Annotated in this window: 385 protein-coding genes, 2 tRNA genes, 6 pseudogenes and 1 riboswitch (1 of these 394 only partly in view); of the genes and pseudogenes, 210 read left to right on the forward strand and 183 right to left on the reverse strand. The window is 59.7% G+C overall.

Features of this window, described 5'->3' with window-relative positions; genetic code table 11:
• Positions 1-211: 211 nt before the first annotated feature.
• Together ACWIKB_RS09230 and aptA are read right to left on the reverse strand one after the other, a co-directional pair.
• On the reverse strand, positions 212-1,705 hold the full coding sequence (locus ACWIKB_RS09230) for a CoA-acylating methylmalonate-semialdehyde dehydrogenase (protein ID WP_265042918.1): 1,494 nt from the start codon (positions 1,703-1,705) through the stop codon (positions 212-214).
• 137 nt (positions 1,706-1,842) lie between these two features.
• Positions 1,843-3,192: an omega-aminotransferase AptA gene (gene aptA / locus ACWIKB_RS09235; RefSeq protein WP_475266336.1), complete on the reverse strand. Its 1,350-nt coding sequence runs from the start codon at positions 3,190-3,192 to the stop codon at positions 1,843-1,845.
• Between the two features lie 139 nt (positions 3,193-3,331).
• Between aptA and ACWIKB_RS09240 the strand changes: the two genes are divergently transcribed.
• The 6 genes from ACWIKB_RS09240 (at position 3,332) to ACWIKB_RS09265 (ending at position 9,910) form a co-directional block, all read left to right on the forward strand.
• Positions 3,332-4,252: a LysR family transcriptional regulator gene (locus ACWIKB_RS09240; protein ID WP_054043958.1), complete on the forward strand. Its 921-nt coding sequence runs from the start codon at positions 3,332-3,334 to the stop codon at positions 4,250-4,252.
• Positions 4,253-4,448: 196 nt separating this feature from the next.
• Entirely contained in the window at positions 4,449-5,099 is a 651-nt protein-coding gene (locus ACWIKB_RS09245) for a TetR/AcrR family transcriptional regulator (protein ID WP_475266338.1), read from the forward strand.
• 7 nt (positions 5,100-5,106) lie between these two features.
• Positions 5,107-5,688, forward strand: a complete 582-nt coding sequence (locus ACWIKB_RS09250; protein WP_475266339.1) for an IMPACT family protein — start codon at positions 5,107-5,109, stop codon at positions 5,686-5,688.
• 599 nt (positions 5,689-6,287) lie between these two features.
• Positions 6,288-7,865, forward strand: a complete 1,578-nt coding sequence (locus ACWIKB_RS09255) for an ABC transporter ATP-binding protein (protein WP_475266340.1) — start codon at positions 6,288-6,290, stop codon at positions 7,863-7,865.
• A 12-nt stretch (positions 7,866-7,877) separates the two neighbouring features.
• Positions 7,878-8,984, forward strand: coding sequence for an ABC transporter permease (locus ACWIKB_RS09260; RefSeq protein ID WP_475266342.1), 1,107 nt, complete (start codon positions 7,878-7,880; stop codon positions 8,982-8,984).
• Complete coding sequence (locus ACWIKB_RS09265) at positions 8,984-9,910, forward strand: ABC transporter permease (protein WP_475266343.1); 927 nt, start codon at positions 8,984-8,986, stop codon at positions 9,908-9,910. The genes ACWIKB_RS09260 and ACWIKB_RS09265 overlap by 1 nt, the downstream gene beginning before the upstream one ends.
• 55 nt (positions 9,911-9,965) lie before the next feature.
• Here ACWIKB_RS09265 and ACWIKB_RS09270 read toward each other — a convergent pair whose 3' ends face one another.
• Positions 9,966-10,397 carry a hypothetical protein gene (locus ACWIKB_RS09270; protein WP_475266344.1) on the reverse strand — a complete coding sequence of 144 codons (432 nt, stop codon included), beginning with the start codon at positions 10,395-10,397 and terminating at the stop codon, positions 9,966-9,968.
• Positions 10,398-10,479: 82 nt separating this feature from the next.
• Here ACWIKB_RS09270 and ACWIKB_RS09275 point away from each other — a divergent pair, with 82 nt between their 5' ends.
• The 3 genes from ACWIKB_RS09275 to ACWIKB_RS09285 all read left to right on the forward strand — a co-directional run bounded on the left by ACWIKB_RS09275 (position 10,480) and on the right by ACWIKB_RS09285 (position 13,175).
• Entirely contained in the window at positions 10,480-10,830 is a 351-nt protein-coding gene (locus ACWIKB_RS09275; RefSeq protein WP_475266345.1) for a MerR family transcriptional regulator, read from the forward strand.
• A 25-nt stretch (positions 10,831-10,855) separates the two neighbouring features.
• Positions 10,856-11,542 carry an SDR family oxidoreductase gene (locus ACWIKB_RS09280; protein WP_475266346.1) on the forward strand — a complete coding sequence of 229 codons (687 nt, stop codon included), beginning with the start codon at positions 10,856-10,858 and terminating at the stop codon, positions 11,540-11,542.
• A gap of 274 nt (positions 11,543-11,816) precedes the next feature.
• Positions 11,817-13,175 carry an 8-oxoguanine deaminase gene (locus tag ACWIKB_RS09285; protein WP_290027863.1) on the forward strand — a complete coding sequence of 453 codons (1,359 nt, stop codon included), beginning with the start codon at positions 11,817-11,819 and terminating at the stop codon, positions 13,173-13,175.
• A gap of 97 nt (positions 13,176-13,272) precedes the next feature.
• On the opposite strand, the gene ACWIKB_RS09290 is transcribed toward ACWIKB_RS09285, so the two are convergent.
• Positions 13,273-14,361 carry a calcium:cation antiporter gene (locus ACWIKB_RS09290; protein WP_475266347.1) on the reverse strand — a complete coding sequence of 363 codons (1,089 nt, stop codon included), beginning with the start codon at positions 14,359-14,361 and terminating at the stop codon, positions 13,273-13,275.
• 297 nt (positions 14,362-14,658) lie between these two features.
• On the opposite strand from ACWIKB_RS09290, the gene ACWIKB_RS09295 reads away from it, so the two are divergent.
• From ACWIKB_RS09295 to ACWIKB_RS09305, 3 genes are all read left to right on the forward strand, one after another.
• Positions 14,659-15,741: a BMP family ABC transporter substrate-binding protein gene (locus ACWIKB_RS09295; RefSeq protein ID WP_475266348.1), complete on the forward strand. Its 1,083-nt coding sequence runs from the start codon at positions 14,659-14,661 to the stop codon at positions 15,739-15,741.
• Positions 15,742-15,883: 142 nt separating this feature from the next.
• A complete protein-coding gene (locus ACWIKB_RS09300) occupies positions 15,884-16,849 on the forward strand; it encodes a 2-oxoglutarate and iron-dependent oxygenase domain-containing protein (RefSeq protein ID WP_475266349.1) in 966 nt (321 codons plus the stop codon).
• An 81-nt stretch (positions 16,850-16,930) separates the two neighbouring features.
• A complete protein-coding gene (locus ACWIKB_RS09305) occupies positions 16,931-17,884 on the forward strand; it encodes an adenosine deaminase (protein WP_054043972.1) in 954 nt (317 codons plus the stop codon).
• A 111-nt stretch (positions 17,885-17,995) separates the two neighbouring features.
• Here the strand turns inward: ACWIKB_RS09305 and ACWIKB_RS09310 are convergent, their stop codons facing one another.
• The 3 genes from ACWIKB_RS09310 to ACWIKB_RS09320 all read right to left on the reverse strand — a co-directional run bounded on the left by ACWIKB_RS09310 (position 17,996) and on the right by ACWIKB_RS09320 (position 21,457).
• On the reverse strand, positions 17,996-19,375 hold the full coding sequence (locus ACWIKB_RS09310; RefSeq protein WP_475266350.1) for an MFS transporter: 1,380 nt from the start codon (positions 19,373-19,375) through the stop codon (positions 17,996-17,998).
• 127 nt (positions 19,376-19,502) lie between these two features.
• A complete protein-coding gene (locus ACWIKB_RS09315; protein ID WP_475266351.1) occupies positions 19,503-20,237 on the reverse strand; it encodes an ArsR/SmtB family transcription factor in 735 nt (244 codons plus the stop codon).
• 290 nt (positions 20,238-20,527) lie between these two features.
• Complete coding sequence (locus ACWIKB_RS09320; RefSeq protein ID WP_475266352.1) at positions 20,528-21,457, reverse strand: LysR family transcriptional regulator; 930 nt, start codon at positions 21,455-21,457, stop codon at positions 20,528-20,530.
• Positions 21,458-21,576: 119 nt separating this feature from the next.
• On the opposite strand from ACWIKB_RS09320, the gene ACWIKB_RS09325 reads away from it, so the two are divergent.
• The 3 genes from ACWIKB_RS09325 to ACWIKB_RS09335 all read left to right on the forward strand — a co-directional run bounded on the left by ACWIKB_RS09325 (position 21,577) and on the right by ACWIKB_RS09335 (position 23,275).
• Positions 21,577-21,870 carry a putative quinol monooxygenase gene (locus ACWIKB_RS09325; RefSeq protein ID WP_475266354.1) on the forward strand — a complete coding sequence of 98 codons (294 nt, stop codon included), beginning with the start codon at positions 21,577-21,579 and terminating at the stop codon, positions 21,868-21,870.
• 29 nt (positions 21,871-21,899) lie between these two features.
• Positions 21,900-22,913: a zinc-binding alcohol dehydrogenase family protein gene (locus ACWIKB_RS09330; RefSeq protein WP_475266355.1), complete on the forward strand. Its 1,014-nt coding sequence runs from the start codon at positions 21,900-21,902 to the stop codon at positions 22,911-22,913.
• A 191-nt stretch (positions 22,914-23,104) separates the two neighbouring features.
• Positions 23,105-23,275, forward strand: coding sequence for a hypothetical protein (locus tag ACWIKB_RS09335; protein ID WP_475266356.1), 171 nt, complete (start codon positions 23,105-23,107; stop codon positions 23,273-23,275).
• A 7-nt stretch (positions 23,276-23,282) separates the two neighbouring features.
• Here ACWIKB_RS09335 and ACWIKB_RS09340 read toward each other — a convergent pair whose 3' ends face one another.
• Both ACWIKB_RS09340 and ACWIKB_RS09345 read right to left on the reverse strand, forming a co-directional pair.
• A complete protein-coding gene (locus ACWIKB_RS09340; RefSeq protein WP_475266357.1) occupies positions 23,283-24,479 on the reverse strand; it encodes a multidrug effflux MFS transporter in 1,197 nt (398 codons plus the stop codon).
• Between the two features lie 279 nt (positions 24,480-24,758).
• Positions 24,759-24,956: a heavy-metal-associated domain-containing protein gene (locus ACWIKB_RS09345; protein WP_475266359.1), complete on the reverse strand. Its 198-nt coding sequence runs from the start codon at positions 24,954-24,956 to the stop codon at positions 24,759-24,761.
• Positions 24,957-25,115: 159 nt separating this feature from the next.
• Here ACWIKB_RS09345 and ACWIKB_RS09350 point away from each other — a divergent pair, with 159 nt between their 5' ends.
• From ACWIKB_RS09350 to cueR, 3 genes are all read left to right on the forward strand, one after another.
• Positions 25,116-25,499: a hypothetical protein gene (locus ACWIKB_RS09350; RefSeq protein WP_475266361.1), complete on the forward strand. Its 384-nt coding sequence runs from the start codon at positions 25,116-25,118 to the stop codon at positions 25,497-25,499.
• A 181-nt stretch (positions 25,500-25,680) separates the two neighbouring features.
• Entirely contained in the window at positions 25,681-28,071 is a 2,391-nt protein-coding gene (locus ACWIKB_RS09355) for a heavy metal translocating P-type ATPase (RefSeq protein ID WP_475266362.1), read from the forward strand.
• Positions 28,068-28,481, forward strand: coding sequence for a Cu(I)-responsive transcriptional regulator (cueR, locus tag ACWIKB_RS09360; RefSeq protein WP_054043982.1), 414 nt, complete (start codon positions 28,068-28,070; stop codon positions 28,479-28,481). Before ACWIKB_RS09355 ends, cueR begins: the two co-directional genes overlap by 4 nt.
• Here the strand turns inward: cueR and ACWIKB_RS09365 are convergent.
• Positions 28,435-29,649, reverse strand: a complete 1,215-nt coding sequence (locus tag ACWIKB_RS09365) for an MFS transporter (protein ID WP_475266848.1) — start codon at positions 29,647-29,649, stop codon at positions 28,435-28,437. The two genes, cueR and ACWIKB_RS09365, sit on opposite strands and share 47 nt — an antisense overlap.
• A gap of 192 nt (positions 29,650-29,841) precedes the next feature.
• Complete coding sequence (locus ACWIKB_RS09370; RefSeq protein ID WP_163908180.1) at positions 29,842-30,735, reverse strand: PA4780 family RIO1-like protein kinase; 894 nt, start codon at positions 30,733-30,735, stop codon at positions 29,842-29,844.
• Positions 30,736-31,339: 604 nt separating this feature from the next.
• Here ACWIKB_RS09370 and ACWIKB_RS09375 point away from each other — a divergent pair.
• Together ACWIKB_RS09375 and ACWIKB_RS09380 are read left to right on the forward strand one after the other, a co-directional pair.
• Positions 31,340-32,272: pseudogene (locus tag ACWIKB_RS09375) on the forward strand (cache domain-containing protein); the annotation flags it as partial.
• 261 nt (positions 32,273-32,533) lie between these two features.
• Positions 32,534-33,130, forward strand: a pseudogene (locus ACWIKB_RS09380) (methyl-accepting chemotaxis protein); the annotation flags it as partial.
• A gap of 191 nt (positions 33,131-33,321) precedes the next feature.
• Here the strand turns inward: ACWIKB_RS09380 and ACWIKB_RS09385 are convergent.
• Positions 33,322-34,113, reverse strand: coding sequence for an AraC family transcriptional regulator (locus ACWIKB_RS09385; protein WP_475266363.1), 792 nt, complete (start codon positions 34,111-34,113; stop codon positions 33,322-33,324).
• A gap of 193 nt (positions 34,114-34,306) precedes the next feature.
• Positions 34,307-35,584 (reverse strand): acetyl-CoA C-acetyltransferase, encoded by a 1,278-nt coding sequence (locus ACWIKB_RS09390; RefSeq protein WP_475266364.1) that lies wholly within the window; start codon positions 35,582-35,584, stop codon positions 34,307-34,309.
• 263 nt (positions 35,585-35,847) lie between these two features.
• Here ACWIKB_RS09390 and ACWIKB_RS09395 point away from each other — a divergent pair, with 263 nt between their 5' ends.
• From ACWIKB_RS09395 to ACWIKB_RS09410, 4 genes are all read left to right on the forward strand, one after another.
• Entirely contained in the window at positions 35,848-37,200 is a 1,353-nt protein-coding gene (locus ACWIKB_RS09395; RefSeq protein ID WP_475266366.1) for a 3-oxoacyl-ACP reductase, read from the forward strand.
• A 2-nt stretch (positions 37,201-37,202) separates the two neighbouring features.
• A complete protein-coding gene (locus ACWIKB_RS09400; protein WP_475266368.1) occupies positions 37,203-38,057 on the forward strand; it encodes a MaoC family dehydratase in 855 nt (284 codons plus the stop codon).
• A 418-nt stretch (positions 38,058-38,475) separates the two neighbouring features.
• Entirely contained in the window at positions 38,476-40,092 is a 1,617-nt protein-coding gene (locus ACWIKB_RS09405; RefSeq protein ID WP_475266370.1) for a collagen-like triple helix repeat-containing protein, read from the forward strand.
• A 167-nt stretch (positions 40,093-40,259) separates the two neighbouring features.
• Positions 40,260-41,927, forward strand: coding sequence for a ShlB/FhaC/HecB family hemolysin secretion/activation protein (locus ACWIKB_RS09410; protein ID WP_475266372.1), 1,668 nt, complete (start codon positions 40,260-40,262; stop codon positions 41,925-41,927).
• A 146-nt stretch (positions 41,928-42,073) separates the two neighbouring features.
• Here ACWIKB_RS09410 and ACWIKB_RS09415 read toward each other — a convergent pair whose 3' ends face one another.
• Positions 42,074-42,478 carry a response regulator gene (locus ACWIKB_RS09415; protein WP_475266374.1) on the reverse strand — a complete coding sequence of 135 codons (405 nt, stop codon included), beginning with the start codon at positions 42,476-42,478 and terminating at the stop codon, positions 42,074-42,076.
• Between the two features lie 86 nt (positions 42,479-42,564).
• Entirely contained in the window at positions 42,565-42,762 is a 198-nt protein-coding gene (locus ACWIKB_RS09420) for a Flp family type IVb pilin (protein ID WP_475266376.1), read from the reverse strand.
• 323 nt (positions 42,763-43,085) lie between these two features.
• On the opposite strand from ACWIKB_RS09420, the gene cpaB reads away from it, so the two are divergent.
• Genes cpaB through ACWIKB_RS09460 form a run of 8 tightly spaced genes read left to right on the forward strand, consistent with a single transcriptional unit; the run spans position 43,086 to position 50,569 of the window.
• Entirely contained in the window at positions 43,086-44,027 is a 942-nt protein-coding gene (gene cpaB, locus ACWIKB_RS09425; protein ID WP_475266377.1) for a Flp pilus assembly protein CpaB, read from the forward strand.
• A 21-nt stretch (positions 44,028-44,048) separates the two neighbouring features.
• A complete protein-coding gene (locus ACWIKB_RS09430; RefSeq protein ID WP_475266379.1) occupies positions 44,049-45,311 on the forward strand; it encodes a type II and III secretion system protein family protein in 1,263 nt (420 codons plus the stop codon).
• Complete coding sequence (locus tag ACWIKB_RS09435; protein ID WP_475266381.1) at positions 45,308-46,498, forward strand: CpaE/TadZ family protein; 1,191 nt, start codon at positions 45,308-45,310, stop codon at positions 46,496-46,498. The genes ACWIKB_RS09430 and ACWIKB_RS09435 overlap by 4 nt, the downstream gene beginning before the upstream one ends.
• Positions 46,495-47,775, forward strand: a complete 1,281-nt coding sequence (locus ACWIKB_RS09440; RefSeq protein ID WP_475266382.1) for a CpaF family protein — start codon at positions 46,495-46,497, stop codon at positions 47,773-47,775. The genes ACWIKB_RS09435 and ACWIKB_RS09440 overlap by 4 nt, the downstream gene beginning before the upstream one ends.
• 10 nt (positions 47,776-47,785) lie before the next feature.
• Positions 47,786-48,670: a type II secretion system F family protein gene (locus tag ACWIKB_RS09445; RefSeq protein WP_475266383.1), complete on the forward strand. Its 885-nt coding sequence runs from the start codon at positions 47,786-47,788 to the stop codon at positions 48,668-48,670.
• Entirely contained in the window at positions 48,667-49,557 is an 891-nt protein-coding gene (locus ACWIKB_RS09450) for a type II secretion system F family protein (protein ID WP_475266384.1), read from the forward strand. The genes ACWIKB_RS09445 and ACWIKB_RS09450 overlap by 4 nt, the downstream gene beginning before the upstream one ends.
• Before the next feature lie 10 nt (positions 49,558-49,567).
• Positions 49,568-50,281, forward strand: coding sequence for a hypothetical protein (locus ACWIKB_RS09455; protein ID WP_475266386.1), 714 nt, complete (start codon positions 49,568-49,570; stop codon positions 50,279-50,281).
• Between the two features lie 12 nt (positions 50,282-50,293).
• Complete coding sequence (locus tag ACWIKB_RS09460) at positions 50,294-50,569, forward strand: DUF3613 domain-containing protein (protein ID WP_475266850.1); 276 nt, start codon at positions 50,294-50,296, stop codon at positions 50,567-50,569.
• Between the two features lie 704 nt (positions 50,570-51,273).
• On the opposite strand, the gene ACWIKB_RS09465 is transcribed toward ACWIKB_RS09460, so the two are convergent.
• Positions 51,274-52,065: a response regulator gene (locus ACWIKB_RS09465; protein ID WP_475266387.1), complete on the reverse strand. Its 792-nt coding sequence runs from the start codon at positions 52,063-52,065 to the stop codon at positions 51,274-51,276.
• Positions 52,066-52,191: 126 nt separating this feature from the next.
• Positions 52,192-52,662, reverse strand: a complete 471-nt coding sequence (locus tag ACWIKB_RS09470) for an A24 family peptidase (protein ID WP_475266388.1) — start codon at positions 52,660-52,662, stop codon at positions 52,192-52,194.
• Positions 52,663-52,737: 75 nt separating this feature from the next.
• On the opposite strand from ACWIKB_RS09470, the gene ACWIKB_RS09475 reads away from it, so the two are divergent.
• Positions 52,738-53,178 carry a TadE/TadG family type IV pilus assembly protein gene (locus tag ACWIKB_RS09475; protein ID WP_475266389.1) on the forward strand — a complete coding sequence of 147 codons (441 nt, stop codon included), beginning with the start codon at positions 52,738-52,740 and terminating at the stop codon, positions 53,176-53,178.
• Complete coding sequence (locus tag ACWIKB_RS09480; RefSeq protein ID WP_475266390.1) at positions 53,175-55,916, forward strand: PAS domain-containing sensor histidine kinase; 2,742 nt, start codon at positions 53,175-53,177, stop codon at positions 55,914-55,916. The genes ACWIKB_RS09475 and ACWIKB_RS09480 overlap by 4 nt, the downstream gene beginning before the upstream one ends.
• Here ACWIKB_RS09480 and ACWIKB_RS09485 read toward each other — a convergent pair.
• The 5 genes from ACWIKB_RS09485 to ACWIKB_RS09505 all read right to left on the reverse strand — a co-directional run bounded on the left by ACWIKB_RS09485 (position 55,913) and on the right by ACWIKB_RS09505 (position 60,481).
• Entirely contained in the window at positions 55,913-57,892 is a 1,980-nt protein-coding gene (locus ACWIKB_RS09485; protein WP_475266391.1) for a pilus assembly protein TadG-related protein, read from the reverse strand. The genes ACWIKB_RS09480 and ACWIKB_RS09485 overlap by 4 nt on opposite strands.
• 297 nt (positions 57,893-58,189) lie before the next feature.
• On the reverse strand, positions 58,190-58,747 hold the full coding sequence (locus ACWIKB_RS09490) for a DUF4136 domain-containing protein (protein WP_475266392.1): 558 nt from the start codon (positions 58,745-58,747) through the stop codon (positions 58,190-58,192).
• Between the two features lie 55 nt (positions 58,748-58,802).
• Complete coding sequence (locus tag ACWIKB_RS09495; protein ID WP_475266394.1) at positions 58,803-59,417, reverse strand: DUF4136 domain-containing protein; 615 nt, start codon at positions 59,415-59,417, stop codon at positions 58,803-58,805.
• A 12-nt stretch (positions 59,418-59,429) separates the two neighbouring features.
• Complete coding sequence (locus ACWIKB_RS09500) at positions 59,430-60,179, reverse strand: methyltransferase domain-containing protein (protein WP_475266395.1); 750 nt, start codon at positions 60,177-60,179, stop codon at positions 59,430-59,432.
• On the reverse strand, positions 60,179-60,481 hold the full coding sequence (locus ACWIKB_RS09505; RefSeq protein ID WP_103520865.1) for a MazG-like family protein: 303 nt from the start codon (positions 60,479-60,481) through the stop codon (positions 60,179-60,181). The genes ACWIKB_RS09500 and ACWIKB_RS09505 overlap by 1 nt, the downstream gene beginning before the upstream one ends.
• A gap of 265 nt (positions 60,482-60,746) precedes the next feature.
• Here ACWIKB_RS09505 and ACWIKB_RS09510 point away from each other — a divergent pair, with 265 nt between their 5' ends.
• Positions 60,747-61,040: a hypothetical protein gene (locus tag ACWIKB_RS09510; protein ID WP_123402334.1), complete on the forward strand. Its 294-nt coding sequence runs from the start codon at positions 60,747-60,749 to the stop codon at positions 61,038-61,040.
• 162 nt (positions 61,041-61,202) lie between these two features.
• Positions 61,203-62,552, forward strand: coding sequence for an MATE family efflux transporter (locus ACWIKB_RS09515; RefSeq protein ID WP_475266397.1), 1,350 nt, complete (start codon positions 61,203-61,205; stop codon positions 62,550-62,552).
• On the opposite strand, the gene ACWIKB_RS09520 is transcribed toward ACWIKB_RS09515, so the two are convergent.
• The 7 genes from ACWIKB_RS09520 to ACWIKB_RS09550 form a co-directional block, all read right to left on the reverse strand.
• Positions 62,546-63,421: an alpha/beta hydrolase gene (locus ACWIKB_RS09520; protein WP_475266398.1), complete on the reverse strand. Its 876-nt coding sequence runs from the start codon at positions 63,419-63,421 to the stop codon at positions 62,546-62,548. The genes ACWIKB_RS09515 and ACWIKB_RS09520 overlap by 7 nt on opposite strands.
• An 18-nt stretch (positions 63,422-63,439) precedes the next feature.
• The gene (locus tag ACWIKB_RS09525; protein ID WP_475266399.1) at positions 63,440-64,237 is read right to left on the reverse strand and encodes a DUF4123 domain-containing protein; all 798 of its coding nucleotides are present in this window, start codon (positions 64,235-64,237) and stop codon (positions 63,440-63,442) included.
• Positions 64,234-65,532, reverse strand: a complete 1,299-nt coding sequence (locus ACWIKB_RS09530; RefSeq protein WP_475266401.1) for a contractile injection system protein, VgrG/Pvc8 family — start codon at positions 65,530-65,532, stop codon at positions 64,234-64,236. Before ACWIKB_RS09530 ends, ACWIKB_RS09525 begins: the two co-directional genes overlap by 4 nt.
• Positions 65,533-65,765: 233 nt before the next feature.
• Positions 65,766-67,679 (reverse strand): arginine decarboxylase, encoded by a 1,914-nt coding sequence (speA, locus tag ACWIKB_RS09535; protein ID WP_475266403.1) that lies wholly within the window; start codon positions 67,677-67,679, stop codon positions 65,766-65,768.
• Between the two features lie 214 nt (positions 67,680-67,893).
• Complete coding sequence (locus tag ACWIKB_RS09540; RefSeq protein ID WP_054044017.1) at positions 67,894-68,265, reverse strand: translation initiation factor Sui1; 372 nt, start codon at positions 68,263-68,265, stop codon at positions 67,894-67,896.
• A 307-nt stretch (positions 68,266-68,572) separates the two neighbouring features.
• Positions 68,573-69,130, reverse strand: coding sequence for an NUDIX hydrolase (locus ACWIKB_RS09545; RefSeq protein ID WP_475266405.1), 558 nt, complete (start codon positions 69,128-69,130; stop codon positions 68,573-68,575).
• Between the two features lie 3 nt (positions 69,131-69,133).
• Entirely contained in the window at positions 69,134-70,201 is a 1,068-nt protein-coding gene (locus tag ACWIKB_RS09550; protein ID WP_475266407.1) for a DUF2333 family protein, read from the reverse strand.
• Between the two features lie 290 nt (positions 70,202-70,491).
• Here ACWIKB_RS09550 and gcbA point away from each other — a divergent pair, with 290 nt between their 5' ends.
• From gcbA to ACWIKB_RS09620, 14 genes are all read left to right on the forward strand, one after another.
• Positions 70,492-72,162 carry a diguanylate cyclase GcbA gene (gene gcbA / locus ACWIKB_RS09555; RefSeq protein ID WP_475266409.1) on the forward strand — a complete coding sequence of 557 codons (1,671 nt, stop codon included), beginning with the start codon at positions 70,492-70,494 and terminating at the stop codon, positions 72,160-72,162.
• Positions 72,163-73,117: 955 nt separating this feature from the next.
• Positions 73,118-74,161: a methyl-accepting chemotaxis protein gene (locus tag ACWIKB_RS09560; RefSeq protein WP_475266852.1), complete on the forward strand. Its 1,044-nt coding sequence runs from the start codon at positions 73,118-73,120 to the stop codon at positions 74,159-74,161.
• 237 nt (positions 74,162-74,398) lie between these two features.
• Positions 74,399-76,162 (forward strand): protein-disulfide reductase DsbD, encoded by a 1,764-nt coding sequence (locus ACWIKB_RS09565; RefSeq protein WP_475266410.1) that lies wholly within the window; start codon positions 74,399-74,401, stop codon positions 76,160-76,162.
• A gap of 131 nt (positions 76,163-76,293) precedes the next feature.
• Entirely contained in the window at positions 76,294-76,746 is a 453-nt protein-coding gene (aroQ, locus tag ACWIKB_RS09570; RefSeq protein WP_201189370.1) for a type II 3-dehydroquinate dehydratase, read from the forward strand.
• Between the two features lie 48 nt (positions 76,747-76,794).
• Positions 76,795-77,256, forward strand: a complete 462-nt coding sequence (gene accB / locus ACWIKB_RS09575) for an acetyl-CoA carboxylase biotin carboxyl carrier protein (protein WP_054044024.1) — start codon at positions 76,795-76,797, stop codon at positions 77,254-77,256.
• Positions 77,257-77,273: 17 nt separating this feature from the next.
• Positions 77,274-78,629 carry an acetyl-CoA carboxylase biotin carboxylase subunit gene (gene accC / locus ACWIKB_RS09580; protein ID WP_054044025.1) on the forward strand — a complete coding sequence of 452 codons (1,356 nt, stop codon included), beginning with the start codon at positions 77,274-77,276 and terminating at the stop codon, positions 78,627-78,629.
• Positions 78,630-78,902: 273 nt separating this feature from the next.
• Complete coding sequence (gene prmA, locus ACWIKB_RS09585) at positions 78,903-79,781, forward strand: 50S ribosomal protein L11 methyltransferase (RefSeq protein WP_054044027.1); 879 nt, start codon at positions 78,903-78,905, stop codon at positions 79,779-79,781.
• Between the two features lie 30 nt (positions 79,782-79,811).
• Positions 79,812-81,026 carry a DUF3426 domain-containing protein gene (locus ACWIKB_RS09590; RefSeq protein WP_475266411.1) on the forward strand — a complete coding sequence of 405 codons (1,215 nt, stop codon included), beginning with the start codon at positions 79,812-79,814 and terminating at the stop codon, positions 81,024-81,026.
• Between the two features lie 185 nt (positions 81,027-81,211).
• A complete protein-coding gene (gene dusB, locus ACWIKB_RS09595) occupies positions 81,212-82,222 on the forward strand; it encodes a tRNA dihydrouridine synthase DusB (RefSeq protein ID WP_475266412.1) in 1,011 nt (336 codons plus the stop codon).
• Complete coding sequence (gene fis / locus ACWIKB_RS09600) at positions 82,219-82,539, forward strand: DNA-binding transcriptional regulator Fis (RefSeq protein ID WP_033059584.1); 321 nt, start codon at positions 82,219-82,221, stop codon at positions 82,537-82,539. The genes dusB and fis overlap by 4 nt, the downstream gene beginning before the upstream one ends.
• Positions 82,540-82,620: 81 nt before the next feature.
• Positions 82,621-84,228 (forward strand): bifunctional phosphoribosylaminoimidazolecarboxamide formyltransferase/IMP cyclohydrolase, encoded by a 1,608-nt coding sequence (purH, locus tag ACWIKB_RS09605; protein ID WP_475266413.1) that lies wholly within the window; start codon positions 82,621-82,623, stop codon positions 84,226-84,228.
• Between the two features lie 153 nt (positions 84,229-84,381).
• A complete protein-coding gene (gene purD, locus ACWIKB_RS09610; protein WP_475266414.1) occupies positions 84,382-85,677 on the forward strand; it encodes a phosphoribosylamine--glycine ligase in 1,296 nt (431 codons plus the stop codon).
• A 99-nt stretch (positions 85,678-85,776) separates the two neighbouring features.
• On the forward strand, positions 85,777-88,554 hold the full coding sequence (locus ACWIKB_RS09615) for a hybrid sensor histidine kinase/response regulator (RefSeq protein ID WP_475266415.1): 2,778 nt from the start codon (positions 85,777-85,779) through the stop codon (positions 88,552-88,554).
• 65 nt (positions 88,555-88,619) lie between these two features.
• Entirely contained in the window at positions 88,620-89,216 is a 597-nt protein-coding gene (locus ACWIKB_RS09620) for a MarC family protein (RefSeq protein ID WP_054044032.1), read from the forward strand.
• 142 nt (positions 89,217-89,358) lie between these two features.
• Here ACWIKB_RS09620 and ACWIKB_RS09625 read toward each other — a convergent pair whose 3' ends face one another.
• The 5 genes from ACWIKB_RS09625 to cobG all read right to left on the reverse strand — a co-directional run bounded on the left by ACWIKB_RS09625 (position 89,359) and on the right by cobG (position 101,105).
• Positions 89,359-96,435 carry a TcdA/TcdB pore-forming domain-containing protein gene (locus ACWIKB_RS09625; RefSeq protein WP_475266417.1) on the reverse strand — a complete coding sequence of 2,359 codons (7,077 nt, stop codon included), beginning with the start codon at positions 96,433-96,435 and terminating at the stop codon, positions 89,359-89,361.
• Positions 96,436-96,750: 315 nt separating this feature from the next.
• Entirely contained in the window at positions 96,751-98,448 is a 1,698-nt protein-coding gene (gene cobJ, locus ACWIKB_RS09630) for a precorrin-3B C(17)-methyltransferase (RefSeq protein ID WP_475266419.1), read from the reverse strand.
• Positions 98,448-99,182, reverse strand: a complete 735-nt coding sequence (locus tag ACWIKB_RS09635) for a precorrin-2 C(20)-methyltransferase (RefSeq protein WP_475266421.1) — start codon at positions 99,180-99,182, stop codon at positions 98,448-98,450. The genes cobJ and ACWIKB_RS09635 overlap by 1 nt, the downstream gene beginning before the upstream one ends.
• Complete coding sequence (locus ACWIKB_RS09640) at positions 99,179-99,805, reverse strand: precorrin-8X methylmutase (protein WP_475266422.1); 627 nt, start codon at positions 99,803-99,805, stop codon at positions 99,179-99,181. The genes ACWIKB_RS09635 and ACWIKB_RS09640 overlap by 4 nt, the downstream gene beginning before the upstream one ends.
• On the reverse strand, positions 99,798-101,105 hold the full coding sequence (gene cobG / locus ACWIKB_RS09645) for a precorrin-3B synthase (RefSeq protein WP_475266854.1): 1,308 nt from the start codon (positions 101,103-101,105) through the stop codon (positions 99,798-99,800). The genes ACWIKB_RS09640 and cobG overlap by 8 nt, the downstream gene beginning before the upstream one ends.
• 144 nt (positions 101,106-101,249) lie before the next feature.
• Here cobG and cbiE point away from each other — a divergent pair, with 144 nt between their 5' ends.
• The 10 genes from cbiE (at position 101,250) to ACWIKB_RS09695 (ending at position 110,484) form a co-directional block, all read left to right on the forward strand.
• On the forward strand, positions 101,250-102,461 hold the full coding sequence (gene cbiE / locus ACWIKB_RS09650) for a precorrin-6y C5,15-methyltransferase (decarboxylating) subunit CbiE (protein ID WP_475266423.1): 1,212 nt from the start codon (positions 101,250-101,252) through the stop codon (positions 102,459-102,461).
• Positions 102,454-103,551, forward strand: coding sequence for a cobalt-precorrin-5B (C(1))-methyltransferase (locus ACWIKB_RS09655; RefSeq protein ID WP_475266425.1), 1,098 nt, complete (start codon positions 102,454-102,456; stop codon positions 103,549-103,551). Before cbiE ends, ACWIKB_RS09655 begins: the two co-directional genes overlap by 8 nt.
• Positions 103,548-104,270 (forward strand): cobalt-precorrin-6A reductase, encoded by a 723-nt coding sequence (locus ACWIKB_RS09660; RefSeq protein ID WP_475266427.1) that lies wholly within the window; start codon positions 103,548-103,550, stop codon positions 104,268-104,270. The genes ACWIKB_RS09655 and ACWIKB_RS09660 overlap by 4 nt, the downstream gene beginning before the upstream one ends.
• 197 nt (positions 104,271-104,467) lie before the next feature.
• On the forward strand, positions 104,468-104,776 hold the full coding sequence (locus ACWIKB_RS09665; protein ID WP_475266429.1) for a type II toxin-antitoxin system RelE/ParE family toxin: 309 nt from the start codon (positions 104,468-104,470) through the stop codon (positions 104,774-104,776).
• Positions 104,773-105,063: an addiction module antidote protein gene (locus ACWIKB_RS09670; protein WP_475266431.1), complete on the forward strand. Its 291-nt coding sequence runs from the start codon at positions 104,773-104,775 to the stop codon at positions 105,061-105,063. Before ACWIKB_RS09665 ends, ACWIKB_RS09670 begins: the two co-directional genes overlap by 4 nt.
• Before the next feature lie 99 nt (positions 105,064-105,162).
• On the forward strand, positions 105,163-105,561 hold the full coding sequence (locus ACWIKB_RS09675; RefSeq protein WP_475266433.1) for a DUF2946 domain-containing protein: 399 nt from the start codon (positions 105,163-105,165) through the stop codon (positions 105,559-105,561).
• A 48-nt stretch (positions 105,562-105,609) separates the two neighbouring features.
• Positions 105,610-106,089 carry a copper chaperone PCu(A)C gene (locus tag ACWIKB_RS09680; protein WP_475266435.1) on the forward strand — a complete coding sequence of 160 codons (480 nt, stop codon included), beginning with the start codon at positions 105,610-105,612 and terminating at the stop codon, positions 106,087-106,089.
• A 20-nt stretch (positions 106,090-106,109) separates the two neighbouring features.
• The gene (locus ACWIKB_RS09685; protein ID WP_475266437.1) at positions 106,110-106,550 is read left to right on the forward strand and encodes a DUF2946 domain-containing protein; all 441 of its coding nucleotides are present in this window, start codon (positions 106,110-106,112) and stop codon (positions 106,548-106,550) included.
• 243 nt (positions 106,551-106,793) lie between these two features.
• Entirely contained in the window at positions 106,794-108,869 is a 2,076-nt protein-coding gene (locus ACWIKB_RS09690; protein WP_475266438.1) for a TonB-dependent copper receptor, read from the forward strand.
• 238 nt (positions 108,870-109,107) lie between these two features.
• Entirely contained in the window at positions 109,108-110,484 is a 1,377-nt protein-coding gene (locus ACWIKB_RS09695) for a PepSY-associated TM helix domain-containing protein (protein ID WP_475266439.1), read from the forward strand.
• 39 nt (positions 110,485-110,523) lie between these two features.
• On the opposite strand, the gene ACWIKB_RS09700 is transcribed toward ACWIKB_RS09695, so the two are convergent.
• Positions 110,524-110,856 (reverse strand): hypothetical protein, encoded by a 333-nt coding sequence (locus tag ACWIKB_RS09700; protein ID WP_475266441.1) that lies wholly within the window; start codon positions 110,854-110,856, stop codon positions 110,524-110,526.
• Between the two features lie 299 nt (positions 110,857-111,155).
• Here ACWIKB_RS09700 and ACWIKB_RS09705 point away from each other — a divergent pair, with 299 nt between their 5' ends.
• The 16 genes from ACWIKB_RS09705 (at position 111,156) to ureC (ending at position 127,761) form a co-directional block, all read left to right on the forward strand.
• Positions 111,156-113,279, forward strand: coding sequence for a TonB-dependent receptor (locus ACWIKB_RS09705; RefSeq protein ID WP_475266443.1), 2,124 nt, complete (start codon positions 111,156-111,158; stop codon positions 113,277-113,279).
• Between the two features lie 114 nt (positions 113,280-113,393).
• Complete coding sequence (locus tag ACWIKB_RS09710) at positions 113,394-114,182, forward strand: ABC transporter ATP-binding protein (RefSeq protein ID WP_475266444.1); 789 nt, start codon at positions 113,394-113,396, stop codon at positions 114,180-114,182.
• Positions 114,179-115,126 carry an ABC transporter substrate-binding protein gene (locus tag ACWIKB_RS09715; protein ID WP_475266446.1) on the forward strand — a complete coding sequence of 316 codons (948 nt, stop codon included), beginning with the start codon at positions 114,179-114,181 and terminating at the stop codon, positions 115,124-115,126. The genes ACWIKB_RS09710 and ACWIKB_RS09715 overlap by 4 nt, the downstream gene beginning before the upstream one ends.
• Positions 115,123-116,133, forward strand: coding sequence for a FecCD family ABC transporter permease (locus ACWIKB_RS09720; RefSeq protein WP_475266448.1), 1,011 nt, complete (start codon positions 115,123-115,125; stop codon positions 116,131-116,133). The genes ACWIKB_RS09715 and ACWIKB_RS09720 overlap by 4 nt, the downstream gene beginning before the upstream one ends.
• A 451-nt stretch (positions 116,134-116,584) precedes the next feature.
• The gene (locus tag ACWIKB_RS09725) at positions 116,585-116,938 is read left to right on the forward strand and encodes a DUF6124 family protein (protein WP_475266450.1); all 354 of its coding nucleotides are present in this window, start codon (positions 116,585-116,587) and stop codon (positions 116,936-116,938) included.
• 457 nt (positions 116,939-117,395) lie between these two features.
• The gene (gene urtA, locus ACWIKB_RS09730; RefSeq protein ID WP_475266452.1) at positions 117,396-118,661 is read left to right on the forward strand and encodes an urea ABC transporter substrate-binding protein; all 1,266 of its coding nucleotides are present in this window, start codon (positions 117,396-117,398) and stop codon (positions 118,659-118,661) included.
• A 250-nt stretch (positions 118,662-118,911) separates the two neighbouring features.
• Positions 118,912-120,414, forward strand: a complete 1,503-nt coding sequence (gene urtB, locus ACWIKB_RS09735; protein ID WP_475266454.1) for an urea ABC transporter permease subunit UrtB — start codon at positions 118,912-118,914, stop codon at positions 120,412-120,414.
• On the forward strand, positions 120,414-121,493 hold the full coding sequence (gene urtC, locus ACWIKB_RS09740; RefSeq protein WP_475266456.1) for an urea ABC transporter permease subunit UrtC: 1,080 nt from the start codon (positions 120,414-120,416) through the stop codon (positions 121,491-121,493). Before urtB ends, urtC begins: the two co-directional genes overlap by 1 nt.
• Complete coding sequence (gene urtD, locus ACWIKB_RS09745) at positions 121,490-122,359, forward strand: urea ABC transporter ATP-binding protein UrtD (RefSeq protein ID WP_475266458.1); 870 nt, start codon at positions 121,490-121,492, stop codon at positions 122,357-122,359. The genes urtC and urtD overlap by 4 nt, the downstream gene beginning before the upstream one ends.
• 130 nt (positions 122,360-122,489) lie before the next feature.
• Complete coding sequence (urtE, locus tag ACWIKB_RS09750) at positions 122,490-123,188, forward strand: urea ABC transporter ATP-binding subunit UrtE (RefSeq protein WP_420647068.1); 699 nt, start codon at positions 122,490-122,492, stop codon at positions 123,186-123,188.
• 30 nt (positions 123,189-123,218) lie between these two features.
• Positions 123,219-124,073 (forward strand): urease accessory protein UreD, encoded by an 855-nt coding sequence (locus ACWIKB_RS09755; RefSeq protein WP_475266461.1) that lies wholly within the window; start codon positions 123,219-123,221, stop codon positions 124,071-124,073.
• A gap of 128 nt (positions 124,074-124,201) precedes the next feature.
• A complete protein-coding gene (gene ureA / locus ACWIKB_RS09760; RefSeq protein ID WP_033055605.1) occupies positions 124,202-124,504 on the forward strand; it encodes an urease subunit gamma in 303 nt (100 codons plus the stop codon).
• A 9-nt stretch (positions 124,505-124,513) separates the two neighbouring features.
• Complete coding sequence (locus ACWIKB_RS09765; RefSeq protein WP_475266462.1) at positions 124,514-125,047, forward strand: N-acetyltransferase family protein; 534 nt, start codon at positions 124,514-124,516, stop codon at positions 125,045-125,047.
• Positions 125,048-125,053: 6 nt separating this feature from the next.
• Positions 125,054-125,590 carry a GNAT family N-acetyltransferase gene (locus ACWIKB_RS09770; RefSeq protein ID WP_054044056.1) on the forward strand — a complete coding sequence of 179 codons (537 nt, stop codon included), beginning with the start codon at positions 125,054-125,056 and terminating at the stop codon, positions 125,588-125,590.
• The gene (locus tag ACWIKB_RS09775; RefSeq protein WP_054616372.1) at positions 125,587-125,895 is read left to right on the forward strand and encodes an urease subunit beta; all 309 of its coding nucleotides are present in this window, start codon (positions 125,587-125,589) and stop codon (positions 125,893-125,895) included. The genes ACWIKB_RS09770 and ACWIKB_RS09775 overlap by 4 nt, the downstream gene beginning before the upstream one ends.
• A 165-nt stretch (positions 125,896-126,060) precedes the next feature.
• Positions 126,061-127,761 carry an urease subunit alpha gene (ureC, locus tag ACWIKB_RS09780; protein WP_475266465.1) on the forward strand — a complete coding sequence of 567 codons (1,701 nt, stop codon included), beginning with the start codon at positions 126,061-126,063 and terminating at the stop codon, positions 127,759-127,761.
• 77 nt (positions 127,762-127,838) lie between these two features.
• Here ureC and ACWIKB_RS09785 read toward each other — a convergent pair whose 3' ends face one another.
• A complete protein-coding gene (locus tag ACWIKB_RS09785) occupies positions 127,839-133,097 on the reverse strand; it encodes an NEL-type E3 ubiquitin ligase domain-containing protein (protein ID WP_475266466.1) in 5,259 nt (1,752 codons plus the stop codon).
• Between the two features lie 250 nt (positions 133,098-133,347).
• On the opposite strand from ACWIKB_RS09785, the gene ACWIKB_RS09790 reads away from it, so the two are divergent.
• Positions 133,348-134,472 (forward strand): sensor histidine kinase, encoded by a 1,125-nt coding sequence (locus ACWIKB_RS09790; RefSeq protein ID WP_475266467.1) that lies wholly within the window; start codon positions 133,348-133,350, stop codon positions 134,470-134,472.
• A gap of 124 nt (positions 134,473-134,596) precedes the next feature.
• Here the strand turns inward: ACWIKB_RS09790 and ACWIKB_RS09795 are convergent, their stop codons facing one another.
• Both ACWIKB_RS09795 and ACWIKB_RS09800 read right to left on the reverse strand, forming a co-directional pair.
• Positions 134,597-134,902, reverse strand: coding sequence for a chaperone modulator CbpM (locus ACWIKB_RS09795; RefSeq protein WP_054044061.1), 306 nt, complete (start codon positions 134,900-134,902; stop codon positions 134,597-134,599).
• A gap of 27 nt (positions 134,903-134,929) precedes the next feature.
• A complete protein-coding gene (locus ACWIKB_RS09800) occupies positions 134,930-135,880 on the reverse strand; it encodes a DnaJ C-terminal domain-containing protein (RefSeq protein ID WP_475266469.1) in 951 nt (316 codons plus the stop codon).
• Between the two features lie 298 nt (positions 135,881-136,178).
• On the opposite strand from ACWIKB_RS09800, the gene ACWIKB_RS09805 reads away from it, so the two are divergent.
• Positions 136,179-137,453 carry an Hsp70 family protein gene (locus tag ACWIKB_RS09805; RefSeq protein ID WP_265042758.1) on the forward strand — a complete coding sequence of 425 codons (1,275 nt, stop codon included), beginning with the start codon at positions 136,179-136,181 and terminating at the stop codon, positions 137,451-137,453.
• Positions 137,454-137,542: 89 nt separating this feature from the next.
• Here the strand turns inward: ACWIKB_RS09805 and ACWIKB_RS09810 are convergent, their stop codons facing one another.
• The 3 genes from ACWIKB_RS09810 to ACWIKB_RS09820 all read right to left on the reverse strand — a co-directional run bounded on the left by ACWIKB_RS09810 (position 137,543) and on the right by ACWIKB_RS09820 (position 140,013).
• Complete coding sequence (locus tag ACWIKB_RS09810) at positions 137,543-138,556, reverse strand: AI-2E family transporter (protein WP_475266470.1); 1,014 nt, start codon at positions 138,554-138,556, stop codon at positions 137,543-137,545.
• A 290-nt stretch (positions 138,557-138,846) separates the two neighbouring features.
• A complete protein-coding gene (locus tag ACWIKB_RS09815; RefSeq protein WP_054044065.1) occupies positions 138,847-139,152 on the reverse strand; it encodes a PsiF family protein in 306 nt (101 codons plus the stop codon).
• Between the two features lie 72 nt (positions 139,153-139,224).
• Positions 139,225-140,013 (reverse strand): AraC family transcriptional regulator, encoded by a 789-nt coding sequence (locus ACWIKB_RS09820; RefSeq protein ID WP_475266471.1) that lies wholly within the window; start codon positions 140,011-140,013, stop codon positions 139,225-139,227.
• 98 nt (positions 140,014-140,111) lie between these two features.
• Between ACWIKB_RS09820 and ACWIKB_RS09825 the strand changes: the two genes are divergently transcribed.
• Positions 140,112-140,999 (forward strand): DMT family transporter, encoded by an 888-nt coding sequence (locus ACWIKB_RS09825; RefSeq protein ID WP_475266472.1) that lies wholly within the window; start codon positions 140,112-140,114, stop codon positions 140,997-140,999.
• A 97-nt stretch (positions 141,000-141,096) separates the two neighbouring features.
• Here the strand turns inward: ACWIKB_RS09825 and ACWIKB_RS09830 are convergent, their stop codons facing one another.
• The 3 genes from ACWIKB_RS09830 to ACWIKB_RS09840 form a co-directional block, all read right to left on the reverse strand.
• Positions 141,097-141,987, reverse strand: coding sequence for a lipase family alpha/beta hydrolase (locus ACWIKB_RS09830; RefSeq protein WP_475266474.1), 891 nt, complete (start codon positions 141,985-141,987; stop codon positions 141,097-141,099).
• A 106-nt stretch (positions 141,988-142,093) separates the two neighbouring features.
• Positions 142,094-142,399, reverse strand: a complete 306-nt coding sequence (locus ACWIKB_RS09835; protein WP_475266475.1) for a DMT family transporter — start codon at positions 142,397-142,399, stop codon at positions 142,094-142,096.
• Positions 142,399-143,037 carry an FMN-dependent NADH-azoreductase gene (locus ACWIKB_RS09840; protein WP_475266476.1) on the reverse strand — a complete coding sequence of 213 codons (639 nt, stop codon included), beginning with the start codon at positions 143,035-143,037 and terminating at the stop codon, positions 142,399-142,401. Before ACWIKB_RS09840 ends, ACWIKB_RS09835 begins: the two co-directional genes overlap by 1 nt.
• A 110-nt stretch (positions 143,038-143,147) precedes the next feature.
• Between ACWIKB_RS09840 and ACWIKB_RS09845 the strand changes: the two genes are divergently transcribed.
• Together ACWIKB_RS09845 and ACWIKB_RS09850 are read left to right on the forward strand one after the other, a co-directional pair.
• Positions 143,148-144,101 (forward strand): LysR substrate-binding domain-containing protein, encoded by a 954-nt coding sequence (locus ACWIKB_RS09845; protein WP_475266477.1) that lies wholly within the window; start codon positions 143,148-143,150, stop codon positions 144,099-144,101.
• Between the two features lie 91 nt (positions 144,102-144,192).
• Positions 144,193-144,723, forward strand: a complete 531-nt coding sequence (locus tag ACWIKB_RS09850) for a ferritin-like domain-containing protein (RefSeq protein WP_475266478.1) — start codon at positions 144,193-144,195, stop codon at positions 144,721-144,723.
• 112 nt (positions 144,724-144,835) lie between these two features.
• Here ACWIKB_RS09850 and ACWIKB_RS09855 read toward each other — a convergent pair whose 3' ends face one another.
• Entirely contained in the window at positions 144,836-146,911 is a 2,076-nt protein-coding gene (locus tag ACWIKB_RS09855; RefSeq protein WP_475266479.1) for an AsmA family protein, read from the reverse strand.
• A gap of 387 nt (positions 146,912-147,298) precedes the next feature.
• Here ACWIKB_RS09855 and ACWIKB_RS09860 point away from each other — a divergent pair, with 387 nt between their 5' ends.
• The 7 genes from ACWIKB_RS09860 (at position 147,299) to ACWIKB_RS09890 (ending at position 152,542) form a co-directional block, all read left to right on the forward strand.
• Complete coding sequence (locus tag ACWIKB_RS09860) at positions 147,299-147,721, forward strand: hypothetical protein (protein ID WP_475266480.1); 423 nt, start codon at positions 147,299-147,301, stop codon at positions 147,719-147,721.
• 158 nt (positions 147,722-147,879) lie between these two features.
• Complete coding sequence (locus ACWIKB_RS09865; RefSeq protein ID WP_475266481.1) at positions 147,880-148,512, forward strand: TetR family transcriptional regulator; 633 nt, start codon at positions 147,880-147,882, stop codon at positions 148,510-148,512.
• A gap of 314 nt (positions 148,513-148,826) precedes the next feature.
• Entirely contained in the window at positions 148,827-149,327 is a 501-nt protein-coding gene (gene ureE / locus ACWIKB_RS09870) for an urease accessory protein UreE (protein WP_054044075.1), read from the forward strand.
• A complete protein-coding gene (locus tag ACWIKB_RS09875) occupies positions 149,324-149,998 on the forward strand; it encodes an urease accessory protein UreF (RefSeq protein WP_475266482.1) in 675 nt (224 codons plus the stop codon). The genes ureE and ACWIKB_RS09875 overlap by 4 nt, the downstream gene beginning before the upstream one ends.
• 24 nt (positions 149,999-150,022) lie before the next feature.
• Positions 150,023-150,637 (forward strand): urease accessory protein UreG, encoded by a 615-nt coding sequence (gene ureG / locus ACWIKB_RS09880; protein WP_475266483.1) that lies wholly within the window; start codon positions 150,023-150,025, stop codon positions 150,635-150,637.
• 29 nt (positions 150,638-150,666) lie between these two features.
• Complete coding sequence (locus ACWIKB_RS09885; RefSeq protein WP_475266484.1) at positions 150,667-151,239, forward strand: HupE/UreJ family protein; 573 nt, start codon at positions 150,667-150,669, stop codon at positions 151,237-151,239.
• A 169-nt stretch (positions 151,240-151,408) separates the two neighbouring features.
• On the forward strand, positions 151,409-152,542 hold the full coding sequence (locus tag ACWIKB_RS09890; RefSeq protein ID WP_475266485.1) for an AGE family epimerase/isomerase: 1,134 nt from the start codon (positions 151,409-151,411) through the stop codon (positions 152,540-152,542).
• A gap of 131 nt (positions 152,543-152,673) precedes the next feature.
• Here ACWIKB_RS09890 and ACWIKB_RS09895 read toward each other — a convergent pair whose 3' ends face one another.
• The 9 genes from ACWIKB_RS09895 to amaB form a co-directional block, all read right to left on the reverse strand.
• Complete coding sequence (locus tag ACWIKB_RS09895) at positions 152,674-153,579, reverse strand: cation diffusion facilitator family transporter (protein WP_475266487.1); 906 nt, start codon at positions 153,577-153,579, stop codon at positions 152,674-152,676.
• Between the two features lie 221 nt (positions 153,580-153,800).
• Entirely contained in the window at positions 153,801-154,571 is a 771-nt protein-coding gene (locus ACWIKB_RS09900) for an SDR family oxidoreductase (protein WP_054044081.1), read from the reverse strand.
• A gap of 945 nt (positions 154,572-155,516) precedes the next feature.
• Positions 155,517-156,233: an ABC transporter ATP-binding protein gene (locus tag ACWIKB_RS09905; RefSeq protein ID WP_475266489.1), complete on the reverse strand. Its 717-nt coding sequence runs from the start codon at positions 156,231-156,233 to the stop codon at positions 155,517-155,519.
• Entirely contained in the window at positions 156,230-157,105 is an 876-nt protein-coding gene (locus ACWIKB_RS09910) for an ABC transporter ATP-binding protein (protein WP_475266490.1), read from the reverse strand. The genes ACWIKB_RS09905 and ACWIKB_RS09910 overlap by 4 nt, the downstream gene beginning before the upstream one ends.
• Complete coding sequence (gene livM, locus ACWIKB_RS09915) at positions 157,102-158,385, reverse strand: high-affinity branched-chain amino acid ABC transporter permease LivM (RefSeq protein ID WP_475266491.1); 1,284 nt, start codon at positions 158,383-158,385, stop codon at positions 157,102-157,104. Before livM ends, ACWIKB_RS09910 begins: the two co-directional genes overlap by 4 nt.
• A gap of 3 nt (positions 158,386-158,388) precedes the next feature.
• Entirely contained in the window at positions 158,389-159,303 is a 915-nt protein-coding gene (locus tag ACWIKB_RS09920; protein ID WP_096513676.1) for an ABC transporter permease subunit, read from the reverse strand.
• Between the two features lie 268 nt (positions 159,304-159,571).
• Positions 159,572-160,705, reverse strand: a complete 1,134-nt coding sequence (locus tag ACWIKB_RS09925) for a branched-chain amino acid ABC transporter substrate-binding protein (protein ID WP_463259247.1) — start codon at positions 160,703-160,705, stop codon at positions 159,572-159,574.
• A 365-nt stretch (positions 160,706-161,070) separates the two neighbouring features.
• Entirely contained in the window at positions 161,071-162,354 is a 1,284-nt protein-coding gene (amaA, locus tag ACWIKB_RS09930) for an L-pipecolate oxidase (protein WP_475266492.1), read from the reverse strand.
• 162 nt (positions 162,355-162,516) lie between these two features.
• Positions 162,517-164,007 carry an L-piperidine-6-carboxylate dehydrogenase gene (gene amaB, locus ACWIKB_RS09935; protein WP_475266493.1) on the reverse strand — a complete coding sequence of 497 codons (1,491 nt, stop codon included), beginning with the start codon at positions 164,005-164,007 and terminating at the stop codon, positions 162,517-162,519.
• A 184-nt stretch (positions 164,008-164,191) separates the two neighbouring features.
• Between amaB and ACWIKB_RS09940 the strand changes: the two genes are divergently transcribed.
• The 3 genes from ACWIKB_RS09940 to nadE all read left to right on the forward strand — a co-directional run bounded on the left by ACWIKB_RS09940 (position 164,192) and on the right by nadE (position 167,413).
• Complete coding sequence (locus tag ACWIKB_RS09940; RefSeq protein ID WP_475266494.1) at positions 164,192-165,094, forward strand: LysR family transcriptional regulator; 903 nt, start codon at positions 164,192-164,194, stop codon at positions 165,092-165,094.
• A gap of 263 nt (positions 165,095-165,357) precedes the next feature.
• The gene (gene pncB / locus ACWIKB_RS09945) at positions 165,358-166,581 is read left to right on the forward strand and encodes a nicotinate phosphoribosyltransferase (RefSeq protein ID WP_054044090.1); all 1,224 of its coding nucleotides are present in this window, start codon (positions 165,358-165,360) and stop codon (positions 166,579-166,581) included.
• Between the two features lie 4 nt (positions 166,582-166,585).
• A complete protein-coding gene (gene nadE / locus ACWIKB_RS09950) occupies positions 166,586-167,413 on the forward strand; it encodes an ammonia-dependent NAD(+) synthetase (RefSeq protein ID WP_054044091.1) in 828 nt (275 codons plus the stop codon).
• A gap of 187 nt (positions 167,414-167,600) precedes the next feature.
• Here nadE and azu read toward each other — a convergent pair whose 3' ends face one another.
• Positions 167,601-168,047, reverse strand: a complete 447-nt coding sequence (azu, locus tag ACWIKB_RS09955; RefSeq protein WP_475266495.1) for an azurin — start codon at positions 168,045-168,047, stop codon at positions 167,601-167,603.
• A gap of 343 nt (positions 168,048-168,390) precedes the next feature.
• Here azu and ACWIKB_RS09960 point away from each other — a divergent pair, with 343 nt between their 5' ends.
• Entirely contained in the window at positions 168,391-168,978 is a 588-nt protein-coding gene (locus tag ACWIKB_RS09960) for an LOG family protein (RefSeq protein ID WP_475266496.1), read from the forward strand.
• Between the two features lie 68 nt (positions 168,979-169,046).
• Positions 169,047-169,238, forward strand: coding sequence for a hypothetical protein (locus ACWIKB_RS09965; protein ID WP_475266497.1), 192 nt, complete (start codon positions 169,047-169,049; stop codon positions 169,236-169,238).
• A 73-nt stretch (positions 169,239-169,311) separates the two neighbouring features.
• Here ACWIKB_RS09965 and ACWIKB_RS09970 read toward each other — a convergent pair whose 3' ends face one another.
• From ACWIKB_RS09970 to rnr, 12 genes are all read right to left on the reverse strand, one after another.
• On the reverse strand, positions 169,312-169,689 hold the full coding sequence (locus tag ACWIKB_RS09970) for an NUDIX hydrolase (protein WP_475266498.1): 378 nt from the start codon (positions 169,687-169,689) through the stop codon (positions 169,312-169,314).
• 138 nt (positions 169,690-169,827) lie between these two features.
• Positions 169,828-170,718 carry a transglutaminase family protein gene (locus tag ACWIKB_RS09975; protein WP_475266499.1) on the reverse strand — a complete coding sequence of 297 codons (891 nt, stop codon included), beginning with the start codon at positions 170,716-170,718 and terminating at the stop codon, positions 169,828-169,830.
• The gene (locus ACWIKB_RS09980) at positions 170,718-173,204 is read right to left on the reverse strand and encodes a circularly permuted type 2 ATP-grasp protein (protein ID WP_475266500.1); all 2,487 of its coding nucleotides are present in this window, start codon (positions 173,202-173,204) and stop codon (positions 170,718-170,720) included. Before ACWIKB_RS09980 ends, ACWIKB_RS09975 begins: the two co-directional genes overlap by 1 nt.
• An 88-nt stretch (positions 173,205-173,292) precedes the next feature.
• On the reverse strand, positions 173,293-176,568 hold the full coding sequence (locus ACWIKB_RS09985; RefSeq protein WP_475266502.1) for a transglutaminase family protein: 3,276 nt from the start codon (positions 176,566-176,568) through the stop codon (positions 173,293-173,295).
• Between the two features lie 368 nt (positions 176,569-176,936).
• Entirely contained in the window at positions 176,937-179,240 is a 2,304-nt protein-coding gene (locus tag ACWIKB_RS09990) for a YgiQ family radical SAM protein (RefSeq protein ID WP_475266856.1), read from the reverse strand.
• Between the two features lie 292 nt (positions 179,241-179,532).
• The gene (gene dnaB, locus ACWIKB_RS09995; protein WP_054044099.1) at positions 179,533-180,927 is read right to left on the reverse strand and encodes a replicative DNA helicase; all 1,395 of its coding nucleotides are present in this window, start codon (positions 180,925-180,927) and stop codon (positions 179,533-179,535) included.
• A 133-nt stretch (positions 180,928-181,060) separates the two neighbouring features.
• Positions 181,061-181,507 (reverse strand): 50S ribosomal protein L9, encoded by a 447-nt coding sequence (gene rplI, locus ACWIKB_RS10000; RefSeq protein ID WP_033055552.1) that lies wholly within the window; start codon positions 181,505-181,507, stop codon positions 181,061-181,063.
• A gap of 19 nt (positions 181,508-181,526) precedes the next feature.
• Complete coding sequence (locus ACWIKB_RS10005) at positions 181,527-182,417, reverse strand: hypothetical protein (RefSeq protein WP_475266505.1); 891 nt, start codon at positions 182,415-182,417, stop codon at positions 181,527-181,529.
• Between the two features lie 37 nt (positions 182,418-182,454).
• A complete protein-coding gene (gene rpsR / locus ACWIKB_RS10010; protein WP_002551829.1) occupies positions 182,455-182,685 on the reverse strand; it encodes a 30S ribosomal protein S18 in 231 nt (76 codons plus the stop codon).
• 28 nt (positions 182,686-182,713) lie between these two features.
• On the reverse strand, positions 182,714-183,136 hold the full coding sequence (gene rpsF, locus ACWIKB_RS10015; RefSeq protein ID WP_007939579.1) for a 30S ribosomal protein S6: 423 nt from the start codon (positions 183,134-183,136) through the stop codon (positions 182,714-182,716).
• 310 nt (positions 183,137-183,446) lie between these two features.
• Positions 183,447-184,208, reverse strand: coding sequence for a 23S rRNA (guanosine(2251)-2'-O)-methyltransferase RlmB (rlmB, locus tag ACWIKB_RS10020; protein WP_475266508.1), 762 nt, complete (start codon positions 184,206-184,208; stop codon positions 183,447-183,449).
• On the reverse strand, positions 184,205-186,832 hold the full coding sequence (rnr, locus tag ACWIKB_RS10025) for a ribonuclease R (RefSeq protein ID WP_475266510.1): 2,628 nt from the start codon (positions 186,830-186,832) through the stop codon (positions 184,205-184,207). The genes rlmB and rnr overlap by 4 nt, the downstream gene beginning before the upstream one ends.
• 226 nt (positions 186,833-187,058) lie before the next feature.
• On the opposite strand from rnr, the gene ACWIKB_RS10030 reads away from it, so the two are divergent.
• Together ACWIKB_RS10030 and ACWIKB_RS10035 are read left to right on the forward strand one after the other, a co-directional pair.
• A tRNA-Leu gene (locus ACWIKB_RS10030) sits at positions 187,059-187,145 on the forward strand.
• Between the two features lie 166 nt (positions 187,146-187,311).
• Positions 187,312-187,398 (forward strand) — tRNA-Leu (locus tag ACWIKB_RS10035).
• Between the two features lie 2 nt (positions 187,399-187,400).
• Here ACWIKB_RS10035 and ACWIKB_RS10040 read toward each other — a convergent pair.
• The gene (locus ACWIKB_RS10040; protein WP_163907640.1) at positions 187,401-187,607 is read right to left on the reverse strand and encodes a hypothetical protein; all 207 of its coding nucleotides are present in this window, start codon (positions 187,605-187,607) and stop codon (positions 187,401-187,403) included.
• A 114-nt stretch (positions 187,608-187,721) separates the two neighbouring features.
• Between ACWIKB_RS10040 and ACWIKB_RS10045 the strand changes: the two genes are divergently transcribed.
• Both ACWIKB_RS10045 and ACWIKB_RS10050 read left to right on the forward strand, forming a co-directional pair.
• Entirely contained in the window at positions 187,722-188,732 is a 1,011-nt protein-coding gene (locus ACWIKB_RS10045) for an extracellular solute-binding protein (RefSeq protein ID WP_475266512.1), read from the forward strand.
• Complete coding sequence (locus ACWIKB_RS10050; RefSeq protein WP_475266514.1) at positions 188,732-190,297, forward strand: ABC transporter permease; 1,566 nt, start codon at positions 188,732-188,734, stop codon at positions 190,295-190,297. The genes ACWIKB_RS10045 and ACWIKB_RS10050 overlap by 1 nt, the downstream gene beginning before the upstream one ends.
• A 97-nt stretch (positions 190,298-190,394) precedes the next feature.
• Here ACWIKB_RS10050 and ACWIKB_RS10055 read toward each other — a convergent pair whose 3' ends face one another.
• The 12 genes from ACWIKB_RS10055 to ACWIKB_RS10110 all read right to left on the reverse strand — a co-directional run bounded on the left by ACWIKB_RS10055 (position 190,395) and on the right by ACWIKB_RS10110 (position 205,390).
• Positions 190,395-192,329: a methyl-accepting chemotaxis protein gene (locus ACWIKB_RS10055; RefSeq protein ID WP_475266516.1), complete on the reverse strand. Its 1,935-nt coding sequence runs from the start codon at positions 192,327-192,329 to the stop codon at positions 190,395-190,397.
• A gap of 139 nt (positions 192,330-192,468) precedes the next feature.
• Complete coding sequence (locus tag ACWIKB_RS10060; RefSeq protein ID WP_010464193.1) at positions 192,469-193,761, reverse strand: adenylosuccinate synthase; 1,293 nt, start codon at positions 193,759-193,761, stop codon at positions 192,469-192,471.
• Between the two features lie 54 nt (positions 193,762-193,815).
• Positions 193,816-195,003 (reverse strand): ATP phosphoribosyltransferase regulatory subunit, encoded by a 1,188-nt coding sequence (locus ACWIKB_RS10065; protein ID WP_475266519.1) that lies wholly within the window; start codon positions 195,001-195,003, stop codon positions 193,816-193,818.
• Positions 195,004-195,318: 315 nt separating this feature from the next.
• Complete coding sequence (gene hflC, locus ACWIKB_RS10070; RefSeq protein ID WP_054053366.1) at positions 195,319-196,188, reverse strand: protease modulator HflC; 870 nt, start codon at positions 196,186-196,188, stop codon at positions 195,319-195,321.
• Positions 196,188-197,360: an FtsH protease activity modulator HflK gene (hflK, locus tag ACWIKB_RS10075; RefSeq protein ID WP_054053363.1), complete on the reverse strand. Its 1,173-nt coding sequence runs from the start codon at positions 197,358-197,360 to the stop codon at positions 196,188-196,190. Before hflK ends, hflC begins: the two co-directional genes overlap by 1 nt.
• 96 nt (positions 197,361-197,456) lie before the next feature.
• Positions 197,457-198,758, reverse strand: coding sequence for a ribosome rescue GTPase HflX (hflX, locus tag ACWIKB_RS10080; RefSeq protein WP_054053361.1), 1,302 nt, complete (start codon positions 198,756-198,758; stop codon positions 197,457-197,459).
• A gap of 12 nt (positions 198,759-198,770) precedes the next feature.
• Positions 198,771-199,031: an RNA chaperone Hfq gene (gene hfq / locus ACWIKB_RS10085; protein ID WP_007902656.1), complete on the reverse strand. Its 261-nt coding sequence runs from the start codon at positions 199,029-199,031 to the stop codon at positions 198,771-198,773.
• Between the two features lie 95 nt (positions 199,032-199,126).
• Complete coding sequence (gene miaA / locus ACWIKB_RS10090) at positions 199,127-200,098, reverse strand: tRNA (adenosine(37)-N6)-dimethylallyltransferase MiaA (protein ID WP_475266522.1); 972 nt, start codon at positions 200,096-200,098, stop codon at positions 199,127-199,129.
• Entirely contained in the window at positions 200,098-202,008 is a 1,911-nt protein-coding gene (gene mutL, locus ACWIKB_RS10095) for a DNA mismatch repair endonuclease MutL (RefSeq protein ID WP_475266524.1), read from the reverse strand. Before mutL ends, miaA begins: the two co-directional genes overlap by 1 nt.
• Positions 202,005-203,432, reverse strand: a complete 1,428-nt coding sequence (locus tag ACWIKB_RS10100) for an N-acetylmuramoyl-L-alanine amidase (protein WP_475266526.1) — start codon at positions 203,430-203,432, stop codon at positions 202,005-202,007. Before ACWIKB_RS10100 ends, mutL begins: the two co-directional genes overlap by 4 nt.
• Positions 203,433-203,903, reverse strand: a complete 471-nt coding sequence (gene tsaE, locus ACWIKB_RS10105; RefSeq protein ID WP_163908003.1) for a tRNA (adenosine(37)-N6)-threonylcarbamoyltransferase complex ATPase subunit type 1 TsaE — start codon at positions 203,901-203,903, stop codon at positions 203,433-203,435. It lies immediately after the preceding gene.
• Positions 203,891-205,390, reverse strand: a complete 1,500-nt coding sequence (locus ACWIKB_RS10110) for an NAD(P)H-hydrate dehydratase (RefSeq protein ID WP_475266529.1) — start codon at positions 205,388-205,390, stop codon at positions 203,891-203,893. Before ACWIKB_RS10110 ends, tsaE begins: the two co-directional genes overlap by 13 nt.
• Before the next feature lie 63 nt (positions 205,391-205,453).
• On the opposite strand from ACWIKB_RS10110, the gene queG reads away from it, so the two are divergent.
• On the forward strand, positions 205,454-206,518 hold the full coding sequence (gene queG, locus ACWIKB_RS10115; RefSeq protein WP_475266531.1) for a tRNA epoxyqueuosine(34) reductase QueG: 1,065 nt from the start codon (positions 205,454-205,456) through the stop codon (positions 206,516-206,518).
• 134 nt (positions 206,519-206,652) lie between these two features.
• Here queG and ACWIKB_RS10120 read toward each other — a convergent pair whose 3' ends face one another.
• Both ACWIKB_RS10120 and orn read right to left on the reverse strand, forming a co-directional pair.
• Positions 206,653-207,264, reverse strand: a complete 612-nt coding sequence (locus tag ACWIKB_RS10120) for a trimeric intracellular cation channel family protein (protein ID WP_054053347.1) — start codon at positions 207,262-207,264, stop codon at positions 206,653-206,655.
• 193 nt (positions 207,265-207,457) lie between these two features.
• Positions 207,458-208,000, reverse strand: a complete 543-nt coding sequence (gene orn, locus ACWIKB_RS10125; RefSeq protein WP_475266533.1) for an oligoribonuclease — start codon at positions 207,998-208,000, stop codon at positions 207,458-207,460.
• A gap of 107 nt (positions 208,001-208,107) precedes the next feature.
• Between orn and rsgA the strand changes: the two genes are divergently transcribed.
• The 4 genes from rsgA (at position 208,108) to ACWIKB_RS10145 (ending at position 211,206) form a co-directional block, all read left to right on the forward strand.
• The gene (gene rsgA / locus ACWIKB_RS10130) at positions 208,108-209,139 is read left to right on the forward strand and encodes a small ribosomal subunit biogenesis GTPase RsgA (RefSeq protein ID WP_123510832.1); all 1,032 of its coding nucleotides are present in this window, start codon (positions 208,108-208,110) and stop codon (positions 209,137-209,139) included.
• Between the two features lie 212 nt (positions 209,140-209,351).
• Positions 209,352-209,759 (forward strand): TIR domain-containing protein, encoded by a 408-nt coding sequence (locus ACWIKB_RS10135; protein WP_475266536.1) that lies wholly within the window; start codon positions 209,352-209,354, stop codon positions 209,757-209,759.
• Positions 209,760-209,761: 2 nt separating this feature from the next.
• Positions 209,762-210,721: a caspase family protein gene (locus tag ACWIKB_RS10140; RefSeq protein ID WP_475266538.1), complete on the forward strand. Its 960-nt coding sequence runs from the start codon at positions 209,762-209,764 to the stop codon at positions 210,719-210,721.
• Positions 210,721-211,206, forward strand: coding sequence for a toll/interleukin-1 receptor domain-containing protein (locus ACWIKB_RS10145; protein ID WP_475266540.1), 486 nt, complete (start codon positions 210,721-210,723; stop codon positions 211,204-211,206). The genes ACWIKB_RS10140 and ACWIKB_RS10145 overlap by 1 nt, the downstream gene beginning before the upstream one ends.
• 670 nt (positions 211,207-211,876) lie before the next feature.
• On the opposite strand, the gene ACWIKB_RS10150 is transcribed toward ACWIKB_RS10145, so the two are convergent.
• From ACWIKB_RS10150 to motA, 3 genes are all read right to left on the reverse strand, one after another.
• Entirely contained in the window at positions 211,877-213,043 is a 1,167-nt protein-coding gene (locus tag ACWIKB_RS10150; RefSeq protein WP_475266542.1) for a sterol desaturase family protein, read from the reverse strand.
• Between the two features lie 103 nt (positions 213,044-213,146).
• Positions 213,147-214,196: a flagellar motor protein MotB gene (gene motB, locus ACWIKB_RS10155; protein ID WP_475266544.1), complete on the reverse strand. Its 1,050-nt coding sequence runs from the start codon at positions 214,194-214,196 to the stop codon at positions 213,147-213,149.
• A gap of 3 nt (positions 214,197-214,199) precedes the next feature.
• The gene (gene motA / locus ACWIKB_RS10160; protein WP_054053339.1) at positions 214,200-215,051 is read right to left on the reverse strand and encodes a flagellar motor stator protein MotA; all 852 of its coding nucleotides are present in this window, start codon (positions 215,049-215,051) and stop codon (positions 214,200-214,202) included.
• Between the two features lie 166 nt (positions 215,052-215,217).
• Here motA and ACWIKB_RS10165 point away from each other — a divergent pair, with 166 nt between their 5' ends.
• From ACWIKB_RS10165 to ACWIKB_RS10180, 4 genes are all read left to right on the forward strand, one after another.
• Positions 215,218-216,756, forward strand: coding sequence for an HDOD domain-containing protein (locus ACWIKB_RS10165; protein WP_475266546.1), 1,539 nt, complete (start codon positions 215,218-215,220; stop codon positions 216,754-216,756).
• Positions 216,757-216,798: 42 nt separating this feature from the next.
• Positions 216,799-217,614, forward strand: coding sequence for a rhodanese-like domain-containing protein (locus tag ACWIKB_RS10170; protein WP_475266548.1), 816 nt, complete (start codon positions 216,799-216,801; stop codon positions 217,612-217,614).
• An 18-nt stretch (positions 217,615-217,632) separates the two neighbouring features.
• Positions 217,633-218,493: an archaetidylserine decarboxylase gene (asd, locus tag ACWIKB_RS10175; protein WP_054053334.1), complete on the forward strand. Its 861-nt coding sequence runs from the start codon at positions 217,633-217,635 to the stop codon at positions 218,491-218,493.
• 212 nt (positions 218,494-218,705) lie between these two features.
• Positions 218,706-220,490 (forward strand): molecular chaperone, encoded by a 1,785-nt coding sequence (locus ACWIKB_RS10180; protein WP_475266550.1) that lies wholly within the window; start codon positions 218,706-218,708, stop codon positions 220,488-220,490.
• 163 nt (positions 220,491-220,653) lie between these two features.
• On the opposite strand, the gene serB is transcribed toward ACWIKB_RS10180, so the two are convergent.
• Positions 220,654-221,868, reverse strand: a complete 1,215-nt coding sequence (gene serB / locus ACWIKB_RS10185) for a phosphoserine phosphatase SerB (RefSeq protein ID WP_475266552.1) — start codon at positions 221,866-221,868, stop codon at positions 220,654-220,656.
• Positions 221,869-222,003: 135 nt separating this feature from the next.
• Here serB and ACWIKB_RS10190 point away from each other — a divergent pair, with 135 nt between their 5' ends.
• The gene (locus ACWIKB_RS10190; RefSeq protein WP_475266553.1) at positions 222,004-223,530 is read left to right on the forward strand and encodes an AhpA/YtjB family protein; all 1,527 of its coding nucleotides are present in this window, start codon (positions 222,004-222,006) and stop codon (positions 223,528-223,530) included.
• Between the two features lie 295 nt (positions 223,531-223,825).
• Here ACWIKB_RS10190 and ACWIKB_RS10195 read toward each other — a convergent pair whose 3' ends face one another.
• From ACWIKB_RS10195 to ACWIKB_RS10240, 10 genes and pseudogenes are all read right to left on the reverse strand, one after another.
• On the reverse strand, positions 223,826-224,539 hold the full coding sequence (locus tag ACWIKB_RS10195; protein WP_475266555.1) for a PqiC family protein: 714 nt from the start codon (positions 224,537-224,539) through the stop codon (positions 223,826-223,828).
• Positions 224,540-224,715: 176 nt separating this feature from the next.
• Positions 224,716-226,983: a DNA topoisomerase IV subunit A gene (parC, locus tag ACWIKB_RS10200; protein WP_475266556.1), complete on the reverse strand. Its 2,268-nt coding sequence runs from the start codon at positions 226,981-226,983 to the stop codon at positions 224,716-224,718.
• A 10-nt stretch (positions 226,984-226,993) separates the two neighbouring features.
• Positions 226,994-227,515 carry a retropepsin-like aspartic protease family protein gene (locus tag ACWIKB_RS10205; RefSeq protein WP_475266558.1) on the reverse strand — a complete coding sequence of 174 codons (522 nt, stop codon included), beginning with the start codon at positions 227,513-227,515 and terminating at the stop codon, positions 226,994-226,996.
• Positions 227,512-228,501, reverse strand: a complete 990-nt coding sequence (locus ACWIKB_RS10210; RefSeq protein ID WP_475266560.1) for an esterase-like activity of phytase family protein — start codon at positions 228,499-228,501, stop codon at positions 227,512-227,514. Before ACWIKB_RS10210 ends, ACWIKB_RS10205 begins: the two co-directional genes overlap by 4 nt.
• The gene (gene parE / locus ACWIKB_RS10215) at positions 228,501-230,405 is read right to left on the reverse strand and encodes a DNA topoisomerase IV subunit B (RefSeq protein ID WP_054053318.1); all 1,905 of its coding nucleotides are present in this window, start codon (positions 230,403-230,405) and stop codon (positions 228,501-228,503) included. The genes ACWIKB_RS10210 and parE overlap by 1 nt, the downstream gene beginning before the upstream one ends.
• Before the next feature lie 41 nt (positions 230,406-230,446).
• Positions 230,447-231,055, reverse strand: a complete 609-nt coding sequence (locus ACWIKB_RS10220) for a YqiA/YcfP family alpha/beta fold hydrolase (protein ID WP_475266561.1) — start codon at positions 231,053-231,055, stop codon at positions 230,447-230,449.
• Between the two features lie 187 nt (positions 231,056-231,242).
• Positions 231,243-231,461, reverse strand: a pseudogene (locus ACWIKB_RS10225) (DUF6124 family protein); the annotation flags it as partial.
• Between the two features lie 1,144 nt (positions 231,462-232,605).
• Positions 232,606-233,421 carry a 3',5'-cyclic-AMP phosphodiesterase gene (cpdA, locus tag ACWIKB_RS10230; RefSeq protein WP_475266562.1) on the reverse strand — a complete coding sequence of 272 codons (816 nt, stop codon included), beginning with the start codon at positions 233,419-233,421 and terminating at the stop codon, positions 232,606-232,608.
• 99 nt (positions 233,422-233,520) lie between these two features.
• On the reverse strand, positions 233,521-233,973 hold the full coding sequence (locus tag ACWIKB_RS10235) for a DUF1249 domain-containing protein (protein WP_427629832.1): 453 nt from the start codon (positions 233,971-233,973) through the stop codon (positions 233,521-233,523).
• Entirely contained in the window at positions 233,964-234,581 is a 618-nt protein-coding gene (locus tag ACWIKB_RS10240) for an NUDIX domain-containing protein (RefSeq protein WP_475266563.1), read from the reverse strand. Before ACWIKB_RS10240 ends, ACWIKB_RS10235 begins: the two co-directional genes overlap by 10 nt.
• A 226-nt stretch (positions 234,582-234,807) precedes the next feature.
• On the opposite strand from ACWIKB_RS10240, the gene ACWIKB_RS10245 reads away from it, so the two are divergent.
• On the forward strand, positions 234,808-235,551 hold the full coding sequence (locus tag ACWIKB_RS10245; protein WP_475266564.1) for an RsiV family protein: 744 nt from the start codon (positions 234,808-234,810) through the stop codon (positions 235,549-235,551).
• On the opposite strand, the gene cytX is transcribed toward ACWIKB_RS10245, so the two are convergent.
• Both cytX and thiC read right to left on the reverse strand, forming a co-directional pair.
• On the reverse strand, positions 235,520-236,812 hold the full coding sequence (gene cytX, locus ACWIKB_RS10250) for a putative hydroxymethylpyrimidine transporter CytX (RefSeq protein ID WP_403020880.1): 1,293 nt from the start codon (positions 236,810-236,812) through the stop codon (positions 235,520-235,522). The genes ACWIKB_RS10245 and cytX overlap by 32 nt on opposite strands.
• Before the next feature lie 159 nt (positions 236,813-236,971).
• Entirely contained in the window at positions 236,972-238,861 is a 1,890-nt protein-coding gene (gene thiC, locus ACWIKB_RS10255) for a phosphomethylpyrimidine synthase ThiC (RefSeq protein ID WP_054053301.1), read from the reverse strand.
• Positions 238,862-239,035: 174 nt separating this feature from the next.
• Positions 239,036-239,141: riboswitch (TPP riboswitch) on the reverse strand.
• 191 nt (positions 239,142-239,332) lie between these two features.
• Between thiC and ACWIKB_RS10260 the strand changes: the two genes are divergently transcribed.
• A complete protein-coding gene (locus ACWIKB_RS10260; RefSeq protein ID WP_475266565.1) occupies positions 239,333-240,772 on the forward strand; it encodes a TolC family outer membrane protein in 1,440 nt (479 codons plus the stop codon).
• Between the two features lie 159 nt (positions 240,773-240,931).
• Here ACWIKB_RS10260 and waaA read toward each other — a convergent pair whose 3' ends face one another.
• Complete coding sequence (waaA, locus tag ACWIKB_RS10265; RefSeq protein WP_475266567.1) at positions 240,932-242,212, reverse strand: lipid IV(A) 3-deoxy-D-manno-octulosonic acid transferase; 1,281 nt, start codon at positions 242,210-242,212, stop codon at positions 240,932-240,934.
• A gap of 22 nt (positions 242,213-242,234) precedes the next feature.
• Entirely contained in the window at positions 242,235-243,125 is an 891-nt protein-coding gene (locus ACWIKB_RS10270) for a LysR family transcriptional regulator (protein ID WP_475266568.1), read from the reverse strand.
• 103 nt (positions 243,126-243,228) lie between these two features.
• Here ACWIKB_RS10270 and ACWIKB_RS10275 point away from each other — a divergent pair, with 103 nt between their 5' ends.
• The 4 genes from ACWIKB_RS10275 (at position 243,229) to ACWIKB_RS10290 (ending at position 246,746) form a co-directional block, all read left to right on the forward strand.
• On the forward strand, positions 243,229-243,561 hold the full coding sequence (locus ACWIKB_RS10275; RefSeq protein ID WP_008027887.1) for a DMT family transporter: 333 nt from the start codon (positions 243,229-243,231) through the stop codon (positions 243,559-243,561).
• 199 nt (positions 243,562-243,760) lie between these two features.
• A complete protein-coding gene (locus tag ACWIKB_RS10280; RefSeq protein WP_475266570.1) occupies positions 243,761-244,936 on the forward strand; it encodes an NAD(P)/FAD-dependent oxidoreductase in 1,176 nt (391 codons plus the stop codon).
• Entirely contained in the window at positions 244,933-245,745 is an 813-nt protein-coding gene (locus tag ACWIKB_RS10285) for an aldo/keto reductase (RefSeq protein WP_475266572.1), read from the forward strand. The genes ACWIKB_RS10280 and ACWIKB_RS10285 overlap by 4 nt, the downstream gene beginning before the upstream one ends.
• A gap of 32 nt (positions 245,746-245,777) precedes the next feature.
• Positions 245,778-246,746, forward strand: a complete 969-nt coding sequence (locus ACWIKB_RS10290) for a metal ABC transporter ATPase (RefSeq protein ID WP_475266573.1) — start codon at positions 245,778-245,780, stop codon at positions 246,744-246,746.
• 215 nt (positions 246,747-246,961) lie between these two features.
• Here ACWIKB_RS10290 and hldE read toward each other — a convergent pair whose 3' ends face one another.
• From hldE to msbA, 4 genes are all read right to left on the reverse strand, one after another.
• On the reverse strand, positions 246,962-248,383 hold the full coding sequence (hldE, locus tag ACWIKB_RS10295; protein WP_475266574.1) for a bifunctional D-glycero-beta-D-manno-heptose-7-phosphate kinase/D-glycero-beta-D-manno-heptose 1-phosphate adenylyltransferase HldE: 1,422 nt from the start codon (positions 248,381-248,383) through the stop codon (positions 246,962-246,964).
• Between the two features lie 102 nt (positions 248,384-248,485).
• Positions 248,486-249,097 carry an adenylyl-sulfate kinase gene (gene cysC / locus ACWIKB_RS10300; RefSeq protein ID WP_475266575.1) on the reverse strand — a complete coding sequence of 204 codons (612 nt, stop codon included), beginning with the start codon at positions 249,095-249,097 and terminating at the stop codon, positions 248,486-248,488.
• Complete coding sequence (locus ACWIKB_RS10305) at positions 249,090-249,794, reverse strand: sulfotransferase family 2 domain-containing protein (RefSeq protein ID WP_475266576.1); 705 nt, start codon at positions 249,792-249,794, stop codon at positions 249,090-249,092. Before ACWIKB_RS10305 ends, cysC begins: the two co-directional genes overlap by 8 nt.
• Positions 249,795-250,078: 284 nt before the next feature.
• Positions 250,079-251,881, reverse strand: a complete 1,803-nt coding sequence (gene msbA, locus ACWIKB_RS10310) for a lipid A export permease/ATP-binding protein MsbA (RefSeq protein ID WP_475266577.1) — start codon at positions 251,879-251,881, stop codon at positions 250,079-250,081.
• Positions 251,882-252,037: 156 nt separating this feature from the next.
• On the opposite strand from msbA, the gene ACWIKB_RS10315 reads away from it, so the two are divergent.
• Both ACWIKB_RS10315 and ACWIKB_RS10320 read left to right on the forward strand, forming a co-directional pair.
• The gene (locus tag ACWIKB_RS10315; protein WP_475266858.1) at positions 252,038-253,903 is read left to right on the forward strand and encodes an O-antigen ligase family protein; all 1,866 of its coding nucleotides are present in this window, start codon (positions 252,038-252,040) and stop codon (positions 253,901-253,903) included.
• Positions 253,903-255,120, forward strand: a complete 1,218-nt coding sequence (locus tag ACWIKB_RS10320; protein ID WP_475266579.1) for an acyltransferase family protein — start codon at positions 253,903-253,905, stop codon at positions 255,118-255,120. The genes ACWIKB_RS10315 and ACWIKB_RS10320 overlap by 1 nt, the downstream gene beginning before the upstream one ends.
• Positions 255,121-255,145: 25 nt before the next feature.
• Here ACWIKB_RS10320 and ACWIKB_RS10325 read toward each other — a convergent pair whose 3' ends face one another.
• The 17 genes from ACWIKB_RS10325 to glnE form a co-directional block, all read right to left on the reverse strand.
• Entirely contained in the window at positions 255,146-256,030 is an 885-nt protein-coding gene (locus tag ACWIKB_RS10325; protein ID WP_475266580.1) for a glycosyltransferase, read from the reverse strand.
• Positions 256,027-257,181, reverse strand: a complete 1,155-nt coding sequence (locus ACWIKB_RS10330; RefSeq protein WP_475266582.1) for a glycosyltransferase family 4 protein — start codon at positions 257,179-257,181, stop codon at positions 256,027-256,029. Before ACWIKB_RS10330 ends, ACWIKB_RS10325 begins: the two co-directional genes overlap by 4 nt.
• Positions 257,144-258,061, reverse strand: coding sequence for a DUF6625 family protein (locus tag ACWIKB_RS10335; RefSeq protein ID WP_475266584.1), 918 nt, complete (start codon positions 258,059-258,061; stop codon positions 257,144-257,146). Before ACWIKB_RS10335 ends, ACWIKB_RS10330 begins: the two co-directional genes overlap by 38 nt.
• A gap of 59 nt (positions 258,062-258,120) precedes the next feature.
• Positions 258,121-259,545 (reverse strand): PIG-L deacetylase family protein, encoded by a 1,425-nt coding sequence (locus ACWIKB_RS10340; protein ID WP_475266586.1) that lies wholly within the window; start codon positions 259,543-259,545, stop codon positions 258,121-258,123.
• An 8-nt stretch (positions 259,546-259,553) separates the two neighbouring features.
• On the reverse strand, positions 259,554-260,450 hold the full coding sequence (locus ACWIKB_RS10345; RefSeq protein WP_475266587.1) for an antimicrobial resistance protein Mig-14: 897 nt from the start codon (positions 260,448-260,450) through the stop codon (positions 259,554-259,556).
• Positions 260,450-261,580, reverse strand: coding sequence for a glycosyltransferase (locus tag ACWIKB_RS10350; protein ID WP_475266589.1), 1,131 nt, complete (start codon positions 261,578-261,580; stop codon positions 260,450-260,452). The genes ACWIKB_RS10345 and ACWIKB_RS10350 overlap by 1 nt, the downstream gene beginning before the upstream one ends.
• A complete protein-coding gene (locus ACWIKB_RS10355) occupies positions 261,564-263,321 on the reverse strand; it encodes a carbamoyltransferase family protein (protein WP_475266591.1) in 1,758 nt (585 codons plus the stop codon). Before ACWIKB_RS10355 ends, ACWIKB_RS10350 begins: the two co-directional genes overlap by 17 nt.
• Positions 263,322-263,548: 227 nt before the next feature.
• Positions 263,549-264,409: a DUF3800 domain-containing protein gene (locus ACWIKB_RS10360; RefSeq protein WP_475266593.1), complete on the reverse strand. Its 861-nt coding sequence runs from the start codon at positions 264,407-264,409 to the stop codon at positions 263,549-263,551.
• Positions 264,410-264,414: 5 nt separating this feature from the next.
• Positions 264,415-264,747 (reverse strand): YceK/YidQ family lipoprotein, encoded by a 333-nt coding sequence (locus ACWIKB_RS10365; protein ID WP_475266595.1) that lies wholly within the window; start codon positions 264,745-264,747, stop codon positions 264,415-264,417.
• Positions 264,748-264,967: 220 nt separating this feature from the next.
• The gene (locus ACWIKB_RS10370) at positions 264,968-266,419 is read right to left on the reverse strand and encodes a lipopolysaccharide kinase InaA family protein (RefSeq protein WP_475266596.1); all 1,452 of its coding nucleotides are present in this window, start codon (positions 266,417-266,419) and stop codon (positions 264,968-264,970) included.
• The gene (locus tag ACWIKB_RS10375) at positions 266,419-267,171 is read right to left on the reverse strand and encodes a lipopolysaccharide kinase InaA family protein (RefSeq protein ID WP_475266598.1); all 753 of its coding nucleotides are present in this window, start codon (positions 267,169-267,171) and stop codon (positions 266,419-266,421) included. The genes ACWIKB_RS10370 and ACWIKB_RS10375 overlap by 1 nt, the downstream gene beginning before the upstream one ends.
• Positions 267,168-267,902, reverse strand: a complete 735-nt coding sequence (locus ACWIKB_RS10380) for a lipopolysaccharide kinase InaA family protein (protein ID WP_475266599.1) — start codon at positions 267,900-267,902, stop codon at positions 267,168-267,170. The genes ACWIKB_RS10375 and ACWIKB_RS10380 overlap by 4 nt, the downstream gene beginning before the upstream one ends.
• Entirely contained in the window at positions 267,902-268,708 is an 807-nt protein-coding gene (rfaP, locus tag ACWIKB_RS10385) for a lipopolysaccharide core heptose(I) kinase RfaP (protein ID WP_475266600.1), read from the reverse strand. The genes ACWIKB_RS10380 and rfaP overlap by 1 nt, the downstream gene beginning before the upstream one ends.
• On the reverse strand, positions 268,708-269,829 hold the full coding sequence (locus ACWIKB_RS10390; protein WP_475266601.1) for a glycosyltransferase family 4 protein: 1,122 nt from the start codon (positions 269,827-269,829) through the stop codon (positions 268,708-268,710). Before ACWIKB_RS10390 ends, rfaP begins: the two co-directional genes overlap by 1 nt.
• Positions 269,829-270,890 (reverse strand): lipopolysaccharide heptosyltransferase I, encoded by a 1,062-nt coding sequence (gene waaC / locus ACWIKB_RS10395; protein ID WP_123402487.1) that lies wholly within the window; start codon positions 270,888-270,890, stop codon positions 269,829-269,831. The genes ACWIKB_RS10390 and waaC overlap by 1 nt, the downstream gene beginning before the upstream one ends.
• A 1-nt stretch (position 270,891) precedes the next feature.
• Positions 270,892-271,926 carry a lipopolysaccharide heptosyltransferase II gene (waaF, locus tag ACWIKB_RS10400; protein ID WP_475266603.1) on the reverse strand — a complete coding sequence of 345 codons (1,035 nt, stop codon included), beginning with the start codon at positions 271,924-271,926 and terminating at the stop codon, positions 270,892-270,894.
• 363 nt (positions 271,927-272,289) lie between these two features.
• Positions 272,290-275,229, reverse strand: a complete 2,940-nt coding sequence (glnE, locus tag ACWIKB_RS10405; RefSeq protein WP_475266604.1) for a bifunctional [glutamate--ammonia ligase]-adenylyl-L-tyrosine phosphorylase/[glutamate--ammonia-ligase] adenylyltransferase — start codon at positions 275,227-275,229, stop codon at positions 272,290-272,292.
• Positions 275,230-275,612: 383 nt separating this feature from the next.
• On the opposite strand from glnE, the gene aceE reads away from it, so the two are divergent.
• The 5 genes from aceE to msrA all read left to right on the forward strand — a co-directional run bounded on the left by aceE (position 275,613) and on the right by msrA (position 285,737).
• Positions 275,613-278,258, forward strand: coding sequence for a pyruvate dehydrogenase (acetyl-transferring), homodimeric type (gene aceE, locus ACWIKB_RS10410; RefSeq protein WP_475266606.1), 2,646 nt, complete (start codon positions 275,613-275,615; stop codon positions 278,256-278,258).
• 11 nt (positions 278,259-278,269) lie between these two features.
• On the forward strand, positions 278,270-280,225 hold the full coding sequence (aceF, locus tag ACWIKB_RS10415) for a dihydrolipoyllysine-residue acetyltransferase (protein WP_475266607.1): 1,956 nt from the start codon (positions 278,270-278,272) through the stop codon (positions 280,223-280,225).
• A gap of 275 nt (positions 280,226-280,500) precedes the next feature.
• Positions 280,501-281,895, forward strand: coding sequence for an alkaline phosphatase D family protein (locus tag ACWIKB_RS10420; RefSeq protein WP_475266609.1), 1,395 nt, complete (start codon positions 280,501-280,503; stop codon positions 281,893-281,895).
• Positions 281,896-282,197: 302 nt separating this feature from the next.
• Positions 282,198-284,891, forward strand: a complete 2,694-nt coding sequence (locus ACWIKB_RS10425) for a sensor domain-containing phosphodiesterase (RefSeq protein WP_475266611.1) — start codon at positions 282,198-282,200, stop codon at positions 284,889-284,891.
• A gap of 198 nt (positions 284,892-285,089) precedes the next feature.
• A complete protein-coding gene (gene msrA / locus ACWIKB_RS10430) occupies positions 285,090-285,737 on the forward strand; it encodes a peptide-methionine (S)-S-oxide reductase MsrA (protein ID WP_475266612.1) in 648 nt (215 codons plus the stop codon).
• A gap of 108 nt (positions 285,738-285,845) precedes the next feature.
• Here the strand turns inward: msrA and ACWIKB_RS10435 are convergent, their stop codons facing one another.
• The 8 genes and pseudogenes from ACWIKB_RS10435 to putP form a co-directional block, all read right to left on the reverse strand.
• The gene (locus ACWIKB_RS10435; protein ID WP_008025084.1) at positions 285,846-286,682 is read right to left on the reverse strand and encodes a 23S rRNA (adenine(2030)-N(6))-methyltransferase RlmJ; all 837 of its coding nucleotides are present in this window, start codon (positions 286,680-286,682) and stop codon (positions 285,846-285,848) included.
• A gap of 351 nt (positions 286,683-287,033) precedes the next feature.
• Positions 287,034-287,357 (reverse strand): hypothetical protein, encoded by a 324-nt coding sequence (locus ACWIKB_RS10440; protein WP_054053232.1) that lies wholly within the window; start codon positions 287,355-287,357, stop codon positions 287,034-287,036.
• An 842-nt stretch (positions 287,358-288,199) separates the two neighbouring features.
• Positions 288,200-288,616 (reverse strand): hypothetical protein, encoded by a 417-nt coding sequence (locus ACWIKB_RS10445; protein ID WP_475266614.1) that lies wholly within the window; start codon positions 288,614-288,616, stop codon positions 288,200-288,202.
• 9 nt (positions 288,617-288,625) lie between these two features.
• A complete protein-coding gene (locus ACWIKB_RS10450) occupies positions 288,626-293,404 on the reverse strand; it encodes an RHS repeat-associated core domain-containing protein (RefSeq protein WP_475266615.1) in 4,779 nt (1,592 codons plus the stop codon).
• Complete coding sequence (locus ACWIKB_RS10455) at positions 293,404-294,135, reverse strand: DUF4123 domain-containing protein (RefSeq protein ID WP_475266616.1); 732 nt, start codon at positions 294,133-294,135, stop codon at positions 293,404-293,406. The genes ACWIKB_RS10450 and ACWIKB_RS10455 overlap by 1 nt, the downstream gene beginning before the upstream one ends.
• Before the next feature lie 614 nt (positions 294,136-294,749).
• Positions 294,750-295,142, reverse strand: coding sequence for a hypothetical protein (locus ACWIKB_RS10460; protein ID WP_475266617.1), 393 nt, complete (start codon positions 295,140-295,142; stop codon positions 294,750-294,752).
• Between the two features lie 1,034 nt (positions 295,143-296,176).
• A pseudogene (locus ACWIKB_RS10465) lies at positions 296,177-298,186 on the reverse strand (type VI secretion system Vgr family protein); the annotation flags it as partial.
• 365 nt (positions 298,187-298,551) lie between these two features.
• Complete coding sequence (gene putP / locus ACWIKB_RS10470) at positions 298,552-300,036, reverse strand: sodium/proline symporter PutP (protein WP_475266618.1); 1,485 nt, start codon at positions 300,034-300,036, stop codon at positions 298,552-298,554.
• 464 nt (positions 300,037-300,500) lie between these two features.
• Here putP and putA point away from each other — a divergent pair, with 464 nt between their 5' ends.
• Together putA and ACWIKB_RS10480 are read left to right on the forward strand one after the other, a co-directional pair.
• Positions 300,501-304,454, forward strand: a complete 3,954-nt coding sequence (gene putA / locus ACWIKB_RS10475; protein ID WP_475266619.1) for a trifunctional transcriptional regulator/proline dehydrogenase/L-glutamate gamma-semialdehyde dehydrogenase — start codon at positions 300,501-300,503, stop codon at positions 304,452-304,454.
• A gap of 246 nt (positions 304,455-304,700) precedes the next feature.
• On the forward strand, positions 304,701-306,503 hold the full coding sequence (locus tag ACWIKB_RS10480) for an acyl-CoA dehydrogenase (RefSeq protein ID WP_475266621.1): 1,803 nt from the start codon (positions 304,701-304,703) through the stop codon (positions 306,501-306,503).
• A 114-nt stretch (positions 306,504-306,617) separates the two neighbouring features.
• On the opposite strand, the gene ACWIKB_RS10485 is transcribed toward ACWIKB_RS10480, so the two are convergent.
• The 3 genes from ACWIKB_RS10485 to ACWIKB_RS10495 all read right to left on the reverse strand — a co-directional run bounded on the left by ACWIKB_RS10485 (position 306,618) and on the right by ACWIKB_RS10495 (position 309,201).
• Entirely contained in the window at positions 306,618-308,570 is a 1,953-nt protein-coding gene (locus tag ACWIKB_RS10485) for a methyl-accepting chemotaxis protein (protein ID WP_475266622.1), read from the reverse strand.
• A 101-nt stretch (positions 308,571-308,671) separates the two neighbouring features.
• Positions 308,672-308,974, reverse strand: coding sequence for a cell division protein ZapA (locus ACWIKB_RS10490; protein WP_475266623.1), 303 nt, complete (start codon positions 308,972-308,974; stop codon positions 308,672-308,674).
• Positions 308,971-309,201, reverse strand: a complete 231-nt coding sequence (locus ACWIKB_RS10495; RefSeq protein ID WP_008149645.1) for a hypothetical protein — start codon at positions 309,199-309,201, stop codon at positions 308,971-308,973. Before ACWIKB_RS10495 ends, ACWIKB_RS10490 begins: the two co-directional genes overlap by 4 nt.
• Before the next feature lie 290 nt (positions 309,202-309,491).
• On the opposite strand from ACWIKB_RS10495, the pseudogene ACWIKB_RS10500 reads away from it, so the two are divergent.
• The 9 genes and pseudogenes from ACWIKB_RS10500 to trxC all read left to right on the forward strand — a co-directional run.
• Positions 309,492-310,247 (forward strand): annotated as a pseudogene (locus tag ACWIKB_RS10500) (MCP four helix bundle domain-containing protein); the annotation flags it as partial.
• Complete coding sequence (locus ACWIKB_RS10505; RefSeq protein ID WP_438657443.1) at positions 310,239-311,102, forward strand: methyl-accepting chemotaxis protein; 864 nt, start codon at positions 310,239-310,241, stop codon at positions 311,100-311,102. The pseudogene ACWIKB_RS10500 and the gene ACWIKB_RS10505, both read left to right, overlap by 9 nt.
• Before the next feature lie 238 nt (positions 311,103-311,340).
• Positions 311,341-313,083 carry a potassium/proton antiporter gene (locus ACWIKB_RS10510; protein ID WP_475266625.1) on the forward strand — a complete coding sequence of 581 codons (1,743 nt, stop codon included), beginning with the start codon at positions 311,341-311,343 and terminating at the stop codon, positions 313,081-313,083.
• 37 nt (positions 313,084-313,120) lie between these two features.
• Entirely contained in the window at positions 313,121-316,489 is a 3,369-nt protein-coding gene (gene mscK / locus ACWIKB_RS10515; RefSeq protein WP_475266626.1) for a mechanosensitive channel MscK, read from the forward strand.
• 48 nt (positions 316,490-316,537) lie between these two features.
• On the forward strand, positions 316,538-318,001 hold the full coding sequence (gene selO, locus ACWIKB_RS10520; protein WP_475266627.1) for a protein adenylyltransferase SelO: 1,464 nt from the start codon (positions 316,538-316,540) through the stop codon (positions 317,999-318,001).
• Between the two features lie 41 nt (positions 318,002-318,042).
• Positions 318,043-318,381, forward strand: coding sequence for a DUF7716 domain-containing protein (locus ACWIKB_RS10525; protein ID WP_475266628.1), 339 nt, complete (start codon positions 318,043-318,045; stop codon positions 318,379-318,381).
• Positions 318,382-318,467: 86 nt separating this feature from the next.
• On the forward strand, positions 318,468-319,004 hold the full coding sequence (locus ACWIKB_RS10530; RefSeq protein ID WP_475266630.1) for a hypothetical protein: 537 nt from the start codon (positions 318,468-318,470) through the stop codon (positions 319,002-319,004).
• Complete coding sequence (locus tag ACWIKB_RS10535) at positions 319,001-319,705, forward strand: hypothetical protein (RefSeq protein WP_475266632.1); 705 nt, start codon at positions 319,001-319,003, stop codon at positions 319,703-319,705. Before ACWIKB_RS10530 ends, ACWIKB_RS10535 begins: the two co-directional genes overlap by 4 nt.
• Before the next feature lie 133 nt (positions 319,706-319,838).
• Entirely contained in the window at positions 319,839-320,273 is a 435-nt protein-coding gene (gene trxC / locus ACWIKB_RS10540; protein ID WP_475266633.1) for a thioredoxin TrxC, read from the forward strand.
• A 132-nt stretch (positions 320,274-320,405) separates the two neighbouring features.
• On the opposite strand, the gene ACWIKB_RS10545 is transcribed toward trxC, so the two are convergent.
• Positions 320,406-321,176, reverse strand: coding sequence for a ParA family protein (locus ACWIKB_RS10545; protein WP_475266635.1), 771 nt, complete (start codon positions 321,174-321,176; stop codon positions 320,406-320,408).
• Positions 321,177-321,531: 355 nt separating this feature from the next.
• Between ACWIKB_RS10545 and ACWIKB_RS10550 the strand changes: the two genes are divergently transcribed.
• From ACWIKB_RS10550 to ACWIKB_RS10650, 21 genes are all read left to right on the forward strand, one after another.
• On the forward strand, positions 321,532-322,257 hold the full coding sequence (locus ACWIKB_RS10550) for a beta-ketoacyl synthase chain length factor (protein ID WP_475266860.1): 726 nt from the start codon (positions 321,532-321,534) through the stop codon (positions 322,255-322,257).
• Positions 322,233-323,042, forward strand: coding sequence for a lysophospholipid acyltransferase family protein (locus ACWIKB_RS10555; RefSeq protein WP_475266637.1), 810 nt, complete (start codon positions 322,233-322,235; stop codon positions 323,040-323,042). The genes ACWIKB_RS10550 and ACWIKB_RS10555 overlap by 25 nt, the downstream gene beginning before the upstream one ends.
• Positions 323,023-323,283 (forward strand): phosphopantetheine-binding protein, encoded by a 261-nt coding sequence (locus ACWIKB_RS10560; protein ID WP_085711082.1) that lies wholly within the window; start codon positions 323,023-323,025, stop codon positions 323,281-323,283. The genes ACWIKB_RS10555 and ACWIKB_RS10560 overlap by 20 nt, the downstream gene beginning before the upstream one ends.
• A gap of 9 nt (positions 323,284-323,292) precedes the next feature.
• The gene (locus ACWIKB_RS10565; protein ID WP_007992314.1) at positions 323,293-323,547 is read left to right on the forward strand and encodes an acyl carrier protein; all 255 of its coding nucleotides are present in this window, start codon (positions 323,293-323,295) and stop codon (positions 323,545-323,547) included.
• Positions 323,544-324,089 carry a COG4648 family protein gene (locus tag ACWIKB_RS10570; RefSeq protein ID WP_475266638.1) on the forward strand — a complete coding sequence of 182 codons (546 nt, stop codon included), beginning with the start codon at positions 323,544-323,546 and terminating at the stop codon, positions 324,087-324,089. The genes ACWIKB_RS10565 and ACWIKB_RS10570 overlap by 4 nt, the downstream gene beginning before the upstream one ends.
• A complete protein-coding gene (locus tag ACWIKB_RS10575; RefSeq protein ID WP_475266639.1) occupies positions 324,086-325,765 on the forward strand; it encodes an ApeI family dehydratase in 1,680 nt (559 codons plus the stop codon). Before ACWIKB_RS10570 ends, ACWIKB_RS10575 begins: the two co-directional genes overlap by 4 nt.
• A gap of 155 nt (positions 325,766-325,920) precedes the next feature.
• Positions 325,921-326,655: a glycosyltransferase family 2 protein gene (locus ACWIKB_RS10580; RefSeq protein WP_475266640.1), complete on the forward strand. Its 735-nt coding sequence runs from the start codon at positions 325,921-325,923 to the stop codon at positions 326,653-326,655.
• Positions 326,652-327,599, forward strand: a complete 948-nt coding sequence (locus ACWIKB_RS10585; protein WP_475266641.1) for an LpxL/LpxP family acyltransferase — start codon at positions 326,652-326,654, stop codon at positions 327,597-327,599. Before ACWIKB_RS10580 ends, ACWIKB_RS10585 begins: the two co-directional genes overlap by 4 nt.
• Entirely contained in the window at positions 327,580-329,124 is a 1,545-nt protein-coding gene (locus ACWIKB_RS10590; RefSeq protein WP_475266642.1) for an HAL/PAL/TAL family ammonia-lyase, read from the forward strand. Before ACWIKB_RS10585 ends, ACWIKB_RS10590 begins: the two co-directional genes overlap by 20 nt.
• Positions 329,117-329,542, forward strand: coding sequence for an acyl-CoA thioesterase (locus tag ACWIKB_RS10595; protein ID WP_475266643.1), 426 nt, complete (start codon positions 329,117-329,119; stop codon positions 329,540-329,542). Before ACWIKB_RS10590 ends, ACWIKB_RS10595 begins: the two co-directional genes overlap by 8 nt.
• A gap of 164 nt (positions 329,543-329,706) precedes the next feature.
• Complete coding sequence (locus ACWIKB_RS10600; RefSeq protein ID WP_475266861.1) at positions 329,707-330,297, forward strand: outer membrane lipoprotein carrier protein LolA; 591 nt, start codon at positions 329,707-329,709, stop codon at positions 330,295-330,297.
• Positions 330,281-332,623 carry an MMPL family transporter gene (locus ACWIKB_RS10605; protein WP_475266644.1) on the forward strand — a complete coding sequence of 781 codons (2,343 nt, stop codon included), beginning with the start codon at positions 330,281-330,283 and terminating at the stop codon, positions 332,621-332,623. Before ACWIKB_RS10600 ends, ACWIKB_RS10605 begins: the two co-directional genes overlap by 17 nt.
• Positions 332,620-333,780, forward strand: coding sequence for a cation:proton antiporter (locus ACWIKB_RS10610; RefSeq protein WP_475266645.1), 1,161 nt, complete (start codon positions 332,620-332,622; stop codon positions 333,778-333,780). The genes ACWIKB_RS10605 and ACWIKB_RS10610 overlap by 4 nt, the downstream gene beginning before the upstream one ends.
• Entirely contained in the window at positions 333,767-335,014 is a 1,248-nt protein-coding gene (locus ACWIKB_RS10615) for an NAD(P)/FAD-dependent oxidoreductase (RefSeq protein WP_475266646.1), read from the forward strand. Before ACWIKB_RS10610 ends, ACWIKB_RS10615 begins: the two co-directional genes overlap by 14 nt.
• A complete protein-coding gene (locus tag ACWIKB_RS10620) occupies positions 335,011-335,736 on the forward strand; it encodes a class I SAM-dependent methyltransferase (RefSeq protein WP_475266647.1) in 726 nt (241 codons plus the stop codon). Before ACWIKB_RS10615 ends, ACWIKB_RS10620 begins: the two co-directional genes overlap by 4 nt.
• A 179-nt stretch (positions 335,737-335,915) precedes the next feature.
• Complete coding sequence (locus ACWIKB_RS10625; protein ID WP_475266862.1) at positions 335,916-336,398, forward strand: hypothetical protein; 483 nt, start codon at positions 335,916-335,918, stop codon at positions 336,396-336,398.
• Positions 336,395-337,591, forward strand: a complete 1,197-nt coding sequence (locus ACWIKB_RS10630) for a beta-ketoacyl-[acyl-carrier-protein] synthase family protein (protein WP_475266649.1) — start codon at positions 336,395-336,397, stop codon at positions 337,589-337,591. The genes ACWIKB_RS10625 and ACWIKB_RS10630 overlap by 4 nt, the downstream gene beginning before the upstream one ends.
• Positions 337,588-338,046, forward strand: coding sequence for a hotdog family protein (locus ACWIKB_RS10635; RefSeq protein ID WP_054053151.1), 459 nt, complete (start codon positions 337,588-337,590; stop codon positions 338,044-338,046). Before ACWIKB_RS10630 ends, ACWIKB_RS10635 begins: the two co-directional genes overlap by 4 nt.
• A complete protein-coding gene (fabG, locus tag ACWIKB_RS10640) occupies positions 338,046-338,774 on the forward strand; it encodes a 3-oxoacyl-ACP reductase FabG (RefSeq protein WP_475266651.1) in 729 nt (242 codons plus the stop codon). The genes ACWIKB_RS10635 and fabG overlap by 1 nt, the downstream gene beginning before the upstream one ends.
• Complete coding sequence (locus ACWIKB_RS10645) at positions 338,774-340,000, forward strand: beta-ketoacyl-ACP synthase (protein WP_475266653.1); 1,227 nt, start codon at positions 338,774-338,776, stop codon at positions 339,998-340,000. Before fabG ends, ACWIKB_RS10645 begins: the two co-directional genes overlap by 1 nt.
• Positions 340,001-340,029: 29 nt before the next feature.
• Positions 340,030-340,476, forward strand: coding sequence for an excinuclease (locus ACWIKB_RS10650; protein WP_475266655.1), 447 nt, complete (start codon positions 340,030-340,032; stop codon positions 340,474-340,476).
• A 199-nt stretch (positions 340,477-340,675) separates the two neighbouring features.
• Here the strand turns inward: ACWIKB_RS10650 and ACWIKB_RS10655 are convergent, their stop codons facing one another.
• On the reverse strand, positions 340,676-341,578 hold the full coding sequence (locus ACWIKB_RS10655) for a LysR family transcriptional regulator (RefSeq protein WP_163907885.1): 903 nt from the start codon (positions 341,576-341,578) through the stop codon (positions 340,676-340,678).
• Between the two features lie 118 nt (positions 341,579-341,696).
• On the opposite strand from ACWIKB_RS10655, the gene ACWIKB_RS10660 reads away from it, so the two are divergent.
• Positions 341,697-342,971 carry an MFS transporter gene (locus ACWIKB_RS10660; RefSeq protein ID WP_475266657.1) on the forward strand — a complete coding sequence of 425 codons (1,275 nt, stop codon included), beginning with the start codon at positions 341,697-341,699 and terminating at the stop codon, positions 342,969-342,971.
• A 178-nt stretch (positions 342,972-343,149) separates the two neighbouring features.
• On the opposite strand, the gene hemE is transcribed toward ACWIKB_RS10660, so the two are convergent.
• From hemE to ACWIKB_RS10715, 11 genes are all read right to left on the reverse strand, one after another.
• Positions 343,150-344,217 carry a uroporphyrinogen decarboxylase gene (gene hemE, locus ACWIKB_RS10665; RefSeq protein ID WP_475266659.1) on the reverse strand — a complete coding sequence of 356 codons (1,068 nt, stop codon included), beginning with the start codon at positions 344,215-344,217 and terminating at the stop codon, positions 343,150-343,152.
• Between the two features lie 252 nt (positions 344,218-344,469).
• Positions 344,470-345,888, reverse strand: a complete 1,419-nt coding sequence (locus tag ACWIKB_RS10670; RefSeq protein WP_201199952.1) for an FAD-dependent oxidoreductase — start codon at positions 345,886-345,888, stop codon at positions 344,470-344,472.
• A gap of 33 nt (positions 345,889-345,921) precedes the next feature.
• A complete protein-coding gene (gene gltB / locus ACWIKB_RS10675; protein WP_475266661.1) occupies positions 345,922-350,367 on the reverse strand; it encodes a glutamate synthase large subunit in 4,446 nt (1,481 codons plus the stop codon).
• A gap of 351 nt (positions 350,368-350,718) precedes the next feature.
• Complete coding sequence (locus ACWIKB_RS10680) at positions 350,719-352,302, reverse strand: AAA family ATPase (RefSeq protein ID WP_475266663.1); 1,584 nt, start codon at positions 352,300-352,302, stop codon at positions 350,719-350,721.
• 10 nt (positions 352,303-352,312) lie between these two features.
• Complete coding sequence (gene aroB, locus ACWIKB_RS10685; protein ID WP_475266665.1) at positions 352,313-353,413, reverse strand: 3-dehydroquinate synthase; 1,101 nt, start codon at positions 353,411-353,413, stop codon at positions 352,313-352,315.
• Between the two features lie 151 nt (positions 353,414-353,564).
• Positions 353,565-354,083 (reverse strand): shikimate kinase AroK, encoded by a 519-nt coding sequence (gene aroK, locus ACWIKB_RS10690; protein ID WP_475266667.1) that lies wholly within the window; start codon positions 354,081-354,083, stop codon positions 353,565-353,567.
• Positions 354,084-354,087: 4 nt separating this feature from the next.
• On the reverse strand, positions 354,088-356,169 hold the full coding sequence (locus ACWIKB_RS10695; protein ID WP_475266669.1) for a type IV pilus secretin PilQ: 2,082 nt from the start codon (positions 356,167-356,169) through the stop codon (positions 354,088-354,090).
• A gap of 13 nt (positions 356,170-356,182) precedes the next feature.
• Complete coding sequence (locus tag ACWIKB_RS10700; RefSeq protein ID WP_475266671.1) at positions 356,183-356,710, reverse strand: pilus assembly protein PilP; 528 nt, start codon at positions 356,708-356,710, stop codon at positions 356,183-356,185.
• Entirely contained in the window at positions 356,707-357,330 is a 624-nt protein-coding gene (gene pilO, locus ACWIKB_RS10705; RefSeq protein ID WP_475266673.1) for a type 4a pilus biogenesis protein PilO, read from the reverse strand. The genes ACWIKB_RS10700 and pilO overlap by 4 nt, the downstream gene beginning before the upstream one ends.
• The gene (locus tag ACWIKB_RS10710) at positions 357,327-357,893 is read right to left on the reverse strand and encodes a PilN domain-containing protein (protein ID WP_475266675.1); all 567 of its coding nucleotides are present in this window, start codon (positions 357,891-357,893) and stop codon (positions 357,327-357,329) included. Before ACWIKB_RS10710 ends, pilO begins: the two co-directional genes overlap by 4 nt.
• On the reverse strand, positions 357,893-358,957 hold the full coding sequence (locus ACWIKB_RS10715) for a pilus assembly protein PilM (RefSeq protein ID WP_475266677.1): 1,065 nt from the start codon (positions 358,955-358,957) through the stop codon (positions 357,893-357,895). The genes ACWIKB_RS10710 and ACWIKB_RS10715 overlap by 1 nt, the downstream gene beginning before the upstream one ends.
• Before the next feature lie 218 nt (positions 358,958-359,175).
• Between ACWIKB_RS10715 and ACWIKB_RS10720 the strand changes: the two genes are divergently transcribed.
• The gene (locus ACWIKB_RS10720) at positions 359,176-361,617 is read left to right on the forward strand and encodes a penicillin-binding protein 1A (RefSeq protein ID WP_475266864.1); all 2,442 of its coding nucleotides are present in this window, start codon (positions 359,176-359,178) and stop codon (positions 361,615-361,617) included.
• Between the two features lie 199 nt (positions 361,618-361,816).
• On the opposite strand, the gene ACWIKB_RS10725 is transcribed toward ACWIKB_RS10720, so the two are convergent.
• The 3 genes from ACWIKB_RS10725 to rpmE form a co-directional block, all read right to left on the reverse strand.
• Positions 361,817-363,085 (reverse strand): malic enzyme-like NAD(P)-binding protein, encoded by a 1,269-nt coding sequence (locus ACWIKB_RS10725; protein WP_201115270.1) that lies wholly within the window; start codon positions 363,083-363,085, stop codon positions 361,817-361,819.
• A 180-nt stretch (positions 363,086-363,265) separates the two neighbouring features.
• On the reverse strand, positions 363,266-364,069 hold the full coding sequence (locus tag ACWIKB_RS10730) for a thermonuclease family protein (RefSeq protein WP_475266680.1): 804 nt from the start codon (positions 364,067-364,069) through the stop codon (positions 363,266-363,268).
• Positions 364,070-364,083: 14 nt separating this feature from the next.
• Positions 364,084-364,314, reverse strand: a complete 231-nt coding sequence (rpmE, locus tag ACWIKB_RS10735; protein WP_054054615.1) for a 50S ribosomal protein L31 — start codon at positions 364,312-364,314, stop codon at positions 364,084-364,086.
• A 286-nt stretch (positions 364,315-364,600) separates the two neighbouring features.
• Here rpmE and ACWIKB_RS10740 point away from each other — a divergent pair, with 286 nt between their 5' ends.
• The 10 genes from ACWIKB_RS10740 to ACWIKB_RS10785 all read left to right on the forward strand — a co-directional run bounded on the left by ACWIKB_RS10740 (position 364,601) and on the right by ACWIKB_RS10785 (position 377,705).
• On the forward strand, positions 364,601-366,820 hold the full coding sequence (locus ACWIKB_RS10740; RefSeq protein ID WP_475266681.1) for a primosomal protein N': 2,220 nt from the start codon (positions 364,601-364,603) through the stop codon (positions 366,818-366,820).
• A 213-nt stretch (positions 366,821-367,033) separates the two neighbouring features.
• Positions 367,034-368,770 (forward strand): arginine--tRNA ligase, encoded by a 1,737-nt coding sequence (gene argS / locus ACWIKB_RS10745; protein ID WP_475266682.1) that lies wholly within the window; start codon positions 367,034-367,036, stop codon positions 368,768-368,770.
• Between the two features lies 1 nt (position 368,771).
• Positions 368,772-369,479, forward strand: coding sequence for an SPOR domain-containing protein (locus ACWIKB_RS10750; protein ID WP_475266683.1), 708 nt, complete (start codon positions 368,772-368,774; stop codon positions 369,477-369,479).
• Positions 369,480-369,768: 289 nt separating this feature from the next.
• Positions 369,769-370,299, forward strand: coding sequence for an ATP-dependent protease subunit HslV (gene hslV / locus ACWIKB_RS10755; RefSeq protein ID WP_007899242.1), 531 nt, complete (start codon positions 369,769-369,771; stop codon positions 370,297-370,299).
• A 53-nt stretch (positions 370,300-370,352) separates the two neighbouring features.
• Positions 370,353-371,693, forward strand: a complete 1,341-nt coding sequence (gene hslU / locus ACWIKB_RS10760) for an ATP-dependent protease ATPase subunit HslU (RefSeq protein WP_475266684.1) — start codon at positions 370,353-370,355, stop codon at positions 371,691-371,693.
• Between the two features lie 206 nt (positions 371,694-371,899).
• The gene (locus ACWIKB_RS10765) at positions 371,900-372,280 is read left to right on the forward strand and encodes a gamma-butyrobetaine hydroxylase family protein (RefSeq protein ID WP_475266685.1); all 381 of its coding nucleotides are present in this window, start codon (positions 371,900-371,902) and stop codon (positions 372,278-372,280) included.
• A 259-nt stretch (positions 372,281-372,539) separates the two neighbouring features.
• Positions 372,540-374,219, forward strand: a complete 1,680-nt coding sequence (gene phaC, locus ACWIKB_RS10770) for a class II poly(R)-hydroxyalkanoic acid synthase (RefSeq protein ID WP_475266686.1) — start codon at positions 372,540-372,542, stop codon at positions 374,217-374,219.
• A gap of 147 nt (positions 374,220-374,366) precedes the next feature.
• A complete protein-coding gene (gene phaZ, locus ACWIKB_RS10775) occupies positions 374,367-375,221 on the forward strand; it encodes a poly(3-hydroxyalkanoate) depolymerase (protein ID WP_427634264.1) in 855 nt (284 codons plus the stop codon).
• A gap of 114 nt (positions 375,222-375,335) precedes the next feature.
• Positions 375,336-377,018 carry a class II poly(R)-hydroxyalkanoic acid synthase gene (gene phaC / locus ACWIKB_RS10780; protein WP_475266688.1) on the forward strand — a complete coding sequence of 561 codons (1,683 nt, stop codon included), beginning with the start codon at positions 375,336-375,338 and terminating at the stop codon, positions 377,016-377,018.
• Between the two features lie 66 nt (positions 377,019-377,084).
• Positions 377,085-377,705 (forward strand): TetR/AcrR family transcriptional regulator, encoded by a 621-nt coding sequence (locus ACWIKB_RS10785; RefSeq protein ID WP_475266689.1) that lies wholly within the window; start codon positions 377,085-377,087, stop codon positions 377,703-377,705.
• A gap of 178 nt (positions 377,706-377,883) precedes the next feature.
• Here ACWIKB_RS10785 and ACWIKB_RS10790 read toward each other — a convergent pair whose 3' ends face one another.
• The 3 genes from ACWIKB_RS10790 to ACWIKB_RS10800 all read right to left on the reverse strand — a co-directional run bounded on the left by ACWIKB_RS10790 (position 377,884) and on the right by ACWIKB_RS10800 (position 379,685).
• Positions 377,884-378,726 (reverse strand): phasin family protein, encoded by an 843-nt coding sequence (locus tag ACWIKB_RS10790; protein ID WP_475266690.1) that lies wholly within the window; start codon positions 378,724-378,726, stop codon positions 377,884-377,886.
• Between the two features lie 10 nt (positions 378,727-378,736).
• Positions 378,737-379,159, reverse strand: a complete 423-nt coding sequence (locus ACWIKB_RS10795) for a phasin family protein (RefSeq protein WP_475266691.1) — start codon at positions 379,157-379,159, stop codon at positions 378,737-378,739.
• Between the two features lie 250 nt (positions 379,160-379,409).
• Complete coding sequence (locus ACWIKB_RS10800; RefSeq protein WP_475266692.1) at positions 379,410-379,685, reverse strand: polyhydroxyalkanoic acid system family protein; 276 nt, start codon at positions 379,683-379,685, stop codon at positions 379,410-379,412.
• Between the two features lie 155 nt (positions 379,686-379,840).
• On the opposite strand from ACWIKB_RS10800, the gene ubiE reads away from it, so the two are divergent.
• The 11 genes and pseudogenes from ubiE to ACWIKB_RS10855 all read left to right on the forward strand — a co-directional run bounded on the left by ubiE (position 379,841) and on the right by ACWIKB_RS10855 (position 388,050).
• Complete coding sequence (gene ubiE / locus ACWIKB_RS10805; RefSeq protein WP_007948968.1) at positions 379,841-380,611, forward strand: bifunctional demethylmenaquinone methyltransferase/2-methoxy-6-polyprenyl-1,4-benzoquinol methylase UbiE; 771 nt, start codon at positions 379,841-379,843, stop codon at positions 380,609-380,611.
• Entirely contained in the window at positions 380,611-381,234 is a 624-nt protein-coding gene (locus ACWIKB_RS10810; RefSeq protein ID WP_475266693.1) for a ubiquinone biosynthesis accessory factor UbiJ, read from the forward strand. Before ubiE ends, ACWIKB_RS10810 begins: the two co-directional genes overlap by 1 nt.
• Positions 381,231-382,835: a ubiquinone biosynthesis regulatory protein kinase UbiB gene (ubiB, locus tag ACWIKB_RS10815; RefSeq protein WP_475266694.1), complete on the forward strand. Its 1,605-nt coding sequence runs from the start codon at positions 381,231-381,233 to the stop codon at positions 382,833-382,835. Before ACWIKB_RS10810 ends, ubiB begins: the two co-directional genes overlap by 4 nt.
• A gap of 79 nt (positions 382,836-382,914) precedes the next feature.
• Complete coding sequence (hisI, locus tag ACWIKB_RS10820) at positions 382,915-383,316, forward strand: phosphoribosyl-AMP cyclohydrolase (RefSeq protein WP_054054645.1); 402 nt, start codon at positions 382,915-382,917, stop codon at positions 383,314-383,316.
• The gene (locus ACWIKB_RS10825; RefSeq protein ID WP_007899279.1) at positions 383,309-383,641 is read left to right on the forward strand and encodes a phosphoribosyl-ATP diphosphatase; all 333 of its coding nucleotides are present in this window, start codon (positions 383,309-383,311) and stop codon (positions 383,639-383,641) included. The genes hisI and ACWIKB_RS10825 overlap by 8 nt, the downstream gene beginning before the upstream one ends.
• Positions 383,642-383,666: 25 nt before the next feature.
• The gene (locus tag ACWIKB_RS10830; protein WP_475266695.1) at positions 383,667-383,945 is read left to right on the forward strand and encodes a twin-arginine translocase TatA/TatE family subunit; all 279 of its coding nucleotides are present in this window, start codon (positions 383,667-383,669) and stop codon (positions 383,943-383,945) included.
• Between the two features lie 10 nt (positions 383,946-383,955).
• Positions 383,956-384,408, forward strand: a complete 453-nt coding sequence (gene tatB, locus ACWIKB_RS10835; RefSeq protein WP_475266696.1) for a Sec-independent protein translocase protein TatB — start codon at positions 383,956-383,958, stop codon at positions 384,406-384,408.
• Positions 384,405-385,199: a twin-arginine translocase subunit TatC gene (gene tatC / locus ACWIKB_RS10840; RefSeq protein WP_475266697.1), complete on the forward strand. Its 795-nt coding sequence runs from the start codon at positions 384,405-384,407 to the stop codon at positions 385,197-385,199. Before tatB ends, tatC begins: the two co-directional genes overlap by 4 nt.
• Positions 385,196-385,903, forward strand: a complete 708-nt coding sequence (locus ACWIKB_RS10845) for a 16S rRNA (uracil(1498)-N(3))-methyltransferase (protein ID WP_475266698.1) — start codon at positions 385,196-385,198, stop codon at positions 385,901-385,903. Before tatC ends, ACWIKB_RS10845 begins: the two co-directional genes overlap by 4 nt.
• Positions 385,904-386,133: 230 nt before the next feature.
• Positions 386,134-387,192, forward strand: a pseudogene (locus ACWIKB_RS10850) (methyl-accepting chemotaxis protein); the annotation flags it as partial.
• Positions 387,193-387,336: 144 nt separating this feature from the next.
• Positions 387,337-388,050 (forward strand): methyl-accepting chemotaxis protein, encoded by a 714-nt coding sequence (locus ACWIKB_RS10855; RefSeq protein ID WP_475266866.1) that lies wholly within the window; start codon positions 387,337-387,339, stop codon positions 388,048-388,050.
• 140 nt (positions 388,051-388,190) lie between these two features.
• Here the strand turns inward: ACWIKB_RS10855 and ACWIKB_RS10860 are convergent, their stop codons facing one another.
• The 20 genes from ACWIKB_RS10860 to ACWIKB_RS10955 form a co-directional block, all read right to left on the reverse strand.
• On the reverse strand, positions 388,191-388,925 hold the full coding sequence (locus ACWIKB_RS10860; protein ID WP_475266699.1) for an amino acid ABC transporter ATP-binding protein: 735 nt from the start codon (positions 388,923-388,925) through the stop codon (positions 388,191-388,193).
• Complete coding sequence (locus ACWIKB_RS10865) at positions 388,918-389,877, reverse strand: amino acid ABC transporter permease (RefSeq protein ID WP_475266700.1); 960 nt, start codon at positions 389,875-389,877, stop codon at positions 388,918-388,920. Before ACWIKB_RS10865 ends, ACWIKB_RS10860 begins: the two co-directional genes overlap by 8 nt.
• A gap of 138 nt (positions 389,878-390,015) precedes the next feature.
• On the reverse strand, positions 390,016-390,813 hold the full coding sequence (locus ACWIKB_RS10870) for a transporter substrate-binding domain-containing protein (RefSeq protein ID WP_429531289.1): 798 nt from the start codon (positions 390,811-390,813) through the stop codon (positions 390,016-390,018).
• A 473-nt stretch (positions 390,814-391,286) separates the two neighbouring features.
• Positions 391,287-393,857, reverse strand: a complete 2,571-nt coding sequence (mdoH, locus tag ACWIKB_RS10875; protein WP_475266701.1) for a glucans biosynthesis glucosyltransferase MdoH — start codon at positions 393,855-393,857, stop codon at positions 391,287-391,289.
• Complete coding sequence (locus ACWIKB_RS10880) at positions 393,850-395,673, reverse strand: glucan biosynthesis protein G (protein WP_475266702.1); 1,824 nt, start codon at positions 395,671-395,673, stop codon at positions 393,850-393,852. Before ACWIKB_RS10880 ends, mdoH begins: the two co-directional genes overlap by 8 nt.
• A gap of 276 nt (positions 395,674-395,949) precedes the next feature.
• A complete protein-coding gene (gene dtd, locus ACWIKB_RS10885; RefSeq protein WP_475266703.1) occupies positions 395,950-396,387 on the reverse strand; it encodes a D-aminoacyl-tRNA deacylase in 438 nt (145 codons plus the stop codon).
• Complete coding sequence (gene pip, locus ACWIKB_RS10890) at positions 396,384-397,355, reverse strand: prolyl aminopeptidase (protein ID WP_054054666.1); 972 nt, start codon at positions 397,353-397,355, stop codon at positions 396,384-396,386. Before pip ends, dtd begins: the two co-directional genes overlap by 4 nt.
• Before the next feature lie 104 nt (positions 397,356-397,459).
• On the reverse strand, positions 397,460-398,377 hold the full coding sequence (locus ACWIKB_RS10895) for an alpha/beta hydrolase (protein ID WP_475266704.1): 918 nt from the start codon (positions 398,375-398,377) through the stop codon (positions 397,460-397,462).
• Between the two features lie 156 nt (positions 398,378-398,533).
• A complete protein-coding gene (locus tag ACWIKB_RS10900) occupies positions 398,534-399,490 on the reverse strand; it encodes a choline ABC transporter substrate-binding protein (RefSeq protein ID WP_475266705.1) in 957 nt (318 codons plus the stop codon).
• Positions 399,491-399,731: 241 nt separating this feature from the next.
• Positions 399,732-400,535: an N-formylglutamate deformylase gene (gene hutG, locus ACWIKB_RS10905; protein ID WP_475266706.1), complete on the reverse strand. Its 804-nt coding sequence runs from the start codon at positions 400,533-400,535 to the stop codon at positions 399,732-399,734.
• A 14-nt stretch (positions 400,536-400,549) separates the two neighbouring features.
• Positions 400,550-401,755: an imidazolonepropionase gene (gene hutI / locus ACWIKB_RS10910; RefSeq protein WP_475266707.1), complete on the reverse strand. Its 1,206-nt coding sequence runs from the start codon at positions 401,753-401,755 to the stop codon at positions 400,550-400,552.
• A gap of 16 nt (positions 401,756-401,771) precedes the next feature.
• The gene (locus ACWIKB_RS10915; RefSeq protein WP_475266709.1) at positions 401,772-403,181 is read right to left on the reverse strand and encodes an amino acid permease; all 1,410 of its coding nucleotides are present in this window, start codon (positions 403,179-403,181) and stop codon (positions 401,772-401,774) included.
• 110 nt (positions 403,182-403,291) lie between these two features.
• Positions 403,292-404,824 carry a histidine ammonia-lyase gene (hutH, locus tag ACWIKB_RS10920; RefSeq protein ID WP_475266710.1) on the reverse strand — a complete coding sequence of 511 codons (1,533 nt, stop codon included), beginning with the start codon at positions 404,822-404,824 and terminating at the stop codon, positions 403,292-403,294.
• Positions 404,825-404,943: 119 nt separating this feature from the next.
• Positions 404,944-406,467, reverse strand: a complete 1,524-nt coding sequence (gene hutH / locus ACWIKB_RS10925; RefSeq protein WP_475266711.1) for a histidine ammonia-lyase — start codon at positions 406,465-406,467, stop codon at positions 404,944-404,946.
• A 166-nt stretch (positions 406,468-406,633) separates the two neighbouring features.
• Complete coding sequence (locus ACWIKB_RS10930; RefSeq protein ID WP_475266713.1) at positions 406,634-407,464, reverse strand: quaternary amine ABC transporter ATP-binding protein; 831 nt, start codon at positions 407,462-407,464, stop codon at positions 406,634-406,636.
• Positions 407,461-408,312: an ABC transporter permease gene (locus ACWIKB_RS10935; protein ID WP_403027266.1), complete on the reverse strand. Its 852-nt coding sequence runs from the start codon at positions 408,310-408,312 to the stop codon at positions 407,461-407,463. The genes ACWIKB_RS10930 and ACWIKB_RS10935 overlap by 4 nt, the downstream gene beginning before the upstream one ends.
• Before the next feature lie 70 nt (positions 408,313-408,382).
• Positions 408,383-409,351 (reverse strand): ABC transporter substrate-binding protein, encoded by a 969-nt coding sequence (locus tag ACWIKB_RS10940; RefSeq protein ID WP_475266715.1) that lies wholly within the window; start codon positions 409,349-409,351, stop codon positions 408,383-408,385.
• Positions 409,352-409,426: 75 nt separating this feature from the next.
• A complete protein-coding gene (locus tag ACWIKB_RS10945) occupies positions 409,427-410,896 on the reverse strand; it encodes a purine-cytosine permease family protein (protein WP_475266716.1) in 1,470 nt (489 codons plus the stop codon).
• 199 nt (positions 410,897-411,095) lie between these two features.
• Positions 411,096-411,401, reverse strand: a complete 306-nt coding sequence (locus ACWIKB_RS10950; protein WP_256207501.1) for a peptidylprolyl isomerase — start codon at positions 411,399-411,401, stop codon at positions 411,096-411,098.
• A gap of 36 nt (positions 411,402-411,437) precedes the next feature.
• Positions 411,438-413,975 carry a hybrid sensor histidine kinase/response regulator gene (locus ACWIKB_RS10955; RefSeq protein ID WP_475266717.1) on the reverse strand — a complete coding sequence of 846 codons (2,538 nt, stop codon included), beginning with the start codon at positions 413,973-413,975 and terminating at the stop codon, positions 411,438-411,440.
• A 131-nt stretch (positions 413,976-414,106) separates the two neighbouring features.
• On the opposite strand from ACWIKB_RS10955, the gene ACWIKB_RS10960 reads away from it, so the two are divergent.
• Together ACWIKB_RS10960 and ACWIKB_RS10965 are read left to right on the forward strand one after the other, a co-directional pair.
• On the forward strand, positions 414,107-415,216 hold the full coding sequence (locus tag ACWIKB_RS10960; protein ID WP_475266718.1) for a PilT/PilU family type 4a pilus ATPase: 1,110 nt from the start codon (positions 414,107-414,109) through the stop codon (positions 415,214-415,216).
• A 187-nt stretch (positions 415,217-415,403) separates the two neighbouring features.
• Positions 415,404-419,213, forward strand: coding sequence for a hypothetical protein (locus tag ACWIKB_RS10965; RefSeq protein ID WP_475266720.1), 3,810 nt, complete (start codon positions 415,404-415,406; stop codon positions 419,211-419,213).
• 16 nt (positions 419,214-419,229) lie between these two features.
• Here ACWIKB_RS10965 and ACWIKB_RS10970 read toward each other — a convergent pair whose 3' ends face one another.
• The 10 genes from ACWIKB_RS10970 to ACWIKB_RS11015 form a co-directional block, all read right to left on the reverse strand.
• Positions 419,230-421,185 (reverse strand): acetoacetate--CoA ligase, encoded by a 1,956-nt coding sequence (locus ACWIKB_RS10970; protein ID WP_475266722.1) that lies wholly within the window; start codon positions 421,183-421,185, stop codon positions 419,230-419,232.
• A 187-nt stretch (positions 421,186-421,372) separates the two neighbouring features.
• The gene (gene hbdH / locus ACWIKB_RS10975) at positions 421,373-422,146 is read right to left on the reverse strand and encodes a 3-hydroxybutyrate dehydrogenase (protein WP_475266724.1); all 774 of its coding nucleotides are present in this window, start codon (positions 422,144-422,146) and stop codon (positions 421,373-421,375) included.
• 7 nt (positions 422,147-422,153) lie between these two features.
• Positions 422,154-423,545 (reverse strand): GntP family permease, encoded by a 1,392-nt coding sequence (locus ACWIKB_RS10980; protein ID WP_475266726.1) that lies wholly within the window; start codon positions 423,543-423,545, stop codon positions 422,154-422,156.
• Between the two features lie 301 nt (positions 423,546-423,846).
• Complete coding sequence (locus tag ACWIKB_RS10985; RefSeq protein WP_475266728.1) at positions 423,847-425,262, reverse strand: sigma-54 interaction domain-containing protein; 1,416 nt, start codon at positions 425,260-425,262, stop codon at positions 423,847-423,849.
• 125 nt (positions 425,263-425,387) lie between these two features.
• Positions 425,388-426,962, reverse strand: a complete 1,575-nt coding sequence (locus ACWIKB_RS10990) for an ABC transporter ATP-binding protein (RefSeq protein ID WP_475266730.1) — start codon at positions 426,960-426,962, stop codon at positions 425,388-425,390.
• Between the two features lie 14 nt (positions 426,963-426,976).
• Complete coding sequence (locus ACWIKB_RS10995; protein ID WP_475266732.1) at positions 426,977-427,999, reverse strand: ABC transporter permease; 1,023 nt, start codon at positions 427,997-427,999, stop codon at positions 426,977-426,979.
• Positions 427,999-429,060 (reverse strand): microcin C ABC transporter permease YejB, encoded by a 1,062-nt coding sequence (locus ACWIKB_RS11000; protein ID WP_475266733.1) that lies wholly within the window; start codon positions 429,058-429,060, stop codon positions 427,999-428,001. Before ACWIKB_RS11000 ends, ACWIKB_RS10995 begins: the two co-directional genes overlap by 1 nt.
• A complete protein-coding gene (locus tag ACWIKB_RS11005; RefSeq protein ID WP_475266735.1) occupies positions 429,060-430,928 on the reverse strand; it encodes an extracellular solute-binding protein in 1,869 nt (622 codons plus the stop codon). Before ACWIKB_RS11005 ends, ACWIKB_RS11000 begins: the two co-directional genes overlap by 1 nt.
• Positions 430,929-431,065: 137 nt before the next feature.
• Complete coding sequence (locus ACWIKB_RS11010) at positions 431,066-431,347, reverse strand: peptidylprolyl isomerase (RefSeq protein WP_008150918.1); 282 nt, start codon at positions 431,345-431,347, stop codon at positions 431,066-431,068.
• 121 nt (positions 431,348-431,468) lie between these two features.
• Positions 431,469-432,350, reverse strand: coding sequence for an esterase/lipase family protein (locus tag ACWIKB_RS11015; protein WP_475266738.1), 882 nt, complete (start codon positions 432,348-432,350; stop codon positions 431,469-431,471).
• A 341-nt stretch (positions 432,351-432,691) separates the two neighbouring features.
• On the opposite strand from ACWIKB_RS11015, the gene ACWIKB_RS11020 reads away from it, so the two are divergent.
• Positions 432,692-433,735: a hypothetical protein gene (locus tag ACWIKB_RS11020; RefSeq protein WP_475266739.1), complete on the forward strand. Its 1,044-nt coding sequence runs from the start codon at positions 432,692-432,694 to the stop codon at positions 433,733-433,735.
• A gap of 50 nt (positions 433,736-433,785) precedes the next feature.
• On the opposite strand, the gene ACWIKB_RS11025 is transcribed toward ACWIKB_RS11020, so the two are convergent.
• Both ACWIKB_RS11025 and ACWIKB_RS11030 read right to left on the reverse strand, forming a co-directional pair.
• The gene (locus tag ACWIKB_RS11025) at positions 433,786-434,874 is read right to left on the reverse strand and encodes a 3-deoxy-7-phosphoheptulonate synthase (protein ID WP_475266741.1); all 1,089 of its coding nucleotides are present in this window, start codon (positions 434,872-434,874) and stop codon (positions 433,786-433,788) included.
• A 336-nt stretch (positions 434,875-435,210) separates the two neighbouring features.
• Positions 435,211-435,339 (reverse strand): hypothetical protein, encoded by a 129-nt coding sequence (locus tag ACWIKB_RS11030; protein ID WP_475266742.1) that lies wholly within the window; start codon positions 435,337-435,339, stop codon positions 435,211-435,213.
• 161 nt (positions 435,340-435,500) lie between these two features.
• Here ACWIKB_RS11030 and ACWIKB_RS11035 point away from each other — a divergent pair, with 161 nt between their 5' ends.
• From ACWIKB_RS11035 to ACWIKB_RS11190, 32 genes are all read left to right on the forward strand, one after another.
• Complete coding sequence (locus ACWIKB_RS11035; protein WP_475266743.1) at positions 435,501-435,944, forward strand: GNAT family N-acetyltransferase; 444 nt, start codon at positions 435,501-435,503, stop codon at positions 435,942-435,944.
• A 127-nt stretch (positions 435,945-436,071) separates the two neighbouring features.
• Positions 436,072-436,713 carry a response regulator transcription factor GacA gene (gene gacA, locus ACWIKB_RS11040; protein WP_082356623.1) on the forward strand — a complete coding sequence of 214 codons (642 nt, stop codon included), beginning with the start codon at positions 436,072-436,074 and terminating at the stop codon, positions 436,711-436,713.
• A 2-nt stretch (positions 436,714-436,715) separates the two neighbouring features.
• Positions 436,716-438,539: an excinuclease ABC subunit UvrC gene (gene uvrC, locus ACWIKB_RS11045; protein ID WP_475266745.1), complete on the forward strand. Its 1,824-nt coding sequence runs from the start codon at positions 436,716-436,718 to the stop codon at positions 438,537-438,539.
• A gap of 216 nt (positions 438,540-438,755) precedes the next feature.
• Complete coding sequence (locus ACWIKB_RS11050; RefSeq protein ID WP_475266747.1) at positions 438,756-440,009, forward strand: tyrosine-type recombinase/integrase; 1,254 nt, start codon at positions 438,756-438,758, stop codon at positions 440,007-440,009.
• A gap of 544 nt (positions 440,010-440,553) precedes the next feature.
• Complete coding sequence (locus ACWIKB_RS11055) at positions 440,554-440,898, forward strand: hypothetical protein (protein WP_475266748.1); 345 nt, start codon at positions 440,554-440,556, stop codon at positions 440,896-440,898.
• 196 nt (positions 440,899-441,094) lie between these two features.
• A complete protein-coding gene (locus ACWIKB_RS11060; protein ID WP_475266749.1) occupies positions 441,095-441,355 on the forward strand; it encodes a hypothetical protein in 261 nt (86 codons plus the stop codon).
• Between the two features lie 122 nt (positions 441,356-441,477).
• Entirely contained in the window at positions 441,478-441,897 is a 420-nt protein-coding gene (locus tag ACWIKB_RS11065) for a hypothetical protein (RefSeq protein ID WP_475266751.1), read from the forward strand.
• A 139-nt stretch (positions 441,898-442,036) separates the two neighbouring features.
• Positions 442,037-442,750, forward strand: a complete 714-nt coding sequence (locus ACWIKB_RS11070) for a 2OG-Fe(II) oxygenase family protein (RefSeq protein WP_475266752.1) — start codon at positions 442,037-442,039, stop codon at positions 442,748-442,750.
• A 271-nt stretch (positions 442,751-443,021) separates the two neighbouring features.
• Positions 443,022-445,712 (forward strand): DNA-directed RNA polymerase, encoded by a 2,691-nt coding sequence (locus ACWIKB_RS11075; protein ID WP_475266754.1) that lies wholly within the window; start codon positions 443,022-443,024, stop codon positions 445,710-445,712.
• Between the two features lie 136 nt (positions 445,713-445,848).
• A complete protein-coding gene (locus tag ACWIKB_RS11080) occupies positions 445,849-445,992 on the forward strand; it encodes a hypothetical protein (RefSeq protein ID WP_475266756.1) in 144 nt (47 codons plus the stop codon).
• Entirely contained in the window at positions 445,989-446,972 is a 984-nt protein-coding gene (locus ACWIKB_RS11085; protein WP_475266758.1) for an ATP-dependent DNA ligase, read from the forward strand. Before ACWIKB_RS11080 ends, ACWIKB_RS11085 begins: the two co-directional genes overlap by 4 nt.
• A 64-nt stretch (positions 446,973-447,036) precedes the next feature.
• On the forward strand, positions 447,037-447,300 hold the full coding sequence (locus ACWIKB_RS11090; RefSeq protein ID WP_475266760.1) for a hypothetical protein: 264 nt from the start codon (positions 447,037-447,039) through the stop codon (positions 447,298-447,300).
• On the forward strand, positions 447,293-447,589 hold the full coding sequence (locus ACWIKB_RS11095; RefSeq protein WP_475266761.1) for a hypothetical protein: 297 nt from the start codon (positions 447,293-447,295) through the stop codon (positions 447,587-447,589). The genes ACWIKB_RS11090 and ACWIKB_RS11095 overlap by 8 nt, the downstream gene beginning before the upstream one ends.
• Before the next feature lie 7 nt (positions 447,590-447,596).
• Positions 447,597-447,779, forward strand: a complete 183-nt coding sequence (locus tag ACWIKB_RS11100) for a host cell RNA polymerase inhibitor (RefSeq protein ID WP_475266763.1) — start codon at positions 447,597-447,599, stop codon at positions 447,777-447,779.
• Positions 447,776-448,156 carry a hypothetical protein gene (locus ACWIKB_RS11105; protein WP_475266765.1) on the forward strand — a complete coding sequence of 127 codons (381 nt, stop codon included), beginning with the start codon at positions 447,776-447,778 and terminating at the stop codon, positions 448,154-448,156. Before ACWIKB_RS11100 ends, ACWIKB_RS11105 begins: the two co-directional genes overlap by 4 nt.
• A gap of 91 nt (positions 448,157-448,247) precedes the next feature.
• Positions 448,248-448,952 (forward strand): DUF2815 family protein, encoded by a 705-nt coding sequence (locus tag ACWIKB_RS11110; protein WP_475266767.1) that lies wholly within the window; start codon positions 448,248-448,250, stop codon positions 448,950-448,952.
• A gap of 2 nt (positions 448,953-448,954) precedes the next feature.
• Entirely contained in the window at positions 448,955-449,407 is a 453-nt protein-coding gene (locus ACWIKB_RS11115) for an endodeoxyribonuclease (protein ID WP_475266768.1), read from the forward strand.
• A gap of 2 nt (positions 449,408-449,409) precedes the next feature.
• Positions 449,410-449,856 carry a peptidoglycan recognition protein family protein gene (locus ACWIKB_RS11120; protein ID WP_475266770.1) on the forward strand — a complete coding sequence of 149 codons (447 nt, stop codon included), beginning with the start codon at positions 449,410-449,412 and terminating at the stop codon, positions 449,854-449,856.
• 71 nt (positions 449,857-449,927) lie between these two features.
• On the forward strand, positions 449,928-450,485 hold the full coding sequence (locus ACWIKB_RS11125) for a hypothetical protein (protein ID WP_475266772.1): 558 nt from the start codon (positions 449,928-449,930) through the stop codon (positions 450,483-450,485).
• A complete protein-coding gene (locus tag ACWIKB_RS11130; protein ID WP_475266774.1) occupies positions 450,472-452,163 on the forward strand; it encodes a DnaB-like helicase C-terminal domain-containing protein in 1,692 nt (563 codons plus the stop codon). The genes ACWIKB_RS11125 and ACWIKB_RS11130 overlap by 14 nt, the downstream gene beginning before the upstream one ends.
• An 11-nt stretch (positions 452,164-452,174) precedes the next feature.
• Positions 452,175-452,369, forward strand: a complete 195-nt coding sequence (locus ACWIKB_RS11135; protein WP_475266776.1) for a hypothetical protein — start codon at positions 452,175-452,177, stop codon at positions 452,367-452,369.
• 90 nt (positions 452,370-452,459) lie between these two features.
• Positions 452,460-452,915 (forward strand): hypothetical protein, encoded by a 456-nt coding sequence (locus ACWIKB_RS11140; RefSeq protein ID WP_475266777.1) that lies wholly within the window; start codon positions 452,460-452,462, stop codon positions 452,913-452,915.
• Positions 452,902-455,049, forward strand: a complete 2,148-nt coding sequence (locus tag ACWIKB_RS11145) for a DNA polymerase (protein WP_475266778.1) — start codon at positions 452,902-452,904, stop codon at positions 455,047-455,049. Before ACWIKB_RS11140 ends, ACWIKB_RS11145 begins: the two co-directional genes overlap by 14 nt.
• Positions 455,050-455,072: 23 nt before the next feature.
• On the forward strand, positions 455,073-455,282 hold the full coding sequence (locus ACWIKB_RS11150; RefSeq protein ID WP_475266780.1) for a hypothetical protein: 210 nt from the start codon (positions 455,073-455,075) through the stop codon (positions 455,280-455,282).
• Between the two features lie 49 nt (positions 455,283-455,331).
• A complete protein-coding gene (locus tag ACWIKB_RS11155; RefSeq protein ID WP_475266781.1) occupies positions 455,332-456,210 on the forward strand; it encodes a hypothetical protein in 879 nt (292 codons plus the stop codon).
• A gap of 159 nt (positions 456,211-456,369) precedes the next feature.
• The gene (locus ACWIKB_RS11160) at positions 456,370-456,777 is read left to right on the forward strand and encodes a hypothetical protein (RefSeq protein ID WP_475266782.1); all 408 of its coding nucleotides are present in this window, start codon (positions 456,370-456,372) and stop codon (positions 456,775-456,777) included.
• Positions 456,778-456,871: 94 nt separating this feature from the next.
• A complete protein-coding gene (locus tag ACWIKB_RS11165; RefSeq protein ID WP_475266783.1) occupies positions 456,872-457,117 on the forward strand; it encodes a phage protein in 246 nt (81 codons plus the stop codon).
• 12 nt (positions 457,118-457,129) lie between these two features.
• The gene (locus tag ACWIKB_RS11170; RefSeq protein WP_475266784.1) at positions 457,130-457,399 is read left to right on the forward strand and encodes a DUF5476 domain-containing protein; all 270 of its coding nucleotides are present in this window, start codon (positions 457,130-457,132) and stop codon (positions 457,397-457,399) included.
• A gap of 16 nt (positions 457,400-457,415) precedes the next feature.
• Positions 457,416-457,712 carry a hypothetical protein gene (locus ACWIKB_RS11175; protein ID WP_475266786.1) on the forward strand — a complete coding sequence of 99 codons (297 nt, stop codon included), beginning with the start codon at positions 457,416-457,418 and terminating at the stop codon, positions 457,710-457,712.
• Positions 457,713-457,722: 10 nt separating this feature from the next.
• On the forward strand, positions 457,723-459,348 hold the full coding sequence (locus ACWIKB_RS11180; protein WP_475266787.1) for a portal protein: 1,626 nt from the start codon (positions 457,723-457,725) through the stop codon (positions 459,346-459,348).
• Between the two features lie 92 nt (positions 459,349-459,440).
• The gene (locus tag ACWIKB_RS11185; protein ID WP_475266788.1) at positions 459,441-460,349 is read left to right on the forward strand and encodes a capsid assembly protein; all 909 of its coding nucleotides are present in this window, start codon (positions 459,441-459,443) and stop codon (positions 460,347-460,349) included.
• 112 nt (positions 460,350-460,461) lie between these two features.
• A protein-coding gene (locus tag ACWIKB_RS11190) for a major capsid protein (RefSeq protein ID WP_475266789.1) crosses the window boundary here: on the forward strand, positions 460,462-461,373 show its 5' portion. It continues 129 nt past the right edge of the window; 912 of the gene's 1,041 nt are visible here — the first part of the coding sequence; the start codon lies at positions 460,462-460,464; its stop codon lies off the right edge, out of view.

A 461,373-nucleotide genomic window follows, 5' to 3' on the forward strand; every position in this document is an offset into this window, starting at 1 on the left:
GCTTCGATGAACTGAAGCAACCTGCTGCCGAAACCTGCGTAACTCTTTGTTTACCAAGGAGTTTTCCGTTTCGACTGCGCCGGAAGTGGGGCGAATTATAGACTTCCAGAATCTGCCGTCAACACCTAATTTCACAATTCTGTCATATAGGTCAGAAACGCCCCGAAAACGCGAAGGCCGGCTCCAAGGAGCCGGCCTTCTTCCCTTCTACTTACAAGCTCGGGAATGCGAACTGCGAAGCTTCATGGCTCGCCCGTTGCGGCCAACGCTGGGTGATGGCCTTGCGACGGGTGTAGAAACGCACGCCATCCGGACCATATGCATGCAAGTCGCCGAACAGCGAACGCTTCCAGCCGCCAAAGCTGTGATAAGCCACCGGCACCGGCAACGGCACGTTGACCCCAACCATGCCGACTTCGATCTCATCGCAGAACAACCGCGCCGCTTCCCCGTCACGGGTGAAGATGCAGGTGCCGTTGCCATACTCGTGATCGTTGATCAGTTGCATCGCCTCTTCCAGGCTATTGACCCGAACGACGCACAGCACCGGCCCGAAGATCTCTTCTTTATAGATGCGCATTTCAGGCGTGACGTTATCGAACAGGCAGCCACCCAGGAAGAAGCCTTCCTCATGACCCGCCACACTCAAACCACGGCCATCCACCACCAAGGTTGCGCCAGAAGAAACTCCGTCTTCTATATAGCCACTGACTTTATCGCGAGCCTGACCGGAAACCAGCGGCCCCATGTCCAGGCCACACGATGTACCGGCACCGATTTTCAGTGCCTTGATTTGCGGTACCAACTTGGCCACCAGCGCATCAGCCACCTGGTCGCCAACACACACGGCCACCGAGATCGCCATGCAACGCTCGCCGCAAGAACCATACGCCGCGCCCATCAGTGCACTGACCGCGTTATCCAGATCCGCATCCGGCATCAGCACCGCATGGTTCTTCGCGCCGCCCAGTGCCTGGACACGTTTACCGCGCTTGGTGCCTTCGGCGTAGATGTATTCGGCAATCGGCGTCGAACCGACAAAGCTCAGCGCTTTGACTTCCGGCGCTTCAATCAGTGCATCCACCGCAGCCTTATCGCCGTGAACCACACTCAGCACGCCTTTAGGCAGACCAGCCTCGATCAACAACTGAGCGATCAGCAGCGTAGAACTCGGGTCACGCTCGGAAGGCTTGAGGATGAAGCAGTTGCCACAGACGATCGCCAGCGGATACATCCATAGCGGAACCATGGCCGGGAAGTTGAACGGAGTGATACCCGCCACCACACCCAATGGCTGGAAGTCCGACCACGCATCAATGTTCGGCCCAACGTTACGGCTGTACTCGCCCTTGAGGATTTCCGGCGCCGCGCACGCGAACTCGACGTTCTCGATCCCGCGCTTCAGCTCACCGGCCGCATCTTCCAAAGTCTTGCCGTGCTCTTCGCTGATCAACTGAGCGATGCGCGCTTCGTTCTGCTCCAGCAATTGCTTGAAGCGGAACATCACCTGTGCACGTTTGGCCGGCGGCGTGTTGCGCCAGGCCGGAAACGCAGCCTTGGCGGCATCGATGGCTTTCTGAATGGTTTCGCGGCTGGCCAATGGCAGCTTGTGGATGGCCTTGCCGGTCGACGGGTTGAACACGTCAGCCGTGCGACCGTCTTCGGTCACCAGTTCGCCATTGATCAAATGCGGGATAAGGCTCATTCGGTACTCCTGAATTTTTGTTCACCGGCGCCCATCAAGGGGCGCCCGCTTAGCTTTTGTAGAAGCAGAGCTTGCTCGCGAAGGCGGCCTCAAGGACCCCATCGCAGGCAAGCCTTGCTCCTACAGGTCATGTCGAATCAGTCGATCTTGTTCAGCACTTCGCCGACCGCGTCGAACAGACGATCAAGGTCCTGCGGCTTGCTGTTGAAGGTTGGCCCGAACTGCAGGGTGTCGCCGCCGAAGCGCACGTAGAACCCGGCTTTCCACAGCGCCATGCCGGCTTCGAACGGACGCACAATCGCGTCACCGTCGCGCGGGGCAATCTGGATCGCACCGGCCAAGCCGTAGTTACGGATGTCGATGATGTTCTTCGAGCCTTTCAGACCGTGCAGCGCATTTTCGAAATGCGGCGCGACTTCGGCCACGCTCTGCACCAGGTTTTCCTTTTGCAGCAGGTCGAGTGCTGCCAGGCCTGCGGCGCACGCTACCGGGTGTGCCGAGTAGGTGTAGCCGTGAGGGAATTCCACCGCGTATTCCGGCGTCGCCTGGTTCATGAAGGTGTGATAGATCTCGGAGCTGGCAATCACCGCGCCCATCGGGATCGCGCCGTTGGTGACTTGCTTGGCGATGCACATCAGGTCCGGAGTCACGCCAAAGCTGTCAGCGCCGAACATCGAACCGGTACGCCCGAAACCGGTGATCACTTCGTCGAACACCAGCAGGATGTTGTGCTGATCACAGATGTCGCGCAGACGCTTGAGGTAACCCTCAGGCGGAACCAGCACGCCAGCGGAACCGGCCATTGGTTCCACGAAGACTGCGGCGATGTTCGAAGCATCGTGCAACTCGATCAACTTCAGCAGTTCATCAGCCAGGGCGATACCGCCCTCTTTTGGCATGCCACGTGAGTAAGCATTGCTCGCCAGTAAAGTGTGCGGCAGGTGATCGACATCCATCATCGCCTGACCGAACATTTTGCGGTTGCCGTTCACGCCGCCAAGGCTGGTGCCGGCGATGTTCACACCGTGGTAACCACGGGCGCGGCCAATCATTTTGGTCTTGGTCGCCTGGCCTTTCAGGCGCCAGTAAGCGCGGACCATTTTCACTGCGGTGTCCGCGCACTCGGAACCCGAGTCGGTGAAGAACACGTGATTCAGATTGCCTGGGGTCAGGTCGGTGATTTTCTCAGCCAACTGGAACGACAACGGATGGCCGTACTGGAAGCCCGGCGAGTAATCGAGGGTGCCCAGTTGCTTGGCCACCGCTTCCTGAATTTCCTTGCGCGTGTGCCCGGCGCCACAGGTCCACAGACCCGAGAGCGAATCGTAGACCTTGCGGCCCTTGTCGTCTGTCAACCAACTGCCTTCGGCGGCAACGATCAGTCGTGGATCGCGCTGGAAATTTCGGTTGGCGGTGTAGGGCATCCAGTGCGCATCGAGCTTGAGCTGGCTGGCCAGGGAAGACGGGGCGTTTTCGGGCAAGTTCATGATTAAAACCTCGCAGGGCAATAAGCGGCGTAGAGATCAAAAGCGTTCTTGCAGCTAAATTGCCACGGGGATAAAGTTGGTGAAATCCAACTCTTGTAACGTTCAGTCATACCCTCACTAAACTTTTGGTATCCAAAGCATGAGCACTCGCCGCCCCGATCCGCTGGCACAAGTCAGCGACTTTGATATCCGCCTGCTGCGGATCTTCCGTAGCGTGGTGGAATGCGGCGGCTTCTCTGCAGCGGAATCGGTATTGGGCATTGGCCGATCGGCCATCAGTCAGCAAATGAGCGACCTGGAACAACGCCTCGGCCTGCGTCTTTGCCAACGGGGGCGCGCCGGTTTTTCCCTGACCGAAGAGGGCCGCGAGGTATATCACTCGGCATTGCAGCTATTAAGTGCGCTGGAAAGTTTCCGCACCGAGGTCAACGGCCTGCACCAACACTTGCGCGGCGAGCTGACCATTGGCCTGACCGACAACCTGGTCACCCTGCCCCACATGCGCATTACCCATGCGTTGGCGCAATTGAAGGAACGCGGGCCGGACGTGCAGATCCAGATCCGCATGATCGCGCCCAATGAAGTCGAACAAGGGGTACTCGACGGTCGCTTGCACGTTGGCGTGGTGCCGCAGGCCAGCGCATTGTCCGGCCTGGAATATCAACCGCTCTACAGCGAACGTTCGCTGCTGTATTGCGCGGTGGGCCACCCGTTGTTTTACGTCGACGACAAGCAACTGGACGATGAACGCCTGAACAGCCAGGACGCCATCGCCCCGACCTTTCGCCTCCCCGCCGAGATCCAGGCGCATTACCAGGCCCTTAACTGCACAGCCAGCGCCTCCGACCGCGAAGGCATGGCGTTCCTGATTCTGACCGGACGCTACATCGGTTACTTGCCGGACCATTACGCCAGCCTCTGGGTCCAGCAAGGACGACTACGCGCCCTAAAACCCACCGTGCGCTTTTATGACTTGAGCCTCGCCTCGGTCACGCGCAAGGGCCGCCGCCCCCATTTGGTGCTGGAAAGCTTTCTGGAAAGCCTGGCGGCCACCCGCTGAAAACACGAACCCCGTAGGAGCGAAGCTTGCTCGCGAAGGCGTCAGATCAGCCAACATCAATGTTGAATGTCAAGCCGCCTTCGCGAGCAAGCTTCGCACCTGCAAGGGGAGGTTTTATCGTGTCGGGTCTTGTCTGAAACCTGTGGGTGCGCTATCAACGCACTGGTTGCACCCACAGACTATTTCGGAAGTGCCTATGACCTTTGAAGTCCCCGCCCACGGCGGCAAACCTGCCAGCCGCATTCGTCAGAAGAACGAAGAGACGATCCTCAAAGCCGCCGAAGATGAATTCGCCCGACACGGGTTCAAAGGCACCAGCATGAACACCATTGCCCAGAATGCCGGGTTGCCGAAAGCGAACCTGCATTACTACTTCACCAACAAACTTGGGTTGTACGTGGCGGTGCTGAGCAACATCATCGAATTGTGGGACAGCACGTTCAACACCCTGACGGCCGAGGACGATCCTGCCGAGGCGCTGACCCGCTACATCCGCGCCAAAATGGAATTCTCCCGACGCCAGCCGCAAGCCTCGCGGATTTTCGCCATGGAAGTGATCAGCGGCGGCGAGTGTTTGACCGAGTATTTCAACCAGGATTATCGCGCCTGGTTCCAGGGCCGGGCCGCGGTGTTCCAGGCGTGGATCGACGCCGGCAAGATGGACCCGGTCGACCCGGTGAACCTGATCTTCCTGTTGTGGGGCAGCACCCAGCATTACGCCGACTTCGCCACCCAGATCTGCCGGGTTAGCGGTCGCGCCAAGCTGACCAAGCAAGACATGGAAGATGCCGGTGATAACCTGATCCGCATCATCCTCAAGGGCTGCGGCCTGACACCTGCTATCTAAGTCCTCTATGCCTTTTACCCTCAGCGGTTTTTGCGAGTACCGCGAAGAGATTCGCAAAAGCCGCTTCATCACCTTCGCCGGGCCGATCAGCAGCCCGGCGCAAGCCCAAGCGTTCATTGAGCAACATAGCGACTTGAACGCCTCGCACAATTGCTGGGCCTGGAAGCTTGGCGACCAGTACCGCAGCAACGACGACGGCGAACCCGGCGGCACCGCTGGCCGGCCGATTCTGGCGGCGATCGAAGCGCAGGATTGCGATCAGGTCGCGGTATTGGTGATTCGCTGGTACGGCGGCATTCAACTCGGCACTGGCGGCTTGGCCCGAGCCTATGGCGGCGGTGCGAACAAATGTCTGCAAGGGGCGCCGAAGGTTGAGTTGATCCGCCGGGTGCCGGTGAGTTGTGCGTGTGGGTTTGGTGAGTTGGCGTTGGTGAAGTTGCGGGTGGCGGAGTTGGGTGGGTTGGTGGTGGAAGAATCGTTTACTGCTAACGGCGTGGAGCTGAAATTGGCGATTGGCGAGGCCCAGATCGAAACCCTGCAATTGCAGCTCGCGGATTTGAGTCGCGGGCGGATTTTGTTGCAGCGCTAGAAGATCAAAAGATCGCAGCCTTCGGCAGCTCCAGTGAAATCGCGATCTTCTGTAGGAGCTGCCGAAGGCTGCGATCTTTTGGGGCACTCCCAATTTCGCTGCATCCAACAGTTGCCCACATCAGCTGTGCACCCGGCTGTGGATAACCTGAGCACATCCCTCTGTAACCCTTCTGTCATGCGGCTTTGCGGGCATTGTTCACTTTTCGTCCAAATCGCCATCAAAAACTCTAAATCTACGAAAAAACAAACAGTTAGCTCGGGTTATCACCTTTAGAAGATAGCCGCACAGTGCTTATGCCCGTGCGTTGAGCTTGCGCACAAATACTGTGGAGCAACCTGTGGATAACCCGTTCATGGCTGGCGCAGCCCCATGTCTGGCATAGCTCGCAGCCGGCTGCTCGTTTTTTGATCAAATCCCGTTGGGCAAAACCGGAGCCTGATCAACGGCTTCGCCCTCAAGTGGTGCTTGATTCAGATACGAAACAGTTCCGGGCGCCTCTGCAACTCCCTGAACGGCATGGATTTAGAGAAATCCTGACTCAATGGCCAGAAAATTGCTTTATCCACAGGCATAACTTCAATCGACCCGAGCCAGTCATGCCCAACCCCGTGCCGATCCCCGATCCTATCCCCAATAAAACGCCACGCCTGCAACTGCGCAACATCAGTAAACGCTACCCCGGTTGCCTGGCCAACGATGCCATCGACCTGAGCATTGCTCCCGGTGAAATCCATGCCCTGCTCGGTGAAAACGGCGCGGGCAAAAGTACGCTGATGAAGATCATCTACGGCGTTACCCATGCCGATTCCGGGGAAGTGATCTGGCAGGGGCAACGTGTTGCCATGCGAAATCCGGCCCAGGCGCGGGGGCTTGGGATCGGCATGGTGTTCCAGCATTTTTCGTTGTTCGAAACCCTGAGCGTGGCGCAGAACATTGCGTTGGCCATGGGCACGGCGGCCGGGACGCCGAAACAGCTTGAACCGAAAATTCGAGAAGTGTCCCAGCGCTACGGCATGGCGCTGGAGCCGGAACGACTTGTCCACAGCCTCTCAATCGGCGAACGGCAACGGGTGGAAATCATTCGCTGCCTGATGCAGGACATCCGCCTGCTGATTCTCGATGAACCGACCTCGGTGCTGACGCCGCAAGAGGCCGACGAATTGTTCGTCACCTTGCGCCGACTGGCCGCCGAAGGCTGCAGCATTCTTTTTATCAGCCACAAACTCGGTGAAGTCCGGGCGCTGTGCCATAGCGCGACGGTGCTGCGCGGCGGTCGGGTGGCCGGGCATTGCGTGCCGGCCGAGTGCTCGGATCAGCAACTGGCGCGGTTGATGGTCGGTGAAGCGGCCGAGTTGATCACCGACTACCCGAAGGTCATCGGCGGTGAAGCATTCTTGAGCGTGAATGGATTGTCCTGGCACAACCCGGACCCATTCGGGTGCTCGCTCAAAGATATCAACCTGCAAGTGAGCAGCGGTGAAATCGTCGGCATCGCCGGGGTCGCGGGCAACGGCCAGGATGAGTTGCTGGCGTTACTTAGCGGCGAGGAACGGCTGAACCGCAACGAAGCGCAAACCATAAGTTTCGCCGGCCAGGCAGTCGCCCATTTGCGCCCCGATGCACGGCGCAAGCTCGGATTGGCTTTCGTGCCCGCCGAACGTTTGGGTCATGGCGCGGTGCCGGAGTTGAGCCTGGCGGATAACGCGCTGCTCACCGCATTCCAACAAGGGCTCGTAAGCCAAGGGCTGATCCAGCGCGGCAAGGTCGAAGCGCTGGCCGAAGAGATCATTCGCCGTTTCGGCGTGAAGACGCCCGATACCCAAACGGCGGCCCGCAGCCTGTCCGGCGGCAACCTGCAGAAATTCATCCTCGGCCGGGAAATTCTCCAGCAGCCGAAATTGCTGGTGGCCGCGCACCCGACCTGGGGCGTGGACGTCGGCGCCGCCGCGACTATTCACCGCGCGCTGATTGCCTTGCGCGATGCCGGCGCGGCGATCCTGGTGATCTCTGAAGACCTCGATGAACTGTTCCAGATTGGCGATCGGCTCGGCGCCTTGTGCAGCGGTCGACTGTCGCCGCTCCGGGCAACCGTCGATACAAGACTGACCGACGTCGGCGGCTGGATGGCCGGTCAGTTCGATGCATCTCAATCACCCGAATCTGCAACGGTTTAACGGAGTTTTTTCATGCTGCTTTCTCTCGAACCCCGTGGCCAGCAATCGCGCCTGATGTTGTGGTGCTCGCCGTTGCTGGCTGCAGCACTGACCTTGGGCTGTGGCTCATTGCTGTTTATCGCGCTGGGTCATGACCCGTTGCTGACGTTGCACACGCTGCTGATCGCACCGATCAGCGACTTGTATGGCGTCTCCGAACTGCTGGTCAAAGCCCTGCCGATTCTGCTGTGCGCGTTGGGCCTGGCCGTGGCCTATCAGGCAAGAATCTGGAACATCGGCGCCGAGGGTCAACTGCTGCTCGGCGCCCTGGCCGGCAGTGCATTGGCGGTGAATATCATCGACGTGCAAAGTCGCTGGGCGCTGGTGTTTATCCTGCTCACCGGCACCCTCGCCGGCGCGGCGTGGGCCGGGGTCACGGCGTGGCTGCGCACGCGCTTCAACGCCAATGAAATCCTCACCAGCATCATGCTCAATTACATCGCCCTCAATCTGTTGCTGTTCTGTGTGCACGGGCCCTTGAAGGACCCGGCCGGGTTCAATTTCCCGGAGTCGGCAATGTTTGGTGATGCCAGCCGTTTGCCGTTGTTGATGGAGGACGGTCGCGTGCACGCCGGGGTGTATTTCGCCCTGCTCGCGTTGGTCGCGGTGTGGGTGTTGTTGCAGAAAAGCTTTGTCGGCTTCCAGATCAAAGTACTTGGCCTCGACAAGCGCGCGGCGGGGTTTGTTGGTTTTCGCGAGAAGCGACTGATCTGGCTGGCGCTGTTGATCAGCGGCGGTTTGGCGGGGTTGGCAGGCGTCTGCGAAGTCACCGGGCCGATCGGTCAATTGGTGCCGCAAGTCTCGCCGGGTTACGGCTATGCGGCGATCACCGTGGCGTTTCTCGGACGGCTGAATCCCATCGGCATTCTGTTTTCCAGCCTGTTGATGGCGCTGCTGTACATCGGCGGCGAGAGCGCGCAGATGAGCATGAACCTGCCGCAAGCGATCACCCAATTGTTCCAGGGGATGATGCTGTTTTTCCTGCTGGCCAGTGACGTGCTGATTCTCTACCGACCGCGTTTGAACGTGCGCTGGGGCCGTCGCGCGCCAGTCACCGCCGTACCCGCAGGAGCGCTGTGATGGATATCGATCTGCTGAGCAATATTTTCTACGCCATGGTCCGTTGCGGTACGCCGTTGCTGCTGGTGGCGCTGGGCGAACTGATCTGCGAGAAAAGCGGCGTCCTCAATCTGGGCCAGGAAGGCATGATGCTGTTTGGCGCGGTGATCGGTTTTATCGTCGCGCTGAACAGCGGCAACCTGTGGCTCGGCGTGTTGCTGGCGATGTTGGCCGGGATGCTGTTGTCATCGTTGTTTGCCTTGGTGGCGCTGGTGTTCAACGCCAATCAAGTGGCCACGGGGTTGGCCCTGACGATTTTCGGTGTGGGCTTGTCGACCTTTGTTGGCGCGGCGTGGGTCGGTAAACCGCTGGCGGGTTTTGAGCCGGTGGCGATCCCGTATTTGAGCGAGATTCCGCTGATCGGACGGATGCTGTTTGCCCAGGACCTGCTGGTGTATTTGTCGTTCGTGCTGTTTGCGCTGGTGGCGTGGGTGATTCTGAAAAGCCGCGTCGGGTTGATCATTCAAGCCGTCGGGGAAAACCCGGATGCCGCCAGTGCCATGGGCCTGCCGGTATTGGCCGTGCGCACGCTGGCGGTGTTGTTTGGCGGAGCGATGGCCGGGTTGGCTGGCGCGTATTTGTCGTTGGCGTATACGCCGATGTGGGCCGAAAACATGAGCGCCGGACGGGGCTGGATTGCCTTGGCGCTGGTGGTGTTTGCCAGTTGGCGGGTGTGGCGATTGCTGCTCGGCGCGTACTTGTTCGGGCTCGCCAGCATCCTGCATTTGGTGGCACAAGGGCTGGGGCTGGCGATTCCGTCTAGCCTGCTGGCGATGCTGCCGTATGTCGCGACCATTGTGGTTTTGGTGCTGCTGTCCCGGGATGCGCTGCGCACACGGTTGTATGCGCCGGTGTCGTTGGGGCAGCCGTGGCAGGGCGGGCATTAGCGGCTTGCAGGCCCGGCCTCTTCGCGAGCAAGCCCGCTCCCACATTTGATCGGGTTCACACAACTCCCTGTGGGAGCGGGCTTGCTCGCGAAAGCTGCCGCACCGGCAACACCTGAACCACGCCCCACGCTAACTCAAAGAACAAAAAAATCACCAGCAACGAACTGGCGCCGTGGACCAACGCATAGAGCTGCCACGCCGCAAACAGGAATCGACCAACTGCGTCATACCGCCCAAACACCCGCTGCGGATCCCGAATCCGCAACACCGCCCAAACACACACAATCGACCCCAACAGATTCGCCATCAGCATATGCATCGACTCAAACGCCGGCAGCTCACCGGGCAGGTTCAACGCCTGGCTCAAACCCGACAGCAATCCATGCAAAGCGGCAAAACTCCACGGCGTGGCAAACGCCGCCGTCACGATCAAGTCATACCAGGCACTGCCGCGCACCAGTCGGCGATATTGCGTTGAAGTCCACATCGGCGCTGCTCCATAAATTCAGGGAGCAACAAGGCTAAAGCCTGGAGTATGCTCCAGGGTCAAGCCCCTTTGAGACGTCAAGATGCGCATCGGTGAATTAGCCCAGGCCAGCGCCGTCAGCCGCGACACGCTGCGCTTCTACGAGCAGCGCGGGTTGATCGCGGCGCAACGCAGCGCCAACGGTTATCGCGATTATCCGGCGGACATGGTGCAACTGGTGCTGTACATCAAGACCGCTCAACGACTGGGCTTTACCCTCGGCGAAATCGGTAATAGCGTTGCCGCGTTGTGGCAGTCACCCAACCCGGACAGCGCCGTCACGCAACTGCTGCAAGACAAGCTCAAACTGATCGAAACCCGAATGGAAGAACTCGGCGCGCTGCGTCACGAGTTGCAGCAACGGCTCGGTCAGCGTTGTCCATTGAATCCGTGATCCTCATTTATCAAGGAAGCCACTCATGTCCACGGCAAAAACCGCACTCATCATCGGCGCCTCCCGGGGCCTGGGCCTCGGCCTGGTGAAAACCCTGCTGGCCGACGGCTGGCAAGTCACCGCCACCGTGCGCAACCCGCAGAATGCCGAGGCGCTGCAAGCGTTGGGCAGGGTACGGATCGAAAAACTCGACATGGATGATCAGCAAGCCGTCATTGCTTTGAGCCAGCAACTGAAAGGCGAAGTGTTTGACCTGCTGTTCGTGAATGCCGGGGTCAAAGGGCCAGACGTCCAGACACCGGGTGGCGCGACGCTGGCCGAAGTCGGGCAACTGTTTTTCACCAACGCCGTGGCGCCGATCAACCTGGCTCAGCGTTTCGTCGGGCAGATTCGTGATGGCAGCGGCGTGCTGGCGTTCATGAGTTCGGTGCTGGGCAGCGTGACCATGCCCGACGCGCCGGAATTGGCGTTGTACAAGGCCAGCAAAGCGGCGCTGAACTCCATGACCAACAGCTTTGTGACGCAACTGGGCGAGCAGAAGCTCACCGTTCTGTCGTTGCATCCGGGCTGGGTGAAGACTGACATGGGTGGTGACGGCGCTGACATCGACGTGGAAACCAGTACCCGTGGGCTGGTTGATCAGGTAAACGCGTACACCGGCAAGGGCGGGCATCATTTTGTGAACTACAAGGGTGAGACCATTCCCTGGTAAACGCTGTAGATCCAATGTGGGAGCGGGCTTGCTCGCGAATGCGGTATGTCATTCAATATTGATGGCGACTGATACGCCGTCTTCGCGAGCAAGCCCGCTCCCACAGGGGGCCGTATTCCACAGATGGGTTTGCGTCGTCCTGTCGGACGAAGCTTGCCCGCAACGCCGTTTTGTTTGAAACTTCGCACCTCGCCCCCGCGGCGACCCTGGATCAGCAGACAGGGTAATCACTGAGCTGGCTAACCTGAACCCACTTTCAGAGGAGCCGGCCAACATGCCTGCGACCCGTACCTGGTTAAAAAACCCCCTCGCTATTTTCACTGCCAATGGCCTCGATGCCCGTGGCGGCCTGGTGCTGCAAGACGGTTTGATCGTCGAAGTGCTCGCCGCCGGTCAGCAACCGTCCGCGCCCTGTGGACAAGTGTTCGATGCTCGCGAGCATGTGATCCTGCCCGGCCTGATAAACACTCATCACCATTTCTACCAAACCCTGACCCGCGCCTGGGCGCCAGTGGTCAATCAGCCGTTGTTTCCGTGGCTAAAAACCCTCTACCCGGTTTGGGCGCGCCTCACCCCGGAAAAACTCGCCCTCGCCACCAAAGTCGCATTAGCCGAGTTGCTGTTGTCCGGTTGCACCACTGCCGCCGATCACCATTACCTGTTTCCCGAAGGCCTGGAAAATGCGATCGACGTACAAGTCGAAAGCGTTCGCGAACTGGGCATGCGTGCCATGCTCACGCGCGGCTCCATGAGCCTCGGTGAAAAGGACGGTGGCCTGCCGCCGCAGCAAACCGTGCAAGAAGGTGAGGTGATTCTCGCCGACAGCCAGCGCTTGATTGCCGAGTACCACGAGCGTGGCGATGGTGCACAAATCCAGATCGCCCTGGCGCCGTGCTCGCCGTTCTCGGTAACCCCGGAAATCATGTCCGCCAGCGCCGAACTGGCGAACAAACTCGACGTGCGCCTGCACACCCACCTGGCCGAAACCCTCGACGAAGAAGACTTTTGCCTGCAACGCTTCGGCCTGCGCACAGTGGATTATCTGGACAGCGTCGGTTGGCTCGGCCCGCGCACCTGGCTGGCCCACGGCATCCATTTCAACCCGGACGAAATCGCCCGCCTCGGCGCGGCCGGCACCGGCATTTGCCATTGCCCGAGCTCGAACATGCGCCTGGCGTCCGGCATCTGCCCGACGCTGGATTTGACTGCGGCGGGCGCGTTGCTGGGTCTGGGTGTGGACGGTTCGGCGTCCAACGATGCGTCGAACATGATGCTCGAAACCCGTCAGGCGCTGTACATCCAGCGGCTGCGGTATGGCGCCGAGAAGATCACCCCGGAATTGGTTCTGGGCTGGGCGACCAAGGGTTCGGCGAGTTTGCTGGGGCGTACTGATATTGGTGAACTGGCGGTGGGCAAGCAGGCGGATCTGGCGTTGTTCAAGCTGGATGAGCTGCGGTTCTCCGGCAGCCATGATCCGGTGTCGGCGTTGCTGCTGTGCGGGGCGGATCGGGCGGATCGGGTAATGGTCGGCGGCAAATGGCGAGTGATTGACGGGCAGGTTGAAGGGCTGGATCTGAAAGGGTTGATTGCAGATCACAGCCAGGCGGCTCGGCAGTTGATTGCTGGCGTCTGATAGGACGCCTTCGCGGGCAAGCCTCGCTCCTACAGGGATAGCGCCGTTTCCATGCTTGGCGCAAACCCTGTAGGAGCGAGGCTTGCCCGCGAAGCTCTTAAAGCCCCAGCAGCGACAACATAATGAACGTCGCAAACAACACAAAATGCGTCATGCCCTCAATGGCATTGGTTTCCCCGTCATTGAGGTTGATCGCACTGACAATCAACGTCAGAAAAATCATCACCGTCTGCACCGGCGTCATCGCCATCTGGAACGGTTGGCCGGTATAGAGCGCCATCGCTTCCATCACCGGCACGGTCAGGATAACGGTCGACAACGACGCGCCCATGGCGATGTTCACCACCGACTGCATACGGTTGGCCAGCGCCGCGCGCAACGCGGTCAAAATCTCCGGCGCCGCCGAAATCGCTGCCACCAGGATCGCCGTGATCACCGGCGGTGCGCCCGTCCCTTCCAGGCCCAGATCGAGGGTTTTAGACATTACTTCGGCCAAGGCGCCGATCACCACCACGCCAAACACCAGCGTCGCGACACTTAGCGTTACGTTGACCGGTTCCGGTTGTTCTTCCGGGACTTTCTTGCGGCGTTTTTCCGGGTAGCTGTAGCTGAAAAAGTAACTGTGCGGCCCGACCTGCATGCGCAGGAACAAGGTGTAAAGCACGACCATCGCGCCGATGGTGAACCCCGAATACACCTTCCAGTTAGCCGCGGGAATGAACTCCGGCACCACCATCGAAACGCCCATGGCAGTGAGGATCATCACGCTGTAGCTGCGCGCCGAGTCGTCGTTGTAGGACTGCTCGCCATGCTTGATCCCACCCATCAACGCGGCCAGGCCGAGGATGCCGTTGATGTCGAGCATCACCGCCGAGTAAATCGTGTCGCGCACCAGAGTCGGCGAGGCTTCGTTGCTCATCATGATCGCCAGGATCACCACCTCCACCAGCACGGCGGCCAGGGTCAGGATCATCGTGCCATAGGGGTCGCCGACTTTTTCAGCGAGCAATTCAGCGTGATGAGCCACGCGCATCGACGCGGCGACGATGAATGCGATCAGCACCAGGCCGGCGGCCAGGGCAATGGGCTGGCCGTTGTGCAGCATCCACGGCTCCAGCGGGTACGCGACGACGGCGGCAATCAGGGCCAGCAACAGAAACTTTTCTTGCTTGAGGAGTGTGAGCATTGCGGGCCTTTTGCACAGTGGCGCGAAATCAGAGTGATGAGCTACTGACTGCGGGGCGGCGCTAACGTTTCGTTACACCTTAGCGCACCAGTGGATGGCAGCCGTATTGAGCCATGCACTTTTATTGGCCTTGCGGGCCTCTTCGCGGGCAAGCCCGCTCCCACAGGGGACCGAGATCAAATGTGGGAGCGGGCTTGCTCGCGAAGGCTTCACCGCGGTTTCGAATTCATTGTTGTCCTGTTGGTCAGTAATTTGCATTGACCTCGCCAACCTCAAAACAAAATGGAGTTCGAGTTCATGCATAAACGTCCGTTGAAGAAGCTGCTGTGCGCCGTTGCCGCGGCCATCGGTCTGAGCGCCAGCCTGACCGCCAGCGCCGCCGACCCGCTGAAAGTCGGCTTCGTCTATATCGGCCCGATCGGTGACCACGGCTGGACGTATCAGCATGAACAGGGACGCAAGGCGCTGGCCGAAAAATTCGGTTCGCAGATCACCACCAATTACGTGGAGAACGTTGCCGAAGGCGCCGATGCCGAGCGGGTGATCCGCAACATGGCCAAGGACAACTACGACCTGATCTTCACCACCTCCTTCGGCTACATGAACCCGACCCTGAAAGTCGCCAAGCAATTTCCCAAGGTGACCTTCGAGCACGCCACCGGCTACAAGCAGGACAAGAACCTCGGCACCTACCTGGCGCGCAGCTATGAAGGGCGTTATGTGGGCGGTTTCCTCGCGGCGAAGATGACCAAGACCAAGAAGGTCGGCTATGTCGCTTCGTTCCCGATCCCGGAAGTGATCCGTGACATCGACGCCATCCAGCTGGCCTTGAACAAGTACAACCCTGGCACCGAGATCAAGGTGGTGTGGGTCAACTCATGGTTCGACCCGGGCAAGGAAGCCGATGCCGCCAACGCGTTGATCGACCAGGGTGCCGACGTCATCTTCCAGCACACCGACAGCCCGGCGCCGATCCAGGCCGCCGAACGACGCGGCGTATATGCCGTGGGCTACGCTTCGGACATGGCGCACTTCGGGCCGAAAGCCGTGCTGACCTCCATCGTCAATAACTGGGCTCCGCACTACATCCAGGCTACGCAAGGCGTGATCGACCACACCTGGAAATCCCAGGACTATTGGGGCGGTCTGAAGGAAGGCACGATTGAACTGCCGATCAGCGACCTGGTGCCGGCACCGGTGAAAGCCGAAGCCGAGCAGATCATTGCCGACATCAAGAGCGGCGCGCTGCATCCGTTTACCGGACCTATCAAGGATCAGGCCGGTGCCGTGAAAATCCCGGCGGGCGTTAGCGCGACGAATGCGGAACTGGCGTCGATGAATTACTACGTTGAAGGCATGAAGGCCGAGATTCCGAAGTAACTCCTGCGCCACACACCATCCACTGTGGGAGCGGGCTTGCTCGCGAAAGCGGTGTGTCAGCCACATAAAGTTTGACTGACGCTCCCTCTTCGCGAGCAAGCCCGCTCCCACATTAAATCTTCAGCGTTTTTGAGGACTGCGCATGAATCAACTCCCGATCATCGACATCGCCCCGCTCTACAGCACCGACGCACACGCCTGGCAATCCATCGCCACGCAAATCGACCACGCCTGTCGCGACTGGGGCTTTTTCTATATCAAGGGTCACCCGATCAGCGCCGCCCGCATCGAGGCGGTGCTCGACCACGCCCAACGCTTCTTCGCCCTGCCCGCTGCCGAAAAGCTCAAGATCGACATCACCCAAACGCCACATCACCGCGGCTATGGCGCCATCGCCACCGAGCAACTCGACCCGAGCAAACCCAGCGACCTGAAAGAAACCTTCGACATGGGGCTGCACCTGCCGGCCGATCACCCGGACGTGCTGGCAAAAAAACCGCTGCGCGGCCCCAACCGCCATCCATCGATGTCTGGCTGGGAAATGCTGATGGAACAGCATTACATCGACATGCAAGCCCTCGCCCAAACCCTGCTGCGGGCCATGACTCTGGCACTCGGCATCGACCGCGACTTTTTCGACACTCGCTTCAAAGAACCCGTCAGCGTACTGCGGATGATTCATTACCCACCGCGCCACACCGCCAGTTCCGAAGAACAGCAAGGCGCCGGCGCCCACACCGATTACGGTTGCATCACGCTGTTGTATCAAGACACCGCCGGCGGCCTGCAAGTACGCAACGTCAAAGGCGAATGGATCGACGCACCGCCCATCGACGGCACGTTTGTCGTCAACCTCGGCGACATGATGGCGCGCTGGAGCAACGACCGTTACCTGTCGACGCCACACCGTGTCATCAGTCCGTTGGGTGTGGATCGCTACTCGATGCCGTTCTTCGCCGAACCGCACCCGGACACGCCTATCGAATGCCTGCCCGGTTGCCAGGACGCCGAGCACCCCGCGAAATATCCCGCGACCACCTGCGCCGAATTCCTGCTGTCACGCTTCGCCGATACCTACGCCTATCGACGGGAACCGGTAGCGGTTTGATCAACCGTCTGGTCAGGTTTTACCAATTGTTGCAGCGAGCATCTGTAGAATGCCGTCATTGCACCTGATGAGAATTCGAACATGTACGACTGGCTGAACGCCCTGCCCAAGGCAGAACTGCACTTGCACCTGGAAGGCTCGCTGGAGCCTGAGCTGCTGTTTGCCTTGGCCGAGCGCAACAAAATCGCACTGCCGTGGGACGACGTGGAAACCCTGCGCAAGGCTTACGCCTTCAACAACCTGCAAGAGTTTCTCGACCTGTACTACAAAGGCGCGGACGTTTTACGCACCTCGCAGGATTTCTACGACCTGACCTGGGCCTACCTGTTGCGTTGCAAGGCGCAGAACGTGATTCACACCGAACCGTTCTTCGACCCGCAAACCCACACCGACCGTGGCGTGCCGTTCGAAGTGGTGCTCAACGGCATCGCGGCCGCGCTCAAGGATGGCGAGCAGCAACTGGGCATCACCAGCGGTTTGATCCTGAGCTTCCTGCGCCATTTGAGCGAAGACGAAGCGCAGAAAACCCTCGACCAGGCGCTGCCGTTCCGCGATGCGTTTGTGGCTGTCGGCCTGGACAGTTCGGAGATGGGTCACCCGCCGAGCAAGTTCCAGCGCGTGTTTGATCGTGCCCGCCACGAAGGCTTCCTGACCGTCGCCCACGCCGGTGAAGAAGGCCCACCGGAGTACATCTGGGAAGCCATCGACCTGCTGAAAATCCAGCGCATCGACCATGGCGTGCGCGCCATCGAAGACGAGCGCCTGATGCAGCGGATCATCGACGAGCAGATCCCGTTGACTGTGTGTCCGTTGTCGAACACCAAACTCTGCGTGTTCGATCACATGTCCCAGCACAACATCCTCGACATGCTGGAGCGTGGCGTGAAAGTCACGGTGAACTCCGATGACCCAGCGTACTTCGGCGGCTACGTCACCGAGAACTTCCATGCGCTGTATACCGACTTGGGCATGACCCAGGATCAGGCCAAGCGCCTGGCGCAGAACAGTCTGGATGCACGGTTGGTGAAACCGTAAGCCTCACCGCAAAACCACTGTGGGAGCGAGCCTGCTCGCGAAGAGGGCGTGTCAGTCGAGATTTATGCCACTGACACACCGCTTTCGCGAGCAGGCTCGCTCCCACATTTTTTAGATCGGTGTTGCTTCAGTTAACTCTTCAAGCGTCTTGCCCCGCGTCTCCATCCCGAACAACCACACCACCCCCGCCGCAATCGCAAAGCACATCGCCCCCAAGGCGAACACCCCGCCCTGCCCGGTTATCGGAAACACCAACCCGGTCACCAACGGCCCGAGCAACGAACCGACGCGCCCGATCGCCGAGGCAAACCCCGAGCCCGTAGCCCGCGCCGAAGTCGGGTACAGCTCTGGCGTGTAGGTGTAGAGCACCGCCCACATGCCGAACAGGAAGAATTGCATCAGCAGGCCCGAGGTGATCAACAGGCCAACGTTGCCGCCAAACACCGCACTCTGGCCATAAAGAAACGCCATCACCCCGCCACCCAGCAGCGTCACGATGCACACCGGTTTACGCCCCCAGCGCTCCACCAGCCAGGCAGCCATGAGAAAGCCGGGAATCCCTCCAAGGGAAATCAGTACCGTGTAATACACCGACTGGGTCACGGCAAAACCCGACTGTTGCAGCAAGGCACTGAGCCATGAGGTCAAGCCATAGAAACCGAGCAAGGCGAAGAACCACACGCTCCAGATCATCATCGTGCGCTGGCGATACAGCGGCGACCAGATCTGCCGCAACGCGGAAAAGAAGTGGCCCGGTGTACTCGCCACGCGCGGCAAGCGCATCGGCAGCGGTAAATCCGCACGCCCCAGCGACGTTCGGACCCGCGCTTCAATGCTCAGCAACACCTTGTCCGCCGCCTCATGCCGCCCGGCCTGTTCCAGCCAGCGCGGTGACTCGGGAATGAAGAAGCGAATCGCCAGGACAAACACCGCCGGCACCGCCAACACCAGAAAGATGTCGCGCCAGCCGACCACTGGCAGCAGGAAATACGAGAGCACCCCGGCCGCGACGAAACCGAGTGGCCAGAACCCGTCCATCAACGCGATATAACGTCCACGTTTTTTCGCCGGAATCAGCTCCGAAAGCATCGACTGCGCGATGGGAAACTCCATGCCCATGCCGATCCCCAGCAGGACGCGAAACAACGTCAGGGTTTCCACGTTCTGCGCCGTGGAACACAAATAACTGGCGAGGCCCCACAACACGATGCTCCACTGGAACACCGGTTTGCGCCCGAAGCGATCGGCCAACATGCCGGACAACGACGCGCCCAGCACCATGCCGAAGAAACTCGAACTGGCCAGCAATCCGGCCTGTGCGCTGCTCAGACCGAACTCGGTTTTGATCGAGCCGAGCAGGAAAGTCATCATCGCCAAGTCCATGGAGTCAAAGAAAAACGCCAGGGCAATGATGATGAAAATGATGCGGTGATAGCCGCTGATGGGCAGCCGTTCCAAGCGTTCTGCTGCGCTGAATCCTTGTAATGCCATGCCACATCCCCCCATCCGAAAGTCCCCGGATCGAGTGTGCGCGATAGCGGCTGGGGGTTATTGCTGGATGCGACCTACCCGCAACCGTGAACGACGCCCGAGGCCTCAGACGTCGACCCCGAAGCGTCTACAACGCCATCTCCAGCTCGGTTTCCCTGGCGAAACGATGAACTTCGCGTTGCCCGGTCGTGGTGATCTGCAAGGCCCGGGAATCATTGGGCAGGGTCAACCAGCCGGACTGCATGAACAACTGCAACAACGCCGCCCCCAGTGATCCACCCAAATGCGGACGACGCTCACTCCAGTCAGGGCAGGCGCAGGCGATTTGCGCGTTACGGTGTGCCAGGGCCTGGATGAACACCCCACGGCTGGCCAATTGCTTGGAGCCCTTGTGGGTGACGACGACGCGCTGATCGAACTGCTCGATCCATCCGGCATCCAGCAAACGCTGGTACAGGTCGGCCGACAGCGTGCCGCCCAGATGGTCATCGCAGAGCCGCGCCTGCAACAACGACGACGGCGCAGCCTGGCGCTTGCCCAATAGGTTGCCGCGCTTGATCGTCTCGGGAATCTGCCGTGGCGTGCTGGCCAGGGTGGCGCTGGCCAGCGCCTCTACCGCCGCACCGACTTCGGGGGCCGCCAGGCGGAAGAATCTTTTGCGCCCGCGTTCCTCGACTTTCAATAGACCTCCGGCGGACAAACGCCCCAGGTGTGCACTGGCCGAAGACGGCGACAGCCCGGCCAGCAAGGCCAACTCTTCGGTTTGCCGCGCCGAGCCATCCATCAAGGCCCACATCATTGCGCTGCGCTTGGGGTCAGCCAGCAACGTGGCGATCTGGCTGATGCAAGGTGCATGTTCCATGTATTCACTCCCTGTTGAATCGTTTCGTCTACTGCTCACAGACATCTTGACCAGTAATGTATCGTCGGCCAAGACGAGAAAACCGCCATGAGCCCGGTCACACCACCTGTTCTGTCGAGCAACCCGCGCCGGCTCCCGCAAGGACTACTGGATTGTGAACGCGTCCGGGCCGGTTCGACGGTGCAGGCATGAGGCGGGCGCTAGTATAAGCGGGTTGACCGTCGGTTCCTGCCCTCGGGAGGCCGCGGGTGGTGATAGTTCCTGACAGAAATTTCGCTATTTGCCTGCGACTATTGATCAGTGCCCGGTAACGACGGAAATTGACTACTCAATTTCGCGCATCGGCTGGCGAGCATTTCCCGCAAAAGGTTCACCGGCTTACTCAATTGTGCGCGATGGGCGCACAGCAAATTCAGCGGTGCGCGCTCACACAACAACTCCGGCAACAACACTTTCAAGCGACCGGCCAACACATCGGCGCCGACATCGAGCCAGGACTTATAGGCGATCCCGGCCCCCGCCACGGCCCAAAGTCGCACCACATCGGCGTCATCGCTGAAACGGTCACCGCTGACCGTCAAACCGACTTCACGTTTGCCATCGTGGAAACTCCAGTGATCGTGAACCCGGCTGCCGAGCATGAACAACAGGCAATTGTGCTGCGCCAGTTGCTCCAATTGCCGGGGTTCGCCGTGCCGGGCCAGGTAAGCAGGCGATGCGCAAAGCACGCGACGGTTCTGCGGGGCGATGGGCAGTGCCACCAGGCTGGAGTCCTCCGGTTCGCCGTAACGCAAGGCGATGTCCACCGGTTGACGAAACAGGTCGGCGATGCGATCCCCCAGCAGCAAACGCACAGTCAGTTTCGGATGCTCACGCTGAAACTCGTCCAGCCACGGCAGCAGCAAGTTGCGACCAAAATCCGAAGGTGCCGACAGTTGCAGCACACCGCTGACCTGATCCTGACCGCTGGCCAGCAAACGCCTGCCTTCATCCAGATTGCTCAGGGCCGCCCGGGCATATTCCAGGAAGCCCTCGCCTTCGGCGGTCAGGCGCAGGCTGCGTGTGGAGCGGGCCAGCAGCCGCGCGCCGAGTTGCTGTTCGATACGCTTAAGTGCCGCGCTGGCCACCGCCGCCGACATGTCCATCACCCGCGCCGCCGCCGACAGGCTGCCCAGGTCCGCTGCCCGGACAAACAACTGCAAGTCATCGAAACGCAGCATCTTCAGCCCTGATTATCAAAAAAATATTGAAAGAGACTGCTCTTTTAGCGGGTTTTATCTTGCCGGGAAATAGCCAATCATCTGTCCCATCGAAAATCACTCAGCGTCAGGAGTCGACCATGTCCCAGCCGTTTACCGCTATCGCCACCCTCATCGCCAAACCCGGCCAGCAGGACGCCCTCGAACAGCACCTGCGGGCGCTACTGGAGCCAACCCGCGCCGAGGCTGGTTGCGGTCAATACGATTTGCACCAGGACCTCGCCAACCCATTGGCTTTCTACATGATCGAACAATGGAGTAGCGACTCAGCCCTGCAAGCCCACGACGCCAGCGCCCACATCCAGAACTTCCGTGCCAAGGCAGGCGACTTTCTCGAACACTTCGACCTCAAGCGCCTGCGCACCCTGGCCTGACTTCTTCCTTTATTACTACGGAGCCCTTTATGAAAGCGATTGCCTACTACGCCTCCCTGCCGATCAGCGACGCCAAATCCCTGCAAGACATCGAACTGCCAGAACCGGTCGCCGGCCCGCGCGACTTGCTGGTGGAAGTCAAAGCCATCTCGGTGAATCCGGTGGACACCAAGGTCCGGCAGAACGTCCAGCCTGAAGGCGGCGCGGCGAAAGTGCTGGGCTGGGACGTGGCGGGTGTGGTCAAAGCTGTCGGCAGTGAAGTCACGCTATTCAAAGCTGGCGATAAAGTGTTCTACGCAGGCTCCATCGCTCGTGCCGGCGGCAACAGCGAGTTGCATGTGGTGGACGAACGGATTGTCGGGCACATGCCGAAATCCCTCGGCTTTGCCGAAGCCGCCGCGCTGCCGCTGACTGCGATCACCGCGTGGGAGTTGTTGTTCGAACGCCTGCAAGTGCGTGAGGGTAGAACTGATGAAGGTCAGAGCCTGCTTATCGTCGGTGCGGCGGGCGGCGTGGGTTCGATCCTGACTCAACTGGCGAGTCAGCTCACCGGGCTGAAGGTCATCGGCACCGCATCCCGTCCACAAACCCAGAGCTGGGTGCGTGAACTGGGCGCCGACCTGGTGATCGATCACAGCCAACCGCTGAGCGAAGAACTCAAGCGTGCGGACGTTAAGCACGTAACCCACGTCGCCAGCCTGACCCAGACCGATGAGCATCTGGATCAATTGGTCGAAGCCTTGGCGCCCCAGGGCAAACTGGCGCTGATCGATGATCCGAAGGCGCTGGACGTGACCAAACTCAAGCGCAAGAGCATTTCGTTGCACTGGGAGTTCATGTACACCCGCTCGCTGTTCGAGACCGCCGACATGATCGAGCAGCACAAACTGCTCAACCGTATCGCCGAGCTGATCGATGCCGGGACGCTGAAAACCACGGTGGGCGAGCACTTCGGCACGATCAACGCGAGCAACCTGCGCCGCGCCCATGAACTGCTGGAGAGCGGCAAGGCCAAGGGCAAGATTGTGCTGGAAGGGTTCTAACCCGACCCTGTAGGAGCGAGGCTTGCCCGCGAAGGCGTCCTCAAGATCGCCTTCGCGGGCAAGCCTCGCTCCTACAAAAAGCCATATGGCGAACCGTCAGTCAGATGCTTGACCGTTGTCACAATTGCGATCGTATTCGGGTCTACAATCGAAACCTCTGCGACGCAATCTTTTACTTAAGGAGGTCAGCAATGAAGATCCTGATAAAAGAAGTGGCAACATCCCAGTGGCAAGTCCGTCTCGACCAACACTCCGTCACGTTCCGCAGCGAAGCTGAAGCCCGCGCCTTCACCCGTACCCTTGAAGCACGGCTCCTCGCCCCTCATCAAATCCCCGACCGCCAGCAGCGTGCCGCTGGCTAATCCGGTTTCAGACCGCGGCTTGGGCCAGGGCCCGGGCATTTTGCAAACGTCGGGTGAGCATCGCGGCGCTCACCACCAGAATTCCGCACAGGCTGATGACCATAGCCATCGGCACGGCGCTGCCATCGTGTAAAACACCCACCAACGCCGATGCCCCGGCGGCAACGCTAAATTGCAGGCACCCGAGCAGCGCCGACGCACTGCCGGCGCGTGCGCCCTGCCCGTTCATGGCGCAGGCCGAGGCATTGGGCAGGATGCAACCGAGGCTGGCGATACAGATAAACAAGGGGATCAGCAGCGGCCATAGTTGTTCGGTGTGCAGTGAACTGACCGCGAGCAACGTCAGGCCTGCGCCCAGATAAACCCACACTGTGCGCGCCAGCAGGAACGCCGGGCCACGCTTGGCCAGCAGTCGCGCGTTGACCTGCGCCACCAGGATGAACCCCGCCGCGTTGGTGCCGAACAACCAGCCGAAATGCTCGGCCGGCACGCCATATAGCTTGATGAAGACAAATGGCGAACCGGATATGTAGGCAAACATCCCGGCGACGGCGAGACCGCCAGTCAGGGCGTGGCCGAGGTAGACCGGATCGGCCAGCAACCGACCGTACTGACGCAATGCGCCCTTCAACGGTTGGCGCGGCACATAGTCCGGCAGGCTTTCCGGCAGCCCGAGGGCCACGGCCAGTGCGGCCAGGGCGCTGAACCCGGTCAGCACCAGGAAGATCGACTGCCAGCCGGTGGTGTTGACCAACAGCCCGCCGAGCATCGGTGCCAGGATCGGCGCCAGGCCCATCACCAGCATCAGTTGCGAAAAGACTTTTGCCGAACCCACCGCATCGCATTTATCGCTGACCACCGCCCTAGAGATCACCATCCCCGCGCAGCCGCCCAGCGCCTGAATGAATCGCGCGCCCATCAGCCATTCCAGGTTCGGCGCAAACGCACAGGCCAGGGACGCTGCCGTGAACAAGCCGACACCGGTGAGCAGCGGAATGCGCCGCCCGAACCGATCCGCCACCGGGCCGTAGAGCAACTGACCAATGGACAAACCGAGGAAATACGCGGCGAGCGTCATTTGCACATGTTTTTCGTCAGTGCCAAACGACTGCGCGATGGCCGGGAACGCCGGCAAGTAGAAATCGATCGCCAACGGACCGAAAGCGGTCAGGGCACCAAGAATCAAAATGGTACGGAAGTTCATCGGGCATCCAGTTGGGCGTGGGTCGGCAGCTCGACAGTCTAGCCGGGCGTGGACGCCTTGAACATTCCGATAGGTCGCTAACTATTAAAAACCCCTGGATGAATGCCTTGTGGGAGCGGGCTTGTGTGGCGAGGGGGCTTGCCCCCGTTCGGCTGCGAAGCAGTCGTCAATCCAGACAGCTCGGTCAAGCTGAAAGACATAGGGGCCGCTTCGCGACCCAGCGGGGCAAGCCCCCTCGCCACAAAAGCCCCGCTCCCACAGGGGAATATGTATTGGGCTTCAGACAACTTTGGCTTGGTAGCCTTCTTCGGTGATGGCGGCGATCACCTGTTCGGTCGTCAAACCGCTTTCAACGCCAACCTCCTTCGCCGCCAGATCAACCCGCACGCTGGCCGCCGGGTCCTTGGCTTGCAGGGCTTGGGTGATCGCCTTGACGCAGTGACCACAGGACATGCCTTCAACGTTGAACACTTGCATGGATGACTCCTTGAGTGAGGCTTTTTAATAACACTGCCGGTAGTCTCGAGCTTGCCACCATGGCAAGGTCAAGTTCTGAAATAATCTGCCGGGCTGGCAATCGGCGTCGCGCTCGGCCAAGCTGCGTTCATCAATGACTCGACCTCAGGAGAATCAGCCATGCGCTGGTCAACTCTCAGCCTGTTTGGCTTCCTCAGCCTTTTCGCCGCCCTGCCTTCGGCCAATGCCGCCGGGGAGGATTATGGTGTCCTGATCATTTCCCGCGAGCGCCTGGAAGTGTCGACCAACTGCGAGATCGGTGTGTACATCCAGGATCAACTGTCGGCGCGGCTGTTCCAGGAGCAAAGCACCTCGTTCAACCTGCCACCGGGCAATGTGTCCCTGCGCCTGAAACTGCTGCCGGGCCAGGCGCCGGGCTGCAACGCCGGCATGTTGGCGCCGGGCTCGCAGGTCATCACGCTCAAGGCCGGCGATGTGTTGAAGTTCCGGATTGCGATGACGCAGGAAGGGATGTACCTCAAACCCGCGGCCCTGGAATATTAATCACCACCTACCTTGTAGGAGCGAGGCTTGCCCGCGAAGAGGCCATAACAGTCAGCATTGATGTTGAATGTTACGGCCTCTTCGCGGGCAAGCCTCGCTCCTACGGGTTGTGGATTGGCGCTTGACCTTGCCCGCATGGCAAGGTTGATCCTGTAGGCACTTTCTACAGGGAGCGTGACCGATGTCCGAATCCACCACTTTCGATCTGCCGATTGCCGGCATGACCTGCGCCAGTTGCGCCGGGCGTGTCGAGCGAGCCTTGAGCAAAGTCATCGGCGCCACTGCCGTCAGCGTCAACCTGGCCACGGAACAGGCGCGCATCCAGGCCCCCAGCGATAGCCTGCCGGCCTTGATGGACGCGGTGCAGCAGGCCGGCTACAGCGTGCCGCAACAAAGTCTGGAATTGAGCATCGACGGCATGACCTGCGCGTCCTGCGTTGGCCGGGTCGAACGGGCGCTAACCAAGGTGCCCGGCGTGAAAAGTGTCAGCGTCAACCTGGCCAATGAGCGCGCCCACCTCGAACTGCTCGGTCAGGTCGATCCACAAACCCTGATCGCCGCCGTGACCAAGGCAGGCTACAACGCCAGCGTCTGGGAAGTCGAACACCCCACAGACAATCAACAAACCCGCCTGCAGCGCGAGCGCTGGATCCTGCTCGCGGCCATCGCCCTGGCCTTGCCGCTGGTGCTCCCGATGCTGCTGCAACCATTCGGCGTGCACTGGATGCTCCCGGCCTGGGCGCAGTTCGCCTTGGCCACGCCGGTGCAATTCATCTTTGGTGCGCGGTTTTACGTCGCTGCGTGGAAAGCCGTGCGCGCCGGTGCTGGCAACATGGACTTACTCGTCGCCCTGGGCACCAGCGCCGGGTATGGCTTGAGTCTTTATGAATGGGCCACCGCCGCCGGGCGCATGCCGCATCTGTATTTCGAAGCCTCGGCGGTGGTGATTGCGTTGGTCTTGCTGGGCAAATACCTGGAAAGCCGCGCCAAACGCCAGACCGCCAGTGCCATCCGCGCCCTCGAAGCGCTGCGTCCGGAACGGGCGATTCAAGTGATCGATGGTCGCGAACAGGACGTCGCCATCAGCGCCTTGCGCCTGAATGATCTGGTCATGGTCAAACCCGGCGAACGTTTCCCGGTGGACGGCGAAGTGGTGGAAGGCCAGAGCCACGCCGACGAGGCACTGATCAGCGGCGAAAGCCTGCCCGTACCGAAACAACCCGGCGACAAGGTCACCGGCGGCGCGATCAATGGCGAAGGCCGCTTGCTGGTACGCACGCTGGCCCTCGGTGCGGAAACCGTATTGGCGCGCATTATTCGCCTGGTCGAAGACGCCCAAGCCGCAAAAGCGCCGATTCAGAAACTGGTGGATAAAGTCAGTCAGGTGTTTGTGCCGACGGTGTTGGTCTTGGCCCTGGCGACGTTGATCGGCTGGTGGTTGTACGGCGCGCCCATCGAAACCGCGTTGATCAACGCCGTCGCGGTGCTGGTGATTGCCTGCCCCTGCGCATTGGGCCTGGCCACACCGACGGCGATCATGGCCGGCACTGGAGTCGCTGCGCGTTACGGGATTCTGATCAAGGACGCCGAAGCGTTGGAACGTGCCCATGAAGTCAGCGCCGTGGTGTTCGACAAGACCGGCACTCTGACATCTGGTGCGCCGCGTATCGCTCACTTAAGTGCCGTTGACGGTGATGAAGCGCCACTGTTGCAAATGGCCGGCGCGCTGCAACGGGGCAGCGAACACCCGTTGGCCAAGGCGGTGCTGGATGCTTGTGCTGAACGCGGATTGGTCGTGGCCGATGTCACCGACAGCCAGTCGCTGACCGGGCGCGGTATCGCCGGCACGCTCGACGGTCGTCGGTTGGCGCTGGGCAATCGTCGTCTGTTGGAAGAAAGCAGTTTGAGCGCAGGTTCACTAGCCGATTCCGCCAAAGCTTGGGAAACCGAAGGTCGAACCCTGTCCTGGCTGATCGAGCAAAGTCCCGAACCGCGCGTGCTCGGCCTCTTCGCTTTCGGCGACACGCTCAAACCCGGCGCCCTGCAAGCGGTGCAGCAACTTAACGCGCGCAACATCAGCAGCCATTTACTGACCGGCGACAACCGTGGCAGCGCCAAAGTCGTCGCCGAAGCGTTGGGGATTAAAGATGTGCACGCCGAAGTCCTGCCGGCAGACAAAGCCGCCACCGTCGCCGAACTGAAGAAAACCGGCGTGGTGGCGATGGTCGGCGACGGCATCAACGACGCCCCGGCGCTGGCCGCGGCGGATATCGGCATCGCCATGGGCGGCGGCACCGATGTGGCGATGCACGCTGCCGGGATCACCCTGATGCGCGGCGATCCGCGACTGGTGCCGGCGGCGCTGGAGATCAGCCGCAAGACCTATGCGAAGATCCGCCAGAATCTGTTCTGGGCCTTCGTCTATAACCTGATCGGCATTCCGCTGGCGGCGTTCGGCTTCCTCAACCCGGTGCTGGCCGGCGCAGCCATGGCGCTGTCGAGCGTCAGCGTGGTGAGCAATGCGCTACTGTTGAAAACTTGGAAACCCAAGGATCTGGAGGACAACCGATGAACATCGGCCAAGCGGCCCGCCACAGCGGCCTGAGCGCGAAGATGATCCGTTATTACGAGTCCATCGGCTTGCTCAAGGCCGCCCATCGCACCGACAGCGGCTACCGGGTGTATGGCGATGACGACCTGCACACGTTGGCCTTTATCAAACGCTCGCGGGATCTGGGGTTTTCACTGGAGGAGGTCGGCAAGTTGCTGACCCTCTGGCAAGACCGCCAGCGGGCCAGCGCCGATGTGAAAGCCCTGGCCCGTCAGCACATTGACGAGCTGAACCAGAAGATTCGCGAGCTCGGCCAATTGCGCGACACCTTGCAGGACCTGGTCGAGCACTGCCACGGCGACCACCGCCCGGACTGCCCGATCCTCAAGGAGCTGGCGTCGGGCTGCTGCGCCGAACCCGCCCGCGCCTGACGGACAAAGCCTTCACCACCAGCAACGTGGTGAGGGGAATGCCGTGGAACAACAGCACTACCGCGCCGGGCGTCCACCAGGCGTAGAACGGTGCGGCGATCAACATGCCGATGCCGAACCCGGTCATTTGCAGCAGGGTCAGGAAGCTGAAGATCGGCAGGCGCAGGTGGTCCGGTTCCCGTTGCAGGCGCGACATCAGACCGACTTCGGAAAAACCGTCGCCCAGCCCGGCCGGCAACGAGAACAGGAGCAAACCGTAAAGGGTCTGCTGCTGGAACATCAGGATGAAGCCGCAGGACATCAGCAACACGCCATAGAAAAAGCGCCGTTCCAGGTTGATGTTGTCCGAGCCTTTGAGGCGACTGGCGATCCGCGCGCCGATGAGTTTGCCGCTGGCCCAGACTGCCAGCATCAAGCCCAACGTGGTGCTCGCGGATTCCGGCGTCAGTAGCCGCGAGATGATCGGAAACCCGACGTTGTGCGCCGCGCTGCCCAGCGTGTCAGCCATGGCCACCGCGAGCATCGCCGCCAGTACCGGGGAGCTACGTAAGCCTTGCAGCAGCGCCGACCATTCTCCACGTTCAGTTTTTGATTCCGCACCGGTGGCTGCCGCGCGAAAACGCAACGGCACCAGCAGCAACGCCGCCAGCAGGTAAGTGACTACGTTCAGCGCGAACACCGCTTCAAAACCAAACGCCGCCACCACCAACCCCGCTACAAGACTGCCAGCGACCATTGCAATGGACGCCGCCGAGGTAATCCAGGCGTTGGTCTTGAGCAAGTGCTCGCGGTCGATCAGGTTCGGCAACTGGCTGTTGAGGCCGATGGCGAACATCGAATTACCGAAACCCAGGCCGAAGGCAATCAACGGCAACAGCAAGGCTTGCTGGGTCACCGGCAAAACCAGCAGCAGGCCGAGCACCCCGGCGCGCAGCAAGTCGAAGGCAATCAACGGCAAGCGCCCGGCCCAACGACGGTAGAACGTGGTGCCGATCAGACTGGCAAAAATCCCCCCGGTCACGCGGCTGGCGAGGAAAATCGCGACGCTCATGGCGCTGTTGCTCAGCACATAGACGTAGGTGGCCAGGGCGACCATGTTGAGGAACGCGCCGAAGTCCGAGATCAGACGGGCGGTGATGATCAGATGGGCATTGCGGGTGGAGGGGATGTTCACATTCAATCCTTGAGTGTGGGGATGTCCTCTGTAGGAGCTGTCGAGTGAAACGAGGCTGCGATCTTTTGATCTTGTTTTAAAAAATCAAAGTCAAAAGATCGCAGCCTCGTTTCACTCGACAGCTCCTACAGGGGATCAGTGTTTCGACAAAAAACCCGACCGAGGCCGGGTTTTTTGTTTAACCGATCACTGCATCCACGGTGGAGGCGGTTCTTCGGTTTTACCCGGTGGTGCATCATCAGCCGCGCGCACCGCTTGCTTGCGCTCTTCATCCAGGCGTGCCGCCTCGATTTCGCGGATGACGCCGCCAACGTCGGCCAACTCTTCCGGCTCATCGAACTCGCCGGTCAATATGCTGGCCGGGTGCAAGGTGCCGGCTTCGTACAGGGCCCACATTTCCTTGGCGTACTTGGTCTTTTTCAACTCCGGCGCAAACCGCCCGAAGTAGGACGCCATGTTGCCCACGTCCCGCTCCAGCATGTTGAACGCGTGGTTGTTACCCGCCGCGTCCACTGCCTGGGGCAGGTCGATGATGACCGGGCCGGTCGGGGTCAACAGTACGTTGAACTCAGACAGGTCACCGTGCACCAGACCGGTACACAACATCAGCACGATCTGGGAAATCAGGAACGCGTGATATTCACGGGCCTGGTCCGGTTCCAGCACCACGTCGTTCAGACGCGGCGCGGCATCGCCATATTCGTCGGCCACCAGTTCCATCAGCAGTACGCCTTCGAGGAAGTCATACGGCTTGGGTACCCGCACACCAGCGCCAGCCAGACGAAACAGGGCCGCCACTTCGGCGTTCTGCCAGGCGTCCTCGGTTTCTTTCTTGCCGAACTTGGAGCCCTTTGCCATCGCCCGAGCCTGTCGGCTGTTGCGCACCTTGCGGCCTTCCTGATACTCGGCCGCCTGCCGGAAACTGCGTTTATTCGCCTCCTTGTAGACCTTCGCGCAACGTAGCTCGTTACCGCAGCGCACCACATAAACAGCTGCTTCTTTACCACTCATGAGTGGGCGCAGCACCTCGTCGACCAGACCGTCCTCGATCAGGGGTTCAATGCGTTTTGGAGTCTTCATCAGCTTTTATTGTGGGTCCTTTATTACCAAACACGCGAAAGTCATTCGTTATACGGCAATCCTCGCAAATCGGGGAGGGGTTACCGACCTATGAACATGGCGGATGCACACAATGTGCCGAATTTATCCGGCAAATCCCACGCCGTTCATCGACCGGTGGAGATCATAGCCGAGCCGCCGACACTTGTTGGCGAAGGGATGACAGGGCATTTACGACAGAAGCTGACATCCGTATTTCTCCTATTTGTAGGTTTTTTCTCAATGGTCCTCAATTTCCCGTTTTTTCAGCCGAAGTCCTAAGAGAGAAAAGGATTTGTCCGACAATCGTCACGGCTTAAAAAAGACGATGCCGCCCTCAAGGAATCGAATCGATCTACACCGTTTTCGGCTTCCAAAAATCCGCGAGTCATCTGCACTGCGTGGGCCAACAAGAAAATCTGGAGCGCGGATGAACATCAAACAGAAGTTGACGTGGGCGTTTGCAATCATCGCCTGCTTGCCGGTGGTGCTGGTCGCCACCCTGGTTGTGCTGAACTTGCGCAGCGATGCCAAGGATGCTTTCGTCGACGGCAGCGGACGTGAGATCCGTCAGGTCAGCAACGCCATGCAGCTGTTTTTCGACGGTATCAGCCAGAACGTCGATTACCTGGCGTCCCAGCCGCTGATCAAAAACACCGACGACAGCCTCAAGACCTACATGGCCGCCAACGCCGAGACAATTCCTCAAGGTGACATGGACAAAAAAGTCTTTGGGCTCCTTCAGGATCTGGGCAACACCCATCCGTCCTACGCCTACGCAATCGTCGGCACTGCAGCTGGCGGTTATGTGTCCTGGCCGGACGACGCAAAACTGAACAACTACGACCCGCGCCAGCGTCCCTGGTACAAAGCCGCGCAAGCCAAACCGGGCAAACCGTTTCGCACCGAAGCCTATTACTGGGCTCAGGACGACGCGTCCTACGTCAGCACCGTGCGCACCATCGATAACAAGTTGGGCACCAACGGCGGCGTGGTCAGTATCGACGTGACGCTCAAGCAGCTCACCGAAATCGTCAAACAGATCAAGCTCGGCGAAACCGGTTACCTGATGCTGCTGGAAAACAGCGGCACGGTGCTGGTCGACCCGAAACAACCGGAACACAACTTCAAGGCCCTGGGCAGCCTCGGCGAGGGCTATGCGCAACTGGCCAAGGCCGGCAAAGGCCTTGTAGAAGTCGAGCTTAACGGCGAGCGCTACATGGCCAACGTCTGGCCGTCGGAGCAACTGGGCTGGACCTTTATCGGCCTGATCAAGCAAACCGACGTGATGAGCTCGGCGACTCAACTGACCTGGCTGATCGCGGGCATTGCCGCGGTACTGGCAGTGTTCTTCGCCATCGTCGGCGCCAGTTTCGCCCGCGTCATCGTGCGGCCGATCAGCAGCGTGGCCAGTGGTCTGGAAGGCATCGCTCAGGGTGAAGGCGACCTGACCAAGAACCTGGAAATCCGTGGCAGCGACGAAACCGCGCAACTGGCCAACTGGTTCAACCAGTTCCTGGCCGCAATCCGCAACCTGATTCAGAGCATCGGCGGCGCCGCAAACAAAATCCTCGCCACCTCCCAGAGCTCGACCCGTGTTTCCAGCGACATGGCCGAAGCCGCCGGGCGCCAGCGTGAAGCGGTGGACATGGTGTCCACGGCGTTCCACGAAATGGTTGCCACCGCCAACGAAGTTGCCCGCTCGTGCAGCCAGGCCGCCGAGTCGGCCGACAGTGGCCAGCGCCAGGCCCGCGAAGGCCAGCAGCAGATTGATGCCGCGGTGACCAGCGTCGATCGGTTGAGCCAGGAAATCGAATCATCGGCCCAGTCGATGCAACAGCTGGAACGCGACAGCAATGACATTCAGTCGATTCTGGGAACCATTCGCTCCATCGCTGAACAGACCAACCTGCTGGCGTTGAACGCGGCGATTGAAGCGGCTCGGGCCGGTGAGCAAGGTCGTGGTTTTGCGGTAGTGGCAGATGAAGTGCGCGCCCTGGCCAAACGCACGGCCGATTCCACGGCGGAAATCGACGGCTTGCTCGGCAACCTGGCCAAGCGCACCAGTCAAGTGACCCAGCAGATGCATGCGAGCCTGGAAGTGTCGCAGCAGTCGGTCACCCGCATTGGCGAAGCGCGTAGCAGCTTCGGGCAGATTCGTGAGTCGGTGGATGTGATTCGCGACATGAACACGCAGATTGCGACCGCTGCGGAAGAACAGCATCAGGTGGCGGAAGACATCAATCGGCACATCAGCCAGATTCATGGCGATGCGCAGTTAGTGGCGGAACTGGCGAACTCGGCGCGACTGGACTCCCAGAGCCTGGCCGGGTTGTCGAATGAGCTGGACGGGTTGGTTCGGCGGTTCAGGACCTGAGAATGAGGGTGGTCTTAGGGCCACCCCTCACCCCAGCCCTCTCCCCAGAGGGGAGAGGGAGCCGACCGAGTTGATTGTTCTAGTGACTACAACCTGAAATATCGAGTTGAACTCAGAATTTGAAAAGTCCCCGATCGGCTCCCTTTCCCCCTCTCCCCTCTGGGGAGAGGGCTGGGGTGAGGGGCTGGCTCTCACTGCCGAAACAATTCCCCCGGGGTAAACCCGAATAACCCCTTGAACGCCGCAATAAACGCCGACGTCGAGTCATACCCGCAAGCCAGCGCGGCATTGGTCACGCTGTCGCCCTCCTCCAGCAAACTCAACGACGACAGCAACCGCGCGCGCTGACGCCAGCCGCGAAAACTCAAACCCGTCTCACGCTGAAACAGCCGCATCAGGGTTTTCTCCGAAGTCCCCAACCGCGCCGCCCACTCCTGCAACGTCACGTTCTGCTCAGGGTTTTCGATCAGCTCGTTGCACAACCCGAGCAAACGCTCATGCCTGGGCAGCGGTAGAGAGAATTCGACCTCTGGCAAATGTGCCAACTGATCCAACAGCACATTCACCAACCGCGCTTCCTGGCTGTCACCCTGTGGATACTCCACCGGCAACAGGCAAAAACTCTTGATCAACTCACGGGCCAGCGGCGTCACTTCCAGCACCCGACAACGTCCGTCCGCCCATGCACTCTCCTCACGCCGCACGTATAGGCTGCGCATCTCGGCGCGCATTGAAGTAACGACTTGATGTTCAAGATCCGCCGGAATCCAGATGCCCCACTGCGGTGGCGCGAAGAAGCTGCCTTCGGCAGTGTGCACACCGAGAACGCCGCTGATGGCGTAGGAAAACTGCACCCAGTCGTGGCGATGGGGCGGTGTCCAGGAACCGGCGTTGAGGCTTTCGGCGCGGGCGAACAATGGGCGTGGTAAAGCGGTCAACGCTGGAATGGAGCGTTCGAGGGAGAGTTGTCCGTTGGACGTCATTGAGGGGCCTTGTGTCGCAGGACTACAGATAGTGCGACGTTAGGCCAACTCGCCCGCCCTGACAAACACATTTCCCCTTGTGTCCCCTTGTGGGAGCGGGCTTGCTCGCGAAGGCGGTGTATCAGGCAATATTTATGTCGACTGACACACCGCTTTCGCGAGCAAGCCCGCTCCCACAGGGATTGTGCAGGGATCAGCGTTCGATGATGGCGGTGACACCTTGACCGCCCGCCGCGCAGATAGAGATCAACCCTCTGCCCTTGCCCGCCGCGTCCAGCAGCTTCGCCAGATTGGCGACGATGCGCCCACCGGTCGCAGCAAACGGGTGCCCAGCCGCCAGTGAACTGCCCTTGACGTTGAGTCGGCTGCGGTCGATGGAGCCCAGCGGTGCGTCAAGGCCGAGGCGGGTTTTGCAGTACTCAGGATCTTCCCAGGCCTTCAACGTGCACAGCACTTGTGCGGCGAAGGCTTCGTGAATTTCGTAGTAGTCAAAGTCCTGCAAGGTCAGTCCATTGCGCGCCAGCAAGCGTGGTACGGCATACACCGGCGCCATCAGCAGCCCTTCGGCACCGTTGACGAAGTCCACCGCCGCCGCTTCGCCATCGCGCAAATAGGCGAGGATCGGCAAGCCGCGTTCCTTGGCCCATTCTTCACTGCCCAGCAACACCAGCGATGCGCCGTCGGTGAGTGGCGTGGAGTTGCCCGCGGTCATGGTGCCTTTGGCGCTTTTCTCGAACGCCGGTTTGAGCGAGGCGAGTTTTTCCAGGGTCAGGTCCGGGCGCAGGTTGTTGTCGCGGGTCAGGCCGAGGAACGGTGTGATCAAGTCGTTGTGCCAACCTTCGGTGTAGGAAGCGGCCAGTTTCTGATGGCTTTCGAGGGCTAGTTGATCCTGTTCGGCGCGGGGGATATTCCAGGTCTGGGCCATCAACTCGCAGTGCTGCCCCATGGACAGACCGGTACGCGGCTCGCCGTTGCGCGGAAATTCGGGGATCAAGTGGCGCGGCCGCAACTGCAGGAAAGTTTTCAGTTTGTCGCCGGTGGTCTTGGCGCGGTTGGCTTCCAGGAGGATTTTGCGCAGGCCTTCACTGACGCCAATCGGCGCGTCGGAGGTGGTATCGACACCGCCGGCAATCCCGCACTCGATCTGGCCCAAGGCAATTTTGTTGGCGACCAGCAGCGCTGCTTCCAGACCTGTACCGCACGCTTGCTGGATGTCGTAGGCCGGGGTGGTCGGCGACAGCCGCGAGCCGAGCACGCATTCGCGGGTCAGGTTGAAATCCCGAGACAGCTTGATGACCGCCCCCGCCGCCACTTCGCCCATGCGCAAACCGTGCAGGTTGAAGCGTTCGATCAAGCCTTCGAGCGCTGCGGTGAGCATCGCCTGATTACTGGCGGTGGCGTACGGCCCGTTGGAACGGGCGAAAGGGATACGGTTACCGCCAATGATCGCGACGCGGCGCAGCTGAGTCATGAAAAGCTCCTTCTAAAAATTATTTGTGAATGCGATCCCCTGTGGGAGCGGGCTTGCTCGCGAAAGCGGTGGGTCAGTCAACAAAGATGTTGAATGTGCTGGCCCCTTCGCGAGCAAGCCCGCTCCCACAGGGTCTGTGTTTTCCTGAAATCCCTGCTACACATCAATCACCTGTGTTCAAGCGTAGGCCTAATCTCGTGAATCGAACGACTGATCGCCATTCGTGGTCCACACTTTGAACCCCAGCTGCCGGAGAGCGTTCCATGTCAGACCGTTATATCGACTTCGCGAATTCGTCCATCGGCCACCGTCTGGTCGGGGCCTTGGGCCTGCCGTCGCCGGTGCGTCTGGAACGCTGGCAGGCCGGACGCCTGCGACCGGTAGAAGGCGCACTGCTGATTGGCGGCGGACCGCTGGCAGAAAATGTCAGCGTCTTTGCCAACCGCCTGACCGACGCGATTTACAGCTACGGCGCCGAGCCATCCCTGGCCACCCCGTGGATTCCCGGCCATGGTCCGAAACTCAAGGCCGTGGTGTTTGATGCCAGCCATTTGGTGCAAACCGACCAACTCAAACAGCTGCGCGAGTTCTTTCAGCCATTGATGAAAAACCTCGATAGCAGCGCGCACCTGGTGATTCTGGGACGGCCGCCGGAAAGCCTCAGCGACCCAATCGCCGCCAGCGTCCAGCGTGCCCTGGAAGGCTTCAGCCGTTCGCTCGCCAAAGAGCTGCGCAGCGGCGGCACCTTGCAGTTGATCCATGTCGGCGAAGGCGCCGAGGATCAACTGGAAGGGCCGCTGAGGTTTTTCCTCTCGCCCAAAAGCGCCTTCGTGTCTGGACAGGTCATTCGTTTGCAGGCCTGCGATACGCCGGTTCAGGACTGGACTCGGCCACTGTCCGGGCGCAAGGCGTTGATCACCGGCGCGGCGCGGGGCATCGGCGCATCCATCGCCGAAACCTTGGCCCGGGATGGTGCCGAGGTGATCCTGCTTGATGTACCGCCGGCCAAGGCCGATCTCGAAGCCCTCACCGCACGCCTCGGCGGGCAAAGCATCACGCTGGATATTTGCGCTGAAGATGCGGCTGCGCAGTTGATTGAACATCTGCCCGACGGCATCGACATCGTGGTTCACAACGCCGGCATCACCCGCGATAAAACCCTGGCCAACATGACGCCGGAATTCTGGGACGCGGTGCTGGCGGTCAACCTCAATGCACCGCAAGTGCTGACCAAGGCCCTGCTCGACGCCGGCAGCCTGCGCGATAACGGACGGGTGATTCTGCTTGCCTCCATCAGTGGCATTGCCGGCAATCGCGGGCAAACCAACTACGCCGCGAGCAAGGCCGGGCTGATCGGTCTGGCCCAGGCTTGGGCGCCGCTGCTGCATGAGCGGGGCATCAGCATCAACGCCGTGGCGCCAGGCTTTATCGAAACCCAGATGACCGCGCACATACCATTCGGCCTGCGTGAAGCCGGGCGCCGCATGAGCTCCCTGGGTCAGGGCGGCTTGCCACAGGACGTCGCCGAAGCGGTGGCCTGGCTGGCACAGCCGGGCACCGGCGCGTTCACCGGGCAAGCGTTGCGAGTGTGTGGGCAAAGTGTCTTGGGGGCGTAAAGATGATCATCGACTGGCACACACTCAACCGCGAACCGAGCCTGCCCGGGTTGTACTTGCGGGCGGCCACGCGCCGGAAAATCACCGGCACTGTGCTGCCCGACACGGGTTTGCATTGCTGGCTCGATGTCGAGCCGAAACGCCTGGCAGCCTATCGCAAGGTCTGCGGTTTTGCCGATAACGGGTTGCTGCCGCCGACGTATCCACACATTCTGGCGTTTGCCTTGCAGATGCAATTGCTCACCGACAAGGCGTTTCCGTTCCCGTTGCTGGGGTTGATTCACTTGAGCAATCGCATTCGAGTGCTGCGGCCCATGGGCGGTGTGCATCGCGCGCGGGTCAGCGTGCAAGTGCAGAACCTGCAACCCCACGCCAAGGGCGCAACATTCGATCTGGTCACGACCCTGGATGATCAACTGGGAACGCTGTGGGAAGCGCAAAGCCAGATGCTGTGTCGCGGGGTCAAACTCGATGGCGAGCCGCTTGAAGAGGTTTTGACACCGACACTGGCCCTGACCGAAGTGACACGCTGGAAAGCCCCTGCGGACATTGGCCGGCAGTACGCCAAGGTGTCCGGGGATTACAACCCGATTCACCTGAGTGCGGCCAGCGCCAAGCTGTTCGGTTTTCCTACGGCGATTGCCCATGGACTGTGGAACAAGGCCCGGACGTTGGCGGCGCTGGCAGATCATCTGCCGACGGCGAACATCGAGATTGCAGTGCAGTTTCGCAAACCGGTGCGCTTGCCCAGTGAGGTGACGTTGCTCGCCAGTGCGGCGGCGTCCAGCGGCGATCTGCAATTGGTCGGTGCCGGGGAGCTGGAGCATATGGTGGGGCATTGGCGGCCTGTCGCCTGACAGTCAAAAGATCGCAGCCTGCGGCGGCTCCTACAGGGGATTGTGTTCAACCGTGATATCACGGCGCACGCCGAACCTGTAGGAGCCGCAGCAGGCTGCGATCTTTTCGGGCCTGAAAACATGATTAATTGTGTATATAACTTAAGTTTCCTTCCCCGGGTTACACGCCCGCTTAAAAACACGTTCCATTGATTTAAAACGAATTCCCCGCAAAAAAATCATCCGACTTATACCCAAGGCATTAGTCCTTAGGCCGCATCCGCTCGCACCTATATAAAGGGGTTAATACCAACTTGAGAATGGCCTGAAAGCGCCTCTGGGATTGTGATGTGCACAACGGACGAAGGCATTGCCGGCGACAGAATCGGCAAGCCATCGAAGACAACGAACGTTGTAACAGGTGCAAGGAATCACTCTCATGAACACTCAAGTGTGGTGCAAATCGGCAACAGCATTGGCGTTGATCCTGTCCCTCGGCCTCGCGGGTTGCAGCAGTGGCGGTGGCGGTCATCACAGCACTTCCGGCAGTTCATCCGACGGTGCTGCCGGTGCAGCGGGTACGGGTGGCGGAACGGCCGGCAGCGGTGGCACCGATGGTACTGGCGGCGGGACTGCCGGAACCGGTGGCTCCGATGGTACTGCCGGCGGTACGGCCGGAACGGGAGGCACCGGTGGTACTGGCGGCGGCACGGCTGGAACCGGTGGCACTGGCGGCACGGGTGGAGGAACTGGCGGCACCGGTGGTACCGGCACTGGTGGTACTGGCGGCACGGGTGGCACGGGCGGTACAACCTCTCCCGCCGCGCTGATCACCAGCAACGTGGTCACGGATCTGGGTAAAACCGTTAGTGGCGTGGGCGATGGTGTCAGCGGTATCGGCAATTCTTTATCGACGGTTCCGGTCGTAGGTGGCGTTGTGCAAAGCGCCGTCAGCACCACCAGTAATGTCGTTGACAGCATCGGCGACGGGCTGAACGATGGCCTCGGCAAACTCGGCACCGACCCAAAGGCCCTGAGTAAAACCACCGCCATCGTCGGCAACGTAGTGTCTGACGCGGGCGACGGGGTGACCGCCATCAGCGGCAAACTGGCAACGGCCACCAACAGCATTCCACTGGTCGGTGGCGTCGTCAGCAAAGTCACCCCGGTACTTGGAGGTGTCGGTGAAAGAGTCACCATGCTCGGTGATACCTTGAACATTGCGACCGGCACCGACACCCTGGGGACCGCCACCAATGACATCGGTAATAAGGTTCTGGTGCCGGTGGTCACTCTGGCGGAAGGCCTGACCGGCAAAGTCGGCAGCACCACTGGCCTGGGTAATCCCGCCGATGGCCTGGTCAGCAACGTCGGCAAGGCTGTCGGCGGGCTCGGCAGCAAAGTGACGGCGGCCGGCGATGGCAACGCAGTGACCAACACCTTGGGCGGCGCGCTGACTAACCTTGGCACCACCGCCGGCACAGCGGGCGGACTGGCCGCGAACTCGGGTTCGGGTTCGGGTGGCCTAGGCGGTTTGGGCAGCAGCGGATTACTGCAAACAGTCGGTGGTGCCGTGGCTAATGTCGGCGGCGGATTGAACGCTGGCAACACCAATTCGGCCGTCAGTGCCGGTGGTGTGAACCTGGGCGCGATAGGCGGCACGGTCGCTTCGATTGGCGGCGCACTGGGTGGTTCGAGCGCTCCCAGCCTGACCCCCACCGCGCCTCTGGCCAGCGCAGGTGGCACGCTCGGCACCGCGTTGAATCCAGTCACCAGCAACGTCAGTAGCCTCACGCAACAAGTAGGAGGTGCCACGGGGCTCGGCGCACCGGTCAACGGCCTGGTCACTCAGGTTGGCGGAGCCGTCGGCAATGTCGGCAATACCATCGCCGCTGCCGCCCCCAACACGGTGGTAGCAGCCGTCGGCAACACGGTCACGACCGTCGGCGCCACTGTCGGCGCAGTCGGTGGACTGGTCAGCAATGGCACCACTGGCACTGGCACAACGGGTGGTCTCGGCGGACTGCTGGGAGGCCTGGCCGGCAACAAACGCTGAATTGCACCTGGCCGATTCGACGGCCGAATCTACAGCGCCTACGCTTGGTTGGAGGCGGAAGATTCACAGGAGTCTTCCGCTTTTTCTTTTGGAGCATGACACCTCGCGGTTCCGGTTCAGTCAGCTGACGAGCCTCGGGTTGTTGCGATATGACCATGGAGTGTCCTATGCGCGTTATGGCTTCCCTGCTGTTGATGACCGTCAGTTCTTTCGCACTCGCCGACACCCTCCCCAGCTTTCTCAACAGTAACGAAACCATCCGTAACCTCCCCGTACCGAACCTGCCCGCCGACGCTTACCGCCCGACAGCGGCGCCGTTGCAAGTGCCCGAGCCCGGCGCGACCCAGGCCCAGCCGTTGATGATGGGCACTAAAGTGACCATCAAAAATGTGCAGATCGAAGGTGGGACGATTTATCCGCTCAACCAACTGGCGGCGCTCTACCAACCGCTGCTCGGCCATGAAATCAGTCTCGCCGACTTGATCGAAGCCACTCGAGGCATCACCCGCCGTTATCAACAGGACGGCTACTTGTTGTCCTACGCCTTTCTGCCGCAACAGGATTTCAGCAAAGGCGTGGCGCGCGTGGTGCTGGTGGAGGGTTACATCAAGGATTACCAATTGCAGGGCGACCTGGGACGGGTCAAGGGCTTGCTGGACAAACTGGTGGCCAAACTCCAGGCCGAACGACCGCTGACCCGCAAGACCTTCGAGCGCTACACCACGTTGATGACCCGCATCCCCGGCGTGACCGTGCAAGCACAAGTGCCGCCGCCGGGCACCACCGACGGCGCGGCGTACCTGGCGGTACAGGCCAGTCGAAAACCGTTCACCAGCAGCCTGAGCACCACCGAAGACAACCGCAACGGCACCCAGGCTTTGCTCGGAGTCAGCAGCAATTCCCAGACGGCCATGGGCGAACAGTTGAGTCTTAGCGGGTTATTTCCCCCGGGGCATGACGACGAGCATTACTACCGCCTGGACTACAACCAGTTCCTCAATGCCGAAGGCACACAACTGAGTCTGTCCGCCTCACGCTACCGTGCCGACCCCGGCACCAATGTGCTGCTCGACAATGGTCTGGAGCTCAAGCCGCACCGTGAAAACGATCGCTACTCCATCGGCTTCAGTCACCCGCTGATTGCCTCGCCGAATGAACAACTCAGCGCCGGTGCGCGGCTGTATGCGGTCAACGACAAAACCCGCTACGAGGTGATCGACGACCCGCGCAGTGTCGAAGTCCGCACCGACATTCGCGCCCTCGCCTTCGAAAGCGACTGGCGCAAGGCCGACGCCAGGCAGCTGCGGATTCTCAGTGGCGGGATGTATCAAGGTGTCGATGGCATGGGGGCGAAAACCAACGCCGATGTGGACCTGAATTTCTTCCGCGTGCGGTTATCGGGGGTGCAGAGCGACAAGTTCTTCGACAACTGGCAAGGCGTACTTTCGGGCGCGCTGTACTGGAGCGACGACACCCTGCCCGACAGCGAACGCGCAGTGTTTGGCGGGCAGAATTTCGGCCGCGGCTACCCCGACGACCAGGCGTCCGGCGACAAGGGTTGGGGGGTGGCGTATGAGGTGAACTACAGCTTCAACCGCGACGGCAACTGGGTGCGGGTGCTGCAACCGTATGTGGTGCTGGACCGCTCCAAGACCTGGTTCAACCAGTTGCCGGTGCAAGGCAACAACTTGTCTTCGGCGGCGGTGGGGCTGAGGTTTGGCGATGCCAAGTACTACAACGTCGCGCTGGAAGCGGCCAAGCCGATGTCGGATGAAGCGCTGGATACGTTCAACCGACGGCCGCGGTATAGCATCAGTTTCAGTTATCAATTGTAGGGTGGTGGCGGCCAGGACGCCTTCGCGAGCAGGCTCGCTCCCACTGGGGAAATGGGGTGTTCGCGGTAATCGTTCTCGCCGCCGATCAGTATGGGAGCGAGCCTGCTCGCGAAAGCGGTGTGCCAGTCAACATATCAGCCGGGGAATCACCCACCAATCGCCGCTGGCAGCGGAAACAGATTGTTCAACGTCTCCAGCAACCGCACGTGGTAGATCGGCTTGCGAAACAGATCGAGCACCTGCAAGCGCAGCATGTCGCTGACGTCCTCCATGTCCGCATGCCCGGACGTCACGATCACCGGCAGATGCTGGCGCGAGGTGTGTTCGCGCAAGCGTTTGATCAGCGACATGCCGCTCTCCTCCGGCATGCGCAGGTCAGTGATCACCAGGGCGATATCAGGGTTGCGCGTCAGATGATGCAGGGCGAGCTTGACCGAGGTGGCCGTAAAACAAGTGAAGCCCTCGCCCTCCAGCAATTCCGCCAGCTCCAGCAACGCATCCTCTTCGTCGTCAACCAGCAGCAACTGTTGGCGTGGGGGAGAAGCGTTCATAAGGCGATACCTGCTGTGGACTAAGCGCTGACGTTAGAAGCCCTTTGGCAGATTGGCAAGTTGCAGACTGTTCGCATCAACGTCATTCAGAGTGCACCCTGAATGGTGGTGAACATGGTCGTAACGGCCGTTTTGATCGGCGACACAAATGCCGCCAGGGCCACCGCTACCATGCCGGCAATGATTGCGTACTCGATCCCCGAAGCCCCTTCGGTGTCTTTGACCAGATTTACATAGAACGAAATTTCGGACTTGATCTTCTGAGCAGTTACTTTGAAGGACATGGCATTTCTCCTGATGACTGCGGGTGTTGCCGGGTCGCAACATGGTTCCCCTATGCCAGCATCAGCATTGTTGGCAAAGGCATTACCATCAACTGTAAAAACGAATTAACACTTAAGTATTAAGTTTCCAACTAACGCCAAAGAACCAGATTTGGCGCTTTAGCTCCCTACTTTCGCCGGATATTTACGGCGCGCTAATGGCATTTTGATTTACCTGCGCTACCGTCAAATAGCGAAATAGTAGATGTTCATAGCGGCCTGATTGCGACGTTGTCCTCGTTGGAAGTAGCGAGTCATCAAGCAGCGGGAAAGGGAGAGCCTTGATGAACAGTCGCTTCACCATGGGGTTGGCGGGAGTGTTTCTGGTAGGCGCCATTATTGCCGGCTACTGGGGGCTTGTACTCGGCCGTCAAGCGGACCCCGAGCCCGTCGCACAACCCGTCGTTGCCAGTGCGCCGGTCCCGGCACCTACGCCGGTGGATGACCCGACACGCGAACCGGTCGTGGTGCTCCTGCATGACGTCGCGCCGTTTGTGCAGATCACCGCCGCCGACGTATCCCTGGAAAAACTCCGTACTGCACCGGCCGGCAGCCTGAGCCGTCTCGATCAGGCGATTGGCCGTGCGTCCTGGCGTGCCCTAAGCGCCGGGACCTGGCTCAACGATGAGAGCTTCGAAGCTGGTGGCGCGCTGGCGCGGATGATCCGTCCCGATGAGCGCGCGCTAGCCGTGGCCGTGGACGAAGTGATCAGTGCCGGCGGCCAGTTGAGCCCCGGCGACTATGTCGATGTCCTGTTGTTTTTGCGCACCGACGTTAACAACCCTCAGCAATCGGCCCAGGTCGTGGTGCCGGCATTGCGGGTCTTGGGGGTCGGCGAACAACTGGGCATGACCAACGACGGTCAACCCGCCAGCCCTGCGCGCAGTAACGAGGAAAAACTCAAGCAGGACCAACTGCGCGCCAACGCTCGGACGGTGCTGCTCGCGGTGCCCGAACCTCTGCTGAGTCGCTTGATGCTCGCCGCCCAGGCCGGGGTGTTGCGCCTGGCGGTGCGCAGCGCCGAAGAAAAACGCCTGGCCCATTACTGGGCCGGTCAAAACGATTCGTCGTTCAACCTCGCCAGCGCCAACCGCGAGTTGATCCAGTTCAACCAACTGGCGATGACGCCACCGCCAAAACCACTCGCCACCGCCAGCCGTGCCACACCGCGCACGCCAAGCGTAGAAGTCATTCGCGGCAATGAAATCACCCAACAAACTCCCTGAGTCGAGCAAGGACGCATTTCTATGCGCAGACGTTCCATGCCCATGTTCCAAGGCCTGCTCTGGGCCTCCTTGCTAAGCGGCCTGCCCCTGACGGCGGCCATCGCGGCCGTTGGCAATTGCGCCGCACTCGGTCCATTGCCGGCGGTGCTGGAAGTCGGTGAAGGGTTGCAACAAGAACTGCAATCTCCCGTGGCGATCACCCGGCTGGCGGTGGGCGACCCGAAAGTCGCCGACGTGCGAGTCAACGGCAACCAGGCCTTTCTGGTCACCGGCATGGCCCCCGGCGCCACCAGCCTGATGGTCTGGACGTCATGCGCCAGTGCGCCGCGTCAGAGCATGGTGTTCGTACAAGGCAAGGCCAGCGCCGCGATGACCAGCGCCACCCGACTCCCGTCCGACGACCCGCTGCTGCCGTCGCAAGTACAGACCGACATTCGTTTCGTCGAAGTCAGCCGCACCAAATTGAAGGAGGCTGGCACCTCGATTTACGGCAAGAACTCGAACTTTCTGTTCGGTTCTCCCGGCACGGTGCCCAACACCGCCGTGACACCCCGAGTGCTACCGCTGCGCAACCTCGACCCGCGCATCGCCGTGCCAAGCATTCCTCTGGCCAACGATATGTTCAACATCGTTGCCGGCGGCGGTAACTTCCTCGCCATCATCAACGCCATGGAAGGCAGCGGCTTTGCCTACACGCTGGCGCGACCGAGCCTGGTGGCGATCAGCGGGCAGAGTGCGAGCTTCCTTGCCGGTGGTGAAATCCCGATCCCGGTGCCCAGCGCCAACAGCAATAGCTACTCCATCGAGTACAAGGAGTTCGGCATCCGCCTGACCCTGACTCCGACCGTGGTCAGCAGCGATCGCATCGCCCTCAAGGTGGCACCGGAGGTCAGCGAACTGGACTACAACAACGGCGTCACCATCGGCGGCACCACCGTCCCGGCCTTTACCATTCGCCGCACCGACACCAGCATTTCCCTGGCCGATGGCGAAAGCTTTGTCATCAGCGGATTGATCAGTACCCAGAACTCTTCCCAAGTGGACAAGTTTCCCGGTTTGGGCGACATCCCGGTCATCGGCGCGTTCTTTCGCAACTCTTCGATCAAACGCGAAGAGCGCGAACTGCTGATGATTGTCACCCCGCACCTGGTACAGCCGTTGGCAGCCAATGCCCAACTGCCGTCACTGCCCGGTGAAAAACTGCGCAACTACGACCCTAACTGGTATCGCCTGTATTTCCTCGAAAACGGCAATTTCGATAAGCGCAGCGGGTTATCGCAATGAGCCAGAATCTGAGTCAAACCTTCCTTGCGATCACGCGTAACAGCACTGACCTTGAATGGTTGCAAGGCGCGCTGGCGCCGCTGGGCCAAGTCGTCAGCGCCGGCGGCGGCAGCCTCGACGAATTGCTCGCGCTGGTGGACGTGACCTTCGCCAGCCTGGTGTTCGTAGGCCTGGACCGTGAACACGTGGTGGCCCAGAGCGCGCTGATCGAAGGGGCTCTGGAAGCCAAGCCGATGCTGGCGATTGTCGCGCTGGGCGACGGCATGGACAACCAACTCGTGCTCAACGCGATGCGTGCCGGGGCACGGGACTTTGTCGCCTATGGTTCGCGCTCCAGTGAAGTCGCCGGACTGGTGCGGCGCCTGAGCAAACGCTTGCCGCCGGTGGCGCCGAATACGCAACTGGGCGGCCTCACCGTGTTGTATGGCACCCAGAGCAATGGCGACGGCGCACTGCTGGCCAATCACTTGGCGCTGGTGGTGCAAAAGAGCGGACAACAAACCTTGTTGCTGGACCTCGGTCTGCCCCGTGGCGACAGCCTGGCGTTGCTGGGGCTGGAGAGTTCGTTTCACTTCGGCGACGCCTTGCGGCATTTGCGTCGTCTTGACGCGACGCTGATCGACAGCGCCTTCACCAGTGCCGAAGCCGGGCTGCGCATCCTCGCCTACGCCAGCACAGACGAACCACTGGAACACACCAGCGCCGCCGAGTTGTACATGCTGCTCAGCGCCTTGCGCCAACACTTCCAGCACATCGTCGTGAACCTCACCGGCCAGCCGGATAGCGAAGCCCTGCGCACCTTTGTCAGCCACTGCGACAAGTTGCTGTGGTACACCGACCAGAACGTGCTCGACTGCCGCCGCAACCTGGCGGTGATCAATCTGTGGCGCGAAAAAGGCATGAAGCTCGACCACGCGCGGCTGCTGGTAGACAGCTACCTGCGCAACGTCGCCCCGGACTCCGACACCCTGGGCAAGAGCTTCGGCCTGGAGGTCATTGCCGTCCTCGCTTACAGCCCGGAAGTGCGACTCAACGCCAAGAACCAGGGTGTGACCCTGTTCGAACTGGCCCCGCGCGAAGTCCTCACCCAAAGTCTGCGCACCCTCGGCGAACGCCTGGCCAAACGCTCCGAAGGCCTGGCCAAACCCAAGGCCGGCTGGTTCAACCGCCTGAGGGGAACACCATGACCGGCGAAAAACTCTTCGGCGCACCGCAACGCGGGCCTGCCGGCAACAGCGATCATGAAGGCCTGAAACTGGTACTGCACCGCTACATCATCGACGCCATTGAAGAGTCCGGGAAAAACCTGCTGGAAGGTTCGCGGCAAGTCCTGTCGCAGTTCGTTATCGACAAAGTCGCCGAGTACATCGCCCGCCTGCACCTGGCGATTTCCCGTTATGAAATGGAGCGCCTGGCCGAAGAAATCGTCGACGAACTCACCGGGTTCGGTCCGCTGGAAGTGCTGCTGCGCGACCCGGCGGTGACCGAGATTCTGGTCAATGGTCCGCACCGGGTGTTCATCGAACGCGAGGGCGTGTTGCATCAAAGCGATCTGCGTTTCATCGACGCCCACCACGTCGAACGGGTGATGCAACGAATCCTCGCGCCGCTCGGCAGACGGCTCGATGAGTCATCACCGATGGTCGATGCGCGGCTGCCCGATGGCAGTCGGGTCAACGCGATCATTCCGCCGATTGCCCTTGATGGCCCGTGCCTGTCGATTCGGAAGTTTCGCAAAGACATGTTCAAAAGCAACGACCTGATGGCGATGCAAACCATCGATCAAGCGATCTTCGATTTCTTTCAGGAGGCGGTGGGCAAGCGCTGCAACATCCTGATCAGCGGCGGCACCGGCACGGGCAAAACCACGCTGCTGAATATGCTCAGTCAGTTGATCAACCCCCACGAGCGACTGGTCACTATCGAAGATGTGGCGGAATTACAGCTGGGCCACCCCCATGTGGTTCGCCTGGAAACCCGTCCGCCGAATGCCGAAGGCCACGGTGAAGTGAAGTCCAGCGATTTGATCCGCAACGCCCTGCGGATGCGTCCGGACCGGATCATCCTCGGTGAAATTCGCGGCGTGGAAGTGCTTGATGTGCTCACCGCCATGAACACCGGTCACGACGGTTCCATGAGCACCGTACACGCCAACAACGCCCAGGATGCACTGTTGCGGCTGGAGACCCTGGTGGGCCTGACCGGCCGCACCATCGCCGAACGCACCTTGCGACAAATGATCTGTGCGGCGCTGGACGTGGTGATCCAGTTGACCCGCATGCCCGATGGCCGGCGGTGTGTCAGCGAGGTCGTGGAGGTGGTCGGCGTGCGGGACGATATCTACGTGACCAACACATTGTTCCGGCTCGACCGGCGTACCGGTTTCGGTTTTTTGCGCGAGGCGGTCAACCCCGCTGGCGACAAACTGCGCCACGAAACGGCGCTTATTCCGTTTGCACACTGAGGGCCACGGCATGCTCAAGACGCTGCTGCTCATCCTCGTTTGCCTGACGTTGCTTGGGCTATCGGCGCGGCTGTTCTATCGCGGATTACGCCAGACCGGCACCGAACGAGTGATCGGTCGCCTGACCCAGGGCCAACCGGAACTGGCCGTTCAAAAGCCCTCGTGGGCCGGCCTGGAGCGCGCCTTTTTGCGCGCAGGCCTCGGGCGCCCTACTGAGCGCCTCAACGTGGGGTTGCTGCTATGGGCCTTGAGCGTCGTGCTGGGATTCATGTTCGCTGGCTGGCTCGGTTTGCTGGTCTTTCTAGTGTTGCCACCGCTGCTCCTGCGGCTTTACGTCAGTTGGCGCTACCAGCGCCGGCTCAAGCGCATGATCGAACAGCTGCCGCAGTTGCTCGACCACACGGTGCGCAGCCTGAAATCCGGACGGACCCTGGCCGACGCCGTGCTCGGTGGCATCGACGCCGCCGAAGACCCGCTGAAAAATGCCATGGGGCGGGTCCAGCGCAACGTGCAGTTAGGCGTGAGCCTGCCGGATGCTGCATCGGACCTGGCCGAGCTGTACGAGAAGGATGAACTGCGCCTGTTCGCCCTCGGCCTGAAGGTCAATCACCGCTACGGCGGCAACGCCAGCGAACTGCTGGAGAACCTGATCAAGATGATTCGCGAACGCGACCAGGCCGCCCGTCAGCTCAGCGCCATGACCGGCGAAACCCGCGTGACGGCGGCGGTCCTTGCCGGGTTGCCGGTCTGCCTGGCTGGCTACTTCCTGATGTCCAACCCGCAATACCTGCTCGCCATGTGGCACGACAGCTCGGGGCAGATCATGCTCGCGGCCGCGTTCGGTTTGCAGGTGGTGGGTTGTCTGGCGCTGTGGCGCATGTTGCGCAGCCTATGAAGATCCCGTTGCTGATCAGCGCATTGCTGTTCCTCACGGCCGCCGTGTTGTTGTTCGCGGGCCTCCTGGACCAAAAACGGCGGGTGCGCCAGGTAACTCTGCGGCTGGATGGAAAGGCGTCGAACAACTTCCGTTTCGGCCGCTGGCTGCAAGTGCTGGGCAGCAGCCGGATCGGTCAGCACTCAGTCAAAATGGACAATGAAACCCAAGTGCTGCTCAACCGACTGGGCTGGCGCAGCGCGCGCCGACGGTCATTGTTCGCTGCCTTCCAGGTCGGCGTACCGGTAATGGCACTGGCCGTGACGCTGTTGGTCCAGGGCGTATTTTTTCCACATTTGGACAACCACTGGATCGCCCCGGCGTTCGCCACCGGCATCGGTTATTTGCTGCCCAAACGCTTGTTGGTCGCTGCCGCGCAACGCCGGCAAAAACAACTGGCGACTGAGATTTCCACTTTCATTCCACTGCTGCGCATCCTGTTTGAGTCGGGCATGGCGGTGGAGCAAGCACTGCGGGTATTGAGCCTCGAGGGCCAACAATTGCTTCCGGCCCTGACGCATGAATTGCGTCTGGTGCTGGCCCGGGTCGATTCCGGCCTGGAGTTGGGCGAGGAACTGAACAAGGCCAGCCGCTTGCTGGCGGTGGACGAGTTCACCGACACCTGCGTGATCCTTCAGCAGTTGATCCACCAGGGCGGCGGCGCGATGAAATCCCTGCTGGCGCTCAAGCTGCTGCTCGATGACCGGCGCCTGACGCGCTTGCAGGAATACATCTCCAAGATGTCCGCCAAAATGTCCGTCGTGATGATGTTGTTCCTCTTCCCGGCGTTATTGATCGTGCTGGCCGGCCCAGGCTTCACCGCCCTGGCCCGGGCCTTTGCTTCGTAGAGGGAATGTGATGAAAGCAATGATTGCCGGTTTGAGTCTGCTGTTGCTCGGTGGCTGCGCGAGCAATGGCCAGGCCCCGTGGAGCGCGCTGACCAACACAGCCAGTTGCAGCAAGCCAAGCTCCGATCAACAGCTGTCGCTGAACCTGGCCGACGACATGGCCAACGACGGCAAACTGCACGCCAGCCTGGCCAACCTGCAAAACCTGCCCGACAACCTGGCCGACGTGCGTTTACGCAAGGCCAAGGTCTATCGACTCTTGGGCCGCAGCGAAGCCGAGCCGTTGTACCGCAGCCTGCTCGGCAGTTGCATGGCGGCCGAAGCCGAACATGGCCTGGGCCAACTCGCCGCCGCCAATGGCGACAACGGCCAGGCCCAGGCCCACTTGCAACGCGCTGCACGCCTGGCGCCTACCGACGAAAAAATCCGCAACGACCTGGGCGTGGTCTACCTCAACCAACTGCGAGTCGAAGACGCCAAATTTGAATTCCTGACTGCCATGGAACTCAAGCAGAGCGACCAATTGGCGGCGGTGAACCTGGTGACATTGCTGATCTACCAGGACGACTGGAGCCGCGCCGCCGAACTGGTCAGCCGCGTCGGCCTGAGCCCGGCGCAAGTCACAGAGGCCCAGGCCCGTGCCATCAAACTCAAAGCCCCGGGCAAGACGACTCCCACCGTCGCCGCCCAAGTGGCCACCGTCACCGCATCGAACATCCAATAGGCGAGGCCCATGATGAATCCGACCACTCTCTACAGCCTCGCCCTGCTGGCGCTGCCACTGACCGCACACGCCATCGACGCCGGCCCCGCCTCACCTCAACAGCAGGAAACCGAAGGCTGGCTGCTGCTGCAAAGCCGCAACACCGTAGCCTCGCCGAAACTGCAAACCTCCACCGCAACCGAGCGCGAGCTGAGCATGCAACGCTGGCTGAAAAGCTATCAGCACGAAATACCGACGTTCTTTGATCAGGATGAAGGCGGGAAAGTGGACAGTGGGTCGGGGGGATAGTCTTGATCCCGAATCGGATCTACCTGGACTGGCGCCTTCGCGGGCGAGCCTTGCTCCTACAAGTTGGACTGAGTGCAGCGGGGAGGGATTGGTCGGCTGTCAGGCCGCCTTCGCGGGCGAGCCTCGCTCCTACAAGTTGGAATGAGTGCAGCGGGGAGGGATTGGTCGGCTGTCAGGCCGTCTTCGCGGGCGAGCCTCGCTCCTACAATTTGGACTGAGTGCAGCCGGGAGAGAATGGTCGGCTGGCAGGCCGCCTTCGCGGGCGAGCCTTGCTCCTACAAAAGCAGAATCAAAAGCTGCTCGCCGTGCACCGCCCCGCTCCTCACCACTCAAGGCCGAGCGTTAGCTCGCCTGCCCTCGATCTTGCTCTACCCGCCCCCTCGGGAGGCTGAGTGGAGGTGTTCATCTGGGGGGTGGGCGCGTAGCGCCGTGCGGCGAAGCCGCACACATCGAGAGGAGGTCGTCGCGAAGCAGACCGTAGGCGATGCCCCCAGATGAATACCGGAACGAAGGAACGCCGAGCCTAAGCGAGGGGCCGGACGCTCGGGGCGAGCGTTTTTTTGCTTACTTTTTTGAGGCGTTTGTCAAAAAAGTGAGTCGCCGTAAGGGCGAAACCGCCAGCCGCCCTAACCGCAAAAACAGATATACACCCAACCACCAAGAACATGGTCGGCCCAAAGGCCGCCAAGACCAAAACGGCCAACCTAATGCGCAGTGACCCGCTGCCGCATCCCCGAATGACCAGGCGACAACGCCAACGCCAACTGCGTGCGATTATGCATATGCGTCAACCGCAACACCTGCGACACATACAACTTCACAGTGTTCTCAGTAATCCCCAACTCACAGGCAATCTGATAATTGGTCTGCCCCTTACCCACCAACCTCGCCACATCCAACTGCCGAGGCGACAACTGATTGAAAATCGCCGGGATTTCCACCCGATCCGTCTCACTGACAACGCCCTCTACAGTGTCCGATACATCAGAAGAACGAGGTGCACGCCGAACCTTATCCAGATCCTGATAAAGATCATCGATAGACTCGGACAGATACTGCAGCTTCTGATTCAAATGCCCCAACTGCACAGTCTTCTGCCGCTCCTGCAACACCACTTCCTGACGCTGCAAACCCTCCAGCAACTCATCCAGATCAATCGGCTTCTGATAATAATCGGCGATCCCGGCGCGCAAGGCCTTGATCACATCCTGCTTATCGGCGCGCCCCGTGAGCATGATCGCTTCGAACGCCCGGTGCTTGCCGCTCAGCCGTTGCAATTCCTGAACAAGCTGTATGCCATCCATATCCGGCATGTGTAAATCACACAGCACCAGGCCGATGTCCGGATCTTCCTTGAAACGCTCCACTGCCTGCGTGCTGGATTCACAAGGAACACAGCGATAACCGCTGCTCTCAAGAAATTCACAGAGTTCTTCGACAATCAGGGGCTGGTCGTCGACCACAAGGACTTTTATCGCAGACGTAAGCTTGTTCACGTGCCACTCCATGTCAGGTCGAAAGCTGACCATTCCTGTACTAGTAGCCACCAGTTGTATAACTACTCTAATTGGAAAGTAGACGTACTTTCCGACTATGTACATAGAACTAGTGGCATCTTGCGACTAATGGATCCAAAGGAGTGTACACACCATGCCTATCAACACGAACGGCGCATAGGGCTGCTTCTTTGGCGATTGCGGGCTCAAATATCGAACCCGCGCCTTAAACCACTGATTCATATGCAGCCATATTTTTGGCGCAAACAATAACCACAGGGCGCTTGCCAGCCCGGCACCGATAAACGCACCGAGCAGGTGCATACCGTCGGTCGCCAGCCCCAAAGCTGTCATTAATTTCACATCGCCGGCACCCATTCGCTTCGTCGCATAGCCCGGCAAAGTGAAGGCCAGCGCCAGTAAAAACGCCCAGCCGCCCTGCTCCGCCCCGGCCCCCAGCCAAGTGCTGCCGGTCAGTAGCAGATAAGCCAAGGCCGCCCCGCCGGCACCGAGTGTCAGCACATTGGCAATGTGGCGGTGCCGTGCATCCTGTGCCGCGCAAAGCGTCAGCCAGATCAGTAGGACAAAGCTCTGCATCCGGTAAAAAACGTCCGTTTTGGCTGAATGATTCTATGCTGATATTACGCAGTGATTGTCAGGGTAGACGCACTCATGAAATCAGGCCTCCCCCGTAAGCAAAAAGGTGCCGCCGCGATTGAGTTCGCCTTGGTGTTTGTCATCTTTTTCGCCGTGTTTTATGGACTGGTGAGTTACAGCCTGCCGTTGTTGCTGATGCAGTCATTCAACCAGGCGACCGCCGAAGCGGTGCGTCGCAGCGTGGCGCTGGACCCCAGCACCGCCAATTACAGCACCGCCGTCACGGCCCTCGCGACCACCGAACTGACCCGACAACTGGCCTGGATTCCCGCCCCTCTGAATTTCAATGTCGCCACTGACACCACCGCGACTTACAGCGGCGGGGTGTTGCAGGTCACCGTTGCCTACCCCGTCTCAAAGCTGAATCGGGTCATCCCGTTTCTGGTACTGCCCGGAATCGGCCCGGTGCCTAATCTGCCGGCAACGCTGACTGCCAGTTCGAGCCTGCAATTTTGAGTTCCGGGGACAAGCTGTTCGGGCGCCTGCTCCATCGCCAATCACCTCAACCGACGGTCACACCCGACACCCTGAGTGTGCCAAGTATCGGTTTGCAGGTGCATCTGGATGGCGAAGGCCGGGTACTGCACCTGACCGGTCCGCTGCGCCATCTGCTGGCCCAACAGTTGCCCGCCGCGCAATCCCCACACCTGGTCGACTACCTCATGCCCCAGAGCGGCGTGTCGGTCGAAGGCACTCCGGCAGACTGGCAGGGACAAAGCCTGGACCTGGATTTTTTCAGCCTCAGTGGCCAGCCTCTGCAGATGCGTGGCTGGGTCCAGCCGTTGGCCGACACTTGGCTGTTGCAGTTGATGGACATCGGCGACTTGTTGCTCGAACGCCGGCAATCACACAGCCGCGAACAGTGCCAATGGCTCGCGACCCAAATTAGCGAACAATTGCGTTTGTGCAGCCTGACACGCCTACCCGAAGTGCTGGTGGAGCAACTGCAAGGCCTGGCTCAACGCTTTCACATCCCCTGCATCGCGGTGGCGTTACTCGACGAGCAGGAAGAAGGCTGGCAGGTTCACCAGCCTTTCAACACCTTCGACGCCCCCTCGCTATGGCAGAGCGGGCAACGCCTGGGCACCGGCCTCGACAGCTTGAGCGGTTCCGCCCCCCAGCGCATCACACCGGGTGAGCCCCCGCGCCTGCAAAGCACCTTCGGCAATGCCGAAGGTTTAGCCGTGCCCTATCACGATGCCCAGGGGGTGGTTGCCTGGCTGCTGTGTGGTTTCTACCCCGCACACCAACACGCGCCAGACCTGAGCGCGCGCGATTGGTTGCAATTGAGCGCCGCCCTCGCCGGCCCGTTACTGGAGCGTTTGCGCGAACATCGGCATCGCTTGCAACTGGAACGGCAGGAGTCGCTGCAAGCCTTGCTCGGCACCGGTTGGTGGGAGCTTTTCAGCGAACAGGCCGAGGTGCAACTGGCGCCGTCACTGGCCACTGCCTTGGACCTTGCGAGCGGCCGACTGGCAGTGCCCGACTGGCTTGATCACATCCACCCCGCCGACCGCGAAGAACTGCGCAGCCGCCTGCAAGCCTTACAGGACGATGGCACAACACTCATGTCGTGCGTGCGCCTGCATCGACCCGGCGCAACACAAACACCCATCTGGTATCGACTGCAAGGCCAGGCCGTGGGCATTGGCAAAAGCCGTCGACTGGTGGGTTTCATGCTCGACATCAGCGACATCAAAAACCAGGAGCAATACGCCGCTGCGGCCCATGCGCGACTCGACAATCTGATCGCCAGTTCGCCCGCGGTGATCTATGTGCAGCGCTACGTCGAAGGTGCGCTGCAACCGACGTTTTTCAGCGACAGCCTGCAACCATTGCTCGGCTGGAACCTCACCGATTTCACCGATGGAACGCTGGTGGAACGGGTGCACCCCGAAGACCGCGACCGCTACTTCGATCGCACCCGCCAGCTGTTGCGCGAAGGCTCGGTACGCGCCCGCTATCGGTTGCGCGACAGCCGTGGCGATTATCACTGGCTGCTCGACGAAGCCAAGCTGTTGCGCGATGACCTCGGACTGCCAGTGGAAGCCGTCGGCTTGTGGCTGGACGTCACCGAAGCGACCCTGGCGGCCGAGGCCGTGAAACAGAGCGAAGAGCGCTATCGGATTCTGGTGGAAGACTCCCCGGCGATGATCTGCCGTTATCGCCCGGACCTGACGCTGAGTTTCGGCAACCGGCCACTCGCGATGTACCTGGAATGCCTGCCCGAACAACTGCCAGGGATCAACCTGGGCAGTTGGATGTCGCAGGAGCAGCGCGAAGCATTCGTTCAGCGGATCGAGCAACTGAGCCCGGAACACCCGGTCAGTACCGCAGAAATCAGCCTGCAATTGCCAGGGAGAGAACACGCCTGGTGGGTCTGGTCGGATCGCGGGGTGTTCGATGAGCAGGGCCGCTTGCTGGAAATCCAGGCCGTGGGCCGCGACAACACCGACGTGCGACGCTCTCAGCAGCAACTGACCCAAAGCGCAAAAATGGCCACCCTTGGCGAAATGGCCACGGGGTTGGCCCATGAAATCAATCAGCCACTGAACGTGATGCGCATGGCCATCGTCAACGTGCTCAAGCGCCTGGGGAATGGCGATGTACAGATCGATTACCTCACCGACAAGCTCAAGCGTATCGACGCACAAGTCCAGCGCGCCGCGCGCGTCGTGGACCATATGCGCGTGTTCGGCCGCCGCTCCGAGATCGAGCAGCACCCCTTCAACCCGGCCGACGCCATCGAAGGCACGCTGTCGCTGCTGGCCGAAGGCATGCGCGGTAAAGGCGTGGACCTGCGCGTCAGCGAAACCGGGTTTACCGTGCAGGTGCGCGGTTATGTCGATCAACTGGAACAGGTGCTGATCAACCTGATGGTCAACGCCCGGGATGCGCTGCTGAGCAAACGCGAGGCAGATCGGGAGTTCAAACCCTGGATCTCGGTGTACGCCGAGCGCGATAAACAGTCGGTGCGGCTCTGGGTCGAGGACAACGGCGGCGGCATTGACCCACGATTGCTGGAGCGTATTTTCGAACCGTTCTTCACCACCAAACCGGTGGGCGTCGGCACCGGGCTCGGGTTATCGGTGAGTTATGGGATTGTCGAAAACATGGGGGGACGGTTGAGCGTGATGAACTCGGTCGAGGGCGCACGGTTTTGTATCGAGTTGCCGATTGCCCCGCAGGATTAGATTGCCAGTGTGGCGCGTCCGGGTGGCTTGCAACTGAGGTTGGCGCCGACATCGACTTTGTTCAGAGTGATGCCCAGGTTGGCCAGCAGCCCATTGAGAATGGGGTCGAGCACCGGGCTGAGCAAATTGTCGATGACCGTGCCCAAGGTGCTGTTAACGGCATTGAGCACGCCGGCTGCAGTGGTGAGCAATCCCCCCAACAGACTCGACCCAGTGGGTTGATAGGCCTGCACCTGAACGCCGCTCAGGGTGCCTTTCAGGCTGTCGACGACATTCTGAGTCCCCAGGCTATAGACCAGGGGCGGCTGTTTGATTTCCGGCGGCTGATTGTAGACGTGCGTGCTTTGCGTGCTGGCGACCGAGGTATTCACCATCACGCCAAGACCACCGCCATAAAAGGGTTTGCGCGTCGATGGATCGCAAGAGGGCGAACCAAAGCCCAGCAATGGAATGGTGCAGGTGATCACCCCGACATCAATCAAGGCCAAGGGCTGTACGCTGACATCGGCTGCGGATGAAAAGGCATTGGCGGTGTCGATCTTGCCTATTTTCAGCTTGACCAGCGACGTATTGGTTTGCGTGCTCAAGGTTTTAGTGGCATCGCTGGCGCAGTTGTAGTCGGTGACGTGACTGTCGGCACTGGCGACGTCGAGCGCTACATCTATGGTCGAGGTCGGGAGGATCTGCAAATCGGTTCGCTGACAAGTGCCGCCCAACGCGCAAAAAACCGAATTGAGCGCACCGGCAATGTTGAGGTGGAGCACGTTGTTCAAAGTATCGGTCAGCCCACCCACCAGTGTGGAGTTGGTAATGGCTGCGGCCAGGCCACTGACGCCACCGAGCACCGGCAAGTTGAGGGATATGACGGTGCGAACCTGGGCCGTACGCACGAATATCCGGTTAGCGCCCATGGGATCGAGCTTGGCCAGCGCCGGGTTGCCGACCGCAGATAACTGTGGCGGCTGGATGACTTTGACTTTCACCACGCCGTTGACCAACCCCGCAATATTCAGCGGCACATTGGCAACCGCCGTGTTCTGGCTGTTAGCCAGTTGCACAAAGGCCTGCACCAATTGGAACAGTTGCAGGTTGGTATTGAGTGCTGACGAGGGAGCGCCCGTTTGCAATTGCAGCAGTTGCCCCAACACAATCGACGTGTTGCCCACTGCCGCTTTTAGATTCGTCAAGCCGCTGACCGCGACACTGGTAGTTGGACCTCCAGCCTGGAGCACCGTGATCGCCGTATCGATCAGTTGGGTCAAAGCAATGTTCTGACTCAGCAACTGGGTGTAGTTTCCTGCGCTGACATGCGCATCAATGGCCAACTGGTTGAGATAACTGAGCAGGTTGATGTTCGTGTCCACCAGTCCCTGCCAACCGGCGACACTCAGGTTCAGATTGCCACCCAGCATCTGCCCCAGCAGCAGATTCAAGGCTGCCGATTTGCTGGAGTCGACGACCAGTGCGGTGCTGCCGATGGTCAGCATCGCCAAGGGAGGAAGAATCGCCGGAGCACTGACTGCCGTGGCGGCGAGTTGGGTCGTGAAATTGAAAGGGCCTGCGCTGAACAATGCAAACACGCCGCCAGCGATGCTGGTCGGTACTGCCCGAGCGGCAATCACGCGGATAGCGTCTTTTTTTGAAGCGTCTTCGACAAACACGCGGACGTTGTTGGCACCCGTCGACAAAGAACCGCAGGACGTAGTCAACGTTGCGCCATTGGCTACCGTGAAGTTGTTTCGTGCCGCACTGGCCAGGGAATAACTGGCCGCGCTTAAACCCGACAGGCAATCACCATTGCGCGTTACCGCTTCCAATGCGGCGACATCGGCGACGCGCTGCAGGTTGCGTTTTTGCAGATACAACCGACCGCTATCAATGACCAGCAGTAAGAACACCAAGGCCACGCCCAGGGTCAGTGCCGCCATCAAACCGATAGCCCCCCGTTGCCGGGCCGGGCCGCGAAACCGCGCCATCGCGCACTCCTTTGCCGGCGCACTAACGAGTGCTGCCTCCATTGGTGAAATGCAGTGTAGACAAGGGTTGGCGAGGTTGCTGGTCACACAAGGCAATGTGGGAGCGGGGTTGCCGCGCGGGCGGTGTGTCAGACACATCCATGTTGAATGTGCTGCCGTCTTCGCGAGCAAGCTTCGCTCCTACAGGGGATCTTCATGGACACGGAACCAGCGTACGACACAGATCCCTTGTGGGAGCGAGCCTGCTCGCGAAGGCGGTTTGTCAGTCACCGCAGACCCCACATTGAATGGTGGTGTTTAGCGGGGTGGGTAGTTGGCCAGGATCCGGCTTACGGTTTCGCGTACGGCATTGCTGCGATCTGCCGGGTTGGGTGTGCTGCTGAGCATTTGCTCGTCACTGCCGCGCCACACCAGTTTGCCGTCCTTGCCGTCGAGCAAGTCGATCTGGATGGTCGCCACTTTATAGCTGACGTTGCGGGTTTCGTTGTACATCGGCCCGCCCCAATAACCATTCCATGGGCCACCCCAACCGCCGCCGTAATTGGTGGTCACTTGTTGCTGACGGTCTTCGACGATCAGATAGGTCTGCACGTTTACATCACCCTTCTGGCCCGCAGCAGCCGGACGCAAGCCGCGTTGATCCAACTGATCGGCCACGGCCTGGCGAATCCGTTGTTCGGTCAGGTCGCTTTTGATTCGTGGATCATCTGGGCGGTATTGCAGGGCGGGTTCTTTCCAGCTCCAGCTGCGATAGGCAGCAAAATCGCGGCTGGCATCGAAGTCATGATTGACCTGGTGGGCCGCGCAGGCACTGAGCAGTACGGCCACGGCCAGTAAAGCGAGGGGGCGGAACATGATGATTCTCCGTTGGAAGACATGAACCTGCGTAACGCTTCTTATCTACAAGAAGCTAACTAGGAGGATACGCCGACATTGCCTTTTCGACAGCCTCTCGTATCGCATCGGCTCGCTGACTTTGATTGCCTTGATTAGCCGTTTCGGCGCTGGCACTCCACACCGGTTGGCCGGTGCCGGCATCGAACAAGTCGACGCGTACCACCACAACCTGTTCCTGATACGTACGAACAACCGGCACGGTCTCGTACATGCCATAACCACCGCCATAGCGATGGTACCCACCATAGCCGCCGCCGTAATAACCGTAGTCGTCCTGAACCTGACGCAAGCGGGTTTCCAGGTGCAGGTTGGCGCTGACGAACAGGTCCGCCGGGCGATTGTCGTGCAGTGGGCGCAAGCCGCGCTGATCGAGGGCGTTACTGACCGCTTCAGCCACCTGGGCCGAATCCGCCCAGGCCGAGCCCGGCGGCAGTTGCCCGTTGAGCCAGGCCCAACTGCGATAGCGACCGTAGTCCCGGGGCGGCGCCGGGTAGGCGCTGCGGTCGAAGGTATTCGCCGCTTGCGGTGGCGCCGGCGGCAAAGGGTTGGACGTCGCCACATACGGGTTGGCGCCCTGGCAGGCCGCCAACCCCAGACACATCAGCAGTAACCCTGAACGCGCTTTCATTTCGCTCTCCGATCAGATCGGCCGACAGATCCAGTGCAAGTAGCGCCCAAGCCCGGCAAAGCTTGGGTGACGACGGTGGGCCAGTTCCATTTCCAGCAAATCCACCAGTTCCGCGCGGGCCTGGAATTCTACCGGCATGTAGTCGTGAAAAACCCGCACCCCGCTCTGGGTTTCGACCTGCCACATACCCTCAAGTTGCGCCGCCAGTTCTCGCGGATCAAGGGGCTGTTGCGGGGTCAGGCTCTGCTTCTCGCCGGCCATGTCGTTCTTGCGCATTTTGCGGAAGTGGCCTTTGAGCAGGTTGCGATAGATCAGCGCGTCGCGATTGTAGAAGGCCAGGGACAACCAGCCATCCTTGGTGGTGAGCTGATGCAGTACCGGCAGGATGGCGTGGGGTTCGGCCAGCCATTCGAGCACGGCGTGGCAGAGCACCAGGTCGTAGGGTTCGGTGAGCTGGCCGAGCAAATCCTGCCACGGCGCTTGAATGAACGTCGCGGTCTGCCCGGCCTCGGCGAAGCGTTGGCGCGCGCCTTCGAGCATCGGTTCAGCCGGTTCGGCGAGGGTGACGTCATGCCCGCGTTGAGCGAGCCACAACGACATGTGGCCCAGGCCGGCGCCGATGTCCAAGACCCGCAGTGGACGGTCGGGCAGGGTTTCCGCGAGGTCGGCCTGCAACACCGCCAGACGGATCGCGCCTTTGGCCCCACCGTAGATTTTTTCAGCGAAACGGGTCGCCAACTGATCGAAATGACGGTCGCTCATCAGCTGAACCGCCGTTCGCTGTCCGCGAGTTTGTTGCGCACCACTTCGTTCATGTCCAACCCCAACTCGCTGCACAGCAATAATAGGTAGAGCACGATGTCGCCGACTTCCTGCCCGGCGTGGGCCAGTTTGTCCGCCGGCAACTGGCGCGACTGGTCTTCGGTCAGCCACTGGAAGATTTCCACCAGCTCGGACATTTCCACGCTTGCGGCCATGGCCAGGTTTTTCGGGCTATGAAATTGCCGCCAGTCATTGCGGTCACGAATGGCGTGCAGGCGTTCGGTCAGTTCAACAAGGTTCATCGGGCTCTCCTGAAGGCGTATAGCTTCGGGGGGATGGGCAATGAAGGCAAGTGGCACAGATTGAAGCCTTTTCCTGTGGGAGCGGGCTTGCTCGCGAAAGCGGTTGGTCAGTCACATCGATGTTGGATGTGCCGCCGCCTTCGCGAGCAAGCCCGCTCCCACAGGTGCAAGGCAAACCCTCTATGCTAGTAGGGAACTCGGCACCGCGATCCATGGCCCAAGTCAGGCGCGGCAACCTTGCCACCACTTTCATCAGGACGCCCACATGCAGGTAGAAAGTTTTTTCGAATGGCTCGGCCAGGCACTCGGTTCGGTTATTCGCTTTATCGTTGATGGCCTCAGTGGCCTGTTCAACATCCTCAGCCACGCTGGCGGCAACTTTGTCGAAGGGCTGTCCCGGGCGCTGGGCATGGATACGTCGATCATCAGCATCATCGCGCTGATCCTCGGGCTGATGCTGTTGTGGTCGGCGATCCGGGCGTTCATGAATGCGTCGATCATCATGGGGATTATCTGGTTGTTGCTGGGACTCTGGTTGTTGAGCTGGATAATCCACTAACACCGCCCCCCTCTGTGGGAGCGGGCTTGCTCGCGAAAGCGGTGTGTCAGGCGACTTAAATGTTGGATGTCAGTCAGCCTTCGCGAGCAAGCCCGCTCCCACAATGGATCGCTGCAGTTTCCAAATGTATCGCTACAATGCCCGCTCCCCCAAGGAGCCCGCATGTCCAACCTGATCGCCGACTGGCGCGACCGCCCGACCCACCGCAAGGTCTGGGCCCTCGCCGCGCCCATGATCCTCTCGAATATTTCCGTACCGCTGGTGGCGCTGGTCGACAGCACCGTCATCGGTCACTTGCCCCACGCCCATCAGTTGGGTGCCGTTGCCGTCGGTGCCAGTCTGTATACCTTCCTGGCGTGGGGCATGGGTTTTCTGCGCATGGGCACCACCGGTTTTGCCGCACAGGCTGCCGGGCGCGGGGATGGTGCGGCGCTGCGGCAGATTTTGTTGCAGGGTCTGTTATTGGCGATGGGCCTGGCCATCGTGCTGGGGGCGGCGGGGATTCCGTTGAGCGGTGTCGCACTGCACTTCATGCAACCCTCGGCAGAACTGGATCAGCTGACCCGAGAGTTTTTCCACACCCGACTATTCGGCCTGCCCGCCGCGCTGGCCAGCTATGCGCTGGTCGGTTGGTTCCTCGGCACCCAGAACGCCCGGGCGCCGCTGGCGATTTTGCTGAGCACCAACCTAGTGAACATTGCGCTGAACCTGTGGTTCGTTCTCGGGCTGGACTGGGGCGTAGTCGGCGCAGCCCGGGCCTCGGTGATCGCCGAATGGATCGGCGCCCTGATCGGCCTGTTCATGACCCGCAAAGCCCTGCGCGCCTATCCCGGTCACATCGCCTGGGCGGCCCTGGCGTTATGGCAGAGCTGGCGCCCGCTGCTGGCGGTCAACCGCGACATCTTCATTCGCAGCCTGGCGCTGCAATCGGTGTTTTTCCTGATCACCGTGCAAGGCGCGCGACTGGGCGACGCCACGGTCGCCGCCAACGCGCTGCTGCTCAACGGTTTGCTGCTGACCGCCCACGCCCTCGATGGTTTGGCCCACGCCGTGGAAGCCCTGTGCGGCCACGCCATCGGCGCGCGGGATCGCGATTCTCTGCGCCGTTCATTGGTGGTGGCCGCCGGTTGGTCGTTGATCGCCAGCCTCGGCTTCGCTGCGCTGTTTCTGTTTGCCGGGCACTTGTTTATCGAGATGCAAACCAATATCCAGAGCGTGCGCGACACCGCGTTCATCTACCTGCCCTACCTCGCCGCCCTGCCGTTGATTGCGGTCTGGAGTTATCTGCTCGACGGGCTGTTTATCGGCGCCACACGCGCCCGGGAAATGCGCAACGGCATGCTCTTGACCGTGCTGCTGTTGCTGCCCTTCGCCTGGGCGCTGCAAGGCCTGGGCAATCACGGGCTGTGGATAACTTTTCTGTTGTTCATGTTGCTGCGCAGCCTGACCCTCGGCGCGTTTGCCTGGTATCTGCGCAAGAACGACGGTTGGTTTGCCGGCCGCGCTCACTGAGTCGGCGTGGCCTCGACGAAAGAGGTGACCTCATCCAGCACCGGCGCCAAACCGCGCATGGGCCTGGACAACGTCGCCACCAGCGTGGCGTGGCCGGTGCGCGAATAATACCGATCCTGAACCGGCACCCCGGCCGCGCGTAGTTTGCTCGCCAAACCAGCGGTGTTGCGGGTCGGATTGACGACGTCATCGTCCCTTGAAGCGATCAACAAGGCCGGCGGCGCATCGTGACTGACGTGATTGATCGGTTGGGATTGTGGCGGTGACTCAGGCCAGAAAAACACCGGGCGCACCTCGGGATTCTGGATCGGCAGGAAATCATACGGCCCGGCCAGGCCGATCCAGCCTCTGAGATCCCCCGGCGACATGCCCACCGCCCCCAGCAACTGCGGGTCCAGCGCCAGCATCGCCACGTTGTAGGCCCCGGAACTGTGGCCCATCAGGAACAGCCGGTGGGGATCACCGGAAAACTGGCGAATGTGTTCATGGGTCCAGGCCACGGCTTTGGCGCCATCCTCAAGAAACAACGGATAGCGCACCTGCGGATACAGTCGATAATCGGCCAGCACCGCGACGATCCCTCGGGACGCCAGCGCCTCGCCGACAAAGCTGTAATCGCTGCGTGAACCGCTGTTCCAGCTACCGCCATAGAAAAACACCACCACCGGGGCGTTTTCCACGGGATGTCGAGGCACATACACATCGAGTTTCTGCCGTGGATCACTGCCATAGGCAATGCCTTCGGTTTTGTTGAAGCTGCTGTCCGGGGTCAGGGCATTGAGCATTTTCAGGGGCGAGCACGCACTTATCGCGGCCAGTAAAACCCCGCCGATCAACGCACTGAACAATCTGCCGATTGCGCTCGCCATTTGGGTTAATCCTCTTGATCAGGGTTGATCACCCCGCCACTGGTTGCGCAGGTAATCGAGCCGTTCCTGCTGGGTCAGCCCCGGCAAGGGTTGCGTTGGTAAAACGCCGGAGTGCTGCAAGCGTAGCCACAACCAGCCATCCAGCACTGGGCGTTCACTGAAGCCCAGTGCCAGGCCTTCCTGCACATGGGACCACAAACGGTTGTAATCAGTGCCAGTGGATCGGCTCCAGCGCCAGGTGTGTTGCTCCAGCAGGCAGGTTTGCAGTTTTTCTCGCTGGCGAAGGCTGAGGGTTTCTTCGATCGCCAACGGGCTGACTGTCAGCCCGGGATTGAGCAATCGCTGCCAGCCCTGACTGCCAATCGCCCGGTCGGCCCAAGTACCGCCGAACCAGCGCAACTGGCTGATCGGGCCGAGCCAGCGACTCAGTTCCTCGGCATCACAGGCATCGAAAAAGTAGCTGGCGCACTGCGGGTTGTAATAGCTCAGCAAGGCCCGATGATGCAGGCCGAGCGTCACCGTGAGCATGCGCCGCAAGTGCGCCAGCAACTGCGCTGCCGGCGTCTCGCTGACCAGCAGCAGACCTTGCCAGGTAGCTGGCTCGCGGTAGCAAAACTCGATCAGCGCCGGACAGTCCCTCAACTCCACCAGGACGGGGCCCTGCTCACGCAATTCATGCAATTCCGTCCCTTCGAACAGCCAGATCCAGCGAGCATCGGCAAATCGCCGCAGCACCGTCGCCGACGCCAGGGGTGCACCGGGCACATCCAGCAACAGCCATTGCGAGGTCGGGTCAGGCGTCTGCACGCCGATCATGCCGCACCGCTCTGACCAAACAACGTCACCGCCCGACAGGTGCAGACCTGCTCCCGACAATGACTGAAACTCCCGCCGCCGGGCAGCAGACACAGCAACACCAGGGGTTCACTGGATTGCAGCAAGGCCAGCAAACCATCGGGTTCCTGAGGCTTCGGGGGTGACACTTCAATGACTTCGACGGACGGCGGGCGCTGCAGCAGTCCGGTGATCAGCGGTTGGTCCGGGTCTCCTTCGATGAAACTGACCACCACCTCGGCGCCCGCCCTCCATTGCGAGAGGGCCGAGCCTTTCAGCTCAGGGGCCAACGGCAACCAACAGTGGCCGGGCGTTGCACCTTCACCTTGATAGAGCCAGTCGAACTGCACGGCCACCGGCCGGGACGGATCGGGGTGCAGCTCTGCGACGTCGACGACCCAGGCCCGTTGCAAGCTGAGCATCCGCGGCTTCACCCGTTCTTGAGTCGGTACCCAAGGCGCTTCCCAGGGAACGGCGCGGATCGTGTTGGAATAGGAAAACAGCGATTCCTGACCACCCCGATGCTCGACCGCGATCAATCGCCACAGATGATTCCACTCGCGGACCGGATGCCCGGCCAGCGGCATCAGTTGACCACTGCGCAATGTCGTCAGTTGCGTACGACCCTCGGCAACCGGCACCGTCTTGACGCCGACTTGGACCTCGAACCGACACATGGTTTCGTCCTGGAACACCAACGTTTCAGTGCTGCGCAACGCTGCGTGACTGTCACCGACAACCAGGCAGTGTCCACGACGGGAATGCTCGAAATGGTAGTGAAGGCGTTCCTCGGCACACAGGCGCTGAAAAAACTGCAAATCCGATTCACGGTATTGCGTGCAGAAGTCACGGGGCGGGTAATCGCCACTCAACTCCAGACGCCAATCCTGACCGGCTATGCCGTGCTCCTTGAGCACCTGGCCAAGAATCTGCGGCACCGAGCGCGCGCTGAAAATGCGCTGGCTGAAACGTTGGGCCAGGCACGCCAGTTTTGGCCGCAGACGCACACGACACAGCCTGGACAGAGTGCCGTGCTCACGCTGGACGAGCTCATGCAATTGCCCGTGGATACCGTTACCGGCGTCTTCGAACTGCAAGAACGCCGCTCGATAAAGCAGGCTCGCAAGGTCCAGCGTCGGATCATCGATCAGCAGATCCACCTCGAACACAAACGGTTCGCTGATGGCTTCACTACCGGTAAAGGCCAGGACCTCAAAGGCGTCGGGCAGGCCCGCTACATCCAGCCGAAAGGACGGCTCGTTGAGTGGATCGAACATCGGCGATTCTCTACAGGAGGGGCGGCCGGGGATTCTCGCTGAGAGACATGGCCGAGTAGAGTGCCGAAATACAACTTAGGAAATGACCTACGCGAAAAGAAGACCACATCGCTTTAATAGCCGTTGATGTCAGTTATTTCGCTTGGAATTAGAGAAGCATCTCACCAGGTCATCTGAAATTTCCGAGGTGTACGGAACATTTTCAGACAACCCGATGGGAGCAGTGCCTTACCTCAAGAAGACAGGTAAGACGAACGGGTCAGGCCCAGGCGCAGTGCGTCGAGGAACTGGGTACGCTCGGCGGCGGTGATGCGTGCGCTGGCGCACTTGTCGCGGTAGTGGGTCATCAACTCTTCCGGCGACAAGTGCACGTAGCGCAGCATGTCTTCGATAGTGTCGTGGGTTTCGATACCCGCGTGATAAACGCTGCCATCGGCGTTCTGGTAGATGTTCACCGAGTCGGTATCACCGAACAGGTTGTGCATGTCGCCGAGAATTTCCTGGTAGGCGCCAACCAGGAAGATCCCCAGCAGGTAGTCCTCACCTTCATTCAGGCCGTGCACAGGCAGGCTGGTTTCGATGCTCTGCTCGTCGACGTATTGCTTGATCTTGCCGTCGGAGTCGCAGGTCAGGTCTTGCAGCACCGCACGGCGCATCGGCTCTTCGTCGAGACGGTGCAGCGGCAGGATCGGCAAGACCTGGCCGATGGCCCAGGTGTCCGGCAGGCTCTGGAACACCGAGAAGTTGCAGATGTACTTGTCGGCGAGCTTGTCGTTGAGTTCGTCGAGCACCTGACGGTGGGAACGCTGACGGGCCTTCAACGAGTTGTGCAGGCGACGGCACACGGCGAAGTAGCATTGCTCGGCCAGGGCTTTTTCAGCCAGGGTCAGCTTGCCATCGGCGTACTGGGCGGCGATGTCGCTCATGTAGTGCGTGGCGCGCCAGTAGGTTTCGGTCACCATCTCGATGTCGGTCGGACCCAGCAGGTCAACCAGCCACTGCACGGTTTCCGGCAGCGCTTCCTTGTTGTCGATGACCGGCACGTCGTCGTTGTGCTTCTCGACGTCGGTCACCTGCACCACCAGCATGGCGTGGTGGGCGGTCAGGGAGCGGCCGCTCTCGGAGAAGATGTTCGGGTGCGGCAGGCTCTGCGCATCGCAGAATTCCTTGAGCATCCCGACCACGACACCGGCGTAATCGTCCATGTCGTAGTTGATCGAGCTGGCGTTACGCGAGTGCGTACCGTCGTAGTCCACGCCCAGACCGCCGCCGACGTCGATGTGGTCCACCGGCAGGCCGAGGTTGCGCAGTTCGCCGTAGTAGCGGATCGCTTCCTTGAAGCCGTGCTGGTAGTCCGCCAGGTTGGCGATCTGCGAGCCCATGTGGAAGTGCAGCAGGCGAATGCCCTGATCCAGGCCGGCCGCGCGGAAACGCTCGACCACCGACAGCAATTGCGCCGCCGACAGACCGAACTTGGACTTCTCGCCACCGGTGTCCGCCCACTTGGACGATGCCAGGGACGACAGGCGCACGCGCAGGCCGACCTGAGGCTTGACCTTCAGCGAGGCGGCTTCTTCGATCACCAGCTCAACTTCGGATTCTTTCTCGATCACGATGAACACGTTGTGGCCGAGTTTCTGACCCATCAGCGCCAGGCGGATGAACTCACGGTCCTTGTAACCGTTGCAGACGATGGTGCCGCCCTTCGGCGCCAGCGCCAGTACCGCCAGCAGCTCAGGCTTGGAACCGGCTTCCAGGCCGATGGAAACGTCCTGAGTAGCGATGATGTTCTCGATCACCGCTTCTTGCTGGTTGACCTTGATCGGGTACAGCGCGGTGTATTTGCTCTGGTACTCGAGGCGTTCGATGTTGGCATCGAAGGCGCCGGTCAGCTGACGCACGCGGTCTTGCAGGATATCGGGGAATCGCACCAGCAATGGCAAGGACAAACCGCTTTTACGCAGTTGGTCGACTTGCTCGAACAGGTCGATAGGCGAACTGGTCGGACCGTTCGGACGAACTTCGACGCGACCGGCGTCATTGATCGCGAAATATCCGGCCCCCCAATGGCGAATCCCGTAAACACTGCGGCTGTCCGCAACTGTCCATTGGCTGCCATCGTCTTTGCGTGTGCGTCTTACGGACATTGAAGTCCCCTATAAAGAAGTCATAGAGCGTCGCCTGGGTTCAGGCCGGCGCAGTCTAAAGAATGAAAATGACGGTTCGTCAACGAGGGGATAGACCTCGCTGACCGCAGTGAGTTTAGAAACCAGTCAGAACAGGCTCTGTGAAAACCATGTGGGCGACGCCAGGCCTGCTGTCAGGACCGGATCAAGCCGAGGGTGGTTTTCACAGAGGCTGCTAGCCGCCGGACTTCTTTGCCTTGAAACCCAGTTTGATCAGTTCGGCCAAGAGTAGCTCGACATGATCGCCCTGTATTTCAATGATGCCGTCTTTCAGCGCCCCGCCGGTGCCGCAACGTTTCTTCAACGTGGTCGCCAGGGCCGTGAGCTCGTCGAGTGCCAACGGCACGCCGGTGATGGTGGTCACCGTCTTGCCGCCACGGCCCTTGCTTTCGCGACGCACGCGCGCAATGCCGTCGCCGGCCGGGATCACGGTTTGTTTGCAGATACAGGCGTCCACCGGTTTGCTGCAATCCGGGCAATGACGACCTGCGTCGGTGGAAAATACCAGGCCACCAAGGGCGGCGAAGGATGCGGCTTTTTTGGCCACCGGCAATCCTCTTGGGAGGACAAAGACTGGTCGCGGCAACCTGGGCAGGTGCCATCGACCGCGAAGCCCCACTCAGGCAGGGGCAGCGCTACTGAACCGTTACAACACTGTGTATTCGTGTAGGAGCTGACGAGTGCAACGAGGCTGCGATCCTTTGATTTTTCTTTTGAATCAAGATCAAAAGATCGCAGCCTCGTTGCACTCGTCAGCTCCTACGGCCCTACAACAAGCAATACCGGTTCAGCTTGAAAAGGTCGCGCAGTGTAACGGCAAAAAGCCGACTTGCTAAGAGCCAATCAGCGCCAATTTATGCCTCTTTTGCGACGCCGGTTTGCTGAGCCTTCAGATAACGCTTCAACGCCGCCAAAGAGTCCGGGCAATAAGGCTTTTGCTGGATTTCCAGCATCACCTGATCGATCGGGATAAACCGCGCTTCGAGCACTTCTTCCGGCTGCAAAATCAACGGGCCGTCCCACACTGCCGAAAACGCCGAACACCACAGCCGATTGCCGGTGTCCTCGAAGAAAAAATGATCATGGGCGGTCAGTTCCACGCCGCTCACGCCCAATTCTTCTTCCAGCTCTCGGGCAGCCGACTCGGCATAACTCTCGTTCGCCTGCACCATGCCCCCCGCCGCCACGTCCCAATAACCGGGATAAATGGCTTTGCTCAGGGTGCGCCGATGCACGCAAAGCTCACCGGCTGAGTTGAACAGCATGATGTAGGTGCCGCGCCCGATCAGCCCGCGCTCGCGCAGATCACTGCGCACCAGCGCGCCGAGCAGGTTGTCCTGCTCGTCGACCCAGGCGATCTGTTCGGCATCCGAGGCCGCCCGATGGGCGACCTCCTTGGCATTATCGACCATGACTCAGCCCTGATTGAGCAGTTGACGCAAATCGATCACGGCCGCGTTAGCCCGGGAAATGTAGTTGGCCATGACCAGCGAGTGGTTGGCCAGCACCCCGAAGCCGCTGCCGTTGAGGATCATCGGGCTCCAGACCGGCTCTTGCGAAGCCTCCAGTTCACGGATGATCTGACGCACGCTGACCGTGGCGTTTTTCTTCGCCAGCACGTCGGCGAAGTCGACTTCGATGGCACGCAACAGGTGAGACAAGGCCCAAGCCTGACCGCGCGCTTCATAGAACACGTTATCGATCTGCATCCACGGGGTTTCGACGATTTCTTCGTCAACCTGCGGCACCTGGCCCGGCACCACCACCTCGGTTTTCAGCGAAGTGTTGAGCTTGACCCGGCCAACACTGGCCGACAGGCGTTGCGACAGCGAACCCAAACGGGTCCCGACGTCACCCAGCCAGTTGTTCAGGTTGTCGGCGCGAGCATAGAACAAGGCGTTTTTCTGCGACGGATCGGACAGGCGCGCCTGGTAACGGCTCAGGGAATTGATGCCTTCCTGATATTCCGACTCACTGGACGGCAACACCCAGCTCTTGTTATCGAAGTTGAAGCGCGGCTCGGCCTTGGCCAGATCCGAGTCTTCCGCCGACTGCGATTGCGAACGGGCAAAGTCTTTACGCAGCGCGCGGGTCAGGTCGCGGACCTGGACCAGCACGCCATATTCCCAGCTAGGCATGTTGTCCATCCACAGGCCCGGCGGGAAGCGGTCGTTGGAAATGTAGCCGCCCGGCTTGGTCAGCAAAGTACCGGCGACGGTCTTGAGGGTTTCTACCGTGGTGTAGCCGACGACCATCTGCCGGCCATCTTTCTCGGCAGCCACCTGGGCATTTTGCTGGACCGGAAACAGCGCAGGCTCTTCGCTCCAATACCAACCCAGGCCAATGGTCACCAACAGGTAAATGACAATCAGAGTGGCCAGCGCCCGGCTGAACAACAGGCCGCTGATATAGCTGCGGGTGGCCGATTTCGGTTCAGCGGCACGTTCAGGTGCGCTGCCCGCGCGGTTCTTCCAGTCCAGCATGGCGATATCCTTTCAATCACTTGAGTTCATCGGTTCGACCACAACCCTACGCCATCGTGCCTCTTTTTACCGCGCATAAATCCTGCGGGAAACAGCGAGCCATACAATCGTATCGATCGAAGCGCCACTATAAATGAAGCACAGCCCCGGAGCTTATGCGACCAGTCGGTCAGAAACTGAATGATGTCGCTTTGCAGATTATTGACATACGACACTGATGTGACTGAAAAGAGGTGCTAGCATAGAGCCACCAGTCGATCTCAGCATGCACCCTAACTAGTAGTCAGGATATGACCGAGCCAGAAGACCCCAGCCGTGAGCGCCTCAAGCACCACTTTGCCCAGCGGGTAATTCATCAGGCACGTCAAATTCTTGAGATATGGCAGCGCCTGCAACGCAGCGAGTGGTCCACTACCGATTTGTCCGAGCTCAGCGAGGCCAACCTGCGCCTGCTGCGTTTTGCCGAACGCTTCGAACAACCGGAACACTCGCAACTGGCGCGCCATATCGGCCAGTCGCTGGAAGCCGTGGACGCCAACCGCGGACGCCTGAGCAGCGGCCTGATCACTGACCTCAATCGTTTGATGCAACGCCTGTCCCGTACCGGTCTGCGTCACGGCGATCAACTGGACCAGACTTTCCTGCCGCCGCTGCGCAAGCCGATCTACGTGATGCTGCAAGATCACGATCGCGCCGAGCGGCTGGCCAAACAACTGGAATTCTTCGGGCTCAGCGCCCAGTCCCTGGACAGCGTGTCGGCGTTTCGCTCCTCGATGGTCGAGCGTCTGCCGGCGGCGATTGTCATGGACGTGGACTTCAGCGGTCCCGGCATCGGCCTGAAACTGGCCGCCGAAGCCCAAGTCGGCCTCGACGAGCCCTTGCCGCTGTTGTTTTTCAGCCTGCACGAAACCGACACCCCGACCCGCCTCGCCGCCGTGCGCGCCGGTGGCCAGGAATTCCTCACCGGCACCCTCGAAGCGTCGAGCCTGCTGGAGAAGATCGAAGTCCTGACCTGCGTCGCCCAGTACGAACCGTATAAAGTGCTGATCATCGACGACTCCCGCGCCCAGGCCTTGCACACCGAGCGCCTGCTCAACAGTGCCGGGATTGTCACGCGGACCTTGATCGAGCCGATCCAGGCTATGGCCGAACTGGCGGATTTCCAGCCCGACCTGATCATCCTCGACATGTACATGCCGGCCTGCACCGGCACCGAACTGGCCAAGGTGATCCGCCACAACGACCGTTACGTCAGCGTGCCGATCATTTACCTGTCCGCCGAAGACGACCTGGACAAGCAACTCGACGCCATGAGCGAGGGCGGCGATGACTTCCTGACCAAGCCGATCAAGCCCCGGCACCTGATCACCACCGTGCGCAACCGCGCGGCCCGGGCGCGCAACCTGAAGGCGCGGATGGTCCGCGACAGCCTCACCGGTCTGTACAACCACACTCATATTCTGCAATTGCTCGAAGACTGCTCGTTCCGCGCTCGTCGCGAGAGCAAGCCGTTGAGCTTTGCGATGCTCGACATCGACCACTTCAAACGGGTCAACGACAGCCACGGCCACCCCATGGGCGACCGGGTGATCAAGAGCCTGGCGCTGTTTCTCAAGCAGCGACTGCGCAAGACCGACTTTATTGGCCGTTACGGCGGTGAAGAGTTCGCCATCGTCATGCCCGACACCGATGTCGAATCGGCCCACAAGGTGCTCGACGAAATCCGTCAGCGCTTTGCCGAAATTCATTACCCAGCCCAGCCTCAGGACCTTTGGTGCACCTTCAGCGCCGGCGTGGTTGAGCTGCGCGAAGATTCCGACAGCCTGATGATGGCCAGTCAGGCGGACGAGGCGCTGTACCGCGCCAAGGACGCCGGCCGCAACCGCGTGCAAGCGGCGCGGGCGTCAAAGCAAAGTGCCACTTTTTCATCGGAATCCACCGACTCGGTCATAACGCTGTAACACAAACGCAATAAATTCAGGCGCTTACCATTCTGCCGTTGGTAGACCCGCTATGCGCCTGAAGCTGCTGACCAACCTCAATACCCTCCTGCTGGTCGCCGTGTGCGTCGCCCTCGGCGCCACGCTGTGGTGGTCGCAAAAAGCCCTGGAGCGCCCCTATCTGTTGATGGAGCGCTACCTGGGTTTGTCCCAGCAGTTTCAAAATGAAGTGGCGCGCAACGTCGAGGATTACCTGTCCAGCGGCGACGCCCTGCGCCTGAGCAGTGCCAGCCAGGCCATCGACGGCTTGCAAAAAGAACTCACCGAATTGCCGCCGGCATTGGCCGAAACCTTGCGCCCGAGCCTGTCGAGCCTGGAAGAATTCAGCAAGACCGACCTGCTGGCCGCCGGCAAACTCGCAGGCGATCCGCAAGCGTTGTTGCTGCAAGCCGAACGGGAATTGGGCGCCAGCCTCGATCAACTCAGCCAATACGCCAGTACCAACGCGACGTATCTGACGCCGTTGCTCGCCGCCTCCCAGCACTTGGGCAAACTGTCCCTGGCCCGGGACAAACTGGTCAGCAGCGGTCGCAGTGAGTTGGCCTCCGATGTTGAGCGCGAGGTCACCAACATCCGCACCCAGGCTTCGCAACTGGACGCCTTGCCGCTGCTCGGCGTGGCCGCCAGCACGGAATCGAGCACCGACGACTTCGCTTCGATGATGGGTCTGGAGAACACCGAGAAAGCCACTGCCGAAGATGCCGGCGTTGGCCTCAAGCGCGAACTCAACAGCTTGCTCACTCGCTACCCGGCCGAACTGGCGCGTACACGCGATCAAATCCAGAAACGCACCGACTTGAGTGCCGCAACGCACTTGAAAATCACCGCAGTGCAGCAAGCCATCGCCGGGCTGGAACCGGTAGTGCGCGCCCAGCACGGGCAGATCCAGGGCGAAGTGCGAATGATGCAAGGGCTGATGATCGGCCTGATCCTGCTGATCGCGCTGCTGATCGATACCTTGCAACGACGCCTGGCCCGCACCCTGACCAACCTGGCGCCCGCGCTGTCGACCTGGGCCGAAGGCGATTTCAGCCAGGACATTCAACTGGGCAAGACCAACCGCGAATTGCATGACATCCAGGCTTCGCTCAACCGCTTGCGCGCCTATCTGGTGGACTTGGTGGGGACCATTCGCCTCAACGCTGAACAGGTTGCCGGCAGCAGTCGAACATTGGCCGAATTGAGCAACGACTTGCACAGCGGCGCTGAGCATCAGGCGGGCGACACAGCGTTGATCCGCGACTCCCTCGGCGAACTGGAAGCCACCATTCAACAGGTGGCCGGCGATGCCAGCCAGGCCGCCGACGCCAGTCGTAACGCAGGGCTGGCGGTGGAACATGGCCAGAAAGTTATCGGCCAGAGCCTCACCGGGCTGCATGCGCTCGTGGGCGAGGTGCAAGGCAATGCGCAGATGATCGAACACTTGGCCGAAGAGTCGGCAACCATTGGCGGCGTGCTGACGGTGATCCGCTCGATTGCCGACCAGACCAACCTGCTAGCCCTGAACGCCGCCATTGAAGCCGCCCGCGCCGGGGAAATGGGCCGTGGTTTTGCAGTGGTCGCCGAAGAAGTGCGCTCACTGGCACAACGCACCGCCGGCGCCACAGCCGAGATTCAGACCCTGATCGCCGGCCTGCAGACCGCTGCGCGGCAATCGGTGGAAGGCATGCGCGCCCAGGTCGAACACGCCGAAGCCACCGCCAATCAGGCGCAAGCGGCTGACGGTGCGCTGGATAAAATCGTCGGGGCAATCCAGACCATTGCCGACACGGCAGTGCGCATTGCCGATGTCACGGCGCAACAGAGCGGTGCGGTCAGTGAAATTCGCGATCACAGCGAACGGATTCACCAGTTGGGTGGGGATAACTTGCTGAGGATTGGTCAGGGGCGGGAGCAAGGGGAGAATCTTTTGGTGCTGGGCGGAAGGTTGCATACGGCCGTTCAGGCCTTCCGCGTCTAACAGAACACTCAATACCCGTAGGAGCGAGGCTTGCCCGCGAACGATGCGACGCGGTCTTTCAGACAAACCGCGTTGTCGTTCTTCGCGGGCAAGCCTCGCTCCTACATTTGGAATGCGTTCCCCTGTGGGAGCGAGCCTGCTCGCGAAGGCGCCGGAACAATCACCACAGAATTCCAGGCCCTGCACACCCGCCGACTGTCCGCTATCATGCCCCCACCTCAGATACGCGAGATTGTCATGCGCCGTTTGCTTTGCCTGCTGCTTTTAGTGCTCGCCCTGCCGGCCTCCGCCACCGGGTTGCTGGACAGTCGGCCCAGTTCAACGCTGGGTTCGATCAACAACAGCGCCGATTTCCTGCCGGTGCGCGAAGCCTTTCAACTGAGCCTGGTGGACAGCACACCGCAATCGATCAAGCTGCGTTTCGTTGCCACCGAGGGTTACTACCTCTACCGCCATCGCTTCCAGTTTCGCGCTGATCCGGCGGATGTCGTGCTCAGCGCTGCGCAACTGCCCGACGGTGAAAAGAAGCACGATGAGTACTTCGGCGATGTCGAGGTCTACCACGGGATTCTCGACGTAGAGCTGCCACGCACTGATCAACGCGCATTCACCCTGGTGGTGACCTATCAGGGCTGCGCCGACAAAGGCCTGTGTTATCCGCCGGAAACCGAGCGATTGAGCATTGATGGCAGCGGTGCGGTGGTTGCCGACAAGGTCGTCACCACAACCACGAGCTGGAGCTGGCGCGAACTGGCGCTGTTCTTCCTCGCCGGCCTGGGCCTGACGTTTACACCTTGTGTGCTGCCGATGCTGCCGATTCTTTCCGGCGTGGTGTTGCGCGGCCAGGTCGGCGGGCTGCGTGGTTTCAATCTGTCGTTGGCCTACGTGTTGCCGATGGCGGCGTGTTTCGCCCTGCTCGGCGCGTTGATGGGCATGTTCGGCGCGCAGCTCAATCTTCAGGCGCGGCTGCAATCGGCCTGGGTGCTGGTGCCGTTCGCGACGTTCTTCGCGGTGTTTGCGCTGGCGATGTTCGGCGTCTTCGAGTTGAAACTGCCGCACTTCATCAGCAGTCGACTGGACCGGATTGCTGGCCGAACCGAAGGCGGCTCGCTGTGGGGCGCGGCGGTACTAGGGGTGGTTTCCAGTCTGCTGGTTTCGCCTTGCGTTTCGGCGCCGTTGGCCGGGGCGCTGTTGTACATCAGCGCCAGTGGCGATGCCTTGGGCGGCGGTTTGAAACTGTTTGTGCTGGGCCTGGGCATGGGCACGCCACTGTTGCTGGTGGCCACCGGCGGCGCTGCCTGGTTGCCGAAAAGCGGGCCATGGCTGGTATACGTGAAGAATGCGATTGGCGTACTGCTGCTGGGGTTGGCGGTGGGTTTGCTCAGTCGAGTGATACCGGGCCAGATCACCTTGTTGTTGATCGGTTTGCTGGCTGGCGGCGTCGGTTTGTTCATGGGCGCACTGGAGTTCGTCTACAAACCTCCTCGAAAACGCCTGGGGCAATTGTTGGGGATGTTCCTGGTGTTTTATGCCCTGGCTTGCTGGTATGGCGCGTTCAGCGGCCAGACCGATCCATTGAACCCCATTGGCCAGTCGCGCACCGTTGTTGCCAATGCACCGACGCCAAACACCAACGCCTGGCAAACCGTCAGCACCCCGGCCGACCTGGACCGCGTTCTCGCCGAAGCCAAAACCTCGGGCACCCCGCTGCTGCTGGACTGGTACGCCGACTGGTGCATCAGCTGCAAAGTCATCGAACACGAAGTGCTGAACGACACCAAAGTCGTTGAAGGACTCAAGAGTTATCGCTTGATCCGCTTCGACATCACCGCCAGCAACGCCGAACAACGCACCCTGCTCGACCGCTATAAATTGTTCGGGCCTCCCGCCTTGATGTTTTTCGGCAAGGACGGCGGCGAACGTGCCGATGTGCGGGTAATCGGTGAGATCAACGCGAAAGACTTCGCCGAACGTGTTGCGAAAGCAAATGACCGGATTTAATAAGCCGGTCACAAATTTCGCGCAAACATCGGCCATCGTGCTGGCTATTGCATAGAACTGGACAGTCACAAAGGCTTTGCGGCATAGTCGCCGGGTTCTGACAATTGCACACAGATAACAAGGAACAGCAGATGGCAACGCTATTGGTTCTGCACGGACCCAACCTGAACTTGCTCGGCACCCGCGAACCGGGCACCTACGGCGCTACGACACTGGCGCAGATCAACCAGGACCTGGAACGCCGTGCCCGCGAAGCCGGACATCATTTGCTGCACCTGCAAAGCAACGCCGAGTACGAATTGATCGACCGCATCCACGCCGCTCGCGGTGAAGGTGTGGACTTCATTCTGATTAATCCAGCAGCTTTTACGCACACAAGTGTCGCATTACGTGACGCGCTGCTGGCGGTGAGCATCCCATTCATCGAAGTGCATTTGTCTAACGTGCACAAACGCGAACCTTTCCGCCATCACTCTTACTTCTCCGATGTAGCGGTGGGAGTGATCTGCGGCCTTGGCGCCAGCGGTTATCGACTGGCCCTGGAGGCCGCACTAGAGCAGCTTGAAAGACAGGCAACGGCTTGAACAACAAGCGTTGAACGCCCCTGACCGACCCTTGGGAGTTGATGATTCATGGATATCCGTAAAGTTAAGAAACTGATCGAATTGCTGGAAGAGTCCGGCATCGACGAACTCGAGATCAAGGAAGGCGAAGAGTCCGTTCGCATCAGCCGTCACAGTAAGACTCCGGCTCAGCAGTACTACGCTCCAGCGCCAATGCACGCTCCGGCACCGGCACCTGTTGCCGCTGCACCGGTTGCTGCCGCCGCTCCTGCTGCTCCGGCCGCACCAGTACTGAACGGCACCGTTGCCCGTTCGCCAATGGTCGGCACCTTCTATCGCAAATCTTCGCCAAGCTCGCCGTCCTTCGTTGAAGTCGGCCAGACCGTGAAGAAAGGCGACACCCTGTGCATCGTTGAAGCGATGAAGATGATGAACCACATCGAAGCTGAAACCAGCGGTGTGATCGAATCCATCCTCGTCGAAGACGGCCAGCCGGTTGAGTACGACCAACCGCTGTTCACCATCGTTTGAACCGCGGAGAGACTTTGATGACTGCGAAGTTGGAAAAAGTTCTGATCGCCAACCGCGGTGAGATCGCCCTGCGGATCCTGCGTGCCTGCAAAGAGATGGGCATCAAGACCGTCGCCGTTTATTCCACGGCTGACAAAGAGCTGATGCACCTGGGTCTGGCGGACGAATCCGTCTGCATCGGTCCGGCATCGGCTGCAAAGTCTTACCTGCACATCCCTGCGATCATTGCCGCCGCTGAAGTGACTGGCGCTACCGCCATTCACCCAGGCTACGGTTTCCTCGCGGAAAACGCCGATTTCGCCGAACAGGTCGAGAACTCCGGCTTCGCCTTCATTGGCCCGAAAGCCGACACCATTCGCCTGATGGGCGACAAGGTTTCGGCCAAGCACGCCATGATCGCTGCCGGTGTACCGACCGTTCCGGGTTCTGACGGCCCGCTGCCGGAAGACGAAGAAACCGCTCTGCGCATTGGTCGCGAAGTCGGTTACCCGGTGATCATCAAAGCCGCTGGCGGCGGTGGTGGTCGCGGCATGCGCGTTGTGCATAAAGAAGAAGACCTGATCTCCTCGGCCAAACTGACCCGCTCCGAAGCTGGCGCGGCGTTCGGCAACCCGATGGTCTATCTGGAAAAATTCCTGACCAACCCACGTCACGTGGAAGTCCAGGTGCTTTCCGACGGCCAGGGTCACGCGATCCATCTGGGCGACCGCGATTGCTCGCTGCAACGTCGTCACCAGAAGGTTCTCGAAGAAGCGCCGGCACCGGGCATCGACGAGAAGGCTCGTGCTGAAGTCCTCGCTCGCTGCGTCAAGGCGTGCATCGACATCAACTACCGTGGTGCAGGCACTTTCGAGTTCCTGTACGAGAACGGCGCGTTCTATTTCATCGAAATGAACACCCGCGTTCAGGTTGAGCACCCGGTATCGGAAATGGTCACCGGCATCGACATCGTCAAGGAGATGCTCAGCATCGCCGCTGGCAACAAGCTGTCGTACACCCAGGAAGACGTCGTCATCCGCGGTCACGCACTTGAATGCCGGATCAACGCCGAAGACCCGAAAACCTTCATGCCAAGCCCAGGCACGGTCAAGCATTTCCACGCTCCAGGCGGCAACGGCGTTCGCGTCGATTCGCACCTGTACAGTGGCTATGCCGTTCCGCCGAACTACGATTCGTTGATCGGCAAGCTGATCACCTACGGCGCAACCCGTGACGAAGCCCTGGCACGCATGCGCAATGCGCTGGACGAAATCGTTGTCGACGGGATCAAGACCAACATCCCGCTGCACCGCGACCTGGTCCGCGACGAAGGCTTCTGCAAAGGTGGAATCAACATCCACTACCTGGAACACAAGCTGGCTAACCAGCATTAAGATGTGATCCAGACCAACAAAGCCGCTTTCGAGCGGCTTTGTTGTTTCTGGAGATTACAGCCCTCTGTAGGAGAGAGGCTCGCCCGCGAAGAACGATGACGCGCTCTACTTGATAAACCGCGCCGCGTGGTTCGCGGGCAAGCCTCGCTCCTACAAAGAGCAAGTCGGCGCGGCATGCACCGGCCTTGTCGTCTTCTGCCGCGCGCTCGCGTAAACTTGCGCGCTTCTCGCAGCCCGCTAGGCTGCAATCAATATTTTTCAAAGGTGCCCGCCATGCCTTGGCTGCAAGTCCGTCTCGCCATCAGCCCAGAACAAGCCGAAACCTACGAAGACGCTTTCCTTGAAGTGGGCGCCGTATCGGTGACCTTCATGGACGCCGAAGATCAGCCGATCTTCGAACCGGAACTCAACACCACGCCGCTGTGGTCCCACACCCATCTGCTGGCCCTGTTCGAGGACGGCACCGAAGCCGCCAGCGTGCTGGCCCACATGGAATTGCTGACCGGCGGCCCGCTGCCCGAGCATCACAGCGAAATCATCGAAGACCAGGATTGGGAACGCAGCTGGATGGACGGCTTCCAGCCGATGCGTTTCGGCGAGCGCCTGTGGATTGTTCCGAGCTGGCACGCCGCCCCTGAACCAGACGCCGTGAACCTGCTGCTCGATCCGGGCCTGGCATTCGGCACCGGTACGCATCCGACTACCGCGCTGTGCCTGGAATGGCTCGACGGCCAGGACCTGAAGGACTGCAACGTGCTGGACTTCGGCTGTGGCTCGGGGATTCTGGCCATCGCCGCCCTGCTGCTGGGCGCCAAGGAAGCCGTCGGCACCGACATCGACGTGCAAGCCCTCGAAGCCTCCCGCGACAACGCCGGACGCAACAACATTGCTGAAGCGCTGTTCCCACTGTACCTGCCGGAAGACCTGCCGCAGGTTCAGGCTGACGTGCTGGTCGCCAATATCCTCGCTGGCCCGCTGGTTTCCCTGGCGCCGCAATTGTCCAGCCTGGTCAAGCCAGGTGGTCGCCTGGCGCTGTCGGGCATCCTTGCCGAGCAAGGTGAAGAAGTTGCCAAGGCCTACGCCCAGGACTTCGATCTGGACCCGATTGCCAATCGTGATGGCTGGGTGCGCATCACTGGCCGTCGGCGCTAGAATGAGCGCCTGCATAATCCGGATCGCCGCATGACCGACAGCTTCGTCACTCAGTGCCCGCATTGCCAAACCAGCTTCCGCGTCAGCCATGCTCAATTGAGCGTGGCCCGTGGAGTGGTTCGCTGTGGCTCCTGCCTGCAAGTGTTCAACGCCGCCAAGCAACTGCTTGAGCAGCGCGCCGGCAAGGACGCGGTCAAACCGGTCGCCCCGGCTGTCATCGAGCCACCGGTACGGGCCATCAGCCAAAAGCAGTGGTCTGCCACCGAGATGGATCTGGACAGCCTCGACCTGGACCAGGAACTCGCCCGGCTCGAACAGCGGGAAATCCAGCCGACCACGGAATTTGGCCGGCACCGCGAAAACGGCCTCAGCGCTCGCCGCGACTCTGTGGAACACGACGAAGAGCCCTGGTCCGACAGCCTCTTCAGTGAATCGGCGGCTGATCGCGCCCATGCGGTCGAAGCCGACCAACAGGAAACGCAGGCAGAATCGAGCAAACACTCGCGCACTGAACCTTCGTTCTCTCTGGAACCGGTTGATCTGGACGACGAGCCCCATGTGCCGCAACTGCGCCTGAATGACCCGCTCGACACGCCCCTGCACCACGATCGTCTGTCGGCAACCGATGCACCTGACGACGACCTGCCCCCGATTGCCCACCTGCGCAAGCGACACGAACGCAGCGAGTCGACGGAACGTGCCGACGCCTTGCAGGACCTGAGCGACGACCCGCTGCAACTGGACTGGCAGAAACGCCGCTCACCGTGGGGTCGACGGTTTTTCTGGTTGTTGCTGATCCTGCTCGGTGCCGGCGCCCTCGCCGGCCAGTACGTGGCTTACCATTTCGACGAACTTGCTCGCCAGGACCAATACCGTCCGTGGTTCCAGCAACTGTGCCCGCAAATCGGCTGCACGGTGCCGTCCAAGGTCGACATCGCCAAAATCAAAAGCAGCAACCTGGTGGTGCGCAGTCACCCGGATTTCAGTGGGGCACTGGTGGTGGATGCGATCATCTATAACCGCGCAGCATTCTCCCAGCCTTTCCCGTTGCTGGAACTGCGCTTTGCCGACCTCAACGGCCACCTGATCGCCAGCCGTCGCTTCAAGCCCGGCGAGTACCTCAACGGCGACCTCGAAGGCATGGCCGAGATGCCACCACAAACGCCGATCCACATCGCGCTGGACATCCTCGATCCAGGCCCCAAAGCGGTGAACTACAGCCTGAGCTTCCATTCGCCCGAGTGAAGCGCTTCAGTGCTCTGGGATTGACGGCGGTTTTCTGACTTTGCCCGCCGGGACCAAACCACTGGCGATAACAGAATAACTGTTCAGATTTTGTTCAATTCAGCCTTTATCCAGTCATCGAGAGCGGGTATCATGCCAACCCTTTTTCGAACTCTCATGATCCGGCCCCACAACAGGGAAGTCCTATGTCGGCGGTACGCATCGGTCCATATACATTGCACAACGGCTTGATCCTCGCCCCAATGGCGGGGGTCACCGACCAGCCCTTTCGTCAGCTGTGCAAGCGATTGGGCGCAGGGCTTGTAGTCTCGGAAATGGTCACCAGCGACATGAGCTTGTGGAACACCCGCAAATCGCGGATGCGCATGATTCACGAAGGTGATCCCGAGCCACGCTCGGTACAGATTGCCGGTGGCGATGCGCAGATGCTGGCGGATGCGGCCCGGGCCAACGTCGAACTGGGCGCACAGATTATTGATATCAACATGGGCTGTCCGGCGAAAAAGGTCTGCAACAAGGCCGCCGGTTCCGCACTGTTGAAAGATGAAGCATTGGTCACCGAGATCCTGCAGGCCGTCGTGGCCGCAGTTGATGTGCCGGTGACGTTGAAGATCCGCACGGGCTGGGACCGGGACAACAAGAACGGGCTGACCGTGGCGAAGATCGCCGAGCAGGCAGGCATTACGGCGTTGGCGGTCCATGGCCGCACCCGGGCTGACCTGTACACCGGTGAAGCCGAGTACGACACCATCGCCGCGATCAAGCAGGCGGTGTCGATCCCGGTCTTTGCCAATGGCGACATTGATTCACCCGAGAAGGCCCGGTACGTGCTCGACGCGACCGGTGCCGATGGCCTGTTGATAGGCCGGGCTGCCCAGGGGCGGCCATGGATTTTTCGCGAGATCGACCATTTCCTGCGTACCGGCGAGAAACTCCCGGCGCTGGAACTGATCGAGGTGGAACGCATTCTGCTAGAGCATCTGGCTGCGCTGCACGTCTTCTATGGAGACGTGATGGGCGTACGCATTGCTCGAAAGCATGTGGGCTGGTATCTCGCAACCTTGCCGGGCGCCAGGGAGTTCCGCGCCCACTTCAATCGTTTGGATGGTACGGAAACACAATGCGCCAACGTTCGGGAGTTCTTTGCCGAGCGCTACAAGAGCCTGACAGGGGACGGAGAAGGGGTGGCCGCATGACGATGATGACCGAGACTTTAGTGAGTGGAATAACACCCGTGAGCGACAACGTGAATTTGAAACAGCACCTCAATACGCCGAGCGAAGAAGGTCAGACCCTTCGCGGGAGTGTCGAGAAGGCGCTGCACAATTATTTCGCCCACCTTGAAGGCGCTGCCGTCACGGATGTGTACAACCTGGTGCTCTCCGAAGTCGAGGCTCCCCTGCTCGAATGCGTGATGAACTACGTCAAGGGCAACCAGACCAAGGCCAGCGAGCTGCTCGGGCTGAACCGAGGCACGCTGCGCAAGAAACTCAAGCAGTACGATTTGCTGTAAGCATTCAATCAAACCAGAAAGGCGCCCGCGTAAAACCGGTCGCCTTTTTTGCTGACTCCTTTGCTTTTGATGGAAATTGAAATGACCGACCAGACTACCCGCCTGCCGATCCGCCGCGCCTTGATCAGCGTCTCCGACAAGACCGGGATCCTCGAATTCGCCAAAGAGCTTGAAGCCCTGGGCGTCGAGATCCTCTCCACCGGCGGGACGTTCAAGCTGCTGCGCGACAACGGTGTTGCCGCAGTGGAAGTCGCGGATTACACCGGTTTCGCAGAGATGATGGACGGTCGAGTCAAGACCCTGCACCCGAAAATCCACGGCGGGATCCTCGGTCGTCGCGGTATCGATGACGCGATCATGAACGAGCACGGTATCAAGCCGATCGACCTGGTTGCGGTCAACCTGTACCCATTCGAAGCCACCATCAACAAGCCAGGCTGCGACTTGCCGACCGCCATCGAGAACATCGACATCGGCGGCCCGACCATGGTCCGCTCGGCAGCCAAAAACCATAAAGACGTGGCCATCGTGGTGAACGCCAGCGACTACGCCAATGTGCTGGAAGGCCTCAAGGCCGGCGGCCTGACCTACGCTCAGCGTTTCGACCTGATGCTCAAGGCTTTCGAACACACCGCCGCCTACGACGGCATGATCGCCAACTACATGGGCACTGTGAACCAGGCCGCTGAAACCCTCAGCACCGAAGGTCGCAGCGAGTTCCCGCGCACCTTCAACAGCCAGTTCGTCAAGGCTCAGGAAATGCGCTACGGCGAGAACCCGCACCAGAGCGCGGCGTTCTACGTGGAAGCCAAGCCAGCCGAAGTCGGCATCGCCACCGCGACCCAACTGCAAGGCAAAGAGCTGTCGTACAACAACGTGGCCGACACCGACGCCGCGCTGGAATGCGTGAAGAGCTTCGTCAAGCCAGCCTGCGTGATCGTCAAGCACGCCAACCCGTGCGGCGTTGCCGTGAGCCCGGACGCCGAAGGCGGCATCCGCCAGGCTTACGAATTGGCCTACGCTACCGACACTGAATCTGCGTTCGGCGGCATCATCGCCTTCAACCGCGAGCTGGATGCTGAAACTGCCAAGGCCATCGTCGAGCGTCAGTTCGTCGAAGTAATCATTGCCCCAAGCGTCAGCGAAGAAGCCCGCGCGATCGTGGCTGCCAAGGCCAACGTGCGCCTGTTGGCCTGCGGCGAATGGTCGGCTGACCGCGCCGCTGCCTGGGACTACAAACGCGTCAACGGCGGCCTGCTGGTACAGAGCCGCGACATCGGCATGATCAGCGCCGATGACCTGAGAGTCGTGACCAAGCGTGCCCCGACCGAACAGGAAATCCACGACCTGATCTTCGCCTGGAAAGTCGCCAAGTACGTTAAGTCCAACGCCATCGTCTACGCCAAGAATCGCCAGACCATCGGTGTCGGCGCGGGCCAGATGAGCCGCGTGAACTCCGCCCGTATCGCTGCGATCAAGGCTGAGCACGCCGGTCTGCAGGTGCAGGGTTCGGTCATGGCGTCGGATGCGTTCTTCCCGTTCCGTGACGGTCTGGACAATGCGGCCAAGGCCGGCGTCACTGCAGTGATCCAACCAGGCGGCTCGATGCGTGATGCAGAAGTGATTGCAGCGGCTGATGAAGCTGGCATCGCCATGGTCTTCACCGGCATGCGCCACTTCCGTCACTGATACAGCGATCCCTGTGGGAGCGGGCTTGCTCGCGAAGACGGCGGCACATTCAGCAATGATGTGACTGATACACCGCTTTCGCGAGCAAGCCCGCTCCCACATAAGAGCACCCTGCGGTGCTACCAAGAATTAGCGTCATCCGAGGTTTTTGAAATGAATGTTTTGATCATTGGCAGCGGTGGCCGTGAACACGCCCTGGCCTGGAAAGTGGCTCAGGATCCGCGCGTGCAGAAGGTTTTCGTTGCTCCGGGCAACGCCGGCACCGCCATTGAAGCCAAGTGCGAGAACGTCGCTATCGACGTGCTGGCTCTTGAGCAACTGGCTGATTTTGCCGAGAAGAACGTTTCCCTGACCATCGTCGGTCCGGAAGTCCCGCTGGTTGCCGGCGTTGTCGACCTGTTCCGCGCCCGTGGCCTCGATTGCTTCGGTCCGACCGCTGGCGCTGCCCAGCTGGAAGGCTCGAAAGCGTTCACCAAGGATTTCCTGGCGCGCCACAAGATCCCGACCGCCGATTACCAGAACTTCACCGAGATCGAGCCGGCCCTGGCTTATCTGCGTGAGAAAGGCGCACCGATCGTGATCAAGGCCGACGGCCTGGCCGCCGGTAAAGGCGTGATCGTCGCCATGACGCTGGCTGAAGCCGAAGACGCCGTGCGCGACATGCTGGCAGGCAATGCCTTCGGCGACGCCGGTTCCCGCGTAGTGATCGAAGAGTTCCTCGATGGCGAAGAAGCCAGTTTCATCGTCATGGTCGACGGCAAGAACGTATTGCCGATGGCCACCAGCCAGGACCACAAACGCGTTGGCGACGGCGACACCGGCCCGAACACCGGCGGCATGGGTGCCTACTCCCCTGCCCCGGTCGTTACGTCTGAAGTGCACAAACGCGTCATGGACCTGGTGATCTGGCCGACCGTGCGCGGCATGGCCGATGAAGGCAACGTCTATACCGGTTTCCTTTACGCGGGCCTGATGATCGACAAAGCCGGCAACCCAAAGGTTATCGAGTTCAACTGCCGTTTCGGCGACCCTGAGACCCAACCGGTGATGCTGCGTTTGCAGTCGAGCCTGGTGTTGCTGGTCGAAGCGGCCCTGGCGCAAGCCCTGGACAAAGTCGAAGCGCAATGGGATCCACGTCCAAGCGTCGGCATCGTGCTGGCGGCCGGCGGCTATCCTGGCGACTATGCTAAAGGTGTGGCGATCAACGGTCTCGACGCAGCGGCGGCACTGGAAGGCAAAGTCTTCCACGCCGGTACTGCGCTCAAGGACGGTCAGGTGGTGACGGCCGGTGGTCGGGTGCTTTGCGCCACAGCCATGGGCGCCAGCGTTGATGCGGCCCAGCAGCAAGCTTACAAGCTGGCGGCTGAAATCGACTGGGAAGGCAGCTTCTATCGCAAGGACATTGGCTACCGTGCCATTGCCCGCGAGCGTGGCGAAAATCAGGAATAAGGCTTCCATTTGGCCAGGCAAGGGCTTGATGCCCTTGCCGGACTATTCCGGCGCCGCGCATAGTTATATTCTGGCATCAACCTACGAAGGGATTTCGCCGTGCGCTGGCTCAGGATTGCCATAGGTCTTACCGTCACTCTGTTGACCTTGCTCTGCATGCTCCCGGCCCAGGCCGCGCAAGGCAGTGGCTGGTCGGTATTGCTCGACGAACAGGGCGACCTGGCGCTGAGCGACATCCGCTCCGCACGCTTCACCAATCAATTCAGCCCTATCGAACTCGACCACCTCACGGCGGCCGAGCCCGACGGTGCATTGTGGCTACGTTTCCGGCTGACACCGGGCAAGCATGAACAACTGCTGCGCGTCTTCGCTCCCGACCTGTCGCACCTCAATCTGTATGTGCTGGACGGCGACAAGCTGGTCGAGCAACTGAACACCGGCACTCAACAGCCCCAGGCTGAACGGCCATTGCCCAGCAGCGACTTCATGTTGCCGCTGCCCCAAAGCGACAAACCCCTCGACGTCTACCTGCGGCTGGTTTCCGAGCACCAGTTGCGGCCTTACATCACCCTGCAATCAGCAGTGATGACGGCGGCCAATCAGAACCTCACACTGATCTATGGCCTGCTGTTCGGCTGCATCGGCATGCTGATCCTGCACAACGTCGTTCGTTACGCCTATACCCGCTCGCGCAGCAGCCTTTGGCTGGCCGCTTGCGAGTTTCTGTTGATGCTCAGCCTGGTCCTGCTGCTGAACCTGGCCGGGCCGTGGCTGCCGAACTGGCACGCCGTCCAGACCCCCGGTGCTTACCTGGCCTTGTTGCTGACAGCGCCCTGCGGCTTGATGTTCGCCTACCGATTCTTTGCACCGCTAGGACCGCATCCACTGAACAAGCTGCTGCTCGGCGACATTCTGTTCACCGTGGTCAGCGGGCTGCTGCTGTTATTCGTCAACACCCTGCCGCTGAACATCATCACCTACGGCCTGGTCGCCCTCGCGGGCCTGAGTATGTTGTTCGTCAGCGCCTTTCACTGGCAAAAAGGCTATCGCCCGGCCCGACTGTTCGTCGCGGCCATGGTGGTGTTCAACATCGGCGCCCTGATCATCCTCCCGGCGCTGCTGGGGTTGACCCTGGTGGCGCCGCAAGGCCTGATCATTACCTTACTGGTCTTTATCTGCATCAGCGGCCTGTTGATGAGCATCGCCCTGGGCGAGCGCCAGCGCAGCATCACCGAAGACCGCTTCAGCGTCAGCCGCGACCTGGCCGCCAGCAATGCCGAGATCAACGCCAAGGCCGAATTCCTGGCCAAGATCAGCCACGAAATCCGCACGCCGATGAATGGCGTACTGGGCATGACCGAACTGTTGCTGGGCACGCCGTTGTCGGTCAAGCAACGCGATTACGTGCAGACCATCCACAGTGCCGGCAACGAACTGCTGACCCTGATCAACGAGATTCTCGACATCTCCAAGCTCGAGTCCGGGCAGATCGAACTGGACGACGTGCAATTCGACCTCAATGCCCTGATCGAAGATTGCCTGAGTATCTTCCGCGCCAAGGCCGAGCAGCAAAACGTCGAGCTGATCAGCTTTATCCAGCCGCAAGTGCCACGGGTGATCAGCGGTGACCCAACCCGCCTGCGCCAGACCCTGCTGAGCCTGCTGGAAAACGCCCTGAAAAAGACCGACGAAGGCGAGATCCTGATCGTCGTCGCCCTCGACGAACGCAGCGCCAAACCGCGCCTGCGCATCGCCGTGCAGGACAGCGGCGTGCCAATGGAAGCCGAAGAGCGTGATGCGCTGATGCACGCCGAACTGCACAGCAAGCATTTCCTTTCGGCCACTCGCCTGGGCGGCAATCTGGGGCTGGTGATCGCCCGGCAACTGATTCGCCTGATGCAAGGGGAGTTCGGGATCAAGAGCGGCGCCAACCAGGGCAGCACTCTGTGGCTGACCTTGCCACTGGACCCGGACCGCCTCGAACACCCGACTTCCGATCTCGACAGCCCGCTGCAAGGTGCGCGCGTGCTGGTGGTCGACGACAACGACACCTGCCGCAAGGTGCTGGTGCAACAGTGCAGCGCCTGGGGCCTGAATGTCAGCGCCGTACCGTCCGGCAAGGAGGCCCTCGCGTTGTTGCGCACCAAGGCTCATTTGCGCGATTACTTCGACGTGGTCCTGCTCGACCAGAACATGCCCGGCATGACCGGCATGCAACTGGCAGCCAAGATCAAGGAAGACCCGAGCCTCAATCACGACATCCTGCTGATCATGCTCACGGGCATCAGCAATGCGCCGAGCAAGATCATCGCCCGCAACTCGGGGATCAAACGCATCCTCGCCAAACCGGTGGCCGGCTACACCCTCAAGACCACCCTGGCGGACGAACTGAACCAGCGCAACAAGGGCCTGGCCGTGTCGCACCATTTACCTGCCGGCCCTACCGTGCCGGTCAAGGTGCCCAGCGATTTCCGCATCCTGGTGGCCGAAGACAACAGCATTTCGACCAAGGTCATTCGCGGCATGCTGGGCAAGCTCAATCTGCAACCGGACACCGCCAGCAACGGCGAAGAAGCGTTGCAGGCGATGAAAGCCCAACGCTACGACCTGGTGTTGATGGACTGCGAAATGCCGATCCTCGACGGTTTCTCCGCGACCCAGCAATTGCGCGCGTGGGAAGTCGGCAACCAGCGGATTCGCACGCCGGTGGTGGCATTGACCGCACACATCCTCGCCGAGCATAAAGAGCGCGCGCGCCAGGCCGGCATGGACGGGCACATGGCCAAACCGGTCGAGCTGTCGCAGTTGCGCGAACTGATCGAGCATTGGGTGGCCCAGCGCGATCAGCAGAACCGGGCAGCGGCGCAAACGTCCTGAGCCGACAGACGCTGTAGCGCCTGATAGACTCCCCCTCGACTTCCCCCGCCAGTGAGCTAGCACCCATGCTCCACGTGTTGTTCAGCGTTTACCTGAAGATGCTGGTGCTCTACAGCCCATTCTTCGTGTTGTCCTGCTTCATCAGCCTGACCCGCGGTTATTCGCGCAAGGAACAACGCCGCCTGGCCTGGAAAGTGGCGGTCGCGACACTGGTATCCAGTGTCTTGCTGTACCTGTTCGGGCGAGTGATTTTCAGCGTGTTCGGGATCACGGTGGACGCGTTCCGCATCGGTGCCGGCAGCGTGCTGTTCATCTCGGCACTGGGCATGGCCCAGGGCAAGTCGGCGGTGCAGACTGATAACGTGCAGCAGGACGTCACCATCGTGCCGCTGACCATTCCCCTGACGGTCGGCCCCGGCACCATCGGTGCGCTGCTGGTGATGGGTGTAAGTCAGCCGCACTGGGATGACAAGCTCACGGCGATTCTGAGTATTGCCCTGGCCAGTTTTACGGTGGGGGTGGTGCTGTATTTGTCGAACCGGATCGAGCGGATTCTCGGCGACCAGGGCTTGCAGATTGTCAGTCGGTTGATGGGTTTGTTTGTCTGCGCGCTGGCGGCGCAGATCATCTTTACCGGGGTGAAGGGTTATCTGGTGCCCTGAATGCACAAGGCCGAGGAACTTATTGTCCTCGGCCCTGGTTTTATTCTGACTCATCTGAGTGACTTCACATCTTGCGGCGCTGCCCCTTCACACGTCAAAAACCATGTGAAGGGGATCCGTAAGCATGCTCAGCGTTTAGGAATCACACCTGATTTTCAGCAGCTGCATCTTGCCGAATCATTAATAGCGTTTTGAGCTGTATGCCACCCGTGATACCTGGCTTGCTCACCAGCGACGAAATGGTAAAAGGCTGATATGCATTTATCGACAGCAGCAACTCGCCGCGTAGCGTGACATCCTTTGCACAGGCTTCACGGAAGATCAGGCTGTGGCACGTGACGGGATCGAGCATCACCAGGTGTTCATCCACCCGGCTGACGATCAGTTGCTCCGGCGAGTCCAGTGTCCAGTCCAGTTTGACCAGTGCCGCTTGCTTGCCCAGGGGCGGTCGGCAATCGACGATCACCGATTCCAGCCGCCGCCAGGCCGCTTTTGACAGTCGGCACTTCGCACCGGTATGGCCCAGACGCAGGATCAAAGTACTGACATCGTCGGGAATCAATGGCAGCACATCATCAAGCTTCAGATTGCTTTGCACCGTCAGCGTATCGGCGTTGCGTTGCACATAGCTCATTGGGCCGATGGTGCCGGTAAGCGGATAGCGGCGTAAAAAGCCGTCGGCTGCATCGAACAACAAGACGTTGGTATGCCGCTGAGTGCCCAGTGCAACGGATGACTCGGGACGCGGCACGTTGGCCGCGTCGATCAAACGCCCGCTACTGCTGACAAACCATTGTTGGCGCACAGGATGAGCCACGTTGAGCAACGGGGCGCAACGCTGTGTGCTATCTACCAGCGCCTTGAGATGTTCGCCCAAGGCGTCGGCGTGTTCGCGCACCCATTGGCTGTCGACGCCGGTGATCAATGCAGGCTCGTTATGGTTCAGTTCCATCTGGATGCCTTCAACGGTCGTGGCCAGCAGGCCGGCGCCCCGACGTGTCACGTCGGCGAAGGTCCACGGGCGCCACAGTGGTTGCAGTGCTGGCAGCGCATCAGAGATCAATAATCGAGTGCCGCCACCAAAGGCGTTCGGTAGTTGTTTATCGTCGATAAAGGGCTGGCGATAGATCTGGCCAGCGGCGACGTCGAACAGCCAGGCTGCCGCGTTATCCGGGGTTGCCCCCAGCAACCGCACTTCCTTGCCATGGCCCAGGTCGGCCAGCACCAGGCGTCCTTCGAGGTACCAGGCGCACAAGCGCGCATCACCGCGAGCATTGTCCAAACCGATCAAGGCCAGCGTGGTGAAAGGAGCATCGGTTACCAGCGCCGGCAACTGCGTCCACCATTGCAGCCGATCCTTGAACCAGACTTCGGTCAAGCCTCCCAACTGCAACTCGCCCTCGGGCGTCAAATCGTAGAACAGTCCCTTGTCGGTCAAGGCCAGGCAACCTTGCTGGGCCACCACAACACCATTGAGCCCTTTGAGCGTCTGCCACTCGACCGACAGTTTTACCTGTCCATCCACGACAGAACGGCGCTGTACGCACAGGCGCGAACTCAGGCGTTTGTACATGACAAACACATCCCCCTCAGTACCGGCCGGTACCAACAGGCTTGACTGGTTCTTGTCCTTGTCCGAATCCTTCCAGCCCCGGAGGTGATGTCGCGTAGGCTGCGGTCGCACAATCAAGCCATCGCTGCTGCGCACCCAACTCATGTCGGACCGGCCTTGTTCCGGTTTCCAGTGAATGGCAACAAAAGCACCCAACTGCCAGTTCGATGTTTTGATGCGCTCTGTCGAGGTCACGGCGGGCCACGCAGTGTAATCGCCCAACAGCGGCTTCCAGTCGGCCAGCGTCGGCGACAGCCCTAGAATGTCCTCCAAAGTGGTTTCGAGACCGCGCGTCAGCGAAGTGAGCAACACGCCTTCGTCGGTGAGCAGATATTCCAGGCTGTAGCTTTGATCGCCCTCGATGAATTCCTGTACCACCCTGACCCCGCCGGGCACTGCCGAACACTGCGTGACGGCGAACTCTCCACGCTTGAGCATCAACAGATAGCGGTGACTGATCAGGCCACTGACCACATCGGTCCTGATCACCTCGGCACTTTGCGGGTGATAGAAATACGCAGCGCCCTCCACCACCGCGCCCAACAGCGGATCCTCGGGCACAATGACGTCGTCGTCCTGGATGTACAGGAAACGGTTCTGCGCCGAATCGTAGTAGGCGGTGGTGTGGCGTTCTTCCTTGGCGTCATCGAACGGGATCAGGAAATTGTGCACAGGCGTGTACGGTTGCTCCAGTCGATGTTCCCGGGCCAACGCCTTGAAGTGCGATCGCAATGTCGGGGCATCAGCACCCGGCAGTGCATCCACTTCCAGCGGGATCAACACCTGCTGGCGATGGTCGACCCGAAAGCGGTTGCTCCCCGACAAATGCAGCGTGATATCAAAAATAGCTTCGCCGTGGCAGGTGATGTTGACCCCGCCGATTCTCAAGACCCCGCCGTTCAGGAACTGTACGTCGCTCTCCTTCGCCCAGGTTGCCAGCAGCGTCCATTGCAGCGTCCTGAGGCTCGACGAATTGAGTCGCACGTCCACCCCTTGATTGAGCATCAGCGTACAGGGAGCACCGCTGGCCTCGATCTCATAAGCGATGCGGCCATGCCAGCTTTTGAGCAGCGTTGGCACCACCAGCGTGCGCGGCACATCGTCGACCCGGACCTGAATCACTGTCGTGGTGTGAGGCCGGTAGGACGGGTAAATATTCTGCAGGATGTATTCGCCCGGGAACGAATAGAACGTGAACAGGAACTGCCACTGCCCCTGCGAATTTTTCGTTTCCAGACGGCGTGCGACATCGAAACCCTGATCATGCCGCCAAGAGGAGAACGGCAGTGTGTGGTAGTCGTAACCGTAGAACGCTTGAGGCGTGCACGGCAGGACAATTACCTCACCCGCCGCCGGGCGGAAGGTACCAGAGCCTGGTAGCCCGAGGCCTTGACGTAAATTGATCGCCCGGTCGTAATCCACATCGTAATCCGGCACACCGAAATGATTGCGCAACGGGAACAGGTGCTGACTGTCGTACGTCACCACGCCGGTGCGCAGGTCCAGGCTCTGGACCACCAGTTTCGGGTGCGCCTGCCAGGCGTTCTGTTGTGCGCTCCAGCTGAAGGGCGCACCGCGATAGGCCTGATCCAGTTCATGGAAAAACAGCCCGACCTGTTTGGAGCGTTCGGCGACCATGGCAAAGCCCTGGGCCAATGCGCCCACGCCGACGGCCAGTCCGCCGACGATCACCGACGCCCCGCCAAAGAACGCGGCGACCGTGGCAGCCGACGCCAGGCCGGCGCCCATACTCACGGCGCCCAGTACGGCACTGGCCGAGTCGAAGGCCAATTGCGTGCTGAACCGGGCGACGTCCACATCGTTGTCGGCTTTGCTCAACTGGTAGATATCAAACCCGACGTTGACCATGCCCAACACCGTGCCGACGCCTTCACCTGCCACATGCCCGAGCGCCTCCCCCGCCACCGTGGAACTGGTCTGGGCAATCAGCCGTTCCTGGGCCAGGCCCTGACGCACCAGACTGACAACGCCAACCATATCGATCACCAGACCATGAACGATCTGCGCATAATTCACATAAGCGTGCAGACGCACCGCCAGCGTCAGGCTTCGATCATCTCCTTCGCGGCCACGCAACGCATTCATCAAGGCCTGGATCGCAAACCCGGCGTTGAGTGTGTGGACCGCACCAACGCCGGTCGGATCGAGCGCGCTGGTCCGGCGCGTGGTCAGTTTGTCGAAGAGTTCGGTGAGGTGATTCTTGATGCGCAGGAAGCGCTGATCGTCGGTGGTGACGCGCACCAGTTGCTCGGGGATGCCGGGCTTTTCGGGTTTGATCAGGCTCAGTTGATAGTCGCCCCGCGGAGTGATTTCCAGGGTTTCAAATAATGGAATGAAGTCGGCGGTCAGTTGGTTTTTGGCTTGCAGATCGTGGCTGGCCTGCGTGATTTGCTGGCCCCACCAGTGACTGTCCAGCTCCATCAGGCTTTTGCCCAATCGTGAATTGTTCACCAGCGACTGGCCCCTGGCGCTGGCCAAGCGTTTTCGACCACCGGGAGCATCCATCTCTTTCAATGTACCAGGCAACAGCAAGTCTTCGACGCGCACACCCAAGGACAGCTCCCATTGTGCAATCCGGTCGCTTTGCACTTCGACCAGATCAAACGTCGGTTGGCCGCGCTCGCCGTAGGCGGTGTAATAATCAGCCATGCCCATTTGACCGAAAAAGTTCTGCAGGTCGCTGAGCATGCCTTCGGGATGTTCAAACTCGAAAACGCCGAGGTTGGGATCGTAGAAGTGATAGGTACTGCGATCACCGACCCAGGTTTTGGCCACCAGCATGGCGTGGTTGTCAGAGTTGAGCATCAGCGTGCTGGTCGTCGTCCGGGCCTCAAGCAAATCCACCATCTGTTGCAGGTTGACTCGCGGCGCGGTGCCTACTTCGCTCACGTCCACGCCGTGCAGCGCTTCGATGGAGCGTACGAAGCTTCGCGAATTGTTGTCCTCAGGCTCCACAATGCTCACGAAGAACCGCTCGCGCAGCGTGGCGACCGCCGCTTCCCCTTTGGCGATCGCCGCCGCCATGACAAGCGCCAAGGGATAACACCGCCGGCCGATGGTGTTACCGAAGCCATCGAACAACAGATCCTGAGGGAAAAACCGGGCGGTCGCCTCGCGGAAACTGCCCTGCAGTTCAGCGGAACGTTCAGTAAGCCGTTCACGGAATTCGGATTTTGCCACTTGCTGGATCCGGGCCACCTGTTGCCCCCACTGGCGCAGGCTCAGCGGCTTTTCCATGGCGTTGTACTTCAGGAGCAGCGCGTCGACGGCCTGATCCATCGACTCTTCGACCGGGTTCGCAAACCCAGCCATGAACTCGGCGGCCTTATATTTGAATAACTGATCCTCGATCACCGCATAACGTCCCGCTACGCCTTTATCGCTGACCATTCTGGCCAGTTGGCCGAGTTCATCCGCTGCCGCCAGGAAGCTGCGATTGTCCAGCGACTCGAGCCCCAGCAATTGACCGAGCAGCAGACGTTGGGCGGCACTCAACTGCCCCATCTGTAATGAGCCTTCGGCCAGGCGCCCCAGCACTTCAATGATGGAAAGCCCTCGTGCGCTGGTGTCACTGATCGATGCAGGCGGCAGCGTCTTAACGTCCTGAGCGACGATGGCCTGGCGATCGTCAAAGCTCAGCGGCAACAGTTTATCGAACGTCACGCTGACATCACTGCCTTGGCTCATCGCCTTCAATAATGGCTCGCCAAGGTGATCGAGCAAGTGCTGGAGAATGCTGGTCGACAGCACATGCCGACCTTCGATCAGCGGCCAGCCGGCATCAAACTCGATGGTCTGGCGTTTGAGCAACTCTGCCATGTCGCCTTTGTAGCGCGCCTGAAACTTGCCTTCCTGCCAGCGTTTTTTTTCGTCGATCAGCCACTGATCTTCCGATAGGGTCTGCTCCTTCCAGGAGTGATCCTGCTCCTCTTCGGTTTGCCGATTGACCGTGCCGTTACCCTTGATAGCAACGAACACGCGCAACTCTTCGGCCGACCTCGGCGTCAAGTTGCGCTTCTCATAATCGCCTATACCAGCGAGCATCGCGTCCGGCCCAGTCAAATGGACGGTGAGTTGGCTATCGGGATAAATGCCATCGCTGTAATACTGGGCAGCCCCCCTGGCCATCCACTTCAGAGCGATCTCTTCTTCAATACTGTCCGGCGGACCGATGATTTTTAGTGCAGCTGTGAATGCAAGTTTATCCATTGCCGGCAAATTGGAATAACTGACGTTTTGCTCGACAGCCCTGCCCGCCGTGGTCTTCACCACTTCATAATTGAGCAGGAAACGATCGATAACCGCACCGACCGTCGCAGACCCCGGATGCGCCATCAGAAACGAGTTATTAACCGTTTCCTTCACTGCCACGGCGCGAAGACCATTCGGTCGAACTTGACGATTTTCCGGGACATGAAACACATCATTCAACGCAGGTCGGCTATTGGCGAATACCTCCAGAGCAGCACGTTGATGCAGAGGAATGGAGTTGAAATACTTTGTATACCGGCCCGCTAAACTTTGACGGTTTGGCATCCATTCGGGGTTGTGATCCAGCAGTAACTGCAAAACGCCCAGCCGGGCCTCTTCTCCAAATGTGCTGATGTCCACACCGCCCAGTTTCTGCATCAGCGGTGGTAGATTATCCACGTCAGAATAAAGCCCCCCTTCAATATATAAAGCTTCTGCGCGAACGACGTCGGAAGCGCCTGCAAAGTTACCTCGCAAGTTCCTTTCCCGCTGGTAGATATCCTCGACGCGTAGCGGTGCGCCCAGCAACTTAAGATCGCATAACAGCAGATCTTCACTGGCCAGGGCGGCAATACTGAGAAGATGCTTTTCGCGCAAAGCCCTGAGGTTTTTTTCGTCTTGTCCGTAGCCACGAACCAACAGGTCGATTCGCGCCTCATCGGCACTTTCACCCCGTTCTTGTGCCCTGAGGATATGGGCATACAATTGCTCCTTCAGCGGCATCAAGCGTTCTATATACAGGTCGCCAAGCTCGGTGGGGGAGGCAAGGTTCGTACCTCCCGCCGCCATGGCGTCGGCTTTCGCCGCCTGGACAATGATCCGGTTTGTCTCGTAGGCCAGTAGTGCATCACTGTCATACCACAACATCAGTTTATGGCCGTCCTTGACCATCACTTGCTTCCAGACGCTGATGTAGTCGCGCTGGATGTCCCCGAGGCCACCACCGAGCCAGACAAAGTGCAGTTTCTTCGGTACTTCCGGCATCGCGCTTTTCAGTGCTTCTACACTTTGGGTCACGCGGGAGCCGTAATCACTGACCTTCTGATGAAGCGCCTGTACCGCTTCGGCGGCGTCACCGGAGGAATGCTCGTCCTCCGTATCTCGACGTCGGCGTACAGCGGGCGCCAACGAACCTAACGCTTCATTCAACAATGCCAGCGGACGCAACAGGCTCTGGTCATCCTGCGCGTCTATGCAACCCTGGTAATAGCGAAGGATGGCCTCGTACTGATCAGCCTTCTTGTAGGGCGCCAGTATGCGCTCCAATTCCGAACGATTCAGAAGGTCGGCAATACCGACATATTCACGACTATTCACAACTTCCTGTTGACTCATAGTTAAACATCCATATTTAACAAAACATATCAATCGAGCACAGCCGAACGAAAATAAAATGGACGGCAGCGCAACATTTATAACGAGCTAAACCAGCAGAACTATTCTTCGATAATCCATATATCAACGCTGAAAGGCGGAGCAACTGAACGCCAAACTATCGACTTGCACCGCACTTATCAAACCGCAAAGATATTCAATTAGTGTCTACACAACTTGAAACTCAAACACCGACAATCCGGCTTTGAATAACCCATACCGGATATAACAGAAGACCCATAAAAAACGCCTCAAAAGAGGCGTTTTAATAGTTAGTTAACCGACGGGTTTGTCGCCATACCAACGCGGCGTATAAACCCACTCGCCACCCTCGGCACGCGGGAACACGCACGTGGTGGACGAGCCGATCAGCACCATGGTGCGCATGTCCACTTGATCCGGTGTCAACTGCCCCAGCGTGGTCACGCGCAGCGTCTGGCCCGGGCGACCGATATCACGGCCCAGCACCACCGGTGTTGCGGCGGTGCGGTGTTGCGCGACGATCTCCAGTGCGCGGCCCAATTGCCATGGGCGCGAACGGGAAATCGGGTTATAGAAGGCCAGGGCCAGATCGGCTTGAGAGGCCAGATCGAGGCGCTTCTCGATGATCGACCACGGCTTGAGGTTGTCCGACAGCGACATCACGCAGAAGTCATGCCCCAGCGGTGCACCGGCCTGGGCAGCGGTGGCCAGGGACGCGGAAACGCCGGGCAGGATTTCAAGATCGACGTTGTGCCAGTTCGCATCGCTGGATTCGTGCAAGGCTTCGAGCACCGCTGCGGCCATGGCGAACACGCCCGGATCACCGGACGAGACCACCACCACCGAGCGACCCTGAGCCGCGAGTTCGAAGGCGTGGCGGGCACGCTGCATCTCTTCGCGGTTATCGGTGCAGTGCATCACCTGATCGGCGCGAAACGGGCCGGCCATGCGCACGTAGGTTTCATAACCCAGCACATCGTTGGCCCGGGCCAGTTCGGCTTTCACCGCCGGCACCATCAGTTCAGCCGCGCCAGGTCCCAGGCCGATCACCGCCAGACGACCGCGCGGACGACCGATCAGCCGCGGATCGAGTGGTTCGGCGGCGACCACGATGGCCATTGATTCGCTGATTGCGATAGACGTCAGTAACGACGGCACAGCGTCCCGAGCCAGGTCGAGCACAGTCCCGGAGCGAGCGCTGAATCGCAGCGGCACACCTAATTCCAGCGCAGCTTCACGCAGCACCGGGTTGGCCATGTCGCTTTCGCTCGCCAACAAACAGGCCAACGATTGCACTGCAATGTTCGCTTCATGCAACGCCGAGCGAATGGCTTCTGCCGTTCCCGTCGTCACCGCCACCAGCACATTGCGCGGGTAGATCAGCAGTTCATTGGCACTCGGTTGACGCTCGGCATGCCCGACATGAATCGCCAATCGCGCCTGCTGATCCTCCGGCAATTGCGCCTCGGCCAGCCACGGCGCCGGACCTTCGATGCGCACGGATTCGCCCGCGAGCAAGTCCGACACGAAGCGCTTGCCCAACTCCAGATCGCCAAGGGCATAACCGCAGGGTGGATTGAGCAGGCAGGTGCCGAAACGCAATTCACCGCTGGTGGTGATCGCCGCAGCAACATCCAGCGCTGCCGCGATCTCCCGCGCCAACACATTCACGCCGCCCAGGCCACCGAGCAGCGGCACCACGGCGCTGCCGTCTTCAGCCACGGCCAGCACTGGCGGCTCGGCGCCTTTCTCCAGCAGCAGCGGCGCCAAGGTGCGGATGACAATGCCAGCCGCGCACAGGGCAATGATCGGCGTGTCTTGTTGATAGAGCTCGCGCAAGGTCGCGCCGAACTCTTGATATTCGTGGTCGGCGCCGTCAACCCTCCCGGCCAGACCGTGGATCACCGCATCCGGATAGCGCTGCTGAATCCTGCGCGCCGTGGCGAGGCTGCCATTGCCGAGGATGACAATGGCGGGTGCAGGACGGCCCATCAACCTTGCCACCGTTCGCCGGGCACGATGATCAGCGAGAAGTACGGCGACGACATCGGCTCGACTTCATCTAGCGGCACGATTTTCTGGTTGGCCATGGTCGCGCGCTCGACGTACAGCGCGCGCCCGTCCATGCCGAGTTCTTGCAGCACCTGACGTACCTTGGGGAAGTTGCGCCCCAGCTTCATGATCACGGCCGCATCGGCATCGGCGAGGCGACGCTTGAGTTCTTCATGAGGCAACACGCCGGACAACACCGACAAACTCTGATTGCGATACACCAGCGGCGAACCCAGCACCGAAGCGCCGCCGAGCATCGAGCAAACGCCCGGCACCACTTCGGCGACGTAACGTTCGGCCAAGCGATCGTGCAGGTACATATAGGAGCCGTAGAAGAACGGATCGCCTTCGCAGATCACCGCCACATCGCGCCCCGCGTCCAGGTGTTCGGCGAGCTGCTCGGCGGCGCTGTCGTAGAAGTCGCTGATCACTTGTTCATAGGACAGCGGCGCCGGCAGCGCTTCGGTGGTCACCGGGTACACCAGCGGCAACAGGTTTTGCGCCTCTTGAAGGTGCGCTTCGATGATGCCGAACGCGTTGCCCTTTTTGCCCTTGGCAACGAAATACGCCACCACCGGGGATTCGCGCAGCAAGCGCAGGGCTTTGACGGTAATCAGTTCCGGATCACCGGGGCCGACGCCCAGGCCGATCAAGCGTCCAGGTTGCTGCATCATTCGATCTCCGTGGCGAGGGCGTTGACGGCGGCGGCAGCCATGGCGCTGCCGCCCAGCCGGCCTTGCATGATGACGAACGGCACACCGCGACTGTCCGCCGCGAGCATCGCCTTGGATTCGGCGGCGCCGACAAAGCCCACCGGGAAGCCGAGGATCAGCGCCGGTTTCGGGGCGCCAGCATCGATCATCTCCAGCAGGTAGAACAGCGCGGTCGGCGCGTTGCCGATTACCACCACGCTGCCTTCCAGATACGGGCGCCACAGTTCCAGCGCGGCAGCGGAGCGGGTGTTGCCCAACTCGCGGGCCAGCTCTGGAACGCCCTCGTCGCGCAGGGTGCAGATCACTTGGTTGTTCGCGGGGAGTCGCGCACGGGTCACGCCTTCGCTGACCATCCGCGCGTCACACAGGATCGGTGCGCCAGCGGCCAGCGCATCGCGCCCGGCCTTGCCCGCGCCTTCGGAGAATTGCAGACCGTCGATGGCCTCGACCATGCCGCAGGCGTGGATCACTCGCACGGCGAGTTTTTCCAGGTCGGCCGGGATGCGCGAGAGGTTGGCCTCGGCGCGAATGATCGCGAAGGAGTTGCGATAGATCTCCTGACCGTCGCGGATGTAATCAAGCATCTAGGGGGCTCCGTGAGCGGGCGTCGAGCAAGGTCGCGACCGCTTCAATAGTAAGGTTGCTTGCGTGCAGCGCGCCGAAACCCGGCAGCGCTGCATCGCGAAAATAGAGGTCGTAATGACCGGGGTTCACCGCCAGCAGGGTGACAGGGGCAACATGGGCGGCGGCGCAGGATCGCGGGCAGCCGGACAGGTGCACATTCAGGATTTGGCCGTGACGTTGCAGCAACGCCGCCAGTTGCAGCGCATCGCCCTTGGTGTCGGCCAGGCCTTTGCCGCAACCGGCGGAACCGGTGCAAGCAATCAGGTGCGCCAAGGCATCGTTAGCCGAACAGCGCAGACCCAGATTTTCCAGGCTGTGGATAACTTCAGCGGCGTCGTCTTCGTGGACACCCGGTAGCAACAGGCTTTGCCACGGCGTGAACCGCAGGCTGCCATCGCCGCATTCGCGGGCGAGTCTGGCGGCACCTCGGAGCATGGCAGGATCGAGCCGGCCCAAGGTTGGCACTGCGCCGATATAGACACGACCCGATTCACGCTGCGGATGAGCGCCGATGTGCAGGGCATTCGGGGACGCGAAACGCTGCCAATACGCGAGGGACACCAGCGGCACCCGCTCGGCCAGTTGCGCGACAAACCCGGCCACCGGGGTTTCAGCCAGCAGATGACGCATGCGCGTCTGCTCGGGACGCGCCAGGTCGAGGAACAGCTCAAGCGCCGCGATCACCAGTGCGTGACCGTGCTCCAGCCGCACCGCACTGACCGGCGTATCCGTCGGGCATCCGGCCAGGCCGAAGGCCAACAGGCGCTCGCCATCCTGTTCACCGGCGCTCAGCCACAGATCATGGTGATGTTCGAGCATCGCCAAGCCTTCGCCGCCATCGAGTTGCACGGCGAACTTGGCGCTCAACTCGTGGAAACGCCCGTGGCTTTGCAGACTATTGAGGATCTGTTCGGCCAGCGGACGCGTATCGAACAACATTCGTCGATCAATCCCGGCGCTCGGGCTGAGCATCAGGTTGCGCACATCGTCGCCCGCCGCCGTGCGTGGTCCCAATCCAGCAGCCAGCAGACTGTCGATCAATGCCGTCTCTTCGCTGCCAATTCCGCGAATCTGCAGGTTGGCGCGGTTGGTCGCCTCGATCACACCGCCGGCGTAGCGTTCGGCCGCATTGGCCACCGCTTCGGCCTGATCGGCAGTGATCGAGCCGCCATTCAACTTGACCCGGCAGATCCCGCCATCCAGCGCCTGGACAATACGCAGCAACCCCGGGCAGGCCGAGGGGCGTAAGGCGTTGGACATCGGGCGTTTGTTCAAGGGAGCGACCGGCAATGTGGGAAAGGCGCTTCGCGGGCGAAGGCGCGGTATTATGCCTGCTTTGTTCGACGGCATGAAAAGCCTGCCCGTCGGAACAGTCCGTTTGCGGACTTTTTTTGAGGACGGTAGATGTCACCCTGGCTGACAGTAGTAGGTATCGGTGAAGACGGCTTCAAGGGCCTGGGCAAAAACGCCCGACGGGCGCTGCTGGGCGCTTCGCGGATCATTGGCGGCCAGCGCCAACTGGATTTGCTGCCGGTGTGCATTCGTGGCGAGCGGCAATTGTGGCCGAGTCCGTTTTCCCTGGCCCCGGTACTTGAGCGCCATGGCGAACCGGTGTGCGTGCTGGCCAGCGGCGATCCGATGTTCTTTGGCGTCGGCGCCAGCCTGGCGCGGCAGGTGCCTGCGGAGCAGATGCTGATCGTGCCGGCGCCCTCGTCCTGTTCCCTCGCGGCGGCGCGGATGGGCTGGCCGTTGCAGGATGTGCTGACGCTGTCGCTGGTGGCTCGACCGGTTGCGGCGCTTAATGCGCACCTGTTCAGTGGCGTGCGGTTGTTGGTGCTGAGCAATGACGGGCAAAGCCCGGCGGCCATCGCGGCGCAGTTGCGTGAGCGGGGTTTCGGACCGAGCCGTCTTAGCGTCCTCGAACATTTGGGCGGTGATGCAGAACGGCGAATCGACGGAGTTGCCAGTGATTGGGCCTCGCTCGAAATCGCTGACTTGAATCTGGTCGCCATCGAATGCATCGCCGAACCTGGCACCGCGCGTCTGTCTCGACTGGCCGGTTTGCCCGACTCTGCCTTCCAGCACGACGGCCAACTGACCAAACGCGACGTGCGCGCCATCACCCTCGCCCGCCTCGCGCCGACACCCGGCGAACTGCTGTGGGACGTCGGCGCGGGCAGCGGCTCGATCGGCATCGAATGGATGCGCGCTCACCCGAGTTGCCGGGCGCTGGCCATCGAGGCGGATGACGGTCGGCAATTGTTGATCGAACATAACCGCGATGCACTGGGCGTTCCGGGACTGCAATTGATTCGCGGCAGCGCGCCCCAAGCACTGGCCGGACTCGAATCCCCGGACGCGATTTTCATCGGTGGCGGCGTGACCCGCGACGGCGTACTCGATGCTTGCTGGGCCGCGTTGAAACCCGGTGGCCGACTGATCGCCAACGCCGTCACGCTGCAAAGCGAAATGACCCTGATGGCCTGGCGCGAACAACACGGCGGTGAACTGACCCGCATCCACATCGCCCAGGCGCAACCGTTGGGCGAGTTCGACACCTGGCGTCAGGCGCTGCCGATTACCTTGCTCGATGTGACGAAACCGCTCGATGCGTGACGAAACCGCCGAACAACCCGCGCCATTGCGCAGCGGCCTGACCACCGGTAGCTGCGCCACGGCCACCAGCCTCGCGGCCGCGCGATTGTTGCTCAGTGGCCTATCGGCGGACGCGGTGGAAATCATCCTGCCCAAGGGCAAGCAAGTGCAGATGCGTCTGGAGTTTTGCCGCTTGCTCGATGACGGCGCCGAGGCTGGGACGATCAAGGACGCCGGGGATGACCCGGACGTGACCCATGGCGCGTTGCTTTATTCCCACGTGCGCCTGGGCACCGAGCCGGGGATTCGTTTTATTGCTGGCCGAGGCGTTGGCACCGTCACCCGGCCGGGTCTGGTGTTGGGCGTCGGCGAACCGGCGATCAATCCCGTGCCGCGCAAGATGATCACCGATCACCTGACTTTACTGGCCGAAGAACTGAGCTACAGCGGCGGTTTCGAAGTCACGGTCAACGTCGAGAACGGCGAAGCCCTGGCGCTGAAAACCATGAACCCGCGTCTGGGGATTCTCGGTGGCTTGTCGATTCTCGGCACCAGCGGCATCGTCCGGCCGTTTTCCTGCGCGGCTTACATTGCTTCGATCCACCAGGGCATCGACGTCGCCAAAACCAACGGATACCTGCACATCGCCGCCTGCACCGGTAACGCCAGCGAAGACACCATGCGCCGGGTCTACGATTTACCGGAAATCGCCCTGATCGAAATGGGCGACTTCGTCGGCGCGGTGCTCAAGCATCTGCGCAAAGTGCCTGTGGATAAGCTCAGCATTTGCGGCGGCTTCGGCAAGATCAGCAAACTGGCGGCCGGGCACATGGATTTACACAGCCGACATTCGAGCATCGACCTGCCGCAACTGGCGCAATGGGCGGCGGCGATTGGCGCCGACGAGGCGTTGCAGCAATCGATTCGCGAGGCGAATACCAGTCAGCAGGCGTTGGCCATGGCCAGCGCGGTCGGCATCGCGCTCGGTGATGAAGTGTGTCGGCATGCGCTGGAATTTGCGCGCAGCGTGGTGCCGGCGCAGGTTCAGGTCGAAGTGTTTGCGATTGATCGCCAAGGTGGGATTGTTGGCCATGCGGGAGCTTTTCAATGAAGCGGATGTTGCTGCTCGGTGGCGTGACGGAAGCGTTGGCCATCGCCCGGACGCTGGGGCCGGAACACATTTACAGCCTGGCCGGCGTCGGTCGTGTGCCGACGGATTTGACCTGTCAGGTTCGCGTTGGCGGTTACGGCGGCGCGGAAGGTCTCGCGCAATTCATCCGCGACGAAGGCATCGAACTGCTGCTGGACGCCACCCACCCCTACGCCGCACAAATCAGCCAGAACGCCGCGACCGCCGCGAAGTTGAGCGGCATCCCGTGCTGGGCCCTGCGACGCCCGGCCTGGCAACCACAGCCCGGCGATGACTGGCGCGAAGTCAGCGACTGGGCGGAGCTGATCGAAGCACTCAAACCCTTCCACCGACCGCTGTTCACCCTCGGTCGCGAGCCGTTGCAACACCTGCACGAAATCCCGCCCGAGCAATTCTGGACCCTGCGCGCCCTCGACGTTTACCCCGGCAACGAACGCTGCGAAGTCATCGGCGCTCGCGGGCCTTTTGTGATCGAAGATGAACGCGAACTGTTTGAACGTCGGCAGATCGACGTGCTGATCAGCAAAAACAGCGGCAGCACCGCGACTGAGCCGAAGCTGGAAGTGGCACGGGAACGCGGGGTTCCGGTTTTGGTGCTGAAGCGGCCGGTGTTGGCGGGGGTGGATCGGGAATTTGGGTCGGTGGCGCAACTACTGAAAGCCTTGTCAGACGATTCCTAAGACCAGCAGGAACCTGCGAATTTGCCGTCAACTTTTCAGGAAGGAGCCGGCTGTTCCTCTCAATAGCTTCAGCCCTATATTCAAATTCCTCTAACCCGATCAAGTAAACAGACCCGCCTTTTATGGGGGACGGCCATCTTCATCCCCAGAAAATGCGCTGCTTGCCAACTTGTATCCCAAGGAATACGATCCCACACATGATCGACATCGAACGATCCCGCGCGTTTGCCGATTGGCTCGACTCATTGAAAGACATCATCGGTAAGGCTCGCATCATCTCCAGGCTCAAATCGGCAGAACATGGAAATTTTGGCGATTGCGAGCCTGTTGGGGCGGCGGTTTATGAAATGCGCGTTCACTACGGCCCCGGTTACAGAATGTACTTCACCCGCAGAGGCGAAGTGGTTTATCTGCTACTGATAGGCGGTGACAAGTCGTCTCAAAAGCGAGATATAAAACGCGCCATTCAGATGGCGCAAAACATCGGAATGAGGAGTAAGTCATGACCGAACAATTCAAACGCTTCGACGCTGCCGAATTTCTCAAGACACCGGAAGAAATGGCTGCTTACCTGGATGCATGCTTTGACGAAGATGCAGGCGACGGTGTTCTTATACGTGCTGCGCTCAACGACATCGCCCGAGCACAAGGCATGACACAAGTCTCCCGCGATGCAGGCTTGGGTCGCGAAAGTCTGTACAAAGCGCTAGGCAGCACCGGCAATCCAGAATTCGCGACTATCATGAAAGTTATGAAAGCCTTGGGTCTGCGTTTGCATGCCGTTGCTCTCTAAAGAGCGCTGCGACACCACACCGCACGCCGCTTTTTTACTTATCGGCCCTGATCAGGCTAAATAGCCGCGCCTGATCGCCCACCCAACCGGATCTGTCCCATGTCCCGACAATGGCTCGCATTTGCCTGGATCGCCTGCTTTGCAGTGCTGTTCAATATGCTCGCCATGCCGATGACCGGAACGATGGCGCAGTCGGCGAAATCACCCGCCGAGCAGTTGTTGTGGGGCTCTTTCTGCACGTCCAGCGGCACGAAGATGGTGGCGATTTCCCTGGGCAAAATTGAACAGAAAGCCCCGCAGAACGACGATCATTCCAACATGCAGCATTGCTGGTGTTGCTCGGGTTCCGCGCCGTTAGTGGCGTTGCCGGGGCATGTGCCGCAGTTGTATTTCGCGCGCTTCGAGGCTAATCGCAGCCTGCCCGCCGCTTCTCTCGATACACCCACACCCCGCCAGCAATGGCCAAGTCTCAATCCCCGCGCTTCCCCTCTGGTGTGATTCCTTCTCGCAATTGACCTGCGTTTTGAATCGTTCTGGAGAACTGCCATGTTGAACAAACTCATCGTTCTGGCCGCGTTGCTGCTGCCTGCCTGCTTTGCCAATGCCCATGAATACAAGGCCGGCGAGCTGGAAATCGCCCATCCGTGGTCGCAAGAGTTGCCACCTAACGCGCCGACCGTGGCGGCCTACTTCGTGATTCAAAACAACGGCAAAACTGCTGACCGACTGTTGAGTGTCGACTCGCCGATTTCAGAGATTGCCCAGTTGCATGAGCACGTCATGCAGAACGACCTGATGAAAATGCAGCAGGTGCCGAGCGTCGAAATCCCGGCTGGCGGCAATGTCACGTTTGCGCCGATGGCTTATCACGTGATGTTGCTGAACCTGAAAGACCGCAGCCTGCTCCGCGACGGCAAGCGCTTCCCGCTGACGATGCATTTCGAGAAATCCGGTGACGTGACGGTTGAAGTCGCGGTGCAGAAAAAGCCACCGGAAGACATGCAGATGCACGCTCACGCCCAGTAATCGCCTGAGCCGCAAACGCCATGCGCCCGCTTAGCGCCAGGTTATCCGCACACCGCCGCCAGTCCTCAGGACTGACTCGCGGTAGCTGGATCAGCCTGTTCGCCATGTTGATGATCTTTATCGGCCCACTGATTTCTCAGTCGATGCCGATGGATCAACGCGCCTCGATGTCCATGAGCATGAGCATGAGCATGAGCATGTCGATGGACATGAGCATGGACGGGCACGCGGAACAGGCCAAAGAACACTGCCCACCGCGAGCTGAACACCACGCACTCTGGGAAAAATGCGGCTATTGCAGCCTGCTGTTCAACTGCCCGGCACTCACCGGCGGGCAGACTTTCATCGCCTTCGACACACCACCCGCCAGTACATTCACCACACCGTCCCCTCGCCTGGGCCACGCCCGGCAACCGTTCTTCCCCGGTGCTCGCACCCGCGCTCCGCCCATCGCTTCGTAAACACCCACCCCGATTTCACACGGTTTAGAAGATAGCCAAAGGCTCGATACCGGTCAGTCAAGGGTTTGAATACAGTTCCTGTGGGAGCGAGCTTGCTCGCGATGACGGTTGCACATTCAACACATGTGTTGCCTGTCAGTTAGCTATCGCGAGCAAGCTCGCTCCCACATGGACCACCCTTGACCGTCCCGGATTGCGCAGGCTGTCGGCCGTGTCGTTTACGACTGTTCGATGGAAATTGTCATGTCCCGGTTTTCTGCTGACACACGCTTGAGTTGCACCCACGCCACCGCTGTCCTTTGCGGTGTATTGCTGTCCCCGATGGTGCAGGCCGATGAGCACGCCGGCCACACCGAAGAACTGAGCCCAACGGTAATCACCGCCATCGCGCCGAGTTCGCCGCTGACTGTCGTCACCAACCCCAAGGACCCGCGCCAACCGGTGCCGGCCAGCGACGGTGGCGATTACCTGAAGACCATTCCCGGCTTCGCCCTGGTGCGCAACGGCGGCACCAATGGCGATCCGGTGCTGCGCGGCATGTTCGGCTCGCGGCTGAATATCCTCACCAACGGCAGCATGCTGCTCGGCGCCTGCCCCGGCCGCATGGACGCGCCAACCTCGTATATCTCCCCGGAAACCTACGACAAACTCACCGTGATCAAAGGCCCGCAAACCGTGCTCTGGGGACCGGGCGCCTCCGCTGGCACGATCTTGTTCGACCGCGAGCCGGAACACTTCGGCGAGCTCGGCACCCGAGTGAACGCCAGCGTGCTGGCCGGCTCCAACGGCCGCTTCGACAAAGTGGTGGACGCCGCTGCCGGCGGCTCTTTGGGCTATGTGCGAGTGATCGGCAACACCGCGCATTCGGACGATTACAAGGACGGCAACAACGACACCGTGCCGTCGCGCTACGACAAGTGGAACGGTGATGTGGCGGTGGGCTGGACCCCGGACGCCGACACGTTGCTGGAGCTGACCGCCGGCAAGGGCGATGGTGAAGCACGCTACGCCGGACGCGGCATGGACGGTTCGCAGTTCAAGCGCGAAAGCCTGGGCCTGCGGTTCGAGAAGTCCAACATCGGCGACGTGCTGGATAAGGTCGAGGCACAGGTCTACTACAACTACGCCGACCATGTGATGGACAACTACACCCTGCGCACGCCGTCCGGCACCGGAATGATGGCGGGCCCGATGGCGTCCAACGTCGACCGTCGCACCCTCGGCGCCCGGATCAAGGCGACCTGGCGCTGGGCCGACGTGCAGTTGATCAGCGGCCTCGATGCGCAGACCAACGAACACCGTCAGCGTAGCGCCATGGGCATCGATACCTACAAGGACCTGCCGTACACCAAGGACGCCGACTTCCATAACTACGGCGTGTTCAGCGAACTGACCTGGTACGCCGCCGACCGTGATCGGGTGATCACCGGCGCGCGAGTGGACCGCGCTTCGGCCAAGGATTATCGGCAGAGCATCGGTTCCGGGATGATGACCCGCCCAAACCCGACCGCCGATGAAACCCGCGCCGACACCTTGCCCAGCGGTTTCCTGCGCTACGAGCACGACCTGGCTGACAGCCCGACCACGCTGTACGCCGGCCTCGGCCACAGCCAGCGCTTCCCGGATTATTGGGAACTGTTTTCGCCCAACGCCGGCCCTTCCGGTTCGGTGAATGCCTTCGATTCGATCAAACCGGAAAAAACCACCCAGCTCGACTTCGGCCTGCAATACAAGACCGAAGACCTCGAAGCCTGGGCCTCGGGTTACGTCGGCCAGGTGCGCGACTACATCCTGTTCAACTACACCCCCGCAATGATGGGCACCACCTCACAAGCGCAGAACATCGACGCACGAATCATGGGCGGTGAATTGGGTGCGGCTTACAAACTGACCTCCAACTGGAAAGCCGACGCGACCCTGGCCTACGCCTGGGGCAAGAACCGCAGCGACGGCAAGGCCCTGCCGCAGATGCCGCCGCTGGATGCGCGTTTCGGCCTGACCTACAGCGAAGACAACTGGAGCGCCGGGGCCCTGTGGCGCGTGGTCGCGGCGCAAAACCGCATCGACCAGAACAAGGGCAACGTGGTCGGCAAGGACTTCGACAAGAGCGCAGGTTTCGGTGTGTTCTCGCTTAACGGCGCGTATCGCATCAACCAGAACTGGAAGGTCAGCACGGGCGTCGACAACTTGTTCGGCAAGGCGTACGCCGAGCATCTGAACCTGGCGGGAAATGCCGGTTTTGGCTACCCGGCCAATGACCCGCAAGCCATCAACGAACCGGGGCGCACGCTCTGGACCAAGGTGGATATGAGTTTCTAAAAGCTTCGCGGGCAAGCCTCGCTCCTACAGGTTCAACACCGGCCATGTGGGAGCGGGCTTGCTCGCGAAAGCGGTGGGTCAGGCGACATCAATGTTGACTGTACTGCCGTCTTCGCGAGCAAGCCCGCTCCCACAGGGGCAGCGCAACACCTGAAAGTGAGAGCTTGCTCGCGATAGGTTGCGAAGGAACCGCACATAAACAACTAAAACAGATCCATGCCAAAGCGGAGCACAACCGATGAAACAGCCCAAACCGAATTTCTACAACCTGGCCTGGCGTTGGCATTTTTATGCCGGATTATTCGTCGCGCCATTCATGGTCATGCTGGCCCTGACCGGCCTTGTTTACCTGTTCAAACCGCAACTCGATCCGTTGATGTACGGCAGCCTGATGAACGTACCGGCCGGGCATCACGCGGTATCTGCCGATGACCTGCTCAAGCGGGTGAAACAGGCGTATCCACAGGGGCAGATCAAACAGTACCTGCCACCGGTCAACGCCGAACGCAGCGCGCAGTTTGTCGTGATCAACGGCGCTCAGGAGCTGAACGTCTTCATCGACCCGTACCACGGCGACATCCTTGGCGAGCAAGACGCCAAGAAAAACCTGCAAGCCCTCGCCCGGGCAATTCATGGCGAGTTGATGATCGGCACGGTCGGTGATCGGCTGGTGGAACTGGCCGCGGGCTGGGGCGTAGTGCTGGTGGTGTCCGGCGTGTTCCTGTGGTGGCCGCGCGGTCAGTATGCCGGCGTGTTGTGGCCACGTTTCAGCCGTCGCGGTCGTGTGCTGTGGCGTGATTTGCATGCGGTCACCGGGTTCTGGGGCGCCGCGTTTCTGCTGGTGATGCTGCTCAGCGGCATGACCTGGACCGGGTTCTGGGGTAAGCAATATGCTGAGGTCTGGAACACCTTCCCGGCGGCGATGTGGGACAACGTACCGAAGTCCGACATCGAGGCCCGCAGCCTCAACAGCGCTACCCGCCAGACCGTGCCTTGGGCGATGGAAAACACGCCGATGCCGATGTCCGGAGATCACGCCGAACACATGGCCCACGGTGGCGCACCGGCCGGTCCTGCCGCGCCGACCATCAGCCTGCAAGACGTGCAAAACATCGCCGTGCAACGCAAGGTCGAACCGGGTTACAGCATCACCTTGCCGACCACCGCCACCGGGGTGTTCACCATCGCCGTGTTCGCCGATGACCCACGCAACGACGCCACTCTGCACGTCGATCAATACACCGGCGACGTCCTCGCCGACGTGCGCTTCGAGCAATACGGCAGCGTCGCCCGCGCCACGGAAATCGGCGTGATGCTGCATGAAGGCAAGATGTTTGGTGCGTTCAATCAGATCATTGTGCTGCTGATCTGCCTGATGATTCTGCTCAGTGCGGTCAGTGGTGTAGTGATCTGGTGGAAGCGTCGTCCGCAGGGCAAATTCGGTGTGCCGCCGTTGCGCCATGACCTGCCGAAATGGAAAACCGGGGTGGCAATCATGCTGGCGCTGGCGGTGATTTTTCCGTTGGTAGGCGCTTCGCTGATTGTTGTGTGGGTGCTGGATCGTCTGCTTCTGACACGCCTGAACCGGCAAGCAGAACCGGGTTCGGTCGCCTGAAGAAATGCGGACTCAGGGCCAGTATTTTCACTGGCCCTGTCAGGGCTGATTGATCGGACACGGCTTGATCTGCAACTCGCCGTTGCAGTTCTGGATGTTGACCAACTCGGCTTTATCAATATCCCATGACTGCGTGGGCGCGCCTGCGCCATACCAGTTTTTGCAGATGAGCGTCATGCGGCACTGGCCATTTTCCAGATCAACGAGCATCGGGGTAGCTGGATCCGGCGCGGTGGCGCTGACGTAAGCTTTACAGCTTTGGCTGACGGGATTCTGCTGCCACAGACTGAGGCAGTCCTGGTCAGCCATGAGCACTGCACAGTCGAAAAAAACCAGACATCCGACCACCCTTGCAACCCCTGATACCGGCATGACCAACGCTCCCTGTCACTGCAGACAAGGCTCAAACCTAAACCAGCCAAGGGTTTTGGCCTACTGTCAGAAGTGACAGTCAACTAGACCGATTGGCCATTAAAAGTATGTCGAACAATGCAAACTGAATCCGCCTCACCTTCATCATGAATCAGGCGAGATGCGCGCGTTAGAGGGATCTGTAGACTTCGCGCGCTTATCTCCCGGCCATTTTTAGTGTTACTGTATAACGCAAATGTGTCGCCCTGCCCGCAGCCGGATGCTGCGGGTTTTCTTTGCAGAAGTGATTCACCGCCCCGATGAACAAGTACCTCTTGTCCAGCCTTTGCCTGCTCGCCCTGAACAACAGCAGTGCCCAGGCGCAACCGCTGACCCTGCCCACCGGCACCATCACCGCAACCGCCGTTGACGATCAAAGCGTCAGCCTGAACACGCCGACCACCGCCGGCTCGCGGCTCAATCTCACCGCAATGGAAACCCCGGCCAGTGTCGAAAGCCTGACCGGTGAGCAGATCCGTGCGCGTGGTGATCGCAGTGTGCAGGACGCGGTATCGCGCAGCACCGGCATCAGCCGCACCGGCACGCCCGGCGATGGCGGCACATCGTTGTCGGCGCGGGGTTTTACCGGGCAGGGTTCGGTGATGCAGTTGTATGACGGCAACCGCATGTACAGCGGCATGGGCACGGTGACGTTCCCGGTGGACACCTGGTCAGTGGAGCGCGTCGATGTGCTGCGCGGTCCAGCGTCGGTGCTGTACGGCGAAGGCGCGACCGGTGCGGTGGTCAACGTGATCCCGAAAAAGCCCTTCGACGGCGAGATCGAAAACCATCTGCGCGTCGGCTACGGTTCCTACGACAGTCAGCAGCAAGCCTTCGACAGCGGCGGCTCGCTGACCGACACCCTGAGCTATCGCTTGAACCTCAATCGCCTGCGCAGCAATGGTTGGGTCGATCGCGGCGATTCCTCCAGCGACTTCATCAGCGCTGCCCTGCGCTGGCAGGCGACCGACGATCTGGCGTTCACCCTGGCCCACGATTACGGCGATCAACAGCCGATGAACTACTTCGGCACGCCGCTGATCAATGGCCGCTTCAAGGACAGCCTGCGGGACAAGAACTACAACGTCAGCAACGACAAGCAGCACTACAACGATCAATGGACGCGCCTGACCAGCGACTGGCAGATTTCCGACAACGTCAGTTCGAGCAACGAGCTGTATTACCTCAAGGCCCAGCGCCGGTGGCAGAACGCCGAGAACTACAACTTCAACCGCGACACCCAGCAACTCAGCCGCAGCGGTTATTTCGGCATCGGCCACACCCAGGAACAGATCGGTGATCGCCAGACCTTCACCTTCAAACACACCCTGTTCGGCCTCGACAGCCAGACCGTGACCGGCGTCGATTACAACCGCATCCGTTTCCAGCTCGACAGCAACTCGCCGTTCAACGACGTGCTGCCGAGCGGGCAACCGGTGGACCTGTATCACCCGCAACCGGGTCGCTTTGAAAGTGCCGATCCGTATCGCAGTCAGTTCCAGTCCACGACCAAGCAGATGTCGGTGTTTGCGGAAAACCGCACGCAACTCAGTGAGCGCTGGTCGTTGGTGACCGGTGTGCGCCGCGATTACGTACACGTGGATCGCACCAACCTGATCAACGATAGCCAAAGCGACAAGACCCTGACCGGCAACAACTGGAAGGCCGGGCTGGTATTTGCGCTGACGCCGGACACCTCGTTCTACGGCCAGTACGCCACCAGCACCGACGGCGTCGGCGGCTTGATTTCCCTAAGCCCGAGCCAGCAGCAATACGACCTCGCCACCGCCAGGCAGACCGAAATCGGTGTGAAGCAATTGTTCTGGGATCAACGCGGCGAGTTCACGTTGGCGGCGTATCACATCGTCAAAAAGAAACTGCTGACCGACGATCCGGGCAATCCGATGCTAAAACAGCAAGTCGGCCAGCAGTCGTCGAATGGCCTGGAAGCGAGCCTCGATCTGCAACTGCCCCACGCCTGGCAACTGCAAGCCAACGCCGCCATCGTCAAAGCCAAGTACGACGATTTCTCGGCGGTGGTGAACGGTGAAACCGTTTCGTACAACGGCAATCGGCCGACGGATGTACCGCGCCGCACCGCCAACCTGTGGCTGAGCAAAGCGATCAACGACGACCTGAAGGCCGGCGCTGGCGTGCGCTATGTCGATGCGCGTTTCGCAGACATGGCCAACCAGAATGAGCTACCGAGCTACACCGTGGTCGATGCGACGGTGTCCTGGAAAGCGCTACGCAATACGACGCTGGGGTTGCAGGTGAACAATCTGTTTGACCGCCAGTATGCGCAAAGCCAATACAATGAGGGGCAGCAGTGGATTCTTGGGGAGCCGCGGTCTTTCTTCGTCACGGCTGATTATGCGTTTTGATTCAATGGCCTCTTCGCGAGCAAGCCCGCTCCCACCTGTGAACGCATTCCAATGTGGGAGCGGGCTTGCTCGCGAAGACGGCATCAGCATCACCGCACCTCTCAGAGTAGATGCATGACCTCGCTCAACCTCACACACCTCGCCTGGACACCCCTGGGTCACGGCCACTGTCATCACCAGTTCCAACTGCGTGACGCCTCGCTGCACGTGGCCGTCGGCGAGTTTGTCGGGTTGATCGGCCCCAATGGCAGCGGCAAGACCAGCCTGCTGCGGTGCGCCTATCGCTTCAGTAAACCCGAGAACGGCGAGGTCAAGCTCGACCACCACAACGTCTGGAAACAATCCTCACGCTGGTGCGCACAACGCATCGCCGTGGTCTTGCAGGAGTTCCCCGATGCCTTCGGCCTCACCGTCGAGGAAGTGGTCGCCATGGGCCGCACGCCGCACAAAGGCCTGTTCGATGGAGACACGTTAGAGGACCGAAACCTCGCCACTCAAGCCTTGGAATCGGTCGGCCTCAAAGGCTTCGAAGACCATGCCTTCGCAACTCTTTCCGGCGGTGAAAAGCAGCGAGTGATTCTTGCGCGAGCCCTGGCGCAGCAACCGCAATTGCTGATCCTCGACGAGCCAACCAACCACCTCGACCCGCGCTATCAGCTTGAGCTTTTGCAACTGGTCAAACGCCTGAACATCGGCACGTTGGCGAGCATCCACGACCTCAATCTGGCCGCTGCTTTCTGCGATCGTTTGTACGTGATCAACCACGGCCGCATCGTCGCCAGCGGCACGCCCAAAGAGGTCCTGACCGCCCCGCTACTGCGCGATGTATTCGGCGTCGAAGCGCTGATCGATGAACACCCCCTCCACGGCTACCCCCGAATCACCTGGATAACCCAACCATGACTGTGCGTTCCCTGCTGTGCGTCGCCCTGTTGCTGGGCAGTGCCCACGCCTTTGCCGAGGCGACGAAGTATCCATTGACCGTCCAGAGCTGCAACCGCGAAGTGACGTTCAAGCAAGCGCCAAAACACGCGGTCAGCCACGACATCAACATGACCCAGATGATGCTCGCCCTCGGCCTCAAACCGCGCATGGCCGGCTACAGCGGCGTCACCGGTTGGAAGTCCGTCACGCCCGAGATGCAGACCATCCTCGACGGCCTGCCGGAGCTGGCGGCCAAGTACCCGTCGGTGGAAACCCTGCTCAACGCCAACGTCGATTTCTTCTTCGCCGGTTGGGATTACGGCATGCGCGTCGGCGGCGACCTGACGCCGCAAACCCTGCAACCGCTGGGTATCAATGTCTATGAGCTGACCGAGTCCTGCGCCTTCGTGATGAAGCGCCCGTCAGCCAGCCTGGACGACACCTACAACGACCTGCGCAACCTCGGCAAAATCTTCGACGTGCAGGATCGCGCCAACGGTTTGATCACCGAGATGCAGGCGCAAGTCGCCGAGGTTCGCAAAGACCTGCCGGCGGACAAACCCCGCGTGTTCCTCTACGACAGCGGCGAAGACCGGGCCATGACCTCTGGCCGTCTCGGCATGCCGCAAGCGCTGATCGATGCCGCTGGTGGACAAAATATTCTCGATGACGTCGAGGCTAGTTGGACGCGGGTGAACTGGGAGAACGTGGTTGAACGCAATCCACAGGTGATCGTGATCGTCGACTACGGCGAAGTCACCGCCGAGCAGAAAGAACAATTCCTGCTCAATAACAAAGCCCTGCAATCGGTGGACGCGATCAAGAACCAGCGCTTTATCGTCATTCCTTACGTGCAAGCCACACCGGGCATCGACAACGTGCTGGCGGTGGAAACCCTGGCCAAAGGGTTCCACGGCGAATGATCGATCGTCGCTATGCCTTGTTGCTGATCGCACTCGGCGCGCTGTTGCTGGTGTCGTGCGTGGTGTCCCTAGGCTTCGGCCCGGCGCGGGTGCCGGTGGACGTGGTGTGGCGGATTTTGCTGCACAAGCTCTTCGGTTTCGGTGTGCCTGATTGGGCGGCCGGGCAGGAACACATTGTCTGGCTGATCCGCGTACCGCGCATGTTGCTCGGGGCGTTAGTCGGTGCCGGATTGGCGTTGATCGGCGCGGTATTGCAAGCGGTGACGCGCAATCCGCTGGCCGACCCGCACCTGCTCGGCGTCACATCCGGCGCCACGTTGGGCGCGGTGATTGTGGTGCTGCATGTCGGTGAGATTGTCGGGTTGCTGACCTTGCCGATTGCGGCGTTTATCGGCGCATTGGTGAGCATGTTGATCGTGCTGATGATCGCCAATCGCAATGGGCGGCTGGACAGTGATCGGCTGTTGTTGTGCGGTGTGGCGGTGTCGTTCGTGATGATGGCGATTGCCAATTTGCTGCTGTTTATGGGCGATCACCGCGCGAGTTCGGCGGTGATGTTCTGGATGCTCGGCGGGCTCGGGTTGGCGCGTTGGGAATTGCTGGCGGTGCCGGCGGCGAGTGTGTTGCTTGGGCTGGTGTTGTTGCTCGGGATGGCCCGGCCGTTGAATGCGCTGATGGCGGGTGAGCAGACTGCCGTCACCCTCGGCCTGAATGCGCGTACGGTGAGGTTACGTGTCTTCTTGATTGCTTCGCTGATGACCGGTGTGCTGGTGTCGATCAGCGGGTCTATCGGGTTTGTCGGGCTGATGGTGCCGCATATTGCGCGGCGGTTGGTCGGGGCGGAGCATCGCCGATTGCTGCCTGTTTGCGTGTTGCTCGGCAGCCTCTTCCTCGTCTGGGTCGACGTCGCCGCCCGCACCCTGATCGCCCCGGAAGACTTGCCCATCGGCGTCGCCACCGCTGCCATCGGCGGGTTGTTCTTCATCGGCCTGATGCGCCGCCGCTAATCCCGAACACACACAATCCCCCCGTAGGAGCTGCCGAAGGCTGCGATCTTTTGATCTTGATTTTTTAAGATCAAAAGATCGCAGCCTCGTTTCACTCGGCAGCTCCTACAGGGGGGCTGTGTCGCGTTTAATTTGTTTATCAAAACCATGAACTTTCCCACGGCTTTTTCAGGTTGCCGTGTGGGAAGCAGATTCTCTAGTCTTTGGTTGTCGCTGAACATTCAGCGATCGGGTGTGAGAACCCAATTGGAATTGTTAATCCACCACCAGTACCACCATAATTGCCGCCAGCTTATCGCTGCCTGCAAATGTTCTATGGCGGCTGTGTGCGGGCGGACTTCGGTTCGGCCGGGTTGATTCCTCTCGGTTTCTCACTCCGCACATAGCCGCCACCCCTTCGTCGCGTGAGAAACGACAAGAGATGGCTCCAATAGCTCTAAGGAATCGTGTCATGAATAAGAAGTTAGTCCCCGACCCACCCATCACCACCAACACCTCAACCGAAAACATCCTCAAAGACCGCGAAGCCATCAACCGCACCATCGATCACTACCTCAACCCGCCCGCCCCCTACGCCGAAACACCCCGCCGCCCGAGCACCATGTACATGATCGCCCCGGACATCGACACCGAAAGCCTGCTGGCCAACGCCTGTGAATCGTTAGCCTCCGTGAGTGTCCTGGCCAGCGACTTCGCCAACAACCTGATCGGCCCACAGCGCCACGTGGCGTTAGCAATCCAGCAAATCATCATGCAAGCCGAACTGGCCGTGAACCGCGCCCTCGACAACGTCGTCCCGGCATAACACGCGCCACCTGTAGGAGCGAAGCTTGCTCGCGAAGACGGCGGCATATCCAACATCTCTGTGACTGACCCACCGCTTTCGCGAGCAAACTCTGCTCCTACAAGGGTTCATCGTCGTTCACAGATTCCGTCCGCACCACAAATCCACTGTGGGAGCTGGCTTGCCTGCGAAGACGGCGGCACATTCAGAATCACTGTGACTGACCCACCGCATTCGCGAGCAAGCCCGCTCCCACATTTGATCGACTTTGTTTGCCACCCCTGCGCCCCAATGTGGCGCACCTCGCCGCACCAGTGCATCCTCGGCGTTCCTTCCTGGTGCGCGCCCCTCCCCGCACAACCGCTCTAATACGACATTTCCTTAGCTTTTGCCGACCGGGCACAGCCCTTGCTAAAGACCTGTCAGTAGTCCGTATCTGCCAAATCAAAAAAATACTAATGTTCATGGAGATCGCACAATGAAGCGTCGCAGCTTGATCAAGGCTTTCACACTCACGGCAAGCATTGCCGCGATGGGCATGACCTGGACTGTCCAGGCCGCAGAGACCATCAAGGTCGGCATCCTGCACTCCCTGTCCGGGACCATGGCGATCTCCGAAACATCCCTCAAAGACATGGCGTTGATGACCATCGACGAAATCAACGCCAAGGGCGGCGTGAACGGCAAGATGCTGGAACCCGTAGTGGTCGACCCGGCGTCGAACTGGCCACTGTTCGCTGAAAAGGGCCGGCAGTTGCTGACCCAGGACAAAGTCGCCGTGGTGTTCGGTTGCTGGACCTCGGTGTCGCGTAAATCGGTATTGCCGGTGTTCGAAGAACTCAACGGCTTGCTGTTCTACCCGGTGCAGTACGAAGGCGAAGAGATGTCGCCAAACGTGTTCTACACCGGCGCCGCGCCGAACCAGCAGGCGATCCCGGCGGTGGAATACTTGATGAGCGAAGAAGGCGGCAGCGCCAAGCGTTACTTCCTGCTCGGCACCGACTACGTCTACCCGCGCACCACCAACAAAATCCTGCGCTCGTTCCTGCACTCCAAGGGTGTGGCGGACAAGGACATCGAAGAGGTCTATACCCCGTTCGGCCACAGCGACTACCAAACCATCGTCGCCAACATCAAAAAATTCTCGGCCGGCGGCAAGACGGCGGTCATCTCCACGGTCAACGGCGACTCCAACGTGCCGTTCTATAAAGAGCTGGCCAACCAGGGCCTGAAAGCCACTGACGTGCCAGTCGTGGCGTTCTCGGTAGGCGAAGAAGAACTGCGCGGCATCGACACCAAACCGCTGGTGGGTAACCTCGCGGCATGGAACTACTTCGAGTCCGTGGAGAACCCGCAGAACAAGAAGTTTGTTGCTGACTGGAAAGCCTACGCCAAGAAACACAACCTGCCGGGCGCCGACAAAGCGGTGACCAACGACCCGATGGAAGCCACCTACGTCGGCATTCATATGTGGGCGCAAGCGGCTGAGAAGGCCAAGTCCACCGACGTCGACAAAGTTCGCGAAGCCTTGGCCGGCCAGACCTTTGCCGCGCCGTCCGGCTACACCCTGACCATGGACAGCACCAACCACCACCTGCACAAACCGGTGATGATCGGCGAGATTCAGGCAGACGGGCAGTTCAACGTCGTATGGCAGACCGAAGGCCCGATCCGCGCCCAGCCGTGGAGCCCGTTTATCGATGGCAACGACAAGAAGCCGGATTATGCGGTGAAGAGCAACTGAGGCGGATCCGGGTTTTGGGGTGGGTCTGAGATCCCCCCCTCTCCCTAACCCTCTCCCCAGAGGGGCGAGGGGACTGACCGAGTTGACTGGTCAAGTTACTGCGACCCGCCATCTCAAGTCGAACTCAGGATTTGAAAAGCATGAAGATCGGCCCCCTTTCCCCTCTCCCCTCTGGGGAGAGGGCTGGGGTGAGGGGTCGATTCAAAGCCGAACACTGCCTCATCGGCCGCCGCTGAACAGGACACCACTAATGCCCACCGCCCTCTACCGCTTCATCCTTGCCGTCGCACTCTTGCTACCGATGGCCACCCACGCCGGCGACGCCGAAGACTTCGTCGCAGCCAATCCCGTGCAGCAAGCCAAACTCCTGGAAGCCTGGGCTGCGCAGCCCGATCCTGTCCGTGTCGAGCTGATCAACGCCCTGCAACAAGGCGAACTGACCGTCGACGGCCAACCCAAAACCCTGCGCCTGAATAACCGCCTACGGGGTCTGATCGACACCGCATTGGCCAGCCACCAATTGCTCGCCACCGACGCCAAAACCCGTCTGGCCGCCGCGCAGCAATTGCAGAAAAGCGCCAAACCCGCACAGCTGAGATTCCTCGACCAGCAATTGGCTGGCGAAAAAGATGAAAGCGTTCACGCTGCCCTGAGCCTCGCGTTGGCCAACCTGCAACTGGTGGACACCGACCCTGCCGTGCGCCTCGCCGCCGTGCGTTTGCTCGGTGAAACCGGCGACCCGCTGGCCCGCACACGCCTCGAAGGTTTGCTCGAACCCGGCGTCGAAGCCGATGCCGGTGTGCGCACAGCCGCCGAAACCAGCCTGGCCCAGGTCAAACACAAACTGCTGATCGGCGAGATCCTCGGCGAAGCCTTCAGCGGCATGTCACTGGGTTCAATTCTGCTGCTTGCAGCCTTGGGATTGGCGATCACGTTCGGCCTGCTCGGCGTGATCAACATGGCCCACGGCGAGATGCTGATGCTCGGCGCCTACTCGACCTACGTGGTGCAGTTGATGTTCCAGCGCTTCGCCCCGCAAGCCATCGAGTTCTATCCGCTGATCGCGTTGCCAGTGGCGTTTTTTGTCACTGCGGCCATCGGCATGGCGCTGGAACGTACGGTGATTCGTCACCTCTACGGCCGCCCACTGGAAACCTTGCTCGCGACCTGGGGCATCAGCCTGATGTTGATTCAGTTGGTGCGTTTGCTGTTCGGCGCGCAGAACGTTGAAGTCGCCAATCCGGCCTGGCTCTCGGGCGGGATTCAAGTGCTGCCCAACCTGGTGCTGCCTTACAACCGCATCGTGATCATCGCGTTCGCGCTGTTTGTGGTGGTGCTGACCTGGCTGTTGCTGAACAAAACCCGGCTGGGCCTGAACGTGCGCGCCGTCACCCAGAACCGCAACATGGCCGCCTGCTGCGGCGTGCCGACCGGGCGGGTGGACATGCTCGCGTTCGGCCTCGGCTCGGGCATCGCCGGCCTCGGTGGCGTAGCGCTCAGCCAGATCGGCAACGTCGGCCCGGACCTCGGCCAGAGCTACATCATCGACTCGTTCCTGGTGGTGGTGCTCGGCGGGGTCGGCCAGTTGGCCGGCAGCGTGCTCGCCGCATTCGGCCTCGGCATCGCCAACAAAATTCTCGAACCGCAAATCGGTGCCGTACTCGGCAAGATCCTGATCCTCGCGCTGATCATTCTGTTCATTCAGAAACGTCCGCAAGGCCTCTTCGCACTGAAAGGACGGGTGATCGACTGATGAACCAACCTCTTCTGGTCACCGCCTCACAAAAGGCCGGCCCAAAAATCACCCTCGCTGTCGGCGCGGTCATTCTCGTGTTGTTGCTGGCGTTGCCGCTGATGTCGCTGTTATCGCCGATCAGTATTTTTCACGTCTCGGCCTACACGCTGACGCTGGTGGGCAAGATCCTTTGCTACGCCATCGTCGCCCTGGCGCTGGATCTGGTCTGGGGTTACGCCGGGCTGTTGTCGCTGGGCCACGGTCTGTTCTTCGCCCTTGGCGGTTACGCGATGGGCATGTACTTGATGCGTCAGGCCTCGGGCGATGCCTTGCCGGCGTTCATGACATTCCTGTCGTGGACGGAATTGCCGTGGTACTGGACTGGCACCAGCAGCTTCCTTTGGGCCATGTGTCTGGTCGTTCTGGCACCGGGACTGCTGGCGTTGGTGTTCGGCTTTTTCGCCTTCCGTTCGCGGATCAAGGGCGTGTATTTCTCGATCATGACCCAGGCCCTGACCTTCGCCGGGATGCTGCTGTTTTTCCGCAACGAGACCGGGTTTGGCGGCAACAACGGCTTTACCAACTTCCGCACGATTCTCGGGTTTGGCATCACCGAACCAGGGACGCGCGCGGTGTTGTTTTTTGCCACGGTGGCGTTGCTGGTGGCGAGTCTGTTTATCGGTTGGCGACTGGCGCAGAGCAAGTTTGGCCGCGTGCTGACCGCGTTGCGCGATGCCGAAAACCGGCTGATGTTTTGCGGCTACGACCCGCGCGGTTTCAAGCTGTTCGTGTGGGTGTTGAGCGCGGTGTTGTGTGGCTTGGCCGGTGCGTTGTACGTGCCGCAGGTCGGGATCATCAACCCGAGCGAAATGTCGCCGACCAACTCCATTGAAGCGGCGGTTTGGGTGGCGCTGGGCGGTCGCGGCACGCTGATCGGGCCGTTGCTCGGCGCCGGCGTGGTCAACGGCATGAAGAGCTGGTTCACCGTGGCGTTCCCGGAATACTGGCTGTTCTTCCTCGGTGCCCTGTTCATCGTCGTGACCTTGTATCTGCCGAAGGGCGTGATCGGTCTGCTGAAGAAAAGGGGCGAACAATGAGAATCACACCAACGGCGGAATTCATGCTCGAACCAGCCTTTTTCCCGGTGGAACCGAACAAGGACGCGGGCACCAGCCGCGACAACATCGGCTTCGGCCAACGTGTCGGCCCCGGCCTGGATACGCGTCACGGCACGATCCTGACCCTGGAAGACATCAGCGTGAGCTTCGACGGCTTCAAGGCATTGAACGCTCTGAATCTGTATATCGGCGTTGGCGAATTGCGCTGCATCATCGGCCCCAACGGCGCGGGCAAGACCACGCTGATGGATGTGATCACCGGTAAGACTCGCCCGAGTCACGGCAAGGCCTGGTTCGGTGAAACCCTGGATTTGACGCAGATGAGCGAAGTGCAAATCGCCCAGGCTGGCATCGGTCGCAAGTTCCAGAAGCCGACGGTGTTCGAAGCCTTGAGCGTGTTCGAGAACCTGGAACTGGCGCAGAAAACCGACAAGTCGGTGTGGGCGAGTTTGCGGGCGCGATTGAGCGGCGAGCAACGCGACCGTATCTCTGAAGTGCTGGAAACCATTCGCCTGACCACGTCGGTCAATCGTCCGGCGGGGTTGTTGTCCCACGGTCAGAAGCAGTTTCTGGAGATCGGCATGTTGCTCATGCAAGACCCGCAATTGTTGCTGCTCGATGAGCCGGTGGCGGGCATGACCGACGCCGAAACCGAATTCACCGCCGAGCTGTTCAAAAGCCTGGCCGGCAAGCATTCGCTGATGGTGGTGGAACACGACATGGGCTTCGTCGGTTCGATTGCCGACCACGTCACCGTGTTGCACCAGGGCAGCGTGCTGGCGGAAGGGTCGCTGGAACAGGTGCAGGACAATGAGCGGGTGATCGAGGTCTACCTCGGTCGCTAGACCTGCAAATACATCCCACCTGTGGGAGCGGGCTTGCTCGCGAAGACGGCGGCACATCCAACCTCTTTGCGACAGATACACCGCATTCGCGAGCAAGCCCGCTCCCACAGGGGATTGAGGAGAATTTGAAATGCTGCAAGTCGACAAGCTGCACCAGTATTACGGCGGTAGCCACATCCTGCGCGGTCTCTCGTTTGAGGTGAAGGTCGGCGAAGTCACTTGCCTGCTCGGACGCAACGGCGTGGGCAAGACCACCCTGCTCAAATGCCTGATGGGTTTGCTGCCAGCCAAAGAAGGCGCAGTGAATTGGGAAGGCAAGCCGATCACCACGTTCAAGCCGCACCAACGGGTGCATGCAGGGATCGCCTACGTGCCCCAGGGCCGGGAAATTTTCGGCCGGCTGACCGTGGAAGAAAACCTGTTGATGGGGCTGTCGCGGTTTCCCGGCAGCGAAGCGAAAGAAGTCCCGGCATTCATCTACGAGCTGTTCCCGGTGCTGCTGCAAATGAAACAACGCCGTGGCGGTGACTTGTCCGGCGGTCAACAGCAGCAATTGGCGATTGGTCGAGCCTTGGCCAGCCGTCCGCGACTGCTGATCCTCGACGAGCCCACCGAAGGCATCCAGCCGTCGGTGATCAAGGAAATCGGCGCGGTGATCAAGAAGCTTGCGGCTCGCGGCGACATGGCGATTTTGCTGGTGGAGCAGTTTTACGATTTCGCCGCCGAACTGGCCGATCAGTACCTGGTGATGTCCCGGGGCGAGATCGTGCAACAGGGTCGCGGTGAAAATATGGAAGCCGAAGGTGTGCGCGGACTGGTTACGATCTAGTCTGTAGCGTCCTAACGATAATCAGAAATTATGAATTTACCTCTACTGCCCCTTACCACAGAGCCGGTCCTGTTTACCCCGAGCTGGCACGCCGAGCTGGAGCTTGGTTACGCCCGTTTCGGCGAGAGCACGCGCCCGGTTCTGCGCCGGCATCAAGGCCCGTTGCGCGTGCAAAAGCACCTGTACGCCGAAGGGCCCGAGGTGTGCCAGCACATCATCGTCCACCCGCCGGGCGGGATTGCCGGGGGTGATCGGCTGGACATCAGCGCCAGCGTCGGCACTGACGCCTGGGCGCAAATCACCAGCCCGGGTGCCGCCAAGTGGTATCGCGCCGCCGGCCCCGCTTATCAGCAGCTGGACTTGAGGGTGGCGGCCGGTGCGACACTGGAATGGTTGCCCCAGGAGACCATCATCTTCAGCGCCGCCCAGGCCGAACTCAGCACCTCGATCAACCTTGAAGGCGATGCCCGATTGTTCTACTGGGACGTGGTGGCCCTGGGTCGTCCGGCCAGTGGCGAGCGGTTCGATCTCGGGCATTTCCAGGCGAAGCTGGACATCCGCCGCGACGGCCAGTTGCTCTGGCACGAACGCCAGCGCATTGTCGGGGCCGATGGCTTGCTCGACTCGCCCATCGGGCTGGATGGCCAACCGGTGTTTGCGACGTTGTTGGTGACCGGGGAGATTGACAGTGAACTGCTGGAAACCTGCCGTTCCCTACCCAATGACGTACGCGGGGATTTGACCCAGTTGCCGGGGCTGTTGGTGGCGCGGTGCCTGGCCAGTGAGGCGTTGTTGGCACGAGGTTGGCTTATAGATTTGTGGCGCCTACTCAGACCTGCGTTACTCGGACGAGAAGCCGTCCCGCCCAGAATATGGAGCACCTGAACACATATCCCCTGTAGGAGCGAGGCTTGCCCGCGAAGGGGACCTCAAGGCCGCCAAAAGCTTCGCGGGCAAGCCTCGCTCCTACAAAAGAATGCGTGACCTTTTAACTGCCGATATGGATTCCAACGATGGACCTGACCCCACGCGAAAAAGACAAGCTGTTGATCTTCACCGCCGGCCTCGTCGCCGAGCGGCGTTTGGCTCGCGGCGTGAAACTCAATTACCCCGAAGCCATGGCCTACATCTCTGCGGCGCTGCTCGAAGGCGCCCGTGACGGTCGCACCGTGGCCGAGCTGATGCACTTCGGCACCACCCTGCTGAGCCGTGAACAGGTGATGGAAGGTATTCCGGAAATGATCCCGGAGATCCAGGTCGAAGCAACGTTCCCCGACGGCACCAAACTGGTCACCGTCCACCAACCGATCGCCTGAGGCCGCGCCATGACTTATCTCATTCGTGATGCGTTGCACGCCGACCTGCCGGCGATCCGCGATATCTACAACGACGCGGTGCTCAACACCACCGCGATCTGGAACGAACAAGCCGTGGACCTGGGCAACCGCCAGGCGTGGTTCAGCGCCCGGCAATCCCAGGGTTATCCGATCCTGGTGATCGTCGACGCTGATAACACCGTGCTGGGCTACGCTTCATTCGGTGACTGGCGGCCGTTCGACGGCTTTCGCCACACCGTCGAGCACTCGGTCTACGTGCGCAGCGACCAGCGCGGCAACGGCCTCGGCCCGCAATTGATGGTCGAGCTGATCGAACGCGCCAGGGGCTGCGACAAGCATGTGATGGTCGCCGCCATCGAAAGCGGTAACGCCGCTTCTATTCGTCTGCATGAGCGTGCCGGTTTTGTGATCACCGGGCAGATGCCCCAAGTGGGTACCAAGTTCGGCCGCTGGCTGGACCTGACCTTTATGCAACTGACCCTAAATCCTGGCGCGGAGCCGCCAATCGCCAACAAGGAGTGACACCCGATGAACGCCGCCCAACTGCGCCGCGTGAATGTTGAAAGCTTTGCGCACTATCGCCAGGGTTTGATCGATTTGCTGCTGGATGCCGTGGGTTATGGCGCCAGCGTCGGTTTCATGGCCGACCTCGATGCGACTCAGGCCCGGGCTTATTTCGATGAGGTCCAGGCCAACCTGAACAAGGGCAATGTGCTGCTGTGGGTGGTGGTCAAGGACGAGCAGGTGCAAGCCAGCGTGCAACTGACCCTGTGTCAGAAAGCCAATGGCCTGAACCGCGCCGAAGTGCAGAAATTGCTGGTGCGTGAACACGCCCGCCGTCGCGGCCTCGGCCAGCAGTTGATGAGCGCCCTGGAACTCGCCGCCCGCCAGCACAAGCGCGGCATGCTTTACCTCGACACCGAGGCCGGCTCCCCCGCCGAAGACTTCTACAAGGCGTTGGGTTACACCCGCGCCGGCCAAATCCCCGACTACGCCTGCGACCCCGCCGGCAACTACCGGCCGACCGCCCTCTACTACAAGATTCTGCAAGGAGTGAATGGATGATTCCCGGTGAATACCAGATCCAGCCCGGCGACATCGAACTCAATGCTGGCCGCCGCACCATCAGCCTGAAAGTGGCCAACAGCGGCGACCGGCCGATCCAGGTCGGCTCGCATTACCATTTTTTCGAAACCAACGACGCCCTGACCTTCGACCGCGCCGCCAGCCGCGGCATGCGCCTGAACATCCCGGCCGGCACCGCCGTGCGCTTCGAACCGGGGCAGAGCCGCGAGGTCGAGCTGGTCGATTTGGCCGGGCATCGGCGGGTGTTCGGGTTTGCCGGGCGGATCATGGGTGACCTCGACTGACACCGGCCCCTGTGGCAAGGGGGCTTGCCCCCGTTCGGCCGCGCAGCGGTCGTAAAAACGGCCACCTCGGTTCATCAGATAAACCTCATCAACCAAATTGCGGGCGCTTCGCACCCGAACGGGGGCAAGCCCCCTCGCCACAATAAATTTGTGCAAGGAATTCCGATGAAGATTTCCCGTCAAGCCTACGCCGACATGTTCGGCCCCACCGTCGGCGACAAGGTGCGCCTGGCCGACACCGAGCTGTGGATCGAGGTGGAAAAAGACTTCACCACCTACGGCGAAGAAGTGAAATTCGGCGGCGGCAAAGTCATCCGCGACGGCCAGGGCCAAAGCCAATTGCTCGCCGCTGAAGTAGTCGACACGGTGATCACCAACGCCCTGATCGTCGATCACTGGGGCATCGTCAAAGCCGACGTCGGCCTCAAGGACGGGCGCATCGCGGGGATCGGCAAGGCCGGCAACCCGGACGTGCAACCGGACGTGACCATCGCCATCGGCGCCAGCACCGAGGTCATCGCTGGTGAAGGCATGATCCTCACCGCTGGCGGCATCGATACGCACATCCACTTCATCTGCCCGCAGCAGATTGAAGAAGCGCTGATGAGTGGCGTGACCACCATGATCGGCGGCGGCACCGGCCCGGCCACGGGTACCAACGCAACGACATGCACCTCCGGGCCATGGCACCTGGCGCGCATGCTTCAGGCGGCGGATGCGTTCCCGATGAACATCGGCCTCACCGGCAAGGGCAACGCCAGCCTGCCGGAGCCGTTGATTGAGCAGGTCAAGGCCGGCGCCATCGGCCTCAAGTTGCACGAAGATTGGGGCACCACCCCGGCGAGCATCGACAACTGTCTGACCGTCGCCGATCAGTACGACGTACAAGTGGCGATCCACACCGACACCCTCAACGAATCCGGATTCGTCGAAACCACCCTCGCCGCGTTCAAGGGCCGCACCATCCACACCTATCACACTGAAGGTGCGGGCGGCGGTCATGCCCCGGACATCATCAAGGCCTGCGGGTTTGCCAACGTGTTGCCGAGTTCGACCAACCCGACCCGGCCGTTCACCCGCAACACCATCGACGAACACCTGGACATGCTGATGGTCTGCCATCACCTGGACCCAAGCATTGCCGAGGACGTGGCTTTCGCCGAAAGCCGCATCCGTCGTGAAACGATTGCCGCCGAGGACATCCTGCATGACCTCGGCGCATTCTCGATGATCAGCTCTGACAGCCAGGCCATGGGCCGCGTCGGTGAAGTCATCACCCGCACCTGGCAGACCGCCGACAAGATGAAAAAGCAGCGCGGCCCGCTGCCTCAGGACGGTGAAGGCAACGACAACTTCCGCGCCAAACGCTACATCGCCAAGTACACCATCAACCCGGCGATCACTCACGGCATCAGCCATGAAGTGGGTTCGATTGAAATCGGTAAATGGGCGGATCTGGTGCTGTGGCGCCCGGCGTTCTTCGGGGTCAAGCCGACGCTGATCCTCAAGGGTGGCGCCATCGCCGCCAGCCTGATGGGCGATGCCAACGCCTCGATCCCGACGCCACAACCGGTGCACTACCGCCCGATGTTCGCCAGCTATGGCGGCTCGCTGCACGCCACCAGCCTGACCTTTATCAGTCAGGCAGCGCAGGAAGCCGGTTTGCCTGAAGCCTTGGGCCTGAAGAAAAAAATCGCCGTGGTCAAAGGTTGTCGAGACGTGCAGAAAACCGATCTGATCCACAACGATTACCTGCCCAGCATTGACGTTGATCCACAGACCTATCAGGTCAAGGCTGACGGCGTATTGTTGTGGTGCGAGCCTGCGGAAGTCCTGCCGATGGCCCAGCGTTACTTCCTGTTTTAAGCCGAAAAAAAGCCCCGATGCGCAGCAATACTGCACATCGGGGCTTGATCCATTACAGGTGATCAGTCGTTACTTCATCACGCGAACGGCGCGTCGTCCTTGTCCAGTCGAGCCCAGTCCATGGCGTCCTGAGTCAGCTTTTTCAGTAGCTGATCCATCTCGTCGAGCATGCTCTTGTATTCGCTGTCATAGGCTTCATCGGTCATCACCTGCCCCGCTGCGATGGCGCTTTCCGGCTTGCCCAGTTCAACGGCCAACACGCGGATTCTTTCCTTCAAGTTCTCTCGGACTTTAGATGTGAGATCGATCCCGGCGGCCCGCTCATCCATGGCCATCTTGAAGTCGGTGAGGGCTTCCAACTTGCTCCGGAAGGGCTTGAACAGCTGCCGATTATTGCCCTCGGCATATGTTTTCCAGAACGGCTGCTTGGCAATCGCATCGCGTAGCAAGTCGCCCTCCTCCAATGCCAACACTCGCTGATACGCGGCCTCGATCATGTCCGGGGTCACGCCGGCAATATTGCGAAACTGCATGCCCCGCGCCTGCCAGGGCAGGTTCAGGCGTTCAGCCAGATCCGTCATGAATGCCAGGTGAACTTCGACTTCATCAATAGTGCCAGTGACCTGACCTTCAGCATTGACCCGTCGGTAAGTCTCACCCGCCGCCAGCCGTTCGGAAATATGCCGACGGGCGATCGCGTCGATCTGTTGCAGCCGCGTCTTGCCCTTGGCCAGGCGCACCAGCCCTGCCTTGACCAGATCCGGGTTCAGCAACTGATAGGCCTCGTGGATCATCACCTCGACACCCATGGCGTTGAACCATTGGGTTAGGCCATCGACACACTCGGTTGGTGCGACCGCTTCGGCGAAGATCTTGTCCCGCAGCGCGGCGTCCTCGGCCATGGCTTCGATCATGCGCCAGACCTTGGTGGTCAGCCCGGTGCGGTAGGTGGTGTCAGCCGCTTTGAAGTCCGCGGTTTGGGTGAGTTGATGAAGCTTATCGAAAAACGGCGACGACCCGAATTCGTCCTCCAGGTTGTCCCAGGTCGGTTGCCGGGTTTGCCACTGTGGCTCGCTCAAACCGGTGCTCCAGCTGATGCTGTCGAGCGGCCCCAGCGGCGCAAAGGGACGCTCCGGGTCCAGCCCCACCGACTCGATGTACGTCTTGAGCTGACGCAGGTTATCGGCGGACAGCCACCTCGGGGCAAGGCTGATTTGTGTGCGCGCCAGCAGCTCCGCACGGAACGATCCCGGAGCCACTTCGGGGATCACGCTGATCGGGCATTCGCGCAAATCCAGGAAAAAATGCCGTGGACGCGATTGCAGGAACAACCCTGTCGGCCAGCTGTTGACGCCGGTATTGCTCATTTGCAGCATGAACAGGTTCCGCATCCGACTGATATCGGGCAACCGACCCAGCGGATTGCCCGTCAGCGCCAACGAGCGCATCTGCGTCAGCCCCCGCAAGTCATTCACGGCCTCGACGGTCAAGACGATCTGATTGTTACTCAGCAGCAGGGTGTTGAGGTGCCCCATGCCGCCAATTTCCGAGGGTAAACGGGTCAGCAGGTTGTCTTTGATGTTCAAGTGACGCGCCTGACGGAAGCTCTGCAGAAACTTCGCCTGACTGTCCAGCAAACCATTGCCCGCCAGGTTCACAGTCGTTACATGATCAAAGTTCGCACTCAGTGCCGGCATGCTTTCAAGATGCCTGCCGAGGTCCATGCCAGCCAGATCGAGCGTCTGGGAGTGCGCCTCCACTGTGACGTCGACGCCGCGGGGACCAGTGCGCTGCCAGCATTGACGAAGAGCTCTGTAGACATGATTGCGCGACTCGAACTCAGAGATGCCGCCGGGACTGAACCGCAGCGCCTCGCCGGATTGATTGACCCAGCGACTCATGGTTTTGTTGAACGCATCGAACTCATCTTCAAGCGCCGTGATCTGTTGTGCGAGCACTCCCCTGGCCGAAAAGCGGCTCATCAACTCGTCGAGATCGGCCTCGGTGAATTGGGGATACAGACAACTGGCACGGTATCGGATCGTGGCTGCTGAGGGGTTGAACCGGTAACCCCACATACCGCCGCGCAGCTTCATGACGTCGGGGTCAAAGGACGGTTTGAGCAGGGGGTACTCCTCGAGAATCGCGGTCAGTTTGTCGTGAGCCAACGGCTGCTTCTGCACCGCGTCCTTGAGCCTGGCGCCTTCGAAAATCTCAAAACCCAGGGCTTTGCGGTCAGCATCAGGCAAGGCATGCAGCAACGCCGTGTAAAAGTCGTCAGCGCCATGCAGATGCTGATCGCGATGATCGCGCGCTTCGAATTTACCTTCGTCACTGAGCACCAGTACCTTGCGGTTCGGCGTATCCAACGGCCCGACACTGTCGCGCAGCTTGCCCATGATCGAGAGCTCGCGAACTTCAATGCGCACGGACGATGACCAGCCAGGCAACGCCTCAATGCTGTGCAGGGCCAGCCGTTCGGTGTCGGCGTTGGCCAGCGCCTCCAGGTACAAACCTTCGTAGGCGCGCACCGTCCGCACCTCGGCCATGGCCCGTTTTGCCAACGCCTTGACCTGCAACGGCAAGCGAGCTTTTTGATCGATGAAGGTCAGGTCTTCAGGCGAAATCTGCTTGAGCATTTCCCGCACGACACTCCCGGGCAGCGCCGGATATTCCCGTTGCAGCAGAAGCTGCCGAGCATCTACCGTCACTTCGCCGGCCTTGTACAGCGACTCAAACAGCCGTGAAATCTGGCGCTCGGCGTACACAGCCAGCCGACTGCGCAAGGCCGTCAGGCGTTCGACACGCTCCCGGGACACTTGATTGCCGAGGATCGCGGTGATCTCGTCTTCGTTAAGCGAGTCCAGGACCCGCTCAAACAATTTGCCGCTGCGCAATTGTGAGCGGGTGAGCTTGATCGTCTCGGCGTCGGCGCCCGTATGACCATAGCTGATCGAGGTGCCGGTGTAGGTCTCGCCGTCGAAAAGCTCTACAGCTCGCGACTCTGGCCAGCCCCGCAGCTCAGTAACAAAGGTCGGTACAAAACCCTCTAGCGTCTCCGGCACCTTGTTCTGCAGGATCTGCATCCCCAACGCCTGCGCCTCGCCATAGACCTTGAAGCGTCGCAAGGTGTCGGCCAGCAACGGCGGCGGGCTTTCATGCTCGACGTGTATTCGGCGCAATTGAGTGTGATCGACGCCGGTGACAATTCGCACCTGATCCTGGCGGGCGGCGGGCAAATCTTCGAACGAGGCTCCGAGACGACGCCAGACTTTGGCGTCATCCCATTGTTGGGGTTGCTCGAGTTCGGTGGTCCAGGCGCCGGCACCGTTGTGGGTTGCTTGCGACTCGTACGCGTTGGCGCGCGAGGGGTGGCGGATGCGATGGCCATTGTTGTTCGGGGTTTCTTTGAGTGCGTAGTGTTTGTCTTCAAGCGCCAGCACGGTGTCGCCGTCGTGCTGAAAAAGGCCCAGCTCATTCAGTCGTGCATCCTTGGGCGGCGGAGTCGGGTGCTCGTACGGTGTCAGGTCGGGGTTCCACAGGCTGGTCTTGCCGTCGGGCAGTTCCACCACTTTCAGGTTGTCGACAAACGACGAGGGCTTTAGCGACAGGGCGGCCCCGGTTGGCAGCACATGCCCGGCGCCCATCAGCGCCAACTGCGCGCCGTTGATCAGCACTGAGCAAATGTGCCCCGCCGCTTCCTCACGATCCCCTTTGCTCCAGTCTTCGAAACCTTCAGCAAGCTCTTCGACCAATTGCGCGACCATCAGGCCGAGCAACGCTTCGCCCACGCCCGGAATCAGCATCCCGGCAAAGTTGAACACGTTCCAGGCGATGTCCAGATAACCGGTCAGACGCTTCCAGCGCGTTTGTGCATCTTCGTCGCCGGTGGGCACCGCAATACGCCGGGCATCGGCGATGGCTTTGTCCCGTCGCGCCGTGAACAGCGCGCTCCACACGTTACCGGTAATGCCATGGGTGAGCGGTTCCGGGTTGGCATTCTCGATGGGTGTCTCACGCCACCAAGGCCCCATGTCCAAGGGTTTTCGATCCGTCCATTTAAAGGTCTTGAGGCGCTCATTGACCCGGGTAAAAAACACCCCTTTGTCTTTCTGCTCGACGAAACGGCTGAAAAACTGCTGATACTCGACACCGCGCAATTGGCTGACCAGGGTTTCCATAAAGTCGGTGAACGAGTCGTACTCTTTGATCGGGTGTTGCGGGTCGCCGGGTATGTAAGCGATCAACCGTCCCGCCAAGCGGTTTTGCCGATGAAGATCGTCCTTGCGCGCCAGCTCCTCGGACATGCCCTGGGGACCATTGGCGAAAAACGCCTTGATCAGTTTGAAGAGCTCATATTCCTTGCCCGGCAACACCGGAATGCGATCCGACCATTCGCTCCAGAACTTCAACTGCTCGGGAGTCAGCGCATCAATCGCCTGCTTCAGCTCCGATGGCTCGGCTACGGCGCTGAACAACACCATGCCACTGAGCCGAAAGCCCATCAGCGACAGGCGATGGCATTGCATCGCAGCTCCATGCCAATGGTTGCCCGGTTCGCCGTCGTGCACCTTGAGCAACGCGCCGAAGCCGTGGGAACTGACCTCACCTTTGAGCCGCGCCAATAGTGCGGCCAGTTTGAAAGCGGCCTTGTCGCTGTTCACGGACATCAGCTGTAAATCCATCCGCGCGGCAGCCGAAGCCGGGGTCAGGATGCCTTTGAGATGGGTTTGATATTGCGCGCCGAGGTCCAGCGTGCGGCACAGCCTGACAAATTGAGTGACCGTCATGGCATGGCGCAGGGGGGTGTTTTCCGCGTCGCGGGTAAACACCCCGGAACCGTCGCGGAATGCCGTTGGCTCGGCTTCGTCGGCCTCAAAGTTGTGCAGCGCCGCGTCGAGCAAGGTTATCTGCTTGAAATGGTCAGCGCCCCGGTCAATACCAAAGATGATTGTGCTGGGTACATACAAGCGCAGCTCGGCTACGCGAACATCCAGCTCAACATTGAGTTGGTCCTTTAATGCTTTCTTTAATAGAGGCTCGGCAAAATTCTGAATATCGACGTCTAACTTATCGAGCAACTTATCGAGACTTCCTTGAAGTAGCCATCGTCGACTGTATAGATCCTTAAGTGCGTCACGGTCGACCTTTCGAGCCTTGAGGTACCACGATGGAAAGAACTCGGCCTCGACGCTCGCATCGCCGAGCAAGCTATCCGGCGGTGCCATGGCGCTCGCCCCCTCAATCGCCTGCTCGATACGATCGACATGCACACCGAGTGTCATGGTTTCAGTGACATTCGCTGCATCCTCCCTGATGTTCCGTATATCAGCCATGTAACAACAACCTTCCATGATTATTGGAAGTGTCAGGCTAGCGAACAGTGTTCTTTAAAAAAAGATCAAAATACTGAGAACAGCGAGGCCAAAAACCCACGAACACTTTGATAATTGAAATACCGACTATATATAAATACCACCTGCTGATTCACTGAACATGCCCCCACACATTCAGCGGTGTTTACCCAGCCGTGAAGGGGCTAATATGCTGCTCCATCAACGGTCATTTTGCTCGGAACCATCGTCCATGCGCCTAAGCGAATTCATCGTGGTAGAAGTTGATCGTATCGTCGATGAGTGGGAGCAGTTCGCCCGTGTGATCACGCCAGACGACAACCTGGATCGCATCACCTTGCGCGATCACGCCCGCTCGATTCTTCTGGCGGCCGCGCGGGACATGACCACCGCTCAGACCGCTCAGGAACAGGCCGCCAAAGCCAAGGGTGACGGCCCGGAAAAATCCCCGAGCCTGGATCAGGCCGCCGCCAGCCATGGCGAGCTGCGGCACAACGTCGGTTTCGATCTGGTGCAGATGACGTCCGAGTTCCGTCATCTGCGGGCCTGCGTGATCCGCCTGTGGGTCAATAGCCTGCAAGCCCCGGACCTGGCGTACTTCCAGGACATGATCCGCTTCAACGAAGCCATCGATGAAGCCCTGGCCGAATCGACCGCCGCCTATGCCGAGCAGGTCAACCACTCGCGGGACATCTTTCTGGCCATCCTCGGCCACGACCTGCGCGCGCCGTTGCAGGCGGTGACCATGTCCACCGAGTTGCTGCAGCGCAAAGTGAATCTTGAGGGCGACGCCCTGGTCTGTTTGCACCACATCCAGCGTGGCACCCGGCATATGGCGGTGATGGTCGCTGATTTACTGGAATTGGTGCGCAGTCGATTGGGCAAGAGTCTGCCGATTGAACCAGGGCCGATGGACATGGCCGACTCGGCGCATGACGCGATCGCCCAGGCCTGTGCGGGTAATCCCGAGTGCGATCCTATTCTCAACGTCAGCGGCGACACCCGAGGCAACTGGGATGCCGGGCGTATCGCTCAGTTGCTGCAGAATCTGATCGGCAATGCGTTGCAACATGGCACGAACAAGCGCGATGTCATGGTGAACCTCAGCGGTGAGCCCGACGCGGTGCGCCTCACGGTGCATAACTTTGGCGTACCGATTCCGGAGGATGCGATCAGCACGATCTTCGACCCGCTGGTGCGCACGGCCAGCGAAGAACTCGGGCAGCCATCGACCAGCCTTGGCCTGGGGTTGTTTATCGTCAAGGAAGTGGTGACCGCTCATCGGGGGACGATCGAGGTCAGTTCCAATGAGGAGGATGGGACGTTGTTTACGGTGGTGCTTCCGCGCAAGGCTTGATACCGAGTTATCGTTCTTCGCGAGCAAGCCCGCTCCCACAGGGTTTTGCGGTGTACACAAAGCCCCTGTGGGAGCGGGCTTGCTCGCGAAAGCTAACTATCAGGCACCACAAATTCCAGATTGATTACTCAACCACCAACCGCCCCAACCGCTGCTTGAGCATTCGATTCTCCGCCCGCAGTTGCTGCACTTCTTCAAGCAGGTCCAGCGCCAGCGCGACGCCTTCCCACTCCAGCTCCAGGTCGCGCCGCAGCTTGGCGGCGCGCTTGGCCAGGGCCAGTTCGTAATCGTTGAAACGCCAGTCCTTGGGCGCAGAGCCCTGAGGTTCGAGGATGCCGTGTTCGACGATTTCGATCACGTAGACGTCCGACAGGTCGGTCGCCTCACAGAATTCTGCCATGTCCAGTTGAACGATCAGGGGACTGCTCATAGTCAGTAGCTCCATAGTTCTAGCGGATCAAAAATTTTCTCTCGGGTCGAACGCGGCTTTCTTAGCCAGTTCCTGCCACAACGCCTTGGTTTCATCATCCAAGACTTTAGGCATCACAGCCTTGAGTTGCACGAACAGGAAGCCCCGTTCGCCCTTTTTGTTCATCAAACCGTGGCCCTTGGCGCGCATGCGCTGACCGTTCTGGCTGCCGGCCGGGACCTTGAGGTTGATCTTGCCGGTCAGGGTCGGCACCGCCACTTCCGCGCCCAGCGCCAGTTCCCACGGCGCCAGCGGCAAGGTGATGATCAGGTTTTCGCCTTCGACGTCGAATTTAGGGTGCGGTGCAAAACGGATGATCAGGAACAGGTCGCCATTGGCACCGCCGCCGACACCCGGAGCCCCTTGCCCCTTGAGGCGGATACGCTCGCCGTCGGTCACACCGGCCGGGATCTTCACGTTCAGGCTTTTAGGGGTGTTGCTCACATGCTGGCCAGCCGCGTTGTATTGCGGCACCTGGAAGGTGACCTTCTTCGATTCGTTCGAGAGGGTTTCTTCCAGAAAAATCCCAAGTTCCATTTCCACGTCTTGCCCTCGACGTCCGGCACTGCGACGCGACTCACCACCACCAAAACCAGGACCCCGGTTACCAAAGATCGAACTGAAGAAGTCCGAAAAATCGCCCGTGTCCTGACCACCACCGAAACCGCCGCCACCGCCACGCCCCTGCCAACCCGGCGGGCCCTGGAACGGCTGGCCGTGCTGGCCGTATTTGCGCAAGTCGTCGTATTCGGCGCGCTTGTCCGCACTTTTCAGCGCTTCATAGGCTTCCGAGGCGTCCTTGAACTTGGCCTCGGCGTCCTTTTCCTTGCTGACGTCGGGGTGGTACTTGCGAGCCAGCTTGCGATAGGCGGCCTTGATCGTCTTATCGTCCGCGGTCGGTTCCACACCGAGAATCTTGTAATAGTCTTTGAAGTCCATCTAAGGATCACCATCCGTTATCAAAATCGCGCCGCCAACGCCAGCATGCACGTGTTACACACCGCTGGTGTTGACCGATCTCAAGATTGTGACCGGGCAGCGCATCAGAAGTTTATCGGCAGCGGCTGGCGGTTCTTGCGACCGCCAAATGGCTGCCAGGGTCGATGCAGACAAGTTTGGGGCATCCGGCCAGCTTATCAAGGCGCTATTGGTGGTGATTTAGCGGATAGTCGGCCTTCGAATCTGCGCCGCACTGACATACACTGCGCGGCCGTTTTTTAACCGGAACTCGAAAGACATGAAAAACGCATCCCCAGCCCGTGCCTGTGGTATCGACTTCGGCACGTCCAACTCCACCGTCGGTTGGCTGCGCCCCGGCATGGAAACGCTGATCGCGCTGGAGGACGACAAGATCACCCTGCCCTCGGTGGTCTTCTTCAACATCGAAGAACGCCGCCCGGTGTATGGCCGGCTGGCGCTGCACGAGTACCTGGAAGGTTACGAAGGCCGGCTCATGCGCTCGCTCAAGAGCCTGCTGGGTTCCAAGCTGATCAAGCACGACACCAGCGTTCTCGGCACGGCGATGCCGTTCAAGGACCTGCTGGGCCTGTTTATCGGCCAGTTGAAGAAGCGCGCCGAAACGGCCGCCGGTCGCGAGTTTGAAGAAGTGGTACTGGGCCGCCCGGTGTTTTTCGTCGACGACGATGAACTGGCCGACCAGGAAGCGGAAAACACCTTGGTCGACGTGGCCCGCGCCATCGGCTTCAAGGACGTGTCGTTCCAGTACGAACCGATTGCCGCTGCGTTCGACTACGAGTCGACCATCGAAAAAGAAGAGCTGGTGCTGATTGTCGACATCGGCGGTGGTACTTCCGACTTCTCGCTGGTGCGCCTGTCGCCTGAGCGCCGCATGCACGACAACCGCCACGATGACATCCTCGCCACCGGCGGCGTGCACATCGGCGGGACCGACTTCGACAAGCAGTTGAGCCTGCAAGGCCTGATGCCGCTGTTCGGCTACGGCAGCCGCATGAAGAGCGGCGCCTACATGCCCACCAGCCACCACATGAACCTGGCGACCTGGCACACCATCAACTCGGTGTACTCGCAGAAGTCGACCCTGGCCCTGGGCAGCATGCGCTACGACATCGAAGACACCGGCGGCATCGACCGCCTGTTCAAGTTGATCGACCAGCGCGCCGGCCACTGGCTGGCCATGGAAGTGGAAGAAACCAAGATCCAGCTGACCCACGCCGACAGCCGCCACGTGCCGTTGGACCGCATCGAGCCGGGCCTGAGCGTGGAACTGACCCGGGCGCTGTTCGAATCAGCCATCGACAACCTGCTGGAGCGCGTGCGCAACAGCGTCACGCAGTTGTTGAACGATGCCAACGTGCGGGTTGATCAGGTCGATACGGTGTTCTTCACCGGCGGTTCGAGCGGGATTCCGGCGCTGCGCAACAGCGTCTCGGCGATGCTGCCGAACGCGCGGCATGTGGAAGGCAACATCTTTGGCAGTATCGGCAGTGGCTTGGCGATTGAAGCGATGAAGCGTTACGGCTCGATGGACTGATCCAGGACCGAGTGGCGCCCTTCGCGGGCAAGCCTCGCTCCTACAGGATTATCGTTCCCACGCTCTGCGTGGGAACGATCATCGGGTGGTTACACCATCCCCACCAGCTTCAACTCACTCTTCAGATACGCGTAATAAATCGGCCCCGCCACCACCCCCGGCAGGCCGAACGCGGCTTCGAACACCAGCATCGCCAGTAGCAACTCCCACGACTTGGCACTGATCTGCCCGCCAACGATGCGCGCGTTGAGAAAGTATTCGAGCTTGTGGATAAAAATCAGATAACCCAACGCCGCCACGGCGACCCAGATCGACAGCGACAACCCGACGATGGTGATCAGGGTGTTCGACATCAGGTTGCCGATCACCGGCAGCAGGCCGAGCAGGAAGGTCAGCACGATCAGGGTTTTGGTCAACGGCAGCTTGATGCCGAACATCGGCAGGATCAGCGCGAGGAAGATCGCGGTGAAGAAGGTGTTGAGCAGGGAAATCTTGATCTGCGCAAACACGATGTTACGAAACGCCTGCACCAACAGGTGCAAGCGATCGAACAGGGCGGCGGCCAGCGGCTTGCGCTTGGTCACGTCCGGCACGCGCTGCAAGGCGATGATCGCGCCCAGCACCATGCCGATCAGCAACGTCACGAACATGTGCGCCGCGTCCTTGCCCACCAATTGCAAATCGCTGAGGTGTTTGCTCATCCACTCGCCGATGGCCACCCGGAATTCGGCGGCACTGGCCGGCAGGTAGGCATCGATGAACGGAGGCAGTTGCCCGCGGGCGCGGTCGACCACGTGCATGAATTTGTCGAGGGAAGCGCCGGGGTTTTCCGCTTCGTGCAGCAGGAAGCTGATTGCGCCGGCAAAGATCAGCGCCAGCACACTGACCACCAAAGTGCCCAGCAACGCCACCGCCAACCAACGGGCACGGCGACCTTCGATCAGCCGCTGCAATTGCGGCGTGAGCATATTGACCAGTTCGAACACCAACAGCCCGGCGAGCAGGCTGGGCAGCAAGCGCAGCGGAATCACCAGCAGCAGCCCGCCAAAAATGATCACCCAACTGACCAACAGCAATACGTGACGCTGAGAAAACGTTGGCATACAGCCTCAAAACGAACGGCGTAAAAGGATGGGCAGTCTGCCAGCGATCCGGGGCCAGCACTAGGGAATGTGTAGGTCGACCTTGGTCGGGGGACTGACGGCTTTTTTCAGTGCCCTCAAGGGCCCCATCGCGAGCAAGCTCGCTCCCAAAATGGATCGATGTCTGCAGAACTCAATGTGGGAGCGGGCTTGCTCGCGAAAGCGGTGTGTCAGGCGAATAAGGTTCTGAATTGGAGACCGCATTCGCGAGCAAGCCCGCTCCCACAATGGATTGGGTTTATCCCAAAGGCCTACTTTTTCTTCAGGCAATCACTCATGAACGCCTTGCGCGCATCGCCCTTGAGCGCCTGGGTGGCGGCAGTGGCGTTGCAGGTTTTCATCTTCTCTTGCTGCGGGGTCAGGGTTTTTGCGTCATTGGCGGCCGGGGCGGCTTTGAGGCACGTGCTCATGAATGTCTTGCGCTCATCGCCCTTGAGGCTTTTCGCGGTAGCGTCGGCATTGCAGGTGGTCATTTTGTTCTGTTGGGCCGTGGCGGCGAAGCCCTGGGAGCAGAGCAGCAAACCGATCATCAACAAAGGGACACGCAACATCTTCATGGAGTTTTCTCCTTGTTGCCGCACCGATGGATGCGGCCTCGCCCTGAAGTGTAGACAAAGCCCGTTACACCTTCACCTGGTCTCAAGATGACTGCGTCGATATTGCTCCGGCGTGCACCCGGCCTGGCGCTGAAACATCGCGATAAATGCCGAACCGGTGCTGTAACCCATGTCGAAGGCGATGTCCTGAATGCTGCGCTGACTGTCCAGCGCCTCGATTGCCGCCAGAAACCGCAGGCGTTGTCGCCATTCACCGAAACTCATGCCCAACTCGCGAACAAATTGGCGAGCCAGGGTGCGTTCGCTGACGTGGATCTGCGCTGCCCAGTCGGCTAATGGCCGGTTATCCCCAGGCTCCGCCTGCAGGGCTTCGAGTATCCCAAGCAACCCCGGACTGCTGGCGTAGGGCAAATAACAGGCGTGTTCAGGCGCCTGTTGCAACTGGTCCACCAGCACCTGGGCCAGGCGGATATCGGTGTCCTGCTCGGGGATCTTCACGTCCCGGGCGGCGAAATCCTTGAGGATCGCTTTGAGGATGTCGCTGATGGCCAGGGTGCAGGCCTGTTGCGGCAGGTCATCGCACAACGACGGCGCCAGGCACACCGCGCGGTAATTGATTGGCTGGTTGCTGTAGAAACTATGCTCGGTATGCGGCGGCACCCACACCGCGTACTGCGGCGGCGACATGAAGCGGCTGTTGCCGATTTCCATGTGCAGCACACCGTTGGCCGAATACTCCAGCGTGCCCCACGGGTGGCGGTGGGCCGAGGCGTATTCGTGGGTGTCGAAGTCGGCGTAGCGAAAGTACACCGGGGCCGGCAGTTCGCTGAATTCCAGAAGATCGATGTGTTTACTGCTCATGCTGTCCGTCATCAGGGGCCGATTGTCTGGATCGAAGTATAGGCTTGCATCCAGACAAGCGGATAATTGCCCCTCATCAACGTTCTGGTTTCTCTCCCATGCAATATGCTTTTCCCCTGCTGGCCATTTTCATCTGGGCCGGCAACACCGTGATCACCAAAATGTCGGCCGGGGCGATTTTCCCTGCCGAGATTGGTTTCTATCGCTGGCTGCTCGCCGGGATTCTGTTCACGCCGTTCATGCTTAAACCAGTGATCGCCCATTGGCCGATGATCCGCCCGAACCTGGGCAAGATTTTCATCCTCGGCGTGCTCGGCATGGCGGTTTATCAAAGCCTGGCCTACTTCGCCGCGAGCCTGACCACGGCCACCAACATGGGCATCATCTTGTCGCTGATGCCGCTGATGTCCCTGGCGATGGCGATTATCAGCCTCGGCCAACGCCTGACCGCCGGCGCACTGGCTGGTGCGGTGCTGTCGTTCGCCGGTGTTCTCGTGGTGGTGTCATCCGGCAGCCTGGGTGCGTTGCTGGAGCATGGGGTGAACCTGGGCGACGCGATGATGCTGATCGCGACCCTGGCCTACGCGATCTACAGCACGCTGCTGAAAAAATGGCAGCTGCGTCTGCCGCCGCTGGTGTTGTTGTATATGCAGGTGTGGGTGGCGGTGCTGGTGCTGTTTCCGCTGTTTGTGATTTCGCCGAAAATCGGCCCGACGCTGCAGAACATTCCGCTGGTGCTGTACGCCTGCCTGCTGGCTTCGATGATTGCACCGCTGGCGTGGATGCAAGCCGTGGTGCGCCTTGGCCCGAGCCGGACCACACTGTTTTTCAACCTGCTGCCGGTGATTACCGCGGTGATTGCGGCGGCGGTGCTGCATGAGCAGTTGGCGATGTATCACCTGGTGGGTGGGATGTTGACGTTGGGTGGGGTGATTCTTTCGGAGCGGTGGACCACGGTGTTGGGCCGCAGGATTCGCGTTGCCTGATCTGACGCCTTCGCGGGCAAGCCTCGCTCCTACAGGATTTATGCGTTCCCCTGTGGGAGCGGGCTTGCTCGCGAAGAACGATGACGCGGTCTGAAGGTTAAACCCCGGCCGCCTTCAACCGCGCCGCATGCTCGACAAACAACCGCACCGGGTCCGCGCCCTTCCCCACCAGCCCCAACGACTGGTTGACGATATCGAAGTGGTCCAGCGGATATTCATCGCCAATCACCGTGCCCAAATGCGAGCTGTAGCGCCCGACCATTCCGTCGCAATGCCCGGCCTCTCGCTCGAAGGTGCTGGCGAACAACCGGCAAAAACGGTTGGTCCCGTCGAACAGATTGCCGCCGCGATCAGTATTGCCCGGCTGCAAGGTGCCAGACCAGGAGTAATAGCGCACTCCGTTGACCTCTTCCGGCCCATGCCCACCCCAGGTTTCGGGCAGGCCCTGGGGATAACGCTGGTTGAACAGCGCCACGCCCGCAGTGGTCAAGGATTCATGGGAAGCGTGAATATCCACTGGCAGTTTCGGCCCGCGATAACCGGTTTCCAACAGGCTCATCAAGGCGCTGATGATTCGCAGTAAAACCGCGAGTACGCGACCCTTCGCACTGTCGGCCGGGTAATGTCTGTGCAGGTAATCCGCCAGTTCCGAGCCATGATTGGGTCCGGCCACGGACGTGACCGAAGCCACCCGGTCCGGGCGTTTGGCGGCGGCGTAGCGGGCCGTCAGCGAGCCCTGGCTGTGACCGATCAGGTTGACCTTCTCGGCGCCGGTTTCCCGCAGGATCTCGTCGATCCGCGCCAGCAATTGCTCACCGCGCACTTCGGTGGAATTGAGCGGCGCCACCCGCACCGCGAACACCGTCGCCCCACCCCGGCGCAACGCCGCGACGATCCCGTACCAGTATGGATAAATCAGCAAGCGGATAAACCCGAGCATTCCCGGGACCAGCACCAACGGGTAACGCGTGGCGGAACCTTGCGACATGGGTGGACATCCTTGTGATCGGTGAGGTGACGCAAGGCGGGATGCAAGACATCAGCCAAGCATCGCCAGCGAACATGACCAGTCTATGACATCCGCCACACACGCTTTACTTCAACCCCACCACCCCTGCCACGATCAGCCCGACCGACAACAGTTTCATCGCTGTCAGGCTCTCGCCCAGCAGCGCAAACCCGAGAAACACCGTGCCCAATGAACCGATGGCCGTCCAGATCGGGTAGGCGATGCTCACAGGCAACTCGCGCATGGCCAGGGTCAGGAAGTAAATCCCGGCCAGCGCCGCCACGATGGTGATCAACGACGGCCAGAGCCGGGTGAAGCCTTCTGAATACTTCATGCTCATGGCAAAAGTGATTTCGAATGCGGCGGCGATCAACAAGAATAACCAGGCCATTAGAAATCCTTGGCCAACGCCTGCAGACACTGTTCGGCCTCGGCGACGGATATCTGGAACGTCCGCTCAGTCGACTCTTCACCCTCGGCAGCGACCACCGTGATGTCAGTGATGCCGATGAAACCCAGCGCCGTGCGCAGCATCGGGTCGGCGTGGTTCATCGCCTCCAGCTCACCGCCCGGCCCGAAACCGAATAAGCCACGGCTGGTGACAATTACAGCCTTCTTGCCCAACACCAGCGGCTCGTAATGCGCCACGCCGTTGTCCAGGGTGTGATTGAAGGTCACCCCGAGCCGCACGATCTGATCGATCCAGGCCTTGAGGCCGCTGGGTACACTGAAGTTGTACATGGGCGTGGAAATCACCAGCAGATCGTGGCCAAGCAATTCGCCCACCAGCTCATCGCTCAATGCCAGATCGGCCTGCATCGACAGCGTGCGGTCATTGGGCTCGGGGCTGAACGCCGCCGCCACAAACGCTTCGTTGATCGGCGGAATCAATGCTCGGCCGGCTTCACGACGGGTCACCTGCATCTGTGGACTATGGGCCTGCAACGCCGACAAAAACACCTCGGCCAAGCGCCGGGAGTGAGAACGATCGCCACGGGGGCTGGCGTGAATCGCAAGAACTCTTTTCATCTGAATCTCCTGAAGGACTAAACTCGAACGGCTTGTGGCTTGCAGCTTGATGCTTGAAGCTGCGCCCCTTCAACTGAGCAAAAGTCAGTCAAGATGAATCTATTTCATCCATGGAGTATTCAATGTTTGCCTCGTTGCCGCTGACTGCCCTGCGCGCGTTCGAATCCGCCTCGCGCTTGCTGAGCTTCAAGGCCGCCGCCGAGGAACTCTCGGTGACGCCCACGGCGATTTCCCACCAGATTCGTTCGCTGGAGAGTTGGCTCGGTATTGCGCTGTTCGAAAGATTGCCCCGACAAGTGCGCCTCACCGACGGTGGTAAACGCTTGTTCCAGAGCCTGCACGGCGCCTTGCTGGAAGTGGCGCAAAGCGTCGATACCCTGCGCCCGCAACGCAGCGGCACGAACCTGACGATATCCGCCACCCCCGCGTTCGCTGCATTGTGGCTGGTACCGCGACTGGGGCGTTTCTATGCCCGGCACCCGACCATCAGCCTGCGGCTCGACACCCATTGCGAAGTCATCGATTTGCTCCAGGACGCCAGCATCGACCTGGTATTGCGCTATAGCCTCAGCGACTACCCGAACCTGTATGGCTTGTGCCTGTTCGACGAATCCTTCGGCGTCTATGGCTCCCCCGAGCAAGTGGCACTGGCGACCCGCCGGGCGCCCGCACTGATCAGCGTGCGCTGGCACAACTCCAAGCTGTACGCCCATGGCTGGGAATCCTGGTGCGCGAGGTCAGGGGAAAACTGGCTGAGCGGGCAACCAGCCTTGCGCGAATACGATGAAGAGCATTACGCCCTGCAAGCGGCGATTGCCGGGCAAGGGCTGGTGCTGGCGAGCAATATTCTGGTGTCCGAGAGCGTGGCCAGTGGTTTGCTGGTGCCTTACAAAGGTGAAGTTCAGGTGGATGGCGCCAGCTACAGCGCGCTGTGCGTGCCGGGGCGCGAACGGCATCCGCCGGTCAGGGCGTTTTTCGAATGGTTACGCGAAGAGGCGCGGGCGTCAGGGCATGCCGTGCGTGATCCAGATCAACAAAGGCTGACCGCTGGCTCAATTACATAAAACTTTCTGCATCGCTCATTACTCACACCTTAAGTAGCGATCACGTCCCTAGAGGCGTGACGCAAACCGGATTAGCCTCCAGGAGATCGAGATGAGTGACATGCATTTGTCTGATGTAACCACCCTGCGCGAGCGGGCCCGCAAGAACGTCGAGAACGGTGCCGTGACCGAAAGCTACAGCGCCGACCTCGATGAGGTGCTGCGCCTGCTCAACGAATCGCTGGCCACCGAGCTGGTCTGCGTGTTGCGCTACAAGCGCCACTACTTCATGGCCAACGGCCTCAAGGCCCACGTGGCCGCCGACGAATTCCTCGAACACGCGAATCAGGAAGCCGAACACGCCGACCGCCTGGCCGAGCGCATCGTGCAACTGGGCGGTGAGCCGGAGTTCAACCCCGACCTGCTGTCGAAAAACTCCCACGCTCAATATGTAGCGGGCAAAGACCTCAAGGAAATGGTCTACGAAGACCTGGTCGCCGAGAGGATCGCCATCGACAGCTACCGCGAGATCATCCAGTACATCGGCGAAAAAGACCCGACCACTCGACGCATCTTCGAAGACATCCTGGCTCAGGAAGAAGAGCATGCGGACGATATGGCCGACATTCTGAAAGACCTGTAGCGCCTGCGGGACCGCTTTCGCGAGCAAGCCCGCTCCCACATTGGACCTGTTTTCGCAGATCTAATGTGGGAGCGGGCTTGCTCGCGAAGGCGTCTTCACAGACGCCACATATTTACTTGGTTGGCTTAACGGTGACAGGCGCCTTGCCCGCCCTCATCTGCTCCAATAACGGTGCACACTGATTCGGCTCGCCACCACTCGGCGCCACCAGCGCAAGCAACCCCGCCGCCGGCGCGGCAATCACACCCAATGCCACCATCCCGGCACCGCGCAGCAACAACGGCACGGTTTTCACACCCGCACTCGGCTTGATGAACTTGCCCTGCACATACAGCGGCGAACGCAATGAAATCAAACGCCAGCCCTTGGATTCCGGAGTGATGGTCAAGTCCAGTTGCTCAGTGGCCATGTTCGCGGTGCCATCGATGTAGATGATTGCGTTCTCAGTATCGAAGACAAACAACTGCGTGGTCGCCAGGCCGGTCTTGATGTCGAAGTCCGCCGCCGCGCAGTTGATCTTCACTTCCTTGTCGCCAAAGATCTTGCCCACCACGTAGTTGCCGACGTTGAGCCCCGCCAGCTCCATCAACTCGCGGCTGATGGCGCCGTCGTTGATCAGCATTTTCAACTTACCGTTGGAAGTGCCCAGCAACTTGGCCACCGAGTTGCCACGGCCAGAGATATCAGCATCGCCATTGAGCTCGCCGAAACTGGTTTTCATCGGTTCGAAGGTCGGGAACAGCTGCTTGAGCTTGAAGCCCCGGGCGGTGAGTTTCGCCTGGCCTTCCAATGGTTCGGTGCGGCCATTGAGGCGAATCTGCGCATCGAGCTTGCCACCGGCCACGCCGAAACGCAGGGGCTCGAGGCTGAGCACACCGTCAGTCAGCACCAGGTGGGTATAAAGGTCGGTGAACGGCAGTTTTTCGCTGTGGACGATGCGTTTGCCGGTGAACTCGACATCGGCGTCCATATCTCGCCAGCGCTCGGTCTTGAATTCTTCGACCGGCAACACCTTGTCCACCGGCTGCTTGCTCTCACCGCCCCGGGCCTTTTGCTTGGCGTTGGAATCGGCGCCGATCAACGGCGCAAGGTCCGCAAACAGCAATTGATTGGAAACCAGCGAGCCACTGAGTTTGGGCCGTGGCTGACTGGCGACGTAGGCCAGATCGCCGTGAATGTCACTGTCGCCAATCTTGCCGTTGAAACCCTCATAGCGGAACTGCGCACCGGCCGCGTCATGCAGCTTGGCGGTCAAGTGTCCGTCGGTGGCGTAGGGCGGCGAGTCAGGCAGGGTGACGCCGGTCAGTGGATACAAGTTAGCCAGGCTGCTGCCGGACAGTTTCAAGCGCAAGTCCAACGCACCGAGGTTCATCGGGTCGGTCAGCGTGCCTGCCAGCTCGACACTGGTGTCGGCAATCTTCGCCTGGGCTTGCAGCGGAAACGGCTTGGCCGCGTCTTGCAAGGCCAACAGGCCGCCGATCTTGCCTTCACCGACGAGTTTCTGCTCGTGGTATTGGCCTTTGACCTTGAACGCAAACGCGTAATCCTGAGGTGCGCCGCCCTTCTCGAGGGCGGTTTTCGCCGCTTTGTCACCCACGATATCGCTGAACGGAATCGGTTTGCCCAACAGGTCGATCAGCACGTCCAGCCGGGTTTTCAGACTCTGGTCGTCAAGCGTGACATGGCCCTTGTCGAAACCGATGGCGCCGATGTCCACCACCCAATTCGACGGTTCGGCGTTTGGGTCCTTGGGGTCGAACTTGAAGGTCCAGTTGGCGCGCCCGTCGGCCAGACGCTGGAGGTCGGCATTCGGTTCGGTGAGGTCAATACGCGGGATCACCACGCGCTGAGCCAGCAGGGCCAGCGGCGAGATGCGCAACTCGACGCGTTTGAGAGTGACCATCTGCGGCGTTTTCGACCAGTCCGGGTTGCCCAGGCTCAAATCCTCGGCCACCACATGCGGCCACGGCACCCAGGCCCGCCAGCCACCTTCATCGGCTTCGCGCTGCCAGACCACCGCCAGGTTGCCATTAATGGCAAACGGACGGTGCAGCTCTTCGGAAACTTTGGCATTGAGCGGTGGTTTGATCCGGTTCCAATCGAAGAACACGATGATCAGAACCAGTATCGCCAGCAGGACAACAAGGCTGGCAAAGGTCCAGGTAAAAATTTTAGAAGTGCGCGTCATTGCACAGGGCTCCTGAATACGACTGAGCGCCCTGACTGCGACGCACGTTTGAAACGGTAGGCCAGAACCGGCCTGCCATGGAATCTACGACTGGAAAACGGCTCGCAGGTTTAACTGAAATACCTCTTAACGCTCAAATAATCGGCCACCGACAAAGTGCGCCCGCTTCCAGCGTTACCGGCCCCGCACTTTTGTGCGGCACGAGTGAGTCGAAAATACCCACCTCAGTGCAAAACCACCCGCCGGAAACGCCCGTTCTAGAGCCTCTGCGCAGAACAATCAATTCTGTTGATTATTACCATTGCGTTTATGAACTTTTATATCGACTTATCGAGAGTAGCATTGCCCTCGTACCCACTTTATCGCCCTCCCAAGGAGCAACCCATCATGAAACGCCAATTACTGCTTAGCCTGACCCTCTCGATGCTAGCCAGCACCGCTTTTGCTCTGCCAGCCGCTGATCAGGCCACTCCACAAGTCAAAGCAAGCCACTCTGTGTTCAGCCAAACCGTCGCAGCCGATGGCTCGGACCGCACTCCACAAGGTCAGACCCTTGCCGAAGGTGGTAATGATCGCCTGAAAGAAAAAGGCTTGATCACTCAAGACGGCTACGACAAAACCCCACAAGGTCAGGCTGTAGCTGAAGACGGTTACGATAAAACCCCACAAGGTGCTGTCGCTGAAAACGGTCGTAACCGCCTTGAAGAAAAAGGTCTGGTTGAAGATGGCTACGACAAAACCCCACAAGGCCAAGCCGTTGCCGAAGGTGGTGGTGACCGTGTAATCGAACGCAACAGCGCTGTGAGCTGAGCCCATGGCGGCCCTGAAAAAAAGCCCAATCCCTGGATTGGGCTTTTGACTTTATATAGAGCCACACTTCTCCTCGCTTGAACCCCGATCCCCGTTCGACGCCGGCAAAGCCGATTTGCTAGAGTGCGCCGCTGTCCTGTCCAGAAAACACCCTTGCGATGCTGCCCCGCGCCGAACAGAAACAACAAACCCGCAACGCCCTGATGGACGCTGCCCGCCATTTGATGGAATGCGGCCGAGGATTCGGCAGCCTGAGCCTGCGCGAAGTGGCGAAAACCGCCGGGATCGTGCCCACCGGTTTCTACCGGCACTTTGCCGATATGGACGAACTGGGCCTGGTGCTGGTCAGCGAAGTCGGCCAGACCTTCCGTGAAACCATCCGCCTGGTACGCCACAACGAATTTGTCATGGGCGGCATCATTGATGCGTCGGTGCGAATTTTTCTCGATGTGGTCAGCGCCAACCGCTCGCAATTCCTGTTTCTTGCTCGCGAGCAGTACGGCGGCTCGATGCCGGTGCGCCAGGCCATTGGCCGCTTGCGCGAAGACATCAGCTCCGACCTGGCCAGCGACCTGTCGCTGATGCCGAAGCTGCAGCATCTGGACATTGCCGGGCTGAGCGTCATGGCTGACCTGATTGTTAAAAGTGTGTTTGCGACCTTGCCGGACATCATCGATCCGCCGGTTGAAGCGTTGCCGGAGCATTTGACGCCCCAGGCAAAAATCACTCAGCAGCTGCGCTTTATCTTTATCGGCCTAAAGCACTGGCAGGGGCTCGGTAGTACCGAATAACCCTTGTAGCAGCGAGCTTGTGTGGCGAGGGGGCTTGCCCCCGTTGGAGTGCGAAGCGCTCCCTCGCGTCCTATCAGAGCACCGCGCCTCTCCGATTTTACGACTGCTTCGCAGCCGAACGGGGGCAAGCCCCCTCGCCACAAAAGCCAGCTCCCACATTTGGTGCATGAAGAATCCTTCACGCACCAACATAACCCAAAATCCTGCAACATCCTGAAACAACCACTAAGCTCCGACAGGGTTTTCCTACGTATCGCCCGATTGGCAAGCCCCTTGCTCTAACCAGAGCATTGTCCTTTGCTGGAAGCTTTCCGATGCTGGTGATTCACCGCAGAATCGACCCTCAACCCGTCTGGGCCGCCGAGTTGCACCTGACCTTCGAGGCCCGAAGCAAAAGCCGTTTGCGCTGTTTCAGTGCCGAGCAAGAAGACGTCGGGTTGTTTTTGGAGCGCGGCCAGCCACCGCTGTATGACGGCGAATGCCTGCAGGCCGAAGACGGCCGTATCGTGCGCGTTTGCGCCCGCCCCGAACAACTGCTGCACGTTACCTGCGCCAATGCCTTCGAACTGACCCGCGCCGCTTATCACTTGGGCAATCGCCATGTCGCCCTGCAAGTCGGTGACGGCTGGCTGCGCTTGCTTGACGATTACGTGCTCAAGGCCATGCTCGAACAGCTGGACGCCAAGGTCGAAAACATCGAAGCGCCGTTCCAGCCGGAACACGGCGCCTACGGCGGCGGCCATCACCACTCGCGCCACGGCGACGAAGACTTCAACTATCCGCCGAAACTGCACCAGTTCGGCGTCCGTCTATGAACCCAGCCTGGGCGCTGCTGCGCCTGGCCAGTCCGCAATTGCCGATTGGCGGCTACAGCTATTCCCAAGGCCTGGAAATGGCGGTGGATAACGGCCGCGTCAATGATGCCGACAGCGCCCGACGCTGGATCAGTGATCAGTTGCTGCTGAACCTCGCCCGCTTCGAAGCGCCGTTGCTACTCGCCCATTGCGTGGCTGCCTCGGACGAGAACTGGGCCGAACTGTTGCAACGCTGCGAGGAACATCGCGCCAGCCGCGAAACCCGCGAGTTACACCAGGAGAGCCGGCAGATGGGCTATTCGTTGCAGCAACTGCTCAACGGCTTGCCGGAACTCGATGCACCGGCCCGGGCCTTTCTCGAACAACGTCCGGAACCGCACCTGGCCCTCGGCTGGGCCCTGGCTGCTCGCGCCTGGGGCATCAGGCCGCAAGATGCTTTGGCAGCGTGGCTCTGGAGCTGGCTGGAAAACCAATTGGCCGTATTGATGAAAACCCTGCCCCTGGGCCAGCAAGCCGCCCAACGCCTGACCAGCCAATTGTTGCCGCTGTTGCAGGAAGCCCAGCACAACGCCACCCGAATCAACCCCGAACACTATGGCAGCGCCGCGTTCGGCCTGTCCCTGGCGTGCATGGCGCATGAGCGCCAGTACAGCCGTCTGTTTCGCTCCTAGGGCCTTTTTATTTTGGAGAAGCACATGAACACACAACCTCTGCGCGTCGGTATCGGCGGTCCGGTCGGTTCCGGCAAAACCGCCCTGACCCTGGCCCTGTGCCTGGCCCTGCGCGACCGCTACAACCTGGCCGTCGTGACCAACGACATCTACACCCGCGAAGACGCCGACTTTCTGGTGCGCAACCAAGCCCTGGCGCCAGAACGGATCATCGGCGTGGAAACCGGCGGCTGCCCGCACACGGCAATCCGCGAAGACGCCTCGATCAACCTCGAAGCAGTGGATCAACTGAACCGGCGATTTCCGGGGTTGGACCTGATCATCGTCGAGTCCGGCGGCGATAACTTATCGGCGACCTTCAGCCCGGAATTGTCGGACCTGACCATTTACGTGATCGACGTCTCGGCCGGTGACAAGTTGCCGCGCAAGGGCGGGCCGGGGATCTGCAAATCCGATCTGCTGGTGATCAACAAGGTCGACCTGGCGCCACTGGTGGGTGCCTCGCTGGAGCTGATGGACAGCGACACCAAACGCATGCGCAACGGCAAGCCGTTTGTCTTCAGCAACCAGAAAACCGGACTCGGACTGGAAGAGATCATCGCCTTCATCGAACGCCAAGGCCTGCTGACCGCAGCCTGATCACGACTTATCAACAAGGAAGCTTATCCATGACACTGAAACGCATCCTGGGCGCCATGGCCCTGCTACTGACCCCGGCCATCGCCTTCGCCCACCCGGGCCATGGCGACAACGGCTTGATCGCCGGTATCAGCCACCCGATTGGCGGCGTTGATCATCTGCTGGCGATGGTCGCAGTAGGATTGTGGGCGGCGCAGCAGAAAGGCGCGGCGCGTTGGGCGCTGCCGTGCACCTTTGTTGGCACCATGTTGATTGGCGGTTTGCTGGGTTTTGAAGGGTTGAACCTGCCGGCGCTGGAAAGCGGAATTGCGGCGTCGGTGCTGGCGCTGGGCCTGGCTGTCGCGCTGGCGGTGCGTCCGCCGTTGAGCGTGGCCGTGGGGGCGACGGCATTGTTTGCGTTGTTTCATGGCGTGGCCCATGGCCTGGAATTGCCGGACATGTCGAGTCCGTGGGCGTATGCCGCAGGGTTTGTGGCGGCGACGGCGGCGTTGCATGGCTTGGGTTATGCGGTGGTTCGCGTCTTGCCTCAAGCGGCGGCGCCGTTGATTCGCGTGGCGGGTGCGGCTTCGGCGGCGACTGGGGTTTGGTTGCTCGCGGGCTAAACCCCCAAGGATCGTTCCCACGCTCTGCGTGGGAATGCAGCCCGTGACGCTCCGCGTCACTGGACGCGGAGCGTCCCTAGAGGCATTCCCACGCAGAGCGTGGGAACGATCGAAGCGCTCACTCTGCTAACATGTCGCGCAATCGCCCCTGCCGTGACGACGCCAGCCAATGCCGCATGTTTCCCGCTCTGCCTCCCAGCCTGAATTGACCGCCCTGTTCGCCTCGGTGCAACAGCACTTCCAGGACGTGATCGTGCCGCTCTGGCAAGGCCCCGGCTGGAACGCCGACATGGCGCTGCCGTATGAAGCGCTGGACGCCGGGCATCAACCTTTACCACCGCAACGCTATCGAGCCATGGCCTGCGCACGTCAGCTGTATTTGTTTTCGAGCCTGATCGGCCAGGTGCCGGCGGCCGAAATCCGGGCGGCGGCGCTGTTCCGTTCCTTGCAGCAGCATTTCCACGATGCCGAGCACGGCGGCTGGTTCTACAGCATCGACCCGCAAGGCGCGCCGCTGGATCAGCGTAAAGACCTCTACACCCACGCCTTCATCCTGTTCGCCTGTGCCCATTACTGGGACAAGGTTCGCGAACCACTGGTGGAGTCGGTACTCAATGCTGCGCTGGAAGTCGTGGCCCAACGCTTCGCCACCGACGACGGTCTGTACGAAGCGTGCCTTGAGCGCGACTGGTCTTCACTCCAGACCGGGCCATTGCAGAACCCGCTGATGCACTTGGCCGAAGCCTTCCTCGCGACCCTTTCAGTACGTGAAGACACTGCCGCCCAAGGCGCGCTGGTCAAGTTATGCACAGCCATGCAGAAACACTTCATCGATCCGCAGACCGGCGTGCTGATGGAGAAACCGCTGGGCGCTGTGGATAACTGGTTCGAACCGGGGCATCAATTCGAATGGTATTTCCTGCTGGAATCCTCGCCGTTGCTGCGTGGATCGAAGCTGCATGCGTCACTGGACCGTGCCTTTGCCTTCACTGAGCAATTGGGCGTCGATCAGCGCAGCGGTGCCGTGCGGGCGATGCTTGATCTGCAACTCGATGGCCGGCCCAAGGATTCGACCCAACGCATCTGGGCCCAGGCCGAATACCTGCGGGCGCTGACCTTGCGGCCGGACAATGAAGCGGCGGTGCTGCGCCAGTTGCAGGCGTTGCAGCAGCGGTTCCTGCATGCGAGTGGCTGGTATGAGTGCCGTGATGCCGAGGGCGAAGTCAGTCGCAAGGACATGCCTTCGACCACGCCTTATCACTTGGCGACTTGTTATCGCGGGTTGGCTGAATATCTGCGCTGACTGAAAGATCGCTTTCGCGGGCCAGCCTCGCTCCTACAGGATTTATGTTTGAACGCGATAATGCGAACGACACATAACCTGTAGGAGCAAGGCTTGCCCGCGAAGAGGCCCTCAACACGAACGCCGGCTAATCACGCAATCCACTTCCGATCCCCGGTAAAACTGATGGTCAGCCATCGCGCCGCATCCGCCTGGCCCAACTTCGCGGAAATATCCTCGCGCAACACGTCCAGTTGCCCAACGCTCTCCAATCGATAATCCGCCGGCAACACCACATGAATCTCGATAAACCGCGCTCGCCCGTGCTTCTGCACGTAAGAGATGTAGTCGTCGAAACCATGTTCGAGCTTGGCCGCGTCCATCACCTGCCGCACTTTGTCGTTCAGTTGATCCGGCACTATTCCCAACACGTCGCGTAGCGCCGGGCGCAGGATTTTGAAGGCTGGTGGCAGCATGCTTAGCGCCAAAAGAATCAGGATCAATGGGTCGACGTACACCGCCCACTCGCCGTACCCCTGGGACTTGAGCAGCAGCGCGGTAAGGAAACTGACCAACAGACCCACTGAGAGCATCGCGTCCACCAGCCAGCTGATGTTGTCGAACTGGATCAGCGTGGATTTGAGCTTGCGGTTGCGATGGCGAACGTAGAAGAAATAGATGAACTCGACCACGGTAAACACCGCCGCGTAGATGATCACCAGCCCGAGCTCGATCTCGCGGCCGCCATTGATGATGCCGAACACGCCGTTGAGAAAGGCATAGATCGCGATCAGGAACAGGAAGCTGCCTTCGATCAGCAACACCATCGGCTCCAGGTGCCAGAAGCCGAACTGGAAGCGGTGGTTGCTTTCCTTGGCGATCAGTTTGGCGGTAATCAGCATCAGGACCTTGATGAAGGTCGCAATCAACGAGAAAAAACCATCGAACAGGATGGACTGGGCGCCAGAAACAAAACCGGTGACGATCCCGGCGATCGCCACGGCGAACATCAGGATGGTCGATTGTTTGAGCAGCGACTGCTCACCTCGGTTACTCACGTAGCCTCCTCTGAAAACCTTGAAAACCGCAGGGTGCGGTGGGGTTGTTGGGCAGGGAGTCTACCTTATGCCTTGTTTTGCCCGGTTTTGTGGCGAGGGGGCTTGCCCCCGTTTGGCTGCGCAGCAGCCGCAAACCTGAGAATGCGGCATATCTGGCAAACCGAGGCGCCTGGCTTAGGGGCTGCTACGCAGCCCAACGGGGGCAAGCCCCCTCGCCACAATTACGCCTTGCCACCATTACGCTCAATCGAGAAACCAGCCCAAGTCTGGCTCACCGGCATCAGTTCCAGGCTGTTGATGTTGATGTGCGCCGGCGCGTTAAGCACCCAGAAAATGGTGTCGGCGATGTCCTGCGGCTGGATCGGCTCGGCACCGGCGTAGGTAGCGTTGTAGCGCTCCTGATCACCGGCGAAGCGCACCAGGGAGAACTCGCTCTCGCACAGGCCCGGCTCGATGTTACTGACGCGCACGCCAGTGCCTTGCAGGTCGCAGCGCAGGTTCAGGGAGAACTGTTTGACGAACGCCTTGCTCGCGCCATACACGTGGCTGCCCGGGTACGGGTAGTTGCCAGCGATGGAGCCGAGGTTGACGATGCCGGCGCCGCGACCATGGGCGATCAGGCGCGGCAACAGCAGACGAGTGCTGTACATCAGGCCTTTGATGTTGGTATCGACCATGGTGTCCCAGTCGTCGAGATCACACTTGGGCGCCGGGTCCACGCCCAGGGCCAGGCCCGCATTGTTGATCAGCCCGCGCAGCTTGGCGAAGGATGGCGGCAGGTTGGCAATCGCCTCCTCCATGGCCTTACGATCACGCACGTCTAGCACCAGGCCATGGACCTCGGTCTGCTTCGACAACTCGGCGCACAGGGCATTGAGGCGCTCCTCACGACGGCCTGTCAGCACCAGTTTCCAGCCAGCCTCGGCAAAACGACGGGCACAGGCTTCGCCAAAACCGGAGGTCGCGCCGGTAATAAACAGGGTGTTGGACATCGTGTTCTCCTTGCTTCGGCTGCTCGGCAGCCATTGGAATAGAAAATCAGCAGCAAGCATGCCCGGCCACGCCCGTAGCAGCAACCATCCCGGCGTAGGAGCTGCCGAAGGCTGCGATCTTTTGATCTTGTCCTAGCTTCGGTTGAGCCTGTGGAAAAAGATCGCAGCCTTCGGCATCTCCTACATATACCGCGTTTTCTGGATGAAAAGTGATCAACCGTGGCAACGCCTTGTCCGCCGTGGCCTACAGCCATGTGCACGCACGTTATCCACAGGCCGGTCCACAGTCTTTGGGGGCAAGTACAAAAGCTGGAAGCCGCTGTGTATAAGGCTTTGCGAGCAGAACAGAAAGTTTTTTGCTTGACCCTGAACGGTCCGCTGTGTAGCCCCATGGCATTTTGCACGATGTACCGTCCAAACCGACGATGGCGCCAAGCCAGTAACTACGGCCCTCAGCCGAGTCTTTCCAGAGTTTAACCACAGACTTATCCACAGGCTGGCGGACCTTGAATCCGGTCATTTTGGCCGGCAACAAAAAGGTTGACAACGGCCGCTCGTGGTCCGGAAAAAACGCCTGATCAAAAAACAACCACATACCTGCAGGCCACGGTTTTAAAGGTTCTCAGCCAGCTACTCCCACGTTATTCACAGCCAGCTCCACAGCAAACGGGGACAAGTCAAAACCGTGACAAAACAACTATTTGCAGCGGCTTTATGTCGCGCTTTGAGAGCTTGTGAATATTGTTTTCCACAATTTCCCGAAAGCACACCACAGACACCTGTGGGAGCGGCCTTGCTCGCGAAGGCGGCGGCACATCCAGCATCAAAGTGGCTGAAACGCCGCCTTCGCGAGCAAGCCCGCTCCCACAGGGGATTTGTAGTGTTCTGTGGATGTAAAAAAGCCCCGGCGATTGCGCGCCGGGGCTGTGTGTTTCTCAGTCGAACTCAGTGCCCGCCGAGATAAGCGTTACGCACCTCCTCGTTCACCAGCAGCTCCTTGCCGGTGCCTGTGAGGCGGATCTCGCCGTTGACCATCACGTACGCCCGGTCCGACAGCTTGAGCGCGTGGTTGGCGTTCTGCTCGACGAGGAAAATGGTCATGCCGGTTTTCGCCAGCTCCCGCAGGGTGGTGAAGATCTGTTTCACCACAATCGGCGCCAGGCCCAGGCTTGGCTCATCGAGCAACAGCAGTTTCGGCCGGCTCATCAGCGCACGGGCGATGGCGAGCATTTGCTGCTCGCCGCCGGACATGGTCATGGCCCGCTGGGTGCGACGCTCTTCGAGCCGTGGAAACAGTTCGAACATGCGCTGCATGTCTTCCTTGGCGTACTTGTCGCCAATCGGGATGGTGCCCATCAGCAGGTTTTCCTCGACGGTCATGTCGGGGAACACCCGCCGCCCTTCCGGCGACTGCGCGATGCCGTTGGAGGCGATGTAGTGGGACGATTTGTGCGTGATGTCCACCCCCTGATAGATGATCTGCCCGTCAGCCGCCCGGGGCTGACCGAAGATCGACATCAGCAGGGTCGACTTGCCGGCGCCGTTGGAGCCGATCAGGCTGACGGTTTCACCTTCGTTGATGTGCAGCGAGACTTTCTTCAGGGCCTGGATCGGCCCGTAAAACACATCCAGATCCTTCAGTTCGAGGATGGGTTGGCTCATAGCACCACTTCCTCTTCATCAGCGCCCAGGTAGGCCGCAATCACTTTCGGGTCGTTACGAATGGCGTCAGGCCCGCCCTCGGCAATGACGATGCCGTGGTCCAGCACCACGATGTGGTCGGAAATGCTCATTACCATGCCCATGTCGTGTTCGATCAGCACCACGGTCAGATCGTGCTCGTCGCGCAGCAGCCGGATCATCGCGCTCAGCGCTTCGGTTTCCTGAGGGTTGAGGCCCGCAGCCGGTTCGTCGAGGCAGATGATTTGCGGCCGGGTGCACATGGCCCGGGCGATTTCCAGACGACGTTGCTGACCATAGGACAGTTCGCCGGCCAGACGGTTGGCGCAGTCCACCAGGTCCACCACTTCCAGCCAGTAGAACGCGTGGTCCAGCGCATCGCTTTCAGCCTTGCGGTAGCCCTTGGTGTTGAGGATGCCGGCCAGCATGTTGCGGTTGACCCACATGTGTTGGGCCACCAGCAGATTTTCCAGCACCGACATTTCCTTGAACAGGCGAATGTTCTGGAAGGTCCGCGCCAGGCCCGCCCGGTTCACCAGGTGGGTGCCGCCAAACATCTTGTAAAACAACCGGGTGGCAAAGGATTTCGGCGAGACGAAATCGATCGGCTTGAACGATTCGCCCAGCAACTGGATGACGTTGGTCTGCTCGCCACGCACATTGAGTTCGATCTTGCCGCCGGAGGCCTTGTAGAACCCGGTCAGGCAGTTGAACACGGTGGTCTTGCCGGCGCCGTTGGGGCCGATCAGGGCGAAGATCGAGTTGCGCTTGACCTTCAGGCTGACATCGCTCAATGCCTTGATGCCGCCGAAGTGCATCATCAGCTTCTCGACCGAGAGTACGACTTCGCTCATGGCGCTACTCCTTTACGCGGGGTCACACCGGTACGGCTGATCCGAATCAGGCCGCGCGGTCGCCAGATCATCATCAACACCATCAACACGCCGAACAGCAGCACGCGGTATTCCGCGAAGCCACGCAGCAGTTCCGGAGCAACCGTCAGCACGAACGCTGCGATGACCACGCCGATGGTCGAACCCATGCCGCCGAGTACCACGATGGCGAGGATCAGTGCCGATTCAAAGAAGGTGAACGAGGTCGGGTTGACGAAGCCTTGATAAGTGGCGAAGAACACACCGGCCAGACCCGCCGTCGATGCACCGATGGTGAACGCCGAGAGCTTGACCAGTACGTGGTTCAGACCCATGGAGCGGCAGGCGATTTCGTCTTCACGCAGGGCTTCCCAGGCGCGACCGACCGGCATTTTGACCAGACGATGCTTGATGTACAGCACGGCCAGAACCACCAGGAACAACACCGCGTAGATGAAGTAGTACTTCACGTCCGGGTTGTAGGCAATGCCGAAAAACTCATGGAACGGTATTCCACCGTCCTTCGCGCGCTTGCCGAACTCCAGGCCGAAGAACGTCGGCAACGGTGCAGGCATGCCGTTCGGGCCGCCCGTCAGGCTCAACCAGTTGTTGAGGATCAGACGGATGATTTCACCGAAGCCCAGGGTCACGATCGCCAGATAGTCACCGTGCAGGCGCAGCACCGGGAAACCGAGGATGCAACCGGCAAGGCCAGCGGTGATCGCCGCCAGTGGCAGCACCGTCCAGAAACCCAACCCCAGGTATTGATAACCGAGCGCCAGACCGTAGGCACCGATGGCATAGAACGCCACGTAACCGAGGTCGAGCAGACCGGCCAGGCCGACCACGATGTTCAGCCCCAGGCCGAGCAATACGTAGATCAACCCGAGGATAACCACGCCCAGCAAGTAGGAGTTGGAGAAAAACGGGAACACCACGGCGATGACAATCACCAGCGGCACGATCCAGCGCAAACGGGATTTGTAATCAGGTGGCAGTACATGAACCCCGGAACCGGTGCTTTCAAAGCCCTCGAGGATTTTCAGGCCCTTGGGGGTTTGCAGGAACAGGCTCAAGGCAAAGCGGCCAGCCATGACGATGGCGACAATCCACGCCACCCGTGTCGGTTGCAGGTTGAAGCCGTAGCCGTCGAGGACCACGCCGACAATCGGGCCGAACACAATCAGGGCAACGAGGCCGGCAAGAATCGCGTCAACCAGGCTTCTTTTGAGATCAATGGTTTTTTTAGTGGTTGAAGACATCGCTTACACCTTCGACACAAGAGGACGGCCGAGCAGGCCTTGGGGCCGAAAGACCAGAACGAGAACGAGCAGCGAGAAGCTGAAAACGTCTTTGTAGTCCGAGTTCACCAGACCTGAGAACAGCGACTCGGAGATCCCGAGGATGATCCCGCCGAGCATCGCACCAGGCAGCGAACCGATGCCGCCGAGTACCGCAGCGGTGAACGCCTTGATCCCGATGACGAAGCCTGCATAGAAGTCGAACGTGCCGTAGTTCATGGTAATCAGCACGCCGGCCAGGGCCGCCATTGCTGCGCCGATGATGAACACGTAGGAAATCACGCGGTCGGTGTTGATCCCCAGAATCGAGGCCATCTTGCGGTCTTGCTGGGTGGCGCGGCACATGCGGCCGAGCTTGGTGTACTTGATGACATAGGTCAGCAGCCCCATACCGACGAACGCTGCGACCAGAATGAAGATCTTGGTGTAGGTGAGCTGGACGAAGCCAGTGCCTACGTCAACGCGCCATGCACCGGTCAGGAGGGTTGGAACACCCTGTTGGCGTGCACCCTGGGCGATTTGTGCATAGTTTTGCAGGATCAGGGAAATACCGATGGCGCTGATCAGCGGTGCCAGTCGTGTGGAGTTGCGCAGCGGTTTGTAGGCGACGCGCTCGATGACCCAGCCATACACCGCCGTGACGACGATGGTAAAGATCAGTGTGCCGAGCATCAGCAGAGGGAAGGATTCAATACCGAAGTAAGCCAGCAGAGCCAGACTGATTGCCGCGAGGTAAGCGGAAATCATGTAAACCTCGCCGTGGGCGAAGTTGATCATGCCGATGATGCCATAGACCATTGTGTAGCCGATGGCGATCAGGCCATAGACCGACCCGAGGGTCAGGCCGTTGACCAGTTGCTGCAGGAAAATACCATCCATAACGCAATCTCACGCATTTGAGAGACTACACAGAAGCGGGTTGCAACGGACCGGGGTTCAGCCGCCAGTGCAACACGGTTATGTGCAGCTCTACGAGAAAAGACAGACGGGCCTTCTGGCGGATACCAGTCAGCTAACTAACGGTGAACACAATCATTGTGGCGAGGGAGCTTGCTCCCGCTGGGTCGCATAGCGTCCCCAACAACAGGACTGCTCCGCAGTCCAGCGGGAGCAAGCTCCCTCGCCACAGGCCGGTCACACGTTCATATCACTTCTGTTTTTCCAGCTGGTGGTATTTGCCGTCCTTGTCCCACTGGTAAACCACGTAGTCAGAGACTTTCAGGTCGCCCTTGCTGTCCCAGGTCTTCTCGCCCATGACGGTCTTGACCGGGTTTTTCTTCAGCCACTCGGCAGCTTTTTCGCCACTGTTGGACTTGGAGCCGTTGAAGGCAGCAGCCAGGGTCTGGACCGAAGCGTAGGCGTACAGGGTGTAGCCTTCAGGCTCGGTGCCTTTTTTGCGGAACTCGTCCACTACGGTTTTGCTGTCTGGCAGCAGGCGCGGGTCGGCGCCGAAGGTCATCAGCACGCCGTCGACGTATTGCGGGCCGCCAGCGGTGGTCACCAGTTCGTCGGTCACGATGCCGTCATCGGACATGAATTTCACGTCTTTCAGGCCTTCGGTACGCAGCTGTTTAACCAGTGGACCAGCCTCTGGGTGTAGGCCGCCGAAGTAGACCACGTCGGCACCGGCCGCACGGATCTTGGTGACCACGGCGCTGAAGTCTTTCTCGCCACGGGTCAGGCCTTCGTACAGCACCGGCGTCACGCCGCGCTTGATCAACTGAGCCTTGGTGGCATCCGCCAGGCCTTGGCCGTAGGTGTCTTTGTCGTGCAGTACGGCGACTTTCTTGCCCTTGAGCACATCGACGATGTAGTCGCCGGCCACGATGCCTTGCTGGTCGTCACGCCCGCACATACGGAACATGGCGCTCAGGCCGCGTTCGGTCACTTGTGGGTTGGTGGAACCTGGAGTGATCGCGATGATGCCTGCTTCGTCGTAGATCTCGGAGGCCGGGATGGTCGACGAGGAGCAGAAGTGGCCGACTACACCAGCGACTTTCTGGTTGGTCAGGTCCTTGGCGACCGTCACAGCCTGTTTCGGTTCGCAGGCGTCATCGCCTTTGACCAGTACGATTTTTTCCCCGTTGACGCCGCCCGATGCGTTGATCGCGTCGGCCGCTGCCTGTGCACCCTTCATGTACTGCTCGCCAAATGCCGCGTTGGCGCCAGTCATTGGACCTGCCACACCGATTTTCACATCAGCCTGTGCAAACGCAGAAACACCCAACGCAGTTGCCACTGCGAGGGCCAGAAAGCCTTTCTTGTAAAACGTCTGGGACATGAGGTGGTGCTCCAAGGTTTTTTTTTAGTTGGCACTGCGACTTCTCTGGTTGCTCAGAGCAAGGGCCGTGCCATCGGTTTTTTATTCTGAAAAAAGTCGCTGCTTTATTGTTATTTCGACTGTTTCGATCCCATTTTCATTGGGCGTGCAACCGTCTAAACCGCGGGAGGTGAAACCATTTTTTAAAAAAGGCGCAACCCGCTCGCGCCATCATTGCAACCGCGGCACTAAACGACGTGCAACCAGCCTGTAACAACGTGCGTCACCGAAGTGCACACTGCTGGTGCGGTACTGCTACAACCCGCACCTTTTACAGGCTAGTCGCTGCGCGAAAAAGCGCCGCTTCCAGCAACACATTTCAACAATCAAATAACGATCCGCAAGCACTGGCCTGCGTGATACAGCGAAAAACCGGCTTCATACAGGCAACTACGCAGGCCAACACCTGCCAGGGGCTGCATCGGTGCAAACGGAATCGGTAGCGCTTGAGGATTTCCGTTACACAGATAGTCGGCAAAGGCTTTGCCGACCACCGTGCCAGTCGTCACGCCCCGGCCGTTGTAACCGGTGACTGCCACTATTCCGGGCGCCGGTTCAAACAGGCGCATCAGGTGATCGGGGGTAAACGCAATGCAACCGGTCCAGGTGCATTCCCATTCCACCGGTTTCAGATAAGGAAAGTAGTGCTGCTGGACACGATCGGCCCAGGCTTTCAAGAACCAGGTCGGTTTCTGATTGCCATTGCCGAGGCTGCCAAGCAGCAGGCGTCCGTCTTTGTCGCGACGGATGCTACTGAGTACCTGGCGAGTGTCCCAGGAGCCTTGGCCACCGGGCAGGATCTGTTGCGCGGCGTCGTCGGTCAGCGGGACCGAGGCCACTTGGTAGTAATAACCGGGGAAGAAATTGCGCCGCAGTTCTGTCCAGTCGCCTTCGGTGTAGGCGTTGGAGGCGATCACCACTTGATCGGCGAGTACTGAGCCTTGGGCGGTCTGCACTGACCACTTTTGGCCCTGACGTTCGAGTCGGGTCACCGGGGAGTGATCAAACAGTTGACCGCCAAGAGCGATGGCCGCTTTGGCCAGCCCGGTGGTGTAGGCCATCGGGTTGATCGTGCCAGCACGTCGATCCAGCAACGCGGCGGCAATCTTTTTGGTGCCGGTGGCTTGTTCGCAGGCTTGGCCGGTCAACAGCTCAACCGGTGCCCCGCGACGTTTCCATTGTTCTTCACGACTGCGCAAGTCTGCTTCGCCACGGCTGTTGTGCGCCATGTGCAGCGTGCCTTCGCGGCGTAATTGGCAATCGATGTTGTACTTATCCACAAGGCTGAACACCAGGGACGGTGCCGCACCGAGCATGCGATTGAGCTGACTGCCCACCGCCTCACCGAATCCGGCTTCGATCTCGTCCGGCGGAATCCACATCCCGGCGTTGACCAGCCCGACGTTGCGTCCGGACCCGCCATGACCGGCGCGATGCGCTTCCAGCACACAGACGCTTTTACCCGCCTCCAACAAATGCACCGCCGCCGACAGCCCGGTAAACCCAGCGCCGATGACGCAGACATCGACTTTCACTTCACCCTTGAGCGCCGCATTGTCGGGCCTTTGTGGCGTCAGTTTTTCCCACAGACACTCTTCGCGTAACGGCATTGCCAGACTCCAATCAGAAACCTAACCAACACACCATTCCCAGTGTGGGAGCGGGCTTGCTCGCGAAGGCGGCGTCACATCCAACATTTGTGCTGAATGACACACCGCTTTCGCGAGCAAGCCCGCTCCCACAGGGGATCTTCATGGGTTCAAGCGTTGCGCTTAGTCGAAGGTAATCCCCTGCGCCAACGGCAACTCCAGCGAATAGTTCACGGTGTTGGTCTGGCGGCGCATGTAACCGCGCCATGCATCGGAGCCCGACTCACGGCCACCGCCGGTTTCCTTCTCACCGCCAAACGCCCCGCCAATTTCCGCGCCGCTCGGGCCGATGTTGACGTTGGCGATGCCGCAGTCGCTGCCCACCGCCGACATGAACTGCTCGGCTTCACGCACGTCGGTGGTGAAGATGCACGAGGACAGGCCTTGCGGTACATCGTTGTTCAGACGCAGGGCTTCGGCGAAATCCGTGTAGCCAACCACGTAGAGGATCGGCGCGAAGGTTTCATCGCGAACCACGTCGCTTTGCTCTGGCATCTCAACGATCGCCGGGGACACGTAGTAGGCATTCGGGAACTTGTCTTCCAGTTGACGCTTGCCGCCAAACACCCGGCCGCCTTCGCTCAACGCCTGCTCCAGAGCTTCCTGCATGTTTTCGAAGCTGTTTTTGTCGATCAGCGGGCCGATCAGGTTGCCTTCCAGCGGGTTGCCGATGCGAACCTTGGAATACGCAGCCTTCAAGCGGGTGACGATTTCTTCTTTCACCGATTCGTGAGCAATCAGGCGACGCAAAGTGGTGCAACGCTGGCCGGCGGTGCCGACGGCGCTGAACAGGATCGCGCGAACGGCCATGTCCAGGTCGGCGCTTGGGCCGAGGATCATTGCGTTGTTGCCGCCCAGTTCGAGGATGCTGCGAGCGAAGCGCGCAGCGATTTTCGGCGCCACTTCACGGCCCATGCGGGTGCTGCCGGTGGCGCTGATCAGCGCGACACGCGGATCATCGACCAGTGCTTCGCCGGCATCGCGGCCGCCGATGATCACTTGGCTCAAGTGTGGAGGTGCATCGCTGAAGTTTTTCAGCACGCGGTCGAACAGCGCCTGGCAGGCCAGTGCGGTCAGCGGGGTTTTCTCCGACGGTTTCCAGATCACCGGGTTACCGCAGACCAGCGCCAGCGTGGTGTTCCAGGCCCAGACCGCAACCGGGAAGTTGAACGCACTGATCACGCCGACAACACCCAGCGGGTGCCAGGTTTCGCGCATGTGGTGGCCTGGACGCTCGGAAGCGATGGTCAAGCCGTACAGCTGACGAGACAAACCGACGGCGAAGTCGCAGATGTCGATCATTTCCTGAACTTCGCCCAGGCCTTCCTGAGTGATCTTGCCGGCTTCCCAGGAGACCAGCTCACCGAGATCAGCCTTGTATTCACGCAGGATGTCGCCCAGTTGACGCACCAGTTCGCCACGGCGTGGTGCCGGGACCTTGCGCCACAATTCGAACGCATGATCTGCGCGACTGATGTGCTGCTCGACTTCAGCAGCGCCTTCCCAGTTCACGGCGGCAATCTGGCTGCCATCGATCGGCGAATGCACCGGCACTTTGCCGTTCTGGTACAGGGCCGGGTTCACACCAAGACGATCAAGCAATGCGGCAACCATGGGTTACTCCTCAAGCAGAAAACGGAAGTCGTGCAGCCGGAATATCACGGCTGATCAGACCTGTAGTTGTAGCGCCCCCGAGACGAGCCAACAAACGACCATTAAGCGAGATATCATTCCGTTTATTCATGCTTCGCATCTGCCGGTTAAGAAAAGCATAGAGATACAAGAAAAAGGACCACCCATGCTGAATAAACGCTACTTGCCGTCGATCACCGCATTGCAGTGTTTCGAGGCCGTGACCCGGCATCTGAGCTTCACCCGAGCCGCCGAAGAGCTGAACCTGACCCAGAGCGCCGTCAGCAAACAGGTCGCGCAACTCGAAGAGCTGTTGCAGCACCTGCTGTTCCGCCGGGTGCGCCGACGCCTGCAAATGACTCCGGCCGGTGATTTGTACCTGGTGGAAGTACGAAAAATCCTCACGCAGGTCGAGATGTCGACCCACTACCTGCGCTCCTACGGCGGTGACACCGAAGTCTTGCGCGTGTCGACGCCGCCGACCTTCGGCGCCCGCTGGCTGGTGCCGCGCCTGAAAGGCTGGCGCCTGCGCCATCCGTCGATTCACCTCGACTTGTGCAGCGAGCAGGAAGCCGACGACCTGCTGCAAGGCCGCAGTGACCTGGCGTTCTACTTCGGCCAGGGCTCGCGACCCGGCACCGAAAGCCTGAAGCTGTTCGGCGAAGAGCTGGTGCCGGTCTGCGCACCGGGCAGCCTGCCGGACACACCGTTCACCGATCCGACTCAACTCGCTGACCTGGTCCTGCTGCAAAACGCCTCTCGGCCTCAGGCCTGGCACGACTGGTTCGACAGCCAGGGCTATCACACCGAACACAGCTACCACGGCCCACGCTTCGAAACCTTTTATATGTGCATCCGCGCCGCGCAAGTCGGCTGCGGCGTGGCGCTGTTGCCAAGGTTTCTGGTGGAAGAGGAATTGGCCGACGGCAAACTGGTCATACCCTGGCAGCATGCAATGCCCAGTTCCGACGCTTATTACCTGGCGTACCCCGAGCATTCGGCCGAAGTACCCAAAGTGCGGGATTTTGTGAAGTGGATGTTGGAGCAGATTGATAGCCCCACCGAATAAGCCCTGTAGGCGTTGTGTAGGAGCTGTGTAGGAGCTGTCGAGTGAAACGAGGCTGCGATCTTTTGATCTTAAAAAATAAAAGTCAAAAGATCGCAGCCTCGTTTCACTCGACAGCTCCTACACAGAAGGCAATCACAGAAAGCAATCTGCGCAGATGCAAAAATCGCTGGCAATCCGCACCTCTGATATGCGCCACTAGCCCCATTCATTGAAACAGCTGAAACGTCGCGACCACGGGCCGCGACCAGCCTGGAGATTCCCTTATGAGCGAGAGCGTATTTGGCGATCGCATCGTGCAGAACCTGCTCGACACCGACTTCTACAAACTGACGATGATGCAGGCGGTGCTGCACAACTACCCTAACGTGGAAGTCGAATGGGAGTTTCGTTGCCGTAACAGTGAGGATCTGCGCCCGTACCTGGCGGAGATCCGTTACCAGATCGAGCGCCTGGCCGAGTTGAGCCTGAGTGCCGACCAGTTGAGTTTCCTGGAGCGCATCAGCTTCATGAAGCCGGATTTCCTGCGGTTTCTCGGCTTGTTCCGCTTCAATCTGCGCTACGTCCACACTGGCATCGAAAACGGCGAGTTGTTCATCCGCCTGCGCGGGCCGTGGTTGCACGTGATCTTGTTCGAAGTGCCGATGCTGGCGATCGTCAGCGAAGTGCGAAACCGCTATCGCTACCGGGAAGTGGTCCTGGAGCAGGCGCGCGAACAGCTCTATCGCAAGTTCGACTGGTTGACCGCCAACGCCAGCAGTGACGAATTGTCCGAGTTGCAAGTAGCCGATTTCGGCACACGGCGCAGGTTTTCGTACCGTGTGCAGGAAGAAGTGGTGAACGTGCTCAAGCACGATTTCCCTGGGCGTTTCGTCGGCACCAGCAACGTGCACCTTTCCCGCGAGCTGGACATGAAACCGCTGGGCACCATGGCCCATGAATGGATCATGGCCCATCAGCAACTCGGCCCCCGCTTGATCGACAGCCAGATTGCCGCCCTCGATTGCTGGGTCCGCGAGTATCGCGGTTTGCTGGGGATCGCTCTGACCGACTGCATCACCACCGATGCCTTCCTCGGTGATTTCGACCTGTATTTCGCCAAGCTCTTCGACGGTTTGCGCCATGACTCCGGTGATCCGGTGCTCTGGGCGGAAAAGTCCATCGCCCACTACCACAAGCTCGGCATCGACCCGATGAGCAAGACGTTGGTGTTCTCCGACAGCCTGACGCTGCCCAAGTCGCTGGAAATATTCCGCGCGTTGCGGGGTCGGATCAATGTCAGCTTTGGCATCGGCACCAACCTGACCTGTGATATTCCGGGTGTTGAACCGATGAGCATCGTGCTTAAAATGACCGCCTGCAACGGCCAACCGGTGGCGAAGATCTCCGACGAGCCAGGCAAGACTCACTGCAAAGACCCGAATTTCGTCGCCTATTTGCGACATGTTTTCAAAGTACCTGCCCTTCCCAGTATCTCTAGCAAGGAGTGAATTCATGCAAGCCGAACAGCGTGAGATTGCTGAACAGCTCAACGTCCAGCCGCCGTTCGCCGACCAGGCCGCCCTCGAGGCTGAAGTCGCCCGGCGGATTACCTTCATTCAGGATTGCCTGGTCAATTCCGGACTCAAGACCCTGGTGCTGGGCATCAGCGGCGGCGTCGACTCCCTGACCGCCGGCCTGCTGGCCCAGCGCGCCATGCGTGAACTGCGCACCCGCACCGGTGATGACAGCTACAAGTTCATCGCCGTGCGCCTGCCGTACGAGACGCAATTCGATGAGCACGACGCCCAGGCTTCGGTGGACTTCATCGCCCCGGACGAACGCCACACAGTGAACATCGGCCCGGCGGTCAAATCCCTGGCCGGTGAAGTCGCGGCGTTCGAAGGCCAGCATGCGGTGTCGGTGGATTTCGTGCTCGGCAACACCAAGGCGCGGATGCGCATGGTCGCCCAATACACCATCGCCGGCGCAGCCCACGGGTTGGTCATCGGTACTGACCACGCGGCGGAAGCGGTAATGGGCTTCTTCACCAAGTTCGGTGACGGTGCCTGCGATTTGGCCCCGTTGAGCGGCCTGGTGAAAAATCAGGTGCGGTCGATTGCTCGCAGCTTCGGTGCGCCGGAGTCGCTGGTGGAAAAAATACCGACTGCCGATCTTGAAGACCTGTCGCCGGGCAAACCGGACGAAGCGTCCCACGGCGTGACCTATGCCGAGATCGACGCGTTCCTGCATGGCGAGCCGGTGCGTGAGGAAGCATTCAAGATCATCTGCGATACGTACAAAAAGACCCATCACAAGCGCGTGATGCCGTTTGCGCCCTAAGCGCCATGCATCTGTAGGAGCTGTCGAGTGAAACGAGGCTGCGATCTTTTGATCCCGCTTTTAAAAACAAAATCAAAAGATCGCAGCCTCGTTTCACTCGTCAGCTCCTACAGGGATTCGCATTGACTTATGAATGAACCAAAAAAAAGCGTCCCAAGTGGACGCTTTTTTTATGCATGCGATTCGATTACTTCAGGGTAACCGTGCCTTTCATCATCGAGATGTGGCCAGGGAACGAGCAGAAGAAGCCGTAGCTTTCGCCCGCAGCCAGTTTCGACACGTCGAAGGTCACGGAATCCGATTCGCCAGCACCGATGATCTTGGTGTGGGCGATGATGCGTGCGTCGCCTTCCGGCAGGTAGTTCTTGTCGATACCAGCGGCCAGGCCTGCGGTGGCGATCGGCTGCATGTCAGCCTCTTTGCTCAGCACCCAGTTATGGCCCATGACGTTTTTCGGCAAGCTGCCGGAGTGGGTCAACTCAACGGTGAAGGTCTTGCAGCTCTTGTCGATTTCAATGGCTTTGGTGGCGAAGGACATCTGATCAGTCGAGTCGACAGTGACCTTGCATTCGGCAGCCATCAATTGGCTGCTGGCCAGTGTCAGCAGGGATACCGCAACAAGTTTGGCAAACATGGTGAATCTCCAAGGCAGGGTTAACAAAATCGCGAATGGACAGAAGACTGCCTGAAAACTTCGCAAGTTCCTATGACCTGAATCAAAAATTGTATACAACTTTCGAGCTATGACACTCATCGAAACAAACTAACAGCCAGACGTCTGGGTCGGCCCTATCCTCAAGTCTTCATCACTTGGAAGGAGCGCCTGTCATGTCCATCAACAGCTTATTGCGCAGTTTGCTCGCCGCCTACGCCTGTGGCGCCAGCGGTACTTACGAAACACCTCAACGCGAGGTTTAACCCTTGGATCGACGCATTTCTGCCTTTACTCTGTGGCCATTCTGACCACGGAGTAAGGCATGTCTATCGCATCCGTTTGTGTATTTTGCGGTGCCAGTACCGGCACCAACCCGGCTTATCGTGAAGCGGCTGTCGCCCTCGGGCTAGCATTGGCCGAGCGTAAGCTGACGCTGGTCTATGGCGGCGGCGCCGTCGGACTGATGGGGATTGTCGCTGATGCGGCACTCGCGGCCGGTGGCGAAGTGATCGGGATCATCCCGCAAAGCCTCAAGGACAAGGAAATCGGTCACAGCGGCCTGACACGTCTTGAAGTCGTGGACGGCATGCATGCGCGCAAGGCGCGGATGGCTGAACTCAGCGACGCGTTTATCGCGCTGCCCGGCGGCCTCGGCACTCTGGAAGAACTGTTCGAAGTCTGGACCTGGGGTCAGCTCGGCTACCACGGCAAACCCCTCGGTTTGCTCGAAGTAAACGGTTTCTATGGCCAATTGACCGCTTTTCTTGATCATATCGTCGGCGAAGGCTTCGTTCGCGCACCACACCGTGACATGCTGCAAGTGAGCGAATCGCCGCAAACCCTGCTCGATGCACTGGACGCCTGGCAACCCTCGGTCCTGCCAAAATGGACCGAGCAAAAACCCAGCTAACGGCTAGGCACCGATACAGGGCAGAATATGCGCCGCTCAACCTCACCTTCGACCCCAGAGGATCGCCCATGGCTAAACCTAATTATTCCTTCGCCAAACGTCAGAGAGACTTGGCCAAGGAGCAGAAGAAAGAGGAAAAGCTTCAGCGCAAGAAAGCTACAGCTGAAGAAGAAGCAGCAGCACTGAACCCGGATGCAGAAGGTGAAGTGGCGGCAGAAGCTGATGTTGATGCACCGAAAGATCAGGCGCCCGACGCCTGAGACCCTCAGGGCCCGATGATCTGATCAGGCTCACCGGATCTGTGTCCAGGGTCAGCAGCCCCGCTGCTGACCCTCACAGGCCCAACGCTTTGTGAATCGAATCGCGATACCCCTTGGGCAAGTTGGCCGGCAGATTCGCCGGATCAAACAGCCCGATCTCCTTATGTTCATGACTGACTTTCGGCACAAATCCGCCCAGCAACTGGCAGCGATAGGTCGAGATGAACACGTGTTTGCCGGGGATCACCTCGAACAGATACGAATCCAGTGGCTCCCCTACCATCACTTCGACGTCCAACTCCTCGGCGATTTCCCGTGCCAGACAGTCCGGTGCCGTCTCGCCGAGCTCGATTCGCCCGCCAGGCAACTCCCATTCGTCCCGCTCGTTGAGCATCAGCACGACCAGGCTTTCGGGGGATTGCAGGACGCCTTTGATTGAAACCGGGAACATCGGATTTCTCCTTTTCACTGACACACCATTCACACCCTGTGGGAGCGGGCTTGCTCGCGAATGCGGTGCGTCAGCCACATTGATATCGACTGATACACCGCATTCGCGAGCAAGCCCGCTCCCACAAGGGGATTTCTGTTAATCCAGTGGCATCACGGTCACTCGGACTTCCGGATCATGATTGCCACCGCCAAGAATCACCCCGCGCAACGGCGACACATCGGAAAAATCCCGGCCCCAGGCCAGCGTGATGTGTTCCAGCGCCGGTTGCACATTGTTGGTCGGGTCGAAATCCACCCAGCCAAGCACCGGGCAAAACACCGACACCCAGGCGTGGGACGCATCGGCGCCGATCAGTCGCGGCTGGCCCGGTGGTGGCTGGGTCAGCAGATAACCGCTGATGTAGCGCGCCGCCAGACCGCGCGAACGCACGCAGGCGAGCATCAGGTGCGCGAAGTCCTGACAGACGCCACGCCGACGCTCCAGCACTTCCACCAGCGGCGTGGCCACTTGGGTCGCCTCGGCATCGAAGGTGAACTCGCTGAAAATCTTCTCCATCAACGCCTGAACACCCAGCAGCAGCGGTCGTCCTGCAGGAAAACAGCTTTCTGAGAAGTCGACGAAGTTGCGTTTCAAATGCACGTACGGCGATTCGAAACGATAACGACAGGCTTCCAGCAGCTCAGGCGAAAGCGGCTGGCTGCTGTAGGTCAGCGCATTGCGGGTTGCTTCCCAGGCCGGCGATAGATTGAAATCCAGGATCGGCCGGGCCAGTACTTCGACGGTTAGCTCAGCGTTTACCAGCAATTCATCGTGAGGGCGCTCGAAAGCCAAACGGGTCAACGGATTGCCGAACACGTCCAGTTCATCGCGACGGGTCGTCGGGTCCGGGCTGATCAGCAACGCCTGCGCGGTGCAGCGCTGCCAGGTGCAGGCGCGCGGCCAAAGGTGCGCCAACTGCTGGGCCAGGGACACCGGGCTGTCGTAGTGATAATGGGTGTCATGGAAGATCTGGTAACGGGCATTCATCAGACGGACACCGTGCGCTGGCTGACATCATCGACATGGGCAAAATGGCGCAGTGCCAGGCGATCCGAGACCTGGCCGCTGGCATCGGCGATTTCTTGGAGCAAATCGGCCAAGCCCTCGACCGCCGCGTGAACGCTGGCCTCGCCAAACAACGAGTTCTCCAGACAGCCCAGATCGAAGTGCATCAAACGCTCCACCAGCCGTGGCAGCCCTGCCTCTCGCGGAACACCGAAATCGTCGTTCAAGCGCTTCAAAGTGCGTGTCACCAGTTTCAACTGGAACAGCACCGCGTGGGGGTTCTGCTCATCCAGCAGCAACAGGTCGAGCACCGGAATCAACTGCGCCACCGCCAAATAGCGCGAGCGGTAGGTGATGCTGCTGTTGCCCAGTTCCAGCAGCCATTCGAGCCCGGCCTGATCGAAGGCGCCAGCACCGCGCAGAAATGCCGCGAGGCTGCCGCTGAGAAACTGCAAACGCTCGATGCGCCGGCCGATCATCAGGAAGCGCCAACCTTCGTCCCGGGTCATGTCGTCCAGGGCAAACCCGGACAGCGCCGCCAGGGACATCACCAAACGGTTGAGAAAATCCAGCAACTCACCGAAATCCGGTTCCTCGGTTTCCAGCTCGATAGCTTCGCGCTGCAACTCCACCAGCGCCTGCCAGTTTTCCCGGGAGAGTTTGCCGCGCACTTGCGAAGCCGCCCACTGCAGGCGTTGCAGATTGGAACGCAGGCTGAACGGCCAGTCATCGCCGAGCAATGCCGCCAGCAAACGTTCCGGCAATTCGCCTTCCTCGGGCAACAGATTCAAGCGTTCGCCGAGGTCCACCGCCGCTTCCAGCGCTTGCGGATCATCGCCATCGACGTAACGCGCCAGCATGACCCGCAGCAACCGCGCACTGTCATCGCAGCGCTCACAGTAACGACCAAACCAGAACAGATTCTCTACAACCCGCGACGGCAGATACGGATCGCGCCGTACCAAATCATGGACACCGATGGTGCGCTGGGTTTTCCATTGTTCGCCGCTCGGGGCGCGCTCGCCGAGCACCCACGTGTCCTTACTTGCCCCGCCACGCTGCATCGACACCACTTCGGCATCGGCTTCGGCGGCGACACGGGTCAGGCCGCCGGGCAATACCCGATAGCCATCACGACTGGCCACCGCGTAAACGCGCATGCCGATGGCCCGGGGTTGCAGTTGACCGTCCTCGGCCTGCCAGATCGGCGCTTGGGACAGCTGCGCCAGTTCTTGCGCAACATAGGCGTAAGGCCGCGCTTGCATGCGTTCGGCCAGCGCTTGACGCTGTTTTTCACTCAAGTCACGGCCAAATACAGGAGCAAAGCTCTGGGACGGGAACGCCGGTTTGATCAGTAACTCCGGCAACTTCTCCAAGGCCTGGGCGAGCACCGGCGCTTCACCGCACCACCAGGTCGCAATGGAGGGCAGGATCAGTTCTTCGCCGAACAGGAATTGATTGATCCTTGGCAGAAAACCCAGCAGCCCTGGCGATTCCAGTACGCCGCTGCCCAGGGCATTGGCGACGAGCACCCGGCCCTGACGCACGGCTTCCAGCAAACCCGGCACACCGAGCGCCGAGTCGGTGCGCAGTTCCAGCGGGTCACAGAAGTCATCATCGAGGCGGCGCATGATCGCGTGTACTCGACGCAGGCCGCTCAAGGTTTTCAGATAGACAGTGGCGTCGCGCACCGTCAGGTCGCCGCCCTCCACCAGCGGATAACCGAGCTGACGCGCCAGGTACAAATGCTCGAAATAGCTTTCGTTGAACCGCCCCGGCGTCAGTAGCACGATCAGCGGTGCTTCATCGTCACTCGGCGCCTGGCGGGCCAGGGTTTCCTGCAAGGTACGGAAGAACCCGGCCAGGTGCTGCACCTTCAAATCACGGTACAACTCGGGGAAGGCCCGAGACACGATGGTGCGGTTTTCCAACGCATAACCGGCACCGGACGGCGCCTGGGTCCGGTCCGCCGTGACCCACCAGCGACCGTCCGGGGTGCGCGCCAGATCCACGGCGTACAGATGCAGAAAGGCCCCGTCAGGTGGAGAAATCCCCTGACAAGGCCACAGGAAATTGTTGTGTCCGAACACCAGCTCGGCTGGCAGCAGCCCTTCGGCGATCAAACGCTGCGGACCATAAAGATCGGCCAGCACCGCGTTGAGCAAGCGCGCGCGCTGGGCAATCCCGGCGGACAGTTGCTGCCATTCATCGGCGGCAATCACATGCGGCAACAGGTCCAGTTCCCACGGGCGATCGGCGCCCTTGGGGTCGGCGTAGACGTTGTAGGTCACGCCGTTTTCCTGGATTTGCCGGGTCAGCAACGCCTGGCGCTGCACCAGTTGCGTCGGGGTGCTGCGCTGCAATTGGTCGAACAGCCGACGCCAATGCGGACGCACCGCACCGCTGTCGTCGAGCAGTTCGTGATAAGTGCCCGCCGTCAGCGGGTAGCGGTCAAGCAGGTCAGGCATGGAAAGCTCGGCAGACAGCAAAGAACGGTCAGACTAACGCAGGCTCATGACGCTCGGATATACGAAAAATCCGAGCGTCGTGTAGGGCTTAGAAACGTCGCAAATCGAGTGTCATCGGCAGCTCGTCGTTAATCGTCACGTTCGGTATAGGAAGTTTCCCGGGGGTGTGTCCGATTCGGAAGAAACGCGCCATTCGCCGGCTCTCCGCTTCGTTGGCGTTTACCGGCAGGCTGTCGTAGTTGCGCCCGCCCGGATGGGCGACGTGATACTGACAGCCACCCAACGAGCGCTCCATCCAGGTGTCGAGCAGGTCGAACACCAGCGGCGCGTGGACCGGAATGGTCGGTTGCAGGCAGTTGTAAGGTTGCCAGGCGCGGAACCGCACGCCCGCGACGAACTCACCCACCCGGCCGGTCGGCTGCAACGGCACCGGAATGCCATTGCAGGTCAGCAGATAACGTTGCGGTGCCAGACCGGAAACCTTGACCTGCAAGCGCTCCAATGACGAATCCACATAACGCACCGTGCCGCCGACCGCGCCCTCCTCGCCCAGCACATGCCAAGGCTCCAGAGCCTGGCGCACCTCCAGCTCGATGCCACTGACGGCGTAGTCGCCGACCTTGGGAAAGCGAAACTCCAGATGCGCCGCAAACCACTCGGCCCGCACCGGGTAACCGGCAGCATTCAGATCGACGATCACATCGGCAAAATCCTGCTCGATAAAGTGCGGCAACAGGAAGCGATCGTGCAGCTCGGTGCCCCAGCGTGCCAATTTCGGCGGAGCATAAGGCTCGCGCCAGAACCGCGCCACCAGCGCCCGCAGCAACAATTGTTGAGCCAGGCTCATGCGCGCATGGGGCGGCATTTCAAAGGCGCGCAATTCCAGCAAGCCGAGACGCCCGGTGGCGCCGTCCGGCGAATAGAGTTTGTCGATGCAGAATTCGGCGCGGTGGGTGTTGCCGGTGACGTCGATCAGCAAGTTGCGCAACAACCGATCCACCAGCCACGGCGCGCACTCTTCTCCCGGTTTCGGCATCTGTGCGAAGGCGATTTCCAGTTCATACAACGAGTCGTTACGCGCCTCGTCCACCCGTGGCGCCTGGGACGTCGGGCCGATGAATAGTCCTGAAAACAGGTAGGACAAGGACGGGTGGTTATGCCAGTAACTGATCAGGCTGCGCAGCAAGTCCGGACGACGCAGGAACGGTGAGTCTGCCGGTGTGGCACCACCCAGTACGAAATGGTTACCGCCGCCGGTGCCGGTGTGCCGACCGTCGATCATGAATTTCTCGGTAGTCAGCCGGGTCTGGCGCGCTTCCTCGTACAGAAACTCGGTGCGCTCGACCAGTTCGTCCCAAGTGGCAGACGGCTGCACGTTGACCTCGATCACGCCCGGATCAGGAGTGATGCGGAAGTTGCTCAGGCGCGGATCGCTCGGCGGTTCATAGCCTTCCAGCAATACCGGGCAATGCAGTTCCTGCGCGGTGGCCTCGATGGCGGTGACCAGTTCGAGGTAATCCTCGACCCGCTCAAGTGGCGGCATGAACAGGTACAAGCGGCCGTCCCGCGCTTCGGCACAAAACGCGGTACGGGTCAGCCAATCGGCGGATTCGTCGATCTCAATATCCCGTTCAATCGCTTCTGCAGGCGTGCCCGGACTGTTCAACTGCTGAGTGTCCGGAAGCGCGGGGAATTCCTGGTTCGGGTCGTTAGGGTAGATGAACGGATATTCCGCGGCTTTCACCCAAGGCTGCGACCCCAGCGGCAAGCGATAACCCAGCGGCGAATCCCCCGGCACCAACCGGCAATGTTCATCGCGCAGATACCAGCGACCGCTCTGCCACTGATCACCCTTGGCGGTGCGCGCCAGCGGCAGCACCTGGCCGATGACCTTGTCCAGGCCTTGGCCGAACACTTTGCGCAGGCGCACACGCTCCAACGGTTCTTCCAGCCGTGAGTCTTCGGCGCTGACGTTCAGCGGCAAAGTGCCTTCGCGCCAGAGGTAATAGAAATTGTCTTCGTAGGCCGGGAACACAAAGCGTGTCGGAATTTTCAAGCGTTCAGCGACACTCGCGAGAAAACGCCCGGCCAGTTCGCCATCGGCGCCGTAGTCTTCCTGCTCATCGGCGATCAGCGCACTGTTATGCCAAATTGGCACGCCGTCACGCCGCCAGTAGCAGTTGAGCGACCAACGCGGTAGTTGTTCGCCGGGGTACCACTTGCCTTGGCCGAAATGCACCAGGCCTTTTGGCGCGTAATGCTTGCGCATGCGCTGGAACAGTTCGGCGGACAGCCGACGCTTGTCCGGGCCGAGAGCCGCCGTGTTCCACTCCGCGCCATCCGGGTCGTCGATAGAGACGAAGGTCGGCTCGCCGCCCATGGTCAGACGCACGTCGCCTTCCAGCAGGTCGGCATCAATCTGCCGGCCCAGCGCCTGGATCGCCAGCCACTGGTCTTCGGTGTAGGGCTTTGTGACCCGCGGCGCTTCCCAAATCCGCTCCACGGACATTTCGTGGGTGAACTCGCATTCGCACGGCTCCACCAAGCCGCTGATCGGTGCCGCAGAACCCGGATCGGGACTACACGCCAACGGAATATGTCCTTCACCGGCAAACAGCCCTGAGGTCGCGTCCAGGCCGATCCAGCCGGCGCCGGGCAAGTAGACCTCGCACCAGGCGTGCAGGTCAGTGAAATCCACTTCGGTGCCCGAGGGGCCGTCGAGGCTTTTGACGTCGGCGGTGAGCTGGATCAGGTAGCCAGAGACGAAACGCGCCGCCAGCCCAAGGTTGCGCAGCAATTGCACCAGTAGCCACGCCGAATCACGGCAGGAGCCGGAGGCGTGTTCGAGGGTGTGTTCGGGGGGTTGCACGCCCGGTTCCATGCGGATCAGGTAGCCGATGTCTTCGCTCAAGCGCTGGTTGAGCGCGACGAGGAAATCCACGCTGGGCAGCGGTGTGCGGTCGATGCCGTCCAGGTAGGCCTTGAACTTCGGCGTCAGGGGCAACGTTTCCAGGTACGGCGCCAGTTCCTTGCGCTCATCGGCGGCGTAGGTAAACGGGATCTTTTCCGCGTAGGGCTCCAGGAAGAAGTCGAACGGGTTGAACACCGCCATTTCCGCCAGCAGATCAACTTCGATCCGCAGCTCCTCGGTTTTCTCCGGGAACACCAGGCGCGCCAGGTAGTTGCCCTGAGGGTCCTGTTGCCAGTTGATGAAATGCTGCTCGGGCGAGACTTTCAGTGCATAGGACAAAATCCGCGTGCGACTGTGGGCTGCCGGGCGCAGGCGAACGATCTGCGGACCGAGCTCGACGGCGCGGTCGTAGCGGTAATGCGTGACGTGATGCAATGCGACATGAATCGACACGGCGTGCCTCCTGCGAGCCTTAAGCGTATTCGACAGCGCGCAAGACTTATGCCATCGCGCAGCGCTGGCGCTTTCGTAGATTGCTTAGGGCAGTACAGCACCAAAATCGGGCGATGCGGGAATTTGGTTCGAGGGGATTGCACGTAAATGTGGCGCGCCGGGGGTGTCAGCCAGAATTTCAGCGACTGTACCGGCGTCTTCGCGAGCAAGCCCGCTCCCACAGGGAACGCATTCCAATGTGGGAGCGGGCTTGCTCGCGAAAAGGCCAGTCGCCACACCCCATCTTCTGACCTTGAAACAGGTTTTACTGCGCCAGAAACGCAAAACGCCAACCCGAAGGTTGGCGTTTTGTTATCAGCGGTCAGCGTTTAGCGCGGTACAACCGGCTTGCGCGCAGGCTTGGGTCCTTTGCCTTTGGCCGCATCCTTACGATCCTTGGCCGCCTGCTGGTTGCGGGCGAACGCCGCAGCCTTGGCCTGTTCGCGTTTGTCCCACGGATTACCACCATCGCTGGCACGCGGCGGCAGGCCGGTGTGCTGGGTGAGGATCTTGGTGGTCTTCTCCCCCGCCACTTTATGGCTGCCAGCCGGGGTCGAGTTCTTGCGACGGGCGCTCTGGTAGCTGTCGGTGGCTGGCTGATGCAGCGGGATCAACTGGTTCTTGCCCGGCCCGATCAGGTCGGCGCGGCCCATGCGGGTCAGCGCTTCACGCAGCATCGGCCAGCCTTTCGGGTCGTGGTAGCGCAAGAACGCTTTGTGCAGACGACGCTGCTCTTCGCTCTTGACGATGGTCACGGCGTCGCTCTTGTAAGTGACCTTACGCAGCGGGTTCTTGCCCGAGTGATACATCGCAGTGGCGGTGGCCATCGGCGACGGGTAGAACGCCTGCACCTGGTCGGCGCGGAAGCCGTTGCCCTTGAGCCACAGGGCCAGGTTCATCATGTCTTCGTCGGTGGTGCCCGGGTGGGCGGCGATGAAGTACGGAATCAGGTACTGCTCTTTCCCGGCTTCCTTGGAGTACTTCTCGAACATGCGCTTGAACTTGTCATAGCTGCCAATGCCCGGTTTCATCATCTGGTTGAGCGGACCTTCCTCGGTGTGTTCCGGGGCGATCTTCAGATAACCACCAACGTGGTGGGTCACCAGTTCTTTGACGTATTCCGGCGACTCGACCGCGAGGTCGTAGCGCAGGCCGGAAGCAATCAGGATCTTCTTCACACCCGGCAAGGCACGGGCGCTGCGATACAGCTGAATCAGCGACGAGTGGTCGGTGTTCAGGTTCGGGCAGATACCAGGGAACACGCACGATGGCTTGCGGCACGCGGATTCAATTTCCGGGCTCTTACAGGCGATGCGATACATGTTCGCGGTCGGGCCGCCGAGGTCGGAAATGACGCCGGTAAAGCCTGGCACCTTGTCGCGGATCTCTTCGATTTCGCGAATGATCGACTCTTCGGAACGGTTCTGGATGATCCGGCCTTCGTGCTCGGTGATCGAGCAGAAGGTGCAGCCGCCGAAGCAGCCACGCATGATGTTCACAGAGAAGCGGATCATGTCGTAGGCCGGAATTTTTTCCTTGCCGTACGCCGGGTGCGGAATCCGTGCGTAAGGCATGCCGAACACGTAGTCCATTTCTTCGGTGGTCATCGGAATCGGCGGCGGGTTGAACCAGACGTCGACTTCGCCATGCTTCTGCACCAGTGCACGGGCGTTGCCCGGGTTGGTTTCCAGGTGAAGCACGCGGTTGGCGTGAGCGTAGAGCACCGCGTCGCCGCGGACTTTCTCAACCGACGGCAGACGAATCACGGTCTTGTCGCGCGTCATCTTCGGGCTAGCCAGAATCTGCACGACCTTGGCTTCGCTCGGGTCTTCAACCGGACCTTTTTCCTGCTCGATGGCGCAAGCCTGGGTGTCCTGGGTGTTCACGTACGGGTTGATGATCTTGTCGACCTTGCCCGGACGGTCGATACGCGTGGAATCGACTTCGTACCAGTCTTTCGGCGTGTCACGACGAATGAACGCGGTGCCGCGCACGTCGGTGATGTCTTCGATCTTGTGACCGTAAGACAAACGCTGGGCGACTTCGACAATCGCACGCTCGGCGTTGCCGTACAGCAGGATGTCGGCGCTGGCGTCGATCAGGATCGAGTTACGCACCCGGTCCTGCCAGTAATCGTAGTGGGCGATGCGGCGTAGGGAAGCTTCGATGCCACCGAGGACGATCGGCACGTTTTTGTAGGCTTCCTTGCAGCGCTGGCTGTAGACCAGGCTCGCGCGATCCGGACGTTTGCCCGCCAGGCCACCGGGGGTGTAGGCGTCATCGGAACGGATTTTCTTGTCGGCGGTGTAGCGGTTGATCATCGAGTCCATGTTGCCGGCCGCGACACCGAAGAACAGGTTCGGCTCGCCGAGCTTCATGAAGTCGTCTTTGGACTGCCAGTTCGGCTGGGCAATGATCCCGACGCGGAAGCCTTGCGACTCCAGCAGCCGGCCGATGATAGCCATGCCGAACGACGGATGGTCAACGTACGCATCGCCGGTGACGATGATGATGTCGCAGGAATCCCAGCCGAGCTGATCCATCTCCTCCCTGCTCATGGGCAGGAATGGCGCTGGCCCGAAACATTCGGCCCAGTACTTGGGATAGTCAAATAACGGCTTGGCTGCTTGCATCATGTCGATAACCGGTGTTGGCTTTCATTGAATTTCGCGGGCGCGGAATATAGCACAAAAAATAACCAATTCCGACGGCTATGGTCGGAAATTGCGCTGGTGCTTTGTTTAGAGACCCAGAGGCAAAGCATAACCCCTGTGGCGAGGGGGCTTGCCCCCGTTCGGCTGCGGAGCAGTCGCAAAATCTGCGAACTCGATCTTTCTGAAAAAACGCGACTGCAGGTTCTGGAGCTGCTACGCAGCCCAACGGGGGCAAGCCCCCTCGCCACACAAGCCCGCTCCCACAGGTAAATTACTCGTCGTCGAAGTTGTAGCTACCCGGCGCCAGGTTTTCGAATCGGGTGTATTTACCGATGAACGCCAGTCGCGACGTACCGATCGGACCGTTCCGCTGTTTACCAATGATGATCTCGGCGATGCCTTTATGCTCGGTTTCCGGGTGATACACCTCATCCCGGTACACGAACATGATCACGTCAGCATCCTGCTCGATCGCTCCGGATTCCCGGAGGTCGGAGTTGATCGGGCGTTTGTTAGGGCGTTGCTCCAGGGAGCGGTTGAGCTGGGACAGCGCCACCACCGGGCAGTTGAATTCCTTGGCCAGGGCTTTCAAGGAACGGGAGATTTCGGAAATCTCGTTGGTCCGGTTGTCGCCACCGGAGCCCGGAATCTGCATCAATTGCAGGTAGTCGATCATGATCAGGGCGACATCGCCGTGCTCACGCACCAGGCGTCGGGTCCGCGCGCGCATCTCCGAAGGGCTGATACCGGCCGTATCGTCGATGAACAGCTTGCGATCATTGAGCAGGTTGACCGCCGAGGTCAGGCGCGGCCAATCGTCGTCGTCCAGGCGACCGGCCCGGACCTTGGTCTGGTCGATACGGCCCAGGGACGACAACATACGCATGATCAGCGATTCGCCTGGCATCTCCAGCGAGTAAACCAGGACGCACTTGTCGCTGCGCAACACGGCGTTTTCCACCAGGTTCATCGCAAAGGTGGTTTTACCCATGGACGGACGGCCGGCGACGATGATCAGGTCGGACGGCTGCAGGCCGCTGGTCATCCCGTCGAGGTCGGTGTAACCGGTGGACAGGCCGGTAATGGCGTTGTCGGTGTTGAACAAGGTGTCGATGCGGTCGATAGCCTTGGTCAGCAAGTCATTCACGCTCACCGGGCCGCCGGTTTTTGGCCGGGCCTCGGCGATCTGGAAGATTTGCCGTTCGGCTTCGTCGAGAATTTCTTCAGCGGTGCGGCCTTCCGGGTTGAAGGCGCTGTCGGCAATCTCGCTGGCGATGCCGATTAGTTGCCGCAAGGTCGCCCGCGCACGGACGATCTGGGCATAAGCCTTGATGTTGGCGACGGACGGCGTGTTTTTTGCCAGCTCGCCGAGGTAACCGAGGCCACCCACTTGCGAGGTCTGACCTTCCTTGTCCAATTGCTCGGCCAGGGTCACGACGTCAATTGGCGAGTTCATGTCCGCCAGTTTGGCGATCGCACGGAAGATCAGGCGGTGGTCATGTCGATAAAAATCGCCGTCCGATACTTGATCGAGCACGCGTTCCCAGGCGTTGTTGTCCAGCATCAAACCACCGAGCACGGCCTGTTCGGCCTCGATGGAATGCGGCGGCACCTTCAGGGCAGCGGTTTGCAGATCGTATTGCTCAGGAGCGGAGATATCGTTCATGGCCACTTGGTTATATTAGATAAGCAGGGTGTGAAAAACAGGAACTGCAGAAAGACAAAGGGCACGACCTGTAAACAGGATCGTGCCCGATGTTACCGGCAAGCACCCGAGGGTGCCAGCCGACAAGTGCTGCTTAAGCTGCTACCACGACAACGCGTACGGTGGCTTCAACTTCAGCGTGCAAGTGCACGGCTACGTCGAATTCACCTACGTTACGGATAGTGCCGTTCGGCAGACGAACTTCGCTTTTTGCAACTTCAACGCCAGAGGCGGTCAGTGCATCAGCGATGTCGTGGGTGCCGATCGAACCGAACAGCTTGCCTTCGTCACCGGCGGTGGCAGTGATAGTCACTTCCAGCTCAGCCAGTTGGGCGGCACGGCTTTCAGCCGAAATCTTACGGTCTGCTGCGGCTTTTTCGAGCTCAGCGCGACGCTCTTCGAACGCAGCCAGGTTGGCAGCGGTCGCAGCGGTAGCTTTGCCGTAAGGCAGCAGGTAGTTACGACCGTAACCAGCCTTAACGTTCACTTTGTCACCCAGGTTGCCCAGATTGGTGACTTTTTCCAGAAGGATCAGTTGCATGTGAAAATCCTCTTAACTTTTAACCTTCACCGTTCGCGTTATCGGCGTCTTTCGGCGCCAGACGACCGCGAAAATCAATCAGGCTGTCGACGATGGCCAAGACCACCAGTAACGGACCGAGCAAGTGCATGAAAGGCACGAGCGTGACGTATATCCCCACCAGCCAGAAACCAGCCAAGCGTTTCTGCGCCACCAACCCATGAATCAGGGCCAGACCGGCGAAGAACAGCGGTACGCTGCACAACGGCAACAGGATCAAGGCATGCAACCCGAAAAACGGGGCAACACACATGATGGCCAGCAGCGACAGCGCAACGCCTTTGGGCAGTCGGATGGCGCGAAACTCGCGACCAAAACCGCCGGGGTTATACAACAACGCCTGCCAATAGCGCCCAAGAATCAGGCACAGCACGCTAAAAACCTGCAACGAAACCGCAGTCGAAATGATCGACAGTGGAACAGCCAATGCAGCGAGAAACGCTTTCTGGTCTGCCGAAAACTTCTCGTAGACCTCACCCATCGCCAGCGGCAAGACTTGTTCAAACGTCTGCGCCAGTGACTCGGTGAAGGAACTGAACACAGTCCCCAGACTCACCGCAAATAACAATCCCACGACCACGCTGACCAGCAGCGCGCGATTCCAGGAATGGCCGGCGCGTAAAACCAACGCCAGACTGCAACCCCCGATCAGCACGATTAATGCCGTCGGATCATGCAGGTAGTGCCAGCTCACTAACGCTGACAACACTCCCAGACCCAGGACGCTCAAGGCGTCCGAACCGCGCCGCAGGAGCACAAGGCAACCTGCAGCGGCACTCAACCAGAACAACAGCGGCAATGCCGCAGATCCGGCCACAACCAGCGTGGCCTGCACACGTCCCCGCATGATGAATTCAGCTAAGGCACGCATGCATTCGATCCCTTACTTACTTGTCGACTGCCCGGTCTCAGCGGCCGTGGCTGTCGGTGTAGGCCAGCAGGGCCAGGAAGCGGGCGCGCTTGATAGCGGTGGCCAGCTGACGCTGATAACGAGCTTTGGTACCGGTGATACGGCTTGGAACAATTTTGCCGGTCTCGGATACGTATGCTTTCAGGGTGTTGAGATCTTTGTAATCGATCTCTTTCACGTCTTCAGCGGTGAAGCGGCAGAATTTACGACGACGGAAGAAACGTGCCATGTAATAGGCTCCTCAAAAGGTCCGTGGATTACTCGTCAGCGTTATCGCTGTTGTCGCTGTCATCACTGTCAACGCCTTCAGCGTCGGAGTGCTCAGGACGGTCGCGACGCTCACGGCGCTCACTGCGGTTTTCTTCAGCCTTGAGCATCTCGGATTGGCCGGTAACGGCTTCTTCGCGACGGATGACCAGGTTACGGATCACTGCATCGTTGTAGCGGAAGTTGTCTTCCAGCTCGGCCAGGGCCTTGCCAGTGCATTCAACGTTCAGCATCACGTAGTGAGCCTTGTGAACATTGTTGATTGCATAGGCCAGTTGACGACGGCCCCAATCTTCCAGACGGTGGATTTTGCCGCCGTCTTCTTCGATCAGCTTGGTGTAACGCTCTACCATGCCGCCGACTTGCTCGCTTTGATCCGGGTGGACCAAAAAGATGATTTCGTAATGACGCATGAATGCTCCTTACGGGTTGTAGCCTGCCGTTCAAAAACGGTCAGACAAGGAGTGAATGACACTTATGGACTTGCTTGCGATAGACACATGCGTGCCTGCCGTCACAGCAAGGGGCGCAATTGTAGTGAAGGGACAGGAGCGGCGCAAGGCAATTGGTGATTATTTGAACAATCACCCGGACTCAATTCCGAACACCTGTAGGAGCTGCCGAGTGAAACGAGGCTGCGATCTTTTGATCTTGCTTAAAAAAACAAAATCAAAAGATCGCAGCCTCGTTTCACTCGACAGCTCCTACGGGCCCTACGTAGTGTCAGGACTTTTTGGTGGCGGCTTTTACACTGCGCTGGCGCTGGGCTTCGAACAGACAGACGCCCGTCGCTACGGAAACGTTGAGACTGCTGACGCTGCCAGTCATCGGCAGGTGCACCAGGTAGTCGCAAAGATCGCGGGTCAGGCGACGCATGCCGCTGCCTTCAGCGCCCATGATCAGGATGGTCGGGCCGGTCATGTCTTGCTGATACAGACTCTGCTCAGCCTCGCCCGCCGTACCGACGACCCACAAGCCGCGCTGCTTGAGTTTTTCCAGGGTGCGCGCCAGGTTGGTCACGGCAACCAACGGAATCACTTCCGCCGCGCCGCAGGCCACTTTACGTACCGTTGGGGTCAGGGTCGCCGACTTGTCCTTCGGCACGATCACCGCCAGCGCACCGGCCGCATCGGCCGAACGCAGGCAAGCGCCAAGGTTGTGCGGGTCGGTCACGCCGTCGAGCACCAGCAGCAACGGTGCACCTTCGGAGCGATCAAGCAGCTCGTCGAGCATCGCCTCGCCCCAGACCTGGCTCGGACTCACGTCCGCCACCACACCCTGGTGCACGCCATCGACCCAGGCATCCAGCTCGCGACGCTCGGCATTGCCCACGGGCACGCGATTTTCGCCTGCCAACTGAATCAGCGTCTGAACCCGCGGATCGCTGCGGCCTTCAGCCAGCCAGATCTGCTTGACGCGTTTTGGGTGGTGACGCAACAACGCTTCTACCGCATGCACGCCGTAGATTTTTTCCAACTGACTCATGACTTGGCCTTAGGTTTACGCGCCCCGCCGCTTTTGGCAGCTGGAGCCGAGCCCGCTTTTGGCGGGCCTTTACGGTGTTTGCTCGGCTTGCTGCCGGGAGCCTTGTCAGGCGCCGACCGTCCGGTCTTTCCCGCAGACGCCGCTTTACCGCCGCTTTTCGCTTCAGACAGCAACGCCTGCTTCAGTTCACGACTTTTACGCAACTCGGCGTTTTTCGCCGCCGCATCGCTCGGGCGATAGGCTTCGGGCGCTTTTTCCTTGGCAGGACGACGACCGGTTTTCGCCGGGGCCGGCTCTGCTGCAGCGGCGGTTTTAGCCGCAGGCGCAGTGGTCTCGGTGCCGCGCTTCTTGCGACCGATCGGCGCGCTGATGGTTTTTTCAGCCATCTCGAAGTCGATCTTGCGTTCGTCGAGGTCGACGCGCATCACGCGCACTTCAACAGTGTCGCCAAGGCGGAAGCTGCGACCGGTACGTTCACCGGCGAGGCGGTGGTGCACAGGATCGAAGTGGTAGTAATCGCCCGGCAGCGCGGTGACATGCACCAGGCCTTCGACGTAGATATCGGTCAGCTCGACGAACAGGCCGAAACCGGTCACGGCGGTGATCACACCCGGGAACGATTCGCCCACGCGGTCTTTCATGAACTCGCACTTGAGCCAGTTCACCACGTCGCGGGTCGCTTCGTCGGCACGGCGCTCGCTCATCGAGCACTGCTCGCCGAGCTGCTCCAGGGCCGCCTCGTCGTACGGATAAATCCGTGCCTTCGGAATGGTCATCGCGCCAGCACGGCGAACGTGCGGCGTGTCTTGCTTGGAGTGGATAACGCTGCGGATCGCCCGGTGCGTGAGCAAGTCCGGGTAGCGGCGGATCGGCGAGGTGAAGTGGGTATAGGCTTCGTAATTCAGGCCGAAGTGGCCCTGGTTATCAGCGCTATACACCGCCTGGCTCAACGAACGCAGCATGACGGTCTGGATCAGATGGAAATCCGGACGGTCCTTGATGCTCGCCAGCAGCGCCTGGTAATCCTTCGGCGACGGGCCATCCTTGCCTTTGTGCAGGGACAGGCCGAGCTCGCCCAGGAAGGCGCGCAGTTTTTCCAGACGCTCCGGTGGCGGACCGTTGTGCACGCGATACAGCGCAGGAATTTCGTGTTTCTTCAGGAATTCAGCAGTGGCCACGTTGGCCGCCAGCATGCATTCCTCGATCAGCTTGTGCGCATCGTTACGCACGGTCGGACGGATTTCGGCAATCTTGCGCTCGGTGCCGAAGATGATCCGGGTTTCCTGGGTTTCGAAATCGATCGCGCCACGCACGTGACGAGCGCCCAGCAGCACTTTGTACAGTGCGTAAAGCTGCTTGAGGTGTGGCAGGACGTCGGTGTACTCGCCGCGAAGCTGACGTGCTTCGGTGAGTTTCGGCGTTTCGAGCATCGCGCTGACTTTGTTGTAGGTCAGGCGAGCATGGGAGTGAATCACCGCTTCGTAGAAGCAGTAGTCGGTCATCTCGCCGGATTTGGAGATGGTCATCTCGCAAACCATGGCCAGGCGATCGACGTGCGGATTCAGCGAGCACAGGCCATTGGACAACTGCTCAGGAAGCATCGGCACCACGCGCTCGGGGAAGTACACCGAGTTGCCGCGAACCTGGGATTCGTTGTCCAGCGCCGAACCAATCTTCACGTAGCTGGAGACGTCGGCAATCGCCACGTACAACTTCCAGCCACCGGAGAACAGGCGCAGCTTGCCTGGCTTGGATTCGCAGTAAACCGCGTCATCGAAGTCGCGCGCATCTTCACCGTCGATGGTCACGAACGGCAGATGGCGCAGGTCGATGCGCTTCTCTTTGTCTTTCTCTTCGACTTCAGGCTTGAGCTTGGCGGCTTCTTTCAACACCGCCTCAGGCCATACGTGCGGGATATCGTATGCGCGCAGGGCGACATCGATTTCCATGCCCGGCGCCATGTAGTTACCCACGACTTCGACCACGTCGCCTTGCGGCTGGAAGCGTGGCGTCGGCCAGTGAGTGATCTTCACTTCGACGAACTGACCGATCTGCGCGTTGGCGTTACGGCCCGGGGTGACCAGCACTTCTTGCTGGATCTTCGGATTATCCGCGACGACGAAGCCGATACCGCCTTCTTCGAAGTAGCGACCGACGATGGTCTCGTGGGCACGGGACACGACTTCGACGATCATGCCTTCGCGGCGACCGCGACGGTCCAGGCCGGAAACACGCGCCAGAGCACGGTCGCCGTCGAACACCAGACGCATTTGCGCCGGGCTCATGAACAGATCGTCACTGCCGTCGTCCGGGACCAGGAAGCCGAAGCCGTCACGGTGACCACTGATGCGGCCCAGGATCAGGTCGAGCTTGTCCACCGGCGCATACGTGCCGCGACGGGTATAGATGAGTTGAGCGTCGCGCTCCATGGCGCGCAGGCGGCGACGCAGGGCTTCGATCTGGTCTTCTGTGGTAAGACCAAACTCCTCGACCAGCTGCTCGCGGTTAGCAGGCGAACCTCGATCAGCAAGGTGCTGAAGGATCAGTTCGCGGCTAGGAATAGGGTTTTCATATTTTTCCGCTTCACGAGCGGCCTCGGGATCGAGGGACTGCCAATCGGCCATTAGAGAGTTTTCACCTTGTCTATATGCGGGTTAGTTTGGCATAGGCGTAATGAAACGGGAAATTTCAGGCTATGAGAGCCCATCTAAAGCCCTTTATCGACACCGCGAAGCTGATTTAAATGCCGCTGGAGAAATTTTCCAGGTTTTTTTGGTGTCAGGGGTTTACAGTTAAAAAGACGCTCCGTATAGTGCGCGCCATCGACGACGCACTAGCGTTACCGATACTGCCCAGATGGTGAAATTGGTAGACACGCCAGCTTCAGGTGCTGGTGACCGCAAGGTCGTGGAAGTTCGAGTCTTCTTCTGGGCACCAATTTCGAGCTTGAGATTAGATCAATTTCAAGGCTCACACAAAAACCCGCGAAAGCGGGTTTTTTGCATTCAGGGCTTCTGATTTATTAAAACCAAATCAGGGGTTTACAGATTAAAAAGCTCTCCGTATAGTGCGCCACATCAACAGCGGCAACGTTGCTGATACTGCCCAGATGGTGAAATTGGTAGACACGCCAGCTTCAGGTGCTGGTGACCGCAAGGTCGTGGAAGTTCGAGTCTTCTTCTGGGCACCAATTCAAATTTCAGAGTCGATCTGGAATTTCACAAAAACCCGCGAAAGCGGGTTTTTGCGTTTCTGGCTTTCAAAAACCCCATGGCGCCTATGCCCGCCCCTGTAGGAGCTGCCGAAGGCTGCGATCTTTTGATCTGCAACGATTTCAGCTCCACCAACAATCAAGATCAAAAGATCGCAGCCTTCGGCAGCTCCTACGGGGGTCAGCATTGTGCCCGGGACCGCGCTAGCAGCGCCTTGTCCCGCCCGCAAAGCGCACTTGAGAAACAATATCGTTTATCATTGTTGCCAGTTTTTGCAATGCGACAGTGAGGAAACCTGCGAATGATGTTTCGAAATACCCTGCGCCGAAGCCTGACCTTTACCCTGCTCGGCCTGGCCCTCGCCACTCCCCTCACCCAAGCCGCCGACCCGGTTTCCCTGACGCTCTATAACGGTCAACACAAGGAAGTCGGCGACGCTGTCGCTAAAGCCTTCGAAGCCAAGACTGGGATTCACGTCAATGTGCGCAAAGGCAGCAGCAATCAGCTCGCCAGCCAGGTCGTCGAAGAAGGTGATCGCTCCCCCGCCGATGTGATCTACACCGAAGAATCACCACCGCTGAACAAACTCGGCGAACAAGGCCTGCTCGCCCAAACCGACGCCGCCACTCTCGCCGTCCTGCCGAAAGACTACGTCGCCGGGAACGGCACTTGGATCGGCATTACCGCGCGGGTTCGCGTGGTCGCCTTCAACCCGAAACTGGTGGATGAAAAAGACCTGCCAAAATCGGTCATGGAGTTTTCCGATCCAAAATGGCAAGGCAAGGTCGGTTTCGTGCCTTCCAGCGGCGCATTCCAGGAACAAGCCGTGGCGATCATCAAGACCCACGGCATGGACGCCGCCGAGGAATGGCTCACCGGCCTGCGCGCGTTCGGCAAGGTCTACAGCAACAACATGGTTGCCCTTAAAGCCGTGGAAAACGGCGAAGTCGCCACCGTGCTGGTGAACAACTATTACTGGTTCGCCTTGCAGCGTGAAAAAGGCCAGCTCGACTCCAAGCTGCATTACTTCACCGGCGGCGACGTCGGTGGGCTGATCACGGTTTCCAGCGCTGCGGTGCTGAAATCCAGCAAACACCCAAAAGAAGCCCAGCAATTTCTCGCCTACATGGCCAGCGAAGAAGGCCAGCGCGTGATTACCCAGACCACCGCCGAATACCCGCTGCACAAAGGCATGGAATCGGATCGCGGGTTAAAGCCATTCAGCGAACTCGAAGCGCCGAAAGTCACGCCAGCCGACCTCGGCAATGCCGAAGAAGCCCTGGACCTGGAACGTGACGTTGGCTTGAACTGATGAGCGCATCGCTATCCGCCCCGGCCGCGCGCGGGGGTTACGTGCCACGGCGCAAGCGGCCGTCGATCTGGTTGTTGTTGCCGGTGTTGTTGCTGGTTGTCCTCAGCCTGTTGCCGCTGGCGTATGTCGGGCTCAAGACCTGGCAAGCGGGTTGGGCCGAGGCGCTGCACCTGCTGTGGCGGCCGTATGTGTTTGGCCTGCTGCGCAACACGCTGTCGCTGATGATCGGTGTGACACTGGCCTGCGGCGTGATCGGACTGTCGCTGGCCTGGCTGCTGGAACGCAGCAATCTGAAGGGACGACGAATCTGGGGCGTGATTCTGTGCCTGCCGTTCGCCGTACCGGCGTTCGTCAGCAGCTTTACCTGGGTGTCCCTCAGCGCGCATTTCGAAGGTTTGGGCGGGGCCATCCTGGTGATGACCCTGTCCAAGTATCCGTTGGTGTTTCTGCCGGTGGCGGCGACCCTGCGCAATCTTGACCCTTCGCTGGAAGAGTCCGCCCGCACCCTGGGGCAAAATCGTTGGGGCGTGTTTTTCAGGATCACCCTGCCGCTGCTCTGGCCGTCGCTTCTGGCCGGCTCGCTGCTGATTGCGCTGCACATGCTGGTGGAGTTCGGCGCGCTGTCGATCATTGGCCTGCAAACCTTCACCACGGCGATCTATCAACAGTTCGAACTGGAATTCAGCAACGCCAATGCGGCGATGCTGTCGGCGGTGCTGCTCGCACTTTGTCTGGTGTTGCTGTGGCTGGAGTTGCGGGTGCGCGGCAAGGGCCGACATGTGCGCACAGGCCAAGGCGCGGCGCGGCATGCGGAACAGGTTCGCTTGGGACCTTGGGCCGCCGCCGGGCAGGTTTATTGCCTGACACTGGCAATCATCGGCAGCGGCATTCCGCTGGGGATGCTCGCGTATTGGCTGGCTGTTGGCTCATCGGCTGCTTTCCCGATGGCGGCGATCAGCGAGGCATTGCTGTCGTCCCTGGCGCTGTCGCTGGGTGGCGCGGCGCTGTGCTTGGTGCTGGCGGTGCCGGTGGGCTTGCTGGTGGTGCGTTACAAAGGCCAACTGGCGATCTGGGCCGAACGCTTGCCGTATCTGCTGCACGCGCTCCCAGGCCTGGTAATCGCGCTGACCCTGGTGTATTTCGCCCTGCACTACGTGCCGGCGTTGTACCAGACGTCGATGCTGCTGCTGATCGCTTATGCGCTGCTGTTTTTACCACTGGCGCAAGCGCCGATTCGCACGGCACTGAACAAGGCTGCACCGCAACTGGAAGAGGCGGCTCGCACACTGGGTGCGTCGTCGTTCAGTGCGTTTTGCCGGGTGACTTTGCCGATTATCTTTCCGGCGCTGGGCGCGGCGTTTGCGTTGGTGTTTCTGGATGCGATGAAGGAACTGACAGCGACGTTGCTGCTGAGCCCGACCGGGCTGAATACATTAGCGACGGAAGTCTGGGCGCATACCGCTAACGTGGAGTTTGCGGCGGCGGCGCCTTATGCGGCGTTGTTGATTCTGGTGTCGGGGTTGCCGGTTTATTTGCTGACGACGCGGATGTATTTGAGCCGTTGAGATCGCCTTCGCGAGCAAGCCCGCTCCCACATTTGAAATGCACTCCAATGTGGGAGCGAGCCTGCTCGCGAAGAGGCCAGCCCAGGCAAAGAAAATCCTAAGCCCTGAACTGCCCCAGGCTCGCCTTCAATTGCGCCGCCAACCCATCCAGCACCTTACCGCTCGCCGTAGTCTCCACCACCGCCTGAGCCGCTTTCTCGGCCTGTGCATGAATGGTCTCAACCCGACCACGCACCGCTTGCGCGCCCTGGGCCTGATGCGCCGCTGCTTGAGTAGCCAAACCAATCGCCGCATGCACCTGCTCAACTGACGCCTGCACCGACTGCTGCAACCGCGCACTGTCACGCAACACCAGCAAACCTTCGCTGGCCTGGCGCCCGGCCTGACCAATCGCCGCTACCGCCTCTCGGGCACCTTGTTGAAGGGCCACGATATGCGCCTGGATGTCGCCGGTAGAACTTTGAGTCTTGCTCGCCAACGCTCGGACTTCGTCCGCGACCACGGCAAACCCGCGACCAGTCTCGCCGGCCCGCGCTGCTTCGATAGCCGCGTTCAGCGCCAGCAGGTTGGTTTGCTCGGCGATCCCATGAATCACCGTCAGCACCACTTCAATCTGCTCGCTCTGCTGCGCCAGACGCTCGATCACCTTCGCCCCGGTGTCGACCTGCCCGGCCAACGCCTCAATCAAGCTGCCGACCTTGGCCGAAGTCCGAGTGTTCTCATCGGTGGCTGAACGTATGTCCACCACTTGCTGCAAAGCCGCCTGCATCGCGTGGCTTTCCGACTGCGCTTCGTCCGCCATTTGCGACAACGCGCGCAGGCTCTCGGCCACTTCATCACGCTGCATGCCCGCAGCCGCATCGGCCCCGGCATTGCGCAAGGTCATGGCGCCGATTTCCACGCCGGTGCGCTGGGCCACGTCGCCCGCCTCGCGCACGATCGGCTGCAACTTATCCACAAAGCGATTGACCGCCGAGGCCATGTCGCCGATTTCGTCCTTGCTGTTGATCTGCACACGCTTGGTCAGGTCACCCTCGCCCGCCGCCAGATCATCCATGGCGGCAATCAGCATTTTCAGGCGATTGACTACGCGACGACCCAACACCACGGCCAGTAACAGCAACACGCCGAAACCCACTATCGCCAGGCCCATGCCGATACGCCAGCGCAAGGTGCCCGCCGCTTGCTGCACGGTGCTGGTGGTGTTGGCTTGCATTTCAGACGCCGTGGACTGCGCCGACTTCAGACGTGCGCCCATCGCCGCTGCGCTATCAGCCGCCGCGCCTTTGAGGCTGTCGCCGACCAGTTGATCGCTGCTGGCGATCAGCGCGGTGAAGCGCTTGTCCAGAGCTGCCAGATCGACTTCCACCGAAGCGGTAGAAACGCCCATCAATACCTTGCCGATTTCCACGCCATTGGGGCTGATCGAGGCTTCGAGGTAGTAGACCGATGGATCGTTCTTCGCCGCATCCAGCACTTTGTCCAGCGCGCGCTCGCCCTGACCTTTCTCCAGCAGCGCTTTGTTGATCGGGTTCTCGCGGTTCAAATAACGAGTCAGGTGCTGGCCGGTGGCGTCGTCGTAGATCACGAACAACACGTTCGGATTACGCTGGGCCCGGCGGGCGAATTCGGACAGGGTTGGAACGTCGCTGTCCCACATGGCGCGGGGTGCGACCGAGGCCAGAAGCTGCGCCATATCATTGGCGGAGTCCTTCAGGTCTTTTTCCAATGTCGTACGCAATTGCGCCTGCTCGTCCTTCAGACGCGAGGACAGGCCTGCGGTGAGTCGCTGACGGGTATTGGTCGAAAGGCTGTCCAGGCTCGACGTGACTTCACGCCCCGCCTGCTCCAGTTCGCCGGAGAGCTTTTGACTGTCAGCACCCAGGCGCACGCCTAGATCGGCCTCCAGCGCGGTGACTGTGCTCCGGGTCAGAGCGACCGCAACCAGCACTTGCACCAAAAGGGCGATACCAAGGGTAACGAACACGGGCCGCAGAAGACGGCTTTGTAACAGTGAGAGAATGGCTGACACGGGATTATCCCTCTGCTTTGACGCCATTAAATTGATGGCACGCCAGAAGGCATAATTACAGCAAAGGTCGTGCCGCCCAACGGGCATAAACGACAAAGGCCCCGATTAAGGGGCCTTTGTGTTTTACATCAACGACTTATTAAGCGAACGGATGACGCAGAACGATGGTTTCGTTGCGGTCCGGGCCCGTCGAAATAATGTCAATCGGCGCACCGACCAACTCTTCAACGCGTTTGATGTAGTTGCGAGCAGCTTGCGGCAGCTCTTCCAGGGTCTTGGCACCGACAGTGGATTCGGTCCAGCCTGGCATCTCTTCGTACACTGGCTCGAGGCCGATGTAGCTGTCGGCGTCGGTCGGTGCGTCGATCACTGCACCATCCTGGTTCTTGTAGCCAACACAGATGTTGATGGTTTCCAGGCCGTCCAGCACGTCCAGCTTGGTCAGGCACAGGCCCGAGATGCTGTTGACGTCGATAGCGCGACGCAGGATGACAGCATCGAACCAGCCGCAACGACGGGCACGACCGGTAGTAGCGCCGAACTCGTGGCCACGCTTGGCCAGGAACGCGCCAACGTCGTCGAACAGCTCAGTCGGGAACGGACCCGAACCAACGCGAGTGGTGTAGGCCTTGGTGATGCCGAGGATGTAATCCAGGTACATCGGACCGAAACCCGAACCGGTGGCGATGCCGCCCGCGGTGGTGTTGGAGCTGGTGACGTACGGGTAGGTCCCGTGGTCGATGTCCAGCAGGGAGCCTTGGGCGCCTTCGAACATGATGTCTTTGCCAGCGCGACGCAGCTCGTGCAGCTCAGCGGTGACGTCGAGCATCATCGGCTTGAGCAGCTCGGCGTATTCCATGCACTCGTCGAGAGTCTTCTGGAAGTCGATCGCTGGCTCTTTGTAGTAATTGACCAGAACGAAGTTGTGGTAATCCAGCAACTCGCCCAGCTTGGCGGCGAAACGCTCACGATGGAACAGGTCACCGATGCGCAGACCGCGACGGGCGACTTTGTCTTCGTAAGCCGGGCCGATGCCGCGACCGGTCGTACCGATCTTCAGCTCGCCACGGGCCTTTTCACGCGCCTGGTCCAGCGCTACGTGGTAGGACAGGATCAGCGGGCAGGAAGGGCTGATACGCAGGCGCTCGCGCACCGGTACACCTTTCTCTTCCAGCTTGATGATCTCGCGCAGCAGAGCGTCCGGTGCAACCACCACGCCGTTGCCGATCAGGCACTGCACGCCTTCGCGCAGCACGCCCGACGGGATCAGGTGCAAGACGGTTTTCTCGCCGTCGATCACCAGGGTGTGACCCGCGTTGTGGCCACCTTGGTAGCGCACTACGGCGGCAGCATGTTCGGTCAGCAGATCAACGATCTTGCCTTTGCCCTCATCACCCCATTGGGTGCCCAGGACTACGACATTCTTACCCATAACACTTGTCCTCATTCGCGCAAACTTGGTGCCGGCAGCCGCCGGCAGGAAAACTCAAGAAGCCAGCGGCAATACTTGCCAAAGCCCGTTCTGCTGAATCAATTGCCGGTCGCAGTCCGCTTCACGGGCGGCGGCCAATGGTTGCCCAGGCAAAGCCTGGACGACACGCTGACCCTCACCGCGCAACTGGCAAACCTGCTGCCAGAGTGCCGCATCCGTACTGTCAGGCATCCAGATACCGCCAGACGGTAACTCGATCTCAGCACGCCCCAGGGTCACCAGGGTTTTCAAATCGGTGGAGAAGCCGGTTGCCGGACGAGCGCGACCGAAGTCGGCGCCGATGTCGTCGTAACGACCGCCCTGGGCAATGGACTGGCCAACACCCGGTACAAACACCGCGAACACCACACCGGTGTGGTAGTGGTAGCCGCGCAGCTCGCCCAGATCGAAGTAAAGCGGTAATTCAGGGAAACGCGTGGACAGTCGGTCGGCAATCGCCAACACGTCTTCCAGTGCCGCCAGTACCGGCGCCGGCGCATTGGCCAGACGCTCACGGGCAGCACTCAAAACTTCACGACCGCCACACAGGTCGACCAGCGCCCGCAGCATGCCCGACAAATCGGCAGGCAAGCCTTCGGTCAAGGTAATGACCTCGTCGATGGCCTTACGTTGCAATGCGTCGAACAACTGCTGCTCGACTTCACCGGACAAACCGGCGGCGCGGGCCAGGCCGCGGTAGATACCAACGTGACCGAGATCCATGTGCACGTCCGGCACATCGGCCAGTTGCAGCATGGCCAGCATCAGGCTGATGACTTCCACGTCGCTGCTCGGGCTGGCATCGCCGTACAACTCGGCGCCCAACTGGATCGGGCTGCGCGAAGACGACAAGGCCCGCGGCTGAGCATGCAGCACGCTGCCGGCATAGCACAGGCGGCTCGGGCCTTCGCGGCGCAGGGTGTGCGCATCGATGCGCGCCACTTGCGGCGTGATGTCGGCACGGAAACCCATCTGCCGGCCCGATTGCGGGTCGATGACCTTGAAGGTACGCAGATCCAGGTCCTGGCCCGCGCCGGTCAGCAGGGATTCCAGGTACTCGATATGGGGAGTCACGACAAACTCGTAACCCCAACTCTGGAACAGATCCAACACCTGGCGGCGCGCTACTTCAATGCGCGCTGCCTCCGGTGGCAGTACTTCTTCGATGCCATCTGGCAGCAGCCAGCGGTCTACCGTTGCCATTACGCCATTCCCCTATGATCCGGGCGGCCAGCCGTTGGGCGAGCCTTGAGTGAAGCAGAAAATGTCCGGCCCATGCGCAAAGCACGCGCATGAACGACGTGGCGAAAAGCCTGAAACCGGCTTCGCCAATCACTTTCCTCGAAAAACCTGTCGAGTCATTCAACTCGGGCGCCTGCCTGAAAACCACAATCAAACGTGCAGACGCAAAAAAGCCGGGAATTTCCCGGCTGCCGCATCATACACACGTTTTCCCAAAGGATCACCCCGCCCGAGGTTTTAGCCGCCGGGCGGGGGATGATTCAGGTCAACGTCGTATCAAGGCTTGGCTTTTTCCAGGTAACGGAAGAAGTCGCTGCTTGGGTCGAGGACCATGACGTCGGTTTTGTTCGCGAAGCTTTCACGGTAGGCACGCAGGCTACGGTAGAAACCGTAGAACTCCTGATCCTGGCCGTAGGCCTTGGAGTAGATCGCAGCAGCCTGGGCGTCACCATCACCGCGAACCTCTTCGGATTCACGATAGGCTTCGGCCAGCAACACGCGGCGTTGACGATCGGCGTCGGCACGGATGCCTTCGGCCAGCTCGTTACCCTTGGCGCGGTGCTCGCGAGCTTCACGCTCACGCTCGGTGCTCATACGTTCGAACACGCTGCGGTTCACTTCTTTCGGCAGGTCGATGGCCTTGACCCGAACATCGACAACTTCGATGCCCAGCTCTTTTTCCGCCATCTTGTTCAGCGAAGCGGTGATGTCTGCCATCAACGCGTCACGCTCACCGGAAACCACTTCGTGCAGGGTGCGCTTACCAAACTGGTCACGCAGGCCCGATTCCAGACGACGGGACAGACGCTCGTCGGCAATCTGCTTGAGGCCGGAAGTTGCGGTGTAGAAGCGTTCGGCATCTTTCACGCGCCACTTGGCAAAGGCATCGACCATGACGGCTTTCTTTTCCAGCGTCAGGAAGCGTTGTGTCGGTGCATCCAGCGTCATCAGGCGTGCGTCGAATTTACGCACCTGGTTAACGTAAGGCACTTTCACATGCAGGCCCGGCTGAACATCAGTCTGGACTACGCGACCGAACTGCAGCATCACCGCACGCTCGGTCTGAGCCACGATGTAGAAGCAGTTCCAGGCCGCGATCGCCACGACGACGCCGACAATAAGGGCGATCAGCGATTTATTGCTCATCAGCGACTCTCCCTGGTACGTGCTTGCTGTTGCTGCAGATCAGCTGCCGCACGCGCATTCGCTTCATTGCTGCTGGCTGCCGCGCCCGTTACCGGTGCGCTGGTGCTGCGGCCACTGTCGATCATCTTGTCCAGCGGCAAGTACAGCAGATTGCTCTGGCCATTCTTGTTGCCGGTCACGAGAACCTTGCTGGTGTTGGTGAAGACTTCCTGCATGGTGTCCAGGTACAGACGCTCACGAGTAACTTCAGGGGCCTTGCGGTATTCGGCGACCAGTTTGGTAAAGCGATCCGCCTCACCCTTGGCGCGCGATACCGTTTCGTCACGGTAACCGTTGGCATCTTCAAGGATGCGCTGGGCCTGACCACGGGCTTCCGGCACGACGCCGTTGGCGTAGGTTTCAGCCTGGTTGCGCGAACGCTGCTCGTCTTCACGGGCGCGGATCACGTCATCGAAGGCTTCCTGGACTTCACGCGGTGCGGCTGCGTTCTGTACGTTGACCTGGGTAACGGTGATACCGGTGCGATAGGTATCGAGGAAACGTTGTAGACGCTCCTTGATTTCACTGGCCATCAGCTCACGACCTTCGGTCAGGACCTGGTCCATGGCGGTAGAACCCACCACATGACGCAAGGCACTGTCGGTCGCTTGCTGCAGGCTGATTTCCGGCTGATCGACGTTCAGCACGAAATCCTGCAGGTTGCTGATCTTGTACTGCACGGTCAGCGGCACTTCGACGATGTTCTCGTCTTCGGTCAGCATCTGGCCCTGCTTGGTGTACGAACGCTCACGCGTCACGTTCTCCATGTACTTTTTATCGATCGGCGGGAAGTAGATGTTCAGGCCCGGGCCGACCGTTTCGTAGTACTTGCCGAAGCGCAGCACAACGGCTTGCTCCTGCTCGTCGACCACGTAGACCGCGCTGTACAGCCACACGGCCGCCAGCACGACCAGGCCGATGCCGAGCAGGCCGCCGAAGCCGCCACTCTTGCCCGAACCACCGCCGTCGTCACCACGTTTCTTACCACCACCGAACAACCCGTTCAGGCTTTCCTGCAGCTTTCGGAAGGCCTCGTCGAGATCCGGTGGTCCCTTGCGGTCGCCGTTATTGCGGCGCTTGCCACCCCAAGGATCCTGATTATTCGAGTTGCCACCCGGCTCATTCCAAGCCATAGCGCTCTCCATCTGATAAAGCAAAGACGCACCCACGGCGCGCCGACCAATGCTACAGAATGCCTGTCACCACGGCACAACCGCTTTCTCAGGCTTTTATTGCAAAGTGTGTTGCTCGATGAAGTCCATCGGTTGCAGGCCTTCGCGGCTCACCAGTCGATTCAACTCGACCCGCGGCAAGCGAACGGCCAGCAGGCAGATGCCTTCTTCGTCGTGTTCTTCTTTCTGCACCGCACCAAGCTCGAAAAACTGCGCACGCAGTCGAGCAAAACGTTGCGGCAAGCGCAAGGTCCCCACAAACAAATCACCGCCCAGCAACTCGGCAATGGCTTGTTCAAGCAATTCCAGGCCACTGCCATCACGCGCCGACAGCCAGACCCGTTGGGGCTTGCCGTTTTCGTCGCGCTGGATTTGTGGCTCAACGCCTTCAAGCAAATCGAGTTTGTTATAGACCTCGAGTATCGGCAAGTCCTGGGCACCGATCTCGCCCAGCACCACCATCACCTGCTCGATCTGCAACATGCGATCCGGTTCGGCCGCATCGATCACGTGCAACAGCAGGTCCGAGTTGCTCGACTCTTCGAGCGTAGACCGAAATGCCTCGACCAGTTTGTGGGGCAAGTGGCGTATGAAACCCACAGTGTCGGCCAGGACAATCGGCCCCAGGTCGTCCAGTTCCAGACGGCGCAAGGTCGGGTCCAGCGTGGCAAACAACTGGTCAGCCGCGTACACGTCGGATTTCGTCACGTTATTGAAGAGCGTGGATTTGCCGGCGTTGGTATACCCCACCAGGGACACGGTAGGAATATCCGCACGCGTACGGCCACGTCGCGACTGCTCGCGCTGACTGCGCACTTTTTCGAGTCGGCCCTTGATCTGTCGCAGGCGAACCCGCAGCAAACGGCGGTCGGTTTCCAGCTGGGTTTCACCCGGGCCACGCATGCCGATACCGCCACCCTGACGCTCAAGGTGAGTCCAGCCACGAACCAGCCGGGTGCTCATGTGGTCGAGCTGGGCCAGTTCTACCTGGAGCTTGCCTTCATGGGTACGGGCGCGTTGGGCGAAAATATCGAGAATCAGACCGGTACGGTCAATCACGCGACACTCGAAAACACGTTCGAGGTTACGTTCCTGACTGGGCGTGAGGATGTGATTGAAGATGACCAGATCGGCCTTTTCAGCATGGACCAGGTCGCGCAGCTCCTCGACCTTGCCGCTGCCAATCAGGAATTTGGCGGTTGGCCGATGACGCGGCACGTTAAAAAACGCAACGGTCTCGGCGCCGGCCGAATTAGCCAATTCCTGAAACTCCTGCGGATCTTCGCGCGCCTCAGGGTCCTGTCCATCCAAGTGAACGAGGATCACTCGCTCACCACCACCGTGGCGCTCAAAGAACAAAGGAGACTCCTATCAGGCGTTACCTGGCTCAGCGTCACCTGCTTCGGATTCGGTTGCGCTAGGCAGACGAATTGGACGAACCGGCACCACTGTAGAGATAGCGTGTTTGTAAACCATCTGGCTAACGGTGTTTTTCAGCAGGATAACGAACTGGTCGAAAGACTCGATCGTGCCTTGCAGTTTGATCCCGTTGACCAGGTAGATGGAAACCCCAACTTTCTCTTTACGTAAAGTATTCAAGTAAGGGTCTTGTAGCGAATGCCCTTTTGACATGTGCCGCACTCCTTTAAGGATTCAATAATAAAAAATAGGTAATTCAGATGGCTCTGGCCGTCACACCCCCAAGGATAGACGGCAATTGCAAGGACTCAGCTCAATATGGAGATGGTCCCGAGGTATTTCAAGGCGCGCGGCAGATTGTCGCAATCGAGGCTGTCCAGCCAGTGTAAATCAGCCCAACTGCGTAGCCAGGTGAACTGGCGCTTTGCCAATTGGCGCGTGGCTATGATTCCACGTTCCTGCATCTCGGCTTGCGTCAGCTTGCCATCCAGGTAATCCCAGACTTGTCGGTACCCAACAGCGCGTATGGATGGCAACCCGGCATGCAGGTCACTTCTCTTACGCAGGGCTACGACCTCGTCGATGAATCCCTGTTCCAACATATTTGTGAATCTTTGTTTAATACGCTCGTGCAGTACCTGGCGATTTGCCGGTGCAATAGCCAAGTTCGCGACAGTATAGGGCAATTGTTGCAGTCCCGAAGCGGCTGCTTCAGTACTTTGCGCAGATTGTCTGAGCCGCAGCTCGGTCATGCTCTGACCGCTCACACGGTAAACTTCCAGCGCTCGACTCAGACGCTGGGGATCGTTCGGATGAATTCGCGCCGCAGAAACCGGATCAATCACCGCTAATTGTTCGTGCAGGGCTTGCCAGCCAAGGCGTGTAGCCTCTTCCTCGATTTGCGCGCGAACTTCCGGATCGGCCGCTGGCATTTCTGCCAGTCCTTCGACCAGAGCCTTGTAGTAGAGCATCGTGCCGCCTACAAGCAGCGGGATTTTTCCACGGGAAGTGATCTCCGCCATCGCCTCAAGGGCATCACGACGAAAATCTGCTGCCGAATAGCTCTCGGCCGGGTCGAGAATATCGATCAACCGGTGTGGGAATTCGGCCAAAATCTCTTTTGAAGGCTTGGCGGTGCCGATGTCCATGCCACGGTAGACCAGCGCCGAATCAACACTGATCAGCTCGCAAGGCAGGACTTTGGTCAATTCGATGGCCAGGTCGGTCTTGCCCGCAGCGGTCGGGCCCATCAGGAAAATCGCTGGAGGGAGCTGGTTCATCAACGACCGCGCAAGAACAGTTTGTCCAGATCGTCCAGGCCCAATTGGGTCCAGGTCGGTCGGCCATGGTTGCATTGACCGCTGCGTTCGGTGTTTTCCATGTCCCGCAGCAGACCGTTCATTTCTGGCAACGCCAGACGCCGATTGGCCCGGATCGCGCCGTGGCAAGCCATGGTGCCGAGCAATTCGTTCAGGTGCGCCTGAATCCGGTCGCTGGTGCCATATTCCATCAAGTCCGCCAGTACGTCGCTGACCAGGCGATTGGCTTCCGCCTGCTTGAGCAGCGCAGGGATCTGCCGGATTGCCAAGGTTTCCGGGCCCAGGCGTTGCAGTTCAAAGCCCAGGCGCTGGAACCACGCGACGTTCTCTTCGGCGCAATCGGCTTCGCGCTGGCTGACCGCCAGGGATTCCGGGACCAACAGCGGCTGGCCGCTCAGGCCTTCGCTGGCCATGGCGACTTTCAGACGCTCATACATGATCCGCTCGTGAGCGGCGTGCATGTCCACCAGCACCAGGCCTTGGGCGTTTTCCGACAGGATATAGATGCCCTTGAGCTGCGCCAGCGCATAACCCAGCGGCGGAATATCGTCCTGCCCGGCCGGCAGCGCAACCGCATTGGCTTCGGGCAACGGCGCAAAAAACTCACGATACGCAGCTTGAGCTTCGGCAACCGGCACGCCGGACTGAGGCTTAGGCGTGTATTGATACTGATAACCGGCACCTGCCCCCGAGCCCGCCGTCGTATTAAAGGAAGGCTGCCCTTGAGGCTGCTCCAGCAACGCATTGGCCGCCAGACGCATTTCGCCCTGGGGACCGAATTCACCGGCATCAATGCCAGTAGGCCGGACAATGGCCGTCGCAACTGGCGCCGCCAGATGATCTTCCGGCCGCACATCGCCCAAAGCGCGGTGCAAGGTGCCGTAGAGAAAATCGTGGACCATGCGCCCATCGCGGAAACGCACTTCGTGTTTGGTCGGGTGCACGTTGACGTCGACGCCCGCCGGATCGACTTCGAAAAACAGCACGAACGTCGGGTGCCGGCCGTTGAATAGCACGTCGCGATAGGCCTGGCGCACCGCGTGGGCCACCAGTTTGTCGCGCACGGCACGGCCATTCACGAAGAAATACTGCAAATCCGCCTGGCTGCGATTGAACGTCGGCAACCCGACCCAACCCCACAAATGCAGGCCATTGCGCTCGATTTCGATCGGCAGCGCCTGCTCCAGGAAACCCGAGCCGCAGATCGCCGCCACACGCCGGGCGCGGGCCGCATCATCGTGGGCCTCGTGCAGGCTGAGGATGGTCTTGCCGTTGTGGCGCAAATGGAACGCCACATCGAATCGCGCCAGGGCCAGGCGCTTGATCACTTCTTGCAGGTGATCGAATTCGGTTTTTTCAGTCTTGAGAAATTTGCGTCGGGCCGGGGTGTTGAAGAACAGGTCGCGCACTTCCACCGAGGTGCCCACCGGATGAGCCGCGGGTTGGACGCGAGGCGCCATGTCCCGGCCTTCGGTTTCGACTTGCCAGGCCTGATCGGCATCCTTGGTGCGGGACGTCAACGTCAGGCGCGCCACGGAACTGATCGACGCCAGGGCCTCACCGCGAAACCCGAGGCTCATCACCTGTTCGAGGTCTTCGAGGTTACGAATTTTGCTGGTGGCATGTCGCGCCAGCGCCAGCGGCAGATCGTCGGCAGAAATACCGCTGCCATCGTCACGCACCCGCAGCAACTTGACGCCGCCCTGTTCCACGTCGACATCAATACGCCGGGCACCGGAGTCGAGGCTGTTTTCCAGCAGCTCTTTGATCACCGAGGCCGGGCGCTCAACCACTTCGCCGGCGGCAATCTGGTTCGCCAGTCGCGGGCTGAGCAGCTCGATGCGAGCGGTATTGGTCAGCGCCTGATTCATTCTTTGGCCGCCAGTTCAGTGCCGGGAATGGTCAGGGTCTGACCGATTTTCAGCTCGTCGCTTTTCAGATTATTGGCGCTGCGCAGGGTCGCCGGTGACACCTGGTAACGCACGGCAATCATCGCCAATGTTTCGCCCGGGCTCACGCGGTGGTCACGTGGGCCTTGGGCAATCTTGCCGGAATCACGCAGCCAGGCAATGTAGGTGCCTGGTGGCGGGTTCTGCTGGAAGAACTGGCGAACACCGGCGCTGATCGAACGGGCAAGCGCCTGCTGGTGGCTCGCCGCCGACAGCTTCGAAGCTTCGTTGGCGTTGGAGATGAACCCGGTTTCCACCAGGATCGATGGAATATCCGGGGATTTCAGAACCATGAACCCGGCCTGCTCCACGCGCTGTTTGTGCAACGGCGTAACGCGGCTGATGTTGCTCAAGACTTTTTGGCCCACGTTCAGGCTGGAGGTCAGGGAAGCAGTCATCGACAGGTCGAGCAGCACGCCGGCCAGCATGCGGTCCTTGTCATCGAGGCTGACGCTGCCGGCACCGCCGATCAAGTCGGAACGGTTTTCGCTGTCGGCCAGCCAACGGGCGGTCTCCGAAGTGGCACCGCGATCAGACAGGGCGAACACCGAGGCACCGAAAGCGGCTGCTGAAGGCGCGGCGTCGGCGTGGATCGAGACGAACAGGTCGGCGCCTTTCTTGCGGGCGATTTCAGTACGGCCACGCAGTGGAATGAAGTAGTCGCCGGTACGCGTCAGTTCGGCGCGGAAGCCTTTCATGCCGTTGACCTGGCGCTGCAGCTCACGGGCGATGGCCAATACCACGTCTTTCTCATGCTGACCGCGAGAGCCCGAGGCACCCGGGTCTTCACCGCCGTGACCGGCATCGATCACCACAACGATGTCGCGCTTGCCGGCCGGGGCAGGCGGCAGCTTCACCGGAGGATCGATTGGCGTGACCGGCACCGGGGCCACTGTCGCGACGTTGGTTGGCGGCGGGATCGGCGCGGCAGCGTCGGCGCTGTCGAACAGGTCGACCACCAGGCGATTCCCGTACTGGGCGTTCGGCGCCAGGCTGAAGCTTTTCGGCGTGACGGCTTTTTTCAGGTCGATCACCACCCGCAAATCGGTTGGCGTGCGCTGAGCCGAACGCATGGCGGTAATCGGCGTATTGGACGTGTTGACGTTCAGCGGCGCACCGAGGGTCGCGCCATTGATGTCGATAACCAGCCGATCCGGCGAGGTCAGGGTGAAGACACTGTGCTGCACCGGCCCCGTGAGGTCGAATACCAGTCGTGTGTTATCCGGAGCTCGCCACAGGCGAACGCTGTTGACCTTCGATTCGGCCACAGCGTCGACGGTCACCGCCAAAAACAACAATCCTACGGCAGCTACCATCGCGCGAAAGCGCATACCTGACCCCATCATTTAATTGGATTCCAATGCCAAAGCGGCACACCACGACTCGCCACGCGAGCCCTGGGACAAAATATTCAGCGAACGCCCGCTGTCTTGCGGGCTAATGGTAATGGTCAGGTCGGGCTTTGGCAAAAAGCCTGCACCCTTCTGGGGCCATTCGATCAAACACAGAGCATCGTCATCGAAGTAATCGCGGATGCCGAGGTACTCCAGCTCTTCCGGATCGACCAGTCGATAAAGGTCAAAGTGGAAGGCGCGGATGTCGCCGATCTCGTACGGTTCGACCAAGGTGAAGGTCGGACTTTTTACCGCGCCCACATGCCCCAGGCCACGGATGATGCCCCGGGACAGCGTGGTTTTACCCGCCCCCAGATCGCCTTCGAGAAAAATCAGACCGTGCCCTTGGGTGGTTTGCGCTATGCGAGCACCGAATGCGGTCATCGCCTCTTCATCAGCCAGGTACAGGGTTACTTCAGACACGGTGCTTGCTCCTCCAACAACTGACGAATGGCTGGAATCAGATCACTGGCCGCCAGCCCACGGCCCGATTTACCTTGTTGCGCGCCGGCATTGGCGTGTAGCCAGACCGCCAGGCACGCGGCGTCGAATGCTGCCATGCCTTGGGCGAGCAAAGCACCGACCAGACCGGCTAGCACATCACCCAAACCGGCAGTGGCCATCGCTGGATGGCCCTGATGACACACCGACAGACGCCCATCAGGGCAGGCGACCAGGCTGCCAGCGCCTTTTAGAATCACTACTGCTGTATATTTTTTGCTCAATGCATGAGCGGCGGCGGGACGATCGGCCTGGACTTCGGCCGTGGTTATCCCCAGCAATCGCGCCGCTTCGCCGGGATGCGGGGTGATGATGCAATCGGCGGGCAACTTCACCTGTTCTTCGGCCAACATATTCAATGCGTCGGCATCCCAGACCTGCGGCAGCGGTGCGTTGGCAGCGACAGACAACAAACTGCGCCCCCATGCGGCTTGACCCAGTCCTGGACCGACCACCAACACCGAAACCTTTTCCAGCAAGCCCATCAGCTGATTGGCCGACGAAGTGCCGAGCACCATGGCTTCGGGGATTCTGGCCAGTGCGGCCGGTACGTGTTCGCTACGCGTGGCCACGGACACCATGCCGGCACCACTGCGCAGCGCACTTTGCGTACTCAGCAAGATCGCACCACCAAAACCACGATCACCGCCGATCAGCAGGACGTGGCCGAATTGACCTTTGTGGGACGTGGGAGGCCGAGCCGCCAGACGAGGCAAGTTACCGGCCGTCAGACGACGAGCACTGATGACGGCCCCGTTAAAAGACTCGGCGTCAGCTTGCAGATCATTGAAGACCAGCTCACCCACCACATCCGCCGCTTCGCCAATGAACAGACCCAACTTCAAACCAATGAAGGTCACGGTCAGGTCCGCCCGAACGGCCGCCCCCAGCAGACGACCGGTATCGGCACACAGGCCCGAAGGAATATCCACCGCTGCCACCGGCAGGCCACTGGCATTAATCGCGGCGATAGCGCTGGCATAGGGCTCACGTACTTCGCCCGTCAGGCCGGTGCCGAGCAAGGCATCCAGAACGATACCGCGCAACTCGGAATGGGCGCTCCAGGCTTGAACCGCGACGCCTTCGGACACGGCTTCGGTGTGGGCCGATGCCGCATCCCCCTGCAATCGCTGGGGATCACCGGCGGCCAATACGCGCACATGCCAGCCGGCACGTCGGGCCAATACCGCCACCAGATAGCCGTCGCCGGCGTTGTTGCCGTGACCGGCCAGCACCGTCAACTCGTTGGCCGTCGGCCATTGCCGGACCAGCGCACGCCAGGTCGCCCGCGCCGCACGATGCATCAATTCGAAGCCCGGCGTACCGGCCGCGATCAGGCTCGCATCGAGCCCTCGCACTTGCGCGGCGCTGTACAGCGCGTCGGGTAAATCATCTTTAGTTTGCGGCATGCGTCTTCGGGCTCCGATGTCTGGCAGAATTATACGCACCTCAGCTCCGGTTTCTCTCGTCTCATGCCCGCTATTACTACAGACCTGCCTGCCCTCGCCCAATCCATCAAGGACTGGGGTCGCGAGCTGGGCTTCCAGCAAGTCGGCATCAGCGGCCTGGACCTCGCCGAGCATGAGCAGCATCTGGAGCGCTGGCTCGCCGCCGGCTACCACGGCGAAATGGATTACATGGGCGCCCACGGCAGCAAACGCTCGCACCCGGAAGAGCTGGTGCCCGGCACTTTGCGTGTAGTGTCCCTGCGCATGGACTACCTGCCCGGCGACACGCAAATGGCGCAATTACTGGCCCAACCGGAAAAGGCCTACGTATCGCGTTATGCCTTGGGCCGCGACTACCACAAATTGATCCGTAAACGCGTGCAACAACTGGCCGATAAAATTCAGGCCGAAATCGGCCCCTTCGGTTTCCGCGCGTTTGTCGACAGCGCCCCGGTGCTCGAAAAAGCCATCGCCGAGAAGGCTGGCCTTGGATGGATCGGCAAAAATACGCTGGTCTTGAATCGCAAGGCCGGCAGTTATTTCTTCCTCAGCGAACTGTTTGTCGATCTGCCGCTGCCGGAAGACCCGCCCCACTCCACCGAACATTGCGGTCGCTGCACCGCATGCCTGGACATCTGCCCGACCAACGCCTTCGTTGGTCCTTACGTACTGGATGCCCGACGCTGCATTTCCTACCTGACCATCGAACTGAAAAGCGCGATCCCGGAAGAGTTGCGGCCATTGATCGGCAATCGGGTGTTCGGTTGCGATGATTGCCAGATCGTCTGCCCGTGGAACCGCTTCGCCCGTCCGTCGGGCGAAAGCGACTTCAAGCCACGGCACAATCTGGATAACGCTGAGCTGGCGGAATTGTTTATGTGGGACGAGGAGAAGTTTCTCAGCAGCACCGAAGGTTCGCCGCTACGCCGGGCGGGTTATGAGCGCTGGTTGCGCAATCTGGCGGTGGGTTTGGGAAATGCACCGTCGAGTATTCCGGTGCTGGAGGCGTTGAAGGCTCGCAGGGATTACCCGTCGGAGCTGGTGCGCGAGCATGTCGAATGGGCCCTGAAACAACACGGCCTCGCGTAGGAAATATGTAGGAGCTGTGTAGGAGCTGTCGAGTGAAACGAGGCTGCGATCTTTTGACTTTGATTTTTAAAAAACAAGATCAAAAGATCGCAGCCTCGTTTCACTCGACAGCTCCTACAAGAGACCGCGTGACTTCAGGCCTCGTCGTTGTAGACGAACTTCGGCATTTCCCAATGAAACCGGATCGCCAGCAACCGCAGCAAAAACCCGCCAAACAAGGTGATCAAGATCGCCTGCTCACCCGGTAATTGCAGATAAATGCAGAGCATGTAGCACCACGCCGCCGCGAAGGAGACGCTGGCGTAGAGCTCGCGGCGGAATATCAACGGGATGTCGTTGCAGAAGATGTCCCGCAGGATGCCGCCGAAAACTCCGGTGATCACGCCGCTGACCGACGCCACCAGCATGCCGTGGCCCATTTCCAGAGCGGTCATGCAGCCGATCAGGGTGAATGCCACCAGGCCGACGGCGTCGAGCACCAGAAACAGCGAGCGCAAGTGGCGCATCCAGCGGGCGGTGAACACCGTGAACATCGCCGCGACCGAAGTCAGCACCAGGTATTCCGGGTGTTTGACCCAAGTCAGCGGGTAATGGCCGAGCAGCACGTCGCGCACCGAACCGCCGCCCAGGGCCGTGACGCAGGCGATCAGCACCACGCCAAACCAGTCCATGCCACGCCGGCCGGCGGACAAGGCACCGGTCATGGCTTCGGCGGTGATAGCGATCAGGTAGAGCATCAGCAACATGGCGGCGGTCCTGGCAGGAAGGCGCGCAGTCTAGCCATTTAGGGGCGGCACCAAAAGAGGGCGCCGTTACGCGAGCCCTTGTAGGAGCTGTCGAGTGAAACGAGGCTGCGATCTTTTGACGTTAATTTTTCAAGATCAAAAGATCGCAGCCTCGTTGCACTCGACAGCTCCTACAGGGGGCAGGGTTGCCAGATCAGAACTTGATGAAATGCTTGCGGTAGTGCTGCAGCTCAGCAATCGACTCGCGGATATCGTCCAGCGCCAGGTGCGTGCTGCCCTTCTGGAAGCTGTCGCGCACGCCCGGCGCCCAGCGTGCGGCCAGCTCTTTGAGCGTCGACACGTCGAGGTTGCGGTAGTGGAAATAGCTTTCCAGGGATTTCATGTGCGTATAAAGGAAGCGACGGTCCTGGCAGATGCTGTTGCCGCAGATCGGCGATTTGCCCTTCGGCACCCACTTTTCCAGGAAGGCGATGGTTTCGGCTTCGGCTTCGGCCATGCTGATGCGGCTGTCGCGAACCCGTTGGGTCAGGCCCGAACCGCCGTGTTGACGGGTGTTCCACTCGTCCATGCCAGCAAGAATCGCGTCGCTGTGGTGGATCGCGATCACCGGGCCTTCGGCCAAAGTGTTCAGATCACTGTCGGTGACAATGGTCGCCATCTCGATGATGACGTCGGTATCAGGGTTCAGACCGGTCATTTCCAGGTCGATCCAGATCAGATTCTGCGGGTTTTGCATGTGTCGGCTCCTAGGCAATGCTGCGCAGTTTAGCCTAGGCAAGTAGCCGGGCGTGCTAAACTCGCGGCCGTTTTACCTAATCGCTGCATTCTTGATACGGAACACCCATGGCCAAACGCCAACTCAATCGTCGTCAAAACTGGCGCATCGAAAAGATTCAGGGCGAACGCGCTGCCCGCGCCGCCAAACGCGAGTCCTCGGCTGTCGAGGCACTTGAGGGCGGCGACCTGGGTCCGGAACAGACCGGCCTGGTGATCGCCCACTTCGGTGTGCAGGTCGAAGTCGAAGCCCTCGATGGCGATTTGGCCGGCCAGGTATTCCGCTGCCACTTGCGCGCCAACCTGCCAGCGCTGGTGACCGGCGATCAGGTCGTCTGGCGTGCCGGCAACCAGGGCATTGGCGTGATCGTGGCGCAACTGCCGCGTAAAACCGAACTCTGCCGCCCGGACAGCCGTGGCCAGCTCAAACCCGTAGCGGCCAACGTCGACATGATCGTCATCGTCTTCGCCCCGCTGCCCGAGCCCCACGCCAACCTGATCGACCGCTATCTGGTCGCCGCTGAGCACGCAGGGATTCGTCCGCTGCTGCTGCTCAACAAATTCGACCTGATCGATGAGCAGAACGCCCCGGCGCTGAATGCCTTGCTCGCGGTTTACCGCACGCTGGGCTACCCGGTGCTGGAAGTGTCGGCTCACCACGGCAACGGCATGGAGCAATTGCAGGAACAACTGGACGGGCGCATCAGTGTGTTCGTCGGCCAGTCTGGCGTCGGTAAATCATCGCTGGTCAACAGCCTGCTGCCGGAAGTCGAAACCCGCGTCGGCCCGTTGTCCGAACTGTCCGGCCAGGGCACGCACACCACCACCACCGCGCGGTTGTTCCACTTCCCCGGCGGCGGTGAGCTGATCGACTCCCCGGGTATCCGTGAATTCGGCTTGGGCCACGTCAGCCGTGCCGACGTCGAAGCCGGTTTCATCGAGTTCAACGACTTGATCGGCACCTGCCGCTTCCGCGACTGCAAACACGACCGTGAACCGGGTTGTGCCCTGCTCAAGGCGCTGGAAGATGGCCGCGTGCAACAGCAACGGATGAACAGCTATCGCTCGATCATCGCCAGTTTGCCGGAAACCAGCTACTAAACAGACACGATCGCAGCCCTGACCTTGTCGGGCTGCCGCTCGTTCGCTTTTTCCTACACAAGCCCCTTCAAAATTAAACGTCAGACTGTTCTGTAAGGCGTTTGCACGCCAGCTCGTAGGACATGTCTCTTTAACGTCCAAGGCCTTGTTACGGCCGCTCAAGTCCCTACATTCAAGCCCTCATCGCACGTTGGCGATACCGAGGGACACCCATGCAAACCTATCATTTGTTCATCAGTCATTCGTGGAACTACTCCGACACACACGACAATCTGGTGCGTCTGCTGAATGCGCACCCGACGTTCACCTTCAAGAACTTTTCGGTGCCACCCGAGAACCCGATTATTGGTGCAAAAACCGACAAGCAACTGATCGAAGCCATCGAAAACAAGATCCGCCCGTGCTCGGCGGTGCTAATCATGGCTGGCATGTATTCCACCTACAGCAAGTGGATCAACAAGGAGATCGAGATCGCCAAGCGCATGGGCAAGGTGATCATCGCAATCAAACCGTTCGGCGCCGAGCGTATTCCAACGGTAGTACGTGATGCGGCACACGCGGAATGTGCATGGAACACCAACAGCATCGTCAACACGATTCGCTTGCATACGGCGGTGTGAACATGCGCAAGGGATTGTTTATTGGCATCAACCACTACCAGCATGTTTCACCGCTAAGCGGTTGCAACAACGACGCCATGGCCATGGCTTCGGTATTGGAACGTCACGCCAGCGGACGACCCAATTTCAGCAGCAAAGTCCTGACTTCAGCCGAGGACGACCTTTCACTGACGGCCATGAAACAGCACATCCAAAGCCTCTTTTCCGGCGATTGTGATGTGGCACTGCTGTATTTCGCTGGCCACGGTCAATTCGATACCAGCATCGACGAAGGGCTACTGATCCCTCAGGATTTTGCACCGGGCGGTGATGGCATTCGCATCAGCGACATATTGAACTGGGCGGACAACGCCCCGCAGATCAAGAACAAAATCATCATCCTCGATTGCTGTCAGGCCGGTGCTGCCGCAGCGATGCGCGGGTTGCGCGGTGGCAACAGCGTGGTCGGCGAAGGCATGACCATCCTGACCGCCTGCAAGAAGGAGCAGTCGGCGCTGGAAAGCCGAGGCCACGGTGTATTCACCGACCTGCTGTTACAGGCTTTGCACGGTGGCGCGGCCAATGTACTGGGCAAGGTGACGCCGGGCAGTGTGTATTCGTTTGTCGACAACGCGCTCGGCGCCTGGGAACAACGGCCCGTGTTCAAGACCAACGTTTCGCAATTCGTCCCGTTGCGCGAAGTCGCGCCGCTGATTGCCGAGGAGACATTGCGCAAGTTGAAAGACTGGTTCCCGGAGCCGAGTTATGTCTTCCCGCTGGACCCCAGCTACGAGCCCACCGAAGCAGCGTTCGACCCGGATAATGGCGAAATCTTCAAACAACTGCAGAAGTGTAACCGCCACAGCCTGATCGAACCTGTGGATGCCGAACACATGTACTACGCCGCCATCCACACCACGGGCTGCCGCCTGACGGCGCTCGGCGCCTATTACCGTGAACTTGCGATCAAGGGACATTTCTGATGCCAGTGTTTATCAGCTACCGCCATATGGATCGGCCACAAGCCATCGCTATCAATAACCGATTGATACAGGCCAACATCAAAACCTATCTGGACGTGCTCGATCCTGAATCGCAGACCACCGACGACATCACCGGGGTCATCACGCGCAACATCAGTGACTGCACACACCTGCTGGCGGTAGTGTCCGAGCGCACCGCGCTGTCGTGGTGGGTGCCGTTCGAAATCGGCGAAGCCACCATCAGCAATCGGCGAATCTGCTCGTTCAAGACCGGCCCAGCGGAGTTGCCGTTGTATCTGGATAAATGGCCGAAGCTGACCTGCGAAAAGGACATTGAATTTTTTATTGATGCCTACCGCGACGAGGTGATGTCCAAACGCTCGATGATGCTGGACTCGATCAGCGAGTCACTGCGCAGCACCTACAAGAAAAACGCAGATATCTTTCACGACCAGCTGAAAAACCGGGTTCGAAGAGGTTTTTGACACGCATAAAGTGACTCGCTGTAAGAGCGAAACCCTAAGCGGCCGTTACCGCAGAAACGGATATGCTCACCACCCTCCCCCCTTGGAGCCTGACAAAAAGCTTTCGCGAGCAGGCTCGCTCCCACAGGGACCGTGCCCACGCTGAAAATAGATCAGGAGAACGCGTGCGCCCTAGTCAGGCCGGCTATCAGGCCACCTCGCGGCGCTGTTGCGATGCACGCCCCCTCGAGAGGCCGAGTGGAGGTTCTGCGCAGTGGGCAACCCGGCATGGATGCCGGGTTAGCCGGCCCCGGACATGGATGGCCGATGGCGGCGGGCCCACGGAGCAGGACCGGAACGAGGGCATGCCGAGCCTGGGCGAGGCACCGAACGAAAGGGGCAAAAGCGCTTTGGTTACTTTGGCGCTCTTCCAAAGTGACCCGCTGTAAGAGCGGAACCGTAAGCAGCCGTTACCGCAGAAACGGATATGCGCACCATCCAAAAATAGATCGACTCGAAGGCCGCCATCGCGAGCAAGCTCGCTCCCACAATTGATCGATGTATATCTGCAAAAGGTGGGTCGGCTATCAGGCCGACTTCGCGGGCAAGCCTCGCTCCTACAGGGGCCGAGCCCCCGCTGAAATGAAAGCCGCACAAAAAAGCCGACATCACTGTCGGCTTGATTATTGAGTCAGGACACCGCGGCCGGCGGTTTTGGTGCGACAACCTTCGGCTCAGGCTTCTGAAACGGATAAAGATGCTGACGCACAATCCCGCCCGGCAAGTCCTTGCCAAACACCCCGTAACGCACCGGCCATTCTTTCGGTGGCAACTTGAAAGTGCCAAACAGCATGTCCACCAATGGCGTGTGGATCGCGTAGTTCTTGTAGATGTAATCCTTGTGCCGGGCGTGGTGCCAATGGTGATAACGCGGCAGGACCATCAGATAATTCAGCCAGCCGCCGTTGATGCGCACGTTGGCGTGGGCCAGCACAGCCTGGACGCCGACCAGAATCACGTAGGCGTTCAACGCCTGTGGCGCGAAACCCAGCAGCATCAATGGCACCAGCACGCCGGTGCGCGTCAGCAGAATCTCGACAAAGTGCACCCGCGAACCGGCGAGCCAGTCCATGTGCGTGCTCGAGTGATGCACGGCGTGGATGCGCCACAGCCACGGCACCACATGATAGAGGCGATGCAGCCAGTACTGACCGAGGTCGGCCACCAACACCGCGAGGAAGAACTGCACGACAATTGGCAAGCTCTGGACGCTGGCCTGCAAGCCCGGCGACATCGCCCAACCTGCGACATAGCTCGACGACGCGGTGATGAAAATCAGGATGAATTGCACCAGCATATGACTGACGAAAAAGTAGGTCAGGTCGGTTCGCCAGTGCGGGCGCAGGATGTTTTGCTCAGGGTCCTTGGAATAGAGTTTTTCCAAAGGGATGAAGACGATGGCCGATACCAGCAGCGCCAGGACGAACCAGTCCAGCCCCAGCGAGTAAGGCGTCTGCCCGATCGAGCTTATCTGCACATTGGTACCACCGAGAAACACTGCCAGCCCTGAAGCGACAAGCCCGGTGATCCCCAGGCGCTTGCGCTTGTTGAGCAGGATATTCAGGGTGCCGAGGCTGAACGACAGCACCAGCCCGAGCAGCAGCGTAGTGCGCGCAAATTGCTCGTCGTAGACCTTGCGCAGTTCGGCGGTGGTCAGCCATTCGGGGAACAGGAAACAGAAAACGGCTAGCAGGCTCAACAACCCGAGCGTGGCCGAGATGTAGCCACTGACTCGACCTTCACCAAACTTGAAGGGTGCGTTGCCGTGCCGCTGAAAATAGGACTTGAGTCTTTCCATAACTGATCTTCCATGATTCCAAAAAACTGAGCCGAGTCATCGCGACGCAGTAGTGACGCAGCCAGAAACAAAAAAGCCACGATCACCGTGGCTTTTTTGCGGGTTATTGCTTGGGCGGTTCAGCCGGTTTAGCGGCATCACCCGGCTTCGGCGCTGGATCTTCAAACAGATTCAAACGCTCGCGAAGCTCATGGGCCGGCACGGGTTGCTTGTCGGCGGGCAAGGCATTCGGATCAACCGGCTTAGCCGGCGCATTCGGTGCTTCACCCGGTGCTCCCTGCCCCGGTGTTGTCGTCGGGTCAGCACCTTGCGCCCCTTCGATGGCAGCCTGGGCCTTCTTGGTCAATACGACGATGTCGATACGGCGGTTAACCGGGTTGAACGGGTTCTCCCGATCGAACAACGCCGACGAGGCATAACCGACAACCCGCGCCACTTGCGATTCCGGGTAGCTACCGGCGACCAATGCACGGCGGGCGGCGTTGGCACGGTTGGCCGACAATTCCCAGTTACCGAAATCGCCGGTGCCCGAGTACGGCTTGGCGTCGGTGTGACCGCTGATGCTGATCTTGTTCGGCACCGCTTTGATGGTGTCAGCCATGGCCAGCAGGATGTCTTCGAAGTACGGCTTCAGACGCGCACTGCCCGAGTCGAACATCGGCCGGTTGTCCGCGTCCATGATCTGAATGCGCAAACCGTTCGGTGTGATTTCGAACAGAATCTGGTCCTTGAACTTCTGCAACTGCGGGTTCTCATCGACCTTGTTCTGCAGTTCTTGCAGCAACAGTTCCAGGCGTTCTTTCTCGACCTGTTCGGCCATGCCTTCGACCTGATCGGTATCGACGGTGACCTTGTCCGGTTGCGGCTGGGATTTCACCTCGGGGTTGAGGGTGTTTTCCGGTGCCAGGGTCGGTGTGCCGCCCAGATCAATGATGTACGGCGTGCCGCTTTCGGAGAAGCCGACCGGGTCTTTGAAGTAACCGGCAATGGCGATCTTCTGTTCTGGCGTGGCGGTGGACAGCAGCCACAACACCAGGAAGAACGCCATCATCGCCGTCGCGAAGTCAGCGAAGGCGATTTTCCAGGCGCCCCCGTGATGCCCGCCGGCAATGCGCTTGACGCGCTTGATGATTATCGGCTGATTATTTTCCATGACTTAGCGACCGCGAACCGCTTGTTCCAGCTCAGCGAAGCTAGGACGGTGCGCCGGGTACAGAACCTTGCGCCCGAACTCCACCGCCAGCGAAGGCGGCATGCCGGAAGCCGACGCCACCAACGAGGCCTTGATGGCTTCGTAGACGTTCAGTTCTTCCTTGGCATCGTGGGCCAGGGAATGCGCCAGCGGGCCGAAGAAACCGTAGGCCGCGAGAATACCGAAGAAGGTACCAACCAGTGCCGCACCGACGTGCAAGCCGATGGATTTCTGGTCGCCCTCGCCCAGGGAGGCCATGGTCACCACGATACCGAGTACCGCCGCGACGATACCGAAACCCGGCATGGCGTCGGCGATGCCGTTCACCGCGTGGGACGGGTGCTCCAGGTCTTCCTTGAGGCTGTAGAGTTCCATGTCGAACAGGCCTTCCAGCTCATGGGGAGCCATGTTGCCGGAGGACATGATGCGCAGGTAATCGCAGATGAACGCGGTCATGCGCTCGTCTTTCAAAACCGCTGGGTACTTGGCAAAAATCGGGCTCGCAGAGGCATCTTCGATGTCGCCTTCGATGGCCATCATGCCTTCGCGGCGGCTCTTGTTGAGGATCTCGTAGATCAGGCCCAGCACTTCAAGGTAGAAGGTGTGGGTGAAGCGCGAACTGAACATGCCCAAGGATTTCTTGAGCACGTGCATGGTCATGTAACCGGGGTTGGCCTGCAGGAATGCGCCAAGGGCCGCACCACCGATGATCATCACCTCGAAGGGCTGAATCAGGGCGGCAATTTTGCCATGGGAGAGCACGTATCCGCCGAGCACGCTCGCGAATACGACGATGATGCCGATTAATTTAGCCATAGGTAGGAGAGCACTTACTGAGTCGGGTTCAAGGTCATATTCGGAAGTTAAAAAATCTCTTCTTCTACTTATCGGCAAAACTGCGCCAGACTATAGCCAGTTCAGGCGAAAAGCCAATTTAGCCCGCGCCGGGCGTGTTTACAGCCAATGATGATCCCGTCCAGCCATGGCTAACGAAACGAACGTTCCAACTCCAAAACCGACCACTCTCGAAGGCTGGGTCAAGCTTCTCGATGGCGTGCGCCTGCCGGTTCCGCAAGAGAGTCATGACCGCGTCTGCTCAGCCATTCGCAATAACCGCAGCTCGCTGCGCGACATTGCCGAATTGATGCAGGAAAGCCCGGCCCTGGCCTTGAGCGTGATTCGCGAAGCCAACCGCCACACCCACGGCAGCATGACCGAGCCTGCGGAAAACCTCGACGTGGCGCTCAATCGCCTCGGGTTGAAACGCACCGAAGAACTGCTCGCGCGTCTGCCCGCCGAACCTCAGTCCGAAATCCCGACAGCCCTGCGCCAGTTGCAACTGATCAGCCAGCACGCGACGCAACAGGCCAACGGTTTTTTCGCCAATCGCCTGGCGCGACTGTGGCAGGACATTCACTGGGGCAGCCTGCTGTTTCTCTCGCCGCTGTGGCCGATGGCACTGACTCATCCGCACTTGCTCGAAGAATGGGAACTGCGGGTCATCCATAAAGGTGAGTCGGCGCGCAAAGTTGAAAAGCAGTTGTTCGGCGTACGCCTGCTGGACATCTGCCTGGCACTGGTGGACATCTGGCGGTTGCCGATCTGGGTGCAGCAGGGTTATCGCCTGCTGTTGAACGAGCAGCGGGAGCTGGTGAAAGTCCTGCGCATTGCCCGGGACAGCGATCACCCGCTGCGCCAGCAGAACCGCCTCGACGACGATCCGACACTGCGCCGCTGGCTCAACCAACCGGCCAACACCGTGCTACTGGCCAACGGTCTGGCGCTGTCGGCGCAACAGGCCTGGGACTGCCCGCACAGTCAGCGCTGGCAATACCTGACCAGCCTTTACCTGCAAATATCGATGGATGAGGTGCAGCAACAGTTGCACCAACAGGCCGCCAACAGCGCCCGTCAACACGCCATGCCCGACCTCTGGCACCCGGCGGTTTCGCTGCTTTGGCCGTGGGGCATGAACCGGGTCCACGCCGGTTTGCTGCCAGCCCCGGCACCAACCGCTGAAGACCTGACCAAGTGGCGCAAACAATGCGCCGAACTGCTGGTGGAGCCGAGTCGTTTCACCAACGCGATGCATCTGACCACTTCGGCGCGGGATGCGCTGGTTGCCTGCGGCATGCGTCGGGTGATGATCCTGATGGCCGACCGCACCCACGCCAATCTGCGGGTGCACCAGACCGCCGGATTGCCGAAAGAAGCCGCCGGCCTGAATTTTTTGGTCAGCCAGAGCAGCGTGCTGCAACGCTTGCTCTCGCAACAGGCCCAGGTGCGTATTACGCCAGCCAACAATGCCCAGTTTTCGGCTCTGCTGCCGGCCAGCCTGCGCGCGCAGTTTGGTGGCGAACACCTGTTGCTGCGCTCACTGGTCAACAATGGCCGGGTGATCATGGTCGTTGTGGCGGACCAGGGCGGCGGGCCGTTCTCGGAAATCACCGTGCAAGCCTTCGGTAAAACCGGGCAGTGCATTGAAAAAGCGCTGCATAGCTTTAGCACCCGCGGCCAATAAGGCTGCGCTACAATCCCTCCCTTTGTGCTCTGGAGACCTCACATGTCTGACTTCTCTGGCTTGCCGCTGGTGATCGAGCCGAGCGACTTGCTCCCGCGTCTCGACTCCCGCGAACTGATTCTGGTGGACCTGACCAGCAGCGCCCGCTATGCCGAAGGGCATCTGCCCGGTGCGCGTTTTGTCGATCCGAAACGCACGCAACTGGGTCAGCCGCCCGCGCCGGGCCTGATGCCGCCGCACCCGGCGCTCGAGGCGTTGTTCGGTGAACTGGGCCATAACAAGGATGCGGTCTACGTGGTCTATGACGACGAAGGCGGCGGTTGGGCCGGACGTTTTATCTGGTTGCTGGATGTCATCGGCCACAAAAAATACCACTACATCGACGGCGGTCTGCCGGCCTGGCTGGCAGAAGGTTTGCCGATGTCGATCCAGATTCCGGCCCCGGTCGGCGGCCCGGTTTCACTGACATTGCACGATGAACCCACCGCCACCCGCGAGTACCTGCAAAGCCGTCTCGGCGCCGCCGACCTGGCGATCTGGGATGCCCGCGGGCCGCTGGAGTACTCCGGCGAGAAAGTCCTGGCTGCCAAGGGTGGGCACATCCCCGGCGCCGTGAATTTCGAATGGACTGCCGGCATGGATCAGTCGCGCCACCTGCGCATCCGCACGGACATGCCGCAGATCCTCGACCAACTCGGCATCACCAAAGACAAAGAAATCATCACCCACTGCCAGACTCACCACCGTTCTGGCTTCACTTATCTAGTGGCCAAGTCCCTCGGTTATCCGCGGGTCAAAGGCTACGCCGGCTCCTGGGGCGAATGGGGCAACCATCCCGACACCCCCGTAGAGATTTAAGGTTTTTAAGGACAGTTAATGAATAAGCGTTTGTTTATCCTCAGCCAATACCTGCTGCCCCATCACTTGCTCTCGCGACTGGCCGGCTGCATTGCCGAATGCCGTGTGCGCTGGTTCAAGAACGCCTTCACCGCGTGGTTCGCCAAGCGTTATCAGGTGGACATGTCCCAGGCTCTGGTTGAAGACCTGACCGCCTATGAACACTTCAATGCGTTCTTCACCCGCGCCTTGAAAGACGGCGCTCGCCCATTGGACGAAACCCCAGGCGCAATCCTCAGCCCGGCCGACGGCGCGGTCAGCCAACTCGGCCCGATCGAGCACGGCCGCGTATTCCAAGCCAAGGGCCACAGCTTCAGCGTGCTGGAATTGCTCGGTGGTGATGCCGCGAATGCCGCGCCGTTCATGGGCGGTGATTTCGCGACGATCTACCTGTCGCCGAAGGACTACCACCGCGTGCACATGCCGCTGGCCGGTACCCTGCGCGAGATGGTCTACATCCCGGGCCGGATCTTCTCGGTCAACCAGACCACCGCCGAAAACGTCCCGGAACTGTTCGCCCGCAACGAGCGTGTAGCGTGCATTTTCGACACCGAGCGCGGGCCGATGGCCGTGGTGCTGGTGGGCGCGATGATCGTGGCGTCGATTGAAACCGTGTGGGCCGGGCTGGTCACGCCGCCGAAACGCGAGCTGAAAACCTTCCGCTACGACGAAGCCGCCCGTGCGCCGATCCACCTGGAGAAAGGCGCGGAACTGGGTCGCTTCAAACTGGGTTCGACCGCCGTCGTGCTGTTCGGGCCGGACCAGGTCAAGTGGGTTGAAGGCCTGGGCGCAACGTCGCCGGTGCAGATGGGCCAGGCGCTGGGCTTGCCGAACGCTTGATCTATTGAGTCGAACCCCACAAGGGTTCGGCGCCTCCGGCCTCGACCCTCATCTGTAGGAGCACGGCTTGCCGGCGAAGGCGTCCTTGAGATCGCCTTCGCGGGCAAGCCTCGCTCCTACAGGGGTCAGGTCAGCGAAAATACCTCTCACTGCCATAACTGCTACAGTCAGGTCATTCACTGCCCATTTCCCGGTTGGAGTTTTTCCACGGCATGAATGAGACCAGCCCCCTACTGTTGCTGCGCGCACCGATCCCAGTTGGCTTGCGCCTGTCATTCTGCGAACCCACCCCGCGCGACCTCAAGCGCTGGATCGGCAACCTGCCCAAAGCCAACATCGGCGAAACCGCTCGCCAGTTGTATCAAGGCTTGAGCGAACTCAATCAGCTGCTGACCCCCAGCGACAATCGCCTGCAACTGCTCGAACTGTTGCGACCCGAGGTGTATTACGTCTGCAAACACCTGGAGCGACATTTCCTGCATCAGGCGATTGTCCTCGACGAGCGTTCGCGCAAGATCGCCAACCTCTGCCAGGCGCTGCAAAGCCATTTGGCGATTGGCTATAAACAGATTGTCCTGCGCATCTCGCCCCGCTTCAGCAAGGACCGCGCACCGCTGCTCACCCAGGCGTTGCAACGGGCAATCCATTGCCTGAACGGCCCGTTGATCCGCGCCACCCAACTCTATTGCCCGGTGCCAGAGGGTGTGTGGCTGGAACTGCATCAGCTCTATCGAATTGGCTGCGCGCATCGGCTGCAAAACCTCAGCGTGCGCGATCAACTGGCCAGTCAGACCCAAGACCTGAGCATCGAACAGACCTACGTGGCGGCCCTGTTGTTGGGCGCCTCGCGCTGCAATCAACTGCGCCAGAACCAGATCGCCCGGCTCGCCGAGGTGCTGGAGCCCTGGAGCAAGTGGATCAAGCTGCAACCCGGCAAACCTGGCAATGAGCTGTTTGCCATCGCGCCAGAGCTCGACACCGGGCCGCGCTATCGCGCCAAGTTCCGCGCCGAACAGCAGGAGAGCTTGCTGGGTATCGATCCGCAACCGCTGGTGGCGGCCATCGAGGCCCGGCTGCTCAATCCGGACGACAACGCGTTGTCCGTACCGACCGGGCTGAACCTCGACACGCTGCAACACCTGCACGCGGCCTGGGGCCAGGCCGCCGAGCGCAGTTTCCAGCGCACTCCTGGCCAGGGCACCCTGACCCTGTGTGTGGGCATGAGCGCACTGCACTTTTACCTGGGCGGGCAGCGCTCGTTCAGCGACATCCTGAAAAACCCCGCCGGGCGGCTGGCGCAGTTTTCGGCGACCGCTCCAGCAGCCGGGGGCAAGGACGGTTGGAGTCAGGCTTTCGACGCAGCGCCAAGTGGCACCGCCGATGCCCTGCTGCCCTACGAAGAAATCGAATACCCGCAACTGCAAAACGACGACAGCCATGAGGCTGCCGACCGCAATCAGAGTTTCCCGACCTACGCGCTGCCGATCATTAATCACAGCCCTGGCGGCTATTGCCTGGCATGGCCCGGCGCCGTACCCGCCGAGTTACAGGCCGGCGAAATGGTCGGCATCGAAGATACCGCCGGCCAAGGTTGGAGCATCGCCGTGGTGCGCTGGATTCGCCAGGTGCGCGGCGGTGGAACGCAGATGGGCATCGAACAGGTTGCGCCGTACGCCGAGCCTTGCGGCCTGCAACTGGTGCGCACGCGGGACGATCACAGTCAGTACCTGCGGGGTTTGCTGCTGCCGGCCATCAGCGCGATTGACCTGCCCGCCACCCTGCTCGCCCCGCGTCTGCCGTTCCAGGAGGGCAACAAGGTGCTGATCAACACCAACGGCCAGGAACGTCGCGCCGGGCTGGATCGGCGGGTGTCGAGCACCAACAGCTTCAACCAGTTTGCCTATCGTTCACTGGAGGCGAGTAAAAACGAAAACGCCGCAGGAAGCGGCGTGGTCGGGGCGGAAGAGGATTTTGATTCGTTGTGGAAGTCGTTGTGAGTCTTGCCACAACACCTGTGGTGAGGGGGCTTGCCCCCGTTCGGCTGCGCAGCAGTCGTCAACCCGGATAACTCGGTGTGCCTGAAAGGATGCAGGGGGCCGCTTCGCGACCCAACGGGGGCAAGCCCCCTCGCCACAGAGGCCCGCTCAGACAATCAGGAACTCAGAGCTGCCCATCACGATCCCGAAAGCCCAGCAAATACAGGACTCCATCCAGTCCAAGCGTGGAGATCGCCTGTTTCGCCGACTGCTTGACCAGCGGCTTGGCGCGGAACGCCACACCCAGGCCGGCAATCGCCAGCATCGGCAGGTCGTTGGCGCCGTCGCCGACCGCGATGGTCTGCTCCAGACGCAAACCTTCCTTGTGCGCCAGTTCCTTCAGCAGATCGGCCTTGCGCTGAGCGTCGACAATCGGCTCGACCGCCACGCCCGTGACCTTGCCATCCACCACTTCCAGTTCGTTGGCGAACACGTAGTCGATGCCCAGTTTCGCCTGCAATTGCTTGGCGAAGTAGGTGAAGCCGCCAGACAGGATCGCGGTCTTGTAGCCCAAACGCTTGAGTTCGGCGAACAGGGTTTCGGCGCCTTCAGTCAGGCGCAGGGAGGCGCCGATAGAATCCAGCACGCTGACGTCCAGCCCCTTGAGCAAGGCCAGGCGCTCCTTGAAGCTTTCGCGGAAGTCCAGTTCACCGGCCATCGCCCGTTCAGTAATTTCAGACACCTGATCACCCACACCCGCCGCCTTGGCGAGTTCGTCGATCACTTCAGCTTCGATCAGGGTCGAGTCCATATCGAACACCGCCAGGCGACGGTTGCGACGGAACAGCGAATCTTCCTGGAAGGCGATGTCTACGTTCAGTTCCTGGGCCACGCTGAGGAATTCGGCGCGCAGGGCCTGCGGATCAGCCGCTTCACCGCGCACGGAAAACTCGATGCAGCCCTTGCCCTTGTCGGCCGGGGTGTCGAGCGGCATACGCCCGGACAAACGATCGATATGGTCGATGTTCAGCCCGTATTTGGCGGTGATCGAACTCACGGCCTGCAATTGCCCGGCGGTCACTTTGCGGGTCAGCAGGGTGACGATGTGGCGTTTTTTGCCCTGGTTACCGACCCATTGCTGGTAATCCTCTTCGGACACCGGCGTGAAACGCACCTGCTGATCGAGCTCATAGCCCTTGAACAGAATGTCCTTGAGCACCGACTTGCCCTGCTCGGTGTCAGGAATTTCAACCAGGATGCCGAACGACAGGGTGTCGTGGATCACCGCCTGACCAATGTCGAGAATGTTCACACCACCCTGGGCCAGAACGCCGGTAATGGCCGCAGTCAGACCTGGTCGGTCGACTCCCGTGATGTTTATCAGGACGATTTCGCGCAAGGCGCACCCCCGCAGGTGGAAAAAAACCGCATTCTACCCACTTTCAGTGACCATCGGGCACCGTCAGCGCTTTGCCGGTCTAGGGCCTGTCGCTATACTGCGCGTCAACTTCACGGACAAAAGAGCCGAGCTCAAGTGAACCGGCCCACGCCAGTAAAAACCGATAACTTCTTTCTGCTGATCTTCCGGGCACTGCGCCACCGCCGTGTACCGATTGCATTGCGCATTGCCAGCCATAACGTGATCCTGGTCGCTCTGGCCCTGGTGATCTATGCCTGTGTGATGGGTTTGCAGTTCAAGCAGGCCATGCACGAGCAAGCCGATGCGCTGGGCGAAAGCCTGACCACGCAGACGGCCACGTCCGCCACGGAGCTGTTGGTGTCCAACGACATCCTCAGCCTCAACGTGCTGCTCAACAACCTGACCAAAAACAAGTTGGTGGCCCACGCCGCCATCTATAGCGTGGATAACCGCATCCTCGCCGAATCCGGCCAGCGCCCCAAGCACAGCCTGTTGGGCGAAGCCGAGGGCATGTACGAGAGCAAGATCACTTTCCAGGACGTGACCGCCGGGCAACTGCGCATCAGCCTGGACATGGATCAGTTCCAGCAGCCGATGACCATCAGCCTGCAAAGCATGGGCATCTTGAGTGCAATTCTGCTCGCGTTGTCCCTGGCCTTGAGCCTGCGCCTGGGCCGGCACATCTCCACGCCGCTGATGCAATTGCGGGTCTGGCTGCGCAACATCGACGAATACACCCCGGCCACCGAGCGTCAGGATGAGATCGGCGACCTGGCGCGCCAACTGCACGCCAACTTCGCCCCGGAACCCGCTGAACCTGAGCCCGTCCCGGAGCCTGAGTTCGACGACGCCGATTACGATGAAGAGGCTGATCCGGCCTTCGAAGTGCGTAATCTGCGGGACCCGAGCTTTGACGAGACTAAACCGGTCGCTGGCCTCAAGCCTGCGCCGAAGCGCATTGTCAGCACCGTCGAAGACGATGACGATGATGACGCGTTCGCTGATTTGCGCGATGAGTCGGCAGACAATGCGCCGATAACGTTGGCCAAACCGGTGATTTCGAACGTGCCGCAGCACAGCGCGGTACTCGCCGTGCAACTGGGCGCTCAGGATCAACTGCGTCGCTTGCCACGCACGCGCCTTGAGGAACTGCTCAAGCGCTACCGCGACTGCCTCGATCAGGCGGCTTCGCTCTATCAGAGCGAACTGCACACACTGAATGATGGCAGCACGTTGATGCTGTTCCACACCGAAGACAGCGGCGACGATTACCTGACCAACGCCATCTGCTGCGGTGAACTGCTGCGAGCCCTGGGCCATCAGTTGCAGATCGAAGTCGCTGACAGCGGCATCACCCTGCAATTGCAGCTGGGTCTGACGTTGGGCGACGAGTTGTTCGGTCTGAGCCAGATTGACCTGTTGCTAACCGAGTCGGCCCAGGACGCCCTGGCCCTGTCGCAACACAGCCGCAACCTGCTGCTGGTGGAGCGCAAGATCAGCGACGACGCCCTGATCCGCCAGCGTGCACGAATCCGGCCGATCGCCAGCCCTGAAGGCGCCTGCTGTGTAGAGCGGTTGATGGAGCCTTATCCGTCGATGCTGGAACGGCAACTGGCGCGGATGCATGAGCGTCGGGCGTAATCGCCCTGTAATGAAAAAACCCGCAGACGAGTGATTGTCTGCGGGTTTTTTATTGCCTGTTCCGGCCTCTTCGCGGGCAAGCCCGCTCCCACACTGATCGTTCCCACGCTCTGCGTGGGAATGCCTCAAGGGACGCTCCGCGTTCCAGCCTCACCCACTTACAACGCCTGGCACCGATGTGACGCAGAGCGTCACGGGCTGCATTCCCACGCAAAGCGTGGGAACGATCATCTCAACCCGCAGAAACAACAAAGCCCGCATCGCTGCAGGCTTTGGGTTGAATCCATCCAGGCGTTTAGAACCTGAACACTTCCATATCGGTACGAATCGGCGAAGCCATCGGGATCTTCGGCTGCTTGTCCTGCTCGGCGGCAGGCGCTACAGGCTTGGGAGCCGGTTTACGCGGTGCTTCGGCAATTGGCGGCTGGTTGGCCAGTGGCTTCAGCGCCACGGACAATTGCTCGGCCAAACGCTGCAACAACACGCCTTGGGCCTGGACCTGAGCCGCAGTCCCGCCAGCATGTTGTTCTTGCAGGTGAATGATGCGGTTATCGCGAACCTGGCCACGACGGTCGATCAAACGCCATTGTGCATCTAGGATCGCCGGTTGCGACTCACCCGAGTCCAGGCGAGTAATCGTCAGCAATACCTGAACATCCGGGGTAAAGCCCAATGTCGCCGGCGCCAGTACGACGCGTTGACTGTCCAGATGACCGGCAACCTGACGCAACAGCAACTGGTCGATGTCCGAAGACAAGCTACCCGCCCAACGACCGTCGGCCGAGGCCTGGAGACTGCCATCCGGTTGACGCTGCAGCAGGGTTTCACGCTGCAGATAGTCGGCAATCGTTACCGGGCCCAACAATACAGCCATGCCAGCGCTTTGCGCAGGCTGAGCCGGACTTCCGCTGTCCAGCTGATACAACGACACCGGTTGGTGAACGCTGCAACCCGCCAGGCCAAGAACGCCAGCGAGCATTAAAATTAACGGAAGGCGCAGAGCAGTCATCGTCCCATCCAGGTGGTTGCCACAAGGCTAACCACAGTGAAAATACTCAATAAATATGAAGAACGCTCGGCCACGCCGGCGCTTGAAAGGCCATATCATCCGTGAATATGCGTTCCGACTCCAGCGGCAAAGCGCCGATCTACGGGTTAAATCGTAGATCAGCGCCTCTAGCACGCCTAATTGAGGTTTTCGACGAGCAGCGCATCTACCCTCTGGAAGCCACGTGGCAGTTTGTTACCACGACGCCCACGCTCACCTTTGTAGTGTTCGAGGTCGTCCGCCTTCAGTGACAAGGTACGTTTTCCGGCCTGTAGCACCAATGTGGCGCCATCCGGCAGTACGGCGATGTCCGTAACATATTCTTCGCGACTGGCCACACGCTCACCGGAGATCCCGATGATCTTGTTGCCTTTGCCCTTACCTAATTGTGGCAGGTCGCTGATTTTGAAGATCAGCAGGCGACCTTCGGTCGTGACCGAGGCCAGCCAATTGTTCTCACGATCGGTAACCGGGCGCGGCAGGATAACTTTCGAATTGTTCGGCAAGCTCAGCAGCGCTTTACCGGCCTTGTTCTTGGCCTGGAAGTCTTCACCTTTCACCACAAAACCATAACCGGCGTCGGAGGCGATCACGTACAGCGAATCGTCTTCCGGCATCAGCACGCATTCAAACGTTGCCCCTGGCGGCGGTGTCAGACGGCCGGTCAACGGCTCGCCCTGGCCCCGTGCCGATGGCAGCGTGTGCGACGGCACCGAATAGCTGCGACCGGTGGAGTCGATAAACACCGCAAACTGGTTGGAACGGCCCGGCGCCAAGGCCTTGAACCCGTCGCCAGCCTTGTAGGAAAGACCGGTAGCGTCGATTTCATGACCCTTGGCCGAGCGCACCCAGCCTTTTTCCGACAACACGACCGTCACTTTCTCGTTCGGCAGCAGGTCGTGTTCGGTGAGGGCTTTGGCTTCGGTGCGCTCGACGATTGGCGAGCGGCGGTCGTCGCCATAGGTTTCGGCGTCCTTGATCAGCTCGGTGCGCACCAGTTTTTTCAACTTGGCTTCGCTGCCCAGCAAGGCTTGCAGCTTGGCTTGTTCCTTGAGCAGTTCATCCTGCTCGGCACGCAGCTTCATTTCTTCCAGTCGCGCCAATTGACGCAAACGGGTGTCGAGAATGTAGTCAGCCTGGATTTCGCTCAGGGCGAAACGCGCGATCAGGGCTGCTTTCGGGTGTTCCTCGGTACGGATGATGTGGATCACTTCATCCAGGTTGAGGTAAGCGATCAGCAAACCGTCCAACAGGTGCAGGCGACGCTCGACCTTATCGAGGCGGAATTGCAGGCGACGACGCACGGTCTGCACCCGGAACTCCAGCCATTCGACCAGCAACGCCCGCAGGTTTTTCAGCTGCGGCTTGCCGTCGAGGCCGATGATGTTGATGTTGACCCGGTAGCTCGACTCCAGCTCGGTGCTGGCGAACAGGTGCTGCATCAACGCATCGTGGTCAAAGTTTTTGCGCGCGCCGGGAATGATCACGATCCGGCACGGGTTCTCGTGGTCGGACTCGTCGCGCAGGTCAGCGATCTGCGGTGCCTTGGACGGCTTGGCCTGCATCATCGCGGCGATTTGTTCCAGCACCTTGGCACCGGAGACCTGATGCGGCAGCGCGGTGACGATGATGTCGCCGTCTTCGATGTGGTACACGGCGCGCATGCGCACCGAGCCCTTGCCGGTTTCGTACATTTTCAGCAAGTCGGCGCGGGGCGTGATGATTTCCGCTTCGGTCGGGTAATCCGGGCCCTGGATATGTTCACAGAGCTGTTCGACCGTGGCTTTCGGCTCATCGAGCAAACGCACGCAGGCCGTCGCGACTTCGCGCAGGTTGTGCGGCGGGACGTCGGTGGCCATGCCCACGGCGATGCCGGTGGTGCCGTTGAGCAGGATGTTCGGCAAACGTGCCGGCAACACCAGCGGCTCGTCGAGGGTGCCGTCGAAGTTCGGGCCCCAGTCCGCGGTGCCCTGGCCCAGCTCGCTGAGCAGCACTTCGGAATAACGCGACAGCCGCGCTTCGGTGTAACGCATGGCGGCGAAGGACTTGGGATCATCCGGCGCACCCCAGTTACCCTGGCCGTCCACCAGCGTGTAGCGGTAGCTGAACGGCTGGGCCATCAGGACCATGGCTTCGTAGCAGGCCGAATCGCCGTGCGGGTGGAATTTGCCGAGCACGTCACCGACGGTACGCGCCGACTTCTTGTGCTTGGAATCGGCGTCCAGCCCCAACTCGCTCATCGCATAGATGATGCGCCGCTGTACCGGTTTCAGGCCGTCGCCGATATGCGGCAAGGCACGGTCCATGATCACGTACATGGAGTAGTTGAGGTAGGCATTTTCGGTGAAGTCAGCCAGTGACCGGCGCTCTACACCGTCCAGGCTGAGATCAAGGGAGTCGCTCATGCGGGCCTCATCATTTCGTTGTCTGGCGCAGCAGCATGGTGCCACCGCGCTGGGTAAATTCAAGTTTGTTCAGTGCGCTCATGCCGAGCAGCACTTGATTGCCATCCAGGCCTGGCACGACGATGGCGCGCACATCACGCAACACAATGTCGCCCAGTTGCAGCCGGTCGATTCGGGTTCGATAGCCTTCGGTGCGACCATTTGCGGTGCTCAGGGTTACCCCGAAGCCTTGTTCAAGTTTCAGTCGTTCGGCCATATCTGCCGGGATCGCCACATCGGTCGCCCCGGTATCGAGCATGAAATTCACCGGCTGACCGTTGATCTGGCCGCTGGCGACGAAATGCCCCTGAGTGTTGCCAGCCAGTTTCACTTCGATAAAACCTTCGCCCTGCTCCGACGTGACAACCACGTTGGGGTTTTGCTGACGTTCTTCCCACTGCCCGAAAAACCGCGTCGCCAGAAACAACGCCGCGCACCAGGCCAATACCATCAACACCCGACCGGCGCGCTTGCCCGGCGGCTGCTGACTCATGGCTTGGCACTCCAGCCACCTTCAGGCGCGGCGAAGCGCCAGACAATCGGGCGGACTTCGCCATCGGCGCGGGCACCGAAGTTGTTGTCGATGCCGATCCAGGCACCGTCGGCGTCCACCACCAGCGCTTCCGCCAGGCCATAGGCCTGTGAATAACGACGGTTTGGCTGCAAGGCTTCGTCGGCGAATGACCAGCAGCGCTCGACCTTGGCGGTCACTGCATCGCGGCGACAAATCTGGAAGGCGTTGCGTTCAAGGGTAAATAGCTTGCCGTTGAACAAGGACAAATCGGCAAAATCCCGGGACACCGCTTTGGCGTTGGGGAATTGCGCCGGTTGCATTTCTTTCCCGGCCTCGCTCAGCAACACACAGCGACCGTCACAATCCCAGACGGTTTGTTTGCGCTTGATCAGCAGCAGCCCTCGGCTTTCGCGCTCGGCGGCCAGCCACAAGGTATCGCCCGCCGGGTTAATCGCCAGCCCCTCGAACAATGCGTTGAAGTGCAGCAGCATGCCACTGGCCCGGGCTTCGCGAACCAGCAGTGGCGAAATCTTCAGCCACGACGCAGCGCCTTGCGGTGACACTTGCAGCACGGCGGCATGGGCTTCGCTGACGATGTAGCGATTGCCGGCGCTGTCGCAGGTGATGCCTTCGAAATCCAGATCGCCGCCGCGCAACAACGAAGCTGCCCACGTCCGCGAGCTCAAGCCCCAAGGCAAGCCGCTATCAGGCACGGTCGGAGCGTCAATGCGCACGGTTTCGGCTTGCCAGGTGTTTGCGCTGGTATCGAGACGGTAGATTTGATCATCGTCGCGATCAGACACGGTCCACAGGTCCTTGCCGCACTGGGCCAGCCCCGACAGATTGCCGCCGCGCATGCCATCGACGGCATGCTCGGACAACAGGCGCAGCTCCGGCGCCGGTTCGGCAGACACCGTAAACGAGGTCAGCAGCAACGCACACGCCAGGGCAAAGCCAAACCGCATCAGCCCAGAACCTCGGCCAGGTTGCCCTTGGACTCCAGCCAGGACTTGCGATCACCGGCGCGTTTCTTCGCCAGCAGCATGTCCATCATTTCCGAGGTCGCTTCGAAATCGTCCAGCGTCAGCTGCACCAGGCGCCGAGTGTTCGGGTCCATGGTGGTTTCGCGCAGTTGCGGCGGGTTCATTTCACCCAGACCTTTAAATCGGGTGACCTGCGGCTTGCCGCGTTTCTTCTCGGCCACCAGACGGTCGAGGATGCCGTCGCGTTCGGCTTCGTCCAAGGCGTAGTAAATCTCTTTACCCAAGTCGATGCGGTACAGCGGTGGCATGGCGACGTAGACGTGACCGGCATCCACCAACGGGCGGAAATGCTGGACGAACAGGGCGCACAGCAACGTTGCGATGTGCAGACCGTCGGAGTCGGCGTCGGCGAGGATGCAGATCTTGCCGTAGCGCAGTTGGGCGATGTCCGCCGAGCCCGGATCGACACCGATGGCCACGGCGATGTTGTGCACTTCCTGGCTGGCCAGCACTTCGCTGCCATCGACTTCCCAGGTGTTGAGGATCTTGCCGCGCAACGGCAGGATCGCTTGAAACTCTTTGTCCCGCGCCTGCTTGGCCGAACCGCCGGCGGAATCACCCTCCACTAGGAACAGCTCGGAGCGCATCGGGTCCTGCCCGGCGCAGTCAGCGAGTTTGCCCGGCAACGCCGGCCCTGCAGTGACGCGCTTGCGCTCGACCTTCTTGCTGGCCTTCAGGCGACGACCGGCGTTATTGATCGCCAGTTCCGCCAGCAGCATGCCGGTTTCCGGGTTGGCGTTGAGCCACAGGCTGAACGCATCCTTGACCACACCGGAAACAAACGCCGCTGCTTCACGGGACGACAGGCGTTCTTTGGTCTGGCCGGAGAATTGCGGCTCCTGCATTTTCATCGACAAGACGAAGGCGATACGTTCCCAGACGTCTTCCGGCGCCAGCTTCACGCCGCGCGGCAGCAGGCTGCGGAATTCGCAGAACTCGCGCATGGCGTCGAGCAAACCCTGACGTAAACCGTTGACGTGGGTGCCGCCCTGGGCCGTCGGGATCAGGTTGACGTAGCTTTCCTGCACGCTGTCGCCACCTTCCGGCAACCACAGCAGCGCCCAATCGACTGCTTCTTTATTACCGGCCAGGCTGCCGCAGAACGGCTCGTCCGGCAGACGCTCGAAGCCGTTGACCGCGTCTACCAGGTAGGAGCGCAGGCCGTCTTCGTAATGCCATTCGACTTTTTCGCCGGTGGCCTTGTCTTCAAAACTGACCAGCAGCCCCGGGCACAACACGGCCTTGGCCTTGAGCACGTGCTTGAGGCGGCTGATGGAGAATTTAGGTGAATCGAAGTATTTCGGGTCCGGCGCGAAAAACACGCTGGTGCCGGTGTTGCGCTTGCCGACGGTGCCAATGACTTCCAGCTCGGTTTTCTTGTAACCGTCAGCGAAAGTCATCTGGTATTCGTTGCCGTCACGTTTTACACGCACCCGGACTTCGTTCGACAAGGCGTTGACCACGGAAATACCCACCCCGTGCAAACCGCCGGAGAACTGGTAGTTCTTGTTGGAAAACTTGCCACCCGCATGGAGCTTGGTGAGGATCAGCTCGACCCCGGAAACACCCTCTTCCGGGTGAATATCCACCGGCATGCCACGGCCGTCATCGCTGACTTCCAGGGAGTGATCGGCGTGCAGGATGACCTGCACCGACGTCGCATGCCCGGCCAAGGCTTCGTCGACGCTGTTGTCGATGACTTCCTGGGCGAGGTGGTTCGGCCGACTGGTGTCGGTGTACATGCCGGGGCGTTTGCGCACCGGGTCGAGGCCCGAGAGGACTTCGATGGCGTCTGCGTTATAAGAGCTAGCGCTGGGAGTGGCCATGGGGTCTCGTCGTCAATGTTCTGTGAAATAGGGGCGATGGTTCACAGTGCTGTGAAATCGATCGCCTGATACAAATCTGCGCCGATGCCGGCAAAACTCAGCATGGCCGGCAATTGCTCGGCAAAACCCTGGAAACTATGGTCGCCGCCGGCCTGGATGCGCAAGGCACAGGCTCGGTAATACTGCTGGGCGAGGCGGTAGTCCAGCGTTTCATCGCCGGTCTGCAACCACACCTGATACCGCTGCGGGTCCTGGGGCGCCGGCACTTCCAGCTCGGCCAGGGCCGTCACATGGTCGTGGGTCAATTCCCAGGCTTCATCGGTATACAGGTTTTTCTGCGTCCCCAGATACCCGTCAAACATCCGGTGCGGACTGACAGCAGGGTTGATCAACAGGGCCTTGAGGCCATGGTGCTCGGCCAGGTGAGTGGCATAGTAGCCGCCGAGTGAGCTGCCGACCAGCAGTGGCCGCCCCAGCGCCTCAATCGCCCGGTTCAGCTGACCGATGGCCTCGCGCGGGTGGTGATGCAACGCCGGAACCTGCAATTGATCGCTCAAGCCCAGACGGTCCATCACCTTGATCAACTGACAGGCCTTTTTCGAGGCTGGTGCACTGTTGAAACCGTGGATATAAAGGATCGAACCGGACATTAGAACTCCCTGGGCGTCGGGTAAAGAGGCGCAGTTTACAGGGAGACGGGGGGATCGGGGATATCCTGGGGATTTGCGGTGCCTTTACTGGCGCCTTCGCGAGCAGGCTCGCTCCCACAGGGGGGAATGACGCAGATCCAATGGGGGAGCGAGCCTGCTCGCGAAGAACGATGACTCGGTCTAACGGTTACGCCGGATCGACATTATCCAGCGCCCGATTCACCGCCAGCTCGGCCAGCATAACCAGTTGCTGGATTGCCATCGCCGCTTGCCGGTCCGGCCATTGCAGGCGCGCGGCAAAATCACTGGCCATGACACTCGCCGACGCCAGGGACTCACAGGCATGGGCCAACAGGCTTTCCGTGTCCTTATCGGGGACGATCATGTACATCGTGCTGGGTTTGCGGTCGGGGGGATTTGGGGTTGGTTTGAACATGGTGGTACTCCAGAGGAAGAATGGAGCCACTTACAAACTACCGCGAAGTAATTTGGGTGGCAGCTGTACGCAGGTTCGCGGACCGATCCTCTGGCAGCTCGGCATACCCGAAGGTATCCCGCGCACAGCCGCCATGACACGAAACGACAGACAGCCAAAAGCGCTGTCGTAAGGCGGGGGCGATTATGCCTGAGAAAACGGGCCGCGATGCCCGATCGCTGAATGTGTCAGCGACAGCCAAAAGGCTAGAGATCCCGCGTCTGACGGGCAACCTGAAAACATCGTGGGAAGATTCTGAAAATTTTGCTGACGATTAAACAACGTCGCAGGAACTGCCGAAGGCTGCGATCTTTTAGCGTCGTCACTCACACAGGAGATCAAGATCAAAAGATCGCAGCCTTCGGCAGCTCCTACGGGGGATAGCGTTTAGCCGAAGGGATTGGCCGCCTTCGCGGGCAGGCCAGCTCCCACAATTTGATCGAGTACATCCGGGAGGGATTGGTCGGCTGTCAGGCCGCCTTCGCGGGCAAGCCTTGCTCCTACAAATTGAACGAGTACATCCGGGAGGGATGGGTTAGCTGTCAGGCCGCCTTCGCGGGCAAGCCTTGCTCCTACAAATTGAACGAGTACATCCGGGAGGGATTGGTCGGCTGTCAGGCCGCCTTCGCGGGCAAGCCTTGCTCCTACAAATTGAACGAGTACATCCGGGAGGGATTGGTCGGCTGTCAGGCCGCCTTCGCGGGCAAGCCTTGCTCCTACAGAAGCAGCCCACCGCACCGCTCTTCACCACTCAAGGCCGAGCGTTAGCTCGCCTGCCCTTGATCTTGCTCTACCCGCCCCTTCGGGAGGCTGAGTGGAGGTGTTCATCTGGGGGGTGGGCGCGTAGCGCCGTGCGGCGAAGCCGCACACATCGAGAGGAGGTCGTCGCGAAGCAGACCGTAGGCGATGCCCCCAGATGAATACCGGAACGAAGGAACGCCGAGCCTAAGCGAGGGGCCGGACGCTCGGGGCGAGACCTTTTGGTTACTTTTGGGGCGTTTGCCAAAAGTGACCCGCTGTAAGAGCGGAACCATAAGAAGCCGTTACCGCAGCAACGGATAAACACCCAAAAAACTCAGTACCCCTCAGACCCATAATCAACCTGAAAGTCAAAGCCGACAACGCGCTCCACACCCGTCTCAAGAACCCCATCAGGCAAAAGCCGCAACCACCGATACCCCGGCGCCTGCTCCCCAACCTTAAAGTCCTCACTCCCCGGCTCAAACTGAATACACGTCGAAGGCGAAGCAATCAGCCGCACACCATTGCGATCCTGATCAATCTCCTGATGCACATGCCCCCACAGCACCGCGCGCACCTGCGGAAAGCGGTCCAGCACCGCAAACAACCCCTCAGGATTACGCAACCCGATCGGCTCCATCCACGCACAACCAATCGACACCGGATGATGGTGAAAACACACCAGATGATGCCGCTCCGGCGCCTCACTCAAAGAACGGGCCAGCAACTGCAACTGCTCATCCTGCAAATACCCCGGCACCGAACCCGGCACCGCCGAATCCAGCAGGGTGACTCGCCAATTTCCAATGTCCACGACCGGCTCCAGCAATGCGCTGTGCACCGCCGCTTCAGCCATGATCCGGGGTTCATCATGATTACCGGGAATCCACCGCGCCGGGGCATCCAGCTGCCGGGTCAAGTCGCGAAACTGCTGGTAGGACTCCAGCGTCCCATCCTGGGAAATATCGCCACTGGCAATGATCAAATCGATCTGCGGTTGTTGCAGCCGGACCAGCTCAATGACCTTTTGCAGGCTGTCGCGCGTATTCATGCCCAGCAACGTGCCGTGCGCCTCGGCGAACAGGTGGCTGTCGGAGATTTGCACCAGCAACGCCGAATCGGCGGTGGTCAATGTGGATACGCTCGGCAAGGCGTTCTCCCGGGGCTGAATCACGGAGTTGGATAGAGGCCGCAATTATGCTGGGGGACGCTCAAAAGAGGAAACGTATGAACCGGACGCAGTTCACATCTATCGAACAACTGCGTACTCGTGCCCACACGCCAGACAGTGACTCAGCCATTCCCCCAGGAACAGATTGAGCTGGGCCTTTTCATCCGGCTGATGCATCGCGGCATTTGGGTAAGGATAGATGCCACGGAAGCGTCTTGCATGTTCAGCGCTGACAACCTCGGCCATGCAGGCGTCGTGATAGACCTGAACTTCCAGTTGCGGCACCGGCAGCCACGGCAGGCTGTGTTCCTGGCGCACTTGCAGAGTGGTGGTGTACGGACAGACTTGCAGCACTTCCAGGGCCAATACGCCGAGCATCTGGTCACCCTGGGTCACGGCGATGCGCCGTGCCTCGGGCTCGTTGCGCATGTCCGGCAGCAGTCGCATCAAACGCGCGTAGTTCGCCTCGCAGGAGGCTTGCAGCCCCACGAGATCCACCCGATAGCGATCGCGCAGCTTGTTTACGACCATAACCCCCTCACTTCAGCGCGGTTCAAAGCAAGCCATTGCAAAGCAATGATGCTGGCCGCGTTGGCAATTCGTCCATCGCGTACGGCCTGCAGGGCATCTTCGAAGGCCCAGACCGTGACGCGGATATCTTCCGCTTCTTCTGCCAGTCCATGCAGCCCCCCTACTCCAGTGCTGTCGCAACGCCCCAGATACAAATGCACGAATTCGTTGCTGCCGCCCGGGGATGGGAAATACTTGGTCATCGGCCAAAGTGCCCCGAATACAAGCCCAGCTTCCTCCTGCGCTTCGCGGTGAGCAACTTCTTCCGGTTCTTCGTCTTTATCGATCAGACCGGCGACCAACTCGATCAGCCACGGGTTAGGCGTCTTGCCCATGGCGCCGACGCGAAACTGCTCGATCAACACTACTTCGTCGCGTTGCGGATCGTAAGGCAGCACGCACACCGCATCGTGGCGCACGAACACTTCACGATTGATCTCGCGACTCATGCCGCCGGCGAATAATTCGTGGCGCAAATGCAGGCGATCGAGCTTGTAGAAGCCCGCGTAGCACTGTTCACGTCGAACGATATCAACGTTGGTCGGAATGGCGTTGGCAAAATCAGTCATGACAATCCTCTTTACTGCAATCCGTTACGAGGCTCCTTTTTGTTACTTGCAACCTCGACTTCGCGCCATCCTAACGCGCCCGCGACATTTGATGCAGCCCCTTTACCTTCAGCGGGATAGACGGTGAGGGCGAAACCAACTCTAATTAGCTTAGTGGCGAACTGACTGCTTCGTTGATAGTCGAAGCGGTAACTTTTCGCCTTTCCCTGTTTTATGAAGGACGCCCATGTCGCTTTTTAAAATCGCCTCCGTGGCCGCCATCGCCCTGACCTTGGGCGCTTGCCAGAGTCTGTTCCAACCCAACTACCGGACGCCGCTGGAAACTACCCGCGATGCCTCGGAAACACTGAAGCCGGGTTGCACCACGCCTGACTGCCCGTTGGTGAACATCGACACCCTGCGTTTCCCGGCCGAGCCACAACTGGACGGCATCGTTGAGAAAAACCTGCTGCAATTGACCCGCACCCCGGACGCCCCGGCAGCGCCAACCCTGGCCGCCTACCGCGATCAGTTTTTGCGCACCGCCGAACCGCGCTCCAGCAGCTACTTGCAAGCCAAGGTACGGGAGCAGCATGACGGCTTGGTGATCGTCGAGTTTTCCAGCTACCTGGACACCGGCGGCGCCCATGGCACGCCGGGCCGCAGCTTCATCAACTATTCGCGCCAGCAGCACAAAGTGCTGACGCTGTCGGATATGTTGCTGCCGGGTCAGGAAGAAGCGTTCTGGAAAGCCGCGCAAGTGGCGCACAACAGCTGGCTGATCAGCACCAAGCTCGATCAGGAACCAGACTTCCTGAAGACCTGGCATTTCCAGAAAACCCAGAACGTGGCGCTGACCTACGGTGGGGTGATCCTCAAGTACGAAGTGAGTACCATCGCGCCTTACGCGCTGGGCCACATCGAACTGAAGATCCCCTACCCGCGCCTCAATGGCATTCTCAGGCCCGAGCTGTTTCCCGGCCGTAACTGAAGGCTCGACCGAGCACCAGCTGCAGCAGCCCTGCCAGTACCAGCGACGGCAGGGTTGCGCCGACATCCGGATACAGATTAGCCAGCAAATGATAGGTGCTCACCCCGCCCAACCAGGCGAGCAACGCCGGCCAGCGCAATGCGGCTGATGCGACCTGGGCACTGCGTTTGCGCAAGATGAAGTGATCCACCAGCACCACGCCGAACAACGGCGCAAACACCGAACCGATCAACAGCAGGAAGTTCTGGTACTGGGCCAATGGCGCCAGGCACGCGATCAGTGTGCAAATCACGCCAATCGCCAACGCCAGATGCTCGACCTTCAGGCGCAACAGAATCCCGCTCGACACCGCCGCCGAATGAATATCGGCAAAGGCGTTTTCCGACTCGTCCAGCAGAATCAGCAGCAGCGGAATCCCCAGGCCGGCACCGGCCAGCGCCAACAGCAAGGCATTCACTTCACCACTCGGCGCGAACGCCAGGGTGTAGGCCACGCCCAGGCTCATCAGCCAGAAGTTACCGATAAAGAAGCCCAGCGCAGTGCCGCCGAACACGTTTTTCGCACGCTTGCCGAAACGCGAGTAGTCGGCAATCAACGGCAGCCAGGACAGCGGCATCGCGATCGCAATGTCGAAGCCCACGGCAAACGGCATCGAACCATCACCGGCCTGGTGCCACAACGCGGCCAGATCGGCTTTGGCGAACAGGTTCCAGGTCAGCCAGATGCACGCCGCCAGCAACAGCCAGATGCCCCACTTGCGCAGGATCTGCCGCACAAAAGTCAGCGGGCCGCTGACCGCGAGCAAGGTCGCGAGTGCGCCGAATACCAACGTCCACAGCAACGGGTTCGACAGCAGGCTGCCTTCGCTGAACGCCCGGGCGCCAAGCAAACTGGCGGCGTCGCGCATGACGATGATTTCAAACGAGCCCCAACCGATCAGTTGCAGCAGGTTCAACACCGCCGGCAGGCTGGCGCCGCGTTTGCCGAGGCTGAGTTTGAGCGCGGCCATCGACGACAGACCGGTGTCGCTGCCGATCACGCCCACGGCGGCCAGCAGTAAAACGCCGACCAGCGTGCCGAGGAAAATCGCCAGCAGCGAGCCGGACAGACCCAGGCCCGGCGCGAGCAAAGCGCCGGTCTGCAAGACCATCAGGCCGATGCCGAGGGAGAACCACAGGGAAAACAGATCGCGGCCGCCGAACACACGTTTGTCGGTGGGCACTGCGATGTCTGGGGAATAAGTGCTGGGTTGAATGCTCAAGGGTGTTATCTCAGAGGGATAAGTGTGTCATTGAGATCTTCGGTGCTGGGTCCGGCGCCTTCGCGAGCAAGCCCGCTCCCACATTTGGAATGCATTCCAATGTGGGAGCGGGCTTGCTCGCGAAGACGGCAGCACAGGCACCGTCAATCACAGGTCAGATCAAACCTTCTTGTACAGCTGACTGCCTTCCTGCTTGAACCGCTCTGCCTGGTCCGCCAATCCCTGGGCGACTTCGGCGTCTACTGTTTCGATCCGCTGGTTGGCCGCGTATTCACGGACTTCCTGGGTGATTTTCATCGAGCAGAATTTCGGCCCGCACATGGAGCAGAAGTGCGCGACCTTGGCCGAATCCTTCGGCAGGGTTTCATCGTGATACGAACGTGCGGTGTCCGGGTCGAGGCCCAGGTTGAACTGGTCTTCCCAACGGAATTCGAAACGCGCCTTGCTCAAGGCGTTATCACGAATCTGCGCGCCCGGATGGCCCTTCGCAAGGTCGGCGGCGTGCGCAGCGATCTTGTAGGTGATGATCCCGGTCTTCACGTCATCCTTGTTCGGCAGGCCCAAGTGTTCCTTCGGCGTGACGTAGCAAAGCATGGCGCAACCGAACCAGCCGATCATCGCCGCACCGATACCGGAGGTGATGTGGTCGTAGCCCGGCGCGATGTCGGTGGTCAGCGGGCCGAGGGTGTAGAACGGCGCCTCGTCGCAGCACTCGAGCTGCTTGTCCATGTTCTCTTTGATCAACTGCATCGGCACGTGGCCGGGGCCTTCGATCATGCATTGCACGTCGTGCTTCCAGGCAATCTTGGTCAGCTCGCCGAGGGTTTCCAGCTCACCGAATTGTGCGGCGTCGTTGGCGTCGGCAATCGAGCCCGGACGCAGGCCATCGCCCAGCGAGAAGCTGACGTCGTAGGCCTTCATGATTTCGCAGATGTCTTCGAAATGGGTGTAGAGGAAGTTCTCTTTGTGATGCGCCAGGCACCACTTGGCCATAATCGAACCGCCACGGGACACGATGCCGGTCACGCGCTTGGCGGTCAGCGGCACGTAGCGCAGCAACACGCCGGCGTGGATGGTGAAATAGTCGACGCCCTGCTCGGCCTGTTCGATGAGCGTGTCGCGGAACAGCTCCCAGGTCAGGTCTTCGGCAGCGCCGCCGACTTTTTCCAGCGCTTGATAAATCGGCACGGTGCCGATCGGCACTGGCGAGTTACGGATGATCCACTCGCGGGTTTCGTGAATGTGCTTGCCGGTGGACAGATCCATGACCGTGTCCGAACCCCAGCGAATGCCCCAGGTCAGTTTCGCCACTTCTTCTTCAATGGACGAACCCAGTGCGCTGTTGCCGATGTTGCCGTTGATCTTCACCAGGAAGTTACGGCCGATGATCATCGGTTCCAGTTCGGTGTGGTTGATGTTGGCCGGAATGATCGCGCGGCCACGGGCGATTTCGTCACGGACAAATTCCGGGGTGATGATTTTCGGCACGCTGGCACCGAAGCTGTGACCGGCGTGTTGCTGGTCCAGCAGCCCGGCGGCACGGGCCACCTCGAGCTTCATGTTTTCGCGGATGGCGACGTATTCCATCTCGGCGGTAATGATGCCTTTACGGGCGTAGTGCATCTGGCTGACGTTGGCCCCGGCCTTGGCGCGGCGCGGGTTGTTCACATGGGCGAAACGCAGCTTGGTCAGTTCAGCATCGGCGAGGCGTTCCTGGCCGAAGTTGGAGCTCAGGCCAGGCAGGCGCTCGGTGTCGCCACGGGACTCGATCCACGGCGAACGCACATCGGCCAGGCCTTTGCGTACGTCGATGATGACGTTGGGGTCGGTGTAAGGGCCCGAGGTGTCGTACACAACCACAGGCGCGTTGATCTCACCGCCGAAGTCGGTCGGGGTCACGTCCAGGCTGATTTCACGCATCGGTACGAGGATGTCCGGGCGGGAACCCTGGACATAGATTTTTTGCGAGCGGGTAAACGGTTGAACCGACTGTTGATCGACTTGGGCCGAATCACTCAGGTTCGTCGTATTTTTTAGTTTTATCGTCATCACGGGCTCTCCAGACAGCATCCAGGCAGTGGAATTTTGTCGGAGTGAACCTGTAACGAATGGACGCGACCAATCAGCCATGACAATGCTGTTGGTGCTGTGCTCAGTGCTCGAGGGCTGTCGACTGTCGATTGTCGAACAACATCCCGGACGAAGCACAAGAGGACTCGCCGGGTGACGAGAAATCTTGTTCCCTACGCAGGCGCTAACCTGATCAGGTTCAACGGGATCCGAAATTATTCGATCTCAGCCTCATAGCAAGGCACCCCGACAAGAACCCGGCCAGTCTAGACACAACTGGCAAAGAACGCCAACACCGCGGTAAACACCATGATGAATGGCGCAATTAGCAGATTGTTGCGGTACGCGCGTGCAACTACACTCGCTACGCCGCGCTGCGCCTTGACGCTACGCGGGCCGCGCCTTACCTTTGGCGCTCAAATTATCAGCGTAATTTTTAGGGATGGCCTCATGCTGCGCAAACTCTCACTGGCCCTTGCCGTGTCTTGTGCGTCCAATGGAATGGCCTGGGCAGCAGAAGCGCCCTTATCCACCAAAACCGACCTGGTCAGCGTCTACCAGGAAGCCGTGGACAATAACGCCGACCTGGCCGCCGCGCGCGCCCAATACGGTGCTCAAAAAGAAGTCGTGCCCCAGGCCCGTGCCGGCTTGCTGCCGAACCTGTCGGGTGGCGCCAACCTGAGCTCCGTGCGCACCCAGCTCGATCAACCGTCGGGGACCGCCAACCGCGATGCCCATTCGTATCAGGCGACGCTGGCCCAACCGCTGTTCCGCGCAGATCGCTGGTTCCAGTTCCAGGCCGCCAAAGACGTCAACGAGCAAGCCTCGCTGCAACTGTCGGCTACCGAACAGAACCTGATCCTGCAATCGGCGGAAAGCTATTTCAACGTGCTGCGTAGCCAGGACAACCTGGCCTCGACCAAGGCTGAAGAAGCGGCGTTCAAGCGCCAGCTCGACCAGTCCAACGAGCGCTTCGACGTGGGCCTGTCGGACAAGACCGATGTGCTGCAATCCCAGGCCAGTTATGACACTGCGCGGGCCAACCGGATCCTCGCCCAGCGCCAGGTGGACGATGCGTTCGAAGCGCTGATCACCCTGACCAACCGTCAGTACAACTCGATCCAGGGCATCGTTCATACACTGCCGATCCTGCCGCCGACACCGAACGATGCTAAGGCCTGGGTCGACACCGCCGCCAAGCAGAACCTCAATCTGCTGGCCAGCAACTACGCGGTCAACGCCGCCGAAGAAACCCTCAAGCAACGCAAGGCCGGCCATGCGCCGACCCTCGATGCGGTGGCGAAATACGAAAAGGGTGACAACGACGCACTGGGCTTCAGCAACCCGAGCGCCTTCGGCCAGCCTTACGGCGGCAACGTCGAGCAGACCACCGTCGGCTTGCAAGTGAACATCCCGATCTACAGCGGCGGCCTGATCAACTCCCAGGTGCGCGAGTCCTACGCGCGCCTTGACCAGTCCGAGCAGCAACGCGAATCCCTGCGTCGGCAAGTGGTGGAAAACACCCGCAACCTGCACCGCGCAGTGAACACTGATGTCGAGCAAGTACAGGCGCGCAAGCAGTCGATCATCTCCAACCAGAGCGCGGTGGAAGCGACCGAAATCGGTTATCAGGTGGGGACACGCAATATCGTTGACGTGCTGGATGCCCAGCGCCAGCTGTACACCTCGGTGCGCAACTACAACAACACGCGCTACGACTACATCCTCGACAACCTGCGCCTGAAGCAAGCGGCCGGCACGTTGAATCCGGGGGATTTGCAGGATCTGTCGCGTTATCTCAAGGCTGACTACAACCCGGATAAAGACTTCCTGCCACCGGACCTGGCCAAGGCTGCGGCTGAGCAACTCAAGGCCCGGCCCGGCCAGTAATAGCAACCCCCTGTGGCGAGGGAGCTTGCTCCCGCTCGGCTGCGCAGCAGTCGTAAATCAGCCAATGCGGTCTACCCAACAGACCGCATACTCAGGGTTTGGGGCTGCTTCGCAGCCCAGCGGGAGCAAGCTCCCTCGCCACAATGGATCTATGGTGGATCAGGATTTGTCGATCAACCGCCCTAGCCCATCCAGCAACCGCTGCAACGCGCCCTGATTGGTGCGCATCACCTTCAACCCCGCCTCTGCCATGCGCTGCGCATCGCGCGGCAGTTCGAACAAGCGCTGCACCGCCACCGCCAACCCCTCGGCATCATCGACCTCGGCCAACGCCCCGGCACTGCGCAATTGCGCGGCGATTTCAAGGAAGTTGAACAAGTGCGGACCGCTCAAAACAGGCTTGGCCAGCGCCGCTGGTTCCAGCAGGTTATGCCCACCATTCGGCACCAGACTGCCGCCAACAAACGCGCTGTCGGCCAAGGCATACAGAAACAGCAACTCGCCCATGGTGTCGCCCAGCAGCACCGAGGTATCGGCAGTCACCGGCTCGCCCGTGGAACGCCGAACCGTAGCGAAGCCCTGCTGCTTGCACAATTCGAACACCGAATTGAAACGCTCCGGGTGACGCGGCACCAGAATTAACAACGTATCGGGATGGCTCGCCAGCAACTGACGATGGGCCGCCAGCACCACTTCGTCTTCGCCTTCGTGGGTGCTGGCGGCGATCCATACCGGACGCTCCAGCGCCTGCCACTGCCCGCGCAACTCGGTGGCGCTCTGAAGCAGTTGCGGGTCGATGGTCAGGTCGAACTTGATCGAACCGGTGACCTCGACGGTTTCCGCACGCGCGCCGAGTGAACGGAAGCGCTCGGCCTCGGCTTCGGTCTGCACTGCGAACAGGCTCATCTCGGCCAGCATTGGCCCGGTCAGTTTATGGAAACGGCCATAGCCCTTGGCCGAGCGCTCGGACAACCGCGCATTGGCCAACGCCACGGGGATACCGCGTTTGGCGCACTGGTGGATGTGGTTGGGCCACAGCTCGGTTTCCATGATCACCGCCAGCTTCGGCTGGACCCGATCCAGGAACCGCGCCGCAGCGCACGGCAAGTCGTACGGCAAATAGCAGTGCTGGATGCGCGGCTCATTGGCGAACAGCGCGTGGATGCGTTCCGAGCCGGTCGGGGTCATGCAGGTCACGGTGATCGGCAGCGTCGGATAACGCTGCAGCAAGGCGCGGATCATCGGCGCCGCGGCGATACTTTCGCCCACCGACACCGCATGCACCCAAATGCCGCCCGGCTTCATCACCGGCAACCCGTAGGAGAACCGCTCGCCAATGCGCTTGGCATACGCCGGCGCCTTGCGCGAACGCAGCCACAGTCGAATCGCTACCAGTGGCAGCCCCAGATAAAACAGCGCGGTGTAGAGAGTTCTATTCATGGCGGCGGAGTTTATCGGGTTTTCAGCCGATCGCCTGCAAGTGCACGGCAAAACGTTCGGCCAACCAACGCGCCGCCGGCCCGAGCGGTTCGTCGCGCCGCCAGACCAGCTCCACCACCAGCGCCGGCGGGGTCCATTCGCTGACCAGTTCGACCATCTGCCGTTGATACCCGGAGTACTGCACAACGTTGCGCGGCAACCAGGCCCAGCCGAGGCCGCGCATCAGCAATTCGGCGATCACATAGAAGCTGTCGGCGCGCCAGACCTGCGGGCTGGCCGGCTCGCTACCGGGGTAGACGCTGGATTGCGCAGCCATCAACAATTGGCGATGTTGGGCCAGTTGCTGGCAATTGACCTCATCCAGCGCCGCCAACGGATGGCCGACGCCACACACGGTGACCATTTCGATACTGCCCAATACCCGCCGCTCCAGCGCCTCGGGAATCTGGTCGTGGTAGAACAACAAACCGAGATCGGCGCGGCGCTCCAAGAGTTTTCTCGCCACATCGCCCTGGGTGCCGTTGGACAATTGCACTTCCAGGCTGGGGAACTGATCTGCCAACGCGTCGAGACTGTCGATGATCGGCTGAAAAGGCATCGCCTCATCCTGGGCCAGGCGAATGCGTGCTTCCTGGCCGCGCATCATCGCCAGCGCCCGACCGTTCAGGCGCTCGCACTGACGCAGCACCTCCCGCGCTTCTTCGAGCAAGGCGCTGCCGGCTTCGGTCAGCTTCGGTTGCCGGCCGCTGCTACGGTCGAACAGGCTCACGCCCAAGTCTTCTTCCAGCAAGGCAATCGAACTGCTGACCGCCGACTGGGCCTTGCGCTGATCCCGCGCCACCGCCGAAAACGAACGTTGTTCCGCTACGCTGACAAACAAACGCAGCTGCTCCAGATTCCATTGCATGCTCATCACCCAACCCATCTCCACAGCAGATAGGTAATGACTTTACCGCATCTGGGGAATCTCTAGAATGCCGACCTCAGAGAGCAACACTTCATACGAGGATTACCCCATGACCGCTTACTACTACCTGGCCATCGCCATCTGCGCCGAAGTGATCGCCACTGTTTCGATGAAAGCGGTCAAAGGTTTCAGCACGCCCCTGCCACTGATCCTGGTCATTGTTGGCTACGGCATCGCCTTCTGGATGCTGACCCTTGTCGTTCGCAGCGTGCCGGTGGGTGTGGCTTACGCGGTGTGGGCCGGGATGGGAATTGTGATGGTCAGCGTCGCGGCACTGTTTATCTATGGGCAGAAGCTGGATGTGCCAGCGATGCTGGGGATGGCGCTGATCGTGTTGGGCGTCGTAGTGATCCAGCTCTTCTCCAAAACTGCCGGGCACTAAGATCCGAAGTCCGATCCATTGTGGGAGCGGGCTTGCTCGCGAAGAGGGTGTGTCAGTCGACATAAATATTGCCTGACACACCGCCTTCGCGAGCAAGCCCGCTCCCACAGGTTTTGCATCCACCCGATTGATCACCGACAAATCCCCTCCGCAGCGAGTCTGTATACTGCGCCCTCGTCTTGAACACTGAGGTCGCTGCATGCCATCCGTTATTTCCACCGACGTTCTGATTGTCGGCGCCGGTGTCGCCGGCCTCTGGCTCAATGCGCGCCTGCGTCGCCAGGGTTTTTCGACCGTGCTGGTGGAAAGTGCCAGCCTCGGCGGCGGGCAAAGCTTGAGGTCCCAGGGCATCATCCACGGCGGCGCCAAGTACGCGCTGCATGGCGCCCTGACCGGCGCCTCGGAAGCCATCGCCGACATGCCGCGCCGCTGGCGTGAAGCGTTGGCCGGTGACGGCGAGCTGGACCTGAGCGGCGTGCGCATGCTGTCCGAAGCTCATTACCTCTGGTCCCCCGGCACCCTCGCCGGCAACCTCACCAGTTTCTTTGCCAGCAAAGCGGTACGCGGCCGGGTCGATCAGGTCAAGGGTGATCAGCTACCGCCCGCCCTGCAGGACAAGCGCTTCAAGGGCAAGGTGTATCGCCTGGCCGAACTGGTCATCGACGTACCGAGCCTGATACAGCGCCTGGCCGATCTGGCCGGTGACGGCTTGCTCGCCGGGCAAACCATCGAGCCGTTGCTGGACGGTGGAATACTGGTTGGCCTGAGAGTCGACGGACGCGAAATCCGCGCCCAGCGCATCGTCCTCAGCGCCGGTGCCGGCACCGCCGCACTGCTCGAAGCATTGGGGCTGAGCCAGCCCGCCATGCAGCGCCGGCCATTGCACATGATCATCGCCAAAGGCCCAAGCCTCAAACCGCTGTACGCCCACTGCCTGGGTGGCGGCACCAAACCGCGCATCACCGTCACCACCCATCCGGCCGCCGATGGCCAGTGGGTCTGGTACCTGGGCGGTGATATCGCCGAAGCCGAAGGCGTGGCCCGCGAACCTGCGGAGCAAATCGCCACGGCGCAGAAAGAGCTCAGCCAGTTGCTGCCATGGATCGACTTGAGCACCGTGCAATGGGCGACCCTGCGCGTGGATCGCGCCGAGCCGCTGCAAACCGGCCTGACCCGTCCGGACAACGCATTCCTTGCCGAGGAGGGTCGGTTGCTGGTGGGTTGGCCGACCAAACTGGCACTGGCGCCGGACTTCGCTGACCGCGTCATCGCCAGCCTGACCCGCGACGGTATTCAACCCGGCCCTGCGGCACCACTGCCCGACCTGCCAAAACCTCCGATGGGCGTTCCTGCCTGGGAGCAACTGCTGCCATGAGCGTAAAGACCCTGCACGACCTGCATCGCCCGCTGGGCAGCACCGGCCTGCTGGTTTCGCCCTTGGGCCTGGGCACCGTAAAACTCGGTCGCGACCAGGGCGTGAAATACCCCAACGGCTTCCAGATTCCCGGCGATGACGAAGCGCGCATGCTGCTCAAACTCGCCCGCGACATGGGCATCAACCTGATCGACACTGCCCCGGCCTACGGTCGCAGCGAAGAGCGCCTCGGCCCGCTGCTGCGCGGTCAGCGTCAGGAGTGGGTGATTGTCAGCAAGGTCGGCGAAGAATTTACCGACGGCCAGTCCCGCCACGACTTCAGCGCCGCCCACACCCGATTGTCCGTGGAACGCAGCCTACAACGTCTGGAAACGGATTTTATCGACCTGGTGCTGGTGCACTCCGACGGTAACGACCTTGCGATCCTCAACGACTGCGAAGTCTACGAGACCCTCGCCGAACTCAAGGCCGAAGGTAAAATTCGCGGTTACGGTTTTTCCGGCAAAACCGTCGAGGGCGGCTTGAAGGCTCTGGAACAAGGTGATTGCGCCATGGTCACCTACAATCTGAACGAACAGAACGAGAAAGCCGTCATTGACTATGCTGCTTCCCACGGCAAAGCGATCCTGGTGAAAAAAGCCCTCGCCAGCGGTCACGTCTGCCTGAGCCCGGGTGTGGACCCGGTGCGCGCCAGCTTCGAGTTGTTGTTTGAACATCCGGGTGTTGCCAGTGCTATTGTCGGGACCATCAATCCGCTGCACCTCGCCCACAACGTCGCGACCGTTGCCCAGGTCCTTCGTAGTAACTGACGCCGCCCACGCGGCCTTAAGCAGGAGCCGACATGCCGCGTACGCTCATTAGAAAGAACCCGAGCAACTTCAAGACCCTGCCGTTGTACGTCGAAGCGACTCCCGAAGGCCTGAGTTATCAGAGTGTCGGGATGCCGCTCAACTTCTCCCAGACCCTGCAACGCCGCCGCCCGGTGGCCGTGCCTGACAGCGAACGGTTCGCCGTGGAACTGGCCAACCTCGGGGTTTCGGTGCGCCTGACCCTGCATTGGCAGAATCGCGATTACTGGGTGCTGGTACGTCAGCGTCGTCAGGACCGTGGCGACGTGGTGCTCAAGCTGATTTCCGGTTACGTACCGGCTCACGAACTGAACCTGCCGCTACACACAGCGATCCAGGAGATTGCCGAAGAGTGCCTGCTGGAAACCCCGGAAGGCTGGCTCGGCGGGCGCTTCAACGATACCTGGCTACCGGCGCCCTACTCGTCCGCCCTGCATTATCGCGAAGCCCTGCCGTTTCGCCTGACGCCGTTGTCCGGCTCGGCGCGCCCCGTGCGTTGCGCCAAAATGCAGTTGATCGAACGACCACGGGCCTACGTGCATCTGCCGACCGCGTCCTTGCAATTGATCTATGACTTGCGCCTGGACGTGCCCAAGGAAGCCAAGTCCCTGAGCCTGTTTCACGTGGACGAACGTCTGGAAGGCGATCAACTGGTGGCGCGGCTGGATCGCAAGCGTCCGGATTTGTACCTGATGCCGTTGCAGGATGGCCAGCCGATGGCTGAGCTCTACACGCTGAAAAAGGATCAACTGTACCCGGCGAGCACTCGCGGTTTGTACCTGGCCGAGAGCTTTGCCCAGCAAGAAGGCTGGCTGGTGCGCGATGAGCGGATTCGCTGGAAGGACTGGGTGCGGCAACAAGGGCTGGCGCCGCCGGGGAAGGATTCAGGGTTGGCGCGGTTGCGGGGGAAGGCGAAGCAATTGCTGAAGAAAATCGTGCCGCGTAAAAAAGTTGGCTCTTAAAAGCAAAAGATCGCAGCCTTCGGCAGCTCCTACCAGGGTGCTGCCGAAGGCTGCGATCTTTTGACTTTGTGGCGAGGGAGCTTGCTCCCGCTCGGCTGCGAAGCAGTCGTAAACCGGCCAGATGCGATTAACCTGAATAATCGCGGTGTATGGTTTTAGGGCCGCTTCGCGCCCCAGCGGGAGCAAGCTCCCTCGCCACAGTGACCGCGTCGTTCTCAGTTATTGCGGATCTTCTCGACAATCGCGGTCGTCGAGCTGTTCTCTACCAGCCCCAACACTTTCACCGTCCCGCCGTAAGCCGCGACGATGTCCGCGCCGACCACCTGGTCGATCCCGTAATCACCACCCTTGACCAACACGTCCGGCTTGACCTCGCGCAGCAGGTTTTCCGGGGTGCCTTCAGGGAAGCTGATGACCCAATCCACCGCGCCCAGACCAGCCAGAACCGCCATGCGCCGGTCAACGCTGTTGATCGGACGACCCGGCCCTTTCAGGCGGCTCACCGAAGCATCGTCATTGACTGCGACGATCAGACGATCGCCCTGGGCCCGCGCCTGCTCAAGGTAGGTCACGTGGCCTGCATGCAGAATGTCGAAGCAACCGTTGGTGAAAACGATTCGCTCGTTATGTGCACGGGCATCGTCAACCGCCAGCAGCAGCTGCTCAAGACCGAGCACACCGCGTTCAGAACCTTCTTCACGCTGGATGGCGCGACGCAGTTCCGGTGCGCTAATGCACGCCGTACCGAGTTTGCCGACCACAATGCCCGCCGCCAGGTTGGCCAGGGCCACGGCGTGGGGCAGTTCTTCGCCAGCGGCAATCGCCGCTGCCAGGGTAGAAATCACCGTATCACCGGCGCCGGTCACGTCGAACACTTCTCGGGCGCGGGCCGGCAGGTGCAGCGCCGGATGATCAGGGCGCAGCAAGGTCATGCCGTGCTCGCCACGGGTCACCAGCAAGGCGCCGAGGTCGAGGTCGTGCATCAGGGTCGCGCCCTTGCTGACCAGTTCGTGCTCATCGGCGCAACGACCGACGATGGCTTCGAACTCGCTGAGGTTCGGCGTGATCACGGTCGCACCACGGTAGATCGAGAAATCCTTGCCCTTGGGGTCGGCCAGCACCGGAATGCCACGGGCACGGGCGGCCTGGATCAGTACCTGATGGTTTTTCAGTGCGCCTTTGCCGTAATCGGACAGCACCAGCACCTTGATGCCTTCGAGCAGTTCGTCGACCTGCTCGCCCAGCGCCAGGGCGTCGGTGGCGAACGGTTCTTCGAAGTCGATACGCAGCAATTGCTGGTGACGGCTCATGACCCGCAGCTTGACGATGGTCGGCTGGTGCGCAATGCGCTGGAACAACGCCCGCACGCCGGCACCCTTGAGGCTGTTGGCCAGGCTGTCGGCGGCTTCATCGTCGCCGGTCACGCCGACCAGCGAAGCCGGGGCGCCGAGGGCGGCGATGTTGAGAGCAACGTTGGCGGCACCGCCCGGGCGGTCCTCGATTTGCTCGACCTTGACCACCGGCACTGGCGCCTCAGGGGAAATCCGTGAGGTACCACCATGCCAGTAACGGTCGAGCATGACATCGCCGACCACCAAGACAGGGGCTTGATCGAATCGCGGCATGGACAACTTCATGGAGCAACCCACATACAAAATGAACAGGGCCGCGATATTAACACAGGGTTGGCGCAGGCTTGTGCGACGGCTGCAACAGGATGAATTGTCAGAGTTTTCTGGTCATTTATTGAGCAGAAATTTCGATAACCGGGCGCAGGCCTCATCCAGCTCCAGATTCTGGGTGTCGATTTCGCACTCGGCCTTCAGCGGCGCCTCATAGGGGCTGTCGATACCGGTGAAGTCCTTGATTCGACCTTGCAGGGCCGCCTGATACAAACCCTTGGGATCGCGTTGCGCGCAAACTGCAAACGGCGTGCTCACATACACCTCGATGAAATCGCCCTCGGCGAACAACTGCCGCGCAGCCTCACGCTCGGCGCGAAACGGCGAAATCGCCGCAACGATCACAATCAGTCCGGCATCGACCATCAGCCGCGCCACTTCGGCCATGCGCCGAATATTTTCCCGCCGACAATCAGCCCCCATGCCCAGATCGCTGCACAGGCCGCCGCGCAGGTTGTCGCCATCGAGAATAAACGTGTGGAAACCACTTTGATTGAGTTGCAGCTCCAGGACATTGGCCAGTGTCGACTTGCCCGCCCCGGACAACCCGGTCAACCACAGGCAACGCGGACGCTGCGCCTTGAGCGCGGCCCGGGCTTCGCTCGACAGTGCCAACCCGTAAGGACGGATCGCAGGCAACGGCGTGGACATCGATTGGGCTTTATTCATAACCGAGCATCTCGTAATCGCGTTGATACACCCGACGCACCAGCCGCCGGGTCCGCACCGAACAAAAATCACGGGCAAGTCTGGGCAGACGCTGCTGCGAACTGTTGACATGGGGCAGCGTCACCGGATGCTTCAACTGCTCGCAGACCAGTTCGAAATCCCGCGTCAGGTGTTCTTGATAGCCGATGAAGTCCAGGGCCAGATGCCCCAGGGAATCAGTGAGAAAATCCGTTTGCGCGGCAAAATGCAGTTGGCGGCTGATCGTTTCCGGATGCAGCCAGCGCGCCACGAAGTCGTCGAAGTCGCGGTACTGATTGACCAGTTTCTGCGCCGCTTGATCGCGCCGGCCCAGCTCGTTCCCACGTAGAAACGCGTAAGCCGAGTAGGCCCTTTCCAGCGGGTCGCGGACGAAGGCGAATTTGAAACTGGCGGCAAACTGTTCGGGAAACTGTTGTTCGTACCAGTACAACGGTAAATGCCCCGGGCTCCAATCGTCGAACAATGCCGCACACACACTGCTCCCGGCACATTTCGGGACATGGATGAACAGGCAGGCATGTTGTGCGAAGGATTGGGGAAATTGAAGGTTGGCCGACATCGACTTGTTTACCACCTGACGGTCCACAACCGACAGGCGCCCCAGCAGGAAGGCCCGCTGTTGCTTGGGCAACAGTTTCCAGAGATATCGTTGCAACATTGCAATACCCGCGCGACGGGGATGGCCCCTTCGATTGAAGTCAAAGTTCGTTCAGGAACCTTAACAAGCGCGGTGCAGAGTTTTATTCAGGTTTGGTCAAGAAGGGTAAAGAACCGGATACAAATCACCTGTGGCGAGGGAGCTTGCTCCCGCTGGGGCGCGAAGCGGCCCTGATCCTTAAGATCTGGTAAGCCGACTTTAGGGCTGCTACGCAGCCCAGCGGGACGGTGCGGCGATCCGACAAGCTCCCTCGCCACAGGGACCGGGAGCTAAACCTTGCTTCGTCAGGCGATGTCTTCTGCCGGGGCATCAAGGCCCATGGCGTTCAAACGGGCGTAGTAACCGTTCTGCGCCAGCAGTTCGGCATGGGTGCCGCGCTCGACGATCCGGCCCTGATCCATGACCAGAATCAGGTCAGCCTTCTCGATGGTCGACAGGCGGTGGGCAATGACCAGCGTGGTCCGGCCTTTCATGACCTGATCTAGCGCGGCCTGAATGTGCCGCTCCGATTCGGTATCAAGGGCCGAAGTGGCCTCGTCGAGGATCAGCAGCGGTGCGTTCTTCAGCAGTGCCCGGGCAATCGCCAGGCGCTGGCGCTGACCACCGGACAGCAACACGCCGTTTTCACCGACCTGAGTGTCCAGGCCTTCAGGCAACTGTGCGATGAAGTCCATGGCGTAAGCGTCTTTCGCCGCTTTCTCGATGTCTTCACGGGGCGCGCCGGCCAGATCACCATAGGCGATGTTGTTGGCCACGGTGTCGCTGAACAGCGTCACATGCTGGGTCACCTGAGCAATGTGTTTGCGCAGGTTCAGCAGTTTGTATTGCTCCACTTCGACGCCATCGATCAGGATCTCGCCCTTGTCGTGGTGATAGAAGCGTGGAATCAGGTTGGCCAAGGTCGATTTGCCACTGCCCGAGCGTCCCACCAGCGCCACCATTTGCCCCGGTTCGACCGAGAAACTGATGTCATTGAGTACCTGGCGATCGGTGTCCGGGTAGGTGAAGCTCAGGTTGCGCACATCCAGGCGACCGCTGACCGAGTCGCGCTCGACGGTGCCGGTATCAACTTCCGGTTCGACGTCCAGTTGTTCGAAAATGCTTTCGGCACCGGCCACACCTTTCTGGATGGTCGAGCTGACTTCAGACAACTGACGGATCGGCTTGGGCAGCAGGCCAGCCAACGTAATGTAGGCAATCATGTCACCGGCAGAAGCATCGCCGCGCAGGTACAGCACCAGGAACATCAACACGGCCATGGCGCTGTAGATCACCAATTGCAGCAGCGGCGTGTAGATTGCGCCGGTGCGGGTCATGCGCAGTTGCTTGTCGGTGTTGCCCTGGCTCGCCGCCAGGAAACGATTTTGCTCGTAGACTTCGCCGCCGAAACTGCGCACCACGCGATAGCCCTGGATCGTTTCCGAGGACACGTGGGTCACATCACCCATGGCCGACTGGATTTTCTTGCTCTGCTTGCGGAATTTCTTGCTGGCGGTGCGTACCATCACGGCGATCAGCGGCAGGATGGCGACCATGACCAGCGTCAAGCGCCAGTTCATCAGCAGCAGCGAGGCAAACAGGAAGATCACCGTCATGCCTTCGCGAATTACGACCTTGATCGCATCTGTGGCCGCCCCGGTCACCATGGTCACGTTGAAGGTGATGCGCGAAATCAGATGACCCGAGTTATGCTTGTCGAAGTAACGGTTCGGCAAGACCAGCAGGTTGTTGAACAACTGCACCCGCAGATCGTGGACCAGCCCGAGGGAAACCTTGGCCAGGAAATAGTTGCCCAGGTAAGAACCAAACCCCTGCCACGCCGCGATCAAGATGATCAGTAACGGCACTGCCTGCAGCAGTTGCAGGTCGCGCAGGTAAGGCACCGTCGGAAACAGTACGGCTTCCGGATTGGACAGACCGTCGACGAAATACTTGAGAATGTAGCCGAGCATTGGCTGCGTCGAGGCGAAAATCAGAAAGCCGACAATGCTGATCAGGAACAGACTGATATACGGCCGTACATAGCCGAGCAGACGGAAGTAGATTTTCAAGCTCGATGGGCTTGCGGAGAGACTGGAGTCGGTCATATCACGCGAATGTCGATAAAAAGGACGCTGACTTTAGCACAGCTTCTTCAGGGTTCTGGCAAACGCATAAAGGCTGTTATTGTTATGCGTCTTAAACAGCATCAAATAGCCATCAACCCGAAATGGCCGATCAACTTCAGGATTGAATCTCTCAGCATGCAACTCAGCGGCTTCAACAGCACGTCCAATCGAGTCTTCGATTTCATTTGCCTGTGGATTCTTCCACTGGGCTATCTCTTGCTCCTGTGCGCCCTGTTCTTTCTCCCCGGACGCAGCCTCCATCACAAACTGTTTTATGGCCTGTTCAGCATTCCATCGCTGATTGCCCTTTGCCTGCGCCCACGGGAACTCAAGGAATTGCTGCGCGAACCGGTGTTTATCGCGATGCTGCTGTTCGCTGCCTGGGCCTTGCTGAGCCTGTGCTGGGGGCCACCGGATGACGACAGCGTCGCCGGCCAGTTCAAACCGGCGCTTCATACCTTGCTGTTGTTCGCCGGCTCCTACCTGCTGGTGCGCCATCGCAGCGAAATCATCCAGCCGTTGCTGTTCAGTGCCGCGATCGTCGGGTTGGTCGCTTCGATCTACAACTTGTACATGTTTGCCCATATCTATCAGCCGGGCATGCGGTTGATTGGCGGCGGCGCGTTCGACAACCCATTGCTCAGCTCCCATATCTTCGGCTTTTTCTGCGCCTACTGGCTGAGCCTGAGCATGACCTGCAAGCGGCGCCAGATGCTCTGGCTCAGCCTTCCGGCGATGACCATCATGTTCGCTGCAGTGATCGCAACAGGTTCCAGAACCCCGCTGGTGGCCCTGACACTGGCGGCGCTATGGTTGAGTTTCATCTGCTGGAATCGTCGCTCGATCGTATTGCTCGCAGCGCTGGCCGTCAGCGGGCTCGCGGTCAGTGCGTTGTTTTCGCGGATGATCATTGAGCGAGGCGATTCCTTTCGCCTGGAAATCTGGCAAATGGCCCTGCACCGGATTGCCGAACATCCGTGGATCGGCCATGGCTACAACGCCAGCCTGACCCTCGACCCCGGCATCGGCTATACCCTGCAAGAGACGCATAATTTTGCCCTTGGCGTGCTCTATTACGTCGGCATTTTCGGCCTGTTGCCCTGGTTGTTTTTTCAGGCCTGGGCCCTGCTGAGTAGCTGGCGCTATCGTGTCCAACCGCTGTTTATCGTCGCTTCGACCTGGTTGATATTCGGCATCGGTGCCGGTTTGACCGAAGGCGGCGGGATCATTTCGCGACCGAAAGAGCACTGGTTCCTGCTGTGGATACCTCTGGCGTTGATCGCCGCGCTGAGCATCAACCAACGCGCCAGACGCCTGCTGACCCTGCCGGTAAAAACACTGCAGCCGACGGCGTTCGAGCAGATGACTGCCAGCGCCCAGGTGATCGAGGAAGACGGCCTGGGGCCTAAAGTCCTGCGACTGGCCGATGGCAGCTTCCTCAAGCTGTTCCGTCGCCGCCGCTGGTATACCTCAGGCAGTTTCAACCCCTATTCAGAACGCTTTGCCGTTAACAGCGAGCAACTGCGCAACATGGGTATTCCAACGCCGCTGACCCTGGGTCTGTACCGCCTCGAAGACGGCAGCAGCGCAGTGCATTACTCGCCGCTGCCGGGCAACACCCTGCGTCAGGTTCTGCAAGGGATCACCGCGCCGGCAGTGCGTCAGGCGCTGGTAGAGCGTTTCGGCAAGTTCATGGCGCAGTTACATGAGCAAGGCGTGTACTTCCGCTCATTGCATCTGGGTAACGTACTGGTGCTCGGTGACGGCGAGTTCGGCCTGATCGACCTGGCCGACATGCGCATCTATCCGTCGTCACTGAGCCTGTCTCTGCGTCAGCGAAATTTGCGTCACATGCAACGCTACACCGAGGATCGGCGCTGGTTGTTCGAAGATCACTTCCAGGCGCTGCTCCAGGGATACGCCGCCACCGCATCCACATCCGCCGTCAATAACCTGCACAGGCAAGTGCTGGCCGCCAGCAACACGGCCAAGGCTCACTGATGACCGAAACCAATCCCCTTATTGCGCTGGTAGCCTATCTACTGGCCATCGTGACCGCCGCATTGTTATTGCGCGCCGTCCCGAAAATCGCTCGGCACCTTCAGCATTCCGGTGAAAGTCGCTACGCCAGCATCGATGGCCTGCGCGGCTATCTGGCGTTCGGTGTGTTCGTGCACCACTCGATCATTACCTGGATCTTTTTACGCACGGGTGTGATTGATTTTCCACCGAGCAATTTCTACTCACAGCTTGGCCAGGGCAGCGTTGCGCTGTTTTTCATGATCACCGGTTTTCTGTTCTGGAGCCGGTTACTCGCCCAGGGACGTAATCACGACTGGCAGGCGTTTGCGATATCCCGGCTGTTTCGCCTCTATCCGCTGTACCTGCCGCTGATGTTGCTGGTGTTTGTCTCGGTCTTCCACTTGCAGAATTGGGAGCTGAAGGAGTCGGGCCTGCGGCTTGCCGGGCAGATTCTGGCCTGGTTGACCTTCGACCGACCGGACGTCAACCAGTACCACCAAACCGGCATGCTCATCTCCAATGTCACCTGGACCCTGGGCTACGAAGTGTTTTTCTACCTGGCACTGCCCCTCGCCGCCATGGTGTTTGTCTATCGCGGTAGTTGGCTACAAGTGGTGTTGTGTCTGATCGGCATTTACGCCCTGTACCAGGTGGTCGGCTGGGAGCATTCGCTGAAGAAGCACTTCCTGGCCAGCTTCCTCGGGGGGATCGGTGCCGCCTACTGGGTTCGTCGACCGCAGCTGGTGGCCTGGAGTCAGACGCGCCTGGCCGGCATCATCGCGTTGATCGCGCTGGCGATTGCCTTTACCGCCTACAGCCGTGCGTTCAGCCTGATGCCGCTGCTGCTGATGTCGGTATTTTTTGTGATCGTGGCATCCGGACATACGCTATTCGGCGCCCTGAAACCACGCAGCATCCGTTGGCTCGGAGAAATCAGCTACAGCACCTACTTGCTGCATGGTTTCCTGCTCTGGGTGATGGTGCAGCGCCTGCCGCATATATTGCCCATCGATACCCGTGAAACCTGGACCTTCCTGCCAATGATGGCTCTATGCACGTGCCTGCTGATCATCATCAGTAGCCTGACCTTTCTGTACATCGAAAAGCCAGGCATCACCGCAGGCAAGAAAGTCTCGCAGTGGCTACGCCAACGCCAGGACGCCGATAAGCGCCTGGCGGAAAAGATCGCCCGCTAATCGCGAGCGACCGATCTGACAGGTTTCAGTCTTTTTCCAGGGGCGAAAAGTACAGCCTCCCCAGGCCACGCCAGGTTTTCTTGTTCCAGGCCTTGAACGGGATCTGCGCCAGCAGTTCCCGCGCCAGCGTGCGATCGCGGTTGGCGGTTTTCAGGAACATCGAGCTCAGGAATTTATAGCGCACCTCGTCGTACAGCGGATGATCGCTGAACAGCGCATAGGAACGCAGGATGTTGTCGATCATGAAACGGTGATTCTTGTAGGAGTTGGTGGCGTGCTTGCGGTAGCGCGCCATCAGCACGTTCAGGCCATCGATGAAGTAACCGGCATGGGTCACCTTCAGCTCGATCAGCAGGTCCTCCAGACGGATGTTCGGATCGAATCCACCCACCTTGTCCAGCGCCTCACGGCGAATCATCAGGGTCGGTGCCGGCGGGTAAGGTTTGCGCTCCAGGAACATGTCATCGAAGTCCAGGCGACGGAACGGCACATCCCGGCGTTGGCGTTTCTCCGGGTACAGGTTGCCGTCGGCGTCGATCAGCTCGATGTTGCCGGCGCAGATACCGACCTCGGGCTTGCCATCCATGTAGGCAACCTGAGTGGCGATGCGCTCGGGCAACATGATGTCATCGGAGCCGAACGGTACGATCAGGCTGCCTTTTGAACGAGCGATCGCGCCATTAAGCGTGTTGGTCAGCCCTTGATTCTCCTGCACCCGGAAATCGAAGCCGTGTTGCGCCTGTAACGCCTTGATGCGCTCGACACTGTCGTCCTTGGAGCCGTCATCGATCACCAGCAATTCGATGTTCGAATAGGTCTGGTTGAGGACGCTGAGGATGCTTTCCTCAATGTAGGGAGCGTGGTTGTACGACGCAATGATGACGGTGACGATGGGTTGCGCGTCGTTCATTTCTGTTCCTTGCGGGCCTGATCCAGGCCAGAGTCGATCAGGTTCAGGTACTCCTGGCGGAACACCTCGATGTCGTGTTCTTTCTGCAAATAGCGGAACGCCTGTTCGCCCTTGGCCTTGAGTTCGTCGTCCGAAAGAGCCAGGTAGTTATCCAGCGCCGCGACCAGGCTCGGCACATCCTTTGGCGTAATCGCCAGCCCACCGGCGCCCTCGATCAGCGGCAACATGGCCGGCACGTTGGAGGCGATCACCGGCAGGTGCCCGCTCATGCCTTCGAGCAGCGCCAGGCCCAGGCCTTCGGCCAGCGACGGCATGGTCCAGACGTCAAACGCGCGGATGTACTGCAAGGCGATTTCCTTGAAGCCCAACAGGTGCGCACGGCCGGTCAGGCCCAAGTGTTCGATCTCGGCTGCCAGTTTCGACTCTTCGCGGCCGGCACCGATGATCGCCAGTTGGGTGTTCGGGTACTTGTCCTTGAGTGCAGCAAACGCCTGCAACAGGTAGGTGTGGCCCTTGACCGGCACCAAGCGGCCCAGTGCCCCGATCAAGCGTACCGACGGATCAATGCCCAGCATTTCACGGGCACGCTCGCGGCTGTGCTGCAAGCCTTCGGCCTGCTCGATATCAATGGCGTTGGTAATTGCATAGGTGTTCTGGTCGGTGAAACCGCAGTCGCAGTCCAGCAGGTACTGTTTAACCGCCGGTGAAACACCGACAAAGCGCCAGTGGCGATCGATCAGGCGCTGGGTCTGGCGGCGCCGGTAAAACCGGTCGTACTCGCCGAAGCCATGGGAAATACCGATGCACAGTGGCACTTTCAGCCAGCGGTTGAGCGTCAGCATCATGTTCACGGGTTTGAAGCGGTTGCAGATCACTACGTCGAATTTTTCAGCGCGGCAGAATTTGAACAACTGCCACATCGCACGCAGGCGCATGCCCTTGAGGGACTTGTCGGAAAACTCGAAATACACCGAACGGTCGGCACGGCTCACCGCCTCGCCTGGCCCTGGCTTGCCCCGCAGGAACGCGGCGGTTACCTCATAGCGATCGTTCGGCAGCGCCTTGACGATCTGCTCTGCCAGGTCGGCAAAATCATGGGCTTTGACGTTGTAGTCAGGCTGCAGCTGCAGAACCTTTGACCGTTGACTCATAACTCTCCCCGTGGAAACCAGTCGCATCGATGACCCAGACCGGTTCGGCGACCATGCGCCTGACCTCGGCCGGATCGGGTGGGGGCAACCGTGACCACTCGTTGCGCTTCCAGCAAACGAAGTGGAAATACGGAAACCGGCGATCGCCATCGCGATCATTGCTTAAACAACCATTGTGCCAATACCAGTGACGCGGAAAATCATCCGTGCCGTCATGCCACTTGATGCAGCCACCCGGCGTGCTGAATGCCTCGGTGAACTCGCTGCGGCGACGCCACGGATTAAGCTTGCCCACCAACGTGAACAATGGCTCTGGAAAATTCTTGCGCCAGAGGAAGATACGGCTGAAGGCCCCTTCGTCCAGTGCGTGATGTTCATGATCGGTAAAGCGCTTTTGCCAACCCTTGATCTGCATGAACAACTCACGCTTGCGCGCGGTGTTGCGCATCAGGCAAAGGTGCCCGGCGACCCGCCGTTCATGGGTGGAAAACAGGTCATAAGCGGCCAGCCGATCAGGGGTGAAGTAACTTCGCAGGTCACCATACACCAGATCAATATCGCCGAACGCCCAGAAATCATAGCCTTGCAGGCGGTCGGCGTGAATGTGTCCCAACGCCGGTTTGATGTCGCACAGTTTGTAAGCCGCAGCGGGCGCAAAGTCGATGTCCAAGCGCCGGGACACCAGCGCACAGTAATCGCTGAAGCTCATGGTCTCGACGGTGACGTTGGGCGGCAGGTTCTCGGGAATGCCGCAGTCACTGAACAACAACCAGTCGATGTCAGGGTTACGCCTGCAACTCTCCAGAAAGAACGGCATCCAGAACGGCCATTGACCGAAATAAGGAATCAGAAAAAGAATACGCGGGCATGGATTCATCACAGAAACTTCACTGCGGCTGATTAATTTGTCGTCATGCTAAACCGCGTCATGCTTCATTTTTACTGTGCAGTTGTATCGTTATGCTTCAAAACCCAAAACAATTCATGGCGCCTGACGGCTTTGCGAAAAAACTCGTTCTCGCCATAAGTTGGCGGAACACGCCCAGCCAGCTGGCGTTGTATCCAGCGGCGCAAACGTCGCTTGAACGGCAGGGGTGGCTGCAGGTCATGCATCATCCCCAACGCCATCGCCTTGTCCCGCTGTTGCTCGATAGACATCGGCAAGCAGCACGGCTGCATCGCCACGGTCGAATCGAACGCCGGCGGCAGTGCGATGCCATGGCCTGCGTCGCCCATCGGCCAGCGATCGTTGTCGTGCAGATGGTTGGCGTAACCGAGCAGGGTCGGCTGCCAGTCCAGTCCTCTGAGCGCTTCGAGGACGGCGTCCTGCGCACAGAGATGGTCAGGGTGCGGATCAAGGGTCGGGTGCGGCAGGACGATCACGTCCGGGCGTGCTCGCAGCAATACTTCGCGCAGATCAGCCAGCAAATTGTTCCAGGTCGGCGCACCGTCGGCGTCACCGGGCAAGGTGAACGGGTTCAACTGGCGGAACAGGCGAGTGTCGCCCAACTCGGCTTCCCGCGAGCCCATCGGTTGTGACGGCGCCGCTTTCATCGCCGCCAATTGCAGACAGAAATAGCCCAACTGCACGCAATGCGCTTCAGGCACGCCAGCCCAGCGCGGCACGGCGATGCTGTCCCAGGCGCGCAGCCGGCCCTTGAGGCGCGCCGCCTCGACCTTGTTCAGGCCCATCTGCTGATAGTGTTCGGCTTCGATCTCACCAGCGGTCAGGGTGACGATCCAGGCTTCATTGGCCTGGCTGTATAAACCGTAGGCCGCCAGTTCCGCATCATCGGCGTGGGGCGCAATGACCATCACGCGCTGGCGGTGGTAATCCGGTTGTTCGAAAGCCCAAAGCACTGGCTCACCGAAGACTTTGCAGAAGCGCCCGCGCAACCGCAACTGCCCTTGGGATAGAACGTGCACCTGACCGCTGAGATTCAGATAACGCAGGCCATTGACGCCACGCTCGAAGGTTTGCCGATCCGGGTGGTTGCCACCCGCCAGCTCGACCACCGGGTCGAAAAAGCGACCCAGCCAAGTGCTTTTCACCCGCAGCGCCAGTACCAGCGTGGCGTCGTCGACCAACATCACGCCTTCGTCCAACCGCAAATGCTCGCCCACCAGGTGAACCTTGGGCCGTTGGGTGTAGGGCGGAAAGCTGTACTGGTAATCGTCTTTGGGTGAATAAAACAAATGGTCGGCGAACCACGCCTCATGCGCGATCCAGCCCAGGACCGCGAGCACCAGCGGCAGCCACCAGGCCACCAGCATGCCGACGACTATCAACAGCGCCAACGCGATCAGCAGGCCGATGCGTTTGTTGCGACGGTGACGCTTGAGCAGTTGCTGTTTGCGGTTCATGGGTTGGCTCATACGGTGAAGACCGGCACAGGATTGCACCAGCGGTCCTTGTATTCACGGTCGGCCCGACCGAAGGAAAACCGCAGCGGTTTACCCAAGGCCCGAGCGTGTTCCCAAGCGCTTTGGGTGTTGAGAAAACTCAGCACGCTGCCAGGGCTGAACTCGCGGGTTTCAGGATCGACGCCGCCATTGATGTACTCGACGCTGATCCATTGCGGTGCTTCGACGCGGTACACCAATTGAATCGCAATCGGCGCATCGTTGAGGAAAATCACCGAGCCGATCAGCAGCTCGCGCAGCAACTCGATCACCTCGCCCATGCGCGCCGCGCCGGTCGCCGGGAAACCCCAGCGGCGCTGGAACAGGTCGCAGTAGATCGCCGCCAGCTCGCTGCTGGAAAACTCGCTGACCGGCCGCACTACCCCGCCCGCCTCTTCCAGCAAACGCAGTTCACGGCGCTGGTTGTAGCGAAATTTCTTCGACAGCTCTTCGGGTGTGCGGGCCATGGCCAGTTGCTCGGCTTGCAACTTGATGCCCGTGAAGCGACCTTCGTTCAGCGCGGACAGATAACGCCCGCGATGACGCAAAGGTGACTGGGCATCAGCGGCAGCCGGCAGGATCAGCTCGGCATTACCGAGGTCGAACAGACCTTTCTTACCGCTGCGTTTGAGGACGTCTTTGGACAGTGCAAGGTCGCGGCCCCAGGTCGGGATCGCGGCTTTGACTTCACCGTTGTGTTCCCAGGCCAGGTAGCGCACCGGGATGTCCGCCAGCGCTGCCAGCCGCTCGACGACCATTGGATGAGTCGCGACGCTGCCGCCAAAACGCTGCCAGGCATCGGCATACGTCGAGGCGTCGACAGACGCCCAGCCTCGCTCGCGCCAGCCTTGAAATCGGTTGAGCATCAGCCCCTCTGTGCCAGTTCGGTAACGTGTGGCAAATGCCAGAAAGCGTCGCGCACCGCACGGTCGCTGAAGCGCTCGCGCAAGCGGTCGAGCATCAGCTCGGCACACTGGCGACGTTGCTGCTCGTCCATCGCGGCCAAATGCTGCAGCCCTTGCGCCAGGTGTTCGGCGTCGCCCAGCGGGAACAGAATGCCCACGCCTTCGACCACTTCCTTCGCCCCGCCGCAGGCAGTCGCCAGCAACGGCACACCGGCGGCCATGGCTTCGAGCAGCACCATGCCGAACGGCTCGTGATCGGAGCTCAAGGCAAACACATCAAAGGCACGGAAGTAGCGCCGGGCCTCGGGAACCTGGCCAAGGAACAGCACGCGATCGCCGATGCCGAGTTCACGGGCCAGATCCTTGAGGCTCTGCTCCAGGCGACCGGAGCCGAGAATCACCAGCTGGCTGTTGCCCGGCAACCCCGGCAACGCTGTGGCAAAACCATGCAGCAGCGTAGTTTGATCCTTGTCCGGATGCAGCCGCCCGACGTTGCCGACCACCCAGGCATCTGCCGACAGACCGAGGGTTTCCCGGGCTTCGCGAGCCGACACTTGAGTGACCTGCAAGCCCTGCACATCGATACGGTTGTAGAGCGTCTGAATCCGTCCGGCGGGCCATTTCGGCAGGCACCGGCGCATGTCGTCGCGCACCGCATCGGACACCCCGAGCAGGCTCAAACGCTTACGGAAAATATGCGCAAACAGTTTGCGCGTGCCGCGTTTGTAATCATCAAACGCGTGGTGCACGCCAATCACCGGCAACGACGTGCCGAGCAAGGCGATGTAGATCGGTTTGAAACGGTGAGCGATGCAGAAGCTGAAATTGCGCGAAGCGGCGATCTTGCGCAGATCGGCGATGGCGCCCAGCTTCAGGCCACGAATGGCCTTGGAGCTGTATTCCATGAACAGCACTTCGTCGGAAGCGCAGCCCGCGGCGACGTCGGCATCGGCGGCCCCGGTCAGAAAGACCGTGGTCACCCGATAGCCTGTCCCCGCGAACAGGCTGGCGTACTGCCGGGCGCAGTCCAGGAACGGCCCGTCATAGCCGTGACAGAACTGCAGCACATGGCGTTCAGCCGAGCGTGTCATAAGCGTCCGCGCCTTCTTTGACCACCAGAATGTCTTCCATGATCAGGTATTGCAGGTCGGAGCCGAAGAACATGTTCAGGGCGTCGGTCGGCGAGCAAATCATCGGCTCGCCACGACGGTTGAGCGAGGTGTTCAGCGACACGCCGTTGCCGGTCAGTACTTCCAGCGCTTTCATCATGTCGTAGTAGCGCGGGTTGTATTCGCGCTTGAGCACCTGGGCTCGGGAGGTACCGTCTTCATGAACGACTTCCGGCACGCGTGCCTTCCACTCTTCAGCCACTTCAAAGGTGAAGGTCATGAACGGCGCCGGGTGATCGATCTTGATCATCTGCGGTGCCACGGTGTCGAGCATCGACGGGCAGAAAGGCCTCCAGCGCTCGCGGAACTTGATCTGGTGGTTGATGCGGTCAGCCACACCGGTCGCACTCGGGCAACCAATAATCGAACGACCGCCCAAGGCACGTGGACCGAACTCCATGCGGCCCTGGAACCAGGCCACCGGGTTGCCGTCGACCATGATCTTGGCGATGTTTTCCGGCATGTTCTCGAGCTTGCGCCAGGTCGGCTTGCTCGGATGACGGGCGCACGCGGCGATCACGTCTTCATTGCTGTAGGACGGGCCGAGGTAGACGTGTTCCATCTTCTCGACCGGCACGCCACGGGCATGCGACACATAGGCCGCTGCGCCGACCGCAGTGCCGGCATCGCCGGACGCCGGTTGCACGAACAGTTCGGTGACGTCGTCGCGGGCGATGATTTTCTGGTTCAGCTTGACGTTCAGCGCACAGCCACCGGCGAAAGCCAGCTTGCCGGTTTCCTTGAGCACGTCGCCCAGGTAGTGGTCGATCATCTGCAGCGAGATCTTTTCGAACAGCGCTTGCATGCTGGCGGCGTAGTGGATGTACGGCTCGTCGGCGATGTCGCCTTCGCGCTTCGGACCCAGCCACTCGATCAGCTTCGGCGAGAAGTAGAAGCCCTTGCCCTTCTCTTTGTAGCGACGCAGGCCGATGACGTTGGCGTAGTCGGTATTGATCACCAGCTCGCCGTTTTCAAACGAGGCCAGGCGCGAGAAATCGTATTTTGTCGCATCGCCGTAGGGCGCCATGCCCATGACCTTGAACTCGCCGTCGAGCATCTCGAAACCGAGGAACTCGGTGATCGCGCCGTACAGGCCGCCGAGGGAGTCCGGATCGAAGAATTCCTTGATCTTGTGGATCTTGCCGTTCTCGCCATAACCGAAGAAGGTCGTGGCGTACTCACCTTTGCCGTCGATCCCGAGGATCGCGGTTTTCTCTTTGAAACCGGAACAGTGGTAGGCGCTGGAGGCGTGAGCCAGGTGATGTTCGACCGGTTCGATCTTGATTTTCTTCGGGTCGAAGCCCAGTTGCTCAAGGCAGAACACGATCTTGTTGCGATAGCGCTTGTAGCGACGGTTGCCCATCAGGATCGCGTCGAGGGCGCGGTCCGGGGCGTACCAGTAACGCTTGGCGTAGTGCCAGCGCGCCTTGCCGAACAGGCTGATCGGGGCGAACGGGATCGCCACTACGTCAACGTCGGAGGGCTTGATGCCTGCCTGTTCGAGGCAGAACTTCGCCGATTCGTAGGGCATGCGGTTCTTTGCATGTTTATCGCGTACGAAGCGCTCTTCCTCTGCCGCCGCGACCAGCTTGCCGTCGATGTACAAGGCTGCGGAAGGATCATGGCTAAGGGCGCCGGACAGGCCAAGAATCGTCAATGCCACAGGGGTCTAGCCTCTTTAGTCTGCATTCAGGCGACAAGCGCCTCAAAAATTAATGTGCCCTCGCAAGGGGCGAGAGACAGCTAAAGGGCGGGATTATAGCTTAAAAGCGACGGCAAGCCTCTAGCGGGAAGTCGCGGGGTCGCTCGTTGACAGACAGACGACCTCGACTTAGACTCCTGCGCAAATGGACTGGGAGATCCCGGTCGGCGTTCTAGCCTCGGTGAGTTTCATCGGGGCTTTTCGCTTTCTGAGAGAGGGAAAATCTTTAAACCCCAATTTTCGAAACCCTCTCCCACATTGTTACGACCGCCACTGCAATAGAACTTACGCTTGAGCACGTCAAAGGCGCGATTTTCCTGCCCGGGCCGCAAAACACTTATGCCAATGGGTCTTGCAACAAGATCCGCTAGCTGTAACCCGGTAGAATTCACTTGTTTAGTCGCAAAAACGATTTCGAACGGCAGCTGAAAGCCCAATCGGTTCGCGCCATCGCACATGCGGCGAAACTCCAACTCAAGCTCGTTATCCTCTTTCTTCCCCCGCCGCTCGAAAATCACATGAGTCAAAGCTCTCTGCTGGTTCTTTTCCTGTAAAAACTCATAAAGCGTTTCCAGGCAAAAGCCGAGCGCGACGTGATAAGGATTGTGAACAGGGCCCTCTTTTTCGCGGAGGGCGGCCTTGTCGATCACGCAACTGATCAGGACAAAATTGCTTGCTTCAATGATGCCCGTGAGCTCATCGAGAAATGCATGTTTGTGCTGCCTGGACTGGAAGAGACCAGAGAATGCGCCCTTTTCCTTTCGAATCTCCAGCTCATGTAGACCGATCAGGTCGTGCCCCATGTGATTGAATTTAAACTTCTGAAGGGAAGGAATGACCTTTTCGCAATAATGCCTCTTATGAAAAACACAAAATGCGAGCACAAACATTGGATAGTTTGGATCTAGCGTTTGCATTCCATGGTCACCGCTCTCGTCGACATAAATAATGAAGTCGCTATATTTCCCGGTCGAAAGCAATAGCTTTTGCGCCTCAACATTAGCCTCGGCTTCGCTTTCGTTTTCAAAAAGAAAAAACTGTTGAGACAAAAGAGTTACCCACGCCCTGCCCGCCAATAAATGCCGATATTGCCGTCCACGCCTTGCCGATAGATCGTGTATGGCAGGAAAACAGTATCCAGCACGCCCGACAGCCCCAAATCCAGCAATACCAGCGGCACCAGGACTCCGGTGGGGTCAGGGGGGGCGTTCAATACGCAGAAGTCGTAGGCCAGGCCGCTGTAGATGCGGGGGATAGACTGGCAGTAGGTCTTTTGTTTGCGCAAGCCGCGGGCAGCGTCGGCGTCGTCTTGCAGGACGGTGACGGCGGTGCCGCAGCCGGATAGGGACAGTGAACAAGCACCCAGCAGCGTGGCGATTTTTTTCATCTGAATTTGCCTTTCGGGATCGTCAGGCAAACTAGCATCGGGGTTATTCAGGGCACAGTTCATGGGGTCTGTGGATTGTGTAGGACGGTTCTTAAGAACTTGTCCTCCGAAGACAGGCCGGGGGATTTTGTGTCGGATGTGCGGGCCTCTTCGCGAGCAAGCCCGCTCCCACAGGGGAATGCATTCCAAATGTGAGAGCGGGCTTGCTCGCGAAGGCGATTCAGGCCGCGCCGGAGATGTCTTTCGGCAAACGCTGATCGATCACCTGATACAACGCACTGCTCTCAGGCCAGTTGCGCATGAACCGCGCCCGATCCCGCGCATAGGCCGGGGCAAAGCTCCCCACCGAGCCGTGCTGACACATCGAGTCCAGATCAATCAGCGCCCAGCGATCCTGCTGCCAGAACAGGTTATGGCCCTTGAAATCCCCATGGCTGATCCGCTCGCGAATCAGTTCGGCGAACAAGTGATCCAGCGCCAGCAACTCAGCTTCCGGCGCCTCGCCGCTCTCAACGTAGGGCGCAAACCGCTCGATGATGTCCGGCCCCGCGAGGTATTCGGTCACCAGATAAGCCCGGCTGCGCAACCACAGGAAACGCTTTTCCAGCACGGCCAGCGGCTTCGGTGTCGCGATCCCCAGGAACGCCAGGCGATTGCCTTCGCGCCAGGAATGCCAGGCACGGCTCGGGCGCCAGAAGCGCTTGAGCCAATGGGCAAAGCCCTTGATGTTATAACGCTTGATCACCAGCGGACGCCCGGCCACTTCGACCTTGCCGACACTCGCCGCGCCGCCGGTCTTGTACAAGTGACCCCGGTCGAGCAAGGCATCGGCCTGCTCCAGCACCGGCAACATCGCCGCTTCTTCCTCACGCCGAATCGCCCGCAATCCGAACGCCCCGCGCCGGACGCTGAACAACGTGCATTCGCGGCCGCACTTGATCAGGAAGTCCTTCAAGCGCCAGCGGCGCACCTTGTCGATCTGCTTCTGCAAGGCTTCCATCGGCAACGCATGTTCGCCGTTGCTCAACAGGTAATACACCAGCAACTCTTCGGTAAACGGTTCCAGCGACTTGGGCAACTGGGCAAAAAACACCCCGAGGTTTTCCAGGACTTTCTGCCGCGACAGTGGCTGGCCAGGGGTTTCGGCGCAAACGCCGCCGCCATCGATCAAGTACAACCGACCGCGCTGACGCAACAGGTTGTCCAGATGCAAGTCTTCCTGCCACAGGCCCTTGCGATGCATTTGGCCGATGGCGCCCAACGCCTCGGCCAGCACCGCGCCTTGCATATCCGCCAACACCGGCAAGTGTTCGACCTGTTTCCAGGTGTCGCCCAGGCTCTCGGCGCCTTCGATGAAATCGAACAGCAGCCAACCGCCCTCGCCGTCCTTCAAGCCGTCCGCCAGCAGTTGCGGCGTGGTCAGGCCCTGATCGGCGAGCAGGTGCACACCATCACGCTCACGCTGAAAGTGGCGCGCCGCTTTGCTGCCGACCAACAACTTGGCCAACACCGGCCGGCCGCGCCAGACACCGGCACCGACATAACGCTGCCCCGGCAATACGCGCAACAGGGTTAACAGTTGCAAGTCGGCAGGCCCGGCGGCATCTGCCAGTGGAATGCTCAACGGCAGGCTCGGGCTGCGGCCGGCGTTTTTCAGTTCGGACAAACGCATCAACGCGTCTCCTTGTGACTGCGCCGCGCGGTCAATCGCGAAACCCAGTTGTCCACCAGCGAACTGTCTTGGGGCTGGTCCACATAACTCGCCAACAGCTCGCGCAACTGGCCTTCGTCCCACTCAGGCGCCCGGCGCAGCAGCGGTTCCAGATCTTTGATCCGGTCACGCTGGCCGAACAGCAAGGGCCGGGTCTTTTCCAGGTCGATCAACTGCGCCTGGTAACCGTCGCCGGTGGCCCGCAGGAAAATATGTTTGGGGTAGAAGCAACCGTGGACCTGACGCACGCCGTGCAGGCGCCGCGCCAGTTGTCCACAGGCGTGCAGGATCGCGGAGTGTTGCGCTTCGCTCAGCTCCGACCAGCGCTGCAACAGCGAATCCAGGTCATCCCAGCCATCCAGCGCACGGGTCAGCAGGATCGCGCGGACTTCGCCGTCGACTTTGCGCTCCCCGAAGAACGCCGCTTGCAGCGCCGGGATGCCCATCTTTTGATAGCGCGTGATGTTGCGAAACTCGCGGGCAAAACTCGGCTCGCCGAACGGCGCATGAAAGGTGCGCGTCAGGTAGTTGCTCTGGCGCTTGAGGTAAAAGCCCTGACCTTCCAGGTCCAGCCGAAACACACTGCTCCAGCCGCCGCGCGCGGTGTTGGGTTCATCCACAGCGTCGAGCTGCTTGGCCCACAGGGCGTCGAAGGTGCCGAGGCCGTGACGCTCAAGCAGCGCACGGTCTTCAGCAGCCAGAAAATCAGTCATTCGCGTCCCTCGAAAAATCTCACCACGTGCCGAATACGCTTCTTGTCGGCGGCATTCAGGCGTTCACGCCCACGGTATTGCAGGTAGAAGCGCAGGCGCTGGGTGGCCGACAGGTGATACTTGGCCACCTTGTCGAGGCAGGCCAGGTCCTTGGTGATGCGGTACTTGAGCCAGAAGCCGCGCCAGAAATCGCCGTTGGGGCAATCGATCAGGAACAGCTTGGCGTTATCGTCGATCAGCAGGTTGCGCCACTTCAAATCGTTATGGGTGAAGCGATTGTCGTGCATGGTCCGGGTGTAACCCGCCAGTTGCCGACTGATGTTATCGACCCAGGCGCGGTCCGCCAGTTTCGGGTCATGCCGGTCGGCCAGGGCCGACAGGTCTTCGGTATTCGGCAACTCGCGGGTGATCATCGCCCCACGGTCGTACGCCGCGCCGCGACGCTCCAGCCCCCAGGCCACCACTTCGGCAGTCGGGATGCCCCACTTGGCGAAACGCTTGAGGTTTTGCCATTCGGCTTTTACCCGTGGCTTGCCCAAATAGCGTCGCAGGCCTTTGCCGGCACCGACGTAACGTTTGACGTAATAGTTGACGCCGTTGCGATTGACACGGATGACCTCGGACAACGGGTCACGGGTCAGGCGCTCGCCCTGAAGGGCAAACACCGCTTCCAGACTGCCGAAGTCTTCGGCGAGATCGCTGTAGGCAGGTTCCAGTTTCCAACCCGGCATCAGAGCGCATCCCCGTATCGCTGTTTACGGTCGTAGAGCTTGTTGGCCTTGCCTTCGAGCCAACTCAACAGCGCCGCTTCCTCGGCCAGAATCTGGCGCAGCGGCTGCTGGAAGTAGCCCTTGAGGAACCGCAACTTGTCGCGCTGGGTCAGGCCGATGTCCAGGGCCGAAAAGTACAGCGCCGCCAGATCTTTATTGCGCCAGCGCTGGGTAATCGCCGGGCGGGTCTGGGCGCGGTGCAGGTCGATCACCGAGAGCTTGAAGTCGTCCGCCGTCACCGGTTTATCGGTGTGCAGCAGGAAGTGGCAGATGTAGCAGTCGCGGTGGTTGACCCCGGCGCGGTGCATCATGCCGGTCATGCGCGCGACTTCGGCGATCAATGCGCGCTTGAGTTTCGGCTCAGGCGGGTTCTTGACCCAGTCGATGCTGAAATCCTCAAGGCTGACGGTCGGTGCCAGTTCTTCGGTGACGATGAACGAATGTTGGTCCGCCGGGTTGCTGCCCTTCTCGCCGTAAGCCACGGCAGTCATGGTCGGCACACCGACGTCTTGCAGGCGTTGAATGGCCTTCCACTCCTGCCCCGCGCCGAGTACCGGCAACTTGGCGGTGAGCAGGTTCTTGAAGATCTCGCCCCAGCCGATGCCACGGTGAATCTTCACGAAAAACCCGTTGCCGTCCACTTCGGTACGCAAGGTCCGGCGTGCTTCGAGCTCGCGGTACACCTCGCCCTGCAAGCCCTCGACTTCAGCGAACGGGTCGCGTCCGGCCCAGAGGCTCTTGAACGGTTCAGCCAGCATCAACTTCATTAAGCGTGCTCCGCCAGAATCACATCGGCCGCGTGCTGCGGCATGCTGTAGAGGTCGGCCGTGTCGGCAAAGGCCAGACCGTTGCGGCTCCAGGCCGCCCGTGCTTGAGCGTCATTCAACATGCCGGTCAGGTATTGCGTGAGCTGCGCCTGATCGAAGGGTTCGTCCAGCACCAGGCCGGCGTCGGCCTCGGCAATGTAATGGGCGTAACCACACACCGCGCTCACCAGCACCGGCAACCCGGCGACCAGCGCTTCAAGCAGCACCGTGCCGGTGTTTTCGTTGTACGCCGGGTGGATCAACAGGTCGGCGCCCAACAGGAAACGCGGGATATCGCTGCGGCCCTTGAGGAACGTCACGTTGTCGCCGAGCCCCAGCGTGGCGCTCTGCATCTGGAATAATTTGGGGTCGTCCTGGCCAATTACAAACAGCCGAGTGCGTTTTTTCAGTTCCGACGGCAATGCCGCCACTGCCTTGAGGCTGCGATCCACACCCTTGGTCTTGAACCCGGAGCCGATCTGCACCAGCAGCAAATCGTCATCCTTGAGGTTGAACTCGCGACGGAACTCGGCGCGAATCTCGGCAGCATTCGCGGGTGCGCGACGGTCCTGCGAGATGCCCGGCGGCAGCAAATGGAAGCGTTCCAGCGGCGTGTCGTAATGCTTGATGAACAGCGGTTGCTGGACTTCGGAAATCATCAGTACTTCGGTCTTGGCGTCCTTGGCGAACACCGCGCGCTCGTACTCGGCGAAGTGCCGGTAGCGGCCCCAACGACGGTACAACGAATTGCGCAGGTTCTGCGCCTTGTCTTCAAAGCAGCCGTCGGCGGCGTAGTAGACGTCCAGGCCCGGCATCTTGTTGAAACCGATCAGGCGATCCACCGGACGCTTGGCCAGGTCGGCCTCCATCCACTCGGTGAGCTTTTCGTTGCGCCGATGATTGAAGAACGCCTTGACCGGCGCCACCAGCACTTCGAAACCCGGCGGCACGTCGCCTTCCCAGATCAGCGTGTAAACGCGGATCTTGTGACCGCGCTGCTGACACTCCAGGGCGATGCGCATGAAATCGCGCTGCAAACCGCCAAACGGGAAATATTTATAAAGGACAAAAGCCAATTGCATCAGCGCAGCTCCTCAGCCAGTAACAACGTGCTCAGTCGGCTGGCGACACGCTGGGGATTCAGACGCGTGAAGCACAGGGGCCACTCGCGTTTCAGGTCAAACTGACGGGCGTCTTCGGCCGTCGGTTGATAGGTGCATTTCTTTTGCAGGCACGGCGCGCAGGGGAAGTCGCTGGCGATGTGAATCTGCGCCTTGCCGTAGGCACCCGTCAGGCCCGGATTGGTCGGACCGAACAGCGACAGCGTCGGCACGTCCAGCGCGGCGGCCAGATGACCGAGGCCGGTGTCTACAGCCACGCAAGCCTGGGCGCCGGCCAACACTTTGCCGACACCCGCCAGGTTCAGTTTCGGCAGCACTTCGACATGCCGGAACCCGGCGGCGATGCGCTCGGCCCGGGCCTTCTCGATCGGGTTGCCCCACGGCAGTTTCACCGCCACACCAAGGTGCCCGACACGTTCGGCCAGTTCACGCCAATAAGCTTCAGGCCAATGCTTGGTGTCCCACGTGGTGCCGTGCAGGAACAGTACGTAAGGATTCTTGCGCGGCAGCTCGACCAGACGTTCGACGTTCAAGCCGTAATCGCCCAAGCCTTTGGGCAAGTCGTAGCCCAACGCCAACGCGAACAACTGGCGCACGCGCTCGACCGCATGCTGCCCACGACCTACCGCGAGACGCCGGGAGTAGAAACGTGCGGCCATTGGCTCGCGCGCCGAATCCTTGTCCAGCCCGGCCACCGGTGCCTTGATGTAACGAGTCAGCCAGGCGCTTTTCAGCAGGCCTTGGGCGTCGATCACTAAATCGTATTTTGTGGCGCGGACGCTTTGCTTGAAGCGCTTCCACTCGCCACTCTTGATGGTCTGCCAGATGTTCTTGCGCCAGCGACGGATCGCCACCGGAATCACCTTGCCCACGGCCGGGTGCCAGGTCGGAATCTCGGCGAAGCCTTCTTCCACCACCCAGTCGAACGTGATGCCGGGGATCGCCCGCGCCGCGTCGGTCAACGCCGGCAACGCATGAATCACGTCGCCCAGCGAAGAAGTCTTGATCAACAGTACCCGCAAACTAATTGACCTCGACCACAGTGCCCTGCAACCGCTGCAAGGCTTCGTTCACCGATTGCGGCATCAACTGGCGCAGGCAGTTGTAATGACCGAAGCGACAGGTGCGATCAAAGCATGGGCTGCATTCGATACCCAGGCGCACGATTTCGACGTGCTCGGCCAGCGGCGGAGTAAAGCCCGGCGAGGTCGAGCCGTAGACGGCGACCAGCGGACGATTCAGCGCCGCAGCAACGTGCATCAGGCCGGAATCGTTGGAGACCACCGCGTCGGCGCAGGACATCAGGTCGATCGCTTCGGCCAGGGAGGTGCCGCCGCTGAGGTTCACCGATTCTTCACGCAAACCAGGAATCAGCCGCGCGCGAATGTCTTCGCCGACGGCGTGATCGTTTTTCGAGCCGAACAACCAGACCTGCCAGCCTTCGCGGATCTTCGCTTCGGCGACCTTGGCGTAATGCTCGGACGGCCAGCGCTTGGACTCGCCGAACTCGGCGCCGGGGCACAGGGCCAACACCGGGCGATCCAGGGCCAGGCCGAACTTGGCCAGCGCCGCATCGCGGGTGACCGGATCGATTTGCAGACTCGGGCGTGGATAAGGTTTTGGCAGATCAGCGCCCGATTCATAGGCCAGGGCCATGAAGCGTTCGATCATCAGCGGGTAACGTTCTTTATCCAGCGTGCGCACGTCATTGAGCAGGCCGTAGCGGAATTCGCCACGCCAGCCGGTGCGTTTCGGGATACCGGCGAAGAACGGCACCAGCGCCGACTTCAGGGAATTGGGCAGCAGGATCGCCTGGTCGTACTGGCCGGCCAGGGATTTGCCGATGCGCCGACGGGTCGCCAACTCAAGGGCGCCGTGGCCGAGCGGAAAGCTCAAGGCTTGACGCACTTCGGGCATACGCTCAAGGATCGGCCGGCTCCACTCGGGGGCCAGGACGTCGATTTCGCATTGCGGGTGGCGTTGCTTGAGACACTGAAACAGTGTCTGCGCCATCACCATGTCACCGACCCAACTGGGCCCAACGATCAGAATTTTCATGTGGTTTCCAAAAACGAACCGGGGAGGCATACGCCTCCCCGCCTCGAGAATCACTGCGCGAGCAAGACGGCTTGCGATGGGTCATCACCTTCAACATTGCTGTCGACTGTCACTCCGCTATCGCGATCACGTCGAAACGTCGAACCGTCGCTCCGTCGCTCCGTCGCTCCCACATTGGGTATTGGTGCACATCCAGTGCGGTGTAGCTTAGCTAATCCAATCTACGAAACATTGCAGATTAACTGTGGGAGCGGGCTTGCTCGCGAAAGGGCCATAACATTCAACATTGATGTTGACTGACACTCCGCTTTCGCGAGCAAGCCCGCTCCCACAGGGGGTATTTGGTGCTGCAGCTGTACAGTTTCAGCTTAACCCTATCTCTTTCCAGATCCGCAACACCTGCCGCCGTTCGTCCGCGAACTGGTCGCCCGGTATCACCCTGGGATCCTTCTGTAAGGCCTGCCGGTGCGCGGCGGAGCGGTAGGCTTTATAGGCCTCACGCAACAGGCTGGCGTCCTCGACGGGCATCAGCCCGGCCTTTTCCAACTCTTCCAGAATGCGGATGTTGTCGGTCCAGCGCAGCAATGACGGGTGCTGTTCGGACCACGCCAAGGCCGCGTATTGCACCATAAATTCAATATCGACGATACCTCCGGCGTCCTGCTTGAGATCGAACGGCGCCGTGGCCTCAAAGGCATTTGCCCCGGTGCCGGCGGCGGTGCTCTTGCTGCCGAGGTTATCGCGCATCTTGGCACGCATCTCGCTGACCTCCTGACGCAAGGTCGGCAAATCCCGGGCCTTGCCCAAAATCGCCGCGCGCACCTTCTCGAACGCCTGGCCGACATCCTGACTGCCCACCAGCACCCGCGCCCGCACCAGCGCTTGATGCTCCCAGGTCCAGGCTTCGTTTTCCTGATAACGGGCAAACGCCCCCAGGGAACTCACCAGCAACCCGGACGCCCCGGACGGGCGCAGACGCATGTCCACTTCATACAACTGACCGGAGTTGGTCTGGGCCGTAAGCAAGTGAATGATCCGCTGCCCCAACCGGGTAAAGAACTGCGCGCCGTCAATGGGTTTCGCCCCGTCGGTTTCCGCCTGCGGATCACCGTCGTGGATAAACACCAGGTCCAGGTCCGAACCATGCCCCAATTCCAGACCGCCGACCTTTCCATAACCGACAATCACGAAGCCGGGATCGCACAACGTCCCGTCGGTACGCAGCGGCGTGCCGTATTTGGCCACCGTCTGGCGCCAGGCCAGGGCCATCACTTGTTCAAGGATCGCCTCGGCGAGCCAGGTCAGGTAATCGCTGACTTTCATCAACGGCAGGCTGCCGGAGATTTCCGACGCCGCCACCCGCAAGCGGTGGGCCAGTTTGAAATGGCGCAGGGCCTCCATTTGCTGTTCGAGGTCGTCCTCAGGAATTCGCGTCAGGCGCTCGCGCAACTCGGCGGCCAGTTCCGGCGCCAGCGGCGGCTTGAACAGTCGGCCTTCGTTGAGCAATTCATCGAGCAACAGCGGGAAGCGAGTGATCTGCTCGGCAATCCACGGGCTCGCCGCGCATAAGGTCAGCAAGCGACGCAAGGCGCCGGGGTTTTCTGTCAGCAACACTAAATAAGCTGAACGACGGGCCACGGCTTCAACCAGTGGCAGCACCCGTTCCAACACCAGATCCGGATTGGCGTGCTCCACAGCCTGGGCCAGCAACCGCGGAATAAAAGCATCGAGGCGTTCGCGCCCCAAGCGTTGCATGGCTCGCAACTGCGGACTGCCACGCAGGCTGGCCAGGGTTTTCAGCGCCTTGGAAGCATCGGCAAAGCCACCCTGCTCCAACTGCCGACAAGCGGCCTCTTCGTCCTGAGACTCTTCCCACAACGGCAGCCATTCACCACCAACCACCACTTCGGCCTCAGTGCCTTCCTCTTCGTCGGGATCGGCAATCACCTGAGCGAAGTGCCAGGCCACCCGACCGCGCCAATACATCAGCCGCTCATGGAACGCGGCCCAATCAGCAAAGCCGAGCATGAAGGCAATTCGCGCCTGATCCTGCGCGCCATCCGGCAGCATCTGGGTCTGGCGGTCGGCAATCGCCTGGATCGCGTGCTCGGTGTAACGCAGGAATTCGTAGCCGTTGCGCAACTCGCTGATCACCGGCTCTGGCAGGTAACCCTGGCCTTCCAGCGTGCTCAGTACTTTTAATAGTGGACGTTGTTGCAGACTCAGATCGCGACCGCCGTGGATCAACTGGAACGCCTGGGCGATGAACTCGACTTCACGAATGCCGCCAGAGCCGAGCTTGATGTTGTCGGCCATGCCCTTGCGCCGGACTTCCTGCTGGATCAGCTGCTTCATGGTGCGCAGTGCTTCGATAGCGGAAAAGTCCAGGTAACGGCGATAAACGAAGGGACGCAGCATTTCTTGCAGTTGCGCACCAGCCACTTGATCGCCGGCCACCACCCGCGACTTGATCATCGCGTAACGTTCCCAGTCGCGCCCCTGATCCTGGTAATACTGTTCCAGCGCGTTGAAGCTCAAGACCAGCGCACCGGCCGAACCATAAGGACGCAGGCGCATGTCGACGCGGAATACAAAACCGTCGACAGTCATCGGGTCCAGGGCCTTGATCAGGCGCTGGCCCAGGCGGATGAAAAATTCCTGGTTATCCAGCGAGCGCTTCACGCCGACGGTTTCGCCGCCCTCGGGGTAGGCGAAAATCAGGTCGATGTCCGACGACAGGTTCAGTTCCACCGCGCCGAGCTTGCCCATGCCGAGGATGACCATTTGCTGCGGCTCGCCGCTGCGCCGGCCGGTGGGCACGCCGAATTGCTGGCAATGGCGCGAGTACAACCACTGGTAGGCCTGATCAATGCTGGCATCGGCCATGTCCGAGAGGTCGCGGCAGGTCTGGACCAGATCGGCCTGGCGCGTCAGGTCGCGCCAGATGATCCGCACTTGCTGACGGGTGCGCTGGCGACGCAGGGCGCGGCCGAGTTCGTCTTCGGTTTCAGCTGCGTTCACCGCAGCGGCGATCTGGCCACACAACTCGCCGGGTGCAAAGCCGCGATCAAGCTCACCGGACTGCACCAGCCCCAGCAACATCAAAGGGTCACGAACGCTCTGTTCAATCACGAAGTCGCTGGCGGCGCTGACCCGGGCGAATTGCGCCCAGCGTTCCGGCGTCCAGGCAGACAGGCCATGCTCGTCTTCTAATAAGGCCACCGCCGCACGGAACGACTGCTCGGCACGGGTGACCAACGGCTGGAGAATGGCGGGCAGTTCGGCAAGCGAAGGCAGGGTCATGGTCTATCCTTGATCGGCGTGTGAAGGGCTGCATGTAGTGAATTTTGAAAACACGCTACGTGACCGACTGTCGAACAAAGGTTAGAAATAGCTGAAATTTCTTTTATTTTGGCAGCCAACATCAAGCTTTCACCTTTTCTGGTTGGCAAAAGACCAACCTTAACGATTATTCTCACAACGCAGCCGGAGGCCACAAGCCATTCATCTGTAGTTTTACTACTCGTCTATACATTCGAAAGGCTGAAATGCCCGTTGATTTGTAGTAAAACTACACGCCGCCGGAACAACCTCTCGGCAATCCAAGAATTTATATCGTCTGCCCACAAGGCCAGTCGCAAACTCAGGCAACCGATTCTGGAAGCCTTTCCGCCCTGGAGCAAGCCATGCAAGACCTCGATCCCGTCGAAACCCAGGAATGGCTGGACGCCCTGGAATCGGTTCTCGACAAAGAAGGCGAAGACCGCGCTCACTATCTGATGACCCGTATGGGCGAATTGGCGACCCGCAGCGGTTCGCAATTGCCTTACGCCATCACCACGCCATACCGCAACACCATTCCTGTTACCCACGAAGCACGCATGCCTGGCGACCTGTTCATGGAACGCCGCATTCGCTCGTTGGTACGCTGGAACGCGATGGCCATGGTGATGCGTACGAACCTGAAAGATTCGGACCTGGGCGGTCACATCTCCAGCTTCGCCTCCAGCGCCACCCTGTATGACATCGGCTTCAACTACTTCTTCCAGGCCCCGACCGACGAACACGGCGGCGACCTGATCTACTTCCAGGGTCACACCTCGCCAGGCGTTTACGCCCGTGCGTTCATGGAAGGTCGCATCACCGAAGACCAAATGAACAACTTCCGTCAGGAAGTCGATGGTCACGGTCTGTCGTCCTATCCGCACCCGTGGCTGATGCCTGATTTCTGGCAGTTCCCGACCGTATCCATGGGTCTGGGCCCAATCCAGGCGATCTACCAGGCGCGCTTCATGAAGTACCTGGAAGCCCGTGGCTTCATCCCTGAAGGCAAGCAAAAAGTCTGGTGCTTCCTGGGCGACGGCGAGTGCGACGAACCAGAATCCCTGGGCGCCATTTCGCTGGCTGGCCGCGAGAAGCTCGACAACCTGATCTTCGTCATCAACTGCAACCTGCAGCGCCTCGACGGCCCGGTTCGCGGCAACGGCAAGATCATCCAGGAACTCGAAGGCGTGTTCCGTGGTGCTCAGTGGAACGTGACCAAAGTCATCTGGGGCCGTTTCTGGGACCCACTGCTGGCCAAAGACGTCGACGGTATCCTGCAACGTCGCATGGACGAAGTCATCGACGGCGAGTACCAGAACTACAAAGCCAAAGACGGCGCGTTCGTGCGTGAACACTTCTTCAACTCGCCAGAACTCAAGGCGATGGTTGCTGATCTGTCCGACGACGAGATCTGGAAACTCAACCGTGGCGGCCACGACCCGTACAAGGTCTACGCGGCGTACCACGAAGCGGTCAACCACAAAGAACAACCAACCGTTATCCTGGCCAAGACCATCAAGGGTTATGGCACCGGTGCCGGCGAAGCGAAGAACACCGCGCACAACACCAAGAAAGTTGATGTTGAAAGCCTGAAGCTGTTCCGCGATCGTTTCGACATCCCGGTACGCGACGAAGAACTGGAAAACCTGCCGTTCTTCAAGCCAGAGCCAAACAGCGCCGAAGCCCGTTACCTGAGCGAGCGCCGCACTGCACTGGGCGGTTTCGTGCCTCAGCGTCGTGCGCAGAGCATCAGCGTTCCGACCCCGTCCCTCGACACCCTCAAGGCGATCCTTGACGGCTCGGGCGACCGTGAAATTTCCACCACCATGGCCTTCGTGCGGATCCTCGCGCAACTGGTCAAGGACAAGGAAATCGGCCCGCGCATCGTTCCGATCATCCCGGACGAAGCCCGTACCTTCGGTATGGAAGGCATGTTCCGTCAGTTGGGCATCTACTCGTCCGTCGGCCAGCTCTACGAGCCAGTCGATAAAGACCAGGTGATGTTCTACCGCGAAGACAAGAAGGGCCAGATCCTCGAAGAAGGCATCAACGAAGCGGGCGCCATGAGCTCCTTCATCGCTGCCGGTACTTCGTACTCCAGCCACAACCAGCCAATGCTGCCGTTCTACATCTTCTACTCGATGTTCGGCTTCCAGCGTATCGGCGACCTCGCCTGGGCCGCTGGCGACAGCCGTACCCGTGGTTTCCTGATCGGCGGCACCGCCGGCCGGACCACGCTGAACGGCGAAGGCCTGCAACACGAAGATGGTCACAGCCACATCCTGGCCGGCACCATCCCGAACTGCCGCACCTTTGATCCAACCTACGGCTATGAGCTGGCGGTGATCATCCAGGACGGCATGAAGAAGATGACCGAAGAGCAGCAGGACGTTTTCTACTACATCACCGTGATGAACGAGTCCTACCAGCAGCCAGCCATGCCGGCCGGTGTCGAGGAAGGCATCATCAAGGGCATGTACCTGCTCGAGGAAGACACCCGCGAAGCGGCGCACCACGTTCAGCTGATGGGCTCCGGCACCATCCTGCGTGAAGTCCGTGAAGCGGCGAAGATCCTGCGCGAAGAGTTCAACATCGGCGCTGACGTGTGGAGCGTTACCAGCTTCAACGAACTGCGTCGCGATGGCCTGGCCGTAGAACGCACCAACCGTCTGCACCCTGGCCAGAAGCCTAAGCTGAGCTACGTCGAAGAATGCCTGAACGGCCGTAAAGGTCCGGTCATCGCCTCTACCGACTACATGAAGCTGTTCGCCGAACAAATTCGTCAGTGGGTCCCGTCCAAGGAATTCAAAGTCCTGGGCACCGACGGTTTCGGTCGCAGTGACAGCCGTAAAAAGCTGCGTCACTTCTTCGAAGTCGACCGTCAATTCGTGGTGTTGGCAGCCCTGGAAGCCTTGGCTGACCGTGGTGATATCGAACCTAAGGTGGTGGCCGAGGCTATCGTCAAGTTCGGGATCAACCCGGAAAAACTCAACCCACTGGACTGCTGAGGAGACAATCTGTGAGCGAACTCATTCGAGTACCTGACATCGGCAGCGGTGAAGGTGAAGTAATCGAACTATTTGTGAAGGTCGGCGACCGTATCGAAGCCGACCAGAGCATCCTGACGCTTGAGTCGGACAAGGCGAGCATGGAGATTCCTGCTCCCAAGGCCGGCGTCGTCAAAAGCCTGAAAGTGAAAATCGGCGATCGCCTGAAAGAAGGCGACGAACTGCTGGAGCTGGAAGTCGAAGGTGCCGCTGCTGCGGCCCCTGCGCCTGCCGCTGCTGCACCGCCCGCTAAAGCTGAAGCGGCACCGGCGGCTGCACCTGCCGCCGCTGCACCTGCTCCAGCCGCCGCGCCTGCTGCTGCAACCACTCAGCAGATCCACGTGCCGGATATCGGTTCGTCGGGCAAGGCCCAGATCATCGAGATCCAGGTCAAGGTCGGCGACACTGTTGCCGCTGATCAGTCGCTGATCACCCTGGAATCCGACAAGGCAAGCATGGAAATTCCATCGCCTGCTGCTGGCGTGGTCGAAAGCATCAGCGTCAAGTTGAACGACGAAGTCGGCACCGGCGACCTGATCCTGGCGTTGAAAGTGGCGGGTGCTGCGGCCCCTGCTGCTGCCGCGCCGGCCCAGGCTGCTGCACCTGCCGCCGCCGCTGCTCCAGCTCCAGCGCCAGCCGCTGCGGCTGCACCGGTTGCCGACACTGTTCAGGACATTCACGTCCCGGACATCGGCTCGTCGGGCAAGGCCAAGATCATCGAAGTACTGGTCAAGGCTGGCGACACCGTCACCGCCGACCAGTCGCTGATCACCCTGGAATCCGACAAGGCAAGCATGGAAATTCCATCGCCTGCCGCTGGCGTGGTGGAAAGCGTTTCCATCAAGCTGGATGACGAAGTCGGTACTGGCGACCTGATCCTGAAGCTGAAAGTCAAAGGCGTTGCGCCGGCCGCTGCTCCAGCACCTGCCGCCGCAGCCCCGAGCGCTCCTGCTCCAGCCGCTGCCGCACCGGCTCCAGCTGCACCCGCCGCTGCTCCAGCCAAGCCAGGCGCCAAGGTTCACGCCGGCCCGGCCGTTCGCCAACTGGCCCGTGAATTCGGCGTCGAGCTGAGCGCGGTCAGCCCAAGCGGCCCGCACGGTCGTGTGCTCAAAGAAGACGTGCAGGTTTACGTCAAAGCCATGATGCAGAAGGCCAAGGAAGCACCGGCCGCTGGTGGCGCAACCGGCGGCGCGGGCATCCCGCCGATCCCGGTCGTGGACTTCAGCCGCTTCGGCGAAACCGAAGAAGTGCCGATGACTCGCCTGATGCAAATCGGCGCGTCGAGCCTGCACCGCAGCTGGTTGAACATTCCGCACGTGACTCAGTTCGATTCGGCTGATATCACCGACCTGGAAGCGTTCCGCATCGCTCAGAAAGCCGTTGCTGAGAAGGCCGGCGTCAAGCTGACCATCCTGCCACTGCTGCTCAAGTCGTGCGCGCACCTGCTCAAGGAACTGCCGGACTTCAACAGTTCGCTGGCACCAAGCGGCAAAGCGATCATCCGCAAGAAGTACGTGAACATCGGCTTCGCGGTCGACACCCCGGATGGCCTGCTGGTACCGGTCATCAAGAACGTCGACCAGAAGAGCCTTCTGCAGCTTGCGGCTGAGGCGGCTGTGCTGGCTGCCAAAGCCCGCGACAAAAAGCTTACCGCTGACGACATGCAAGGCGCCTGCTTCACCATTTCCAGCCTCGGCCACATTGGCGGCACCGGCTTCACGCCGATCGTCAACGCGCCGGAAGTGGCGATCCTTGGTGTTTCCAAGGCAACCATTCAGCCAGTCTGGGACGGCAAAGCCTTCCAGCCGAAACTGATGCTGCCGCTGTCGCTGTCCTACGATCACCGTGTGATCAACGGCGCCGCTGCTGCACGCTTCACCAAGCGTCTGAGCGACCTGCTGGCGGACATCCGCACCATCCTGCTGTAACACCGACGGCCCTCCTTCACTGGAGGGCCTGTCGCGTTCCACGTTTTCCGAGCGCCACGCTCGTACCTCAACCCCGCCAATTTGGCGGGGCTTTTTTTGCCTGGCAGAAAATGCCTGCCACCTTCCTACAACTGCGGCTTACTTCGCCTACAACTTGAGTCCACTTCGGCTCGATATTTTTTTCGCACCAATAACTAGGCTTAGTTCCATAAAGTTCAGCCTGAACTTTGACACTTTCAAAAACTTAGTTAGCGCTACTTCGAATGGATTCGAATATGTTCAAACCGACTGTCGGCCCGATTATTGGCCACACTACAACTAATCACGTGCGAATTCTCCTGCGTGGCGATACGCAAAATGACGCGTTGGTATTTGCCGGTATCCGTTATCGACGCGTGGGCGATGAACGCTGGGCAAAAGGCGTGTTTACCAAACTGTCGCTTTTGCGAGACATGTCCGATGTCATTGCGTTAAATCATCTGAACGAAGATACCGAGTACGAATACCAAGCGGGTTGGTTCAGCCCTATGAGCCCGGTGCATACCGTAGAAACTGTGCAGGAACTGCCATTGCAATGGCCACGGGAGATTTATCGTTTTCGCACCCGTTCCAGCAAAGCCACGCGGCCCCGCGCCTACATCGTCGGGTCGTGTCGTTATTTGCGCATGACCGCGGGCATCGCGTCGGCCCCGCATCTGGGCGACCGGATCTTCGCGTCGATCACACAACTGGCGAAACAGGCCGTCCCGCCGATCAGCGCCATGCTGATGACCGGCGACCAGATCTACGTCGATGACTTGAACCGCATTGCTCCCGACCGGGAATATAAGGAGATACTCAGTAAGTATCGCGCGGCTTTTTCGCAGCCCAACATCAGCAAGTTGATGTCTGGCACGCCAACTTACATGATCCTCGACGACCATGAGATCGAAGACAACTGGCCGGCCAATAAAGGTAAAGGCGACGATTACTTGTATAAAAATGCCATCGCAGCCTATGAACTCTATCAAGCCAGCCACAGCCCGGCGCATGAACTACTGACCGACGGGCAAATAAGTCGCCAAGCGGAACAGTATTGGTATCAGTTTACCGAAGGCGATATTGAATGGTTTGTCACCGATAGCCGGACCCGACGCAATCTGTCCCCTGATGATCGACGCATCCTCGACGACGAACAGGAGCAGGCGCTACTCAAATGGCTGATCCATAGCCCGGCGCGGGTCAAATTCGTGGTGACCAGCGTGATGTTCTACCCCGACCGCAAAAACCTCGGCGACGACGCCTGGAAAGCCTTCCCGGAACAACGCCTGCGGCTGCTGGAGACAATTCGTACACAGCGCATCCACAACGTCTTCTTTGTTTCCGGCGATGTCCACGGCTCCCTTACCAGTCGTTTGACCCACAGTGAAGATCCGGACTTTGAGGTTCACACCATCGTCTCTTCGCCGCTGTGCAACAGCAAGTTGCTGCCGTATGCCAGCGCATCGACGTTCATTCTTGATCAACCACTGGCACGGACGGCGGCCGGGGAGTATCGGCACGAACTGACCAGCAGGGTCGTGAGCCAGGATAATTTTGCGCATTTGGTGGTGGAGGCTGAGCAGGTTCGCGTCAATTACCACGATCGGGATGGCAAGCTGTTGCAGTCGGTTGGCATTCCATTGCGGTAAACCGCAGCCACTGTGGCGAGCGAGCTTGCTCGCGCCGGGCTGCGTAGCGGCCCCAATATTTTGTGAGCGCTGCGCACTCAAGCGCGAGCAAGCTCGCTCGCCACAGGACCGCGTTCCATTCGCAAAACCATCAATTTCAGCCGTGCGCTGGAGAAATCCTCCCTCCTGCCGACATATTCTTATAGCACTTGGCCTTCATGTCTCTTGTCAGTCGGTGCCGCAATGATGCAACCTTGCCGCAGGCAACAGTAAAGAGGGCGAGAGCCCGGCGCGATCAGCATATTCGAAGCGAGTTTCCCTCCATGAAAAGCCAACCCGATGCCGCCAGCCGTATGGTGGCCGAGGTAGTGACGCAGTTGCCTGTGCCCTCGCGGCTCGGCATGCTGCGTTTCGAACGGCTGAATGAAGCAAGCTGGGCGCTATTGTTTCTTGATCCCAATTGCGAGCGACAGTTCGGCCTGCCGGCGGTGGAGCTTTGTGCGCTGGTCGGTTCGCCTTACGCCAGCCTGATGGAGCCCGAAGCGCGCTATCAACTGCATGACACGATCCAGCTGCAACTCACCGACAGCCCGCATTACCTGATCCGCTACACACTGCACACCGCCGCCGGCACCTTGAGCCTGCTGGAATTGGGCGAAGCCTACAAACAACACAATAGACACCTGCTGCGCGGCTACTTGCTGGTAGTGGATGGCCTGTTCGAGGGCGAGCCGCTGTTGCCGGCCCTGGACCTGGAAACCCAGAACTCACGCCTGCAAATCGCCCTGGAACTCAACCAGCGTGCCCAGCAGGAACAACTGCAGCATCTGGACCGGGTGCGTGCCCAGCAAGACCTGATCCTGCTGCTGACCCGCCAGCGCTACAGCACCGGCAACTCCCTGCAAGAAGCCGCCGAACTGATCACCCGCTGCGCCTGCGACATCTACGAAATCGACTGCGCCAGCCTGTGGAACCTTGAAGGCTCGACTCTGGTGCCGATCTCGGCTTATCACCGGGCCACTCAGGAATACCTGATGCCGGAGCCGATCGACGCCAGCAGTTTCCCCGATTACCTCGACGCCTTACACACCAGCCGCGCCATCGATGCCCACAACGCCATCCGCGACCCGCGCACCCGGGACATGGCCGAAAGCCTGCGCCCGCGGGACGTCAACGCCATGCTCGACGCCAGTATCCGCGTCGATGGCCAAGTGGTCGGCGTGTTGTGCCTGGAACAGACCGGTGCGACCCGCGCCTGGCAGTCCGATGAAATCGCCTTCGCCGGCGAGCTGGCGGATCAGTTCGCCCAAGTCATCAACAACCACAACCGCCGCACCGCGACCAGCGCCCTGCACCTGTTCCAGCGTGCAGTGGAACAAAGTGCCAACGCCTTTTTGCTGGTCAATTGCGACGGCGTGGTCGAGTACGTCAACCCGAGCTTCACCGCGATCACCCAGTACAGCACCGAAGAAGTCCACGGCCAGCGGCTGTCGGAACTGCCGGCGCTGGAAAACCTCAGTGAACTGCTGTTCGACGCGCCCTCGGCACTGGCCAAGAGCAATAGCTGGCAAGGCGAGTTCAAGAGTCGCCGCAAAAACCTCGAACCCTACTGGGGCCAGTTGTCGATCTCCAAGGTCTACGGCGACAACCGCGAGCTGACGCATTACATCGGCATCTACGAAGACATCACCCAGACCAAGCTCGCGCAGCAGCGTATCGAGCGCCTGGCCTACACCGACAACCTGACCAACCTCGGCAACCGCCCAGCGTTTATCCGCAACCTGGACGAACGCTTCGCCCGAGACAGCGATACCCCGATCAGCCTGTTGCTGGTGGACATCGACAACTTCAAGCGAATCAACGACAGTCTCGGCCACCAGACCGGCGACAAACTGCTGATCAGCCTGGCCCGACGCCTGCGTAATAGCCTGAGCCCGAGCGGCAGCCTGGCACGTTTCGCCAGTAATGAATTCGCCGTGCTGCTGGACAACACCGACCTCTCGGCCGGCCAGCAGGTCGCCAACCAATTGCTGGCGACCCTCGACAAACCGATGTTCGTCGACAACCAGTTAATCAGCGTCACCGGCTCCGTGGGCCTGGCCTGCGCGCCGCTGCACGGCCGCGACCCGCAGACACTGATGCGCAACGCCGGTCTGGCGCTGCACAAGGCCAAGGCCAACGGCAAGCATCAGGTCCAGGTCTTCACCGAAGCGCTCAACGCCGAAGCCAGCTACAAACTGTTCGTCGAGAACAACCTGCGCCGAGCCCTCACCCAGAATGAACTGGATGTGTTTTACCAGCCCAAGCTGTGCCTGCGCAGCGGTCGCCTGCTGGGAATGGAAGCGTTGCTGCGCTGGAATCATCCGGAAAAAGGCATGATCCGCCCGGACCAGTTCATCAGCGTCGCCGAAGAGACCGGCCTGATTATTCCGATCGGCAAGTGGATCGCCCGTCAGGCCTGCCGCATGAGCAAGGAACTGACCGCCGCTGGCCTGGGCAATCTGCAAGTGGCGATCAACCTGTCGCCCAAGCAGTTTTCCGACCCGGACCTGGTGGCGTCCATTGCCAGCATCCTCAAGGAAGAAGCGCTGCCGGCGAACCTGCTGGAGCTGGAATTGACCGAAGGCCTGCTGCTGGAGGCCACCGAAGATACCCACTTGCAACTCGACCAGCTCAAACGCCTGGGTCTGACCCTGGCCATGGACGACTTCGGCACCGGTTACTCGTCGCTCAGCTACCTGAAAAAATTCCCGATCGACATCATCAAGATTGATCGAAGCTTCATCCACGAAATCCCGGACAACCAGGACGACATGGAAATCACCTCCGCGGTGATCGCCATGGCCCACAACCTGAAACTCAAGGTCGTGGCTGAAGGCATCGAGACCGCCGAGCAGTTGGCGTTCCTGCGCCGCCACCGTTGCGACGTCGGCCAGGGCTACCTGTTCGACCGCCCTATCCCGGGTTCCGAGCTGATTGAAAAGCTCAAACGCTACCCGCGCGGCCCGATTGCCTGACAGCCCTTTTCAGTTAATACACAAAACCCTGTGGGAGCGGGCTTGCTCGCGAATAGGCCGTCACATTCAACATCAATGTCGACTGAAACGCCGCCTTCGCGAGCAAGCCCGCTCCCACATGGGTAGTGCGTAACTGGCCGGCATTGGGCAAACTGCGTGTCTGACAATTTACATTCAACCTGACTGAGGGGACTGAAGATGGTCTTGCGCTCGGAAATTCTGGTGAACAAAAACGTGCTCCCGACTAAAGAACAAGCTCTGCCCGGCCGCGAAACCCCGATGAACCTGCCGGAAAAACACTTCGTCCACGACGCCCCGCTGCTAGGCCCGTTCGCCATGGACGTGGATTTCGCGATCTTCGGCCTGGGCTGTTTCTGGGGCGCGGAACGCAAGTTCTGGCAGCGCGAAGGCGTGGTCAGCACGGTGGTGGGTTACGCCGGCGGCTTTACGCCGAACCCGACCTATGAAGAAGTCTGCTCCGGCCTGACTGGCCACAGCGAAGTGGTGCTGGTGGTCTACGAGCCGGCAAAAGTCAGCTACGAAGAGCTGCTGAAGATGTTCTGGGAACTGCACAACCCAACCCAGGGCATGCGCCAGGGTAATGACATCGGCACCCAATACCGCTCGGTGATCTACGCCACCAACCCGACTCAACTGGCAGCCGCCAAGCACAGCGAGCAAGTGTTCCAGGCCGAGTTGACCAAGGCTGGCAAAGGCACCATCACCACCGAAATCGAAGAAGCCCCGACGGTCTACTTTGCCGAGGCCTATCACCAGCAGTACCTGGCGAAAAACCCTGAAGGGTATTGCGGGATTGGCGGTACAGGCGTGGTTTGCCCGATTTAACGTCGTAAAGCAAAAGATCGCAGCCTTCGGCAGCTCCTACAGGGTTTTGTGTACACCCGTAGGAGCTGCCGAAGGCTGCGATCTTTTGATCTTGCCTATCGATTGACCTTATTCGGCAATCAACCAATCCATCTGCCACCCACCCTGGGTCTGCCCAAGCTTCTTGGACAACCATGGCAGCAACTCACGCAATTCTTCTTCCAGGCCCCACGGCGGATTCGCAATCGCCAACCCCGAACCGTTCAGGCTGTTTGGCGTATCCAGCGGATGCACCAACAACTCCACGCGCAACAACTTCGGCGCGCCCGTGCCGGCCAGGTCCTGATAGAAACGTCGCAGCATGCGCTGGTCCTTCACCGGGTACCAGATCGCCGCCACTGTCTGACGCATCCGCCCAATCGCCTCTTTCAACGACGCCGCACAACGCTGCATCTCATCGAGTTGCTCGAACGGTGGATCAATCAACATCACCGCGCGCTTCTCCTGCACCGGCAACATCGCCCGAGGCACATGCCAGCCTTCGCCCAGGTGAACCTTCACCCGACGATCACCGGCCATGTTGTCCTTGAGCAACACGCCGTCTTCAGGGTGCTTCTCGTTGAGCATCACCCGATCCTGCGGCCGCGTCAGGCGTCGCGCCAGTTCCGGCGACCCCGGGTAATAGCGCAACTGGCCATCCGGGTTCATGTCGTGCAGCACCTTCATGTAATCGGCGGTCAACTCCGGCAGATCCGGCTGATCCCACAACCGCGCGATCCCTTCCAGATACTCACCGGTACGGCTCGCCTGATCACCCTGCAGGTCATACAGACCAATACCGGCGTGAGTGTCGAGATAGGCAAACGGCTGCTCCTTGCGCGACATCAGGGCGATGAGGCGGGTCAAAGTCAGGTGTTTGAACACATCGGCGTGATTGCCGGCATGGAAGGCGTGACGATAATTCATGATTGCTCCTGCGAAGGCCGGGAAGTTTACCTTGTACCGAGCCTAACGTCAGGGGTTGGTGGCTGAGCGGCAACTCCAGACAACCACACGCCCCCGCAGGAGCTGCCGAAGGCTGCGATCTTTTGATCTTGCCCTTGTGGCGAGGGAGCTTGCTCCCGCTGGGCTGCGAAGCAGCCCCAAAATACCCGCGGCCACCACAACCCCTGTGGCGAGGGGGCTTGCCCCCGTTGGGCTGCGAAGCAGCCCCAAAACCAGCACCCCGGACTTGTCAGGTACACCACACCACTTGCTTTGACGACTGCTACGCAGCCGCCCGGGGGCAAGCCCCCTCGCCACAAAAGCTACCCGATGCTACTCCGGCGACCGAGCCCGCAACCGCTTCCCAAGCACATCCAGCACATCACACCCATCGCGCAACGGAATGGCACAGAGCAAGGCAAAGTCACTGAGAATCATCGAATCACACTCAATCGAGCCGCGCATGGACAGGTTCTCAAGCACCTGGGTAACGGCACGGATTCGATAGCCGGCAGCGTCACACAAAACATCGAGCGGGGCGTGGGTGTCGACGAATAAGGTGGGCATTTCACTGCAATTGCTGGTGAGTGCCATGTAGCGGTTATCGGGATGGGGGACTGGTTTTTCGTAGGGTGGATCGGGGTGAAGGGTTTTCATTTTTCAAGTTCCAAAGGCTATAAATTGGAACTGCCATTAGCCTTCCTACAGGCTTAGGGTGGCAGCTATGCGCGGGGTAGGAATATCGAGGCCTTTGGAAAACTCGACCACGCCGAAGCGTGCCCGCGCACAGCCGCCGCAACTGATCTTACGGACGCACGTTAACGGCCGCAAACCAAGCTTTGACGCCAATACATTTCCAACGACTTTGAAGGGTTCCTACACCCCGCCACTGAATTTTCAGTGACCACCAAAGACTATCGATGGAAAACATTTCACACCAGTTCATGGAAACCGACGCGAGTTGAAGGAAACTTCCGATGGGCTTGTCCGTAAATTTCGCATTCACCACAGCAGTTTTAAACACCATTCTATTTAGTCTGTTGTGCTGGCAATCAGCGCACTGAGATTTCATGTTTTGGATTCCAGATCGTCAAACACCCCACTATTCCAAGCCATTCCCGCTTAAATCCTTTAACCCAGTTTATTACAGCCACGTCGTCCAAAATAGTTGCAACATATTTATCCAACTCCCAACTGATATCTGGATCACCAGAATCCACATACTCCGGATTTTTTATTAATTCGTTATGCCAATCCCCGACTCCTTCATAAGTTTCTCGTGAAGCCTAACCAAGGCCTGCCGATGAGTTGATTCGTCGACCTTTACATCATTTGCAACGCGGAGCACCACAAAATTAAAAACGCAGCCTGCATCATCCACTCTCTCAAGCAATGACTAAATTTTCTCTTTTCCAATAACTTTCAACACAAAAAAGATCCTACTCAGGTAAACAGTCTAGCCATGACAAAGCTCAAAAAATTGGAGTATTTATTTATACTCACCAAGCTGATTGATCTTCAAGACTCGCCTTGCGAAGGTCGTCTTTCCAATCTTCGCCAGCCAACCTATAAATATCCTCAAAAAAGCCACGAGCATCTTTTATTTGCGTTTCGTCCCAAGCAACGCAAGTATTTTCATCATAGTCATTTTCAAACTGAGCTAAAAAATCAAACCCCGGAAGATTTAGCGCCTCCTCAAGCACCTTAAATAATAAGAATCTGTGTCTATACGTAAGATCATCAAACCTCGTCAAGATGAAGTTCCTTATGACGACTTCTCTCTGACTTTTGTCGTTCGGATCATAAGCCGATAATTCGGCGCCCAGCGTTTCTTCGAGATCATATGTAGAAATACCTCCAAGCCAGTATGAAAGCATCGGCTCAAACGGAAGGTCAAACATGGGCCACTTTAACATTGCACTTCCTTAATCTGGAAACCCTGTATAAGGCTTATTGATATCCTGCCTGCGAAACCTGACTTCAGAGTAATTTAGCTCATCTACGTACTTCGGATTATCTTTATCTTTTCTGTTTGGCTTATAGCCTCTGCCAGCACCTGGCATTTCTTTCCTCACAACGGGGTCCCCTCTGCTTGTGAACCCGGTAGGAGCCGGCGGCTTTCGATTCATCCTAGATACCGCATCATTTACCGCGTGAAACTGGAGTAACCAGCTACTGAATTGAGAACTTGAGTTCACCCCCTCCTTTACTCCCGGCTTTGTTGGATGACTCCCATCAATAGATCTTTGCTTCAACGCTGCATCGGGTATCTCGGGGTTGTGCTTAGCAACAGTATGCATGTCATAGATATGCTCAAACTCTTCGACCCGTCGTTTAGCATTCGCCTCAGCCAACTCATCAATCCGCGCCCGCCGCTGCTCCGCCGTCAGCTTCGGCAGCGCCGGCTCACCCTCATCAACTCTAGCGCCAGTCGTATCCCCCGGTACCTTACAATCCGACTTATCCGGCGGCGGGCAGCTCAACCCCAACGGATCAACCCACCCCGTCGGATTCGGCGTGTACTGGTACTGGTTCAGCCCACCCGCCAATTTGATCGGATCAGGCGTCAGGTACCGGCCAATCTCCGGATCATAGTACCGATGCCGGTTGTAGTGCAGGCCGCTCTCGGCATCGAAGTACTGCCCTTGAAACCGCAACGGCTGTTCAAGTTGTTCACCCGCGCCATGGGTCAGGCCGGTGACCTTTCCGTAAGCGTTGTACTTCGCCGCCCAGACAATCTCGCCACCAAAATCCGTCAGTTCCTGCGGTGTGCCGAGATGATCAAGTTGGTAGTAGAACGGGCAGGCCTGGCGTGGGCCTTTGCCGTCGAGCATGGCCAGCGGGCGGAAGGTTCCGGGCTCATAAACATAGCTGCGGTAATGTTCGCGGCTGCTTTCGGCGACAACCTGATCGCCTTGCCAGAAGAATTCGGTGGTCTTGCCATCGACGGTTTTGGCGATGCGGCGACCGAAGGCGTCGTAGCGATAATTCGCACAACTTCCATTCGGTGAAGTGACGGCAATCAACCGATGCTGGCAGTCGTAGCGATACTCGGTGACGAGTTTCTGCGCCGTGCCGCGCCGTTCGCGGGTGAGGTTGCCGAAGGCGTCGTAGTCGTAATGGCGGTCGCCCTGCATCAGCAGGCGATTGCCTTTTACGCTGGCCAGACCGGGACGGTCTTGCATCAGCAGGTTGCCCGCCGGGTCGTGGGCGAAGCTTTCCGGTGGGTCGTCGCGGGTGTGGCGAACTCGGGTCAGACGATTGAGGACGTCGTAAACATAGCTGCGCTGGCCGTGGCGGGTGTCGGCGATGCTGTCGAGATTGCCGTTGGTTGTGTAGGCATAATCGCGGCGGTACAGCGGTCGTTGCTGTTGGCTGACAGCGTGAGCCTTCAGGCGCCCTTGGTCGTCGTAGGCATATTCGCTGAGCAGCAGGCCTTGTTGGCGTTGTTGCTCACGGCCGAATCGGAACTGATGGGTGGTGAGTTGCGCGCCATTGAGGTCGATGGCCGTCAGCGCGCCGCCCTTGGCGTGGTGGTAATCGAGTTTGCTGTTGTCCGGCAGGCGCAGGCGTTTGAGTTGGCCGCAGGCGTCGTAGCTGTAGCGCAAGGTGCCCCAGCCTTGGTGTTCGGTGATGAGGCGGTCTTGCTTGTCGTAGGAAAATTCCAGTGGATGGTCGTGACCATCATCAACGCTGACCAGGCGCCCGAGGCTGTCATAGCGGTATTCGACCTTGATGCCGTCGTGCAGCGTCTTGACCAGCAAGCGTCCGGCGGAGTCCCGCTGATAACCGGTGATGAGCGTCGAACCGTCATCGCCGAATTCGGTTTTCTCCAACAGTTGCCCATTGAGGTCGTAGGCATACGCCGTGCGCTGCCCGTCGAATCCGGTTTCCTGTCGGATCAATCCATTGGGCGTGTAGTCCAGCTGATATTTTTCGCCGGATTCGTTTTCGATCTCGGTCAGAAGCAGCTGCGCATTGTCGTAGCGATACGTCAGTTGAGTGCCGTCGGGGTTGATGCGGCGACTGACCAGGTGCAAATCGTCGGCATATTCGTAGCGAGTAACGCGACCGAGCTCGTCCTGTTCGGCGGTAATCTGGCTGTAGGCGTTGTAGGTGAAAGCGCGAGTGGCGCCTGTAGGAAGCGTCGTCTGAATCAGTCGGCCAATGTCATCCCATTGATACCGGGTAACAGCGCCATGTTCGTCCTGACTGGTAGTCCGTCGGCCCAGCACGTCGTAGGAATAACGCCGCACGCCGCCATCCGGCAGCGTCTCTTCGACCAGTTGCCCCAAACCGTTCCAGACGAACATATGCCGACTAGTGTCCGGGTAGCGGATGGTCAGCAACTGCCCTTGAGCGCCGTAGTAGTAATGAGTGACTTGCCCATCCGGGTCGACAGCCTCGGTGACGTCGCCCTGGGCATTACGCCGATACGTCCACACCGCTTCGCCGCGATGCCGCGCATACAGGAAACCGTTGCGATACTCGTAGGCCGTTGGCTCATCTTCCGGTGGAATCAGCGCCACTAGGCGTCCGACTTCGTCGTAACGGTATTCAGTGACCGCACCGAGCGGATCTTGCTCGGCGATCAACCGGCCGCTGTCGTCGTAAGCCTTGAGGTGCTCGCCACCATCCAGTTCGACCTTGCGCACCAACCGCGCCCGGTCGTCGTGAACGTAAACCTCTTCACTGCCGTCGATGTTCTGGACGGTGACGCTACCTTCGTCATCCCAGACGTAACGCGTGTCCATCTGCGAAAACGACGCCCAATGTCGGACGCATCGCGCAGCCTTGCCAGACCTTTCCCACTCCCAAAAGAAACTCGCCCCACCGGTCAATTGCCGCTGCAGGATCACGTGTTGATCGTCGTAGTCGTAACGCTCGCTTTCGCCGGCAGCGTTGATAGCGGCAACCAGTTGATCGCGCTCGTCGTAGTCGTAGCTGACCAGCGTCTGCTCGGTGTGCCAGGCGTCATCGAGGGTCTGGGCTGGACGAAAAACCTGGTAATCGACGGCGATCAAATGACTGCGGTCATAGCGCAACAGCAAGGCGCGACCAGCACCGTTGTCGAGGCGTTTGATCCGGGCCTGGCGGTCGCGGGTAATGCACAGACGGTTGTCGTACGCGTCGCTGATCGCTGTCAGAAAACCGTTATGGAAGTGGTAGAAACGTGTCTCGTCGCCGGACTGTGCGAGGATCAGTTCTTCGGGTTCTTCGCCGAGGTAAATCGCCGCTCGCGACAGGCTGTTGTGGATCGCCGGGCGTTCGGTATTCGGCAGCGGAAACGTGGTGCGACGGTTTTCGTGGTCAATCCAGATGACGTTTTCGCCATCGATTTCCAGGTGATGCACAAGGGTGTGGCTCCAGCCGAAACCGAGGCCGCTGTCGATTTCGGCGGCGCTGGTGCGATAGAGCCGGGTGAAATCGAAGGGCAGGATTCCGTCTAGGGTGCCGTCGGTAAGGGTCAGCAGTTCTTCGCCAGTGACCATCGATACCGGGCAGTTGTTGGTCGCTGTTCTGTCCGCAGAATCTGCGCTGTCGCCGTTGGGGTTTTTCGCTTGGTCGGGGACGTTGTCATGGTGTTCGTCTTTCTTCAGTGAAGCGTTGCGACGTGCGCTCCAGTTCAGTTGCATCCGACCTTTTTTCATGCCCGCGGCGATGCCTCGGGCGGCGATTTTTTTGTAGCGGTCGACGTAGCTGATGAAGTTATTGATGATCGTGAAAATCGCTTTCACGAGACGTAGAACAGCGCTGAGCAACTGCGCGGCGCGTTTAGCCAGACGCATCGTCAGATAAGCGATACCGGCCCCCGCTGCGGCGAACGTCAGGACGATGCCGATCAGGATGTCGATCAACAGCTCCACCACCACGGTCGAAACGGATTCGGCGGTTTTACCGGCAATTTCGCTGGGCGGCAGCATGTCCAACCAGAGGCTGACGCTGCGTACCAGCAGGCACAGCGCCGCTTCGTCGCTGGCCAGCAGCTGGGCTTGCTCCATCACTTTTGGTGATTTTTCCGCCAGATCACGCAGTTGATCGGCGCTCTCGCCCAACATCTCACCAAACTTTCCGGGATCCTTGAGAATCTCCGAAAGCAGACCGATGCCGTCCCAGACACCTTCAATGGCCGCCCAACTTCCCGCGAGCAATCCATTGCCTACAGCAGCCGAAGACGATTCCGACCACTTGGGTTTAAACGTCTTCCACTCATCACGCAGCCAGCCTTCAAGCTGCGTCGTCAAACCGTCATAGGAAGCGAAAAGATCATCGACTTGCTGCGGCGTGACCTCACTGTGAACATGAATGCGGTAAAACTTGCCCTCAACCCCTCTAAACGTCCCTTTGCCATGTTCATCAAGCGTGACCGGCGTCACCTCCCCGCTCTCAGACGCAATCACATCGACCTGAATATTCCCGACGGGGATGTCATAAACCGATTCAAACTTGCTCTCGATCTCCAGCGCCCCACCCTTCGGGCACCGCACGACGGTAGAAGAAAAATCGTCATCGCCACTGCTCACGATGGTGCTGGAATGACCGAACCGAACGATCCGTTCCATCCCCATCAACGAAGGCAAATCAGCTGCATGACTTCCCTTGTCCGCCGCCCGGCTCAACCAGTGCTTCAGCTGTTCACGGTAGAGGGAAAGGGTATTCGGAAAACTGTCGAGCTCCTGCTCGATGCGCACAATCTGGTCCATCAGTTCAGCTCCGCCATCAGGTAATCCACCAAGGCTTGTTTCGATGCCTGGGGCAGGTCCTGCGCTTCAAGAAAACTCGCGACCTTGCGTCGCAATACGCTGTCGGAAAAAGCCTCGAACAGGTCCGGAAGGTCCTCGCTCAGCCACTTCAAGAGGTTGTTGACTCGGGTGACGTCAGACTGTGCGGCGAGCTCCTCGAGCAATGTCTCGGGGACGTTCCACCACGGAAAAACCTGGGAGCTTTTCAGCGCACGACCGCCGATTTCGAGTGCCTGGCCATTGATCAGGCAACGTCCGATGACCGGCAGCAGTTGCGCGGCATCGACGTCGGCGGATTGCAGCATCGGCAGCAGATAGCGCCCGTCCCAGAAACGAAAAAACACCTTGTCGTCATTAGGCAGCAGGGCTTGCGTGAGACTTCGCAAGTGATCGACCACGACCTCCAGGCTCGCCGACGAAATCGCCAACCATCCCCAGTCGCGAGACTCAGTTGCAGCGACCCATTCCAGAAACCCACCATCAACGGCGACGATTCCCACGAAGGGCATCACCGCTTCCCACTCGGCGTAGGCGGTGTCAGCCCAGATAGGGCTCGGAGCTTGAGCGGTGAGCAAGCGTTGCCAGGCAACGAACGGTTCAGCCGCGCTGGCATTGCTGAAGATCGCGTACAACTTTTCATCATTCTCTAACGGCCGAAGTTGCAGCCAATGACTGGACGTTACTGTATTCATGACGAGCGCTCTCGCAGCGCTCGAAAGAATCGAATACGCTGTTATTTAAAACAACAATCAAATGAAAGTTTATGGAGCTAGAGCTCCACCCCTAAAAAGTTTGTTAAAGCTTTTCAAACATAGCGACCTAGGTTAATTACTACGCTCGCCAGCCTTTAAACTTACCTATAATCACTCCAATTATGGAAATTGCGCCTAGAACAAACATCATTCCATTGACGGCCTAAATTTTGCGCCACAGCCCGACTGGAAAGCGCTTAAAGTCTTTCGTGTCGAGATCTCCATTTTTCAAAGAGTTTCTCGAGAAAATAAACAATGAGCCTACGCAACTGAAGAATAGAAAGCGGCCAAACGGGTCCCATCCCAACAAATTTTTCTGGCAATAACAGCAGGTGAGTTGCTCAGATTTTTCAATATATATCCGCCGCACAAAAGTAAGCGACATACAACATAGCCAATGTAACCAGCAAAATTAGAACGATTAAAACCGGGCCACTTAAAAGGAATACTGTTTCCGCATAAGTTTTCATTTTTCAACCCCCTACAGAGTTTCCCCGTCCCGCTCGCTCCAGTGCCCTACAAAGGGGACAGATTTATTTGTCTCCGTACCTAGGTCACTCAATCCATCCCATATATTTGCAACCGACCAAGAACACAATCATCGCCCCCCCACTTCCCAGTGCTGCGATGTAAAAAAAGCGAATCATCCCCAGTAAGCCTCTAGGAAAACTCAGATAATCCTCCTCATCCAACGCGCCACACTTAATCGCCCAAGACGGAAATACCAAAAAAGATCCTACACCGGTCAAAATAAAGTGGATTCCAAACAGCCCACCGTTTAAAAAAGACTTCCGCGCTAAAACCCCATGGGAATTGCTAAGAAACCCTATGATTTTCTGCATCTGAAAAAAATAAAGATAGACATGACCGAAGATAGATATAAACCCCAAGCCAAAAAACAAGCCTCCAAAAGTCAGAACGAACCAAACTTCATCATCGTTCGTCATTGATAGATTTCCTCATAAATTATTTCTCCAATCTTCTCTCCTGCCGTCTCCCCGCCCACCGCTCCGCCCAAAGTTCCAACGCCCACCAAAATCAAAGAACACCCAACAAACCCGGCGCCTGCAGTAACAGCTCCGATTCCCACACAAGCAAGCGATCCCAAAGCGCCCCCGACCATACTCCCCGCAAATGCACCAGAAAACTTTCCAGCTTCCGAAAACTTAACTTTCCTACAAGCCTCTTCAGCCCCAACCCGGCAGGTTTCTTTGACCTTTAACCCCGAAGCAGAAGCCCCTAACGCAACACCCACCCAACCACCGGCCTTAATTACCTTCCCAGCCTTACTCACCCCATCAATATGCGTCGCATACCCAGGAATCCCTCCCGCCGTACCAGCCTTACTCCAGTGATGTACAAGACTGCGGCTGGAAATTCCCAACGCATTTTTCAGTTTTGGATGATCTGGAATACCCACGCCTTTGCGTACCAATGGCCCAAGGCTGTTATCCAGCCGACCCATCAGTTTTTTACGCTCGGTAAAGAAGTCCGCGCCCTGGAGTTTTCCGTGTTTGTCGAAAGTGCGTTTGTGGAGGTTTTCCAACTCTACGAGCGTGTCCTTCAAGTTGCCCAAGTGCTTACCAAACATCGCCGCCCCAATACCCACCCCAGTCGAACCCTGCGAAAGAAAAGATTCAATCTCCCCATGATGCCGCGCCATAAACTCCGCCTCCGCATCGCTCAACGGCTCAAGTGCCGCATCGACTTTCTGCGCGGCTTCCATCAGCAAAGCCTCTTCCCGGCTGCATTGCGTATTGCGCGGATCACTGAGGACGATCAATTGGCCGGGTTTGGCGAAGTTGGAGAGCTGTGGATTAAGGCTTCTGAATTTCTCCAGCACCGCCGGCTGCGATTGCGCAAACAAAATCGACTCAAGCGCAGACCGAGACATCCCCTGCTCGACGATGTGAAAACCCGGCTCAACGGTTGAAGCAGGTGCAGCGGATGAAGCCTTTGGCGCACCGGTCAATGTGCTCGGCGCAGGACACATCCCATCCTTGCAACGCTCACACTCTTCACAGAACGGCGCATCACCTTTCAGGCTCTGTATCTGCGCCGCACTGAGCAACGCCGCCGGCGCTGCGGCGAGTTTCAAAGGCACGTCCGGCGAAATCGCCACGGCGGACATGGCCGCCATTGGCGCACCACCGACCATAATCGGCACGCTGCTGAAAATCCCGCCGGGGCCGATGTTGATCCACTGCCCGCCCGCCTGAATGGTCGCGCTGGCACCGCCGTCGATCACCACTTGCTGGCCGGCGCTGACATGGAATTGCTGACTGGCGCTAAGCGCCTGATTGGTCACGCGGATGTGCCGGTCGCCGGTCACCAGCAGATGATCGTCTTGCCTGATTTCGGTCTGGCGCTGGCCATGGGTGATGCGTTGTTCGTCAGCCTTCAGCTCATGCCGGGCGATGCCTGTGACTACGATGCTGCGGGCGTTATCGACTTGTACCTGTTGATCATTCAACACGTGCTGGGTCCAGTTTCGCTGGGCCCGCAGGTAAATTTCCTCGGCGCCTTTGCGATCCTCGATGCGCAATTCGTTGTAGCCACCGCCACCGGGACTGCTCTGGCTACGGAAAATGCTGCGGGTCTTGTCGGCGGGCAGGTCCAGCGGAACGGGCGTCGCGGCGTTCGGCAGGCAGCCCATCACCAGCGGTTTGTCGGCATCGGCATCGATGAAACCTACCAGCACTTCCATGCCGACTCGCGGAATCAACACGCTGCCGTAACGGTCGTGGGCCCAACCGGTGGCGACACGCAGCCAGCAACTGGAATGCTCGTTGAGTTGGCCTTCGCGGTCCCAGGCGAGCTGGACTTTGACCCGGCCAAATTCATCGCAGTGGATTTCGCTGTCAGTCGGCCCGGTGACCACGGCGGGCTGGTAGCCTAGCATTCGCGGCTTGTCCGGCCCCAGCGGAGGACGAAACGAAACGTCCCACGGCGTTGCGAGAAAGGTATTGCGATAGCCCTGGAATTCACCTTCCTCGGTGGCGGACTCTTCCAGCACCTGCGGCTGACGACCATGGTGTTCGATTTCAGTGATTAACCACAGGTCATTCCAGGCCTGACGCGGATGCTCGGTCAGTTGCAAGAAATGTCCGCTGATTAACGCGGATTGATCGCTGCGACCTTCGGCCTGACGGTAATCCGCGCCATGGCGCTCCAGCGTTCGCTGGGTCAGTTGCTTGCCGGATTCGCGGTCGGTGAATTGACCGGGAAAGTGGTAGTCCTCCAGCACCGGGCGCTGCTCGCTATCGATGCGGCTTTCGAGTGGCAAACGGGGTTTGTGGAAGTCGTAGTCCCGGCGAGTAACCGTTGTAGTCCGGGTCTCCAGACGCACATTGAAACGCTTGATCGACGGAGCACTGGCGGCCATGCCGCTGCCGGGCAGGTACAGCGTGGGTTCGGGCAGACGGGGAAAAACAGTCTGGTCATCGCCGAACACCAATAGGTGCCCATCGGGACTGTGCTGGAAGTGGAAGTGAATGCCAATCTCGGCGCACAGGCGTTGAATAAATGCCAGATCGCTTTCCGCGTATTGCACGCAGTATTCGCGTTCGGGGTAATCGCTGCCGAGTTGAAACTCAAAGGCATCGCGCTGGATGCCATGATCCTTGAGGATTTTCGTGATGATCGCCGGGACGCTTTGGTGCTGGAAGACTCTTTGATTGATGCGCTGGCCAAGGTAGGTCAGACGCGGGACGAGGCTGACTTGATAGCGTGTCAGACGTTTACCGGAATCCCCTTGCCCGCCCCGAAAAATCTGACCGTGAATACCGGAACCCTCTCCGTCAAAACTCAGAAATGCCTGACGATGCAAGAGGCTCTCAAGGTCAAGGTCCGGCTGTTCGCTGACCAGCTCCAGGTCGAAACGGAAAGGTTGGCTGATGGCTTCCTTGCCCGTGAACTCAAGTACCTTGAGCTCATTCTGGACACCGTCGAGGGTCAACGTGAAACGCGGTTGATTGGCAGGCGCGAACATCCGGTGTGTCTCTGCAGAATGAAGGCGGGCGATTCTGCATGAGCAACAAGGGGGGTTGAGCGGAGGACAGAAAAATCAGATTTTCCCTACTTTTTTAGGGATTTGTCCTTCAAGGATCAGTGTATTTGGCTACAGACATTTCCTTCAAAACCACCGCCGATCTACTGTGGGAGCGGGCTTGCTCGCGAAAGCGGCGGGTCAGCTTGCATCGATGTTGAATGTTAATCCGCATTCGCGAGCAAGCCCGCTCCCACAGGGGATCTTCAACATCTCAGCATTTGTGCAACACAAAAAAACGGCCCGCCTCCAACAGGAGACAGGCCGTTTTTATGTCCGCGAAGGATCAGAGCCTCAGCCCCTCCCCATCACTTGTTCAAGCGGAAATCCGCTTCGGCTGCAGCAAAGCGCATCAGCATGCCTTTGGTCGGCGCGCCCAGCTTGCTGACGATGTAGATCGCCAGGCTGGCAAAGATGAAGCCCGGGATAATTTCGTACAGACCCAGCAGTTCGAAATGTTTCCAGACGATCACGGTGATTGCACCGACCAGGATGCCGGCCAGTGCGCCGTTGCGGGTCATGTCTTTCCAGATTACCGAGATCAGCACGACTGGACCGAACGCAGCACCGAAACCGGCCCAGGCGTAGCTGACCAGACCCAACACGCGGTTGTTCGGGTTAGCGGCCAATGCGATCGCGATCAGGGCCACCAGCAACACCATGGCGCGGCCGACCCAGACCAGTTCAACCTGGGAAGCGGATTTGCGCAGGAAGGTTTTGTAGAAGTCTTCGGTCAGGGCGCTGGAGCACACCAACAATTGGCAGCTCAGGGTGCTCATCACCGCCGCCAGAATGGCCGACAGCAACACACCGGCAATCCACGGGTTGAAGAGGATTTTTGCCAGTTCGATAAACACACGTTCGTGGTTTTCGGTCACCGGCGCGGCCAGCTCAGGGTTGGCCGAGAAGTAAGCGATACCGAAAAAGCCTACAGCGACGGTGCCGCCCAGGCAAAGGATCATCCAGGTCATGGAGATGCGACGGGCATTAGCGATCGACTTGACCGAATCCGCCGCCATGAAACGCGCCAGGATGTGCGGTTGGCCGAAGTAACCCAGGCCCCAGCCCATCAGCGAAATCACGCCGATGAAGGTGGTGTTTTTCAGCATGTCGAAGTTGCTTGGGTCTTGCGCTTCGATGGCCAGGAACGTGGTGTCGACGCCGCCGGTGGCCAGCAACACGATGATCGGCGTCAGCAGCAGGGCGAAGATCATCAGGGTGGCTTGTACGGTATCGGTCCAGCTCACTGCCAGGAAACCGCCGACGAAGGTGTAGGCAATCGTCGCCGCAGCACCGGCCCACAGCGCAGTCTCGTAGGACATACCGAAGGTGCTTTCGAACAGACGGGCGCCGGCCACGATGCCGGAGGCACAGTAAATAGTGAAGAACACCAGGATCACGATGGCGGAGATGATCCGCAGCAGGCCGCTTTTGTCTTCGAAACGGCTGGAGAAGTAGTCCGGCAGGGTCAACGCATCGCCGTTGTGTTCGGTCTGCACCCGCAGACGGCCGGCGACGAACAGCCAGTTCAGGTAAGCACCTACGATCAGGCCGATGGCGATCCAGCTCTCAGACAGACCGGACATGTAGATGGCGCCCGGCAGGCCCATCAACAACCAGCCGCTCATGTCGGAGGCGCCGGCGGACAATGCTGTCACCACGCTGCCGAGGCTGCGACCGCCCAGAATGTAGTCAGAAAGGTTGTTGGTGGAGCGATAGGCCATGAAGCCGATCAGCACCATTGCTGCGATGTAGATCACGAAGGTGATCAGGGTTGGATTGCTTACGCTCATTCGAGTGGTGCCCTGGCTTTGTTTTTATGTAGCGGCGAAGTGTGAAACGCCGACAAACGACAACGTTTGTTGAAACGATTTCCAGCCCCGCGCATTTATGACTGATGTTTCCCCAGGAAAGCCATCAGCCGGTGCACCTGTCTTTTTTGACCGGTTGCACCTTGGGCGCGAATCCTATTCAACAACGCAAATAAGGTGCAACCCATTTTTTGAGAATCAGTTGCACCTACGCGTATTTACCGGAAAAAGACCTGTTTTTGCTCCCTTTTAGCGCAGTCAGGATCATTTACTAGAAGTAAAAGCACCAAGCAGGAGCGGTACGTTCGTACCGGAATTTAATTCCTGATGAGCTGCCTATTATTCCGACAAAAAAAGGGTTGCACCCGGTTGCACCTCTGTCGGCGCACAGCTAATCTTGCGGCCAGCTGATGCCACGCGGTCGTGGCAAACATGAGGATAAAAATATGGCTACCACCACCCTTGGGGTCAAACTTGACGACCCAACCCGCGAACGCCTCAAGGCCGCCGCGACCTCGATTGATCGCACGCCGCACTGGCTGATCAAACAGGCAATTTTCAATTACCTGGAAAAACTCGAGGGTGGTGCAACCCTGACCGAGCTGAGCGGTTTGACCGGTAAAGATGCTGACGACGCTGGCGAAGTCCATGCCGATCACGCACACCAGTGCTTCCTGGAGTTCGCCGAAAGCATCCTGCCGCAATCGGTTCTGCGCGCCTCGATCACCTCTGCTTACCGTCGTCCGGAACCGGAAGTGGTGCCGATGCTGATGGAACAGGCACGCCTGCCTGCGGCGATGGCCGAAGCCACTAACAAGCTCGCGTCCTCGATTGCCGACAAACTGCGCAATCAGAAAAGCGCTGGCGGCCGTGCCGGGATTGTTCAGGGCCTGTTGCAGGAATTTTCCCTGTCGTCCCAGGAAGGCGTGGCACTGATGTGCCTGGCCGAAGCGCTGCTGCGCATCCCGGACAAAGGCACCCGTGACGCACTGATCCGCGACAAGATCAGCACCGGCAACTGGCAGCCACACTTGGGCAACAGCCCGTCGCTGTTCGTCAACGCCGCCACCTGGGGCTTGTTGCTGACCGGCAAACTGGTCGCCACTCACAACGAAACAGGCCTGACTTCGTCCCTGAGCCGCATCATCGGCAAGAGCGGCGAGCCGATGATACGCAAGGGCGTCGACATGGCCATGCGCCTGATGGGCGAGCAGTTCGTCACCGGCGAAACCATCGCCGAAGCCCTGGCCAATGCGAGCAAGTTCGAATCCAAGGGCTTCCGCTATTCCTACGACATGTTGGGTGAAGCCGCACTTACCGAGCTCGACGCCCAGAAGTACCTGGCCTCGTACGAACAAGCCATCCACTCGATCGGCAAAGCCTCCCACGGTCGTGGGATTTATGAAGGCCCGGGCATTTCCATCAAACTGTCGGCACTGCACCCGCGTTACAGCCGTGCGCAGTACGAGCGTGTGATGGACGAGTTGTACCCGCGCCTGTTGTCGCTGACCTTGCTGGCCAAGCAATACGACATCGGCCTGAACATCGACGCCGAAGAAGCCGACCGCCTCGAACTGTCGCTGGATCTGCTGGAACGCCTGTGCTTCGAGCCGCAACTGACTGGCTGGAACGGCATCGGTTTCGTGATCCAGGCTTATCAAAAGCGTTGCCCGTATGTGATCGACTACGTGATCGACCTGGCTCGCCGCAGCCGTCATCGCCTGATGATCCGCCTGGTAAAAGGCGCGTACTGGGACAGCGAAATCAAGCGCGCCCAGGTCGAAGGCCTGGAAGGCTATCCGGTCTATACCCGCAAGGTGTACACCGACGTTTCCTACATCGCTTGCGCACGCAAACTGCTGTCGGTGCCGGAAGTCATCTACCCGCAATTCGCGACGCACAACGCCCACACCCTGTCGGCCATTTACCACATCGCCGGTCAGAACTATTACCCGGGCCAGTACGAGTTCCAGTGCCTGCACGGCATGGGTGAACCACTGTACGAACAGGTTGTAGGTAAAGTTTCCGATGGCAAGTTGAATCGTCCGTGCCGCGTGTACGCACCGGTCGGGACTCACGAAACACTGTTGGCGTACCTGGTACGTCGTCTGCTGGAAAACGGTGCGAACACCTCGTTCGTCAACCAGATTGCCGACCAGTCCATCTCGATCCAGGCGTTGGTGGCCGATCCAGTGGCCAGCATCGAGCGCATGGCGACGGCGGAAGGCGGTTTCGGCCTGCCGCACCCGCGTATCCCGCTGCCCCGCGACCTTTATGGTGCCGAGCGCGCCAACTCCAGCGGCATCGACATGGCCAACGAGCATCGTCTGGCGTCGCTCTCTTGCGCCTTGCTGGCCACTGCGCACAACAGCTGGAAAGCCGCGCCGATGCTCGGTTGCGCCTCCAGCACTGAAACCCCTGCGCCAGTGCTGAACCCGTCCGATCTGCGTGATGTGGTCGGCCATGTCCAGGAAGCGACTGTCGAAGACGTCGACAACGCGATCCAGTGCGCCCTGAACGCCGGCCCGATCTGGCAGGCCACCCCGCCTGCCGAACGCGCCGCGATCCTGGAACGTGCCGCCGATTTGATGGAAGGCGAGATCCAGCCGTTGATGGGCCTGTTGGCTCGCGAAGCCGGCAAGACCTTCGCCAACGCCATCGCCGAAGTCCGTGAAGCCGTGGATTTCCTGCGTTATTACGCAGTGCAGGCGCGCAACGATTTCACCAACGACGCCCACCGCCCATTGGGTCCGGTGGTTTGCATCAGCCCGTGGAACTTCCCGCTGGCGATCTTCAGTGGCCAAGTTGCTGCTGCACTGGCCGCCGGTAACCCGGTCCTGGCCAAGCCTGCGGAACAAACTCCGCTGGTGGCAGCACAAGCTGTGCGTTTGCTGCTCGAAGCCGGGATTCCGGAAGGCGTGCTGCAACTGCTGCCGGGCCGTGGCGAAACCGTTGGCGCTCGCTTGGTCGGTGACGATCGGGTTAAAGGCGTGATGTTTACCGGTTCCACCGAAGTTGCTCGCTTGCTGCAACGTAACGTCGCTGGTCGCCTTGATGCACAAGGTCGTCCGATTCCGCTGATCGCTGAAACCGGCGGTCAGAACGCAATGATCGTCGACTCTTCGGCTCTGACTGAACAAGTAGTGATCGACGTGGTTTCGTCGGCCTTCGACAGCGCCGGCCAACGCTGCTCTGCACTGCGCGTACTGTGTTTGCAGGAAGATTCCGCCGACCGTGTCATCGAAATGCTCAAGGGCGCCATGGCTGAATGCCGTCTCGGCAACCCGGAGCGTCTGTCCGTGGACATCGGCCCGGTGATCGACGCCGAAGCCAAGGCTGGCATCGAGAAACACATCCAGGCCATGCGCGACAAAGGTCGCAACGTGTATCAGGTGGCTATCGCCGACGCGGAAGAAGTCAAACGCGGCACCTTCGTGATGCCGACGCTGATCGAACTGGAAAGCTTCGATGAACTGCAACGGGAAATCTTCGGCCCGGTGCTGCACGTGGTTCGCTACAAGCGCAAAGACATCGATCAACTGATCGGCCAGATCAACGCTTCGGGCTACGGCCTGACCCTGGGCGTGCACACCCGCATCGACGAGACCATCGCCAAGGTGATCGACAACGTCAATGCCGGTAACGTCTATGTGAACCGCAACATCGTCGGCGCCGTGGTTGGCGTGCAGCCGTTTGGTGGCGAAGGCCTGTCGGGCACTGGTCCGAAGGCCGGTGGTCCGCTGTATCTGTACCGTCTGCTGTCGACCCGTCCTACGGATGCGATCGAACAATCCTTCGCTCGCGGTGATGCTATCGCCGCGCCGGACGTGCGTTTGCGCGATGCGATGAGCAAGCCGCTGACCGCCCTGCAAGCCTGGGCCGACAGTAACAAGTTTGCTGACTTGAGCACCCTGTGCGTGCAGTTCGCCGCGCAATCGCAAAGCGGGATCACCCGTGTGCTGGCCGGCCCGACCGGCGAGCGCAACAGCTACGCGATCCTGCCGCGTGAACACGTGTTGTGCCTGGCAGAAGTCGAAGGCGACCTGCTGACGCAACTGGCAGCGGTGTTGGCCGTCGGTGGCTCGGCGGTGTGGCCGGAAGCTGACTTGACCAAGGCATTGTTCGCACGTCTGCCGAAGGAGATTCAGGCGAAGATCAAGCTGGTTTCCGACTGGAGCAAGGACGAAGTGGTGTTTGATGCGGTTCTGCATCATGGCCATTCCGATCAGCTGCGGGCTGTGTGCCAGCAAGTGGCCAAACGTGTCGGGGCGATTGTCGGGGTCCATGGCTTGTCCCAGGGCGAGACCAACATTGCGCTGGAGCGATTGGTGATTGAGCGGGCATTGAGTGTTAACACTGCTGCGGCGGGTGGTAATGCGAGCTTGATGACTATCGGTTAAACCGCAACAAGACCGGGCAACCGCAATGGCTGCCCGGCATGCAAAATCCCCTGTGGGAGCGGGCTTGCTCGCGAATGCGGTGCAACAGTCAATATTGATGTCGACTGACACACCGCATTCGCGAGCAAGCCCGCTCCCACATTTGATTAGCGGTGCCCGCACCACACCATCACGCTCATCAATCATCCTGTTCAGCCTTTATTCCCACGCCTAGACTCGGTCCATCCCCAAAAAAGGTAGGCCGACATGTCCGAGACGTTGCTCAGTTCCCGCAATCTGGCTTTCGAGCTGTACGAAGTCCTCGATGCCGAGGGCCTGACCCAGCGTGAGCGGTTCGCCGAGCACAATCGCGAGACGTTCGACGCCGCCATCGGCACCGCCCGCAGCATCGCCGAGAAGTTCTTCGCACCGCACAACCGCAAGGGCGACGAGAACGAGCCGCGCTACGAGAACGGTCAGGCGATTCTGATTCCAGAGGTGAAACCGGCGGTGGATGCGTTCCTCGAGGCCGGTTTCCTCAACGCCGCGCGAAGTTTCGACGCCGGCGGCATGCAACTTCCCACATTGTTGTCCCAAGCCTGCTTTGCGCACTTCCAGTCTGCCAACGCGGCATCGACCTCGTATCCGTTCCTGACCATGGGCGCGGCCAACCTGATCGAAAGCTTTGGCACCGAGAAACAAAAACAGCGCTTCCTGCAACCGATGATCGACGGTCGTTTCTTCGGCACCATGGCGTTGACCGAACCCCACGCCGGTTCGTCGTTGTCGGATATTCGTACACGCGCAGAGCCGGCGTCTGACGGCACCTATCGACTCAAGGGCAACAAGATCTTCATTTCCGGTGGCGACCACCCGTTGTCGGAAAACATCGTGCACATGGTGCTGGCCAAGTTGCCGGACGCGCCGGCCGGAGTGAAGGGCATTTCGCTGTTTATCGTGCCCAAGTTTCTGGTCAACGATGACGGCAGCCTCGGCCAGCGCAACGATGTGCTGCTGGCGGGTTTGTTTCACAAGATGGGCTGGCGCGGCACCACGTCCACCGCGCTGAATTTCGGCGATAACGGCGAGTGTGTCGGCTATTTGGTGGGCAAACCGCACCACGGTTTGAGCTACATGTTCCAGATGATGAACGAGGCGCGGATCGGCGTCGGTATGGGCGCGGTGATGCTCGGTTACGCCGGGTATCTGTACTCGCTGGAATATGCCCGCGAACGTCCCCAAGGCCGGGTGCCGGACAGCAAGGACCCGAACACCGCACCGGTGGCGATCATTCAACACGCGGACGTCAAACGCATGCTGCTGACGCAAAAGGCCTACGTCGAAGGCTCGTTCGATCTGGGGCTGTACGCGGCGCGGCTGTTCGACGACACCACGACCCTGGAAACTGAAGACGCGCGCAAGCAGGCCCATGAATTGCTGGATTTGCTCACGCCAATCGTCAAGTCCTGGCCCTCGGAGTTTTGCCTGAAGGCCAACGAACTGGCGATCCAGATTCTCGGCGGCCACGGTTACACCCGCGAGTATCCGGTGGAGCAGTATTACCGCGATAACCGTTTGAACCCGATCCACGAAGGCACCCACGGCATTCAGTCACTGGACTTGCTCGGCCGTAAATTGGCGCAGAACGGTGGCGCCGGGCTCAAGCAATTGATTCGGTTGATCGCCAACACTGCCGAACGCGCCCAGGCGTACGAATCACTGACCGCGCTGCGTGAGCCGTTGGAAAAACTGGTGGCGCGCCTGCAAACGGTGACCATCGGATTGCTGACGGATCTGGGCCAAGGCAAGGTCAACAGCAGCTTGGCGAACTCGGCGCTGTACCTGAAAGTGTTCGGGCACACGGTGATTGGCTGGCGTTGGCTGGAACAAGCGATTCGCGCCGAGGAAGGGTTGGCCAAAGGGAATGTGGCGGATGTGAGCTTCTATAAAGGCAAGCTGCAGGCGGCGCGGTATTTCCTGACGTGGGAAGTGCCGGGTTGCCACCATGAGTTGGCGATTCTGGAGGCGCGGGATGATGTGTGCCTGACGATGCAGGATGAGTGGTTCTGACTGAAGACCTGTTGTGCTGCTGAAATCCATTCGCGAGCAAGCCCGCTCCCACAGGAGATTGCATTCCAATGTGGGAGCGGGCTTGCTCGCGAAGAGGCCCGCACCGACAACACATCAACTCAACTTGAACCCACCCATCTGCCGCGCCAAATCATCCGCCAATCGCTGCAACGTCTGACAATCCTCGCGACAAGCCCTGACTTCCCCCGCCGTCGCCCGGGCCAAATCAGAAATCCCCTGCACATTGCGGTTGATCTCTTCGGTCACCGCCGACTGCTCTTCCGTCGCCGTCGCCACTTGATGGTTCATGTCACTGATGCGCTCGATCTGCCCGGTAATCGCCGTCAACGAGGTCCCGGTACGCTGGCTCGACTCAACCCCAGTGCCAGTCGCCGCCTGCCCCGAATGCATGGACGACACGGCATTTTCCGCCCCCTGTTTTAGGCTGCCGATCATTTGCTGAATCTCATCCGTCGATGACTGAGTTCGCCGCGCCAAGGTCCGTACTTCGTCGGCAACCACCGCAAAGCCACGCCCCATGTCCCCGGCCCGCGCCGCTTCAATCGCGGCGTTGAGCGCCAACAGGTTGGTCTGCTCGGAAATCCCGCGAATCACCGCCAACACTTGATCGATGGACGCCACTTGATGCGCCAACTCGCCCACCGCCGTGGCAGCGACACCAATTTCGTCGGACATGCTTTCTATATGGCGGATCGAACCACCGACCACTTCTCGGGCCTGCATTGCTTCATCGCGAGCAGTTTGCGAGGCGACCGCTGCGTTGCCGGCGTTCTGGGCGATTTCCTGCACCGTCAGGCCCATCTCGTGGACGGCGGTGGCGACCATGTCGGTCATTTCCTGCTGACGCCCGGAACGCTCGGCAGTGTTGTCCACCACCTTCGCCACCTGGCCGACGGCGGTACGCAAACGCTCGCTGGTGGTCAGCACTTCGCCGATCATGTCGCGCTGACTTTCGAGGAACCGATTAAAGCCCCTTGCCAGGTCACCGAGCTCATCGGCGCGGCTGGAATCTAACCGATGGGTCAAATCTCCACCACCGCTACCGATGGCTACCAGTGCCGCTGTTACCTGACGGATCGGTCGAACCAGCCCACGGGCCAGCAACACCACCAACAGCAGGCACACCAGCGCCACCGCCAGGCCGATGGCGCTGCTCATCCACATGGCGCGGCGCGCTTCGGCATAGATTTGCGACTGTGGCACTTCGGCCACCAAGGTCCAGCCCAAATCCCGTAGCGGCAGGCTTAGCGCCAGATAATCTTCGCCATCGCGGGTAAAAACGCTGTTGGTGGCGAATGCTTTTGAGGTAGAGAGGTGACCCATGACCGCTTGCGCCGCAGGAGCGCCGATTTGCTCGGCCAACGTACGTTTACCGCTGAACTGCGCCTCGGGATGAACCTGGATCAAACCGTCGGAACGAACGAGATAGACCTTGCCGCGCTCACCGAAGTTGAAGTTATGGATCAGCTCCGACAGCTCTTTCATGCTCAGCCCGAGCCCGGCAACACCCACGACTTTGCCGGCCTGCTCGACCTTAAGGTCGATGAACAGCGCCAATTCTCCGGTCGCGGTGTCATTGTCGATATTCAGGGTGCGAGGCTGGTTGCTGTCGAGAAACGAGTAGAACCAGGCGTCTTTGGGGTTGGAGCGGCTGAGGGTCCGGTCCAGGCCTTTTTCGGTGAGGTAGTGATTAGAAGCCGTGCCGACGATCAACGCGGTGAAGGCTTTGTGCTCGGCGCGGATGCCTTCCAGATACTTCACGAAGGTGTCGGTCTGGGCACTGTTTTCACCCCCGGCCAGCCAGTCGCGCACCATGCTGTTGCTGGCGATGTCCTTGGCGGCGGTAAGGGGCTGAACGAGGATGCGCTCGATGTCGTTGCGCATCGCTTCGATGCTCGACGGCAGCGCCTGTTCGACCAGATAGCTCTGGGCGAGGCGGTTGACCACCAGGGTATAAACGCCAACCACGATCAGAATACTGACCAGCAGGGCGGTGCCCATACTCAGGATCAACTGCCATTGAATACTGCGTCGCCAGAACTGCATGGAGCACCCCCAAAGAATAAGTGGCTGAAACACTGCAACAGCCGTGCCGATTGTATACAACGCAAGCGACAATTTTATTCTTTGGTTGTGCGCAAAGCCGATCAGGCCTGATTGATCGTCTTGGCGATCACTTCAACCGTGGCGCTGACTTGCTCTTGGTAACGGTCGAGTTCCTGCTGGTGCTGCTTTTTCATTTCGATCTGCTGGGAGCACAGATTCATCGCCGCCAGTACCAACAAGCGGTCACCGATCAGCGTCGGGTATTTGCGTTTGGTGTCGGCCAGGGCGGCCTTCAACATTAAAGCGGCGTCCAGCAGGGTCTGCTCTTCCCCGGCCGGCGCCTTGATCGAATAGTCCTCCCCAAGGATCGAGACGACTTTTACCCCTGCGGCGCCCTGATTCATGCGCTGACAGGGCCGGCGCTGACGCGCTCAACCAAGGCCTGGATACGGGCGGCGGTGGCGCCTTGTTTCTCTTCCTGTTCCATCAGGCTCAGTTGCAGGCTTTCGTTTTCATCCTTGGCTTGGGCCAGTTCTGCGCTCAGGGTCTGGTTGGTGCCGAGCAGGGTCTGGTTCTGTTGCACCAGGTCGCTGACCAGTTGTTCCAATTGACTTAGGGATGCTTCCAACATTTTGATTTTCCAAGCTTTTTCAAAGGGCGCGTACGATAAAGAAAAGTCACCACGGATGCCAGGGTTATTGGGGCGCAAGGCCTTGATTTTCCTGGCGGGCGACCTTCCTCGCGAACTTTAAAGACTGTGATTGGCGGATCTGGTTCCTGCACTTCGTCGCCGGGGACTGTCTGCGACAAATACGCACAGGGACTCAAGACTTTAGTCGTATGACCGATAAGTCATCCATACAGCAGTCTCAGCCCCGCACGGATGCGCTTTTCTCGGTAAATACCATGTCCCTTCGTAATATGAATATCGCGCCGCGGGCGTTCCTCGGATTTGCCTTGATTGGCGCTCTGATGCTGATCCTGGGCGTGTTTTCCCTGAATCAGATGAGCAAGATTCGTGCAGCCGGCGAAGACATCGCCAACGCCAGCGTACCCAGCATCAAAAGCCTCGACGAGTTCACTCAACTGACCCTGCGTCTGCGCGTGCTGTCCTATCGTTTGCTGATCAACCGCGAACCGGACGTGCAGCAGAAGACCATGGAGCTGTTCGAGCAGCGCAATCAGCAGATCCGCGACGCCCAACGAGCCTACGAACCGTTGATCGACGGCCCGCAGGAACGTGCGGCCTATGATCAATATGTGCAGTTGCTGGCCCAGTACCGTCAACTTGAAGACCGGATGAAGAGTCTGTCGCGCAACAATCAGGTGGATGAGCTGCGCACGATGCTCAACACCGAACTGCTGGCCAACTCTGAAGCGGTCAACAATGCACTCGGCAAGCTGCTGGAAATCAATACCCAGCAGTCCCAGGACTCCAATCAAAAAGCGACTGACCAGTACACCTCGGCTTTCGATCTGGTCGTAACCCTGCTGCTGATCGCCACCGGCCTGACCCTACTGTTCGCCTGGCTGCTGACCAATAGCATCACCAAGCCGATTGCCAACGCGTTGAGCGCCGCTGAAGAAATCGCCGAAGGCAACCTGACCCGCCCGATTACTGTCGATGGCGAAGATGAGGCGGGCCGCTTGCTGCTGGCCATGTCGAAGATGCAGGAAAAGCTGCGCGACACCCTGCAACGTATTTCCGGCTCGGCCACGCAATTGGCGTCCGCTGCTGAAGAGCTGAACAGCGTCACCGACGAAAGTGCTCGGGGCCTGACTCAGCAGAACAACGAAATCGAGCAGGCCGCCACCGCAGTCAACGAAATGACCAGCGCCGTGGAAGAAGTTGCCCGCAATGCGGTCAGCACGTCCGAAGCCTCGAAAAACGCCACCACCTCCGCCGGTGACGGCCGTGATCTGGTGCAGGAAACCGTCAGCGCCATCGAACGCATGAGCGCCGATGTGCAGAGCACCGCGACGCTGATCGGCGACCTGGCCAACGAATCCCGGGACATCGGCAAGGTGTTGGATGTGATTCGCGGCTTGGCAGACCAGACCAACCTGCTGGCCCTGAACGCAGCGATCGAAGCGGCCCGTGCCGGTGAAGCCGGGCGTGGTTTTGCGGTGGTGGCGGATGAGGTTCGTGCCTTGGCCCATCGTACCCAGCAATCCACCAGCGAAATCGAACGCATGATCGGCAGCATCCAGAGCGGCACCGAGCACGCCGTGGATTCGATGCGCAACAGCACCGAGCGCGCGGAATCGACCCTGAACATCGCCCGTGGCGCCGGCATGTCGCTGGACACGATCAACAGCGCGATTGTCGAGATCAACGAACGCAACCTGGTGATCGCCAGTGCGGCGGAAGAACAGGCGCAAGTGGCTCGCGAAGTGGACCGCAATCTGGTGAACATTCGTGATCTGTCGGTGCAATCGGCGACCGGGGCGAATCAGACCAGCGCGGCTAGCAGCGAGCTGTCGCGCCTGGCGCTGGACCTGAACAATATGGTTGGGCGATTTAGCCTGTAACCGCACGAGCGGCGCCAGCAGGTCTGACGTCTTCGCGAGCAAGCCCGCTCCCACATTGGGTCTGTGTCGTACACAAATCTTGTGAACAACACGATCAACTGTGGGAGCGGGCTTGCTCGCGAAGGTCCGAAGGACCAAAAGCTTTTTGACAGCATCACATTTCAACAGGTTAGAATCGCTGGCACGCAGACTGCATGGTCAGTTTGTGCCCGCCTTTCAGCTTTCTGGAGTATTGCCTTTGAATGCGACGACCATCAACAGCCTGTTCTTGATCGGCGCGTTGCTGGTAGGTGCGAGCATTCTGGTGAGTTCCCTTTCGTCCCGCCTCGGTATCCCGATTCTGGTGATTATCCTGGCCGTGGGCATGGCCGCTGGCGTCGACGGCGGCGGCATTATTTTCGATAACTACCCAACAGCCTATCTGGTCGGCAACCTTGCGTTGGCGGTGATCCTGCTCGACGGCGGTTTACGCACGAGGGTGGCGAGTTTCCGCGTGGCGTTATGGCCGGCGCTGTCGTTGGCCACGGTCGGGGTACTGATCACCACCGGGCTGACCGGCATGGCCGCAGCCTGGCTGTTCAACCTGAACATCATCCAGGGCCTGCTGATCGGCGCCATCGTCGGTTCCACTGACGCCGCGGCGGTGTTCTCGCTGTTGGGCGGCAAGGGCCTGAACGAGCGGGTGACCGCCAGTCTCGAAATCGAATCCGGCAGCAACGACCCGATGGCGGTGTTCCTCACCGTGACCCTGATCGACATGCTCGCCAGCGGCCAAACCGGTCTGCACTGGAGCTTGCTCGGGCACTTGGTGCGTGAGTTCGGTATCGGCGCCATCATCGGCCTGGGCGGCGGCTGGGTCATGTTGCAACTGGTCAACCGCATCAACCTGGCCAACGGCCTCTACCCGATCCTGGTGATTGCCGGCGGCCTGCTGGTGTTCGCCCTGACCAACGCCTTGCACGGCAGCGGTTTCCTCGCCGTTTACCTGTGCGGTTTGGTGATCGGCAACCGCCCGGTGCGCAGCCGTCACGGCATCCTGCACATGCTCGACGGCATGGCCTGGCTGGCGCAGATCGGCATGTTCCTTGTGCTGGGATTGCTGGTGACGCCGCATGACTTGCTGCCCATCGCCCTGCCCGCCCTGGGTTTGGCGCTGTGGATGATTCTGTTTGCCCGGCCACTGTCGGTGATGGTCGGTCTGTTGCCGTTCAAAGCGTTCCACGGTCGCGAAAAAGCCTTTATTTCCTGGGTCGGCCTGCGCGGTGCGGTACCGATCATTCTGGCGGTGTTCCCGCTGATGGCCGGTTTGCCGCACGCTCAACTCTATTTCAACCTCGCGTTCTTTATCGTGCTGGTGTCGCTGCTGGTGCAGGGCACGAGCCTGCCGTGGGTCGCCAAACTGTTGAAAGTCACCGTTCCGCCGGAGCCGGCGCCAATCTCCCGCTCGGCCCTGGAAGTGCACGTCACCAGCGAGTGGGAGCTGTTCGTTTATCGCCTCGGTGCCGAGAAATGGTGCATCGGCTCGCCCCTTCGCGAACTGAAAATGCCCGAAGGCACCCGGATCGCGGCATTGTTTCGTGGCCAGCAACTGCTCCATCCGTCGGGTAGTACGGTGCTTGAAGTCGACGATTTGCTCTGCGTGATCGGCCACGAACACAACCTGACGGCCCTCGGCAAACTGTTCAGCCAGGCACCGCAACGAGGCCTCGATCTGCGCTTCTTCGGCGACTTCGTACTCGAAGGAGACGCCCAGTTGGCTGCGGTTGCGGCGCTGTACGGGCTGAAAGTCGAAGGCATCGATCCAGACATGTCCCTGGCCCGCTTCATCGCCCAGAAAGTCGGCGGTGCGCCAGTCGTGGGCGACCAGGTGGAGTGGAACAACACCATTTGGACGGTTGCGGTCATGGAGGGGAACAAGATCGGCAAAGTGGGCGTCAGATTCCCCGAAGGAAGTCGCCCGGGTCCCGGCTTGTTCCTCTAAACTGCCATTCTTTTCACCTAGTTCCAGACCGGTATCTATGCCAACCCTGCGCTCTTTGTTCGCCATTGCCCTGCTGGGCCTGAGTCTCTCCATTGGTACGTTGCAAGCCGGCGAACCGCCGTCCAGTGAAGCTGTGCAGGGAAGCCTGGACAGGATCGCCGAGCGCAAACTGCCGGAAGCGGATCAGAAAGCCCTGCAGTCGATCCTGCAGAACACGCTGACTCAGCTCAACAACAAGCGTGATTACGATCAGAAACTGATCGATCTGAACCAGCAACTGGCCACCGCGCCCAAGCAGAACATCGAAAACCAGCGTGAACTGGCCCGGCTCAAGGCTACCAAGGTGGCGCCGATCGAGCAGCGGTACGCCAATCTGTCGGTCCCACAACTCGAACAGATGCTGACCGAGCGCTCCACTCAGCAAGGCGAGCTGCAAAAAGCGCTGGCCGACGCCAACAGCCTGATCATCACCGCCCAGACCCGCCCCGAACGCGCCCAGGCCGAGATCGCCAGCAGCCAGACGCGCATCCAGCAGATCAACAACATCCTCAAGGCCGGCAAAGATAACGGCAAGACCTTGAGCGTCGAGCAGCGTGACCAGCTCAATGCCGAACTCGCGGCGCTGAACGCCCTGATCCCGCTGCGCCGCCAGGAACTGGCCGGCAACAGTCAGTTGCAGGACCTGGGTAACAGCCAGCATGACGTGCTTTCGGAAAAAGTCGCGCGCCAGGATCAGGAAATCCAGGAGCTGCAAACCCTGATCAACCAGAAGCGCCTGGCCCATTCCCAAGAGACGGTGACGCAGCAATCCATCGAAGCGCAAAAGTCTGGCAGCAGCAGTTTGCTCGCCACCGAAAGCGCAGCGAACCTGAAGCTCTCTGATTACCTGCTGAAAAACACAGACCGCCTCAATTCCATCACCCAGCAGAACTTGCAGACCAAGCAGCAACTGGACAGCGTGACCCAGAGCGATTCGGCCCTGGACGAGCAGATCAACGTGCTCAAGGGCAGCCTGCTGCTTTCCAAGATTCTCTACAAACAGAAGCAGGCCCTGCCCCGCCTCAAGGTCGACCGTGACCTCGCGGACCAGATTGCCGATATTCGCCTGTATCAATTCGAAGTCAGCCAGCAACGGGAATTGCTCAGCAACCCGGCGAGCTATGTCGACAGCCTGTTGGCGACCCAGCCACCCGAGCAAGTCACCCCGCAACTGCGCAAGAGCCTGCTGGAGCTGGCCAACACCCGCGCCGAACTGCTGGAACGACTTAACCGTGAACTGAGCGCGGTGCTCAACCAGTCCATCACTCTGCAACTGAACCAGAAACAACTGCTCAGCACCGCGCAAAGCCTGAGGTCCACGCTGGACGAACAGATGTTCTGGATCCCCAGCAACAAGCCGCTGGACCTGGAATGGATGCACGGCGTGCCGGAGCGTCTGCAACGCCAGGTCACCACGCTGCCCTGGACGTCGAGCCTGAGCGAGTTGAGCGATGGCTTGATCCAGCGGCCGCTGCTGTTCCTGCCCCTGGTGTTGCTGATCGGTGCGCTGCTATGGCGGCGCAAGAGTCTGTATGCGCGCCTGAACAAGGTTCACCAGGACATCGGTCACTTCAAACGTGACAGCCAGTGGCACACGCCTCAGGCGATTCTGATCAATATCCTGCTGGCGATGCCGGTCGCGCTGGGCCTGGCCTTGTGCGGCCTGGCCTTGCAGATCGACGCCCGTGGGCAGAACGCCAATATGGGCGCGGCCCTGATACAAATGGGCCAGGCCTGGCTGGTGTTCTACACCGCCTACCGGATCCTCGCGCCGGGTGGCGTGGCCGAACTGCATTTCCGTTGGGAAAAACCCCAGGTCGAGTTCCTGCAAGGCTGGGTTCGTCGTCTCGGATTGGTAGTGATGGCCTTGGTTGCCGTAGTGGCGGTTGCGGAACTGCAACCGGCGGCACTGGCCGATGACGTGCTCGGCATGCCGGTGGTACTGACCTGCTATGCCTTGATGGCCTGGTTGCTCAGTCGCCTGCTGATCAGCAGCCCGACCCATGAAAGCGCTTCGCTGTTCCGCAAGGCCGTGGGGATCATGTTCACAGTGCTGCCCGTCGCGTTATTCGTGGCCGTGTGCTTTGGCTACTACTACACCGCGCTGAAACTCAGCGACCGGTTGATCAACACGTTGTACCTGCTGATGTTCTGGCTAGTGATCGAAGCCACGTTCGTGCGCGGCTTGAGCGTTGCGGCACGACGCCTGGCCTACCAGCGTGCCCTGGCCAAACGCCAGGCGGCCAAAGAGGCCGGCGATGGCGAAGCGGTGATCGAAGAACCAACCCTGGACATCGAGAAGGTCAACGAACAATCCTTGCGTCTGATCCGTCTGGCACTGCTCGGCGGTTTCATCGCGGCGCTGTACTGGGTGTGGTCGGACCTGATTTCGGTGTTCTCGTACCTGGACAACGTCACCCTCTACGAATACACCAGCGGCACCGGCGCCAACATGAGCATGGTGCCGATCAGCATCGGCGACATGCTCGGCGCGCTGATCATCATCGGCATCACCTTCGCCCTCGCGCGCAACTTGCCCGGTTTGCTGGAAGTGTTGGTGCTGTCCAAGCTGAATCTGGCCCAGGGCAGCGCCTACGCGACGACCACGCTGTTGTCCTACGTGATCGCCGGCGTCGGTTTCGTCTCGACCCTGTCCACCCTCGGCGTGAGCTGGGACAAGTTGCAATGGCTGGTGGCGGCGCTCTCGGTGGGGTTGGGCTTCGGGATGCAGGAAATCTTTGCCAACTTCATCTCCGGCATCATGATCCTGTTCGAACGCCCGGTACGGATCGGTGACACCATCACCATCGGCAACCTGTCGGGCACGGTAAGCAAGATCCGCATCCGCGCCACGACCATTACCGACTTCGACCGCAAGGACATCATCGTCCCGAACAAGACGTTCATCACCGGGCAACTGATCAACTGGTCCCTGACCGACACCATCACCCGCGTGACCCTCAAGCTCGGCGTCGATTACGGCTCGGACCTGGACCTGGTCAAATCCCTGTTGCTGCAAGCCGCACGGGATAACCCGCGAGTGCTCAAGGAACCCGAGCCCCACGTCTACTTCCTGAACTTCGGCGAAAGCACCCTCGACCACGAGTTGCGCATGCACGTGCGCGATCTCGGCGACCGCAACCCGGTGCTCGATGAGGTCAACCGCTTCATCAACCACGAGTTCAAGAAGCAGCACATCAACATCTCGTTCCGGCAGATGGAGGTTTACCTGAAGAACCTGCACGGCCAGGAATACAAGTTGGTGCCGGTCGAGGAAGAGAACAAAACCATCATCACCCGCGAAGCCCCCAACGAAGTCCTCCGCGACGACCCGATGCAAGAGCCGCCCGAGACCAAACTCGACTAACCGCCTTATCCCTAGCAGAATGCTCGGACATTCTGCTGGAGATGGCCGTTGAAAGCCCTCGACGAACTGACCTTCGACAATCGCTTCGCCCGCCTGGGCGACGCGTTCTCAACCCATGTGCTGCCCGAGCCCATTGCCGCGCCGCGACTGGTGGTCGCCAGCCCCGCCGCCATGGCGCTGCTGGACCTGGACCCGGCCGTGGCCGAGACGCCGGTGTTCGCCGAGCTGTTCGGCGGCCACAAGCTCTGGGCCGAAGCCGAACCGCGCGCGATGGTCTATTCCGGGCATCAATTCGGCTCCTACAACCCGCAGTTGGGCGACGGTCGCGGCTTGTTGCTGGGTGAGGTCTACAACGAGGCCGGCGAGCATTGGGATTTACACCTCAAGGGCGCCGGCCAGACACCTTACTCACGCATGGGCGATGGACGGGCGGTCCTGCGCTCCTCGATCCGCGAGTTTCTCGCCTCCGAAGCACTGAATGCCTTGAACATCCCGACTACGCGCGCCCTGTGCGTGATTGGCTCCGACACGCCGGTGTGGCGCGAGAAACAGGAACGCGCGGCCATGGTCCTGCGCCTGTCGCCCAGCCATGTGCGTTTCGGGCATTTCGAATATTTCTATTACACCAAGCGCCCCGAGCAGCAAAAAGCACTCGGCGAGCACGTGTTGGCCATGCACTTCCCGGAATGCCTGGAACAGCCGGAACCGTACCTCGCGATGTTCCGCGAAATCGTCGAGCGCAACGCCGAGCTGATCGCCAAATGGCAGGCTTATGGTTTCTGCCACGGGGTGATGAACACCGACAACATGTCGATCCTTGGTATCACCTTCGACTTCGGGCCATTCGCCTTCCTCGATGACTTCGACGCCAATTTCATCTGCAACCACTCCGACGATCAGGGCCGTTACTCCTTCAGCAACCAGGTGCCTATCGGCCAGTGGAACCTCAGCGCCCTGGCCCAGGCCCTGACGCCGTTCATTAGCGTCGAAGCCCTACGCGAAACCCTCGGCCTGTATCTGCCGCTGTACCAGGCTCACTATCTGGACCTGATGCGCCGCCGCCTCGGCCTGACCACCGCCGAAGACGATGACCAGAAACTGCTGGAGCGCTTGCTGCAATTGATGCAGAACAGTGGCGTTGATTACACGCTGTTCTTCCGCCGCCTCGGGGACGAATCACCCGAACTGGCCGTCGCCCGGCTGCGCGATGACTTCGTCGACATCAAGGGCTTCGATGCCTGGGGCGAGTTGTATATCGCCCGGGTTGCCCGTGAAGGCGCGGTTGATCAGGATCAGCGTCGTGTGCGGATGCATGCCGTTAATCCGCTGTACATCCTGCGTAACTATCTGGCGCAGAAGGCTATCGATGCAGCGGAGAGTGGCGACTATGCGGAGGTTCGTCGCCTGCACGCCGTGCTAAGCAATCCGTTCGAAGAACAATCCGGGATGGAGAGCTACGCCGAGCGGCCGCCGGAATGGGGCAAGCATCTGGAGATCAGTTGCTCGTCATGAGGTCCGTCAGGTAACCGCTTACTAATGAACAGGGACGTTCCATGCATTACCAACAGCATCTCAGCGTCGGCGAACTGATCGAAATACTCAGAAAGCAGGAAAAAAACCTGCCTTTCTGTGTCTATGGCGCGCAGGACTCCAGCAGCATCACCTTGCAGACCTTGTGCGTGATCGACGCCTTTCCCCAGATCACCGACAACGACGAAGAAATTTACCCGGACTTTGTCGTCCGCCAGGGTCTTGAGTTCTGGTTCAGCGACGAGCTACTGGAAGATGTGGTGATGAGTGCGCTGCACCACAAACCTTCGGTGACGGCCCCCGAGTTGCTGGAAGCGATCGGGTATTACGCCGAGCACGATTGCTTCATGAATTTCGACTGATCCCCTTTCAGAAAACCCGTGAAATTTCACGACAAGGACGTTCCCATGCCTTTCTGTAACACCCCGCAGCAGGATGAGGTATTGGTGTGATCAGCAAAAGTGACATTGAAGGGCTGCTGGTCCTCGGATTTGGAATGCTCGTGCTCTACAAGGTGACTCCCATTGCCTGGGCGTATTTTTCCTTGGCCCTAACGACCCGACGCGTGATCAGGAACGCTGTGCCGGTTCGTCAGCTCAGCGACGACGAAAGGGCCGCGCTCGCATTTCTTGGAGGTCCCGCCAGGTTTTTTGTTGATTGGGTCGGGGTCACGCAACTGCCGCTGCACAAGCTGGCCACCGCGCAAGGCATGAAAGCCGCGGTTTATCAACTGCGCGGACCGTTAGGCGGATGGGGCTATCAGATGCACCCAGGGAGCGAGGTGCATTACGCGATACAAGGTGCAGAAGTATTTATGCCGCTGGATGACATTACCGCCTGCACGACCAACGACAACATTGTCGAGGTCGTGTTCTGCAAGAAAATCGGGGTCATCCTCACCTGCAATGACCAGTACTCCATTGTCGACACCAGCGCTAAATGGCAGACATTGTTGCAATCACGAAAGGACGGCACGTCGTCGTGATGAGCCCCTCTGGCAAAAAGGACTTCGTCGCCCACGAACCGGACTCGATCATGCCCTCACTCATGACCTGGTCGGTCAAGGTGCAAACCCGGCCGGCCGGAGCATGGGATATCGCCATGGCGTTGCTGGTGCTGCCTGGAATCGCCGCCCTGGCCAACGGCCTGTATGAAGATCACTTCGGCCCACCCGCCCATGGGGCAAAATCCGTGCTGTTCAGCAGCAGCTTTGGCGTGGTCTGGCTGCTGATCATGGGCTACATGTGGCTCATGGTGGTTCGCCGCAAGACTGTCCATCACTACGGCATCCACCCCCGTAATGGCTGGCACCTGCATTTATTGGCCGTCCCACAACATGGCGGCCTGATCCTCGATCTGCTGCGGACCGGCGTCCCGCTACTGAGCCTCGTTCTGGTACTCGGCAACCCGCCGCTGGCCTGGTTACTTGCTCCGCCCGTTGCAGCGATCCTGTTGGGCCCACGTTCCTGGCTAGGGCTGGACATCGACACGCACACGCAGATCTCGGCGCCCTGGAATTCGTATCAACAAGTGCTGATCGACCGCCAAAACAACCGGGTTGTCGCCAGCCAATCGGACCTCGATGATGGGTTCGAGGTGTATCTGCCGGAGCACCTGCTGGACAGCTACCTCAACACCCTGGGGTCGTTGCTGGCAGACGATGTGCTGTTCGTGCACAACCGCTGACATCGCAACCAGCCCGGAACTCATTGCCGGGCAGAGTGCGCCAGCCATCCTGCTGAATATCCAGGGCAACTTGAAATGCGCCCATGCGCCACCACTTACCCTACTCCTTATCGATTTTTGCGGAGCTGCGCGCATGTCCGAGCCACTGCTGATTCCCTGCCCCCACTGCAACGGCCTCAATCGCATCCCCGCCGAGCGCCTCAACGACCATCCGAAATGCGGGCGCTGCAAGGCTGAGGTGCTGCTGAGCAAACCCTTCGAATTGAAACAAGGCGATTACGCCAGCCAGATCAAGGGCGATCTGCCGTTGTTGGTGGACGTTTGGGCGGACTGGTGCGGGCCGTGCAAGTCGTTTGCGCCAGTGTTCGAGCAGGCAGCGACGCAGTTGGCGGGCAAGTGTCGGTTGGCGAAACTGGACAGCGAGGCGAATCAGCAATTGTCGGCGCAACTGGGGATTCGCTCGATTCCGAGTTTGATCCTGTTCAAAAACGGTCGGGAAGTGGCCCGCCAGAGCGGGGCGTTTCCGTTACCGCAGTTGATGAGTTGGTTGCGTAGCCAGGGGATCTGAAGCCACCCCGAATCAAAACTGTGGGAGCGAGCCTGCTCGCGAAGAGAGAGTGTCAGTCAATGTTGATGTTGACTGACACACCGCATTCGCGAGCAGGCTCGCTCCCACAGTGGTTTTGCACTGGCTGCAGAATCAGGCGTTCTCTAGCAGGCTGTGCAACTCAACAAACTGCTGGGTCAGTTTGTGTCGCGGATCAAGATGGATCAGCGGCGTGTTGGCCTGGTGGGACTCACGCATCCGCACCGAACTGCCCAAGTACACCGGCAACACCGGCAAACCTTCGGCAATCAGCTCGTCGAGGATTTGCTGCGGCAAACTCGCTCTAGCCTGGAACTGATTGACCACGATGCCTTCGACTTCCAGCCCTTCGTTGTGGTCTTCCTTCAACTCTTCTATTTCCGCCAGCAGGCCATACAACGCCTGACGGGAGAAACTGTCGCAGTCGAAAGGGATAAGCACACGATCAGCGGCAATCAACGCCGACACCGCATAGAAGTTCAACGCCGGCGGGGTATCGAGGTAGATCCGGTCGTAGTCTTCGCTCAACTCATCGAGCAGTTTGCGCAGCTTGTTGATCTTGTGTTTAGCCTCAAGCTTGGGCTGCAAATCGGCCAGTTCAGCGGTGGCGGTGATGACGTGGAGGTTGTCGAACGGGGTTTCGTAGATATCGACCTGGTTTTTCTTCGAAAACGGCCCGGAAGACAGGGTCTGCTTGAAAAAATCGGCAATTCCCATGGGGATGTCATTGCCGGTCAGGCCGGTGAGGTACTGAGTGGAGTTGGCCTGGGCATCGAGATCCACCAACAGAGTGCGATAACCCTCGCTGGCACTGACCGCTGCCAGATTGCAGGCGATGCTGGACTTACCCACACCACCTTTCTGATTGAACACCACGCGCCGCATGTCAAAACCTCCGTGTATCAAAGAATGACCGAGTGTAGTAGTCCACAGCGTCGCTTAGCTACCTCGCGGGCACACGGACTACGCAGTCAGGCGCAATCTCCTGATGAAAAAGCCGCGAACTCATCCGTTAAACGCAGACTGAGCCGACAGACTTGCCCGCTGCAAAGTAGATAATGGCCATACGACAGCTTTTCGCGGACCAAACGGTTCATTTTATTGCGCAAAATGTAACCAGCATTTGCTACACACCCGCCGCACCGGGATAATGCGCGCCTCTCGGCGTTAAGCGCCACGTAAGGTTGGGCGCAGATTTTGTGACTCACCGCGTCAAGGAAAGCCCGCAGGGGCGGGATGAATCTTTGTGATCAACTTCAACATCGCCCAATGGCGCGCATGGGCCCCTGGGCTCGAAAGCGTGGACGATTGGCAGGCCTGGAGCCGACAACCGGTCGCGCTCCCATGCAGCGATGCCGCCCCCGACGTGTCTTTTTTGCCGGCCATGCAGCGCCGGCGACTCAGCCGCCTGGCGCGGATGGCCTTCAGTGTCGGCTGGCCGTTGGCCGATGGTCGGCTGGACCTACCGTTGGTCTTTATTTCCCGCCACGGCGAAACCCCGCGCACCTTCGATATTCTCAGCGATCTGGCGGCCGACCAGCCGCTGTCGCCGACCCAATTCAGCCTTTCGGTACACAATGCAGTCATCGGCCTGTGGTCCATCATGCGCGGCGAAACCAGCGAGATGACGGCCCTCGCCGCCGCTGGCGATGGCCTTGAACACGGCATGCTTGAAGCTGCGGCGCTGCTTTCGGAAGGTGCGCCCGCCGTGCTGCTGGTGGTCACCGAAGAACAACCGCCAGAGGCCTACTCGACCTGGATCGACGATGTGCCGTTCCCTTATGCGGTCGGTCTGTTGCTGACCCCCGGCAACGACTGGCAGTTGTCCCTGAACAGCAACCCGGATGAGCTGTCCAAAGCTCACTGGCCCCATGCCTTGAATCTATTGCGTAACCTGCTCGGCCAGCAGTCAACCTGCCAACATGCCTGGAAAAATCGTGTATGGACCTGGCAACGCAACCAGTAGCCGATAAAAACCGCGACGCCTATTACTGGCGCCTGCTGGCCACCGCCGCGAGTTTCACCCTGTTCGGGTTGGGCGGGCTGTGCCTGCGATTGCTGGTTTTCCCGCTGCTCGGCTGCCTGCCCGGCGATGCTCAGGCCCATCGGCTGCGGGCGCGGAAAATCGTCAGTCGCTGCTTCTGGTTTTTTGTCCGGTTCATGGCCCGCACCGGCGTGCTGACCTACGACATTCAAGGCGCGGAAAAACTCGGGCGCCCGGGGCAGATGATCATCGCCAATCACCCATCGTTGATCGACGTGGTGTTTTTGATTGGCCTGATGCCGCACACCAACTGCGTAGTCAAAAAGAGTCTGTGGGAGAACCCGTTCACCCGAGGCCCATTGCGCCGCACCGAATACATCAGCAACGACGGCAGCATGGACATGCTCGACGCCGCGGCTGACGCGCTAAAAAGCGGCCAGACCTTGATCATTTTCCCTGAAGGCACGCGCACCCAACCCGGCCAGCCACCGGCCTTTCATCGGGGTGGCGCGGCCATTGCCCTGCGGGGTGCGAAAATCCTCACCCCGGTGATTATCAAGGTCAGCCCGAGCACATTGACCAAGGCAGAACCCTGGTATCGGATCCCAAAATGCCGCGTGCACTTCAGTTTCCGTGTGGGGGCCGATATAGACCCACAGGCCTTCGCTGCACTGGGTCCTGCGCCGCAGGCTTCGCGCAAGCTCAACGATTACTTGCATCACTACTTTATTAAGGAGCTCGCCGAAGATGAGCGATCTGCACCGTGAGATAAAACTGCTGATCATCGACGCCCTGGGCCTCGAAGACATTAGCGTTGACGACATTGGCGACGACCAGACCCTGTTCGGCGAAGGCCTGGGCCTGGATTCGGTCGACGCCCTGGAGCTTGGCCTGGCAATCCAGAAAAAGTACGGCATCAAGATCGATGCCGACGCCAAGGACACCCGTAATCACTTCACCAACGTGGCGAGCCTTGCGGCGTTCGTCACTGCAAAACAGGCAGCTTGAGACCGGACCATGCAAACTCGTGACGATATTTTCAACACCCTGCGCGATGCTCTGGTCGAACTCTTCGAGCTGGACCCTGAGCGTGTGAGTCTGGAATCCAACCTGTATCAGGATCTGGAAATCGACAGCATCGACGCCGTCGACCTGATCGATCACATCAAGCGCCAGACCGGCAAGAAAATCGCCGCCGAAGAATTCAAATCGGTGCGTACCGTCAGCGACGTGGTCGAGGCGGTCTATCGTCTGGTTCAACCGGCCGCATGAGCCGAGTGATCGGCCTTGGCCTGCTGCTGGCAGGCCTGCTGTACCCCTTTGCGGTGTATTTCGGCATGGAGCATTTCGCGCCGTGGCAGTTCGGCTTGCTGCTGGGCAGCCTGTGGCTGGCGCGCGCCCTCACCGGCGTACGGCGACCAGGCAGCCTGTGGATGGCCATCGTGGCCATCGTGTTTTGCCTGCTGCTGGCGTGGTTCGACAGTCCGGCGCTGCTGCGTTGGTACCCGGTGCTGATCAGCGGCTTCATGCTGGTGCTGTTCGGGTTGAGCCTGAAATACGGCCCGCCGATGGCCGAACGCCTGGCTCGTCTGCGTGAACCGCAACTGCCAGCCAAGGCGATTGTTTATACCCGCCAGGTCACGGTGGCCTGGAGTGTGTTTTTTTTCTGCAACGGATTGTGCGCCGCCGCGCTGACCCTTTGGGCGCCGCTAAGTTGGTGGATGTTGTACACCGGCCTGATCTCCTATGGATTGATCGGCCTGATGTTTGCCATTGAATGGCTAATACGACAACGGGTACGAGGCCACCCATGAATTGGATAACACTTGAGCAACTGCTGCTCAAGGCTCAGTCGGAACGTGCCGTGACGGCCGAACCGATGTTGAATCATGCACAACTGTGCGAACAGGCCCTAAGCCTCGCCGCCGGCCTGCAAGCCCAAGGCGTGCGGCGCATTGCCGTGCACCTCGAAGACGGCGCCGACCTGGCGATTGCACTGCTGGGCGCCTGGCGTGCCGGGGTCAGCGTTTTGCTGCCCGCTGATTTGCAGCCTCAAACGCGCCAGCGCTGGTCGAGCGAAGTCGATCTGTGGCTGACCGATCAGGCCGACGACGCGCACCTGGCCGATTATCAACATTCGCCGATGTCCGCCGCCGCGCTGGATCTGGATCGCTGTCAGTTGAGCCTGTGCACTTCAGGCTCCAGCGGCGAACCCAAGCGTATCGACAAAACCCTGCGGCAACTGGCCAATGAAGTCGAAGCACTGGAACAGCTCTGGGGCGAGGATCTGGGCCAGGCCTGCATCATCGGCAGTGTTGGCACCCAACACATTTACGGTTTGCTGTTCCGCGTGCTCTGGCCGTTGTGCGCCGGGCGACCGTTCGTGCGCAAGCAACTGGCCTTCCCGGAAGACTTGCAGCGCGCCAGCCGCGAACACCCGGCATTTGCCTGGGTCGCCAGCCCGGCGCTGCTCAAACGCATGGGCGACAACCTCGACTGGCCGGCCTTGAGCGTGGTGCGCCGGGTGTTTTCCTCCGGCGGCGCCCTGCCCGCCGAGGCGGCGCAAAGTCTGTTCGAACGCCTGGAGCAATGGCCAACGGAAATTCTCGGCAGCTCGGAAACCGGCGGTATTGCCTGGCGCCAGGGGCACGACCTCTGGCAACCGTTCGCCGACGTCATGCTGGATCAGGACAGCGACGGCGCACTGCTCATCACCTCGCCGTACTTGCCGGCCGGCCACATCGAACACACCGCCGACGCCGCACGGATCGCCGCCGACGGCCGTTTCGAATTGCTGGGACGGCTGGACCGAATCGTCAAACTGGAAGAAAAACGTATCTCGCTACCGATGCTGGAACAGGCGCTGATGGCCCACGACTGGGTCGCCGAAGCGCGCCTCGGGGTGGTTCAGGAAAACCGCGCTTCGCTGGGCGCATTGCTGGTACTCAGCCAACAAGGGCTGCATGCCTTGCGCAATCAGGGTCGGCGCACCCTCACCCAAGAACTGCGTCAGCACCTGAGCCAGCATTGCGAAGCCCTCGCCTTGCCTCGGCGCTGGCGTTTGCTGCGACAACTGCCGCTGAACGCCCAGGGCAAGTTGCCCCAGGCCGACGTCGAAGCCTTGCTGCTGGCCCCGCGCCCTAAAGCGGCGGAAGTGCTGGAACAAGTCGAAACCGATGGCGAGTGGAGCCTGCAACTGGCAGTGCCGCCGGACCTGGCTTACTTCAGCGGCCACTTCCCACAAGCGCCGGTATTGCCCGGCGTGGTGCAGGTAGATTGGGCGCTGAGCCTTGGCCAGCAACTGATGGACCTGCCGGCCACGTTTGCTGGCATGGAAGTGCTGAAGTTCCAGCAACTGGTGCGTCCTGGCGATGAAATCCAGTTGCACCTGCGCTTCGACCCGGTGCGCAGCAAGTTGTATTTCGCCTACCGCAATGACACCGCCACCTGCTCCAGCGGGCGGATCGTGCTGGAGGCGGCGCATGCATAACTTGTGGCAGTGGAGGTCTCTGTGGCGAGGGAGCTTGCTCCCGCTCGAGTGCGAAGCGCTCGCCCTCAAATCCGGGTCGGATGGTTTTGGGTCTGCTTCGCAGCCCAGCGGGAGCAAGCTCCCTCGCCACAATGGATTGGCGGAGCGTTCAAGTGATGCATAACCCCTGCGCCGTCATCCCGGTCTACAACCACGAAACCGCCATCACCACCGTGGTCGAAGCCCTCCTCGCCCAAGGTTTGCCGTGCATTCTGGTAGACGACGCCAGCACCCAGGCCTGTGCCAAGGTGCTCGATCAACTGGCGCTGCGCGACAACACCTACCTGATCCGCCTCACCGTTAATCAGGGCAAGGGCGGCGCAGTGATGACCGGTTTTCGCGAAGCCGCGCGTTTGGGTTTCAGCCACGCCTTGCAGGTGGACGCCGACGGTCAGCATGACCTGGCCGATGTAGCGACCTTCATCGAACAGTCCCGCGTCCATCCCGAGGCGGTCATCTGCGGCTATCCGCTTTATGACGCCAGCGTGCCCAAGGGCCGTTTGTATGCGCGCTACCTGACCCACGTGATGGTGTGGATCAACACCTTGTCGTTGCAGATCCGCGATTCGATGTGCGGCTTCCGCGTCTATCCATTGCCACCGACCCTGGCGCTGATCAGTTCGGCGAAGATCGGCAAACGCATGGATTTCGATTCGGACATTCTGGTGCGGCTGGCCTGGCGCAATCTGCCGATGCAATGGCTGCAAACCAAGGTTCATTACCCGCTGGACGGCGTCTCGCATTTTCGCCTGTTCCGCGACAACGTGCTGATTTCGAGCATGCACACCCGGCTGTTCTTCGGCATGTTGCTGCGCGCTCCGGTGATCCTCTGGCGGCGGTGGCGAACATGAGCACTGAGACAGACAAAAAACACTGGGCCGATCGCGAAGAGCGCGGCAGTTTCTGGCTGATGAAATTCACCGCACTCTGCGCCAAGGTGTTGGGCCGGCGGCTGTTGAGCCCGTTGCTGTATGGCATCGTTTTGTACTTTTTCCTGTTCGGCCGCAGCGCGCGTAAAAGCGCCTGGCAGTACCAGCAACGCCTGGCCGACTGGAGTGGCAACAACGGATTGCGTCCGACCCACTGGCGCGTCTTCGGCCAGTTCATGGCGTTCGCCGACTCGATGCTCGACAAGCTCGATGTATGGAACGGCAAGCTGCGCATCGAGCAGATCGAAATCATCGACCCGGCGCTGTTGCGCACCCAACTGCGCGGCGCCCGTGGGCAGATGCTGGTGGGCGCGCACCTGGGCAATCTCGAAGTCTGCCGCGCCCTGGCGGAGATCGGTGAACAAGTCACCATGAACGTGCTGGTGCACACCAAGCACGCCGAGCAGTTCAACCGCTTGCTCGGCGAAGCCGGCGCAACCAATTTGCGCCTGATTCAGGTCAGCGAACTGGACCCGGTGATCATGCTGCAACTTCACGAACGCCTTGAGCGCGGCGAATGGCTGGCGATTGCCGGCGACCGCGTGCCCTTGCATGGTGGGCGCAGCGTGACCGTGGATTTCCTCGGCCATCCGGCGGCGTTTCCCCAAGGCCCCTGGCTGCTGGCCGGTTTGCTCAAATGCCGGGTCAATCTATTGCTGTGCCTCAAACAACCGACGGGCACCTACCGACTGACCCTCGAACCCTTCGCCGAAGCCGTAGTGTGGAAACGCAGCGACCGCGAACAGGTCATTCATCAGTGGGCCTCCCGCTACGCCGAACGCTTGGGTCACTATTGCCTTGAAGCGCCTCAACAATGGTTCAACTTTTACCCTTTCTGGAAGACCGATGACGACGCCAACGCTTGAGCCGGTAACCTTCGGCGAACTCCCTTTGCGCATCGAAGACGTGTTGGCCCTGGCCAACCGTCAGGCGCCGACGCAGTTGCAGGGCGACCCTGAATACCGCGAGCGCATCGCCAAGGGCGCACGATTCCTCGATTCCCTGCTGGACAAGGAAGGCGTGATCTACGGCGTGACCACCGGTTACGGCGATTCCTGCGTGGTCGCGGTGCCGCTGCATCACGTCGAAGCGCTGCCGCGTCATCTGTACACATTCCACGGTTGCGGCCTGGGCAAACTGCTGGATGCCCAAGCGACCCGCGCGGTACTCGCGGCACGTTTGCAGTCGCTGTGCCACGGCGTGTCCGGGGTGCGCATGGAGTTGCTGGAACGCCTGCAAGCCTTCCTCGAACACGACATCTTGCCGCTGATCCCGGAGGAAGGTTCGGTGGGCGCCAGCGGTGATTTAACGCCGCTGTCTTATGTCGCCGCGACGTTGTCCGGCGAGCGCGAAGTGATGTTCCGTGGCGAACGCCGCGAGGCCGCCGATGTGCATCGCGAACTCGGCTGGACGCCGCTGGTGCTGCGCCCCAAAGAAGCCCTGGCGCTCATGAACGGCACCGCCGTGATGACCGGCATCGCCTGCCTGGCCTTTGCGCGCGCCGATTATCTGCTGCAACTGGCCACCCGCATCACCGCGCTGAACGTGGTCGCGCTGCAAGGCAACCCGGAACACTTCGACGAACGCCTGTTTGCCACCAAACCGCACCCGGGGCAGATGCAAGTCGCCGCGTGGCTGCGCAAGGATCTGGCAATCGACGCGCCCACCGCGCCGCTGCATCGCTTGCAAGATCGCTACTCCCTGCGTTGCGCGCCGCATGTGCTCGGTGTGTTGGCCGACAGCCTTAACTGGTTGCGTTCGTTCATCGAGATTGAGCTCAACAGCGCCAACGACAACCCGATCATCGACGCCGAAGCCGAACGCGTGCTGCACGGCGGACACTTCTACGGCGGCCACATCGCATTCGCCATGGACAGCCTGAAAACCCTCGTGGCCAACGTGGCTGACTTGTTGGATCGCCAGCTCGCGCTGTTGGTGGACGAGCGTTACAACCACGGCTTGCCGAGCAACCTGTCCGGCGCCAGCGCCGACCGGGCGATGCTCAATCATGGCTTCAAAGCCGTGCAGATCGGCACCAGTGCCTGGACCGCCGAAGCGCTGAAAAATACGATGCCGGCCAGCGTGTTCTCGCGCTCCACCGAGTGTCATAACCAAGACAAAGTCAGCATGGGCACCATCGCTGCCCGCGATGCCGTTCGCGTGCTGGAACTGACCGAACAAGTCGCCGCCGCGACCCTGCTGGCCGCCAATCAAGGCGTCTGGCTACGCAGCCAGGCCGAGGATGCACGCCCGTTGCCGCCATCACTCGCCGCCATGCACGAAGAGCTGGCCAAAGACTTCCCGCCGGTGATCGAAGACCGTGCCCTGGAAGGCGAACTGCGCCTGTGCCTGAAACGGATCGCCGAGCAACACTGGAGGCTGCATGCGTAGCAAAGGAGTGCTTCACGCCGATACGGAAATCCTCGTGCCGTTCTTTGACGTCGACACCATGCACGTGGTGTGGCACGGCCATTACGTCAAATACCTGGAAGTCGCCCGTTGTGCGCTGCTGGACAAGCTCGGCCACAACTACACGGCCATGGTCGAGTCGGGTTTTGCCTGGCCGGTGATCGACCTGCAACTGCGCTACGTGCGTGGCGCGGTGTTCGGCCAGACGCTCAACGTGCGCGCCAGTCTGGTGGAGTGGGAGAACCGGTTGAAGATCAACTACCTGATCAGCGATCTGCACACCGGGGAACGCCTGACCCGGGCTGTTTCCGTGCAGGTTGCCGTCGACATGAGCAGCCGCGAGATGCAATTGGCCTCGCCGAAAGTGTTCACCGACGCTGTTGAAAGGATGCTGCCATGAACACCGATATCGACACCTCTTCCGAGGCCAACCCCATTCCCGTTGGCGAGCGCGCTTGCTCGCGCTTGAGTGCACAGCACTCACAATCCGGGCAATGGCTGGCAGGTTTTTGGGGCCGCTTCGCAGCCCAGCGCGAGCAAGCTCGCTCGCCACATTTTTCAGCGATCAAGTGTCTGGCTGCGTTGGCGCTGCTTGGGCTGTCATCGCTCGCGCAGGCGTTCGACCTGCAACAACTCAGCGATCAACTGGCCAAACCTGATGTGATCCACGGCAACTTCGTCCAGGAAAAACACCTGCGTGCCCTGCCCCAGCCGCTGGTCAGCAAAGGTACCTTCGTCCTCGCCAAAAACCACGGCCTGCTGTGGTTGCTGAAAACCCCGCTGCAACAGGATTACCGCATCAATGCCAAAGGCATCGCCCGGCGTGATGCCAACGGCTGGCAACTGCTGCCGGGCAAGAGTGCCGGTGCCGAGCAGAACCGTTTGTTCCTTGCCGTACTGCAAGGTGACAGCAGCGGCCTGCAACGGGATTTCGAGCTGGCGCTGAGCGGCGACGCACAGAAATGGAAGCTGACCCTGACCCCCCGCTCGATGCTGCTCAAGCAAGTGTTCAACCAGATCAACATCGACGGCGGCGAGCTGGTGAACAGCATCGAACTGCTGGAAACCCAAGGCGACAGCACCCTCATGCGCATGCAGGACAGCACCAGCGCTCAACCGTTGAGCGACGCGGAGCAACATGACTTTGCCGAGTGAACGGATGCTCCCGCGGCTATTCATGATCCTGCTGCTGGCGGTGCTCGCGCTCGCCGGTTGGCAATGGCGTGACGGCGCACCGCTGTCGGCCAACCTGATGGAACTGGTGCCCGGCACGGCGCCAGACGCGCTGGAACTGCGCGCCGAACAACGCATGCAAGAACCGCTGAACCGCGAAATGCTGGTGCTGGTCGGCCACATCGATCGCCAGCAAGCCGTGGCCATGGCGCAGAAACTCGGCGAGCAGTGGCAGGCCAGCGGCCTGTTCGAAAAGGTCCAGTGGACCCTGCAAGCTGACTTGCCAGCGCTGCGCACGCAATTGCTGCAAGGTCGGTTGGCGATGCTCTCGGACGCGGATCGGCAACAACTCATCGAGCATCCCGACGCGTTCATTCAGCAGCGCGTACAAGCGCTGTTCGACCCCTTCACCGGTTTCAGCCTGGTGCCGAGCCAGGATGACTGGCTCGGCCTGACCGGGCGCATCCAGAACAGCCAGCCGCAACACGGCGCGGTGCAACTGGACATCGGCACCGGCGCGTTGATCGCCGATGCCGACGGCAAGAGCTGGGTGCTGCTGCGCGCACGCACCACCGGCAACGCCTTCGACATGAACCTGCCGCTGCAAGTGGCCGATTTGCTCAAACACAGTCGCGAAGAAGCGGCGCAGGGAGACGTGCAATTGCTCGCCGCCAGCGGCTTGCTCTACGCGGCCAACGGTCAGCAGCAAGCCACCCGGGAAATGACTTGGGTCGGTGGCGGCGCGACGCTGGGCATCCTGTTGTTGCTGTTGCTGGCATTCTGGCGGTTGCGTGTGTTGCTCGCGTTCGTCCCGGTGCTGGTGGGCATGCTCTTCGGTGGCGTGGCGTGCGTGGCGCTGTTCGGTCATATGCATGTGATGACGTTGGTGCTCGGCTCCAGCCTGATCGGCGTCGCCGTGGATTACCCGCTGCACTATTTGTCCAAGAGCTGGAGCCTGAAACCCTGGAACAGTTGGCCAGCCCTGCGCCTGACCCTGCCGGGGCTGACGCTGAGCCTGATCACCAGTTGCATCGGCTACCTCGCCCTGGCCTGGACACCGTTCCCGGCGCTGACGCAAATCGCCGTGTTCTCCGCCGCCGGACTGCTCGGCGCCTATCTGTCGGCGGTGTGCCTGTTGCCGGCGCTGCTCAAGGGTGCTGACCTGCGCCCAGCGCAATGGCCGCTGCGAGTCGCCGAGTTTTTGGTGAACCTGCGTGAAGCGCTGCTCAAACGCGCCCGCACACCGGTGTTGCTGGCGCTGCTGATTGCCTTCTGTGTCGGGGGCCTGTTGCAGCTCAGCACGAAGAACGACATTCGCCAGTGGGTCGGCATGCCGCAGCACCTGACCGATGAAGCACAGGCCATCGCACGCATTACCGGCTTCCAGCCCACCAGTCAGTTTTTCCTGATCAGGGCCGCCAACCAGCAAGAATTGCTTGAGCGTCAGAGCGCCCTGAATGATCGCCTGGAGCAACTGGTCAACCTCGACAAGCTCCAGGGTTTTCTCTCTCTCAATCAACTGGTCAGCCAGCCGAGTGAACAGAAACAAGTGCGCGAGGCGTTGAACAAACTGCCGCAATTCTGGCAGCCGTTGCTGGAGGTCGGCGTGCCGGCCGAAGCGCTGAACGCTGAGCTGACGAAGTTGCAGGCACTGCCCATTGAAGACATCGACGCAGCGTTGGTCGGGCCATTGGGAGAACCCTATCGCACGCTGTGGCTGGGGCCGACCGATGACGGCGGCGTGGCGGCCATGGTCAGTCTGCAAGGCTTGAACAACCCGTCGCTGCTGCGGGTCCAGGCCCTGGACTTGCCGGGCGTTGAACTGGTGGATCGTCTCGGCGAACTGAACAACGTCTTCGCCCAGACCCAAATCAGCGCCGCTGAACTGAAACTGGCTTCCTGCGCACTGATCGTGCTGGTGCTGATTCTGCCGTTCGGCCTCGGCGGTGCGCTGCGGATCGTCGCCCTGCCGTTGCTGGCGGCACTGTGCAGCCTCGCTTGCCTTGGTTGGCTCGGCCAGCCGCTGACGCTGTTCAGCCTGTTCGGCCTGTTGCTGGTGACGGCCATCAGCGTCGATTACGCGATCCTCATGCGCGAACAGGTCGGCGGCGCCGCTGTGAGCCTGCTGGGCACCTTGCTGGCGGCGTTGACCACCTGGTTGTCGTTCGGGTTGCTGGCGGTGTCCAGCACGCCGGCGGTGAGCAACTTCGGACTGTCGGTAAGCCTCGGGCTAGCGTTCAGCTTCATTCTGGCGCCGTGGGCCGGACGTCATATCCACGCCCTCCCGGTCGCGGAGCAGACAGCATGATGATCGCGCTGTTCTGGGCGATGGCCCTGGGCATGTTCGCCGTCGCGACTCGCCTCGGTCGGCATTTCGGCCTGATCCCGATTGTCAGCCAGTTGCTACTGGCGACCTTCGGCCTGCCGCTGCTGATGTACTTCTGGATTGAACCGGGTTGGCAGCTCAGCGGCGCGGATCTCATCTCGCCGGAGTGGCTGAAAAACCTCTACAGCCTGAGTTTCGCCTTGCTGCTGGGGCACATCCTCAGCGACGTGATCGACCTGCAACTGGATCGCCAGAGCCTGAAAATCGCCCTGCCGAGTTTCTGCCTGCCGTTCGCCTGCGGGCTGGCGACGGCGGTCTGGTTGTTGCCGCCGCAATCGTGGCTCAGTTCACTGGCGGTCGGTCTGGTATTCGCCATCACGGCGATTCCGGTGTTGTACCTGTACCTGCGGCACATCAACTATCCACCCGACGCCACCCGGCGCCTGGTGCAGACCGCAATCCTGATCGACCTCACGTGCTGGACGCTGTTCGGCTTCGCCCAGGGCAGCCTGCACCTGAGCAGTCTGTTGCTGCCATTGGCCGGTGCCTGTTTGCCGGTGCTGTTGCGGTTGCTCGGTCTGCGCCAACAGTTGTTGTACAGCGGCGGCTTCTTCGCGCTGCTGGTGGTGGCCGAGCACTTCAAGCTCAATGCGCTGATCTTCGGCATCGGTTATCTGCTGTGCATGGCCGCGCTGAAAATCCCGCTGGTGCTGCCGTTGCCGGCGATCTGGATGCATCGCTTGCAGACCTGGGTCGCCATCCCGCTGATCCTCACGTTCGGCATCGTGCAGATCAATGTGCACGCCGCCATGGCCAGCCTCAGCTGGATGCAACTGGCGGCGCTGCTGTTGTTCCCGATCCTCAGCAAACTACTGGGCAACTGGCTCGGTCTGGGCTGGGCCGGTGTCTCGTCTGACGGTGCCAGTCGCTGGCGGGAAAGCGTGCTACTGAACATTCGCGGGTTGAGCGAGATCGTCTTTCTCAACCTGCTGCTGCAACAACAACTCATCAGCCCGGCGCTGTACTTCGCGCTGATGCTGATGGGTCTGATCGCCACACTGCTGCCGGCACTGGCCGGCATGCACCGAATCCCGCTGAATATCGCCGCCCCGGCAAGGAGCCCCCGTGCCAACCGTTGAAATGGAACATCGTCAGGTCGTCATCATCGGTGCCGGTCCTTCGGGCGCCATCGCCGCCGCACTGCTCAAGCGCAAGGGTCACGATGTATTGGTGATCGAACGCCAGCACTTCCCACGGTTCTCCATCGGCGAAAGCCTGTTGTCCCATTGCCTGGATTTCGTCGAAGAGGCCGGCATGCTCGAAGCGGTGAACGCCGCCGGGTTCCAGGTGAAAACCGGTGCCGCGTTCGCCTGGGGCGATGAATACACGGCGTTCAATTTCGGTGACACCTTCAGCAACGGCAAGCCGACTACCTTTCAGGTGCAGCGCGCCGATTTCGACAAACTGCTGGCCGATCAGGCGGCGCTACAAGGCGTGGAATTGCGCTACGGCGAAGCCATCGTCAGCGCCGATTTCAGCCTGGCGAAACCGCAGTTGAACGTGTTGCGCGAGGACGGCATTGAGTACCGCGTCGAAGCGGATTTCGTGCTCGATGCCAGCGGCTATGGCCGGGTGTTGCCGCGCTTGCTGGATCTGGAAGCGCCGTCGAATTTCCCGGTGCGCCAAGCGGTGTTTACCCACGTCGAAGACCACATCGACAACCCGACGTTTGACCGCACCAAGATCCTCGTCACCACCCACCCGGTCCATCGTGACATCTGGTTCTGGACCATCCCGTTCAGCAACGGCCGTTGCTCGGTGGGTGTGGTGGCCGCCGCCGAACATTTCGCTGGTCGTACCGATGATCTGGATGAGTGCCTGCGCGGTTTCATCGCCGAAACCCCAAGCCTCGCCGGCGTGCTGAACAACGCCGTGTGGGACACCCCGGCGCGCACCATCGGCGGCTACTCGGCCAACGTCAAAACGTTGCACGGCCCGGGCTTTGCGCTGTTGGGCAACGCGGCGGAATTCCTCGACCCGGTGTTTTCCTCCGGCGTGACCATCGCCATGCGCTCGGCAAGCATGGCCGCCGGCGTGCTGCATCGCCAATTGCAGGGTGAAAGCGTCGACTGGCAAACCGAGTTCGCCGACCCGCTCAAGCGCGGCGTCGATACGTTCCGTTGCTACGTTGAAGGCTGGTACACCGGGACCTTTCAGGACGTGATTTTCCATGAGGGCAGCTCTCCGGAAATCCGCCGCATGATCGCCTCGATCCTCGCCGGTTACGCCTGGGATGAACGCAACCCGTTCGTCAGCGAAGCGAAGCGCCGGTTGAAGGTGATTTCGGAATTTTGTGCAAGGGATGCCACATGAGTTACCTGAGCGACAACTACGTCGAAGAAACCCGATTCGGTTTCTGGTTCCTGCGCAGCCACACCTGGCAGCACCATGTGTTGCGGGTGGCGATCAATGATCTGCGGGGTTTGTTCAGTGAGTCGCTGCCGAGTCACCCGGTGTTGCTGGATGCGGGTTGCGGCCAGGGTAAGTCGTTCCAGTACTTGCGCCAGACCTTTGCACCCCAGCGTTTGATCGGCGTTGATGCTGATCCGCACAGTTTGAACCTCAGCGCGGAAGAGGCGGCGCGTCAGGGTATGCAGGTTGAGTTGATCGGTAGCGACTGCGCGACGCTCAACGTGCCGGATGCCAGTGTGGATCTGCTGTTCTGTCACCAGACTTTTCATCATCTGGTGGAGCAGGATCAGGCCCTCGCCGAGTTTTATCGGGTGCTCAAGCCCGGCGGCTATCTGCTGTTCGCTGAGTCCACCGAGGCTTACATTGATACGTGGGTGATTCGCTGGTTGTTCCGGCATCCGATGCATGTGCAAAAGAGTGCTGCCGGGTATCTGGAAATGATTCGCCAACAGGGTTTCGAATTCGGCCCGCAGAACGTGTCTTACCCGTACTTGTGGTGGAGCCGCGCCACGGATTTCGGTCTGCTTGAACGCTTTGGTTTGCGTAAGCCCAAGCCCTTTGGCCAGCGGGAAGAAACGCTGGTCAATGTGGTGGCGCGCAAGCCGCTTGAAGGTGCTGTTTGATGTCTAGCGCAATTCAAACCTGTGGGAGCGGGCGACTGTGGCGAGGGGGCTTGCCCCCGTTGGGCTGCGAAGCGGCCCCAAAACCTGCAATGGCGGAGTATCAGGTTGACCGTATGCAATGGTTTTACGACTGCTGCGCAGCCGAACGGGGGCAAGCCCCCTCGCCACAAAGGCTCACACTGATCCGCTTTTTGCTGCTCGCCTGCATCCTGTTGCTCAGCGCTTGCGCCAGCCGCGCGCCGTTGCCCGAGCACAACCCGACTCTGGCGCTGCCGTTGCAATTGCACATCCAGCGCCTGATGGCCAACGAACGTCAGGACTGGGTTCTGGTGATCCAGCAAGAAGGGCCGGCGCTGCGCTGGTCGATGATGGATTTGCTCGGTATTCCCCAGGCCCGGCAGAAGTTGATCGGTGGTGACTGGCAGACCGATGGTCTGCTGCCGCCGAACCCGGAAGCCCGGGAATTGTTCGCCGCGCTGTTGTTTGCCCTGACGCCCGAAGCCGAGTTGCAAAGCAACTATCCCGCCGCGTGGCAGCATGGCGGGCAACGGTCTTTGCCAGAGCATTGGGACGTTCGTTATTCGCGACCGCTGAGCTTTGAATTGAACCTGCCCAAAGGTCCGAAATACCAAGTCACGCCACTGAGCGGGGACACGCCATGACCGCCTATTTGAACGCCTTGGGGTTGATCTGCGCCCTGGGTCGCGACAAACGGGAAGTCGCCCGCAATCTGTTTGCCGGCGATTGCTCCGGCATGCGTAGCGAAGCGGGTTGGGTGTTGGAGCGTTCGCTGCCGGTGGCCGCCGTGCGCGGTGAGCTGGCGCCGATTCCACCGGAGATGACCGAGCAACGCAGCCGCAACAATCAACTGTTGCTGGAAGCGGCACTGCAAATTCGCCCGGAGATTGATCGCGCGATCCAGACCTACGGCCCTGGCCGCGTCGGCGTTGTGCTCGGCACTAGCACTTCGGGTATCGACGAAGCCAGTCGCGGGCTGGCTCATTACGTCCGTGAACATGAGTTCCCCGACGACTACGACTATCAACAGCAGGAACTCGGTGCGCCGGCGAATTTCCTCGCCGACTGGTTGCAACTGAGCGGCCCGGCCTATGTGATTTCCACGGCGTGCACCTCCAGCGCACGGGCCTTGATGAGCGCCCAGCGGTTGTTGGATTTGGGGATGTGCGACGCGGTGTTGTGCGGCGGAGTCGACAGTTTGTGCAAGCTGACCCTCAACGGTTTCTCGGCCCTGGAAGCAGTGTCCGAGCAGCGCTGCAATCCGTTCTCGGCCAACCGCAACGGCATCAATATCGGCGAAGCGGCGGTGCTGTTTTTGATGAGTAAAAGTGCGAGCGACGGCCCATCGATTGCCCTGCTCGGCAGTGGCGCCAGCTCCGACGCGCACCACATTTCCGCGCCGGAACCGACCGGCCGTGGCGCCCAGCAAGCGATGCGCAAAGCCTTGAGCCGCGCCCACCTGCAACCGTCGCAAATCGGCTACCTGAACCTGCACGGCACCGCCACCCAACACAATGACGCCATGGAAAGCCTGGCGGTCTCGGCAGTCTTCCCGGACGGCGTGCCCTGCTCGTCGACCAAACCGATGACCGGCCACACCCTCGGCGCCGCCGGTGCCCTGGAAGCGGCGTTCTGCTGGCTGAGCCTGAGCGCGGACAATCCCGCGCACGCCCTGCCGCCCCACCTCTGGGACGGCCAGCCCGACCCCGATCTGCCGGCACTGAATTGGGTGACCCCGACTCATCGCCTGGCGTCCATTGCACCCCGCTACCTGATGAGCAATTCGTTTGCCTTCGGTGGCAATAACGTCAGCCTGATTATCGGAGACGCCCCATGATTGACTGGCCGCTCGCCGAACTGCTGCCTCACGCTGGCGACATGATCCTCATCGAGCAGATCCTGTCGTTCGATGACGAGCAGATTCACACACGCCTCACCGTCAAGCCCGGTGGCCTGTTCAACCGTCCCGACGGCAGCCTGCCGGCCTGGGTCGGCATCGAGCTGATGGCCCAAAGCGTCGCCGCCTACGCCGGCTGCCATGCCCGAGCCCGTGGCGATGCGGTAGAGCTGGGCTTCCTGCTCGGCACCCGTAAATTCGAATGCAACGTCGAACACTTCCCCGCCGGCACCGAGCTGACCATCCATGGGCTGCGCTCCCTGGAAGACGACAGCGGCATGGGCGTGTTCGAATGCCACATCAACGCACCCGGCATCCACGCCACTGCGCGCCTGAACGTGTACCGTCCGCCCCAGGCTGCGCAATACCTTCAAGAAATCCAAGGAGTCGAGTGATGACTGAATCCGTACTGGTCACCGGCTCCAGCCGTGGTATCGGCCGCGCCATCGCGTTGCGCCTGGCCCAGGCCGGGCACGACATCGTGCTGCATTGCCGCAGCGGTGTGGCCGAGGCTGAAGCGGTTAAAACCGAAGTCGAAGCCTTGGGCCGTAATGCCCGCGTGCTGCAATTCGACGTGTCCGACCGCGCCAGTTGCAAAGCCATTCTCGAAGCCGACGTTGAAGCCAACGGCGCCTATTACGGCGTGGTGCTCAACGCCGGGCTGACCCGCGACGGTGCTTTTCCGGCGCTGAGCGAGGATGATTGGGATGTGGTGATGCGCACCAACCTCGACGGTTTCTACAACGTGCTGCACCCGGTGATGATGCCGATGATTCGTCGTCGCGCCGCCGGGCGGATTGTGTGCATCACCTCGGTGTCCGGATTGATCGGCAACCGTGGCCAGGTCAACTACAGCGCCTCCAAGGCCGGGTTGATCGGCGCGGCGAAAGCGTTGGCGATCGAACTGGGCAAGCGCAAGATTACCGTCAACTGTGTCGCACCCGGCCTGATCGACACCGCAATGCTCGACGAAAACGTGCCGGTGGAAGAACTGATGAAAATGATCCCCGCACAACGCATGGGCACCCCTGAAGAGGTGGCCGGCGCCGTGAATTTCCTGATGTCGGCGGAAGCCTCGTACATCACCCGGCAGGTTCTGGCCGTCAATGGAGGCCTGTGCTGATGAAGCGCGTCGTCGTCACCGGCATGGCCGGCATCACCTCACTGGGCAGCGACTGGGACACTATCGCCGCCAACTTCAAGGCTAACCGTAGCGGCATCCGCCGCATGGACGAGTGGGATCGCTTCACCGAACTCAACACCCGTCTCGCCGGCCCCATCGATGACTTCAAGGTCCCGAGCCACTGGACCCGCAAGCAACTGCGCAGCATGGGACGTGTCTCGCGCCTCGCTGTCGGCGCTGCTGAGCAAGCGTTGGCCGACGCCGGGCTGCTGGGCGACGACTCGATCAAGGACGGACGCATGGGCGTCGCTTGCGGTTCGTCCACCGGCAGCACCGACGAGATCAAGGCATTCGGCAACATGCTGCTCAACTCGGTAGCCGAAGGCCTGAACGCCAACTCCTACGTGCGAATGATGCCGCACACCACCGCCGCGAACATCAGCATCTTCTTCGGCCTCACCGGCCGTTTGATCCCGACGTCCAGCGCCTGCACCAGCGGCAGCCAGGGTATCGGCTACGCCTACGAGTCGATCAAGTTCGGCCGCCTGCCGCTGATGCTCGCCGGCGGCGCCGAAGAGCTGTGCCCGACCGAAGCCATGGTCTTCGACGCGCTCTACGCCACCAGCCTGAAAAACGACGCCCCGCAAACCAGCCCACGCCCCTACGACAAGGGCCGCGACGGCCTGGTGATCGGTGAAGGCGGCGGCATGCTGGTGCTCGAAGAGCTCGAACACGCCTTGGCGCGCGGTGCGCACATTCACGCCGAACTCGTCGGCTTCGGCAGCAATGCCGACGGCCAACACACCACGCGCCCAGAACAGGTCACCATGCGCCGAGCCATGGAACTGGCCCTGGAAGACGCCGGACTGCAACCTTCGGACATCGGTTATGTGAACGGTCACGGCACCGCGACCGAACAGGGCGACATCGCCGAAACACTGGCGACCAGTGCGTTGTTCGGCGAGCACATGCCGATCAGTTCGCAGAAAAGTTTCCTCGGCCACACCCTCGGGGCCTGCGGTGCGCTGGAGTCCTGGTTCAGCATCGAAATGATGAACCGCGACCTGTACGTGCACACCTTCAACCTCGACGAAATCGACCCGCACTGCGGCAAGCTCGACTACCTGCGCGGCGAATTCCGGCAGATGAGCAACCAATACGTGATGAACAACAACTTTGCCTTCGGCGGCGTCAACACTTCGCTGATCTTCCGCCGCTGGTCGTAACCGCATTAATCAGGGTCAAGGAGACCTCCATGCACTTCAAGAAAATCGCTGCCGCCGCCACCCTGCTGATCTGCGCCCTCCCGGCCGTCAGCCAGGCCCGCGACACCCCGGTGTACCTGCCCTTCGACAAAGCCGTCGCCGAAGCCACCCGCACCGGCAAAATCGACGGCAGCGTGAAGTTCTACCTGGCCGGCAACACGCCAGCCGGCAACATCACCGTGGTCAGTGCCGGCTCCGTGACCAACAAGAAAACCAACGCCTTCAACAAGTCCGACGAAGTGGCGTGCGAATGGGTCGCGCAATCGGCAATCATCAGCTTGTTCCAGGCAGCCAAAAGCGCCGGGGCCAATGCGGTGACCAACATTGTCAGCTTCTACAAGAGCAACGAGCGTAAAGACGCCAAGAACTATGAATGCCACGCTGGGGCGCTCATGGCGGGTGTTGCGTTGAAAGGGGATTTGGCGAAGGTTCAGTAAGGACCTTGCTGCCCATTGAGGCAATCCTGTGGCGAGCGAGCTTGCTCGCGCTGGGCTGCGCAGCGGCCCCAAACTCTGACATTCACTGAAGATTTTGTGAGCGCTACGCACTCAAGCGGGAGCAAGCTCCCTCGCCACAATGACAAAGGGCGCCTTTCGAGGCGCCCTTTTTGCAAACTGAAATCCACGAAAACGGCGATCAAGCTTTTAACGGTTCAACTTTACGCGTCAGCAACTCCACAAACGCCTTCGCCATCGGCGACTTCTGATCCTTGCGCTGTACCAGCCACACCGCCGACACCGCTTCCGGATCAAGCAGTGGCCGATAGACCACACCATCAATGCGCATCCGCTGATACGACGCCGGCAACACCGACACCCCCAACCCCGCCGCCACCAAACCGATGATGGTCATCGCCTCCCCTGCCTCTTGGGCAAAGTGCGGGCTAAACCCGGCATCCCGCGCCAGGCTGAGCAATTGGGCATACAGCCCACTGCCATAACTGCGTGGGAAAAAGACGAAAGGTTCGAGGGCCAGGGCTGACAGAAAGAGGCCTTCTTCGCTGCCGTTTACCAGCGGATGCTTGGAACTGAGCACGGCCACTAGAGGCTCGCGCATCAATTCGACGACGCTGAGTGAATCCGGCAAGCCGAGTGGTCGCATGATCCCGACTTCGATCGACTCATCCACCAATGCGTCGGCCACTTGGGTGCTGCTCATCTCGCGCAGGTTCAGGTGCACCGCCGGGAAGCGTTGGCGAAACGAGAAGATCGCCTGGGGAATGGTCGAGTTGAACGGCGCCGATGAGGTGAAGCCGATCTTCAGTTCACCCAACTCGCCAAGCTGCGCACGACGGGCAACGTCCGCCGCTTTGTCGACTTGGGCCAGCACCAACCGCGCCTCTTCCAGAAACAATCGACCGGCCTCACTTAGTTCGACCCGACGATTGGTTCGCTCGAACAACCGTGCGCCGACCTCGGCTTCCAGTGCCTGAATCTGCTGGCTCAGTGGCGGCTGGGAAATGCCCAGCACCTGGGCGGCGCGGCCGAAGTGCAGTTCTTCGGCGACAGCGATGAAGTAGCGCAGGTGGCGTAATTCCATGAAAACCCCATTAGGTCGCAAAACGTCTTAAACAGGTCGAATAATATATTGGATTGAATCGTTAGGCAGCTATATGCTTTTTTCATTGCCTGACCGGCTGCACCCTCCGAGGTCCGAAGTGAAAACTGCTGTCGCCCCACTCGCCCATGAAGTTCCGCCCACTGCGCTGGACGATGTCGTCGCCGAGCTGAACGAGATCTACATCGAAAAAGGCACGCCGATGTTCATGCGCACGGTGCTGGCGCTGTTCTCCGGTGGCTTCGCAACCTTCGCCCTGCTGTATTGCGTGCAGCCGATGATGCCGTTGCTGTCCCACGAATATTCGATCAACGCGGCGCAAAGCAGCCTGATTCTGTCGGTGGCTACCGGCATGCTCGCGATTGGTCTGCTGATCACTGGTCCGATTTCTGACCGGGTCGGGCGTAAGCCGGTGATGGTGACTGCGTTGTTCGCGGCAGCCTTGTGCACCATGGCCAGCGCGATGATGCCGAGCTGGGAAGGTGTGTTGATCATGCGTGCGTTGATCGGGTTGTCGTTGAGTGGCCTGGCGGCGGTGGCCATGACTTACCTGAGTGAAGAGATCCACCCGCAGCACATCGGTTTGGCGATGGGTTTGTACATCGGCGGCAACGCGATTGGCGGGATGAGTGGACGCTTGATCACGGGCGTACTCATCGACTTCGTTAGCTGGCACACGGCGATGCTGGTGATCGGTGGCCTGGCGCTGATCGCGGCGACGGTGTTCTGGAAAATCCTCCCGGAATCGCGCAACTTCCGCTCCCGCTCGATGCACCCGCGCAGCCTGCTCGACGGCTTCACCATGCACTTTCGCGACGCTGGTCTGCCGTTGCTGTTCCTTGAAGCTTTTGTGCTGATGGGCGCGTTCGTCACGCTGTTCAACTACATCGGCTATCGCCTGCTGGCTGCGCCGTACAACATGGATCAGGCGTTTGTCGGGTTGCTGTCGGTGGTGTACCTGTCGGGGATCTATAGCTCGGCGAAGATTGGTTCGCTGGCCGACAAACTGGGTCGACGCAAGGTGCTTTGGGCGACGATTGTGCTGATGCTCGCGGGTCTGGCGCTGACCATGTTCACCCCGCTGCCGTTGGTGATCATCGGTATGTTGATCTTTACTTTTGGCTTCTTCGGCGCACATTCGGTGGCGAGTAGCTGGATCGGGCGTCGGGCGATTAAGGCCAAGGGGCAAGCGTCGTCGCTTTATCTGTTCAGCTATTACGCCGGGTCGAGCATTGCCGGTACGGCGGGCGGGGTCTTCTGGCACTTGGGCGGGTGGAACGGGATTGGGTTGTTTATTGGTGGGTTGTTGGTGATTGCGTTGCTGGTGGCGTTGAAACTGGCGAAGTTGCCGCCGTTGGGCGATATAAAGACCTGACTCAATCCCCTGTGGGAGCGGCGGTGCGACGATTCGACTTGCTCGCGAATGCGGTGTGTCAGGCAACATTGATATCAACTGACACGACGCCTTCGCGAGCAAGCCCGCTCCCACATTTGATCGAGTACACCATACAAAAACGCCCGGCATAAGCCGGGCGTTTTTTATTGGGCGACGATCACTCGTGATACTGCGCCGACAGCTCATGCACCGCGCGCATGAACGCGCCTGCATGTTCCGGATCAACTTCCGGGGTGATGCCATGGCCGAGGTTGAACACGTGGCCACTGCCCTTGCCGTAGCTGGCGAGGATGCGGCCAACTTCGGTGCGAATGGCTTCCGGCTTGGCGTACAACACCGTCGGGTCCATGTTGCCTTGCAGCGCGACTTTGCTGCCAACACGTTGGCGGGCTTCGCCAATGTCACAAGTCCAGTCCAGGCCCAAGGCATCAGCGCCGGCATCAGCAATGCTTTCCAGCCACAAACCGCCGTTCTTGGTGAACAGGATGACCGGTACTTTGCGGCCTTCGTGTTCGCGGATCAGGCCGCTGACGATTTTGCGCATATAGGCCAGGGAGAATTCCTGGTACGCCGCCGCCGAGAGGTTGCCGCCCCAGGTGTCGAAGATTTGCACCGCTTGGGCGCCGGCCATGATCTGGCCATTGAGGTAGCTGGTGACCGACTGTGCGAGTTTATCCAGCAGCAGGTGCATGGCTTGCGGGTTGTCGTAGAGCATGGCTTTGGTCTTGCGGAAGTCTTTCGACGAGCCGCCTTCGACCATGTAGGTGGCCAGGGTCCATGGGCTGCCGGAGAAGCCGATCAGCGGTACGCGGCCGTTCAGTTCGCGGCGGATGGTGCTGACCGCGTCCATGACGTAGCCGAGGTCTTTTTGCGGATCAGGGATCGGCAAGGCTTCGATGTCGGCCAGGGTGCTGACGACTTTCTTGAAGCGCGGACCTTCACCGGTTTCGAAGTACAGGCCTTGGCCCATGGCGTCCGGGATGGTCAGGATGTCGGAGAAGAGGATCGCCGCGTCCAGTTGCGGATAGCGGTCGAGCGGTTGCATCGTGACTTCGCAAGCGAACTCCGGGTTCATGCACAGGCTCATGAAGTCACCGGCCTTGGCACGGCTGGCGCGGTATTCAGGCAGGTAGCGACCGGCCTGACGCATCATCCATACCGGCGTGACGTCTACAGGTTGCTTGAGCAGGGCGCGAAGGAAACGGTCGTTCTTCAGGGCAGTCATGTCGGCATCCGGAAAAAAAGTGCGGGCATTTTCTCAGAGCGCGACGCAAAAGGCACGGCAAGCGCCGCACCTTTTGTCTATCGGGTCAATTTGTCGCGGTGAAAACCCGGTATTGGCAACACCGAGAAACAACTGTGGGAGCGAGCTTGCTCGCGAAAGCGGTGTGTCAGGCAACATCACTGCTGACTGACACTCCGTCTTCGCAAGCAAGCCCGCTCCCACATTTTGATCCCATTTCAGGTCAGGATCGGGTTAGACGCCCAGGTAATCCAGGATCCCTTCAGCGGCATTACGCCCTTCGAAGATCGCTGTCACCACCAGGTCAGAACCGCGAACCATGTCGCCACCGGCGAAGATTTTCGGGTTGCTGGTCTGGTGCTTGTATTTACCTTGCTCCGGGGCCACGACGCGGCCTTGGCTGTCGGTCTGGATCTCGAACTGTTCGAACCACGAGGCCGGGCTTGGACGGAAACCGAAGGCGATGACTACGGCGTCGGCCGGGATGATTTCCTCGGAACCCGGAATCGGCTCGGGGCTGCGACGGCCACGGGCGTCCGGCTCGCCGAGACGGGTCTCGACCACTTTCACGCCTTCGACGCGATCTTCACCGACGATGGCGATCGGCTGGCGGTTGTAGAGGAATTTCACGCCTTCTTCCTTGGCGTTCTTCACCTCTTTGCGCGAGCCCGGCATGTTCGCTTCGTCGCGACGATAGGCACAGGTCACCGACTTGGCGCCCTGGCGGATCGACGTGCGGTTGCAGTCCATCGCCGTGTCGCCGCCGCCCAACACCACAACTTTTTTGCCTTTCATGTCGACGAAATCTTCCGGCGACTTTTCAAAGCCCAGGTTGCGGTTGACGTTGGCGATCAGGTAATCCAAAGCGTCATGCACGCCCGGCAGGTCCTCACCGGCAAAACCGCCCTTCATGTAGGTGTAGGTGCCCATGCCCATGAACACGGCATCGTATTCTTCGAGCAGTTGCTCGACGGTCACGTCCTTGCCCACTTCGGTGTTCAGGCGGAACTCGATGCCCATGCCGGTGAAGACTTCGCGACGATTGCTCAGCACGGTCTTTTCCAGCTTGAACTCCGGGATGCCGAAGGTCAGCAGACCGCCGATTTCCGGGTTCTTGTCGAACACCACCGGAGTCACGCCGCCGCGCACCAGCACGTCGGCACAGCCCAGGCCCGCCGGGCCCGCGCCGATCACCGCGACACGCTTGCCGGTCGGCTTGACCTTGGACATGTCCGGGCGCCAGCCCATGGCGAATGCAGTGTCGGTGATGTACTTCTCGACCGAACCGATGGTCACCGCGCCGAAGCCGTCGTTAAGGGTGCAAGCACCCTCGCACAGACGATCCTGCGGGCACACCCGGCCGCACACTTCCGGCAGGGTGTTGGTCTGGTGCGACAGCTCGGCGGCCTGGAGGATGTTGCCCTCAGCCACCAGTTTCAGCCAGTTGGGAATGAAGTTGTGCACCGGGCACTTCCATTCGCAATACGGGTTACCGCAACCCAGGCAGCGGTGGGCCTGGTCGGCCGAATGCTGGGGTTTGAAGGGCTCGTAGATTTCCACGAACTCTTTCTTGCGTTGACGCAACAGTTTCTTCTTCGGATCTTTGCGCCCGACATCGATGAACTGGAAGTCGTTATTCAGACGTTCAGCCATTGTTAAAACCTCATCAAACTCTTCAGGCGCATATCACTGCGGGTTGGCACGGGTGCTGGAAAGCAACGATTTCAGATTGGCAGCCTTAGGCTTGACCAACCAGAAACGGCGCAGATAGTCGTCGAGGTTTTCAGCGAGGTTACGGCCCCATTCGCTGTCGGTTTCCGCGACGTATTCGTCCAGCACGCGTTGCAGGTGGCTGCGATAGGCTTCCATCGCTTCGCCGCTGATCCGCTGGATTTCCACCAGTTCGTGGTTGACCCGGTCAACGAAGGTGTTGTCCTGGTCGAGCACGTAGGCGAAACCGCCGGTCATGCCTGAGCCAAAGTTGTAACCGGTCTTGCCCAGAACGCAGACGAAACCACCGGTCATGTACTCGCAGCAGTGATCGCCAGTGCCTTCCACCACGGTGTGAGCACCGGAGTTACGCACCGCGAAACGCTCGCCCGCGGTGCCAGCGGCAAACAACTTGCCACCGGTGGCGCCGTACAGGCAGGTGTTGCCGATAATGGCGCTGTCCTGAGTCTTGTAGACGCTGCCCTTCGGCGGAACGATGACCAGTTTGCCGCCGGTCATGCCTTTGCCGACGTAGTCGTTGGCGTCGCCTTCCAGGTACATGTTCAAGCCACCGGCGTTCCACACACCGAAGCTCTGACCGGCCGTCCCATTGAAGCGGAAGGTGATCGGCGCGTTCGCCATGCCTTGGTTGCCGTGCTTGCGCGCGATTTCGCCGGAGATCCGCGCGCCGATCGAACGGTCGCAGTTGCAGATATCCAGGGCGAACTCGGCGCCGCTCTTGTCGTTGATCGCCGAGGTGGCCATGTCGACCATTTTCTCGGCCAGCAGGCCTTTGTCGAACGGCGGGTTGCGGTCCACCTGGCAGAATTGTGGCTTGTCTGCCGGGATGTGATCGCTGCCGAGCAACGGGGTCAGGTCCAGATGTTGCTGCTTGGCGGTCTGGCCTTCGAGGATTTCCAGCAGATCGGTACGACCGATCAGCTCTTCGAGGGAGCGCACGCCGAGCTTGGCCAGCCACTCACGGGTTTCTTCGGCGACGTAGGTGAAGAAATTCACCACCATGTCGACGGTGCCGATGTAGTGATCCTTGCGCAGCTTCTCGTTCTGAGTCGCGACGCCGGTGGCGCAGTTGTTCAGGTGACAGATGCGCAGGTATTTGCAGCCCAGGGCGATCATTGGCGCGGTGCCGAAGCCGAAGCTTTCAGCGCCGAGAATCGCAGCCTTAATCACGTCGAGGCCGGTTTTCAGGCCGCCGTCGGTTTGCACCCGGACTTTGCCGCGCAGGTCGTTGCCACGCAGGGTCTGGTGGGTTTCGGCCAGGCCGAGTTCCCACGGAGCGCCCGCGTATTTGATCGAGGTCAGCGGCGATGCGCCGGTGCCGCCGTCGTAGCCGGAGATGGTGATCAAGTCCGCGTAGGCCTTGGCCACACCGGCAGCGATGGTGCCGACGCCGGCTTCTGCAACGAGCTTCACCGAGACCAGGGCCTTCGGGTTGACTTGCTTCAAGTCGAAAATCAGCTGCGACAAGTCTTCAATCGAATAGATGTCGTGGTGCGGCGGCGGCGAAATCAGGGTCACGCCCGGCACTGCGTAACGCAGCTTGGCGATCAGACCGTTGACCTTGCCACCTGGCAGCTGACCACCTTCGCCGGGCTTGGCGCCCTGGGCGACTTTGATCTGCAGCACTTCAGCGTTGACCAGGTATTCCGGGGTTACACCGAAACGGCCAGTCGCGACTTGCTTGATTTTCGAGCTCTTGATCGTGCCGTAGCGCGCCGGGTCTTCGCCGCCTTCGCCGGAGTTGGAGCGCGCACCGAGGCGGTTCATGGCTTCGGCCAGGGCTTCGTGAGCTTCCGGCGACAAGGCGCCGAGGGAGATGCCGGCGGAGTCGAAGCGCTTGAGCACCGATTCCAGCGGTTCGATCTCGCTGATGTCCAGCGCCGTGTCCAAGGTCTTCACCTTGAACAAGTCGCGGATCATCGACACCGGACGGTTGTCCACCAGCGCCGTGTATTCCTTGAACTTGCTGTAGTCGCCCTGCTGCACAGCGGCTTGCAGGGTGCTGACCACGTCCGGGTTGTAGGCGTGATACTCGCCACCGTGGACGAACTTCAGCAAACCGCCCTGCTGGATCGGCTTGCGCGGGCTCCAGGCTTCGGCGGCCAAGGCTTTCTGTTCGGCTTCGATATCGACGAAGCGCGCACCCTTGATGCGGCTTGGCACACCACGGAAGCTCAGTTCGCAGACTTCTTCGGACAGGCCGATGGCTTCGAACAACTGCGCACCGCGGTACGAAGTAATGGTCGAGATACCCATCTTCGACAGGATCTTCAGCAGGCCTTTGGTGATGCCTTTGCGGTAGTTCTTGAACACCTCGTAGAGGTCGCCCAGCACTTCACCGGTACGGATCAGGTCGCCCAGCACTTCGTAGGCCAGGAACGGATAGACCGCCGAGGCGCCGAAACCGATCAACACCGCGAAGTGGTGCGGGTCGCGAGCAGTCGCTGTTTCAACCAGGATGTTGGAATCGCAACGCAGACCTTTCTCGGTCAGACGGTGGTGCACTGCGCCGGTAGCCAACGAAGCGTGGATCGGCAACTTGCCCGGAGCAATGTGACGGTCACTCAGTACGACCTGGGTACGGCCGGAGCGCACGGCTTCTTCAGCCTGATCGGCGACGTTGCGGATGGCCGCTTCGAGGCCGACGCTTTCGTCGTAGTTGAGGTCGATGATCGCGCGCTCGAAGCCCGGACGATCGAGGTTCATCAGCGAGCGCCACTTGGCCGGGGAGATGACCGGCGAGCTGAGGATCACGCGGGAGGCGTGTTCCGGCGACTCCTGGAAAATGTTGCGCTCGGCACCGAGGCAGATCTCCAGCGACATGACGATGGCTTCACGCAGCGGGTCGATCGGCGGGTTAGTGACCTGCGCGAACTGCTGGCGGAAATAGTCGTACGGCGTGCGCACGCGCTGGGACAGCACGGCCATCGGCGTATCGTCGCCCATCGAGCCAACGGCTTCGTAGCCTTGCTCGCCGAGCGGACGCAGCACCTGGTCACGCTCTTCGAACGTGACCTGGTACATCTTCATGTACTGCTTGAGCTGGTCGACGTCATAGAAAGCCGAACCGTGGTCGTTGTCTTCCATGGTCGCCTGGATGCGCAGGGCATTCTTGCGCAGCCATTGCTTGTACGGATGACGGGACTTCAAGCGGTTGTCGATCGCGTCGGTGTCGAGGATCTGACCGGTTTCGGTGTCCACGGCAAAGATCTGGCCCGGGCCGACACGGCCCTTGGCGATCACGTCTTCCGGCTGGTAGTTCCAGACGCCGATTTCCGACGCCAGGGTGATAAAGCCGTTTTTGGTGGTGACCCAACGCGCCGGACGCAGACCGTTACGGTCGAGCAGGCACACCGCGTAGCGACCGTCGGTCATTACCACGCCGGCCGGGCCGTCCCACGGTTCCATGTGCATCGAGTTGTATTCGTAGAACGCCCGAAGATCCGGGTCCATGGTTTCGACGTTCTGCCACGCAGGCGGGATGATCATCCGCACGCCACGGAACAGGTCGATGCCGCCGGTGACCATCAGCTCCAACATGTTGTCCATGCTGGAGGAGTCGGAACCGACACGGTTGACCAATGGGCCGAGTTCTTCCAGGTCCATCAAATCGTTGGTGAACTTGGTGCGACGGGCCACGGCCCAGTTACGGTTGCCGGTGATTGTGTTGATCTCGCCGTTGTGGGCGAGGAAGCGGAACGGCTGCGCCAACGGCCATTTCGGCAGGGTGTTGGTCGAGAAGCGCTGGTGGAACACGCAGATCGAGGTTTGCAGGCGTTGGTCGCTGAGGTCTGGATAGAAGGCGGTCAAATCCGCCGGCATCATCAGGCCTTTATAAATGATGGTCTTGTGCGAAAAGCTACAGATGTAGTGATCGACGTCGGCGGCGTTGGCCACGGACGAACGACGACGGGAAGTGAACAGCTTGATCGCCATGTCCTGATCGCTCAGGCCTTCACCACCGATGTACACCTGTTCGATCTGCGGCAGGCGCTCAAGGGCCAGGCGGCCGAGGACGCTGGTGTCGATTGGCACTTTGCGCCAGCCAACGAGGGTCAGGCCGGCAGCGAGGATCTCGCGGTTCATGTTCTCGCGAGCGGCCTCGGCTTTCACCGGGTCCTGGTTGAAGAAGACCATGCCCACAGCGTATTGCTTGGGCAGTTCGACGCCGAAGGTTTCCTGGGCAATGGCTCGCAGGAACACATCCGGCTTTTGAATCAGCAAGCCGCAACCGTCACCGGTCTTGCCGTCGGCGTTGATCCCACCGCGGTGGGTCATGCAGGTCAGGGCCTCAATGGCCGTTTGCAAAAGGGTATGACTGGGCTCGCCCTGCATATGGGCTATCAGGCCAAAACCGCAGTTATCCTTGAATTCATCTGGTTGGTACAGACCTGCTTTCATAGACACTTTCTCACCAGGCTGCCTCTTTTCGAGGCAAATTTCTTTTCAATTCAACCACTTGCCATCCACGCCGAACGTACGTCGGCTTTGCGGGGGCAAAAGGGAGGTCATTGTACACACCGACACTTAGGCTCACAAATTTGACGACGAAATGTCGCAAATCTATGTCGCATTTGTGAAAGGTTTAAAGCGATATGCTGTGCTAGTCAAAACTTTTTTAATTTTGACCGCAACGACTCAAAGACCACTATGACGCAGACACCACAAGGCACGCGGCCTCTGGGGCAGCATGCTACTTGCGGAAAATTTTGAGGTGCCGGGAGAGGCGGCCTGGGTAAGGCCGCCGAATCATCAGCGAGCTGTAGCCAGTTCCTGTTGGACGCTGGCGACGGAGCGAGGCCAAGGTTTACCAGCCTGAACCTTCGCTGGCAAGGCCTTGATAGCGGAAACGGCTGCGTCACGGTTGGCGAAGCTGCCGTAGGTGATGACGTAAAGCGGTTTGCCGTTGAGGACTTTCTTGAAGTAACGGTACTCGCCGCCCTGTTCCTTGACGAAGGTTTGTGCAGCGGCTTCGGAGCTGGTACCGAGGATCTGCACCACGTAGTTACCCGGTGCCTGCCCGGCGTACCAGCTGCCACCGGCGGCTTTGGCGACGGTAACCGGCTTCTCGGCAGGTTTGGCAGCGACAACAGGCTTGGCTGGCGCTGGGGCCGGCTTGGCCACTGGCGCAGGCGCTGGCTTGGCGGTAGCGACCTGGGTCGGTGCCGGCGCCGGTTTGGCGGCGGGTGTTGGCGCAGGGCCAGGCTGGATGCCAGTAGGTGGCGCGATAGTAGTGACGGTCGGCGGTGTAGCACTGGAGCCTTCGACCGGCACGCCGTCGTCGCCTTCGGTGATACCGCCGGCCGCTTCGGCCAGTGGGCTGCGCATGACCGGTTGCGATTGGCCGACCAGCGGCAATGGCATCGGTTGCGTGTTACCGGCGAACTCCACGGAGGGAGCGCCGCCGGCGGCGTTCGGTTTTGGCGTGCCCAATGGCAATTGGGCCTGCTCGTTGGCCGGTGCGCCGGTGGTCGGTGTCTTGCTGCGGCCCGGCATCAACCAGGCGGCGGCTACCGCGACCACGACTACGGCGGAAATCGCCAATACGTGTTTCTTCGGCATGTTGAACCCCATACTTGGACGCTTCACCGCTGTGCGGCTGGCAATCATGGCTTCGATCATCGCATCGCGGGCGACCTGGTTGATGTTGCCAGGCCAACCGTCGGAGCTTTCGTGAATATCAGAGATCTGATCCGCGGTAAAAAGTTCGATACCCCGACCGGCGCCTTCAAGACGCTGGTCCAGATATTCGCGGGTTTCTTCTTCGGTGTATGGCTGCAATTCGATGACGTGGAAGCGCTCTTCCTCGAGGCTCAGGGCCTCCAGTTGCGCGATCAGCGACGACTCGCCGAACAGGAACACGTGCGGGCGACCTTCCGGTGCGCCGGCCGCCAGGGCCATCAAGGCTTCGAGCGCGGATTCATCAAGTTGCTCGGCGTCATCCACCAGCAAATAGACTTCCTGGCCGGTCAGGGCCAATTGCACCACTTGGGCCAGAATCGCGTTGATCTCGGCCTGGGCCACATTCAGCGCCTGGGCGACTTGACGCAGCACACCGGCGGCATCGCCGGCGCCACGGGCGGAAACCACCACGCTTTGCACGGACTGCTTGTTGGTGCTGGCCACCAGGGCTTGACGCAGCAGGGTCTTGCCGCTGCCTTGCGGGCCGGTGACCACCAGCAGCAACTGGCTGTAACGGGCCAGGTGATGCAGTTGTCCCAGCACCGGTTTGCGCTGGGCCGGGAAAAATTTGAAGCCAGGCACCCGTGGAGCAAAAGGGTCATGACTTAACTGGAAATGGCCGAGGAAAGCCTCGTCGGCATGCAAACTAGTCATCGGGATCTTATTAACCTTTAAGCTGAGCCAGGGCGCGGTAATCCGCTCCCAGCGTGGCCTGTAGAACCTCTTTCGGATAATCGTCGGTCACCACCGCTTCGCCCATGTGGCGCAGCAGCACCAGGCGCAAACGACCGTCGATCACTTTCTTGTCAATTGCCATGTGTTCGAGAAAATCGGCTTCAGTCATCTCTTCCGGCGGAACGACCGGCAGGCCGGCACGCTGGAACAGGCGAATACCGCGATCTCGCTCTTGCTCGCTGATCCAGCCCAGACGCGTGGACATTTCCAGCGCCATTACGGTGCCGGCAGCGACCGCCTCACCATGTAGCCACACACCATAGCCCATGTGGGTTTCGATGGCGTGGCCGAAGGTGTGCCCCAGGTTCAGCGTGGCACGCACGCCGGTCTCTTTCTCGTCAGCACCGACCACCGCAGCCTTGGCCGCGCAGGAGCGCTCGATAGCGTAAGTCAGGGCGACCTGATCCAGGGCGCGCAGGCGATCGACGTTTTCTTCGAGCCAGGTCAGGAACGGCTCGTCGCAGATCAACCCGTACTTGATGACTTCCGCCAGGCCCGCAGACAGTTCGCGAGCCGGCAGCGTATTGAGGGTGGCGGTATCGATCAGCACCACATTCGGCTGATAGAACGCGCCGACCATGTTCTTGCCCAACGGATGATTGATCCCGGTCTTGCCGCCCACCGAAGAGTCGACTTGCGACAGCAACGTGGTTGGCACCTGGATGAAATCAACGCCGCGCTGGTAGCAGGCGGCGGCAAAACCGGCCATGTCACCAATGACGCCGCCACCGAGGGCGATCACCGTCGTGCGGCGGTCGTGCCGCGCGGTCAGCAGACCATCGAAAATCAGTTGCAGGGTTTCCCAGGTCTTGAAGGCTTCGCCGTCAGGCAGCACCACCGAGACGACTGAAAACTGCGCGAGGCTTTTGCTCAGACGTTCGAGATAGAGCGGCGCAACGGTCTCGTTGGAGATGATTGCCACTTGCCGCCCGCGAACATGTGGGGCCAGCAACTCGGGCTGATCCAACAAACCTTCGCCAATATGAATCGGGTAGCTGCGCTCGCCTAGATCGACCTTGAGTGTCTGCATGTGTCCCCACAGTGAAGATGGAATCAGGCGTCCTGCCTTGAGTTAACGAATGTGCGCGGCGCCTGCTGGTGTGACGCCGTTTGATAGCCATCCGCCACAACCTTGAGCGGCCATGACAGGACGCCGAGGATAGCGCATTTCGCGCTGCGCTTTAACGGGGAGGAAGCTGCTGCAAGCGTTCGAGGATGTCTAGCACGACCATTCGCGGCGGCCGCTCATCGGTTTCCACCACCAGATCGGCGATTTCCCGATAAAGCGGATCGCGCAGCGTCAGCAAATCCCGAAGGGTCTTGGCCGGGTCGGCGGTACGCAACAACGGACGATTGCGATCACGGGCCGTGCGACCGACTTGCTGCTCGACGGAGGCGTGCAGATACACCACGCGTCCCCCGGCATGCAGGGCCCGACGATTGGCTTCGCGCATCACGGCACCGCCGCCGGTGGCCAGCACTACGCCGTCGCAGGCGCACAGCTCTTCGATCATCGCTTGCTCGCGATCACGAAAGCCGGGCTCGCCTTCCTTATCGAAGATCCACGGGATATTGGCGCCCGTGCGCAATTCAATTTCCTTGTCGGAATCTTTGAATGGCAGGCGCAGCTCTTTGGCCAGCAAACGGCCGATGGTGCTTTTTCCAGCCCCCATCGGTCCTACAAGAATCAAATTTCGCACAGAATCAACGACTCACAGCAATCGCCTGGTTATTCATGATACGCGGAGTGAGAAATACCAGCAGCTCGGATTTTTTCTCCGAAACCACGTCACGCCGGAAAAGGCGGCCAAGATACGGCACATCGCCGAGAAATGGCACCTTATCTACAACCTTGCTCTGAGTATTTGAGAAAACCCCACCAATAACGATGGTTTCGCCGTCGTTGACCAGCACCTTGGCGTTGACCTCGTTTTTCTTGATGGGCGGCACGTCCTGCACTTTGTTGAGGTAATCCGGTTCGTCCTTGGTGACCTTGACCTCCATGATGATGCGGTTATCCGGGGTGATTTGCGGCGTCACCTCCAAGGACAGTGAAGCCTCCTTGAACGCCACCGACGTCGCACCGCTGGAACTGGCTTCCTGATAGGGAATCTCGGTGCCCTTGAGGATTTTTGCGGTTTCCTTGTCGGACGTCACCACCTTGGGTTGCGAGACGATTTCGCCGTTGCCGGTTTTCTCCATCGCAGTCAGCTCAAGGTCAAGCAGCACATTGTCGGTAATGAAGGCGATGCCGATCCCTGAGGTATTGCCTGCAGTACCCATGTCGACGAAAGGCGAGTTGGTGCTGGTACTGCCCGGCGTTCCGATGGTGGTTGAAGAACCGTTACTGACACCCGAGGTGTTCCAGTTGCCCTTGTTCTGCACCGAGCCGCCCCAGCGCACGCCGAGACTCTTGTCGTAATCGACGTTGGCTTCGACGATCCGCGCTTCGATCATCACCTGGCGCACCGGGATATCCAGTTGCGCGACGATGCGGCGAAGCTCGTCGAGGCGATCCTGGGTCTGGTAGGCAATGATGTTGTTGGTGCGCTCGTCGACGGTGATCGAGCCCCGCTCGTCGACTTTCGACTCGGCGCTGGTCACCGACGTGAATAGCTTGGCGATGTCCGCAGCCTTGGCGTAATTGACCTGCAACAGCTCACGGCGCAGCGGCGCGAGTTCGGCGATCTGTTTTTGCGACTCCAGTTCCTGGCGTTCACGGGCGGCGATTTCATCCGCTGGCGCGACCAGCAAGACGTTGCCGATCTTGCGTTTGTCCAGGCCTTTGGTTTTCAGCACCAGGTCCAGCGCCTGGTCCCACGGCACGTTTTGCAGACGCAAGGTGATGCCGCCCTGCACCGTGTCGCTCGCTACCAGATTGAGGTTGGTGAAGTCAGCGATCAATTGCAGCACCGAGCGCACATCGATGTCCTGGAAATTCAGCGAGAGCTTTTCGCCGGTGTAGGCAAAGCGTTCGGCGTTCCGTTTCTGCAAGTCGTCCGGGGTCACCGCACGAATACTGACGGTCAGTTTATTGTCCGTCTGGTACGTCGAATATTCGTAGGCGCCGACAGGTTCGATGCTGATGGTCGCGCGATCACCAGTGGCAGCAGCGTTGACGAATTGCACCGGGGTGGCGAAGTCCTTGACGTCCAGGCGAACACGCAGCGGCTCGGGCAATTGAGTCCTGGCGAAACCGAGGATGATCTTGCCCTCACGCTCCTGGATGTCTGGCGCAATGGAGGGGTCCGACAAGTCGATCACCACATTGCCCTCACCCTGGGTGCCACGCTGAAAGTCCACGCCCCGAATGGCCTTGCCCGCTGGTGCATAAGCTTTTACAGGAGCCGGTTTTGCGGTAGCGACCCGCGGCGCGCTGGCAACCGGTTTGGCTGCCGCGCTCTTCGCACCCTGGCCAACGACCACGAACAGATTGTTGCCTTCAACCCTGGAGCTGTAAGGCGTCAGCTGAGTCAGGTTGATGATCAGGCGCGTACGGTCCTTGGCCTCCACCACTGTGGCACTGCGGGCATTGCCGCCACCGAGGTCGCGATTTTTACTGGCCAGCTTACTGACCACCCCCGGTAGATCCAGCGCAATGCGCGCCGGTGATTCGGTGGTGTAACCGTGGGGCGGCGGCGGTGGTCCGTCGAAGGTCAACTTCAACTCGATGCGGTCACCCGGCAGCGCGGCGACATCCAGCGCGTTGAGGTTGGCCGCTTGTACCATCGGCGACAGCAGCGCTATCCATAGCGAAATACCGAGGGTTGAAAAAATCCTGTTCATTATTCGAGTTCCACTATGAGTGCTCTTTCAAAGGGATGGTCCGCGGCCGTTCCAGCCAGGCACCTTCGCCATCGGGAACGATTTCGACCACATCGACTTGCGAGCCGCTGATGGCGACGATCCGCCCATCGTTACGCCCCAGGTAATCGCCGACTTTCAACCGATGCACACCACCCGCCCCACGCAGCAACGCAAAGGAGCCAGTGGCATTGGAGATTGTGCCGACCATTTCAAACTGCTCGATGTTGAAACCTTCGAGGTACTGCTTGACCCGACCGGGATCGGGTTTGACGTTGCGCGAACCGTGTTTCTGGCCGGCCAGATCGACTCTGACCTGTCGGGAAAACGGGCTGCGCAGGTTCGCGGCGCTGTAAGTGAATGTGGGGTAAGACCGGAATGTCGGGGTTGGTTCAATCTTGCCGGCCGGACGCAGACGCACTTCGTTCATGTACGCATCGAGGTCGCTGAAGCCACTGTCGCCACCACACCCGGCCAGGCCCGCCAACAACACACTCATGAATAAACAACGCAACGGGGTCATTTTTGCAGCCCCTTGTCGTTGTAGCGGTAGGTCTTGGCGAGGATGCTCATGCGCAGCTTCGTACCGCCGTCGGGATTGGCCGGTGCAAGGTCGAAGTCATGCAGGGTAACGATTCGCGGCAGGCCGGCCACGCCACTGACGAAGGTCGCCAGGTCGTGGTAGGCGCCAGTGACAGTGATCTGGATCGGCAACTCGATGTAGAACTGCTGAGTGACTTCCGGCAGTAACTTGATCTCTTCGAATTCCAGGCCGCTGCCCAGGCCGGTGCGGGTGATGTCCTCCAGCAGGCCAGGCACTTCGGTGTCGCTGGGCAGTTGCCGCAACAGCACGCCGAAAGAGTTCTCCATTTCCTTCATTTGCTGGGTGTAGAGCTCAAGGTTCGCCGCCATGCCGGCCTTGCTGGCGAACTGTTCCTTGAGTGTCGACTCTTCAGCGCGTTTGAGATCGAGCTGGTTTTCCAGGTCACTGATGTAAAAGTTGTAGCCCAGACCCAGCACCAGAACCATCAGCAGAATGCCCGCCGCCGCCTTGATTGCCGCTGGCCAGGAACCGATGTTGTTGGTGTCCAGATCGTTGATGTCGATCTTGCGCAGCCCTTCGAACCAATCGGACGGTCTCATTTAGCGACCTCCATCGTGGCTGGCAGAGTCTGACGAACGGTCAGCTGAAAAACGTTGGCCTGATCCAGCTGACCGGCGGTCGTCGCCTTGACCTCGGTCAGGCTCGGCGCATCGAACCAGTCCGAAGCATCGAGATTGCGCATCAGCTCCGAGACCTTGTTGTTCGACTCTGCCGCACCGGTAATGGACAGGGTCTTGCCAGTCATTTTCACTTCAGTGAAATACACGCCGTCTGGCAGAGTCCGCGCCAACTGGTCGAAAATTCGACCGCTGATCTGCCGGTTGCCTTGCAAGTCCTGGATGATCCGCATGCGCTCTACCAGTTGCTGGCGCCGGGCCTTGAGGTCGCTGATTTGCTTGATCCGCTCATCAACGACCGCTATCTGCTTGCCAAGGTATTCATTGCGGGTCACTTGCTGATCGATGGCGCCGCTGATGATCTGATCGGTAATCAGGACCAAACCGACCGAACCGATCAGCACACCCACCAACGCCAGGAGAAAGCGCTTGCGGCGTTCTTCGCGCAGTTCTTCACGCCAGGGTAAAAGGTTGATCCGCGCCATCAGTCGAAACTCCTGAGGGCCAGACCACAGGCAATCATCAAGGCCGGTGCGTCGCTGGCGAGGGCGCCGGCGTTGACCTTGCTGCTCAGGGCCATGTCAGCGAACGGGTTGGCAACCTGAGTCGGCGTGCCCAGCCGCTGCTCGATCAACCGATCAAGGCCAGGGACCGAGGCAGTGCCGCCGGCCAGCAGGATATGGTCGACTGCGTTGTACTGGCCGGACGCAAAGAAAAACTGCAAGGAGCGAGAAACCTGCTGCACCAGAGCATCACGAAACGGCTGCAACACCTCGCTGACATAGTCATCCGGCAAGCCACCCTGTTTTTTCGCCAGGCCGGCCTGCTCGGTGGTCAGGCCATATCGGCGCTGGATTTCTTCGGTGAGCTGGCGCCCGCCAAACAGTTGTTCGCGGGTGTAGATGATCCGGCCGTTGTGCAGCACGCTCAGGGTGGTCATGGTCGCGCCGATGTCCACCACGGCGACGGTCGGGCGCTCTTGATTGGAGGCCAGTTGGGTCGCCAGCAAACCAAAGGAACGCTCAAGAGCGTAGGCCTCGACATCCACCACTTTGGCGGTCAGCCCGGCCAGGGCCAGGGCAGCCTCGCGCACCTCGACGTTTTCTTTCCGACAGGCGGCCAGCAGCACATTGACCCGCTCGGGGTTGCGCGGCGATACACCCTGGACTTCGAAATCGATGGCGACTTCGTCCAATGGGTAAGGGATGTATTGATCAGCTTCGATCTTGAGCTGGTTTTCCATCTCGTCGTCGGACAGCCCGGCGTCCATCTCGATGGTCTTGGTAATCACCGCCGAACCGGCCACTGCAACCGCGACGTTCCTGATACCGGTCCGAGCCTTGAGAAGCACGCGTGACAACGCCTGGCCCACACCTTCGAGCTCGGCGATGTTCTTCTCGATCACCGCGCTGGACGGCAGCGGTTCGACCGCGTAGGCCTCGACCCGGTAGCGGTCGCCCTGACGGCTCAGCTCCAGAAGCTTCACCGACGTGGAGCTGATGTCGATCCCCAGAAGCGTTCTGGTCTTTTTATTGAAGAGTCCTAGCACTACCAATTCCCTATGACTATCCGTGAGTTACGGACTCTGTAATGTGCATTGCGTTCAATCACTCCATCTTGACAGAAGCGCAAATGACGCCCACCGCGGAAAAATGCTTATAATGCCCAGCGTTTTTTTCCGCTTTTACTGCCAGCGCGGGTCGTTCTCTGTGTAGTCGAGACCCTGACGCCAAATTCATTCTTTGCCCTGGATGTTCAAACGCCTTGATTCGTCTGCTGAAATTTTTCGGTTGGTCCATCGTCGCCGTTTTCTGCGGACTGCTTTTAGGTCTCAGTGGCGCCTATCTTTACCTTAGTCCGGGTTTGCCGTCCGTGGAGGCGCTGAGAAGCATTCAGTTGCAGATTCCTCTGCGGGTCTACAGCAGCGATAACAAGTTGATCGCAGAATTTGGCGAAATGCGCCGGACTCCGATCCGTTTCGCCGACATTCCCCCCAATTTCATCAATGCGTTACTAAGTGCTGAAGACGACAACTTCGCCAACCACTATGGCGTCGATCCGAGCAGCCTGATGCGTGCCGCGACCCAACTGGTCAAAAGCGGCCACATCCAGTCCGGCGGCAGCACCATCACCATGCAGGTGGCGAAGAACTTCTTCCTGACCAGCGAACGCAGCTTCTCGCGCAAAACCACCGAAATTCTCCTGGCCCTGCAAATCGAACGGCAGCTGACCAAGGACGAGATCCTTGAGCTGTACGTCAACAAGATCTACCTGGGTAACCGCGCCTACGGCATCGAGGCAGCGGCGCAGGTCTACTACGGCAAATCGATTCGGGATGTGAGCCTGGCGCAGATGGCGATGATCGCCGGTCTGCCCAAAGCCCCGTCGCGCTTCAACCCGCTGGCCAATCCGGCCCGCAGCAAGGAACGTCGCGACTGGATTCTGGGGCGCATGTACAAGCTCGGGAAAATCACCGAAGCCGACTACACCACCGCGATCAACGAACCACTGAACGCCAGCTATCACGTGCCGACCCCGGAAGTGAACGCGCCGTACATCGCCGAAATGGCCCGTGCCGAAATGGTCGGCCGTTATGGCAGCGACGCCTACACCGAAGGTTTCCGCGTCACGACCACCGTGCCGAGCAACTTGCAGGAAATGGCCAATACCGCAGTTCACGAAGGCTTGATGACCTACGACCAGCGTCACGGCTATCGCGGTCCTGAGTCGCGCCTGCCGGGCAAGACCCGTGAAGCCTGGGCCACCGAACTGACCAAGCAGCGCACCATCAGCAGCCTTGAACCGGCCATCGTTACCCAGGTCGACAAGAACGGCCTGCAAGTGATGACCCGCACCGGCGACGAGCACGTCGGCTGGGACAGCATGAAGTGGGCGCGGCCATTCCTGAACACCAACAGCATGGGCGCCAATCCGAAGCAGCCGGCGGACGTGGCCCAGGTCGGCGATCTGATCCGCGTGCAACGCCAGCCGGACAACTCGCTGAAGTTCAGCCAGATCCCGCAGGCCCAAGGCGCACTGGTTTCCCTTGATCCGCAGAACGGTGCAATCCGTTCGCTGGTCGGCGGCTTCGCCTTCGAGCAGAGCAATTACAACCGTGCCCTGCAGGCCAAGCGCCAGCCGGGCTCGAGCTTCAAGCCGTTCGTCTACAGCGCCGCCCTGGATAACGGCTACACCGCCGCGACCCTGGTGAACGACGCGCCGATCGTGTTTGTCGACGAGTACCTGGACAAGGTCTGGCGTCCGAAGAACGACACCAACACCTTCCTTGGCCCGATCCGCTTGCGTGAAGGTCTGTACAAGTCGCGTAACCTGGTGTCGATCCGGTTGGTGCAGGCGCTGGGCGTTGATCGCACCATCGACTACATCAGCAAGTTCGGCTTCAACAAGCAGGACCTGCCGCGCAACCTGTCCCTGGCGCTGGGCACCGCGACCCTGACGCCAATGGAAATCGCCACCGGTTGGAGCACCTTCGCCAACGGCGGCTACAAGATCACCCCGTACATCATCGACAAGATTGAAAGCCGCAACGGTGACACGCTGTTCGTCGCCAACCCGCCGAGCGTGCCTCAGGGCGATACGGCGACCGCTGGCCTGGCCGCACCGGTCGCGCAGCCGTTCACGGTCAACGCGACCCCGGGTGAGGCGCCGGCCGCACCTGGCACGCTGCCGCAAACCCCGGCCCTGGCGGAGCGGATTGTCGATGGCCGCACCACGTTCATCCTCAACAGCATGCTGGAGGACGTGATCAAGCTGGGCACCGGCCGCCGCGCACTGGCCCTGGGCCGTCCGGACATCGCGGGTAAAACCGGTACCACCAACGAATCCAAGGACGCCTGGTTCTCCGGCTACAACGCCGATTACGTGACCACGGTCTGGACCGGTTTCGACCAACCTGAAAGCCTGGGTCGCAAGGAATTCGGCGGCACCGTCGCGCTGCCGATCTGGATGAACTACATGGCCGCCGCGCTCAAAGGCAAGCCGCCACATACGCAAGCGGAGCCGGAAGGCATCCTCAGCCTGCGGGTTGACCCGGTCAGCGGTCGTGCGGCCACGCCAAGCACGCCTGGGGCCTACTTTGAGCTATTCAAGGCCGAAGACACGCCACCGTCGGTGAACGAGCTGGGCAACGGCACAGCGCCGGGCAGCCCATTGCCAGCGGATGAAGCGGCACCGATCGATTTGTTCTGATCGGCTGACGCAACAAAAAGCCCCGCCTTCGAGAGAAGCGCGGGGCTTTTTTTTGCACGCAAGATCAAAAGATCGCAGCCTTCGGCAGCTCCTACAGGGGAACGCATTCTCATGTAGGAGCTGCCGAAGGCTGCGATCTTTTGATCTTTATCCCCATAAAAAAACCCGGCCAATGGCCGGGTTTTTTATGAGCTACCGCTTAGCCGTTGAACACGTCATCCACGCTTTTCAGCGGGTAGTTCTTCGGATACGGCAGGGTCGCTACGCCGGTCTCGATGGCGGCCTTGGCCACGGCATCGGAGATCACGGTGATCAGGCGGGCATCCATTGGTTTCGGGATGATGTACTCACGACCGAATTCCAGTTTGATACCGCCGTAGGCGTCGCACACTTCCTGAGGAACCGGCAGCTTGGCCAGTTCACGCAGGGCGTTGGCCGCAGCCACTTTCATTTCTTCGTTGATGCGCTTGGCGCGAACGTCCAGGGCACCACGGAAGATGAACGGGAAGCCCAGTACGTTGTTGACCTGGTTCGGGTAGTCCGAACGGCCGGTGGCCATGATCACGTCGTCACGGGTGGCGTGAGCCAGTTCCGGGGAGATCTCCGGATCCGGGTTGGAGCACGCGAACACGATCGGGTTGGCCGCCATGGACTTCAGGCCTTCAGCGCTCAGCAGGTTCGGGCCGGACAGGCCAACGAACACGTCGGCACCGGTCAGGGCGTCAGCCAGGGTGCGCTTGTCAGTCGCGTGAGCGAAGACAGCCTTGTACTGGTTCAGGTCGTCACGGCCGGAGTGGATCACACCGGTACGGTCAACCATGAAGATGTTTTCGATGTTGGCGCCCATGCTCACCAGCAATTTCATGCAGGAGATGGCGGCCGCACCGGCGCCCAGGCAGACAATTTTGGCGTCAGCCAGGGTTTTGCCAGCGATTTCCAGGGCGTTGATCATGCCGGCTGCGGTGACGATCGCGGTGCCGTGCTGGTCATCGTGGAATACCGGAATGTCGCACTGCTCGATCAGAGCACGTTCGATCTCAAAGCACTCTGGTGCCTTGATGTCTTCCAGGTTGATGCCACCGAAGGTGATGGAGATACGCTTGACGGTGTCGATGAAGGCTTGCGGGCTTTCGGAGTCGACTTCGATGTCGAAAACGTCGATGCCGGCGAAGCGCTTGAACAGCACGCCTTTACCTTCCATCACTGGCTTGGAAGCCAATGGGCCGAGGTTACCCAGGCCGAGAATCGCGGTGCCATCGGAAATGACTGCAACCAGGTTGCCTTTACCGGTGTATTTGTAGGCCAGTTCAGGATCGCGGGCGATTTCGCGTACTGGTTCGGCTACGCCGGGGCTGTAGGCCAGCGACAAGTCGCGGGCGGTAGCGGTGGCCTTGGTGAGCTCGACACTCAGCTTCCCTGGACGAGGATGGGCGTGATATTCGAGAGCGGCAGTTTTCAAATCAGACATGTGGGCATTCCGCTTTTTACTGTTGGACAGACGGACCGCCGAGGATACGCGTGTCGCAAAGTCCCTACAAGACTGACCGGTCACCCCTGTCAAGCGCCCTGCCCTAAGACTTTGGGCCAAGAGCCACGGAACACAAGGGCTGGACTGTTCACAATAAAATTAAAAAATGTCTACAATTTTTTAAGGCCGGCCCGTTTGAAGCATCGAAGGGTCGCTTAGCGGGAGCAGCCAGCGTGCCTGACCGTCATCGAGTCCAGCACGGCGCGAACGGTCCAGCACCCAGCCACGAGCCTCGATTTGCTTGCCCTTCAGCCGTTCAAGCGCGGTGACATCGAACTGCCCGAGCAAATTGGGTGCAACGCGCAATACAACCGAATCCTGCAACTCGATCCAAACCCCGCCGCGATTGCGTTGCACCTTGCTCACACGACCGCTGAGCACAGCAAAACCGGACGTCTTGATCTGATCCGCTTTCAGTACAGGTGACTGACGCCACAGCCCGAGGCCGGCCTGTCGAGCCGCACGTTCCGCTGATTGCTGGCAACTGACCAAATCGATATTCGGCGCAATCGCGACCTGAAAACCGAGGCCTTCGGCGAGCATCTGCGCTTCCAGGTTGGCGCCATTGGCGCTATAGACATGCGCCAAGGTGCGGCCGTAGCGATCCTTGGCCTCTTTACCCGGCAGCAGACTCACCCGACCATTACTGGCAGCGACCAGTGCTTCGAGGCGTTTGCGCGCCGCGACAGCGAACGGCTCGTCGGTACGGCCCTGTCGACCCAGTTCCGGGGTGTTCAAGCCGATCATGCGCACACTGCGGCCATCGCTCAGGCGCAAGGTGTCACCGTCCACCACCCGCTGCACGGTGACCGGCGTCAAACCGTCCGGTGCCGGGCAAAAGGCCTGGGCACCGGACAGCCAAATCGCAGACACAAAAAAGGCGCCCGCAAGGGACGCCTTTTTCGTTAGCAAGGAAAAGCCCATAGGGCTTTTGAACCTTACTCTGCTGCAGCAGCAGGTTTCTTGCCGAAAGCACCGAAACGGTCTGCGAAGCGCTGTACACGGCCGCCAGTATCCAGAGTCTTCTGCTTACCGGTGTAGAACGGGTGGCACTCATTGCATACGTCGATCGCCAGAGGCTTGGCCAGGTTCGAACGAGTTTCGAACTTGTTGCCACAGCTGCAGGTAACTGCGGTGACTTCGTATGTTGGATGGATATCGGCTTTCATGGTGTATTCCTCGGGCTAGCGTGCCGCCACTCAACACTATTGTTGAATACCGCACGTAATTAGGCCGCGGATTCTACCAGACAATGACAATCACGCAAGCTGTCCCTTCTACCGACCGTCTGCTAGGCTCCCGACCAAATCGCCGCCCTTGTGGGAGCGAGCCTGCTCGCGAAAGCGTTGTATCAGACACCATAAATGCTGACTGACACTCCCTCTTCGCGAGCAGGCTCGCTCCCACAGGTCATGGCTCTGCTGTTAATTTTTCCGTTTATTGAGATCCCCCCGCGTGCCCGACGCCATTTTGCGCCTCGCCCTGCCTTCGCCGCTGCGCCGCCTGTTCGATTACCGTGCCCCGGCCGGAGTCCTGCGCGCCCAGTTGCAACCAGGTATGCGCCTGCGGGTGCCGTTCGGTCGGCGGGAGATGATTGGCATCCTGGTGGAGGTCACCGACACCAGCGAAGTGCCAGTCGAAAAGCTCAAACCGGCCCTGGCCCTGCTCGACACCACGCCGCCGCTGCCGCCGGCGCTGTTCAAGCTGTGTCTGTGGACGTCCCAGTATTACCAGCACAGCCTCGGCGACACCCTGAGCTGGGCGCTGCCGGTATTACTGCGCCAGGGTGAATTGGCCGAAGCGCGCCAGGAGCGTTTCTGGTCGGCAGCGCCCGGCGCCAGCCTTGATGATCCGCGCATCGCCCGCGCCCCGCGCCAGCGTGAGGCCCTGGCGACCCTGGCCCAGCATCCCCATGGTGTTGCTCATCAGTTGCTGAGCAAGCTGATGCTGAGCAAGGACAGCCTCGACCTGCTGCTGGCCAAAGACCTGGTGCAAGTCGAAATCCGCAAGCATGCGCCTGACGCCCGCCACGAACATTGGCTGGCCCAACCGGAGTTGCCGCTCAACCCGGAACAACGTGCCGCTTATGAAGCGATCCGCGCCGGGTTCGACAGTTATCACGCGTTCCTGCTCGCGGGCGTCACCGGCAGCGGCAAGACCGAAGTCTATTTGCAACTGATCCGCGAAACCCTCGAGGCCGGCAAGCAGGCACTGGTGCTGATCCCGGAGATCAATCTCGGCCCACAGACCCTGGCGCGTTTCGAGCAGCGCTTCAACGCACGCATCGCGCTGATCCACTCCGCGGTCAACGATCGCGAGCGCCTGGAAGCCTGGCTCGCCGCCCGGGACGGCGACGCCGACATTATTATCGGCACCCGTTCGGCGCTGTTCACGCCGATGAAAAACCCCGGTCTGATCATCATCGACGAAGAGCACGACGGCTCCTATAAACAGCAGGAAGGCTTGCGCTATCACGCCCGCGACCTGGCATTGGTCCGCGCGAGACAGGAAAACATCCCGATTGTCCTCGGTTCCGCCACGCCTTCATTGGAAAGCCTGCACAACGCCTACACCGGCCGTTATGGACTCCTACGCCTGAATGAGCGTGCGGGTGGCGCCAAGCAACCGCGCTTCCTGCGTCTGGATGTGAAAAGTCGTCCGCTGGACAGCGGCATTTCCGGGCCGATGCAGCAAGCCATCGGCCAGACCCTGGCGGCCGGCCAGCAAGTCCTGGTCTTTCTCAACCGCCGTGGCTTTGCGCCGACCCTGCTCTGCCACGATTGCGGCTGGATGTCCGAATGCCAGCGCTGCGACGCGCGGATGACCGTGCACCAGCGCTCCGGCGAACTGCGCTGCCACCATTGCGGCTACGTCGAACGCGTGCCCCGGCACTGCCCGAAATGCGGCAAGGTTGATCTGCGCCCCGTCGGCGCGGGCACCGAGCGCGCCGAGGAACGCTTGGCGATCCTGTTCCCGAATGTGCCAGTGCTGCGGGTCGACCGCGACAGCACCTCGCGCAAGGACGCGATGAATCAGCTGTTCGCGACGATCCAGAAAGGCCAGCCGTGCATTCTGGTCGGCACGCAGATGCTTGCCAAAGGGCACCACTTTCCACGGGTGACACTGGTGTCGATTCTCGATGCCGATGGCGGACTGTTCTCCGGCGACTTCCGCGCCAGCGAGCGCATGGCGCAGTTGATCGTGCAGGTCGCCGGCCGTGCGGGCCGGGCTGAAGAGCCGGGCCGAGTGATCATCCAGACCCACCTGGCCGACCATCCATTGCTGGTGCAACTGACCGAACAAGGCTATTTCGCCTTTGCCGAACAGGCCTTGAGCGAACGCCGTGCTGCCGGCCTACCGCCGTTTGCGCATCTGGCGTTGCTGCGAGCCGAAGCGCATAAACCGGGGCAAGCCGAAGGTTTTCTCGATGAAGCGTGCAGCGAGGCGGAACGATTGCTGGCCGAACAGAATCTGACCGGTATCGAGTTGCTCGGGCCAGTGCCGGCGCCAATGGAGCGTCGGGCCGGGCGTTATCGCGCGCAGTTGTTGTTGCAGGCGACGGCGCGGGCGCCGCTGCATCGGTTGCTGAGCAGTTGGTTGCTGGCGCTGGAGCAAATGCCGAGTGGGCGGGCGGTGCGCTGGTCTTTGGATGTTGATCCGGTCGATTTGTATTGATTGGAAGATTGCCTTCGCGGGCAAGCCTCGCTCCTACAGGGAATCGCGCCCAACCTGTAGGAGCGAGGCTTGCCCGCGAAGAGGCCCTAATTGTCACCACATATCCATAACCTGCCCGCTATAGTTGGCAAGCACGTCTATGCCACGGATAATGCCCAGTTTTTCCACTAGCGCATCCAGGCGCCGCCGCGCTTGCGGTCGAAAGAGAACACCATGAAAGACACCATTCGCCAGCTGATCCAACAAGCCATCACCCAACTCGTCAACGAAGGTGTGTTGCCTGAAGGCCTGTCGCCGGCGATCCAGGTGGAAAACTCCCGCGACAAGAAGAACGGCGACTTCGCCAGCAATATCGCGATGATGCTGGCCAAACCGGCGGGCATGAAGCCCCGCGACCTGGCCGAGAAAATCATCGCCGCCCTGCCGGCTGACGAAAACGTCACCAAGACCGAAATCGCCGGCCCGGGCTTCCTGAATTTCTTCCAGAACACCCAAACCCTGGCTGCGCGCCTGGACGCCGCCCTGGCTGACGATCACGTCGGCGTGCGCAAGGCCGGCCCGGTGCAGCGCACCGTGGTTGACCTGTCCGCGCCGAACCTGGCCAAAGAGATGCACGTCGGCCACTTGCGCTCGACCATCATCGGTGACGGCGTGGCCCGGGTCCTGGAGTTCCTCGGTGACACCGTGATCCGTCAGAACCACGTCGGCGACTGGGGCACCCAGTTCGGCATGCTGATGGCGTACCTGCAAGAAAACCCGATCACCAGCGACGAACTGTCGGACCTGGAAAACTTCTACCGCGCCGCCAAACAGCGCTTCGACGAGTCCGAAGAGTTCGCCGACCGTGCCCGCGGCCTGGTGGTCAAGTTGCAGGCCGGCGACGCCGAGTGCCTGGCGCTGTGGTCGCGCTTCCGCGATATCTCGCTGTCCCACTGCCAGGCGATCTACGAACAACTGAACGTCAAACTGACCATGGCCGACGTGATGGGCGAAAGCGCCTACAACGACGACCTGATCAATGTGGTCAACGACCTCAAGGCTGCCGGGCTGCTGGTCGAGAGCAACGGCGCCCAGTGCGTGTTCCTCGACGAATTCAAGAACGCCGACGGCGACCCGCTGCCGGTGATCATCGTCAAGGCTGACGGCGGCTACCTCTACGCCACCACCGACCTGGCGGCCGTGCGTTATCGCAGCGGCAAGCTGAAGGCTGATCGCGCGCTGTATTTCGTCGACCAGCGTCAGGCCCTGCACTTCCAGCAAGTGTTCCAGGTCGCGCGTCTGGCCGGTTTCGTGACGCACCCGATGGACATGGAGCACATGGGCTTCGGCACCATGAACGGCGCCGATGGCCGTCCGTTCAAGACCCGTGATGGCGGCACCGTGAAGCTGGTCGACCTGCTGAACGAAGCCAAGGACCGCGCCTACACCCTGGTGAAAGAGAAGAACCCGGAGCTGGCCGAAGACGATCTGCGCAACATCGCCAAGGTCGTGGGCATCGGTGCGGTGAAATACGCCGACCTGTCCAAGCACCGCACCAGCGATTACAGCTTCAACTTCGACCTGATGCTGAACTTCGAAGGCAACACCGCGCCGTACCTGCTGTACGCCTACACCCGCGTGGCCGGTGTGTTCCGCAAGCTCGGCAAGGACTTCAGCGAAGTCGAAGGCCAGATCGTCCTTGAAGCAGCGCACGAACATGAACTGGCGGCCAAACTGGCGCAGTTCGGTGAAGTGTTGAACAACGTTTCCGACAAAGGGACGCCGCACATCCTTTGCACCTACCTGTACGATGTCGCCGGCCTGTTCTCCAGCTTCTACGAGAACTGCCCGATCCTCAGTGCCGACACCCCGGTGCAAATGCAAAGCCGCCTGCGCCTCGCCGCGCTGACCGGCCGCACACTCAAGCAAGGCCTGGAACTCTTGGGTCTGGAAACTCTGGAGCGTATGTAAGTTGGCTGCCAAGAAAAAACCTGCACCCAAGCGCGGCGCCAGTCGTTATACCGCTCCTGCCAAGCAACCGATCCCGGGATGGCTGTGGATGGCCATCGGCCTGACGGTCGGCGCGTTTATCGTGTTCCTGATGAAGCTGGAACCGGGCAAGGGCAGCGAGAGCGTCAAGCGCGAGAAGATTGAACAGCAGAAAGCCACCAAAATCGCCGAGGCCAACAAGACCCCGCCGAGCCCGACGCAACCGGTGAAGCCGAAGTACGACTTCTACACCTTACTGCCGGAATCGGAAGTGATCGTGCCGCCGGACGCGGTGCCGGAGAAAACCCTGCCGACGCCGCAAGTGCCGACGGTGCCGACTACGCCGGTGACGCCAGAACAAGCAGCGAAGATCGATACAGCACGGGCTCAGGCAGCGCTGGCCGGGATTACCCCGCCTCCGCCGCCTCCGGTATCGAAAGCGGCGCCAGTGACCAAGTTCTTCCTGCAGGCCGGTTCGTTCCGCAAGGAAGCCGATGCCGACAAGGTTCGCGCGCAGATCATTTTGCTCGGTCAGGCCGTGGCGGTTGAGTCCGGCACGGTGAAGGACGAAACCTGGTATCGGGTATTGGTCGGGCCGTTCAGCAACCGCGAACAACTGACCACCGCGCAGAAACAACTGGCTGGCAGCGGTTTCAGCAACCTGTTGTTACAACAACGCCAGAGCCGCTGATCTAGCAGAAATACTCTGTCTTTGTGGCGAGGGAGCTTGCTCCCGCTGGAGTGCGCAGCACTCCCAAACCCGGCAACCGCGATCCATCAGACAGACCGCGATGGCCGGGTTTACGACTGCTGCGCAGCCGAACGGGAGCAAGCTCCCTCGCCACAGAGATTCACCTGCACCCTCCTTCGCAAATGACACACCGCTCGTCCCCTCTCCCTCCCCGCAGTTGAAAAATTCTCCACCACCCCCATATGAGTTTGCATAAGGCATTTTCGCCCCGCTGCGTGGAGACTCTCCCTTGACCACCATCGTTTCAGTTCGCCGCCACGGCAAAGTCGTCATGGGCGGCGACGGCCAGGTTTCTCTCGGCAATACCGTGATGAAAGGCAACGCGAAGAAAGTTCGTCGCCTGTACCACGGTCAGGTCATCGCCGGTTTTGCCGGGGCCACCGCTGACGCCTTCACCCTGTTCGAGCGTTTCGAAGGCCAGCTCGAGAAACATCAGGGTCACCTGGTTCGCGCCGCCGTCGAACTCGCCAAAGAATGGCGCACCGACCGTTCCCTCAGCCGCCTCGAAGCCATGCTCGCGGTCGCCAACAAAGACGCATCCCTGATCATCACCGGTAACGGTGACGTGGTCGAACCCGAAGAAGGCCTGATCGCCATGGGTTCCGGCGGCGGTTACGCCCAGGCCGCCGCAAGTGCCCTGCTGAAGAAGACCGATCTGTCGGCCCGGGAAATCGTCGAAACCGCGCTCGGCATCGCCGGCGACATCTGTGTATTCACCAACCACACCTTCACCATTGAGGAGCAGGACCTCGCCGAGTAAGCCTGTTTCGGCCTAGCGCCACGGCTCACTTTTGCCAGAGGACCGCCAATACTATGTCCATGACTCCCCGTGAAATCGTCCACGAACTCAATCGCCATATCATCGGCCAGGACGATGCCAAGCGCGCCGTCGCCATCGCGCTGCGTAACCGCTGGCGCCGGATGCAGCTGCCTGAAGAGCTGCGTGTTGAAGTAACACCCAAGAACATTCTGATGATCGGCCCGACCGGTGTCGGTAAAACCGAGATCGCCCGTCGTCTGGCCAAGCTGGCCAACGCGCCGTTCATCAAGGTCGAAGCGACCAAGTTCACCGAAGTCGGCTATGTCGGCCGCGACGTCGAATCGATCATTCGTGACCTCGCCGACGCCGCGATCAAGCTGCTGCGCGAACAGGAAATGACCAAGGTTCGCCACCGCGCCGAAGACGCCGCCGAAGATCGTATCCTCGACGCCCTGCTGCCACCGGCACGCATGGGTTTCAGCAACGAAGAATCGACGTCGTCTGCCGACTCCAACACCCGCCAACTGTTCCGCAAGCGCCTGCGCGAAGGTCAGCTGGATGACAAGGAGATTGAAATCGAAGTCGCCGAAGTGGCGGGCGTCGATATTTCCGCGCCACCGGGCATGGAAGAGATGACCAACCAGTTGCAAAGCCTGTTCGCCAACATGGGCAAGGGCAAAAAGAAGAGCCGCAAGCTCAAGGTCAAGGAAGCGCTGAAACTGGTCCGCGACGAAGAAGCCGGGCGTCTGGTCAACGATGAAGAGTTGAAGGCCAAGGCGCTGGAAGCAGTCGAGCAGCACGGCATCGTGTTCATCGACGAAATCGACAAGGTGGCCAAGCGCGGTAACTCCGGTGGCGTCGACGTGTCCCGTGAAGGCGTACAGCGCGATTTGCTGCCGCTGATCGAAGGCTGCACCGTCAACACCAAACTGGGCATGGTCAAGACCGATCACATTCTGTTCATCGCCTCCGGCGCCTTCCACCTGAGCAAGCCGAGCGATCTGGTGCCTGAGCTGCAAGGCCGTTTGCCGATTCGCGTTGAACTGAAGGCGCTGACCCCGGAAGACTTCGAACGCATTCTCAGCGAGCCGCACGCGTCGCTCACCGAGCAGTATTGCGCGCTGCTGAAAACCGAAGGCCTGGTGATCGAATTCCAGCCGGACGGGATCAAGCGCATTGCCGAGATCGCCTGGCAGGTCAACGAGAAAACCGAGAACATCGGCGCCCGTCGCCTGCACACGTTGCTCGAGCGTCTGCTGGAAGAGGTGTCGTTCAGCGCCGGTGATCTGGCCAGCGCCCACGACGACAAGGTGATCCTGATCGACGCCGACTACGTCAACAGCCACCTCGGCGAATTGGCGCAGAACGAAGACCTGTCCCGTTATATCCTGTAGGTCACCTACTGTGTGAGCGGGCTTCTGTGGCGAGGGAGCTTGTTCCCGCTGGGTCGCGAAGCGGCCCCAAAATCAGCGAATGCGGTTTATCAGCAACACCGCATTGGCCGGATTTACGACTGCTGCGCAGCCGAGCGGGAGCAAGCTCCCTCGCCACAGGATCACCCGCCGACACAGGGCCTTCATCAAGACGGACGACCGGCCCCATGACGACCCAACTCCCCACCGACATCAAGCTGCACAAAGCCTCGAAAACCCTGTCGCTGAAATACGCGTCCGGCGAGGAATATCACCTGCCCGCCGAGTTCCTGCGCGTGCACTCTCCTTCCGCCGAGGTCCAGGGCCACGGCAAACCTATCCTGCAATTTGGCAAGATCGCCGTCGGCCTGAGCAAGGTAGAACCGGCCGGTCAGTACGCACTGAAATTGACCTTCGACGACGGCCACGATAGCGGCCTGTTCACCTGGGAATATCTCTACCAATTGGCCGTGCGCCAAGAGGACCTTTGGAACGATTATCTTGCCGAGCTGAAAGCGGCCGGTAAAACCCGCGATCCGAGCCAGTCCATCGTCAAGCTAATGCTCTAGGTCAGGCATCTTGCTCTTTAGAGGGCATTTTCTAATTTCATCTGTTTGAATGCTCCGCTGCGGCGTCGAGGATCGGCCCGCTTGCGAAAAAAATTAAACTCGGGTAACCAATGGAACTGGCAAGTTCCCTGCAGTGCTCGTTGTGTTGAAAAAGCAGCGATGCAGTATTAACGGTCACCCGAGCAGTAGTACCTGGCATTGGTTGTGTGACTACACGGCTGGGCTCAGGTACTCGTCTCAGGACAATGGAGCGTCGTAGATGAGTAACAAGAACAACGATGACCTGAAGTATCAAGCCTCGGAAAACACCCTGGGGCTTAATCCTGTTGTTGGGCTGCGTGGAAAGGATCTACTGGCTTCTGCTCGAATGGTGCTCAGGCAGGCCATCAAACAACCGATTCACAGCGTCAAGCACGTCGCTCATTTCAGCCTCGAACTCAAGAACGTGCTGTTCGGCAAATCCGAGCTGCAACCGCCGGGCGATGATCGTCGCTTCAACGATCCGGCCTGGAGCCAGAACCCGCTCTACAAACGTTATCTGCAAACTTACCTGGCGTGGCGCAAGGAGCTCCACGAATGGATCGACGACAGTAGCCTGTCGCCCAAGGACGTTGCCCGCGGGCACTTCGTGATCAACCTCATGACCGAAGCCATGGCCCCGACCAACAGTGCGGCCAACCCTGCGGCGGTCAAACGCTTTTTCGAAACCGGCGGCAAGAGCCTGCTCGACGGCCTCTCCCATTTGGCCAAGGACATCGTGCACAACGGCGGCATGCCGAGCCAGGTCAACATGGGCGCGTTCGAGGTCGGCAAGAGCCTGGGCGTGACCGAAGGCGCGGTGGTGTTTCGCAATGACGTACTGGAGCTGATCCAGTACCGGCCGATCACCGAGCAGGTGCACGAGCGCCCATTGCTGGTGGTGCCGCCGCAGATCAACAAGTTCTATGTATTCGACCTGAGCCCGGACAAGAGCCTGGCGCGTTTTTGCCTGCGCAACAACGTACAGACGTTCATCGTCAGCTGGCGCAACCCGACCAAGGAACAACGCGAGTGGGGCCTGTCCACCTACATCGAGGCGCTCAAGGAAGCGGTCGATGTGGTCATGGCAATCACCGGCAGCAAAGACGTGAACATGCTCGGCGCCTGCTCCGGCGGCATCACCTGCACCGCCCTGCTGGGCCACTACGCGGCGATCGGCGAGAAGAAGGTCAACGCCCTGACCTTGCTGGTAAGCGTGCTGGACACAACCCTGGACAGCGACGTAGCCCTGTTCGTCGACGAGCAAACCCTCGAAGCCGCCAAGCGCCACTCCTACCAGGCCGGCGTGCTGGAAGGCCGCGACATGGCGAAAGTCTTCGCCTGGATGCGCCCCAACGACCTGATCTGGAACTACTGGGTCAACAACTACCTGTTGGGCAACGAGCCTCCGGTGTTCGACATCCTGTTCTGGAACAACGACACCACACGGTTGCCGGCCGCGTTCCACGGCGACCTGATCGAGATGTTCAAAAGTAATCCACTGATTCGCCCCAACGCCCTGGAAGTGTGCGGTACGCCGATCGACCTCAAGCAGGTCACGGCCGACATCTTTTCCCTGGCGGGCACCAACGACCACATCACCCCGTGGAAGTCCTGCTACAAGTCGGCGCAATTGTTCGGCGGCAACGTTGAATTCGTCCTCTCCAGCAGCGGCCATATCCAAAGCATTCTGAACCCGCCGGGTAATCCGAAGTCACGTTACATGACCAGCACCGAGATGCCGGTGAAGGCCGAGGACTGGCAAGAGAACTCCACCAAGCACACCGATTCCTGGTGGCTGCACTGGCAGGCGTGGCAGGCCGAGCGTTCGGGCAAGCTGAAGAAATCACCGACCACATTGGGCAGCAAGACTTACACCGCCGGCGAAGCTGCGCCGGGCACTTACGTACACGAGCGGTAACTGACACACCCCGCGCCTCTGTAGGAGCGAAGCTTGCTCGCGAAAGCGGTCGATCATTCAACATTGATGTCGACTGAAGTGACGCCTTCGCGAGTAAGCTTCGCTCCTACAGGGGACGGGGATGAATTAACCCACAGGGCCTGAAGCATGCCGCAACCGTTCATTTTTCGTACCGTCGACCTGGATGGCCAGACCCTCCGCACCGCGGTACGCCCCGGCAAGCCTCACTTGACGCCCTTGCTGATTTTCAATGGCATCGGCGCCAACCTTGAGCTGGTGTTTCCGTTCGTCGCGGCGCTGGACCCGGACCTGGAAGTCATCGCCTTCGACGTTCCCGGTGTCGGCGGTTCATCGACGCCGAACCGGCCATATCGCTTTCCGGGATTGGCGAAACTGACGGCACGGATGCTCGACTATCTCGACTATGGACAAGTGAACGTGATCGGCGTGTCCTGGGGCGGCGCCCTGGCGCAGCAATTCGCCTACGACTACCCCGAACGCTGCAAAAAACTGGTGCTGGCCGCCACCGCCGCCGGTGCGGTGATGGTGCCCGGCAAGCCGAAAGTGCTGTGGATGATGGCCAGCCCTCGGCGCTACATCCAGCCGTCCCACGTGATTCGCATTGCACCGATGATCTACGGCGGCTCGTTCCGCCGCGACCCGACGCTGGCCGCCAGCCATGCGGCGAAGGTGCGTTCGGCGGGCAAGCTCGGTTACTACTGGCAGCTGTTCGCCGGCCTCGGCTGGACCAGCATTCACTGGCTGCACAAGATCCACCAGCCGACCCTGGTGCTGGCCGGCGACGACGACCCGCTGATCCCGCTGATCAACATGCGCATGCTCGCCTGGCGGATTCCCAACGCCCAGTTGCACATCATCGATGACGGGCATCTGTTCCTGATTACCCGCGCCGAAGCGGTGGCGCCGATCATCATGAAATTCCTCGAGGAAGAGCGTCAACGTGCGGTGATGCATCCGCACCCGACACCATTGGGCAGCTAATCAGCCCAATGTCGGACGGCAGGACGCCGTTTCGCGCAACAACCCGCAACAGCGTCTATGGTGTTCTGGTTCGGTGTGTTTGTTTTTGGCCTGAAGACGAAGGAGTGTTGATTCATGCGCGAAAAGCCAGCGAGGGAGTTTTTGCCAACTCCCGCCGCGTTCATCAACGCACAGAGTGCGATTACCGGCCTGCGCGGTCGGGATCTGTTTTCAACCCTGCGCAGCGTGGCCGCCCACGGTTTGCGCAACCCGGTGCACAGTGCCCGGCATGCCCTGAAGCTGGGCGGCCAGTTGGGCCGTGTGTTGCTGGGCGAAACCCTGCATCCGACCAACCCGCAGGACGGTCGTTTTGCTGACCCGTCATGGAGCCTCAACCCGTTTTACCGGCGCAGCTTGCAGGCTTACCTGAGCTGGCAGAAACAGGTCAAAAGCTGGATCGACGAGAGCAACATGAGCCCGGACGATCGCGCCCGCGCCCACTTCGCTTTTGCCCTGCTCAACGACGCCGTGGCGCCGTCCAATACCCTGCTCAATCCGCTGGCGATCAAGGAGATTTTCAACTCCGGCGGTCACAGCCTGGTGCGCGGTGTCGGGCACCTGATCGATGATTTTCTGCACAACGATGGCTTGCCCCGGCAGGTCACCAAGCAAGCCTTCGAGGTCGGTAAAACCGTCGCCACCACCACCGGCTCCGTGGTGTTTCGCAACGAGCTGCTGGAGCTGATCCAGTACAAGCCGATGAGCGAAAAACAGTATTCAAAACCGCTGCTGGTGGTGCCGCCGCAGATCAACAAGTACTACATTTTCGACCTGAGCCCGCACAACAGCTTCGTCCAGTTCGCCCTGAAAAATGGCCTGCAAACCTTCATGATCAGCTGGCGTAACCCGGATGTGCGCCATCGCGAGTGGGGCCTGTCGACCTACGTTGAGGCGGTGGAAGAAGCGATGAATGTCTGCCGGGCAATCACTGGCGCTCGCGAAGTGAACCTGATGGGCGCCTGCGCCGGCGGGCTGACGATTGCCGCATTGCAGGGGCATCTGCAGGCCAAGCGGCAACTGCGGCGAGTATCCAGCGCGACTTACCTGGTGAGCCTGCTCGACAGCCAGATGGACAGCCCGGCCACCTTGTTCGCTGACGAACAGACCCTGGAAGCGGCCAAGCGCCGCTCCTATCAGAAGGGCGTGCTGGACGGTCGCGACATGGCCAAGGTGTTCGCCTGGATGCGCCCTAATGATTTGATCTGGAGCTACTTCGTCAACAACTACCTGCTGGGCAAAGAGCCGCCGGCATTCGACATTCTCTACTGGAACAACGACAACACGCGGCTGCCCGCGGCGTTTCACGGTGACTTGCTGGACTTCTTCAAGCACAACCCGCTGAGCCATCCGGGTGGCCTGGAAGTGTGTGGCACGCCGATCGATTTGCAAAAAGTCACGGTCGACAGTTTCAGTGTCGCGGGCATCAACGATCACATCACTCCGTGGGATGCGGTGTATCGCTCGACCCTGCTGCTGGGTGGCGAGCGGCGCTTCGTGCTGTCCAACAGCGGTCATGTGCAAAGCATCCTCAACCCGCCATCGAACCCGAAAGCCAATTTTGTCGAGAGCCCTAAACTGAGCAGCGACCCCCGGGCCTGGTATTACGACGCCAAGCAAACCGATGGCAGTTGGTGGACGCAATGGCTGGCCTGGATTCAGGAACGCTCCGGCGCGCAGAAAGAAACCCACATGGCCCTCGGCAACCAGAACTATCCGCCGATGGAAGCCGCACCCGGCACTTACGTGCGCGTGCGCTGACGCTCAACGACCCAAGACCCACGGCCGACACGGGCCGTGGCCTGACTCGACGATTAAGAAGACTGGATGAAAACCCGCGACCGGATCCTCGAATGTGCCCTGCAGTTGTTCAACCAAAAGGGCGAACCGAACGTTTCCACCATGGAAGTTGCCAACGAAATGGGGATCAGCCCGGGCAACCTCTACTATCACTTCCACGGCAAGGAACCGCTGATTCTGGGGTTGTTCGAACGCTTCCAGGATGAACTGGCGCCACTGCTCGATCCGCCGTCCGATGTGGAATTGAGCCCCGAAGATTACTGGCTGTTTCTGCACCTGATCGTCGAGCGCCTGGCGCATTACCGGTTTCTGTTTCAGGACCTGTCGAACCTGGCCGGACGCCTGCCGAAACTGGCTAAAGGTATCCGCAATTTGCTGAACGCCTTGAAACGCACACTGGCGTCATTGCTGGCGCGACTGAAGGCTCAAGGGCAGTTGGTCAGCGACACTCAGGCGTTGGGGCAACTGGTGGAACAGATCACCATGACGTTGCTGTTTTCCCTGGACTATCAGCGGATTCTGGATCGCGAGGGGGAAGTGAGATTGGTGGTGTACCAGATCATGATGCTGGTGGCGCCGCATCTGCTGCCGCCGATCAAGGCTGCGACTGAGCAGCTCGCACTGCAATACCTGGAAGAACACGATTGAAAATGTGGGAGCGGGCTTGCTCGCGAATGCAGTCTGTCAGTTGACCAAGATGTTGACTGACACGACGCCTTCGCGAGCAAGCCCGCTCCCACAGTGGCTCTGCGGTGTTTTCAAGAATATGTGCACAAACAAAAACGCCCGACCTTTACAGGCCGGGCGTTTTCTTGAGCCCTGAAAATCAGGACTGACTGGTTGGCGTCGATGGAGCTGGCGCGGCAGTCGGGGTCACAGCAGGGGTCGGCGCTGCAGCGGAGTTCGCTGAAGTGGCCGGGGTTGCCGGTTTGGCGGCAGCCACTGCTGGTTTTGGTGCGGCGGCTTTTGGAGCTGCCGGCTTTTTCACTGCAGGCTTTTTCGCGGCGGCAGGTTTTGCCGCTGGCTTGGCTGCAGGTTTGGCCGCTGCGGTTTTCACTGCAGGTTTCGCTGCTGGTTTAGCAGCGGCTTTGGCGGCGACCGGCTTGGCCGCTGGCTTGGCTGCTGCAGGTTTTGCTGCGGCAGTTTTAGCCGCTGGTTTAGCAGCCGCTTTGGCCAGTGGCTTGGCAGCGCTTTTAGCGACTGGTTTAGCAGCCGCAGGCTTGGCCGCCGCGGTTTTCGCCGCAACAGGCGCAACCTTGGCACCGGTGAGTTTTTCGATTTGCTTGGTCAGGGTATCGACCTTGCTGTGCAACGCTTTGACTTCGTTGCGGCTCGGAACACCCAGGCGCGAAATGGCGCTGTTCAGGCGCTTGTCGAAAGCCCCTTCCAGCTCATCCCACTTGCCCAGTGCGCGATCTTTCACGCCGCTGATGCGCGACTTGGCCGACGAAGCCGAGTCCTTGGCGGCGTCGACTTTTTTGCCAACAGCGCTTTTGGTGAGCTTCTCGGCTTTCTCGCCGTCTTTAACCAATGTATCGAAGAGTTTGCTGCCGTCAGTGTCGATCTTCGAATACACGCCTAAACCAGCCAGCCAGATTTTGCGGGAGTAGTCTTCGACTTTCCCGATCCACGAGCTGCCTTCTTTTTCAGTATTCTTTTTACCAGCCATCCCGTTCTCCTTAAGATTTACGCGCGACACGTTCGAGCAATGCCGTCAGCTCATCGAGCTTAGCAGAGAGTGTCTCAACGTCATGTTTAGACGGAATGCCGATACGATTCAAGGCACTTGCGACACGCGAGTCAAAAGCCTTCTCGACCTTGTCGAGTTGAACTTCAACTTTGCCTTTGAAAGTAGTGACTTCACTCTTGGCTTCATCGATCTCGGCATTGGCCGCTTCGAGTTTTTCAGCAACGACTTTTTTGCCTTTCTTTTCAACAGTTTGACCAGCTTTAATCAACTCTTGAAAGTACTCGCTGCCCTCGATGCCAACCTTGGTGTAGGCCCCCAGGCCAGCCAGCCAGATCTTGCGGGCATACGATCTGACGTCTTGCAGAGCGTTAGTCGATGCGTCGATTTTTTTCTTCAAAATAACTTTGGCCATGGTGCACCTCACGCGCAGAAGGTTTGAGGAACTGCCCGCGAAAGTGTCGGGCTCAGGCACAAAGTAGGGAGAAAAATTAGAAACGGCACCCTAACAACTGACATAAAACCTCGGGCACACCGCAAAAAAATTGTGGGAGCGGGCTTGCTCGCGAAGGCGTCGTGTCAGTCAACATCTTGGTCAACTGACAGATTGCATTCGCGAGCAAGCCCGCTCCCACAGGGCAATGCATTCGCAAATTGATTGCCGGTCACACCAACGCTTTATCCAGCGCCTTCTCGATTTCTGCTTTGATCATGCCGCTCATGGCCGACATCATCAGACCCAGTTCGACATCAACCTTGATCGAATCCTCGCCCACCAACACCGCGCCTTTAACGCCCGAACGCTTGAGGTTCAGGGTATCGCCCGACCACGACGGCTCCAGGCCATATTGTTCGGACAGTTTCTGCGCCAACAGATCAGCCTTCTCGCGGGCCGCTTCCTTGCCCAGGCCGTGGGCACGTTCAACACTAATTCGGGCCATCGAATGACTCCTGCTTTATGGATACTTTCCTGAAGCATCTTGACCGTCTCTGCGGCAAAACGTCCCGGCGGTTGCCTATCTTACCTTCAGTGTTGCCAAGACAAAGCAGGCCACCGGGATTAGAATGTCCCGCATTCTCTTCTGGTGACAGCGATATGACTGATCAGCGCAAAGGCAGCGATGCCGAACCCACCACTCACTTCGGTTTCAAAAACGTTCCGGAAAGCCAAAAAGCGGAAAAAGTCGCTGAGGTTTTCCACTCGGTAGCCGCCAAGTACGACTTGATGAACGACCTCCTGTCGGGCGGCATGCACCGTCTGTGGAAGCGTTTTGCGATCGAATTGTCGGGCGTTCGCACCGGTAACCGCGTGCTGGACATTGCCGGCGGCACCGGCGACCTGACCAAGAAGTTCTCGCACCTCGTCGGCCCGACCGGCCAGGTGGTGTTGGCCGACATCAACGAATCCATGCTCAAGGTCGGTCGTGACCGCCTGCTGGACCTCGGTGTCGCCGGCAACGTCGAATTCGTCCAGGCCGACGCGGAAAAGCTGCCGTTCCCGGACAACCATTTCGACTGCGTGACCATCGCTTTTGGTCTGCGCAACGTCACCCATAAAGAAGACGCCCTGCGCTCGATGCTGCGTGTACTGAAACCGGGCGGCCGTTTGCTGGTGCTGGAATTCTCCAAGCCAACCAACGCGCTGATGTCCAAAGCCTACGACGCCTACTCGTTCGCCTTCATGCCGTTGATGGGCAAGCTGATCACCAACGACTCGGAAAGCTATCGCTACCTGGCCGAATCGATCCGCATGCACCCGAATCAGGAAACCCTGAAGTCGATGATGGTCGAGGCCGGTTTCGACCGCGTGACCTACCACAACATGACCGCAGGCATCGTCGCCCTGCACCGCGGCATCAAACCCTGATGTTGCTGGCCGGCCTGCTCGCCAGCGTTGAACTCGGTCTGAACCGGGTGCTGCGTCTCGACAGCACGGCACTGCCGCGTCTGGCGCATTTGACCGGCAAAGTGATTGCCGTCGACTGCCGCAGCCCGGCATTGCAGCTGTTCATCCTGCCCAGCGATGAAGGCCTGATGCTCGCCTCCCAGTGGGAAACCGGCGCCGACTGCACCTTGCGTGCACCGGCCTCGAGCCTGTTGAAACTGGCGCTGAGCAAGGACAAGACTTCGGTGCTGCACGGCCCGGAAGTCGAGCTCGACGGTGACAGCGGCGTGCTGCTGGAGCTGGCGGCGGTCCTGCAAGACCTTGAGCTGGACTGGGAGTACGAACTCTCGCGCTGGCTCGGCCCGGTCGCCACGCAACTGGTCGGCGGTCACCTGCGCAGCCGCGCGCGCTTTTATCAGCAAGGGTTCGCCAGCCTGAACCAGAACCTTGGCGAATACCTGGCCGAAGAATCGCGCACCCTCGTCGGTCAGCGCGAAGCCGAAGCCCGTTTCAGTGAACTGGACCAGATCAAACTCGATCTGGAACGTCTCGAGGCGCGTTTCGAGCGCCTTTCCCGATCCCTCGACCCAAGCGATAACGCATGAAGCTGCTTGCCGTCCGCCGTTTGTTGCGCATCCAGCGCGTCGTGATCCGCTACCGCCTCGATGACCTGCTGTTCGCCCTGCCGCTGCCCTGGTTTCTGCTGGCGCTGCGCTACGCCTTGCCGTGGCGCTGGTTCCCGCGCAAGACCCTGGACCTGAGCCGTGGCGCGCGATTGCGCCTGGCCTTGCAGGACCTGGGGCCGATTTTCATCAAGTTCGGACAGATTCTGTCCACCCGCCGCGACCTGCTGCCAGAAGACATCGCCGATGAACTGATGAAGCTGCAGGACCGGGTGCCGCCGTTTGACTCGCAGGTGTCGATCAAACTGATCGAAGAGCAGCTCGGCAAAAAGATCAGCGAAGTGTTCTCCCGCTTCGACGTCGAACCGCTGGCCTCGGCCTCGGTTGCGCAGGTGCATGCCGCGCAACTGAAAACCGGCGAAGAAGTCGTGGTCAAAGTGATCCGCCCGGGCCTCAAACCGATCATCAAGCAAGACTTGGCGTGGCTGTTCATCCTCGCCCGCGCCGCTGAAAAACTCTCGGCAGATGCGCGTTTGCTGCACCCGGTGGACGTGGTCCAGGACTACGAAAAAACCATCTACGACGAACTCGACCTGTTGCGCGAGGCGGCCAACGCCAGCCAGTTGAAACGCAACTTCGAAGGCTCGGAGCTACTTTACGTGCCGCAAGTCTATTGGGACTGGTGCCGGCCGAAAGTGCTGGTGATGGAGCGGATCTACGGGATTCAGGTCACCGACCTCGCGACCCTGGCCGACCAGCGCACCGACATGAAAATGCTCGCCGAACGCGGCGTGGAGATTTTCTTCACCCAGGTGTTCCGCGACAGTTTCTTCCACGCCGACATGCACCCGGGCAACATCTTCGTCAGCACCGTCAACCCGTGGAGCCCGCAATACATTGCGATCGACTGCGGCATCGTCGGCAGCCTGACCCCGGAAGACCAGGACTACCTGGCGCGCAACCTGTTCGCCTTCTTCAAGCGTGATTACCGGCGCGTGGCGCAACTGCACATCGATTCGGGCTGGGTGCCGGCGGAAACCAAACTCAACGAATTCGAAGCGGCGATCCGTACAGTTTGCGAGCCGATCTTTGAAAAACCGTTAAAAGATATTTCCTTCGGTCAGGTGCTAATGCGCCTGTTCCAGACCGCTCGCCGCTTCAACATGGAAGTTCAGCCGCAGCTCGTGCTGCTGCAAAAAACCCTGTTGAACATCGAAGGCCTGGGCCGTCAGCTGTACCCGGACCTGGATCTGTGGAACACCGCCCAGCCGTTCCTGGAACGCTGGATGCGCGAGCGCGTCAGCCCCAAAGCCTTGATCGGCAACGTGCAGAGCCAGTTCGAGCAACTGCCGCACCTGGCCAACATGGCCCGCGACCTGCTCGAACGCATGTCCCAACCCCATGCCTACGACCCGCCACCACCGTGGCATCGACGCAAGGATGATTGGTTCCTGCGCCTGCTCGGTTGCGCGCACCTGGGCGGTGGCGCAGTACTCGCGGCAGGTGGCCCGCTGAATGAGCTGGGGCATTGGCCGGCCGGGATCATGATGATTGTCGGTTTGTATCTGGTCGTTCGCCGATAGCCAGAGCCATCGCACGCTGGCACACTGTTTCAACGCCTGCCCGACTAATGAAGTGTCGGGCCCGCTGTCGGAGTCGAAGATGAAAAACTGGCTGGACGAGATCAAGTGGGATGCCGATGGCCTGGTGCCGGCGATTGCCCAGGATCACAAGACCGGGCGCGTCCTGATGATGGCCTGGATGAACCGCGAAGCGCTGGAATTGAGTGCTGCCGAGAACCGGGCCATTTACTGGTCACGTTCCCGTGGCAAGCTGTGGCGCAAAGGTGAAGAGTCCGGCCACGTGCAAACCCTGCATGAGATGCGCCTGGACTGCGACGCCGACGTGATCATTCTGATGGTCGAGCAAATCGGCGACATCGCCTGCCATACCGGCCGCCAGAGCTGCTTCTATCGTGTCTTCGAGAACGGCGACTGGAAAACCGTCGACCCGGTCCTGAAAGATCCGCACGCCATCTATTCCGCAGGACACACACATGAGTGACACTCTGACCCGTCTGGCCCAGGTACTGGAAGAGCGCAAAGGCGCCGCTGCCGACAGCTCGTATGTCGCCAGCCTGTACCACAAGGGTTTGAACAAGATTCTGGAAAAAGTCGGCGAAGAGTCGGTCGAAACCATTATTGCCGCCAAGGACGCCGCCATCAGCGGTGACTGCAGCGACGTGATCTACGAAACCGCCGATTTGTGGTTCCACAGCATGGTCATGCTCGCCCAACTGGGGCAGCATCCACAGGCTGTGCTCGATGAACTGGACCGTCGCTTCGGTCTGTCCGGACACGCCGAGAAAGCCTCGCGTCCGTCCGCCTGAATAATTATTTGAGAGGAGCAGCAACATGGGCATTTTTGACTGGAAACACTGGATCGTCATCCTGGTTGTCGTGGTGCTGGTGTTCGGCACCAAGAAACTGAAAAACCTCGGCACTGACGTCGGCGAGTCGATCAAGGGCTTTCGTAAAGCCATGAACGATGAAGATAAGCCGGTTGACCCGACCGTGACCCCGGCCCAACCGGTGCCACCGGCCCAGCCAACGACGACCTCGCCACTGAACCAGCCGCACACCATTGACGTGCAGGCACAGAAAGTCGAAGAGCCGATCCGCAAAGACGTGTGAGCACTGACTAATGTTTGGTATCAGCTTCTCTGAACTGCTGCTCGTCGGCCTCGTTGCCCTGCTGGTGCTGGGCCCCGAGCGTTTGCCGGGCGCTGCGCGCACCGCCGGTCTGTGGATCGGGCGGCTGAAGCGCAGCTTCAACGCGATCAAACAGGAAGTTGAGCGTGAAATCGGTGCGGACGAGATTCGTCGGCAACTGCACAACGAGCACATTCTGTCGCTGGAGCAGGAGGCGCGGAAAATTTTCACGCCGACCCAGCAGGAAGCCACGCCAGTGCAACCGGTTGAACCGGTGGTGGAGCCGACGATTCACGCGCCAGGCACAGAATCGGTGCCCTCCATGGGCGGCGTCGAGCCAGCGCCTGTTGTCCCTGCGCCGGCCTCCGTAGAACCTGTTGCTCCCGCGGCGGCGCCCGTTGCTCCCGCCCCTCATGACCCAACATTGCCGCCGCGAGCCCCATGAGCGATCTTCCTGAAAATGACCAGCACATGCCGCTGGTTTCGCACCTCACCGAGTTGCGTACCCGCCTGCTGCGCTGTGTAGCGGCGATCTTCATCATCTTCGCCGGGCTGTTCGCGTTCACCCAGCAGATCTACACCTTTGTCTCGACGCCCCTGCGGGCGTACCTGCCCGCCGGCGCAACGATGATCGCCACCGACGTGTCGTCACCGTTCCTGACGCCATTGAAACTGACGATGATGGTCTCGCTGTTCCTGGCGATCCCGGTGATTCTGCATCAGATCTGGGGCTTCATCGCTCCGGGCCTGTATAAGCACGAGAAGCGCATCGCCGTGCCATTGCTGGTCTCCAGCATCCTGCTGTTCTATACCGGCATGGCGTTCGCCTACTACCTGGTCTTCCCGCTGATCTTCAAGTTCTTCGCCGCCGCCACCCCGGCCGGCGTGGAAATGATGACTGACATCACCAGCTACCTCGATTTCGTCATGACGCTGTTCTTCGCCTTCGGCGTGGCGTTCGAAATCCCGGTTGCCGTGGTGCTGCTGGTATGGATCGGCGTGGTCGACGTCAAATACCTGAAGAAAATCCGTCCGTACGTGGTCATCGGCTGCTTCGTGGTCGGCATGATCCTGACCCCGCCGGACATCTTCTCGCAGACGCTGTTGGCCGTACCGATGTGGATGCTGTTCGAGATTGGCATCCTGTTCGGCAGTCTGGTCAGCAAGCGTGGCGAGCACCCGGATGACCAACCGGCTGACGATCACAACGACCAGCCGCCAGCGACCCAGCCGTGAACCTGCTGCTGCTCGAAGAGGCCGATTTCATTGCGGCCGACCGGGTGATCCTGCGTGATCGCCGGCTGACGCATATGCAGGAAGTCCATCGCTGCGAAGTCGGTGACAGCATGCGTGTCGGCCGTATCGGTGGTCTGATGGGTTCGGCTGAAGTACTGCGCCTGGACGCCGGTGAAGCCGAACTGCGCGTCGTGCTTGATCAACAGCCACCGACCAAGCTGCCGCTGACCCTGGTGTTGGCCCTGCCACGCCCGAAAATGCTGCGTAGAGTGTTTCAGACCGTGGCCGCCATGGGTGTGCCGCGCATCGTGCTGGTGAACAGCTATCGCGTCGAGAAGAGCTTCTGGCAAACACCGTTCCTGGAGCCCGAAGCGATTCGTGAGCAATTGATCCTGGGGCTGGAACAGGCCCGGGACAGTGTGCTGCCAGAGATCGTCATCGAGAAGCGCTTCAAGCCGTTCGTTGAAGACCGTCTGCCCGCGATCACCGAAGGCACCCTCGGCCTGGTCGGCCACCCCGGTAATTACCCGTCCTGCCCCCGTGGCCTGGACGAACCGGTGACCCTGGCCATCGGCCCCGAGGGCGGCTGGATTCCTTACGAAATCGAATTGCTGGGCAAATCCGGTCTGCAACCGGTGCAACTGGGCGATCGCATCCTGCGGGTCGAAACCGCCGTCACCGCCCTGCTCGCCCGCCTCTTCTAACCCTGCGCGATCCGGCGTAGGAGCTGCCGAAGGCTGCGATCTTTTGATCCTGGCGACGGTGAGATCAACGAAGATCAAGATCAAAAGATCGCAGCCTTCGGCAGCTCCTACATGAAACAGCATTTCGTCAGATAGAACGCATATCGAGCGCGTTCGGCGCCTACAGATTCCCGCCCCCCAGCCGATACAGCCCCCATAAAACCAAATTATGGTCCGAGGGGAGTAGCAGCATGTACCGTTGGCTAGCCGAGAAACTGGGAAACGTAAGCGTTAATCGCAAACTGGGTGTCGGCTTCGGTCTCGTCCTGCTCCTGACCTTGTTGATCACCTTCACCGGCTGGACCGGCCTGACGGGTGTGATGAGCCGTGGCGACAAGCTCGGGTTCATTGCCAGCCTCAATGACCTGACCAAGGACCTGCGCCTGGCGCGCCTGGACTACGAAATGCGCCGTGGCGAACAAGGCCCGGGGGCGGTCAACGACTTGCTGGGCCAACTCGACGCCGGCCTGCAAACCGCACGCAAGTTGATCGAACAACCCGCCGACATCGCGATGATCGACCAGCAACTGGCCGCCGTCAGCCAGTACAAGCAAGCCTTCGTCGCCATGACCCAGGCCGGTGCCAACCGCGAAGACGCCCGCAGCAAGCTCGGTGCCACCGCCGACAACGCCGTGGCCAAGGTCGCTGAAGTCGAGAAGGCCCTGTTGCAAGGCGACAGCGTCGCCCAGTTCAACAGCGTGATCGACCTGAGCAAGCTGATCCAGCAAGCGCGCTTTCAGGTGCGCGGCTACACCTACAGCGCCAAGACCGAGGCCGAGCAGCCTGCGCTGGACGCCATCGATAACGCCCTGAAAAACCTTGAGAGCCTGCCGGGCAAGCTGCCGGAACAGTTCGCCGCCAACCTGCAACAGGCCACCGAATCCCTGAAGGCCTATCGCGCCGCCGTCAGCCAGTTCCGCGACTCCCAGGTGGCGAGTGCCGCCGCGCTCAAACGCATGGGCGAGCAAGGCGACATTCTGTCCGACGAAAGCAAGAAACTGACCGTTTCGCAAACCGTCGTGCGTGATACCGATGCAGCCCACGCCAAGAACCTGCTGCTGATGGCCACCGTCCTCGCCCTAGCGTTTGGCTTGCTCGCCGCTTGGGCGATCACCCGCCAGATCGTCATTCCGTTGAGCCAGACCCTGAAAGTAGCCGAGCGGGTTGCCGCCGGTGATTTGACCCACAACCTGATCTCCGAACGTCGCGACGAACTGGGCCAGCTCCAGCGTGCCATGCAGAGCATGACCCTGGGCCTGCGCGAGTTGATCGGCGGTATCAGCGACGGCGTCACGCAGATCGCCAGCGCCGCCGAAGAACTGTCCGCCGTCACCGAGCAAACCAGCGCCGGGGTCAACAGTCAGAAAGTGGAAACCGATCAGGTGGCCACCGCCATGCACGAAATGACCGCCACCGTGCAGGAAGTCGCGCGTAACGCCGAGGAAGCCTCCGAAGCCGCAGTCGCCGCCGATCAGCAGGCCCGCGAAGGCGACAAGGTTGTCGGCGAAGCCATCGCTCAGATCGAGCGCCTGGCCATCGAAGTCGGCAACTCCACAGCGGCCATGAGCGACCTGAAGCGCGAAAGCGACAAGATTGGCAGCGTGCTCGACGTGATCAAATCCGTGGCGCAACAGACCAACCTGCTGGCGCTCAACGCGGCGATCGAAGCCGCCCGTGCCGGTGAAGCCGGACGTGGTTTCGCGGTGGTCGCCGACGAAGTCCGCAGCCTGGCCCAGCGCACCCAGAAGTCCACCGAAGAAATCGAAGAGCTGATCGTCGGCCTGCAAACCGGCACCCAGCAAGTCGCGACCATCATGGACAACAGCCGCAGCCTGACCGACAGCAGCGTCGAACTGACTCGCCGCGCTGGCGGCTCACTGGAAAGCATCACTCGTACGGTGTCGGCGATCCAGTCGATGAACCAGCAGATCGCCGCTGCCGCCGAGCAACAGAGTGCCGTGGCTGAAGAGATCAACCGCAGCGTGCTGAACGTGCGCGATGTGTCCGAGCAGACCTCGGCGGCGAGTGAAGAGACCGCGGCGTCCAGTGTTGAGCTGGCGCGGTTGGGGACGCATTTGCAGATGTTGGTTGGCAGGTTCAAAGTTTGAGGTGATGCGAATGCCTCGGTTTGCTTGAGACCGAGGTGATGCTTTCGCGAGCAAGCCCGCTCCCACCTTGGTTTTGTGATCGACACATATCCACTGTGGGAGCGGGCTTGCTCGCGAAGGCGTCCGAACAGGCGCTGAAGTTACAAAACCTGCCGCAAAAACGCCTGCGCCCGAGGATCCTTCGGCGCATCAAAGAACTCGGCCGGCGAGGCGTCTTCCAGCAATTTGCCGTGATCGAAGAACAGCACCCGATCCGCCACTTCCCGGGCAAAGCCCATTTCGTGGGTAACGCAGACCATGGTCATGCCTTCCACGGCCAGGGTTTTCATCACGTCCAGCACTTCACCGACCATTTCCGGGTCCAGCGCCGAGGTCGGCTCATCGAACAGCATGACCTTCGGTTCCATGGCCAGCGCCCGGGCAATCGCCACGCGCTGTTGCTGGCCGCCGGAAAGGCGTGACGGAAACTCGTTGGCCTTCTGCGCGATACCGACCTTTTTCAGCAGCTCCATGGCCTTGGCCTCGCGCTCTTTCTTGCCGCGCTTGCGCACGACTTTTTGCGCCAGACAGAGGTTTTCCAGCACGGTCATGTGCGGGAACAGGTTGAAATGCTGGAACACCATGCCGACTTCCCGGCGATAGGCATTTACGTCGGTTTTCGGGTCGGCCAACTGCAAGCCGTCGATGCTCACCGAGCCCGAATCGAATTCCTCCAGACCATTGAGGCAACGCAGGAAGGTCGATTTGCCGGAGCCGGACGGGCCGATCACCACCAGCACTTCGCCCTTGGCCACTGTCGTGGACACGTTATCCACCGCGCGCACCAGCTGGCCGCGAGTGTCGAAGACTTTTACCAGATCGCGGACTTCAATCACTTTGCGCGAGCCTCCGCTCAAGCCGGCTGGCGATTTTCGACAGCGGCAGGTTGATCAACAGGTACAGCCCGGCTACGCAGAACAGGATTTCGAACGGCGAGAACGAGGTGGTGATGACTTCGCGGCCGCTTTTCAGCAGCTCGGTAATGGCGATCACCGACACCAGCGAGGTGTCTTTCACCAGGCTGATGAACTGCCCGGCCAGCGGCGGCAGCACACGTTTCAACGCTTGCGGCAACACCACATGACGCATCGACTGACCGGCGCTCAAACCGAGCGAGCGCGCCGCTTCGTTCTGACCACGGGCAATCGATTGCACGCCGGAGCGGATGATCTCCGCCACATAGGCGCCAGTGAACAGCGACAACGCGGCGATCCCGGCGAACTCCCGGGACAAGTTCATCACCGTGCCGATGAAGAAGTAGAAAATGAAGATCTGCACCAGCAGCGGCGTGCCACGCACCAGTTCGACGTAAATGGTCGAAAGATCGCGCAGGGTCGGGTTGTTCGACAGCCGGCACAGGCCGGTGGCCAGGCCGATCAACAGCCCGAGCACGCCAGACACCACGGACAACCACAACGTGGTCCACAGGCCCCACAGCAAAGGCCCAGCGGCCCAATGCCGGGTGACACCGATCACGTCACCTTCCGCCACGTCATCGCCTTGGGCGACTTGCAGGCTGTTGTCGTCGACCGTCAGGTGCTGCTCGTCACCGGCGTCATTGCGCAGGGTGACGTCGGCCTTGTCGCCCTTGCGTACCAGTTCACTGACCGTGGAGATGTCGGCAGCGCGCTGGGATTCTTCGGCATGGTAGGCGAAGTACTGCGGCACGCGGTTCCAGCGCCATTCGTAGGACATCAGCGAGGTGGCGTAATACAACGCGCCGGCCAGGCCGATCAGCACGAGCACAGTCAGGATGTGCCAGGGCAGTTGGGATTTTTTATGTTTCATTTGCGTTGGAGATTCCGAATTCTGTGTCGCCAGGGAGGCCGTCTTCGCGAGCAAGCCCGCTCCCACAGGGAAATACATTCCAAATGTAGGAGCGAGGCTTGCCCGCGAATGGGGCGGCGCGGTCTATCTGACCGGGCCTTATTCCATGTCCTTGAGCCAGGCGGTGTCTTTAAACCACTTGTCATGGATGCGATCGTAGGTGCCGTCTTCGTGGATCTGGTGCAGGAAGTTGTTGATGAAGTTGAGGCTGTCGTAGTCGCCCTTCTTCAGGCCGAAGGCCAGCGGTTCGTAGGTGAACGGCTTGTCGAGGAACACCAGTTTGCCGGCGCCGACCTTGTTCACCGCCACCACGTTGTACGGCGCGTCGTAAATGAACGCATCGGCCTTGCCGTTGACCACGTCGAGCACGGCTTCCTGCTCGTTGTCGTAGCCGTGGTACTTGGCTTTGGAGATCAGCTTCTTGGCCACCATCTCGCCGGTGGTGCCGAGCTTGGAGGTGATGCGGTAGTCGTCGGTGTTCAGGTCTTTATAAGACTTGATGGTGCCTTCCAGGTCCTTGCGGATCAGCAAGGTCTGGCCGACCACAATGAACGGTTCGCTGAAGTTCAGGCGCAGGTTGCGCTCCTGGGTCAGGGTCATGCCGCTGCCGATCATGTCGAACTTGTCGGTCATCAGCGCCGGGATGATGCCGTCGTAACCGGTGGACACCAGCTCCAGCTTGACGCCCATGGCCTTGCTCATGGCCTTGAGGATGTCGACTTCAAAACCGATGATCTCGCCGCGCTTGTTGGTCATTTCGAAGGGCATGTAGGTCGGGTCCATGCCGACTTTCAGCGTGCCACGCTTGACCGCGTCATCGATGGCGCCGGCCTGCGCCGCGTTGACTGCAACCAATGCCGTGACGCCGACCAGCAGCATCGAGAGATACTTCTTCATCTTCAAGTCCCCAAAACCATTGCGGTGTGAGGCGCGCAATCGACGATTTTCCTTTGAAAACCGATAGATACGAACAAAAAGCTGCCCGGGCGCACCAATTCGGGGACGGATGCTAACGCACTGGGGTGTTTGCACAAGGGTTTGTGCGGGATTTGTTGGCTCCGATGCAGGAAAGACCTGCCGGAAGAATGTGGATGGCTGTTGGTACTTTAAACATTCAAGAGCCACCCCTCACCCCAGCCCTCTCCCCAGAGGGGAGAGGGGGAAAGGGAGCAGATCTTCATGCTATTCAAGTCCTGAGTTCGACTCGATATCTCAGGTCGATGTATGACGCAAGACACCTCGGTCAGTCCCCTCGCCCCTTTGGGGCGGTCCGACGTTTCGGGAGGGTTAGGGAGAGGGGTGGATTTAAAGGTCGATGCTCATCCAGACTACCCCACAAACAAAAAACCCCGCTTTCGCGGGGTTTTTTATCAGGCCAACTGAGGCTGTGCACTCAGTGGCTTAAGCGGCAGCAACGGCGCATGCGGATCGGCTTTCACCGATTGCCGCCAGGCGTCCAGCCACTCGGTGTGGCCTTCGCTCCAGACCTGCTCATGCAAACGACCCAATGCCACCGGGTCACTCAGCAGTTGTAGGCGCTCATGATTGTTCAGCCCGGCAGGCCCGGCCTTCAACGCATGACGAACGCGCTCCACACGCAACCACTCGATCGGCTCGGCCTGACCGTGACGGGACGTCGCCAGCGAGCACGCCAAGGCGTTCTGCTGTGGATCGACCACGGCGCGGATGAAGCCGTCTTTCAACTGGTGATAACGGTTTTCGTGGGTGTACTGATCGGTGGCCAGCAGCGCTTGTGGCGGATTGTATTCCTCAGGGATCAGGAACAGGCTCTCGTCACGGGACTTCAGGCCCAGGCCGACACGGCTGGAGATCACCGATACCGGGATCGACAGCATCAGCGAACCGACGATCGGTACCAGCCACCACAGGAAGCTCGGGTTCAGCCAGACCACCAGCAGGGCCCAGAAGAAGCCCAGCAAGGTTTGCGGGCCGTGGCGCTTGACCGCTTCGCTCCATGGCGTGGAGTCGTCGTCACGTTGCGGCGAGTTCCAGGTCGCAGCCCAGCCGAGGAACGCGGCGAGTACGAAACGGGTGTGGAAAATCATCCGCACCGGCGCCAGCAGCATGGAGAACAACATCTCCAGCAGCATAGAGAACGTCACCTTGAACTTGCCACCGAACTCTTTCGCGCCCTTGGCCCAGATCAGGATGATGCTCAACAGCTTCGGCAGGAACAGCAGCACGATGGTCGTCGAGAACAGCGCGACGGCTTTGTCTGGATGCCATTGCGGCCACAGCGGGTAAAGCTGTCGCGGCTCCATGAAGTACTGCGGCTCCATCAACGTGTTCACCGCCAGCAGCGCCGTGGACAACACGAGGAAGAAGAACCACAACGGCGCCGACAGGTAAGACATCACGCCGGTCAGGAACACCGCACGGTGTACCGGGTGCATGCCTTTAACCAGGAACAGGCGGAAGTTCATCAGGTTACCGTGGCACCAGCGACGGTCACGCTTGAGTTCGTCCAGCAGGTTCGGCGGCAGTTCTTCGTAGCTGCCCGGCAAATCGTAGGCAATCCACACGCCCCAGCCGGCACGGCGCATCAGCGCAGCTTCGACGAAATCGTGGGACAGAATCGCACCGGCAAACGCACCTTTACCCGGCAACGGCGCCAGGGCGCAGTGCTCGATAAACGGCTTCATGCGGATGATCGCGTTGTGACCCCAGTAGTGGGATTCGCCCAACTGCCAGAAGTGCAAACCGGCAGTGAACAGCGGACCGTACACACGGGTCGCAAACTGCTGCATACGCGCATAAAGGGTGTCCATGCCCGACGCACGTGGCGCGGTCTGGATGATCCCGGCGTCCGGCGTGGCTTCCATCAAGCGCACCAGACTGGTCAGGCATTCGCCGCTCATCACGGAGTCCGCGTCGAGCACGACCATGTACTTGTAGTCACCGCCCCAACGACGGCAGAAGTCGTCGAGGTTGCCGCTTTTACGTTTGACGCGACGGCGACGGCGGCGATAGAAGATCTTGCCGAAGCCTTTGGCTTCACGGCAGACGTCCAGCCAGGCCTGTTGCTCGGCCACGCAGATATCGGTTTCGTTACTGTCGCTGAGGACGAAGAAGTCGAAACGATCCAGGTCACCCGTGGCCGCGACCGACTCGAAGGTCGCACGCAAACCGGCAAACACCCGTGGCACGTCTTCGTTGCAGATCGGCATCACCAGTGCAGTGCGTGCGTCCTTGGCAATCGGCTCGTTGCCGGCGCTTTTACCGGAAATACGGTATTTGTCGTGACCGGTGAGCAACTCGAGGAAGCCCATCAGCGCCGTCCAGAAACCGGCCGACACCCAGCAGAACAGAATCCCGAACAGAATCAGGATGCTGGTTTGCAGCGCATACGGCAGCACTTGCGTGGCGGTTTGCAGCAGCGGTTGATGCAGCACTTCGTTCAGGTCGACGAACGCCCAGCCCTGATACGGCATGATGCCTTTCATGTACCAGCCAGCCACGATGGTCTGGCCGAGCATCAGCACCAGCAGAATGTAGCGACGGATCGAACCGACGGTGCGCCAGCGAGCCGCCGGCAACACGCGTTCATCCTTCGGCGGCGCCGGCGGATTGGTGCGACCGGTCATCCGGCGCCAGCCACGCACCAGAATATTGGTGCGCCATGGTTCCGGCACGACTTTGGTCCGACGGATCGGCGGGGTCGCTTTGAGTACCACACGACCACTGGCATCAACCGCCAGCATTTCCGCTTCTTCCAGTTCTTCGGCACTGTTCAGGAGCAGGCGCTTGCCTACCGAGGCTTGTGCAGCCTCGGTCGGTGCGTCGAATGTCGAGGACGAAAGACGCTGGTGCAGTTCACTGAAGGACTGGCAGCCCGCGAGTTCCGCGCGCTGCTCGTCGGTCATCGGTAAATGCGCCAGATACTCCGACAGAGTCTCTGGCTTTACTTGAGAATTACTCATCGGCAGGCAACTGGTAGCTCCAGGTTTCGGTCAGGACTTCTTCAGTCGCCGCCGAATCCGGTGTGGCTGGGGCCGCGTCCGCAGCGACTGGCTGCTTGGCGTCTTTGTTGTCCTTGTTCTTGGTATCGGCAGCCGGCTTGGCATCGGCCTGTTTGGCTTCAGCTTGCTTGGCGTCCTTGGCTTCCTTGTCCGCTTTCTCCTGCTGCTTGGCGGCGACCTTGTCGGCCTTGGCAACGGAGGAATTGGAAGCTGGAATCGAAGACTTGGCCAGATCCTCAGGCACGATTTTCTCGACCAGGGATGCGCGCATCTCGGTAGCTTTGCCTGCGTCCTTGATCTTCATGCGCAGGGTCAGGCGCCAGCCCTTGGTTTCAGGGTTGTAGCGCACGGTGTTCTCGACCAGCTCGGCATTGTCGCCAACGCTGACCTGGCTGCGCACGTCTGCGGTTTCCGGCAATGCGGCCAGGGACGGGCCTTCGAAGTCCACCAGATAGGCAACGGTGCCATCCGGCTGACGGATCAGGTTGGACTGCTTCACGTCGCCGGTGGAACGCAGGGTCTGTTTGACCCAGGCGCTGTCCGGAGCGTGGATGGCAGCTTCGTCGATGGTCCAGTGCATGCGATAGGCGACGTCGAGCGGCTGGCCTGGCTCAGGCAGTTTTTCCGGGCTCCAGAAGGCAACGATGTTGTCGTTGGTTTCGTCGGCGGTCGGAATTTCCACCAGGTCTACAGAACCCTTGCCCCAATCGCCTTTTGGCTCGATCCAGGCACTTGGGCGCTTGTCGTAACGGTCGTCGAGGTCTTCGTAGTGGCTGAAGTCACGACCACGTTGCAGCAAGCCAAAGCCACGCGGGTTTTCGATGGCAAAGTTGCTCACCGCCAGGTGTTTCGGGTTGTTCAGAGGACGCCAGATCCACTCGCCGTTGCCGGCATGGATCGACAGACCGCTGGAGTCGTGCAGTTCGCGGCGATAGTTGAGCACTTTCGACGGCTGGTTGGCGCCGAACAGGAACATGCTGGTCAGCGGGGCAACGCCGAGCTTGGTGACCTTGTCACGCAGGAACATGCGGGCCTTGACGTCGACCACGGTGTCGCTGCCTGGACGCAGGGTCAGGCGGTACGCACCGGTGGCACGCGGCGAATCCAGCAGCGCGAAGATCACCAGGTGTTTGTCACCCGGTTTTGGCTGTTGAATCCAGAACTCGGTGAAACGCGGGAATTCTTCGCCGGACGGCAATGCGGTATCGATGGCCATGCCGCGAGCGGACAAGCCATAGGTGTGACCCTTGCCGACAACGCGGAAATAACTCGCGCCGAGCATGGTCATGATTTCGTCTTGCTTGTCGGCCTTGTTGATCGGGTACAGCACACGGAAACCGGCATAACCCAGTTGTTCGGTGGCTTTAGGATCGAACTTAACATCGCCGAAATCGAAACGACTTGGGTCGTATTTGATCTCTTCGACGTTGTTGGCCGTGATTTCGTTGATTTTCACCGGGGTGTCGAAATGCATGCCCTGGTGATAGAACGAAAGCTTGAACGGGGTTTTCTGATCGGCCCACTCGGCTTTTTCAGTGCGGAAACGAATTTTCTGATAGTCCGCGAATTTCATTTCGCGGAATTCGTTCGGCAGGTTACTGCGCGGGGCTTCGAATTTCTGCCCGGCCAGCTCTTTCGCCTTGACCGACACATCATCCAGGTTGAATGCCCAAAGCTGGCCGGCGCTGAGCAGACACAGCAGTGCAGAGCCCGCTACCAGAGCGCTTCGGAACCGTTGGGCAGACAATTTTGGTGCATTACAGGGACTAACAATCACGAGCAACCCTCGCCGAAAACAGATCAAAAAACCAACGGCCAGCTATCTATATGCCAGGTTGGCGAGCATTGTTCCGACTCCTATGGGGCTAAATGATTCCCCAACAGGTTCCGGGCAAGTCTCTACCTAAGTCAAAATGGGCCAACGAACGCTGATCCCCGTAGCGCGCGATTATCTAGTAGGCCGCGTTACAACGCATCAGGGGTAACAAAGTATTTATCGCGAAAAACCCCTGTTTTCAGTCGAAATGCCCTTAAAAACATGTTTCAGGGGCTTTCAGGTCTGTAACAGGAAGGTTACCGGGCCATCATTGACCAGGTGCACCTGCATATCCGCGCCGAATCTACCTGATGCCACAGTGCCATGCACCTCTTTCGCTTTACCTAATAGATAGTCGAAAAGTTCTTCACCCAGGGCCGGAGGCGCCGCCGTCGAAAAACTCGGGCGCAACCCGCTCTTGGTGTCGGCCGCCAGGGTGAACTGCGAGACCAGCAGCAAGCCACCACCGACATCCGCCAGGGACAGATTCATCTTGCCTTCTGTATCACTGAATACACGATAGTTAAGCAGTTTATGCAGAAGTTTGTCGGCGCTGGCCCGAGTGTCCTCGGGCTCGACCGCCACCAGAACCAGCAAACCCTGGTCCACCGCGCCAACCACCTCCCCCGCTACCTCGACTCGCGCGCCACGCACGCGTTGCAGCAGGCCCTTCATGCTTCTTCAGGCGGCAGATCAAGCAAGCGCCGGGCCATCTGACCAGCGGCGCGCACCAAGGCATCGGTGATGCCCGGTTCGGACGCGGCGTGGCCGGCATCGCGGATCACCTGCAGTTCGCTGTTCGGCCAGGCTTGATGCAATTCCCAGGCGTTGTCCAACGGACAGATCACGTCGTAGCGGCCATGGACGATCACGCCGGGCAAATGGGCAATCTTGCCCATGTCGCGAATCAGCTGGTTCGGTTCAAGGAAAGCGTTGTTGGTGAAGTAGTGACATTCGATCCGGGCAATCGACAGCGCGCGCTGCGGCTCAGAGAAGCGATCGACCACCAGCGGGTTCGGCCGCAAGGTCGCGGTCCGGCCTTCCCAGGTGGACCAGGCCTTGGCCGCGTGCATCTGAGCGATCTGATCGTTGCCGGTCAGGCGCTTGTGGAAAGCGGTCAGCAAGTCGCCGCGCTCGTCCAGTGGGATCGGCGCGATGTAGTCCTGCCAGTAATCGGGGAACAGACGACTGGCGCCAGCCTGATAGAACCACTCGATTTCCTGCGGACGGCAGAGAAAAATCCCGCGCAGGATCAGACCGTGCACACGCTCCGGGTGGGTTTGCGCGTAGGCCAGGGCCAGGGTCGAACCCCAGGAGCCGCCAAACAGCACCCATTTTTCGATGTTCAGGTGTTTGCGGATCCGCTCAAGGTCGGCGACCAGATCCCAGGTGGTGTTGTTTTCAAGGTTGGCGTGGGGCGTGGAGCGACCGCAACCGCGCTGATCGAAAGTGACAATGCGATACAGGTTTGGGTCGAAGTACCGGCGGCTCTGTGCATCACACCCGGCGCCGGGGCCGCCGTGGATGAACACCACCGGCAAACCTTCCGGTGAACCGCTTTCGTCGACGTACAGCGTGTGGGTTTTATCGACGGCCAGATCGTGCCGGGCGTAGGGTTTGATCTGCGGGTACAAAGTCTGCATTGCACGCTCCGTAAGGGGTCGAGGTCATCCCTGGGGGGACTTCAATTATTCTGCCGTCCGGCATCATAAACCCGAATTACGTCAATGAGCATGCCCTTACAGCGTCAGAGTCTGTCAGCCAGAAACTCGAGCAGGTTTTCATAGAGCCGGTCGACCTCGGCAACCTGACCGCGCCCCCGCAAACAACCGTGCACCAGCCCCTCTCCGTAATAAAGCGTCGCGCTCACACCGGCGGCGTTGAGTCGTTCGGCGTAGCGCACACCGTCGTCGCGCAGCGGGTCGAATTGCGCCACAGCGATCAGCGCGGGGGGCAAACCGCTGTAATCGTCGGCGAGCAATGGCATGGCATTGGCTGTCGGTTGTTGAGTACCGCGCAAATAAAGTGCGTGATAACAATCCACATCGCTGCTGCTGAGCAACGGTGCGTCGGCGCACTCACTGCGTGAAGGAGAACGATGATCGCCACCCAGGCCCGGATAAATCAGCACTTGAGCGGCGGGCATCGGCTCGCCCGCATCGCGCAAGGCCAGGCATAAGGCGGCGGCCAGATTGCCACCGGCGCTGTCCCCGGCGACCAGCATCCGTTGTGCATCGAACCAGAACGGGCCCGAGCGCAAGGCGCGCCAGACTTTCAGGCAATCTTCGAATCCCGCCGGGAACGGATGCTCAGGCGCCAACCGATAATCCACGGCCACCACCATCGTCCCCAATGCCGCCGCTAACTCGGCGCAGATGAAGTCATGGGAATCCAGATCACCCACCACCCAACCGCCACCATGCAGATACAAAATGCACGGCCAGCCGCTGGTCGGTGGCGTCACCGGCGGTCGATAGGAACGCACTGCCACGCCCGATAACGTGAAGTCGGTGACCTCAAGCCCGGCGGGACACGGCGGGGTAAACGCCCGACACATCGCACTGTAGGCCTGGCGCAACCCGGTGAGGCTGCTGTCGGTGCTGTTGAAACCGAGGGTTTTCTCGACGAAGGCCGACATTTGCTCAGAGAGGGGAAAAGTAGACATGGGCCTGCTGTCAGCCTGTTCAGGGGATTGTGTATGTCGCCGGAGATCCCTGTGGGAGCGGGCTTGCTCGCGAAGGCGTCGTGTCAGTCGATACAACTGTTGCCTGACACACCGCCTTCGCGAGCAAGCCCGCTCCCACAGGTTCTTCATTCCAAGTCAGGGTTTCAGGCTGGCCTGCACAGTCGCCACACCATCCTTGCCATCAAAACTGCTGACACCCGCCAGCCAGCGCTGAAGGTCTTCCGGATGATCACGCAGCCAGGCCTTGGCAACGTCCTGCGGCGTTTTGCGCTCCATGATCGGCACCATCAACTGGCTTTCCTGGGATGCGGTAAAGGTCAGGTTTTGCAGCAGGCGATTCACGTTCGGGCAGCGTTCGGCGTAATCCGGGGCAGTTACGGTGGAGACCGTCGCTGCGCCTTCGTTCGGGCCGTACACGTCTTCACTGCCGGTCAGGTAGGCGATCTTCATGTTGATGTTCATCGGGTGCGGGGTCCAGCCGACGAACACCACGAACTCCTTGCGATTCACCGCCCGTTGTACCGCGGCGAGCATGCCGGCCTCACCGGATTCGATCAGTTTGAAATCCTTCAGGCCGAAGTGATTGGTCTCGATCATGGTCTTGATGGTGGTGTTGGCACCGCTGCCCGGCTCGATGCCGTAGATCTTGCCGCCTAACTGATCCTTGAATTTAGCGATATCGCCGAAAGTTTTCAGTCCGGCTGCGGCCACATACTCAGGTACGGCGAGAGTGGCCTGGGCGTCGGCCAGGCTCGGTTTGTCCATGACCTTGACCTGATTGGCGGCGACGAACGGGGCGATGTTCTTGTCCATCGCCGGTTTCCAGTAACCGAGGAAAATATCGAGGCGCTTATCGCGGATGCCGGCGAAGATGATTTGCTGCACGGCACTGGTTTGCTTGCTTTCGTAGCCCAGGCCATTGAGCAACACATCGGCCATGCCACTGGTGGCGATGACGTCGGTCCAGTTGACCACGCCCATGCGCACGGCTTTGCAGGAAGGGTCTTCACTGGCCAGGACGCTGGTGCTCAAGAGAGCGGTGCCGCAGAGGATGGAGAGACAGCGGGTGAACAAACCTTTGGTGCTTGTCATGGATAGCGTTCTCGTGCGGCAGATTATTGTTGGGGGCCGGTGTCTTCATGCACCGTGCCCAGAACATTACGCAGCGTCGAGAGGGTAAAAGCGAACTGTAGCGACCGAGATTTGCACGGTGGCGACTTGCTGGCACAGCGCCGTACCTGTGGGAGCGGGCTTGCTCGCGAAAGCGGTGTGTCATTCCACGTTGATGGCGACTGACAAGGCCTCTTCGCGAGCAAGCCCGCTCCCACAAGGGTTATGCGCTGTAGTGCTTTTGGCCCCAGGCCAACAACCCTTGCAGCAACTCCTTAAGCACCACCTGCGTCGGTGCCGCCAGATCCGGGCGATAGCGGAACGGTTCAAACTCTTCCATATACGTGCACTGCCCCAGTTCCAGTTGCACAGCGTGGATGTTTTCGGCCGGGTTGCCGTAATGCCGGGTGATGTGGCCCCCCTTGAAACGTCCGTTCAGCACATGGCTGTAATCAGTGTGTTTCGCGCAGATGGCTTCCAGTTGCGTCGCCAACTGTGGATCGCAACTGGCGCCGTTGAAGGTGCCGAGGTTGAAGTCCGGTAGCTTGCCGTCGAACAGGTGCGGGATGATCGAACGGATCGAGTGCGCATCGAACAGCAGCGCATAACCGAACTCGGCTTTGAGTCGCGCCAGTTCGTTCTGCAAAGTGCTGTGATACGGCGTCCAGACCTTTTCCAGATAAGTCGCACGCTCGGCCGCTGACGGTTCCATGCCCTCACGGAACAAGGGAATACCGTCGAACAGGATCGATGGGTACAGACCTGTGGTGGCGCCGACGTACATCGGTTTGTCGTCGGACGGTCGGTTCAGGTCGATGACAAACCGCGAGTACTCGCCAGCCAAGGTGCTGGCACCCAGTTCAGCGGCAAATTCGTAAAGCTGAGGGATGTGCCAGTCGGTGTCCGGCAGGCTTTTCGCGTCGGGAATCAACCCGGCTTCGACCACAGGCGTCAGGCGCAGGCCCGCATGGGGCATGCTGATCAGCAGCGGTACGCGGCCTTGTTTGAAGTTCAGAACCTTATCCACAACTGTTCTCCTAACTAAATGCTTGTTTCGACGCCATGGCGCACGACGCGTTTTTCCAGGTCACCGCCCAGCCAGTACGACAGGTCGGCGGGACGATCGATTTGCCAGGCGACGAAATCCGCCACCTTGCCGACTTCCAGCGAACCGTGAGTCTCAGCCATGCCCAGCGCGGTGGCGGCATGAATGGTTGCACCGGCCAACGCTTCTTCCGGGGTCATGCGGAAACAGGTACAGGCCATGTTCAACATCAAGCGCAGCGACAAGGCCGGCGAGGTGCCGGGATTGAGGTCGCTGGCGATGGCGATTTTCACGCCGTGTTTGCGCAGGGCGTCCATCGGCGGCAACTGAGTTTCCCGCAGGAAGTAGAACGCACCGGGCAGTAACACCGCGACGGTGCCGGACGCGGCCATGGCGATGGCGTCGTCTTCGTCCATGAATTCCAGGTGATCGGCGGACAGCGCGTGGTAACGCGCGGCCAGGCTCGAACCGTGGAGGGACGACAACTGCTCGGCATGCAGCTTCACTGGCAGACCGAGTTCTTGTGCGGTGATAAATACGCGCTCGACCTGCGCTGGCGAGAACGCCAGGTATTCGCAGAACGCATCCACGGCATCGACCAGCCCTTCGGCAGCCAGGGCCGGGAGCATCTCGGCGCAGATGTGATCAATGTAGTCGTCGGCGCGATCCTTGTATTCCGGCGGCAAGGCATGGGCCGCCAGGCAAGTGCTGCGCACGCTGACCGGCAACTCCGCGCCGAGGCGACGGATGACCCGCAGGATCTTGCGTTCGCTGGCCAGGTCGAGGCCGTAGCCGGACTTCATCTCGACCGTGGTCACACCGTCGCGCAGCAGGCTTTTCAGACGCTTGGCGGCGCTGGCGAACAGTTCGTCTTCGCTGGCCGCACGGGTGGCGCGCACGGTGCTGGCGATGCCACCACCGGCCGCGGCGATTTCCGAGTAGCTGACGCCTTGCAGGCGCTGCTCGAACTCACCGCTGCGGTTACCGCCGAACACCGTGTGGGTGTGGCAGTCGATCAGGCCCGGCGTGACCCAGGCCCCTTTCAGGTCATTGACCGCCGGGTATTCGCCCGATGGCAGTTCAGCACGTGGGCCGATCCACTCAATGTGCGCACCGGACGTCACGATGGCCGCATCCTCGATGATCGAGTAGACGCCATGCGCCATGGTTGCGACGTTGCAGTGTTGCCAGAGCGTTTTCATCCTGGCCTCCGTTAGGTTATCGATGAGAAAAATCAGGGTCTCGCGCCACCAATGCAGCCTGGCCTGCCGCTGGTTTCACCCAGGTCAGATAGGCCAGCACCAGCAACACGATCCAGACCACGCCAACAATCAGAGCGGCCTGGGTATCCGGGAAATAGCCCAGCACGCCGAAAATGAACAGCATGAACACAATCGCCGCCATCGGTGCATAGGGCCAGAACGGCACCGGGAATTTCAACTGGGCGACTTGCTCGGCACTCATGGAACGACGCATCGCCACTTGGGTAAACAGAATCATCAACCACACCCAAACCGTGGCAAACGTCGCAATGGAGGCGATTAACAGAAATACGTTCTCTGGAATCAGGTAGTTCAGCAGCACGCCCAATAGCAGCGCGGCACTCATCACCACCACAGTCATCCATGGCACGCCATTACCCGACAAGCGGGCGAAGCCCTTGGGCGCGTGTCCTTGCTGGGCCAACCCGTACATCATCCGGCCAGCGCCGAAGATGTCACTGTTGATGGCCGACACTGCCGCCGAAATCACCACGATATTGAGGATGGTCGCCGCCGAACTGATCCCCAGATTGTCGAAAATCTGCACGAACGGACTGCCCTGGCTGCCAATCTGCTGCCACGGAAAAATCGACATCAGCACAAACATCGTCAACACGTAGAACAACAGAATACGCAACGGCACGGCGTTGATCGCCCGGGGCAGCACGTGCTGCGGGTCTTTGGCTTCACCAGCCGTTACGCCGATGATCTCGATGCCGCCAAAGGCAAACATCACCACGGCAAACGAAGCGATCAAGCCGCCCACGCCGTTCGGCATGAAGCCGCCGTTGCTCCAGAGATTGCTGATGTCGGTTGCTTGAGCGCCAGGCGCGGTGCTGATGCCGAACAGCATGATGCCGAAGCCACCGAGGATCATCGCGACGATGGCCGCGACCTTGAGCAGCGACAACCAGAACTCCATTTCGCCAAAGACTTTGACGTTGCACAGGTTCAAGCCGCCGACCACCGAAACGATGCCGAGCACCCAGATCCAGCGAGCCACTTCCGGAAACCAGAAGCCCATATAAATACCGAACGCAGTGACGTCGGCCATGCCGACGATGACCATTTCGAACGCGTAGGTCCAACCGAGGATGAAACCCGCCATCGGCCCCAGATAGGTGCTGGCGTAGTGGCCAAAAGAGCCGGCCACCGGGTTGTGCACCGCCATCTCACCGAGGGCGCGCATGACCATGAACACCGCCGCGCCACCAATCAGGTAAGCGAGCAGTACCGCAGGCCCGGCCATTTGAATGGCCGAGGCAGAACCGTAGAACAGCCCGGTGCCGATAGCCGACCCCAGCGCCATGAAGCGAATATGTCGGGCAGAGAGCCCGCGTTTTAATCCTTTTGTTTGCGGTTGCATTGCTCGTCCTTAATTATTTTTATTCGACGTAAAATCGCTTCGCGAGCAGGCTCGCTCCCACATTGGATTGCGTAAACCCTGTGGGAGCGCGCCTGCTCGCGAAGAGGCCATTACAGGCTAGGCAACAACTTCGCCGCCACCAGCTCGTTCAGGCAACGGGTCGCCAGAAGCTCGCTCGCAGCGTTGATGTCCGGTGCAAAGAAACGGTCCTTCTCATAGAATGGCACTTCAGCGCGCAGGATGGCGCGAGCCTTTTCCAGCTTCGTCGAGGTCTTCAGGCCTTCACGCAGATCCAGACCCTGGCACGCCGCCAGCCATTCCACGGCCAACACGCCGCGAGTGTTTTCGGCCATTTCCCACAGACGCTTGCCGGCAGCCGGGGCCATCGACACGTGGTCTTCCTGGTTGGCGGAGGTTGGCAGGCTGTCCACCGAATGCGGATGGGACAACGCCTTGTTTTCGCTGGCCAGGGCCGCCGCAGTCACTTGGGCGATCATGAAGCCGGAGTTCACGCCGCCATTGGCCACCAGGAACGGCGGCAGTTGCGACATGTGCTTGTCCATCATCAGCGAGATGCGGCGTTCGCTCAGGGAACCGATTTCGGCGATGGCCAACGCCATGTTGTCAGCGGCCATGGCCACTGGTTCGGCGTGGAAGTTACCGCCGGAGATCACGTCGCCTTCAGCAGCGAAGACCAACGGGTTGTCGGAGACGGCGTTGGCTTCGACGGCCAGTACTTCGGCGGCCTGACGGAACTGGGTCAGGCAAGCGCCCATGACTTGCGGCTGGCAGCGCAGGGAGTACGGGTCCTGGACCTTTTCGCAGTTCTCGTGGGAATCGGAGACTTCACTGCGCTCACCGAGCAGATCGCGGTAAGCGGCAGCGGCGTCGATCTGGCCTTTCTGGCCGCGTGCAGCGTGGATGCGCGCATCGAACGGCGAGCGCGAGCCCAAGACCGCTTCAACCGTCATGCCACCAATGGCCAGGGCGCCGGCGAACAGGTCTTCGCCTTCGAACAAACCGCGCAGTGCGTAAGCGGTAGAAACCTGAGTGCCGTTGAGCAGCGCCAGACCTTCTTTCGCAGCGAGGGTCAGCGGGGTCAGACCGGCGACTTTCAGCGCTTCGGTGGCTTCCATCCACTCGCCTTTATAGCGAGCCTTGCCTTCGCCCAGCAGCACCAGCGACATATGCGCCAATGGCGCCAAGTCACCCGATGCACCGACCGAACCTTTCAATGGAATGTGCGGGTAAACCTCGGCGTTGATCAGCGCGATCAGTGCGTCGATTACAACGCGACGAATACCGGAGAAACCACGGCTCAGGCTGTTGACCTTGAGCACCATGACCAAGCGTACCAAGGCATCGCTGATCGGCTCGCCGACACCGGCGGCGTGGGACAGCACCAGCGAGCGCTGCAGGTTTTCCAGGTCTTCGCTGGCAATGCGGGTCGAGGCCAGCAGGCCGAAACCGGTGTTGATGCCATAGGCAGTGCGGTTCTCGGCGAGGATCTGTTCCACGCAGGCAACGCTGGCTTCGATCTGGGCCGAGGCGCTGTTGTCGAGGGTGATTTTGACCGGTTGCTGATACACATCACGCAGTTGGGCAAGGCTCAGTTGGCCGGGGATCAAATTAAGCGCAGTCACATCATTCTCCTTTTGAGAGTTTTATTAACTAAACCAGACGCTCCGGAGATTTCCGTTGTCCGTCGCTTCCCGACTTTTTGAGAGGGGCTGGCGCCTTGGCACGCTGGTGTTGTGGATTTTCAGTTCAGATTGGGTAAAGCCTTGTGCAGCAAAATCGGGTCTTTCAACACGCTGGCAGCCGCGGCGATGTCGGGTGCCAACCAACGGTCCTGGTCGTAGGCCGGGACGCGTTCGCGCAGCAGACGCCACGCCGAATCGGTGCCAGCGCCAAAACGCTGCTCCTTCAAGAATTCAAACGCCTGGGCCGCCAACAGGTACTCGATGGCGAGGATCTGCGTAACGTTTTCCAGGGCGCGATGCAGCTTCAGCGCAGCGTTGGTGCCCAGGCTCAAGTGGTCTTCCTGCAGGCCCGAGGTGACGTAGTTGTCGAGCACCGCCGGTTGCGCCAACTGGCGGTTTTCCGCACACAGCGAAGCGGCGACATACTGGACGATCATCATCCCGGAGTTAACCCCCGGATTGGCCACCAGGAACGCTGGCAAACCGCTGACGTGCGGGTTGATCAAACGGTCCAGACGCCGCTCGGCGATGGAGCCGATTTCGGCCATGGCAATCGCCAGCAAATCCGCCGCCATTGCCACGGACTGACCGTGCGGGTTGGCCTGGGACATCACGCGATAGCTGTCCGGCGTACCCAGCAGCATCGGGTTGTCGGTGACTGAGTTGAGTTCGGTTTCGATCTGCTGTCTGGCGTGCTCCAGTTGATCGCGAGCGGCGCCGTGGACTTGCGGAATCGAGCGGATGCTCAACGCATCCTGAGTGCGAATACCTTTGCTCGAAGCAATCACCTCACTGCCATCCAGCAACGCCCGCAGGTTGCTGCCGACTTGCTGCATGCCCGGGTGCGGTTTGAGCGCAATGATCTCGGCGTCGAACGCGGCGATCTGACCGCGCTGCGCTTCAAAACTCATGGCGCCGATCACATCGGCCCATTGCACCAGACGCGTCGCATCGGCCAGCGCCAGGCAGCTAAGGCCCGACATGCACGGCGTGCCGTTGACCAGGCACAAACCGTCCTTGGCACCGAGCTGAACCGGCTCCAGGCCTTCTTCGGCCAGCGCCTGCTGCGCGGAGACGATCTGCCCGCGATAGCTGACATTGCCAACACCCAGCAGCGTGATGCTGATGTGGGCCATGTGGGTCAGGTAACCCACCGAACCCTGGGACGGCACTTGCGGGGTGATGCCGCGATTGAGCAGCGCCAGCAGGCCTTCGACCACCCGGCGATGAATGCCGGACTTGCCATGGCTGTAGTTGCGAATGGCGGCGCAGATGATCGCGCGGGTCTGCTCGTCGGCCAGTGGTGCGCCGACGCCACAGGCATGGCTGAGCAAGGTGTTGCGTGACAACTGGCTGAGTTGTTCGTCTTTCAGCGAAACGTTGCACAAGGCGCCGAGGCCGGTGTTGACGCCATACGCACGTTCGCCACTGGTGACGATGCGCTGGACGATGGCCTGGGCATTGTCGATCCGCGCCCAGGTCTCTGGCGACAGCTCAAGCTGCGCGCCATGACGGGCGACGGCCACCACATCCTGCCAACGCAGCGGGGCGTCGGCGATAACGATTTTTTCAGCCTGGGACATCTTTGACCTCAATCGTGAATCCTGAATATTTGTGCAGCTTCACCGGCCTCTTCGCGGGCAAGCCTCGCTCCTACGGGGTTCAGGTTTGCCATCCAATGTGGGAAAGACACAAACCTGTAGGAGCGAGGCTTGCCCGCGAAGGGGCCAGCACAGACACCGCAAATCCTTAAACCACAGCAGCCCGCCGCTGCACGAACCGGTCGACATACTCATCCGCCGGCGAGTGCAGGATCTCTCTTGGCGTACCGACCTGGATCAGACGGCCGTCCTTGAGGATCGCAATGCGATTGCCGATGCGCACGGCCTCGTCGAGGTCGTGGGTGATGAAGACGATGGTCTTGTGCAGGGTCTTTTGCAGTTCCAGCAACTGGTCCTGCATCTCCGCGCGGATCAGCGGGTCGAGAGCGCTGAACGCCTCGTCCATCAGGATGATGTCGGTGTCCGCCGCCAGGGCGCGGGCCAGGCCCACACGTTGACGCATGCCGCCCGAGAGCTGGTGCGGGTATTTGTTTTCGTAGCCCTTGAGGCCCACGGTGTTGATCCAGTGCAGTGCACGTTCGGAGCACATTTGCTTGCTCTCGCCACGCACTTTCAAGCCGTAAGCAACGTTATCCACCACGGTCTTGTGCGGCAGCAGGCCGAAGCTCTGGAACACCATGCTGATACGGTGCCGGCGAAATTCGCGCAGGGCTTCCATGTCGTATTGCAGGATGTCCACGCCGTCCACCAGGATCGCGCCGCTAGTCGGGTCGATCAGGCGGTTGAAGTGACGCACGAGGGTCGATTTGCCGGAACCCGACAGGCCCATGATCACGAAGATCTCGCCGGTGCCGATGCTCAGGGACAAGTCATTCACGCCGACCACACAGCCGGTTTCGGCCAGCACCTGGTCCTTGGTCTTGCCCTGGCCAATCATGCCCAGCGCGTCCTTGGAACGGTTGCCGAAAATCTTGAAGACGTTTTTGACTTCGATTTTGCTGATGGCTTCGTTGCTCATTTGCTCACCTCATGCCGTGGCCGACCGTACGCTTGAGTAATGCGGTCGATAACCACTGCCAGAATCACGATCGCCAGACCAGCTTCAAGGCCACGTCCGACGTTGAGGGTCTGAATCCCCACCAACACGTCTTCGCCCAAGCCACGGGCACCGATCATCGAGGCAATCACTACCATCGACAGGGCCATCATGGTGGTCTGGTTGATCCCGGCCATGATGCTCGGCAGGGCCAGCGGCAGTTGCACGCCGAACAGTTGCTGCCAACGGTTGGCACCGAAGGCGTTGATCGCTTCCATCACTTCACCGTCCACCTGGCGGATGCCCAGGTCGGTCAGGCGGATCAGCGGTGGCGCGGCGTAGATCACGGTGGCGAAAATCGCCGGGACCTTGCCCAGGCCGAACAGCATCAGCACCGGGATCAGGTACACGAAGCTTGGCATGGTCTGCATGATGTCCAGCAACGGCATCAGCACCGAACGCAGGCGATTGCTGCGCGCCGAGAGTATGCCCAGCGGAATGCCGATCAGCACCGAAATGACCGTCGCCACCATCATCAGCGCGAGGGTCTGCATCAGCTTGTCCCAGAGACCGACGGCGCCGACAAGGAACAGCAGACCGACGATCACCGCCGTGGTCACAACTTTACGGGTCGCGTGCCAGGCCACGCCCGCCACGATTGCCAGCATCAGCCACCAAGGCGCCGCACGCAGCAAGCCTTCGAGATTGACGATGGCCCACAACAGGGTGTCGGAGATGTGCCGGAACACGTCGCCGTAGTTGGTGACCAGCGAATCGACCCAACTGTTGACCCAGTCGGCGATGGAAAAGGTAAAGCTTTCGGGAAACATAAGAGACTCTCAATCAAGGGGTTGCGATCAAGCGTCCGACTGCCGTTGCCGATAGTCGGAGAGGCTCAACCTACAAGGCCGCGTCGATTTTCTTGGCTGCGTCGTCGCTCACCCATGCGTGCCAGACTTCAGGATGTTCCTTCAAGAAGATCTTGGCCAGTTTTGGCGATTCGATCCGCTCTTTGGTCATGCGCCCGAGGTTCTGGTTGAGGATGTCGATCGGCAGATTGACCTTTTCCAGCACGGCCACCAGTTCCGGGGCTTCCTCGTGGAAAGTCTTGGACAGGCCGACCTTGATGGTCACGCTTTTGTCCACGCCTGGCTTCTCTTCGAGTTTGACCAGGTCAACCTGACCCATCAGCGGCGTTGGCGACCAGTAGTAGAACAGGATCGGCTCGCCACGCTTGTAGCTCGACAACACCGCCGCATCCAGCGCCGGGCCGGTGCCTGGGCGGAAGTTGGTGTAGGTGCTTTCCAGGCCGTAGCTTTTCAGCATTTCGCTGTTGTCGAGTTCACAGGTCCAGCCGGCCGGGCAGTTGTAGAAACGGCCCTTGGATGGTTCTTCCTGATCCTTGAACACGGCCGAGTATTTGGCCAGGTCGGCGATGTTTTTCAGGTCCGGTGCCTTAGGCTCCAGCTTGCGCTTGGCGTCGCCTTCGATCACGTAGCGCGGCACGTACCAGCCTTCGATTGCGCCAACAACAGGAGCGCCGACGCCAACGACTTTGCCGGCCTTCTCGGCCTTGTTCCAGACCTCGCTGCGGCCGACCCATTCTTCGGCGAACACTTGGATGTCGTTACTGCTCAGGGCGTTTTCCATGGTGATGGAGTTGCCCGGCAAGCTGTCGGTCTTGCAGTCGTAGCCTTTCTCCAACACGACTTGCAGCACGTCGGTCAGCAGCATGGCGCTTTCCCAGTTCAGGCCGGCGAATTTCACCGGTTTGCCCGACTCGCACCAGCCAGCTGCCTGGGTGGCACCGGCACTGGCCAGCAGGCCCATGGAAAGCAATGTGGTCAGCAGGGTCTTGTTCGATTTCATTGTTGTGACGCTCCTAATCATGTGTTGGCTTACGGCAGTCAAGAGGCATCCAGCCCTGTCCACATCCAGTCAGGTCTAGATCGCCGCAGCGCGATCTGCCCTACTCAGCTTTTGTTCGATGGCCACGTCCTGCTCGACCGGCAGGATCAAACGGTCAGGTACCGGGCTATGCCACTTCTTGGCCGCGAAGTAATACAGCGCGGCGGGTACCACCAGGCCGATGATCCAAGAGATGTCGGTATCACCGAGGCTCGCCACCAGCGGGCCAGTGTAGAAGTGGGTAGAAATGAACGGCATCTGAATCAACACGCCAAATACGTAGATGCTGATGCCCATGAGGTTCCAGCGACCGTAACGCGCATTCGGGTCGGACAGCGCCGGAATGTCGTAGCGTTCTTTGGTGATGCAGTAGAAGTCCACGAGGTTGATCGCGCTCCACGGCGTGAAAAACGCCAGCAGGAACAGGATGAACGCGGAGAACTCCTTGAGGAACGAGTCCTTGCCGAGCAACGCCAGAGCGGTGGCCAAAGACACCATGATGAAGATGTACAGCAGGCGTACCGCACTCGGAATGTGCCGGCTGCCACGGAAGCCGCTGATGATCGTCGCGATCGACATGAAGCTGCCGTAGGCATTCAGCGTGGTCACCGTGACCTTACCGAACGCCACCGCGAAGTACAGCAGGCCGGCGACGATGCCGGTGCCACCGAGGCTGACGATGAACGACACTTCGTGGTGCGCGAATTGCGAGCCGGCCAGGGCCGCGGCGAACACGCCGAAGACCATCGATGCTTGTGCGCCGAGCACCGAACCCAGGCCCACGGCCCAGAAGGTTTTCACCGCCGAAGTGCTGCGTGGCAGGTAGCGCGAGTAGTCCGCCACGTAAGGGCCGAACGCGATCTGCCAGGACGCCGACAGCGACACCGCCAACAGGAAACTCGCCAGCGAAAAATGCTTGTTACCGAGCAACGCCATGATGTCGTTGCCGGCCAACAGTTTGTAGAACAGGTAAACGAAGGCAATCACCCCCAGTACGCTGGCGATCCGGCCAATCCCGTGAATCACCCGGTAGCCGAAAATGGTGAAAACCATGATCGAACCGGCGAACAGCACGATGCCGACCCAGTCTTCCACTTGCAGCAACTGCGCTACGGCTTGTCCCGCCAGCAACGAACCGCTGGCCGAGAAACCGATGTACATCAGGCACACCAGCACCAGCGGAATCACCGCCCCATACACGCCAAACTGCACGCGGCTGGAGATCATTTGCGGCAAGCCCAGTTGCGGGCCTTGGGCTGCGTGCAGCGCCATGACACCGCCGCCGAGCAGTTGCCCGATCAGCAAACCTATCAACGACCAGAACACATCGCCACCGAGCACGACGGCCAGAGCGCCCGTCACAATGGCAGTGATTTGCAGGTTGGCACCCAGCCACAGGGTGAACTGGCTTAACAGACGACCGTGTCTTTCCGCTTCCGGGATGTAGTCGATCGAACGTTTCTCGATCAACGGTTTACTGCCTGCACGATCGCTGTTAACAGCCATGATTCAACCTCTGTGGATTGTTATGGAAATTCGCGTGGTTCTGCTTTTCTGTGGGAGCGGGCTTGCTCGCGAAAGCGGTGGGGCAGCCAGCACAGATATTGACTGTGCCGGCCTCTTCGCGAGCAAGCCCGCTCCCACATGGAAATGCGATCTCCTGTGGGAGCGGGCTTGCTCGCGAAGGGACCCTCAAGCCAACCACTCAATCCCGATAAAACACCTGCACCAGGTGATACCCGAACTTGCTCTTGATCGGCCCATGCACCACCCGCAGCGGTTTCTTGAAGATCACCGCGTCGATCACCCCGACCATTTGCCCCGGTCGCACTTCACCCAAATCGCCGCCGCGCTTGCCGGACGGGCAGGTGGAATACTTTTTGGCCAGCACATCGAAGGCTTCGCCCTTGGCGATGCGTTGTTTGAGCTGTTCGGCTTCTTCCGAGGTTTTCACCAGAATATGGCGGGCTTGAGCTTTCATTGAGGCAGACCTTGTAACGGTGGTGGCTATGCTGGGGCCAGCGGGGGCGCAGGATTATGCCTTAACTCACTCCGGTTGGCCGATCATCGTGCGAATCTTGTTGGCCAGCAGGTCGATGGAAAACGGTTTGGCCACCATGTCCATGCCTTCCTCCAGGAAGCCCTGGCGTTCGGCGGCCTTCTCCGCGTAGCCGGTCATGAACAACACTTTGAGGTCCGGTCGATGCTGGCGGGCGATTTCCGCCAGTTGTCGGCCGTTCATCCCCGGTAAGCCGACATCGGTCACCAGCAAATCCACACGCAGATCGGATTCGAGCAAGGGCAGGGCGGCTCTCGCGTCTTCGGCTTCGTGGGCGTGATAACCCAGCTCATTGAGCAAGTCGAGCACCAGCATGCGCACCGCCGGATCGTCCTCCACCAGTACCACGGTTTCGCCGGCAATTGCCGACGGTGCTTCGCTGGTGACCGGCATCAGCGTGTCCTGCGGCGCGCCGAGGTGCAGGCGCGGCAAGTACAGGCGCACGCAAGTGCCTTGGCCCGGCACGCTGTCGAGGCTGACATGGCCGCCTGATTGCTGGGCAAAACCGTAGATCATTGATAACCCCAGGCCCGTGCCCTGGCCGATGGGTTTGGTGGTGAAGAACGGATCGAAGGCCTTGGCCAGCACTGACGCGGTCATGCCGGTGCCGTTGTCGCTGACGGCAATCATCAGATAGTCGCCAGCCTTCACCGACTCCAGGGGCGTGAGGTCGTTGCCGTCGAGGTAAACGTTGGCGGTTTCGATCAGCAACCGGCCGCCATCGGGCATCGCATCCCGGGCGTTGATCACGAGGTTGAGCAAGGCGTTTTCCAGTTGACTGACATCGGTGCTGACCGGCCACACCTCGTCGGTCAGTTGCAGCTTGAGTTCGATATGGTCGCCCTTGGTGCGACTGAGCAGGTCTTCCAGGGAATGAATCAGGTCATTGGCGTTCAGCGGCTTGCGGTCCAGCGACTGACGCCGGGAGAACGCCAGCAGCCGATGGGTCAGGGCGGCCGCCCGGTTGGCCGAGGAAACGGCGGCCTCGGTGAACCGGCCGATTTCGGCGGTCCGCCCGTCAGCGATGTAGCGCTGCATCAGGTCGAGGCTGCCGATGATCCCGGTAAGCATGTTGTTGAAGTCATGGGCGATGCCGCCGGTGAGCTGGCCGACCGCTTCCATTTTCTGCGCATGCCTTAATGCGTCTTCGGCTCGTTCGCGCTCGAACATCTCGTTTTGCAGACGCTGATTGGCTTCGGCCAGCTGTTGGGTGCGTGCGATCACGCGCTCTTCAAGGGTTTCATTGAGATTGCGCAGGGCTTCTTCGGTCTGTTTGCGCTCGGTTTCATCGATCACGAAGATGTAGAAACCGTTGACCGCGCCGTCCGCACCATGGCGCGGCAGGTAATTCATCAGGGCGCTGCGGATGCTGCCGTCACGGTGCGCGGCATCAATGCTGAAGCAGCAAGGCTTGCCCGCCAGCGCTTCGGCGATGTACTCGGCGCGCAGCTCGTAGGCTTCGTCACCCAGTACCTCACGGATGGTTTTGCCGAACAGTTCCTGGGGTGTCAGGCCGTACCAGTCAAGGTAGGCGGCGTTGTTCAGGCGAAAGCGTTCCTCGCGGTCGACGTAGCTGATCAGGATCGGCATCGCATTGATGATCAACTGCAGCTCGGTCTGGCTCTGCCGCAAGGCTTGTTCCGTGTGTTTACGGTCGGTCAGGTCCAGGGCGGCACCGAGGAACCGCGTCGGCCGGCCATGGTGGTCCTTGTAGCAACGTCCCCGGGCAAATACCCAGCGCACCTGCCCATCGGGCTGCATCAGGCGGTATTCCTCGGCGTACTCGGTACCGTGAGTGATGCAGTGCTTGATGCTGCGGGCCACCATGCCCCGGTCTTCCGGGTGCACGCCCTGCAGGTATTCGCTGATCGGCAACTGACTGGCCATGGCCGGGTCGATGCCGTGCAATTGCGCGAAGTGGGCGTCGGCGATGAAGCGGTCTTCGCCGATGTCCCAGTCCCAGGTGCCGACGGCATCGGTGGCAGCCAGAGCCAGTTGCAGGCGCTGTTCGGTTTCGTGCTGGGCCTTGAGGCTGGCGGCGGAGCGCTGCTCAAGCTCAAGAGCGATCCGTCGTCGTTCGTTGGTTTCGATGGCCGTGACAAGAATCCCGGCCACCTCAGCGTGTTCGTCGCGAATCGGGCTGTAGGTCAGGTCCAGCCAGAAGTCAGAATCCTGTCCGTCGCGCTGTAAGGTAAAGCGCTGTTCGCTGTAGGTCCGCACCTGGCCTTGTAGGACGGCGCTGTAGATCGGGTCGGTAAAGTCTTTTAATTCTGGCCAGATCAGGTGCGTCGGCTGTCCGAAAGCGTGCGGATGCTTGCTGCCCGCCAGCAAAGCGAAGCCGTCGTTGTAGATTTGCGTGAGCTGCGGGCCCCACAGCAACAGCATCGGCATCGGCGAATGAATCACGATGTCCACCGCGGTACGCAGGCTCTGCGGCCAGGTACTGGCGGCGCCCAAGGGGCTGCGGCTCCAGTCCAGTCGGGCGATCAGGGCCTGGGCATCGCTGCCGGTCGTTGATGCGTTCATCAAGATGTCCTGCACGTCAGTCGGTGTGGCTACGTCTACTATCCTTGCAAGGCGGTAGACGCTGGATGGTCCGATGGGTCACGTTACCGGGCCATATCCGTTCATTGAATGCTTCGCGGGTGCTTTTTGCCATGGAAATCGATTTATTGTTGCGGCAACTGGCCAGCCAGGAGGGCTCCGATCTGTACCTCTCCACCGGCGCGCCACCCAGTGCGCGGTTCGATGGCGTGCTTAAACCTTTGTCCGATCAACGGTTCAAACCAGGGGAAATCGCGGCCATCGCCGAGTCCATCATGGACGCCGAACAGCGTCTGGAGTTCGATCGCGAACTGGAAATGAACCTGGCGATCTCCTTGGCCGGGGTCGGGCGCTTTCGGATCAACCTGTTCAAGCAGCGCAATGACGTATCGATCGTCGCGCGTAACATCAAGCTCGACATCCCACGCTTCGAAGACCTCAACCTGCCGCCGGTGTTGCTCGAAACCGTGATGCTCAAACAAGGGCTGATGCTCTTCGTCGGCGCGACCGACTCGGGCAAATCCACATCCCTGGCGGCGCTGATCGATTACCGCAATCGCCACAGCAGCGGCCACATCATCACCATTGAAGACCCGGTGGAATATATCCATAGGCACAAGAAATCGATCATCAACCAGCGCGAGGTTGGCGTCGATACCCGCAGTTTTCACGCCGCGTTGAAAAACACCCTGCGTCAGGCTCCGGATGTAGTGCTGATCGGTGAAATTCGCGACCGCGAGACGATGGAGCATGCACTGACATTCGCCGATACCGGTCATCTGGTGATCTCCACCCTGCATGCGCACAATGCCAATCAGGCATTGGACCGCATCATCAATTTTTTCCCGCAAGAACGCCGAGAACAACTGCTGCATGATTTGGGCAATAACCTCAAAGCGTTCGTTTCCCAGCGACTGGTGCGCACCCTGGACGGTCAACGCCGGGCGGCAGTAGAGGTGATGCTAGGGACACCGACCATTGGCGACTTGATTCGGCGTAATGAGTTTGACGAGCTTAAAGGGATTATGGAGAAGTCGGTGGAGTTGGGGATGCAGACGTTTGACGGGGCGCTGTATGCGTTGGTCGTGGAAGGTGCGATCAGTGAGGAGGAGGCGTTAAAACACGCTGATTCAGTGAATAACCTGCGGTTGCGCCTTAAGTTGCATGTCGAAACATTACCTGACCAACCAGGCTCATCGGGAGAATGGGGGCTGGTGGATTGAGCGTATTTATTAGTTAAGTTCAGGGGCTGCGTAGTTGTTTTTATAAAGGGCACAGCTGTGCAGATGCCGCTATTCATTGTTCGTTGAAACGTTGTTTAATAGAAGTTCGCTTGAGGGTCTTTCTGTTGTGGGTAAGTATCTTGCTCCCAATAACTACGCCAACAGAAAGTTGGTAGGAAGATCCGTGATGATAACCCGAAATAAACAAAGTTCTCTTGGCTCGGTTGCTGCTGAAACTCATAACTTACGCATGAGTGAGGATGCTCTCGAGAAGCAACTGTTGTTGGCTGAGCTACAAGAGCTTGTAGATAAACATGGAGGTGTCGATACCCGGTTGGTCGATTTGGATAACAAGCCTTTTCAATTGCGTGTGGGGTCCTCGCTTTATCAGGCGCACACCCCGGCAAAAGTTCTGCTGGAAGAAATGCTTAAATTCAAGTCGATGATCGGGGTGCACGCGCGCTATCGAACTAAAGAAACAGACGAATTCTGCATCACCGGGCGTGGCGAGGTCATCGTTTTCATCGGTCAGGAGAAGCACGATATTACGCAATGGCTGGACACTGATCCGAATGCCATGGACCGAATTCGTTTGTTGACCGAGTTTGCGAAAGTGACGGGGGAGTTCGTGTGGGACTCTGATGAAGTGGTGCTGTCCCAGTGGCTGAGGTTCCACGACCTTTATGTGCCTGCGACGATTGCAGAGGTGAAGAATCTGGTTGCTTTCCTGTCGCTGGAATTGCCGGATGTTGAGCCACTCGGTAATTATTGGGGGCAACTCGTCGCTGACGATGACTCATCGGCCGTATTAACCACTGAAGAGATACAACGAGTCCGGGCGCTTACAGCGAAGACCCTTTCTCAAAAGGGAAGGCTACTTGAAAAGTTGTACGCTGACAGTGCAACAGCGTTACCAGGCCAAAATGACCGGCAGGCTGGCAGCCGGTTGATCAAGGAAATGTTGCGCCACTCCACTTCCCAGGCTCTTGCAAAAAAATACATCAGCGAGTTGCAATGGTATGGCGCTGGCCCGGACGAAAACGTTACCGCCGAAGAACTTGCGCAAGTACTCGTTACTGCGGTCCTTCTTGATCTTGATCATCACAGTGGCCGGGATTCTCGGCGAAACCATATCTGCGGCTACGATCTTTATCAGCCTGCGAATGCCGATTTACCGCACTTCCTGATTCTTGATGATCTTGAGCGTTATCTATTGAGCAACCAGATTGTTTCAATGGGGCTCTCCCCGTTGGCGATTCATCTGTTATTGGCTAAAACGGCACCGGAATTCCTGGTCAGGGATATTCCAGATCAATTGCTGGTGGGCTCGGTGGGCTGGGTCGGTTTTTGCGGTGCAGTGGCAACCCTCGAATTGAAGGCGTCGGGCAGTTCGCGATTGATGACTTATGATCAAGTAATGGCATTTGCCGGGATCGAGCCCGTCGGTCCGTGGATTGAAAAGCTTCAAGGGTTGGCGGCGATCCCGTCCATTGTCGATTGGGGCCTGATCAATAAACTGATTACCCATGAGCAGTTAACCGAGTCCGAAAAAGACACGTCGATCATCGCAGTGACCGCGTATGACGGATACGCGACTTCGATTGCTCAGGCGGCCGAGACATTCTCGACAGTGATGCCTTCTCGAAAGCAGGTTGCTCTGAAAGCGCTGAAGGACGCTGCGCCGGGCTTTGATCTAGAGGCTCGCTCGCTGTTCACCCGCAAGGACAGGGCCTACAAGCAAGCTGCCAATACGCGAAACTGGTCCACCCGTCCTGATGAAAAACCGGACTCGATTTACCGTCCGACGGGCCATCCGCTATCGATGGTCGATACCCATATCGGCGGGTATCTGGTCGGTGGTAATTGGGACAGGCTTGACGGCGAGAGTATTTTTAAAACCTGGCCGGGTTTATCCGGACTGGATAATGTAGATGATCAGTTTGATCGGGTGCTGACGGCGCATTACAGCAAAATGAACAGTGCGCACGTCACGATATTGAAGTTGGCGATGTCTTCGATGATGGACGCCGACCGGGTTGTTTTCCAAAACAGCAAGATCGGTTTTTTTACGCTGCGCCCATCCGTGGCGAAGAATCATATTCCCGAGGTGACTTCCGGCTTGATAGGCAGTAGTACGCCGGGGCGAAATTATCTGGCGGAAACCCAGGCGCAGAAGGACTCTGCTACTGGACGCTATGGCGTGGTGATGTGTGCCTTTCACGGCAATGATCAAATCACCTGTTATGAGGTTTTTATACTGCTGGGCAAGTGCCAAAAAAATCCGGAGTTGGGTGCACTGATTGGAAGAACACTAAAAATGCGCACCGCCGCCAGAGTGGATTTTTCCGGCGATATGTCAGAGAAAGTACGGGCAATCCCCACGACCGCGGATATTCCTGTTGATATCAGGAATTACACCCATGGTGTTCATAGCAACATGAAGGTTTACAGCACTGCTGTTATAGAAAAACTCGGCGAAATTGCAGGGCCGAATATTCGAGCTCCGCGCGGACATAGCATCTACAAGAATTACACAAGCGTACAGTTTGACAATATCGCGACATTTATCGTGAAGAACCGTCCGCTGGTGACCTACGAAGAGCTTAAAGAAATCGCCACGGAATTGACCTGGATGGAGGAGAAAATCCTCACTCAGAAGGCGCAGACGGAATTTCTTGTCAATCTGATCGTACCGTTCAAAAGCTGCATTGAGGACCTGAGTTCTGGCGATAAAAATCGGGTTGCCGACGGGGCTTTTGGTTGCATCATGGATACCCTGGCGCTGTTCGGTATAGCGGTAGGTGTCGCGAGCAAAGTCATGAGCGTCGCCGCCAGAAGCGTTTCGATGACGTCCAAAGTTGCCAGCCTGGCGAAATTTGCCATCACCACGACTATATCGACGTTCAATCCTCTGGATGGGGCGGGAACGATTGGGCGAAGCGCGGGGAAACTGTTTCACAAGGGCACCTTGAAGTTAGGCGCAGGCGCTCTTCAAACGTTTGAAATCGCGACCTTCCAGCTACGCAAAATTGCGGGTAACGCCCAATCTTATGATCTGATCAAGGCTGCCGATTATTCACAAATCGGACAAGGTCTGTGGCGCCCGCTGGAGAACGGTGGCGATGCCTTGAGTATCTGTGCGATTGCGCGAAAGAAGCGTTGGTTTGCCATGAATCGACTGGGCAAACCATGGGGTCCGAAACTGAAGCGCTTTGACTTCACACAGTCGCTCAGCGTGCCCAGGTTTCACAAACTATTGCCTGCGGATTATACCCATCTGATTCTGCGAAAAAGTTTGCCGATCGCTCGTTCTAACGTCGCCAATGCACTAGGGGCATTGGGTAATCATTCCAACAATCTGGACACTCACCTGGTACTCGGGTTGTTGTTTGGCAGTACGGCCAAGGGGCGAGATCAGACGCTGAATTTCCTCAAAGTAGTCAAGACTGACTTTGATGGCTTGTCCGGCAGAAACTTCGTCCTGGCGGCGGTAAAAGATGACATCACCACGGCCTCCCTCATGCCGATGGAATACAAGGCATGGAAAAAAGACGGCGCGGTTGCCGGGGTAGATCAGCCGGTGATCACGGTCTACTGCGACAACCTGAATGATCATTTTTACCGGGAAAAGCTCAACTACGAGGTCATCGCCATCGATCTGCTGCACGAAATGTTCAGGGGCGGGCCCGCCGCGACAAGTTTGAGCTGCGCACTCGACCCGCAGACAAAGAGTCCGGACACTTATCAATTGAATGTCGCGCCGTTGCTGAATCTTGCCCTGGGCGAACTTGCGGTTTCATTGGACCAATCGCCAGTACAAAAGCATGACAGCGCCAAGTCTCTGGAAAATGCAGACTCCTTCAGTCTTGCGGTTGTGCTGTTCAGCCAACTGATTACCGATAAATCAAGGTTTTTGCAGAACACCCGGATTATGTCTGACGCTGTTGAACGACGTCGCAGCGGTCCCATAGAGGGAGAGGTTCTGATCAGCCTTTGATTCCTTTAGATGGGTGTTAGTCCACCAACTCCGGTCGATCCCGAAACTGCTCCAGCGCTTCGGGATTGGCCAGTGCATCGGTGTTTTTCACGAGCTGCCCATGCACTGCATTTCTCACCGCCAACTCCACCACTTTGCCGCTGATGGTGCGTGGAATATCCGTCACCGTCAGGATTTTTGCCGGCACATGCCGGGGTGTGGTGTTGGCGCGGATGACCTGACGAATCTGTTTCTCCAGCGCTTCATCCAGTTCGACGCCGTCACGCAACTTCACAAACAGCACCACCCGCACATCATCCTGCCATTGCTGACCGATCGCCACGCTGTCCAGCACCTGCGGCACTTTTTCCACCTGACGGTAAATCTCTGCCGTGCCGATGCGCACGCCACCGGGATTGAGCACGGCGTCGGAGCGCCCATGAATCATCATCCCGCCGTGGGGCAATTGTTCGGCGTAGTCGCCTTGTGCCCAGATACCGGGAAACTGGCTGAAATACGAAGCGCGGAGTTTTTCGCCCAGAGGGTCATTCCACAAACCAATGGGCATCGCCGGAAAGTGCCGGGTGCACACCAGCTCACCTTTTTCGCCGATCACCGGTTGACCAGCGTCATTCCAGACCTCGACCGACATGCCGAGGCTCTTGCCCTGGATTTCGCCACGGCGCACCGGTTGCAGCGGATTGCCGACCACGAAGCACGAAACAATGTCGGTACCGCCGGACATCGAGGCCAGGCACATGTCCGGTTTGAAGTCGCGGTAAACGAAATCGTAACTCTGCGGCGACAGCGCCGAACCGGTGCACAGCAGGGTTTTCAGGCTGCTCAGGTCGTGGCTGTGTCGAGGTTTAAGGCCGTTGCTTTCCAAGGTCGCGAGGAACTTGGGGCTGGTGCCGAAGACGTTGATGCGCTCGTCATCGATCAGATCGATCAAGCGCTCGGGGCCTGGATGAAACGGCGAGCCGTCGTACAACACCACGGCGCTGCCGACGGCCAGGGCCGACACCAGCCAGTTCCACATCATCCAGCCGCAGGTTGTGTAGTAGAACAAACGGCTGCCGGGGCCAAGGTCGCAATGCAGGCCGTGTTCCTTGACGTGCTGCAACAGCACGCCGCCGGTGCTGTGGATGATGCATTTCGGCACACCGGTGGTGCCGCTGGAATACAGGATGTACAGCGGATGGGCGAACGGCACGGGGACGAAATCCGGTTCGCCGCCGACATCGTAAAAGTCATCCCACAGCGTCACGTTGGCCTGGGTGTGGAAGTCCTGGATGCGCGCCTGTGGCCGGGCGTAAGGCACCACGATTAGCCCTTTCAGGGACGGCAGGCGTTCGAGGATTTCGTTGACCTTGGTGCGTTGATCGATTTCCTTGCCGGCATAGCGATAGCCGGCGCAGGTGATCAGCACTTTTGGCTCGATCTGACCGAAACGGTCGATCACTCCTTGGGTGCCGAAGTCCGGCGAGGAGCAGGACCAGATCGCCCCGAGGCTGGTGGTGGCCAGCATCGCCACCAGGGTTTGCCAGGCGTTGGGCATGCACGCCGCCACTCGGTCGCCGAGTCCAACGCCAGCGGCTTGCAAACTGTTCTGGAACCCGGCGACGTGACTGGCCAGTTCGGCCCAGGTCAATTGTTCGCGCTGACCGTTTTCAGCGACCGCGACCACCGCCACGGCATCGTCGCGCCGCCGTAGCAGGTGCTCGGCGAAGTTCAGGGTCGCGCCGGGAAACCACTCGGCGCTGGGCATCTGTGGGCTTTCACGCAGCACCGCGTCGGGTTGCTCGTGGAAGCGGATATCGAAGAAGTCGACAATCGCCTGCCAGAACGCTTCTCGCTGATCGATGGACCATTGGTGCAGGGCAGGGTAGTCATCGATCTTGAGGTGATGGCGCTGATTGATGAAGCGCCGAAAGGCCTCCATGCGGGTCTTGCCGATGCGCTCGGCGCTGGGTTGCCACAAAACGTCTGCCATAAGTGTCCCCTTATCTTTCTTAATGCACGCATCGCTCTTGTGGCGAGGGAGCTTGCTCCCGCGCGGCTGCGCAGTAGCCGCAAATCCGGTGAATGCGATATGTCTGTTGAATCACCTGCTCAGGTTTTGGGCCGGCTTCGCCACCCAGCGGGAGCAAGCTCCCTCGCCACAGGGGTCAATTGGCGGTTTACTGCGCCAACCACCCACCATCAATATTCCACGCCGCGCCTCGCACCTGACTGCCGGCCTCGCTACACAAGAACAGCACAAGTTCACCCAGTTGCGGCGGGGTTACGAACTCCAGGGACGGCTGTTTCTCCGCGAGCAAATCGTGCTGCGCCTGCTGCGGGTCGATACCGGTGGCGATTCGATCATCAATCTGCTTCTGCACCAACGGCGTCAACACCCAGCCCGGGCAGATCGCATTGCAGGTCACTTGGGTGGTCGCGGTTTCCAGGCCGACAACCTTGGTCAACCCGATCACCCCATGCTTGGCCGCGACGTAAGCGGCTTTGCCCACCGAACCGACCTGGCCGTGAACCGAAGCGATGTTGATGATCCGTCCCCAATTCTTGGCGCGCATGCGCGGCAGGCACAGGCGTGTGCTGTGGAACACCGACGACAGGTTGATCGCAATGATCGAATCCCAACGCTCCAGCGGAAAGTCTTCCACCGCCGCCACATGCTGAATCCCGGCATTGTTCACCAGAATGTCCACGCCGCCGAACTCACGCTCAGCGTAGGCAATCATCTCGGCGATCTGCTCAGGGTTGCTCACGTCGGCCGGGTGATGCCCGACCTTGCCACCAAACTGCTGCACCTCGGCAATCACCTTGGAGGCATCGCCGAAACCGTTGAGCACTACGTTGGCGCCAGCCTTGGCCAGGCTGAGGGCGATCCCCAGGCCGATGCCGCTGGTGGAACCGGTGACCAATGCGGTCTTGCCTGTAAGAGTCGTCATCAATACCTCACACAATGCCAGTGGCGTAGAAAGTGCCGATCACCACAAAAACCGCCAGGGTCTTGATCAGCGTAATACAGAAAATGTCTTTGTAGGCTTCGCGGTGCGTCAGGCCGGTGACCGCGAGCAGGGTAATCACCGCGCCATTGTGCGGCAGGGTGTCCATGCCGCCGCTGGCCATCGCGGCCACCCGGTGCAGCACTTCCAGCGGGATGTTCGCGGCATGGGCCGCGGCAATAAAGTCATTGGCCATGGCTGCCAGCGCAATGCTCATCCCGCCCGATGCCGAACCGGTGATGCCAGCCAACAGCGTCACAGTAATCGCTTCGTTGACCAGCGGGTTGGGAATGCTTTTCAGCCAGTCCGCCAGCACCAGGAAGCCTGGCAGTGAGGCGATCACCGCACCGAAACCGTATTCCGACGCGGTGTTCATCGCCGCCAGCAGCGCTCCGCTGACCGCACTTTTACTGCCTTCAGCCAACTTGCTGCGAATCGCCTGGAAGCCGAACACCAGCACCATGATGATGCCGACCAACAAGGCTGCCTGAACCGCCCAGATCGCCGTGAGCTTGGCGATTTCGGTGGTCACCGGCGTGGCCATGCCTGGCAGCGAAAGACTGTGGGTCTTGCCGTACCACTGTGGAATCCACTGGGTGAACAGCAGGTTCATGACACCCACCGCCAGCAGCGGCGACAGCGCGATCCAGGGATTAGGCAGTTTGATGTCAGCCGCCGTTTCTGGCTCGTTGCGCAGTTCGGTGCCGTAACCTTCACCGGCGCGCTGGGCCTTGTTGCGTTGACGCTGCAGGAACAACATGCCGGTGCAGAACACGAAAATCGTGCCGATCAGACCCAGCCATGGCGCGGCCCAGGCGGTGGTGTTGAAAAAGGTACTGGGGATGATGTTCTGGATCTGCGGGGTGCCGGGCAGGGCGTCCATGGTGAAGGAAAACGCGCCGAGGGCGATGGTCGCCGGGATCAGCCGTTTCGGGATGTTGCTCTGGCGGAACATCTCGGCAGCAAACGGATATACCGCGAACACCACCACAAATAACGACACGCCGCCGTAAGTCAGCAGAGCGCAGACCAATACGATCACCAGCATCGCCTGGCGGGTACCAAGCAGGCGAATGGCTGCGGCAACGATAGAGCGGGAGAAACCCGACAACTCAATCAGCTTGCCGAAAACCGCACCGAGCAGGAACACCGGGAAATACAGTTTTATGAAGCCAACCATTTTCTCCATGAACACCCCAGTGAAGGCAGGGGCTACGGCGGAAGGGTCAGTGAGCAGGACGGCACCGAGGGCGGCAATCGGGGCAAAGAGGATAACGCTGTAGCCACGGTAAGCAGCCAGCATCAGCAGCGCGAGAGCTGCCAAGGCAATGATCACACTCATGGGTGTGTCTCCTGGGATTGTTATTTTTGTAGGGTGGATCTTTTGTGGGAGAGGGCTTTAGCGGGAATCGTGCCAGATCGTTAACTTATTGAAATATAAGGGAATTATATTTTTATGGAGGCGAGTTTTTGATTTTTGTCTCTGTATTGAGAATGTTAGTGGTCTGACGGACGCCTTCGCGGGCAAGCCTCGCTCCTACAGGGGGGCGGTGGCGTTAGCGGATGACGTGTACACATTGCACTTGTAGGAGTGAGGCTTGCCCGCGAAGAGGTCATGTCTAACAATGGAGATATAAGTCTCCTTATAGAGACTCGGCAATCCCCAACGCCACCATCTTCTTATACAAAGTCGACCGCCCCAGCCCCAGCCGCGCTGCCGCCTCAATCACCTTGCCCCCACACTGCGCGAGAGCGGACTCAATCAACTGCCGATCAAACCGCTCCCGAGCCTCGCTGAACGTCTCATGGGCGGTGGACTCAATCGCGAGGTTGGGCGTGCGCTCAACTGGGGTAAACGTGCCAATCGCCGCGCGGATATCCGCCGCGTTCAACATCAAGTCATCACTGAGCAACGCCGCGCGTTCCAGCACATTGCGCAGTTCGCGAATATTCCCCGGCCAGGCGTGTTGACCCAGTAGCTCCAGGGCTTCGCGGTTCAACTCGTGCTGACTGCGCAGTTCTTCAAGGATCGCTTCGCTGAGAGCGGGGATATCGTCGAGCCGGTCGCGCAGCGGTGGAACCTGGATCGGCAGCACGTTGAGGCGGTAGTACAAATCCGCGCGAAACTCGCCACGCTTGATCGCCGCTTCCAGGTCCGTGGAGGTGGCGGCGATAACCCGCACATCGCTCTGGATCACTTCATTGGAGCCCACTGGCTCGAATTCTTTTTCCTGCAATACCCGCAACAACTTGCTTTGCAGGGGCAAGGGCATGTCGCCGATCTCATCGAGAAACAACGTGCCGCCCTGAGCGATCTGCAACTTGCCGACCCGGCCTTTGCGGTCCGCGCCGGTAAACGCGCCGGGGGCGGTGCCGAAAAACTCGGCCTCCAGCAAGGACTCGGGAATCGCTGCACTGTTGATGCTGACAAACGCCTTGTGCGCCCGTGGCGAAGCGCCGTGGATCGCTTGGGCCAACAACTCTTTGCCGGTGCCGGTTTCACCGAGCAACAGCACCGGTGATTCGGCACTGGCGCTGCGCCGGGCCCGGCGTTTGACCTCCAGGCTCGCGGCGCTGGTGCCGATGAAGTGGGCGAAGTTGTACTTGGTTTGCCGTGCGCGCAGCAGCGAGCGGGTGGAGGCCAATTCTTCCTGCATGCTCAGGTAGCGCTTGAGCATCGGCGACAGGCTGCGCAATTCGTCGAACAGGGCAAAACCGATGGCGCCGATCACCGCGCCGGCATCGTCATGAATCGGCAGGCGCATCACCACCAACGGTTCCTTGGGCGTGTCCTGCATGTCCAGCAAAATCGGCCGGCCAGTGCGCACCACTTCACGCAGCAGACTGCCGGGGATCACGCTTTCACAGGCCTTGCCGATCGCGACTTCCGCAGACTCCAGGCCGAAACGCCGGGCATAGCGTTCGTTCATCCAGACGATATTGGCGTCGCGGTCGACAATCACCGTGCCTTCGCTCGATTGCTCGATGATCTCGAACAACGAACGGATCGCCAGCATGCGAACGCGCTGGTAGTCCTTGAGGCTTTCGGAGGTGTTCATGTTTGTCATATCCGGAATGTGCGTTGTCTGTCAGGGGCTCTTCGCGGGCGAGCCTCGCTCCTACAGGTCGAGGTGATCTGTAGGCGCGAGGCTTGCCCGCGAAGGCCGCGCCTCGGTTCAAAGGCCTACCCCGGATGCGCCGCCGCCAACAGTTCCTTGGTATACGGATGCTGCGGCGAGTCGAACACATCATGGCTGGCGCCGCTTTCCACCACTTTGCCGTCCTTGATCACGATCATGTCATGGGCGAGGGCGCGCACCACGGCCAGATCATGGCTGATAAACAGGTACGTCAGGCCGTGCTTTTCCTGGAGATCGCGGAGTAGGGCGACCACTTGTTTTTGCACCGTGCGGTCCAGGGCCGAAGTCGGTTCGTCCAGCAGGATCAACGCCGGTTTGAGCACCAATGCGCGGGCGATAGCGATACGTTGTCGTTGGCCACCGGAAAACTCATGGGGATAGCGATGGCGGCTTTGCGGATCGAGGCCGACTTCCTCCAGGGCTCGAATCACTTCAGCTTTGCATTCCTCAGCGGTCAACTGGCTATGCACCTCCAGCCCTTCGCTAATGATCTGCGCGACGGACATCCTCGGGCTCAAGCTGCCGAAGGGGTCCTGGAACACCACCTGCATTTTCTTGCGCCATGGCCGCAGTTGTTTTTGCGTCAGACCGTCCAGTGCCTCGCCCTGAAAGCGAATACTGCCTTCGGAGTCGAGCAAGCGCAGGATCGCCTGACCCAAGGTGGACTTGCCCGAGCCGGATTCGCCGACGATGCCCAGGGTTTTGCCACGCTGGACATTCAGGCTGATGCCATCCACCGCGTGCAGATAGGTCTTGCGCTGGAACAACCCGCCGCCAAGGGCGAACTTGACTCTAAGGTTGTCAACTTCCAGCACCTTCTCGCGCTCGTCCCGGGGCAGGGCTTCGCCTTCCGGTTCGGCATTCAGCAGTACGCAGCTGTATGGGTGTTTCGGCTCAGTGAACAGTTTTTCGCAAGGCGCCTGCTCGACGATTTCCCCAGCCTTCATCACGCACACACGCTGGGCGATGCTGCGCACCAGGTTGAGGTCATGACTGATCAGCAGCAGTGACATGCCGAGTCGTTGTTGCAGGGACTTGAGCAACAGCAGGATCTTGCGCTGCACCGTCACATCCAGCGCGGTAGTCGGCTCATCGGCGATCAACAGTTCTGGTTCGCAAGCCAAGGCCATGGCGATCATCACCCGTTGCCGTTGGCCGCCGGACAGTTGATGGGGGTAGGCCTTGAGCCGTTCCTTGGGTTTCTTGATGCCCACCAGCTCCAGCAGTTCCAGAATCCGCGCTTGCGCTGCTTTGCCCGCCAGACCCTTGTGTAGCAACAGGGTTTCACCGATCTGCTTTTCGATATTGTGCAGCGGATTCAGCGATGTCATCGGTTCCTGGAAGATCATCGCGATCCGGTTGCCGCGTAACTGGCGCAAGATTTTGGCATCGGCACCGACCAGTTCCTGGCCGCGATAACGAATGCTGCCGCGGGTTTCAGTGCCTTCTACTGGCAGCAGTTGCAGGATCGAATGGGCCGTCACCGATTTGCCCGAACCCGACTCGCCGACCAGCGCCAGGCACTCGCCAGGGTAGATGTCCAGGCAAAGGTTACGCACCACGGTCTGGCCACTGAAGGCCACGCTGAGGTCACGGATTTCGATCAGGTTGTCACTCATATCCAGTATCCGCTTCATGATCTAGGGTCGAAGGCATCACGCAACGCCTCGCCGATGAATACCAGCAAAGAAAGAATCAACGCCAGAGTGAAAAACGCTGTAAGTCCTAGCCACGGTGCTTGCAGGTTCTGCTTGCCTTGACCGATCAATTCGCCCAATGAAGCGCTGCCGGCCGGCATGCCGAAGCCGAGGAAATCCAATGCTGTGAGGGTGGAAATAGCCCCCGTCAGAATGAACGGCAGGTAACTCAACGTCGCGTTCATGGCGTTTGGCAGGATGTGCCTGACGATCACTTTACGGTCGCTCAGGCCCAGCGCTCGGGCGGCTTTTACGTATTCCAGATTGCGTCCGCGCAGAAACTCGGCGCGCACCACGTCCACCAGCGCCAGCCAGGAAAACAGCGCCATGATTCCCAGCAGCCACCAGAAATTCGGCTCGACGAAACCCGACAAAATAATCAGCAGGTACAGCACCGGCAGCCCTGACCAGACTTCCAGCAAACGCTGCCCCAACAGGTCGATCCAGCCGCCGTAATAGCCTTGCAGTGCGCCGGCGGCAATGCCGATCAGCGCACTGACAAAGGTCAGCATCAAGGCAAAAAGAATCGATACCCGCGCACCGAAAATCACCCGGGCCAGCACATCTCGCGCCTGGTCGTCGGTGCCCAGCCAGTTGACCTTCGACGGCGGGCTCGGCGCCGGTTTGTTCAGGTCGTAATTGGGGGTGTCGTCGCTGAACGGGATCGGCGGGAACAGCAACCAGCCGCCGTCCTTCTTGATCAGCTTCTGCACGTAATCGCTGCGGTAATCGGCCTGGAACGGCAGTTGCCCGCCGAACTCTTGCTCGGTGTGGCGCTTGAACGCCGGAAAGTACAGCGAGCCCTGGTAACTGACGATCAGCGGCTTGTCGTTGGCGATCAGCTCTCCACCGAGGGTCAGCAGAAACAACCCGATGAACAGCCACAGCGACCACCAGCCACGGCGGTTTTTCTTGAAACGTTCGAAACGGCGCCGAGCCAGCGGCGAGAGCTTCAACATCAGGCATTCCTCGCGGCGAAGTCGATACGTGGGTCGACAAAGGTGTAGCAGAGGTCGCCAACCAGTTTTATCAAGAGGCCAAACAGCGTGAAGATGAACAGCGAACCGAACACCACCGGATAATCCCGAGACACTGCTGCTTCATAGCTCATGCGACCGAGACCATCGAGAGAGAAGATCACCTCGATCAGCAAGGAGCCGGCGAAGAACACGCTGATGAATGCCTGGGGAATTCCCGACACCACCAGCAGCATCGCGTTGCGAAACACATGGCCGTACAGCACCCGGCGTTCGCTCAAACCTTTGGCGCGAGCAGTGACCACGTACTGGCGGGTAATTTCATTGAGAAAGGAGTTCTTGGTCAGGATGGTCAGAGTGGCGAATCCGCCGATCACCAGCGCGGTGACGGGCAGCACCAGGTGCCAGAAGTAATCGGCGATTTTGCCCACGGTCGACAGTGATTCGAAATTGTCCGAGACCAAACCGCGAACCGGAAACCAGTTCAGCGACGTACCGCCGGCAAACACCACGATCAGGAACATCGCGAACAGGAACGCCGGCATCGCGTAGCCGATGATGATCGCGGTGCTGCTCCAGATGTCGAAATGGCTGCCATGGTGCACGGCCTTGCGAATGCCCAGGGGGATCGACACCAGGTAGGTGATCAGTGTGGCCCAAAGCCCCAAGGAAATGGTCACCGGCATTTTTTCCAGGATCAGGTCCGTGACCGTGGCACCGCGGAAGAAGCTTTTGCCGAAGTCCAGTCGCGCATAGCTTTTGAGCATCAGCCACAGGCGTTCCGGTGCCGGTTTGTCGAAGCCGTATTGTTTCTCTATCTCTTTGATCAGTTGTGGGTCGAGGCCACGGCTGGCCCGGGAACTGCCGTGCAGGGTTTCGCTGGAGCCGCCGCCAACCGTTGCGCCGCCGATGCCTTGCAAGTGCGCGATCGCCTGTTCCACCGGACCACCAGGCGCCGCCTGGACGATGACGAAATTGACCAGAAGAATGATCACCAGCGTCGGAATAATCAGCAGCAAACGCCGCAGTATGTAAGCCCACATCAGCGCGGCCCTCCGGATTTGCCGCGCTTGATCAGTTCGGCAGTCATCTGTTCATTGGTCAGAGGCGTGGAGCTGACTTCCCACCAGCTCTCGATGGCTTCGTCATTGCTCGCTTGCACGCTGGGAATGCCGAAGCGGTTCCACCACACGGTCGAGCTGCCGGGCGGGTAATAGTTGGGAATCCAGTAGTAATTCCATTGCAGCACCCGATCCAGGGCGTGGGCGTAACGCAACATGTCGGCCTGGGTGTTCGCGCGGATGAGGCCGCTGATCAGCGTATCGACTGCCGGGTTCTTCAGCACCATGTAATTGTTGGCGCCAGGATCGTTGGCCGAGGCCGAGCCGAAGTAGTTGACCAGTTCGCCGCCTGGGGAAGTGGTCACGGGGTAACCGGTAATGACCATGTCGTAGTCCCTGGACATCAGGCGGTTGACGTATTGGGATGAATCGATGCGACGGATATTGAGATCGATACCGATCTGTTTCAACGTGCGTTTATAAGGCAGTAGCAGTCGGTCAATGCCGTTCTGGCTGGTGAGGAAGGTAAAACTCAGCGGCTCGCCCTGGGCATTCACCAGTTGATCGCCATCGGGTTTCCAGCCGGCCTGTTCGAGCAGGTCGAGGGCCTGCAACTGCTTGTCGCGAATCACACCGCTGCCATCGGTTTTCGGTGCTTCGAAAACCTGGGTGAAGACCTCGTCGGGAATCTGCCCGCGTAAGGGTTCGAGAATCGCCAGTTCAGCCGCATCCGGAAGCTTGCGGGCAGCGAGGTCGGTATTGGAAAAGAAGCTCTGCTGGCGGATGTACAGATCGCGCATCATCTGCCGGTTGCTCCATTCGAAATCCCAGAGCATGGCCAGGGCCTGCCGGACACGGCGGTCCTGGAATACCGGGTTTTGCAGGTTGAAGACAAAACCCTGGGCCGTTTGCGGGGCGTCGGTGGCCAGGTGAGCCTTGCGCAGGCGACCGTCGCTCAGGGCCGGGCTTTCGTAACCGATGGAATAACCGGTGGCGGAGAACTCACGGTTGTAATCGTAGGCACCGCCGCGCAATACCTGGCGGGCGACGTCGGTATCGCCGAAGTACTCGATGCTGAAATGATCGAAGTTATAGAGGCCACGGCTGACCGGAAGGTCCTTGCCCCACCAGTCGGCGTTGCGCTCGAAGGTGATGCTGCGCCCGGAGTCGACTTTGCTGACTCGGTATGGGCCGCTACCCAATGGCGGCTCGTAACCGCCGCCGCTGGCAAAGTCGCGGGTCTTCCACCAGTGCTCGGGGAATACCGGCAAGGTCGCGATGTCCAGGGGCAGGGTGCGGTTTTCATTGCTCTTGAAGTCGAACCGGATAGTAAGAGGCGACTCGATTTCGGTGCCTTTGACATCAGCGAACTGGGTGCGATAGCGCAGGCTGCCCTGAGTCATCAGCAGGTCGTAGGTGTAGCGCACGTCTTCGGCGGTGATCGGCGTGCCATCGGCGAAGCGGGCCTTGGGATTCAGGTAGAAGCGCAGGGACAAGCCGTCCTCGGAACGCTCCATCTTCTGCGCTACCAGTCCGTACACCGTATAAGGCTCGTCCATCGAGCGCTGGGCCAGGGGCGAGTAGAGCAAGCCATCGATCTGGTTCACGCCGATGCCCTTGTCGATGTAGGGCAAGACATGGTCGAAATGACCGATCTCAATGGCCGAGCGGCGCATCGTGCCGCCCTTTGGTGCTTGCGGGTTGGTGTAGGCGAAATGACTGAAGCCGGCGGGATATTTCGCCGGTTCGCCATACACGGTCAACGCATGTTGCGGTGCAGCATTCACACCAGCGGCGCTCAAGAGCAGGGCCACGGCAGTGAAAATCAAAGTGGGGAAAAACAGTCGCATTGTCAGCCTTAGAGCCGGGTGATCGATAAGCACAATTTGTACGCTAGCCGCGCTTCACTCGCCAGCCGAATCACGTAACCAAATGCACAACGGCCCACCAAAAGGCGGGCCGTTGTGCAGGAAACTCAGGCGACAGATCAGTCCTGGCGGCTGGTTACTTCCAGCAGGTGATAACCGAACTGGGTTTTGACCGGACCTTGCACGACATTGATTGGCGCGCTGAAGACCACGGTGTCGAATTCCTTGACCATCTGGCCTGGACCGAACGAACCCAGGTCACCGCCCTGACGGCTGGACGGGCAAGTGGAGTTGGCCTTGGCAACCTCGGCGAAATCAGCGCCGCCTTCGATCTGGGCTTTCAGTTCGTTGCACTTGGCTTCGCTGGCAACAAGGATGTGACGGGCAGTGGCTTTAGCCATGGGAAAATTCTCCATTCAATGTTCAGTAAAGTGCTGAGCCTACCGGATTCAGTGGCCTATTTCTTCTCAAAGTTCCATCTGGAGTCAGTCGGACAAGACGGCAACCGGATAAAGGAAGGGTTTAAAGACCGGCATTTCTCAAGCGTTCGGCGTGCAGGACATACAAGTCGATCGGGTCGACACCTTTGCGGTCTCGACCGGTGGTCCGGCTGAGGCTGTCCAGGTGGTCCATCGGATAGTCGGAGCGGATGACTTTGCCCAGATGGGAGCTGTATCGGCCTACCAGTCCGTCGTTTTGGCCGGCTTCGGTAATGAAGTATTCGGAGAAGGCCCGACAAAACGCGTGTGTCGGGTCGAACGCGCCGAGTCCTTCGTCAAGGATGGTCCCTTGCAGGGTGCCGCTCCAGGAGTAATACCGCACACCGTTGACCAGCTCTCGCCCCTTGCCGCCCCAGGTTTTCGGCAGGCCTTGAGGGTACTTGTCATTAAAAGCGCCGACACCTTCGGTGGTCAGTGCATTAAGGGCGGCAATCGCATTTTGCGGTATGTGGAGGTCGCCGCTGAGCAGCGACAGGAAATCAGCAAACAGGGTCGCGATCTTACTGGCCAGGTGCTCCGGCAAGCGCCCCGGTGTCAGGGCCTTGCGCAAGAAGTCCGCCAGCTCCGAGCCGTGGTTCGGGCCACTGACGGACGTCACCGACGCCACCCACTGTGGTGCGACAGCGGCGGCGTAGCGTGCGGCCAGTGCGCCCTGACTGTGGCCGATCAGATTGACCCGGCTCGCGCCGGTGCCTTCCAGTACCCGTTCAATCTGGGCCAACAGTTGGTCGCCGCGTACTTCATTGCTATGGGTGGCTGACAGGTGAGGGATGAAGACTCTGGCCCCATGACTTCTAAGTGACTGCTTGACGTCATGGAACAGTTCATATTTGCCGATCCGGTCGAAGCCGAAGAGCCCATGTACCAGCAGGATAGGGTGTGCAGTTGTTGCATTCCGTTGCATGTTCGTGCCTTTTTCGCGGAAGTTCGTGGCGGTGCGCCGGGCTCCACTCTAAAACACTCCCACAGGCAGGCGATGTATGAAAAAGCCGCTGGTATTGAAGGAAAGCGGTATAGAAAAAGTACGAAAATTCGGATCTGGATGAAGCTTACTTCGGAACATTTCGACATCCTTTTGTGCGGTCAAGAGTGATTCTCACCAGTGGCCTACCTTGTTTGCGGCATTTGCCCGGGGCATCTGTCGTGGTTCCCTGACATCGCCAGGCAATACGATGGGATTAAATAGACTTCGTTCGATGCCGGCCTGCGGGACGGGTACGTATTTCCAAGGACTGGAGAAAATGAATGAGCACTTATGAAGTAAATGCAGAAAGTCTGTCACTGCCGGCGCCGCAGTTGGAGCAGGCGAATAATGCTGTTCTCGATCCAGCCTGTAAAAAGGCTGTCATGAAGGTATTGCCTTATCCGGGCATGACGAGCGGAGACAGGCTGGTGTTGCATTGGTCAGGTCTTGACGCCGATGGGCAGGTTTATCGACACGAAGTATCGCGTTTTGTCAGCCACGGGCAGGTGGGCAATGACGTTGTCTTTGTCGTCGCCGGTGCACACATTGGCGCACTGGATGGCGGTTCACTGGAGGTTTACTACACGCTCTGCAGCCGTTCTTTAACCGACTCTTCACAGTCTCGGCGTTTGCAGTTGAATGTTGGTGATACCCCGCCGGGGTTGCTACCGCTAATCGTGGACGATGCCGTCGGTGGAACGCTTGATCCGGACCGAGTGGCTGAGGGCGCGCGCGTTACGATTCGGCCTTATGCACGGATGGCCCAGGGTGACCGGGTCTTGCTGTTCTGGGAAGGCTCGAGACCTGAAACGAGCTTCAGCGACCGGCTAAATATCGAATCTTTTGCTGTGGGGCAGGAGCTGTCGTTCTGGGTGAATCCGGAGTTCATTGCCCCAGGTCTCGGATCGACAGTGACCATCACTTACTGCATTGAGCAACACGGCCAGGCGCCGCTTTACTCCGAGCCAACGCGATTGTCCGTTGGGCCTCTGGAGCGCGCGCCGCTGTTAGCTCCTGTCATCCTGGAAGCCGATGAAGGCTGGCTGGATCTGCAGGATTCGATAGATGGTGTCACCGTCGTGATTGATGGTGCTCGTACCGAGGTGGGCGAGTTGGTGTATCTGAAGTGCGACGGTGTCAACTTCAGTCATCGGGACGAGCGTGATATTTCCCGGGAGATGGCGGGTGAACCACTGGTGTTTATCGTTCCGTACCGGTTTTGGAGAGAACATCAGGGGACGACAGTGAGCGTCACTTACTCGGTTGAGCGACTCGATGATGTAAGCCAGCTCTCGCAAGTGGCGTTGGTGGAGGTACAAGGGTAAGTCGTCTGGACGCCTTCCAGTCTTCGATTGAAGACTGGAAGGGCCAATCATCATGCCGGCTGCTGTATGCGGTGCTGTCTGCGAAGTTGGTCAGCGGCTTGGCGCAGCAATTGTTCGGTGGCGCTCCAGCCGAGGCAACCGTCGGTTACTGATACTCCGTATTGCAACGACGCGCTTAGCGGTTGGCAACCTTCGAAGAGGTGGCTTTCAATCATCATGCCGATCAGCGAGTGATCACCTTGCAGGCGTTGTTCGAGCACGTCGGTGAACACGGCGGGTTGACGCAAAGGGTCTTTGCCGCTGTTGGCATGACTGCAATCGACCATGATCCGAGCCGGGATCTTCAGTTTGGTCAGGTCGTGATTGATCCGGGCAACGCTGTCGCGGTCGTAGTTAGGTCCGTGATGCCCGCCGCGCAGTACCAGATGGGTATCCGGATTACCCGGAGTCTGGATGATTGCAGGATGGCCCTGGCTATCGACGCCGAAATGCCGATGCGGGTGAGCTGCCGAGCGCATGGCGTCACTGGCAACCGTGACACCGCCATCGGTGCCGTTCTTGAAGCCCACGGGCATGTTCAGGCCGCTGGCCATTTCCCGGTGGATCTGTGACTCGGTGGTGCGCGCACCGATGGCGACCCAACTGAGCAAATCGTCGAAGTAGCCGGCGGCCATCGGTTGCAGCAGTTCGGTAGCAATTGGCAAACCGAGGGCGAGCATTTCACGCATCAACTCGCGAGAGAGGGTCAGGCCACCGGCCATGTCATCGCTGCCATCCAGTTGCGGATCGTAGGCCAGGCCTTTCCAGCCAACCGTGGTGCGGGGTTTTTCAACGTAGGCACGCATCACCAGGAGCATTTCATCGCTGACTTCAGCGGACAGGCGGGCAAGGTTGGTGGCGTATTCGAGGGCTGACTGGGGATCGTGAATGGAGCAGGGGCCGACAATGACCAGCAGGCGGGAGTCTTCACCGTTGAGGATCGCGCGGACCGCATGGCGGTGGGCGGCGACCTGCTGGGTCAGGGCGTTGCTGAGTGGCAATTGCTGTTTGAGTTGCAATGAGCTGGGCAGACGCAGGGTCAGCGTTTCATTGGCCGGGCTCAAGGTGGACAGTGGCAGAGCAGAGACGGACGAGTTCATATTCATTCTTCCTGGGCTGGCGGCGGGTTCGCTCCCGCGTGCTCGGCCCTACTGGGGTGTTCGACAATTGGCCGGATTGGCTGCGTGTGTGTGCTTGCCACCTGTGGGTGACCGATCGGAGGCGGCAGGCTGTCCCGAGCGGAGGCTGGTAAATCGCCAGGCGGTAAAACTGTCGTAACGGTAATAAGTGGCGTAGTTCATGTTCTGAATCCTCAAGTTGTCTGGTGTGTCGCTAAAAATGTAGGGGCTGAAAAAACAAAACCCCCGGTCGGGAGGCCGACCGGGGGTTGAGAATTCTCTGGTGGCGACCCGTTTAAAGTGGGCGCCGTGTGGGTATCAGGCGCGCCAGTGGCTAAACCAATACCCAAAATAAAAGCTGACCGGAGCACAAACGTCATTCGCCCGGGCAGCCGCCACCGTGCGCAGGGCGCTGACGGTACGAAGCTGTGAGAGGGCGTTGAACATGATCTGTCTCCGATGAATGCGCCGAGCTTACTAGAGGGCGATGGGCGGATTCAATCAGAAAATGCTATCGAGTACAGACGTTGTTTTCTATCGCTTGAATGTCGCAGGGCTGTGACACACTCAATGCTTCGCTAAAACCTGTGATCGTTTTGGAGCGTTGAATGGTTTTCGAGTTATGCCCGGCGACTCCCCTTGATCTGGATTTCGCCCGGGACCTCACCTGTCAAAACATGCTGCGCTATTACATTAAGTACGATTTGCTATGGCTTGATGAAGCCTTCGATGTCGCCTGGGCGGGGCGGGAGAACTGGCTGATCGTGCAGGGTGAGCACCCAGTGGGTTACGTCAGCCTAAGCCGTGATGCCAGGGCTTTGTACATCCGCGAATTACATGTATCCGAAGCATTCCAGGGACAGGGCGCAGGTTCCTGGGCAATCGATCAGGTATGGGCCATGGCTCGCAAGGAACGAAGACCTGCCTTGCGCCTGACCGTCTTCAAAAATAATCCGGCGCAAGCGCTGTATCGGCGAATGGGGTTGGTGGTGGTCGGTGAGGACGAGTGTTTCCTGAGAATGCAGCGCGAAGTCGATGCCCCTCGTTGCTGAAACACACGAATAGCAAGCCTTGAAAGATGAATTGAAACTTTTTATATGATGCTTGCCGCTAGGTCTGCCAGCCGCTTTTTGCTAAGGTGTCCGGCAACTCAATACGACCATATCGCGAGGTGTCTGCTTGATTAGGGTGCTAGTAGTCGATGACCATGATCTCGTTCGTACAGGCATTACACGAATGCTGGCTGACATCGATGGCCTGCAAGTAGTCGGCCAGGCCGAGTCAGGGGAGGAATCCCTGCTCAAGGCGCGTGAGTTGAAGCCCGATGTGGTTCTGATGGACGTCAAGATGCCCGGGATCGGCGGTCTTGAGGCCACGCGAAAATTGCTGCGCAGTCATCCCGACATCAAAGTCGTTGCGGTCACTGTGTGTGAAGAAGATCCGTTTCCTACACGGCTGCTGCAGGCCGGGGCAGCTGGATATCTGACCAAGGGTGCAGGTTTGCCGGAAATGGTTCAGGCCATTCGGCTGGTGTTTGCCGGGCAACGCTACATCAGCCCGCAAATCGCCCAGCAACTTGCGATCAAGTCATTCCAGCCGACCAACGATTCGCCTTTCGACGCCTTGTCGGAGCGCGAGATCCAGATCGCCTTGATGATTGTCGGCTGTCAGAAGGTCCAGATCATTTCCGACAAACTTTGCCTGTCGCCGAAAACCGTGAATACCTACCGTTACCGCATTTTCGAGAAGCTTTCGATCAGCAGTGATGTCGAGCTGACGCTGTTGGCGGTTCGTCACGGCATGGTTGATGCCAATCTCTGAAAATGACTGAAGTCTTCGATCCGAGTGCTTTTCTGTCGACGGTGAGTGGACGCCCCGGCGTCTATCGCATGTTCGACAGTGACGCGCGACTGCTTTACGTCGGCAAGGCCAAGAATCTCAAGAAACGGCTGGCGAGCTACTTCCGCAAAACCGGGCTTGCGCCCAAGACTGCCGCACTGGTGGGTCGTATCGCTCAGGTCGAAACCACGATCACGGCCAATGAAACCGAAGCCCTGTTGCTTGAGCAGACGCTGATCAAGGAATGGCGTCCGCCCTACAATATTCTGCTGCGCGACGACAAATCCTATCCCTATGTCTTCCTCTCGGATGGTCAGTTTCCACGTCTGAGCATCCATCGCGGGGCGAAAAAGGCCAAGGGCAAGTACTTCGGTCCTTATCCAAGTGCGGGCGCGATTCGCGAAAGCTTGAGTCTGCTGCAAAAGACTTTTTTCGTGCGCCAGTGTGAAGACAGCTATTACAAGAACCGCACGCGGCCTTGCCTGCAATACCAGATCAAGCGCTGCAAGGCGCCGTGTGTCGGGCTGGTGGAGCCGCAGGTGTATGCCGAGGACGTACGACATTCGGTGATGTTCCTTGAGGGGCGCAGTAATGCGCTGACGGACGAGCTGTCGGCCGGAATGGAGGAGGCGGCGATCAATCTCGAGTTTGAGCGTGCTGCCGAACTGCGTGACCAGATTTCATTGCTGCGTCGGGTCCAGGACCAGCAAAGCATGGAAGGCGGGACGGGTGATATCGATGTGATCGCCGCATTCGTCAACCCGGGCGGCGCCTGCGTTCACCTGATCAGCGTGCGTGGCGGCCGGGTGCTGGGCAGCAAGAACTTCTTCCCGCAAGTAGGGATTGAGGAAGACGTTTCCGAGGTTATGGCGGCGTTTTTGGGCCAGTACTACATCAGCAGCCCCGAACGGGATTTGCCGAGCGAGTTGATCGTCAACGTGGTTCACGATGATTTCCCGGTCCTGATCACGGCCATTGACGAGTTACGCGGCCGCGAGTTGTCCATCAGTCATCGGGTACGCGGTACGCGCGCACGCTGGCAGCAGTTGGCGGTCACCAATGCCGAGCAGGCGTTGAGTGCGCGTTTGGCTAATCGTCAGCACGTTGCGGCGCGTTTCGATGCGCTGGCCGAAGTCCTGAACCTGGATGAGCCACCACAGCGCCTGGAATGCTACGACATCAGTCACTCCAGCGGCGAAGCCACCGTCGCGTCCTGCGTGGTGTTCGGCCCGGAAGGTCCGATCAAATCCGACTACCGTCGATACAACATCGAGGGCGTGACGCCTGGCGATGATTACGCAGCAATGCATCAGGCTCTGACCCGACGCTTCAGCAAGCTGAAGGACGGCGAGGGCAAGCTGCCGGACATTTTGCTGGTGGACGGTGGCAAAGGCCAACTGTCCATGGCCCGGGACGTTCTCAATGAACTGGCGGTACCTGACCTGATTTTGTTGGGTGTGGCCAAGGGCGCGACACGCAAGGCCGGTTTTGAAACGTTGTACCTGAATGACGCTGCACACGAATTCACATTGCGCGGTGATTCCCCCGCGCTGCATTTGATCCAGCAGATTCGCGACGAAGCCCACCGTTTCGCCATTACCGGGCACCGGGCACGGCGGGGCAAAACCCGCCGTACGTCCACGCTTGAGGGCGTTGCGGGGGTAGGGCCGACACGTCGGCGCGATTTGTTGAAACATTTTGGTGGATTGCAGGAGCTGTCTCGTGCCAGCATCGAAGAGATCGCCAAAGCACCCGGGATCAGTAAAAAGCTCGCTGAGTCGATTTATGCAAATCTGCACAGCGAGTAGAATGCCTACTTGGTGACACATGAGGTTTAACCCAATGAATTCAGGGGTTTGACCATGCTGCACACCACCTCAACGACCCAAAGTGTTAGAACAGTGTTAGACCTTGCGTGTCCCTATCTGTATAGGCGCCAAGGTCGGTACACCCTCAGAGTCCGCCCAATGGGCTCGAAAAGAACCTGCACGATTTCCCTCAAGACAACCCACAGGCAAACCGCATTGGCTACTGCTTCACATCTCCTGAAGACTCTCAGGGCATTTCATCTCGATAAACCAGACGCAACGTGGGAGTTCCTAAGGGATCATCTAAGGGAGACTGCTGGGAGCATTCTGGGCTCACGCTCTGTATGGGACCGGATAGGCTCTTCGGGGCATGTCTTCTCAGACGTTCGGGATGACCTCGAAGAGATAGCCGCATCGGAGCCTTTGAGCGTTGCACAGGCACGGGCAGTTGATATCGGTAGACGGATGATGACGGCTGCCGAGTGGAGGGTCTTAAGTGTCACTGATCCTATGCTTGGGATCATTGAGGAGCTTGAGGAGGCCCCACAATTACCTGTCTCTGTGAGTACCTCAGAGACACCATCAGTCACCTTTGCGACTCTATCGGCTTACTACATGGAAGAGCGCAAGGACGACCTAAAAGAGTCCAGTATGCGCAGCGTTAAGACGTGCTGTGAGACTCTGAGTGATGTCCTCGGAAATATGGACATGGCGACCCACTCAAGGGCTGACCTCATAGCGGTCCGCGAGACCCTAAAAGAAGGACGTAAGGCTACGACTGTTAACAAGTTCATGACTCAGCTATCCACTGTTCTCAGTTGGGCAGTTGCTAACGGGCATATCAAACAGGCTTTCTGCTCGAAGCTTCAGATTCTCAAAGGGGCAGAGAGTGAGCGGACGGCATTTGCTGGGGAACAGGTAGCGGCGCTTGTAGCTCACGCTAATAGTCTGCCTACTGACTCGTGGCACCGCTGGGCGCTGAGCCTTGGAGTTATCAGTGGGGCACGAGTGGGAGAGATACAGCAGTTAGGAACTGAGGACTTTAGTGAGGTCAATGGTGTGTTGATCATGGATATAAACGCCAATGACGGGAAAACGCTGAAGAACAAATTCAGTGCACGTAAGGTGCCCTTAGTGGCGGCTTATGGGATTGACCTGGAGGCGCTCAAAGCATTCGTAGCATCCGCTAATGGACGTCTATTCACCCACACAGCGCCTGCGTTCACAGGGGCTCTTAACCAACGCATCCGTGAGGTGCTAAAGATTGAGACGAAAGTGGGTCTGTCCTTCCATTCGCTTAGGCATCATCTTGCAGGCGCCTTGAAAGCCGCTGAGGTTCCGTTAGGCACTGCTCAAGAAATCTTAGGACACAGCTCAGGTTCGATTACCTTTGACCTCTACGGATCGGGCAGGGCGGTGCAAGTCCATCGTATGGCAGAGTCTCTGAGAGTCGCTCTATCGGATAGCTGACTGATATCATTCGAGGCTTTCTACTAAGGGAGCTTCACGGATGCGCTGTTATGCTATCGGCCTTGCTTTGCTAATTGGCCTTCTACAAGGATGCGGTAGTCACTCCTCTAATCTCCAAGTCGGCAATGAACAATCGTACGCAAGCTTGAAGGATCAGAGAGAGGCAGTCAGGACCGTTAAGGTCTATGAGGCTATACCTACAGGCGCCCAAGTAGTTACTGAGGTATCTGCGGGGAGATGCCATAGGAGTTTTGTCGAGGAAGCTCCTACCGAGGCTGCGGTCCTAACTGATCTGAAGATCGCAGCATATGCACAAGGTGCAGATGGCATCACTGGCGTGAAAATCTCTAAAGAGTCAGGCCTCAATCGTAATTGTTGGTATGTGCTTGGTGGCACTGCCCAAGCATTCACATTGCACCAAGAGTGACCCATGGATAGAGCGTTAACAGTCGCCGCGTGGGGCCTCAGTGCCGCTGTCCTCTACGGTCTCGTTAAGCTGGTTCAAGCTTTCCCGAAGGCGACAGCACTATTAGGATTTTGAACAATGGAAATTTCACTATCGCTGCGCGAGCCACTGCATACGACAACCGCTGAGTTGCACAATGCGGCACCTAAAGCTGCGAGGTCTCACGCGGACGTCATTAGGACATTCAACCGAGCTTTGGCTGAGCTTACTGAAGCTGGGGTGCTGGTCACTACAGATGGCCGTGCTTGGTATGCCAATAAAGTCCTTGTTGCCAAATTCGGATCGTACAGTGACGTAAGCGGACGGGAGCAGACCTGCCTTTATTTCGGATCGTGGATGTGTCTCGCAATGGTCCTGAAGGTTTCCCGCGCCGAAACGCGTGACGCATTGGCCGCAATCCTCAAAAAGCACCCAGTCAATTAAAAACCCTCACTAAAAGACGCACAAAGCCCGACAGCTTCATATGGAGTCGTCGGGCTTTCTTTTTTGCTGATATACGCATTTCGTGCGTTGACATGATCGCATTTCGTGCGTACATTGACGGCTCGCCACAACGAAGCCAAGGCGGCTCGTTTTATTTTGATATACGCACGAAATGCGTACACTGGAGACTATCACCATGCAGGCAATCACCATCAAGTTTCTGCCACCTACTGACACCAAGGGTTCTCGCTGGAAGGCTTCCGCAGCCGCGGGCTCTATCACAGTTAGTTTTGATCACGCTTTGGACAACGAAGGCAACGTTAAAGCCGCTGTAGCCGCTCTGCTTAGCAAAATGGGTTGGGAAGAGGGCAACGGGTACACGTTTGGCTGGGCTGTCGGTCAGATGGTCAGCGGAACATGGGTTGCAGTGGCACTTACCCAATATTCGACGCTTTAGGTTTGTCCTGATGTACGCGTTTTGTGCGTTCATGTACCTCACCAAAACTCAGTAAACCGCAGCCACCTTTATAAAACGCAATGGGGTCGCAAGCAGGCCCCCTCAAACCGAGATTTCAAGCTATGAGCATTTACAACCTGACCAACTTCACCAGCCCGACCGTGGCAAACAACATCCTTGCAGCCATGCAGGACGCCCTAAGGACCGGCCTCGCGCAATACGTAACTAATCGCCGTGGCCGTCTCTGGCTGCGAGTGGACATCAAACGGGACGACAACAACCGCCTCTACTTCCAGTTCCTGACAGACACCATGCAGGAGGTCGGGCACCACCTCCTAAAGGCTGCTCTGTTCCATTGGTCCCGTGAGGACGAGCGCGAATTCTCAGGCCTCAACGCTGCTCTTTACCGACTACCAGCTCATCCCTTGGATATCCGCCTGGACGCTGAGGAGGCCAAGCGAGCACGCAAAGAAACGTCCTTGCTACGCCGAGCGTGGGACTGGGTCGCTTACCAGTTCAACGGGCCGGGAATCGTTCTCTAAGGGTCGATCAAACGGAAATGCGTATACGCATAGCAAAATGCACAAATGCATAAATATGTATGGACATCCAGCACTTGGACGCTTACCTTGCACGCCCTTTTTTAGTGAGCGACCGGTGCACAGACACAGTGAGGAACAAATGAACCACGGACAAAACCACGTATTGAGCAAAGCCCTGACGGCCTATTCATCGCTCGACAAATATCACAAAGACCTTCGGGACGTTCTCGACCTCATCAAGGACATGGCCGACCACGCGGAGACGGTTGAACCGCTTAGCGCTGCCGATTATTCGGAGTCCTCTGACTGGGCCAAAGCGCTCAAGGTCGTGACGCATCACGGGCACGGTATCTACTCGTTCCCATACCTCTCAGAGGCGTTCTGCCGGGACCTCATGCTTGAGCTGGATTGCATGGAGTACAGCGTGAACGAGGAAGAGCCCGTAGAGGCGCAGATTCCTGAAGTCACCTTTCTGACTGAATGTCGCCCCTTGTTTGATTGCCTGTACAGTCTCTGGGCGAACGCTGGGATTCCATTGGCCAAGGTCTTGATGGGGCAGGACCCGAGCGTAATTAAGGCCATCCAGGCAGCGCAGTACACCACTGAGAACACGCCTCGTGGGCATTGGCATAACGATAAGGATTCAGACGTAACACTCGTGGTGGCTTTAACAGACACTCACAAGGGCGGCGGAACTTTGGTGCATACCGGCCCGTTCACACAAAACATCTTGGTCCCACAGTTACCGATAGGACACGGGATGTTCTTTAACGGAAAAGCAAATCGACACTATGGAATGCCTGTAACTGAAGGCGAAAGGAATTTATTAGTCCATTGGAGCGAAGTTAAGTAAGACTTTTACGCCGGAAGCGGGTAGCAGGCGGACCCGTGCAACGCCCAACTAAGGACGGAAAACAGAACAACTTTCACGAAACAATAGCATATAGCCATTATTTGGCAACCCTCAATAAATCTAAAAACCCTCACTAAAAGCGCTGTGCCCTCTATGAGCCTTAACCCTTAGAGACTTCTTTAAGTCTTCTTTGCGGGTCTCTGCGCTCTCGATTCAGCCCTTACACCTAACTAATTAATTGGAGGCCCTAACAGGCCTCTAAGGGATTCGCATGTCCGTAGAAAGCCAAATTCAACCAACTAAGCACGACTTTAGCGACATTCAAGAGAAATCTTCTTGGGCCTTTGAAACTCTTTCAGGCATGTATGGCCCAGACTTTGCGGCAACTCAGCTCAGTCTTGAGCATGAAGCCTACACGCTGGGCGAAGAGCGTTTCCATAAAGCACTTGAGCGACAAATTGAACGAGGCGAGTTTGCCGATAACGCCACCGCGAAACCGGTATTAACCACACTGGTTCCCCTGATGATTACTGCTTTTGATAACTGGGTTGAACACCAAGTAACGAAGGTCCGCCGTAAGCACGTAGCGCTTCAGTTCTTCCAGATGGTGAAGGCGGAAAACGTAGCGGCCATCACCGTCAAAATCGTTCTCAACATGGTCGCCAAGAAAGGCCCGACGAGCATTCAGAATCTGGCGGTTGCGCTGGGTCGTGGCCTGGAAGAGGAAGCACGTTTCGGCCGTATTCGTGAACAGGAGGCCGAACACTTCAACAAGCGTATTCGCCCAGCTCTGAACAAGCGCAACGGGCATACCTACAAGGTCAAATTCCTTGAAAAGGTCGAATCGCACATGGAAGAGGCCAATGAGATTCAAACCTCGTGGTCCTCCTGGGATTCCCTCGACAACGACATGACCTATCACATGGGGATTCGGCTGTTAGAGCTGCTCATTGAATCCACGCAGTTGGTCGAGGTGAAGCGCGAGAACGCTGGCAACGTGAAGCTCGACGGTGAGTTCGTCCACTTGACGCCTGCGTGGGCTGACAAGCTCTGCGACCGGGCTTTCTCGTTGGCTGGCATCACTCCACGCCATCAACCGATGATTGTCCCGCCGAAAGAGTGGACCAAGATGATTGGCGGCGGTTACTGGGCAAAGGGGCGCAAGCCTATTCCGCTAATCCGTGTGCGCTCTAAGCGGGCCTTGCAGCGCTACCGCGACGTATCGATGCCCGAGGTCTACAAGGCCGTAAACATCGCTCAAGCGTCCGCATGGAGGGTAAACAAAAAGGTCCTTGAAGTCGCCAAGGCAGTGATGGAGTGGAAACACGTTCCAATCGACAAGTTCCCTACTGCCGACCGTGAGGAGCTACCAGCTCAGCCCGACGGTATGGGTGAAGACGCCGCAATCTTGAAAGCGTGGAAGAAAGAAGCAGCCGGTGTCTATCGCCGTGACCGCGCCCGTGTAAGCCGTCGCCTGTCCTATGAGTTCATCATTGAGCAGGCCGACAAATTCGCTGACTACGAGGCGATTTACTTTCCGTACAACCTCGATTGGCGTGGCCGTGTTTACGCGATCCCTTCGTTCAATCCCCAAGGCAACGACATGACCAAGGGAATGCTCATGGCTTCCGTTGCGGAGCCTGTAGGAAAGGACGGTATCGAGTGGCTCAAGATTCACGGGGCTAACTGTGCGGGCGTCGATAAGGTCGATTTCAGCCAGCGCAAGAAGTGGGTAGAGGACAACAAAGAGTTGATCCTTGAGATTGCTCGGGACCCGTTGGGCCAGCCTGAGTGGACCAAGATGGATTCCCCGTTCTGCTTCTTGGCGTTCTGTTTTGAGTGGGCCGGTGTGGTCGAGCATGGCGAATTCTGGGAGTCGGCTTTACCGATTGCCTTTGATGGTTCCTGCTCGGGCATTCAGCACTTCTCGGCAATGCTGCGGGACGAGCGGGGCGGTCGGGCGGTGAACCTGCTTCCCTCGGACGAGGTACAGGACATCTACCGGCTGGTCGCTGAGGAGGTCATTGAGAAGGTCAAAAAGGACGTGATTGAAGGCACAGAAGACAGCGTAGAGCTGATCGTGAATGAGAAGACCGGTGAAATCACAGAGCGCCGTATTCTCGGGACCCGGACGCTTGCGCAAGGCTGGATGAATTACGGCGTAACTCGAAGCGTCACCAAGCGTTCTGTTATGACGCTGGCCTACGGTTCGAAAGCTTTCGGGTTCACCGATCAGGTGCGCGACGACATCATTCAGCCTGCCATCGACAAGGGCGACGGTGAACAGTGGTTCCCTGATGCTCAACAGTGCGCGAGATACATGGCGAACCTCATTTGGGACTCTGTGAGCGTCGTTGTGGTCAAGGCAGTTGAGGCCATGCTGTGGCTACAGAAAGCGGCCAAGCTCCTCGCTACTGAGGTCACCGCGACCAAGAAGACCAAGAAGAACCCGACCCCGGAAATCCTCAAGCCGTGCATGCCTGTTTACTGGGTGACGCCTGACGGGTTCCCCGTGTGGCAAGAGTACATGAAGCCGATACAGCGTCGGGTTGACCTGATGTTCCTCGGGACAGTCCGCCTACAAGCCACCATCAACGTGCGCGACTCGGACAGCATCGACGGGGCTAAGCAAGAGTCGGGAATCTCTCCGAACTTCGTTCACAGCCAAGATGGGTCGCACCTAAGGAAGACAGTCGTTAAGGCTTCCGAATGCTACGGCGTTGAGTTCTTTGCGCTGATTCATGACAGCTTTGGGACCATCCCAGCGAAGGCCGGGAAGATGTTCAAAGCAGTGCGCGAAACAATGGTCGAGACGTACACCGAAAACGATGTTCTTGATGACTTCCGCGAACAGTTTATGGAGCAACTACACGAAAGCCAGTTGGAAAAGATGCCACCACTACCAGCTAAAGGAACATTGGACATCACCAAGATCCTCGAAAGCGAGTTTGCATTCGCCTGAGATTAAAAACCCTCACTAAAAGCACAACAGAGCCTCACTGAGATTTAACCGTCTCGTGAGGCTTTTTAGTGCCTGAAATTTAAAAACCCTCACTAAAAGCACAACCAACCTTTCCCTATTTCAGGAGTTCTTTTTGATGCAATCCACTCAAGCAGTTCAACGCACTGTCCGCACCTCTAAACGCCGTACCGATGACGAAATGGAAGTTGTCCGCACCCGTCGCGGAAAGTTGAACAAAGTGCAGCGCCCGTCCCGTCACACCTGGGAGTCGGCCGAATGAGTAAGGTACAGGAAGTAATCATTGCGACTAACCCACATCGTCCCGTGGACTTCAACGAAAAAGCACTTAATAAGGTTCTCGAAGAGTCCTATTTGATTGCTGACGTTAAAGAAGATGGCGTTCGTTTGAATCTGTGTGTCCGCCCTGATGTTACTGGGTGCTGGGGAGCCGATTGGTTGTCTCGAGAGGGTAAGCATTTCCCGGCTCTGGTTGGTGGGAACATGGCTCAGCCTCTCGACTTCGATAGCCGCTGGCCTTCCTTCTTTGAGAGCGATGACGGGCTGTTTCCCGAGGGTTTCATGCTGGACGCCGAGCTTCGTATTGACGACTTGCCCTGCAAGGACATCGCGGGGACTTTGCGCCGACATGAAGACGTTAATCTGAGCCGCCTGAAGGTGATCGTGTTTGGCATCGTGCCGATGTCAGTGGTCCGCTCGAACAAGATTTATGACGTGACCCACAGCGTCATGAAGTACCACGTCGAGTATCAAGTGAACCTGCTGAAAGAACGCTTCCCGGAAATTGCGTGGGAGGTTGTCGAGTCGTTGGACTGCTTCAGCATGGAGGAGGTTGAGGCTCTTTATGAGTCCGTCCGTGAGCGAAAGCTTGAAGGGCTGGTGCTGAAGGACCCTAACGGCGTCTGGAAGCGCTCGAAGCAGAACGGCATGTGGAAGATGACGCCGAACGACAACGAAGACGGCAAGGTAGTCGGTCTGGTCTGGGGTTCACCTGGCCTCGCCAACGAAGGAAAGGTCATTGGCTTTGAGGTCCTCCTGGAGTCAGGCCATGTCGTAAAGGCCTGCAAGATTAGCAAAGCCCAAATGGAAACCTTCACGCAGAACGTTAAGTTGGCCGGGGGCGATGTTTATAACGGCTTCACCGTAAAGGTGACCTTTATGGAGCGCTACCCGGACGGGTCTCTGCGCCACCCATCTTTTGATTCTTTCCGGGGCATCTCGGACCCAAGGATCAAAGAGTAAACGCCTCTCGCAATAGCTAATCACTCAGTGCTCAACCCATCACCTACCCAAAGGAGGTCCCCGCGTGGCCGAAACATTCCTGCACCACAACAAAGGAGTCCCAAAGCTGGCCTACACGGTCCGCATCAGTCGGACGATTCACCATGTCGCCCTGAAGCCATACAACAAGGTCCTCAAGGACGCTACTGACGGCGACACCTTTCTGGTGACCAAGGCGACCTGTGCGAATGCCCGAAAGTTGGGTCGAGTAAAGCTGGAGCCATACACCGGCAAGTGGCCTCGCTGTGCACTCGTGTGGCAGGTCATTAAGGAGGTCGTTAATGACTGAGTACACGGGCGGCTCAGTGAGTTACTACACAGTACAAGTGCAAAACCCCACTACCGAAAGTAACCCCGCCTATATCGCAGAGTGCAACGACATCATTGAAGCACTCGGAATGAATTACGCCGAAGGAAATGCTTTTAAAGCACTTTGGCGAAGGGCAGCACAACGCAACCTCGGGAAGCGTAAAGCCGGTGCCAAAGATGATGGTCTTTACGACGCTGAGAAAGTTGAGTTCTTTGGGGCTCGTCTTGTTTCTCAGTCAGTGTCACTAAACGTAAAAAACAAGGAGTAATCAAGTAATGGAAGCAGCAGTAAAAACCTATAAGGCGACAGTTGCCATGGGTAGCCACTCGGATGAAGTAACTATTTATGCGCGTTCTCTCGAAGAGGCCGCTGAGAAAGCAGAAGAGCGCTTTGGCGATGTAACGCGTGTCCGCGCTGTAGTCGCGCCGGATATCAGCCGTTTCACGGTGACCCAATGAAAAGAGCCCAAGGCAATGGTCGTGCAAGGCCTGACGGCTTCCTGCATCTGAACAACTACAGTCACGTTCGCCAATCGGGTTTCGCAGGTGTTCTATACGAACGCTTAATGACCGAGAAGCAAAAGGAATTGGTCGAGTTGACTCTGATTGAACTGGCAACTCCACCAAGTGGCTGTGAGTTCTCCCAGGAGTTGGCGCACTTCAAGCACGACGTTTGGAGATTCCATAAGAAGTTTCTTAATGAGAATTTCAAGTCTGTGGTCTATTCGGTCTTCCGATCAATCCGCAAGTCTGCTGCTCAGGAAATCTCAATGGCGATTAGTCGTGAAGAGCTGCAAGAACAGACAGTAGATATCAAGCGCCCAGCATTCCGGTAATACCAAAAACCCTCACTTAAAGCAGACCAGCCCGAGATTAAGTTTCTCTCGGTGGATTTCTGCGCCCCGAATTTGATAAGGAGACGTATATATGGCAGGTCCACGTAAAGAATTTCTGTTCACCCCGAAAGGTATTGCTGAGCCGTACTGCTCGATTCAGAAACCCGACTATGGCAATCCTGAAAAAGGCTTCGGTAATCCCCGTGGTGAATACAAAGTCAACTTGACCGTCCCGTCGGCTGATGCTCAACCGCTAATCGACAAGATTGTTAAGGCACATGAAGGTAACTACAGCAAGCTGGTTAAACAGTTCGAAAAAGACCGGCCGGAGCTGGAAAAGAAACTGCAACGCGGTAAGAAGCTCTTGGAACCCTATGAGGGTGACATGCCGTTCTTCGAGAATGATGATGGCACCGTGACCTTCAAGTTCAAGGGCTATGCGTCCTACATCGACACCAAGACTCAAGAGTCCAAGGCTATCGTCCTTAAGGTCGTTGATGCGAAGGGCAAGCGTATCGAGAACGTTCCTGCCATTTCTGGTGGTTCCGAACTGAAAGTCCGTTTCTCTCTGTTCCCTTATGGCTGGTCCAACGTGGCTGGCTCGTCCGTGAAATTGCAGATTGACAGCGTGATGCTCATTACCTTGAAGGAGTTCAATTCCGATGACGGTGACTGGGCTGAAGAAGCTGAAGACGGTGGCTACGAAGCCCCAGGCGCAGAGCAGGGCTGGTCGGAAGAAGATCAGCGCCGTGAGCATGTTGAGCAAGAACTACCAGACAGCGACGGCGACTTCTAAAAGTGGCGGCGTTTGGTCGCTACGCCGGGCCTCGGAGGTCGCCACAAGCGGCCTTCCGTTCAGGTCTGGAAGAAAAGAACAGCGAACTAATGGACAAGCACGGTATCCCGTACACCTTTGAGCAGCACTGGATTAATTACATGATCCCGGCGAGAACTGCTAAGTATCTACCGGATTTTATTCTGGGGAACGGCATCATTATTGAGTGCAAAGGTATTTGGGAAGTTGACGACCGCAAGAAACACTTGCTGCTGCGTGAACAGTACCCCGAGCTTGATATTCGGCTGATCTTTTCGTCGAGCAAGGCGAAGCTCTATAAGGGTTCACCTACGACTTACGGGGCGTGGTGTGAGAAACATGGTATTCAATTCGCAGACAAGTTAGTTCCATTGACTTGGATGAAGGAGAAGAAGAAACAGATTCCTGACGGGATTCTGAAAGTAAAAGGAGCGTAATTATGGCTCGTGTGCAATTCAATAAGCGGAAGGAGACGAACTTAGTCGTTATTCACTGCGCAGCTACCAAACCTTCTATGGATATTGGCCTGCGCGAGATTCGTCAGTGGCATGTTCAACAAGGTTGGCTTGATGTCGGCTACCACTACATTGTTCGACGCGATGGCACCGTAGAAACAGGCCGTCCTCATGATGTCGTCGGGTCCCACGTAAAGGGGCACAACTTTGAATCTGTCGGTATCTGCATGGTTGGTGGTATCGACGATGCAGGAAAACCAAAAGACAACTTTACGGATGCCCAATGGGCAGCGCTTGAAGGTCTCGTCTGGGAAATCTCCACGGTCATGTATCCGAATGCTCGCATTTGCGGCCATCGTGACCTGGATAGCGGTAAAGCCTGCCCGTCATTCGACGTTGCAACTTGGCTAAAGTCCCGCGCTAAACATTAAACATCTCTGTTAGGCGGGCCGCTTGGCTCGCTTTAAAGGCACTTTCACTTATTAACTTAGGAGGACGGCTCATGTCTGTGAATCGTGAAACTCTACAAGGAGCTTTTGATATTGTCCAACTGCTGCATAAACATGGTATCTCGGCAATTATCGCTGGCGGTGCTGCCCGTGACATTTTCTTTGGCGTAGCTCCGAAAGACGTTGATGTTGTTTGTGCGGGTACAGGTCACGAGAAAGTCACTGAAGTTCTTGAAGGCGCTCGACTCAATTTCAAGAAGTTCCCCAAGTATCACACAGGTTCCGATTCGGACCGTCTGGCTGGGGTCTGGAAGATCGAAGGTTGTGATATCGACGTGATCCTTTATGACACCGACTGTGTGTCTGAGGCTATCCAGAAGTTCGACTACAACCTGAACCAGTTCGCAATCGTCGGCATTCACCGGGGGATCGATGCGGCGTATGTCCGCTACATGGGCGATGAACATTGGTCGAAGCTGGTCCGCCTGCGTGATGACGCTCGCGGTCCTCGTGCGGCCAAGATGGAAGAAAAGTGGTTCGACCTTGCGTGGCGACGGGCTACCGGGGAGTCCTTAGAGGCGCCTGTAGGCGGGTCCGATGGACTCTACTGACCAGCCCGAAAGCGAACTGCTCTACAAAGGACCCTGCACGAACGTCGATGAGTGTTCGTCCAGTGATGGCATGGGGACTTACTCAGACGGGCACACCTACTGCTACGTCTGCACGCATTACACCCCCGGCGATGGCTCCGAATCTCACAGTCCCCGAGCGAACACCAAGCGCGCTGACGGCACGATGTCGATGCTGGACCATCAAGGCCGCTTTCAGGATTTGCCTAAACGTGGCCTCCAGCAAGTTATCTGCAAGCAGTACGGCTACTGGGTAGGGAAGACCCATAGCGGGAAGAGTATTCAAGTCGCTGACTACCGTGATGAACACGGGAACTTGGTCGGCCAGAAAATCCGCGACGCAGACAAGAACTTCTCATCGACCGGCAAGCATGGTGCTGACTGCCTTTTCGGCAAGCATCTCTGGTCGGGTGGCAAGAAGATCATCATCACGGAAGGCGAGATTGATTGCCTGACAGTGGCCCAGTTGCAGGGCGGCAAATACCCCGTTGTGTCCCTTCCTACAGGTGCCCCGAGCGCCCGTAAAGCCTGCGCGAAGAACTACGAGTATCTCGATACGTTCGACGAAATCATCCTCATGTTCGACATGGATGACGTTGGCCGAGCTGCTGCCATGGATGCCGCTGAGGTTCTACCGGCTGGCAAGGTGAAGATTGCGGTTTTGCCCCTGAAGGACCCAAACGACTGCGTCATGCAGGGCCAGGCTAAAGCTGTGATGGATGCCATGTGGAACGCTGCACCGTTTGTACCTGACGGTGTTGTCTCTGCGAAGTCCCTCAAGAACCGCATCAAGAACAAGCAGGACATCCCACGGATTCCTCTTGCTGGCCCCGCTGAACTGCGCCGCATGACCAAGGATTCACGGGCGGGCGAACTGCTGATGGTGACCTCTGGGTCAGGCATGGGCAAATCGACCTTCGTGAGACAGAACGTCTACAACTGGTTTCAGCAACACGGTCTGGAAGTCGGCGTTGCGATGCTGGAAGAGTCCGTTGAGGAAACCGTTGAGGACCTTGTTGGCTTGCACCTTCGCCGCCGTTATCGCCAGAACCCTGACGGTACGACCGAGGAAGAGTTTGACGCGGCCTTCGACGCCATCTTCGAGACGGACAAGCTGTTCCTCTACGACTCCTTCGCGGAATCCGTTGAAGACCGTTTGATGTCAAAGCTGCATTACATGGTCAAGGGGCAGGGCTGCAAGGTGATCGTGCTGGACCACATTTCAATCGTGGTGTCTGGCATGGATGACAACGGCGATGAGCGCAAAACCATCGACCGCCTGATGACCAAGCTGAAGACCTTCGCCAAGACCAACGACATCCTCATGGTCGTTATCTGTCACCTGAAGAACCCCGAGAAAGGCAAAGCTCACGAAGAAGGCCGTCAGGTCTCCATCACGGATCTGCGTGGCTCTGGGTCTCTGCGCCAACTCAGCGACACCATCATTGCCATGGAGCGAAACCAACAAGGGGAACACCCCAACGTGGTCACGATCCGGGTCTTGAAGTGCCGCTTCACTGGGGACACTGGCGTAGCCGGTTACCTGATTTACAACAAAGAAACCGGATGGCTCGACGAGACCGCTGATGGCTGGACACCTGAGGGTGAGACCGGCTGGGCGGGCGAAGAGGAAGAGCCATCGACCCCAACCGACTACTAAGGAGAACCTCAATGACCATTATCAAACTGTACAAATTCGCCCTGGCAAAACTGGCCTCTGCCCTGAATAAAACTTCGACCCGGAAGGCCAAACAGTCCACCAAGCTTTTCGAGCTGGCGGCTACTTCGTACAAGGGCGGTGAGGCTGCTCTGGCCGAGTCCAACAAGCTGGCCGAAGAGGCCCGCAAGGTTTCCGCTTTGATCTAAGCGTGACTCAAGGGTCTCCGTTCTGGGGGCCCTTCGTTCAACCTTAATTCAACACACCAACCCGTCACCAATTCCTTTGGAGGATTCACTGTGGACAATCAAAAAGTACGCGCACACCTGCGCAAAGGTGAGCTGGCCGCTGCATTGCTGGAATCTCTCGGCTATCGCTACGAAGAGAAAACCTACGCGATCCCTAAATGGGTTGCTCCAGCCAAAAGCGAGCTGGAACTGTTCAAAGAGCAACTGGCCGATCTCATTTCTCCACCCGAAAAGCGCGCGAGTCCGGTACGTGATGGGGCGAAATTTACCGTTACCTCTCTTCCTGCGGGACATTTCCTGCAAGCGTATATGTACCGTCACATGCGCTTCACCGTGCAGTCCTCTGAGTGGATTGCGGAAGGAACCAACCAGTCCGAGCGGTTGAAAGGATTCACCGGCTGGGTCGTTCACTTTGAAATGCTCCACGCTGTGGGCAATAGCCGAACACAGAAAACCCTGTGGCTACCCCTGAGCTGCATCAAGGTGACGCCTGATGCTGACTTCTGACATCGAAACAGATGGTCTGTTAGAGAACGTCAGCAAGTTCCACTGTGGTGTCAGCAAGGACTACTTCACCGGCGAGGTCTTCGAGTACGGTCCCAACGACCTCAAGGCTTACATCGCCCAGCTCGAAGCTGAGGCAGCCAAGCCCGATGGCCTGCTCGTGTTCCACAACGGGATCAAGTACGACATCCCGGTCCTCGACAAGCTTAAGCGCCAGTACTTCGGCAAGCGTCTGAACATCCCCCGCAAGAAAGTCATGGACACCCTTGTCCTGTCCCGTCTGATCCACGCCAACATCCGAGATACAGACGGCGGCCTTCTGCGCACAGGGAAACTTCCCGGCAACCGCTTCGGGTCCCACGCATTGGAAGCTTGGGGTTATCGACTGGGTGAAATGAAGGGCGAGTACACGACCGACTTCAAGGCCCAGTGTCTTGCCGATGGCACGACCTACGTGAAGGGCATGGAGTGGCTCAACTGGTCGCAGGCTATGCAGGACTATTGCGTCCAGGACGTAGTAGTGACGACGAAGCTCGTAACCAAGCTGATGTCCGATCCGTACTACTTCCCGTCCGGCCTCGCTCCAAACGGCGAGCATTGGATGAAGTCAATCCGTGCCGTTCACCTTGAGCATGACACCGCTTGGGCTTTGGCCCAGATGGAGCGCAACGGTTTTCCGTTCGACTCTGAAGGCGCTGAACGGCTCTATGCGGATCTTGCAGGGCAACGCTCGGACCTCTTGGTGAAACTCATCAGGACCTTCGGTTCTTGGTATCAACCCAAGGGCGGTACTGAGCTGTTCCGTAATCCCAAGACCGGCAAGCCTCTCGAAAAGTGGTCTGACGGTCGCCCCATGCCTCGGGTCAAGTATCCGAAGGTCGGCGGCGTGTGGCTCAAGGGCGGTAAAAAGCGGGACTCTCGGGAAACCTTTGAGGGCGCTCCGTATACACCTGTCGAGTTCGTCACGTTCAATCCGGCATCGGGGCAACACCTCATCAAGGTTCTCAAGGACGCCGGATGGGAGCCCACCGAGTTCACTGACAAAGGCGCCCCGAAGGTCGATGACGAGACCCTTGACGGCGTGACTGTGGCCGACCCGGATGCTCAAGCGTGTATTGCTCTCGTCCGTGACTACCTGATGATCCAAAAGAGAATCGGGATGTTGGCCGAGGGTGATAACGCATGGATGCGTCTGGTTCATTCAGATGGCTCGATGCATGGCTCGATCAACCCCAACGGGGCGGTCACCGGGCGCGCCACTCACAGCTATCCGAACATGGGCCAAGTGCCCAGCGCAAAGAGCCCGTACGGTCCTGAATGTCGTGCCTTGTTTGGTGCTGTGTTCGCCCAAAAGCGGTTCAAGGGCTGGGAAAACTGCGTCCAAGTCGGAGTCGATGCGAGCGGCCTGGAGCTGCGTTGCCTCGGTCACTTCGGTGCCAAGTATGACGAAGGCGCTTACGCCGATCAGGTCCTTAACGGTGACGTTCACTGGGCTAACGGTGTGGCTGCTGGCATCTGTCAGGCGGCCGTTCGAGACAAAGCGAACCATGAACACGATCGTTGGCGCGACATGGCCAAGACGTTCATCTACGCGTTCCTGTACGGAGCGGGCGACGCCAAGATTGGGTCAATCGTGGGTGGTGGCGCGAAGCGCGGTAAGGAGCTGAAGAAAGCCTTCTTGGAAGGTACGCCGGTCATTAAGTCCCTGCGTGAAGCCCTTGAAGTTTCCCTCATCTCTTCACAAAAGTGGAACCAAGCGCTCAAGAAGTTTGACATCAAGTGGAAGCGTCGCTGGATCAAAGGCCTTGATGGTCGAAAGATTCACGTCCGTTCGCCGCACTCCGCACTCAACACACTCCTTCAGTCAGCCGGTGCGCTCATCTGCAAGGCGTGGGTAGTAGAAACCGAAAGACTCCTTATGGAAGACCACGGCCTTGTCCACGGCTGGGACGGCGACTTCTGCTTCATGGCGTGGGTCCACGACGAACTTCAAATTGCTGCCCGCACCCAAGCGATTGGGGAAATCTGCGTGGCCGCTGCACAACAAGCCATTCGCAATGTAGGCGAGTCGTTCGACTTCCGCTGTGTCCTCGACACCGAAGGAAAGATCGGCCCGACGTGGCGTGAATGTCACTAATAAACACAGTAAAGGAGGGCGTCATGGGTGAATACATCCGAATGCTTTACGCAATCAAAAAGGAAGCTCGAACGTTTCAATCCGACTTCTATCGCAAGAACGCTCACGGGGTCTCCGAAGCTGCCTCACGGGGTCATATTTCTTGTGTGTCTACTGACGGCCGCAACATGGGTGTTTGGTCGCTAACCACGGCGGGACAGTTGTTCCTGCAAGAACATGGAGGTGCGGTATGAGCGACACAACTTTCTGGATTCTATTGTGCGTCATGCTGGTAATTCTGCGATGACTGCTCGTATCGGCGTAGCGCTGGACATGGACTATCTGATCTTCTCAGCGATGTCCGCAAGCGAAACGGAGATGGACTGGGGCAACGACATCTGGACCCTTGAGTGTGACCACGCGAAAGCACGGAGCATTCTTGGTGGAACCGTAAAGTCGATCCTCACTGACATCGAAGCTGACATCAAACGCAAGAACAGGAAGCCGTTCGAACTGGTGCCGCTGTGCATCATCTCGGGCGAAGACAACTGGCGTAAGGAGGTCTTGCCGACTTACAAAGCCAACCGTAAGGGCAAGCGTAAGCCCGTTGGCTACCCAGACTTTGTTGGGGCCTGCATGCAGCACTACGGTGACCGTGCGTTTCGCTGGGACGGCGTCGAAGGTGACGACGTTTGCGGGATTCTCATGACCAACCCTGTGTTGGCTGACTGCGCCGCTGTGGTCTCTGCGAGCTGCGACAAGGACTTCAAAACGGTGCCCGGTATGTTCATGCACCTGACGCCCTACAAGCTGCTTCGGACTACTCAGGAAGAAGCCGACCGCTACCACATGTACCAAACCCTCATCGGTGACACGACTGACGGTTACTCAGGTATTCCCGGCGTAGGTCCTGTAGTCGCAGAAGAGTTCCTGGACTCGCCTCAGTTCTACTATCAGACCTCCAAGATTATGAAGTCTGGTCCGAACAAGGGTAAGGAAGTGGAGTTCTGGGCAGCGCGGGAACCGACCGAGGAAGAAGGCTTGTGGGACTGCATGGTCTCGCTGGCAGCTTCCAAGGGCATGACTGAGGCTGAGCTGTTGCAGCAGGCTCAAGTTGCTCGCATTCTCCGCTGGTCCGACTGGGACCACGATTCCAAAAGCCCCGTTCTGTGGACGCCGTAAAGGGTATCTGCTCGATTATCAACGGGGCATTTAAACATGAATGAATTGCCCATTAGACGTGCGCTATAGTAGTAGTGGCATTTTGGATTAGGCTAAGTGTATGCTGTCAAAATGTGCGAATCATGATGACTGCATAAGATTAATCCGGAGTATAAGCTCGTGAAAAAAATAAATTTTATCTTAATGGTCGCCTCGCTGGCACTAACATCTCATGTAATAGCATCTCCGGTTTATTTGGATTGCGCTATAAAGCACTCTGGAGGAGTTATAAAGTTTACGGTAAAGGCTGATGAGGATACCGGTAAAATCACACAAACAAGTGAAGCAGGCGGGGCATTCAATACCGAGGGGTTTTACTCGACAAATGACATTTCGTATCAACAGTCCGACGTTGGGGGAGGAGTAAAGGTTACATATACGTATACCATAAATAGAAGCGATCTATCATTGTCGCGGTTGTTTAGGGCCGAGCCTGCCAATCCAGAATATGCCTCGCAGATTCCGGCTAAAACCTCAATGGAGCACGGTTCATGTGACATAGCAAAACCAGTCAAAAGAAAAATCTGACCAAGGTTTAAAACCCCTCACTATAACCATGGGAGACGGTAAGTTTCTTATCTCCTATAAGGGATCTTTTCGTCTCCGATAAATGGAGGTGCGATTGTTAAACGATATACAAGCGGTGATTAGAGATCCTGAAAACATCCCTGATATACCAAACGCTTCTGCGCAATACCTCAAAGTCCGCTGCAACGCCGCCTATCTAATCCGCACTGGGGCAATCGACGATCTTCGTAAGGCTGGTTTCTCTGAAAACCATATCCTCGGATTCATCGACGGCCTCAACGCGGCCACAGAAATCGTGGAGCTGATGCAGGAGCAGCGGAACACTCCCAACGACGATTGATAGGAGGCCTTTATGTGCTTCAGCAGCAAAGCAAAACAGCCAAAAGTTGACCCTCAAAGCATCGCTGCGCCTGCACCTGTAAACGAAGAGGCGCCCAAGGGTGTCGAGTTCGGTGACGACAGCAGCGACGATTCTGATACCAAGGATGGCATCAAGGACTTGAAGATTAAAAAGGAAGAACAAGGTGACGGAACGCCAGCGGCATTGGTCGCAAAGGACACCGGTATCTCAACCAAAAAGAAGTCTCCGAATGCGTCCGTTAAGAGGGCCTTAAAACGATAGATAACAAGGAGGACCTATGGGTTTCATCAAGAAAGCATTCAAGAAAGTAGTGAAGGTGGTCAGCAAATCCGGTGGTGATCCGTTGGGCGTGCTGGGTGGTGACAAAGATGAAAAGCCGAAAGAGGCCGCTCCCGTAGCAGCCCCGGTAAACGCACCACCTCCAGCCAGCGCAGCCGCCCAGGTCGAGGCCCCGAAAGAGGACACTACGACCGAAGAGGATGGCGACAGCGAGGCTGCAAAACGTGCCGCAAAAGCCAAAGGCAAACGCGGTCTGTCAGTCGCTCGCAGCTCGGGGACCGGTCTGAACATCTAAGGAGGTCTAAATGGCCTCCACGGCTCGAACAGGGCTTGGAGAGGAATCGGCTAAAGCAGTCTACGACCGCCTGAAAAATGACCGTGTTCCCTACGAGACCCGCGCTGAAAACTGCGCAAAAGTAACAATCCCCTCGCTGTTCCCAAAATCCTCTGACAACGCTTCGACTGACTACACGACTCCGTGGCAGGCAGTAGGTGCCCGTGGCCTAAACAACCTGTCCGCAAAGGTGATGCTCGCGCTGTTTCCGCTGCAAAGCTGGATGAAGCTGAAAGTCTCCGAGTGGCAGGCGAAGCAATTGGTCACGGACCCCGAACAGCTTGCCATCGTGGATCAAGGTTTGGGCATGGTTGAGCGCATCATGATGTCCTTCATGGAGGCTAACAGCTATCGCGTGACGCTCTTCGAGCTGATTCGACAGTTGGCCCTTGCCGGCAACGGCTGTCTGCATCTGCCGCAACCTGACGCAAGCTCAACGGGCTACAACCCGATGAAGCTTTATCCCCTCAGTTCCTATGTGGTCCAGCGTGATTCCTTCGGGAATGTCTTGCAGATTGTCACCCTCGACAAGGTGGCATTTGCGGCATTGCCTGAGGATGTTCGGAACTCAATCACTGACGCGGGCGACAAGAAGCCGGATGAGGAAGTTGAGGTCTACACCCACGTCTACCTTGACGATGAGTCTGGGGACTTCTTGAGCTATCAGGAGGTGGACGGTGAGGAAGTGGACGGCACCGATGGGCAGTACCCACCTGATGCTGTTCCATGGATCGCGGTACGTTGGACCAAGCGCGATGGTGAGAACTATGGACGATCCCACTGTGAAGAGTACCTGGGCGACTTAACGTCCCTTGAGAATCTTCACGAGTCGATGATTAAGTTTTCAATGATCGCCTCGAAGGTCGTCGGCTTGGTGAACCCTAACGGGATGACTCAAGTTCGCCGTTTGACCAAGGCCCAGACAGGCGACTTCGTGGCCGGTCGAAAGCAGGACATTGAGTTCCTTCAGCTCGAAAAGACCGCTGACTTCACAGTCGCCAAGTCTGTAGCTGATGCTATCGAAGGCCGTCTTGCCTATGTCTTCATGCTGAACTCTGCCGTTCAACGGTCGGGCGAGCGTGTGACCGCCGAGGAGATTCGGTATGTGGCAAGTGAGCTTGAGGACACCCTTGGTGGTGTCTATTCGATCCTCTCGCAGGAACTGCAATTGCCGTTGGTTCGTATCCTCCTGAACCAGCTTCAGGCAACCTCTCAGATTCCAGACATGCCCAAGGAAGCTGTCGAGCCTACTGTAAGCACGGGCTTAGAGGCTCTCGGACGTGGTCAGGACCTCGACAAGCTGACGCAGTTCTTCAATGGTCTGCAAGCCATTGCACCGCTGATGCAAGACCCGGATATCAACATGAGCAACCTGAAGATCCGCCTTGCGAATGCCATCGGCATGGACACTGCGGGACTACTCCTGACAGATGCCGACAAGGCCAAGCGCCAAGCCGAACAGATGGTCGCTCAAGGTGGTCAGGCAGCAGCGGCAGGATTGGGTGCAGGCGTAGCCGCTCAGGCAACTGCAAGCCCCGACAACATGCAAGCGGCGATGGATACCGCTGGTGTTAAAGCAGGCCCAATCGGCGCCTGACAGAAACCCTCACTAAAAGCAGATACACGGAACCTTGGCGATTCGCTGAGAGGACTCCGTGTGCCTGCTTCATTTACCTAAAAGGAGAATCAATGCGAACTTCAATGCTGGCTCGGGCCGTGGGCCACACCTACCAATCCGCTGACGTTTACGCGTCCTTCGGTGTTAACAGCGCTGTGATGTCGTCGAGCGACCATGAGGAACACGAGCAGAACATGCTTGCACTGGATGTTGCTACTCGCGACGGCGATGCCTCGATTGAACTCGTGGATCTTGACGCCCAGCTTGACGGCGAGGCGGAGCCTGAAGAAGACCTTGAAGAGGGTCAGGAGGAGGGCGCTGATGGTGACCTTGAGGGCAACCTTGAGGACGCGGAATTCACCCCGTTGGGTGAGCCTGATGCTGAGCTGACCAAAGCCTCGCAGCAACTTGATGAATACGCGACTGGCTTTGACGAGATGCGTAATCAGGCCATCAAAGCGGGTCTTCCCGAGGCTGTAGCTTCCCGCATCGAAGCGGAATATGAAGCTGACGGCAGACTGTCGGACGACTCTTATGCTCAGCTCGCAAAAGCTGGCTACTCAGCAGGCTTCGTCAACTCCTTCCTGCAAGGCCAAGAGGCGGTCGCTGAGGCGTATATCAGCAAGATCGTTGGCTATGCAGGCGGTAAGGAACAATTCGACCGAGTGGTTGAACACCTCAAAGCAAACTCGCCGCACTCTATGGAAGCTCTCTATGACGCCATGGAGCGCCAAGACCTGAACACGGTACGCACCGTTATTAATCTGGGTATGGCAAGTCAAGCTAAGAAGTTCGGCAAGCAACCTGCGCGAGCTTTAAATCGCCGGAACGCTGCACCCGCTGGACGCACTCCGACAGTACAAGTTCAAGGCTTTCAGTCGCAGAACGAAATGGTCAAGGCAATGAGTGATAAACGCTACGGACTTGACGCAAAGTACACCGCTGAAGTTGAAGAGAAAGTAATTCACGCTGCGTGGTAACGCCTTTTTCTATCTAATTTAAAACCCCTCACTATAACGGGAAGATACGTTTCGGACATTCCGTCTGAGGTCTTCCTGTGCCCGGAGATAACTGCATAAGGAGAACTATTACATGGCAAACGCACAAGGTGGTCAACAAATCGGCAAGAACCAAGGCAAAGGTCAAACGGATGCCGACAAACTTGCTAACTTTCTCAAGGTGTTCGGTGGTCAGGTTCTGACAGCCTTTATGCGCCGCGCTGTGACCATGGATAAACACTTGGTCCGCACTATTCAAAACGGTAAGTCTGCTTCGTTCCCTGTAATGGGTCGAACTGCTGGCTACTACCTTGCAGCCGGTGAGAACCTGGACGACAAGCGTGGTGATATCAAGCACTCCGAGAAAGTAATCGCTATCGATGGTCTGTTGACTGCTGATGTTCTAATTTACGACATCGAGGACGCAATGAATCACTTTGATGTGCGAGCAGAATACTCGGCACAACTGGGTGAAGCACTGGCTATTGCGGCTGACGGTGCTGTATTGGCTGAAATGGCCAAGCTGTGCAACTTGCCAGCCGCTGCTAACGAAAACATTGCAGGTCTGGGTACAGCGACTGTTCTGCCAATCGGCACTGCTGCAACACTGGCAGATGATGCTGAAGCACTGGGTAAAGCCATCCTCAAGGCTCTGACAGTGGCTCGTGCCAAGTTGACCCGTAACTACGTCCCTTCGAGCGACCGCAAGTTCTACACCACACCTGAAAACTACAGCGCCGTCTTGGCCGCTCTGATGCCAAACGCAGCTAACTACGCGGCTCTGATCGACCCTGAAACCGGCAACATCAAGAACGTGATGGGTTTCGAGATTATCGAAGTTCCGCACCTGACTGCTGGCGGCGCTGGCGATGACCTGGCTGGCACCAACCGCAAGCACGACTTCCCGGCCACGGCTGCGAATGACGTCCGTGTCGCCTTGGACAACGTTGTCGGCCTGTTCAACCACCGCTCGGCTGTCGGCACCCTAAAGCTGAAGGATATGGCA

The sequence above is a fragment of the Pseudomonas sp. 5Vm1k genome, from assembly GCF_056161485.1.

Coding starts and splice junctions, on each gene's coding strand:
- ACWIKB_RS09230 (WP_265042918.1), bottom strand. CDS start 1,705: ATGAGCCTTATCCCGCATTTGATCAATGGCGAACTGGTGACCGAAGAC.
- aptA (WP_475266336.1), bottom strand. CDS start 3,192: ATGAACTTGCCCGAAAACGCCCCGTCTTCCCTGGCCAGCCAGCTCAAG.
- ACWIKB_RS09240 (WP_054043958.1), top strand. CDS start 3,332: ATGAGCACTCGCCGCCCCGATCCGCTGGCACAAGTCAGCGACTTTGAT.
- ACWIKB_RS09245 (WP_475266338.1), top strand. CDS start 4,449: ATGACCTTTGAAGTCCCCGCCCACGGCGGCAAACCTGCCAGCCGCATT.
- ACWIKB_RS09250 (WP_475266339.1), top strand. CDS start 5,107: ATGCCTTTTACCCTCAGCGGTTTTTGCGAGTACCGCGAAGAGATTCGC.
- ACWIKB_RS09255 (WP_475266340.1), top strand. CDS start 6,288: ATGCCCAACCCCGTGCCGATCCCCGATCCTATCCCCAATAAAACGCCA.
- ACWIKB_RS09260 (WP_475266342.1), top strand. CDS start 7,878: ATGCTGCTTTCTCTCGAACCCCGTGGCCAGCAATCGCGCCTGATGTTG.
- ACWIKB_RS09265 (WP_475266343.1), top strand. CDS start 8,984: ATGGATATCGATCTGCTGAGCAATATTTTCTACGCCATGGTCCGTTGC.
- ACWIKB_RS09270 (WP_475266344.1), bottom strand. CDS start 10,397: ATGTGGACTTCAACGCAATATCGCCGACTGGTGCGCGGCAGTGCCTGG.
- ACWIKB_RS09275 (WP_475266345.1), top strand. CDS start 10,480: ATGCGCATCGGTGAATTAGCCCAGGCCAGCGCCGTCAGCCGCGACACG.
- ACWIKB_RS09280 (WP_475266346.1), top strand. CDS start 10,856: ATGTCCACGGCAAAAACCGCACTCATCATCGGCGCCTCCCGGGGCCTG.
- ACWIKB_RS09285 (WP_290027863.1), top strand. CDS start 11,817: ATGCCTGCGACCCGTACCTGGTTAAAAAACCCCCTCGCTATTTTCACT.
- ACWIKB_RS09290 (WP_475266347.1), bottom strand. CDS start 14,361: ATGCTCACACTCCTCAAGCAAGAAAAGTTTCTGTTGCTGGCCCTGATT.
- ACWIKB_RS09295 (WP_475266348.1), top strand. CDS start 14,659: ATGCATAAACGTCCGTTGAAGAAGCTGCTGTGCGCCGTTGCCGCGGCC.
- ACWIKB_RS09300 (WP_475266349.1), top strand. CDS start 15,884: ATGAATCAACTCCCGATCATCGACATCGCCCCGCTCTACAGCACCGAC.
- ACWIKB_RS09305 (WP_054043972.1), top strand. CDS start 16,931: ATGTACGACTGGCTGAACGCCCTGCCCAAGGCAGAACTGCACTTGCAC.
- ACWIKB_RS09310 (WP_475266350.1), bottom strand. CDS start 19,375: ATGGCATTACAAGGATTCAGCGCAGCAGAACGCTTGGAACGGCTGCCC.
- ACWIKB_RS09315 (WP_475266351.1), bottom strand. CDS start 20,237: ATGGAACATGCACCTTGCATCAGCCAGATCGCCACGTTGCTGGCTGAC.
- ACWIKB_RS09320 (WP_475266352.1), bottom strand. CDS start 21,457: ATGCTGCGTTTCGATGACTTGCAGTTGTTTGTCCGGGCAGCGGACCTG.
- ACWIKB_RS09325 (WP_475266354.1), top strand. CDS start 21,577: ATGTCCCAGCCGTTTACCGCTATCGCCACCCTCATCGCCAAACCCGGC.
- ACWIKB_RS09330 (WP_475266355.1), top strand. CDS start 21,900: ATGAAAGCGATTGCCTACTACGCCTCCCTGCCGATCAGCGACGCCAAA.
- ACWIKB_RS09335 (WP_475266356.1), top strand. CDS start 23,105: ATGAAGATCCTGATAAAAGAAGTGGCAACATCCCAGTGGCAAGTCCGT.
- ACWIKB_RS09340 (WP_475266357.1), bottom strand. CDS start 24,479: ATGAACTTCCGTACCATTTTGATTCTTGGTGCCCTGACCGCTTTCGGT.
- ACWIKB_RS09345 (WP_475266359.1), bottom strand. CDS start 24,956: ATGCAAGTGTTCAACGTTGAAGGCATGTCCTGTGGTCACTGCGTCAAG.
- ACWIKB_RS09350 (WP_475266361.1), top strand. CDS start 25,116: ATGCGCTGGTCAACTCTCAGCCTGTTTGGCTTCCTCAGCCTTTTCGCC.
- ACWIKB_RS09355 (WP_475266362.1), top strand. CDS start 25,681: ATGTCCGAATCCACCACTTTCGATCTGCCGATTGCCGGCATGACCTGC.
- cueR (WP_054043982.1), top strand. CDS start 28,068: ATGAACATCGGCCAAGCGGCCCGCCACAGCGGCCTGAGCGCGAAGATG.
- ACWIKB_RS09370 (WP_163908180.1), bottom strand. CDS start 30,735: ATGAAGACTCCAAAACGCATTGAACCCCTGATCGAGGACGGTCTGGTC.
- ACWIKB_RS09385 (WP_475266363.1), bottom strand. CDS start 34,113: ATGACGTCCAACGGACAACTCTCCCTCGAACGCTCCATTCCAGCGTTG.
- ACWIKB_RS09390 (WP_475266364.1), bottom strand. CDS start 35,584: ATGACTCAGCTGCGCCGCGTCGCGATCATTGGCGGTAACCGTATCCCT.
- ACWIKB_RS09395 (WP_475266366.1), top strand. CDS start 35,848: ATGTCAGACCGTTATATCGACTTCGCGAATTCGTCCATCGGCCACCGT.
- ACWIKB_RS09400 (WP_475266368.1), top strand. CDS start 37,203: ATGATCATCGACTGGCACACACTCAACCGCGAACCGAGCCTGCCCGGG.
- ACWIKB_RS09405 (WP_475266370.1), top strand. CDS start 38,476: ATGAACACTCAAGTGTGGTGCAAATCGGCAACAGCATTGGCGTTGATC.
- ACWIKB_RS09410 (WP_475266372.1), top strand. CDS start 40,260: ATGCGCGTTATGGCTTCCCTGCTGTTGATGACCGTCAGTTCTTTCGCA.
- ACWIKB_RS09415 (WP_475266374.1), bottom strand. CDS start 42,478: ATGAACGCTTCTCCCCCACGCCAACAGTTGCTGCTGGTTGACGACGAA.
- ACWIKB_RS09420 (WP_475266376.1), bottom strand. CDS start 42,762: ATGTCCTTCAAAGTAACTGCTCAGAAGATCAAGTCCGAAATTTCGTTC.
- cpaB (WP_475266377.1), top strand. CDS start 43,086: ATGAACAGTCGCTTCACCATGGGGTTGGCGGGAGTGTTTCTGGTAGGC.
- ACWIKB_RS09430 (WP_475266379.1), top strand. CDS start 44,049: ATGCGCAGACGTTCCATGCCCATGTTCCAAGGCCTGCTCTGGGCCTCC.
- ACWIKB_RS09435 (WP_475266381.1), top strand. CDS start 45,308: ATGAGCCAGAATCTGAGTCAAACCTTCCTTGCGATCACGCGTAACAGC.
- ACWIKB_RS09440 (WP_475266382.1), top strand. CDS start 46,495: ATGACCGGCGAAAAACTCTTCGGCGCACCGCAACGCGGGCCTGCCGGC.
- ACWIKB_RS09445 (WP_475266383.1), top strand. CDS start 47,786: ATGCTCAAGACGCTGCTGCTCATCCTCGTTTGCCTGACGTTGCTTGGG.
- ACWIKB_RS09450 (WP_475266384.1), top strand. CDS start 48,667: ATGAAGATCCCGTTGCTGATCAGCGCATTGCTGTTCCTCACGGCCGCC.
- ACWIKB_RS09455 (WP_475266386.1), top strand. CDS start 49,568: ATGAAAGCAATGATTGCCGGTTTGAGTCTGCTGTTGCTCGGTGGCTGC.
- ACWIKB_RS09460 (WP_475266850.1), top strand. CDS start 50,294: ATGAATCCGACCACTCTCTACAGCCTCGCCCTGCTGGCGCTGCCACTG.
- ACWIKB_RS09470 (WP_475266388.1), bottom strand. CDS start 52,662: ATGCAGAGCTTTGTCCTACTGATCTGGCTGACGCTTTGCGCGGCACAG.
- ACWIKB_RS09475 (WP_475266389.1), top strand. CDS start 52,738: ATGAAATCAGGCCTCCCCCGTAAGCAAAAAGGTGCCGCCGCGATTGAG.
- ACWIKB_RS09485 (WP_475266391.1), bottom strand. CDS start 57,892: ATGGCGCGGTTTCGCGGCCCGGCCCGGCAACGGGGGGCTATCGGTTTG.
- ACWIKB_RS09490 (WP_475266392.1), bottom strand. CDS start 58,747: ATGTTCCGCCCCCTCGCTTTACTGGCCGTGGCCGTACTGCTCAGTGCC.
- ACWIKB_RS09495 (WP_475266394.1), bottom strand. CDS start 59,417: ATGAAAGCGCGTTCAGGGTTACTGCTGATGTGTCTGGGGTTGGCGGCC.
- ACWIKB_RS09500 (WP_475266395.1), bottom strand. CDS start 60,179: ATGAGCGACCGTCATTTCGATCAGTTGGCGACCCGTTTCGCTGAAAAA.
- ACWIKB_RS09505 (WP_103520865.1), bottom strand. CDS start 60,481: ATGAACCTTGTTGAACTGACCGAACGCCTGCACGCCATTCGTGACCGC.
- ACWIKB_RS09510 (WP_123402334.1), top strand. CDS start 60,747: ATGCAGGTAGAAAGTTTTTTCGAATGGCTCGGCCAGGCACTCGGTTCG.
- ACWIKB_RS09515 (WP_475266397.1), top strand. CDS start 61,203: ATGTCCAACCTGATCGCCGACTGGCGCGACCGCCCGACCCACCGCAAG.
- ACWIKB_RS09520 (WP_475266398.1), bottom strand. CDS start 63,421: ATGGCGAGCGCAATCGGCAGATTGTTCAGTGCGTTGATCGGCGGGGTT.
- ACWIKB_RS09525 (WP_475266399.1), bottom strand. CDS start 64,237: ATGATCGGCGTGCAGACGCCTGACCCGACCTCGCAATGGCTGTTGCTG.
- ACWIKB_RS09530 (WP_475266401.1), bottom strand. CDS start 65,532: ATGTTCGATCCACTCAACGAGCCGTCCTTTCGGCTGGATGTAGCGGGC.
- speA (WP_475266403.1), bottom strand. CDS start 67,679: ATGTCCGTAAGACGCACACGCAAAGACGATGGCAGCCAATGGACAGTT.
- ACWIKB_RS09545 (WP_475266405.1), bottom strand. CDS start 69,130: ATGGTCGATAATGCCAAGGAGGTCGCCCATCGGGCGGCCTCGGATGCC.
- ACWIKB_RS09550 (WP_475266407.1), bottom strand. CDS start 70,201: ATGCTGGACTGGAAGAACCGCGCGGGCAGCGCACCTGAACGTGCCGCT.
- gcbA (WP_475266409.1), top strand. CDS start 70,492: ATGACCGAGCCAGAAGACCCCAGCCGTGAGCGCCTCAAGCACCACTTT.
- ACWIKB_RS09560 (WP_475266852.1), top strand. CDS start 73,118: ATGATCGGCCTGATCCTGCTGATCGCGCTGCTGATCGATACCTTGCAA.
- ACWIKB_RS09565 (WP_475266410.1), top strand. CDS start 74,399: ATGCGCCGTTTGCTTTGCCTGCTGCTTTTAGTGCTCGCCCTGCCGGCC.
- aroQ (WP_201189370.1), top strand. CDS start 76,294: ATGGCAACGCTATTGGTTCTGCACGGACCCAACCTGAACTTGCTCGGC.
- accB (WP_054044024.1), top strand. CDS start 76,795: ATGGATATCCGTAAAGTTAAGAAACTGATCGAATTGCTGGAAGAGTCC.
- accC (WP_054044025.1), top strand. CDS start 77,274: ATGACTGCGAAGTTGGAAAAAGTTCTGATCGCCAACCGCGGTGAGATC.
- prmA (WP_054044027.1), top strand. CDS start 78,903: ATGCCTTGGCTGCAAGTCCGTCTCGCCATCAGCCCAGAACAAGCCGAA.
- ACWIKB_RS09590 (WP_475266411.1), top strand. CDS start 79,812: ATGACCGACAGCTTCGTCACTCAGTGCCCGCATTGCCAAACCAGCTTC.
- dusB (WP_475266412.1), top strand. CDS start 81,212: ATGTCGGCGGTACGCATCGGTCCATATACATTGCACAACGGCTTGATC.
- fis (WP_033059584.1), top strand. CDS start 82,219: ATGACGATGATGACCGAGACTTTAGTGAGTGGAATAACACCCGTGAGC.
- purH (WP_475266413.1), top strand. CDS start 82,621: ATGACCGACCAGACTACCCGCCTGCCGATCCGCCGCGCCTTGATCAGC.
- purD (WP_475266414.1), top strand. CDS start 84,382: ATGAATGTTTTGATCATTGGCAGCGGTGGCCGTGAACACGCCCTGGCC.
- ACWIKB_RS09620 (WP_054044032.1), top strand. CDS start 88,620: ATGCTCCACGTGTTGTTCAGCGTTTACCTGAAGATGCTGGTGCTCTAC.
- ACWIKB_RS09625 (WP_475266417.1), bottom strand. CDS start 96,435: ATGAGTCAACAGGAAGTTGTGAATAGTCGTGAATATGTCGGTATTGCC.
- cobJ (WP_475266419.1), bottom strand. CDS start 98,448: ATGGGCCGTCCTGCACCCGCCATTGTCATCCTCGGCAATGGCAGCCTC.
- ACWIKB_RS09635 (WP_475266421.1), bottom strand. CDS start 99,182: ATGATGCAGCAACCTGGACGCTTGATCGGCCTGGGCGTCGGCCCCGGT.
- ACWIKB_RS09640 (WP_475266422.1), bottom strand. CDS start 99,805: ATGCTTGATTACATCCGCGACGGTCAGGAGATCTATCGCAACTCCTTC.
- cobG (WP_475266854.1), bottom strand. CDS start 101,105: ATGTCCAACGCCTTACGCCCCTCGGCCTGCCCGGGGTTGCTGCGTATT.
- cbiE (WP_475266423.1), top strand. CDS start 101,250: ATGTCACCCTGGCTGACAGTAGTAGGTATCGGTGAAGACGGCTTCAAG.
- ACWIKB_RS09655 (WP_475266425.1), top strand. CDS start 102,454: ATGCGTGACGAAACCGCCGAACAACCCGCGCCATTGCGCAGCGGCCTG.
- ACWIKB_RS09660 (WP_475266427.1), top strand. CDS start 103,548: ATGAAGCGGATGTTGCTGCTCGGTGGCGTGACGGAAGCGTTGGCCATC.
- ACWIKB_RS09665 (WP_475266429.1), top strand. CDS start 104,468: ATGATCGACATCGAACGATCCCGCGCGTTTGCCGATTGGCTCGACTCA.
- ACWIKB_RS09670 (WP_475266431.1), top strand. CDS start 104,773: ATGACCGAACAATTCAAACGCTTCGACGCTGCCGAATTTCTCAAGACA.
- ACWIKB_RS09675 (WP_475266433.1), top strand. CDS start 105,163: ATGTCCCGACAATGGCTCGCATTTGCCTGGATCGCCTGCTTTGCAGTG.
- ACWIKB_RS09680 (WP_475266435.1), top strand. CDS start 105,610: ATGTTGAACAAACTCATCGTTCTGGCCGCGTTGCTGCTGCCTGCCTGC.
- ACWIKB_RS09685 (WP_475266437.1), top strand. CDS start 106,110: ATGCGCCCGCTTAGCGCCAGGTTATCCGCACACCGCCGCCAGTCCTCA.
- ACWIKB_RS09690 (WP_475266438.1), top strand. CDS start 106,794: ATGTCCCGGTTTTCTGCTGACACACGCTTGAGTTGCACCCACGCCACC.
- ACWIKB_RS09695 (WP_475266439.1), top strand. CDS start 109,108: ATGAAACAGCCCAAACCGAATTTCTACAACCTGGCCTGGCGTTGGCAT.
- ACWIKB_RS09700 (WP_475266441.1), bottom strand. CDS start 110,856: ATGCCGGTATCAGGGGTTGCAAGGGTGGTCGGATGTCTGGTTTTTTTC.
- ACWIKB_RS09705 (WP_475266443.1), top strand. CDS start 111,156: ATGAACAAGTACCTCTTGTCCAGCCTTTGCCTGCTCGCCCTGAACAAC.
- ACWIKB_RS09710 (WP_475266444.1), top strand. CDS start 113,394: ATGACCTCGCTCAACCTCACACACCTCGCCTGGACACCCCTGGGTCAC.
- ACWIKB_RS09715 (WP_475266446.1), top strand. CDS start 114,179: ATGACTGTGCGTTCCCTGCTGTGCGTCGCCCTGTTGCTGGGCAGTGCC.
- ACWIKB_RS09720 (WP_475266448.1), top strand. CDS start 115,123: ATGATCGATCGTCGCTATGCCTTGTTGCTGATCGCACTCGGCGCGCTG.
- ACWIKB_RS09725 (WP_475266450.1), top strand. CDS start 116,585: ATGAATAAGAAGTTAGTCCCCGACCCACCCATCACCACCAACACCTCA.
- urtA (WP_475266452.1), top strand. CDS start 117,396: ATGAAGCGTCGCAGCTTGATCAAGGCTTTCACACTCACGGCAAGCATT.
- urtB (WP_475266454.1), top strand. CDS start 118,912: ATGCCCACCGCCCTCTACCGCTTCATCCTTGCCGTCGCACTCTTGCTA.
- urtC (WP_475266456.1), top strand. CDS start 120,414: ATGAACCAACCTCTTCTGGTCACCGCCTCACAAAAGGCCGGCCCAAAA.
- urtD (WP_475266458.1), top strand. CDS start 121,490: ATGAGAATCACACCAACGGCGGAATTCATGCTCGAACCAGCCTTTTTC.
- urtE (WP_420647068.1), top strand. CDS start 122,490: ATGCTGCAAGTCGACAAGCTGCACCAGTATTACGGCGGTAGCCACATC.
- ACWIKB_RS09755 (WP_475266461.1), top strand. CDS start 123,219: ATGAATTTACCTCTACTGCCCCTTACCACAGAGCCGGTCCTGTTTACC.
- ureA (WP_033055605.1), top strand. CDS start 124,202: ATGGACCTGACCCCACGCGAAAAAGACAAGCTGTTGATCTTCACCGCC.
- ACWIKB_RS09765 (WP_475266462.1), top strand. CDS start 124,514: ATGACTTATCTCATTCGTGATGCGTTGCACGCCGACCTGCCGGCGATC.
- ACWIKB_RS09770 (WP_054044056.1), top strand. CDS start 125,054: ATGAACGCCGCCCAACTGCGCCGCGTGAATGTTGAAAGCTTTGCGCAC.
- ACWIKB_RS09775 (WP_054616372.1), top strand. CDS start 125,587: ATGATTCCCGGTGAATACCAGATCCAGCCCGGCGACATCGAACTCAAT.
- ureC (WP_475266465.1), top strand. CDS start 126,061: ATGAAGATTTCCCGTCAAGCCTACGCCGACATGTTCGGCCCCACCGTC.
- ACWIKB_RS09785 (WP_475266466.1), bottom strand. CDS start 133,097: ATGGCTGATATACGGAACATCAGGGAGGATGCAGCGAATGTCACTGAA.
- ACWIKB_RS09790 (WP_475266467.1), top strand. CDS start 133,348: ATGCGCCTAAGCGAATTCATCGTGGTAGAAGTTGATCGTATCGTCGAT.
- ACWIKB_RS09795 (WP_054044061.1), bottom strand. CDS start 134,902: ATGAGCAGTCCCCTGATCGTTCAACTGGACATGGCAGAATTCTGTGAG.
- ACWIKB_RS09800 (WP_475266469.1), bottom strand. CDS start 135,880: ATGGACTTCAAAGACTATTACAAGATTCTCGGTGTGGAACCGACCGCG.
- ACWIKB_RS09805 (WP_265042758.1), top strand. CDS start 136,179: ATGAAAAACGCATCCCCAGCCCGTGCCTGTGGTATCGACTTCGGCACG.
- ACWIKB_RS09810 (WP_475266470.1), bottom strand. CDS start 138,556: ATGCCAACGTTTTCTCAGCGTCACGTATTGCTGTTGGTCAGTTGGGTG.
- ACWIKB_RS09815 (WP_054044065.1), bottom strand. CDS start 139,152: ATGAAGATGTTGCGTGTCCCTTTGTTGATGATCGGTTTGCTGCTCTGC.
- ACWIKB_RS09820 (WP_475266471.1), bottom strand. CDS start 140,013: ATGAGCAGTAAACACATCGATCTTCTGGAATTCAGCGAACTGCCGGCC.
- ACWIKB_RS09825 (WP_475266472.1), top strand. CDS start 140,112: ATGCAATATGCTTTTCCCCTGCTGGCCATTTTCATCTGGGCCGGCAAC.
- ACWIKB_RS09830 (WP_475266474.1), bottom strand. CDS start 141,987: ATGTCGCAAGGTTCCGCCACGCGTTACCCGTTGGTGCTGGTCCCGGGA.
- ACWIKB_RS09835 (WP_475266475.1), bottom strand. CDS start 142,399: ATGGCCTGGTTATTCTTGTTGATCGCCGCCGCATTCGAAATCACTTTT.
- ACWIKB_RS09840 (WP_475266476.1), bottom strand. CDS start 143,037: ATGAAAAGAGTTCTTGCGATTCACGCCAGCCCCCGTGGCGATCGTTCT.
- ACWIKB_RS09845 (WP_475266477.1), top strand. CDS start 143,148: ATGGAGTATTCAATGTTTGCCTCGTTGCCGCTGACTGCCCTGCGCGCG.
- ACWIKB_RS09850 (WP_475266478.1), top strand. CDS start 144,193: ATGAGTGACATGCATTTGTCTGATGTAACCACCCTGCGCGAGCGGGCC.
- ACWIKB_RS09855 (WP_475266479.1), bottom strand. CDS start 146,911: ATGACGCGCACTTCTAAAATTTTTACCTGGACCTTTGCCAGCCTTGTT.
- ACWIKB_RS09860 (WP_475266480.1), top strand. CDS start 147,299: ATGAAACGCCAATTACTGCTTAGCCTGACCCTCTCGATGCTAGCCAGC.
- ACWIKB_RS09865 (WP_475266481.1), top strand. CDS start 147,880: ATGCTGCCCCGCGCCGAACAGAAACAACAAACCCGCAACGCCCTGATG.
- ureE (WP_054044075.1), top strand. CDS start 148,827: ATGCTGGTGATTCACCGCAGAATCGACCCTCAACCCGTCTGGGCCGCC.
- ACWIKB_RS09875 (WP_475266482.1), top strand. CDS start 149,324: ATGAACCCAGCCTGGGCGCTGCTGCGCCTGGCCAGTCCGCAATTGCCG.
- ureG (WP_475266483.1), top strand. CDS start 150,023: ATGAACACACAACCTCTGCGCGTCGGTATCGGCGGTCCGGTCGGTTCC.
- ACWIKB_RS09885 (WP_475266484.1), top strand. CDS start 150,667: ATGACACTGAAACGCATCCTGGGCGCCATGGCCCTGCTACTGACCCCG.
- ACWIKB_RS09890 (WP_475266485.1), top strand. CDS start 151,409: ATGCCGCATGTTTCCCGCTCTGCCTCCCAGCCTGAATTGACCGCCCTG.
- ACWIKB_RS09900 (WP_054044081.1), bottom strand. CDS start 154,571: ATGTCCAACACCCTGTTTATTACCGGCGCGACCTCCGGTTTTGGCGAA.
- ACWIKB_RS09905 (WP_475266489.1), bottom strand. CDS start 156,233: ATGAGCCAACCCATCCTCGAACTGAAGGATCTGGATGTGTTTTACGGG.
- ACWIKB_RS09910 (WP_475266490.1), bottom strand. CDS start 157,105: ATGAGCGAAGTCGTACTCTCGGTCGAGAAGCTGATGATGCACTTCGGC.
- livM (WP_475266491.1), bottom strand. CDS start 158,385: ATGTCTTCAACCACTAAAAAAACCATTGATCTCAAAAGAAGCCTGGTT.
- ACWIKB_RS09920 (WP_096513676.1), bottom strand. CDS start 159,303: ATGGATGGTATTTTCCTGCAGCAACTGGTCAACGGCCTGACCCTCGGG.
- ACWIKB_RS09925 (WP_463259247.1), bottom strand. CDS start 160,705: ATGTCCCAGACGTTTTACAAGAAAGGCTTTCTGGCCCTCGCAGTGGCA.
- amaA (WP_475266492.1), bottom strand. CDS start 162,354: ATGCCGTTACGCGAAGAGTGTCTGTGGGAAAAACTGACGCCACAAAGG.
- amaB (WP_475266493.1), bottom strand. CDS start 164,007: ATGGTTGCCGCATTGCTTGATCGTCTTGGTGTGAACCCGGCCCTGTAC.
- ACWIKB_RS09940 (WP_475266494.1), top strand. CDS start 164,192: ATGCTGAATAAACGCTACTTGCCGTCGATCACCGCATTGCAGTGTTTC.
- pncB (WP_054044090.1), top strand. CDS start 165,358: ATGAGCGAGAGCGTATTTGGCGATCGCATCGTGCAGAACCTGCTCGAC.
- nadE (WP_054044091.1), top strand. CDS start 166,586: ATGCAAGCCGAACAGCGTGAGATTGCTGAACAGCTCAACGTCCAGCCG.
- azu (WP_475266495.1), bottom strand. CDS start 168,047: ATGTTTGCCAAACTTGTTGCGGTATCCCTGCTGACACTGGCCAGCAGC.
- ACWIKB_RS09960 (WP_475266496.1), top strand. CDS start 168,391: ATGTCTATCGCATCCGTTTGTGTATTTTGCGGTGCCAGTACCGGCACC.
- ACWIKB_RS09965 (WP_475266497.1), top strand. CDS start 169,047: ATGGCTAAACCTAATTATTCCTTCGCCAAACGTCAGAGAGACTTGGCC.
- ACWIKB_RS09970 (WP_475266498.1), bottom strand. CDS start 169,689: ATGTTCCCGGTTTCAATCAAAGGCGTCCTGCAATCCCCCGAAAGCCTG.
- ACWIKB_RS09975 (WP_475266499.1), bottom strand. CDS start 170,718: ATGAATGCCCGTTACCAGATCTTCCATGACACCCATTATCACTACGAC.
- ACWIKB_RS09980 (WP_475266500.1), bottom strand. CDS start 173,204: ATGCCTGACCTGCTTGACCGCTACCCGCTGACGGCGGGCACTTATCAC.
- ACWIKB_RS09990 (WP_475266856.1), bottom strand. CDS start 179,240: ATGCAAGCAGCCAAGCCGTTATTTGACTATCCCAAGTACTGGGCCGAA.
- dnaB (WP_054044099.1), bottom strand. CDS start 180,927: ATGAACGATATCTCCGCTCCTGAGCAATACGATCTGCAAACCGCTGCC.
- rplI (WP_033055552.1), bottom strand. CDS start 181,507: ATGCAACTGATCCTTCTGGAAAAAGTCACCAATCTGGGCAACCTGGGT.
- ACWIKB_RS10005 (WP_475266505.1), bottom strand. CDS start 182,417: ATGCGTGCCTTAGCTGAATTCATCATGCGGGGACGTGTGCAGGCCACG.
- rpsR (WP_002551829.1), bottom strand. CDS start 182,685: ATGGCACGTTTCTTCCGTCGTCGTAAATTCTGCCGCTTCACCGCTGAA.
- rpsF (WP_007939579.1), bottom strand. CDS start 183,136: ATGCGTCATTACGAAATCATCTTTTTGGTCCACCCGGATCAAAGCGAG.
- rlmB (WP_475266508.1), bottom strand. CDS start 184,208: ATGAGTCAGTTGGAAAAAATCTACGGCGTGCATGCGGTAGAAGCGTTG.
- rnr (WP_475266510.1), bottom strand. CDS start 186,832: ATGGCCGATTGGCAGTCCCTCGATCCCGAGGCCGCTCGTGAAGCGGAA.
- ACWIKB_RS10040 (WP_163907640.1), bottom strand. CDS start 187,607: ATGCTGACCCCCGTAGGAGCTGCCGAAGGCTGCGATCTTTTGATCTTG.
- ACWIKB_RS10045 (WP_475266512.1), top strand. CDS start 187,722: ATGATGTTTCGAAATACCCTGCGCCGAAGCCTGACCTTTACCCTGCTC.
- ACWIKB_RS10050 (WP_475266514.1), top strand. CDS start 188,732: ATGAGCGCATCGCTATCCGCCCCGGCCGCGCGCGGGGGTTACGTGCCA.
- ACWIKB_RS10060 (WP_010464193.1), bottom strand. CDS start 193,761: ATGGGTAAGAATGTCGTAGTCCTGGGCACCCAATGGGGTGATGAGGGC.
- ACWIKB_RS10065 (WP_475266519.1), bottom strand. CDS start 195,003: ATGGCAACGGTAGACCGCTGGCTGCTGCCAGATGGCATCGAAGAAGTA.
- hflC (WP_054053366.1), bottom strand. CDS start 196,188: ATGAGCAATAAATCGCTGATCGCCCTTATTGTCGGCGTCGTCGTGGCG.
- hflK (WP_054053363.1), bottom strand. CDS start 197,360: ATGGCTTGGAATGAGCCGGGTGGCAACTCGAATAATCAGGATCCTTGG.
- hfq (WP_007902656.1), bottom strand. CDS start 199,031: ATGTCAAAAGGGCATTCGCTACAAGACCCTTACTTGAATACTTTACGT.
- miaA (WP_475266522.1), bottom strand. CDS start 200,098: ATGAACCAGCTCCCTCCAGCGATTTTCCTGATGGGCCCGACCGCTGCG.
- mutL (WP_475266524.1), bottom strand. CDS start 202,008: ATGAATCAGGCGCTGACCAATACCGCTCGCATCGAGCTGCTCAGCCCG.
- ACWIKB_RS10100 (WP_475266526.1), bottom strand. CDS start 203,432: ATGATGGGGTCAGGTATGCGCTTTCGCGCGATGGTAGCTGCCGTAGGA.
- ACWIKB_RS10110 (WP_475266529.1), bottom strand. CDS start 205,390: ATGCCGCAAACTAAAGATGATTTACCCGACGCGCTGTACAGCGCCGCG.
- queG (WP_475266531.1), top strand. CDS start 205,454: ATGCCCGCTATTACTACAGACCTGCCTGCCCTCGCCCAATCCATCAAG.
- ACWIKB_RS10120 (WP_054053347.1), bottom strand. CDS start 207,264: ATGTTGCTGATGCTCTACCTGATCGCTATCACCGCCGAAGCCATGACC.
- orn (WP_475266533.1), bottom strand. CDS start 208,000: ATGCAAAACCCGCAGAATCTGATCTGGATCGACCTGGAAATGACCGGT.
- rsgA (WP_123510832.1), top strand. CDS start 208,108: ATGGCCAAACGCCAACTCAATCGTCGTCAAAACTGGCGCATCGAAAAG.
- ACWIKB_RS10135 (WP_475266536.1), top strand. CDS start 209,352: ATGCAAACCTATCATTTGTTCATCAGTCATTCGTGGAACTACTCCGAC.
- ACWIKB_RS10140 (WP_475266538.1), top strand. CDS start 209,762: ATGCGCAAGGGATTGTTTATTGGCATCAACCACTACCAGCATGTTTCA.
- ACWIKB_RS10145 (WP_475266540.1), top strand. CDS start 210,721: ATGCCAGTGTTTATCAGCTACCGCCATATGGATCGGCCACAAGCCATC.
- ACWIKB_RS10150 (WP_475266542.1), bottom strand. CDS start 213,043: ATGGAAAGACTCAAGTCCTATTTTCAGCGGCACGGCAACGCACCCTTC.
- motB (WP_475266544.1), bottom strand. CDS start 214,196: ATGGAAAATAATCAGCCGATAATCATCAAGCGCGTCAAGCGCATTGCC.
- motA (WP_054053339.1), bottom strand. CDS start 215,051: ATGGCTAAATTAATCGGCATCATCGTCGTATTCGCGAGCGTGCTCGGC.
- ACWIKB_RS10165 (WP_475266546.1), top strand. CDS start 215,218: ATGGCTAACGAAACGAACGTTCCAACTCCAAAACCGACCACTCTCGAA.
- ACWIKB_RS10170 (WP_475266548.1), top strand. CDS start 216,799: ATGTCTGACTTCTCTGGCTTGCCGCTGGTGATCGAGCCGAGCGACTTG.
- asd (WP_054053334.1), top strand. CDS start 217,633: ATGAATAAGCGTTTGTTTATCCTCAGCCAATACCTGCTGCCCCATCAC.
- ACWIKB_RS10180 (WP_475266550.1), top strand. CDS start 218,706: ATGAATGAGACCAGCCCCCTACTGTTGCTGCGCGCACCGATCCCAGTT.
- ACWIKB_RS10195 (WP_475266555.1), bottom strand. CDS start 224,539: ATGACTGCTCTGCGCCTTCCGTTAATTTTAATGCTCGCTGGCGTTCTT.
- parC (WP_475266556.1), bottom strand. CDS start 226,983: ATGAGCGACTCCCTTGATCTCAGCCTGGACGGTGTAGAGCGCCGGTCA.
- ACWIKB_RS10205 (WP_475266558.1), bottom strand. CDS start 227,515: ATGAGTCAGCAGCCGCCGGGCAAGCGCGCCGGTCGGGTGTTGATGGTA.
- ACWIKB_RS10210 (WP_475266560.1), bottom strand. CDS start 228,501: ATGCGGTTTGGCTTTGCCCTGGCGTGTGCGTTGCTGCTGACCTCGTTT.
- parE (WP_054053318.1), bottom strand. CDS start 230,405: ATGGCCACTCCCAGCGCTAGCTCTTATAACGCAGACGCCATCGAAGTC.
- ACWIKB_RS10220 (WP_475266561.1), bottom strand. CDS start 231,055: ATGTCCGGTTCGATCCTTTATATCCACGGTTTCAACAGTGCACCAGCC.
- ACWIKB_RS10235 (WP_427629832.1), bottom strand. CDS start 233,973: ATGGTCGTAAACAAGCTGCGCGATCGCTATCGGGTGGATCTCGTGGGG.
- ACWIKB_RS10240 (WP_475266563.1), bottom strand. CDS start 234,581: ATGACTGATTTTGCCAACGCCATTCCGACCAACGTTGATATCGTTCGA.
- ACWIKB_RS10245 (WP_475266564.1), top strand. CDS start 234,808: ATGTCGCTTTTTAAAATCGCCTCCGTGGCCGCCATCGCCCTGACCTTG.
- thiC (WP_054053301.1), bottom strand. CDS start 238,861: ATGACGATAAAACTAAAAAATACGACGAACCTGAGTGATTCGGCCCAA.
- ACWIKB_RS10260 (WP_475266565.1), top strand. CDS start 239,333: ATGCTGCGCAAACTCTCACTGGCCCTTGCCGTGTCTTGTGCGTCCAAT.
- waaA (WP_475266567.1), bottom strand. CDS start 242,212: ATGAATAGAACTCTCTACACCGCGCTGTTTTATCTGGGGCTGCCACTG.
- ACWIKB_RS10270 (WP_475266568.1), bottom strand. CDS start 243,125: ATGAGCATGCAATGGAATCTGGAGCAGCTGCGTTTGTTTGTCAGCGTA.
- ACWIKB_RS10275 (WP_008027887.1), top strand. CDS start 243,229: ATGACCGCTTACTACTACCTGGCCATCGCCATCTGCGCCGAAGTGATC.
- ACWIKB_RS10280 (WP_475266570.1), top strand. CDS start 243,761: ATGCCATCCGTTATTTCCACCGACGTTCTGATTGTCGGCGCCGGTGTC.
- ACWIKB_RS10285 (WP_475266572.1), top strand. CDS start 244,933: ATGAGCGTAAAGACCCTGCACGACCTGCATCGCCCGCTGGGCAGCACC.
- ACWIKB_RS10290 (WP_475266573.1), top strand. CDS start 245,778: ATGCCGCGTACGCTCATTAGAAAGAACCCGAGCAACTTCAAGACCCTG.
- hldE (WP_475266574.1), bottom strand. CDS start 248,383: ATGAAGTTGTCCATGCCGCGATTCGATCAAGCCCCTGTCTTGGTGGTC.
- cysC (WP_475266575.1), bottom strand. CDS start 249,097: ATGAATAAAGCCCAATCGATGTCCACGCCGTTGCCTGCGATCCGTCCT.
- ACWIKB_RS10305 (WP_475266576.1), bottom strand. CDS start 249,794: ATGTTGCAACGATATCTCTGGAAACTGTTGCCCAAGCAACAGCGGGCC.
- msbA (WP_475266577.1), bottom strand. CDS start 251,881: ATGACCGACTCCAGTCTCTCCGCAAGCCCATCGAGCTTGAAAATCTAC.
- ACWIKB_RS10315 (WP_475266858.1), top strand. CDS start 252,038: ATGCAACTCAGCGGCTTCAACAGCACGTCCAATCGAGTCTTCGATTTC.
- ACWIKB_RS10320 (WP_475266579.1), top strand. CDS start 253,903: ATGACCGAAACCAATCCCCTTATTGCGCTGGTAGCCTATCTACTGGCC.
- ACWIKB_RS10325 (WP_475266580.1), bottom strand. CDS start 256,030: ATGAACGACGCGCAACCCATCGTCACCGTCATCATTGCGTCGTACAAC.
- ACWIKB_RS10330 (WP_475266582.1), bottom strand. CDS start 257,181: ATGAGTCAACGGTCAAAGGTTCTGCAGCTGCAGCCTGACTACAACGTC.
- ACWIKB_RS10340 (WP_475266586.1), bottom strand. CDS start 259,545: ATGAACCGCAAACAGCAACTGCTCAAGCGTCACCGTCGCAACAAACGC.
- ACWIKB_RS10345 (WP_475266587.1), bottom strand. CDS start 260,450: ATGCTCAACCGATTTCAAGGCTGGCGCGAGCGAGGCTGGGCGTCTGTC.
- ACWIKB_RS10350 (WP_475266589.1), bottom strand. CDS start 261,580: ATGACACGCTCGGCTGAACGCCATGTGCTGCAGTTCTGTCACGGCTAT.
- ACWIKB_RS10365 (WP_475266595.1), bottom strand. CDS start 264,747: ATGAAAAAAATCGCCACGCTGCTGGGTGCTTGTTCACTGTCCCTATCC.
- ACWIKB_RS10370 (WP_475266596.1), bottom strand. CDS start 266,419: ATGCGTTTGTCCGAACTGAAAAACGCCGGCCGCAGCCCGAGCCTGCCG.
- ACWIKB_RS10375 (WP_475266598.1), bottom strand. CDS start 267,171: ATGACTGATTTTCTGGCTGCTGAAGACCGTGCGCTGCTTGAGCGTCAC.
- ACWIKB_RS10380 (WP_475266599.1), bottom strand. CDS start 267,902: ATGCCGGGTTGGAAACTGGAACCTGCCTACAGCGATCTCGCCGAAGAC.
- rfaP (WP_475266600.1), bottom strand. CDS start 268,708: ATGAAGTTGATGCTGGCTGAACCGTTCAAGAGCCTCTGGGCCGGACGC.
- ACWIKB_RS10390 (WP_475266601.1), bottom strand. CDS start 269,829: ATGCAATTGGCTTTTGTCCTTTATAAATATTTCCCGTTTGGCGGTTTG.
- waaF (WP_475266603.1), bottom strand. CDS start 271,926: ATGAAAATTCTGATCGTTGGGCCCAGTTGGGTCGGTGACATGGTGATG.
- glnE (WP_475266604.1), bottom strand. CDS start 275,229: ATGACCCTGCCTTCGCTTGCCGAACTGCCCGCCATTCTCCAGCCGTTG.
- aceE (WP_475266606.1), top strand. CDS start 275,613: ATGCAAGACCTCGATCCCGTCGAAACCCAGGAATGGCTGGACGCCCTG.
- ACWIKB_RS10420 (WP_475266609.1), top strand. CDS start 280,501: ATGTTCAAACCGACTGTCGGCCCGATTATTGGCCACACTACAACTAAT.
- ACWIKB_RS10425 (WP_475266611.1), top strand. CDS start 282,198: ATGAAAAGCCAACCCGATGCCGCCAGCCGTATGGTGGCCGAGGTAGTG.
- msrA (WP_475266612.1), top strand. CDS start 285,090: ATGGTCTTGCGCTCGGAAATTCTGGTGAACAAAAACGTGCTCCCGACT.
- ACWIKB_RS10435 (WP_008025084.1), bottom strand. CDS start 286,682: ATGAATTATCGTCACGCCTTCCATGCCGGCAATCACGCCGATGTGTTC.
- ACWIKB_RS10440 (WP_054053232.1), bottom strand. CDS start 287,357: ATGAAAACCCTTCACCCCGATCCACCCTACGAAAAACCAGTCCCCCAT.
- ACWIKB_RS10445 (WP_475266614.1), bottom strand. CDS start 288,616: ATGTTAAAGTGGCCCATGTTTGACCTTCCGTTTGAGCCGATGCTTTCA.
- ACWIKB_RS10450 (WP_475266615.1), bottom strand. CDS start 293,404: ATGGACCAGATTGTGCGCATCGAGCAGGAGCTCGACAGTTTTCCGAAT.
- ACWIKB_RS10455 (WP_475266616.1), bottom strand. CDS start 294,135: ATGAATACAGTAACGTCCAGTCATTGGCTGCAACTTCGGCCGTTAGAG.
- ACWIKB_RS10460 (WP_475266617.1), bottom strand. CDS start 295,142: ATGACGAACGATGATGAAGTTTGGTTCGTTCTGACTTTTGGAGGCTTG.
- putP (WP_475266618.1), bottom strand. CDS start 300,036: ATGAGCGTAAGCAATCCAACCCTGATCACCTTCGTGATCTACATCGCA.
- putA (WP_475266619.1), top strand. CDS start 300,501: ATGGCTACCACCACCCTTGGGGTCAAACTTGACGACCCAACCCGCGAA.
- ACWIKB_RS10480 (WP_475266621.1), top strand. CDS start 304,701: ATGTCCGAGACGTTGCTCAGTTCCCGCAATCTGGCTTTCGAGCTGTAC.
- ACWIKB_RS10485 (WP_475266622.1), bottom strand. CDS start 308,570: ATGCAGTTCTGGCGACGCAGTATTCAATGGCAGTTGATCCTGAGTATG.
- ACWIKB_RS10490 (WP_475266623.1), bottom strand. CDS start 308,974: ATGAATCAGGGCGCCGCAGGGGTAAAAGTCGTCTCGATCCTTGGGGAG.
- ACWIKB_RS10495 (WP_008149645.1), bottom strand. CDS start 309,201: ATGTTGGAAGCATCCCTAAGTCAATTGGAACAACTGGTCAGCGACCTG.
- ACWIKB_RS10505 (WP_438657443.1), top strand. CDS start 310,239: ATGCAGGAAAAGCTGCGCGACACCCTGCAACGTATTTCCGGCTCGGCC.
- mscK (WP_475266626.1), top strand. CDS start 313,121: ATGCCAACCCTGCGCTCTTTGTTCGCCATTGCCCTGCTGGGCCTGAGT.
- ACWIKB_RS10525 (WP_475266628.1), top strand. CDS start 318,043: ATGCATTACCAACAGCATCTCAGCGTCGGCGAACTGATCGAAATACTC.
- trxC (WP_475266633.1), top strand. CDS start 319,839: ATGTCCGAGCCACTGCTGATTCCCTGCCCCCACTGCAACGGCCTCAAT.
- ACWIKB_RS10545 (WP_475266635.1), bottom strand. CDS start 321,176: ATGCGGCGCGTGGTGTTCAATCAGAAAGGTGGTGTGGGTAAGTCCAGC.
- ACWIKB_RS10555 (WP_475266637.1), top strand. CDS start 322,233: ATGGACCTGGCAACGCAACCAGTAGCCGATAAAAACCGCGACGCCTAT.
- ACWIKB_RS10560 (WP_085711082.1), top strand. CDS start 323,023: ATGAGCGATCTGCACCGTGAGATAAAACTGCTGATCATCGACGCCCTG.
- ACWIKB_RS10565 (WP_007992314.1), top strand. CDS start 323,293: ATGCAAACTCGTGACGATATTTTCAACACCCTGCGCGATGCTCTGGTC.
- ACWIKB_RS10570 (WP_475266638.1), top strand. CDS start 323,544: ATGAGCCGAGTGATCGGCCTTGGCCTGCTGCTGGCAGGCCTGCTGTAC.
- ACWIKB_RS10575 (WP_475266639.1), top strand. CDS start 324,086: ATGAATTGGATAACACTTGAGCAACTGCTGCTCAAGGCTCAGTCGGAA.
- ACWIKB_RS10580 (WP_475266640.1), top strand. CDS start 325,921: ATGCATAACCCCTGCGCCGTCATCCCGGTCTACAACCACGAAACCGCC.
- ACWIKB_RS10585 (WP_475266641.1), top strand. CDS start 326,652: ATGAGCACTGAGACAGACAAAAAACACTGGGCCGATCGCGAAGAGCGC.
- ACWIKB_RS10590 (WP_475266642.1), top strand. CDS start 327,580: ATGACGACGCCAACGCTTGAGCCGGTAACCTTCGGCGAACTCCCTTTG.
- ACWIKB_RS10595 (WP_475266643.1), top strand. CDS start 329,117: ATGCGTAGCAAAGGAGTGCTTCACGCCGATACGGAAATCCTCGTGCCG.
- ACWIKB_RS10605 (WP_475266644.1), top strand. CDS start 330,281: ATGACTTTGCCGAGTGAACGGATGCTCCCGCGGCTATTCATGATCCTG.
- ACWIKB_RS10610 (WP_475266645.1), top strand. CDS start 332,620: ATGATGATCGCGCTGTTCTGGGCGATGGCCCTGGGCATGTTCGCCGTC.
- ACWIKB_RS10620 (WP_475266647.1), top strand. CDS start 335,011: ATGAGTTACCTGAGCGACAACTACGTCGAAGAAACCCGATTCGGTTTC.
- ACWIKB_RS10630 (WP_475266649.1), top strand. CDS start 336,395: ATGACCGCCTATTTGAACGCCTTGGGGTTGATCTGCGCCCTGGGTCGC.
- ACWIKB_RS10635 (WP_054053151.1), top strand. CDS start 337,588: ATGATTGACTGGCCGCTCGCCGAACTGCTGCCTCACGCTGGCGACATG.
- fabG (WP_475266651.1), top strand. CDS start 338,046: ATGACTGAATCCGTACTGGTCACCGGCTCCAGCCGTGGTATCGGCCGC.
- ACWIKB_RS10645 (WP_475266653.1), top strand. CDS start 338,774: ATGAAGCGCGTCGTCGTCACCGGCATGGCCGGCATCACCTCACTGGGC.
- ACWIKB_RS10650 (WP_475266655.1), top strand. CDS start 340,030: ATGCACTTCAAGAAAATCGCTGCCGCCGCCACCCTGCTGATCTGCGCC.
- ACWIKB_RS10655 (WP_163907885.1), bottom strand. CDS start 341,578: ATGGAATTACGCCACCTGCGCTACTTCATCGCTGTCGCCGAAGAACTG.
- hemE (WP_475266659.1), bottom strand. CDS start 344,217: ATGACTGCCCTGAAGAACGACCGTTTCCTTCGCGCCCTGCTCAAGCAA.
- ACWIKB_RS10670 (WP_201199952.1), bottom strand. CDS start 345,888: ATGGCTGAACGTCTGAATAACGACTTCCAGTTCATCGATGTCGGGCGC.
- gltB (WP_475266661.1), bottom strand. CDS start 350,367: ATGAAAGCAGGTCTGTACCAACCAGATGAATTCAAGGATAACTGCGGT.
- ACWIKB_RS10680 (WP_475266663.1), bottom strand. CDS start 352,302: ATGACTAGTTTGCATGCCGACGAGGCTTTCCTCGGCCATTTCCAGTTA.
- aroB (WP_475266665.1), bottom strand. CDS start 353,413: ATGCAGACACTCAAGGTCGATCTAGGCGAGCGCAGCTACCCGATTCAT.
- ACWIKB_RS10695 (WP_475266669.1), bottom strand. CDS start 356,169: ATGAACAGGATTTTTTCAACCCTCGGTATTTCGCTATGGATAGCGCTG.
- ACWIKB_RS10700 (WP_475266671.1), bottom strand. CDS start 356,710: ATGACCCCGTTGCGTTGTTTATTCATGAGTGTGTTGTTGGCGGGCCTG.
- pilO (WP_475266673.1), bottom strand. CDS start 357,330: ATGAGACCGTCCGATTGGTTCGAAGGGCTGCGCAAGATCGACATCAAC.
- ACWIKB_RS10710 (WP_475266675.1), bottom strand. CDS start 357,893: ATGGCGCGGATCAACCTTTTACCCTGGCGTGAAGAACTGCGCGAAGAA.
- ACWIKB_RS10725 (WP_201115270.1), bottom strand. CDS start 363,085: ATGTCTGATTTGAAAACTGCCGCTCTCGAATATCACGCCCATCCTCGT.
- ACWIKB_RS10730 (WP_475266680.1), bottom strand. CDS start 364,069: ATGGGCTTTTCCTTGCTAACGAAAAAGGCGTCCCTTGCGGGCGCCTTT.
- rpmE (WP_054054615.1), bottom strand. CDS start 364,314: ATGAAAGCCGATATCCATCCAACATACGAAGTCACCGCAGTTACCTGC.
- argS (WP_475266682.1), top strand. CDS start 367,034: ATGAAAGACACCATTCGCCAGCTGATCCAACAAGCCATCACCCAACTC.
- hslU (WP_475266684.1), top strand. CDS start 370,353: ATGTCCATGACTCCCCGTGAAATCGTCCACGAACTCAATCGCCATATC.
- ACWIKB_RS10765 (WP_475266685.1), top strand. CDS start 371,900: ATGACGACCCAACTCCCCACCGACATCAAGCTGCACAAAGCCTCGAAA.
- phaC (WP_475266686.1), top strand. CDS start 372,540: ATGAGTAACAAGAACAACGATGACCTGAAGTATCAAGCCTCGGAAAAC.
- phaZ (WP_427634264.1), top strand. CDS start 374,367: ATGCCGCAACCGTTCATTTTTCGTACCGTCGACCTGGATGGCCAGACC.
- phaC (WP_475266688.1), top strand. CDS start 375,336: ATGCGCGAAAAGCCAGCGAGGGAGTTTTTGCCAACTCCCGCCGCGTTC.
- ACWIKB_RS10785 (WP_475266689.1), top strand. CDS start 377,085: ATGAAAACCCGCGACCGGATCCTCGAATGTGCCCTGCAGTTGTTCAAC.
- ACWIKB_RS10790 (WP_475266690.1), bottom strand. CDS start 378,726: ATGGCTGGTAAAAAGAATACTGAAAAAGAAGGCAGCTCGTGGATCGGG.
- ACWIKB_RS10795 (WP_475266691.1), bottom strand. CDS start 379,159: ATGGCCAAAGTTATTTTGAAGAAAAAAATCGACGCATCGACTAACGCT.
- ACWIKB_RS10800 (WP_475266692.1), bottom strand. CDS start 379,685: ATGGCCCGAATTAGTGTTGAACGTGCCCACGGCCTGGGCAAGGAAGCG.
- ubiE (WP_007948968.1), top strand. CDS start 379,841: ATGACTGATCAGCGCAAAGGCAGCGATGCCGAACCCACCACTCACTTC.
- ACWIKB_RS10810 (WP_475266693.1), top strand. CDS start 380,611: ATGTTGCTGGCCGGCCTGCTCGCCAGCGTTGAACTCGGTCTGAACCGG.
- ubiB (WP_475266694.1), top strand. CDS start 381,231: ATGAAGCTGCTTGCCGTCCGCCGTTTGTTGCGCATCCAGCGCGTCGTG.
- hisI (WP_054054645.1), top strand. CDS start 382,915: ATGAAAAACTGGCTGGACGAGATCAAGTGGGATGCCGATGGCCTGGTG.
- ACWIKB_RS10825 (WP_007899279.1), top strand. CDS start 383,309: ATGAGTGACACTCTGACCCGTCTGGCCCAGGTACTGGAAGAGCGCAAA.
- ACWIKB_RS10830 (WP_475266695.1), top strand. CDS start 383,667: ATGGGCATTTTTGACTGGAAACACTGGATCGTCATCCTGGTTGTCGTG.
- tatB (WP_475266696.1), top strand. CDS start 383,956: ATGTTTGGTATCAGCTTCTCTGAACTGCTGCTCGTCGGCCTCGTTGCC.
- tatC (WP_475266697.1), top strand. CDS start 384,405: ATGAGCGATCTTCCTGAAAATGACCAGCACATGCCGCTGGTTTCGCAC.
- ACWIKB_RS10855 (WP_475266866.1), top strand. CDS start 387,337: ATGCACGAAATGACCGCCACCGTGCAGGAAGTCGCGCGTAACGCCGAG.
- ACWIKB_RS10865 (WP_475266700.1), bottom strand. CDS start 389,877: ATGAAACATAAAAAATCCCAACTGCCCTGGCACATCCTGACTGTGCTC.
- ACWIKB_RS10870 (WP_429531289.1), bottom strand. CDS start 390,813: ATGAAGAAGTATCTCTCGATGCTGCTGGTCGGCGTCACGGCATTGGTT.
- mdoH (WP_475266701.1), bottom strand. CDS start 393,857: ATGAGTAATTCTCAAGTAAAGCCAGAGACTCTGTCGGAGTATCTGGCG.
- dtd (WP_475266703.1), bottom strand. CDS start 396,387: ATGAAGGGCCTGCTGCAACGCGTGCGTGGCGCGCGAGTCGAGGTAGCG.
- pip (WP_054054666.1), bottom strand. CDS start 397,355: ATGCAGACTTTGTACCCGCAGATCAAACCCTACGCCCGGCACGATCTG.
- ACWIKB_RS10895 (WP_475266704.1), bottom strand. CDS start 398,377: ATGTCTACTTTTCCCCTCTCTGAGCAAATGTCGGCCTTCGTCGAGAAA.
- ACWIKB_RS10900 (WP_475266705.1), bottom strand. CDS start 399,490: ATGACAAGCACCAAAGGTTTGTTCACCCGCTGTCTCTCCATCCTCTGC.
- hutI (WP_475266707.1), bottom strand. CDS start 401,755: ATGAAAACGCTCTGGCAACACTGCAACGTCGCAACCATGGCGCATGGC.
- ACWIKB_RS10915 (WP_475266709.1), bottom strand. CDS start 403,181: ATGCAACCGCAAACAAAAGGATTAAAACGCGGGCTCTCTGCCCGACAT.
- hutH (WP_475266711.1), bottom strand. CDS start 406,467: ATGTCCCAGGCTGAAAAAATCGTTATCGCCGACGCCCCGCTGCGTTGG.
- ACWIKB_RS10930 (WP_475266713.1), bottom strand. CDS start 407,464: ATGAGCAACGAAGCCATCAGCAAAATCGAAGTCAAAAACGTCTTCAAG.
- ACWIKB_RS10935 (WP_403027266.1), bottom strand. CDS start 408,312: ATGTTTCCCGAAAGCTTTACCTTTTCCATCGCCGACTGGGTCAACAGT.
- ACWIKB_RS10940 (WP_475266715.1), bottom strand. CDS start 409,351: ATGAAATCGAACAAGACCCTGCTGACCACATTGCTTTCCATGGGCCTG.
- ACWIKB_RS10945 (WP_475266716.1), bottom strand. CDS start 410,896: ATGGCTGTTAACAGCGATCGTGCAGGCAGTAAACCGTTGATCGAGAAA.
- ACWIKB_RS10955 (WP_475266717.1), bottom strand. CDS start 413,975: ATGAACGCATCAACGACCGGCAGCGATGCCCAGGCCCTGATCGCCCGA.
- ACWIKB_RS10960 (WP_475266718.1), top strand. CDS start 414,107: ATGGAAATCGATTTATTGTTGCGGCAACTGGCCAGCCAGGAGGGCTCC.
- ACWIKB_RS10965 (WP_475266720.1), top strand. CDS start 415,404: ATGATAACCCGAAATAAACAAAGTTCTCTTGGCTCGGTTGCTGCTGAA.
- ACWIKB_RS10970 (WP_475266722.1), bottom strand. CDS start 421,185: ATGGCAGACGTTTTGTGGCAACCCAGCGCCGAGCGCATCGGCAAGACC.
- hbdH (WP_475266724.1), bottom strand. CDS start 422,146: ATGACGACTCTTACAGGCAAGACCGCATTGGTCACCGGTTCCACCAGC.
- ACWIKB_RS10980 (WP_475266726.1), bottom strand. CDS start 423,545: ATGAGTGTGATCATTGCCTTGGCAGCTCTCGCGCTGCTGATGCTGGCT.
- ACWIKB_RS10985 (WP_475266728.1), bottom strand. CDS start 425,262: ATGAACACCTCCGAAAGCCTCAAGGACTACCAGCGCGTTCGCATGCTG.
- ACWIKB_RS10990 (WP_475266730.1), bottom strand. CDS start 426,962: ATGAGTGACAACCTGATCGAAATCCGTGACCTCAGCGTGGCCTTCAGT.
- ACWIKB_RS10995 (WP_475266732.1), bottom strand. CDS start 427,999: ATGTTGAAGCTCTCGCCGCTGGCTCGGCGCCGTTTCGAACGTTTCAAG.
- ACWIKB_RS11000 (WP_475266733.1), bottom strand. CDS start 429,060: ATGTGGGCTTACATACTGCGGCGTTTGCTGCTGATTATTCCGACGCTG.
- ACWIKB_RS11005 (WP_475266735.1), bottom strand. CDS start 430,928: ATGCGACTGTTTTTCCCCACTTTGATTTTCACTGCCGTGGCCCTGCTC.
- ACWIKB_RS11010 (WP_008150918.1), bottom strand. CDS start 431,347: ATGGCTAAAGCCACTGCCCGTCACATCCTTGTTGCCAGCGAAGCCAAG.
- ACWIKB_RS11015 (WP_475266738.1), bottom strand. CDS start 432,350: ATGCAACGGAATGCAACAACTGCACACCCTATCCTGCTGGTACATGGG.
- ACWIKB_RS11020 (WP_475266739.1), top strand. CDS start 432,692: ATGAGCACTTATGAAGTAAATGCAGAAAGTCTGTCACTGCCGGCGCCG.
- ACWIKB_RS11025 (WP_475266741.1), bottom strand. CDS start 434,874: ATGAACTCGTCCGTCTCTGCTCTGCCACTGTCCACCTTGAGCCCGGCC.
- ACWIKB_RS11030 (WP_475266742.1), bottom strand. CDS start 435,339: ATGTTCAACGCCCTCTCACAGCTTCGTACCGTCAGCGCCCTGCGCACG.
- ACWIKB_RS11035 (WP_475266743.1), top strand. CDS start 435,501: ATGGTTTTCGAGTTATGCCCGGCGACTCCCCTTGATCTGGATTTCGCC.
- uvrC (WP_475266745.1), top strand. CDS start 436,716: ATGACTGAAGTCTTCGATCCGAGTGCTTTTCTGTCGACGGTGAGTGGA.
- ACWIKB_RS11055 (WP_475266748.1), top strand. CDS start 440,554: ATGGAAATTTCACTATCGCTGCGCGAGCCACTGCATACGACAACCGCT.
- ACWIKB_RS11060 (WP_475266749.1), top strand. CDS start 441,095: ATGCAGGCAATCACCATCAAGTTTCTGCCACCTACTGACACCAAGGGT.
- ACWIKB_RS11065 (WP_475266751.1), top strand. CDS start 441,478: ATGAGCATTTACAACCTGACCAACTTCACCAGCCCGACCGTGGCAAAC.
- ACWIKB_RS11070 (WP_475266752.1), top strand. CDS start 442,037: ATGAACCACGGACAAAACCACGTATTGAGCAAAGCCCTGACGGCCTAT.
- ACWIKB_RS11075 (WP_475266754.1), top strand. CDS start 443,022: ATGTCCGTAGAAAGCCAAATTCAACCAACTAAGCACGACTTTAGCGAC.
- ACWIKB_RS11080 (WP_475266756.1), top strand. CDS start 445,849: ATGCAATCCACTCAAGCAGTTCAACGCACTGTCCGCACCTCTAAACGC.
- ACWIKB_RS11085 (WP_475266758.1), top strand. CDS start 445,989: ATGAGTAAGGTACAGGAAGTAATCATTGCGACTAACCCACATCGTCCC.
- ACWIKB_RS11095 (WP_475266761.1), top strand. CDS start 447,293: ATGACTGAGTACACGGGCGGCTCAGTGAGTTACTACACAGTACAAGTG.
- ACWIKB_RS11100 (WP_475266763.1), top strand. CDS start 447,597: ATGGAAGCAGCAGTAAAAACCTATAAGGCGACAGTTGCCATGGGTAGC.
- ACWIKB_RS11105 (WP_475266765.1), top strand. CDS start 447,776: ATGAAAAGAGCCCAAGGCAATGGTCGTGCAAGGCCTGACGGCTTCCTG.
- ACWIKB_RS11110 (WP_475266767.1), top strand. CDS start 448,248: ATGGCAGGTCCACGTAAAGAATTTCTGTTCACCCCGAAAGGTATTGCT.
- ACWIKB_RS11120 (WP_475266770.1), top strand. CDS start 449,410: ATGGCTCGTGTGCAATTCAATAAGCGGAAGGAGACGAACTTAGTCGTT.
- ACWIKB_RS11125 (WP_475266772.1), top strand. CDS start 449,928: ATGTCTGTGAATCGTGAAACTCTACAAGGAGCTTTTGATATTGTCCAA.
- ACWIKB_RS11130 (WP_475266774.1), top strand. CDS start 450,472: ATGGACTCTACTGACCAGCCCGAAAGCGAACTGCTCTACAAAGGACCC.
- ACWIKB_RS11135 (WP_475266776.1), top strand. CDS start 452,175: ATGACCATTATCAAACTGTACAAATTCGCCCTGGCAAAACTGGCCTCT.
- ACWIKB_RS11145 (WP_475266778.1), top strand. CDS start 452,902: ATGCTGACTTCTGACATCGAAACAGATGGTCTGTTAGAGAACGTCAGC.
- ACWIKB_RS11150 (WP_475266780.1), top strand. CDS start 455,073: ATGGGTGAATACATCCGAATGCTTTACGCAATCAAAAAGGAAGCTCGA.
- ACWIKB_RS11155 (WP_475266781.1), top strand. CDS start 455,332: ATGACTGCTCGTATCGGCGTAGCGCTGGACATGGACTATCTGATCTTC.
- ACWIKB_RS11170 (WP_475266784.1), top strand. CDS start 457,130: ATGTGCTTCAGCAGCAAAGCAAAACAGCCAAAAGTTGACCCTCAAAGC.
- ACWIKB_RS11175 (WP_475266786.1), top strand. CDS start 457,416: ATGGGTTTCATCAAGAAAGCATTCAAGAAAGTAGTGAAGGTGGTCAGC.
- ACWIKB_RS11180 (WP_475266787.1), top strand. CDS start 457,723: ATGGCCTCCACGGCTCGAACAGGGCTTGGAGAGGAATCGGCTAAAGCA.
- ACWIKB_RS11185 (WP_475266788.1), top strand. CDS start 459,441: ATGCGAACTTCAATGCTGGCTCGGGCCGTGGGCCACACCTACCAATCC.